438 protein-coding genes, 11 tRNA genes and 1 other RNA gene (2 of these 450 running past the window's edge) are annotated in these 449,178 nt (G+C 70.3%); 281 read left to right on the top strand and 169 right to left on the bottom strand.

The genetic code is table 11. The features are described from left to right. The 13 genes from ftsZ to B7W94_RS17360 all read left to right on the top strand — a co-directional run. A protein-coding gene (ftsZ, locus tag B7W94_RS17420) for a cell division protein FtsZ (RefSeq protein ID WP_085607884.1) crosses the window boundary here: on the top strand, nt 1-850 show its 3' portion. It extends 305 nt beyond the left edge of the window; only the last 850 of its 1,155 coding nucleotides appear in the window; the start codon falls outside the window, past its left edge; its stop codon occupies nt 848-850. Continuing rightward, nucleotides 847-1,554: a YggS family pyridoxal phosphate-dependent enzyme gene (locus B7W94_RS17415; protein WP_085607882.1), complete on the top strand. Its 708-nt coding sequence runs from the start codon at nt 847-849 to the stop codon at nt 1,552-1,554. The genes ftsZ and B7W94_RS17415 overlap by 4 nt, the downstream gene beginning before the upstream one ends. A gap of 43 nt (nt 1,555-1,597) precedes the next feature. After that, on the top strand, nt 1,598-2,071 hold the full coding sequence (locus tag B7W94_RS17410) for a cell division protein SepF (RefSeq protein WP_085607879.1): 474 nt from the start codon (nt 1,598-1,600) through the stop codon (nt 2,069-2,071). Between the two features lie 3 nt (nt 2,072-2,074). Further along, entirely contained in the window at nt 2,075-2,374 is a 300-nt protein-coding gene (locus B7W94_RS17405) for a YggT family protein (RefSeq protein ID WP_025105081.1), read from the top strand. A gap of 180 nt (nt 2,375-2,554) precedes the next feature. Next, entirely contained in the window at nt 2,555-3,157 is a 603-nt protein-coding gene (locus tag B7W94_RS17400) for a DivIVA domain-containing protein (protein ID WP_085607877.1), read from the top strand. 9 nt (nt 3,158-3,166) lie between these two features. Beyond that, the gene (gene lspA / locus B7W94_RS17395) at nt 3,167-3,739 is read left to right on the top strand and encodes a signal peptidase II (protein WP_283398736.1); all 573 of its coding nucleotides are present in this window, start codon (nt 3,167-3,169) and stop codon (nt 3,737-3,739) included. Between the two features lie 2 nt (nt 3,740-3,741). Further along, entirely contained in the window at nt 3,742-4,662 is a 921-nt protein-coding gene (locus B7W94_RS17390; RefSeq protein WP_025105078.1) for an RluA family pseudouridine synthase, read from the top strand. Between the two features lie 56 nt (nt 4,663-4,718). Further along, nucleotides 4,719-5,300, top strand: coding sequence for a GNAT family N-acetyltransferase (locus B7W94_RS17385; protein WP_062766878.1), 582 nt, complete (start codon nt 4,719-4,721; stop codon nt 5,298-5,300). Between the two features lie 50 nt (nt 5,301-5,350). Beyond that, the gene (gene dnaE, locus B7W94_RS17380; RefSeq protein WP_025105074.1) at nt 5,351-8,869 is read left to right on the top strand and encodes a DNA polymerase III subunit alpha; all 3,519 of its coding nucleotides are present in this window, start codon (nt 5,351-5,353) and stop codon (nt 8,867-8,869) included. A 67-nt stretch (nt 8,870-8,936) separates the two neighbouring features. After that, on the top strand, nt 8,937-10,199 hold the full coding sequence (locus B7W94_RS17375) for a hypothetical protein (RefSeq protein ID WP_085607875.1): 1,263 nt from the start codon (nt 8,937-8,939) through the stop codon (nt 10,197-10,199). Nucleotide 10,200: 1 nt separating this feature from the next. Further along, on the top strand, nt 10,201-11,505 hold the full coding sequence (gene hisD / locus B7W94_RS17370) for a histidinol dehydrogenase (protein ID WP_025105072.1): 1,305 nt from the start codon (nt 10,201-10,203) through the stop codon (nt 11,503-11,505). Between the two features lie 10 nt (nt 11,506-11,515). Beyond that, nucleotides 11,516-11,986: a transcriptional regulator NrdR gene (nrdR, locus tag B7W94_RS17365; protein ID WP_025105071.1), complete on the top strand. Its 471-nt coding sequence runs from the start codon at nt 11,516-11,518 to the stop codon at nt 11,984-11,986. Between the two features lie 10 nt (nt 11,987-11,996). After that, nucleotides 11,997-13,034, top strand: coding sequence for a quinone-dependent dihydroorotate dehydrogenase (locus B7W94_RS17360; RefSeq protein WP_062766860.1), 1,038 nt, complete (start codon nt 11,997-11,999; stop codon nt 13,032-13,034). Here B7W94_RS17360 and B7W94_RS17355 read toward each other — a convergent pair. Beyond that, complete coding sequence (locus tag B7W94_RS17355; RefSeq protein WP_060921218.1) at nt 13,009-13,581, bottom strand: DUF3043 domain-containing protein; 573 nt, start codon at nt 13,579-13,581, stop codon at nt 13,009-13,011. The genes B7W94_RS17360 and B7W94_RS17355 overlap by 26 nt on opposite strands. A 45-nt stretch (nt 13,582-13,626) precedes the next feature. Here B7W94_RS17355 and B7W94_RS17350 point away from each other — a divergent pair, with 45 nt between their 5' ends. The 5 genes from B7W94_RS17350 (at nt 13,627) to B7W94_RS17330 (ending at nt 18,671) form a co-directional block, all read left to right on the top strand. Then, complete coding sequence (locus B7W94_RS17350; RefSeq protein ID WP_085607873.1) at nt 13,627-15,030, top strand: dipeptidase; 1,404 nt, start codon at nt 13,627-13,629, stop codon at nt 15,028-15,030. A 67-nt stretch (nt 15,031-15,097) separates the two neighbouring features. Then, entirely contained in the window at nt 15,098-15,460 is a 363-nt protein-coding gene (erpA, locus tag B7W94_RS17345; protein WP_025105067.1) for an iron-sulfur cluster insertion protein ErpA, read from the top strand. Between the two features lie 109 nt (nt 15,461-15,569). After that, nucleotides 15,570-16,496: an aa3-type cytochrome oxidase subunit II gene (gene ctaC, locus B7W94_RS17340; protein ID WP_051582271.1), complete on the top strand. Its 927-nt coding sequence runs from the start codon at nt 15,570-15,572 to the stop codon at nt 16,494-16,496. Nucleotides 16,497-16,499: 3 nt separating this feature from the next. After that, nucleotides 16,500-18,233 carry an aa3-type cytochrome oxidase subunit I gene (gene ctaD, locus B7W94_RS17335; RefSeq protein WP_025105065.1) on the top strand — a complete coding sequence of 578 codons (1,734 nt, stop codon included), beginning with the start codon at nt 16,500-16,502 and terminating at the stop codon, nt 18,231-18,233. A gap of 3 nt (nt 18,234-18,236) precedes the next feature. Next, entirely contained in the window at nt 18,237-18,671 is a 435-nt protein-coding gene (locus tag B7W94_RS17330; RefSeq protein ID WP_025105064.1) for a cytochrome c oxidase subunit 4, read from the top strand. A 63-nt stretch (nt 18,672-18,734) separates the two neighbouring features. On the opposite strand, the gene B7W94_RS17325 is transcribed toward B7W94_RS17330, so the two are convergent. The 7 genes from B7W94_RS17325 to ctaE form a co-directional block, all read right to left on the bottom strand. After that, the gene (locus B7W94_RS17325) at nt 18,735-19,154 is read right to left on the bottom strand and encodes a rhodanese-like domain-containing protein (RefSeq protein WP_085607871.1); all 420 of its coding nucleotides are present in this window, start codon (nt 19,152-19,154) and stop codon (nt 18,735-18,737) included. 80 nt (nt 19,155-19,234) lie between these two features. After that, entirely contained in the window at nt 19,235-19,759 is a 525-nt protein-coding gene (locus B7W94_RS17320; RefSeq protein WP_085607869.1) for a GNAT family N-acetyltransferase, read from the bottom strand. Beyond that, the gene (locus tag B7W94_RS17315) at nt 19,756-20,169 is read right to left on the bottom strand and encodes a RidA family protein (RefSeq protein ID WP_085607867.1); all 414 of its coding nucleotides are present in this window, start codon (nt 20,167-20,169) and stop codon (nt 19,756-19,758) included. Before B7W94_RS17315 ends, B7W94_RS17320 begins: the two co-directional genes overlap by 4 nt. A 78-nt stretch (nt 20,170-20,247) precedes the next feature. Next, on the bottom strand, nt 20,248-22,062 hold the full coding sequence (gene qcrB / locus B7W94_RS17310) for a cytochrome bc1 complex cytochrome b subunit (protein ID WP_085607865.1): 1,815 nt from the start codon (nt 22,060-22,062) through the stop codon (nt 20,248-20,250). Further along, nucleotides 22,059-23,135: a cytochrome bc1 complex Rieske iron-sulfur subunit gene (qcrA, locus tag B7W94_RS17305; RefSeq protein WP_071329603.1), complete on the bottom strand. Its 1,077-nt coding sequence runs from the start codon at nt 23,133-23,135 to the stop codon at nt 22,059-22,061. Before qcrA ends, qcrB begins: the two co-directional genes overlap by 4 nt. Nucleotides 23,136-23,171: 36 nt before the next feature. Then, a complete protein-coding gene (gene qcrC, locus B7W94_RS17300) occupies nt 23,172-23,972 on the bottom strand; it encodes a cytochrome bc1 complex diheme cytochrome c subunit (protein ID WP_025105058.1) in 801 nt (266 codons plus the stop codon). A 20-nt stretch (nt 23,973-23,992) separates the two neighbouring features. Continuing rightward, nucleotides 23,993-24,646 carry an aa3-type cytochrome oxidase subunit III gene (gene ctaE / locus B7W94_RS17295; protein ID WP_025105057.1) on the bottom strand — a complete coding sequence of 218 codons (654 nt, stop codon included), beginning with the start codon at nt 24,644-24,646 and terminating at the stop codon, nt 23,993-23,995. 192 nt (nt 24,647-24,838) lie between these two features. On the opposite strand from ctaE, the gene trpD reads away from it, so the two are divergent. Together trpD and B7W94_RS17285 are read left to right on the top strand one after the other, a co-directional pair. Beyond that, nucleotides 24,839-25,909, top strand: coding sequence for an anthranilate phosphoribosyltransferase (gene trpD / locus B7W94_RS17290; protein WP_025105056.1), 1,071 nt, complete (start codon nt 24,839-24,841; stop codon nt 25,907-25,909). Nucleotides 25,910-25,911: 2 nt separating this feature from the next. Next, nucleotides 25,912-26,898 carry a PHP domain-containing protein gene (locus B7W94_RS17285; protein WP_025105055.1) on the top strand — a complete coding sequence of 329 codons (987 nt, stop codon included), beginning with the start codon at nt 25,912-25,914 and terminating at the stop codon, nt 26,896-26,898. Nucleotides 26,899-26,910: 12 nt separating this feature from the next. Here the strand turns inward: B7W94_RS17285 and B7W94_RS17280 are convergent, their stop codons facing one another. The 3 genes from B7W94_RS17280 to B7W94_RS17270 all read right to left on the bottom strand — a co-directional run bounded on the left by B7W94_RS17280 (nt 26,911) and on the right by B7W94_RS17270 (nt 29,191). Beyond that, nucleotides 26,911-27,861, bottom strand: a complete 951-nt coding sequence (locus B7W94_RS17280; protein ID WP_062766845.1) for a 5'-3' exonuclease — start codon at nt 27,859-27,861, stop codon at nt 26,911-26,913. Between the two features lie 32 nt (nt 27,862-27,893). Next, nucleotides 27,894-28,394 carry a hypothetical protein gene (locus tag B7W94_RS17275; RefSeq protein WP_139833353.1) on the bottom strand — a complete coding sequence of 167 codons (501 nt, stop codon included), beginning with the start codon at nt 28,392-28,394 and terminating at the stop codon, nt 27,894-27,896. Between the two features lie 263 nt (nt 28,395-28,657). Beyond that, on the bottom strand, nt 28,658-29,191 hold the full coding sequence (locus B7W94_RS17270; RefSeq protein WP_139833352.1) for a hypothetical protein: 534 nt from the start codon (nt 29,189-29,191) through the stop codon (nt 28,658-28,660). Between the two features lie 234 nt (nt 29,192-29,425). On the opposite strand from B7W94_RS17270, the gene rpsA reads away from it, so the two are divergent. From rpsA to B7W94_RS17235, 7 genes are all read left to right on the top strand, one after another. Beyond that, entirely contained in the window at nt 29,426-30,880 is a 1,455-nt protein-coding gene (gene rpsA / locus B7W94_RS17265; RefSeq protein WP_025105051.1) for a 30S ribosomal protein S1, read from the top strand. A gap of 144 nt (nt 30,881-31,024) precedes the next feature. After that, nucleotides 31,025-31,876, top strand: a complete 852-nt coding sequence (locus tag B7W94_RS17260; RefSeq protein ID WP_085607859.1) for an ABC transporter ATP-binding protein — start codon at nt 31,025-31,027, stop codon at nt 31,874-31,876. Beyond that, nucleotides 31,873-32,913 (top strand): aliphatic sulfonate ABC transporter substrate-binding protein, encoded by a 1,041-nt coding sequence (locus tag B7W94_RS17255; RefSeq protein WP_085607857.1) that lies wholly within the window; start codon nt 31,873-31,875, stop codon nt 32,911-32,913. Before B7W94_RS17260 ends, B7W94_RS17255 begins: the two co-directional genes overlap by 4 nt. Then, entirely contained in the window at nt 32,910-33,767 is an 858-nt protein-coding gene (locus B7W94_RS17250; protein ID WP_085607855.1) for an ABC transporter permease, read from the top strand. Before B7W94_RS17255 ends, B7W94_RS17250 begins: the two co-directional genes overlap by 4 nt. Next, nucleotides 33,758-35,764, top strand: a complete 2,007-nt coding sequence (acs, locus tag B7W94_RS17245) for an acetate--CoA ligase (protein WP_085607853.1) — start codon at nt 33,758-33,760, stop codon at nt 35,762-35,764. Before B7W94_RS17250 ends, acs begins: the two co-directional genes overlap by 10 nt. Continuing rightward, on the top strand, nt 35,761-37,065 hold the full coding sequence (locus tag B7W94_RS17240; RefSeq protein WP_062766824.1) for an O-acetylhomoserine aminocarboxypropyltransferase/cysteine synthase family protein: 1,305 nt from the start codon (nt 35,761-35,763) through the stop codon (nt 37,063-37,065). The genes acs and B7W94_RS17240 overlap by 4 nt, the downstream gene beginning before the upstream one ends. Then, nucleotides 37,062-37,634 (top strand): CoA-binding protein, encoded by a 573-nt coding sequence (locus B7W94_RS17235; protein ID WP_085607851.1) that lies wholly within the window; start codon nt 37,062-37,064, stop codon nt 37,632-37,634. Before B7W94_RS17240 ends, B7W94_RS17235 begins: the two co-directional genes overlap by 4 nt. A 26-nt stretch (nt 37,635-37,660) precedes the next feature. Here the strand turns inward: B7W94_RS17235 and B7W94_RS17230 are convergent, their stop codons facing one another. From B7W94_RS17230 to B7W94_RS17220, 3 genes are read right to left on the bottom strand one after another with little or no spacing between them, the layout of a single operon-like run. Further along, a complete protein-coding gene (locus B7W94_RS17230; protein ID WP_139833351.1) occupies nt 37,661-38,191 on the bottom strand; it encodes a hypothetical protein in 531 nt (176 codons plus the stop codon). Next, nucleotides 38,188-38,703 carry a signal peptidase I gene (locus tag B7W94_RS17225; RefSeq protein ID WP_253247466.1) on the bottom strand — a complete coding sequence of 172 codons (516 nt, stop codon included), beginning with the start codon at nt 38,701-38,703 and terminating at the stop codon, nt 38,188-38,190. The genes B7W94_RS17230 and B7W94_RS17225 overlap by 4 nt, the downstream gene beginning before the upstream one ends. 36 nt (nt 38,704-38,739) lie before the next feature. After that, a complete protein-coding gene (locus tag B7W94_RS17220; RefSeq protein ID WP_085607847.1) occupies nt 38,740-39,297 on the bottom strand; it encodes a hypothetical protein in 558 nt (185 codons plus the stop codon). Between the two features lie 126 nt (nt 39,298-39,423). On the opposite strand from B7W94_RS17220, the gene coaE reads away from it, so the two are divergent. Genes coaE through B7W94_RS17205 form a run of 3 tightly spaced genes read left to right on the top strand, consistent with a single transcriptional unit; the run spans nt 39,424 to nt 42,512 of the window. After that, complete coding sequence (gene coaE / locus B7W94_RS17215; protein WP_025105041.1) at nt 39,424-40,023, top strand: dephospho-CoA kinase; 600 nt, start codon at nt 39,424-39,426, stop codon at nt 40,021-40,023. A gap of 57 nt (nt 40,024-40,080) precedes the next feature. Next, entirely contained in the window at nt 40,081-42,153 is a 2,073-nt protein-coding gene (gene uvrB / locus B7W94_RS17210) for an excinuclease ABC subunit UvrB (protein WP_025105040.1), read from the top strand. An 11-nt stretch (nt 42,154-42,164) separates the two neighbouring features. Next, nucleotides 42,165-42,512, top strand: coding sequence for a TfoX/Sxy family protein (locus B7W94_RS17205; RefSeq protein WP_085607845.1), 348 nt, complete (start codon nt 42,165-42,167; stop codon nt 42,510-42,512). Between the two features lie 12 nt (nt 42,513-42,524). On the opposite strand, the gene B7W94_RS17200 is transcribed toward B7W94_RS17205, so the two are convergent. Beyond that, a complete protein-coding gene (locus B7W94_RS17200) occupies nt 42,525-42,773 on the bottom strand; it encodes a hypothetical protein (protein ID WP_060921196.1) in 249 nt (82 codons plus the stop codon). A gap of 39 nt (nt 42,774-42,812) precedes the next feature. Between B7W94_RS17200 and B7W94_RS17195 the strand changes: the two genes are divergently transcribed. The 16 genes from B7W94_RS17195 (at nt 42,813) to B7W94_RS17120 (ending at nt 58,740) form a co-directional block, all read left to right on the top strand. After that, complete coding sequence (locus tag B7W94_RS17195) at nt 42,813-43,256, top strand: MarR family winged helix-turn-helix transcriptional regulator (RefSeq protein WP_025105037.1); 444 nt, start codon at nt 42,813-42,815, stop codon at nt 43,254-43,256. A 63-nt stretch (nt 43,257-43,319) separates the two neighbouring features. Next, on the top strand, nt 43,320-44,075 hold the full coding sequence (locus B7W94_RS17190; RefSeq protein WP_085607843.1) for a DUF4129 domain-containing protein: 756 nt from the start codon (nt 43,320-43,322) through the stop codon (nt 44,073-44,075). Then, complete coding sequence (locus B7W94_RS17185; protein WP_253247464.1) at nt 44,072-44,542, top strand: hypothetical protein; 471 nt, start codon at nt 44,072-44,074, stop codon at nt 44,540-44,542. Before B7W94_RS17190 ends, B7W94_RS17185 begins: the two co-directional genes overlap by 4 nt. After that, a complete protein-coding gene (locus B7W94_RS17180; protein ID WP_085607841.1) occupies nt 44,539-45,510 on the top strand; it encodes an AAA family ATPase in 972 nt (323 codons plus the stop codon). The genes B7W94_RS17185 and B7W94_RS17180 overlap by 4 nt, the downstream gene beginning before the upstream one ends. After that, nucleotides 45,507-46,814, top strand: a complete 1,308-nt coding sequence (locus tag B7W94_RS17175) for a DUF58 domain-containing protein (protein WP_172400145.1) — start codon at nt 45,507-45,509, stop codon at nt 46,812-46,814. Before B7W94_RS17180 ends, B7W94_RS17175 begins: the two co-directional genes overlap by 4 nt. Next, nucleotides 46,811-47,386 carry a hypothetical protein gene (locus B7W94_RS17170; RefSeq protein ID WP_085607838.1) on the top strand — a complete coding sequence of 192 codons (576 nt, stop codon included), beginning with the start codon at nt 46,811-46,813 and terminating at the stop codon, nt 47,384-47,386. The genes B7W94_RS17175 and B7W94_RS17170 overlap by 4 nt, the downstream gene beginning before the upstream one ends. Nucleotides 47,387-47,395: 9 nt before the next feature. Next, nucleotides 47,396-50,284: an excinuclease ABC subunit UvrA gene (uvrA, locus tag B7W94_RS17165; RefSeq protein ID WP_060921194.1), complete on the top strand. Its 2,889-nt coding sequence runs from the start codon at nt 47,396-47,398 to the stop codon at nt 50,282-50,284. Next, nucleotides 50,284-52,188 (top strand): excinuclease ABC subunit UvrC, encoded by a 1,905-nt coding sequence (gene uvrC / locus B7W94_RS17160; protein ID WP_085607836.1) that lies wholly within the window; start codon nt 50,284-50,286, stop codon nt 52,186-52,188. The genes uvrA and uvrC overlap by 1 nt, the downstream gene beginning before the upstream one ends. A gap of 35 nt (nt 52,189-52,223) precedes the next feature. Next, nucleotides 52,224-53,096: an RNase adapter RapZ gene (gene rapZ, locus B7W94_RS17155; protein WP_025105029.1), complete on the top strand. Its 873-nt coding sequence runs from the start codon at nt 52,224-52,226 to the stop codon at nt 53,094-53,096. A 63-nt stretch (nt 53,097-53,159) separates the two neighbouring features. Next, nucleotides 53,160-54,137 carry a DNA-binding protein WhiA gene (gene whiA / locus B7W94_RS17150; protein WP_025105028.1) on the top strand — a complete coding sequence of 326 codons (978 nt, stop codon included), beginning with the start codon at nt 53,160-53,162 and terminating at the stop codon, nt 54,135-54,137. 161 nt (nt 54,138-54,298) lie between these two features. Continuing rightward, the gene (locus B7W94_RS17145; protein WP_025105027.1) at nt 54,299-54,925 is read left to right on the top strand and encodes a superoxide dismutase; all 627 of its coding nucleotides are present in this window, start codon (nt 54,299-54,301) and stop codon (nt 54,923-54,925) included. Between the two features lie 115 nt (nt 54,926-55,040). Continuing rightward, nucleotides 55,041-56,051: a type I glyceraldehyde-3-phosphate dehydrogenase gene (gene gap, locus B7W94_RS17140; RefSeq protein ID WP_025105026.1), complete on the top strand. Its 1,011-nt coding sequence runs from the start codon at nt 55,041-55,043 to the stop codon at nt 56,049-56,051. Between the two features lie 10 nt (nt 56,052-56,061). Continuing rightward, entirely contained in the window at nt 56,062-57,276 is a 1,215-nt protein-coding gene (locus tag B7W94_RS17135; RefSeq protein ID WP_085607834.1) for a phosphoglycerate kinase, read from the top strand. Beyond that, the gene (tpiA, locus tag B7W94_RS17130; RefSeq protein WP_025105024.1) at nt 57,267-58,058 is read left to right on the top strand and encodes a triose-phosphate isomerase; all 792 of its coding nucleotides are present in this window, start codon (nt 57,267-57,269) and stop codon (nt 58,056-58,058) included. The genes B7W94_RS17135 and tpiA overlap by 10 nt, the downstream gene beginning before the upstream one ends. Nucleotides 58,059-58,138: 80 nt before the next feature. Then, nucleotides 58,139-58,387: a preprotein translocase subunit SecG gene (secG, locus tag B7W94_RS17125; RefSeq protein ID WP_025105023.1), complete on the top strand. Its 249-nt coding sequence runs from the start codon at nt 58,139-58,141 to the stop codon at nt 58,385-58,387. Next, a complete protein-coding gene (locus tag B7W94_RS17120) occupies nt 58,387-58,740 on the top strand; it encodes an RNA polymerase-binding protein RbpA (RefSeq protein ID WP_025105022.1) in 354 nt (117 codons plus the stop codon). Before secG ends, B7W94_RS17120 begins: the two co-directional genes overlap by 1 nt. 56 nt (nt 58,741-58,796) lie before the next feature. On the opposite strand, the gene B7W94_RS17115 is transcribed toward B7W94_RS17120, so the two are convergent. Next, nucleotides 58,797-60,026, bottom strand: coding sequence for a hypothetical protein (locus tag B7W94_RS17115; RefSeq protein WP_085607832.1), 1,230 nt, complete (start codon nt 60,024-60,026; stop codon nt 58,797-58,799). Nucleotides 60,027-60,097: 71 nt separating this feature from the next. Beyond that, a tRNA-Gly gene (locus B7W94_RS17110) sits at nt 60,098-60,171 on the bottom strand. A gap of 94 nt (nt 60,172-60,265) precedes the next feature. Between B7W94_RS17110 and B7W94_RS17105 the strand changes: the two genes are divergently transcribed. The 11 genes from B7W94_RS17105 (at nt 60,266) to clpX (ending at nt 70,176) form a co-directional block, all read left to right on the top strand. After that, nucleotides 60,266-60,339 (top strand) — tRNA-Pro (locus B7W94_RS17105). 60 nt (nt 60,340-60,399) lie between these two features. Beyond that, complete coding sequence (tig, locus tag B7W94_RS17100) at nt 60,400-61,878, top strand: trigger factor (protein WP_085607830.1); 1,479 nt, start codon at nt 60,400-60,402, stop codon at nt 61,876-61,878. Between the two features lie 72 nt (nt 61,879-61,950). Beyond that, entirely contained in the window at nt 61,951-62,505 is a 555-nt protein-coding gene (locus tag B7W94_RS17095; protein ID WP_085607828.1) for a tetratricopeptide repeat protein, read from the top strand. Nucleotides 62,506-62,526: 21 nt separating this feature from the next. Continuing rightward, a complete protein-coding gene (locus B7W94_RS17090) occupies nt 62,527-63,114 on the top strand; it encodes an ATP-dependent Clp protease proteolytic subunit (protein WP_025105018.1) in 588 nt (195 codons plus the stop codon). Nucleotides 63,115-63,131: 17 nt separating this feature from the next. Continuing rightward, nucleotides 63,132-63,773 (top strand): ATP-dependent Clp protease proteolytic subunit, encoded by a 642-nt coding sequence (locus B7W94_RS17085; protein WP_025105017.1) that lies wholly within the window; start codon nt 63,132-63,134, stop codon nt 63,771-63,773. A gap of 154 nt (nt 63,774-63,927) precedes the next feature. Continuing rightward, the gene (locus tag B7W94_RS17080) at nt 63,928-64,863 is read left to right on the top strand and encodes a sugar-binding transcriptional regulator (RefSeq protein WP_060921184.1); all 936 of its coding nucleotides are present in this window, start codon (nt 63,928-63,930) and stop codon (nt 64,861-64,863) included. Further along, nucleotides 64,860-65,861: a deoxyribose-phosphate aldolase gene (gene deoC / locus B7W94_RS17075; RefSeq protein WP_025105015.1), complete on the top strand. Its 1,002-nt coding sequence runs from the start codon at nt 64,860-64,862 to the stop codon at nt 65,859-65,861. The genes B7W94_RS17080 and deoC overlap by 4 nt, the downstream gene beginning before the upstream one ends. A gap of 10 nt (nt 65,862-65,871) precedes the next feature. Further along, nucleotides 65,872-67,314: an aldehyde dehydrogenase family protein gene (locus tag B7W94_RS17070; RefSeq protein WP_062766778.1), complete on the top strand. Its 1,443-nt coding sequence runs from the start codon at nt 65,872-65,874 to the stop codon at nt 67,312-67,314. Next, a complete protein-coding gene (locus B7W94_RS17065) occupies nt 67,311-68,162 on the top strand; it encodes an aldehyde dehydrogenase family protein (protein WP_085607826.1) in 852 nt (283 codons plus the stop codon). Before B7W94_RS17070 ends, B7W94_RS17065 begins: the two co-directional genes overlap by 4 nt. Before the next feature lie 103 nt (nt 68,163-68,265). Beyond that, nucleotides 68,266-68,790 (top strand): hypothetical protein, encoded by a 525-nt coding sequence (locus B7W94_RS17060; protein WP_139833349.1) that lies wholly within the window; start codon nt 68,266-68,268, stop codon nt 68,788-68,790. 117 nt (nt 68,791-68,907) lie between these two features. Further along, on the top strand, nt 68,908-70,176 hold the full coding sequence (gene clpX / locus B7W94_RS17055; RefSeq protein ID WP_025105011.1) for an ATP-dependent Clp protease ATP-binding subunit ClpX: 1,269 nt from the start codon (nt 68,908-68,910) through the stop codon (nt 70,174-70,176). A gap of 8 nt (nt 70,177-70,184) precedes the next feature. On the opposite strand, the gene B7W94_RS17050 is transcribed toward clpX, so the two are convergent. From B7W94_RS17050 to B7W94_RS17040, 3 genes are read right to left on the bottom strand one after another with little or no spacing between them, the layout of a single operon-like run. Further along, entirely contained in the window at nt 70,185-70,682 is a 498-nt protein-coding gene (locus B7W94_RS17050) for a GyrI-like domain-containing protein (RefSeq protein ID WP_085607822.1), read from the bottom strand. Between the two features lie 19 nt (nt 70,683-70,701). After that, the gene (locus tag B7W94_RS17045; RefSeq protein WP_085607820.1) at nt 70,702-72,753 is read right to left on the bottom strand and encodes a M3 family metallopeptidase; all 2,052 of its coding nucleotides are present in this window, start codon (nt 72,751-72,753) and stop codon (nt 70,702-70,704) included. A gap of 9 nt (nt 72,754-72,762) precedes the next feature. After that, the gene (locus B7W94_RS17040; RefSeq protein WP_085607818.1) at nt 72,763-73,695 is read right to left on the bottom strand and encodes a LysR family transcriptional regulator; all 933 of its coding nucleotides are present in this window, start codon (nt 73,693-73,695) and stop codon (nt 72,763-72,765) included. Nucleotides 73,696-73,776: 81 nt separating this feature from the next. On the opposite strand from B7W94_RS17040, the gene tdh reads away from it, so the two are divergent. The 4 genes from tdh to B7W94_RS17020 are packed head-to-tail and all read left to right on the top strand — an operon-like array spanning nt 73,777 to nt 76,882. Next, complete coding sequence (gene tdh, locus B7W94_RS17035) at nt 73,777-74,820, top strand: L-threonine 3-dehydrogenase (protein ID WP_062634086.1); 1,044 nt, start codon at nt 73,777-73,779, stop codon at nt 74,818-74,820. Then, complete coding sequence (locus B7W94_RS17030) at nt 74,820-75,998, top strand: glycine C-acetyltransferase (RefSeq protein WP_085607816.1); 1,179 nt, start codon at nt 74,820-74,822, stop codon at nt 75,996-75,998. The genes tdh and B7W94_RS17030 overlap by 1 nt, the downstream gene beginning before the upstream one ends. Before the next feature lie 54 nt (nt 75,999-76,052). After that, complete coding sequence (locus B7W94_RS17025; RefSeq protein ID WP_085607814.1) at nt 76,053-76,667, top strand: ArsR/SmtB family transcription factor; 615 nt, start codon at nt 76,053-76,055, stop codon at nt 76,665-76,667. Further along, the gene (locus tag B7W94_RS17020; protein ID WP_085607812.1) at nt 76,664-76,882 is read left to right on the top strand and encodes a hypothetical protein; all 219 of its coding nucleotides are present in this window, start codon (nt 76,664-76,666) and stop codon (nt 76,880-76,882) included. Before B7W94_RS17025 ends, B7W94_RS17020 begins: the two co-directional genes overlap by 4 nt. An 83-nt stretch (nt 76,883-76,965) precedes the next feature. Here B7W94_RS17020 and B7W94_RS17015 read toward each other — a convergent pair whose 3' ends face one another. Both B7W94_RS17015 and valS read right to left on the bottom strand, forming a co-directional pair. Next, nucleotides 76,966-77,175, bottom strand: a complete 210-nt coding sequence (locus B7W94_RS17015; RefSeq protein ID WP_025105004.1) for a hypothetical protein — start codon at nt 77,173-77,175, stop codon at nt 76,966-76,968. After that, a complete protein-coding gene (valS, locus tag B7W94_RS17010; protein WP_085607810.1) occupies nt 77,175-79,769 on the bottom strand; it encodes a valine--tRNA ligase in 2,595 nt (864 codons plus the stop codon). The genes B7W94_RS17015 and valS overlap by 1 nt, the downstream gene beginning before the upstream one ends. A gap of 157 nt (nt 79,770-79,926) precedes the next feature. Here valS and B7W94_RS17005 point away from each other — a divergent pair, with 157 nt between their 5' ends. Continuing rightward, nucleotides 79,927-80,976, top strand: coding sequence for a P1 family peptidase (locus B7W94_RS17005; RefSeq protein ID WP_062766748.1), 1,050 nt, complete (start codon nt 79,927-79,929; stop codon nt 80,974-80,976). Between the two features lie 12 nt (nt 80,977-80,988). On the opposite strand, the gene B7W94_RS17000 is transcribed toward B7W94_RS17005, so the two are convergent. The 8 genes from B7W94_RS17000 to B7W94_RS16965 form a co-directional block, all read right to left on the bottom strand. Then, a complete protein-coding gene (locus B7W94_RS17000) occupies nt 80,989-81,801 on the bottom strand; it encodes a serine hydrolase (protein ID WP_062766745.1) in 813 nt (270 codons plus the stop codon). Further along, nucleotides 81,798-82,631 (bottom strand): serine hydrolase, encoded by an 834-nt coding sequence (locus tag B7W94_RS16995; protein ID WP_062766742.1) that lies wholly within the window; start codon nt 82,629-82,631, stop codon nt 81,798-81,800. Before B7W94_RS16995 ends, B7W94_RS17000 begins: the two co-directional genes overlap by 4 nt. After that, nucleotides 82,628-83,590 carry a S66 peptidase family protein gene (locus B7W94_RS16990; RefSeq protein WP_085607808.1) on the bottom strand — a complete coding sequence of 321 codons (963 nt, stop codon included), beginning with the start codon at nt 83,588-83,590 and terminating at the stop codon, nt 82,628-82,630. The genes B7W94_RS16995 and B7W94_RS16990 overlap by 4 nt, the downstream gene beginning before the upstream one ends. Continuing rightward, a complete protein-coding gene (locus B7W94_RS16985) occupies nt 83,587-85,236 on the bottom strand; it encodes an ATP-binding cassette domain-containing protein (protein ID WP_085607806.1) in 1,650 nt (549 codons plus the stop codon). The genes B7W94_RS16990 and B7W94_RS16985 overlap by 4 nt, the downstream gene beginning before the upstream one ends. A gap of 1 nt (nt 85,237) precedes the next feature. Beyond that, nucleotides 85,238-86,152: an ABC transporter permease gene (locus B7W94_RS16980; protein ID WP_085607804.1), complete on the bottom strand. Its 915-nt coding sequence runs from the start codon at nt 86,150-86,152 to the stop codon at nt 85,238-85,240. Further along, the gene (locus B7W94_RS16975; RefSeq protein WP_062634106.1) at nt 86,149-87,192 is read right to left on the bottom strand and encodes an ABC transporter permease; all 1,044 of its coding nucleotides are present in this window, start codon (nt 87,190-87,192) and stop codon (nt 86,149-86,151) included. Before B7W94_RS16975 ends, B7W94_RS16980 begins: the two co-directional genes overlap by 4 nt. 72 nt (nt 87,193-87,264) lie before the next feature. Continuing rightward, nucleotides 87,265-89,070, bottom strand: coding sequence for an ABC transporter substrate-binding protein (locus tag B7W94_RS16970; protein ID WP_253247463.1), 1,806 nt, complete (start codon nt 89,068-89,070; stop codon nt 87,265-87,267). Nucleotides 89,071-89,384: 314 nt separating this feature from the next. Further along, a complete protein-coding gene (locus B7W94_RS16965; protein WP_085607800.1) occupies nt 89,385-90,533 on the bottom strand; it encodes a M20/M25/M40 family metallo-hydrolase in 1,149 nt (382 codons plus the stop codon). Between the two features lie 93 nt (nt 90,534-90,626). On the opposite strand from B7W94_RS16965, the gene B7W94_RS18185 reads away from it, so the two are divergent. The 11 genes from B7W94_RS18185 (at nt 90,627) to B7W94_RS16910 (ending at nt 102,507) form a co-directional block, all read left to right on the top strand. Next, the gene (locus tag B7W94_RS18185) at nt 90,627-91,403 is read left to right on the top strand and encodes a GNAT family N-acetyltransferase (RefSeq protein WP_172400144.1); all 777 of its coding nucleotides are present in this window, start codon (nt 90,627-90,629) and stop codon (nt 91,401-91,403) included. After that, a complete protein-coding gene (locus B7W94_RS16955) occupies nt 91,400-92,089 on the top strand; it encodes a MurR/RpiR family transcriptional regulator (protein ID WP_085607796.1) in 690 nt (229 codons plus the stop codon). The genes B7W94_RS18185 and B7W94_RS16955 overlap by 4 nt, the downstream gene beginning before the upstream one ends. Next, nucleotides 92,086-93,234 carry an o-succinylbenzoate synthase gene (menC, locus tag B7W94_RS16950; RefSeq protein ID WP_085607794.1) on the top strand — a complete coding sequence of 383 codons (1,149 nt, stop codon included), beginning with the start codon at nt 92,086-92,088 and terminating at the stop codon, nt 93,232-93,234. Before B7W94_RS16955 ends, menC begins: the two co-directional genes overlap by 4 nt. A 32-nt stretch (nt 93,235-93,266) precedes the next feature. Beyond that, nucleotides 93,267-94,154: an aminotransferase class IV gene (locus tag B7W94_RS16945; protein WP_085607792.1), complete on the top strand. Its 888-nt coding sequence runs from the start codon at nt 93,267-93,269 to the stop codon at nt 94,152-94,154. Between the two features lies 1 nt (nt 94,155). Continuing rightward, nucleotides 94,156-95,268 carry a dipeptidase gene (locus tag B7W94_RS16940; protein WP_216353905.1) on the top strand — a complete coding sequence of 371 codons (1,113 nt, stop codon included), beginning with the start codon at nt 94,156-94,158 and terminating at the stop codon, nt 95,266-95,268. Continuing rightward, nucleotides 95,265-95,978 (top strand): type 1 glutamine amidotransferase, encoded by a 714-nt coding sequence (locus B7W94_RS16935; protein WP_085607788.1) that lies wholly within the window; start codon nt 95,265-95,267, stop codon nt 95,976-95,978. Before B7W94_RS16940 ends, B7W94_RS16935 begins: the two co-directional genes overlap by 4 nt. Continuing rightward, complete coding sequence (locus B7W94_RS16930) at nt 95,975-97,501, top strand: serine hydrolase domain-containing protein (RefSeq protein ID WP_085607786.1); 1,527 nt, start codon at nt 95,975-95,977, stop codon at nt 97,499-97,501. Before B7W94_RS16935 ends, B7W94_RS16930 begins: the two co-directional genes overlap by 4 nt. Before the next feature lie 84 nt (nt 97,502-97,585). Continuing rightward, nucleotides 97,586-99,199, top strand: a complete 1,614-nt coding sequence (locus B7W94_RS16925; RefSeq protein ID WP_085607784.1) for an ABC transporter substrate-binding protein — start codon at nt 97,586-97,588, stop codon at nt 99,197-99,199. A gap of 46 nt (nt 99,200-99,245) precedes the next feature. Then, entirely contained in the window at nt 99,246-100,193 is a 948-nt protein-coding gene (locus B7W94_RS16920; RefSeq protein ID WP_085607782.1) for an ABC transporter permease, read from the top strand. Next, entirely contained in the window at nt 100,190-101,002 is an 813-nt protein-coding gene (locus B7W94_RS16915) for an ABC transporter permease (protein ID WP_085607780.1), read from the top strand. Before B7W94_RS16920 ends, B7W94_RS16915 begins: the two co-directional genes overlap by 4 nt. After that, nucleotides 100,999-102,507: an ATP-binding cassette domain-containing protein gene (locus tag B7W94_RS16910; protein WP_085607779.1), complete on the top strand. Its 1,509-nt coding sequence runs from the start codon at nt 100,999-101,001 to the stop codon at nt 102,505-102,507. Before B7W94_RS16915 ends, B7W94_RS16910 begins: the two co-directional genes overlap by 4 nt. Here the strand turns inward: B7W94_RS16910 and B7W94_RS16905 are convergent. Further along, nucleotides 102,497-103,138, bottom strand: coding sequence for a pentapeptide repeat-containing protein (locus B7W94_RS16905; protein ID WP_085607777.1), 642 nt, complete (start codon nt 103,136-103,138; stop codon nt 102,497-102,499). The two genes, B7W94_RS16910 and B7W94_RS16905, sit on opposite strands and share 11 nt — an antisense overlap. Before the next feature lie 265 nt (nt 103,139-103,403). Here B7W94_RS16905 and B7W94_RS16900 point away from each other — a divergent pair, with 265 nt between their 5' ends. The 5 genes from B7W94_RS16900 to ndk all read left to right on the top strand — a co-directional run bounded on the left by B7W94_RS16900 (nt 103,404) and on the right by ndk (nt 110,173). Continuing rightward, on the top strand, nt 103,404-104,255 hold the full coding sequence (locus B7W94_RS16900) for an endonuclease domain-containing protein (protein WP_253247462.1): 852 nt from the start codon (nt 103,404-103,406) through the stop codon (nt 104,253-104,255). Between the two features lie 312 nt (nt 104,256-104,567). Next, nucleotides 104,568-107,996, top strand: coding sequence for an isoleucine--tRNA ligase (ileS, locus tag B7W94_RS16895; protein ID WP_085607775.1), 3,429 nt, complete (start codon nt 104,568-104,570; stop codon nt 107,994-107,996). Beyond that, the gene (locus B7W94_RS16890; RefSeq protein ID WP_062766693.1) at nt 107,993-109,345 is read left to right on the top strand and encodes a bifunctional folylpolyglutamate synthase/dihydrofolate synthase; all 1,353 of its coding nucleotides are present in this window, start codon (nt 107,993-107,995) and stop codon (nt 109,343-109,345) included. Before ileS ends, B7W94_RS16890 begins: the two co-directional genes overlap by 4 nt. Beyond that, the gene (locus B7W94_RS16885) at nt 109,342-109,755 is read left to right on the top strand and encodes a DUF4233 domain-containing protein (protein ID WP_231729450.1); all 414 of its coding nucleotides are present in this window, start codon (nt 109,342-109,344) and stop codon (nt 109,753-109,755) included. Before B7W94_RS16890 ends, B7W94_RS16885 begins: the two co-directional genes overlap by 4 nt. A gap of 1 nt (nt 109,756) precedes the next feature. Continuing rightward, a complete protein-coding gene (gene ndk / locus B7W94_RS16880; RefSeq protein ID WP_025104977.1) occupies nt 109,757-110,173 on the top strand; it encodes a nucleoside-diphosphate kinase in 417 nt (138 codons plus the stop codon). Nucleotides 110,174-110,240: 67 nt separating this feature from the next. Here ndk and B7W94_RS16875 read toward each other — a convergent pair whose 3' ends face one another. Next, nucleotides 110,241-110,852 carry a vitamin K epoxide reductase family protein gene (locus B7W94_RS16875; protein ID WP_025104976.1) on the bottom strand — a complete coding sequence of 204 codons (612 nt, stop codon included), beginning with the start codon at nt 110,850-110,852 and terminating at the stop codon, nt 110,241-110,243. Nucleotides 110,853-111,134: 282 nt separating this feature from the next. Here B7W94_RS16875 and B7W94_RS16870 point away from each other — a divergent pair, with 282 nt between their 5' ends. Continuing rightward, nucleotides 111,135-113,606, top strand: coding sequence for an Rne/Rng family ribonuclease (locus tag B7W94_RS16870; RefSeq protein WP_085607773.1), 2,472 nt, complete (start codon nt 111,135-111,137; stop codon nt 113,604-113,606). Here B7W94_RS16870 and B7W94_RS16865 read toward each other — a convergent pair. Further along, nucleotides 113,568-113,837, bottom strand: coding sequence for a DUF4031 domain-containing protein (locus B7W94_RS16865; protein WP_062766684.1), 270 nt, complete (start codon nt 113,835-113,837; stop codon nt 113,568-113,570). The genes B7W94_RS16870 and B7W94_RS16865 overlap by 39 nt on opposite strands. 213 nt (nt 113,838-114,050) lie before the next feature. Between B7W94_RS16865 and rplU the strand changes: the two genes are divergently transcribed. The 11 genes from rplU (at nt 114,051) to B7W94_RS16810 (ending at nt 121,701) form a co-directional block, all read left to right on the top strand. Continuing rightward, complete coding sequence (gene rplU, locus B7W94_RS16860; protein WP_025104973.1) at nt 114,051-114,359, top strand: 50S ribosomal protein L21; 309 nt, start codon at nt 114,051-114,053, stop codon at nt 114,357-114,359. Between the two features lie 18 nt (nt 114,360-114,377). Further along, nucleotides 114,378-114,635, top strand: a complete 258-nt coding sequence (rpmA, locus tag B7W94_RS16855) for a 50S ribosomal protein L27 (RefSeq protein ID WP_025104972.1) — start codon at nt 114,378-114,380, stop codon at nt 114,633-114,635. Between the two features lie 98 nt (nt 114,636-114,733). Then, nucleotides 114,734-116,233 carry a GTPase ObgE gene (obgE, locus tag B7W94_RS16850; RefSeq protein WP_025104971.1) on the top strand — a complete coding sequence of 500 codons (1,500 nt, stop codon included), beginning with the start codon at nt 114,734-114,736 and terminating at the stop codon, nt 116,231-116,233. After that, a complete protein-coding gene (gene proB, locus B7W94_RS16845) occupies nt 116,230-117,015 on the top strand; it encodes a glutamate 5-kinase (protein WP_025104970.1) in 786 nt (261 codons plus the stop codon). The genes obgE and proB overlap by 4 nt, the downstream gene beginning before the upstream one ends. Nucleotides 117,016-117,024: 9 nt before the next feature. Beyond that, nucleotides 117,025-118,278: a glutamate-5-semialdehyde dehydrogenase gene (locus B7W94_RS16840; protein ID WP_085607771.1), complete on the top strand. Its 1,254-nt coding sequence runs from the start codon at nt 117,025-117,027 to the stop codon at nt 118,276-118,278. Between the two features lie 67 nt (nt 118,279-118,345). Further along, nucleotides 118,346-118,567: a hypothetical protein gene (locus tag B7W94_RS16835; RefSeq protein WP_025104968.1), complete on the top strand. Its 222-nt coding sequence runs from the start codon at nt 118,346-118,348 to the stop codon at nt 118,565-118,567. A 6-nt stretch (nt 118,568-118,573) separates the two neighbouring features. Further along, nucleotides 118,574-119,176, top strand: coding sequence for a nicotinate-nucleotide adenylyltransferase (gene nadD, locus B7W94_RS16830; protein ID WP_029989831.1), 603 nt, complete (start codon nt 118,574-118,576; stop codon nt 119,174-119,176). Beyond that, on the top strand, nt 119,173-120,234 hold the full coding sequence (locus tag B7W94_RS16825; RefSeq protein ID WP_085607769.1) for a hypothetical protein: 1,062 nt from the start codon (nt 119,173-119,175) through the stop codon (nt 120,232-120,234). The genes nadD and B7W94_RS16825 overlap by 4 nt, the downstream gene beginning before the upstream one ends. Next, a complete protein-coding gene (gene rsfS / locus B7W94_RS16820) occupies nt 120,234-120,614 on the top strand; it encodes a ribosome silencing factor (RefSeq protein ID WP_025104965.1) in 381 nt (126 codons plus the stop codon). Before B7W94_RS16825 ends, rsfS begins: the two co-directional genes overlap by 1 nt. Nucleotide 120,615: 1 nt before the next feature. Next, complete coding sequence (locus tag B7W94_RS16815; protein WP_025104964.1) at nt 120,616-121,305, top strand: SDR family oxidoreductase; 690 nt, start codon at nt 120,616-120,618, stop codon at nt 121,303-121,305. Nucleotides 121,306-121,443: 138 nt separating this feature from the next. Then, nucleotides 121,444-121,701 (top strand): hypothetical protein, encoded by a 258-nt coding sequence (locus B7W94_RS16810; RefSeq protein WP_164498151.1) that lies wholly within the window; start codon nt 121,444-121,446, stop codon nt 121,699-121,701. 63 nt (nt 121,702-121,764) lie between these two features. Here the strand turns inward: B7W94_RS16810 and B7W94_RS18180 are convergent, their stop codons facing one another. The 4 genes from B7W94_RS18180 to B7W94_RS16795 form a co-directional block, all read right to left on the bottom strand. Next, on the bottom strand, nt 121,765-121,938 hold the full coding sequence (locus tag B7W94_RS18180) for a hypothetical protein (RefSeq protein WP_164498152.1): 174 nt from the start codon (nt 121,936-121,938) through the stop codon (nt 121,765-121,767). A gap of 103 nt (nt 121,939-122,041) precedes the next feature. Next, nucleotides 122,042-123,244, bottom strand: a complete 1,203-nt coding sequence (locus B7W94_RS16805) for a DUF3500 domain-containing protein (RefSeq protein ID WP_085607767.1) — start codon at nt 123,242-123,244, stop codon at nt 122,042-122,044. Nucleotides 123,245-123,439: 195 nt separating this feature from the next. Next, entirely contained in the window at nt 123,440-124,573 is a 1,134-nt protein-coding gene (locus B7W94_RS16800; protein WP_085607765.1) for a hypothetical protein, read from the bottom strand. Between the two features lie 173 nt (nt 124,574-124,746). Then, nucleotides 124,747-124,819: transfer RNA gene (locus B7W94_RS16795), tRNA-Ala, on the bottom strand. 135 nt (nt 124,820-124,954) lie between these two features. Between B7W94_RS16795 and B7W94_RS16790 the strand changes: the two genes are divergently transcribed. From B7W94_RS16790 to B7W94_RS16770, 5 genes are all read left to right on the top strand, one after another. Beyond that, on the top strand, nt 124,955-126,022 hold the full coding sequence (locus tag B7W94_RS16790) for a flavin-containing monooxygenase (RefSeq protein ID WP_085607763.1): 1,068 nt from the start codon (nt 124,955-124,957) through the stop codon (nt 126,020-126,022). 42 nt (nt 126,023-126,064) lie between these two features. Next, a complete protein-coding gene (locus tag B7W94_RS16785; protein WP_062766672.1) occupies nt 126,065-126,856 on the top strand; it encodes a hypothetical protein in 792 nt (263 codons plus the stop codon). Continuing rightward, complete coding sequence (locus B7W94_RS16780) at nt 126,853-127,380, top strand: hypothetical protein (protein WP_025104958.1); 528 nt, start codon at nt 126,853-126,855, stop codon at nt 127,378-127,380. Before B7W94_RS16785 ends, B7W94_RS16780 begins: the two co-directional genes overlap by 4 nt. Nucleotides 127,381-127,408: 28 nt before the next feature. After that, entirely contained in the window at nt 127,409-128,065 is a 657-nt protein-coding gene (locus B7W94_RS16775) for an SDR family oxidoreductase (protein WP_025104957.1), read from the top strand. Nucleotides 128,066-128,205: 140 nt separating this feature from the next. Further along, nucleotides 128,206-129,279: a glycoside hydrolase family 3 N-terminal domain-containing protein gene (locus B7W94_RS16770; RefSeq protein ID WP_238695574.1), complete on the top strand. Its 1,074-nt coding sequence runs from the start codon at nt 128,206-128,208 to the stop codon at nt 129,277-129,279. Between the two features lie 3 nt (nt 129,280-129,282). Here B7W94_RS16770 and B7W94_RS16765 read toward each other — a convergent pair whose 3' ends face one another. The 3 genes from B7W94_RS16765 to B7W94_RS16755 are packed head-to-tail and all read right to left on the bottom strand — an operon-like array spanning nt 129,283 to nt 131,849. Then, the gene (locus B7W94_RS16765; protein WP_062766665.1) at nt 129,283-130,146 is read right to left on the bottom strand and encodes a hypothetical protein; all 864 of its coding nucleotides are present in this window, start codon (nt 130,144-130,146) and stop codon (nt 129,283-129,285) included. A gap of 1 nt (nt 130,147) precedes the next feature. After that, nucleotides 130,148-131,173: an App1 family protein gene (locus tag B7W94_RS16760; protein ID WP_085607761.1), complete on the bottom strand. Its 1,026-nt coding sequence runs from the start codon at nt 131,171-131,173 to the stop codon at nt 130,148-130,150. A gap of 4 nt (nt 131,174-131,177) precedes the next feature. Next, nucleotides 131,178-131,849 (bottom strand): DedA family protein, encoded by a 672-nt coding sequence (locus B7W94_RS16755; protein WP_025104953.1) that lies wholly within the window; start codon nt 131,847-131,849, stop codon nt 131,178-131,180. A gap of 41 nt (nt 131,850-131,890) precedes the next feature. On the opposite strand from B7W94_RS16755, the gene B7W94_RS16750 reads away from it, so the two are divergent. The 3 genes from B7W94_RS16750 to B7W94_RS16740 all read left to right on the top strand — a co-directional run bounded on the left by B7W94_RS16750 (nt 131,891) and on the right by B7W94_RS16740 (nt 136,593). Then, entirely contained in the window at nt 131,891-133,213 is a 1,323-nt protein-coding gene (locus B7W94_RS16750) for an anthranilate synthase component I family protein (protein ID WP_085607759.1), read from the top strand. Between the two features lie 46 nt (nt 133,214-133,259). Continuing rightward, complete coding sequence (gene leuS, locus B7W94_RS16745) at nt 133,260-135,824, top strand: leucine--tRNA ligase (protein WP_139833347.1); 2,565 nt, start codon at nt 133,260-133,262, stop codon at nt 135,822-135,824. A 169-nt stretch (nt 135,825-135,993) separates the two neighbouring features. Continuing rightward, nucleotides 135,994-136,593, top strand: coding sequence for a helix-hairpin-helix domain-containing protein (locus tag B7W94_RS16740; protein ID WP_085607757.1), 600 nt, complete (start codon nt 135,994-135,996; stop codon nt 136,591-136,593). Between the two features lie 7 nt (nt 136,594-136,600). Here B7W94_RS16740 and B7W94_RS16735 read toward each other — a convergent pair whose 3' ends face one another. Continuing rightward, a complete protein-coding gene (locus tag B7W94_RS16735) occupies nt 136,601-137,350 on the bottom strand; it encodes a DUF2510 domain-containing protein (RefSeq protein WP_085607755.1) in 750 nt (249 codons plus the stop codon). A 53-nt stretch (nt 137,351-137,403) separates the two neighbouring features. Continuing rightward, a complete protein-coding gene (locus tag B7W94_RS18175) occupies nt 137,404-137,541 on the bottom strand; it encodes a hypothetical protein (RefSeq protein ID WP_157544465.1) in 138 nt (45 codons plus the stop codon). 70 nt (nt 137,542-137,611) lie between these two features. Between B7W94_RS18175 and B7W94_RS16730 the strand changes: the two genes are divergently transcribed. Continuing rightward, nucleotides 137,612-139,975, top strand: coding sequence for a ComEC/Rec2 family competence protein (locus tag B7W94_RS16730; RefSeq protein WP_253247461.1), 2,364 nt, complete (start codon nt 137,612-137,614; stop codon nt 139,973-139,975). Nucleotides 139,976-140,009: 34 nt separating this feature from the next. Further along, the gene (gene holA, locus B7W94_RS16725) at nt 140,010-141,047 is read left to right on the top strand and encodes a DNA polymerase III subunit delta (RefSeq protein ID WP_025103705.1); all 1,038 of its coding nucleotides are present in this window, start codon (nt 140,010-140,012) and stop codon (nt 141,045-141,047) included. 68 nt (nt 141,048-141,115) lie between these two features. On the opposite strand, the gene rpsT is transcribed toward holA, so the two are convergent. After that, entirely contained in the window at nt 141,116-141,376 is a 261-nt protein-coding gene (gene rpsT, locus B7W94_RS16720; RefSeq protein ID WP_025103704.1) for a 30S ribosomal protein S20, read from the bottom strand. A gap of 220 nt (nt 141,377-141,596) precedes the next feature. On the opposite strand from rpsT, the gene B7W94_RS16715 reads away from it, so the two are divergent. Further along, the gene (locus B7W94_RS16715; RefSeq protein WP_085607753.1) at nt 141,597-142,967 is read left to right on the top strand and encodes a glycoside hydrolase family 1 protein; all 1,371 of its coding nucleotides are present in this window, start codon (nt 141,597-141,599) and stop codon (nt 142,965-142,967) included. Then, a complete protein-coding gene (locus B7W94_RS16710; RefSeq protein ID WP_085607751.1) occupies nt 142,964-144,202 on the top strand; it encodes an MFS transporter in 1,239 nt (412 codons plus the stop codon). Before B7W94_RS16715 ends, B7W94_RS16710 begins: the two co-directional genes overlap by 4 nt. Here B7W94_RS16710 and B7W94_RS16705 read toward each other — a convergent pair. The 5 genes from B7W94_RS16705 to B7W94_RS16685 all read right to left on the bottom strand — a co-directional run bounded on the left by B7W94_RS16705 (nt 144,194) and on the right by B7W94_RS16685 (nt 150,692). Next, nucleotides 144,194-144,925, bottom strand: a complete 732-nt coding sequence (locus B7W94_RS16705; protein WP_085607749.1) for an alpha/beta fold hydrolase — start codon at nt 144,923-144,925, stop codon at nt 144,194-144,196. The two genes, B7W94_RS16710 and B7W94_RS16705, sit on opposite strands and share 9 nt — an antisense overlap. 73 nt (nt 144,926-144,998) lie before the next feature. Then, complete coding sequence (locus tag B7W94_RS16700) at nt 144,999-146,711, bottom strand: ABC transporter family substrate-binding protein (RefSeq protein WP_025103700.1); 1,713 nt, start codon at nt 146,709-146,711, stop codon at nt 144,999-145,001. A gap of 132 nt (nt 146,712-146,843) precedes the next feature. Then, on the bottom strand, nt 146,844-148,772 hold the full coding sequence (locus tag B7W94_RS16695) for an ABC transporter ATP-binding protein (protein ID WP_085607747.1): 1,929 nt from the start codon (nt 148,770-148,772) through the stop codon (nt 146,844-146,846). Continuing rightward, nucleotides 148,769-149,707 (bottom strand): ABC transporter permease, encoded by a 939-nt coding sequence (locus B7W94_RS16690; protein ID WP_025103698.1) that lies wholly within the window; start codon nt 149,705-149,707, stop codon nt 148,769-148,771. The genes B7W94_RS16695 and B7W94_RS16690 overlap by 4 nt, the downstream gene beginning before the upstream one ends. Nucleotide 149,708: 1 nt before the next feature. Further along, complete coding sequence (locus B7W94_RS16685; RefSeq protein ID WP_025103697.1) at nt 149,709-150,692, bottom strand: ABC transporter permease; 984 nt, start codon at nt 150,690-150,692, stop codon at nt 149,709-149,711. A gap of 242 nt (nt 150,693-150,934) precedes the next feature. Between B7W94_RS16685 and lepA the strand changes: the two genes are divergently transcribed. From lepA to B7W94_RS16610, 15 genes are all read left to right on the top strand, one after another. Continuing rightward, nucleotides 150,935-152,803: a translation elongation factor 4 gene (gene lepA, locus B7W94_RS16680; RefSeq protein ID WP_025103696.1), complete on the top strand. Its 1,869-nt coding sequence runs from the start codon at nt 150,935-150,937 to the stop codon at nt 152,801-152,803. A 203-nt stretch (nt 152,804-153,006) separates the two neighbouring features. After that, nucleotides 153,007-153,660 carry a DUF1990 family protein gene (locus tag B7W94_RS16675; protein ID WP_025103695.1) on the top strand — a complete coding sequence of 218 codons (654 nt, stop codon included), beginning with the start codon at nt 153,007-153,009 and terminating at the stop codon, nt 153,658-153,660. Continuing rightward, nucleotides 153,660-154,877: a radical SAM family heme chaperone HemW gene (hemW, locus tag B7W94_RS16670; protein WP_085607745.1), complete on the top strand. Its 1,218-nt coding sequence runs from the start codon at nt 153,660-153,662 to the stop codon at nt 154,875-154,877. Before B7W94_RS16675 ends, hemW begins: the two co-directional genes overlap by 1 nt. 109 nt (nt 154,878-154,986) lie before the next feature. Next, on the top strand, nt 154,987-156,018 hold the full coding sequence (gene hrcA, locus B7W94_RS16665; protein WP_085607743.1) for a heat-inducible transcriptional repressor HrcA: 1,032 nt from the start codon (nt 154,987-154,989) through the stop codon (nt 156,016-156,018). A gap of 36 nt (nt 156,019-156,054) precedes the next feature. Then, nucleotides 156,055-157,167 carry a molecular chaperone DnaJ gene (dnaJ, locus tag B7W94_RS16660; protein WP_025103692.1) on the top strand — a complete coding sequence of 371 codons (1,113 nt, stop codon included), beginning with the start codon at nt 156,055-156,057 and terminating at the stop codon, nt 157,165-157,167. Nucleotides 157,168-157,169: 2 nt separating this feature from the next. After that, the gene (locus B7W94_RS16655; RefSeq protein WP_085607741.1) at nt 157,170-157,898 is read left to right on the top strand and encodes a 16S rRNA (uracil(1498)-N(3))-methyltransferase; all 729 of its coding nucleotides are present in this window, start codon (nt 157,170-157,172) and stop codon (nt 157,896-157,898) included. A 37-nt stretch (nt 157,899-157,935) separates the two neighbouring features. Then, the gene (locus B7W94_RS16650) at nt 157,936-158,283 is read left to right on the top strand and encodes an HIT domain-containing protein (protein ID WP_060922187.1); all 348 of its coding nucleotides are present in this window, start codon (nt 157,936-157,938) and stop codon (nt 158,281-158,283) included. Between the two features lie 46 nt (nt 158,284-158,329). Beyond that, entirely contained in the window at nt 158,330-159,355 is a 1,026-nt protein-coding gene (locus B7W94_RS16645; RefSeq protein ID WP_231919667.1) for a PhoH family protein, read from the top strand. After that, the gene (gene ybeY, locus B7W94_RS16640; protein ID WP_062766620.1) at nt 159,352-159,813 is read left to right on the top strand and encodes an rRNA maturation RNase YbeY; all 462 of its coding nucleotides are present in this window, start codon (nt 159,352-159,354) and stop codon (nt 159,811-159,813) included. The genes B7W94_RS16645 and ybeY overlap by 4 nt, the downstream gene beginning before the upstream one ends. Further along, nucleotides 159,810-161,102: a hemolysin family protein gene (locus tag B7W94_RS16635; protein ID WP_025103687.1), complete on the top strand. Its 1,293-nt coding sequence runs from the start codon at nt 159,810-159,812 to the stop codon at nt 161,100-161,102. The genes ybeY and B7W94_RS16635 overlap by 4 nt, the downstream gene beginning before the upstream one ends. Beyond that, the gene (era, locus tag B7W94_RS16630) at nt 161,095-161,991 is read left to right on the top strand and encodes a GTPase Era (RefSeq protein WP_062635160.1); all 897 of its coding nucleotides are present in this window, start codon (nt 161,095-161,097) and stop codon (nt 161,989-161,991) included. The genes B7W94_RS16635 and era overlap by 8 nt, the downstream gene beginning before the upstream one ends. Before the next feature lie 54 nt (nt 161,992-162,045). Continuing rightward, nucleotides 162,046-162,567, top strand: a complete 522-nt coding sequence (locus tag B7W94_RS16625) for an RNA polymerase sigma factor (RefSeq protein ID WP_025103685.1) — start codon at nt 162,046-162,048, stop codon at nt 162,565-162,567. Then, nucleotides 162,567-163,550 carry a hypothetical protein gene (locus B7W94_RS16620; protein WP_085607739.1) on the top strand — a complete coding sequence of 328 codons (984 nt, stop codon included), beginning with the start codon at nt 162,567-162,569 and terminating at the stop codon, nt 163,548-163,550. The genes B7W94_RS16625 and B7W94_RS16620 overlap by 1 nt, the downstream gene beginning before the upstream one ends. Further along, nucleotides 163,547-164,017 (top strand): hypothetical protein, encoded by a 471-nt coding sequence (locus B7W94_RS16615; protein WP_085607737.1) that lies wholly within the window; start codon nt 163,547-163,549, stop codon nt 164,015-164,017. The genes B7W94_RS16620 and B7W94_RS16615 overlap by 4 nt, the downstream gene beginning before the upstream one ends. A gap of 43 nt (nt 164,018-164,060) precedes the next feature. Continuing rightward, nucleotides 164,061-165,002, top strand: coding sequence for a quinone oxidoreductase family protein (locus B7W94_RS16610; RefSeq protein ID WP_139833346.1), 942 nt, complete (start codon nt 164,061-164,063; stop codon nt 165,000-165,002). On the opposite strand, the gene B7W94_RS16605 is transcribed toward B7W94_RS16610, so the two are convergent. Next, nucleotides 164,999-165,646 (bottom strand): hypothetical protein, encoded by a 648-nt coding sequence (locus B7W94_RS16605; protein WP_139833345.1) that lies wholly within the window; start codon nt 165,644-165,646, stop codon nt 164,999-165,001. The two genes, B7W94_RS16610 and B7W94_RS16605, sit on opposite strands and share 4 nt — an antisense overlap. 168 nt (nt 165,647-165,814) lie before the next feature. Between B7W94_RS16605 and leuA the strand changes: the two genes are divergently transcribed. Next, on the top strand, nt 165,815-167,569 hold the full coding sequence (gene leuA / locus B7W94_RS16600) for a 2-isopropylmalate synthase (RefSeq protein ID WP_085607733.1): 1,755 nt from the start codon (nt 165,815-165,817) through the stop codon (nt 167,567-167,569). Nucleotides 167,570-167,642: 73 nt separating this feature from the next. On the opposite strand, the gene B7W94_RS16595 is transcribed toward leuA, so the two are convergent. Next, nucleotides 167,643-168,023 (bottom strand): VOC family protein, encoded by a 381-nt coding sequence (locus B7W94_RS16595; protein WP_085607731.1) that lies wholly within the window; start codon nt 168,021-168,023, stop codon nt 167,643-167,645. Between the two features lie 66 nt (nt 168,024-168,089). Between B7W94_RS16595 and B7W94_RS16590 the strand changes: the two genes are divergently transcribed. After that, the gene (locus B7W94_RS16590; RefSeq protein ID WP_085607729.1) at nt 168,090-168,803 is read left to right on the top strand and encodes a TetR/AcrR family transcriptional regulator C-terminal domain-containing protein; all 714 of its coding nucleotides are present in this window, start codon (nt 168,090-168,092) and stop codon (nt 168,801-168,803) included. Between the two features lie 66 nt (nt 168,804-168,869). Here B7W94_RS16590 and B7W94_RS16585 read toward each other — a convergent pair whose 3' ends face one another. Next, the gene (locus B7W94_RS16585; protein WP_025103677.1) at nt 168,870-169,562 is read right to left on the bottom strand and encodes a trimeric intracellular cation channel family protein; all 693 of its coding nucleotides are present in this window, start codon (nt 169,560-169,562) and stop codon (nt 168,870-168,872) included. 34 nt (nt 169,563-169,596) lie between these two features. Between B7W94_RS16585 and recO the strand changes: the two genes are divergently transcribed. Both recO and B7W94_RS16575 read left to right on the top strand, forming a co-directional pair. After that, entirely contained in the window at nt 169,597-170,340 is a 744-nt protein-coding gene (recO, locus tag B7W94_RS16580; RefSeq protein ID WP_025103676.1) for a DNA repair protein RecO, read from the top strand. Beyond that, complete coding sequence (locus tag B7W94_RS16575; RefSeq protein ID WP_085607727.1) at nt 170,337-171,137, top strand: isoprenyl transferase; 801 nt, start codon at nt 170,337-170,339, stop codon at nt 171,135-171,137. The genes recO and B7W94_RS16575 overlap by 4 nt, the downstream gene beginning before the upstream one ends. On the opposite strand, the gene B7W94_RS16570 is transcribed toward B7W94_RS16575, so the two are convergent. Continuing rightward, complete coding sequence (locus B7W94_RS16570; protein WP_085607725.1) at nt 171,080-171,688, bottom strand: AAA family ATPase; 609 nt, start codon at nt 171,686-171,688, stop codon at nt 171,080-171,082. The two genes, B7W94_RS16575 and B7W94_RS16570, sit on opposite strands and share 58 nt — an antisense overlap. Before the next feature lie 52 nt (nt 171,689-171,740). On the opposite strand from B7W94_RS16570, the gene B7W94_RS16565 reads away from it, so the two are divergent. Further along, nucleotides 171,741-172,415, top strand: a complete 675-nt coding sequence (locus B7W94_RS16565; RefSeq protein ID WP_085607723.1) for a DsbA family oxidoreductase — start codon at nt 171,741-171,743, stop codon at nt 172,413-172,415. Nucleotides 172,416-172,478: 63 nt separating this feature from the next. Here B7W94_RS16565 and B7W94_RS16560 read toward each other — a convergent pair whose 3' ends face one another. Beyond that, entirely contained in the window at nt 172,479-173,675 is a 1,197-nt protein-coding gene (locus B7W94_RS16560) for a metallophosphoesterase family protein (RefSeq protein ID WP_172400143.1), read from the bottom strand. 143 nt (nt 173,676-173,818) lie between these two features. Further along, on the bottom strand, nt 173,819-174,313 hold the full coding sequence (locus B7W94_RS16555; protein WP_025103671.1) for a glutathione peroxidase: 495 nt from the start codon (nt 174,311-174,313) through the stop codon (nt 173,819-173,821). 59 nt (nt 174,314-174,372) lie between these two features. Between B7W94_RS16555 and dusB the strand changes: the two genes are divergently transcribed. From dusB to B7W94_RS16530, 5 genes are all read left to right on the top strand, one after another. Next, the gene (gene dusB, locus B7W94_RS16550) at nt 174,373-175,527 is read left to right on the top strand and encodes a tRNA dihydrouridine synthase DusB (protein ID WP_025103670.1); all 1,155 of its coding nucleotides are present in this window, start codon (nt 174,373-174,375) and stop codon (nt 175,525-175,527) included. Next, nucleotides 175,517-176,902 carry a deoxyguanosinetriphosphate triphosphohydrolase gene (locus B7W94_RS16545; protein ID WP_085607721.1) on the top strand — a complete coding sequence of 462 codons (1,386 nt, stop codon included), beginning with the start codon at nt 175,517-175,519 and terminating at the stop codon, nt 176,900-176,902. The genes dusB and B7W94_RS16545 overlap by 11 nt, the downstream gene beginning before the upstream one ends. Next, nucleotides 176,902-178,770 (top strand): DNA primase, encoded by a 1,869-nt coding sequence (gene dnaG / locus B7W94_RS16540; protein ID WP_085607719.1) that lies wholly within the window; start codon nt 176,902-176,904, stop codon nt 178,768-178,770. The genes B7W94_RS16545 and dnaG overlap by 1 nt, the downstream gene beginning before the upstream one ends. 36 nt (nt 178,771-178,806) lie before the next feature. Then, nucleotides 178,807-179,580 carry an ATP-binding cassette domain-containing protein gene (locus tag B7W94_RS16535; RefSeq protein ID WP_025103667.1) on the top strand — a complete coding sequence of 258 codons (774 nt, stop codon included), beginning with the start codon at nt 178,807-178,809 and terminating at the stop codon, nt 179,578-179,580. Between the two features lie 97 nt (nt 179,581-179,677). Next, nucleotides 179,678-179,753 (top strand) — tRNA-Asn (locus B7W94_RS16530). 118 nt (nt 179,754-179,871) lie between these two features. Here the strand turns inward: B7W94_RS16530 and B7W94_RS16525 are convergent. Next, nucleotides 179,872-181,308 carry an APC family permease gene (locus B7W94_RS16525; protein WP_085607717.1) on the bottom strand — a complete coding sequence of 479 codons (1,437 nt, stop codon included), beginning with the start codon at nt 181,306-181,308 and terminating at the stop codon, nt 179,872-179,874. 46 nt (nt 181,309-181,354) lie between these two features. Next, nucleotides 181,355-182,452, bottom strand: coding sequence for an alcohol dehydrogenase catalytic domain-containing protein (locus B7W94_RS16520; protein WP_025103665.1), 1,098 nt, complete (start codon nt 182,450-182,452; stop codon nt 181,355-181,357). Nucleotides 182,453-182,566: 114 nt separating this feature from the next. Between B7W94_RS16520 and B7W94_RS16515 the strand changes: the two genes are divergently transcribed. After that, a complete protein-coding gene (locus tag B7W94_RS16515) occupies nt 182,567-183,979 on the top strand; it encodes a PucR family transcriptional regulator (protein ID WP_025103664.1) in 1,413 nt (470 codons plus the stop codon). A 64-nt stretch (nt 183,980-184,043) separates the two neighbouring features. On the opposite strand, the gene B7W94_RS16510 is transcribed toward B7W94_RS16515, so the two are convergent. Then, on the bottom strand, nt 184,044-184,559 hold the full coding sequence (locus B7W94_RS16510; protein WP_025103663.1) for a septum formation family protein: 516 nt from the start codon (nt 184,557-184,559) through the stop codon (nt 184,044-184,046). 117 nt (nt 184,560-184,676) lie between these two features. Then, nucleotides 184,677-185,243: a peptide deformylase gene (def, locus tag B7W94_RS16505; protein WP_025103662.1), complete on the bottom strand. Its 567-nt coding sequence runs from the start codon at nt 185,241-185,243 to the stop codon at nt 184,677-184,679. A gap of 61 nt (nt 185,244-185,304) precedes the next feature. Here def and B7W94_RS16500 point away from each other — a divergent pair, with 61 nt between their 5' ends. Then, the gene (locus B7W94_RS16500; RefSeq protein ID WP_085607715.1) at nt 185,305-186,345 is read left to right on the top strand and encodes a DMT family transporter; all 1,041 of its coding nucleotides are present in this window, start codon (nt 185,305-185,307) and stop codon (nt 186,343-186,345) included. Here the strand turns inward: B7W94_RS16500 and pgl are convergent. The 6 genes from pgl to tkt are packed head-to-tail and all read right to left on the bottom strand — an operon-like array spanning nt 186,339 to nt 194,436. Then, a complete protein-coding gene (pgl, locus tag B7W94_RS16495) occupies nt 186,339-187,118 on the bottom strand; it encodes a 6-phosphogluconolactonase (protein WP_172400142.1) in 780 nt (259 codons plus the stop codon). The genes B7W94_RS16500 and pgl overlap by 7 nt on opposite strands. A 5-nt stretch (nt 187,119-187,123) precedes the next feature. Continuing rightward, nucleotides 187,124-188,059, bottom strand: coding sequence for a glucose-6-phosphate dehydrogenase assembly protein OpcA (locus tag B7W94_RS16490; RefSeq protein WP_025103659.1), 936 nt, complete (start codon nt 188,057-188,059; stop codon nt 187,124-187,126). After that, entirely contained in the window at nt 188,056-189,606 is a 1,551-nt protein-coding gene (zwf, locus tag B7W94_RS16485) for a glucose-6-phosphate dehydrogenase (RefSeq protein ID WP_025103658.1), read from the bottom strand. The genes B7W94_RS16490 and zwf overlap by 4 nt, the downstream gene beginning before the upstream one ends. A 20-nt stretch (nt 189,607-189,626) precedes the next feature. Next, nucleotides 189,627-191,234 (bottom strand): glucose-6-phosphate isomerase, encoded by a 1,608-nt coding sequence (locus B7W94_RS16480; protein WP_085607711.1) that lies wholly within the window; start codon nt 191,232-191,234, stop codon nt 189,627-189,629. After that, entirely contained in the window at nt 191,231-192,343 is a 1,113-nt protein-coding gene (tal, locus tag B7W94_RS16475; RefSeq protein ID WP_062634304.1) for a transaldolase, read from the bottom strand. The genes B7W94_RS16480 and tal overlap by 4 nt, the downstream gene beginning before the upstream one ends. Continuing rightward, nucleotides 192,340-194,436, bottom strand: coding sequence for a transketolase (tkt, locus tag B7W94_RS16470; RefSeq protein ID WP_025103655.1), 2,097 nt, complete (start codon nt 194,434-194,436; stop codon nt 192,340-192,342). The genes tal and tkt overlap by 4 nt, the downstream gene beginning before the upstream one ends. Nucleotides 194,437-194,685: 249 nt before the next feature. Between tkt and B7W94_RS16465 the strand changes: the two genes are divergently transcribed. Next, complete coding sequence (locus B7W94_RS16465) at nt 194,686-195,591, top strand: heme o synthase (RefSeq protein ID WP_029989291.1); 906 nt, start codon at nt 194,686-194,688, stop codon at nt 195,589-195,591. Here the strand turns inward: B7W94_RS16465 and B7W94_RS18420 are convergent. Both B7W94_RS18420 and B7W94_RS16455 read right to left on the bottom strand, forming a co-directional pair. Beyond that, the gene (locus B7W94_RS18420; protein WP_025103653.1) at nt 195,537-196,022 is read right to left on the bottom strand and encodes a hypothetical protein; all 486 of its coding nucleotides are present in this window, start codon (nt 196,020-196,022) and stop codon (nt 195,537-195,539) included. The genes B7W94_RS16465 and B7W94_RS18420 overlap by 55 nt on opposite strands. 68 nt (nt 196,023-196,090) lie before the next feature. Beyond that, nucleotides 196,091-197,212: a COX15/CtaA family protein gene (locus B7W94_RS16455; protein WP_085607709.1), complete on the bottom strand. Its 1,122-nt coding sequence runs from the start codon at nt 197,210-197,212 to the stop codon at nt 196,091-196,093. Between the two features lie 232 nt (nt 197,213-197,444). On the opposite strand from B7W94_RS16455, the gene sufB reads away from it, so the two are divergent. The 7 genes from sufB (at nt 197,445) to B7W94_RS16420 (ending at nt 204,120) form a co-directional block, all read left to right on the top strand. Further along, nucleotides 197,445-198,863: a Fe-S cluster assembly protein SufB gene (gene sufB, locus B7W94_RS16450; RefSeq protein ID WP_025103651.1), complete on the top strand. Its 1,419-nt coding sequence runs from the start codon at nt 197,445-197,447 to the stop codon at nt 198,861-198,863. Then, a complete protein-coding gene (sufD, locus tag B7W94_RS16445) occupies nt 198,864-200,069 on the top strand; it encodes a Fe-S cluster assembly protein SufD (RefSeq protein ID WP_085607707.1) in 1,206 nt (401 codons plus the stop codon). Next, nucleotides 200,066-200,392, top strand: coding sequence for a non-heme iron oxygenase ferredoxin subunit (locus tag B7W94_RS16440; RefSeq protein ID WP_025103649.1), 327 nt, complete (start codon nt 200,066-200,068; stop codon nt 200,390-200,392). Before sufD ends, B7W94_RS16440 begins: the two co-directional genes overlap by 4 nt. 3 nt (nt 200,393-200,395) lie before the next feature. Further along, nucleotides 200,396-201,166, top strand: coding sequence for a Fe-S cluster assembly ATPase SufC (sufC, locus tag B7W94_RS16435; RefSeq protein ID WP_025103648.1), 771 nt, complete (start codon nt 200,396-200,398; stop codon nt 201,164-201,166). Between the two features lie 9 nt (nt 201,167-201,175). Then, nucleotides 201,176-201,505: a metal-sulfur cluster assembly factor gene (locus B7W94_RS16430; RefSeq protein WP_017202280.1), complete on the top strand. Its 330-nt coding sequence runs from the start codon at nt 201,176-201,178 to the stop codon at nt 201,503-201,505. Between the two features lie 93 nt (nt 201,506-201,598). Beyond that, nucleotides 201,599-202,753, top strand: a complete 1,155-nt coding sequence (locus B7W94_RS16425; RefSeq protein WP_085607705.1) for a MalY/PatB family protein — start codon at nt 201,599-201,601, stop codon at nt 202,751-202,753. Then, entirely contained in the window at nt 202,750-204,120 is a 1,371-nt protein-coding gene (locus tag B7W94_RS16420) for an MFS transporter (RefSeq protein WP_085607703.1), read from the top strand. The genes B7W94_RS16425 and B7W94_RS16420 overlap by 4 nt, the downstream gene beginning before the upstream one ends. Here B7W94_RS16420 and B7W94_RS16415 read toward each other — a convergent pair. Continuing rightward, on the bottom strand, nt 204,083-204,667 hold the full coding sequence (locus B7W94_RS16415) for a TetR family transcriptional regulator (RefSeq protein ID WP_085607701.1): 585 nt from the start codon (nt 204,665-204,667) through the stop codon (nt 204,083-204,085). The two genes, B7W94_RS16420 and B7W94_RS16415, sit on opposite strands and share 38 nt — an antisense overlap. A 50-nt stretch (nt 204,668-204,717) precedes the next feature. Here B7W94_RS16415 and B7W94_RS16410 point away from each other — a divergent pair, with 50 nt between their 5' ends. Beyond that, the gene (locus B7W94_RS16410) at nt 204,718-205,431 is read left to right on the top strand and encodes an energy-coupling factor ABC transporter ATP-binding protein (RefSeq protein WP_025103644.1); all 714 of its coding nucleotides are present in this window, start codon (nt 204,718-204,720) and stop codon (nt 205,429-205,431) included. Then, on the top strand, nt 205,428-206,021 hold the full coding sequence (locus B7W94_RS16405) for an energy-coupling factor transporter transmembrane component T (protein ID WP_085607962.1): 594 nt from the start codon (nt 205,428-205,430) through the stop codon (nt 206,019-206,021). Before B7W94_RS16410 ends, B7W94_RS16405 begins: the two co-directional genes overlap by 4 nt. A gap of 3 nt (nt 206,022-206,024) precedes the next feature. Here B7W94_RS16405 and B7W94_RS16400 read toward each other — a convergent pair whose 3' ends face one another. The 4 genes from B7W94_RS16400 to B7W94_RS16385 form a co-directional block, all read right to left on the bottom strand. Then, nucleotides 206,025-207,320, bottom strand: coding sequence for an acyltransferase family protein (locus B7W94_RS16400; protein WP_085607699.1), 1,296 nt, complete (start codon nt 207,318-207,320; stop codon nt 206,025-206,027). Between the two features lie 96 nt (nt 207,321-207,416). Then, entirely contained in the window at nt 207,417-208,088 is a 672-nt protein-coding gene (locus B7W94_RS16395) for a response regulator (protein WP_085607696.1), read from the bottom strand. Beyond that, nucleotides 208,085-209,353 (bottom strand): sensor histidine kinase, encoded by a 1,269-nt coding sequence (locus tag B7W94_RS16390; RefSeq protein ID WP_085607694.1) that lies wholly within the window; start codon nt 209,351-209,353, stop codon nt 208,085-208,087. The genes B7W94_RS16395 and B7W94_RS16390 overlap by 4 nt, the downstream gene beginning before the upstream one ends. A 5-nt stretch (nt 209,354-209,358) precedes the next feature. Next, nucleotides 209,359-209,976 (bottom strand): DedA family protein, encoded by a 618-nt coding sequence (locus tag B7W94_RS16385; protein WP_085607692.1) that lies wholly within the window; start codon nt 209,974-209,976, stop codon nt 209,359-209,361. Nucleotides 209,977-210,143: 167 nt separating this feature from the next. Here B7W94_RS16385 and B7W94_RS16380 point away from each other — a divergent pair, with 167 nt between their 5' ends. Both B7W94_RS16380 and B7W94_RS16375 read left to right on the top strand, forming a co-directional pair. Further along, entirely contained in the window at nt 210,144-211,742 is a 1,599-nt protein-coding gene (locus B7W94_RS16380) for an ABC-F family ATP-binding cassette domain-containing protein (RefSeq protein WP_025103638.1), read from the top strand. A gap of 22 nt (nt 211,743-211,764) precedes the next feature. Then, nucleotides 211,765-212,361: a pyridoxine/pyridoxamine 5'-phosphate oxidase gene (locus B7W94_RS16375; protein ID WP_085607690.1), complete on the top strand. Its 597-nt coding sequence runs from the start codon at nt 211,765-211,767 to the stop codon at nt 212,359-212,361. A gap of 176 nt (nt 212,362-212,537) precedes the next feature. Here the strand turns inward: B7W94_RS16375 and B7W94_RS16370 are convergent, their stop codons facing one another. From B7W94_RS16370 to B7W94_RS18285, 4 genes are read right to left on the bottom strand one after another with little or no spacing between them, the layout of a single operon-like run. Continuing rightward, nucleotides 212,538-213,347 carry an SURF1 family cytochrome oxidase biogenesis protein gene (locus B7W94_RS16370; RefSeq protein ID WP_085607688.1) on the bottom strand — a complete coding sequence of 270 codons (810 nt, stop codon included), beginning with the start codon at nt 213,345-213,347 and terminating at the stop codon, nt 212,538-212,540. Further along, entirely contained in the window at nt 213,344-213,538 is a 195-nt protein-coding gene (locus B7W94_RS16365; RefSeq protein WP_025103635.1) for a hypothetical protein, read from the bottom strand. The genes B7W94_RS16370 and B7W94_RS16365 overlap by 4 nt, the downstream gene beginning before the upstream one ends. Further along, complete coding sequence (locus B7W94_RS16360) at nt 213,535-213,879, bottom strand: DUF3099 domain-containing protein (protein ID WP_025103634.1); 345 nt, start codon at nt 213,877-213,879, stop codon at nt 213,535-213,537. The genes B7W94_RS16365 and B7W94_RS16360 overlap by 4 nt, the downstream gene beginning before the upstream one ends. A gap of 52 nt (nt 213,880-213,931) precedes the next feature. Continuing rightward, nucleotides 213,932-214,435 carry a DUF4190 domain-containing protein gene (locus B7W94_RS18285; protein ID WP_253247459.1) on the bottom strand — a complete coding sequence of 168 codons (504 nt, stop codon included), beginning with the start codon at nt 214,433-214,435 and terminating at the stop codon, nt 213,932-213,934. Between the two features lie 140 nt (nt 214,436-214,575). On the opposite strand from B7W94_RS18285, the gene B7W94_RS16350 reads away from it, so the two are divergent. Then, a complete protein-coding gene (locus B7W94_RS16350) occupies nt 214,576-215,286 on the top strand; it encodes a beta-ketoacyl-ACP reductase (RefSeq protein WP_085607686.1) in 711 nt (236 codons plus the stop codon). A gap of 15 nt (nt 215,287-215,301) precedes the next feature. Here B7W94_RS16350 and B7W94_RS16345 read toward each other — a convergent pair whose 3' ends face one another. Genes B7W94_RS16345 through B7W94_RS16335 form a run of 3 tightly spaced genes read right to left on the bottom strand, consistent with a single transcriptional unit; the run spans nt 215,302 to nt 217,967 of the window. After that, on the bottom strand, nt 215,302-216,003 hold the full coding sequence (locus tag B7W94_RS16345) for an alpha/beta fold hydrolase (protein WP_085607684.1): 702 nt from the start codon (nt 216,001-216,003) through the stop codon (nt 215,302-215,304). 38 nt (nt 216,004-216,041) lie between these two features. Then, nucleotides 216,042-216,677 (bottom strand): phosphoserine phosphatase SerB, encoded by a 636-nt coding sequence (gene serB, locus B7W94_RS16340; RefSeq protein WP_085607682.1) that lies wholly within the window; start codon nt 216,675-216,677, stop codon nt 216,042-216,044. A 48-nt stretch (nt 216,678-216,725) separates the two neighbouring features. Then, nucleotides 216,726-217,967: a glucose-1-phosphate adenylyltransferase gene (locus B7W94_RS16335; protein WP_025103629.1), complete on the bottom strand. Its 1,242-nt coding sequence runs from the start codon at nt 217,965-217,967 to the stop codon at nt 216,726-216,728. Between the two features lie 69 nt (nt 217,968-218,036). On the opposite strand from B7W94_RS16335, the gene glgA reads away from it, so the two are divergent. The 3 genes from glgA to B7W94_RS16320 all read left to right on the top strand — a co-directional run bounded on the left by glgA (nt 218,037) and on the right by B7W94_RS16320 (nt 220,425). Next, on the top strand, nt 218,037-219,221 hold the full coding sequence (gene glgA / locus B7W94_RS16330; RefSeq protein ID WP_085607679.1) for a glycogen synthase: 1,185 nt from the start codon (nt 218,037-218,039) through the stop codon (nt 219,219-219,221). 17 nt (nt 219,222-219,238) lie between these two features. Further along, nucleotides 219,239-220,024, top strand: coding sequence for an ABC transporter ATP-binding protein (locus B7W94_RS16325; RefSeq protein WP_025103627.1), 786 nt, complete (start codon nt 219,239-219,241; stop codon nt 220,022-220,024). Between the two features lie 143 nt (nt 220,025-220,167). Further along, on the top strand, nt 220,168-220,425 hold the full coding sequence (locus B7W94_RS16320) for a type B 50S ribosomal protein L31 (RefSeq protein ID WP_025103626.1): 258 nt from the start codon (nt 220,168-220,170) through the stop codon (nt 220,423-220,425). 69 nt (nt 220,426-220,494) lie between these two features. On the opposite strand, the gene B7W94_RS16315 is transcribed toward B7W94_RS16320, so the two are convergent. The 3 genes from B7W94_RS16315 to B7W94_RS16305 are packed head-to-tail and all read right to left on the bottom strand — an operon-like array spanning nt 220,495 to nt 224,089. Continuing rightward, nucleotides 220,495-220,779: a hypothetical protein gene (locus tag B7W94_RS16315; RefSeq protein ID WP_126893090.1), complete on the bottom strand. Its 285-nt coding sequence runs from the start codon at nt 220,777-220,779 to the stop codon at nt 220,495-220,497. Nucleotides 220,780-220,832: 53 nt separating this feature from the next. Continuing rightward, entirely contained in the window at nt 220,833-222,089 is a 1,257-nt protein-coding gene (locus tag B7W94_RS16310; RefSeq protein WP_216353904.1) for an alpha/beta fold hydrolase, read from the bottom strand. After that, nucleotides 222,086-224,089 carry a DUF262 domain-containing protein gene (locus B7W94_RS16305; protein WP_085607675.1) on the bottom strand — a complete coding sequence of 668 codons (2,004 nt, stop codon included), beginning with the start codon at nt 224,087-224,089 and terminating at the stop codon, nt 222,086-222,088. The genes B7W94_RS16310 and B7W94_RS16305 overlap by 4 nt, the downstream gene beginning before the upstream one ends. Nucleotides 224,090-224,265: 176 nt before the next feature. On the opposite strand from B7W94_RS16305, the gene B7W94_RS16300 reads away from it, so the two are divergent. Further along, nucleotides 224,266-225,039 (top strand): hypothetical protein, encoded by a 774-nt coding sequence (locus B7W94_RS16300; protein ID WP_025103622.1) that lies wholly within the window; start codon nt 224,266-224,268, stop codon nt 225,037-225,039. Nucleotides 225,040-225,221: 182 nt separating this feature from the next. Beyond that, nucleotides 225,222-225,725: a DUF3145 domain-containing protein gene (locus B7W94_RS16295; protein ID WP_025103621.1), complete on the top strand. Its 504-nt coding sequence runs from the start codon at nt 225,222-225,224 to the stop codon at nt 225,723-225,725. Nucleotides 225,726-225,864: 139 nt separating this feature from the next. On the opposite strand, the gene yczR is transcribed toward B7W94_RS16295, so the two are convergent. Next, nucleotides 225,865-227,268 carry a MocR-like transcription factor YczR gene (yczR, locus tag B7W94_RS16290; protein WP_085607673.1) on the bottom strand — a complete coding sequence of 468 codons (1,404 nt, stop codon included), beginning with the start codon at nt 227,266-227,268 and terminating at the stop codon, nt 225,865-225,867. Between the two features lie 95 nt (nt 227,269-227,363). On the opposite strand from yczR, the gene yczE reads away from it, so the two are divergent. After that, nucleotides 227,364-228,041 carry a membrane protein YczE gene (gene yczE / locus B7W94_RS16285; RefSeq protein WP_025103619.1) on the top strand — a complete coding sequence of 226 codons (678 nt, stop codon included), beginning with the start codon at nt 227,364-227,366 and terminating at the stop codon, nt 228,039-228,041. An 86-nt stretch (nt 228,042-228,127) separates the two neighbouring features. Here yczE and B7W94_RS16280 read toward each other — a convergent pair whose 3' ends face one another. The 6 genes from B7W94_RS16280 to aceE form a co-directional block, all read right to left on the bottom strand. Continuing rightward, nucleotides 228,128-229,366 (bottom strand): beta-ketoacyl-[acyl-carrier-protein] synthase family protein, encoded by a 1,239-nt coding sequence (locus B7W94_RS16280; RefSeq protein ID WP_085607671.1) that lies wholly within the window; start codon nt 229,364-229,366, stop codon nt 228,128-228,130. 97 nt (nt 229,367-229,463) lie between these two features. Further along, the gene (locus B7W94_RS16275) at nt 229,464-229,712 is read right to left on the bottom strand and encodes an acyl carrier protein (RefSeq protein WP_017202249.1); all 249 of its coding nucleotides are present in this window, start codon (nt 229,710-229,712) and stop codon (nt 229,464-229,466) included. A gap of 69 nt (nt 229,713-229,781) precedes the next feature. Further along, nucleotides 229,782-230,783 carry a beta-ketoacyl-ACP synthase III gene (locus B7W94_RS16270; RefSeq protein WP_085607669.1) on the bottom strand — a complete coding sequence of 334 codons (1,002 nt, stop codon included), beginning with the start codon at nt 230,781-230,783 and terminating at the stop codon, nt 229,782-229,784. Continuing rightward, nucleotides 230,780-231,700 (bottom strand): ACP S-malonyltransferase, encoded by a 921-nt coding sequence (locus tag B7W94_RS16265; RefSeq protein WP_085607667.1) that lies wholly within the window; start codon nt 231,698-231,700, stop codon nt 230,780-230,782. The genes B7W94_RS16270 and B7W94_RS16265 overlap by 4 nt, the downstream gene beginning before the upstream one ends. Before the next feature lie 97 nt (nt 231,701-231,797). After that, complete coding sequence (locus B7W94_RS16260) at nt 231,798-232,994, bottom strand: PucR family transcriptional regulator (RefSeq protein ID WP_025103615.1); 1,197 nt, start codon at nt 232,992-232,994, stop codon at nt 231,798-231,800. A 31-nt stretch (nt 232,995-233,025) separates the two neighbouring features. Beyond that, on the bottom strand, nt 233,026-235,752 hold the full coding sequence (gene aceE / locus B7W94_RS16255) for a pyruvate dehydrogenase (acetyl-transferring), homodimeric type (protein WP_062634357.1): 2,727 nt from the start codon (nt 235,750-235,752) through the stop codon (nt 233,026-233,028). Between the two features lie 153 nt (nt 235,753-235,905). Between aceE and B7W94_RS16250 the strand changes: the two genes are divergently transcribed. Then, a tRNA-Val gene (locus tag B7W94_RS16250) sits at nt 235,906-235,978 on the top strand. Nucleotides 235,979-236,010: 32 nt separating this feature from the next. Here the strand turns inward: B7W94_RS16250 and B7W94_RS16245 are convergent. Genes B7W94_RS16245 through B7W94_RS16225 form a run of 5 tightly spaced genes read right to left on the bottom strand, consistent with a single transcriptional unit; the run spans nt 236,011 to nt 240,700 of the window. Continuing rightward, nucleotides 236,011-236,862, bottom strand: a complete 852-nt coding sequence (locus B7W94_RS16245) for a siderophore-interacting protein (RefSeq protein WP_085607665.1) — start codon at nt 236,860-236,862, stop codon at nt 236,011-236,013. Further along, complete coding sequence (locus B7W94_RS16240; protein ID WP_172400141.1) at nt 236,859-237,671, bottom strand: ABC transporter ATP-binding protein; 813 nt, start codon at nt 237,669-237,671, stop codon at nt 236,859-236,861. Before B7W94_RS16240 ends, B7W94_RS16245 begins: the two co-directional genes overlap by 4 nt. Continuing rightward, the gene (locus tag B7W94_RS16235; RefSeq protein WP_253247458.1) at nt 237,664-238,725 is read right to left on the bottom strand and encodes a FecCD family ABC transporter permease; all 1,062 of its coding nucleotides are present in this window, start codon (nt 238,723-238,725) and stop codon (nt 237,664-237,666) included. The genes B7W94_RS16240 and B7W94_RS16235 overlap by 8 nt, the downstream gene beginning before the upstream one ends. Next, on the bottom strand, nt 238,722-239,762 hold the full coding sequence (locus B7W94_RS16230) for an iron chelate uptake ABC transporter family permease subunit (protein WP_085607663.1): 1,041 nt from the start codon (nt 239,760-239,762) through the stop codon (nt 238,722-238,724). The genes B7W94_RS16235 and B7W94_RS16230 overlap by 4 nt, the downstream gene beginning before the upstream one ends. Then, the gene (locus B7W94_RS16225; protein WP_085607661.1) at nt 239,759-240,700 is read right to left on the bottom strand and encodes an ABC transporter substrate-binding protein; all 942 of its coding nucleotides are present in this window, start codon (nt 240,698-240,700) and stop codon (nt 239,759-239,761) included. Before B7W94_RS16225 ends, B7W94_RS16230 begins: the two co-directional genes overlap by 4 nt. A gap of 154 nt (nt 240,701-240,854) precedes the next feature. Here B7W94_RS16225 and B7W94_RS16220 point away from each other — a divergent pair, with 154 nt between their 5' ends. Continuing rightward, nucleotides 240,855-241,742 (top strand): TIGR01777 family oxidoreductase, encoded by an 888-nt coding sequence (locus B7W94_RS16220; protein WP_085607659.1) that lies wholly within the window; start codon nt 240,855-240,857, stop codon nt 241,740-241,742. Nucleotides 241,743-241,806: 64 nt separating this feature from the next. Further along, a complete protein-coding gene (locus tag B7W94_RS16215) occupies nt 241,807-242,760 on the top strand; it encodes an L-lactate dehydrogenase (RefSeq protein WP_085607657.1) in 954 nt (317 codons plus the stop codon). 34 nt (nt 242,761-242,794) lie between these two features. Here the strand turns inward: B7W94_RS16215 and B7W94_RS16210 are convergent, their stop codons facing one another. Continuing rightward, nucleotides 242,795-243,559: an SDR family oxidoreductase gene (locus B7W94_RS16210; RefSeq protein WP_085607655.1), complete on the bottom strand. Its 765-nt coding sequence runs from the start codon at nt 243,557-243,559 to the stop codon at nt 242,795-242,797. 100 nt (nt 243,560-243,659) lie between these two features. Here B7W94_RS16210 and B7W94_RS16205 point away from each other — a divergent pair, with 100 nt between their 5' ends. Continuing rightward, nucleotides 243,660-244,496 carry a helix-turn-helix transcriptional regulator gene (locus B7W94_RS16205; protein WP_025103610.1) on the top strand — a complete coding sequence of 279 codons (837 nt, stop codon included), beginning with the start codon at nt 243,660-243,662 and terminating at the stop codon, nt 244,494-244,496. Between the two features lie 11 nt (nt 244,497-244,507). Here the strand turns inward: B7W94_RS16205 and B7W94_RS16200 are convergent, their stop codons facing one another. Then, complete coding sequence (locus tag B7W94_RS16200; RefSeq protein WP_085607652.1) at nt 244,508-245,347, bottom strand: aldo/keto reductase; 840 nt, start codon at nt 245,345-245,347, stop codon at nt 244,508-244,510. A gap of 100 nt (nt 245,348-245,447) precedes the next feature. On the opposite strand from B7W94_RS16200, the gene B7W94_RS16195 reads away from it, so the two are divergent. The 4 genes from B7W94_RS16195 to rnpB all read left to right on the top strand — a co-directional run bounded on the left by B7W94_RS16195 (nt 245,448) and on the right by rnpB (nt 248,710). After that, nucleotides 245,448-245,831, top strand: coding sequence for a YchJ family protein (locus B7W94_RS16195; protein ID WP_025103608.1), 384 nt, complete (start codon nt 245,448-245,450; stop codon nt 245,829-245,831). Nucleotides 245,832-245,868: 37 nt separating this feature from the next. Continuing rightward, nucleotides 245,869-246,606, top strand: a complete 738-nt coding sequence (locus B7W94_RS16190) for a zinc ribbon domain-containing protein (RefSeq protein ID WP_085607651.1) — start codon at nt 245,869-245,871, stop codon at nt 246,604-246,606. A gap of 22 nt (nt 246,607-246,628) precedes the next feature. After that, nucleotides 246,629-248,329, top strand: coding sequence for a bifunctional 3'-5' exonuclease/DNA polymerase (locus B7W94_RS16185; protein WP_085607649.1), 1,701 nt, complete (start codon nt 246,629-246,631; stop codon nt 248,327-248,329). Between the two features lie 24 nt (nt 248,330-248,353). Beyond that, nucleotides 248,354-248,710: RNase P RNA component class A (rnpB, locus tag B7W94_RS16180), an RNA gene on the top strand. A gap of 114 nt (nt 248,711-248,824) precedes the next feature. Here the strand turns inward: rnpB and ppgK are convergent. Next, on the bottom strand, nt 248,825-249,571 hold the full coding sequence (gene ppgK, locus B7W94_RS16175; protein ID WP_025103605.1) for a polyphosphate--glucose phosphotransferase: 747 nt from the start codon (nt 249,569-249,571) through the stop codon (nt 248,825-248,827). A gap of 81 nt (nt 249,572-249,652) precedes the next feature. Here ppgK and B7W94_RS16170 point away from each other — a divergent pair, with 81 nt between their 5' ends. From B7W94_RS16170 to B7W94_RS16155, 4 genes are read left to right on the top strand one after another with little or no spacing between them, the layout of a single operon-like run. Continuing rightward, nucleotides 249,653-249,892: a hypothetical protein gene (locus tag B7W94_RS16170; RefSeq protein WP_025103604.1), complete on the top strand. Its 240-nt coding sequence runs from the start codon at nt 249,653-249,655 to the stop codon at nt 249,890-249,892. A gap of 2 nt (nt 249,893-249,894) precedes the next feature. Next, entirely contained in the window at nt 249,895-251,232 is a 1,338-nt protein-coding gene (glnA, locus tag B7W94_RS16165; protein ID WP_085607647.1) for a type I glutamate--ammonia ligase, read from the top strand. Between the two features lie 7 nt (nt 251,233-251,239). Next, on the top strand, nt 251,240-254,215 hold the full coding sequence (locus tag B7W94_RS16160) for a bifunctional [glutamine synthetase] adenylyltransferase/[glutamine synthetase]-adenylyl-L-tyrosine phosphorylase (RefSeq protein ID WP_085607645.1): 2,976 nt from the start codon (nt 251,240-251,242) through the stop codon (nt 254,213-254,215). A gap of 48 nt (nt 254,216-254,263) precedes the next feature. Beyond that, nucleotides 254,264-255,184 carry a diacylglycerol/lipid kinase family protein gene (locus tag B7W94_RS16155; RefSeq protein WP_025103601.1) on the top strand — a complete coding sequence of 307 codons (921 nt, stop codon included), beginning with the start codon at nt 254,264-254,266 and terminating at the stop codon, nt 255,182-255,184. Here B7W94_RS16155 and B7W94_RS16150 read toward each other — a convergent pair whose 3' ends face one another. After that, a complete protein-coding gene (locus B7W94_RS16150) occupies nt 255,185-256,288 on the bottom strand; it encodes an AI-2E family transporter (protein WP_374460143.1) in 1,104 nt (367 codons plus the stop codon). A gap of 148 nt (nt 256,289-256,436) precedes the next feature. Continuing rightward, nucleotides 256,437-257,816 carry a serine/threonine-protein kinase gene (locus tag B7W94_RS16145; protein WP_139833344.1) on the bottom strand — a complete coding sequence of 460 codons (1,380 nt, stop codon included), beginning with the start codon at nt 257,814-257,816 and terminating at the stop codon, nt 256,437-256,439. 136 nt (nt 257,817-257,952) lie between these two features. Between B7W94_RS16145 and B7W94_RS16140 the strand changes: the two genes are divergently transcribed. Next, the gene (locus B7W94_RS16140) at nt 257,953-258,345 is read left to right on the top strand and encodes a VOC family protein (RefSeq protein WP_025103598.1); all 393 of its coding nucleotides are present in this window, start codon (nt 257,953-257,955) and stop codon (nt 258,343-258,345) included. Nucleotides 258,346-258,411: 66 nt separating this feature from the next. Here the strand turns inward: B7W94_RS16140 and B7W94_RS16135 are convergent, their stop codons facing one another. The 6 genes from B7W94_RS16135 to glnA (B7W94_RS16110) form a co-directional block, all read right to left on the bottom strand. Continuing rightward, on the bottom strand, nt 258,412-258,897 hold the full coding sequence (locus B7W94_RS16135) for a hypothetical protein (RefSeq protein ID WP_085607643.1): 486 nt from the start codon (nt 258,895-258,897) through the stop codon (nt 258,412-258,414). A gap of 90 nt (nt 258,898-258,987) precedes the next feature. Then, on the bottom strand, nt 258,988-259,272 hold the full coding sequence (locus B7W94_RS16130) for a WXG100 family type VII secretion target (RefSeq protein ID WP_025103596.1): 285 nt from the start codon (nt 259,270-259,272) through the stop codon (nt 258,988-258,990). Next, nucleotides 259,269-259,658: a hypothetical protein gene (locus tag B7W94_RS16125; protein WP_025103595.1), complete on the bottom strand. Its 390-nt coding sequence runs from the start codon at nt 259,656-259,658 to the stop codon at nt 259,269-259,271. The genes B7W94_RS16130 and B7W94_RS16125 overlap by 4 nt, the downstream gene beginning before the upstream one ends. A 92-nt stretch (nt 259,659-259,750) precedes the next feature. Then, nucleotides 259,751-261,043 carry a putative T7SS-secreted protein gene (locus B7W94_RS16120; RefSeq protein ID WP_367379571.1) on the bottom strand — a complete coding sequence of 431 codons (1,293 nt, stop codon included), beginning with the start codon at nt 261,041-261,043 and terminating at the stop codon, nt 259,751-259,753. Then, nucleotides 261,043-261,333, bottom strand: coding sequence for a hypothetical protein (locus tag B7W94_RS16115; protein WP_085607639.1), 291 nt, complete (start codon nt 261,331-261,333; stop codon nt 261,043-261,045). The genes B7W94_RS16120 and B7W94_RS16115 overlap by 1 nt, the downstream gene beginning before the upstream one ends. A 204-nt stretch (nt 261,334-261,537) precedes the next feature. Then, a complete protein-coding gene (gene glnA / locus B7W94_RS16110) occupies nt 261,538-262,962 on the bottom strand; it encodes a type I glutamate--ammonia ligase (RefSeq protein WP_025103592.1) in 1,425 nt (474 codons plus the stop codon). 147 nt (nt 262,963-263,109) lie between these two features. Between glnA (B7W94_RS16110) and B7W94_RS16105 the strand changes: the two genes are divergently transcribed. Next, the gene (locus B7W94_RS16105) at nt 263,110-263,505 is read left to right on the top strand and encodes an RDD family protein (protein WP_025103591.1); all 396 of its coding nucleotides are present in this window, start codon (nt 263,110-263,112) and stop codon (nt 263,503-263,505) included. A 3-nt stretch (nt 263,506-263,508) separates the two neighbouring features. Here the strand turns inward: B7W94_RS16105 and B7W94_RS16100 are convergent, their stop codons facing one another. Then, a complete protein-coding gene (locus tag B7W94_RS16100; RefSeq protein ID WP_036292426.1) occupies nt 263,509-263,997 on the bottom strand; it encodes an ATP-dependent zinc protease family protein in 489 nt (162 codons plus the stop codon). A gap of 18 nt (nt 263,998-264,015) precedes the next feature. On the opposite strand from B7W94_RS16100, the gene B7W94_RS16095 reads away from it, so the two are divergent. Further along, nucleotides 264,016-265,203, top strand: a complete 1,188-nt coding sequence (locus tag B7W94_RS16095; protein WP_025103589.1) for a RimK family alpha-L-glutamate ligase — start codon at nt 264,016-264,018, stop codon at nt 265,201-265,203. 57 nt (nt 265,204-265,260) lie between these two features. Here B7W94_RS16095 and B7W94_RS16090 read toward each other — a convergent pair whose 3' ends face one another. Then, complete coding sequence (locus B7W94_RS16090) at nt 265,261-265,971, bottom strand: DUF4191 family protein (protein WP_025103588.1); 711 nt, start codon at nt 265,969-265,971, stop codon at nt 265,261-265,263. A 164-nt stretch (nt 265,972-266,135) separates the two neighbouring features. On the opposite strand from B7W94_RS16090, the gene B7W94_RS16085 reads away from it, so the two are divergent. Continuing rightward, nucleotides 266,136-267,569: a hypothetical protein gene (locus tag B7W94_RS16085; RefSeq protein WP_139833342.1), complete on the top strand. Its 1,434-nt coding sequence runs from the start codon at nt 266,136-266,138 to the stop codon at nt 267,567-267,569. Between the two features lie 16 nt (nt 267,570-267,585). On the opposite strand, the gene sucB is transcribed toward B7W94_RS16085, so the two are convergent. The 3 genes from sucB to B7W94_RS16070 all read right to left on the bottom strand — a co-directional run bounded on the left by sucB (nt 267,586) and on the right by B7W94_RS16070 (nt 272,279). Beyond that, nucleotides 267,586-269,355, bottom strand: coding sequence for a 2-oxoglutarate dehydrogenase, E2 component, dihydrolipoamide succinyltransferase (sucB, locus tag B7W94_RS16080; protein ID WP_025103586.1), 1,770 nt, complete (start codon nt 269,353-269,355; stop codon nt 267,586-267,588). A 66-nt stretch (nt 269,356-269,421) separates the two neighbouring features. After that, the gene (lpdA, locus tag B7W94_RS16075; protein WP_025103585.1) at nt 269,422-270,795 is read right to left on the bottom strand and encodes a dihydrolipoyl dehydrogenase; all 1,374 of its coding nucleotides are present in this window, start codon (nt 270,793-270,795) and stop codon (nt 269,422-269,424) included. 5 nt (nt 270,796-270,800) lie between these two features. Continuing rightward, nucleotides 270,801-272,279: a leucyl aminopeptidase gene (locus B7W94_RS16070; protein ID WP_025103584.1), complete on the bottom strand. Its 1,479-nt coding sequence runs from the start codon at nt 272,277-272,279 to the stop codon at nt 270,801-270,803. Between the two features lie 114 nt (nt 272,280-272,393). On the opposite strand from B7W94_RS16070, the gene B7W94_RS16065 reads away from it, so the two are divergent. From B7W94_RS16065 to B7W94_RS16055, 3 genes are all read left to right on the top strand, one after another. Continuing rightward, nucleotides 272,394-273,335 (top strand): proteasome assembly chaperone family protein, encoded by a 942-nt coding sequence (locus tag B7W94_RS16065; RefSeq protein WP_025103583.1) that lies wholly within the window; start codon nt 272,394-272,396, stop codon nt 273,333-273,335. A 215-nt stretch (nt 273,336-273,550) separates the two neighbouring features. Then, nucleotides 273,551-274,744 (top strand): RNA polymerase sigma factor, encoded by a 1,194-nt coding sequence (locus tag B7W94_RS16060; protein WP_370670652.1) that lies wholly within the window; start codon nt 273,551-273,553, stop codon nt 274,742-274,744. Further along, nucleotides 274,744-275,436: a coenzyme F420-0:L-glutamate ligase gene (locus B7W94_RS16055; RefSeq protein ID WP_029989267.1), complete on the top strand. Its 693-nt coding sequence runs from the start codon at nt 274,744-274,746 to the stop codon at nt 275,434-275,436. The genes B7W94_RS16060 and B7W94_RS16055 overlap by 1 nt, the downstream gene beginning before the upstream one ends. Before the next feature lie 151 nt (nt 275,437-275,587). Here B7W94_RS16055 and B7W94_RS16050 read toward each other — a convergent pair whose 3' ends face one another. Then, nucleotides 275,588-276,604 carry a sugar-transfer associated ATP-grasp domain-containing protein gene (locus B7W94_RS16050; protein WP_085607635.1) on the bottom strand — a complete coding sequence of 339 codons (1,017 nt, stop codon included), beginning with the start codon at nt 276,602-276,604 and terminating at the stop codon, nt 275,588-275,590. Between the two features lie 84 nt (nt 276,605-276,688). Here B7W94_RS16050 and B7W94_RS16045 point away from each other — a divergent pair, with 84 nt between their 5' ends. Together B7W94_RS16045 and B7W94_RS16040 are read left to right on the top strand one after the other, a co-directional pair. After that, the gene (locus tag B7W94_RS16045) at nt 276,689-277,393 is read left to right on the top strand and encodes an alanine racemase (RefSeq protein WP_253247457.1); all 705 of its coding nucleotides are present in this window, start codon (nt 276,689-276,691) and stop codon (nt 277,391-277,393) included. An 11-nt stretch (nt 277,394-277,404) separates the two neighbouring features. Beyond that, a complete protein-coding gene (locus B7W94_RS16040) occupies nt 277,405-278,442 on the top strand; it encodes an alanine racemase (RefSeq protein WP_085607955.1) in 1,038 nt (345 codons plus the stop codon). A gap of 26 nt (nt 278,443-278,468) precedes the next feature. Here B7W94_RS16040 and B7W94_RS16035 read toward each other — a convergent pair whose 3' ends face one another. Then, the gene (locus tag B7W94_RS16035; RefSeq protein WP_025103577.1) at nt 278,469-278,687 is read right to left on the bottom strand and encodes a DUF7455 domain-containing protein; all 219 of its coding nucleotides are present in this window, start codon (nt 278,685-278,687) and stop codon (nt 278,469-278,471) included. Nucleotides 278,688-278,868: 181 nt separating this feature from the next. Here B7W94_RS16035 and B7W94_RS16030 point away from each other — a divergent pair, with 181 nt between their 5' ends. After that, nucleotides 278,869-280,980, top strand: coding sequence for a DNA gyrase/topoisomerase IV subunit B (locus B7W94_RS16030; RefSeq protein ID WP_085607631.1), 2,112 nt, complete (start codon nt 278,869-278,871; stop codon nt 280,978-280,980). Between the two features lie 60 nt (nt 280,981-281,040). On the opposite strand, the gene B7W94_RS16025 is transcribed toward B7W94_RS16030, so the two are convergent. Beyond that, nucleotides 281,041-283,482, bottom strand: a complete 2,442-nt coding sequence (locus tag B7W94_RS16025) for a DNA gyrase/topoisomerase IV subunit A (protein ID WP_085607629.1) — start codon at nt 283,480-283,482, stop codon at nt 281,041-281,043. Nucleotides 283,483-283,526: 44 nt separating this feature from the next. Between B7W94_RS16025 and B7W94_RS16020 the strand changes: the two genes are divergently transcribed. Beyond that, nucleotides 283,527-284,648: an alkaline phosphatase family protein gene (locus B7W94_RS16020; protein ID WP_085607627.1), complete on the top strand. Its 1,122-nt coding sequence runs from the start codon at nt 283,527-283,529 to the stop codon at nt 284,646-284,648. Between the two features lie 15 nt (nt 284,649-284,663). Here B7W94_RS16020 and sepH read toward each other — a convergent pair whose 3' ends face one another. Then, a complete protein-coding gene (gene sepH, locus B7W94_RS16015; RefSeq protein ID WP_025103573.1) occupies nt 284,664-285,713 on the bottom strand; it encodes a septation protein SepH in 1,050 nt (349 codons plus the stop codon). 199 nt (nt 285,714-285,912) lie between these two features. On the opposite strand from sepH, the gene B7W94_RS16010 reads away from it, so the two are divergent. Then, nucleotides 285,913-286,206 carry a DUF4193 domain-containing protein gene (locus tag B7W94_RS16010; RefSeq protein WP_025103572.1) on the top strand — a complete coding sequence of 98 codons (294 nt, stop codon included), beginning with the start codon at nt 285,913-285,915 and terminating at the stop codon, nt 286,204-286,206. A gap of 74 nt (nt 286,207-286,280) precedes the next feature. On the opposite strand, the gene B7W94_RS16005 is transcribed toward B7W94_RS16010, so the two are convergent. After that, nucleotides 286,281-286,745 carry a DUF3093 domain-containing protein gene (locus B7W94_RS16005; protein ID WP_085607625.1) on the bottom strand — a complete coding sequence of 155 codons (465 nt, stop codon included), beginning with the start codon at nt 286,743-286,745 and terminating at the stop codon, nt 286,281-286,283. A gap of 12 nt (nt 286,746-286,757) precedes the next feature. Here B7W94_RS16005 and dut point away from each other — a divergent pair, with 12 nt between their 5' ends. From dut to dxs, 5 genes are all read left to right on the top strand, one after another. Continuing rightward, nucleotides 286,758-287,228: a dUTP diphosphatase gene (gene dut / locus B7W94_RS16000; RefSeq protein WP_085607623.1), complete on the top strand. Its 471-nt coding sequence runs from the start codon at nt 286,758-286,760 to the stop codon at nt 287,226-287,228. Continuing rightward, on the top strand, nt 287,225-287,812 hold the full coding sequence (locus tag B7W94_RS15995; RefSeq protein WP_025103569.1) for a DUF3710 domain-containing protein: 588 nt from the start codon (nt 287,225-287,227) through the stop codon (nt 287,810-287,812). Before dut ends, B7W94_RS15995 begins: the two co-directional genes overlap by 4 nt. Continuing rightward, nucleotides 287,809-288,543, top strand: a complete 735-nt coding sequence (locus tag B7W94_RS15990; protein WP_025103568.1) for a DUF3159 domain-containing protein — start codon at nt 287,809-287,811, stop codon at nt 288,541-288,543. The genes B7W94_RS15995 and B7W94_RS15990 overlap by 4 nt, the downstream gene beginning before the upstream one ends. A 108-nt stretch (nt 288,544-288,651) precedes the next feature. Beyond that, nucleotides 288,652-291,531, top strand: a complete 2,880-nt coding sequence (locus tag B7W94_RS15985; protein WP_172400140.1) for an aconitate hydratase — start codon at nt 288,652-288,654, stop codon at nt 291,529-291,531. A gap of 155 nt (nt 291,532-291,686) precedes the next feature. After that, nucleotides 291,687-293,627: a 1-deoxy-D-xylulose-5-phosphate synthase gene (gene dxs, locus B7W94_RS15980; protein WP_085607620.1), complete on the top strand. Its 1,941-nt coding sequence runs from the start codon at nt 291,687-291,689 to the stop codon at nt 293,625-293,627. 28 nt (nt 293,628-293,655) lie between these two features. On the opposite strand, the gene B7W94_RS15975 is transcribed toward dxs, so the two are convergent. Both B7W94_RS15975 and B7W94_RS15970 read right to left on the bottom strand, forming a co-directional pair. Next, nucleotides 293,656-295,098 carry a glycerol-3-phosphate dehydrogenase/oxidase gene (locus B7W94_RS15975; protein ID WP_085607618.1) on the bottom strand — a complete coding sequence of 481 codons (1,443 nt, stop codon included), beginning with the start codon at nt 295,096-295,098 and terminating at the stop codon, nt 293,656-293,658. Continuing rightward, nucleotides 295,095-295,703, bottom strand: a complete 609-nt coding sequence (locus B7W94_RS15970; RefSeq protein WP_085607616.1) for a TetR/AcrR family transcriptional regulator — start codon at nt 295,701-295,703, stop codon at nt 295,095-295,097. Before B7W94_RS15970 ends, B7W94_RS15975 begins: the two co-directional genes overlap by 4 nt. 20 nt (nt 295,704-295,723) lie before the next feature. Between B7W94_RS15970 and B7W94_RS15965 the strand changes: the two genes are divergently transcribed. From B7W94_RS15965 to B7W94_RS15955, 3 genes are read left to right on the top strand one after another with little or no spacing between them, the layout of a single operon-like run. Next, nucleotides 295,724-297,355, top strand: a complete 1,632-nt coding sequence (locus B7W94_RS15965; RefSeq protein ID WP_253247456.1) for an FAD-binding oxidoreductase — start codon at nt 295,724-295,726, stop codon at nt 297,353-297,355. A 1-nt stretch (nt 297,356) separates the two neighbouring features. Continuing rightward, on the top strand, nt 297,357-298,271 hold the full coding sequence (locus tag B7W94_RS15960; RefSeq protein WP_025103562.1) for a YegS/Rv2252/BmrU family lipid kinase: 915 nt from the start codon (nt 297,357-297,359) through the stop codon (nt 298,269-298,271). Continuing rightward, nucleotides 298,261-299,925: a GMC oxidoreductase gene (locus B7W94_RS15955; protein ID WP_085607614.1), complete on the top strand. Its 1,665-nt coding sequence runs from the start codon at nt 298,261-298,263 to the stop codon at nt 299,923-299,925. Before B7W94_RS15960 ends, B7W94_RS15955 begins: the two co-directional genes overlap by 11 nt. On the opposite strand, the gene B7W94_RS15950 is transcribed toward B7W94_RS15955, so the two are convergent. The 4 genes from B7W94_RS15950 to B7W94_RS15935 form a co-directional block, all read right to left on the bottom strand. After that, nucleotides 299,926-302,067, bottom strand: coding sequence for a 3-hydroxyacyl-CoA dehydrogenase NAD-binding domain-containing protein (locus B7W94_RS15950; RefSeq protein WP_085607612.1), 2,142 nt, complete (start codon nt 302,065-302,067; stop codon nt 299,926-299,928). Further along, complete coding sequence (locus tag B7W94_RS15945; protein WP_071328680.1) at nt 302,064-303,269, bottom strand: thiolase family protein; 1,206 nt, start codon at nt 303,267-303,269, stop codon at nt 302,064-302,066. Before B7W94_RS15945 ends, B7W94_RS15950 begins: the two co-directional genes overlap by 4 nt. Nucleotides 303,270-303,342: 73 nt before the next feature. Continuing rightward, the gene (locus tag B7W94_RS15940; protein WP_085607610.1) at nt 303,343-304,536 is read right to left on the bottom strand and encodes a ribonuclease D; all 1,194 of its coding nucleotides are present in this window, start codon (nt 304,534-304,536) and stop codon (nt 303,343-303,345) included. After that, nucleotides 304,529-305,110, bottom strand: coding sequence for a DUF3000 domain-containing protein (locus tag B7W94_RS15935; protein WP_025103557.1), 582 nt, complete (start codon nt 305,108-305,110; stop codon nt 304,529-304,531). Before B7W94_RS15935 ends, B7W94_RS15940 begins: the two co-directional genes overlap by 8 nt. Before the next feature lie 25 nt (nt 305,111-305,135). On the opposite strand from B7W94_RS15935, the gene B7W94_RS15930 reads away from it, so the two are divergent. After that, a complete protein-coding gene (locus B7W94_RS15930; protein WP_085607608.1) occupies nt 305,136-306,293 on the top strand; it encodes an alpha/beta hydrolase family protein in 1,158 nt (385 codons plus the stop codon). Here B7W94_RS15930 and B7W94_RS15925 read toward each other — a convergent pair. Next, on the bottom strand, nt 306,277-306,708 hold the full coding sequence (locus B7W94_RS15925; RefSeq protein ID WP_025103555.1) for a SufE family protein: 432 nt from the start codon (nt 306,706-306,708) through the stop codon (nt 306,277-306,279). The two genes, B7W94_RS15930 and B7W94_RS15925, sit on opposite strands and share 17 nt — an antisense overlap. Nucleotides 306,709-306,726: 18 nt before the next feature. Continuing rightward, nucleotides 306,727-307,620, bottom strand: a complete 894-nt coding sequence (locus B7W94_RS15920; protein WP_025103554.1) for a sulfurtransferase — start codon at nt 307,618-307,620, stop codon at nt 306,727-306,729. A 144-nt stretch (nt 307,621-307,764) separates the two neighbouring features. On the opposite strand from B7W94_RS15920, the gene zapE reads away from it, so the two are divergent. The 4 genes from zapE to B7W94_RS15900 all read left to right on the top strand — a co-directional run bounded on the left by zapE (nt 307,765) and on the right by B7W94_RS15900 (nt 311,258). Beyond that, the gene (gene zapE, locus B7W94_RS15915) at nt 307,765-308,802 is read left to right on the top strand and encodes a cell division protein ZapE (protein ID WP_085607606.1); all 1,038 of its coding nucleotides are present in this window, start codon (nt 307,765-307,767) and stop codon (nt 308,800-308,802) included. Between the two features lie 134 nt (nt 308,803-308,936). Further along, nucleotides 308,937-310,175, top strand: coding sequence for an ammonium transporter (locus B7W94_RS15910; protein ID WP_025103552.1), 1,239 nt, complete (start codon nt 308,937-308,939; stop codon nt 310,173-310,175). Nucleotides 310,176-310,194: 19 nt separating this feature from the next. Continuing rightward, nucleotides 310,195-310,788 carry a type II toxin-antitoxin system PemK/MazF family toxin gene (locus B7W94_RS18280; RefSeq protein WP_025103551.1) on the top strand — a complete coding sequence of 198 codons (594 nt, stop codon included), beginning with the start codon at nt 310,195-310,197 and terminating at the stop codon, nt 310,786-310,788. A gap of 83 nt (nt 310,789-310,871) precedes the next feature. After that, nucleotides 310,872-311,258 carry an SPW repeat domain-containing protein gene (locus B7W94_RS15900; protein ID WP_025103550.1) on the top strand — a complete coding sequence of 129 codons (387 nt, stop codon included), beginning with the start codon at nt 310,872-310,874 and terminating at the stop codon, nt 311,256-311,258. A gap of 60 nt (nt 311,259-311,318) precedes the next feature. Here B7W94_RS15900 and B7W94_RS18165 read toward each other — a convergent pair whose 3' ends face one another. Next, entirely contained in the window at nt 311,319-311,492 is a 174-nt protein-coding gene (locus tag B7W94_RS18165; protein WP_172400139.1) for a hypothetical protein, read from the bottom strand. A 111-nt stretch (nt 311,493-311,603) separates the two neighbouring features. Further along, a complete protein-coding gene (locus tag B7W94_RS15895) occupies nt 311,604-312,029 on the bottom strand; it encodes a GIY-YIG nuclease family protein (protein ID WP_062634439.1) in 426 nt (141 codons plus the stop codon). Nucleotides 312,030-312,132: 103 nt separating this feature from the next. Here B7W94_RS15895 and B7W94_RS15890 point away from each other — a divergent pair, with 103 nt between their 5' ends. Then, entirely contained in the window at nt 312,133-313,098 is a 966-nt protein-coding gene (locus B7W94_RS15890) for a TIGR03885 family FMN-dependent LLM class oxidoreductase (RefSeq protein ID WP_085607604.1), read from the top strand. Continuing rightward, the gene (locus tag B7W94_RS15885; RefSeq protein ID WP_085607602.1) at nt 313,095-314,759 is read left to right on the top strand and encodes an alpha-amylase family protein; all 1,665 of its coding nucleotides are present in this window, start codon (nt 313,095-313,097) and stop codon (nt 314,757-314,759) included. The genes B7W94_RS15890 and B7W94_RS15885 overlap by 4 nt, the downstream gene beginning before the upstream one ends. Before the next feature lie 52 nt (nt 314,760-314,811). Here the strand turns inward: B7W94_RS15885 and B7W94_RS15880 are convergent. Beyond that, a tRNA-Val gene (locus B7W94_RS15880) sits at nt 314,812-314,884 on the bottom strand. Nucleotides 314,885-315,035: 151 nt separating this feature from the next. On the opposite strand from B7W94_RS15880, the gene B7W94_RS15875 reads away from it, so the two are divergent. The 5 genes from B7W94_RS15875 (at nt 315,036) to B7W94_RS15855 (ending at nt 316,362) form a co-directional block, all read left to right on the top strand. Then, nucleotides 315,036-315,108 (top strand) — tRNA-Gly (locus B7W94_RS15875). A gap of 52 nt (nt 315,109-315,160) precedes the next feature. After that, nucleotides 315,161-315,231: transfer RNA gene (locus tag B7W94_RS15870), tRNA-Cys, on the top strand. Between the two features lie 27 nt (nt 315,232-315,258). Further along, nucleotides 315,259-315,333: transfer RNA gene (locus tag B7W94_RS15865), tRNA-Val, on the top strand. Nucleotides 315,334-315,539: 206 nt separating this feature from the next. Beyond that, on the top strand, nt 315,540-315,860 hold the full coding sequence (locus B7W94_RS15860; protein WP_025103546.1) for a hypothetical protein: 321 nt from the start codon (nt 315,540-315,542) through the stop codon (nt 315,858-315,860). Between the two features lie 172 nt (nt 315,861-316,032). Beyond that, on the top strand, nt 316,033-316,362 hold the full coding sequence (locus B7W94_RS15855; protein WP_062634442.1) for a DUF7882 family protein: 330 nt from the start codon (nt 316,033-316,035) through the stop codon (nt 316,360-316,362). A 75-nt stretch (nt 316,363-316,437) separates the two neighbouring features. On the opposite strand, the gene B7W94_RS15850 is transcribed toward B7W94_RS15855, so the two are convergent. Continuing rightward, complete coding sequence (locus B7W94_RS15850; protein WP_085607600.1) at nt 316,438-316,911, bottom strand: DUF4383 domain-containing protein; 474 nt, start codon at nt 316,909-316,911, stop codon at nt 316,438-316,440. A gap of 188 nt (nt 316,912-317,099) precedes the next feature. On the opposite strand from B7W94_RS15850, the gene B7W94_RS15845 reads away from it, so the two are divergent. Together B7W94_RS15845 and B7W94_RS15840 are read left to right on the top strand one after the other, a co-directional pair. Further along, nucleotides 317,100-317,594 carry a DUF6098 family protein gene (locus B7W94_RS15845; protein ID WP_231729437.1) on the top strand — a complete coding sequence of 165 codons (495 nt, stop codon included), beginning with the start codon at nt 317,100-317,102 and terminating at the stop codon, nt 317,592-317,594. Then, entirely contained in the window at nt 317,591-318,343 is a 753-nt protein-coding gene (locus B7W94_RS15840) for an MBL fold metallo-hydrolase (RefSeq protein WP_085607598.1), read from the top strand. The genes B7W94_RS15845 and B7W94_RS15840 overlap by 4 nt, the downstream gene beginning before the upstream one ends. A gap of 10 nt (nt 318,344-318,353) precedes the next feature. Here the strand turns inward: B7W94_RS15840 and B7W94_RS15835 are convergent, their stop codons facing one another. The 6 genes from B7W94_RS15835 to B7W94_RS15810 all read right to left on the bottom strand — a co-directional run bounded on the left by B7W94_RS15835 (nt 318,354) and on the right by B7W94_RS15810 (nt 323,246). Beyond that, nucleotides 318,354-319,580: a Dyp-type peroxidase gene (locus B7W94_RS15835; protein ID WP_085607596.1), complete on the bottom strand. Its 1,227-nt coding sequence runs from the start codon at nt 319,578-319,580 to the stop codon at nt 318,354-318,356. Beyond that, on the bottom strand, nt 319,580-320,110 hold the full coding sequence (locus tag B7W94_RS15830; RefSeq protein WP_085607594.1) for a copper chaperone PCu(A)C: 531 nt from the start codon (nt 320,108-320,110) through the stop codon (nt 319,580-319,582). The genes B7W94_RS15835 and B7W94_RS15830 overlap by 1 nt, the downstream gene beginning before the upstream one ends. Nucleotides 320,111-320,121: 11 nt before the next feature. After that, nucleotides 320,122-320,742 carry a copper resistance CopC family protein gene (locus B7W94_RS15825; RefSeq protein WP_253247455.1) on the bottom strand — a complete coding sequence of 207 codons (621 nt, stop codon included), beginning with the start codon at nt 320,740-320,742 and terminating at the stop codon, nt 320,122-320,124. A gap of 113 nt (nt 320,743-320,855) precedes the next feature. Then, on the bottom strand, nt 320,856-321,461 hold the full coding sequence (locus B7W94_RS15820) for a hypothetical protein (protein ID WP_062634451.1): 606 nt from the start codon (nt 321,459-321,461) through the stop codon (nt 320,856-320,858). A 61-nt stretch (nt 321,462-321,522) separates the two neighbouring features. Then, nucleotides 321,523-322,872, bottom strand: a complete 1,350-nt coding sequence (locus B7W94_RS15815) for a cryptochrome/photolyase family protein (protein ID WP_085607949.1) — start codon at nt 322,870-322,872, stop codon at nt 321,523-321,525. After that, nucleotides 322,869-323,246, bottom strand: coding sequence for a DoxX family protein (locus B7W94_RS15810; RefSeq protein ID WP_025103536.1), 378 nt, complete (start codon nt 323,244-323,246; stop codon nt 322,869-322,871). Before B7W94_RS15810 ends, B7W94_RS15815 begins: the two co-directional genes overlap by 4 nt. 50 nt (nt 323,247-323,296) lie before the next feature. On the opposite strand from B7W94_RS15810, the gene B7W94_RS15805 reads away from it, so the two are divergent. The 3 genes from B7W94_RS15805 (at nt 323,297) to B7W94_RS15795 (ending at nt 326,281) form a co-directional block, all read left to right on the top strand. Beyond that, complete coding sequence (locus tag B7W94_RS15805) at nt 323,297-323,656, top strand: YnfA family protein (protein ID WP_085607589.1); 360 nt, start codon at nt 323,297-323,299, stop codon at nt 323,654-323,656. 121 nt (nt 323,657-323,777) lie between these two features. After that, nucleotides 323,778-325,730 carry a threonine--tRNA ligase gene (gene thrS / locus B7W94_RS15800; RefSeq protein ID WP_253247471.1) on the top strand — a complete coding sequence of 651 codons (1,953 nt, stop codon included), beginning with the start codon at nt 323,778-323,780 and terminating at the stop codon, nt 325,728-325,730. Next, nucleotides 325,727-326,281 carry an HIT family protein gene (locus B7W94_RS15795; protein ID WP_025103533.1) on the top strand — a complete coding sequence of 185 codons (555 nt, stop codon included), beginning with the start codon at nt 325,727-325,729 and terminating at the stop codon, nt 326,279-326,281. Before thrS ends, B7W94_RS15795 begins: the two co-directional genes overlap by 4 nt. 191 nt (nt 326,282-326,472) lie before the next feature. On the opposite strand, the gene pdxY is transcribed toward B7W94_RS15795, so the two are convergent. Then, nucleotides 326,473-327,324: a pyridoxal kinase PdxY gene (gene pdxY / locus B7W94_RS15790; RefSeq protein WP_085607586.1), complete on the bottom strand. Its 852-nt coding sequence runs from the start codon at nt 327,322-327,324 to the stop codon at nt 326,473-326,475. A 46-nt stretch (nt 327,325-327,370) separates the two neighbouring features. Continuing rightward, nucleotides 327,371-328,678 carry an aminotransferase class I/II-fold pyridoxal phosphate-dependent enzyme gene (locus B7W94_RS15785; RefSeq protein ID WP_085607584.1) on the bottom strand — a complete coding sequence of 436 codons (1,308 nt, stop codon included), beginning with the start codon at nt 328,676-328,678 and terminating at the stop codon, nt 327,371-327,373. 89 nt (nt 328,679-328,767) lie between these two features. On the opposite strand from B7W94_RS15785, the gene pdxS reads away from it, so the two are divergent. The 10 genes from pdxS to B7W94_RS15735 all read left to right on the top strand — a co-directional run bounded on the left by pdxS (nt 328,768) and on the right by B7W94_RS15735 (nt 339,018). Further along, entirely contained in the window at nt 328,768-329,661 is an 894-nt protein-coding gene (gene pdxS / locus B7W94_RS15780) for a pyridoxal 5'-phosphate synthase lyase subunit PdxS (protein ID WP_025103530.1), read from the top strand. Beyond that, nucleotides 329,651-330,241, top strand: a complete 591-nt coding sequence (gene pdxT, locus B7W94_RS15775; protein WP_085607582.1) for a pyridoxal 5'-phosphate synthase glutaminase subunit PdxT — start codon at nt 329,651-329,653, stop codon at nt 330,239-330,241. Before pdxS ends, pdxT begins: the two co-directional genes overlap by 11 nt. A gap of 170 nt (nt 330,242-330,411) precedes the next feature. Next, the gene (locus tag B7W94_RS15770) at nt 330,412-331,173 is read left to right on the top strand and encodes a YebC/PmpR family DNA-binding transcriptional regulator (RefSeq protein WP_025103528.1); all 762 of its coding nucleotides are present in this window, start codon (nt 330,412-330,414) and stop codon (nt 331,171-331,173) included. A 45-nt stretch (nt 331,174-331,218) separates the two neighbouring features. Then, on the top strand, nt 331,219-331,803 hold the full coding sequence (gene ruvC / locus B7W94_RS15765; RefSeq protein WP_060922276.1) for a crossover junction endodeoxyribonuclease RuvC: 585 nt from the start codon (nt 331,219-331,221) through the stop codon (nt 331,801-331,803). 9 nt (nt 331,804-331,812) lie between these two features. Further along, nucleotides 331,813-332,433 (top strand): Holliday junction branch migration protein RuvA, encoded by a 621-nt coding sequence (gene ruvA, locus B7W94_RS15760; RefSeq protein ID WP_085607580.1) that lies wholly within the window; start codon nt 331,813-331,815, stop codon nt 332,431-332,433. Beyond that, the gene (gene ruvB / locus B7W94_RS15755) at nt 332,426-333,451 is read left to right on the top strand and encodes a Holliday junction branch migration DNA helicase RuvB (protein ID WP_025103525.1); all 1,026 of its coding nucleotides are present in this window, start codon (nt 332,426-332,428) and stop codon (nt 333,449-333,451) included. The genes ruvA and ruvB overlap by 8 nt, the downstream gene beginning before the upstream one ends. 72 nt (nt 333,452-333,523) lie before the next feature. Then, nucleotides 333,524-333,925 carry a preprotein translocase subunit YajC gene (locus tag B7W94_RS15750; RefSeq protein WP_308195758.1) on the top strand — a complete coding sequence of 134 codons (402 nt, stop codon included), beginning with the start codon at nt 333,524-333,526 and terminating at the stop codon, nt 333,923-333,925. 55 nt (nt 333,926-333,980) lie between these two features. Then, a complete protein-coding gene (gene secD / locus B7W94_RS15745; protein ID WP_062634464.1) occupies nt 333,981-335,711 on the top strand; it encodes a protein translocase subunit SecD in 1,731 nt (576 codons plus the stop codon). Beyond that, nucleotides 335,711-336,700, top strand: coding sequence for a protein translocase subunit SecF (gene secF / locus B7W94_RS15740; protein WP_025103522.1), 990 nt, complete (start codon nt 335,711-335,713; stop codon nt 336,698-336,700). The genes secD and secF overlap by 1 nt, the downstream gene beginning before the upstream one ends. Nucleotides 336,701-336,765: 65 nt before the next feature. Beyond that, nucleotides 336,766-339,018: a RelA/SpoT family protein gene (locus tag B7W94_RS15735; protein WP_025103521.1), complete on the top strand. Its 2,253-nt coding sequence runs from the start codon at nt 336,766-336,768 to the stop codon at nt 339,016-339,018. Here the strand turns inward: B7W94_RS15735 and B7W94_RS15730 are convergent. Next, nucleotides 339,005-339,553, bottom strand: a complete 549-nt coding sequence (locus B7W94_RS15730; RefSeq protein WP_085607578.1) for a type IV toxin-antitoxin system AbiEi family antitoxin — start codon at nt 339,551-339,553, stop codon at nt 339,005-339,007. The genes B7W94_RS15735 and B7W94_RS15730 overlap by 14 nt on opposite strands. 59 nt (nt 339,554-339,612) lie before the next feature. Next, nucleotides 339,613-340,965 (bottom strand): DUF349 domain-containing protein, encoded by a 1,353-nt coding sequence (locus B7W94_RS15725; RefSeq protein ID WP_253247454.1) that lies wholly within the window; start codon nt 340,963-340,965, stop codon nt 339,613-339,615. A 278-nt stretch (nt 340,966-341,243) separates the two neighbouring features. Between B7W94_RS15725 and B7W94_RS15720 the strand changes: the two genes are divergently transcribed. Beyond that, complete coding sequence (locus tag B7W94_RS15720) at nt 341,244-343,034, top strand: FAD-dependent oxidoreductase (RefSeq protein WP_085607576.1); 1,791 nt, start codon at nt 341,244-341,246, stop codon at nt 343,032-343,034. Next, entirely contained in the window at nt 343,031-343,783 is a 753-nt protein-coding gene (locus B7W94_RS15715; protein ID WP_085607574.1) for a winged helix-turn-helix domain-containing protein, read from the top strand. The genes B7W94_RS15720 and B7W94_RS15715 overlap by 4 nt, the downstream gene beginning before the upstream one ends. Before the next feature lie 15 nt (nt 343,784-343,798). Here the strand turns inward: B7W94_RS15715 and B7W94_RS15710 are convergent, their stop codons facing one another. After that, nucleotides 343,799-344,101, bottom strand: coding sequence for a hypothetical protein (locus tag B7W94_RS15710; RefSeq protein ID WP_085607572.1), 303 nt, complete (start codon nt 344,099-344,101; stop codon nt 343,799-343,801). 100 nt (nt 344,102-344,201) lie between these two features. Between B7W94_RS15710 and B7W94_RS15705 the strand changes: the two genes are divergently transcribed. The 12 genes from B7W94_RS15705 (at nt 344,202) to aroQ (ending at nt 356,056) form a co-directional block, all read left to right on the top strand. After that, entirely contained in the window at nt 344,202-345,566 is a 1,365-nt protein-coding gene (locus B7W94_RS15705) for a replication-associated recombination protein A (protein WP_085607570.1), read from the top strand. Between the two features lie 181 nt (nt 345,567-345,747). Beyond that, complete coding sequence (gene rpsD / locus B7W94_RS15700) at nt 345,748-346,377, top strand: 30S ribosomal protein S4 (protein ID WP_025103514.1); 630 nt, start codon at nt 345,748-345,750, stop codon at nt 346,375-346,377. Nucleotides 346,378-346,487: 110 nt separating this feature from the next. Next, entirely contained in the window at nt 346,488-346,676 is a 189-nt protein-coding gene (locus tag B7W94_RS15695; protein WP_025103513.1) for a hypothetical protein, read from the top strand. 55 nt (nt 346,677-346,731) lie between these two features. Next, on the top strand, nt 346,732-349,392 hold the full coding sequence (alaS, locus tag B7W94_RS15690) for an alanine--tRNA ligase (RefSeq protein ID WP_085607568.1): 2,661 nt from the start codon (nt 346,732-346,734) through the stop codon (nt 349,390-349,392). Next, the gene (gene ruvX / locus B7W94_RS15685) at nt 349,389-349,862 is read left to right on the top strand and encodes a Holliday junction resolvase RuvX (RefSeq protein ID WP_085607566.1); all 474 of its coding nucleotides are present in this window, start codon (nt 349,389-349,391) and stop codon (nt 349,860-349,862) included. Before alaS ends, ruvX begins: the two co-directional genes overlap by 4 nt. 2 nt (nt 349,863-349,864) lie before the next feature. Further along, the gene (mltG, locus tag B7W94_RS15680; RefSeq protein WP_085607564.1) at nt 349,865-351,406 is read left to right on the top strand and encodes an endolytic transglycosylase MltG; all 1,542 of its coding nucleotides are present in this window, start codon (nt 349,865-349,867) and stop codon (nt 351,404-351,406) included. Nucleotides 351,407-351,410: 4 nt separating this feature from the next. Then, on the top strand, nt 351,411-352,223 hold the full coding sequence (locus B7W94_RS15675; RefSeq protein ID WP_085607562.1) for a shikimate dehydrogenase: 813 nt from the start codon (nt 351,411-351,413) through the stop codon (nt 352,221-352,223). Between the two features lie 58 nt (nt 352,224-352,281). Beyond that, on the top strand, nt 352,282-353,511 hold the full coding sequence (gene aroC, locus B7W94_RS15670; protein ID WP_025103508.1) for a chorismate synthase: 1,230 nt from the start codon (nt 352,282-352,284) through the stop codon (nt 353,509-353,511). Further along, entirely contained in the window at nt 353,495-354,013 is a 519-nt protein-coding gene (locus tag B7W94_RS15665; RefSeq protein ID WP_085607560.1) for a shikimate kinase, read from the top strand. The genes aroC and B7W94_RS15665 overlap by 17 nt, the downstream gene beginning before the upstream one ends. Continuing rightward, nucleotides 354,010-355,098 carry a 3-dehydroquinate synthase gene (gene aroB / locus B7W94_RS15660; RefSeq protein WP_085607558.1) on the top strand — a complete coding sequence of 363 codons (1,089 nt, stop codon included), beginning with the start codon at nt 354,010-354,012 and terminating at the stop codon, nt 355,096-355,098. Before B7W94_RS15665 ends, aroB begins: the two co-directional genes overlap by 4 nt. Next, nucleotides 355,095-355,619 carry a GNAT family N-acetyltransferase gene (locus B7W94_RS15655; RefSeq protein WP_085607556.1) on the top strand — a complete coding sequence of 175 codons (525 nt, stop codon included), beginning with the start codon at nt 355,095-355,097 and terminating at the stop codon, nt 355,617-355,619. Before aroB ends, B7W94_RS15655 begins: the two co-directional genes overlap by 4 nt. After that, the gene (gene aroQ, locus B7W94_RS15650; protein WP_085607554.1) at nt 355,616-356,056 is read left to right on the top strand and encodes a type II 3-dehydroquinate dehydratase; all 441 of its coding nucleotides are present in this window, start codon (nt 355,616-355,618) and stop codon (nt 356,054-356,056) included. The genes B7W94_RS15655 and aroQ overlap by 4 nt, the downstream gene beginning before the upstream one ends. Nucleotides 356,057-356,067: 11 nt before the next feature. Here aroQ and B7W94_RS15645 read toward each other — a convergent pair whose 3' ends face one another. After that, nucleotides 356,068-356,406 carry a hypothetical protein gene (locus B7W94_RS15645; RefSeq protein ID WP_085607552.1) on the bottom strand — a complete coding sequence of 113 codons (339 nt, stop codon included), beginning with the start codon at nt 356,404-356,406 and terminating at the stop codon, nt 356,068-356,070. Nucleotides 356,407-356,581: 175 nt separating this feature from the next. Here B7W94_RS15645 and efp point away from each other — a divergent pair, with 175 nt between their 5' ends. From efp to B7W94_RS15470, 35 genes are all read left to right on the top strand, one after another. Continuing rightward, the gene (efp, locus tag B7W94_RS15640) at nt 356,582-357,142 is read left to right on the top strand and encodes an elongation factor P (RefSeq protein ID WP_025103502.1); all 561 of its coding nucleotides are present in this window, start codon (nt 356,582-356,584) and stop codon (nt 357,140-357,142) included. A 3-nt stretch (nt 357,143-357,145) separates the two neighbouring features. Then, a complete protein-coding gene (gene nusB / locus B7W94_RS15635) occupies nt 357,146-357,556 on the top strand; it encodes a transcription antitermination factor NusB (protein ID WP_025103501.1) in 411 nt (136 codons plus the stop codon). 43 nt (nt 357,557-357,599) lie between these two features. Further along, on the top strand, nt 357,600-360,554 hold the full coding sequence (locus B7W94_RS15630; RefSeq protein ID WP_085607550.1) for a DEAD/DEAH box helicase: 2,955 nt from the start codon (nt 357,600-357,602) through the stop codon (nt 360,552-360,554). Nucleotides 360,555-360,634: 80 nt separating this feature from the next. Further along, entirely contained in the window at nt 360,635-362,212 is a 1,578-nt protein-coding gene (locus B7W94_RS15625; protein WP_085607548.1) for a Rieske 2Fe-2S domain-containing protein, read from the top strand. 43 nt (nt 362,213-362,255) lie between these two features. Then, nucleotides 362,256-362,513: a hypothetical protein gene (locus tag B7W94_RS15620; RefSeq protein ID WP_060922159.1), complete on the top strand. Its 258-nt coding sequence runs from the start codon at nt 362,256-362,258 to the stop codon at nt 362,511-362,513. Continuing rightward, nucleotides 362,510-362,890 (top strand): type II toxin-antitoxin system VapC family toxin, encoded by a 381-nt coding sequence (locus B7W94_RS15615; protein WP_172400138.1) that lies wholly within the window; start codon nt 362,510-362,512, stop codon nt 362,888-362,890. Before B7W94_RS15620 ends, B7W94_RS15615 begins: the two co-directional genes overlap by 4 nt. Nucleotides 362,891-362,959: 69 nt before the next feature. After that, a complete protein-coding gene (gene pyrR, locus B7W94_RS15610) occupies nt 362,960-363,490 on the top strand; it encodes a bifunctional pyr operon transcriptional regulator/uracil phosphoribosyltransferase PyrR (protein WP_025103498.1) in 531 nt (176 codons plus the stop codon). Next, nucleotides 363,487-364,452 carry an aspartate carbamoyltransferase catalytic subunit gene (locus B7W94_RS15605; RefSeq protein WP_025103497.1) on the top strand — a complete coding sequence of 322 codons (966 nt, stop codon included), beginning with the start codon at nt 363,487-363,489 and terminating at the stop codon, nt 364,450-364,452. The genes pyrR and B7W94_RS15605 overlap by 4 nt, the downstream gene beginning before the upstream one ends. Further along, the gene (locus B7W94_RS15600; RefSeq protein ID WP_085607544.1) at nt 364,449-365,753 is read left to right on the top strand and encodes a dihydroorotase; all 1,305 of its coding nucleotides are present in this window, start codon (nt 364,449-364,451) and stop codon (nt 365,751-365,753) included. The genes B7W94_RS15605 and B7W94_RS15600 overlap by 4 nt, the downstream gene beginning before the upstream one ends. Continuing rightward, the gene (locus B7W94_RS15595) at nt 365,750-366,262 is read left to right on the top strand and encodes a PH-like domain-containing protein (protein WP_062634504.1); all 513 of its coding nucleotides are present in this window, start codon (nt 365,750-365,752) and stop codon (nt 366,260-366,262) included. The genes B7W94_RS15600 and B7W94_RS15595 overlap by 4 nt, the downstream gene beginning before the upstream one ends. Then, on the top strand, nt 366,259-367,437 hold the full coding sequence (carA, locus tag B7W94_RS15590) for a glutamine-hydrolyzing carbamoyl-phosphate synthase small subunit (RefSeq protein ID WP_085607542.1): 1,179 nt from the start codon (nt 366,259-366,261) through the stop codon (nt 367,435-367,437). The genes B7W94_RS15595 and carA overlap by 4 nt, the downstream gene beginning before the upstream one ends. Beyond that, on the top strand, nt 367,437-370,724 hold the full coding sequence (gene carB, locus B7W94_RS15585; RefSeq protein WP_085607540.1) for a carbamoyl-phosphate synthase large subunit: 3,288 nt from the start codon (nt 367,437-367,439) through the stop codon (nt 370,722-370,724). Before carA ends, carB begins: the two co-directional genes overlap by 1 nt. Next, nucleotides 370,721-371,566, top strand: a complete 846-nt coding sequence (gene pyrF, locus B7W94_RS15580) for an orotidine-5'-phosphate decarboxylase (protein ID WP_062634510.1) — start codon at nt 370,721-370,723, stop codon at nt 371,564-371,566. The genes carB and pyrF overlap by 4 nt, the downstream gene beginning before the upstream one ends. Continuing rightward, nucleotides 371,559-372,470, top strand: a complete 912-nt coding sequence (gene gmk / locus B7W94_RS15575; protein WP_025103491.1) for a guanylate kinase — start codon at nt 371,559-371,561, stop codon at nt 372,468-372,470. The genes pyrF and gmk overlap by 8 nt, the downstream gene beginning before the upstream one ends. Nucleotides 372,471-372,579: 109 nt before the next feature. Then, nucleotides 372,580-372,834 (top strand): DNA-directed RNA polymerase subunit omega, encoded by a 255-nt coding sequence (rpoZ, locus tag B7W94_RS15570; RefSeq protein ID WP_025103490.1) that lies wholly within the window; start codon nt 372,580-372,582, stop codon nt 372,832-372,834. Nucleotides 372,835-372,922: 88 nt separating this feature from the next. After that, a complete protein-coding gene (metK, locus tag B7W94_RS15565) occupies nt 372,923-374,116 on the top strand; it encodes a methionine adenosyltransferase (RefSeq protein ID WP_085607538.1) in 1,194 nt (397 codons plus the stop codon). Between the two features lie 16 nt (nt 374,117-374,132). Next, the gene (locus B7W94_RS15560; protein WP_085607945.1) at nt 374,133-376,091 is read left to right on the top strand and encodes a hypothetical protein; all 1,959 of its coding nucleotides are present in this window, start codon (nt 374,133-374,135) and stop codon (nt 376,089-376,091) included. Between the two features lie 18 nt (nt 376,092-376,109). Then, nucleotides 376,110-377,030: a methionyl-tRNA formyltransferase gene (fmt, locus tag B7W94_RS15555; protein WP_085607536.1), complete on the top strand. Its 921-nt coding sequence runs from the start codon at nt 376,110-376,112 to the stop codon at nt 377,028-377,030. Next, a complete protein-coding gene (locus B7W94_RS15550; protein ID WP_085607943.1) occupies nt 377,027-378,496 on the top strand; it encodes an RsmB/NOP family class I SAM-dependent RNA methyltransferase in 1,470 nt (489 codons plus the stop codon). The genes fmt and B7W94_RS15550 overlap by 4 nt, the downstream gene beginning before the upstream one ends. A gap of 4 nt (nt 378,497-378,500) precedes the next feature. Then, nucleotides 378,501-379,181 (top strand): ribulose-phosphate 3-epimerase, encoded by a 681-nt coding sequence (rpe, locus tag B7W94_RS15545; RefSeq protein ID WP_085607534.1) that lies wholly within the window; start codon nt 378,501-378,503, stop codon nt 379,179-379,181. After that, complete coding sequence (locus tag B7W94_RS15540; protein ID WP_025103484.1) at nt 379,178-379,441, top strand: phosphoribosyl-ATP diphosphatase; 264 nt, start codon at nt 379,178-379,180, stop codon at nt 379,439-379,441. Before rpe ends, B7W94_RS15540 begins: the two co-directional genes overlap by 4 nt. Before the next feature lie 38 nt (nt 379,442-379,479). Beyond that, complete coding sequence (gene hisG, locus B7W94_RS15535; RefSeq protein ID WP_085607532.1) at nt 379,480-380,319, top strand: ATP phosphoribosyltransferase; 840 nt, start codon at nt 379,480-379,482, stop codon at nt 380,317-380,319. Then, nucleotides 380,319-381,080, top strand: a complete 762-nt coding sequence (gene hisF, locus B7W94_RS15530) for an imidazole glycerol phosphate synthase subunit HisF (RefSeq protein ID WP_025103482.1) — start codon at nt 380,319-380,321, stop codon at nt 381,078-381,080. The genes hisG and hisF overlap by 1 nt, the downstream gene beginning before the upstream one ends. Then, entirely contained in the window at nt 381,077-381,460 is a 384-nt protein-coding gene (gene hisI, locus B7W94_RS15525) for a phosphoribosyl-AMP cyclohydrolase (protein WP_025103481.1), read from the top strand. The genes hisF and hisI overlap by 4 nt, the downstream gene beginning before the upstream one ends. Beyond that, complete coding sequence (locus B7W94_RS15520; protein WP_025103480.1) at nt 381,457-382,047, top strand: Trp biosynthesis-associated membrane protein; 591 nt, start codon at nt 381,457-381,459, stop codon at nt 382,045-382,047. The genes hisI and B7W94_RS15520 overlap by 4 nt, the downstream gene beginning before the upstream one ends. A 47-nt stretch (nt 382,048-382,094) precedes the next feature. Then, nucleotides 382,095-382,325, top strand: coding sequence for an HGxxPAAW family protein (locus B7W94_RS15515; protein WP_025103479.1), 231 nt, complete (start codon nt 382,095-382,097; stop codon nt 382,323-382,325). After that, nucleotides 382,325-383,101, top strand: a complete 777-nt coding sequence (gene trpC, locus B7W94_RS15510) for an indole-3-glycerol phosphate synthase TrpC (protein ID WP_025103478.1) — start codon at nt 382,325-382,327, stop codon at nt 383,099-383,101. The genes B7W94_RS15515 and trpC overlap by 1 nt, the downstream gene beginning before the upstream one ends. Continuing rightward, complete coding sequence (gene trpB, locus B7W94_RS15505) at nt 383,098-384,366, top strand: tryptophan synthase subunit beta (RefSeq protein ID WP_085607530.1); 1,269 nt, start codon at nt 383,098-383,100, stop codon at nt 384,364-384,366. The genes trpC and trpB overlap by 4 nt, the downstream gene beginning before the upstream one ends. Continuing rightward, the gene (gene trpA / locus B7W94_RS15500) at nt 384,363-385,166 is read left to right on the top strand and encodes a tryptophan synthase subunit alpha (RefSeq protein ID WP_085607528.1); all 804 of its coding nucleotides are present in this window, start codon (nt 384,363-384,365) and stop codon (nt 385,164-385,166) included. Before trpB ends, trpA begins: the two co-directional genes overlap by 4 nt. Before the next feature lie 10 nt (nt 385,167-385,176). Next, on the top strand, nt 385,177-386,202 hold the full coding sequence (gene lgt, locus B7W94_RS15495; protein ID WP_025103475.1) for a prolipoprotein diacylglyceryl transferase: 1,026 nt from the start codon (nt 385,177-385,179) through the stop codon (nt 386,200-386,202). 142 nt (nt 386,203-386,344) lie between these two features. Next, nucleotides 386,345-390,868 carry a glutamate synthase large subunit gene (gene gltB / locus B7W94_RS15490; protein ID WP_139833354.1) on the top strand — a complete coding sequence of 1,508 codons (4,524 nt, stop codon included), beginning with the start codon at nt 386,345-386,347 and terminating at the stop codon, nt 390,866-390,868. Beyond that, nucleotides 390,861-392,327 (top strand): glutamate synthase subunit beta, encoded by a 1,467-nt coding sequence (locus B7W94_RS15485; protein ID WP_025103473.1) that lies wholly within the window; start codon nt 390,861-390,863, stop codon nt 392,325-392,327. Before gltB ends, B7W94_RS15485 begins: the two co-directional genes overlap by 8 nt. Nucleotides 392,328-392,383: 56 nt before the next feature. Continuing rightward, nucleotides 392,384-393,832, top strand: coding sequence for a pyruvate kinase (pyk, locus tag B7W94_RS15480; protein ID WP_025103472.1), 1,449 nt, complete (start codon nt 392,384-392,386; stop codon nt 393,830-393,832). A gap of 110 nt (nt 393,833-393,942) precedes the next feature. Further along, nucleotides 393,943-394,749 carry an alpha/beta fold hydrolase gene (locus B7W94_RS15475; protein ID WP_085607524.1) on the top strand — a complete coding sequence of 269 codons (807 nt, stop codon included), beginning with the start codon at nt 393,943-393,945 and terminating at the stop codon, nt 394,747-394,749. Then, entirely contained in the window at nt 394,689-395,399 is a 711-nt protein-coding gene (locus B7W94_RS15470; RefSeq protein ID WP_253247453.1) for an esterase/lipase family protein, read from the top strand. Before B7W94_RS15475 ends, B7W94_RS15470 begins: the two co-directional genes overlap by 61 nt. A 22-nt stretch (nt 395,400-395,421) precedes the next feature. On the opposite strand, the gene B7W94_RS15465 is transcribed toward B7W94_RS15470, so the two are convergent. Next, a tRNA-Leu gene (locus tag B7W94_RS15465) sits at nt 395,422-395,507 on the bottom strand. A 100-nt stretch (nt 395,508-395,607) separates the two neighbouring features. On the opposite strand from B7W94_RS15465, the gene B7W94_RS15460 reads away from it, so the two are divergent. Both B7W94_RS15460 and B7W94_RS15455 read left to right on the top strand, forming a co-directional pair. Then, entirely contained in the window at nt 395,608-396,225 is a 618-nt protein-coding gene (locus B7W94_RS15460; protein WP_025103469.1) for an ANTAR domain-containing response regulator, read from the top strand. A 9-nt stretch (nt 396,226-396,234) separates the two neighbouring features. Further along, nucleotides 396,235-396,798 (top strand): GNAT family N-acetyltransferase, encoded by a 564-nt coding sequence (locus B7W94_RS15455; RefSeq protein WP_085607522.1) that lies wholly within the window; start codon nt 396,235-396,237, stop codon nt 396,796-396,798. On the opposite strand, the gene B7W94_RS15450 is transcribed toward B7W94_RS15455, so the two are convergent. Continuing rightward, entirely contained in the window at nt 396,773-397,201 is a 429-nt protein-coding gene (locus B7W94_RS15450) for a hotdog fold thioesterase (protein WP_062634544.1), read from the bottom strand. The genes B7W94_RS15455 and B7W94_RS15450 overlap by 26 nt on opposite strands. A gap of 45 nt (nt 397,202-397,246) precedes the next feature. On the opposite strand from B7W94_RS15450, the gene polA reads away from it, so the two are divergent. The 7 genes from polA to B7W94_RS15415 are packed head-to-tail and all read left to right on the top strand — an operon-like array spanning nt 397,247 to nt 406,510. Further along, a complete protein-coding gene (polA, locus tag B7W94_RS15445; protein ID WP_172400136.1) occupies nt 397,247-399,880 on the top strand; it encodes a DNA polymerase I in 2,634 nt (877 codons plus the stop codon). Between the two features lie 39 nt (nt 399,881-399,919). Beyond that, nucleotides 399,920-401,596, top strand: a complete 1,677-nt coding sequence (locus B7W94_RS15440; RefSeq protein ID WP_085607518.1) for a DUF885 domain-containing protein — start codon at nt 399,920-399,922, stop codon at nt 401,594-401,596. A 55-nt stretch (nt 401,597-401,651) separates the two neighbouring features. Further along, complete coding sequence (locus B7W94_RS15435; RefSeq protein WP_085607516.1) at nt 401,652-402,686, top strand: LLM class flavin-dependent oxidoreductase; 1,035 nt, start codon at nt 401,652-401,654, stop codon at nt 402,684-402,686. 51 nt (nt 402,687-402,737) lie between these two features. Beyond that, nucleotides 402,738-404,090, top strand: coding sequence for an MFS transporter (locus B7W94_RS15430; protein WP_025103463.1), 1,353 nt, complete (start codon nt 402,738-402,740; stop codon nt 404,088-404,090). A gap of 28 nt (nt 404,091-404,118) precedes the next feature. Then, entirely contained in the window at nt 404,119-404,874 is a 756-nt protein-coding gene (locus B7W94_RS15425; RefSeq protein WP_085607514.1) for an SGNH/GDSL hydrolase family protein, read from the top strand. A 19-nt stretch (nt 404,875-404,893) separates the two neighbouring features. Further along, on the top strand, nt 404,894-405,640 hold the full coding sequence (locus B7W94_RS15420) for a formylglycine-generating enzyme family protein (RefSeq protein ID WP_085607513.1): 747 nt from the start codon (nt 404,894-404,896) through the stop codon (nt 405,638-405,640). A gap of 57 nt (nt 405,641-405,697) precedes the next feature. Next, nucleotides 405,698-406,510 (top strand): arginase family protein, encoded by an 813-nt coding sequence (locus B7W94_RS15415; RefSeq protein WP_085607511.1) that lies wholly within the window; start codon nt 405,698-405,700, stop codon nt 406,508-406,510. Between the two features lie 15 nt (nt 406,511-406,525). On the opposite strand, the gene B7W94_RS15410 is transcribed toward B7W94_RS15415, so the two are convergent. Then, nucleotides 406,526-407,707, bottom strand: a complete 1,182-nt coding sequence (locus B7W94_RS15410; protein WP_085607509.1) for a DUF4232 domain-containing protein — start codon at nt 407,705-407,707, stop codon at nt 406,526-406,528. Nucleotides 407,708-407,725: 18 nt separating this feature from the next. Continuing rightward, nucleotides 407,726-409,051, bottom strand: a complete 1,326-nt coding sequence (locus B7W94_RS15405) for an MFS transporter (protein ID WP_025103458.1) — start codon at nt 409,049-409,051, stop codon at nt 407,726-407,728. A 54-nt stretch (nt 409,052-409,105) separates the two neighbouring features. Between B7W94_RS15405 and B7W94_RS15400 the strand changes: the two genes are divergently transcribed. After that, nucleotides 409,106-409,474, top strand: a complete 369-nt coding sequence (locus tag B7W94_RS15400; RefSeq protein ID WP_025103457.1) for a VOC family protein — start codon at nt 409,106-409,108, stop codon at nt 409,472-409,474. 47 nt (nt 409,475-409,521) lie between these two features. After that, nucleotides 409,522-410,052, top strand: coding sequence for a GNAT family N-acetyltransferase (locus tag B7W94_RS15395; protein WP_253247452.1), 531 nt, complete (start codon nt 409,522-409,524; stop codon nt 410,050-410,052). Between the two features lie 27 nt (nt 410,053-410,079). On the opposite strand, the gene B7W94_RS15390 is transcribed toward B7W94_RS15395, so the two are convergent. Beyond that, entirely contained in the window at nt 410,080-410,880 is an 801-nt protein-coding gene (locus B7W94_RS15390) for a hypothetical protein (RefSeq protein WP_139833341.1), read from the bottom strand. A 164-nt stretch (nt 410,881-411,044) separates the two neighbouring features. Beyond that, a complete protein-coding gene (locus tag B7W94_RS18505) occupies nt 411,045-411,173 on the bottom strand; it encodes a hypothetical protein (protein WP_301178384.1) in 129 nt (42 codons plus the stop codon). Nucleotides 411,174-411,444: 271 nt separating this feature from the next. Between B7W94_RS18505 and B7W94_RS15380 the strand changes: the two genes are divergently transcribed. Genes B7W94_RS15380 through B7W94_RS15370 form a run of 3 tightly spaced genes read left to right on the top strand, consistent with a single transcriptional unit; the run spans nt 411,445 to nt 413,580 of the window. Further along, on the top strand, nt 411,445-411,951 hold the full coding sequence (locus tag B7W94_RS15380) for a hypothetical protein (RefSeq protein ID WP_085607501.1): 507 nt from the start codon (nt 411,445-411,447) through the stop codon (nt 411,949-411,951). Beyond that, nucleotides 411,948-412,733 (top strand): peptidoglycan recognition protein family protein, encoded by a 786-nt coding sequence (locus tag B7W94_RS15375; protein WP_085607499.1) that lies wholly within the window; start codon nt 411,948-411,950, stop codon nt 412,731-412,733. The genes B7W94_RS15380 and B7W94_RS15375 overlap by 4 nt, the downstream gene beginning before the upstream one ends. 28 nt (nt 412,734-412,761) lie before the next feature. Next, nucleotides 412,762-413,580: an ornithine carbamoyltransferase gene (locus B7W94_RS15370; RefSeq protein ID WP_301178383.1), complete on the top strand. Its 819-nt coding sequence runs from the start codon at nt 412,762-412,764 to the stop codon at nt 413,578-413,580. A gap of 110 nt (nt 413,581-413,690) precedes the next feature. Here B7W94_RS15370 and B7W94_RS15365 read toward each other — a convergent pair whose 3' ends face one another. Genes B7W94_RS15365 through B7W94_RS15355 form a run of 3 tightly spaced genes read right to left on the bottom strand, consistent with a single transcriptional unit; the run spans nt 413,691 to nt 416,974 of the window. Then, entirely contained in the window at nt 413,691-416,048 is a 2,358-nt protein-coding gene (locus tag B7W94_RS15365; protein ID WP_085607495.1) for an ATP-binding cassette domain-containing protein, read from the bottom strand. A gap of 27 nt (nt 416,049-416,075) precedes the next feature. Beyond that, the gene (locus B7W94_RS15360; protein ID WP_025103449.1) at nt 416,076-416,486 is read right to left on the bottom strand and encodes a VOC family protein; all 411 of its coding nucleotides are present in this window, start codon (nt 416,484-416,486) and stop codon (nt 416,076-416,078) included. Between the two features lie 5 nt (nt 416,487-416,491). Further along, the gene (locus B7W94_RS15355) at nt 416,492-416,974 is read right to left on the bottom strand and encodes a helix-turn-helix transcriptional regulator (protein WP_062634576.1); all 483 of its coding nucleotides are present in this window, start codon (nt 416,972-416,974) and stop codon (nt 416,492-416,494) included. Between the two features lie 95 nt (nt 416,975-417,069). Between B7W94_RS15355 and B7W94_RS15350 the strand changes: the two genes are divergently transcribed. Continuing rightward, nucleotides 417,070-417,657 (top strand): HdeD family acid-resistance protein, encoded by a 588-nt coding sequence (locus B7W94_RS15350; RefSeq protein WP_025103447.1) that lies wholly within the window; start codon nt 417,070-417,072, stop codon nt 417,655-417,657. A 62-nt stretch (nt 417,658-417,719) separates the two neighbouring features. On the opposite strand, the gene B7W94_RS15345 is transcribed toward B7W94_RS15350, so the two are convergent. Then, entirely contained in the window at nt 417,720-418,484 is a 765-nt protein-coding gene (locus B7W94_RS15345; protein ID WP_025103446.1) for an SDR family oxidoreductase, read from the bottom strand. 122 nt (nt 418,485-418,606) lie between these two features. Here B7W94_RS15345 and B7W94_RS15340 point away from each other — a divergent pair, with 122 nt between their 5' ends. The 4 genes from B7W94_RS15340 (at nt 418,607) to B7W94_RS15325 (ending at nt 421,291) form a co-directional block, all read left to right on the top strand. Then, nucleotides 418,607-419,080 carry an NfeD family protein gene (locus tag B7W94_RS15340; RefSeq protein WP_025103445.1) on the top strand — a complete coding sequence of 158 codons (474 nt, stop codon included), beginning with the start codon at nt 418,607-418,609 and terminating at the stop codon, nt 419,078-419,080. 8 nt (nt 419,081-419,088) lie between these two features. Continuing rightward, the gene (locus B7W94_RS15335) at nt 419,089-420,018 is read left to right on the top strand and encodes an SPFH domain-containing protein (protein WP_085607493.1); all 930 of its coding nucleotides are present in this window, start codon (nt 419,089-419,091) and stop codon (nt 420,016-420,018) included. Beyond that, nucleotides 420,015-420,791, top strand: a complete 777-nt coding sequence (locus B7W94_RS15330) for a glycerophosphodiester phosphodiesterase family protein (protein ID WP_085607491.1) — start codon at nt 420,015-420,017, stop codon at nt 420,789-420,791. Before B7W94_RS15335 ends, B7W94_RS15330 begins: the two co-directional genes overlap by 4 nt. Before the next feature lie 116 nt (nt 420,792-420,907). Next, nucleotides 420,908-421,291 carry an RNA polymerase-binding protein RbpA gene (locus tag B7W94_RS15325; protein WP_060921636.1) on the top strand — a complete coding sequence of 128 codons (384 nt, stop codon included), beginning with the start codon at nt 420,908-420,910 and terminating at the stop codon, nt 421,289-421,291. Here B7W94_RS15325 and lnt read toward each other — a convergent pair. The 9 genes from lnt to B7W94_RS15280 are packed head-to-tail and all read right to left on the bottom strand — an operon-like array spanning nt 421,288 to nt 431,006. After that, entirely contained in the window at nt 421,288-422,811 is a 1,524-nt protein-coding gene (lnt, locus tag B7W94_RS15320; RefSeq protein ID WP_085607489.1) for an apolipoprotein N-acyltransferase, read from the bottom strand. The two genes, B7W94_RS15325 and lnt, sit on opposite strands and share 4 nt — an antisense overlap. Nucleotides 422,812-422,822: 11 nt before the next feature. Beyond that, the gene (locus B7W94_RS15315; RefSeq protein ID WP_025103440.1) at nt 422,823-425,297 is read right to left on the bottom strand and encodes a DEAD/DEAH box helicase; all 2,475 of its coding nucleotides are present in this window, start codon (nt 425,295-425,297) and stop codon (nt 422,823-422,825) included. Continuing rightward, nucleotides 425,294-426,052, bottom strand: coding sequence for a twin-arginine translocase subunit TatC (gene tatC / locus B7W94_RS15310; RefSeq protein WP_025103439.1), 759 nt, complete (start codon nt 426,050-426,052; stop codon nt 425,294-425,296). Before tatC ends, B7W94_RS15315 begins: the two co-directional genes overlap by 4 nt. 57 nt (nt 426,053-426,109) lie before the next feature. Next, the gene (tatA, locus tag B7W94_RS15305) at nt 426,110-426,346 is read right to left on the bottom strand and encodes a twin-arginine translocase TatA/TatE family subunit (protein WP_025103438.1); all 237 of its coding nucleotides are present in this window, start codon (nt 426,344-426,346) and stop codon (nt 426,110-426,112) included. Between the two features lie 45 nt (nt 426,347-426,391). Further along, a complete protein-coding gene (locus tag B7W94_RS15300) occupies nt 426,392-427,375 on the bottom strand; it encodes a helix-turn-helix transcriptional regulator (protein WP_085607488.1) in 984 nt (327 codons plus the stop codon). Continuing rightward, nucleotides 427,372-428,364, bottom strand: coding sequence for a helix-turn-helix transcriptional regulator (locus B7W94_RS15295; RefSeq protein ID WP_025103436.1), 993 nt, complete (start codon nt 428,362-428,364; stop codon nt 427,372-427,374). The genes B7W94_RS15300 and B7W94_RS15295 overlap by 4 nt, the downstream gene beginning before the upstream one ends. Then, nucleotides 428,364-429,296, bottom strand: coding sequence for a hypothetical protein (locus B7W94_RS15290; protein ID WP_085607486.1), 933 nt, complete (start codon nt 429,294-429,296; stop codon nt 428,364-428,366). Before B7W94_RS15290 ends, B7W94_RS15295 begins: the two co-directional genes overlap by 1 nt. A gap of 10 nt (nt 429,297-429,306) precedes the next feature. Beyond that, nucleotides 429,307-430,326: a tRNA (adenine-N1)-methyltransferase gene (locus B7W94_RS15285; RefSeq protein ID WP_025103434.1), complete on the bottom strand. Its 1,020-nt coding sequence runs from the start codon at nt 430,324-430,326 to the stop codon at nt 429,307-429,309. Beyond that, entirely contained in the window at nt 430,323-431,006 is a 684-nt protein-coding gene (locus B7W94_RS15280) for an HAD family hydrolase (protein WP_301178382.1), read from the bottom strand. Before B7W94_RS15280 ends, B7W94_RS15285 begins: the two co-directional genes overlap by 4 nt. An 87-nt stretch (nt 431,007-431,093) precedes the next feature. Here B7W94_RS15280 and B7W94_RS15275 point away from each other — a divergent pair, with 87 nt between their 5' ends. Next, on the top strand, nt 431,094-431,942 hold the full coding sequence (locus B7W94_RS15275; protein WP_025103432.1) for a PAC2 family protein: 849 nt from the start codon (nt 431,094-431,096) through the stop codon (nt 431,940-431,942). 13 nt (nt 431,943-431,955) lie between these two features. Here the strand turns inward: B7W94_RS15275 and B7W94_RS15270 are convergent, their stop codons facing one another. Continuing rightward, nucleotides 431,956-432,786, bottom strand: coding sequence for an undecaprenyl-diphosphate phosphatase (locus tag B7W94_RS15270; RefSeq protein ID WP_085607482.1), 831 nt, complete (start codon nt 432,784-432,786; stop codon nt 431,956-431,958). A gap of 47 nt (nt 432,787-432,833) precedes the next feature. Then, nucleotides 432,834-434,129 (bottom strand): M20/M25/M40 family metallo-hydrolase, encoded by a 1,296-nt coding sequence (locus B7W94_RS15265; RefSeq protein ID WP_085607480.1) that lies wholly within the window; start codon nt 434,127-434,129, stop codon nt 432,834-432,836. Between the two features lie 113 nt (nt 434,130-434,242). On the opposite strand from B7W94_RS15265, the gene B7W94_RS15260 reads away from it, so the two are divergent. Then, a tRNA-Leu gene (locus B7W94_RS15260) sits at nt 434,243-434,325 on the top strand. Between the two features lie 102 nt (nt 434,326-434,427). Here B7W94_RS15260 and B7W94_RS15255 read toward each other — a convergent pair. Continuing rightward, on the bottom strand, nt 434,428-435,525 hold the full coding sequence (locus tag B7W94_RS15255) for a VIT1/CCC1 transporter family protein (protein WP_025103429.1): 1,098 nt from the start codon (nt 435,523-435,525) through the stop codon (nt 434,428-434,430). A 130-nt stretch (nt 435,526-435,655) separates the two neighbouring features. Further along, nucleotides 435,656-437,398: a DEAD/DEAH box helicase gene (locus tag B7W94_RS15250; protein ID WP_085607939.1), complete on the bottom strand. Its 1,743-nt coding sequence runs from the start codon at nt 437,396-437,398 to the stop codon at nt 435,656-435,658. Nucleotides 437,399-437,544: 146 nt separating this feature from the next. Between B7W94_RS15250 and B7W94_RS15245 the strand changes: the two genes are divergently transcribed. Further along, entirely contained in the window at nt 437,545-438,372 is an 828-nt protein-coding gene (locus B7W94_RS15245; RefSeq protein WP_025103427.1) for an SGNH/GDSL hydrolase family protein, read from the top strand. A 9-nt stretch (nt 438,373-438,381) separates the two neighbouring features. Here the strand turns inward: B7W94_RS15245 and B7W94_RS15240 are convergent, their stop codons facing one another. Then, a complete protein-coding gene (locus tag B7W94_RS15240; RefSeq protein ID WP_085607478.1) occupies nt 438,382-439,188 on the bottom strand; it encodes a TrmH family RNA methyltransferase in 807 nt (268 codons plus the stop codon). A 65-nt stretch (nt 439,189-439,253) separates the two neighbouring features. On the opposite strand from B7W94_RS15240, the gene B7W94_RS15235 reads away from it, so the two are divergent. Together B7W94_RS15235 and B7W94_RS15230 are read left to right on the top strand one after the other, a co-directional pair. Continuing rightward, nucleotides 439,254-440,093 (top strand): Sir2 family NAD-dependent protein deacetylase, encoded by an 840-nt coding sequence (locus B7W94_RS15235; RefSeq protein ID WP_085607476.1) that lies wholly within the window; start codon nt 439,254-439,256, stop codon nt 440,091-440,093. Further along, a complete protein-coding gene (locus B7W94_RS15230; protein WP_025103424.1) occupies nt 440,090-440,677 on the top strand; it encodes a histidine phosphatase family protein in 588 nt (195 codons plus the stop codon). The genes B7W94_RS15235 and B7W94_RS15230 overlap by 4 nt, the downstream gene beginning before the upstream one ends. An 8-nt stretch (nt 440,678-440,685) precedes the next feature. Here the strand turns inward: B7W94_RS15230 and B7W94_RS15225 are convergent, their stop codons facing one another. The 5 genes from B7W94_RS15225 to B7W94_RS15205 are packed head-to-tail and all read right to left on the bottom strand — an operon-like array spanning nt 440,686 to nt 446,628. Then, complete coding sequence (locus B7W94_RS15225; RefSeq protein ID WP_025103423.1) at nt 440,686-441,492, bottom strand: HpcH/HpaI aldolase/citrate lyase family protein; 807 nt, start codon at nt 441,490-441,492, stop codon at nt 440,686-440,688. Beyond that, nucleotides 441,489-441,971, bottom strand: a complete 483-nt coding sequence (locus B7W94_RS15220) for a MaoC family dehydratase (protein WP_441338634.1) — start codon at nt 441,969-441,971, stop codon at nt 441,489-441,491. Before B7W94_RS15220 ends, B7W94_RS15225 begins: the two co-directional genes overlap by 4 nt. A 15-nt stretch (nt 441,972-441,986) precedes the next feature. Beyond that, entirely contained in the window at nt 441,987-443,135 is a 1,149-nt protein-coding gene (locus B7W94_RS15215) for an acyl-CoA dehydrogenase family protein (protein WP_062635194.1), read from the bottom strand. Further along, on the bottom strand, nt 443,135-445,069 hold the full coding sequence (locus tag B7W94_RS15210) for an acetyl/propionyl/methylcrotonyl-CoA carboxylase subunit alpha (RefSeq protein ID WP_085607473.1): 1,935 nt from the start codon (nt 445,067-445,069) through the stop codon (nt 443,135-443,137). The genes B7W94_RS15215 and B7W94_RS15210 overlap by 1 nt, the downstream gene beginning before the upstream one ends. Before the next feature lie 5 nt (nt 445,070-445,074). After that, nucleotides 445,075-446,628 (bottom strand): carboxyl transferase domain-containing protein, encoded by a 1,554-nt coding sequence (locus tag B7W94_RS15205; protein WP_085607938.1) that lies wholly within the window; start codon nt 446,626-446,628, stop codon nt 445,075-445,077. 111 nt (nt 446,629-446,739) lie between these two features. Here B7W94_RS15205 and B7W94_RS15200 point away from each other — a divergent pair, with 111 nt between their 5' ends. Further along, complete coding sequence (locus B7W94_RS15200) at nt 446,740-447,342, top strand: TetR/AcrR family transcriptional regulator (protein WP_025103418.1); 603 nt, start codon at nt 446,740-446,742, stop codon at nt 447,340-447,342. Here the strand turns inward: B7W94_RS15200 and B7W94_RS15195 are convergent. Together B7W94_RS15195 and B7W94_RS15190 are read right to left on the bottom strand one after the other, a co-directional pair. Further along, on the bottom strand, nt 447,335-448,714 hold the full coding sequence (locus tag B7W94_RS15195) for a dihydrolipoamide acetyltransferase family protein (RefSeq protein WP_085607471.1): 1,380 nt from the start codon (nt 448,712-448,714) through the stop codon (nt 447,335-447,337). The genes B7W94_RS15200 and B7W94_RS15195 overlap by 8 nt on opposite strands. Continuing rightward, nucleotides 448,711-449,178, bottom strand: the end of a protein-coding gene (locus B7W94_RS15190) for an alpha-ketoacid dehydrogenase subunit beta (RefSeq protein WP_025103416.1). The gene runs 543 nt beyond the window's last position; the window shows 468 of its 1,011 coding nt (coding positions 544-1,011); its start codon lies beyond the right edge, outside the window; its stop codon occupies nt 448,711-448,713. Before B7W94_RS15190 ends, B7W94_RS15195 begins: the two co-directional genes overlap by 4 nt.

The following is a 449,178-nucleotide window of genomic DNA, read 5'->3' as shown; positions in this document are numbered from 1 at the left end:
GGGCGGTGGCACCGGAACGGGTGGCGCTCCCGTCGTCGCCCGCATCGCGAAGTCGATCGGTGCGCTCACCATCGGTGTCGTCACGAAGCCGTTCTCCTTCGAGGGGCGTCGCCGCCAGAGCCAGGCCGAGGCGGGCGTCGCGAAGCTGAAGGAAGAGGTCGACACCCTCATCGTCGTCCCGAACGACCGTCTGCTCGAGATCAGCGACCGCGGCATCTCGATGATCGAGGCGTTCGCCACCGCCGACCAGGTCCTCCTCGCCGGTGTGCAGGGCATCACCGACCTCATCACGACCCCCGGTCTCATCAACCTGGACTTCGCCGATGTGAAGTCGGTCATGCAGGGAGCCGGATCCGCCCTGATGGGCATCGGCTCGGCCCGCGGCGCCGACCGCGCGATCAAGGCGGCGGAGCTCGCCGTCGAGTCGCCGCTGCTCGAGGCCTCCATCGAAGGCGCCCACGGGGTGCTGCTCTCGATCCAGGGTGGCTCGAACCTCGGCATCTTCGAGATCCACGACGCGGCGGACCTCGTCAAGGAGGCCGCGCACCCCGAGGCCAACATCATCTTCGGTACGGTCATCGACGACACGCTCGGCGACGAGGTGCGGGTGACCGTGATCGCCGCGGGCTTCGACGGCGGGGAGCCCTCGCTGCGACTGGACCCGATGGTCGTCTCGCGTCCCTCGACCGCATCCCTTCCCGAGGTGGCGCTGTCGGAGACCAGCGAGCCTGCGGCCGAGAAGAGCACGCCCGAGCCCGCCCCGGCGTCCGCGGCACCGCGCACACCGGCGACGAGCATCGAGCCGGCCTTCGCCGACGACGACATCGACATCCCCGAATTCCTGAAGTGACGACACCGGTCGGCGCCTCGGCGCCATCGGATCTGGCCGCGCGGCTGTCGGCGATCGACGACAAGATCGCCGACGCCGCGCGTGCCGCCGGGCGGTCTCCCGCGGAGATCACCCGGATCGTCGTCACGAAGTTCCACCCCGCTTCGCTGGTGCGCGATCTGCACGCCCTCGGGGTGCACGCGGTGGGGGAGAACCGACAGCAGGAGCTCACCGCCAAGGCGGGCGAGCTCTCCGCGCTCGACCTCGAGTGGCACTTCATCGGACAGGGACAGACGAACAAGGCCGCGGCGATCAGGCGGAGCGCCGACGTCGTGCACTCCGTGGACCGTGACCGGTTCGCCGACGCCCTGCATCGTGCCGCAGATACCGACGAGGTGCTCGACGTGCTCGTGCAGGTGAACCTCACCGAGGACGAGGGCAGGGGAGGGGTGGCGCCGGCGTCGGCGGTGGCGTTGGCCGAGCACGTGCTCAGCCTGCCCTCGCTGCGGCTCCGGGGCGTGATGGCCGTCGCACCCCTCGACGAGGACCCCGCGAGCGCCTTCGCCCGTCTGCACCACATCGCCGCCGACGTGCGGACCGTCGCTCCCGACGCGACGTGGATCTCCGCCGGGATGACCGGCGACTTCGCCGAGGCCATCGCCGCCGGCGCGACACACCTGCGGATCGGTTCCGCAATCACGGGACCGCGCCCCGCCCGGGGTTAACCTGTGACAAGACCAGCCCGAAACGTTCGAACCGGAGGACACGATGGGTAACCCGCTGAAGAAGACCATGGTGTATCTCGGCCTCGCCGACGAGGAAGAGGTCTACGAAGAGGAGACGCCGGCATCCGCGCGCGCCCAGCGCGAGCGCGAGCGTGAGCGCGAAGAGCCGGCTCCGGCCCCCGTCACGCCGCTCCGTCGTCCCGTCGCCGTCCGCCAGCCCGCAGCAGGAGCCGTGAACGAGATCCTCACCGTCCACCCGAAGCAGTACCGCGACGCCCAGCTGATCGCGGAGAGCTTCCGCGAGGGCGTCCCGGTCATCATCAACCTCTCCCAGATGAGCGACGCCGACGCGCGCCGCCTCATCGACTTCGCGAGCGGTCTCTCCCTCGGCCTCTACGGCCGGATCGAGCGGGTGACCTCCAAGGTCTTCCTGCTCTCGCCGGAGAACATCGCGGTGTCCGGTCACGGGGGTATCGCGCACGCAGGCGCCGAGTCTGCGGGCTTCGACCACTCGTAGACCGTGCAGCTGGTCTCGGTCCTCGCCAGCATCGTCCATCTGGTGCTGCTGGTCTACATCCTCGTGCTCTTCGCGAGGCTCATCCTGGATTACATCCCGATGTTCAATCGGGAATGGCGTCCGAAGGGCTTCGGCCTCGTCGCCGCGGAGGCGGTGTACACCGTCACCGATCCGCCCATCCGGTTCTTCCGGCGGATCATCCCTCCGCTGCGCATCGGTCAGCTCTCGCTGGACTTCGGCTTCGCGCTGACCCTTCTGGTCGTCCTGATCCTGATGAACATCGTCCGGTTGTTCATCCGCTGACCACCCCGCGTGTCGCGCCCGGGGACGGCTGGAGTTCTCCGAGCCTGGGTGTCGTGGCATCGCGACCCCAAGGCTCGGGGGCTATGCTGGCACCCAGGTGCGCGCCCCGGGTTCGCGCCACATCACGAACACGCCATACATCGGTACTGGCAATCGAACTCATCGAAAGAGGAGCCACCCATGGCACTTACCCCGGATGACGTCGTCACCAAGCAGTTCCAGCACGTCCGCTTCAAGGACGGCTTCGACCCGGACGAGGTCGACGACTTCCTCGACGAGATCGTCATCGAGTGGCGCAAGGCCCTCGAGGAGAACGCCGAGCTGAAGGCGAAGCTCGCCGCGTACGAGTCGGGTTCCACCCCTGCTCCCGCTGCCGCCGCCGAGCCGGCTGCCGCTGCATCCACCCCGGCCCCCGCGGCCGAGGCCCCCGCCGCCGACGCCGCACCGACCGGCTCCGCCACCGCCACCGCCGGCATCATCGAGCTCGCGCAGCGTCTGCACGACGAGCACGTGGCCGAGGGTGAGGCCAAGCGCGACCAGCTCATCTCCGAGGCCGAGGCCGAGGTCGCCCGCATCCGCACCGAGGCCGAGGCGAAGCAGCGCGAGGAGACCGCACGTCTCGAGCGCGAGCGCAACACGCTGGAGGCCCGCATCACCGAGCTGCGCAACTTCGAGCGCGACTACCGCTCGCAGCTCCGCGGCTACATCGAGGGCCAGCTCCGCGAGCTCGACGAGAAGTCGGGCTCCACGGACTCGACGCCGGTCTCCGCGATCGGCCTGTAAGGCGCCCTCTTGTCAGGACGTCGTCCCCTTCGTCGGTCGGCGGCCGGCGCGATCGTTGCGATTCTCGCAGCGGTCGTGCTGGCCGCCGATCAGTTTGTGAAGTACCTCACCATCGAGAACCTGCCGCTGCACGAGGCGGTCCCGGTTCTCGGAGAGTTCCTGCAGCTCTACTACGTGCGCAATCCCGGCGCGGCGTTCTCGCTCGGCTCTGGCGTGACGTGGATCTTCACCATCGCCCTCGCGGTCGTCGCGGGCGTCATCGTCTGGAAGGCGTTTGGCCTGCGGTCGCGTCTCTGGGCGGTCGTCCTCGGCTGCCTCCTCGGGGGCGTGCTGGGGAATCTGTCGGACCGTCTGTTCCGGGAGCCCGGGTTCCCCGTGGGTCACGTCGTGGACATGATCTCCATGCCGTGGATGATGCCGGCGATCTTCAACGTCGCCGACATCTTCATCGTCACCGGGATGATCTCGGTCGCCCTGCTGGTGGTGTTCGGCCTCCGGTTCGACGGCACGCGGGAGAAGGACCACGCCCCGGTCGAGACCGACGAGGACGCCGAGGCCGCGGCCGCGTCCGAGGGGCGCTGAGCGTGGAGTCCCGCTCGTTGCCCGTCCCGGACGGGCTCGACGGCACGCGGGTCGACGCCGCCCTCGCCAAGCTCCTCGGGTTCTCGAGGACCTTCGCGGCGGAGGTGGCCGCGTCCGGCGGCGTCCGCCTGGACGGCGTCACCCTCGACAAGTCCGACCGCCTGCGGGGCGGTGCCTGGCTCGACGTCGAGTGGGAGCCGAAGGAGGGGCCGAAGATCGTGCCCATCGCGGTGCCTGAGCTGGGCATCGTCTACGACGACGACGACATCGTCGTCGTCGACAAGCCGACCGGCGTCGCCGCGCACCCCTCGCTCGGGTGGGAGGGGCCCACGGTCGTCGGTGCTCTCGCCGCCGCGGGGTTCCGCGTCGCCACCAGCGGTGCACCGGAGCGTCAAGGCGTCGTGCACCGGCTGGATGTGGGGACGAGCGGACTCATGGTCGTCGCCAAGAGCGAGGCCGCCTACACCGCTCTCAAGCGGGCGTTCAAGGAGCGCACGGTCGAGAAGATCTACCACGCGGTGGTGCAGGGGCATCCGGACCCGCTCGTGGGCACGATCGATGCGCCGATCGGTCGGCACCCGAACCACTCCTGGAAGTTCGCCGTCGTCCCGGACGGCAAGCCCTCCGTGACGCACTACGAGACGCTCGAGGCCTTTCCCGGTGCCTCCCTGCTCGAGATCCACCTGGAGACGGGCCGTACGCATCAGATCCGCGTGCACATGGCGGCACACCGGCACCCCTGCGTCGGGGACCCGCTCTACGGCGCCGACCCGACGCTTTCGGCCCGCCTCGGACTCACGCGTCAGTGGCTGCATGCGCATCAGCTGGCCTTCGCCCACCCGACGACGGGGGAGTGGGTGCAGTTCGCCTCGCCCTATCCGGAGGACTTCCAGCACGCGCTGGACGTGCTGCGAGGGGAATAGTCCATCCGCCGGGGCGTCAGCGCGCCGGTGTCCGTGGTCTCCGCCACACTGACCGCATGAGCATCGTGGTGCGCCCCGCGACGGTCTTCGACGACGTCGCCGCGGTCGTGGGACCGAAGAAACCGACGTCGAACGTCTGCTTCTGCCTGAGCTATCGGATCGGCAACAAGGAGAACGTCTCCCTTCGCGGTCCCGCACGGGCCGAGCGGGTGCGTGAGCTCTGCCACCAGGATCCTCCTCCCGGCGTGCTCGCCTACCTCGACGACGAGCCGGTCGGCTGGGCGGCGTTGCACCCTCGACGCGACACGAGCTTCGCGCGCAATCGCCTCATCCCGCATGTCGACGACCTCGACGTGTGGTCGCTGTGGTGCTTCCGGGTCCGCCCTGGGCACCGCAAGCAGGGGGTCTCCCACGCGCTCATCGAGGGCGCGGTCGCCTATGCCCGGGAACGCGGCGCGCCCGCGATCGAGGGCTATCCGGTCGACAACGCCGGGGCGAAGGTGAATCTCACGATGGCGTATGTCGGGACCCGGCGGCTCTTCGAGGGCGCGGGGTTCGAGAAGGCGGCGGACACGGGTTCGGTCCTCGACGGCTTCCCTCGCGTGCTCATGCGGCTGGACCTCCGCGAGAAAGCGTGAACCGGTAGCCGACGCCGCCGCGTGTCCGGGGCCGAACGTAGACTCGAAGCATGGCATCCGACTCCTTCGTCCACCTGCACGTGCACAGCGAGTACTCGATGCTCGACGGGGCTGCGAAGATCAACGCGATGACGCAGGCGGCCGCCGATTACGGCATGCCGGCGATCGCGGTGACGGACCACGGGAACACCTTCGCGGCGTTCGAGTTCTACAACGCCGCGCGCAACGCCGGCATCAAGCCCATCGTGGGTCTCGAAGCGTACGTCACCCCGGGCACGCACCGCAGCGACAAGACCCGCGTGCAGTGGGGCTCGGCAGACCAGCGCAGCGACGACGTGTCGGGTTCGGGCGCGTACACCCACATGACCATGTGGAGCCAGAGCACGGAGGGCATGCACAACCTCTTCCGGCTGAGCTCGCTGTCGAGCATGGAGGGGTACTACTTCAAGCCGCGTATGGACCGCGAGCTGCTCCAGACGTACGGCAAGGGGCTCATCGCCACGACGGGGTGCCCGTCCGGAGAGGTGCAGACGCGGCTGCGGCTCGGCCAGTACGACGCCGCCCGCGCGGCCGCAGCGGAGTTCCAGGACATCTTCGGCAAGGAGAACTACTTCGCCGAGATCATGGACCACGGCCTGTCGATCGAGCGCCGGGTCATGACGGACCTGCTGCGTCTCGCGAAAGACCTCGGCATCCCGCTCGTGGCGACCAACGACTCGCACTACACCCACCAGCACGAGGCCGACGCCCACGCGGCCCTGCTGTGCGTGCAGTCCGGCTCCACGCTCGACGACCCGAACCGCTTCAAGTTCGACGGCGACGGGTACTACATCAAGACCGCGGCCGAGATGCGGCAGCTCTTCCGGGACCACCCGGAGGCCTGCGACAACACGCTCCTGATCGCCGAGCGCTGCGAGGTGGAGTTCAACACCTCGGCGAACTACATGCCGCGGTTCCCGGTCCCCGAGGGCGAGACCGAGGACAGCTGGCTCATCAAGGAGGTCGAGAAGGGCCTCCACTACCGGTACCCGAACGGCATCCCGGACAAGGTGCGCAAGCAGGCCGAGTACGAGACCGGCATCATCCTCCAGATGGGCTTCCCCGGGTACTTCCTCGTCGTCGCCGACTTCATCAACTGGGCCAAGGACAACGGCATCCGGGTCGGTCCGGGCCGTGGCTCCGGTGCGGGTTCGATGGTCGCCTATGCGATGAAGATCACCGACCTCGACCCTCTCGAGCACGGTCTGATCTTCGAGCGGTTCCTCAACCCGGACCGCGTGTCGATGCCCGACTTCGACGTCGACTTCGACGACCGCCGCCGCGGCGAGGTCATCGAGTACGTGACCAGGAAGTACGGGTCCGAGCGGGTCGCACAGATCGTCACGTACGGCACGATCAAGTCGAAGCAGGCCCTCAAGGACGCCGGGCGTGTCCTCGGCTTCCCGTTCAGCATGGGGGAGCGGCTCACCAAGGCGATGCCCCCGGCCGTCATGGGGAAGGACATGCCCCTCGACGGCATGTTCGACTCCGCGCACCCGCGCTACAAGGAGGCGAGCGAGTTCCGGGCTCTCATCGAGACCGACCCCGAGGCGAAGACGGTCTTCGACCGCGCGCTCGGCCTCGAAGGGCTGAAGCGGCAGTGGGGCGTGCACGCCGCCGGCGTCATCATGTCGTCCGAGCCCCTGCTCGACATCATCCCGATCATGCGTCGCGAGCAGGACGGTCAGATCGTCACGCAGTTCGACTATCCGTCGTGCGAGTCCCTCGGTCTGATCAAGATGGACTTCCTGGGCCTCCGGAACCTCACGATCATCTCGGACGCGCTCGACAACATCCGCATGAACCGGGGCGAGGAGCTCGATCTCGAGCACCTCGGTCTCGACGACCCCGCCGTCTACGAACTGCTGGCCCGCGGCGACACGCTCGGCGTCTTCCAGCTCGACAGTCCGCCGCTGCGCTCGCTCATGCGGCTCATGAAGCCCGACAACTTCGGTGACATCTCGGCCCTCATCGCGCTGTACCGTCCCGGGCCGATGGGAGCCAACTCCCACACCAACTACGCGCTGCGCAAGAACGGGCAGCAGGAGATCACCCCGATCCACCCCGAGCTGGCGGAGCCGCTCGCCGAGATCCTGGAGGAGTCCTACGGGCTCATCATCTACCAGGAGCAGGTCATGGCGATCGCGCAGAAGGTGGCCGGGTTCAGCCTCGGTCAGGCCGACATCCTGCGCCGAGCGATGGGAAAGAAGAAGAAGTCCGAGCTGGACAAGCAGTACGCCGGTTTCGCGGCGGGCATGACCGAGCGCGGCTTCGGGGAGGGAGCGGTCAAGGCCCTCTGGGACATCCTCCTGCCGTTCTCGGACTACGCCTTCAACAAAGCGCACTCCGCTGCCTACGGGCTCGTGTCGTACTGGACCGCCTACCTCAAGGCGCACTACCCGGCCGAGTACATGGCCGCCCTCCTCACGAGCGTCGGCGACTCGAAGGACAAGATGGCGCTCTACCTGAACGAGTGTCGCCGGATGGGGATCAAGGTGCTCCCGCCGGACGTCTCGGAGTCGATCAACTTCTTCGCGGCCGTCGGCGACGACATCCGCTTCGGTCTCGGGGCGGTCAGAAACGTCGGCACGAACGTCGTCGACGGCATCGTGCAGTCGCGCAAGGATGAGCGGTTCACCTCTTTCCATCACTTCCTCGACACGGTGCCGCTGCACGTCGCCAACAAGCGCACGGTGGAGTCGCTCATCAAGGCCGGCGCCTTCGACTCGATGGGGGACACCCGTCGGGCGCTCCTCGAGATCCACGAAGACGCCGTGGAGGCGGCTGTCGACAGGAAGCGCAACGAGGCGCAGGGCGCCATCGGCTTCGACTTCGACAGTCTCTATGACGGCATGGAGGAGGCGGCACCCGCGAAGGTCCCTCCGCGTCCGGAGTGGATCAAGAAGGACAAGCTCGCGTTCGAGCGCGAGATGCTCGGCCTCTACGTCTCCGATCACCCGCTCGCGGGTCTCGAGGTGCCGCTGGCCAAGCATGCCTCGATCTCGATCCACGACCTCAACAACTCCGAGGACCTGCAGGACGGCGATCAGGTCACCGTGGCGGGCCTCGTCACGAGCGTGCAGCACCGAGTGGCGAAGGCGAGCGGCAACCCCTACGGCATGATCACCGTGGAGGACTTCAACGGCGAGGTCACCGTGATGTTCATGGGAAAGACCTACCTCGAGTTCCAGCACACGCTGCAGCAGGATGCGATCCTCGCCGTGCGTGGGCGCGTCTCCCGCCGCGACGACGGCCTGAACCTGCATGCCCAGTCCGCCTTCGCGCCCGACGTCGGCTCCTTCGATGCGGCAGGGCCCCTGTCGCTCGTCCTCGCCGAGCAGCGCGCGACGGAACGGGTCATGACCGAGCTGGCCGAGGTGCTCCGACGGCACAGCGGCGACACCGAGGTGCTGCTCCGCGTGCACCGCGGAGGCACCGCGAAGGTGTTCGAGGTGCCCATGCCCGTGAAGGTGTCGGCCGATCTCTTCGGCGACCTCAAGTCGCTGCTCGGACCAACCTGTCTGGGGTGAGCGGGTAGGATCGGGAGCCGTCGAGAGCACCGGAAAGTCGTGGTGCGCCGATGAGGAAAGGACGACTATGAGCACGGATCTTCCCGAGCCGGATGCCGAGGCGGTGTTCAGCGACGAGGACGGCGTCCTCTACGACGACGAGGTCACGCCGGAGTACGGCATCCTCGGATTCACGCTGCGCGAGCTGCTGATCGTCGGAGTCTGGCTGGTCTCCTTCCTCGTGTCCTTCTTCCCGCTCAGCGGCGGGATCTCGCTCTGGGGCATCGGCATCCAGTGGATCCTGCCGATCGGCGTGCCGACGGTCGCCGTGTTCCTCCTCGTGCTCCGGCGGTTCTCGCCCGACGGCATCCGCCGCGTGGGGTCGCTCGGCATCGATCAGTTCGCCTCCGTGGCCTTCTCGGTCTCGGCGTGCGTGTGGGCCGGCAACCTGTGGCTCGCCCTCTCGGCCGTCATCTCCACCGGCAACTGGGGTCTGCCCTGGAACGCCGTCGTGCAGGTCATCACGTCGACCGCGCTCGTCGTGCTCACCGTCTTCGCCCCGCTCATCCCGGGCCTCAAGGAGGACTTCCAGGGGCGGCTCGTCACTCTCGCGCACCGCAACGCGAACCCGGTCCGTCCCGTGATCCCTCGTCCGCGTCCCGAGACAACCACGGACACCACCGCCGCCGCGGAGGCCGACGCGTCGCCGTCCGTGGCCACCGCGGCTCCGGCGGAGGATGAGACCGCCGTGATCGCGACTCCCGACAGCGCATCGTCGACGGCGGATGTCGCTCCTGCAGAGGCCCGCACCGCTGATGCGGCCTCCGATGAAGGCTCCGATGACGCCGCCGACGGCGGGATCGCGGACGACGCGGGTCGGGTCCCGCTCACCGCGCACGCCTCCGGAGGGGGAACCGGAACCGTTCCCGTCTCCTCCGAGCCGGAGTACGCCCCGCCGTACTCGCGTCGCTCCCGTGGCGAGCAGCCCGAGATCGTGTCGGACACCGGCAGCATCGAGTCCCTCCTCGGAGCCAAGGCGCTCACCGAGGAAGAGCTCGCCGCATACCGGGAACCGGAGGCGGACGACGCGACGGCCGTGCACCCGGTCGTCGGCGACAGCCGTGAGGACGGGTACGCCGCGCCGCGCGAGAACGCGGACGTGGCGCAGCCCTTCTGGATCCTCGCGCCGACGGAGCGCGACGTGCACGACGAGCGCGGCGAGCCGATCTTCCGTATCGGTCCGACGGCCTGGGCCCTCGTGATCGAGGATCGGGGCGGCGCGTTCGTGGTCCGTCATGACGACGGCCGCATCGGCTACCTCCACGACATCGCCGGCATCACGAAGGGCTGACATGCGCACGATCGATCTGCGGGGGCGCGAGCTCTCGCCCGCCGACATGCTCGCGGCCGTCCCGCGCGCGACTCAGGCGCGGGCCGAGGCTCTGGACACCGCCGCGCGTCTCGTCGACGATGTCCGGGAGCGCGGCGAGGAGGCCCTCCGCGAGCAGGCGGAGCGCTTCGACCGCGTCACCGGCCACGCGGTGCGGGTGCCCGCGTCCCACCTCCAGGAAGCTCTGGAGGGGCTGGCCCCCACAGTGCGCGCGGCCCTGGAGGAGGCGATCCGACGCGTGCGATCGGCGTCGGCCGCGCAGGTGCCGGCCCCGCAGGTCACACGTTTCGGCGACGGCGCGACCATCACGCAGCGCTGGCAGCCGGTCTCCCGCGTCGGGGTCTACATCCCCGGCGGCAAGGCCGTCTACCCGTCGAGCGTCGTCATGAACGTCGTGCCCGCGCAGGTCGCCGGGGTGCAGCAGATCGCCCTCGCCTCGCCACCGCAGGCGGATGAGGACGGCCGCGTGCACCCGACCATCCTGGCTGCGGCCGCGCTGCTCGGGGTCTCCGAGGTCTATGCCATGGGCGGAGCCGGAGCCATCGGAGCCCTCGCCCACGGCGTCGGAAGCCTGGGACTCGATCCCGTCGACGTCGTGTCCGGACCGGGCAACAACTACGTCGCCTCCGCGAAGCGCGCCGTCGCGGGCGTGGTCGGCACGGACTCCGAAGCCGGGGCCACCGAGATCCTCGTCGTCGCGGACGCCACGTCCGACCCGCGGCTCATCGCCGCCGACCTCGTGAGCCAGGCCGAGCACGACGAGCAGGCCTCTGCCGTCCTCGTGACGGACTCCGCGGAGATCGCGGAGCAGGTCAGGGGAGAGGTCGAACGGCAGGCGGGGCGCACGCGGCACAGCGAGCGCGTCGCGGCCGCACTGTCCGGACCGCAGTCGGCGATCGTGCTCGTGGACGATCGGGCGATGGCTGTCGCGTTCAGCAACGCGTATGCCCCGGAGCACCTGGAACTGCACCTCGCGGATGCGGAGGAGGCGGCAGCCGCGTTCACGAGCGCCGGTGCCCTCTTCGTCGGCGATCAGACCCCGGTCAGCCTCGGCGACTACATGGCCGGGAGCAACCACGTCCTGCCCACCGGAGGGCAGGCGCGCTACGCCCCGGGCCTGGGCGCCTACACGTTCCTCCGCCCGCAGCAGGTCGTCTCGTACGACCGTGCCGCTCTGGCGGCGGTCCGGGAGGGCGTGGTCGCATTGGCCGACACCGAGGTGCTCCCCGCCCACGGCGAGGCGATCGAGGCCCGTTTCACCGCGTAGGATCTGTCAGATGCACTGCCCCTTCTGCCGTCACCCCGATTCGCGCGTCATCGACTCGCGCACCAGCGACGACGGCCTGTCCATCCGTCGGCGTCGACAGTGTCCGGAATGCGGCGGACGGTTCTCCACGACGGAGACCGCGAGCCTGAACGTCATCAAGCGCTCCGGCGTCATGGAGCCCTTCAGCAGGGAGAAGGTCATCTCCGGCGTGCGGAAGGCCTGCCAGGGGCGTCCCGTGACGGAGGCGGACCTGGCGATCCTCGCTCAGCGCGTGGAGGAGGCGGTCCGGCAGACGGGGGTCTCCCAGCTCGACACGAACGAGATCGGCCTCGCCATCCTCGGCCCGCTGCGTGAGCTCGACGAGGTCGCCTTCCTCCGCTTCGCGAGCGTCTACCAGGCGTTCGACTCGCTCGAGGACTTCGAGTCCGCGATCAGCGACCTCCGGGCCGACCACGCGAAGGCGGAGGCGGCGGACCGGTAATCTGGCAGGGATGTATCCGCTGCTCTTCCGCGCCGTCCTCTCGCGCTTCGACCCCGAGTTCGCCCACCACGCCGGCATGGCGGTGATCCGCGTCCTCGGTGTGCCGCCGTTCTCGTGGGCCACCCGTGCGATGACCCGCCCGGACCCCTCGCTGCGGGTCGAAGCCCTCGGGCTCACGTTCCCGTCACCGTTCGGCGTCGCCGCCGGGTTCGACAAGAACGCCGTCGGGGTCCGCGGACTCGCGGCGCTCGGCTTCGGCCACGTCGAGGTCGGCACGATCACGGCAGTCCCGCAGGAGGGCAACCCGAAGCCGCGCCTGTTCCGGCTGGTCGAGGACCGGGCGGTCATCAACCGCATGGGCTTCAACAACCGGGGCGCGGATGCCGCAGCCCGCCGCCTCGCCCGGCTCCGCCGCGGCGCGCCGGACACGGTGATCGGCGTGAACATCGGCAAGAGCCGCGTGGTGGACGTCGAGGACGCGGTCGCCGACTACGTCGCCTCTGCCACCAGACTCGCTCCGCTCGCCGACTATCTCGCGGTCAACGTCTCGTCGCCGAACACCCCAGGGCTGCGGGGCCTGCAGGCGGTCGAGACCCTGGCGCCGCTGCTGCGCGCCGTCCGCGACGCGGCCGGGTCCACCCCGCTGCTCGTGAAGATCGCCCCCGATCTGCCGGACGACGAGATCACCGCGATCGCGCGGCTCGCCGTCGACGAAGGGCTCGCGGGGATCATCGCCCACAACACGACGATCAGCCGTGACGGCCTGCGGACCGATGCGGCCGTGGTCGAAGCGGCCGGCGCCGGGGGGCTTTCCGGGGCTCCGCTCAAGCAGCGGTCGCTGGAGGTGCTCCGGGTCGTCCGTGCGGCGGTGCCGGAGGACTTCTGCGTGATCGCGGTGGGCGGTGTGGAGACGGCCGCCGATGTGCAGGAGCGTCTGGATGCCGGGGCGACCCTGGTCCAGGGCTACACGGCGTTCCTCTACCGCGGCCCGTTCTGGGGCCGCGAGATCAACCGCGGACTGGTCAGTCGGGGTACTGCCCGCGCTTGACCTGCGGCTTGGGCAGGCGCATGAAGCGCATCTGCAGCGCCCGCATGCCGGCGTACCAGCCGAGACCCTTCTCGACGCGGTCCTTGCCGAACTTCGCGGCCGCCTTGCGCTTGACCCGCATGCCGAGGAGGATCATGCCGCCGATCGCGATCACGAGGTACGCCATCATGAACAGGTACGCGTAGAACGAGATCATCATGTTCGTCGGCAGCAGCGAGGCCAGGATGACGAGGACCATGACGCCCATGACGAACTCGGCGGGGTGCCAGCCGGCATCGACGTAGTCGCGCACCCACCGACGCTGCGGGCCCTTGTCGCGCGCGGGGAGGTACTTCTCCTCACCGGCGGCCATGCCGGCCTGTGCCTTCGCGCGGCGCTCGTTGAGCTCGGCGCGGGCCGCGGCCTTGGCCTCCTTCGTGTTCGCCACGAGGGGGCGGCGGCGGGCGGCCTCCTGCTCGGCGCGGGTCGGCGTCGCGCGTCCCTTGCCGACGGCAGGCGTCTGGGGGGCGTCGTCGTTCGTCGAAGGGGAGGCGGGGGTAGTGGCCACGAGGTTCCTCGGTTCGCTGGGGTGGGTCGCCTTAAGATTACTCGCATGACCTCACCTGCACTTCCCAGCGAGTCCGACGCCGCCGTCCTCGAAGCAGTCGCCACCGGTATCCCGTCCGCGCTGTCGGACCTCGGGAACCTCGTGCGCATTCCCGGCATGGCTTGGCCGGCCTTCGACCAGACGCAGCTCGAGCGCAGCGCCGACGCCGTCGCCACGCTCGCGCGCGGCACCGGTGTCTTCGACGAGGTGAGGGTGCTCCGTGCCGACATCCCCGGCACCGACGAGCAGGGCCAGCCCGCCGTCCTCGCGACGCGCGCGGCGCGGAACGGGAAGCCGACGATCCTCCTCTACGCCCACCACGACGTGCAGCCTCCGGGGGAGGACGCCCTGTGGGAGACGCCGCCGTTCGAGCCGACGGTGCGTGACGGCCGCCTGTACGGACGCGGCGCCGCGGACGACAAGGCCGGCATCATGGCCCACATCGGCGCGATCCGCGCGGTCGCCGACGTGCTCGGCGACGACCTCGACCTCGGGATCGCGATGTTCGTCGAGGGGGAGGAGGAGTACGGTTCGCGGTCCTTCGCGCAATTCCTCTCCGACAACAAGGACGCCCTCCGCGCCGATGCGATCGTCGTCGCGGACTCGGGCAACTGGGATTCCGTCACGCCGGGCCTGACCGTCTCCCTCCGCGGCAACGCACGCTTCACCCTGAAGGTGCGCACGCTCGACCACGCGTCCCACTCTGGAATGTTCGGTGGCGCGGTGCCCGACGCGATGATGGCGACCGTGCGTCTCCTCGCCACCCTGTGGAACGAGGACGGCTCCGTCGCGGTCGAGGGCATGACCGCTCGGGACGCCGAGACACCCGAGTACACCGAGGAGACGCTGCGCGACGAGGCCGGGCTCCTCCCGGGGACGACGCCCATCGGCGACGGCACGATCCTCAGCCGCATCTGGAACAAGCCCTCCGTCACCGTGATCGGCATCGATGCGACGAGCGTCGCGGCGGCGTCGAACACGCTGCTCCCGGAGGTGACCGTGGTCATCAGCGCACGTGTCGCCCCCGGACAGTCCGGCCAGGAGGCCTACGAGGCTCTCGAGCGGCACCTCCGTGCCCACGCCCCGTTCGGCGCCGAGCTGACCTTCTCGGACGTCGACCTCGGCAACCCCTTCCTCGTGGACACGAGCGGGTGGGCGGTCACCCTCACCCGCGACGCGATGCGCGACGGGTACGGGGTCGCTTCGGTGGACCTGGGCGTCGGCGGGTCGATCCCGTTCATCGCCGACCTCGTGCGCGAGTTCCCGGAGGCGCAGATCCTCGTGACGGGCGTGGAGGATCCGCACTCCCGCGCGCACAGCCCGAACGAGTCTCTGCATCTCGACACCTTCCGGCATGCCGTGGCGACCGAGGCCCTGCTCCTCGCCCGCATGAACGCGCGGGAGATCTGAGCCTTCCGTCCGCACCGGCGGTAGAATCGTCGAAGAGCACGTACCCGGCCCCGTCACGAGGAGCGACATGAGCGACACCACCCTGTCCGCAGAGACCACCCGCGCACACGGCGTCAAGCTGACGGACGCCGCCGCCACGAAGGTGAAGAACCTTCTCGAGCAGGAGGGCCGCGACGACCTCCGTCTGCGTGTCGCCGTGCAGCCCGGCGGCTGCTCGGGCCTGATCTACCAGCTCTACTTCGACGAGCGCTACCTCGAAGGCGACGAGACCGTCGACTTCGACGGTGTCGAGGTCATCGTCGACAACATGAGTGTTCCCTACCTCGACGGCGCCTCGATCGACTTCAAGGACACCATCTCGGAGCAGGGCTTCACCATCGACAACCCGAACGCGGCGGGCAGCTGCGCCTGCGGCGACAGCTTCCACTGACACGTTCTTCCCGCGAACGGCCGCCGTCACGTCCCGTGACGGCGGCCGTTCCGCTTCTCAACCTGCATGGTTGGCATGAATCAGGTGTGAGGTTGCTCTAGACTTGGACATGCCTTGTCCGCGATCTGAAAGGTGCATCGTGCCCTCGAAACGCCGCCTTCGTTGGGCCGCACTCCCTGTGGGAGTTGTGGCAGCTGTGGCTCTGGCGGGATGTACTCCCACCGAGCTGAACGGCTTTCTTCCGGGCTTCGTGGATGGTGGTCCGGCAGCAACCAACCAGACGGAGCGCGTGTCGTCCCTCTGGGTGAACTCCTGGATCGTGCTCCTCGCGGTGGGTGTCGTCACCTGGAGCCTCATGGCCTGGGCTGCGATCGCGTACCGCCGCCGCAAGGGCCAGACCGGCCTCCCGGTGCAGATGCGCTACAACATGCCGATCGAGATCTTCTACACGATCGTGCCGCTCATCCTCGTGCTGGGCATGTTCTTCTTCACGGCTCGCGACCAGACCGAGATCGAGACGAAGTGGGACGACCCCGACGTCGAGATCACCGCGATCGCCAAGCAGTGGGCATGGGACTTCCAGTACAACGGCGAGACCGAGGAAGACACCGTGTGGACCATGGGCATCCAGGCCCAGCCCGACGCGGAAGGCAACATCGACCAGGCGGAGCTGCCGACCCTGGTGCTGCCGGTCGACCAGAAGGTGACCATCAACCTGCAGTCGCGCGACGTCATCCACTCCTTCTGGATCATCGACTTCCTCTACAAGAAGGACATGTTCATCGGGAAGGACAACTCCTGGTCCTTCATCCCCACCCGTGAGGGCGAGTACGCCGGCAAGTGCGCCGAGCTCTGCGGCGAGTACCACTCGATGATGCTCTTCAACGTAAAGGTCGTCTCGCAGGACGAGTACGCCGCCTACCTCGAGTCCCTCGAGGAAGAGGGCAACACCGGGGACATCACCGACGCGTACGACCGTCTCTCGAACCTCCCCGGCACCTCCGGGAAGACCGACACCGAGGAAGGAGAGGAGTAAGCCATGTCGACCACTGAAGCTCCTCGCACCGACGAGGCACCTCGCTCCCGTCCCACCACCCTGCCCGCGCGCCAGGCTGCTCTGATGAGCTCCTCCCGCGTCGAGCAGAAGGGCAACATCGTCGTCAAGTGGATCACCTCCACGGACCACAAGACGATCGGGTACATGTACCTCATCGCCTCGGTGATGTTCTTCCTCCTGGGTGGCGTGATGGCGCTGGTGATCCGTGCCGAGCTGTTCGCGCCGGGCATGCAGATCGTCCCGACGAAGGAGCAGTACAACCAGCTGTTCACGATGCACGGCACGATCATGCTGCTGATGTTCGCGACGCCGCTGTTCGCCGGCTTCGCTAATGCGATCCTGCCGCTGCAGATCGGTGCTCCGGACGTCGCCTTCCCGCGTCTGAACGCCTTCGCCTTCTGGCTGTTCCTGTTCGGCTCGACCATCGCGGTCGCCGGCTTCCTCACCCCGCAGGGTGCGGCCTCGTTCGGCTGGTTCGCGTATCAGCCCTTGGCCAACGCGTCGTTCTCGCCAGGAGCGGGCGGAAACCTCTGGATGCTCGGTCTCGGCATCTCGGGCTTCGGCACGATCCTCGGTGCGGTGAACTTCATCACGACGATCATCACGATGCGTGCTCCCGGCATGACGATGTGGCGCATGCCGATCTTCAGCTGGAACACGCTCATCACCAGCCTCCTGATCCTGATGGCCTTCCCGGTCCTCGCCGCGGCGATCTTCGCCGCCGCCGCCGACCGCGTGCTCGGTGCGCACATCTACGACCCGGCCAACGGCGGTGTCCTGCTCTGGCAGCACCTCTTCTGGTTCTTCGGCCACCCCGAGGTCTACATCATCGCGCTGCCGTTCTTCGGCATCGTCTCGGAGATCTTCCCGGTGTTCAGCCGGAAGCCGATCTTCGGGTACAAGACCCTGGTCTACGCGACGATCGCGATCGCGGCCCTGTCCGTCGCCGTGTGGGCGCACCACATGTACGTCACCGGCTCCGTGCTCCTGCCGTTCTTCGCTCTGATGACGATGCTCATCGCGGTGCCCACGGGTGTGAAGATCTTCAACTGGATCGGGACGCTGTGGCGCGGCTCGGTGACGTTCGAGACCCCGATGGTGTTCTCGCTCGGCTTCCTCGTTTCGTTCGTCTTCGGTGGCCTCACCGGTGTGATCCTCGCGGCCCCGCCGCTGGACTTCCACCTCAGCGACAGCTACTTCGTCGTGGCGCACTTCCACTACGTGGTGTTCGGCACGGTCGTGTTCGCGATGTTCGCCGGTTTCTACTTCTGGTGGCCGAAGTGGACGGGTCGCATGCTGAACGAGCGCCTCGGCTACGTGCACTTCTGGATGCTGTTCGTCGGCTTCCACATGACCTTCCTCATCCAGCACTGGCTCGGTGTCGACGGCATGGTGCGTCGCTACGCGGACTACTCCGCGGCGGACGGCTGGACGTGGCAGAACCAGGTCTCGACGATCGGTGCGATCATCCTCGGCGCCTCGATGCTGCCGTTCTTCCTGAACGTCTGGATCACGGCGCGGAAGGCGCCGAAGGTCACCGTGAACGACCCCTGGGGCTACGGTGCCTCGCTGGAGTGGGCGACCTCGTGCCCGCCGCCGCGGCACAACTTCACGTCGATCCCGCGCATCCGCAGCGAGCGTCCGGCGTTCGACCTGAACCACCCGGAGGCCGCGGAGTTCGCGACCACCGCACCCGGCGAGCGAGAGGGCCACTGAGCCATGCGCGACAACGTCATCATCTGGTGGGTCCTGACCGCGTTCTTCGCCCTCGTCGGCGTCGTCTACACGGGCTGGAACATCCTGGCTCATCCCGGGCTTCCGCTGGTGAACCAGATCGAGTGGGTCGGCACCGTCGCCCTGTTCTTCTCGGCCTTCATGGGCGCGATGGTCGCCTTCTACCTCGACCGGACGCACAAGGCGCAGAACGGTGAGCTGCCCGAGGACATCCTCACGTCGGACATCGACGACGGTGACCCCGAGCTCGGCGAGTTCAGCCCGTGGTCCTGGTGGCCGCTGGTGCTCGCGGCTTCCGCCGGAGTGTTTGTCGTCGGCCTGGCGGTCGGTCACTTCCTCCTTCCGATCGGTCTCGCGATCTTCGTGGTCGCGATCGTCGGCTGGGTCTACGAGTACTACCGCGGCAACTTCGCCCGCTGAGTCTCCTCACACCCCGAAGGCCCCCGGATCACTCCGGGGGCCTTCGTTGTTCCTGCGATCCGCTCACACGCGGGTGCGGATGCGGGGGATTCCGGTCAGCGGGTCGACGGGGCGGTGGTGCACACCCTCGGCGTCTTCGACGGGGTATCCCTCGCGGGCCCAGTACTCGAAGCCGCCGATCATCTCGCGCACGCGATAGCCGAGACGAGCGAACTCGAGCGCGCCGCGGACACCGCCGTTGCATCCTGGGCTCCAGCAGTAGACGACGACCTCGGCATCCGCCGGGATCTCCTCCGGGGCGCGGTGCGCGATCTCGCTGTGAGGCATGTGGAGCGCGCCGGACACGCGCCCCTGAGCGAACGCCTCGCTCGAGCGGACGTCGACCACGACCAGAGCGCGGCCGGCGGCACGGTCGGCGTGCACGTCGCTGGAGTCGGTCTCGAAGGCGAGTCGGGCGGCGAAGTAGTCGAGGCGATCGATCATGAGCCCAGACTAGGGATGCGCGGGCGCCGACGACCGAGGGATACCGTCGTGCGTCGCACGAATCCTGCCGTCGTAGCCGTTCAGAGCGCCGCGGTCATCTGGATCCGCCGTCCGTACCGGGTCAGGCCCAGACGCTCTTCGACGGCGACGAGCTCACGGAGGAAGTCGGTGTCCGGCGTGGACTCCGTGAAGCCGCAGCGGGAGTAGAAAGGGGCGTTCCAGGGGACGTCCGCGTAGGTGCGCAGCGTGAGCTGCGAGCGGCCTCGACGGCGGGACTCTTCCTGGGCCGCCATGACGAGGGCGCGACCGATACCGCGGCGAGCGGAGGCGGGGTGGACGGACAGCTGCTCCAGATGGGCGTACCCGGGCCCCTCCAGCACCTGCACGAACCCGACCGGCACCTCGAGTCCGCCGGCAGCCTCCGTCGTAGGGGAGCAGGTGGCCACCAGGACGAATCCCTCGGCGCGCCGGCGGTCGTCGGCTGTCGACGGCGGGGGCCAGTCCTCGGCACCGAAGCGATCGGTCAGAAGGCTGTCAGCGGCGCGCTCGATCTCCTCCAGGACGGCATGGTCCTGGTCCGTCGCGTGTCGGATGAGGGTGGTCATGCACGGTCCGCGGGCAGCGCGGCGACCGCCTCGATCTCGACGAGCTGGTCGTCGTAGCCGAGAACGGTCACGCCGAGGAGGGTGCTGGGGACGTCGTGAGGCCCGAACGCGGCGTGGATGACGTCCCAGGCCGTGACGAGGTCCCGCTGCGCGGAGGAGGCCACCAGGACCCGCGTGCTGATGACATCCGTCAGGGTGGCGCCGGCAGCCGTGAGCGCGCCCTGCAGCGTCTCGACACACCGTGCCGCCTGAGCGGCGTAGTCTCCGGGGGCGGTGGTCGTCCCATCGTCCTCCAACGGGCAGGCTCCGGCCAGGAAGACCAGACGCGCGTCAGCGGGGGCGGTGGCGGCGTACGCGTACGGGGTGTCGGCGAGCAGGGGAGCACGGAGCAGGCGGACGACCGAAGACATGAGACGATCCTCTCATCAGGGGAGAACGATGAAGGCCCCGTCCGAACGGACGGGGCCTTCATCGAAGGGGAGTGACGACTACTCGTCGTCCTCCGACTTCTTCTTCCGAGGCTTCTTGACGGGCTCGGTCGAGATCACCGTGCTGGGCGTGTTCGGCGTCTCGTCGACGTGCGTCTCGTCGACCGTGAGCGGCGCGTCCGGGAACCCGGCACGCTCGTGAGCGCCCTGGATCTCGGCGGCCTCCGCCTCCTCGTTCCCCGCAGCGACGTGATGCTGGTGCGCATCGGCGGCGTCGATCTCGGCCTGCGTGAGCGGGGCGAGACGGTCCTCGAAGAACCAGCGGGACATCGCAGAACGGAGGTTCTCCGTCCACGGGATGCGGCCCTTGGCGTTCGGGCGGACGACCAGCGGCTCGTAGCCGTCGACGTCGATGAGCTTCCAGCGGTCGTAGACGTCGACCGGCTGGTGCACCTCGATGAACTCGCCGCCGGGGAGGCGGACGATGCGTCCGGACTCGAAGCCGTGCAGGACGATCTCGCGGTCCTTCTTCTGGAGCGCGATGCAGATGCGCTTCGTGACGAAGTAGCCGATGATCGGGCCCAGGAACAGCAGCGCCTGCAGCGTGTGGATGACGCCTTCCATGGTGAGCATGAAGTGCGTGGCGATGAGGTCTGACGAGGCCGCCGCCCACAGGACCGCGTAGAAGATGACGCCGGCGACGCCGATCGCGGTGCGGGTGGCCGCGTTGCGCGGACGCTGGGCGATGTGGTGCTCGCGCTTGTCGCCGGTGACCCACGCCTCGATGAACGGGTAGATCGCGACGATGACGATGAACAGACCGAGCACGGCGACCGGAGCCAGGATTCCGAACGACCAGGTGTGGTCGAGGAACACGATGTCCCAGTTCGACGGGGCCAGGCGCAGCGCGCCGTCCGCGAACCCGATGTACCAGTCCGGCTGCGTACCGGCCGAGACGGGGGAGGGGTCGTAGGGGCCGTAGTTCCAGATCGGGTTGATCTGGAAGAACGTCGCGATCAGCACGATGGTGCCGAAGACGATGAACAGGTAGCCACCCATCTTGGACATGTAGACCGGCATCATCGGGTAGCCCACGACGTTGTCGTTCGTGCGGCCGGGGCCGGCGAACTGCGTGTGCTTGTTGATGATCATGAGCATCAGGTGCACCGCGATGAAGGCGATGACCAGCATCGGGAGCAGCAGGATGTGCAGCGTGTACAGGCGACCCACGATGTCGGTGCCCGGGAACTCGCCGCCGAAGAGGAGGAACGAGGTCCAGGTGCCGATCAGGGGGAGACCCTTGATCATGCCGTCGATGATGCGCAGGCCGTTGCCCGAGAGCAGGTCGTCGGGGAGCGAGTAGCCGGTGAAGCCCTCGGCCATCGCGAGGATGAACAGCACGAAGCCGATCACCCAGTTCAGCTCGCGCGGCTTGCGGAACGCGCCGGTGAAGAACACGCGCAGCATGTGCACGCCGATGCCGGCGATGAAGACGAGCGCGGCCCAGTGGTGGATCTGGCGGACCAGAAGGCCACCGCGGAGGTCGAACGAGATGTGCAGCGTCGACTCGAGAGCCGAGGACATCGCGATACCGCGCATGGGGGCGTAGGCGCCGGTGTAGTGGGTCTCCACCATCGAGGCCTGGAAGAAGAACGTCAGGAAGGTTCCGGAGAGGAACACGACGACGAAGCTCCAGAGCGCGATCTCACCGAGCATGAACGACCAGTGGTCGGGGAAGATCTTGCGACCGAGCTCCTTGACGAAGCCGGAGAGGCTCGTGCGCTCATCGATGTAGTTCGACGCGGCGCCGACGAAGCGGCCGCCGAGAGGCGCCTTGGTGTCCTTCTCGTCCTTGGACAGCGTTGCGGTGCTCAATGGCGCTCCCAGAAGCTCGGGCCGACGGGTTCGGTGAAGTCGCTGCGTGCGATGAGGTAGCCCTCGTCGTCCACGGTGATGGGCAGCTGAGGCAGCGGCCGAGCGGCCGGGCCGAAGATGACCTTCGCGTGGTCCGTGACGTCGAACTGCGACTGGTGGCACGGGCACAGCAGGTGGTGGGTCTGCTGCTCGTACAGCGCGACGGGGCAGCCGACGTGCGTGCAGACCTTGGAGTACGCGACGATGCCGTCGTAGGACCAGTCCTTGCGGTCCTCGGCCTCGATGAGCTGCTCCGGGCGGAGGCGCATCATCAGCACGATGGCCTTGGCCTTCTCCTCGAGGTAGCCCTCATCGTGACCGAGCTCCGCGAGGTCCTCCGGGATCACGTGGAAAGCGGAGCCGAGAGTGACATCGGCGGCACGGATCGGGGTGCCGTCGGGGTCGCGGACGAGGCGCATGCCCTCATCCCACATCGTGTGCTTCAGCAGCGCGACCGGGTCGCCCGCGGTGGGGTCGTCCGGCGTGGAGTGCGGGGCGAGGCCACGGAACAGCGTCACACCGGGGATGATCGACGCGACGATCGCCGCGAACAGCGAGTTGCGGATCATCGTGCGGCGACCGAAGCCGGACTCCTCGTTGGCGTCGGCGAAGGCCTTGATGGCCGCCTCACGCGTCGAGTCCTTGCCCCGGGTGGGGTGGCGGTGCTCGACGTGCTCCTTGTCGGACATGAGGGCCTTCGACCAGTGGATCGCGCCGATACCCAGGGCCAGCAGCGCGAGCGCGATTCCGAGACCGATGAAGAGGTTGTTCTGACGGATGTCGATGAGAGCGCCGCTCTCGATCGGGAACAGCATGTAGGCGGCGACCGCCCAGATGCTGCCGGCGAGCGACAGGTAGAACAGCGTGTAGACGGTGCGGACGGCGGCCTTCTCGGCGCGCGGGTCCTTGTCGGTCATCCGCTCGCGGTGCGGCGGAAGCCCGGGGTTCTGCACGGGATCGCTGACTGCGACACCCAGCCCCGGAGAGGGCTGGTAGGCCCTGTCAAGAGCCTGCGAGTCGTCGTCGTGTGCCATGGTGCTCCTCGTACGTTCCTCTTCGATGAATAAGCGTCAGTTGGACTTCGCCGTGATCCACACGGTGATGGCGACCAGAGCGCCGATACCGAAGATCCACACGAACAGGCCTTCGGAGACCGGTCCGAGCGAGCCGAGGGAGAAGCCGCCGATCTGGACGGACTGCTGCTGGAAGAGCAGAGCCGAGATGATGTCGCGCTTGTCCTCGTCGGACAGGTTCATGTCGCCGAAGACCGGCATGTTCTGCGGGCCGGTGACCATGGCCGCGTAGATGTGCAGTGCGCTGGTCTCCGTGATGGCCGGAGCGTACTTGCCCTCGGTGAGAGCGCCACCGGCGGCGGCCACGTTGTGGCACATCGCGCAGTTGACGCGGAAGAGCTCGGCGCCGTGCGCCACGTCGCCCTCGCCGTCGATGATCTCGTCAGCGGGGTACGTCGGGCCGGGGGCCTCGGACTGCACGTAGGCCGCCATCGCGAGGATCTGCTCCTCGGTGAACTGCGGCTCCTTCTGCGGAGCCTGCGGTCCCTGCATCTGCAGCGGCATGCGGCCGGTCGACACCTGGAACTCCACCGCCAGCTCCCCGACGCCGTAGAGGCTCGGGCCGTTGGGGGTGCCCTCCAGGTCGAGGCCGTGGCAGGTGGCGCAGTTCGCCGTGAACAGCTTCTCGCCGTCCTCGACCGTCAGCTGCGTCGATGCCGTGGGGGCGTCGTTGGCGGCGAATGCCGCGGTCGCGCCCGCGTACACCGCGCCGGTGATCATGAGGCCTGCTCCGATGAGCGCGGCCGCCGCCAGTGGGCTGCGACGACCGCTCGAACGGCGCTTCTTCTCTCGTGCCATCTCGGGGATCAGCTCCGCTCTTATTTCAGGAAGTAGATAACGAAGAACAGCACGATCCAGACGACGTCGACGAAGTGCCAGTAGTAGGACACCACGATCGAGGAGGTCGCCTCCTTGTGCCGGAAGTTCTTGACGGCGTACGCGCGGCCGATCACCAGGAGGAACGCGACGAGTCCGCCGGTGACGTGGAGGGCGTGGAAGCCGGTGGTGAGGTAGAACGCCGAGGCGTACGAGTCCGCCTGGATGGGCATGCCCTCTGCGACGAGCTGGGCGTACTCCCACACCTGGCCGGACACGAAGATCGCGCCGAGGGCGAAGGTGAGGAAGAACCACTCGACCATGCCCCAGCCGAACAGGCGACGGCGGCCGGCGCCGTTCTTCTGGCCCTTGCCGATCTTGTACGGCTGCAGGTCTTCGGCCGCGAACACGCCCATCTGGCAGGTGAACGAGGAGAGCACGAGGATCGCCGTGTTCACTGCCGCGAACGGCACGTTCAGGAGCTCGGTACGGTCGGCCCACAGCTCGGGGGAAGTGCTGCGGAGGGTGAAGTAGATCGCGAAGAGTCCCGCGAAGAACATCACCTCGCTGCCGAGCCACACAATGGTGCCGACAGCTACCGGGTTGGGCCGCTTGATGGTTCTCGCCGCCGGGGCATACGTCGCTGAGGTCGTCACTCCTCCATTATGGCCGATCCGCGGGCGTGATTCTTGCACCCGCGCCCCTCGATTCGCCCGTCGAGGACTTAGGGGACCCTAAGAAAACACTGCGAATACCCGGTGAATACGCGGGAAACGTCGCTCTTCCGCGGGCTGCGCGCTCGCCCGGATCGATCTGCACGTTTTCTCCGCGCCGATAGGATCGCACACATGGCTGATTCCCTGACCTGGTCCGATGTGCTCACCTCTCTCCTGGAGCGTCGCGACCTCAGCGTGTGGGAATCGACGTGGGCCATGCGCCAGATCATGAAGGGCGACGTCTCCGAGGCGCAGCTCGCCGGATTCCTCGTGGCTCTGCGGGCGAAGGGGGAGACGATCGATGAGATCGTCGGCTTCCGCGACGCGATCCTCGAGGCGGCCGTGCCTCTGCCGGTCTCCCCGAACGTGCTGGACATCGTGGGCACGGGAGGCGACCGTGTCGGGACCGTGAACGTGTCGACGACGGCTGCCGTCATCATCGGTGCCACGGGCATCCCCGTGGTCAAGCACGGCAATCGCGCCGCGAGCTCGGCCTCGGGCTCCTCCGACGTCCTCGGTGCACTCGGCCTCGAGCTCTCCCTCGACCCCGCGGCGGTCGCCTCGATCCTCGACCGGACGGGCATCACCTTCGCCTGGGCGGGGGCGTTCCACCCCGGGTTCAAGCACGCCGGTGCCGTCCGCTCGCAGCTCGGCGTTCCTACGGTGTTCAACATGCTCGGCCCGCTCTGCAACCCCGCGCGTGCCGAGGCGAACGCGGTCGGTGTCGCCCAGATGGAGCGTGTCCCGCTGATCACCGGCGTCTTCCGCACCCGGGGAGCGACGGCGCTGGTCTTCCGCGGCGACGACGGCCTCGACGAGCTGACGACCACCGGGCACAGCCGCATCTGGGAGGTCACCCGTGGAGACATCCACGAGCACGACCTCGATCCCCGTGACCTCGGCATCCCGCTCGCCGACCTCTCCGACCTCATCGGCGGCTCTCCCGCCCACAACGCCGAGATCCTCCGCCGGACGCTCGCGGGGGAGCAGGGGCCGGTACGGGACATCGTGCTCCTCAACGCCGCCGCCGGCATCGTCGCCTTCGAGCTGTCGCAGGACGCGACCCAGGTGCAGCGGCCGATCCTCGAGCGGCTCCGCGATGCGCTCGCCCGTGCGTCCGCCGCAGTGGACGACGGGCGCGCGCTGGCCAAGCTGGATCAGTGGATCGGCGTCAGTCGCGAGCTGGCCGCGCCGAAGGAGTGAGCATGGACCCGGTCGACGCGCTGCTCGAGATCGCTTCGCTGCTGGAGCGCGAGCGGGCGTCGCGCTACCGGGCCAAGGCGTTCCGCCAGGCGGCTGCCACGTTCCAGGATCTTCCGTCCGACGTGCAGGGCGACCCGACGCGTCTCCGCGCAGCCAAGGGCATCGGGGAGTCGACCTTCGCCGTCATCCGCCAGGCGCAGGCCGGTGAGGTGCCGGAGTACCTCGTGGAGCTCCGCGGCGACGTCGAGCCGGAGAAGGTGTCGGTGCTCCGCGGGAAGCTGCGCGGAGACCTGCACGCCCACACCGAGTGGTCGGACGGGACGACGTCCATCGAGGTGATGGCCGCTGCCGCCCGCGCGCAGGGCCACGAGTACCAGGCCATCACCGACCACTCGCCGCGCCTCCGTGTCGCGCGAGGACTCTCGGCGGAGCGACTCCGCGAGCAGATCCCGCAGGTGCGGGCGCAGTCGGGCGACGGCTTCACACTGCTCGCCGGCATCGAGGTGGACATCCTGGAAGACGGAGCGCTCGATCAGGAGGACGCCCTCCTCGCGGACCTGGACATCGTCGTTGCCTCGGTGCATTCCAAGCTCCGCATGGACGGACGGGCGATGACCGCGCGGATGATCGCGGCCGTCTCGCATCCTCGGGTGAACGTCCTCGGACACTGCACCGGCCGGCTCGTCCAGGGCGACCGGGGCACGCGCCCGCCCTCGGCCTTCGATGCTGCCGCGGTGTTCGCGGCGTGCGCGGAGAACGGGGTGGCGGTCGAGATCAACTCGCGCCCCGAGCGTCAGGACCCGCCGGACGAGCTCATCGCGATCGCGCTCGAGGCCGGATGCCTCTTCTCGATCGACTCCGACGCGCACGCTCCCGGACAGCTCTCTCTGCTGGACCACGGCGCCGAACGTGCGGAGCGCGCCGGGGTGCCGGCGTCGCGCATCGTCACGACGTGGGGTCTGTCGCGCCTCCTCGCCTGGGCGGAGTGACGTCCGGCCGCGTCAGCCCTCGGTGATCTGGCTCGCGGCCGCGGTGACCGCGGTGACGGCCCGGGTCATCGAGCTTCCGAGGTTCCAGCGCTCGGCGAGGGCCGTGGCTTCCGCCGCTTCGTCCGGCGTGAGGGCTCGCAGCGCGACATCGGGAGCGGTGATCGGGAGCTCCGTGGCGACGGCGACGACCGTGGGGGCGACATCGAGATACGCCTGCGCGTCGAGGATCTTCGCGCGGATGCCGGCGCTCATGCCCTCGCCCGCTTCCGCGGCTTCCCGGATGCCGACGAGGTCGCCGTGCTTCTGCAGCAGGGTGGCGGCGGTCTTCTCGCCGATCCCGGCGACGCCCGGGAGTCCGTCCGACGCATCGCCGCGCATCGTCGCGAAGTCCGCGTACTGCGAGGGGAGCACCCCGTACTTGGTGACCACAGTGGCGTCCGTCACGACCTCGAGGTTGCTCATGCCGCGCGCCGTGTAGATCACACGCACGTCGCGCTCGTCGTCGACGAGCTGGAACAGGTCGCGGTCGCCGGTGACGATGTCGACGGGCATCGTCGCGTGCGTCGCGAGGGTGCCGATGACGTCATCCGCCTCGTGCTCGGCGACGCCGACGATCGGGATGCCGAGGACCGCGAGCGTCTCGCGGATCAGCGGGATCTGCGCCTCCAGCGGGTCGGGCACTTCCTCGACGTCGGGCGCACCCGCCACGACCTCCACAACGCGGTGCGTCTTGTAGCTGGGGATGAGGTCCACTCGCCACTGCGGGCGCCAGTCGTCGTCCCAGCACGCCACGACGTGGGTCGGCTGATAGGTGGTCACGAGCTTCGCGATCATGTCCAGCAGGCCGCGCGCCGCATTGATGGGGGAGCCGTCGGGGGCTGTCACCTTGTCGGGGACGCCGTAGAACGCGCGGAAGTAGAGGCTGGCGGTGTCGAGCAGCATGAGGCGTTCGGCGCGGGTCATGGATTCAGGGTAGAGCGTGCCCCACGGGGTGCTCAGCAGCCCGCAGCCGCGGGTCGTTCTTCACACGTCCGTGCCACGAGCGCGGTGGTCGCCTCGTAGATGCGGATCTGCCTGGATGCGCCATCGACCGAAAGCTCGCCGGACACCGGGAACCAGCCCCCGCCGACGTCGACCTCCGCCGTATAGGCGACCGTCGTCCTTGTCGTGTAGGTGCCGCGTCGGGTGTAGACGTGGCTCGTGGGGGTCGCGGTGAAGGGCGCTTGGCCGAGCGTCGCCCACGTGCGGCCGCCGTCCGGCGCGGTGGCCGACGTTCCATCGCCGTGGTTGAAGACGACCCGCACGGGTGTGAAGCGCACCGTCACCGGCCGGTCGAGGAGTGTGCCGCTCACCGTGTGTGCCGCGACGGTCGCCACGAAGTTCGTCGCCATCCCCACGACGCCGGCGTTCCCGGGCTCCGCTGTCGTCGTCACGGGGTCCGGCGCGAACCGTGCGAGGTCCTCGATCGTGAGCGGGTGCTCGGACTCCTCCGTCACCCGCACTCCGTACATGCCGCACGACCGGCTCAGCGCTGTGTCCGTCTTGCACGGTTCGCGTTTTGGTTCTGGGGACGATTGATTTCGTTGGGCAGCTGACTGATCGCTCGTCACAGTTCGTTCTTGCTGCGCGCGGACAACTAGCGAGCTATTGCGCGATGCCGTCCATCCGCTATCGAAACCGGCTTGGGGTTGGCCGTTGTCTGGGAGGTCGGCAAACGTCGTCACGGCTAACAGGACCAGAGAAGTGAGCGTGACGCCACCTAGGGCTCGCATTGCAGCGTCTCCGATGAGGTGATCGACGAGATCACAAGGCCCGTGCTCGTGGTGGCAGCGACGAACTCAACATTGACTGGTTGGCGGGGTGGTCGATCGTCTGGCACTGCCGATGTGCCGTCTGGATTCTTCAGCGATACCTCCGAGACGTCCAAGCACAAGTTGGCTGTCACTTCCGAGTCGGCGTAACTCTGGATCTCCATCCGGTCGAAGCCGGAATCGCCTGAGCGAACTATGGCTGCGGCGTGGAGCCGGCTGTAGTTCTCGCGCGCAGAAGTAGCTGCGTCGTCGGCCAGCCAGGCGTAGACCAGTTCAAACGTGGCTGGGTCTTGCAGGTCTGTGCTGTTGGTCGCTTTGGTGTACTCGGCAAAGGTGGCCTCGGCGGCGGCGAAGGCCTCTTCCTCGGAGGCGAAGGCGGGGGAGGGGGTCGGCGTGGGCTCCGGAGTGGGGGCGCAGGCGGACAGGGCCGGGACGCCGAGGGCCAGCACGGCGAGCATGCGGAGAGCGGTGGGCGACATCACCGGGCCACCGTACGCGGAATGGACGGAGCGGCGCCGACGTTATCCACAGAGAAGCTCGCACGAATCCGCTCTTTCGCGGACGGCAACTTCTGATAGCCTGAACTGTCACTCGTGGCGTGTACATGCATGCCCAGGTGACGAACACACCACAATCCACCTGCTGCGAAGCACATCCCGGCCGTGCGCGGCCATGCTCCGCAGCCCGAGTATCCATTCACAAGGACAACCCACTACATGACTACCGCAACGACCGCCCCGGCCACCAAGCAGGTCGCCATCAACGACATCGGATCTGCTGAGGACTTCCTGGCCGCGGTCGAGAAGACCCTGAAGTTCTTCAACGACGGCGACATCATCGAGGGCACGATCGTCAAGATCGACCGCGATGAGGTCCTGCTCGATGTCGGCTACAAGACCGAGGGTGTCATCCCCTCGCGCGAGCTCTCGATCAAGCACGACGTCGACCCCAACGAGGTCGTCAAGGTCGGCGACGAGGTCGAGGCCCTCGTTCTCCAGAAGGAGGACAAGGAAGGCCGCCTGATCCTCTCCAAGAAGCGTGCACAGTACGAGCGCGCCTGGGGAGACGTCGAGAAGATCAAGGAGAACGACGGCGTCGTCACCGGTACGGTCATCGAGGTCGTCAAGGGTGGACTCATCGTCGACATCGGCCTCCGTGGCTTCCTCCCGGCCTCGCTCATCGAGCTCCGTCGCGTCCGCGACCTCACGCCGTACCTCGGCCAGGAGATCGAGGCGAAGATCCTCGAGCTCGACAAGAACCGCAACAACGTCGTCCTGAGCCGCCGCGCGCTGCTCGAGCAGACGCAGTCGGAGTCGCGCACCACGTTCCTGAACAACCTGCACAAGGGTCAGGTCCGCAAGGGTGTCGTCTCCTCGATCGTCAACTTCGGTGCGTTCGTGGACCTGGGTGGCGTGGACGGCCTCGTGCACGTCTCCGAGCTGTCCTGGAAGCACATCGAGCACGCCTCCGAGGTCGTCGAGGTGGGCCAGGAGGTCACCGTCGAGATCCTCGAGGTCGACCTCGACCGCGAGCGCGTCTCCCTGTCGCTGAAGGCGACGCAGGAGGACCCGTGGCAGGTCTTCGCCCGCACCCACGCGATCGGTCAGGTCACGCCGGGTAAGGTCACCAAGCTCGTTCCGTTCGGTGCGTTCGTCCGCGTCGCCGACGGCATCGAGGGCCTCGTCCACATCTCCGAGCTCTCCAGCAAGCACGTCGAGCTGGCCGAGCAGGTCGTGTCGGTGGGCGAAGAGGTCTTCGTCAAGGTCATCGACATCGACCTCGAGCGTCGTCGCATCTCGCTGTCGCTGAAGCAGGCCAACGAGTCGGTCGACCCCAACGGCACCGAGTTCGACCCGGCTCTGTACGGCATGCTCGCCGAGTACGACGAGAACGGCGAGTACAAGTACCCGGAGGGCTTCGACGCCGAGACCGGTCAGTGGAAGGAAGGCTTCGACGCCCAGCGCGAGGCATGGGAGCAGGAGTACGCTGCGGCCCAGGCTCGCTGGGAGGCGCACAAGGCTCAGGTCGCGAAGGCGGCCGAGGCCGAGGCTGCGGCCGGCGACGACTTCGGCGGCCAGTCCTTCTCGAGCGAGTCGGCCGGCGCCGGCACGCTCGCCGATGACGAGGCTCTCGCGGCTCTGCGCGAGAAGCTCTCGGGCGGCAACTCCTAAGCACCACTCCGAAAAGGGTCGTCACCCCGCGTCACGGCGGGTGTGGCGGCCCTTTTCGCATGCCCGGTATCCGGCGGAGCAGCTGCGTGACGCAACGTTACGACCGCATTCGTAACATTCCGGAGCCTCCGACAGCATGGGGACATGACCGCCCTCCTGCCCGCTGCGTCGCGCACCGCTGAGGCCCCGACGACGTCGGGCTCCGCACAACCCGTGCGCTTGGACGGCATCGCGCGGTCGTTCCCGCTCGCTCAGGGGCGACGCGAGGTGCTCCGCGGCATCGACCTGGATATCGCCGCCGGGGAGATCGTCGCCGTCGTCGGTCCGTCCGGGTGCGGGAAGTCGACGCTGCTGCGCCTCATCGGCGGACTGGACACCCCTACGCGCGGGACGATCCGTCTGGACGGCTCCGGTGTCGCCGACGTCGACGAGCGCACGGCGATCGCGTTCCAGGAGCCGCGGCTGCTCCCGTGGCGTACGCTCGCGAAGAACGTCGAGCTCGGTCTTCCCCGGGGCGTCTCCCGCCGCGCCGGACGCGCCCGGGTCCGCGAACTCCTGCAGCTCGTGGGACTCGAGCACGCCGCCGACCAGCGCCCCCGTGAAGTGTCGGGAGGCATGGCGCAACGGGCCTCCCTCGCCCGGGCTCTCGCCAGGAACCCCGGAGTCCTGCTGCTCGACGAGCCGTTCGGCGCGCTCGACGCCCTCACGCGCCTCCGTATGCACGACCTGCTCCTGAAGATCCACGCGGCCGAGCTCACCACGGTGCTGCTCGTGACCCACGACGTGGAGGAGGCGCTCTATCTCGCCGACCGCGTGCTGCTGCTGCGCACCGTCGGCGACGCGGACGACACCGCGTCGTCCGTCGCGCGGACGATCCGCGTCCCTGGCATCCGCCCTCGAGACCGCGCCGACCGCGGCCTCGCCGACCTGCGCGCCGAGCTCCTCGAAGGGCTCGGCGTCGACACGCACCACCACACCCCCGAGGAGACCCGATGAGCACCATCACCCGCCGCATCATCCCTGCGATCGCCGTCGCCGGGACGATGATGCTCGTCGCCACCGGCTGCGTCGCCGGGGAGAACGCGTCCGCCGAGGCCGAGTCCACCCCGGCCGGGAACGGCGAGTGGTCGGCGGACACGCTGTCCGTCGACTTCGCGACCTACAATCCGCTCAGCCTCGTGATCCGCGACCAGGGCATCCTGGAGGACATCCTCGGCGACGACGTCACCGTCGAATGGGTGCAGTCCGCCGGCTCGAACAAGGCCAACGAGCTCCTCCGCTCGGGTTCGGTCGACGTGGGGTCGACGGCGGGCTCGGCCGCGCTGCTCGCCCGCGCGAACGGTTCGCCGATCCAGGTGATCGACATCTTCTCCCAGCCCGAGTGGTCGGCCATCGTCGTCGGGCCCGACAGCGACATCACCTCGGTGGAGGATCTCAAGGGCGCCTCCGTCGCGGCCACCAAGGGCACGGACCCCTACTTCTTCCTCCTCCAGGCCCTGGAGGAGGGCGGGCTGTCGCTGGCTGACGTCGAGGTGCAGAACCTCCAGCACGCCGACGGCCGTGCGGCGCTCGACGGCGGTTCGGTCGACGCGTGGGCGGGTCTCGACCCGATCATGGCCGCCGCGGAGCAGGAGTCGGGCGACAAGCTCATCTATCGCAACGTCGACTTCAACACGTACGGCTTCCTCAACGCGACCGAGGACTTCATCGACAACCACCCCGACCTCGCTCAGGCCGTCGTCGACGCCTACGAGGAGGCGCGTGCGTGGGCGCTGGAGAATCCGGAGGAGACCGCCACCCTGTTGGCAGAGGTCGCCGGTATCGACCTCGAGGTCGCGACCACGGTCATCCAGGAGCGGTCGAACCTCGACGTGGACGGCGTCCCCGGTGATGACCAGCTCGCGGTGCTCGAGAAGATCGCTCCGGTGCTCGTCGAGTCCGGCGACGTCCAGGGTGGGCAGGAATCCGTCGACAAGGCGCTGTCCAGCATCATCAACGACACCTTCGCGACGAAGGCGGGCGCAGGCGAGTGACCGGTCTCGAGGATCGGGTGGTCGTCCCGGCGGAATCGCGGGACGCGCTCGAGTTCGCGAAGGGTGCTCCCCGGCGGGGGACGGGAGGAGCACGGCGTGGTCTGCCGCCCGCCGTACGGATCGTCGGGGGTCTCCTGCTCCCGGCCGCGATCCTCATCGCCTGGCAGGTGGTCACGACGGCCGGCCTCATCGAGCCGTACCGCCTCCCGGCGCCGGCGTCGGTCTTCCAGGCCGGGGTGGAACTCGCCGAGTCCGGACAGCTCTGGACCCACATCGCCATCTCCGTCCAGCGGGTGCTGCTCGGATTCGCGATCGGCTCGGTCGTCGGCCTCGCCGCAGCCGGCATCGTCGGGCTCTCGCGCTGGGGTGACGTGCTGCTCAGCCCGACTCTCGCCGCGGTTCGCGCGGTGCCGTCGCTCGCCTGGGTGCCGCTGCTGATCCTGTGGATGCAGATCGGCGAGGAGTCCAAGGTGACCCTCATCGCGATCGGTGCGTTCTTCCCGGTCTACACGACCGTCGCCTCCGCGCTCCGGCACGTGGACCCGCAGCTCGTCGAGGCGGGACGCTCCTTCAGCCTGCACGGATGGTCATTGTTCCGGACGGTGCAGCTCCCGGCCGTCGTGCCGTCCGTCGTCGCGGGCCTGCGCCTCGCCCTCGCCCAGGCGTGGCTGTTCCTGGTCGCCGCCGAGCTGATCGCCTCGTCCATGGGGCTCGGTTTCCTCTTGACCGACTCCCAGAGCACGGGGCGCGTCGACCGCATCCTGCTCTCCATCGTGCTGCTCGCGCTGCTCGGCACGCTCACCAACGGCGTGCTCGCGCTGCTGGAGAAGTACCTGCTGCGGCGATGGACGTGACGACGACCGAGGCTCGGCTGCAGGAGGAACGGGTCTATCCTCCGTCGCCCGCGTTCCTCGACGCCAACGTGACCGCGGACGCCTACGAGCGCGCGGCCGCTGATCCTCTGGCCTTCTGGGAGGACGCGGCGCGCCGACTGGACTGGGCCGAGCCGTGGACGGCCGTGCACGAGTGGGAGCCGCCCGTCGACGGTGCCGTCCCCGCGGCGCGGTGGTTCCTCGGCGGGCGGCTGAACGTCGCGGTGAACTGCGTGGACCGTCATGTCGACGCCGGACGCGGAGACAAGGTCGCGCTGCATTTCGAAGGGGAGCCCGGCGACCGGATCTCGGTGACCTACGCCGACCTGCAGCGTCGTGTGGCCCAGGCGGCGCACGCGCTGGAAGACCTCGGGATCCGACCGGGGGACCGCGTGGTGATCTACCTCCCCGTGCTCGTGGAGACCGTGGTCGTCACGCTCGCGTGCGCGCGGATCGGAGCCGTCCACTCGCTCGTGTTCGGAGGGTTCTCCGCGGAGGCCGTGCGGTTCCGGCTCGAGGACACCGGGGCGAAGCTGCTCGTCACCAGCGACGGCCAGTTCCGGCGGGGGACGGCGACCGAGGTCAAATCCGCCGCCGATGCCGCCGCTGCGGGACTGCCGGACCTCGAACACGTCCTCGTGCTCCGTCGCACCGGACAGAGCGTCCCGTGGACCGAAGGCCGGGACGTGTGGTGGCACGATGTCGTCGACACGGCTCCCACCGCGCATCGGGCGGAGGCCTTCGACGCCGAGCACCCGCTCTTCATCATCTACACCTCCGGCACGACCGGGAAGCCCAAGGGCCTCGTGCACACCTCCGGTGGCTACCTGACCCACGCGAGCTGGGCGCACTGGGCGCACTTCGACGCCAAACCCGACGACGTCCATTGGTGCACGGCCGACCTCGCCTGGGTCACGGCCCACACCTACGAGATCTACGGGCCGCTGTCGAACGGGCTCACCCAGGTCATCTACGAGGGCACGCCGGACACTCCGCGCCGCGAGCGGCACCTGGAGATCATCGAGCGCTACCGCGTCACGGTCTACTACACGGCCCCGACGCTCATCCGGACGTTCATGACCTGGTTCGGCGACGAGCTGCCGAGCGGCCACGACCTGTCGACCCTGCGACTGCTCGGCACGGTGGGCGAGGCGATCAATCCGGAGGCCTGGGTGTGGTTCCGCCGGAACTTCGGGCGGGAGGAGCTCCCCGTCATCGACACGTGGTGGCAGTCGGAGACCGGCGCCGCGATGATCGCCCCCCTGCCCGGCATCACGCCGCTGAAGCCCGGCTCTGCGTCGGTCCCGCTTCCGGGCATCGACGTCGCGGTGGTCGACGAGAACGGGGACGAGGTGGCGCCGGGCCGATCCGGGACGCTGGTCGTCCGGCGCCCGTGGCCGGGGATCGCGCGGACCGTCTGGGGGAACCCGGAGCGCTACCGCGACGCGTACTGGTCCGCGTACGCCGGCGTGGGCGCGCACGGCGGCTACTACGTCGCCGGAGACGGGGCGGCCCGGGACGCCGACGGGTTCATCTGGATCCTGGGCCGGCTCGACGACGTCGTGAACGTGTCTGGTCATCGCCTCTCGACGATCGAGATCGAGTCGGCGCTCGTGGCGCACGAGACGGTCGGCGAAGCCGGGTCCGCCGGCGTGGCGGATCCTGTCACCGGGCAGGCGGTCGTGGCGTTCGTCACCCCGTCCGGCCGGGCGGAGATCGACGCGCACGCGCTGCGCGATGAGGTCGCCCGCGCGATCGGTCCGGTCGCGAAGCCGAAGCACGTCGTCGTCGTGCCGGACCTGCCCAAGACACGCTCGGGGAAGATCATGCGCCGCCTGCTCGCGCAGCTCTGGGATGCCGAACAGGATCGGCGCGCGGGACGCACTCCGCAGGCCCTCGGCGACACGACGTCATTGCAGAACCCCTGGGCCGTCGATGACATCGCCGGCGCTCTCGCCGCAGAATCGAGGACATCATGACCGAGGACCACCGCTTCGGGTTCCGCACCCGCGCTCTGCACGCCGGCGGCACACCGGACGCCGCCACCGGAGCGCGGGCGGTGCCGATCTACCAGACGACGTCGTTCGTCTTCGACGATGCGGCCGACGCCGGGAACCTCTTCGCGCTGCAGAAGTACGGCAACATCTACTCGCGCATCGGCAACCCCACCGTCGCCGCCCTGGAGGAGCGGCTGGCCTCGCTGGAAGGCGGTATCGGGGCCGTGGCGACCGCCTCCGGGATGAGCGCCGAGTTCATCACGTTCGCCGCCCTCGTGGGCGCGGGCGATCATGTCGTCGCCGCCGCGCAGCTCTACGGCGGCACGGTGACGCAGCTCGACGTCACCCTGCGACGGTTCGGCGTGGAGACGACGTTCGTCAGCTCCTCCGACCCGGCCGACTTCGCCGCGGCCATCCGTCCGGAGACCAAGGTCGTCTACGTCGAGATGATCGGGAACCCGTCGGGCGAGATCGCCGACATCGCGGGTCTCGCCGCCGTCGCGCATGAGGCGGGGGTGCCGCTCGTCGTCGACGCCACGCTGGCCACCCCGTACCTCGCGCGCCCGCTGGAACACGGGGCGGACATCGTCATCCACTCGGTCACGAAGTTCCTCGGCGGTCACGGCACGACCCTCGGCGGCGTGGTCATCGAGAAGGGCACCTTCGACTGGGGGAACGGCAAGTTCCCGCAGATGACCGAACCGGTGGCCTCCTACGGCGGGATCTCCTGGTGGGGGAACTTCGGCGAGTACGGATTCTTGACCAAGCTGCGCTCCGAGCAGCTGCGCGACATCGGGCCGGCGCTGAGCCCGCAGTCGGCCTTCGCGCTCCTGCAGGGCGTCGAGACGCTGCCGCAGCGCATCGACGCCCACATCGCCAACGCCCGGGTCGTCGCCGAGTGGCTGGCCGCCGACCCCCGCGTGTCCTACGTCACCTGGGCGGGGCTGGAAGGTCATCCGCATCACGAGCGTGCCGCGCGGTACCTGCCGCTGGGACCGGGATCCGTGTTCGCGTTCGGGGTCGCCGCCGAGGACGGCCGCGCCGCGGGGGAGGCGTTCATCGAGAACCTGCAGCTCGCGTCCCACCTCGCCAACATCGGCGACGCCCGCACCCTGGTGATCCACCCGGCCTCCACCACGCACCGCCAGCTCACCGAGGAGCAGCTCGTCGCCGCGGGCGTGCGTCCCGACCTGATCCGCATCTCTGTCGGCCTGGAAGACGCAGAGGACATCATCTGGGACCTCGACCAGGCCCTCACCCTCGCGACGGGAGCCCACCGATGAGCACGACCTCCGCCGGCGACGCCTGCGCCATCCCGTCGACCACGGATGCCGCCAGCTGCGCGCTCCCCGCTGCCGTGGAGCCGGGCCGCACCTGGACCGGGCCCTCGCAGCCGCAGCGGTTCGGACTGCTGCGGCGGGCGCGATCGATCGCCATCGTCGGTGCCTCCGGGAATCCGTCACGAGCCTCGTACTTCGTCGCGACCTACCTGCTGTCCAGCACGGCCTACGACGTCTATCTCGTGAACCCGAGGGAGACCGAGATCCTCGGCCAGCCGGTCTACCCGTCGTTGAGCGCCCTGCCCGTGCAGCCCGACATCGTGGACGTGTTCCGTCGTCACGACGACCTCCCGGGGGTCGCGCAGGAAGCGATCGACAGCGGAGCGAAGACCCTGTGGCTCCAGCTCGGCTCCTGGAACGAGGATGCCGCCGCGATCGCGGAGGCGGCCGGGCTCTCGGTGGTCATGGACCGCTGCATCAAGATCGAGCACGCCCGCTTCCACGGCGGCCTGCATCTCGCCGGCTTCGACACCGGGGTGATCAGCTCCCGACGGCAGCTGCTCGCGCGCTGAGGGGTGCCGCGCCCCGCCCAGGAGGCTCAGGTGCAGATCGTGTTCGCCGTGGTGCGCTGCAGCGTCACGGCAACCTGAAGGTCGGTGAGGTGCCAGTCGAGGCTGCGGCCGGTGAGCCGGGGCAACGAGGAGCACGTCCACGCGGGGTCCGGCGTGACGTGGCTGCCCGGGAGCACCCCCGCAGCGGTCCACGAGGTCCACGTCCGGGGAAGGCCCGTCGCCTTCTTCAGATCCACGTCGACGTCGACGTGGTGCGACCCGCCCGGGGCGTTCGTGCTGATGTAGAAGTGGCCGGAGGTGTCGCTGATCTCCTCGTAGCGGATCGCCGTGATCGCGCAGCTGGTGGGAGCGGCCGACGGGCTGCTGTAGGCCTTGCACGTGTTCCCCGCGAACGGCGACAACCATGCCGAGGCGGACGTCACCGTCGCCGTGACCACGGTCCGATCCGTCCACGCCGCGGTGGTGGTCGAGACGCTTCCCTGGGCGACGGCCAGGAAGACGAACGCCATCGCGACCGCGAAGCCGGCCATCGGGGAGACCCGTCGTGCCGGCATCACGTGGTCAGCGGCTTCCGCGCCGGTCGCTCCCCGGGGCTCATCATGCTCAGGCCGAGCAGCCCCAGGAGTCCGAGGAGCAGCGGGACGGCGACGGCGGGCGTGGTCATCCGCATGATGGTGGTCCCCCAACCGGGAAGCTGCACCGCCGGCTTCCAGACATCGCCGGTCACCGGATAGTCGAGAGCGTCGGAGAACTCGTTGTTGTCGCCCTTCATGGTGATCGTGCGCGCGCCGTCGGCGGCTTCGATGGCGGTGATGCGATGGGTCACCAGGGAGTCGGTCAGCGCGCTCCGAAGGCTGACGACGTCACCCACCTCCAGAGAGTCGGCGGGGACCTTCGTGGCGATGAGGAGATCGCCTGTCATGATCCCGGGCTCCATCGAGCCCGAGATCACGACGAGCGGCTGGATGAGCCCGATCGCCGTGGCGCCCCAGACGACGCCGCAGCCCACGCCCGTGGCAGCCAGCGCCCAGAGCACGGGCAGGGCGAGCCGGCGGAGGATCTGCACCACGGTTCGTCTCTTCGTTCTCTGCTGCGGGGCGAGGGGTCAGTTGGTGGCGGTGGCGGAGACCGTGACGAGGATCGTGCCGGTCTTGCCCTGGTTGCTCGTCGGCCAGTCGGCCGGGGTGGTGACGACGAGGTCGAACTCATCGGTCGCCGTGGAGCCGGAGGAGGTCAGCGACGCCGCGAGCCCGGTGACCGTCGCCGTCGGCTTGACCGTGAAGTCCGTCGCCGTGTTGCCGGGGGCGTACTCGACGGTCGAGGTGAGTGCGGCGTTGACGGAGCTGGCGTTCTTCACCCAGAGCTTGATCGTGCGGGTCTCGCCCGGGAGCAGGTTGGCCAGCTTCTCCGCGGGCACGACGAGCTCGATGCTGTTCTTCGCGGCCGACTCCTTCCAGGTGGTCCCGTCGGTGGAACCCTGGAGGTTGAAGGTGGCTCCTGCGGCCGGGGCGCTGAAGAAGGTGTTGTCGGTCCACGCGGCGCTCGTGAGCGCGGCACCGATCCCTCCGGTCGCGAGCACGGCCAGCGCGAACGCCATGATCGGGCGCCGCCGGGAGCGTCGCTCGGTGCGGTCAGGGCGTGCGGGGGCATCCGTGTTCGTCATGGCTTCGACGTTACGCAGCGCACCTCAGGGGACCGTCAAGTCTTCCTCAAGAGGGACCGAAGCTTTCCCGATTGTTCGGCGGCAGCGTCGTGCGCCGCCCTCGGACAGGCGTGGCAGGATGGTCGGATGCCGCTCATCGCTCTCACCGGAGGCATCGCGTCGGGAAAGTCCACCATCGCGAACCGGCTCGCCGAACTCGGCGCGGTGGTCGTCGACGCGGATCGGATCGTGCGCGAGGTGCAGGCGCCCGGATCCGCGGTGCTCGGCGCGATCGCGCGGACGTTCGGTGACGAGGTCATCGCCGAAGACGGGTCGCTCGACCGAGCCGCTCTCGGTGCGACCGTGTTCGCCGATCCGGGCCGTCTCGCACAGCTGAATGCCATCGTGCACCCGGCCGTACGGGCCGAGTCCCAGCGTCGTTTCGACGCCGCCTTCCAGGCTGATCCGGATGCCGTCGTCGTGTACGACGTGCCGCTTCTCGTGGAGGCTCGTGTCGACGACCCCTGGGATGCGATCGTCGTCGCGCATGCCCCGGAGGAGGTCCGTCTCGAGAGGCTCGTGCACCTGCGCGGGATGACGCCCGACGACGCCCGCGGACGGATCGCCGCCCAGGTTCCGGACGACCGACGGCTCGCGATCGCCGACGTCGTGATCGACACCGCAGGATCGATCGCGGACACGCTGGCCCAGACGGACGCGCTCTGGAACCGGCTCCGCGCAAGCTGAAGCGGTGTCGCCGCCGGACGCGGCCCCGATGTCGGAGGGGCGGCATACGCTTGATGTATGCAGCCCACCCGCAGTGTCCGCCCCTTCGAGGTCATCAGCGAGTACGCCCCTGCCGGTGACCAGCCGCAGGCCATCGCCGAGCTGGCCTCCCGTATCAACGCGGGCGAGACCGACATCGTGCTGCTCGGCGCCACCGGAACGGGCAAGTCGGCGACCACGGCCTGGCTCGTCGAGCAGGTGCAGCGTCCCACGCTCGTGCTCGCGCACAACAAGACCCTCGCGGCACAGCTCGCCAACGAGTTCCGCGAGCTCATGCCGAACAACGCCGTCGAGTACTTCGTCTCGTACTACGACTACTACCAGCCCGAGGCGTACGTCCCGCAGACGGACACCTTCATCGAGAAGGACTCCTCGATCAACGCGGAGGTCGAGCGGCTCCGCCACTCGACGACGAACTCCCTGCTGAGCCGGCGTGACGTGGTCGTGGTGTCGACCGTCTCCTGCATCTACGGCCTGGGTGCTCCGGAGGAGTACCTGCGCGCCATGGTCGCGCTGCAGGTGGGGGAGCGGTACGACCGCGACGCCCTGATCCGTCAGTTCATCGCGATGCAGTACAACCGCAACGACGTCGACTTCTCGCGGGGAAACTTCCGCGTGCGCGGCGACACGATCGAGATCATCCCGGTGTACGAGGAGCACGCCATCCGCATCGAGCTGTTCGGCGACGAGATCGAGGCGCTCTACTCGCTGCACCCGCTCACGGGCGAGGTCATCGAGAAGCTGGACGCCGTGCCGATCTTCCCCGCCTCGCACTACGTCGCGGGCACCGACGTCATCCAGCGCTCCATCGGCACCATCGAGCACGAGCTGGAGGAGCGGCTGAAGGAGTTCGAGCGTCAGGGCAAGCTCCTCGAGGCGCAGCGCCTCCGGATGCGCACGACCTTCGACCTGGAGATGCTCCAGCAGCTCGGATTCTGCTCCGGCATCGAGAACTACTCGCGTCACATGGACGGACGCATGCCCGGCGAGCCCCCGCACACGCTCCTCGACTTCTTCCCGGACGACTTCCTGCTCGTCATCGACGAGTCCCACGTCACGGTGCCGCAGATCGGCGCGATGTACGAAGGCGACGCGTCCCGCAAGCGCACCCTCGTCGACCACGGATTCCGGCTGCCGAGCGCGATGGACAACCGACCGCTGCGCTGGGACGAGTTCAAGAACCGCGTGGGGCAGACCGTCTACCTGTCCGCCACCCCCGGCAAGTACGAGATGGGCATCGCCGACGGCGTGGTGGAGCAGATCATCCGCCCGACCGGCCTCGTCGACCCGGAGATCATCGTCAAGCCCTCGAAGGGGCAGATCGACGATCTCCTCGAAGAGATCCGGCTTCGCGTGGAGCGGGACGAGCGCGTGCTCGTCACGACGCTCACGAAGAAGATGGCGGAGGAGCTGACGGACTTCCTCGGCGAGCACGGCGTCCGGGTGCGCTACCTGCACTCCGACGTCGACACCCTGCGTCGCGTCGAGCTTCTCAGCGAACTGCGCGCCGGTGTGTACGACGTCCTAGTGGGTATCAACCTGCTGCGCGAGGGACTCGACCTCCCGGAGGTGTCGCTCGTCGCGATCCTCGACGCGGACAAGGAGGGCTTCCTCCGCTCCGGGACCTCACTCATCCAGACGATCGGCCGCGCGGCGCGCAACGTCTCGGGTGAAGTCCACATGTACGCGGACAACATGACGGACTCCATGGCCAAGGCCATCGAGGAGACCGACCGTCGGCGTGAGAAGCAGATCGCGTACAACAAGGAGCACGGCATCGATCCGCAGCCGCTGCGCAAGCGCATCGCCGACATCACGGAGGTGCTGGCGCGCGAGGGTCAGGATACGGCGGAGCTGATGTCCGGCCGGGGCCGCGCGTCGGGCAAGGGCAAGTCGCCGACGCCGAACCTGCGGCGCACCGGGATCGCGGCCGAGGGCGCTCAGCAGCTGGAGGCCACGATCCAGGACCTCACCGATCAGATGCTCGCGGCAGCCGCGGAGTTGAAGTTCGAGCTCGCCGGGCGCCTGCGCGACGAAGTGCAGGATCTGAAGAAGGAGCTCCGGTCGATGGAGCGGGCCGGGCACGCGTAGACGGAGCCGAGATGGATGCCGCAGGAGAGGAACCCGCGGACCGCGTCCGCGCACTGCTCGGGGCCGACCCTTCCATAGAGGAGCGCCGGATGTTCGGGACCAGGGCATTCCTCGACGAGGGGCGCATCCTCGTGGGTGCCCGGAAGGACGGGACGCTTCTCGTCCGCGTGGATGAGGAGAACGGGGCTGTCGCCGTGACGCTGCCCGGGGCCGCGCGTGCCGTGATGGGATCCCGCACCATGGGGTCCGGCTGGATCGATGTCGCAGCCTCGGCGATCGCCGACGACGCCGCGCTCATGACGTGGATCGACATGGCCCGCGAGTCGGTCGGCGCCGCGCTCGCCGATGACGACGACTGACGCCGAGGGAGCTTACGGGCAGTGCACCAGCGTCTTCGGGCCCGAGCGATCGATCTCGTGCTCGGTCATCGGCGCGCCGCACAGCGGACAGGCCCGTTCGGCGCGCTCCGCGGCGCTGGGCGGCGGCGTCTTCTCGTACGGCCCGACCGAGGCCGGGCCGGCGAGACGCACGAGGTTGGTGTTCACCCAGGTGTAAAGGCCCCCCGCCTCGCGGATGCGGGTGCGAAGAGGGGGGCGGCTGGAGTCGCGTGACATGTTCATTAGTGTACTAATGATTCGTGCGGATGTATAGTCAGGACCGTGACTGACACCGACGATCTGCTCCGGCTCGAGAATCAGCTCTGCTTCGCCGTGGTCACGGCGGCGCGGAACGTCGTGGCGATCTACCGGCCGATCCTCGAGCCGCTCGGGTTGACGCACCCGCAGTACCTGGTGATGCTCGCCCTGTGGGAGCGGTCGCCGCGGACCCTGAACGACCTCGCCGCCGACCTCGCGCTGGAGCCCGCGACCGCGTCGCCCCTCGTCAAGAGGCTCGAGGCCGACGGCCTGGTGACGCGCCAGCGCAGCAGTGAAGACGAGCGCCGACTGGAGATCACGCTCACCGATGCCGGGGCGGCTCTGCGTGCGAGGGCCGTGGATGTGCCGCGACAGGTGATGGCCGCCGTGGGGATGGGCATCGGCGAGATCGCCGCCCTCCGCGACGGGCTCGGGGCCTTCGCGGGGCGGCGCCCCGATCAGAGCTGACCCGTTCCGCGGCACCCCGGTGCGGAACGGGGCCGTCTCGGGCCGCGCGCCTAGGGTGGAGGCATGTCGCGCCCAGAGCCTCCGGTCCGTGCACCGGAGGCCGTGCGCCGGTCAGGGGCGACCGCGCCGCTGCTCGGCCTCGCCGCGATCGCCGGCCTGTTCGGGGTCCTCATGCTCGCTGCCGCGGGACAGGGCACCCCGGAGTTCTCGTCGCCCCGATCGGAGAGCACGGCGCCGCCCCCGGAAGACGTCGTCCTCCCGGTCCCGTCGACGACCGGGACACCACCGCCCCCGGAGTCCTGGGGTGATTCCGCTCTCGCGCAGATTCTCGGGGTGGTCTTCGGGGCGCTGCTGACGCTGGCCGTCCTCGCGCTCGTCCTCGTGGTCCTGCGCCAGCTCCTCCGCTTCCTCCGACGGCTGTGGCAGGCACGTCCGCTCGATCGTCGTGAGGTCACCGCTGCCGCCGGGGAGGACGGTGGCAGCACTCCCGCGGTACCTCCGAACGAGGAGGTCATCCGCCGCGGGGTCTCCGCCGCGTTGCGCACCGTGACAGCGAGGCCCGATCCCGGTGATGCGATCGTCGCCGCGTGGGTCGGACTGGAGGAATCCGCCGCCGACGCCGGCCACGGTCGCGGAGCCGCCGAGACGCCGGCGGAGTTCACGGCCCGGGTGATCGGTGCCCGCCGGAGCATCGCGGCCGACGTGCTCCGGCTCCAGGGGTTGTACGAGCGGGTCCGCTTCGGTGGGCTGGTCGCAGACGAGCAGGACCGACAGAGCGCCGTGGTCGCCCTCCGGGGCATCAAGGAGGGGTGGCGGTGAAGGGCATCGTCGTGACGGTGATCAGCGCCCTCATCGGGGCCGCTCTCCTCACCGTGCTCCTCGTGCTCGGAGTGCCTGCCGCCTTCGCCGTTGCCTGGACCCTCCTCCTGCTCGCGGTGGTCGCGGCCACCCGGCAGGTCTTCGTCGACGAGACGGTCGTGTGGCCGCCGGAGGCGCCGCGGCCGGAATCGCGCGGCTCGGACGTATCGCGGATGGCCTGGGCGATCAACACCCGCACGGGCGTCGCCGGGCACGTCGTCGTGCGGCGCGTGCAGGGGGTCGTCCGGCGCCGCCTCGCCCATCGCGGCCTCGACCTCGACGATCCTGACGACCACCCGCGCATCGACGCGATGCTGGGGGACGGCGTTCGAGCGTCCCTGCACGCGCGTGACGTGCAGCGTGCCGACATCGAGCGCGTCCTCGACGCCCTCGACCGCATCCCGACCGACACGGAGGAGACTTCATGACCAACGATGAGACCGCGCAGATCGCCGACGTCGGACGCCGCGTGCTCGCCGGCGTCCGGACAGCGGTGGTCGGGATGGACGAGCCTCTGACTCTGGCGCTCGCCACGATCCTTGCCGGGGGACATGTGCTCTTCGAGGACGTCCCCGGCCTCGGCAAGACGCTCGCCGCGCGGAGTCTGGCGGGGGCCCTCGGCCTGGACTTCCGTCGGCTGCAGTGCACTCCTGACATGCTTCCCGGCGACGTCACCGGCTCGTATGTGTACTCGCCCTCGACCGGAGAGTTCGCCTTCCGCCCCGGCCCCCTCTTCACGGGCCTGCTGCTCGCGGACGAGATCAACCGGACGACGCCGAAGACGCAGTCGGCGATGCTCGAGGCCATGGCCGAGCGCCAGGTGACGGTGGAGGGCAATCGGTTCGCCCTCCCACAGCCGTTCCACGTGATCGCGACCTCGAACCCGATCGAGTACGAGGGGACGTACGCGCTGCCCGAAGCCCAGCTCGACCGGTTCATGGTGCGGCTCGCCGTGGGCTATCCCGGCGCTGAGGAGGAGGCGCGCATCATCCTCGACCGCGTCGAGCGGCAGAGCCCGGATGTCGAGGTCGCACCCGTTCTGGACGCGGAGGGCCTCCAGCGCCTTCAGGCCGCGGTCGAGCGCATCCACGTCGATCCCGACGTCGTGCGGTACGCCGTCGAACTCGCCCGCGCCACCCGCGAGGCGGCGACGGTAGCCGTCGGCGCGTCCCCACGCGGCTCGCAGGCGCTCGTCCTCCTCGGCCGCGCGCTCGCCGCGCTGGACGGCCGGGAGTATGTGCGGCCGGACGACATCAAGCGCATCGCGGTGCCGGTCCTCGCTCACCGCCTGACGCTGACGCCGCAGGCCTGGGCGCAGGGCGTCGATCCGCGGACGGTGGTGGACGCGGCGCTGGCTCGGACGCCGGTGCCTCCGACGGTCGCGACGACGCCGTGACGGACGAGACGGCGACCGGGTTCACCGCCGCACTCACGTGGCGGCACACGCCGGTCATCGCGCTCGGCATCGCCGGCGCCGCGATCCTCGCGGCGGTCGGGCTCGCCTCCTCGCGTCCGGACGTCGTCGCCCTCGGGCTGCCGCTGGCGCTGACCGCGGGCTGGGCGCTCCTCTCGCGCCCCCGTCCCGGACACGCACGCATCGCGCTGCGGGTCCAGGCCGTCAGCGACGGTGACCGCCCGGAGGTGCGGACCACCGTGGACGTGCTGCTGACGGCCGACGCCGTACAGGTCGCGGTGGATCAGGACGGGCGGCGCACCGGCCTCGCGGACGTACGGCCCGGCGCCGCGTGCGTCACGGCCCGCAGCGCTCTGCAGCACTCCGGTCCGAGCGAGCCGCTCGGCGTGACCGCGCGGGGATCCGACCTCGACGGTGCGTGGGTCACGGGGCTCCTTCCCCGGACGGCCGTCGTCTGGAACGCGCCCCCGCGCGGCGTGCGGATCAGCGCCCTCCCGGTGGCGCCGCGACTCACCGGACTCCACGGTGCCCATCCGGGCTCGCGCCCCGGCCAGGGTGGGGACTTCCGCGACATCCAGCCCTTCGTCCCGGGGGATGAGCTCCGGCGGGTGGACTGGCGGGCGACCGCCCGGGCCGCCCGTCGCCCCGGCGACCTCCTGGTGCGCAGGGACGACGCGCTGAGCGATTCCTCGGTGGTCATCGCGATCGACACCGCCGAAGATCTGGGTGCCGTCGTCGCCGCGTGGGGGAGCGGCGACGCCGATCGCTCCGGGGTCACGTCGCTCGATCACGCGCGTGAGGCTGCCCTGGCGATCGCCACGGCCGCCGTCGGCGTCGGGGACCGGGTCGCCTATCACGCGCTCTCCCCGGACGGGGTGTCGCTGCCGTCCGGTGGAGGAGTGCGGCACCTCGCCCGTCTCCGCCGCGCCATCGCGGCCACCGGCCTCGGCGCCGACCCTTCGTACCGTCGCTCGCCGGTGGTGCCGCCCGGCTCGATCGTCTTCGTGCTCTCGACGTTCGTCGACGGGGTCGCCGCGCGGCTGGCCACGAGCTGGCGTGCCGCCGGCCACGCCGTCGTGGCGGTCGACGTGCTCCCTGTGCCGGAGGCGACCCGCCTCACCAGGGAACAGCGGATCGCGCTTCGCACGCTGCTCGCCGAACGCGCCGACATCCTGACGGAGCTGGACCACGCGGGCATCGAGGTGGTGCCGTGGTCGAGCGGAGCCGATGCGGCGATGCGGCTGGCGGCGCGTCGTCTCACGCGCCGGGGGACCGGGCGCCGATGAGTCGTTCCGTCCGCTCGTTCCGCACCGGTGCCGCGGTGCCGGGCATCGTCATCCGGCTCGCGATGGTCGCCGTGGCCGCCTGCGGGGCCCTGCTGCTCATCCCGTTCCCGCTGTGGCAGGGCATCGCCGTGCTCGCCGCGCTCGTCGCCGCCGCGATCCCGCGCAGCCTCGCCGCCTGGGTGGCGCTCGCGTGCCTGCCGTTCGGGGTGATCCTCACGGAGCCGGATCCCGGCCGGACGGCGCTGGCGCTGTCGTGCGTGCATGCTCTGCACGTGTGCGCGTCGCTGAGTCTCGTGGTGCCGCCGTCCTCGCGTGTGGCCCTCCCGATCCTGCTTCCGACCGCCGGCCGGTTCCTCACGGTCCAGCTGCTCGCCCAGCCGGTCGCGTTCGGAGTCTGGCTGCTCACCGAGCGGCAGATCACCGGGGCGACCGCGCTCCTGGCACCCGTCGCCGCCGCGATGCTGCTGGGCGGGGTCCTGCTCGCGGTCCGTGCCGCGAGACGGGCCGACGTGGCGGCCGCAGGAACCGGGGCGTTCGGCGTTCTCGGAGCCGATGTCCGTGGCCCCTCGTAGACTTGTTCGGTGCCCATCGTCCCCGTTGCTTCCCCAGGAAAACTCAGTGTCCGCGGCGCCCGCGTGCACAATCTCAAGAACGTCGACATCGACATCCCCCGCGACTCGCTGGTGGTCTTCACCGGCCTCTCCGGATCGGGGAAGTCGAGCCTCGCCTTCGACACGATCTTCGCCGAGGGGCAGCGCCGGTACGTCGAGTCGCTGAGCGCCTACGCGCGGCAGTTCCTCGGTCAGGTCGACCGGCCGGACGTCGATTTCATCGAGGGGCTGAGCCCGGCGGTGTCGATCGATCAGAAGTCGACGAACCGCAACCCGCGGTCGACGGTCGGCACGATCACCGAGATCTACGACTACATGCGTCTGCTCTGGGCGCGTATCGGCGTTCCGCACTGTCCGGTGTGCGGCGAGAAGATCCAGCGGCAGACCGTCCAGCAGATCGCCGACCAGCTCATGGAGCTCCCGGAGCGCACCCGCTACCAGGTGGTCGCGCCGATCGTCTCCCAGAAGAAGGGCGAGTTCGTCGACCTGTTCCGGGAGCTCGGGGCGAAGGGCTACTCGCGGGCGATCGTCGACGGGGAGCTCATCCAGCTGGCCGAGCCTCCGACGCTCAAGAAGAGCTACAAGCACGACATCGCGGTGGTCGTCGACCGCCTCGTCGCCTCGCCCGACATCCTCGGACGCGTGACCGACTCGGTGGAGACCGCTCTCGGTCTCGCCGGTGGTGTGGTGCAGATCAACTACGTGGACGGCGAGGGCGACGACGCCTGGCAGACCTTCTCGGAGAAGCTCGCGTGCCCGAACGGCCACGCGCTCACCCTCACCGAGATCGAGCCGCGCACGTTCTCCTTCAACGCGCCGTTCGGTGCCTGCCCCGCGTGCTCGGGCCTCGGCACCCGCATGTCGGTGGACGTCGATCTGATGCTCGGCGACGAAGACCTCTCGATCCGCGAGGGCGTCATCATCCCGTGGACCACGCAGGGCAAGGGGCTCTTCCAGTACTACGAGCGCCTCCTCGAAGGACTCTCCCGCGACCTCGACTTCTCCCTCGACACCCCGTGGCGCGAACTGCACTCCGACGTCAAGGAGGCAGTCCTGCGCGGAGAGAACTACAAGGTCACCGTCAAGTGGAAGAACCGCTACGGCCGTGAGATGCGCTACGCCTCCGGATTCGAGGGCGTGGTGCCGTACATCGAGCGGCAGTACCTGCAGGCCGAGTCCGACACCCAGCGCAGCCGGTGGGGCGAGTACCTCCGCGAGGTCCCGTGCCCGGTCTGCAACGGCGACCGTCTCAAGCCCGAGGTGCTGGCCGTGCAGGTGCACGGCCACTCCATCGCCGAGGTCTCCCACCTGAGCCTGGCCGACGCCCGGGCGTTCATGGAGAAGCTGCACCTCACCGACCGCGAGGCCAAGATCGCCGCCCAGGTGCTCCGTGAGATCCGCCTGCGCCTCGACTTCCTCCTCCAGGTCGGTCTGTCCTACCTCAACCTCAGCCGTTCGGCCGGCTCGCTGTCGGGTGGCGAGGCCCAGCGCATCCGCCTCGCCACGCAGATCGGCTCCGGTCTCACCGGCGTGCTCTACGTCCTCGACGAACCGTCGATCGGACTGCACCAGCGCGACAACCGCCGGCTCATCGAGACGCTGCTCACGCTGCGCGACCTCGGGAACACCCTGATCGTCGTCGAGCACGACGAGGAGACCATCGAGGCCGCGGACTGGGTGGTCGACATCGGCCCGGGGGCCGGCGTGAACGGCGGTGCCGTAGTCCACTCCGGGCCCTACTCGGCGCTGCTCGCCGACACCGATTCGATGACCGGGGACTACCTCTCGGGCCGTCGGGAGATCCCGATGCCGGCGAAGCGTCGGAAGATCGACAAGAAGCGCATGCTCAGCGTCGTGGGCGCCCGCGCCAACAACCTCCGCAACGTCACGGCCGACTTCCCGCTCGGCGTGCTGACCGCGGTCACCGGCGTCAGCGGATCCGGGAAGTCGTCCCTCGTGAACGACATCCTGTATCAGGTGCTCGCGTCGCGGCTCAACGGGGCGCGGACGGTGCCGGGCAAGCACACGCGCGTGACCGGGCTCGACAACCTCGACAAGGTCGTGCACGTCGACCAGGCGCCGATCGGCCGCACCCCGCGATCGAACCCGGCGACCTACACCGGTGTCTTCGACCGCATCCGCACGCTCTTCAGCGAGACGCCCGAGGCGAAGGTCCGCGGCTACCAGCCGGGCCGGTTCAGCTTCAACGTCAAGGGCGGACGCTGCGAGGCGTGCTCGGGCGACGGCACGATCAAGATCGAGATGAACTTCCTCCCGGACGTGTACGTGGACTGCGAGGTGTGCCACGGCAAGCGGTACAACCGCGACACCCTCGCCGTGCACTACAAGGGCAAGAACATCGCCGAGGTGCTGGAGATGCCCATCGAGGAGGCGGCCGAGTTCTTCGAGCCGATCCAGGCCATCCACCGCTACATGAAGACCCTGGTCGACGTGGGGCTGGGATACGTGCGCCTCGGGCAGTCGGCGACGACGCTGTCGGGCGGTGAGGCGCAGCGCGTGAAGCTCGCGACCGAGCTCCAGCGTCGCAGCAACGGCCGGAGCATCTACGTGCTCGACGAGCCGACGACTGGTCTGCACTTCGAAGACGTGCGCAAGCTCCTCGAGGTGCTGAACGGTCTGGTCGACAAGGGCAACACGGTCATCGTGATCGAGCACAACCTCGACGTGATCAAGTCGGCCGACTGGGTGATCGACCTGGGTCCGGAGGGCGGTTCCGGCGGCGGCACGATCCTCGCCACCGGCACGCCGGAGCAGATCGCGCGGGTCGAGGAGAGCCACACCGGCCAGTTCCTCGCCGAGATCCTGGGTGAGGGGCGCTCCGCGCGGAAGGCCAGCTGATGGCCGACGTGCTGCCGTACAAGCCCCGGGCGGGCGAGATCCCGACCGACCCGGGGGTGTACCGGTTCCGCGACGCTAACGGCCGGGTGCTGTACGTCGGGAAGGCGAAGAACCTCCGTCAGCGGCTGTCGAACTACTTCGCTCCGCTGCGGACGCTGCATGAGCGCACGCGCCGGATGGTGACGACGGCGGCGTCGGTGGAGTGGACCGTCGTGCCCACCGACGTCGACTCCCTCCAGCTCGAGTACATGTGGATCAAGGAGTTCGATCCGCCGTTCAACGTCAAGTACCGGGACGACAAGTCGTACCCGTTCATGGCGGTGACGCTCGGGGACGAGGCGCCGCGTGTGCTGGTCACCCGCAACCGGAAGATCCCCGGGGCCCGCTACTTCGGTCCGTACCCGAAGGTCTGGGCGGTGCACGAGACCATCGACCTGATGATCAAGGCGTTCCCGATCCGCACGTGCAGCGACGCCAGTTACAAGCGGGCGATGCAGACGGGGCGTCCGTGCTTCCCTGGGCAGATCGGCAAGTGCGGCGGGCCGTGTTCGATGACGGTGTCGATCGAGGAGCATCGCGCCATGGTCGACGACTTCGTCGCATTCATGGCGGGCGGTGACGAACGCTTCACCCGCGAGCTCACGCAGCGCATGCTCGCGGCGTCGGCGGCCATGGACTACGAGGCGGCCGCGAAATACCGTGACAAGCTCTCGGCGATCGAGGCCGTGCTCGGCAAGAGCGCCCTCGTGCTCCCGGCCGACGAGGACGCCGACCTGTTCGGCATCGCGGAGGACGAGCTCGCCGCCGCCGTGCAGCACTTCGTCATCCGCGGCGGTCGTGTTCGAGGCGTCCGGGCCCTGACGATCGAGAAGGAGATCGACATCACGGGTGGGGAGCTCGTGGAGCAGGTCCTCCAGCAGGCGTACGGCGAGGCCCAGGACGTGCCGCGCCGCATCCTCGTCCCGGTGCTTCCCGACGACGCCTCCGAGCTGGAGGTGTGGCTGCGCGAGCGCCGGGGCCGGAAGGTCGAGATCGCCGTGGCGCATCGCGGCCAGCGCGCCGATCTCATGCGCACGGCCACCCTGAACGCCCAGCAGGCGCTGATCAGGCACAAGACGCGTCGGACGAGCGACTATGTCGCGCGCACGCAGGCGCTCACCGATCTCCAGGAGGCGCTGGGGATGGAGGAGGCACCGCTTCGGATCGAGTGCTTCGACATCTCGCACCTCGGGGGCACCAACGTGGTGGCGTCCATGGTCGTGTTCGAGGACGGGCTGCCGCGCAAGGACCAGTACCGCACCTTCAACATCGCGGAGACCACCGACGACACCGACTCCATGTACCAGGTGCTGCGGCGTCGGCTCGCCTACCTCGACCGCCCGGAAGAGCAGGAGGCCGTCGACCCCACCACCGACGAGGTGGTCGCGGAAGACGTCGGCGAGGCGGGGGTGCGCCGGAAGCCCCGGTTCGCCTACCCGCCGCAGCTGCTGCTCGTGGACGGCGGTCAGCCGCAGGTCGAGGCCGCCGCGCGGGCACTTCGCGACGCCGGACACACGGAGATCGCGGTCTGCGGCATCGCCAAGCGTCTGGAGGAGATCTGGTTGCCGGGAGACGACTTCCCGGTCATCCTGCCGCGGACCAGCGAATCCCTCTACCTGCTCCAGCGTCTTCGCGACGAGGCGCATCGGTTCGCCATCACGCACCAGCGCAAGAAGCGCAAGAAGGACATCACCACGGTGCTCGCCGAGGTCCCTGGTCTCGGGGCCTCACGGATCAAGGTCCTCCTCAAGCACTTCGGGTCGGTCACCGCGCTGCGTGCCGCGGAACCGCAGCAGATCCAGGAGGTCCAGGGGATCGGTCCGGTGCTCGCCCAGAACATCCATACGCACCTGTCCACTCGCTAGGCTGGGAGGCCGAGGGGGAGAAGGAGCAGTGAGCGATGTCTGACGGGGAACAGGGCGAATTCCTCATCGTCACCGGGATGTCCGGCGCGGGTCGGACCACGGTGGCGAACGCGCTGGAGGATCTCAGCTGGTACGTCGTCGACAACCTGCCGCCGCAGATCCTCCGACCGCTGCTCGATCTGACCGGCATGGGGGGCGACGCGCTGCCGAAGGTCGCGGCGGTGGTCGACGTGCGCGGCCGCAACCTCTTCGACGACTTCCCGGGTGTCGCTCGCGTGCTGCGCACCAGGGGATCCATCCGCGTGCTCTTCCTGGACGCCTCGGACGACGTCCTCGTCCGTCGCTTCGAGGCCGTACGGCGCCCGCACCCGCTGCAGGGCGACGGCACCCTCCTCGACGGCATCCGGACCGAGCGCGCCCGGCTCGCCCCGATCCGCGAGGCCGCGGATCTGGTGATCGACACCTCGGCGTTGAACATCCACCAGCTCGCGACCAAGGTCTCGGACATCTTCTCGGAGGAGGGCGAGGCGCGGCACCGGGTCACCCTGCTCAGCTTCGGCTTCAAGTACGGGCTGCCCACCGACGTCGACGTCGTGGCCGACATGCGCTTCCTCCCGAACCCGTATTGGAACGAGGACCTGCGCGGTCTCACGGGGCAGGACGAGACCGTGCGGGAGTACGTGCTCTCCCGGGACGGCGCGGAGGAGTTCCTCGACGCCTACGCGAAGGCTCTCGTGCCCGTCCTCGAGGGGTATCAGCGCGAGAACAAGAGCCACTCCACGATCGCCATCGGGTGCACGGGCGGCAAGCACCGTTCGGTCGCCATGTCCGAGGAGCTCGCCCGTCGACTGGCGGGAATCCCGGGCGTCGCGGTCAACGTCCGCCACCGTGACCTCGGCAGGGAATAGGCCCCCGAGCGAGTAAGCTGGAGGTTTGCGTCGCGACCCGGCGCGTGAACGTGAAGGAGTCTCGTGGCACTAACCACCGACGTCAAGGCTGAGCTCGTCAGCATCCGCAATGCACCTCCGACGGTGCGCGTCGCTGAGGTGACGGCCATCCTCCGGTTCGCCGGTGGTCTGCACTCCATCGCCGGCCGTGTGGCGGTGGAAGCGGAGGTCGATGCCGAGACCCTCGCCCGCCGTGTGGCCCGCGACCTCGCCGAGATCTACGGCGTCCGCCCGGAGATCGCCCAGGTGCAGTCGAGCACCGCCAACGACGGCGCCCGCTGGGCCGTCCGCGTCATCGCGCAGGGGGAGACCCTGGCCCGCCAGACCGGACTGCTCGACCAGCGTCGCCGCCCGGTCCGCGGACTGCCGAACCGCCTCACCACGGGGTCCCGTGCGGAGATCGCCGGCCTCTGGCGCGGGGCCTTCCTCGCCGCGGGTTCGCTGAGCGAGCCGGGCCGCTCCGCGATGCTCGAGGTCGCCTGCCCGTCGTCCGAGGCCGCCATGGCGCTCGTGGGTGCCGCCCACCGCCTCGGTGTCGCCGCGAAGGCGCGCGAGGTCCGCGGGCTTCCCCGCGTCGTCGTGCGCGAGGGGGAGGCGATCCGCACCATCCTCAGCGAGATGGGCGCCCAGCGCACCGCTCTCGCGTGGGAGGAGCTGCGACAGCGCCGCGAGGTGCGCGCCGGCGTCAACCGTCTCGTCAACTTCGACGACGCGAACCTCCGCCGTTCCGCGCAGGCCGCCGTGGCGGCATGCGCCCGGGTCGAGCGCGCTCTCGAGATCCTGGCCGACGAGGTGCCCGACCACCTCCGTGTCGCCGGCGAGCTTCGCCTCGCACACCGCGACGCCAGCCTCGACGAGCTCGGTCACCACGCCGACCCTCCGCTCACGAAGGACGCGGTGGCCGGCCGCATCCGCCGCCTGCTGGCGATGGCGGACAAGCGCGCGCAGCAGGAGGGCATCCCGGGGACCGAGGCCGCCGTCCCCGCCGGTCTCGACGTCTGACTCGGGTGACGCCGCCCTGGACGGCGTGTCAACCCCCGGAAGGATCCGGACACCCGAGGCGTTGTCGTCAGTAGGATGAAAGTCGTCCGCTCTCCGTCGCACATCGGCGACGCGGAGCATCGGCAAGCGCCGCGGCGCGGCGCGGATTGGATGAATGCGATATGGCAACCTACACGCTCCCCGACCTTCCCTACGACTTCGCCGCTCTCGAGCCGCACATCAGCGGCAAGATCATGGAGCTGCACCACGACAAGCACCACGCGACCTACGTCGCGGGCGCCAACACCGCCCTGGAGCAACTGGCCGAGGCCCGCGAGAGCGGCAACCTCGCGAACGTGAACAAGCTCGAGAAGGACCTCGCGTTCAACCTCGGCGGCCACGTCAACCACTCGATCTTCTGGACCAACCTCTCGCCGAACGGCGGCGGCCAGCCCGAGGGCGAGCTCAAGGCGGCCATCGACGAGTACTTCGGCTCCTTTGAGAAGTTCCAGGCGCACTTCACCGCCGCCGCCACCGGGATCCAGGGTTCCGGCTGGGCCGTCCTGAGCTGGGACTCGATCGGCTCGCGCCTCATCATCCAGCAGCTCTTCGACCAGCAGTCGAACACCGCGCAGGGCACCATCCCGCTGTTCCAGCTGGACATGTGGGAGCACGCCTTCTACCTCGACTACCTCAACGTGAAGGCCGACTACGTCAAGGCCGCGTGGAACATCGCCAACTGGGAGAACGTCGCCCAGCGCCTCGAGGTCGCCCGTCAGCAGACGAACGGCCTGCTGGTACTGTCGTAATCGGGTCGCGTCCCGGCGGGCCCACGGCTCGTCGGGGCGCCATCTCAGCCAAAAAACCCGCGCATGGCGCACGCTCGACGGCGGCGCTCGGCGCATGAGAAACAGGGAGACCTGAGTGTCTGTCAAGATCGGTATCAACGGCTTCGGCCGCATCGGACGCAACTACTTCCGCGCAGCTCTCGCGCAGGGAGCAGACCTTGAGATCGTCGCGGTCAACGACCTCACCGACAACAAGACCCTGGCACACCTGCTGAAGTACGACTCGGTCAGCGGCGTCCTCGACGCCGAGATCACGTACGACGACGACAGCATCACCGTCGACGGCAAGGAGATCAAGGCCTTCGCAGAGCGTGACCCCGCCAACCTCCCGTGGGGCGAGCTGGGCGTGGACATCGTCATCGAGTCGACCGGCTTCTTCACCAACGCTGACGCCGCGCGCAAGCACATCGACGCCGGTGCGAAGAAGGTCCTCATCTCGGCTCCGGCCACGGGTGACGACCGCACCATCGTCATGGGCGTGAACGAGGAGACGTACAACCCGGAGACGGACCACATCATCTCCAACGCCTCCTGCACCACGAACTGCCTCGCGCCGCTGGCCAAGGTGTTCAACGACGCCTTCGGCATCGACCGCGGCTTCATGATGACGGCCCACGCCTACACCGCCGACCAGAACCTGCAGGACGGTCCCCACAAGGATCTCCGCCGCGCCCGCGCCGCCGCGATCAACATCACGCCGGCCTCGACGGGTGCCGCGAAGGCCATCGGCCTCGTCCTCCCGGAGCTGAACGGCAAGCTCAGCGGTTCCTCCTACCGCGTGCCGGTTCCCACGGGCTCGATCGTCGACCTGACGCTCATCACGGACCGCGAGAACCTCACGGTGGACGAGGTCAACGAGGCCTACAAGAAGGCTGCGGCCGAGGGGCGTCTGGCCGGGTACCTGCAGTACAACGAGGACCCGATCGTGTCGAGCGACATCGTGCACAACCCGCACTCGTCGATCTTCGACTCCACGCTCACCAACGTCAGCGGCAACCTGATCAAGGTCTCGAGCTGGTACGACAACGAGTGGGGCTACTCCAACCGTCTCGTCGACCTGACCGAGTACGTCGCCGAGCGCATCTGAGCTCCGACACATGACTCTGCGCACCCTGGACTCACTGGGTTCGCTCGAGGGCAAGCGCGTCATCGTCCGTTGTGATCTGAACGTCCCCCTGCGGGTCGGGGTCATCACGGACGATGGCCGTGTCCGCGCCTCGCTGCCGACCCTGAAGACCCTCATCGACGCGGGCGCCCGCGTCGTCGTCTGCTCGCACCTCGGCCGCCCCGACGGCGCGCCCGACCCGCAGTACAGCCTCGAGCCGGTCGCCCAGCGGCTGTCCGAGCTGCTCGGCGCCCCGGTCGCCTTCGCCGGCGACACCGTGGGCGAGGCCGCGAAGGACGCCGTGGCGTCCCTCGAGAACGGTCAGGTCGTCGTGATCGAGAACCTCCGGTTCAACCCGGGGGAGACGTCGAAGGACGATACCGAGCGCGGTGCCTTCGCGGCGCAGCTCGCGGAGCTCGGCGACGTGCTCGTCTCCGACGGCTTCGGCGTCGTGCACCGCAAGCAGGCGAGCGTCTACGACCTCGCGAAGCTGCTGCCCTCGGCGGCGGGGCTCCTGATCGCGACCGAGCTCGATGTGCTCGATCGCCTCACGGAGAACCCGGAGCGGCCGTACGCGGTGGTGCTCGGCGGGTCCAAGGTGAGCGACAAGCTCGGAGTCATCTCGCACCTGCTGCCGCGGGTGGACCGCATCCTCGTCGGTGGCGGCATGCTCTTCACCTTCCTGAAGGCACAGGGGCACGCCGTCGCGTCGAGTCTCCTCGAGGAGGACCAGCTCGAGACCGTGCGCGGCTACATCGCCGAGGCGGCCGAGCGCGGCGTGGAGCTCGTGCTCCCGACCGACGTGGTCGTCGCCGCCTCCTTCGGTGCGGACGCGGACCACGAGGTGGCCGCCGCGGACGCGATCGAGGAGACGGCGTTCGGTTCGTCGGGCATCGGCCTCGACATCGGACCGGAGACCGCCGCGCGCTTCGCCGAGGTCATCCGCGGATCGAAGACGGTGTTCTGGAACGGCCCGATGGGCGTGTTCGAGTTCCCGGCCTTCGCTGCGGGAACCAAGGCGGTCGCGCAGGCACTGACCGAGGTCGACGGCCTCAGCGTGGTCGGCGGCGGCGACTCCGCCGCTGCCGTCCGCCAGCTCGGATTCACCGACGACCAGTTCGGGCACATCTCGACCGGCGGCGGCGCGAGCCTCGAATTCCTCGAGGGCAAGAAACTACCTGGGCTGGAGGTCCTCGGATGGGCGTGAGCTCCCGTACCCCGCTGATCGCGGGCAACTGGAAGATGAACCTGGATCACCTGCAGGCGGTGGCGTTCGTGCAGAAGCTGCACTGGACGCTGAAGGACGCCAAGCACGAGGACGGATCCGTGGAGGTGGCGGTCTTCCCGCCCTTCACCGACATCCGCAGCGTGCAGACGCTGATCGACGCGGACAAGATCCCGTTCGCGTTCGGTGCGCAGGACGTCTCGGCGCACGACTCCGGTGCGTACACCGGCGAGATCTCCGGGGCGTTCCTGGCGAAGCTCGACGCGAAGTACGTCATCATCGGACACTCCGAGCGTCGCGAGTACCACGCCGAGTCCGACGAGATCGTGGCCGGTAAGGTGAAGGCTGCGCTCAAGCACGGCCTCTCCCCGGTGATCTGCGTGGGCGAGACGGCGGAGGACCTGGAGAAGTTCGGTGCCAGCGCCGTACCGGCCGGACAGCTCGAGGCCGCTCTCCAGGGCGTCTCGCCGTCCGCTGACATCGTCGTGGCGTATGAGCCCGTCTGGGCCATCGGATCGGGCCAGGCGGCCACCCCGCAGCAGGCGCAGGACGTCTGCGCGGCGCTCCGCGGCGTGATCGCGAAGGTCCTCGGCGACGAGGCGGCGGCCCGCACCCGCATCCTCTACGGCGGATCGGTCAAGGCGGCGAACATCGCCAGCTTCATGCGCGAGCCTGACGTGGACGGCGCTCTGGTCGGCGGCGCGAGCCTCGTCGTCGACGAGTTCGCGGCGATCATCCGCTTCGAGAAGCACGTCGGCGTGTGAGTGCGGCGGGGCTCCGGCCCCGCTGCACCGTATACTTGACCGTTACGGGGGCGCTCCGGCCCCAGCGAAAGGCTCTTTCCGTGGCAATTCTCGAGTTCGTCCTGCAGGTCGTGCTGGGCATCACCAGCGTCCTGCTGACTCTCCTCATCCTCTTGCACAAGGGTCGCGGCGGCGGCCTGTCCGACATGTTCGGCGGCGGCATGACCACTGCGGTCGGCTCCTCCGGTCTCGCGGAGCGGAACCTGAACCGCTTCACCGTCGTCCTGGCGCTCACGTGGTTCATCGCCATCGTGGCGCTCGGCCTCATCACGAAGTTCGAGGTGATCTGATGGCTACCGGTGGAAACGCGATCCGCGGTACCCGTGTCGGTTCCGGTCCCATGGGGGAGCAGGACCACGGCTACCACGCCGACCGCATCGCGGTGTCGTACTGGGACGGTCTCGGCAACGAGACGGTCCGCTACTTCGCCGCCGGTCTCCCCGAGGAGGAGATCCCGGAGATCATCGACCACCCGCAGTCCGGTCTTCCGGCCGGGCGCGACAAGGAGAACCCTCCTGCCGTCGCCAAGGCCGAGCCGTACAAGACGCACCTGGCCTACGTGAAGGAGCGTCGCACGGACGAGGAGGCCGTCCAGCTCCTGGAGGACGCCCTCACCCAGCTTCGCGAGCGTCGGGGTCAGTGACCGCCGACTGAGCGAGAGGAGAAGCCGCCGTGGTGACCACGGCGGCTTCTTCCGTCTCAGCGGCAGCCGGCCGCCGCGTCGATGTAGTTCTGCGGGGGATACCCGTAGGCCCAGACCCCGTTGGCGTCGTCCGTGAAGCCCATGCTGATCGCCCAGGCCGTCGCCCACTTCTCGATGCTGTCCTGGGTGGACGAGTCGTACATGCCCTCGCACTTCACGCTGATGGCATGGCCCACCTCATGGGCGACGAGCGCGCGGCTGCGTTCGGCGGGCCACTGCTCCGCCACCGAGTCCGACAGCTGGATGACCGCGCGCCCCGGATCGTCCCACCACCAGGTGGTGTACCCGCCCATGCTGCCGTTGTACCCGGCGCCGTTGACGAGCGGGGCCCAGTCGAACTCCAGCAGGACGCCGGGCGCGAGAGACCGCGCGAACGCCTCCACCTCGAGGCGGGCGTTCTGCAGCGGACCGGCCTTCTCCGCGAGCTCGGCGTTCTCCGCGGAGACGACCTCGGTGGCGGCCTGCTGCAGGGCGACATAGGCGGCCGCGGCCGCGTCGTCGACCTCGGTGACGGCGAGAGCGTCGGATGCGGCTCCGCGCAGAGCGATCACGGCGGCGTTGCGAGTGGACGGATGCGCGGTCTCGAAGTCGCCCGCGGCCTCGGCCGCGGCGGTGAGCACGGACACGCCGGTCGTCCGCACCGCGTCCACGCTCGCGGCGGCGGACGCGGAGGCGCTGTCCATCGACTCGGCGACGTCGCGCAGGATGCTCTGGTCCTCGGCGAGACGGCTCGTCGCGGCGAAGAGGTCCCAGAACCAGCCGGGTTTCGTCTCGTCGGCCGGGAGCCGCGTCGCGAGGACGTCCTCGGCCTCGCCGCCGGTGGTCTCGCCCTCCGCCACGGCGGAGTCCAGGGCCGCCCAGAGGTCGTCGGGGACGGCGAGGGCGGGCGCGCCGGTGTCGATGATGATGTGGCCGGCATCCGTCGCCGCGATCAGATCGGCGGTCCGCTGCCGGAGTTCCGTCTGCTGGGCGGTCACCGATCGGGTGGCGTCCTCGACCCCGCTAGCGGCCTCGTCGTATCCCTGGTTCGCGACGAGCTGCGTGATGCCGAGACCCGTCAACACCGCGACCGTGCCGACGGTGCCGGCGAGGACGCCCCTGAGCGATCGCCGGTCGCGCGGCGGCCGGGGCACGCTTGACGGCGAGGAGAGGACGGCCGGGAGGCGATGCCCACCCGGAGCCGGCACCATGGCGGTCGCGGCAACCGACGGCGGAGGGGCGGTCACGAGGCGCTCATCTCGGCAGGCCTTCCGGTCGGGAGCTGATCCTGTCAGCGTATTCGACCGAGGTGACAACGTGGAGGGGGTGACGGGAATCGAACCCGCGCAATCAGTTTGGAAGACTGAGACTCTACCATTGAGCTACACCCCCGGAACCGGAGTCCGGACTCCATCGATCATAGCGGACGGTCGGGCATGCTCCTGTCCGTTAGACTCGGTGGGGCTGAATCTGCGTGCGGATTCCCCGGGGCGTAGCTCAGCTTGGTAGAGCGCCCGCTTTGGGAGCGGGAGGTCGCAGGTTCAACTCCTGTCGCCCCGACTCGACCCCACGACCTTCCAGCCGCGTTCTGCGCGGAAACCACAAGGAGAACACACCAGCATGGCGAACAGCACCGTCGAGAAGCTGACCCCGACCCGGGTCAAGCTCACCATCACGGTCACCCCGGACGACCTCAAGCCCAGCATCGCGCACGCCTACGAGCACATCGCGCAGGACGTCCAGATCCCCGGCTTCCGCAAGGGCAAGGTGCCCGCTCCGATCATCGACCAGCGCATCGGCCGCGGCGCCGTCATCGAGCACGCCGTGAACGAGGGCCTGGACAAGTTCTTCCGCGAGGCGACCGCCGAGCACAAGCTCCGCATCGTCGGCCGCCCGTCGGCCGAGATCACGCAGTGGCCGAACGAGAAGGACTTCTCTGGCGACCTGCTCGTCGACGTCGAGGTCGACGTGCGGCCGGAGATCGAGCTCCCCGACTACGCGGGCATCACCCTCGAGGTCGACGCCGTGGAGGCCGACGAGGCCGCCCTCGACGCCGAGCTCGAGAACATGCGCGCCCGCTTCGGCACGCTCATCCCCGTCGACCGCCCCGCAGCCAAGGGCGACTTCGTCGAGCTGGACCTCGTCGCCACCATCGACGGCGCCGAGATCGACCGCGCCGAGGGCGTCTCCTACGAGATCGGCTCCGGCGAGCTCCTCGAGGGCATCGACGACGCGATCGAGTCGCTCACCGCCGGTGAGGACACCACCTTCCGCTCCGCCCTCGTCGGCGGCGACCACGCCGGTAAGGAGGCGGAGGTCTCCGTCACCGTCAAGGCCGTCAAGGAGCGCGAGCTCCCCGAGGCCGACGACGAGTTCGCGCAGATCGCGAGCGAGTTCGACACGATCGCCGAGCTGCGCGACAGCCTGCGCGAGCGCGTCGAGCAGCAGGGCGTCTTCACGCAGGGCTCCGCAGCCCGCGACAAGCTCGTCGAGACGCTGCTCGCGCAGATCGAGATCCCGGTCCCGCCGCAGCTCATCGAGGACGAGGTGCACAACCACCTCGAGGGCGAGGGCCGTCTCGAGGACGACGTGCACCGCGCCGAGGTGACCGAGGCCAGCGAGAAGCAGTTCCGCACGCAGGTGCTGCTCGACACGATCGCCGAGCAGGCCGACGTGCAGGTCTCGCAGGAGGAGCTCTCGCAGTACCTCATCCAGTCCGCCGCGCAGTACGGCATGGCGCCGCAGGAGTTCGTCGAGGCGCTGCAGTCCTCGAACCAGCTCCCCGCGCTGGTCGGCGAGGTCGCCCGGAACAAGGCGCTCGCGATCGCCCTGGGCAAGGTCAAGGTCGTGGACACCAACGGCAAGGCCGTCGACCTCTCCGACTTCGTCGTGACCGATGACGAGGCCGAGTCCGAGGACGAGAAGCCCGCCGAGGCCGAGGAGAAGCCGGCCGCGAAGAAGAAGGCCCCCGCCAAGAAGGCGGCCGCCAAGAAGGATGCCGACGCGGACGAGAAGCCCGCTGCGGAGAAGAAGCCCGCCGCCAAGAAGCCGGCGGCGAAGAAGGCTCCGGCCAAGAAGGACGCCGACACCGCCGAGTGATCGGCACGGTCGAGTGAAGAGGGCGGGTGCTGCGGCATCCGCCCTCTTTCTCATCGAGGGAAGGACGACGGGATGACGAGCTGGGACGACCGCATCGAGCAGGTGTGGGCGGAGGCCTCCGGAGAGGAGGTCGGCGACGAGACGATCGCGCGCATCGACGCCCTCGCCGCCGAGCGGGGTGCGGACGACGCCAGGGCCGAGTTCGAGCGCGCCGGTGCCCGCGATTCCGCCGGCCGCCCGGCGGAGGCCGTGGAGCTGTACCGCCGCGCTCTGGCGCTCGGCCTCGGCGAGGAGCATCGCCCGCAGTGCGTGATCCAGCTCGCGAGCTCGCTGCGCAACCTCGGAGACTACGACGAGGCGCTGCGGGTGATCCGCGCCGAGGAGGAGATCGCGGCGGACGGTCCGTATCGGGACGCGGTCGCGGTGGTGCACGCCCTCATCCTCGCGAGTGCCGGCCGGCCCGCGCAGGGCCTGTCGGTGGCCATCCTCGCGCTCGTCCCGCACCTGCCGCGCTACCACCGGTCGATGACGGCGTACGCGCACGAGATCGCGGGCAGCGACACCGGATATGCCGACGGCGAACACGACCTAGGGGCTGTGCGCGCGCCGGTAGATTCGAATCACTGAAACACGGAAGCAGGAGCTGACATGGCTGAACCCCTCGTCGCGACAAGCGTCTTCGACAGGTTGCTGAAGGACCGCATCATCTGGCTCGGCTCGGAGGTGCGAGACGACAACGCCAACGAGATCTGCGCGAAGATCCTCCTTCTCGCCGCCGAAGACTCCGAGAAGGACATCTACCTCTACATCAACTCGCCCGGCGGCTCGATCACCGCGGGCATGGCGATCTACGACACGATGCAGTTCGTGCCGAACGACATCGTCACCGTCGGCATCGGCATGGCCGCGTCCATGGGCCAGCTGCTGCTGACCAGCGGCACCAAGGGCAAGCGCTACATCACGCCGAACGCCCGCGTGCTGCTGCACCAGCCGCACGGCGGCTTCGGCGGCACCGCGAGCGACATCCAGACCCAGGCGCAGCTCATCCTGTCGATGAAGAAGCGCCTCGCCGAGATCACCGCGTCGCAGACCGGCAAGCCCGTCGAGCAGATCAACGCCGATGGCGACCGCGACCGCTGGTTCACGGCGGAGGAGGCCCTCGAGTACGGCTTCGTCGACCACATCCGCGAGCACGCCAGCGACGTCACCGGCGGCGGCGGCACGGGCGTCGAGTAAGGATTCGAGAGGACACCATGTACACACCCACGTTCCAGTCCGCCGGAAACCTGCCCTCCAGCCGGTATGTGCTGCCGCAGTTCGAGGAGCGCACCGCCTACGGCTTCAAGCGCCAGGACCCGTACAACAAGCTGTTCGAAGACCGTGTGATCTTCCTCGGCGTGCAGGTCGACGACGCGTCGGCCGACGACGTCATGGCACAGCTCCTCGTCCTGGAGAGCCAGGACTCCGAGCGCGACATCACCATGTACATCAACTCGCCCGGTGGCTCGTTCACCGCGATGACGGCGATCTACGACACGATGCAGTACGTCGCGCCGCAGATCCAGACCGTCGTGCTCGGCCAGGCGGCCTCGGCCGCGTCCGTGCTGCTCGCGGCCGGTGCCCCCGGCAAGCGTCTCGCCCTGCCGAATGCGCGCGTGCTGATGCACCAGCCCGCGATGGGGGAGGCCGGCCACGGTCAGGCCTCCGACATCGAGATCCAGGCGGCGGAGATCCTCCGCATGCGCACCTGGCTCGAGGAGACCATGGCCCGTCACACCGGCAAGCCGGTCGAGCAGGTCAACCGCGACATCGATCGCGACAAGATCCTCTCGGCCAACGAGGCGCTGGAGTACGGCATCGTCGACCAGGTGCTCACCTCGCGCAAGCGCGCGTAGTCCGCATCCGCAGAGAAGGACGCCCGTCGAATCGACGGGCGTCCTTCTCGCGTCTCCGGCGAATGCGCGCGGGAGGATGGCGGGACTGCGCATATGAGCAGATGGGTGCGCGAACGCTGAATCCGGCCTACCCTGGAGGAGGAAGGAGGACACCGTGGAAGAAGATCTGCTCATGGTCCGGGTCGCCGAGCTGTACTACGACGAGGACAAGACGCAGGACGAGATCGGTGGTCTCCTGAAGATCTCCCGCTGGAAGGTCGGGCGCCTCCTCACGCAGGCGCGTCAGCGGGGGATCGTCCGCATCGAGATCGTCCACCCGCGCGCCCGTCGGCTCGGCCTCGAACGCGAGCTCGTGGAGCGGTTCGGCTTGACCGACGCCGTGGTCGTCCCCTCGCCGGAGGGCGACGAGGGCACCCTGGAGCGCGTCGCTCAGGCGGCGGCCGACTTCCTGACCGCCCTCCGTCCTGTTCCGCGCACGCTCGGCGTGAGCTGGGGCAAGACCCTCCGCGCCGTGGCCGAGGCCCTCCCCGACGGCTGGGCGAACGGCGTCACCGTCGTGCAGCTCAACGGCGGTGTCAGCCTCAACCGGCGCTCGGGCGGGGCCGCAGGACTCGCGGTGACCATCGCCCAGCGCGCCTCCGGCCAGGTCTCCCTGCTGCCGAGCCCCGCGATCCTGGAGCACGTCGAGACGAAGCAGGCCATCGAAGGCGACCGCACCGTCGCGGCCGTGCTGGAGGAGGCCGCGGACGCTCAGGCGTTCCTGTTCACCGCCGGACCGTGCGATGCGACCTCCGCCCACGTCGAGAACGGCTATCTCACGGCCGCCGATGTGGAGGAGCTGGCGCGCCGCGGCGCCGTCGGCGACGTCCTCGGGCGCTACGTCGACGCCGAGGGCAACATCGTCGACCCGCAACTGGACGCCCGCACGGTCGGCGTCTCGCTCGACCGCCTGCGCGGCGCCGCGCGGGCCATCTTCGTGACGGCGGGCCCCGCCAAGCACGACATCGCGCGCACGGTCGTGACCAGCGGCCTGTGCGGGGTCCTGGTGACCGATGAGACCACAGCACGAGCATTGTTGGAGGAACAGTGACGACGACAGAACTCAGCCGCAGGACGGCGGTGGACGTCCTCGGCGGTGAGCCGGACGACGCCACCCTCCGTCGTTTCCTGCACGGCCTCCCCGGCGTGGACGCCGTCGGGCTGGAGCAGCGCGCTGCCGGCCTCGGCACGCGCTCCATCAAGACCACGTCGAAGGCGTGGGCGCTGGACACGATCATCAAGCTGATCGACCTGACCACCCTGGAGGGGGCGGACACCCCTGGCAAGGTCCGTTCGCTCGTCGCCAAGGCGAAGAACCCCGACGCCGCCGACCCCTCGACGCCCCGCGTCGCCGCGGTCTGCGTCTACGGCGACATGGTCGCCGGAGCGGTCGAGGCTCTCGGCAGCCTGCACGGCGACCCCGACGACGGCCTCATCTCGGTCGCCGCGGTGGCCACCGCCTTCCCGAGCGGCCGGTCCTCCCTCGCGATCAAGCTCGCCGACACCGCGGAAGCGGTCGCCGCGGGTGCGGACGAGATCGACATGGTCATCGACCGTGGTGCGTTCCTGTCCGGCCGCTACGGGCTGGTGTTCGATCAGATCGCTCAGGTCAAGGAGGCGTGCCGCCGTGAGGACGGCTCGTACGCCTCGCTCAAGGTGATCCTCGAGACCGGCGAGCTGAACACGTACGACAACATCAAGCGTGCCTCCTGGCTCGGCATCCTCGCCGGCGGCGATTTCATCAAGACCTCGACGGGCAAGGTGCAGCCGGCGGCGACGCTGCCGACCACGCTGCTCATGCTGGAGACGGTGCGCGACTGGTATCGCGGGACGGGGGAGCGCATCGGCGTGAAGCCCGCCGGCGGCATCCGCTCGTCGAAGGACGCGGTCAAGTACCTCGTCACCGTCGCCGAGACCGTGGGGGAGGAGTGGCTCCAGCCGCACCTGTTCCGCTTCGGCGCCTCGAGCCTGCTCAACGACGTGCTCCTGCAGCGCCAGAAGCTCACCACCGGCCACTACTCCGGCCCCGACTACGTCACGATCGACTAGGACACCCGACATGTCATTCCTGGAATACGCTCCGGCTCCGGAGTCCACGGCGGTGCTGAACCTCAAGGACAGCTACGGGCTGTTCATCGACGGCGAGTTCGTCGACGGCTCCGGCACCCCCTTCCGCACCATCTCCCCGGCGACGGAGAAGGAGATCGCCGAGATCGCCTCCGCCGACGACGCGGACATCGACCGCGCTGTCGCCGCGGCCCGTCGCGCCTACGACAAGGTCTGGTCGCGCATGAGCGGCCGCGACCGGGGCAAGTACCTGTTCCGCATCGCCCGCCTCGTGCAAGAGCGCGCCCGCGAGCTCGCCGTCGCCGAGAGCCTCGACAACGGCAAGCCCATCAAGGAGAGCCGCGACGTGGACGTGCCCCTCGTCGCGTCCTGGTTCTTCTACTACGCGGGCTGGGCCGACAAGCTCGACTACGCCGGGCTGGGTGCGAACCCGCGTGCTCTGGGTGTCGCCGGTCAGGTCATCCCGTGGAACTTCCCGCTGTTGATGCTCGCGTGGAAGCTCGCGCCCGCGCTGGCGGCCGGAAACACGGTCGTGCTCAAGCCGGCCGAGACCACGCCGCTGACGGCACTGATCTTCGCCGAGATCCTGCAGCAGGCCGATCTCCCTGCCGGTGTCGTGAACATCGTCACCGGAGCCGGGGCGACCGGTGCCGCCCTGGTCCGTCACCCGGACGTCGACAAGGTCGCCTTCACCGGCTCGACGGGTGTGGGTCGCGACATCGCCCGCGCCGTGGCGGGGACGAACAAGAAGCTGACGCTGGAGCTGGGCGGCAAGGCCGCGAACATCGTCTTCGACGACGCGCCGATCGATCAGGCCGTCGAGGGCATCGTCAACGGCATCTTCTTCAACCAGGGCCACGTGTGCTGTGCGGGCAGCCGCCTGCTGGTGCAGGAGTCCATCCATGACGAGGTCGTCGACCGGCTGAAGAACCGGCTGTCGACGCTGCGTCTCGGTGACCCGCTCGACAAGAACACGGACATCGGCGCGATCAACTCCGCCGCGCAGCTCGCCCGTATCCGTGAGCTCAGCGACATCGGCGAGGCCGAGGGTGCCGAGCGCTGGACCGCCGACTGCGCGATCCCGGAGCAGGGCTTCTGGTTCGCTCCGACGATCTTCACCGGCGTCGAGGCCTCGCACCGCATCGCCCGCGACGAGGTCTTCGGGCCGGTGCTGTCGGTCCTCACCTTCCGGACGCCCGCTGAGGCGATCGCCAAGGCCAACAACACCCCGTACGGTCTCTCCGCCGGCATCTGGTCGGACAAGGGCTCGCGCATCCTCGCCGTCGCCGACCGGCTGCGCGCGGGCGTCGTGTGGGCGAACACGTTCAACCGTTTCGACCCGTCGAGCCCGTTCGGCGGCTACAAGGAGTCCGGGTACGGCCGCGAGGGCGGTCGCCAGGGCCTCACCGCCTATCTCAAGGGAGCCGCAGCATGAGCAAGCGACTGACCGTTCCGAAGACCTACAAGCTCGCGATCGGCGGGGCCTTCCCCCGGAGCGAGTCCGGACGCACGTACGAGGTCGTCTCCCGCAAGGGCGCCTTCCTCGCCAACGCCGCCAAGGCCTCCCGCAAGGACGCCCGCGATGCGGTCGTCGCCGCGCGCGCCGCCGTCAAGGGCTGGTCGGGGGCGACGGCCTACAACCGCGGCCAGGTGCTCTACCGGGTCGCCGAGGTCCTGGAAGGGCGTCGCGCGCAGTTCGTCGACGAGATCGTGGCGCAGGAGGGCATCTCGTCCTCGGCGGCCACGGCGCAGGTCGACGAGGCGATCGATCTCTGGGTCTGGTACGCCGGCTGGTGCGACAAGTACGCCCAGGTGGCGGGAAACGCGAACCCCGTCTCCGGTCCGTACTTCAACATCTCGGTGCCCGAGCCCACCGGTGTGGTCGCCATCGTGGCCCCGCAGGACTCGGCGCTGCTCGGCCTGGTCTCGGTGGTCGCCCCGGCCCTCGTCGCCGGGAACACCATCGTCGTGGTCGCGAGCGAGCAGTACCCGCTCTCCGCGATCAGTCTCGCCGAGGTGCTCGCGACCAGTGATGTCCCAGGGGGCGTGGTGAACGTGCTCACCGGCTCGCCGGCGGAGATCGCGCCGTGGCTCGCCTCGCACCAGGATGTGAACGCCCTCGATCTCGCCGGCGCGGGCGCGCTGGAGTGGGTCGACATGCAGATCGCCGCGGCGGAGACGCTGAAGCGCGTGCTCGCCCCCGGCGACGTGGTCGCCTCGCCGGAGCGGATCGCCGCGTTCACCGAGGTCAAGACGGTCTGGCACACCAAGAGCATGGTCTGACGACACGTCAGGATGACCGAGTGCCCCGTCGCGCATCGCGCGGCGGGGCCCTCGTCGTGCGAGCAGCGTGCGGGCGACGCCGGTGCTGTGGTTTCATGACGGCATGATGGTGATCTCCGGCGTCCCCGCTCGCCCCGGGCGAGTGACGCTCGTGCTGGCGGCGATCCTGCTGCTCGGCGGCTGCGCTGCCGCGCCGGCTGACGTGGGCGCAGGAGACCCGACGCCGACTGTGACGCCCGCCGCCGCCTGCCCGCAGGTGGACGGCGCCGAGCTTCCGCCGGAGTGTGCGCCGTACGACCCGGAACACGCGATGGAGCAGAACGACCGGCATCGTGAGCGGATGGAGACGTCGGTCGAGGCGCGGGCGGCCGCCGAGCAGCCGGTGGCGGACCTCCGCGTGCGTCTCGAAGCGCTGCGCACGGAGAGCACGATCTCCGTGACCGCCGTCCAGGATGCCTTGCGCGAGGTCGGCCTCGTCCATCACGTCGCCCGGGGAGATGCGCGCGCGGTGGCGTTCGGGGCCGACGGTCCCGAGGGTGGCTGCGTCTTCGGAGAGGTGCGTCCCGACGAGGTCCGTGTCGAGGTCGGCGGATACATCATGGACGGCGGCTGCCTCCCCGCGGAATGACGGTGGAGGCGCCGTCGTCCGCAGGACCCGCCGAACGACTCGTCGCCAATGCGGCCCGGTGTCGTATGCAGCGGTTAGGCTCGAAGAACGATCCTGATCCCCCCGAGGAGGACGCGCATGGCCCGCATCGGTGAAAGCGCTGACCTGTTCAAGTGCTCTTTTTGCGGAAAGAGCCAGAAGCAGGTGCAGCAGCTCATCGCCGGACCCGGCGTGTACATCTGCGACGAGTGCGTCGAGCTCTGCAACGAGATCATCGAAGAGCGCATGGCGGAGTCGTCTGCCGAGGGTGTCGCCGAGTTCGAGCTGCCGAAGCCCCGCGAGATCTTCACGTTCCTCGAGGAGTACGTCGTCGGACAGGAGCCCGCTAAGCGTGCGCTGTCCGTCGCCGTCTACAACCACTACAAGCGCGTGCGCGCTCACGGCACCCTGCAGCCTGCTGAGCAGAAGGCCGAAGAGGTCGAGATCGCCAAGAGCAACATCCTGCTCATCGGGCCCACGGGCTGCGGCAAGACCTACCTGGCGCAGACGCTCGCCAAGCGCCTCAACGTGCCGTTCGCCGTCGCCGACGCGACGGCACTGACCGAGGCGGGCTACGTCGGCGAAGACGTCGAGAACATCCTCCTCAAGCTCATCCAGGCCGCCGACTACGACGTGAAGCGCGCCGAGCAGGGCATCATCTACATCGACGAGGTCGACAAGATCGCCCGCAAGGCCGAGAACCCGTCGATCACCCGCGACGTGTCGGGCGAGGGCGTGCAGCAGGCGCTGCTGAAGATCATCGAGGGCACGGTCGCCTCGGTGCCGCCGCAGGGTGGTCGCAAGCACCCGCACCAGGAGTTCCTGCAGATCGACACCTCGAACGTGCTCTTCATCGTGGCCGGCGCCTTCGCCGGTCTGGAGGACATCGTCTCGGCGCGCGTCGGCAAGCACGGTGTCGGCTTCGGTGCTCCGCTGCACGACAAGGGCAAGGACCTCGACCTGTTCAGCGAGGTGCTCCCGGAAGACCTCCACAAGTTCGGTCTCATCCCGGAGTTCATCGGTCGTCTGCCCGTCGTGACGAACGTGTCACCGCTCGACCAGGCCGCCCTCATCGACATCCTCACCGGTCCGCGCAACGCCCTCGTGAAGCAGTACCAGCGCATGTTCGAGCTCGACGGCGTCCAGCTGGAGTTCGAGGAGGACGCGCTACGGTCGATCGCCGACCTCGCCGTCGAGCGCAAGACCGGTGCCCGCGGACTCCGTGCCATCCTGGAGGACGTGCTCGGTCCGGTGATGTTCGAGATCCCGTCCGCCGAAGACGTCGCGAAGGTGATCATCACCCGTGCCGCCGTCGACGAGGGCGCCCCGCCCACCATCGTGATGGAGCGCAAGCGCAAGAGCGCCTGAACGCCTGCTCAGGCCACGGGCATGAGCAGGTCCGTGCGGAGCTCGTCGGGATCGACACCGGCGTCCGAGACGTAGACCTCGATCCAGACGCCGCGCGGGTGCAGCCCCGCCTCCGCGGCGCGCGCGACCAGCCCGGCCCACCCGGCACCGAGACCGTCGTAGGAACCGAAGACGCTGCTCGCGACGGCCTGCCCGCTCGGCAGGGTCGCGGCGATGATGGCGGCCCCGTCGCCGGTGGCGATCGGGTCGGATGGCGGGGCCTGCACGGGGAAGCCCAGCTCCAGGTCGAACACGCCCATCGGATCGCCGTGATAGATCGCGAGTGCCGGGCCGGCGGGGATCAGCGTGCCGGCGGCGAAGGCTGCACCGATCGCCGCGTATCCGGAGTCGAAGGCATCGCGGAGGTCGGCGATCCGGATGCCCTCGCGGCGGATGACGGCCAGGGGAACGGCCTCCAGCTCCAGGCTGTCCGTCGGGCCGAAGGGAGCGTCAGGGAATGCGTCCATGCGCTCAGGGTCTCACGACTCAGGAATCCAGTCCACGGCGTTTCAGGAGCGGCTCGATCTCGGCGTCCCGACCGCGGAAGTCGCGGTAGGCGGCCAGCGGGTCCTTCGAGCCGCCGACACCGAGCAGCAAGTCGCGGAAGCGGTCCCCATTGGCGCGGGTGAGGCCGCCGTTCTCCCGGAACCACTCCACGGTGTCGGCGTCGAGCACCTCGCTCCAGATGTACGAGTAGTACCCGGCGCTGTAGCCGCCGGAGAAGACGTGGGCGAAGTAGGTGGAGGAGTACCGGGTCGGGACGGCGGGGTCGTCGAGGCCGATGTCCGCCAGCGCGGCCGCCTCGAAGCCGGCGACATCGTCCACTGTGTCCTCGGCGGAGAGCCGGTGCCACGCCTGATCCAGCCACGCCGCGGCGAGGTACTCGCTGGTCGCGTGCCCCTGGTCGAAGGTCGCGGTCGCTCGCAGCCGCTCCACGATGGCGGGATCCAGCGGCTCACCGGTCTCGTGGTGCCGGGCGTAGTGGTCGAGGACCTCGGGCCAGAGGACCCACATCTCGTTCACCTGGCTGGGGAACTCGACGAAGTCGCGGAACACGTTGGTCCCGGCGAAGTGCGGGTAGGTCACCGTGGCGAACAGGCCGTGCAGAGCGTGCCCGAACTCGTGGAACAGCGTCGTCACCTCGTCGAGCGTCAGCAACGTGGGCTCGCCGTCCCCGGGCTGCGGGACGTTGAGGTTGTTGACCACGACCGGGGCGCTGCCGCGCAGACGGGACTGGCTGACGATCGCGTTCATCCAGGCGCCGCCGCGCTTGGAGTCGCGGGTGTAGAGGTCGAGCACGTAGAGCCCGAGCGGGGAGTCGTCGGCGTTGCGCACCTCGAAGACGCGGGCCTGCGGGTGATAGGCCGCGAGGTCGTGCCGTTCATGGAAGGTCACCCCGTACAGGCAGGTCGCCGCGAAGAACACGCCATCCTGCAGCACGCGCTCCGCCTCGAACCAGGGGCGCAGGGCGGCGGTGTCGATGTCGTAGCGGGCGGTGCGCACGCGCTCGGCGTAGAACGCCCAGTCGTGGGCCTCCACGGGGAAGGGCTCCGGTTCGGTCTCGTCGACGATGGCCTGGAGCGCGTCCCGTTCGGCGCGGGCGTTGCGGGCGGACGGCGCGGCCAGTCGTCGCAGCATCCGCTCGACGGCCTCGGGGGAGCCCGCCGTCTCGTCGGCGGTGACGTAGGCGGCGTGCGAGGCGTAGCCGAGGAGGCGCGCGCGCTCGGCGCGGAGGCGCACGATCTCGCGCAGCACCGGACGGTTGTCGTTGCCGTTGTCCCGCGAGCCCCGCGCGCGGGACGCCGCCATGATCCGGCGGCGGGATTCCCGCACCGCGAGCCGGGCGAGCGCCGGATGGCCGGTGAACAGCGGCAGGGTGAGGAGGTAGCGGCCGTCGAGCCCGCGGTCGGCCGCGGCGCGTGCGGCGGCGGACAGCTCACCCGGGCTCAGGCCCTCCAGGTCGGCCGCGGCGTCGAAGACCACGGCGAGGTCGTTCGTATCGCTCAGCAGGTTCCGCTCGAACGTGTTCGTGAGCACCGACAGCTTCTGGTTCAGAGCCGTGAGCTGCGCCTTCGCCTCGTCGTCGAGCGCGGCGCCGGCATGCGTCATCTCGCGGTGGTGGCGCTCCACGAGATACCGCTGCTCAGGATCGAGGTCGAGCGCCTCGCGCTGCTCGTACAGGTGGGCCACGCGCGCGTAGAGGGCCGCATCCAGCGTGATCGCATCCTGATGGGCAGCCATGAGCGGCGCGAGCTCCTCGTCGATCGCCTGGATCTCCGGCGTGGCATCGGCGGAGCTCACCGTGTAGAACGCGTGCGCCACCCGGTCGAGGAGCGCGCCGGACCTCTCCAGTGCCTCGAGGGTGTTCTCGAACGTCGGCATCGACCGCACGCGGGTGATGTTCGCAACCTCGGCGAGCTGCTCCGCGAACCCGGCGCGGAAGGCGGGGAGGTAGTGCTCCGGACGGATGGCCCGATAGTCCGGGAGCCCGAAGGGGAGGGTCGACGGCTGCAGCAGCGGGTTCGTGGCGTCGCTCATCCTCCGAGCCTAGCCATCGCCGTCCCCGGAACGCTCCGCGCTCAGACGGGTCATCACCTCTCGCAGGGCGTCGACGACGACACGGACCGAGCGGCGGCGCAGGTTCTCCGGGCGCGCGAGGACGTCGATCATGCGGTGCGTGCTCACGCCTCGGAGCGGGATGCGCACGATGGCACGATCGTCCACGCTGCGCGAGGTGAACCGGGGGAGCATCCCCACGACACCACCGGCCGCGACCACCGCCGACACCGCACCGTAGTCGTTGATACGGTGCCGGACCTCGACCGGGCGGCGGGCGACGGCGGCGACGGCGCGGAGCACGTCGTCGGGGGAGTACCCCACACGGCTCGTCACCCACTGCTCGTCGGCGATCTCGTCCGGCGAGAGGGTGCGGCGACCGGCGAGAGGGTGCTCGGCGGAGACGGCGACGTCCAGAGGCTCGCGGACGAGACCCACGGCGCGGACACCCTCGGTCGGCCACGGCGCGGAGTGCTCCATCCGATGGGCGAGGACGAGGTCGTACCGCGCGGTGAGCCCGGGGAACTCGCTCTGCGCGACGTCCTCGTCCGTGAGACGCACGGTCGGGGCGTGCTCCTTGCCGGACAGCTCCCGCACGAGCGGGCCGAAGAGTGCCTGACCGACGCTGTGGAAGCCGCTGATGCTCACCTCTCCCGTCGCCGCGTCCTCGAAGTCGTCCAGGGCGTGGCGCGCCGCCGCCATCGCGTCGATGGCCTCGGCTCCGGCTGCTGCCAGGACCTCGCCGGCGGCGGTCAGCACGAGGGTACGGCCCTGGCGACGGGTGAGCGGGGCCGGGAAGGAGCGCTGCAGTGCGGCGAGCTGCTGCGAGACCGCGGAGGGGGTGACCCGCAGCGCCTCGGCGACGGCGGTCGCGCTTCCCAGCGCTCCGAGTTCGCGGAGGATCTGGAGCTGGTGGAGTTCCACGACGACAGTTTAGTTCCCTCTACAGGGCGGATGCAGAAGATGCCGATTGTTCTACAGCAACGGATGCGATGAGATCAGAGCATGAGAGCTCTGTTCAAGGAGGAACCCGGCGCCGGCCTCGCGCTCGTGGAGCGTCCCGACCCCGTCGCGGGTCCCGGCGAGGTCGTCATCCGTGTCCTCCGCACCGGCATCTGCGGAACCGATCTGCACATCCGGCGATGGGACGACTGGGCGGCCTCCGCGATCGCCGCGCCCCTCATCCCGGGACACGAGTTCTACGGGGAAGTCGTCGAGGTCGGGCCGCTCGTCCACGACATCGCGGTCGGCGACCGGGTGTCCGGCGAAGGACACATCGTCTGCGGCACCTGTCGGAACTGCCGCGCCGGACGGCGGCAGATGTGCATCCGCACGATCGGACTCGGGCTGCAGCGCGACGGCGCCTTCGCCGAGTACCTCTCGCTGCCGGCGACGAACGTGTGGGTCCACCACGCCGAGGTCACCCCGGAGCTCGGCGCGATCTTCGACCCGCTCGGCAACGCCGTGCACACCGCCCTCCGCTTCCCGCTCGTCGGTGAGGACGTGCTCGTCACCGGGTGCGGTCCGATCGGCCTGATGGCGATCGCCGTCGCCCGGCATGCGGGCGCCCGCTTCATCGTCGGGACCGACGTGAGCGCGCCGCGCCTGGAGATGGCGCGCGGGATGGGAGCCGACGAGGTCGTCGACGTCTCCCGCCAGGAGATCCGCGACGCGCAGCGGGCGCTCGGCATGCGCGAGGGCTTCGACATCGGCTTCGAGATGAGCGGCGCGGCGTCGGCGCTCCCGGCGATGATCGACAACATGAACCACGGCGGACGCATCGCCATGCTCGGGCTGCCGTCGACCGGGTTCGACATCGACTGGGGCAAGCTCGTCACGCACATGCTCACGATCACCGGGATCTACGGCCGGGAGATGTTCGAGACGTGGAACGCCATGGGCGCGATGCTCCAGACGAGTGCGACGTTGCGCGAAGCCATCGGCCGGGTGATCGCCGAGGTCGTACCGGCGCGCGACTGGGAGCGCGGATTCGCGGCGGCGGAGTCCGCCGGCACGGGCAAGATCATCCTCGACTGGACGGAGCTGTGATGTACGCGACCTTCAAGGACCATGTGGCGCAGGAGCTGGCGGGAATCGAGGAGGCGGGGCTCACCAAGCGCGAGCGCGGCATCCGCGGACCGCAGCGGGCGGAGATCACGGCCGACGGCGCCGAGGTGCTCAACTTCTGCGCCAACAACTACCTGGGGCTGGCCGACGACCCGCGAATCCTCGCTGCGGCCCGGACGGCCCTGGACGAGTGGGGGTACGGGCTCGCGAGCGTCCGCTTCATCTGCGGCACCCAGGAGCAGCACCTCGAACTGGAGCGTCGGCTCGCGGACTTCCTCGGCACCGATGACGCGATCCTCTACTCCTCCTGCTTCGACGCGAACGGCGGTGTCTTCGAGACGCTGTTCTCCGCCGAGGACGCGATCATCTCGGACGAGTTGAACCACGCGTCCATCATCGACGGGATCCGGCTGTCCAAGGCGCGCCGGCTCCGGTACCGCAATCGCGACATGGCGGATCTGGAGGAGCAGCTGCGGGCGGCCGCCGATGCCCGGTTCCGCGTGATCGTGACCGACGGTGTCTTCTCTATGGACGGCTACATCGCCCCGCTGGCCGAGATCTGCGACCTGGCGGAACGCTACGACGCGCTCGTCTTCGTGGACGATTCGCACGCGGTCGGCTTCGTCGGCGAGAACGGACGCGGGACGCCGGAGCTGTGCGGCGTCGCAGATCGCGTGGACATCTACACCGGCACGTTCGGCAAGGCGCTGGGCGGCGCCTCCGGCGGGTACGTCGCCTCGCACGCGGAGATCGTCGCGCTGCTGCGTCAGCGCTCCCGCCCGTACCTGTTTTCGAACACCCTCGCTCCGGCCATCGTGGCCGGCACGCTGACCGCGCTCGACCTGGTCGAGGGATCGGCCGACCTCCGGGCGCGGCTGCGCGACAACGCGGCCCTGTTCCGCGCCCGGATGGCGGAGGAGGGGTTCGACCTGCTTCCGGGGGAGCACCCGATCGTGCCCGTCATGTTCGGCGATGCCGGTCTCACAGCCCGAATCGCCACGGCGATGCAGGACCAGGGCGTGTACGTGACCGCGTTCAGCTTCCCGGTGGTGCCGCGGGGCAAGGCGCGGATCCGGGTGCAGCTCTCCGCCGCGCACACCCCCGACCAGGTGGAGCGGTGCGTGGCGGCCTTCGTCGCGGCCCGGGAGTCCGTGAGCTGACCGTATGCAAAGAAAGACTTGCAAAGCTTTGTTTGCAAGCGTAACTTTGCATTCATGACGAACGAGACGCAGGTACGGACGCTGGATGCGGGGGCGCTCAAGGCGCTCGCCCATCCGCTGCGGGTCAGGATCTTCGATCTGCTCGCCTCTCGTGGTCCTCAGACGGCCAGCTCTCTCGCGGCCCTCGTGGGGGAGACCTCGGGATCCACCAGCTACCACCTCCGCGCCCTCGCCGCCCACGACCTCATCCGCGAGGTGGAAGGCCGGGGCACGGCACGGGAGCGATGGTGGGAGCGTCCGAAGGGCCGGATCGACGTGCCGGGGCCGGACGAGCAGATGTCGCCGGCGAACCGCGCTGCGGCGCAGATCGTGACCTCGGAGTTCTTCCGACTCCGGCACGAAACGCTGATGCGGTACCTCAACCGCCCGGAGTCCGAGGTCCCCGAGGGCTGGCGCGACGTGGGCGTGACGATCACCACGCACCTGGACATGACCGCGGAGCAGGCGATGTCGCTGCGGGCCGAGCTGGAGGCGGTCGTGGAGAAGGCGATCGCGCAGTACCGCGGTCAGGAGGGGCCCGACGTGCGCCGCGTCTCCCTCCGCGCCGAGATCTTCGATCTGCCGACACCGGATGGTGCGGCCACGACCGAGGCGACGGAGGCATCATGACCGCCGCGACTCTGCACCTCGTCAGCCCCACGCGGACGGAGCGCGGCCTGCTGCGCCTCGCCGACCGGGTCACCGCCATGATCGAGCACCGGATCGAGCGTCGCGCACAGCGGCGGACCCTCGCCCTCGACCTCCTCCGCGAACAGCAGGCCCGCCGCCACGACCCGCACGCCGTGGATCATCTCCTCGCGCAGCTCGGAGCCCCGCGCCGCTGACCCGAGACCCCGGGTACGCGTCGAGACCCCCTCCTTCCCGCGCGGGAAGGAGGGGGTCTCGACGATGAAGCGGGGTCTCGGAATCAGAAGGGGCGGGCGATGACCTCGCCGGAGGGGGTCTGGAGGACCTCCCAGCCGGCGTCGAGCTCGGCGATCGCGCGGCCCTCGAGCCAGGTGAGGGTCCAGTGGCCGGTGAGGCCCTGGGACTCGACCTCGGCGATCGCGGGACGCAGCGCCTCGGGAACCGACGCGGGCGGCTGAGCACCCGTGGCCCACCGCGTGCCGAGCTGCATCAGGAGGCCTCGACCGGGGCGAGCTCGATCGCGGTGACCGCGAACTCCTCCGCCTCGGTGATCTCGAGCTCGGCGATGCGGCCGACCGCGCGGAGGTCGTCCGCTGCGGCGCGCAGGGCCTCGACCTTCGCGGCGGGAGCGGCGATGGCGGCACGGGAGACCGGGGTCTTCTGCGATGCCTTCGCCTCGGTCTTCGCGCGCCGGATGCCGATGAGCGCCTCGCTCGCGGCGGCCAGCACGGCCGGGTCGCCCTCGATGCCGAGCTTCTCGGGCCACGCAGCCGTATGCACGGAGCCCTCCTCGAACCAGGACCACGCCTCCTCCGTGGCGAAGGAGAGCACCGGGGCGAGCAGCCGGAGCAGCGTGGACAGCGCCAGACGCAGCGCGAGGGCGGCCGAGGCCTGGCCCACGTCGTTCTGGTTGTAGGCGCGCTCCTTCACGAGCTCCAGGTAGTCGTCGCAGAAGGTCCAGAAGAACGCCTCGGTCAGCTCCAGCGCCCGCGCCGCGTCATACCGGTCGAAGGCCGCGGTCGCCTCGGCCACCACGCCGTCGAGTGCCGTGAGCATCGAGGCGTCGAGCGCGTGCGTCACCTGAGCGCCCTCGGGCACGGGGAACGACAGCACGAACTTGGCGGCGTTGAGCACCTTGATCGCGAGACGCCGGCCGATCTTCACCTGGGTCGGGTTCTGCGGGTCGAAGGCCGCGTCCATGCCGAGGCGGCTCGACGCCGCCCAGTACCGCACCGCGTCCGAGCCGTGGGCGTCGAGCACGTCGGCCGGGGTGACCACGTTGCCCTTCGACTTCGACATCTTCTTGCGGTCGGGGTCGACGATGAAGCCCGAGATGGCGGCGTTCTTCCACGGGGCGCGGCCGTCTTCGAGCGTGGAGCGCAGCATGGTCGAGAAGAGCCAGGTGCGGATGATGTCCTGTCCCTGCGGGCGCAGGTCGAACGGAGCGGTGAGCTGCCACAGCTCCTCGTCGCGCTGCCAGCCGCCCGCGAGCTGCGGGGTCAGCGACGAGGTCGCCCACGTGTCGAGGATGTCGGCCTCGGCGTCGAACCCGCCCGGCACGCCGCGCTGGGCCTCGGTGTAGCCGGCCGGCACATCCGTGGTCGGGTCGATGGGCAGCGCGGCCGCATCCGGGGTGAGCACCCGGTCGTAGTCGCGCTCCCCGTTCTCGTCCAGCGCATACCAGAGCGGGATCGGCACGCCGAAGAACCGCTGCCGGGACACGAGCCAGTCGCCCGTGAGGCCGCCGACCCAGTTCTCGTAGCGGACCCGCATGAAGTCGGGGTGCCACGCCAGCTCGGTACCGTGCGCGAGGAGCTGATCGCGCAGCTCCCCGTCGCGGGCGCCGTTGCGGATGTACCACTGCCGGGTCGAGACGATCTCGAGCGGGCGGTCGCCCTTCTCGAAGAACTTCACGGCGTGCTGGAAGGGCTTGCCGACGGCGGTCATGTCGCCGGTCTCCTGCAGCTTCTCCACGATCGCCTTGCGGGCGCTGAAGACCGTCTTGCCCGCCACGTTCTCCGCGTACCAGGCGCGTGCGTCGGCGTCGGCCACGATCGACGGGGCCTCGGCGAGGAAGCGGCCGTCGAGACCGATCGTCGTCATGTTCGGCAGGGACTCGCCGGCGGCGGTGCGCAGCTCGCGCCACCAGATGATGTCGGTCACGTCGCCGAAGGTGCAGACCATGGCCGCGCCCGTGCCCTTGTCGGGCTGGGCGAGGTGGTGGCCGTGGATCTCGATCTCGGCGCCGAAGTAGGGCGTGCGGATCTTGGTGCCGATGAGGTGCTTGTGCGGTCCCTCGGGGTGGGTCACGATCGCGATGCACGCGGGGAGGAGCTCGGGGCGCGTGGTGTCGATCGCGATGGAGCCGGAGCCGTCCGCGAAGGGGAACTCGATCGTGTGGTACGCGGCCTGCTGGTCGCGGTCCTCGAGCTCGGCCTGCGCGATCGCGGAGCGGAAGTCGATGTCCCACAGCGTCGGCGCGAGGGCCTGGTATGCCTCGCCGCGCTCGATGTTGCGGAGGAAGGCGAGCTGGCTCTGCCGGATCGTGTCGTCGGAGATGGTGCGGTAGGTCTGCGTCCAGTCCACGCTCAGCCCGAGCTGACGGAACAGCGCCTCGAACTGCTTCTCGTCCTCGATCGTGAGGCGCTCGCACAGCTCGATGAAGTTGCGACGGCTGATCGGCTGCTGGTCCGCGGCCCGGCTCGACTTGTTGTCGCCGCCCTCGAACGGCGGGGTGAAGTCGGCGTCGTAGGGGAGCGAGGGGTCGCAGCGCACGCCGTAGTAGTTCTGCACGCGGCGCTCGGTGGGCAGGCCGTTGTCGTCCCAGCCCATCGGGTAGAACACGGTCTTGCCGCGCATGCGCTCGTACCGGGCCTTGACGTCGGTGTGCGTGTAGGAGAACACGTGACCGATGTGGAGGCTGCCCGAGGCGGTGGGCGGCGGGGTGTCGATCGAGTAGACGCCCTCACGACCGAGCTCGGCGGCGCGCAGACGGTCGAACAGGTATGTGCCCTGCTCCGCCCAGGCGGCGTCCCACTTCGCTTCGAGACCTTCGAGTGCGGGCTTGTCGGGAATGGCGGACATGGAGGTCTCCTCGAGCGATGTATGCGGCACTGTGTGAGCGTGCCTGAGTGTGGGTGGTGCCGCCCAGTCTACCGAGCGCACGGGCGGGGCGCTCGACCCGGCGGAGCCTCCGGCGCGGCGCTGCGGTCGGTCCCTCCGACGCTGGAAGGATCGGAGCATGACACCGCCGTCGTCCTCGTCCTCCCGTCCCCGTCTCGCCGACCTCGGTGTGCCGTCCGGAGCCTTCCCGCGCGGCGCGGAGAACGCGATCACCGACGTCCCCGGTGTGCGGGTGGGGCATGCCACGCTGCACGGCGACGGTCTGCACACGGGCGTGACGGCGATCGTCCCCGACGCCCTCACCGCCGAGCGTCGGAGCCTTCCCGCGAACCTCTCCGTGGGCAACGGCTACGGCAAGCTCGTCGGCGCCACACAGCTCCGGGAGCTCGGGGCGCTGGAGACGCCGATCCTGCTGACCTCGACGCTGTCCGTGTTCCGCGTCGCGGACGCGCTGCTCGGGCATCTGCTGGCGACGCCGGCGCACGCACGGACGACCACGCTGAACCCGGTGGTGGGCGAGACGAACGATGGGTTCCTCTCCGATATCCGACGGCGCGCCGTGGGGCAGGAGCAGGTGGCGGCGGCCCTGGCCGCGGCGGCTCCGGGAGCGGTCGCGGAGGGAGGCGTGGGCGCCGGTGCCGGGACCGTCGCCCTCGGGTACAAGGGTGGCATCGGCACGGCATCGCGGCTGGTCGAGGTCGCGGGGCGCTCGCGCACCGTGGGGGCGCTCGTGCAGACCAACTTCAGCGGCACGCTGCGGATCGCGGGAGTCCCGCTGCCCGCGGAGGAGCTGCTCGCCGATGCTCCGGCACAGCCTGTGGGCAATTCCTGCATGATCGTCGTCGCGACGGACGCGCCCGTCGAGGGGCGGCAGCTGGGCCGCGTGGCCAACCGGGCCGTGTTCGCGATGCGCGGTGTCGGCGCCGACTATGCGCAGGGCAGCGGCGACTACGCGATCGCCTTCTCGGTGCACGACCAGGCGGACGGCGGTCCGGCGGCGGACGACGAGCTCTCGCCGCTCTTCGCCGCGACGATGGACGCGGTCGAGGAGGCCCTGGTCAACTCGGTGCTCGCCGCGGAGACCACCGTGGGCCCCGAGGGGCGGACGGCGCACGCGGTGCCGATCGACCGGGTGCGGGAACGCCTGGCTCGCGCCGGGGTCGTCTGAGCCGCGGCGGTCTCAGTCGGCGAGCGCGGCGTGGATGCCCTCGCCGATGCGGCGCATGGCGGCCAGCACCGGTCCGCGTCCGTCGGCGCCCCGGTCCCAGCTCGCCAGGACGGCGTACGCGATCCGGCGGGTGGGGGACATGACGATCCCGGTGTCGGCGCGGACGCGGGAGATCGTGCCGGTCTTGTTCAGCAGCCACACGCCGCGATCGAAGCCCCAGTGCGCGAGCGGGTCGAGGTCGAAGGCCGACGCGACCATCGACAGGTCCATGCCCGCGCCCAGCCAGCGGCGCAGCGTGTCGGCCGAGGCGGGGGAGAGATCGGTCCCATCGGCCAGGCGCGACATGAAGAGCACGAGCTCCGCGGCGTTCGCGTGCGACAGCGTCTTCGGGGCACCGGGCGGGATCGGCCACCGCACGATGTCGTCGAGGGCCGAGGCGGTGTAGCCGAGCGCGCGCGTGTGCTCCTGCACGGTCGGGATGCCGATGACGCGGCCTAGCGTGTTGGTCGCGGCGTTGTCGCTCACGGCCCCGATGAGCGCGGCCACGTCGTACAGCGACAGCTCGGACGCCTGCAGCAGGTACCAGAGGCCGGAGTCCTCGATCGCCTCGACCGGCCGTCGGGTCACGCGCTCGTCGAGAGTCCGCGTGCCAGCGTCGACCTCGGCGAGGAGGCGGTGCAGGAGGAAGATCTTGCCGACGCTCGCCGTGTCCTGCACCGTCTCCGGGTCATGGCGCAGCAGCACCTCGCCGGAGTCGATGTCCTGGACGAGGATCGACCACACCGTGCCGTTCTCGTCGGGGAGCTCCACGTCGATCGCGCTCATGCGTCCTCCTCGTCTCGTGCGCGTCCGGTGACGTGCGCGCGGATGAGCTCGCCGACCGCGCGCATGCCGTCGAGCACGGGCGCGCGGAGATCGGCCGCGGAGTCCTTCCAGTTCGCCGCGACCGCATACGCGACGGCGGCCCTCGGGCCCCGCAGCAGCCCGACGTCGACGCGGGCGAAGCTCACGCTGCCGGTCTTGTGACGCAGCACCATGCCCTGATACTCGGCCTCGACGTGGGCGAGGGGGTCGAGGAGGAAGGCGTCGGCGGTCATCGACGTGTCGGTGTCGGCGGCGAGCCAGTCCAGCACCCGGGCGCTCACCGCGGGGGAGAACGCCTCGCCCGCCCCGAGTCGGCGCATCACGTCGGACAGCTCGGCCGCGGTGCCGAACGACGGCGTCCAGGGCAGGTCGGGGGTGCGCTCGTTGCGGATGTAGTCGTGCAGGGCGGTGTCGCGGTATCCGAGTGCCGGAGCGACGGCCCGCACCTCCTCCAGACCGCAGAGGTGGATCAGGGCGTTCGTGGCGAGGTTGTCGCTCACCGCCCCGACGAGGAGCGCCGCGTCGTGGACCGTGATGCGCTGATCGTGCATGCGGTACAGCAGCCCGGAGTCCTCGACGCGGTGCTCGTCCGGGATCTCGATCCGGTCGTCCTCGGCGAGCGCGCCCGCCTCCAGCCGTCGAGCGACCTCGAGGAGCAGGAAGATCTTGCCGATGCTCGCGGTCTCGCACTGCGTGTGCGGCTCGTGCTCGGCCAGGGTCTCCCCGGTGCCGGCGTCGACGAGCCGGATCGACCAGGTGACGCGGGGATCGAGGGGCGGAAGGGCGATCATGGCCGTCCCACCGTGAGGCGGGGTTCGTCGCCGGTCGCGTCCAGCACCCCGTCGACACCGAGCGGGATGGTCAGGGCGTGCGGGTCGTGGCCGAAGCCCTGCTCCCACAGCACGGGGACCCCGGCGTCCTGGAACTCGTCCCGCATGAGCGCGTGGACGAGGTCGAGGTCGCCGCACTCGTGCCAGGAGCCGAGCACGATGCCCGTCGCCTGGGCGAGACGGCCCGCGCGCCGGAGCTGCGTGACGAAGCTGTCCAGGCGGTACGGCTCCTCGGTGATGTCCTCCAGGAACAGGATGCCGGGGGAGGGGACGTCCGCCTCCGGGGCGCCGAGTCCGGCGGCGAGCAGGCTGAGGTTGCCGCCCGTGAAGCGCCCTTCGGCGCGGCCCGGCGTCATGATCTCGGTCTTCGGGCCGATGAGCTCCCGCCCGCGCCAGGGTTCGAAGAGCCAGCGCTGCACGTCGTCGCGCACCTGCTCCGAATCGCGGAAGACGTTGTTCCCTGCCATCGGGCAGAAGAGCGTCGCGACTTCGAGGTGCGCGCGCCACGTCTCGTGCAGGGCGGTCACGTCGGACGAGCCCGTGAGGAGCTTCGGCCGCCCGTCCCGGCGCAGCGCCCCGCGGCGCATGTCGGCCCAGTCGATGCCGTCGAGGAGGCGCAGGGCACCGTAGCCGCCGCGAGCCGTGACGACGGCGTCCACGTCCGGATCGAGCCAGGCGTCGACGAGGTCGGCGCGGCGGAGGTCGTCCGGCCCCGCGAGGTACGACGCGCGCGGGTGGGGCGTGAGGACATGCTCACCCACCCGGACGTTCAGCCCCCAGGACTCGTAGTAGCCGACGGCGCGCTGCGTGTTCTCCTCGTTGCCGGGACCGGACGGCGAGACGATCGCCACCGTGTCGCCGGGCTGCAGGGGAGCCGTGTCGAGATACGGCGACACCGCCGCCTCCGTCAGGGTGCTCATGCCGTCTTCTCCTCGATGCGCGGCGCCGCGGACAGCAGGTGCCGGGTGTACTCGTGCTGCGGGTTCAGCAGCACCTCTTCGGTGGGTCCGTGCTCGACGATCTGTCCGTGGTACATCACCGCGACCGTGTGGGCGATGTTCCAGGCGAGACCGAGGTCGTGCGTGATGACGAGGGCGGAGAGCCCGAGGCGGCGGCGCAGCTCCAGCAGGAGTCCGAGGATCTCCCCGCGCACGGACGCGTCGAGCGAGGCGACGGGTTCGTCGGCGATGAGCAGCTGCGGCTGCACGGCGAGCGCACCGGCGATGACGACGCGCTGCCGCTGTCCGCCGCTGAGCTCCTGCGGGATGGCGCCGAAGTAGCGCTCCGGCGGGGTGAGCTCCGCATCCGCGAGGCTCTGTGCCACGCGTTCGCGCTCGTCGCCGGGGAAGCGCTGCACGCGCAGCCCCTCGGCGACGGACTCGTAGACGCTGTGCTTGGGGTTCAGGGCGGCCCACGGATCCTGGAGCACGAGCTGCACCTGCGAGCGGAACCGCGCGAGGTCGCGCCCTTTCGACGGGATCGGTGCGCCGTCGAAGAGGATCTGCGACCCGGGGTCGGCGGGCTGCAGGCCCATGAGCGCGCGGGCGAGGGTCGACTTGCCGGAGCCGGACTGGCCGACGAGCGCGACGATCTCGCCCTTGCGCACCGAGAGGTCGACGTCGCGGACCGCATGCACGGGGCGCCCGCCGGAGCGGTAGGTGACGTTGACTCCGCGCGCCTCCAGCAGCACCTCGTCGCCGTGGGTGATCTCCGGCACCTCGTCCGCATCGCGGCCGTGCCGCGTCACCGGGGCCATCCGCGAGGCGGGGTCGCCGATCGTGGGGAAGGCGTCGGCGAGCTGTCGCGTGTACGCCTCCTGCGGGGTCGTGCAGACCGCGTAGCTCTCGCCGACCTCGACGAGCTCGCCGTCGCGCATGATGGCGATCCGGTCGCACGCCGTGGCGAGCACCGAGAGGTCGTGGCTGATCATGAGCATCGAGATGCCGCGCTCCGCCACCAGACGCGAGATCATGTCGAGGATCTGCTTCTGCACGATCACGTCGAGTGCGGTGGTCGGCTCGTCCGCGATGATGACCTCGGGATCGCAGGCGAGGGCCATCGCGATCATCACGCGCTGCTTCTGGCCGCCGGAGAGCTCGTGCGGGTACGACTCGCTCTTCTGCTGCGGCAGGTCGACGATGTCGAGCAGCTCCCGGACCCGCTCCTTGCGTGCCTTCTCGCCCTTCCATCGGTCGGAGGCGTGCAGCTCCAGCGCCTCCAGGAGCTGCCAGCCCACCGTGCGGACCGGGTTGAGCGAGTGCATCGCGCCCTGGAACACGATGGACGTCTGCGCCCAGCGCACGGCGCGCAGCTGCCCGAAGGACAACGTGGCGACGTCCTGGTCGCCGAGCAGCACGCGGCCGCTGAGCCGGGCGTTGCGCGGCAGGAGCCGGAGGACGCTCATGGCGAGAGTGGACTTGCCGGAGCCGGACTCGCCGGCGATGCCGAGCGTCTGCCCGGCGGGGAGGGTGAGCGAGACGTTGCGCACGGCCGCCACCTCGTCCCGACCCGACCGCCCCGAGGTGCGGTACGTGATGGAGACGTCGTCGAAGATCAGGTCGGGCATCTCAGCGGCTCCTCAGCGTCGGGTTGGTGATGTTCTCGACGGCGCGGCCCATCAGGGTGAACGACAGCACGACGAGGACGATGGCGATGCCGGGCACGAGCACGTACCACCAGTAACCGCTGGTCGCCGCGGAGACGTCCATCGCGTTCTTCAGGATCGAGCCCCACGACTGCAGCGTGGTGTCGCCGAGGCCGAGGAACGCCAGGGTGGATTCGGAGATGATCGCCGAGCCGACCGTGAGGGTCGTGTTGGCGAGCACGAGCGGGAGCACCCCGGGGAGGAGGTGCTTCATGATGATGTGCCAGTGCCCGGCGCCGAGGGCCCGGGAGCGCTCGATGTAGTCGCGCGATTCGACGGACAGGGTCTGCGCGCGGACGACGCGGGCGGTGCCGGCCCAGGAGGTCAGGCCGATCGCGATGATGATCGTCCAGACGCCGCGGCTCAGCACCGACGACAGCACGATCGCGAGGATCAGCGACGGCAGCACGAGGAAGAAGTCGATGATGCGCATCATCAGCCCGCCGAAGAAGCCGGTGAAGTGGCCGGCCGAGAGACCGACGAGGGTGCCGATGATCATCGACATCGCCGTGGCGGCGAGGCCGACGAGCAGGGACACCCGGGCGCCCCACACCATGCGGACCCAGATCTCGCGACCCTGATGGTCGGTACCGAGGGGATGCTCCCAGGACGGCGGGGCGAAGCGCTGCACGTCGACGACCTTCGTGACGTCGAGCATGGTAGCGGGGGCGATCACGGGGGCGAAGATCGCGATGAGCGCCACGATCACGAGGAAGACGAGGCCCACCATGCCCGCTCGGTGCTGGGCGAACTGCCGGCAGAAGTCGACGAAGGCCGTGCCGCGGCGGTGCCACGCCAGGGCGCGGGGGGAACGGATGGTCGGGGATGCCGTGGTCATGCGCGCCTCACCCTCGGGTCGAGCTGCCGGTAGATGAGGTCCGCGATGAGATTCATCGCGATGATGATCGTGGAGAACACCACGAACGTGCCCTGCAGGAGCGGGAGGTCGGGGCCGGAGATGGCCTCGAAGGTGAGCTTCCCGAGCCCGGGCCAGGAGAACACCGTCTCCACCGTGACGGCCCCGGCGATGAGACCGCCGATGTGCATGAAGACGAGGGTGACGGTCGGCAGCAGGGCGTTGGGGACGGCGTGCCGACGGCGGACGAGGTCCTCCCGGAGGCCCTTGGCCCGCGCGGTGGTGAGGTAGTCGGCGCCCATCTCCTCGAGGAGCGAGCTGCGCATCACCATGAGGTACTGCGCGTACACGACCGCGACCATCGTGATCACCGGGAGCACCATGTGCGAGATCACGTCCAGGACCGCGCCGACCGGATCGGTGGGCGGGTTGGGGGAGACCATGCCTCCGGTCGGGAACCAGTGCAGCGTGCCTCCGAAGACCATCAGGAGCAGCAGGGCCAGCCAGAAGGTCGGCACGGACCAGAACACGAGCGACGTGCCGGAGACGATGCGGTCGAAGGTGGAGCCATGCTTCCAGGCCGCCTTCTGTCCGAGCCAGAGGCCGAGGGCGATCGCGATGATCGCCGCCGTGCCGGTGAGGAGGATCGTGTTCCAGAAGTACTGGCCGATGAGGTCGGACACCGACGTGCGGTAGACGTAGCTCGTGCCGAAGTTCAGGGTGAAGACGTTGCCGAGGTAGTCGACGAACTGCTGCCACAGGGGCTTGTTCAGACCGAGCTGCTCGCGCAGCTGGTCGGCCTGCTCGGCGCTCATCCCGCGCTCGCGGGCGATCGAGGCCACCGGATCGCCCGGCAGGATCTTGAAGGCGAAGAATCCGAGGAGGATCACCATCGCCAGGCTGATGGCCGCGCCGCCGAGCTTGACCAGGAAGTAGCGGAGGGCGCCGACGCCCTTCGGCTGCTCCTCGGCCGCGGCGCTCGTCGCGATGGCGGAGGTGGACGGGGGTACCGCGTTGGACATGGGGGTCTCCTTACAGCGGACCGGGAGACGCCGCGGGGGCGGAGGCCCGCCACCCGCGGCGTCTCGCCGGACTCATTCGACGTCGGCGATGTTGCGGCGACGGATCAGGAAGAAGATGAGCCCTCCGATGATGACCACCCCCACGACGATGCCTCCGATGAGGAGTCCGGTGTTCGTGCCGGTGCCGCCGGCGGTCGCGCCCTCGACGGGCTCGACGGTGAGGTAGCCCCAGTAGCCGGCCTGGTTGGCGATGATGCCGCCGTCCTTCGGCTGCAGCGTGAAGCCCGTGAAGCGGTCGGAGCGGTAGGCCTCCAGCGAGTTGGCGTACCAGGTGGCGACCTGCGCGGTGTCGGTGTAGTTCAGCGCGAGCATGTCGTGCACGATCTCCTGACGCTTCTCGGCGTCGATCTCGGAGCGCTGCGCGGCGTACATCTCGTCGAACTCCGGGTTGCAGTACCCGTCCTGCGTGGTGCCGCCGGTGCCGTCGGTCGCGGTCGGCAGGTTCATGCAGGTGTTGATGCCCAGCTGGTAGTCCGGGTCGGGGTTGACCGACCAGCCGCTGAAGTACAGGTCGTAGTCGCCGGAGGTGGCCTTCGCGCTGATCGTGTCGGAGTCGGTGGACTCGACCGTGATCTCGATGCCGATGTCCTTCATCCACGGGACGAAGAAGTCGGAGATGGACTGCTCGTTCGCGTCGTCCGCGTCCGTCAGCAGGCGCAGGCTCAGGCGCTGGCCGTCCTTCTCGCGGATGCCGTCGGCGCCGGGGACCCAGCCCGCCTCGTCGAGCTTCGCCTGCGCGGCCTCGGGGTCGAAGCCCACGATCACGTCGTCGTCGTCGGACAGGTGCCACTTCGGGAAGGACGCCGGGATGAAGCTCGTCGCGAGCGTGCCCTCGCCGTCCAGGACCTTGTCGAGGAGGGTGGCCGTGTCGGTGCCGAGACGGATGGCCTGGCGCACCTCGAGCTCCTTCAGCGCGGCGTTGCCGGTGCCGTAGGGCACGTTGTCGCGGGTCTGCTGACCGACGTTGATGCTGATCGAGTGGTAGCGGCGGCCCTCACCGGAGTGCGTGGTGATGCCGTCGACGCCCTCGAGTGCCGAGAACTGGGTGGGGGTGAGGCCGGTGACGAGGTCGACGTCGCCCGCCTTGAGCGCCTGCACCTGGGCGTCCGAGTTCGTGTAGTAGACGTACTGGATCGCGTCGATCTTGGGGGCGCCGCGCCAGAAGTTCTCGTTCGCCTTCAGCACGATGGACTGGTTGGCCGAGTAGCTGTCGAGGACGAACGGGCCGGAGCCGACCACGTCCGCGTCGTTGGTGAAGGTCGTCGGGTCGTCGACCTCCTCCCAGATGTGCTTCGGGACGATCGGGATCTCCGAGCCGGGGTTCGGGGCCTGCGGGGTCTTCAGGGTGATCACGACGGTCTTGTCGTCCGGGGTCTCGACGGTGTCGAAGTTGGAGACGAGGTTGCCGTTGGCGGTACCGAGCGCGGGCACCGTCATCATCTGGTCGTACGTGTACTTCACATCGGCGGAGGTGATGGGCTCGCCGTCCGACCAGACGAGATCGTCCTGGAGGGTGAAGGTCCACGTCTGGCCGCCGTCGGTCGCCTCCCAGCTGTCGGCGAGGCCCTTCGTGGGGGAGCCGTCCTCGGCGTCGTTCTGCACGAGCGACTCGTAGACGTACCGGATGATGTTCGTCGGCGTCAGGTAGATCGAGATGAACGGGTTGAACGTGTCCACGAATCCGGAGGTGGCGATCCGGAGCGTCGTGTCGGAGGCCGGGGATTCGGTGGCGGCGCTGACGGACTGCGCCTGAGCGGCACCGACCGGAGTGGCGAGGAGGAGCGCGGAGGCGATCGCGGCGGCGGTCAGACTTCGCACGGTTCTGGAGCGGGGGGCAAGACGCATGGAAGGTCCCTTCGGGCGCCGCCCGGATCCACAGTGAAGCCGGGTCGGTGCTGACCATGCAAGCGGAAGACGGCCCCGTGGTCAAGACATTCGATGCGTATCGCGGAAGAAAAATCGCTCGGATCGGAAAGATCGCCGGCCGTCGAGCGGGTGTAACACGGCGGAAACACGCGGATGCCAGGATGCGCGCATCGGAAAGACGGGAGCGAAGGATGACTCCTCGACGCGGACATCCGGAACGTATCTCGGGCCGGTTCGGGTCGGGCGCGGGAACCGGAATCGTATCGTCACTCCGCCGGGACGGTGAGCACGGCACGCAGGAGCGCGATGCGCTCGTGCAGGGAGGAGCGCAGGAAGCGCTCGTCCAGCGCATGCGCACCGCCGCCCCGGGGGCCGAAGCCGTCGACGGTCGGCAGACCCTGTCCACCGAGGAGGTTCGTGTCGCCCGCGCCGGCCGCGGGGCGGCCGTCGACCTGCTGGCCGAGCGCGGCACCAGCCGCGGCGATCCGGGCGAGGAGGTCGGTGTCCTCCGCCGAGGCCTGCCAGGCGGGCCGGGCGCTCAGCACGGCGACCTCGAGGCGGGCGCCGGGGCGCACCGGTGCCAGCTCCTGGAGGGCGCTGAGGACGCGCTGCTCGCTGTCCGGGTCTTGGAAGCGGAGGCCGATCTCGGCGGCCGCGTGCGCCGGCACCACGTTGGTCCTCGCGCCGCCGTCGATGACGCCGACGTTGCACAGCACCGGACTCGGAAGCTCCGGGTCGGCCACGATCGTGCGGACCAGGAGGAGCTGGTCGACGAGCTCGTCGATCGCGGAGACGCCATGCTCGGGGTCGAGGGCGGCGTGGGCCGCGCGGCCGGTGACGGCGATGCGCACCCGGGCGCTGCCGCGGCGGCCGACCTTGAGGGCGCCGTCGGGATGCGGGGACTCGAATCCGATGGCGCAGGCCGCGCCCCTGGCCCGTTCCGCGAGCTGGGGGCCCGAGACGGGGGAGCCGATCTCCTCGTCCGCGACGAGCACGATCCGCACGGCGCGCCGCTGTGCGAGCGGCACGGACTGCAGGTGCCGCAGGGCCTCGAGCATCACCACGATGCCGGCCTTCATGTCGTAGGCACCGGGGCCGCGCACGACATCGCCGTCCTCGGCCCACGGCAGGTCGTCCGACAGTGTGCCCGCCGGCCAGACGGTGTCGGTGTGGCCGACGAGGAGAACCGGGTCTCCGGTACCGGGGACGTCGATGACGAGATCGGTCCCGAGCTCGTGCGGGATCCGCTGGACGCTGCCGCCGACGCCGGCGAACCAGGCGGACAGCAGGTCGGCGATGCGGGCGCTCGCCTCCGTGTCGCGGCTCGGCGTCTCGATCAGCACGAGTTCGCGCACGAGTGCGATGATGTCGTCGGAAGGATGGTCCCCGTCGCGCACTGCCGAGAGAGTCGTCACGGTTACGAACCGTATCTTGCCCCTTGATCGCCCCGCAACCCGCCGATAGCATCGCTCTCAGCAGCAGGACTCCTCGATCTTAGGAAACGTATCGTGCCTCATTCTTCGATGGCCGCCGGTGTCGCCCACGGCTGCCGCGAACTCACCCGGTACACCGAGTTCCGTGAGGCCGCCGCGCTGTACGCCCGCGTCTTCGCATACACGGAGAACGAGTACGCCCTCAACGCCAACCTGCTCACCGCCCTCGCCCGCAACGGCGGTTCCGCGGTCGGCGCCTTCGCCGACGACGGGGAGCTGATCGGGTTCGCGTACGGGTTCGCCGGCTGTGACACCACCGGCGCGTCCTTCCACTACTCGCAGGCGGCCGCCGTCGATGCCGCGCACCAGGGACGCGGCGTCGGCCAGGCGCTCAAGCTCGCGCAGCGTGCCGTGGCCCTGCGCTGGGGGCAGCGGACGATGCGGTGGACGTTCGATCCGCTGCTGTCACGCAACGCGCACTTCAACCTGAGCTCTCTCGGGGCCGTCGGCATCGCGTACGAGCGCGACTACTACGCCCGCCCCGACACCGACCGCCTGGTGGTCTCGTGGGACCTGGACGCTGCCGATCGTCCGACCCGCCGGTCCCTTCCCGTCCCTCCCGTGCTCGGGCCGGACGACTGGGGGCGGGCCGTGGCGGCGGACGGCGGCACCTGGATCGCGATCCCGACGCGACCGGGCGCCCTCGACGCCGAGGAGCGCGCGGTGCTGCGGCGGGATCTGGAGCGGACGATGACCGCGGCATTCCGCCGCGGGGACGTCCTCGTCGGGGCCACGCGTCTCGACGACGAGACGGCGGTCTACCGCGCGACACCTCGAGAGGGCACGGCATGAACGACCACGATCACGACCAGGAGGATCGCGACCTCGTCTCTCCGCGAGACCGCTACGGCGAGCGCATCCGCACCAACCTCTCCGCCGAGAGCATCCAGGCGCGAATCATCGAGACCGAGCAGCGCACGCTCGCCCAGACTTTCGAGGAGCTCAGCCGCTCGGCCCAGGTGCCGCAGGCCGCGGCGCTGCTGCTCGGCGCCCGGCGACGGTACGTCGCCGGCGAGGGCAAGGCGGCGGCGTACGCACAGCTCCTCAACGCGGATCTCTCGGCGACGCTGTCGAACGTCTTCCTCGTCGACGGGCACGCGCTGCAGCCGCTCACCGTGCTCACCGACGTCCGGGCCAGCGACGTGCTCATCGCGTTCTCCCTGCGGCGCTACCGGGAGGAGACCGTGCGGCTCGGGCGGCTCTTCCACGAGGCGGGCGGTCAGCTCGTCGTGATCACCGACAGCGAGGACGCCCCGCTCGCATCCATCGCGACCTCGCTCATCCGGGTGCGCACGGGATCGGCGTCGTACGCCGACTCCCCGACCCCGGTCGCGGCGGTGTGCCACCTGCTGAGCGCGCTCACCACGGCGAGCGCGAAGGGAGCGCGACGGCGGCTCGCCGAACGCGACCGGCTGGTGGCGCGCCTGGGTCTCTACGGCCCCGAAACCGCACGGCCCCGCCCGGAGGAGGACGCGTGAGGGTCGTCCGCGTCCGGCTCTTCGCCCTGCGTCAGCCGCTGCGTCACAGCTTCGAGACGAGCTCGCACCGCAAGTCCGGCATCGAGCACGTGCTCGTCGAGGTCACCGATGCCGACGGCCAGACGGGGTGGGGGGAGATCGCGTCGCCGTCCGATCCGTTCTACGGAGCGGAGACCACGGTCACCGCGTGGGAGATCGCGACCCGCTACCTGGTGCCCGCGCTGCTCCGTGCCGAGGGGGAGGACCCGGCGGAGCTGGAGGCGTCATGGGCGCGAGTCCGCGGGCACGAGTTCGCGAAGGCCGGGTTCTCCGGCGCGGTGTGGGACCTGGCCTCCCGGAGGCGGGGGATCGCGCTCGCCGCGGCCCTCGGCGGGACGCGCGACGAGGTCGTCGCGGGGGTGTCGCTGGGCATCGAGCCGTCGATCGACGAGCTGCTGGCCCAGGTGGAGCTGCAGCGCGCCGCCGGCTACCCCCGCGTCAAGCTCAAGATCGCTCCGGGCTGGGATGTGGAGCCGGTGCGTGCGGTGCGCGGCGCCTACCCCGACCTCGACCTTCACGTGGATGCGAACGGCGCGTATGCCGATGACGAGCGGGCGGCCGCGGTGTTCGCACGCCTGGATCGCGAGGCGCTCACCATGATCGAGCAGCCCTTCGCGCCGCGGGATCTCGTAGCCCACGCTGATCTGCAGGCGCGGCTCGACACGGACGTGTGCCTGGACGAGTCGGTCGTCGACCTCGGCGACCTGCGGACCATGATCCGGCTGGGGGCGGGGCGGGTCCTCAACATCAAGGTGTCGCGGATGGGCGGGCTCACCGTCGCCCGCGCGGCGCACGACGTGGCGCGGGACGCGGGCATCCCCGTGTGGTGCGGCGGGATGCACGAGTTCGGCGTCGGGCGGGCTGCGAACGTCGCGCTGTCCTCGCTCCCCGGTTTCCTGCTGCCGTCGGATGTGTCGGGATCGGACAAGTACTACGAGTCGGACATCATCGCGCCTCCGGTGACCGCCGTCGCCGGTCGCGTCACGGTCCCCACCGGACCGGGGATCGGACACGAGGTGCTCGCCGAGCGCATCGCCCGTGACGCGTCCCGCGTCTTCGATTCCTCCGCGGCCGAGGCCCCTGAGGCCGTCCTGACCGCGGGCTGACCGGCCCCCGAACCCTGCGAGAGCGGAATCCCATGCGCGCACTGCTGCTGTACCGGCTCGATCTCGCCGCCGAGGCGGCGGAGGACGGGATCCATGCCGTCGATCCGCGGGAGCCGATCATCCGGGCGACGGACCTCGGCGTCACCCGCGGCGACGGCGTCTTCGAGACCGCCGTGGTGCGCGGAGGAAGGCCGCAGGCCCTGGAGGCGCATCTCGTGCGGATGGAGCGTTCGGCGCAGCTCCTGGGGTTGCCCGCGCCAGGCCGCGAGCGGTGGGCGCGGGCGGTGCGCCGCGCGGCCGCCGAGGTCTCCCGCCCCGGAGTGCTCCGCGACGGGGAGATCGCCTCGATCAAGTTCGCGATGACCCGCGGGGACGAGATCGACCCGGCCGGACCGACGGGGTGGGTGCTCGGCTTCGCGGGAGAGGACCCGGAGGCCGTCCGCGCGCGGGGCGTCTCCGCGGCGGTGCTCGACCGCGGGTACCGGCACGACGTCATGGAGACGGCGCCCTGGCTGCTGCAGGGAGCGAAGTCCCTCGCCTACGCCGTGAACCAGGCGGCCCTGCGGGAGGCACGGAGCCGGGGTGCGGACGATGTCGTCTTCGTCAGCGCCGACGGGTTCGTCCTCGAAGGGCCGCGGTCGACGCTGATCGCGCGGCTCGACGGGGCGCTGGTCACGCCACCGCCCGAGTACGGGGTGCTCCCCGGGACGACCCAGGCCGACGTCTTCGCGGGACTCGCCGAGGTGCCCTCCCGCGTCGGTCCGATGATGCGGGACGATCTGGAGCGGGCGGACGCCCTCTGGCTCTGCTCCAGCACCCGCGGTGCGGTGCCCGTGCGGGAGCTGGACGGCGTCGCGCGCGCCATGGACCCGGTGCTCACCGCGCGGATGAACACGGTGCTGGATGGACGAGAGGACTGAGATGGTCGACGCGGACCTGCCGATCGATCGGGTGATCGACGGCCACAACGACCTCGCCTGGGCGAGCAGGACGCTGCTCGGCTACCGGGTCGCGGAGCTCTCCGGCCCGGTGGCGGCCACGCAGACGGATCTGCCGCGACTGACCGCGGGCGGGGTCGCCGGCCAGTTCTGGTCGGTCTGGGTCGATCCCGTGCTGGAAGGGGCGGAGCAGGTGGTGGCCACGCTCGAGCAGATCGACTTCGTGCACCGCCTCGTCGACGCCCACCCGCAGCGCTTCGCGATCGCTCGGACGGCGGCCGACGCGCGTGCGGCGATGGCGGAGGGGAGGATCGCCTCGCTCATCGGCATCGAGGGCGGCGACCAGCTCGGCGGATCGCTGGCCGTGCTGCGGCAATTCGCGCGTCTCGGCGCGCGGTATCTCACCCTCACCTGGTCGCGGACGATCGCCTGGGCGGACTCCGCGACCGACGAGGCGCGCCACGGCGGTCTGACGGACTTCGGACGCGAGGTGGTGCGCGAGATGAACCGCATCGGTGTGCTCGTCGACCTCTCGCACGTCGCTCCGACGACCATGCGGCATGCCCTGGAGATCACGACCCGCCCGGTGATGGTCAGCCACTCCGGCGCCTTCGCCCTGTGCGACCATCCTCGCAACGTGCCGGACGACGTGCTCGCCGCGATCGGCGCGCAGGGCGGCGTCGTGATGGTGCCGTTCGTCCCCACGTTCGTCTCGCAGGCCCGCCGCGACTGGTGGGAAGCCGGGGGAGAGGGAGAGGCCCCCCGCGTCGGCGTCGCGGACGTCGCCGATCACCTGGATCACGTGCGTCGCGTGGCCGGCGCGCATGCGGTCGGGATCGGCGCCGACTACGACGGCTCCGATGTGATGCCGGACGGTCTCGGCGACGTCTCGGGGTACCCGGCGCTGTTCGCCGAGCTGCGGCATCGCGGCTGGTCGGAGGACGACCTCCGGGCGGCGGCGCACGAGAACGTCCTCCGCGTGCTGGAGGCGTCGGACCCCGACCACGAGGCTTTCCTCGCGGGCAGCGCAGGAGAACCGGCCGCGGCCGCGCTCGTGCCGGCGGTCGACACGACGATCCGGGAGGGGGCGCTGTGAACCCGCGCGTCCTCGTGATCGTGAACTCCGCGAGTTCCGGCCCGCGCCGCCTCGGCACCTGGCTGCGGGAGAAGGCGATCGACGTCGACGAGGTTGTGGGAGCCGAGCAGCCGCTGCCCGCCTCCCTGGACGGCTACGCCGGACTCGTCATGCTGGGCGGCGGGCTCATGCCGGACGACGATGATCGCGCGCCGTGGCTCGCGGCAGAGCGGGCGCTCGCCGCGGAGGCCATCGACCGTGACCTCCCCACCCTCGGCATCTGCCTGGGCGGTCAGCTGCTCGCCCACGTGGCCGGCGGCGAGGTCGCCGAGAAGACCGGACCCATCGAACGCGGCGCGACCCCCATCCGCCCCACCGCCGCAGGACGTGCCGACGCCCTGTTCGCGGCCCTCGGCGATGAGGCTCCGATGATCGAGAACCATCAGGACATGATCACGCGGCTGCCATCCGCGGCGGTGCTGCTGGCGACGAGCGCCGCCGTCGAGAACCAGGCCTTCCGGCTGGGGGCGCGGGTGCGCGGCGTGCAGTTCCATCCCGAGGCCTCCGCGGCCGACCTCGCCCGATGGGACGACGCGGCACTGCGGGGAGAGGGACGCTCGCTTCCCGCGCTCATCGCCGCCGCCGAGCGCGTGCACGACCACAACACCGCGGCCAGCCGCGCGCTCATCGAGGCCTTCGCCGACGAGGTGCGCGCCGGGGTCCCCGTATGACCGGGCAGGATGCGGATTTCCTCGTCATGGCCGAGTCCGCCGCGGAGGCACTCCGCCACGGCCTGGACGAGCGCGCGCGTCGTGCCGCTCCGGCCGCCATCGCCGCGGTGGCCGAACGGGGAAGGGTCCGCGCAGTGCTCACCCACGGCCATCCCCGCGCCGATGAGGCCCCGACGACGCGGGACACCGTCTTCCGCATCGCCTCGATGTCCAAGAGCTTCCTGGCCGCCACCGTGCTCTCCCTTCGAGACCGCGGGCTGCTCGACCTCCACGCGCCGATCCGCACCTATCTGCCGGAGGTCCGGCTACGGCATCGGGGTGCGGACGTCGAGGTCACCGGCGACCTGCTGCTCTCCAACCGGTCCGGTCTGGGGGAGGACAACGCCTGGGTGGACCGGCATCTCGGCGCCTCCCGTGCGGAGATCGCCGCCGTGTTCGCCGGTGGGGTGCACCTCGCGGCCGCGCCGGGAACCGTCTACCAGTACTCCAACCTCGGCCAGTCGCTGCTCGGCCGCGTCGTGGAAGCGGTGACGGACCGGGCCGTGGAGGACGTGATCCGGGAGACTCTGCTCGAGCCCCTCGGGCTGCGCCGGACGGCGCACGTGTCGGACGGCTACGCGCCGGAGACGCTGGCCGGCGGGTTCCGGACGTTCGACGACGGCACCACGTTCCGCCCCGAGCCGTTCGTGGGGTCCGGCGCACTCGGCTGCATCGGCAGCATGTTCAGCACCGTCGACGACATCGCGAGATGGATGTGGTTCCTCGGCTCGGCCTTAACCGACGACCCGCTGGCGCCCGCCGTGCTGGCTCCGGCGTCGCGACGGGAGCTGCAGCAGGCCCGCACCCCCATCCCGGTGCCGTCGGCGATGTTCGACGGGCGCGATCTCGCGGGGGCCGGCTACGGCTACGGCCTCTTCGTCGAGGACGACCGGCGGTTCGGGCGGATCGTGCAGCACTCCGGCGGTCTTCCCGGATTCTCGGCGCACATGCGCTGGCACGCGGCCAGCGGCATCGGCGTCGTCGCCTTCGGGAACTCCGACGAGTTCGGCGCCCGGCGGATCGCAGGCGCCGCGCTCCAGCAGCTGCTCGAACGGACGGACGCCCCCTCCGCGGTCCTGCACCCGTGGGCGGAGACGGTCGCCGCCGCGCAGGCTCTCGACGCCGCGATCCGCTCGGGACGGCCCGCCGCCACGTACCCGTTCCTCGCCGACCATGTGCTCGATGACATCCCGGCCGACGTCCGCGATGCCCGGCTGGAGGCACAGGTCCAGGAGATCGGCGGAATCCGCGAGGACCAGGACCCGTTCCCCGACCGTGTGGTGGCCGCGGCGACCGAGGCCGAGCTGCGCTGGCGGATCGTGGGGAACCGCGGCGACCTCCTCGTCGACATGCGGCTGGTCGGGCTTCCGGAGCCTCGGGTACAGGGGCTGGGCGCGGCGGTGGTCGCGCCGGGACAGACGCGTGTCGAGGGGGAAGGGGCCGGGGCCGCAGAGCGACACCGGATCATCCTGCCGTCGCCCTGATCCCGGGTCGGACACAGATCGACCGGGTCCAAAAAACCGCCCTAGGATGGAGACATCCCGACCCGTCCGTTCTGAGGAATCCCCATGCCCGCCACCCCTGTGCGTCGCCTCCTTCCCCTCGCTGCGCTCGCCGCCGCCACCGCCCTGGTGCTGACCGCGTGCGCGGGCCCGTCCACGGACAGCGACGGCGGTGAGCTCGTGTGGTCGATCGAGGGCGCGAACCTGTCCGCGGGGCACATGGACCCGCAGGTGAGCCAGCTCGACGTCTCCGGCATGGTGCAGCGCGCGGTGCTCGACTCCCTGGTGTTCCAGGAGGACGACGGCACGTTCAGCCCGTGGCTCGCGAAGAGCTGGGACGTCTCGCCGGACAGCACGGAGTACACCTTCACGCTGCGCGACGACGTGACCTTCACCGACGGCGAGCCGTTCGACGCGGAGGCCGTGAAGGCGAACTTCGACCGGATCGTCGACCCGGAGACCGCCTCGGCCCAGGCGGCGAGCATGCTCGGTGCGGACTTCTACGCCGGCACCGAGGTCGTCGACGACCACACGGTGAAGGTCTCGTTCACGCAGCCGTATGCGCCGTTCCTGCAGGCGGCCAGCACCCCGCAGCTCGGCTTCTACTCGCCGGCCGTGCTCGCCGAGTCGGCCGACAAGCTCAAGGCGGGCGGCCCCGACGTCACGGTCGGCACCGGACCCTTCGTGCTCACCGAGTACACCGCCGACCAGGAGATCGTCTACACGCGCAACGACGACTACGCCTGGGGTCCGCACGAGACGAAGGCGCCGGCGTTCGAGACGCTGCGCGTGCAGATCCAGCCGGAGGCGTCGGTGCGTACCGGAGTGATCGAGAGCGGCGAAGCCGACCTCGCCAGTAACATCCCGCCGAACCAGGTCGCCGGTCTGGACGACGCCGGCGTCACGGTCGACTCGGTGGAGTACCCCGGACTGCCCTACTCGCTCTACCTGAACGAGAAGTACGGCGTCTTCGCCGACGAGAAGGTGCGGCAGGCGTTCGCCCGCGGCATCGACGTCGACGCGGCGGTCGAGGAGATCTACTTCGGGCAGTTCCCGCGGGCGTGGAGCGTCCTCGGCAGCACGACCCCGGGCTATGACGCGTCGCTGGAGGACTCCTGGCCGTTCGATCAGGACGCCGCGAACGCCCTGCTCGACGAGGCCGGCTGGACGGAGCGCGACGCGGACGGCATCCGCATGAAGGACGGCGAGCGCCTGTCCGTGCGATGGATCGCCTGGACTCCGGTCCCCGACGACCGCGCGGCGCTGGCCAACGCGATCCAGTCGGATCTCAAGGCCATCGGCTTCGAGGTGCAGCGCGAGGAGCTGGAGCCCGGTGCCTACAACGCCCAGTACGAGCCGAAGACGTTCGACCTCACCGACTGGGGCTTCTCCGGCGTGGACGCCGACTTCCTCCGTGCGCACCTGCACACCGACGGCTTCCAGAACGCCTCGCAGGTGAGCGACCCGGAGATCGACGCGCTCCTGGAAGAGGCCGTCGCGTCGAGCGACCAGGACGCCCGCAACGAGCTCTACACGCAGCTGCAGGAGTGGAACGCGGAGTACACGGCCATCGTCCCGCTCTACAGCCCCTCGGCGATCACAGCGGTCGGCGAGCGCGTGCAGGGTCTGGACTACGACCTCTACGGGCGGCCGCTCTTCTACGATGTGAGCCTCCGCTGACATCCGGCGGCCGTCGTTTCGAGGGAGCGGGCGGAGTGATCGAACCGTGACGGCGGTGCTCGGCCGCGCCCTCGGGCTCGTCGCCTCGGTGGTCATCGTGCTGTGGGGCGCCGCGACGGTCGCGTTCCTGGCCTTCCGGGTGATCCCCGGCGACCCGGTCTCGGTGATGCTGGGGCCGCAGGCGCAGGTGAGCGAGGCGGTCAAGGACGGCATCCGCGCCGATCTCGGGCTCGACCGCCCGCCGCTGGAGCAGTACGTCGGCTTCATGGGGCAGCTCGCCCGGGGTGACCTCGGCGAGTCGTACCAGCTGCGGCTGCCGGTGACCGAGGTCATCGGACGGCAGCTGGGTGCGACGGTGCAGCTCTCGGCCCTGGCGCTGGGGATCGCCATCGTCCTCGCCCTCGTGGTCGCGGTCTTCGTGCGGGGCCGTGTCGGGCGCACCGTCGCCGCCGGCGTCGAGCTCGTGGTGCTCTCCTCGCCGGTGTTCTGGATCGGGCTGCTGCTGCTCAGCGTCTTCGCGTTCGGTCTCGGCTGGTTCCCCGTCTCGGGCACCCGCAATCCGGCGACCATCGTCCTCCCGGCGATCACGCTCGCCCTCCCGGTGGCGGCACTGCTCAGCCAGGTGCTGCGTGATGGGCTGATGGAGGCGGAACGGATGCCCTTCGCGGAGACGGTCCGTGCGCGGGGTGCCGGACCCACCTGGTTCACGCTGCGGCACGGGGTGCGCCACGGCGCCGCGTCGGCGGTCACCCTCGCGGCCTATCTCACCGGCTCGGTGCTCGGGGGTGCGGTTCTCGTCGAGACCGTGTTCGCCCGGCCCGGCCTGGGGCGGGTCACCCTCGCCGCCATCAACGACCGGGATCTCCCCGTCCTCACCGGCATCATCCTGCTGAGCGCTCTCGTCTTCGTCGTCATCAACGTGGTGGTGGAGCTCGTGCATCCGCTCATCGACCCCCGCGTCGCCGCCTCCTCGCGACCCGGAGTCGTCCGATGAGTCGGGGGCAGCGCATTCTTCTGGGCTCCGCCGTGCTCGTGCTGGCGGTGGTCGCCGTCGCCGCCCTGTGGCCGGGGCTGCTCGCCACGCACGATCCGCTGCAGACCGAGGTCCGGGCCGCTCTGCTGCCGCCGAGTGCCGAGCACCTCTTCGGCACCGATCAGAGCGGCCGCGACGTGTACTCCCGCGTGGTGTTCGGCGCGGGGCGCTCGGTGGGGATCGGGCTTCTCGCCACCGCCATCGCCCTCACCGCGGGCCTGCTCGTGGGGGCGCTCGCCGGCATGTCGCCTCGGGGTGTGGACGTGACGCTCATGCGCATCAACGACGTGCTCATGGCGTTCCCGGAGTTCCTGGTGGCGCTCGTCGTGGTGGCTGTGCTGGGGCCGGGACCGGTGAACATCGCCATCGCGGTGACGCTGGCCGCCGCACCCGTGTACGTGCGCCTCGCCCGCGTGCAGACCAGGACGCTGCGCGTGGCCGAGCATGTCGAGGCTGCCCAGATCCTCGGCGTGCCGCCGCTGCGGGCGTTCCGCCGCCACGTCGTGCCCGGGGTGCTGGGTGCGCTGAGCGTGCTGGCGACCATCGGCATCGGGTCGAGCATCCTCGCCGCCGCCGGACTGAGCTTCCTGGGCCTCGGGCCGTCCGAGCCGACCCCGGAGTGGGGCCTCATGCTCGCCGGCGGGCGCAATGTGCTCGGACAGGCCTGGTGGGTGTCGGTCTTCCCCGGACTCGCGATCACGCTGACGGTGGTGTGCGCGACGGTGGTCGGACGCATCCTCCGAGCGCGGGCGGACGGGAGGGACGCATGAGTGCGGCGCTGGAGGTCGAGGGGCTGCGCATCGCCTTCGCGGGGACTCCCGTCGTGGAGGACGTCTCGTTCACGGTGGACGCCGGCGAGTGCGTGGCGATCGTCGGGGAGTCGGGGGCGGGGAAGTCGCTCTCGGCCCGCGCTCTGCTCGGCCTCACGCCGTCGACGGCAGACGTCGCCGTCGACCGGCTCCGCATCGACGGGGTGGACGCCGCGACCCTGACCGAGCGCGGCTGGCGGCGGCTCCGGGGGACCAGGATCGGCCTCGTCTCGCAGGACGCCCTCGTGTCACTGGACCCGTTGCGACGGATCGCGGACGAGATCGCCGAGCCGCTGCGGCTGCACCGCCTCGTGCGCGGGCGCGCGGCCGTCGCTGCGCGGGTGCGGGAGCTTCTCGGACGGGTGTGGATGCCCGACCCCGACCGCCGTGCACGGCAGCGTCCGCAGGAGCTCTCCGGAGGATTGCGGCAGCGCGCGCTCATCGCCTCGGCGCTCGCCGGGAACCCCGCGGTGCTCGTCGCGGATGAGCCCACCACGGCCCTGGACGCGACCGTGCAGGCCCGGATCCTCGTGCTGCTGCGGGAGATCGCCGACGACGGCACCGCCGTGGTGTTCATCAGTCACGACTTCGCGGCGGTGCGGCGGGTGGCGGATCGCGTGCTCGTGATGAAGGACGGCCGGATCGTGGAGTCCGGCCCGGTCGCGGAGGTGCTCGCCGCCCCCCAGCACCCGTACACGCGGCAGCTCATCGCGGCGACGATGCATGAGCCGCGGGAGGAGCGTGCGGCGTCCTCGGACGTCGTGGTCGTCGCCGAGGAGGTGTCCAAGGCGTTCGGCGGGGTGGCCGCCGTCGTCGACGCCTCGTTCACGGTGTCTGCCGGTCGGACGCTGGGCATCGTCGGCGAATCCGGATCGGGCAAGACGACCCTCGCCCGGATGCTGGTGGGCGTCGAGAGGCCGGACACCGGAGTGCTGCGCTGGACCGGAACGCCGCGCGTGCAGCTCGTGCACCAGAACCCGCTCGGCGCCTTCGACCCGCGGTGGACGGTGGGGCGGTCGCTGGAGGAGGCGCTGGAGGCGGGAGGGGTGCCGCGTGGTGCCCGTCGGACGCGGGTGGCGGCGTTGCTCGCGGAGGTCGGGCTCGATGCGAGTCTGGCGGCGCGACGGCCGGCGGCGCTGTCGGGCGGGCAGCGGCAGCGGGCGGCCCTCGCGCGAGCGCTCGCGGCGGACCCGGACGTGCTGGTGCTGGACGAGCCCGTCTCGGCCCTCGACCCCTCCGTGCGCGAGCGGGTGCTCCGGCTCCTCGCGCGGGTGCAGGAGGAGCGGCGGCTCACGATGGTCTTCGTCTCCCACGACCTCGACGTCGTCGGCGCCGTCGCGGACGACGTCCTGGTCATGCAGGACGGCCGGATCGTCGAGCAGGGGCCCACGGCGGCGGTGTTCGCGGCGCCGCAGCATCCGTTCACCCGGGAGCTGCTCGCGGCCAGCGGCCCCGTCAGTCCGTGACGGTGATCCCGAGGCCCGTCGCCATCACCGGGGCGAGCTGCTGCACCTGCACCGACGAGAGCGTGGTGCCGCGCAGGCTCTGGACGTCGAGGTAGGAGAGCGCGTCGAGGCCGCGGAGGTCCACGTCCTTCGCGCGCAGGCCCCGGGGGTCGACCTCGTCGCTGCGCGAGGCCTGGAACCGGACGCGCGTCAGTTCGGCCTGCGGGATGTCGATCGTGCGGATGGCGCATCCCACGACGTCGAGGTCTTCGGCGCGGGCGGCGCCCAGGTTCAGGTAGTCGATGCGCACGTCCCGCAGCTCGAGCTCGGCCACGCGGGCGTCACCGAGGTCAAGGGTCCCGATGCGGCCGCCCGTGATCCGGAGTCGACGGATGCTCGCGTTCCGCAGCCGGAGCGACGCGATGCGCGGTTCGGGCAGGTCGACGTCGAGGAGCGTGGCCCCGGTGAGGTCGATGCTGTCGGCGTCTGCCTGGACCGCGCACTGCTCGAGCGTGGCGTACGCGAGGTCGACGGTGCCCGTGAGCTCCAGCGCGGCGGCGAGGAGATCGGCGCGGCGCGCGGGTTCACGCGGCTCCAGCACGGGCGGCAGATCGGGCGCGGACACACGGGGTGCGGTCGGGGAGTTCGGCATCCTCCGAGGCTATGTCCTCCCTCCGACACCCTCGCTCCTCCGTGGATCCGAGCCTCAGCCTGCGGGAGGTCGCTGATCTGCGCCGCGTCGCAGGCCCTCGGCAGGTTCCTCCGACGGGGGCGTGAATCTGCGACATCGAGCGGGGGTACGGAGGAGAGGGACTCGGGCTGCACAGGAGAGGGAGTGGGGGAGTTCTGCACAGAGGGTGGGAGGAGCTGGCTGAGGCGGGGTACGAGGGAGGGGCGGGGGGAGCAGCATCGAGGGCATGAACGGGATGAGGCGGGCGCGGCTGCTGCAGGCGATGCGCGAGGTCGACGGAGTCGCACGGGTCGAGCGGCTGCGGGATCGCGGGGTCAGCCGATACGACCTCGAGATGGCGGTCGCGGAGCGGATGATCCAGCGGGTGCGAGTCGGGTGGGTGGCGCTGCCCGATGCCGATCCGCGTCGGGTGACCGCGGCGCAGCACGGTGTTCTGCTGACGTGCGTGACGCAGGCGCGGCGGCTGGGCATCTGGGTGCACGACGAGAGACCCCGCCTTCACCTCGCGGCCAGCCCGGGCAGCCGGGGCGGGAAGCCGCCGGGAGCCCGCGTGCACTGGGCTCGGCCTCTGGTCCCGCGACACCCCGATGCCCTGGAGGACCCGATCGAGAACGTGCTGAGCCTGGTGTCCACGTGCGAGCCGTACGAACAGGCGCTCGCGACCTGGGAGTCGGCATTGAACAAGGGGCTCGTCGATCGAGAGAGGCTGCTGCGACTCCGCTGGGGACCGCGCGGGCGGCGGCTCCTGGCCGAGGCGCTGCCGTTCGCGGATGCGGGGCTCGAGACCTACCTGCGCGTGCGACTGCGCTGGCTCCGGCTGCCGCTGCGCTTCCAGACGTGGATCGCCGGGCACCGAGTGGACGCCCTGATCGGCGAGCGGCTCGTGCTGCAGATCGACGGCGGCACGCATGTCGGAGCCCAGCGCGACCAGGACAACCGTCACGATGCGGAGCTGAAGTTGCGCGGCTACCACGTCATCCGTCTGGGCTATCACCAGGTGATGGACGAGTGGCCCGCGGTGCAGGACCTCCTCATGCGCGCCGTCGCTCAGGGACTGCATCGTGCTCGCACGGCGTGATGTCGCAGATCCCGCCCCGGGTCGCAGGGATGTCCCCAGGTCCTGCGACGTCGAAGAGAATCCGCGGGGGGAGGAGCACGCGTACAATGGGCACACGAGCATCGATCCGGCCATCACCGGGGAGCTCTCGGAAGAACGGTCCGGCGACGGACTCAGTAGAACCGAGCGGGGCAGGCCCGTCACAGCCGCAGTGAGAGTGGTCCGTGGGTCTCTGAGCTTGTCGAGGAGACGCAGGGGCACGCGAGGTGGTACCGCGGTCCGCGAGGATCGTCCTCGCAGCAGCATCCGCCACGACGACCACTGCGAGAGACCATGACCTACCCGCGCTCCTCCTTCGGCCCCGCTGCCGACCAGGCCACCACTGTGGCGCCGAGCCCCCGCTTCCCGCAGATCGAGGAGGAGGTGCTCGACTTCTGGAAGACCGACGACACCTTCCGCGCCTCCATCGAGCAGCGCGAGGGTGCCCCCGAGTGGGTGTTCTACGACGGCCCTCCCTTCGCGAACGGTCTGCCGCACTACGGCCACCTGCTCACGGGCTACGCGAAGGACGTGTTCCCGCGCTTCCAGACCATGATCGGGCACAAGGTCGACCGCGTCTTCGGATGGGACACCCACGGGCTCCCCGCCGAGCTCGAGGCGATGAAGCAGCTCGGGATCACCGAGAAGAGCGAGATCGAGGAGATGGGGATCGACGTCTTCAACGAGAAGGCGCGCTCCTCGGTCCTGAAGTACACGCGGGAGTGGGAGGACTACGTCACCCGCCAGGCCCGGTGGGTGGACTTCGAGCGCGGCTACAAGACGCTCGACCTCGGCTACATGGAGAGCGTGCTCTGGGCCTTCAAGACCCTGTACGACAAGGGGCTCGCCTACGAGGGGTACCGTGTGCTCCCGTACTGCTGGCGCGATGAGACGCCGTTGTCCGCCCACGAGCTGCGCATGGACGACGACGTCTACCAGATGCGACAGGACCCGTCGGTCACGGTCACCTTCCCGCTCACCGGCGCGAAGGCCGAGGCGCTCGGGCTCACCGGCGTGCGCGCCCTCGCCTGGACGACGACCCCCTGGACCCTGCCGACCAACCTCGCGCTCGCCGTGGGGCCGGACATCGAGTACGTCGTGCTGCCCGCCGGTCCCGCCGGCGCCTCCGACGTGCACCAGGGACGCGCCGCTCCCTCGGCCGACCAGCTCGCGGTCGAGGCCTCTGCGCACCGCTACCTGCTCGCGAAGGATCTGCTCGGCGGGTATGCCAAGGACCTCGGTTACGAGAGCCCGGAGGACGCGCTCGCCGCGGTCGACGCCACGCTGCGCGGTGCAGAGTTGGCGGACGTCACCTACGACCGCCTGTTCGACTACTACGCGGACGAGGAGACCTACGGCACGGGGAACGCCTGGCGCATCCTCGTCGACGACTACGTCACCACCACCGACGGCACCGGCATCGTCCACCAGGCACCCGCCTACGGTGAGGACGACCAGCGCGTCGCCGGCGCCGCGGGCATCCCGACGATCCTGTCGCTCGACGACGGCGGGCGCTTCCTCCCGAACGTCACGGATGTCGCGGGCGAGCTGTGGATGGACGCGAACACCCCGCTCGTGCGGATCATCCGCGACAACGGCCGTCTGGTCCGGCTGCAGAGCTACGAGCACTCCTACCCGCACTGCTGGCGCTGCCGGAACCCCCTCATCTACAAGGCCGTGTCGAGCTGGTTCATCCGGGTCACCGACATCAAGGACGACCTCCTCGCGAACAACGAGCAGATCACCTGGGTGCCGGAGAACGTGAAGGAGGGGCAGTTCGGCAAGTGGCTCGAGGGCGCCCGCGACTGGTCGATCAGCCGCAACCGCTACTGGGGCTCGCCCATCCCGATCTGGAAGAGCGACGACCCGGAGTACCCGCGCGTCGACGCCTACGGCTCGCTGGAGGAGCTGGAGCGCGATTTCGGCACGCTGCCGCGCAACCCGGAGGGCGAGGTGGACCTGCACCGCCCCTACATCGACGATCTGACCAGGCCGAACCCCGACGACCCCACGGGCAAGAGCACGATGCGGCGCATCGGCGACGTCTTCGACGTGTGGTTCGACTCCGGCTCGATGCCGTACGCCCAGGTGCACTATCCGTTCGAGAACCAGGAGTGGTTCGACTCGCACTCCCCGGCGGACTTCATCGTGGAGTACATCGGCCAGACCCGCGGCTGGTTCTACGTCATGCACGTGCTCTCGACGGCGCTGTTCAACCGCCCGGCGTTCACGGGCGTCAGCTGCCACGGCATCGTGCTCGGCAGCGACGGCTACAAGATGTCGAAATCGCTGCGGAATTACCCCGACGTGTCCGAGGTTCTGGACCGCGACGGGTCTGACGCGATGCGCTGGTTCCTGATGTCGAGCGCGGTGCTCCGCGGCGGCAACCTCATCGTCACCGAGGAGGGCATCCGGTCCGGCGTGCGGGAGTTCCTGCTGCCGCTGTGGAACTCGTGGTACTTCTTCGCGACGTATGCGAATGCTTCGACAGGCTCAGCAACCCAGGGAGGAGCAGGCTCAGCAACCCAGGGAGGCGGGTACGAGGCATCGTGGCGCACCGACTCGACCGACGTCCTCGACCGGTACATCCTCGCGCGGCTGGGCGACCTCGTCCGCGAGGTCCGGGCCGATCTGGAGGGTCTGGACTCGACCACCGCGTCCGCGCGACTGCGCGACTTCGCCGAGGTGCTGACGAACTGGTACATCCGCCGTTCGCGCGACCGGTTCTGGGTGGGCGTGACGGACGACCCGAAGAGCCGCGAGGCGTTCGACACCCTGTACACCGTGCTGGAGACGCTGTGCCGCGTGGCCGCGCCGCTCGTCCCGCTCATCAGCGAGCGCGTGTGGCAGGGGCTCACCGGCGGGCGCAGCGTGCACCTGCAGGACTGGCCGGATGCGGATCAGTTCCCCGCCGCCGACGAGATCCGCGACGCCATGGATGCCGTCCGTGAGCTATCGAGCGTCGGCAACGCGCTGCGCAAGAAGGAGAAGCTGCGCGTGCGCCTGCCGCTCGCACGGCTCACGGTGGTCTCTCCGCTCGCGGGCGACCTCGACCAGTTCGAGGACATCCTCCGCGAGGAGCTCAACGTGAAGACCGTCGAGCTCGTCCCGCTGACCGACGAGGCGGCCGGGGAGTACGGCATCAGCCACCGGCTGAGCGTGAACGCCCGCGCCGCGGGTCCGCGCCTCGGCAAGGACGTGCAGAAGGCCATCCAGGCCGCGCGCTCGGGTGACTGGTCCGAGACCGACGGCGTCGTGACTGCCGGCGGCATCGCGCTGGAGCCCGCCGAGTACGACCTCGTCCTCGAGACCACGGGTCGCCCCGAGGGGGAGGCCCTGGCCATCGTCCCGTCCGGAGGGTTCGTCCTGCTCGACACCGACACGACGCCGGAGCTGGAAGCCGAGGGCATCGCCCGCGACGCCATCCGCGTCGTGCAGGAGGCGCGCAAGAACGCCGGGCTCGACGTCAGCGACCGGATCGTGCTGGCCCTCAACGCCGCCCCCGCGGAGGCGGCGGCGCTGGAGACCCATGCCGACCTCATCGCCGCCGAGACGCTCGCCGTGGCGTTCGCCGTGCAGCCGACCGACGACCTCGACCGGCTCGTCGACGAGGTCACCAGCCCCGGAGATGGCGTGCATCGGAGCGGGGCGAAGGCCCTCGGGGCCGGGAAGGCGCCGCTCCTCGTCACGATCGACACGAACCTGGAGAAGGTGGGCGCATGAGTGCGAGAGACCGGGCCGACGCCGTCTACGAGACGCTGCTGAGCCGTGCCGGGGAACGCTGGGTGCAGCCGCGCAAGGAGCGGACGGCGCGGATCCTCGAGTACCTCGACGATCCCCAGCGCACCTACCGCGTCATCCACATCACCGGCACCAACGGCAAGACGTCGACCGCGCGGATGATCGAGAGCCTGCTGCGTGCCCATGACCTGCGCACCGGCCTGTTCACGAGCCCGCACCTGGAGCGCTTCACCGAGCGCATCATGATCGACGGCGAGCCGATCTCCGATGAGGCCGTCGCCGACGCCTGGGACGAGATCGAGCCGTTCGTGGGGATCGTCGACGCCGAGCTCGAGGCGGCAGGGGAGGCCCCGCTGACGTTCTTCGAGCTGCTCACGGTCCTCGCCTTCGTCGCGGTCGCCGACGCACCCGTCGACGTGCTCGTGCTCGAGGTCGGCATGGGCGGGGAGTGGGACTCCACGAACACCGCCGACGGCGACGTGGCGGTGTTCGCTCCGATCGACATCGACCACGCGGACCGCCTGGGAAGCACGATCGCCGAGATCGCCCAGGTCAAGGCCGGCATCATCAAGGAGGGCGCCGCCGTCGTCTCCGCCCAGCAGCCCGCCGAGGCCGCCGAGGTGCTGCGCCGCGTGGCCGCGGAGCGCCATGCCACCATCGCCTTCGAAGGCGAGGACTTCGGGCTCGCCGAGCAGAAGCTCGCCGTGGGCGGTCAGCTCCTCACCATCCGGGGCCTTGCGGGGCAGTACGAGGAGGAGTACCTGCCGCTGTACGGCGCGCACCAGGGCCACAACGCCGCGCTGGCCGTCGCCGCCGTCGAGTCGCTCATCGGCGGCGCCGGCCAGGCGATCGCCGGCGGCGTGATCTCCGACGGACTCCAGGGCAGCACATCTCCCGGCCGCCTGCAGCTCCTCGGCATCGCTCCCACCGTCATCGTCGACGCCGCGCACAACCCGCACGGCGCCGCGGCGCTCGCCCAGGCGCTGGACGACAGCTTCGACTTCGACGAGTGGGGCCTGGTGCTCGGCGTCCTCGCGGACAAGGACGCGGCGGGGATCGTCGCGCGGCTCGCGCCGGCCGCCGCGCACGTCTTCGCGACCGCGCCGGAGTCGGACCGCGCCAGCGATGCCGACCTCATCGCCGATCTCGTCGAACAGGCCGGACAGCGCGCCACCGTGCACCCGTCCCTCGCAGACGCCGCGGACGCGGCCCGGGAATGGGCGGCCTCGTCGGATCGTCGGGCCGTGGTCATCGCCGGCTCCGTCGTGCTCGCGGGCGAGGCGATCGCGCTCTCCGAAGAGGAGGACTGGAAGTCGGGGTGGCGCGCATGAGTGCCGCCGCCCCGCGTCGACCGCGCGCCCCGCGCACCCTCGTGCAGAAGCTCGCCCCGGTGGTGCTCGGCTTCGAGGCGATCGTCGTCTTCCTCGTCGGCCTCACCATCTTCGGCCTGAAGGCTCTGCCGGCGGGCATCGAGCAGTGGTGGGGGATCGTGGGCGGTGCCGTCGTGGCCGTGGCCTGCGTCGTCATCGCGGGCATGATCACGAAGCCCTGGGCGATCCCCGCCGGGTGGATCGTGCAGATCGTGGTCGCGTTGTCGGCCATCGCCGTCCCTGCGGTGCTTCTCGTCGTCCTGATTTTCGGCGGCATGTGGGCGTATGCGACCATCATGGGGGCCCGCCTGGACGCACGACGCCCGAGCGGGGCTCCGACCGCGCAGAACGCAGACACAGAGAGTGAATGACATGGCCACCGAAGAAACCCTCGTCCTCGTCAAGCCGGACGGTGTCGCCCGCGGCCTCACCGGCACGATCCTCGCCCGCATCGAGGCGAAGGGATACGCCCTCGTCGACATCCGCCTCGTCGAGCCCGACCGCGACCTGCTCGCCGCGCACTACGCCGAGCACGAGGGCAAGCCGTTCTACGAGCCCCTGCTCGAGTTCATGATGTCCGGCCCCTCGGTGGCGATCCGTCTCGCCGGCAACCGTGTCATCGAGGGCTTCCGCTCTCTCGCCGGCACGACCGACCCCACGACCGCCGCGCCCGGCACCATCCGTGGTGACTTCGGTCGCGACTGGGGGCTCCAGGTGCAGCAGAACCTCGTGCACGGCTCGGACAGCCCCGAGTCGGCCGCCCGCGAGCTGGGCATCTGGTTCGACTGATCCCGACCCTCACGACGAAGCCCGTCCGCCGGAATGGCGGACGGGCTTCGTCGTTCTCACGGAGAGATCAGAAGAGGATCTTCGCCATCTCGCCGAGGAAGTCGAGTCCCTGCAGCTGCGCGAGGAAGATGATGAGCGCGTACGCGATGACGGTCGCCAGCGGCACCCACGGCATGAGCTTCTCGGCGCGCGCTCGGACCTTCGCGTTGCTCGTGAAGGTGCCGTTGCGGGCGAGATGGACCATCGTGGCGAAGAAGGTGGGGATCGTCACGGCCCAGGTGACCATGCACCAGGGGCAGAGCACGAAGAGGCTGTACAGGCTCTGCGCGATCAGCCAGCACACGAGGCCGAAGGCGAAGGTGATGCCCGCGCCGAACGCCGCCCAGAACCACCGCGGGAACCGCGCCCCGGCGAGGATCGCGACGCCGACGACGAGCGGCGCCATCCAGCCGGTGAGACCGATGATCGGGTTCGGGAAGCCGAACACCGATCCCTGCCACGACTGCAGGTTGACGCTGCACTGGATGAACGGGCTGAGATCGCACCCGAGCGCTTCCTGCGGCTTCTCCAGCAGTGCGAACTTCTCGACGGTGAGCTGGAAGGCGGCGTACCAGCCGATGACGCTCGCGATGATCAACCACACGGCATAGACGACGGGGCGGGTGCGCTGCTCGCTCATGCTCAGGATTATCCCAGCGACGGCTATGGAAAGGGCGAGAACCGCCCGGAGAAAACGGGCGGTGAGCGACGGGATGCCGCGATCGGACCGACTTGGTGCGATAATGACCTGTGATGCGATGAACGGCGTTGCCGCGACACGCGTCGAGCAGACTTCGGGGCCCATGCCCCACGCGACCAGAGCCATGAGCCGGTCGCAGGCCGATTGAGTTCGCGGCACCCGCGGGTGCCGCATGAGATTTCACGGGACACGCAGTGGACCGTGCCAGGGAGCACGCCAGAGATGGCCGATGAGAACAATGACAACAACGCCCCCGCCCTCGACGCCCCGGCTGATGCCGCGGAGCCGCTGACGGCGCCCACCCACGCCGCAGAGCTCGAGGCGGAGAGCGAGGCTCCCGCGGCGCAGGCTCTGTCCGAGGACGTCCCTGCGGAGTCCGAGGCTTCCGCGGAGTCCGAGGCCGCTGCGGAGTCCGAGGCGCCTGCCGAGCCCGAAACTCCTGCCGAGCCCGAGGCCCCTGCGGAGCCCGAGGCTCCTGCGGAGTCCGAGGCTCCTGCGGAGTCCGAGGCTCCTGCGGAGTCCGAAACTCCCGCGGAGTCCGAAACTCCTGCCGAGCCCGAGGTCCCTGCGCAGCCGGAGAAGCCCGCGCCGGTCACCGCCGTGTCGCTCGGACTGCTGCCCGAGGTCTTCGTGTCGCAGGTGTCGACCCAGCTGCACTTCTACGCACCGGAGATCGTCCCGCTTCCTGCTCGCCCCGGTCGCGACGACCGTGCGCCGGAGCGCGACCAGGACGAGTCCGGGGGAGGCCGCCGGGGGCGTCGTCGCCGTGGCGGCTCCGAAGGCGACGACCAGCAGCGCGACGAGCCGCGGCAGCGTCAGCGCGTCGTCGAGTACATCACCGAGCCGAAGGCGATCAAGGGCTCGACGCGCCTCGAGGCCAAGAAGCAGCGCCGTCGTGACGGCCGCGACGCCGGCCGTCGTCGTCCGGTCGTGACCGAGGCCGAGTTCCTCGCACGCCGGGAGTCCGTCGACCGCAAGATGGTCGTGCGCTCCAAGAACGGCCGTACGCAGATCGGCGTGCTTGAGGACGGCGTGCTCGTGGAGCACTACGTCGCCCGCAATCAGGACGCCTCGCTGATCGGCAACGTCTACCTCGGTCGCGTGCAGAACGTGCTTCCCAGCATGGAGGCCGCGTTCGTCGACATCGGTCGCGGCCGCAACGCCGTGCTCTACTCGGGCGAGGTGGACTGGGACGGCGTCGAGACCGGCAACCAGCCCCGTCGCATCGAACTGGCGCTCAAGCCGGGCGATCGCGTGCTCGTCCAGGTCACCAAGGACCCCGTGGGTCACAAGGGCGCCCGCCTCACGAGCCAGATCTCGCTGCCCGGCCGCTACCTGGTGTACGTGCCCGGCGGCTCGATGAACGGCATCAGCCGCAAGCTGCCCGACAACGAGCGCGCGCGACTCAAGCGCATCCTCAAGGAGGTGCTGCCGGAGTCGTCCGGCGTGATCGTCCGCACGGCGGCCGAGGGCGCCACCGAGGAGCAGCTGACCCGCGACGTGCAGCGCCTCACCTCGCAGTGGGAGCACATCCAGAAGCAGGTCGAGAGCCAGCAGGCCCCCGCGCTCCTGCACGCCGAGCCCGACCTGCTCGTGAAGATCGTCCGTGATGTCTTCAACGAGGACTTCACGAAGATGCTCATCCAGGGCGAGGAGTCGCAGCGCACGATCCGGGCGTACCTGGAGAGCGTGGCGCCCGACCTGCTCGAGCGCGTCGAGGCCTATGAGGACGACGTCGACCCGTTCGACGCGTTCCGCATCACCGAGCAGATCGAGAAGGCGCTGGACCGCAAGGTGTGGCTGCCCTCCGGCGGCTCGCTCGTGATCGACCGCACCGAGGCCATGACGGTCGTCGACGTCAACACCGGCAAGTTCGTCGGCTCTGGCGGAAACCTCGAGGAGACCGTCACCAAGAACAACCTCGAGGCCGCGGAGGAGATCGTCCGCCAGCTGCGTCTGCGGGACATCGGCGGCATCATCGTCGTCGACTTCATCGACATGGTGCTGGAGTCCAACCGCGACCTCGTGCTGCGTCGACTCATCGAGTGCCTGAGCCGCGACCGGACGAAGCACCAGGTCGCCGAGGTCACCTCGCTCGGTCTCGTGCAGATGACGCGCAAGAAGCTCGGCCTCGGCCTGCTGGAGACCTTCAGCGAGGCGTGCGAGGTGTGTGCGGGTCGCGGCGTGATCGTCCACCACGACCCGGTCGTGAAGCACCGCGCGAACGGCAACGGCAACAACAACAACGGCGGCAACGGCAACGGCGGACGCCGCCAGCGCGGGAACGGCGGCAACGGCAACGGCAACGGCGGCGGAAACCACTCCGCCCCCGCCGCCCCGCCGGTGACCCACAGCATCACCGAGGGGGCCAAGTCGGCCCTCGCGCAGATCGCCGCGTCCACCATCGCGCCTGCCGGTGACGCGGTCGCCGAGGCTCCCGCCGCCGAGCCCGCACCGGCTCCCGCGTCCGAGCGCCCGAAGAAGGCCCGGAAGAAGCGCGGGGACCGCAAGGGGCCGAAGACGCCGACCGAGGAGCTTCTCGACTCGGTCCTGGACGCGCTCCCGGAGCCCAAGGCGCCGGGTCAGGGTCGTGGACGGCGTCGGGTCACCACCGCCGCGCTGTCCGGCACGCCGGTGTCCGTGAGCTCGGAGGCGTCAGCGGCGCCGGTCGCGTCCGCGGACCCGGAGGCCTGACGCGATCAGGCGGGTGACCAGCTCCCTGCCGGAGACGTGCTGTGCACCGCCGGCGATGAGCCGGGGGACCGCGTCCTCAGGGACGTCGTAGTGATCGAGGTCGAAGGCCCGCGCCGGGATCCCGTGGCTGCGCGCGAACGCGTGCAGCTCGTCGAGGTTGTCGTCGCTGACCAGGTGCGCCCACAGGCGTCCGTGGGCGGGCCAGCGGGGGTCGTCGACGAGTACGGTCACTCCGTCAGCCTACGACCGGCCCCGTCACGCGGCTCACTTTGCGAGGTCGTCCGGCATCCGGTAAAGTAGTCCCTTGGTGCGCATGCCGCCTCGTCCTCGACGGCCGAAGCGGAGAGTCTTGCATTCGCGCCCGTCGTACCAGCGACGCATGCAAGCAACAGTCTTCCCGTGAGATTCTCGGAGCCGCGTGCTCCCCAACGAAACAGGTATGAAGTGGTTTACGCAGTAGTGCGCGCCGGTGGCCGGCAGGAGAAGGTCGAGGTCGGCACCATCGTTCAGCTCGACCGTGTTCAGGCTGCCCAGGGCGACAAGATCCAGCTGCCCGCCGTGCTGCTCGTCGACGGCTCCACGGTGACCACCGACGCCGACGCGCTGGCGAAGGTCACCGTCACGGCTGAGGTCGTCGGCAACCTCCGCGGCCCGAAGATCGTCATCCAGAAGTACAAGAACAAGACCGGCTACAAGAAGCGTCAGGGCCACCGCCAGGAGCTCACGCGCGTCAAGATCACCGGCATCAAGTAAGACCGAGGAGACCAGGACATGGCACACAAAAAGGGCGCAAGCTCCACCCGTAACGGTCGTGACTCCAACGCACAGCGCCTCGGCGTGAAGCGCTTCGGCGGTCAGCAGGTCCTCGCCGGCGAGATCATCGTCCGCCAGCGCGGCACCCACTTCCACCCCGGCGCCAACGTCGGCCGTGGTGGCGACGACACGCTGTTCGCTCTGGCCGCCGGTGCGGTCGAGTTCGGCGCGAAGGGCGGCCGCAAGGTCGTCAACATCGTCGCTGCTGCTGAGTGATCACAGCACCACGCTAAACATCCGGTTCGGGGCGGGCTTCGGCTCGCCCCGTCCGTGTATCTGCCGTCAGGCACCCTGAGCAACCGAAGGACTCGCACATGGTCACGTTCGTCGACACCGTCACTCTGCACCTGCGTGCAGGCAAGGGCGGCAACGGCTGCGTCTCCGTGCACCGGGAGAAGTTCAAGCCCCTGGGCGGTCCGGACGGCGGCAACGGCGGCGACGGCGGCGACATCGTGCTCGTCGCCGACACGCAGACCGGCACGCTGCTGTCGTACCACCACTCGCCGCACCGCTCGTCGGGCAACGGCGGACCGGGCATGGGCGACCACCGCTCCGGCTTCGACGGCGAGACCCTGGAGCTTCCCGTCCCGGTCGGCACCGTGGTCAAGAACCCGAACGGCGACGTCCTGATCGACATGATCGAGCCGGGCGAGCGCTTCGTCGTGGCCGCGGGCGGTCAGGGCGGACTGGGCAACGCGGCCCTGGCGACCCCCAAGCGCAAGGCTCCCGGGTTCGCTCTGCTCGGCACCCCGGGCTTCGAGGGCGATGTCGTGCTCGAGCTCAAGACCGTCGCCGACGTGGCCCTCGTGGGCTACCCCTCCGCGGGCAAGTCGAGCCTCATCGGCGCGATCTCGGCCGCACGGCCCAAGATCGCCGACTACCCCTTCACGACGCTGCACCCGAACCTCGGTGTCGTCCAGGTGGAGGACTTCCGCTACACCGTCGCCGATGTGCCCGGCCTCATCGAGGGCGCCAGCGAGGGCCGCGGGCTCGGACTCGAGTTCCTGCGGCACGTGGAGCGCTGCTCCGCCCTGCTGCACGTGCTCGACTGCGCGACGCTGGAGCCGAACCGCGACCCCATCTCCGACCTCGACGTCATCCTCGCCGAGCTGGCCGCGTACGAGGTGCCGGAGGGGCAGACGCCGCTGCTGGAGCGCCCGCAGTTCGTGGCGCTGAACAAGGTCGACGTGCCGGAGGCCCGTGACCTCGCCGACCTCGTGCGTCCTGACCTGGAAGCCCGTGGTTTCCGGGTGTTCGAGATCTCCACGGTCTCGCACGAGGGGCTGCGCCCCCTCACGCTCGCCCTCGGCGAGCTGGTCGAGCAGCACCGCAAGGAGACCGCGGTCGAGGCGCCGCGCGAGCGCGTCGTCATCCGGCCGAAGGGCTCCGTGAAGCCGTTCACGATCCGCGTCGAGGGCGGCACCTACGGCAACATCTACCGCATCCTCGGCGAGAAGCCGGTGCGCTGGGTGCAGCAGACCGACTTCCAGAACGAGGAGGCCGTGGGCTACCTCGCCGACCGCCTGGAGAAGCTGGGCGTCGAGGACGAGCTCTTCCGCCTCGGCGCCGTGCAGGGTTCGACCGTCGTCATCGGCGAAGGCGACAGCATCGTCTTCGACTGGGAGCCGACGATGAGCTCCGCCGCCGAGCTCATGACCGCGCCCCGCGGCACCGACCCGCGTCTGGCGCCGAACGCCCGCCGCACCACGTCCGAGCGGCGCGAGCAGTACTACGAGCGCATGGACGCCAAGGCGCAGGCGCGCGCCGAGCTGGAGGCCGAGCGCCTGGCCACCTACCGCGAGGACGAGGCGTGACCGCACGCACGCGCGCCGACCTCGCGACGGCGACGCGGATCGTCGTCAAGGTGGGCTCGTCGTCCATCAGCGGCGAGTCGTCCTGGCGCATCCCGGTGCTCGTCGAGGCGCTGGCTGCGGCGCATGCCCGCGGAGCAGAGGTCGTGCTCGTGTCGTCGGGAGCGATCGCCTCCGGCATCCCCTTCCTCCGCCTGGACGCGCGGCCCACCGACCTCGCCACGCAGCAGGCCGCGGCCGCGGTCGGCCAGAACATCCTCGTTTACCGGTATCAGGAGGCCCTGCGGCCGTTCGACATCGTCGCCGGTCAGGTGCTGCTCACCACCGGAGACCTCGAGAACCCGACGTCGCGGTCGAACGCGCGTCGCGCCATGGAGCGTCTGCTGGGGCTGCGCATCCTGCCGATCGTGAACGAGAACGACACCGTTGCGACACAGGAGATCCGCTTCGGCGACAACGACCGGCTCGGCGCTCTCGTCGCCCAGCTCATCGAGGCCGACGCGCTCATCCTCCTCAGCGACATCGAGTCGCTGTACACGCGCCCGCCGAGCGACCCCGGTGCGGAGCCCATCGACATCGTGGCCCCCGACGCCGATCTCTCCGGGCTGGAGTTCGGCGCCACCGTCGTCAACAGCGTCGGCACCGGGGGAGCGGCCACGAAGGTCTCCGCCGCCCGGCTGGCCGCGGCTTCCGGCATCGGCGTCCTCGTGACCAGCGCGGACCTCGTCGCCCAGGCGCTCGCGGGTGCCGACATCGGAACCTGGTTCGAGCCGGCCACCTCCTAGACTGGGCGGATGACCGACCTCACCCCTCAGACGCGCCTGGAGCGGGCCAAGGAGGCCTCGCGGGAGACCGCCGCCCTCACCAGCGACGACAAGGCGCGGGCGCTGGAAGCCGTCGCCGTCGCCCTCGAGGCGAACGCCGCCCGGATCATCGAGGCCAACGAGCGCGACGTGGCGCGCGGGCGTGAAAACGGCATCGGCGAGTCCCTCATCGATCGGCTCCGCCTCGACGAGAAGCGGGTGTCGGCTCTCGCAGCCGCCGTCCGGCAGGTGGCCGCGCTGCCCGATCCCGTCGGCCGGGTGGTGGGTGGCCATCGGATGCCCAACGGCGTGGCCCTCGAGCAGGTGCGCGTCCCGTTCGGGGTGGTCGGCGCGATCTACGAGGCGCGTCCCAACGTGACCGTCGACATTGCGGCTCTCGCGCTGCGATCCGGCAATGCCGTGGTCCTGCGCGGAGGCAGCGCCGCGCGCGATTCGAACACGGTGCTCGTCGACGTGATGCGCGCCGCCCTCGGCACGGCGGGCGTGACGCCGGAGGCGATCCAGACCGTCGACGACTTCGGGCGCGACGGGGCGAAGGCGCTCATGCACGGCCGCGGCTTCATCGACGTGCTCGTGCCGCGCGGCAGCGCCGGTCTCATCGAGACCGTCGTGACGGAGTCGACCGTGCCGGTCATCGAGACGGGTGCGGGGAACGTGCACATCCTGCTCGACGAGAGCGCCCCGGACGACTGGGCCTGCGACATCGTCGTGAACGCCAAGGTGCAGCGGCCGAGCGTGTGCAACGCGGTCGAGACGGTCCTCGTGCACCGGCAGGCCGCCCCGCGGCTGATCCCCCTCGTCGCGAGCGCGCTCATGAGCGAGGGCGTGGCGATCCACGGCGACGATGTCGTGGCGGGCCTCGTCGCCAACGTGATCCCGGCCACGGAGGAGGACTGGGCCACCGAGTACCTCAGCCTCGACGTCGCCATGAAGGTGGTCGACAGCCTCGACGACGCTCTCGACCACATCCGCCGCTACAGCACGGGTCACACGGAGTCGATCATCACCACCGACGCGCGCAACGCGGAACGCTTCCTGGCCGAAGTCGACTCCGCGGTCGTGATGGCCAACGCCTCGACCCGGTTCACCGACGGGGCCGAGTTCGGCTTCGGCGCCGAGGTCGGGATCTCGACGCAGAAGCTGCACACGCGCGGTCCGATGGGGCTCGCCGAACTGACCAGTACGAAATGGCTCGCGCGTGGGGCAGGTCAGACGCGCGGGTGAGGGCTAGACTGGGGGACGCTGTATCCCCACAGGACCCCCGAGACAGCACGCCACGAACGGAGTCAGGATGAACCTCGTCGCACAGATCGCGATGGCCGCCGCAGAGACCGAGCACCACGGCAACGTGGCCCTCGACACCCTGATCTTCGGAGTCATCGCCGCGATCGTGTTCGCCGCGCTCGGGATCGTGACGCTGTCGTACAAGAACGTCGCGAACCGTCACTCGGCGAAGGCCGAGGCCTGGGCGGCCAAGCACGGCAAGGACCACGAGGCGGGACACGGCCACTAGGCCCTCATGAGCACCGCGACCACGCGCGCACCGCGCATCGGCGTGATGGGCGGCACCTTCGATCCGATCCATCACGGCCACCTGGTCGCCGCCAGCGAGGTCGCGCACTCGTTCGATCTCGACGAGGTGGTGTTCGTCCCGACGGGTCGCCCGTGGCAGAAGGCGGACGTGACGCCCAGCGAGCACCGCTACCTGATGACCGTGATCGCCACGGCGTCCAATCCGCAGTTCACAGTGAGCAGAGTCGACATCGACCGCGCGGGACCGACGTACACGATCGACACCCTCCGCGATCTCAAGGCCCAGCGTCCGGACGCCGAGCTGTTCTTCATCAGTGGCGCCGATGCCGTGGCGCAAATTCTCAGTTGGAGAGACCATGATGAACTGTGGGAGTTGGCCCACTTCGTCGCGGTCTCCCGCCCAGGACACGTTCTGAGCATCGACGGCCTCCCGAGCGACGACGTCAGCCAGCTCGAGGTGCCGGCGCTGTCGATCTCGTCGACGGACTGTCGTGAGCGTGTCCGTGACGATCAACCGGTCTGGTACCTCGTCCCCGACGGGGTCGTCCAGTACATCGCGAAGCATCATCTGTATCGGAGCAAGGCATGAGCACATCGGATCAGCGAGGTCCGCTGACGCGGAAGCAGCTGCGGGAGATCCGGTTGACGGGATCCACCCCGATCATCAGCGAGGAAGAGGCCAAGGCCGCCGCGGAGTCCGCTCCTCCCGCCCAGCCGCTGCCCCGCGCCGCCGAGCCCGTCGTCGTCCCCCCGGCGCCGGTCGCCGAAGGCCCCGTCGAGCCCGGCGCCGCTCCGCTGACCCGCCGCCAGGCGCGGGAGCAGGAGAAGATCAAGACCGCCTCGGTCCCGGTCCACGGCGCGGAGGATCAGGCCGGGCACGACGTCGCGGCGGATCAGCAGCCGGCGGCACCGACGGAGGAGGACGACGTCGTCGATGACGAGGTCGCCGCGGAGCCCGTCAGCGCCGCCGACGTCGCCGATACCGTCGGCACGGTGCCCCTCGTCGAGGACGAGGGTGCGCAGACGGAGTCGGCTCCGGACGATCTGTCGGAGGTACTCGGCGTCTCCGCGGAGGACGAGGCCTCGGACGAGGATCTCCTCGAGGAGGAGGTCGACGACGACATCGAGGCGGGCGAGCGCCCGACCGTGAGCCCGACGTTCGGGGAGGGGGTGCTCCAGGAGGATGCACCCGCCGAGCCCGCGCCGTTCCGTCCCTCGTTCGACGAGCTGCTCACCTCGAACGACTCCGGGGGCACCCAGCACTCGGCACCGAACGCCCTGATCTTCACGCCGTCGGCCGGTGAGGGTTCGCTGTCCGGGCCGGTGGCCTCCACGGGCGAGATCCTCGTCACGGGGTCCTACGAACTGCCCAAGGGGCTCGGTTCGCAAGGGCACGCTCACGGCACCACGGACGGCAAAGAGGTCGACGCCGTCCTCATCGACGGGGAGCTCCCGCCCGCGTCGTCCCCGACTCCGATCGCGGCGAGCTCCGCGGTCAGCACCATCAAGCCCGCCGGCGAGGTGATCCGTCCGCCGGCACCCGAGAAGGGCAACCGGCTGATGCTGATCGCCGCCATCGTCGCGGGCGCCCTCGCGCTGGGCCTGGGCACGGCCCTGGTCATCGCCTTCACAGGAAACGTCTTCTGATGCAATCACCCGAAACCGCCGAAGAGATGCTGCGCATCGCCGCCGACGCCGCCGTGGCCAAGGGCGGTGAGGATCTCGTCGCACTGAACGTCTCCGAGCCGCTTCCGCTCGTCGACATCTTCCTCCTCGTGACCGGCAACAGCGAGCGGAACGTCGCCGCGATCGCCGACGAGATCGAGGACCGTCTCGTCGAGTCCGGACACAAGCGCGTGCGCCGGGAGGGGCGTGCCGAGGCGCGCTGGGTGCTGCTGGACTTCGGCGACCTCATCGTCCACGTCTTCCACCAGGAGGAGCGGGTCTACTACGGCCTGGAGCGTCTGTGGAAGGACTGCCCGGTCATCCCGCTCGAAGTCGCCGAAGCGTCGGCTGACAACGCCTGACATGGCCACGCACCTGCTGACCGGTGCGGGGTCGGGCATCGGCGCGGTCCTCGCCCGACGGCTCGTGGAGCGCGGTGACGACGTCGTGGTGCTCGCGCGCGACGCGGGACGCGCGCGACAGATCGCCGAGGAGCTGCCGGGGGTCTCGACCCTGGTCGGCGACCTCGCCCAGCCGGGACGCCTCTCGTGGGCGCTCTCGAAGCAGAGTCTGCCGGATCGCATCGACTCCCTGGTGCACGCGGCCGGCGTCGTCGATCTCGGGACGGTGGGGGAACTCACCCCGGCGCTCTGGGACCAGCAGCTCGCCGTCAATCTCGTCGCCCCGGCGGAGCTCACCCGTCTCCTGCTGCCCGTGCTCCGGGTCTCGCGGGGGCACGTCGTGTTCGTGAATTCCGGCGCCGGGCTCCGGGCGAGCCCGGGGTGGTCGGCCTACGCGGCCTCGAAGCACGGCCTGCGGGCTCTCGCGGACGCGCTGCGGCAGGAGGAGGCCGAGCACGGTATCCGCGTGACCTCGGTGTATCCGGGGCGGACGGCGACGCCCATGCAGGAGCGGGTGCACCGGCAGGAAGGCCAGGAGTACGACGCGACGCGGTTCATCACGCCGGAGGCGGTGGCGACGACGATCCTCACCGCGCTCGACCTGCCGCGGGACGCCCACCTCACGGATCTCACGGTGCGTCCCCAGGGCTGAACGAGCCGATCACACCATTCTCCTGCACCTCCTCGTGAGGGTGTCAAGGCCCTTCCCTTCCCTGGCGGGGTATCGGAGGCTCGTCATCAGAGAGTCCTGGAGGGCCGACTGATGTCAGAAGTTCCTGATCCCCGTTTCGTGCTTCACCGCATCACGCCGTCGGAGTGGGTGATCAACGATCTGCGCTATCCCCCGAACGACCCGCGTCATGTCGTCGCCTGCGTGTACGAGCTCGCCGACACCGAGGTCGAGGTGACGTGGCTGCGCGATCTTCCGCTCGCGATCCGATACGGCACGGCGTTCGAGGTGCTGGAGGAGGTCGAGCGGATGCAGGGGGCGAGCCGGGCGACGCGTCCCATCGCGATCCCGCATCGACCGCCGCTGCTGGCGACCTGAGCCGGCTCCGCGCGAGAAAGGGCACCCCTCCGTGAGGAGGCGGTGCCCTTTCCTGTGTCCGGATCAGTCGTCGTCGCCGGCGACGGCGGCGCGGTCGGCCTCCGCACTGTCGATCTGGGCGTCGTCCGCATCCTCGTCGAGCACTTCTTCGCCGTCCACCTCGCGCGTCGGGACGTCGTCGGCGTCCCCGTCGGCGATCGGCGGGAGAGGCGGGATCGGGGGAGTCGTGTTGGACATGTCGTCTCCTTTCGTCGGATGCCCTCTGTATACGCCGGCATGCGCACCCTGGGGAGACCGTTGACGGGCCGTGGCGGGGGTGGCTACGGAGCCGGCTCCGACCTCAGGAAGCGGGGGGCGTGCCGCCGCCTCCCGGGCCGCCCATGCCGGACGCGGCCTGCTGGGTGACGCTGTTCGCATAGTCGTTGGTCGGATCGCGGTAGATGGTGTGCACGTGCCCCCAGCCCGACGTGGTCACGCCGTCGACGTCGGCGCCCGCAGAGCCCTGCTGCGCCTGGAACGCGACGTACACCTTCGGGCCGGAGATCGAGAAGTCGATGCCGTTCCCGGTGCTCATGTCGTACGTCGTCGCCCCGGACCAGGCGATGACGGTGTCATCCAGCGTCTCCTCGATGTCGGCCAGCGTGGACGCCGTGGTCTCCTCGTCGCTCATCCCGGCCCAGTTCGCGATGAGCTGGAGCAGCAGCTCCCGCTGCTCGTCGGAGAGGTCGGCCCCGGACAGCCCGGCTCCGCTGACGAAATCGCACGTGTCGCCCGGTGCGCACATGCTCACATCGCCGGAGGTCAGCGTGGCCTGCTGGTCGGCGGTGAGGCTGTCGAAGAACGCGAAGGCGTCCGTGTAGATCCCGTCGAACGGCTGCACCTCCTCGCCGTCCTCGTTCGTGTAGACGGCGGGCTGGACGCCGAGGTGCGTGGGCGCGAACGTGATCGCGTCGGTGCTGCCGTCCAGCGTGGCGTTGATACCGAGGTGGTGCCCGCCGAACTGCACCTCGAAGGCGCTGTCGGTCGCCGTCGGATCGCCGAAGAAGGCGATGTAGTACTGCCCGAGGGAATCCTCGGTGCTGCTGCTGTTCTCGGCGAGGTACTCGTCGCCCCCCATGATCCCGGTGACGGTGGCGTAGGCCTCGTCGCTCAGCAGAGCCTCCAGCACGGCGAGCGCCGCCGTCCGCTGCTCTTGGGTCAGATCGGTGAGGTTCAGTCCTGCCCTCTGCACGAAGGTCACCGGGAAGTTCGACCACGACGTCGTCTTCGTCTCGTCGTCGAAGTCGTACAGCACGGCCTCCCTCTGCTCGTCGGTCAGCGTTGCGAGGAAAGCCTCGGCGGCGGCGGACGTGTCGGCGATCGTCCCCGCGGTCGTTCCGGCATCCGTCGAGGCGGCGGCGGAAGCCGAGGCGGACGACGAGGCAGAGGTCGTCGGTTCGGCGGTCGTGGCAGCCGCGCAGCCGCTGAGGACGAGGCCGCCCGCGAGGACGAGGCCGGCGAGCCAGGCGAGGCGCTTCTGTGCGGGAGAGGATGTCGTGTTCATGCCTCCACGGTAGGAAGGGGACCGGTGGCAGCCCTATGATCTGTCGATGTCCTTCCTATGACGATGGAGCCGCGGCCACGCCACACCGTGTTTTTCCGGGCGATGTCCGGGACGCCGCCTCAGGCCCGCTCGCGAGATCAGGCGACCTCGCACATCGGAGCCTGTTGTCGCGCGAATGCCTGAGGTTGAGCGGGATCAGGGGAGATAGCGGTCCACGATCGTGCGGAGCTGTGCCTCGTCGGGTGCCGTGGTCACGCCGGTCACGCGCTGCAGCGTCGCGAACGGGGTCGACGCGGACCCGACGGGAGCCGGCTCGATCTGCGTCTTCCAGTCGGGAGCGATGCGGTCGAGGAGGAGGCCGAGCTGGGCACCCGTGAAGTAGGAGTAGTCGCGTTCCAGGACGGTCTGCTGATCCGGGTCGTCGATCAGAGCGTCGAGGCCGTCGGTGAAGGTGGTCTGTACGGGCGTGAGGCCTCGTGCCTTGTCGAAAGCCCGCTCGACGTAGGTCGCCGTCCCTTCGATGGCCTCCACCTCGATCTCCAACTCCAGAGTCGGCCACGTCGTGTGGCGCGCCATGCGCACCGTGGCGAGGTCGGATGCGAGGGTGGCCAGCGCCTGCGGGTCCGTCTCGGTCTCGACCTTGTCGAAGATCCGCGCCTCGACGCGGAGCAGCTCGTACTGCGCCTCCGTGTGCGGGTAGTCGGGGATGAGCCCACCGGCCACCCAGGGCCAGGCGCCGGGCGCTTCCGGATCGAGCCCCTGCTTCGTGACGTGGAAGTTCTCGTGCAGGGAGAAGCGCTGAAAGCCCTGCGACGTCGTGGTCTCGGTGTCGAGCATCGTCTGGTTGTACTTGAACGCGAGGACATCATCGCCGCCCACCTCGATCACACCGAAGTTGGACGGGGCGTACAGCAGCGCGTCCCCGACGGCGAACGTCCGGCTGATGCGGACGTCATCGAGGTGGGTGGCCCCGGGAACGTCGAGCTTCGTCATGCCGGAGGTGTCCGTGACACCGCTCATGTTGACGAGGATCGCGTGCGACCAGAAGGAGCTCTTCTCCCCGTCCGTGCGCAGCAGAACCAGCGGTTGGTCCTCATACCGGTAGGCGTCCGTCCAGATCTCCGCCGCATGTGCGGCTGCGACGTCGTACTGCTCCGACAGCTGCGTGAGGATCTCCTTGTCGGTGGCGTCGAGGCCCTCGTAGTCCGACGGGGTGGGAGCGAGGAGGCGCCAGGCGATCACCCCGCCGATCCCGAGCGCGAGGACGGCGAGAACACCGAGGATCACGGGAGCGAAGCGGCGACGGCGTCGCGCGACGGAAGCGTGCATATGTAACACGCTACCGTGACGACTGTTTCGTCTTCGTATGCTCCTCCGTCAGGCGATGGCGCGGCATCAGGCAGGGAGGGCGGTGAATGCCTGATGGAGCGCGGGCGCCTGATCTCGCGTGATGCAGCACGCCGCGGAAACACGAAAACCCCCGGCGAACCGAGGGTTTTTCGTGGACCTGAGGGGACTCGAACCCCTGACCCCCTGCATGCCATGCAGGTGCGCTACCAGCTGCGCCACAGGCCCAGACGCTGTTCCGGAGTGCTCCGGGCAACGTGAAAACACTACTACACGAATCCGCATCCGCACCAATCGGGACGGGCCGCCCGGGCGCGTCGGGGCGCGAGGAACATCCGGAGGAGCGACGGCGTTCGATCCATCGTGAGCACTCTCGACAGCATCGTGATCGGCGCCGGCCAGGCCGGGCTGTCCGCGTCGTTCCACCTGCGCCGCCGCGGGATCGAGCACGTCGTCCTGGATGCCGATGCTCGCGCCGGGGGAGCGTGGCAGCACCGGTGGGACGCTCTCACGATGCGCGACGTGCACGGGGTCGCCGAGCTCCCGGGCGACACCGCGCCGCCGCGGGACGAGCGGCGGGCCAACATCGCGGTACCGGAGTACTTCGCCGCGTACGAGGAGGCCCACGAGCTGCCGGTGCTGCGGCCGGTGCACGTCCGCCGGGTCCACGATGACGACGGCGTCCTGGTCGTCGAGGCCGACGAGGGGGAGTGGCGCACCCGCACCCTCGTCAACGCGACCGGCACCTGGACGCAGCCCTTCCTCCCGCACTATCCGGGGATGGAGACGTTCCTCGGGGAGCAGTTCCACACCGTCGACTACCCGGGTCCGGAGCACTGCCTCGGCAAGCGGGTGCTGGTCGTCGGCGGCGGTGCATCCGCCGTGCAGTTCCTCGGCGCCCTCGCTCCCCTCACCGAGACCCTGTGGGTCACCCGACGCCCGCCCGTCTGGCGCGATGACGACTTCACACCGGAGGCCGGTGCCGCCGCCGTCGCGCTCGTCGAGAAGCGGGTGGCGGCCGGGCTGCCCCCGGAGAGCGTGGTCAGTGTCACGGGTCTCATGCTGCGCCCCCAGGAACGGGAAGCGGAGCGCCTCGGCGCGTACGCCGACCGTCGACCGCTCTTTCAGCGCATCGAGCCCGACGGCGTGCGCTGGGCCGACGGATCGTTCGAGCGGGTGGACGTGATCCTGTGGGCGACGGGGTTCCGGCCGGCCATCGGCCACCTCGCCCCGCTCCACCTGCGCAGTGCCGCGGGTGGGATCCAGCTCGACCGCGGCGGCCGCGGTACGACGGCGGTGGCCGACCCCCGGGTGCAGCTCGTCGGGTACGGCCCCTCCGCGAGCACCATCGGCGCGAACAGAGCGGGGCGAGCCGCTGCGGCCGGTGTCGTCCGGGCGCTCGCGAAGACGGGAGCCTCGGTCTCGTCCTGACTGGTTCGTCGTCCGGCGCGTCCTGTGGATACGCTGGGAGGCATGCTGCGCATCGTCCTGACCGTCGTCTGGCTGCTGCTCTCCGCGTGGCTCGTGGTGTGGGTGGGGGAAGGCCTGTTCGGTGTGAACCAGCGCGAGTCGATCCTCCCGTTCGCGAGCGGTGACGGTCTCGGCGGCCCCATCGTGATCGGTGTGGCGTGGGGTCTGCTGCTCACCTTCGGCGGATCGATGTCGGGTCTGGCGCGGCGCAAGAAGGTTCGCGGGCCGGCGCAGATCGGTGTCGGCACCGTCGTCGAGATGTCGCGCACCGGCGTGACCGTGAACGACGTGCCCCAGTACGACCTGTTCATCCGGGTCAGCCCCAGCGTCGGCGACGATTTCATCGGACAGCTGCGCATGCTGCTCGACGCCGGTGACGTCGGAGCGCTGCAGGTGGGGCAGCCCGTCCCGGTCCGCTACAACGTCGACGACCCCGACACGGTCGAGCTCGCCGACCTCAGCGACCCGAGCGTCCGAGAGGCGATGCTCCAGTGGCGCATCGACCGGGGCCTCATCGACCCGTCCCAGGTCCGCGCGCGTACGACGGGGACCCAGGTGCCCGCGTCCGTCGTCGAGGTGCGTCCGACCGGACGGCGCCGTGAGGGGCAGAGCGAACTCGCGCTGAAGGTGCTCGTGGCCCCCGAGGGGGCAGAGCCGTGGGAGGCCGACACCACCGTGTTCGTCTACCCGCAGGCCGTGTCGCGCCTGCAGGTCGGGGCACCGATCTGGGCGTTCTACCGGCGGGAGGACCCGCACACGGTCGCCGTCACCATCGAGAAGGAGGCGGCACGATGAACCCCCTCGACACGCTGATGTGGCTGGTGAACTTCCCCGCCGCGCACGGCTATGCGATGGTCTTCATCGCGGCGTTCTCGATCCTCGGGCTGTTCGCGGTCTCCGCGCGAGGCACGACCGGAGGCGGCTCGCTGCGGGCTGTCCGTGAGCGGGAAGGCCTTGTTCCGGCGGGCACGCGATCCAGGGGCAGCGTCGGTGGCTCCGTGGTCCGCGTGTTCTTCCGCGTCCTGGCCTTCGTGATGCTCGGTTCCCTCATCATCGGGATCCTGAGCCTGACCGGTGTCCCGGTGACCCGCGCGTACATCTTCGAGAACGGTCGTCCCACCACGGGTACGGTCGACGGGGACTGGGTGACGTTCACGGCGGCCGACGGCACCGAGTACACGCTGGAGAGCGACTTCTTCACCCCCGCCGTGTACCCGGACCGTGACGCGTGGATCCCGACCGGGACGCCTGTCGTCGTGCGGTACCTCCCCTCGCATCCGCAGGCCTTCGTCATCGACAGTTCGCAGACCCCGGGCTGACGTCAGTCGGGGCGCGTAGGGTGAAGACATGTCGCGCATCCTCGTCTTCGGCGGCCACGGCCGCATCGCCCTGCTGCTCGCCCCGCTCCTCGTCGCCCGCGGTCACGAGGTCACGGGGGTGATCCGGAACCCCGATCACGTGACGGAGGTGGAGGACGGCGGCGCGATCGCGCTCGTCGCCGACATCGAGACCATGGACGTCGACGCCCTCACCGAGATCATCCGCGGACACGATGCCGTGGTGTGGTCGGCGGGTGCCGGAGGCGGGAGCCCGGAGCGTACGTACGCGGTCGACCGCGACGCGGCGGAGCGGACCATGGACGCGGCGGAGCGCGCGGGCGTGCGACGCTACGTCATGGTGTCGTGGATCGGCTCCACGGCCGATCACGGCGTCCCGGAGGACGACTCCTTCTTCCCGTACGCCGACGCGAAGTGGGCCGCAGACGAGCACCTGCGCGCTTCCGACCTCGACGGGACGATCCTCGGCCCCGGCACGCTGACCTTCGATGACCCGACCGGTCGCATCCGCATCGATCCGGAGGGGCGCGGCGAGGTCTCCCGCGCCGACGTCGCGGCGGTCATCGTCGCGACCCTGGAGGACCCGGGCACGATCGGGCGCACGATCCGCTTCGGCAACGGCGACGAGGAGACCTCGGTGCCGATCGCCGAGGCGCTCGCGCGCTGAGGGCGATGAAGCGGAGTCGGTCCCTCGGGCGCCGGGCACGGCGAGGTGCCGGCGCCGCGCTCGTCCTGATCGCCCTCGTGGGAGGTGCCTGCGCGTCGGCGGCTGCCCAGTCCAGCACGGAGCCCGCTGAGGCGGTATCGGTGCAGGCCGCAGGGCCCGGCGAGCTCCGACAGCAGGCCGCCGCTCTCGTCGCGGACATGAGTACCGCGGAGCAGGCATCGTCCATCGTGATGGGACACATCGGCGGGACCGATCCGGCGGCGCTGCGTGCCTATATGCAGTCGGGGCTCGGCGGATTCATCCTCATGGGCGGGAACATCCCGGCCACGGAGGAAGAGCTCCGCGCGCTGACGGCCGCGCTGACCGTCGACCCCGCCCTCCCGCCGCTGATCGCCGTGGACCAGGAGGGCGGCATCGTCTCGCGCCTGCCCTGGGACACCTTCCCGGCGTCGACGACCCTGAAGAGCCGTCCGGTCGCCGAGACCTCGGCAGCCTTCGCGGCCCGCGGCGCGCTCGTCGCCCGCGCGGGGATCACCGTCGACTTCGGCACGGTCGCCGACGTCCCTTCCGACCCCGGCTCGTTCATCTTCGGGCGGGCACTCGGCACCGATCCAAAGAATGCCGCCGAGCGCACCGCGGCGGCGACCACGGCCCAGGAGCACTTCGTCGCGTCCACGCTCAAGCACTTCCCCGGGCACGGAGCGGCGCCCGGCGACTCCCATCACGCGATCCCGAGCACCGGCATGACGAAGGCCGCCTGGCGCGAAACGGACGCCGTCCCGTTCGCCGCCGGTATCGACGCCGGTGCCTCGGTGCTCATGTACGGCCATCTCGCGTACACCGCCGTGGACTCCCGTCCGGCGTCGCTCTCCGCGGAGTGGCATCGCATCGCGCGGGAGGAGCTCGGCTTCGACGGCGTGGCCGTGACGGACGACCTCGGCATGCTGCTGTCCTCGGGGGACCCGGCGTACGCCGACCCGGTCGCGAACGGCGTCGCCGCAGTCGCGGCCGGCAACGACCTCGTGCTCATGATCGCGGGGTCCACCGCGCAGACCGCGACCGACATGGCCGCGGGGATCGCCGCGGCGGTCGACGCCGGGACGCTGCCCGCCGACCGTCTGGAGGACGCGGCGACCCGGGTGCTCACCCTGCGCCTGCAGCTCGCCGCAGCGTCGTCGTCGTGGGCCGTCTGCGGGGACTGCGCCGCCGGCTGACGCTCAGGCGGCGGCGCGCTCGTCCGGGCCGAGCCAGGCGGTGAGGAGGGAAGCGCGGAGGGCGGCGCCACGGTCCGCGAAACCACGCTGGCGCCGGACGTACTCGGCCTTGCCCTCCGGCGTCTCGATGCGTACCGGTTCGACGTCCCACGCCGACAGGTCGTACGGGGCGGCCTGCATGTCGAGCAGCCGGATGTCGCGCGCCAGCTCGAACGCCTCCAGCAGCAGCTCTCCGGGAACGAGCGGGCCGAGCTTCATCGCCCACTTGTACAGGTCCATGCCGGCGTGCAGGCAGCCGGGCTGTTCGAGGAGGGGCTGATCCTCTCTCGTCAACGCCGCCCGGTTGCGAGGCACCGCCTCCGGAGTGAAGAACCGGAAGGCGTCGAAGTGCGTGCAGCGGAGATCGTGCGCCTCCACCACGGCATCCGTGCCCGCCTGCCCCAGCCGGAGGGGGACGGCATGCCGATGCTCTGCGGCGCGGTAGACCATCGCCCATTCGTGCAGACCGAAGCAGCCGAACTGCCCGGGACGGGAACCCGTGCGGCGCAGCATGAGGGCGACGAGGCGAGCGAGCTCGGGCTTCTCGGCGGCGAAGCGCTCGGCATCCGGCGTCACGCCGTCGGGGGTGACCCCGGGGGCGTACCAGCGCCAGGCCACACGCTCGGACGCGTCCGCCAGCTCCACACCCGCTCCGGGATGCCAGCGGCGCAGCTGCGCGGGCTTATAGCCGTAGTAGGTGAAGAGGAAGTCCCACACCGGGTGCTTCTCGCCGCGCGTCACACGGTCTCGGTGCGAGGCGGTCAGCGCGTCGGCCCGTTCCCGATGCGCGTCCTCGCGCCGAAGCCAGTCGTCACGGGTGAGGATCATGTCAGTGCAGGATGCCGGCGTCGCCGAGCTGGTCGCGCAGGCCCGCGCCGTCCTCGGCGCTCACCCACGGCACCTCGTCCGCGTCATGGGATTCCATCTCGGCACGGCCGCCGGCGAGCACCGCCTCGGCAGGCAGCAGCCGCCGGATCGCGACACCCGCGACCGAATCCGGGTGCTCCTCCTGGAACTGCGTGTAGATCGCCTCGTCATGCTGGCCGTCGTCGCCGATCAGGAGCCACTTGACGTCGGGGAACTCGGTGGCCAGTCGCCGGAGGTTCGTGAGCTTGTGGTCGCGCCCGCTGCGGAACCAGCGATCGTGCGTGGGGCCCCAGTCGGTCAGCAGCAGCGAGCCGGCGGGGAAGAGGTGACGACCGAGGAACCGCGACAGCGTGGGGGCGACGTTCCAGGCGCCGGTGGAGAGGTAGACCATCGGAGCCCCCGGGTGCTGCCGGAGCAGCTGGTCGAGCAGCACGGCCATCCCCGGGACCGGGATGCGGGCGTGCTCGTCGACGACGAACGAGTTCCAGAAGGCGATGAAGGGCCGGGGGAGCGCCGTGACCATGACCGTGTCGTCGACGTCGGAGACGACGCCGAACCGGGTGCTCTCCGCGACGACGAAGGCCCGCGCCTCGATCGGCTCCTGTCCCTCGACGGTGATCGTGAAGGTCTGCCAGCCGGGTTCGAGGTCGGCGCGGATGACGGTGTCGATGACGCCGCCGCGGTCGGCGACCACCCGAAGCGTGCTGTCGCCGACATGCACGTCGACCGAGGCGAAACCCACGGGGATGCCGACGAAGCTGCGCCAGCCGCGGATGCTCGCCGGTTCCCCGTCGCGGCCTCGGCGCTGCGGCGGGACGATCAGCACGCGACCGAGCACACGGACCCACCCGGGGCCGCCGTAGCCCGGGAAGGGCAGCACGGTGGCGCTCCGGCCGCGGCGGCGCGCTCGTCCCTCGCGCCACACGTGCAGGCGGTGCTCGAGACGGGCGAACCAGTGGATCCTGGGCGCCGGGGGTGCGGGGGCCATTGCCTCAGTCTTTCACGTCGGCGTCGGACTCCGCCGCCGGGGCCTCCAGATGACGAGCTTCGAGACGGTGCAGCAGCCGCTTGCCCAGGTAGGCGAGCACGAGGAACAGGGCGATGACTCCCACGAAGAGGTAGCCCGCGAAGTGCACGCGGTCGACGAGCTCGCGGAAGCTCCCGGCCGCCAGCGAGGTGACGCTCACGTACGCCGAGGCCCAGATGATGCAGGCCGGGGTCGTCCAGGCCAGGAAGCGCCGGTAGGGGTACTCGCTCATCCCCACCGTGAGGGGGACGAGGGAATGGAGGACCGGGAGGAAGCGGGAGAGGAAGATGGCGATGCCGCCGCGTCGGGCCAGGTAGTTCTCCGCGCGGACCCAGTTGTGCTCGCCGATCCGCCGTCCGAGCCAGGAGGCACGGATGTAGGGGCCCAGCCAGCGGCCGAGCCAGAAGCCGATGCTCTCGCCGATGAGGGCGCCGACGACGACGGCCACGCCCATCGCGATGCCCTCGAGGGGAGTGGCGACGCCCATCGAGGCGATGATGACGATCGTGTCGCCGGGGACGATGAGGCCGATGAGGATGCTCGTCTCCAGCATGACGGCGAGACCTGCGACCAAGGTACGCGTGACCGGATCGATCGACTGCACGGTGTCGAGGAGCCAGAGCAGGAGGTCGTCCACCCCATGAGGATACGGGAGCAGCCCGGTCCTAGGCTGGAAAGGTGCCCGACCGCCTGACCCCCCGAGCCCTGCCGTCCTGGGTGGCGCCGGAGCGCCTTTTCGGGGTGCTCGCGCAGCGGCAGGCGGACGTGTTCTGGCTCGATGCGGGCGCTGACGCCGTCGAGGGATGGAGCTTCCTCGGCACCGGGGTGGCGGAGTCGCTTCCGGAGGACGTGCGCCTGGATGCCGGGTCCGTCGAGGCCGGGATGCCGCCGTTCCGCGGGGGATGGGTGGGCTGGCGCGACTACGAGAGCGGAGCCGCGCGAGCGGGAGCTCCGGTCGCCACCGAGCCGGAGCCGGAAGCCCGGACGTGGCTGCGCGTGACCAGGGCCGTGGCGGTCGATCACGCCGCGCACCGCCTGTGGCTGCTGGCCCCGGAGGAGGAGACCAGTGAGGGGGAGCGCTGGCTGCAGTCCCTTCTGAGCGACGCCGGCCCCGAGGCGCCGACGCCGCGGGCAGTGGAGGACCGACACGTCGCCGAGGCCCGCCATACTCCCGCCGCGTACGAGCAGCTCATCGACCGCTGCCGCGACCTCATCCACGCGGGGATCGCCTACCAGCTCTGCCTCACGACGCGGTTCACCGTGCCCGGGGCCCACGACCCCGTCGCCGTGTACGGGCGGCTCCGGGCGGCGACGCCGGCGCACCACGGGGGATTCCTGCGCATCGGGGGACGTGCGCTCCTCAGTGCCAGCCCTGAGCAGTTCGTCCACGCCGGCGGTGGCGTCATCCGCACCCGTCCCATCAAGGGCACGCGTCCTCGGGGCGCCGATGCCGCGACCGATGCCGCGCTCGCCGCAGAGCTCGCCGCGGATCCGAAGGAGCGGGCCGAGAACGTCATGATCGTCGACCTCATGCGCAACGACCTCTCCCGGGTGTGCGTGCCGGGGTCGATCCGGGTCGACGGTCTCTGGGAGGTCGAGAGCTATCCGGCCGTGCATCAGCTCGTCAGCACGGTCAGCGGCACGGCCGCGGAGGGGATCACGGTCGGGGCGCTGCTGGAGGCGGCGTTCCCCGCCGGGAGCATGACCGGAGCACCGAAGCTGTCGGCGATGACGCAGCTGCGCGACCTCGAGGGCGCCCCTCGCGACATCTACGCCGGCTGCTTCGGCTACATCGGCGTCGACGGTGCTCTCGATCTCGCGATGGTCATCCGCAGCATCGTCGTGGACGAGGAGGCGGCGTTCGTCGGCGCCGGTGGCGGGATCACGTGGGGATCGGTGCCCGCGGCCGAGGTGCGTGAGGTCGCCACGAAGGCCCGCGCCCCGCTCGCGGCGCTGGGCGCGGAAATGCCCGCCACCTGGCGTTCCGATATCCTGAACTGATCCCGTTTTTCCCTTCAGATTGGTCGTGCGTTCGTTGTCCGAGAACATGTCCACCGCTCCCGTCGACGAGGAGTTCTCCTCGCCGCACGCCATCCAGGCCAAGTGGCAGAAGTACTGGGCGGAGCACGAGACGTTCCTCACGGGCGGAGACGACGACACCCGGCCGCGGCGCTATGTGCTGGCCATGTTCCCGTACCCCTCCGGCGACCTCCACATGGGACACGCGGAGAACTATCTCTACTCCGACATCGTGGCGCGCTTCTGGCGGCACCGGGGCCACAACGTCCTGAACCCGATCGGGTGGGACTCCTTCGGCCTGCCCGCGGAGAACGCCGCGATCCGCCAGGGTGCTGACCCGCGCGAGTGGACGTACCAGAACATCGCGCAGCAGAAGGTGGGCTTCCAGCAGTACGGCGTCTCGTTCGACTGGAGCCGGGTGCTGCACACGTCCGACCCCGAGTACTACCGCTGGAACCAGTGGCTGTTCCTGAAGATGTACGAGCGGGGCCTGGCGTACCGGAAGAAGAGCCCGGTCAACTGGTGCCCGAACGACCAGACGGTGCTGGCCAACGAGCAGGTCGTGGACGGGCGCTGCGAGCGCTGCGGCTACGAGGTCGTCAAGAAGAAGCTCACCCAGTGGTACTTCCGCATCACCGACTACGCGGACCGCCTGCTCGACGACCTGAACCAGCTCGAGGGGTTCTGGCCGCACAAGGTGCTGCAGATGCAGCGCAACTGGATCGGCCGCTCCGTCGGCGCCGACGTCGACTTCCGCATCGAGGGGCGCGAGGAGCCGGTGACGGTGTTCTCGACGCGCCCCGACACCCTGCACGGTGCGACGTTCTTCGTCGTGGCGCCCGACGGTGACCTGGCCGCCGAGATCGCGGCGGACGCTGAGCCCGAGGTGCGCGAGCGCTTCCAGGCCTACCTGGCCGAGGTGCAGAAGACCACCGACATCGATCGGCAGTCCACCGACCGTCCCAAGACGGGCGTGTTCCTGGGCCGCTACGCGATCAACCCGGTCAACGGCGAGAAGCTGCCGATCTGGGCGGCCGACTACGTGCTGGCCGACTACGGGCACGGCGCCGTCATGGCGGTCCCGGCACACGACCAGCGCGACCTCGACTTCGCACGCGCGTTCGACCTGCCGGTCAAGGTCGTCGTCGACACCACCGCTCCGGTCACCGGTGCCATGCCGGTCATCGAGGTGGACGAGGACGGCGTCCCGATCGATGCGGACGTCGCGCTCGACGAGCAGAACCCGGCGAAGACCGGCGTCGCGCTCACCGGCGAGGGACGCATGATCAACTCCGGTCCGCTGAACGGACTGTCGAAGCGCAACGCGATCGCACGCGCCATCGAGCAGCTGGAGGCCACGGGGACGGGCCGGGCGGCGAAGAACTACCGCCTGCGCGACTGGCTGATCTCGCGGCAGCGGTTCTGGGGCACGCCGATCCCGATGCTCCACACCGAGGACGGCCGCATCGTCCCGGTGCCGGAGGACCGGCTGCCGGTCAAGCTGCCGAGCGTCGAGGGCCTCGACCTCAAGCCGAAGGGGACGTCCCCGCTGGGCGGCGCCGAGAGCTGGGTGCGCACGACGGATCCGGAGACCGGCGACCCGGTGCTGCGCGATCCGGACACGATGGACACCTTCGTCGACAGCTCCTGGTACTTCCTCCGGTTCCTGTCGCCGAACAGCGACACGGTGGCGTTCGACCCCGCCCAGGCGGCGCGCTGGGCCCCGGTGGACTCGTACATCGGCGGTGTCGAGCACGCGATCCTGCACCTGCTGTACGCACGCTTCATCACGAAGGTGCTCTTCGACATGGGGCTGATCGACTTCACCGAGCCGTTCTCCAACCTGATCAACCAGGGCATGGTGCTGCTCGACGGCCAGAAGATGTCGAAGAGCAAGGGCAACCTGGTGCTGTTCCAGGAGGAGCTCGACGCCCACGGTGCCGACGCGCTCCGCGTCGGTCTGGCCTTCGCCGGTCCGGTGGAGGACGACAAGGACTGGGCGGACGTGTCGACCACCGGTGCGCAGAAGTTCCTTGCGCGCGCTCTGCGGATCGCGCACGAGGTCGCCAGCCCCGTCGACGTCGTCTTCGACGGGGGCGACGCGGCCCTGCGCCGCGCGACGCACAAGCTGCTCGCCGAAGCGCCCGCGCTGGTCGAGCAGACGAAGTTCAACGTGCTCGTCGCCCGTCTGATGGAGCTGGTCAACGTGACCCGCAAGACGATCGACGGCGCGGCCGGTGCTGCCGACCCCGCCGTCCGTGAGGCGGCGGAGACCATCGCCGTCATGCTCGACCTCATCGCCCCGCACACCGCGGAGGAGATGTGGGAGATCCTGGGACACGAGCCGTCCGTCGGACTCGTGTCGTGGCGCTCCGCCGATCCGGCGCTGCTCGTCGAGGACACCGTCACCGCGGTCGTGCAGATCGGCGGCAAGGTGCGCGCGCAGCTCGAGGTGCCGGCACGCATCGGCGAGGCCGAACTCGAGGCGCTGGCGCGCGCCGATGAGCGCGTCATCCGGTCGATCGGCGACCGCGAGATCGTCAAGGTCGTCGTGCGGGCCCCGAAGATCGTCAGCATCGTCGTCAAGGGCTGAGTCCTCGGCGTGCTCCGCGGTTCCGCCTCCCCCGGTGCGAAGGGATGATGCCCGGATCACGTCGCGACCGGGAACGGCCGTCCTCCACGACGAGTCCCTTCTGAGCGTCTCTCCACGGTCGCTGGGTCCGGGGTCGGGAGGGGGTCGGGGAGGAGCTTAGTGTGACCGGATGACCTCGGCCCCACCTCCACCTCCTCCGCCCCGTCGGAGGCTCCGCCTCGGGCTCGGCGCGGCGGTCGTGCTGGCGATCGTCGCGATCTCGGCGGCCGTCGGTCTTGGGCTGGTGCAGGGCCAACCGTCATCCGTCGAGGCCGTTCCGCTCGCGGAGCGCTCGGCGTCGGTCGAGTCCGCGCCCGCGGAGATCTACGTGCACGTGCTCGGCGCGGTCGAGCGCCCGGGGCTGTACGTCCTGCGCGCCGACTCCCGGGTCGTCGACGCTCTCGCGGCCGCCGGCGGGTCGACGGACGCCGCCGAACTCGCGGGGGTCAATCTCGCCCGCCGGGTCGAGGACGGTGAGCAGATCCTGGTTCCGGTCGTGGGTTCTGTCGCCGACCCGTCGGCGCCGCCATCCGGAGACGGGACCGTCGATCTGAACACGGCGGATCAGGCGGCTCTGGAAGAGCTCCCGGGAATCGGACCGGCGCTGGCCGAGCGCATCGTCGCGTGGCGCGAGGACAACGGTCGGTTCCGCACGGTCGACGATCTCCTGGCGGTGCCGGGGATCGGGGAGAAGGTCTTGGAGGGGCTGCGAGACGGGGTGCGCGTGTGAGAGTCGCCTACCCCTGGGGATCGCAGGTCAGCGTGGCATCCGTGATCACCTGGGTCGCCAGCTCCCGCTCGGACTCGAGCGGATCGCGTCCGTCGACCAGGAGCTGGACGCTCTCATCGGACAACGCGGAGTCGTAGACGTACTGCCCGACGCAGGGATAGAAGTCCGGCATATCGTCATAGGTGGTCAGGCCGTTCGACCGGTTGATCTCCTCCGCGGACGCGCCGATCTCCTCAGGTGTCGGACGGCTCTCACTGGCGCTGCTCGGCGGGTCCGATGGCTGGGCGCTGGCCGGGGGCGCGCTTTCGGCGGGCAACGGGTCGTTCAGCGCCGAGGAGGCCAGCACCAGCGACACGATGAGCACGATGACCCCGATCACGGCGCCGACGACCGACACGACCATGCCGACGATCGACGGCCACTTCGCGGCGTTCTTCGTGAACAACCCGATCAGCGACACGACGAACCCGGCGAACAGGATCACCGCGCCGACCACGAACAACACGGGGATGAAGGCGAGAACGGCGCCGAGGACGGCCAGGCCCAGCCCGATGAACCCGAGGACCGGCGTCGGCCGAGAAGCAGCGTCAGGGACCTGTTGCGCCGGGGCGGCCGACCCGTATGCCGGCGCCTCGGGATGAGGCGGCGAGGGATTCGTCGGAGCCGAAGGGGGAGCGTAGGCGTCGGTCCACCGTGCTCCGTCCCACCACCGCTGGCGCCCGGAACCATCGTCGTACCACCCAGCCGGGACACTCATGCGCTCTCCTCCTCGTCGCGGCAGCGTCCGCCGCGCGCGAGTACCCAGGCTACTCAATCGCCTCCGACGAGGTCGTCACCGCGTCCGACGCCGGCGGTCTCCTCATCGGAGAAGTGCTCCTCCACACACTGACCTCCAGGGTCGTTGTCCTCTGCTCGTGCGGCGGCGGTCGCGGCGGGCGGAGCGGGCACCGGCGCGACTCTAGGGTGATCCGATGCATGAGAGGCAGCGTTCGTCCCTGGGGCCCGAGGAGGGATCGGCGTGACGGGCGATCTGCGCCTACTGCCGGTGGCGGTCGGTGCCTGGGGTGTGGCCCTGGTCTGCGTGTTCGTGCCGGGAGCGGCGGCGTGGGTGGCGGGTGGATGCCTGGCGGCCGCGGGGATCATCGGCGCCGCTCTGGCGATCCGGCGCCGCGCAGTCGCGACGATCGGGGGACTGGTCATCGTGGTTCTCGCGACGGCGGCAGCCGTGGCGTTCACCGTGTTCGCACAGTCCGCGGGCCGTGACGCCGTGCACGCGTGGGGAGGCAGAGCCGTCGAAGCGGTCGGTGAAGTCTCGTCGTCGGCGTCCGTGGGACGCGATGGGCGTCTCTGGATGGACGTGCAGCTGAGCGGCATCGGTGCGCCCGGGGCCGTGGAGCCGGCGGCCGGTCCGGTGCGCATCGGCATCGAGGAATCGGAGGGGTTCGTCCTCGGCGCGCAGGTGCGCGTGACCGGAGAGAGTGCGGAAACGAATGCGGGGGAGCGGGCGGCCCTCGTCGTCTTCGTCACCGCCGGAACGGTGGAACGGTCCGCACCGGGCGTCTTCGGGTTCGCTGCCGACCTCCGCCGGTCGTTCGTCGAGCGCGCGACGCGGCTCCCGGAACCCGGCGCCGGGCTCCTTCCGGGGTTGGCGGTGGGCGATACGACCGCTGTGCCTGCCGCAGTCGACGCCGACATGCGTACGAGCGGCCTCAGCCACCTCACCGCCGTGTCCGGGGCGAACTGCGCGATCGTGGTCGCCGCGGTGTTCGCGATCGCGGCGCTGAGCGGCGGGACGCGAGCGCTGCGGGTCGTGCTCGCGGCCCTCGCGCTGGCGGCCTTCGTCGTGCTCGTGACGCCGGAGCCGAGCGTCATCCGGGCCGCCACGATGGCTGCGGCAGGCATGCTGTCGATCCTCGTCGGGCGGCCGAGCGCAGGCGCCGGGATCCTGGCCCTGTGCGTGGGCGCGCTCCTCGTCGCCGATCCCTGGCTCGCATCGACGCCGGGATTCGCGCTGTCCGCCGTAGCCTCCGGGGCCCTCATCCTGCTCGCCCCGGCGCTGGCGAACGGTATTGCTCGCTGGCTGCCCGGTCCGCTGGCCCTCGCGATCGCCGTGCCTCTGGCGGCGCAGCTCGCGTGCGCGCCCGTCATCGCGCTGTTCGCGGAGCAGCAGTCGCTCGTCTCGGTCGTCGCGAACCTCCTCGCCGAGCCGGCCGCGCCGGTCGCCACGGTGATCGGGCTCTTCGCCTGTCTCGCTGCGCCTCTCCCACCCGTCGCGGATCTGCTCGCCGCGTGCGCCTGGCTGCCGTCTGCGTGGATCGCGACCGTCGCGCATGTCACTTCCGGGCCCCCCGGCGCTCAGGTGCTCCTCCCCGCGGGGCTCGGCAGCGCTGCCCTGGTCGCGCTGGTGAGCGTCGCGATCGCCATCGTGTGCTGCCGCGGAAGGCCGCGCCTACGGGACGTCACGCGCCCGGACGTCGTGACGGTGTGGTCTCGTCGGCCGGGGGCCTCGATGTCCGGCGGCGTCCTCACCATCGTCCGATGCGTGGCGGCCGGCGTTCTCATCGTCGTGGCGTCCGTCGGTGTTTCCCGCGTGCTGGTCGACGGTCCACTCGCCTCGCTCGTGACGCCGCACGGGTGGGCGATCGCCGCGTGCGACGTCGGCCAGGGCGACGCGATCCTGGTGCGTTCGCGGGACGCGATCGCCCTCATCGACACCGGTCCCGACCCGGGGGCGCTCGACGCCTGCCTCCGCTCGCTGAGCATCGACCGCATCGACCTGCTCGTGCTCACGCACTTCGACGCGGACCACGTCGGGGGTGCGGCCGTGCTCGAAGGGCGAGTGGACACCGTGTTGCACGGACCACCCGCCGACGATGCCGATGCGCGCGTGCTCGATGGCCTGGCGCGGGCGGGCGCGGCCCTCCGCGCGGTCGGTGCCGGAGATCGGGGCAGTCTCGGCGGAGCATCGTGGCGGGTGCTCTGGCCGAGGAAGGACAGCGTCGCCTTCCCGCCGGGCAACGATGCGAGCGTCGTCACCGAGTTCGCCGGGGGAGGAGTGCCGCGCGCCCTGTTGCTGGGCGACCTCTCCGCGGCCCCGCAACGCGCGCTGCTCCGCGCTACGCCGCTGACACGATACGACGTGGTCAAAGTCGCCCACCACGGGAGCGCTGATCAGGAGCCCGCTCTGTACGAGGCTCTGCAGCCGAGCGTGGCGCTCATCACGGTCGGCGCGGGCAACGACTACGGACACCCGCGTCGGGAGACCCTGGAGCTGCTGTCGGCTCTCGGCGCGCACGTCTACCGCACCGACCGCGACGGTCGCACCCTGCTCGGCATCGAGGACCATGCCCTCCGCGTCTGGACCGATGTCGCGCCGCCCTGAGTCGGGTGTCCGACACCGCCGGTAGGCTGGTCCCATGGCAGCTTCCCGTCCTCCCTCCCGCGGCGGCGCGAAGGCCACGAAGATCCCGCAGGTGTCGTGGCGGGAGCCGCACCCCGCGCCGCTGGTGCTCGTCTCGGGCCCGGAAGAGGTCTGCGCCGAGCGCGCGATCGCCGGGGTGCGCGACTACCTCCGTGCGGAGGATCCGGCGCTCGAGGTCAGCGACGTCCGTGCCGACGACTACGCTCCCGGCACGTTGCTCTCCCTGACCTCGCCGTCGCTGTTCGGAGAACCGCGCCTGGTTCGCGTGTCCGGCGTGGAGAAGTGCTCTGACGCCTTCCTCCAGGAGGCCATCGGGTATCTGGAGAACCCGCAGGAGGGGGCCACGGTCGTGCTCCGCCACACGGGCGCCAGCGTCCGCGGGAAGAAGCTCCTCGATGCGCTGCGCGCGGGGACGGGCGGCGGGATCGAGATCGCGTGCCCCGCCATCAAGCGCGACGGCGACCGGGTCGACTTCGCGGCGGGGGAGTTCAAGGCGGCGAAGAAGCGCATCGCCCCGCCGGCACTCCGAGCGCTCGTCTCGGCCTTCGCCGACGACCTCACCGAGCTCGCCGCCGCCTGTCAGCAGCTCATCGGCGACGTCGAGGGCGACATCACGGAAGAGGTCGTCACGAAGTACTACGGCGGCCGGGTCGAGGTGTCGGCATTCGTCGTCGCCGACACCGCCATCGCCGGACGCTACGGCGAGGCTCTCGTGGCGCTCCGTCATGCCCTGTCCTCCGGCGCGGACCCGGTGCCGATGGTCGCCGCGTTCGCGATGAAGCTGCGTACGATGGCGCGCGTCGCCGGCAACCGTGAGCCCAGCAGGCAGCTCGCCCAGCGCCTCGGGATGAAGGACTGGCAGGTCGACCGCGCGCGTCGCGACCTGGCGGGCTGGAACGAGCGCTCCCTGGGGATGGCGATCCAGGCGACCGCGCGCGCCGACGCCGAGGTCAAGGGTGCGGCGCGTGACCCCATCTTCGCGCTCGAGCGCATGGTGACGGTCATCGCCACCCGTGAGCCGTTCGGGGGCTAGGGCTCCCGCTCCCCGGGAAAGCAGAAAGCCCGCCTCACGAGGAGACGGGCTTGCCGGAAGTCAGAAGCTCAGAGAGCCGAGACCTGCTTGGCGATCGCCGACTTGCGGTTCGACGCCTGGTTCTTGTGCAGGACACCCTTGCTGACGGCCTTGTCGAGCTTGACCGAGGCCTTCTTCAGGCTCTTCTCGGCGGCGGCCTTGTCGCCGGCGGCGACGGCCTCGCGGGTCTGGCGGACGAGAGTCTTCAGCTCGCTCTTCACGGCCTTATTGCGCTCGTGAGCCTTCTCGTTGGTCTTGTTGCGCTTGATCTGCGACTTGATGTTTGCCACGTGTGGACGCTTTCTGTACAGGAGTGATTCGGAGTGCCGGCAGCAGAAGAGGGCTGCTGCACGGCGGTCGTGAGGGAAGAACCCACACGCAAGCCAAGAGTCGAGTCTACCAGTACAGGGCGGGATCGTGCGAAACGACGCCACTCGGGCGAGACGCCGTCGCGCGGGAGGTGGGACCGGGTGCAGAATCATCCACAACGACGACGACGTCAGGAGCCCGATGACCCCCCTCAGCACCGACCCGGCCGCGCGTGCGCGGCTCCGCTGGTCCGTCGCCACCTCGTCCGTCCAGATCGAGGGTTCCCGCCGTGCCGACGGCGCGGGCCGGTCGATCTGGGACGACGAGATCGCCAAGCCCGGACGCATCCGCGACGGCTCGACGGCGGAGCCGGCCTGCGACAGCTATCGCCGCGTGGCGGATGACCTCGCCCTGGTGGCCGGTCTCGGGCTCGATCGGTATCGGTTCTCGATCCCCTGGGCGCGCGTGCAGCCGGACGGACGCGGCCCCGGGAACGTCGCGGCGCTGGACCACTACGCCCGCGTCGTCGATGGACTGCTGGCGGCCGGCGTCACCCCGTTCCCGACCCTCTATCACTGGGAGCTGCCGAGCGCGGTCGAGGCCGACGGCGGCTGGCTGGCCCGCGACACCGCCGAGCGCTTCGGCGAGTACGCCGCCCTCGTCGCCGCGCGCCTCGGAGACCGGGTGTCGTCCTGGTACACGCTGAACGAGCCCGCGATGACCACTCTGCAGGGCTACGCCGTCGGTGCGCTCGCACCCGGCAGGCAGCTCCTCTACGGCGCGCTTCCGACCGCACATCACCAGCTGCTCGCCCATTCCCGAGCTGCCGAGGCGCTGCATGCCCGTGGCGCGGCGAGCGTGGGACTCGTCAACAACCACACCTGGGTCCTGCCGCTGCGGGACACCGAGGAGGATCAGGCCGCGGCCGCGGTGTACGACCTCCTGCACAACCGGCTGTTCAGCGAGCCGCTCCTCTCCGGGACGACACCGGACCTGGAGGCCCTCGGGCTCCCGCCGCTGCCCGTCCTCGGTGACGACCTCGCACGCATCGCGGGATCGATCGATTTCTACGGCGTGAACTTCTACAACCCGACCACGGTCACCGCCGCCGCCGAGGACGACATCCCGTTCGAGATCGTTCCGACTCCCGGAGTGCCCGTCACCGGCTTCGGTCCCGAATGGCCGATCATGCCGTCCGCCCTGCGCGACCTCCTGATCGATCTGCACCGCCGCCACCCGAGCATGCCTCCGATCATCATCGGGGAGAACGGGGCAGCCTTCCCGGAGCCCGACGTCGCCGGCCCTGTGGAGGATACGGATCGGATCGCCTACCTCTCCGCGCACATCGACGCGGTGGGCGAGGCCATCGACGCCGGCGTCCCCGTCGAGGAGTACACGGTCTGGTCGCTGCTCGACAACTGGGAGTGGACGGACGGCTACACGCAGCGGTTCGGCCTCGTGCACGTGGACTTCTCGACGGGGGAGCGCACCCCGAAGGCCTCCTACGGCTGGTACCGCGACCTCATCGCGGGTGCGCGCGCAGCCGAAGACGCCGAGGCGGCACGCGCATGAGCGCGACCCCGGGCCTCGGCACCCACCGAGCGGGCCTGCGCTGGATGTCGCTGTTCACCCTCGCCTGGCTCGCGATCTGGACCGTCCAGCTCACCCCGGTCCAGCTCCTCCTCCCGCTGCAGCTCGACACTCCGGAGGACGACTGGATCCGCGGCGTCGTCTCCTCCGGGATCGTGCTCGGACTGGGTGGCCTCGCCGGCGTCGTCGCCGGGCCGCTCGCCGGGGCACTCTCGGATCGCGCCCGCGCCGGCGCGCATCGGCGGCGGCCATGGGCTCTGGGAGGGGTCGCGCTCACGGCTGCCTGTCTCGTCCTCACCGGCTTCGCCGACGGCCCGTGGGCGGTCGGCGCCGGCTGGGTCGGCGTCTCGATCGGCGTCGCCGTCTCCTCCGCCGCGTTCACCGCGCTCATCGCCGACCAGCTCCCGACGACGCAGCGCGGTGCCGCATCCGCCGCGGTCGGGTCGAGCCAGGCGGTCGGGATCGTGCTCGGGGTCGGACTCGTCGTGCTGCTCGGCCTCGGCATCGTCGCCGGGTATCTGCTCCTCGCCGGCATCATCGCGGTGGTGGGCGTCGCGGCGGCACTGCTGCTGCCGGACCCGCCGAGCACGGAGGCGCTGCGCCCTCAGCGCATCGGGCGGCCCCGCCTGGCGTCGCTCCGCGACCGCGACTTCGCCTGGATGCTCTCGGGCCGGCTCGTCACCAACATCGGCAACGCCCTCGGCACGGCGCTGTTCCTTTTCTTCCTCCTCCACGGGCTCGGACAGGAGAGCACGACCGCACAGGACAACCTCCTCCTGCTGATCGTCGTCTACACGGTCTTCGTGGTACTCGCCTCCGTGATCACCGGGATCATCTCCGACCGCACCGGGGAGCGCCGCCGGCTCGCCGTGGGGGCCACGGTCGTCCAGGCGGCGTCGGGTGTGGTGATCGTGGCTCTGCCCACCTTCGAGATGACGATGATCGCCGCCGCGCTCATGGGCGTCGGCTACGGCGCCTTCTCGACCGTGGGGCTCGCGTTCGCGGCCGACCTGCTCCCGGATGAGCAGGACCACGCGCGCGACCTCGGCATCGTGAACGTCACCGCCGCCCTCGGACAGCTCATCGGGCCCGTCCTCGGGGCCGGCCTCGTCGCGCTGGCCGGCGGGTTCTGGCTCGTCTTCCTCGCGGCAGCCATCCTGTCGCTCGTCGGCGGAGCGCTCACCGCCGCCGCGCGGTCTCGGGTGCTCTCAGCCTGACGCCGTGCGCTGCTCGATCGTCGCGATCGCGAGGGAGAGGACGGCGTTGAACACCCGCGGGCGCATGGCCGTGATCAGGTGCGTGGTCCGTGGCACGACGATGAGCTCCGCCTCCGGGGCCAGGCGCCGGAACAGGGGTTCGTTAAGCCGGAGCTGATCGTACTGGCCGTTCACGAACCAGAGGGGCACCTGGATGCGGGGGACGGCGGCCGCCACATCCAGGGTGGCGAGGCTGCGCAGCGTCTGGTCCTGGATGTCGAGGGCGTACCCACCGGCGGCGAAGTCTCCGCGATTCTCCTCGGGGATCGTCGCGGCGAGCATGCGCTGCGTCAGCCACATGCCACGGTCGGGCAGGGAGTCGACCGCCCGGGCGAACAGGCGGTACGCGCGCAGCCCGGCGCCGCGGGGAAGCGAGGTGCATGCGGCGGCGACGAGTCCGTCGACGGGCGGAGGCTCAGCGCCACCGGTGTACGCGAGCGAGAGCAGCCCGCCCATGGAGTGGCCGACCAGCAGCACGGGGCCCGTCTCGGCCGCGGCGCGGACGGCCGCATCGATCGTGAGCAGCGCCTCGTGGAGGGTGAAGTCCTCGTCCATCCGGCTGCCGTGGCCGGGGAGGTCGACGGCGGTGACGGGGAGCCCGCGTGCCCCCAGGTACTCGATCTGCGACCGCCACATGGTGGCCGACGTGCGGATGCCGTGCACGAGGACGGTCTGGACGGTCACGCCTTCAGCATAAGGAAAGCGGGGCCGGTGGATGGACCACCGACCCCGCTTCGACACGAGGTGTCAGAGGATGTTACTTCTCCCAGCCGACGTTCTCGACCGGCGTGACGCCGAACAGGTCGAGACCGACGTAGGGCTCCGGCGTGAGGTTCGCCAGGCCGTTCTTGACCACGTAGATCGAGGGGCCGCTGTACAGCGGGATGAGGCCCCAGGTCTGCTCGATGATCTTCGGCTCGAGGTCCATCGCCGCGGTGGTCCAGGACTCCGCGTCCTTCTGGCTCTCGACCTCGTCGGCGATCTGCTGGTCGATCTCCTCCGTGCCGGTCGCCGACAGGTTCAGACCGCTGTCGGAGCAGTAGAGCTGGCAGAACCAGGCCGGGCCGAACGGGTCGGAGTCGGTGAAGCGGAGCGAGACGACGTCCCAGTTCTTCGTGGTGAAGTCGCTGGAGAAGTCGGCGGAGGCACGGACATCGATCTTGAGGTCGATGCCGATCTCCTTCTGCTGCGCCTGCAGCGACTTCGCGAGGGCCTCGATGGTCGGGTCCTCACCGAAGATCGGGAAGGTGACGGAGAGCTTCTCGCCGTCCTTCTCGCGGATGCCGTCCTCGCCCTCGGTCCAGCCGGCGTCGTCGAGGAGCTTCTTGGCGCCCTCGACGTCGTGCTTCAGACCGGCTTCGGCGAACGAGTCCTTGTAGCCGTCCTGGAACGAGTACAGGTTGAGCGAACCGGCGACCGGCTCCTCGTAGCCGAGGCCGTTCCACGCGATCTGCTTCTGCTGGTCGACGTTCACGCCGAGGAAGAACGCCTTGCGCACGTCGATGTCCTCGAACTGCGGCTTGTCGGCGTCGACGAGCAGGACCGTCTTGGCGGTCTGCTGCGCACGGCGGACGACGGTGTCGTCCACTTCCTGGACCTGCTTCAGGCGGTCGTTGGTGTTGGCGCCCACCATGTCGATCTCGCCGTTCTTGAAGGCGTTGATCGAGGCGTCGGGCTCCATGGCCGTGAAGGTGACCGTGTCGAGCAGCGGCGCGTTGCCCCACCACTCGGGGTTCGGCTTGAACGAGACGAAGCCGCCGTTCGCGTCAAACGTGTCGACGGTGTACGGGCCGGCGCCCCACTCGGGGTGCATGTTGCCGATGAAGGCCTCGTTGAACACGGCCGGGTCGGCGATGTCCGGGTGCAGGACGCCACCCGTGAGGAACGCCATGGACGGCCAGGCGTAGATGCCGTCGAACGTCACGACGGCGGTCTTCGCGGTGTCACCCTGCTCGACGGTCTTGATCTGCTTGTAGCCGTCGGTCGCGTTCGGGTTGAAGCCCTCGTCGTAGGAGCGGTTGGCCTTCCACGTGGCGTCGACGGACGTCCAGTCCATGTCGGTGCCGTCGTTGAAGTGCGCCTCGTCCTTGAACGTGAAGGTGATGGTCGTGTTGCCATCCTCCTCGCCGATCTCGTACGCGTCGAGGTAGGCGTCGTTCTTCGTGACCTCGCCCTCCGGCGAGACCAGGAGGATCTGCGGCATGTACCACGACCACAGGCGAGCGGTGTCAGCACTGGCATCGCTGTTGAAGCCGTTCAGCTGCTCCGGGATCTCGTTGATGGGGAAGTTGACCTCGCCACCTTCCTGGAGGTTGCTGCGGTCCTGCGGGTTGTAGTCGGCGGTCTTGGTCTCGACCTTCTCGCCGTTGTCCCCGCCACCGGTGTTCCCGGAACCGCTCGCGCAGCCCGCGAGGGCGAGTGCGAGGGCGCCGCCGACCGCGACCGCCCCCAGCAACTTCTTGTTCTTCATGGTGCTCCTTTCGCCTTTCGGCGTTTCATAAAGGGAAGACTAGTTCGCGCTGTATCCCGGAACACGGCGCTGCGGTGAATGCCGCCTAACCGTTATCGGACGGTGACCAGGAACGCGCGCATGGGATCCGGGTCAGACCGTCGCGGGCTTCGTCGACATCGTCTCGGCGTCGAAGACCACCCGCTCGCGGGTGCGCTCGATGTCGGGATCCGGCACGGGGATCGCCGACAGCAGCGCCTTCGTGTACGGGTGCTGCGGGTCGTCGAAGACCTGGTCGACGTCGCCGTGCTCCACGAACTCGCCGAGGTACATCACGGCCACGCGGTCGGCGATGTGACGCACCACCGAGAGGTCGTGCGCGACGAAGAGGTACGACAGCCCGAGCTTGGTCTTGAGCTCGTCGAGCAGGTTGATGACGCCGGCCTGGATCGACACGTCGAGCGCGGACACCGGCTCGTCGAGCACGACGATCTTGGGGTTCGTCGACAGGGCCCGGGCGATGCCGATGCGCTGCCGCTGACCACCCGAGAACGCCTGCGGGAAGCGGTCGCTGTGCGCGGGGTTGAGCCCGACGAGGTCCATGAGCTCGTCCACCCGCCGGTGCGCCTCCTCCTTCGGCGTGCCGATCGCGAAGAGCGGCTCCGAGATGATGTCGGCCACCGTCATGCGCGGATCGAGGGCTCCCATCGGGTCCTGGAAGACGATCTGGATGTCGCGGCGCAGGGCGCGCTCGACCTTGCGGCTGTGGATGTCGTTGACGCTGGTGCCGGCGATGACGATGTCGCCGTCGGTCTGCTTGACCATGTCCATGATCTGCAGCAGCGTCGTCGTCTTGCCCGAGCCCGACTCGCCGACGATGGCCATCGTCTCGCCCTCGCGCACGTCGAAGCTGATGCCCTTGATCGCCTGGACCTCGCCGACCTTGCGCTTCAGGAACGCGCCCTTGACCAACGGGAACGTCTTGCGGAGGTTCTTCACCTCGAGCGTGATCGGCCGCTCCTCGCGGGGCGTCCGTGTGAGGTCGCTCTCCGGGACGGGGCGGACGGGGTAGACGGGCAGGCCCCCGAGGAGGCCGCCGTCCTCGATCTCGTGCGCGCGGATGCAGGCGGCCTGGTGCAGGTCGCCCGAGCCCGTCGGCACGGGGAGCAGTTCCGGCTCCTTGGCGCGGCAGGCGTCCATGACGATCGGGCAGCGGTCGGCGAACGGGCAGGCGTCCGGCAGGTTGATGAGCAGCGGCGGGTTGCCCTTGATGGGGGTCAGCGGCTCCTTCTCGGCCTTGTCCACGCGGGGGATGGCGCCGAGCAGGCCGATCGAGTACGGCATGCGGGTCTTGTGGAACAGCTCGCGCACGGGCGCGTGCTCCACGGGCTTGCCGGCGTACATCACGAGCACGTCGTCGGCGGTGCGGGCGACCACGCCCATGTCGTGCGTGATCATGATCACCGCGGCGCCGGTCTCGTCCTGCGCCTTCTCGATGAGGTCGAGGATCTGCGCCTGGATGGTGACGTCGAGGGCCGTGGTGGGCTCGTCGCAGATGATGAGCTTCGGATCGTTGGCCATCGCGATGGCGATGACGACGCGCTGCCGCATGCCTCCGGAGAACTCGTGCGGGAAGGACTTCATCCGGCGCTCGGGCTCGGTGATGCCGACGAGCTTGAGCAGCTCGACGGAGCGGTCCCAGGCGTCCTTCTTGGACAGGCCGCGGTGGACCGTGAGGGCCTCGATGAGCTGATCGCCGACCGTGTAGACCGGCGTGAGCGAGGTCAGCGGGTCCTGGAAGACCATCGACATGCCGTTGCCGCGGATGACCGACAGCTGCTTGTCGCTCATGCCGACGAGCTCCTGCCCGTCGTACGTGATCGAGCCGGTGACCTTGGCGTTCTCGTCGAGGAGACCCATGATCGCGAGCGAGGTCACGGACTTGCCGGAACCGGATTCGCCGACGATGCCGAGGGTCTTGCCGGCTTCGAGGTCGAAGGAGACGCCGCGGACGGCGTCGACACGGCCGGCCTCGGAGGCGAAGCTGACCTTGAGGTCGCGGACGGAGAGGACGTTGGTCATGCGCGGCCTCCAGCAGCCGAGGTGGGATCGAGGGCGTCGCGCAGGCCGTCGGCGATGAGCGCCATCGACACGGTGAGCAGGGTCAGCGCCGCCGCCGGGAAGTAGAACAGCCAGGGCGCCGTGGTCAGCGAGCTCGAGCCGGCGCCGATGAGGGCACCGAGCGACACGTCGGGGATCTTGACGCCGAAGCCGAGGAAGGACAGGCCCGTCTCCGTCACCACGGCGTTGACGACGCCGAGGGTGAAGTTGATGACGAGGAGCGAGCCGATGTTGGGCAGGAGGTGGCGGAGCACGATGCGCATGCCGCCGACGCCCATGTAGCGGGAGGCGCTGACGTACTCGCGCTCGCGCAGCGACAGGGCCATCGTCCAGATGACGCGGGCGGGGAAGTACCACCCGATCACGAAGATCATGATGAGGGCGATGACGCGCCAGTCACCGCCGGCCTTGTTCGAGATCATCGCGAGGATGAGGAAGCTCGGGATCACCATCATGAAGTGGATGACCAGGAGCGAGATGCGCTCGGTCCAGCCGCCGAAGTAGGCCGCGGCCGTGCCGACGAGCGCGGACACGATCGTGACGCCGACGGAGACGGTGATGGCGATCATGAGCGACCGCTGCAAGCCGACGGCGACCTGGGCGAAGAGGTCGTTTCCGGCGTTGTTCGTGCCGAACCAGTGCTCCGCGGACGGGGGAGTGCTGAGGTTCAGGAAGTCGAGCTCGATGTGGTCGTACCGGGCGATGAAGGGCCCGACGATGGCGAACAGCACGAGGACGACGAAGATCACGAGGCCGATGAGGGCTCCGCGGTTCCGGGAGAAGCGTCGCCAGTACAGCGTCCACTTCGACAGCCGCTTGGTGGCGACGCGGGTGGTCTCGGGGCCGGCGGTCTCCGGCTCCGGGTGGATGGTCGGGTCGAGCATGTCGGTGCTCATGTCAGCTCACTCTCACGCGCGGGTCGAGGACGACGACGGCGATGTCGGCGAGGATGGCGCCGATCGCCGTGAGGACCGCACCGAAGGCGGCGATCGCGACGGTTCCGTGGATGTCGTTCTTGGTGATGGTCTCGATGAAGTACCGGCCCATGCCGTTCCACGCGAAGATCGTCTCGGTCAGGACCGCTCCGGTGAAGATCGCGGGGATCGTGAAGGCGACCTGCGTGGCGACGGGGATGAGCGACGTCCGGAGCGCGTGCTTGCGGATGGCCTGCTGCTTGGTCAGGCCCTTCGCGCGGGCCGTGCGGACGTAATCGGCGTTGATGTTGTCCAGCAGGAGCGACCGCTGCAGGAAGTGGATGCTCGCGTACCCGGTGAGCACCAGCGCGATCGTCGGCAGCGTCAGGTGTTGCAGCACGTCTATGAGGGTGGGGAAGAAGCCCTCGACCCCTTGGCTGGCGTTACCGGTCACGTAGAAGATGCGGGTGCCGGTGGCGTTGTTCAGGCCGATCGCGAGCAGGACGATCGCGAACGCCGCGACGACGATCGGGATGTTGAGCGTGATGATGCTCGTCGCCTGGCCGATGCGGTCGGCGAGCTTGTACTGCCGAGACGCGGTGTACACGCCGAGCGCGATGCCGAGGACCGTCGTGAGGATCGTCGCGCCGAGGACGAGCTCCGCGCTGACCCACATGCGGTAGGCGACCTGCTCGTTGACGGATCCGCCCGTCGGGCTCACGCCCCAGTCCCAGCGGAGCAGGATGCCGGTGAGCCACGTCCACCACCGCTCGATGAGCGGGACGGTGTCGCTCAGGTTGCGGGGAGCGAGGGTGTTCACGATCTGCTCTTCGGTGAGCGGAGGGCGACGACCCACGTAGTTGCTGCGCGGATCGAGGAAGCCCCACGCGAGGAAGTAGGTGAGGTTCGTCGCGACCACGATCATGAGCAGCCAGCCGAGGGCACGGCGCGCGAGGTACTTGATCAAGGGGGATTTGTCTTTCTCTTCTCCAGACGCGCTCGGGGTCTGCCGACGCAACGCTGAGCCGGGCGGATGATCGGGTTTCATCCGCCGTTCCGCGCGACGCGACAGCCCTCACGGAGTCTGTGACGGAGTCGTATCGCTTACGGGATCCGGTGTCACGGATTGATCCCGGGCAACTTCGGGAGACTATCACCGATACGCACGAATGGGGATTATGAGGACCCTCACCGTAGAATCGACGGGACATGTCCCCACGCGCTCTCACCCCGCTTCAGCCTGCCGCGACGCCGGCTGCGCAGATCCGTAATTTCTGCATCATCGCCCACATCGACCACGGCAAGTCGACCCTGGCCGACCGCATGCTCCAGATCACCGGCGTGGTCGCGGAGCGGGACATGCGCGCCCAGTACCTCGACCGCATGGACATCGAGCGGGAGCGGGGCATCACGATCAAGAGCCAGGCGGTGCGGATGCCGTGGGCCCTGGGGCAGGCGCAGGGCCCGGACGAGGTGTTCGCGCTCAACATGATCGACACCCCCGGTCACGTCGACTTCACGTATGAGGTGTCCCGGTCGCTGGCCGCGTGCGAGGGTGCCATCCTCCTCGTCGACGCCGCGCAGGGCATCGAGGCCCAGACGCTGGCCAACCTCTACCTCGCGCTGGAGAACGACCTCCACATCATCCCTGTCCTCAACAAGATCGACCTCCCCGCCGCAGACCCCGAGAAGTACGCGAAGGAGCTCGCCTCGCTCATCGGCGGCAAGCCGGAGGACGTGCTGCGCGTGTCCGGGAAGACCGGCATGGGGGTCGAGGATCTGCTCGACCGGATCGTCGAGGAGATCCCGGCTCCGGTGGGGGATGCGGACGCACCCGCGCGGGCCATGATCTTCGACTCCGTGTACGACGCCTACCGCGGCGTCGTCACCTACGTGCGGATGGTCGACGGCAGCCTCTCGCCCCGCGAGCGCATCCAGATGATGTCCACCGGCGCGAACCACGAGGCCCTCGAGGTCGGCGTGTCGAGCCCGGAGCCCACCCCGACCAAGGGTCTCGGCGTCGGCGAGGTGGGCTACCTCATCACCGGCGTGAAGGACGTGCGGCAGTCGAAGGTCGGCGACACGATCACGAACGCGCGCAAGCCCGCGGCGGAGGCGCTTCCCGGCTACACGGACCCGAAGCCGATGGTGTTCTCGGGCATCTACCCGATCGACGGCAGCGACTACGCGGAACTGCGCGAGGCGCTCGACAAGCTCAAGCTCTCCGACGCCTCGCTGCAGTACGAGCCGGAGACCTCCGTGGCGCTCGGCTTCGGGTTCCGCTGCGGCTTCCTCGGCCTGCTGCACCTGGAGATCGTGACCGAGCGCCTCTCGCGCGAGTTCGGCCTCGACCTCATCACCACCGCCCCGAGCGTGATCTACGAGGTCGTGACGAGCGACACCGGCGAGACGGTGACCGTGACGAACCCGAGCGAGTACCCGGACGGCCGTATCGGCTCGGTGTCGGAGCCGATGGTGAAGGCGGCGATCCTGCTGCCCAAGGACTACGTCGGCACCGTCATGGAGCTGTGCCAGTCGCGGCGCGGCACGCTGCTGGGCATGGAGTACTTCTCCGAGGAGCGCGTCGAGCTGCGCTACAACATGCCCCTCGGCGAGATCGTGTTCGACTTCTTCGACCAGCTCAAGTCCAAGACGCAGGGCTACGCCTCCCTGGACTACGAGCCGTCGGGGCAGCAGGAGGCCGACCTGGTCAAGGTCGACATCCTCCTGCAGGGCGAGAAGGTCGACGCGTTCAGCTCGATCGTGCACCGGGACAAGGCCTACGCCTACGGCACGATGATGGCGGAGCGGCTGCGCAAGCTCATCCCTCGCCAGCAGTTCGAGGTGCCGATCCAGGCCGCGATCGGTGCGCGCATCATCGCCCGGGAGACGATCCGCGCGATCCGCAAGGACGTGCTCGCCAAGTGCTACGGCGGTGACATCACCCGCAAGCGCAAGCTCCTCGAGAAGCAGAAGGAGGGCAAGAAGCGCATGAAGATGGTGGGCCGCGTCGAGGTTCCGCAGGAGGCGTTCATCGCTGCGCTCTCCGGCGACGTCGAGACCAAGGACAAGAAGTAGCCCACCCCGCTGAACTTGTCGAAGCGCGCGGTTCTCAGGGACCCACCCTTCGACAGGCTCAGGGACTCACCCTTCGACAGGCTCAGGGACCCACCCTTCGACAGGCTCAGGGACCCAGCATCAGGGGCCCAGCCCTCCCGGGGATGTGACGGCGTGCGGCGCGGGGGGTGTTCGCTCAGGGAACCCGAAGTAGGCTGGATCTCATGCGGCGCGGGACTTTCCGAGACGACACGGTGGACTATGCGGCCGTGGGTGCGACCCACGCCCCCGATCTGATGCAGTACCCGCCGGAGCGCAGCATCCCGGCGGAGGAATCCTGGCGGATCGGCAGTGGCGAGGAGCGTTTCCAGACGGCCGGCGAAGCCCTGCTGTCGTGGACGGCGCAGCGTGCGGCCGGGCTGTCCGTGGAAGACGTCCGCCCTGCTCCCGGCCCCGCCTATGCGGGCGTGAGCTTCGACGCCGAGGGCAATCCGATCGCGCCGAGCAAGCGGGATGTGGAGCCGCGCTACGACGCCGAGGGGATGCCCTTCGTGGGCGCGGGCATGACACTCCACCTCCGCGGTCGCGTCGGCGGCATGCGCGCCGACTCCGAGCTGCGTGTGATCTCGGTCACCGAGGAGACCCGGCGAATCGGTTTCGTGCTGGGCACGGTCGGGGGCTCCGTTGTGAGCGGCGAGGAGTCGTTCGACGTGGACTGGCGCGAGGACAACGACGAGGTCTGGTTCACGGTCCGGGCTTTCGACGCCCCGAACACGCTGCTCTATCGGCTCGTCCCCGCCCTGATGAAGCGCCGCCGTCGCGAGCTGTTCGCGCGCTACCTCCGCGCGATCTCCCCGCTCTACGCGACTCCGGTGTGATGGCGGGACCACTTCCGCTCGGGGATCCGGCGCCCGCGGACGGGCGACTCCCCGCCGATCTCCCGATCTCCGTCGAGACGCCGTTCTCCGCCTACCTGCACATCCCGTTCTGCCGCGTGCGCTGCGGCTACTGCGACTTCAACACGTACACGTCCGGTGAGCTCCGCGGGGCGGAGCAGGAGGACTACGCGTCCACCCTCATCGGCGAGATCGCCCTCGCGCGTACGGTGCTGGACGAGGCCGGAGCGCTGCGCCCGATGGACACGGTGTTCTTCGGCGGCGGCACGCCCACGCTGCTTCCCGCGGGAGATCTCGCCCGCATGCTGGGAGCGGCCACCGCGGCGTTCGGACTCGCACCGGGCGCCGAGGTCACCGTCGAGGCCAACCCCGATACCGTGACCCCGGAGGTCGCGCGCATCCTCGCCGAGGCGGGGGTCACGAGGCTGTCCATCGGCATGCAGTCCGCCGTCCCGCACGTCCTCGCCGCGCTCGACCGGACGCACCGGCCCGAGAACGTCCGCACCGCCGTCGCCGCGGCGAAGGAGGCGGGACTCGCGGTCAGCGTCGACCTCATCTACGGCGCACCGGGGGAGAGCCTCGCCGACTGGGAGGCCTCGCTCGACGCCGCCCTCGCCCTGGAGTCCGACCACGTCTCCGCGTATGCCCTCATCATCGAGGACGGCACGAAGCTCGCGCGACAGATCCGTCGCGGTGAGGTGCCGACCCCGGACGACGACCTGCAGGCGGACATGTACGAGCTGGCGGACGAGCGCCTCGCCGCCGCCGGGTTCGAGTGGTACGAGGTCAGCAACTGGGCCCGCAGCGAGGGGCAGCGGTCGCGGCACAACCTCGCGTACTGGCGGGGGAGCGACTGGTGGGGCTTCGGCCCCGGCGCCCACAGCCACGTCGCCGGACTCCGGTGGTGGAACGTCAAGCACCCGGCGGCCTACGCGCAGCGGCTGGCCGCCTCGTCCTCGCCGGCGGCCGGGCGCGAACGTCCGGACCCGGAGGCGCAGACCCTGGAGCGCATCCTCCTCCTCAGCCGCATCCGTGAGGGGATCGCGGTGACCGACGTCCCGGAGCAGAACAGGGACCGCATCGCCGGCCTCATCGCCGACGGTCTCATCGATGCGCCGGCGGCGATCCGCGGGCGCGTGCAGCTCACGCTCCGCGGCCGCCTCCTCGCCGACGCCGTCGTGCGCGAACTGACGGATTGAGCGGCTCCACCGGCGCTGCCCCGCCTTCGGAGATCTCCCGGTCGCAGGAGGTAGGATTGGCACTCAGGGCAGCAGAGTGCCAGCATCCGGTCGGCGGGAAGGGGAAGCCATGGTCACAGAGCGAGGGCTGCAGGTCCTCCGCGCGATCGTGCAGGACTACGTCGAGACGCACGAGCCCGTGGGCAGCCGTTCCATCGTCGACCGGCACTCGTTCGGGGTCTCGGCCGCGACCATCCGCAACGACATGGCGCAGCTGGAGGACGAGGAGCTGATCACGGCTCCGCACACGTCGTCCGGGCGCGTCCCGACGGACAAGGGCTACCGGGTGTTCGTCAATCACCTCGCCCAGCTCCGTCCTCTCTCCACCGCGCAGCGTTCCGCCATCGAGTCGTTCCTCGCCGACCCGGCCGACCTCGACGACCTGATGGTCCGGACCGTCCGCGTCCTCACGCAGCTCACCGGCCAGGTCGCGTTGGCGCAGTATCCGTCGTTCGCGCGGGCGCACGTGACCCACGTGGAGCTCGTGACGCTGGCCCCGAACCGGCTCCTCACGGTCCTGGTGACGGACGCCGGTGGGGTGTCGCAGCGGATCACCGCTCTGCCGGACGCGATCGACGAGGCCGACCTCGCCGTGCTGCGCGCGCGGCTGTCCGCCCTCATCACGGGGCAGGCGATCGCGGCGGCCTCCGACCGGCTGCAGGCGCTGCTCGCCACGGAGGAGACGCCGCAGGATCGCGTGCTCCGCACCCTCGCCGGCGTCGTGGTCGACGAACTCGGCGGCTTCCGGCAGGAGCGCCTCGTGATGGCCGGAGCAGCGACCCTGGCGCGGCGCGAACAGGACTTCCGCGGCAGCATCCACCCCCTCCTCGAGGCCATCGAGGAGCAGGTCACGCTGCTGCGGCTGATGAGCGAGATGGTGCCGGACGAGCACGGCCTCGCGGCGAGCATCGGCACCGAGAACGCCTCCTTCGGGCTCGGCGAGGCGTCGATCGTCGCCAGCAACTACGCGGCGCCTTCGGGGACCGCGCGGGTCGGCGTCATGGGCCCGACCCGGATGGACTATCCGAGCAACCTCGCGGCAGCGCGGGCGGTCGCCCGCTACCTGTCACGCATGCTCGACGACGACGAGGCCGGCCGCTGACGCGGCCCCACGGAAATCACACGCAGAAAGGCGATTGTGGCGGACCACTACGAGGTCCTCGGGGTGTCCCGGGACGCTTCCACCGACGAGATCAAGAAGGCGTATCGGCGCCTGGCACGGCAGCTCCACCCGGACGTGAATCCGGGGGAGGAGGCTGCGGAGAAGTTCAAGCTCGTCACGCACGCCTACGACGTGCTCAGCGACGAGGAGTCGCGCCGCCGGTACGACATGGGCGGCGGTGACGGCGCGAACAACTTCGGAGGCTTCGGAGGCTTCGGCGACATCTTCGAGACGTTCTTCGGCGCGTCGCAGGGTGGCGGACGCGGCGCCCGTCCGCGATCGCGGCGAGAGCGCGGTCAGGACGCGCTCGTCCGGGTCACCCTCGATCTCGGCGATGTGGTCTTCGGTGCGCACCGCGACATCGAGGTCGACACGGCCGTGCTCTGCGAGACCTGTCAGGGCTCGTGCTGCCAGGAGGGCACGTCGCCCGTCACCTGCGACATCTGCGGCGGCACGGGGCACGTGCAGCGTCAGGTGCGGAGCCTTCTCGGCAACGTCGTCACCTCCCAGCCGTGCGGCACCTGCGAGGGCTACGGCACGACCATCCCGTACCCCTGCGGCACCTGTGGCGGGCAGGGACGCGTCCGCTCGCGCCGCACGGTGTCCCTCGACATCCCGGCGGGCGTCGAGACCGGACTGCGGCTGCAGCTCCCCGGCTCCGGCGAGGTCGGCCGCGCGGGCGGCCCGAACGGCGACCTCTACGTGGAGGTCACGGTCAACCCGCACCCCGCCTTCAGCCGTGACGGCGACGACCTGCTCGCCACGCTCGAGGTGTCCATGACCGACGCCATCCTCGGCACCGAGACCTCGATCGAGGGACTCGACGGGGAGGTCGACCTGGAGATCCGCGCCGGCGTGCAGTCCGGCGACGTGCTGACCATCAAGGGCCGAGGCATCACGCCGCTGCGCGGCACCCAGCGCGGCGACCTCCGCGTCGGCGTGCAGGTCGTCACCCCCACCAAGCTCGACTCCGCGCAGCGCAAGCTCATCGAGGACTTCGCCAAGAAGAACAAGGCGCCGGGCCCGCAGCTCGCGCAGTTCCAGCAGGGCCTGTTCTCCAAGCTGCGCGACCGGTTCCGCGCCCACTGATCGTGGCGCTGCACTTCCTCGTCGAATCCGCGGGTGATGCCGCGGTGGGCGGCCTCGTCTCCCTGACCGGGGCCGAGGCGAAACATGCGGCCGTCGTCCGGCGGCTGCGCGTCGGCGAGGTCGTCACGGTCGGTGATGGTCGGGGCATCTGGCTGACCGGCGTGGCCGAAGAGGTGTCGCCGTCGCGCGTCGACGTCCGGATCACCGCGCGCGTCGAGCACGAGCCGGCGAGTCCGCGCCTCGTGCTCGTGCAGGCGCTCGCGAAGGGCGACCGCGACGAGCTCGCCGTGCAGGCCGCGTGCGAACTGGGCGTCGACGAGATCGTGCCGTGGCAGGCGGGTCGCAGCGTGTCGCGCTGGGAGGGGCCGAAGGCGGTGAAGGGACGCGAGCGCTGGGCGACGATCGTCCGCGAGGCCGCGAAGCAGGCGCACCGTGCCTGGGTACCCGAGGTGGCCGCCCCGGAGACGACCGCACAGCTCGCGACCCGCGCGGCGACGCAGCGCGTGCTCCTGCTCGACCCGACCGCGACCGCGCGGCTCTCCGCCCTGGTGCCGGATGACCGTGACCTGGTGCTCGTGGTGGGTCCGGAGGGCGGGATCGCTCCGGAGGAGCTCGAGAAGCTCACCGCCGCGGGCGCCGAACGCGTGCTGCTCGGCGACACCGTGCTGCGCACATCCACGGCGGGCCCCGCGGCCATCGCCGTGCTGTCCGCGGCCCTCGGGCGCTGGTGACCGGCCGCGCCGCGCGTCCCCCCAGTAAGCTGAGAGCATGAGCGAACCCTCGATCTTCACGCGCATCCTCACCGGGGACATCCCCGGGGAGATCCTGCTCGACACGGGCCGCGTCTTCGCGATCCGCGACATCGATCCGCAGGCGCCGCTCCATGTGCTCGTCATCCCCAAGACCGAGGAGTACCGCGACGTGACCGAGCTCGCGGCCGGGGATCCCGCGCTGCTGGCCGAGATGGTCGCCGCCGCCAAGCGCATCGCGGAGGAACACGCCAACGGCGAGTACCGCCTCATCTTCAACAACGGCGCGAGCGTCGCGCAGTCCGTCTTCCACGTGCACGCCCATGTGCTCGGCAACCTCGAGGAGAACAAGCTCGTTGGCTTCTGACGATCAGGAAAACGTCACCGAACGGCTCTACGCCGACGGCGTCGCGATGGTGCAGCTGCTCGGTCCGCAGGACCGGCTGCTGCGGATGCTCGAGCGCGAGCACCGCGACGTGCAGGTGCTCGTCCGCGGCAACGAGATCACGCTCACGGGCGCGCGCGAGGCCGTCGCCAAGGCTAAGACCCTCGTCGACGAGCTCCTCACGATGACCAAGGCCGGGCACGATCTCGCCCCGAGCGACGTGTCCAGCTCGGCGCGCATGCTGCGTCAGGACGGCGGCCCGCGGCCCAGCGAGGTGCTGGGCGAGGCGATCCTCTCCACGCGGGGCAAGGTGATCCGGCCGAAGACCCTCGGTCAGAAGGAGTACGTCGACGCGATCGAGGAGAACACGATCGTGTTCGGCATCGGTCCGGCCGGAACGGGCAAGACCTACCTGGCGATGGCGAAGGCCGTCCAGGCGCTGCAGCGCAAGGAGGTCACCCGCATCATCCTCACCCGTCCGGCGGTCGAGGCGGGGGAGCGCCTCGGGTTCCTCCCCGGCACGCTCACCGACAAGATCGATCCGTACCTGCGGCCGCTCTACGATGCGCTCAACGAGATGATGGATCCAGAGATCGTGCCGCGCCTGATGGCGACGGGCACCATCGAGGTCGCGCCCCTCGCGTACATGCGCGGACGCACCCTCAACGACTCCTTCGTCGTGCTCGACGAGGCGCAGAACACCACGCCCGAGCAGATGAAGATGTTCCTCACGCGTCTCGGGTTCGGCACGAAGATGGTCGTCACCGGCGACATCACCCAGGTCGACCTTCCGCAGGGCGCCTCCGGCCTCCGCCTGGTCACCCGGGTGCTCGACGGCATCGACGACATCCACTTCTCCCGTCTCACCAGCGACGACGTGGTCCGGCACTCCCTGGTGGGGCGCATCGTCGACGCCTACAGCGAGTACGACGAGCGGCGCGTGGCGCAGCGGGCGGAGCGCGAGCAGGCGCACGAGTTCGCCAACCGCGCCGAGCGCCGCGGCGCCCAGCGACCCGGACCACGCGACCGCATGCCGAAACGAGGGCTCTCATGATCGAGATCAACAACGAGTCGGCCATCGATGTCGACGAGACCGTGCTGCAGCGGCTGACGGACTTCAACCTCGCGCAGCTCCACGTCAGCGCGGACGCCGAGGTGGCCATCGTGCTCGTCGACGAGGGCGCCATGGAGGCGCTGCACGTGCAGTGGATGGACGAGCCGGGGCCGACCGACGTGCTGAGCTTCCCGATGGACGAGCTCCGGCCCGGCACCGAGGACCGTCCGACGCCTCCCGGGCTGCTCGGCGACATCGTCCTCTGCCCGCAGGTCGCGGAGACGCAGGCGCAGGCCGCCGGCCACACCCTCATGGACGAGCTCATCCTGCTCACGACGCACGGACTGCTGCACCTGCTCGGGTTCGACCACGCCGAGCCGGAGGAGGAGCGGGAGATGTTCGGGCTGCAGAAGCAGCTCATCCAGGGCTTCGCCGCGTCCGAGCGCCGCCGGCGATGACGGAGCTGCTGCTGCTCGTCGCCGCGGTGCTGCTGGTGGCGTTCGGCGGCCTCATGGCCGCGATCGACGCGGCATACGGCGTGACCTCGCGCGCCGGGCTGGAGGACATGGCCACCGAGGGACGCCGTGCGAAGGCCCTCGGGCGCATCGCCGCCGACCTCGACGCGCACGTCAACGCCGTCGCCTTCATCCGTGTCCTCGCGGAGGTGACGGCCGCCGTGCTCGTCACCGTGGCGTTCACGATCGTCTTCGAGAACATCTGGTGGGCGATGCTCGCCGCCGCCATCCTGATGACCGGCATCACCTTCGTCCTCGTCGGGGCGAGTCCGCGGACGTTCGGTCACCAGCACGCCGAGAGCATGATCCGCGGGAGCGCGGCCATCGTGCGCGGACTCCGGATCATCCTCGGTCCCATCGCCCAGGGACTCGTCGTCCTCGGCAACCGTGTCACGCCGGGGACCGGACGCAGTTCGTTCTCCAGCGAGGACCAGCTGCTGAGCATGGTCGACGAGGCCGCGTCCAACGACCTCATCGAGGAGGACGACCGCGACCTCATCCACTCGGTGTTCGACTTCACCGACCAGTTCGTTCGGGCGGTGATGGTGCCGCGCACCGAGATGGTCACCGTGGGTGCGGAGGCGACGACCGACGAGGCCATGTCGCTCTTCCTTCATCGCGGGGTGTCCCGCATGCCCGTCGTCGACGATGAGGCCGACGACGTCGTCGGGGTGCTGTACCTCAAGGACCTCGTGCAGTTCGCGTACCGGGACGACAGTGCCTGGCGCGCGGCCTCCATCCGTCCGATCGCCCGGCCGGCCACGTTCGTCCCCGAGTCGATGCGCGCGGAGACGCTGCTGCAGCAGATGAAGCGCGACGCCGTGCACGTCTGCCTCGTGATCGACGAGCATGGCGGGATCTCCGGCCTGGTGACGCTGGAGGACCTCATCGAGGAGCTCGTGGGGGAGATCTCGGACGAGTACGATCAGGTGTCCGCCGAGTTCGTCGACCTGGGCGACGGCCGCTATCGGGTGAGCTCCCGGCTCTCGCTGGAGGACGTGGGCGATCTGTTCGGTCTGGAGCTCGAGGACGAGGACGTCGACTCCATCGGCGGCCTGCTCGGCAAGACGCTCGGCCAGGTGCCGCAGCCCGGTGCGACGGCGACCGTCCACGGGCTCGTGCTCACCGGGGGCGCGTCCCGCGGGCGGGGGCGCGGTATCGCGACGGTGTTCGTGGAAAGGGCGGCAGAGCCCGAAGAAGTGCAGGATGAAGGAGAGCGGCGCGATGACTGAAGACACCCGGAGCGGGTTCGTGACCTTCGTCGGGCGGCCGAACGTGGGCAAGTCCACGCTCACCAACGCCCTGGTCGGCGAGAAGATCGCCATCACCAGCGAGAAGCCGCAGACCACGCGCCGCGCGATCCGCGGCATCCTCAATCGTCCGGACGGGCAGCTCGTCATCGTCGACACCCCCGGCATCCACAAGCCGCGCACACTCCTCGGCGAGCGGCTGAACGATCTTGTCGAGCAGGTCCTGGGCGACGTCGACGTGATCGGCTTCTGCGTGCCCGCCACCGAGAAGGTCGGTCCCGGCGACCGCCGGATCGCCGCCTCGCTGGACGGCTACCCGCGGGCGCAGAAGATCGCCATCGTCACGAAGACCGATGCTGCCGGGCGCGATGAGATCACCGAACGACTCATGGAGGTGGACTCCCTCCGCGAGGACTGGGCGGCGGTGATCCCGCTGTCGGCGCTGACGCGGGATCAGCTCGAGGTGCTGGCGGACGAGATCCTGCAGCTCATGCCGGAGGGGCCCGCGCTCTACCCCGAGGGCGTCACCACCGACGAGTCCGCCGAGGACCGGATCGCGGAGATCATCCGCGAGGCCGCCCTCGACGGCGTGCGCGACGAGCTCCCGCACTCGATCGCCGTCGTCGTCGATGACATCGCCCCGCGCGAAGACAGCGACCTCACCGACGTGCATGCCTCCATCGTCGTGGAGCGGGACAGCCAGAAGGCGATCATCATCGGCCACAAGGGCAAGCGCCTCCGCGACGTGGGAGCGCGCGCCCGCGCCGGCATCGAGGAACTGCTCGGGACCCGCGTCTTCCTCGGGCTCCATGTCAAGGTCGCGAAGGAGTGGCAGCGCGATCCGAAGCAGCTCGGGCGGCTCGGGTTCTGACATGCCGGGCAGCAGGACGTCGGAGGCGGCGGGCCGACCGCCGACCCCACCGACATGATCGGCCGCGGCGAAGACCCGAGCTCGCTGCGGAACGAGGTCTTCACACGAGTGTTCGACGAGCACTGGGCGACGGTGCGCCACCACATCGAGGGCGTCGTCCCCGATGACGACGAGGTCAGTGAGATCGTGTCGGAGGTGTTCCTCGTCGCGTGGTCACGACTGCGCCCGACCCGTCCCCCCGGGAAGGTCTGGCTGCTCCGACAGACGGACCGCCACCTTCGTGCCCGCGCTCGGCGTTCTCCCACCGCGCACGGTGCGATCGATGCCGTGCACGCGGGGCTCTCCGGCGACCCGGAGACCCTCGGCGGGTTCGGCCGCAGCGAAGTCCTCCGAGCTTTGGGTGTCCTCACTCCCGGGCAACGGCGTATCATCATGCTCACGTACTGGGATGGACTCGCGGTGGGGGAGATTGCGGAGCTGCTGCGCGCTTCGGAGTCCCGGGTGCGGAAGACGCTGGCGCGGGCCGAGGAACGGCTGCGCGCCACGCTAGGACTGGAGGAGACGGGGAGTGCGTGATGCCTGAGAATGCCCTGCTCGAGCGCGTGCTCGTCGAGGCCGATCCCGCGCGCACGCCGCGCGACGCCGAGCCGGACGCGCGCGCGATCGCCGCGCGCGACCGCATCATCCGGTCCGCTCCCGCGCCGCAGCGCCGCCGGCGGACCCGGACGATCGGCTGGGCCGCAGGGCTGACCGCCGCCGCCGCGGCGGTCGCCATCGCCTTCGCGGCCCTCACTCCGCCGCAGTCCGCCGTCGCGGGTACTCCGTCGCCGCTGGTCTTCGAGAGCACCGGCTCGCTGAGTGACATCGTGGCCGACGCGGAGACCGAGCTGACGGTGTTCGCGCCGCCCGCCGACCCGGAGCGCTCGGTGCGGACCGCGTCCTGGTCGTTCAACGCGGAGATGGACACGGGGCGCACCGAGGTCATGCCGCAGTTCTCGACGTTCACCTGGCGGGAAGACCTCTCCGGGGAAGCCCTCGCCATCAACGGCGTCCCCTACGATCCCGAGGACGCGGTCGCGAACGGCGACTCCGAGATCGTGAGCAGCGGCGAGGTGGCCTCGCGCGTGACCTTCGCCCCCGGCGAGTTCGAGACCCCGGTCGTCGCCGCGCCGGGGGAGTCCGCCGCCGACGTGCGGGCGCTCCTGGAGGCATTCGACATGCCGAACGACCCGACGGCCTTCGAGGTGGTGACCGCCCTCACCTCGGTCTTCGGTCAGTGGACGCTCACCAACGCGCAGCACGCCGAGGTGTTGACGCTCATCGAGGCCTCCGGAGGAGCGCAGGCGCTCGGCGAGTCCACCGACCGCCTCGGGCGTCCTGTCGCCGGTATCCGCGTGCTGTCCGCGGACGGCATCGTGAGCGACGACCTTCTGGTGTCCCTCGACACCGGCCGCATCGTCGGCATCGAGCGAACCGTCCTGAAGGACGACGGCGTCTTCCCGGCCGGTGCGGTCGTGGACTACCGGATGTGGGACATCCCTGAGGAGGTCGTGCAATGAAGCACTCGCGCCCGCTGACCGCGGTTCTCGTGGCCCTGGCTCTCGTCGTGACCGGCGGCCCCACCGTCGCGGCAGCCGAGGAGCCCGTCGATCCCCAGCTCTCCCAGTTGCTCGAAGAGGTTCCCGGCGGTGTGGTGACCGACGGCGGCAGCGCCGTCTGGCCGAAACTCGACATGGAGTACCGACCGGCCCCGGCGTCGTCGCGGGTCGCGGCGCGCTCCGTCGGCTCCTGCGCGACCGGGCGGATCTGCGCGTACAACGCCTCCAACCTCGGCGGTGGCATGCTGAGCTGGGGGAGCTGCACCACCATCACCATCCCGTCGTCGTTCGCCACACGGTCCGCGGCGAACGCGCGGACCTCGGGGTACATGCAGGTGCGTAACGGGGCCTCGGTGCTCGCGACCGTCAACGCCAATGCCTGGGGCAACGTCTCGGGTTCCGCGACCAACATCCGCTGCTTCCTCTGAGAGCCGGGGCGGGCCGGTACAGGAGACGATGAGGGGCGAGGGCATGGCGAAGCACTGGGTGGCGACGACGGCCGGGCCTCCCGAGTCGTGGGCTTTCGAGGAGTACGTGCCCGCGCCGCCGCGCCGGGGCGAGGTCACGATCCGGGTGCGCGCCGCCGGGGTGAATCCGGCCGACGCGAAGCACGTGGCGGCCGCTCGGCCGGGGGTCGAGTTCCCGGTCGCCATCGGGTACGAGGTCTCGGGTGAGCTCGTGGCGATCGGCCCCGGGACCCGCATCGGCTCGGGCGACGCCGGGGTCGGCGACGAGGTCGTGGCCTTCCGCGTCCGGGGCGGGTACGCGACGGAGCTCACGGTGCCGGCTGCCACGGTCTTCGCGAAGCCGACGACGTTCGCGCACCCCGAGGCGGCGAACCTCCTGCTCGTCGGCACGACCGCTGCCGAGATGCTCGCCGTCACCGGTGCGGCCCCGGGCGAGACGATCCTGCTGCACGGTGCATCCGGTGCGGTGGGGGTCAGCGTGCTGCAGCAGGCCCGGCTGCGGGACGTCCGGGTGATCGGCACGGCGAGCCCGGAGCGCTTCGACGAGGTGCGGCGGTTCGGCGGCATCCCCGTGGCCTACGGTGCCGGGCTCGCGGATCGGGTGCGCGCGCTGGCGGACGGTCCGGTCGCCGCGGCTCTCGATGCGGTGGGGACCGACGAAGCCGTCGACGTCTCCCTGAGCCTGGTGGCGGACCGCCGGAGGATCGTCACGATCGCGAACCCGTCGCGGGCGTCCGCCGAGGGTTTCCTCGCGATCGCCGGGTCGATGCCGGACAGTGCCCGGTTCCGCGACGAGGTGCGCAGCGAACTCCTCGCTCTGGCGCAGAACGGCGACCTCGTGGTCCCTGTGGCACGGACCTTCCCGCTGACCGAGGCGCCGGAGGCCCATCGCCTCCTCGCCACCGGGCACCCGGGCGGCAAGCTCGCGCTGATCCCCGAGGGCTAGCCGCTCTCTTGCAGTGCCGAGGTCACGATGACGACGCCCTCGCCGTACTCCTCATCCGCGGCGTTCTGCAGGGAACCGTCATCCCAGACGACCTGGAGCCAGACGTAGCCGCGATCGATGGACAGTGCGAGAGCCTCCGCACCGAGGCGGCCGGCGATGTCGTTCTGCACGCGGTCGAGCTCCTCCGCCGTGCTGGTGCCGTCCACGCCGCCGGTGGGGTCCTCCGGCGCCATCGGATCGTAGAGCGCGAGGAGAGCAGGCGGCTCGGTCACCGTGAATCGCTCGCCGTCCCAGGCACCGGTGACCGCATAGGCCCCCCACTGCGTCTCTCCGGACGTCTCGCGGCCGTCCACGCCGTCCCAGCTCCACCCGTCGAGCGGCACACCGTCGCACTGCGGGGGATACGACTCGCGGATCGCGCCGAGGCACAGCCGGACATCCCCGGACTCGTCGAGAACGGTTCCGGTGCCGACCACGGGTCCTGTCGGTGGCGCGGGCTCCGCCTCCTCCCAGCGCGTGTCTGACGGCACCGTCGTGCTGGTCGGCGGTGCGGACGCTCCCGGCGCGGTGGTGCAGCCGGTCAGGAGCAGCAGAGCCGTCGCGGCGCCGACGACGAGGGAAGAGCGATCGCGGAAGGACCTCATACCGACCAGTGTCGCGCGTGCACGGATCGTCTCAGGTGCTAGCATGACCACATGCCTTTCGGCGGTCTGCTTCTTCTTAGCTGCCGCGACGAGTCCTAGAGCTAGGGCCTTCCTCGTCGCGGCGCTTGTGTTGGCCCGTTCATTGTGACGAAGAGAAGAAGCCCCATCATGCAGAACACCCAGCGCCCGTCCGCGATGCCGATCCACAAGTACCGGCCCTTCCACGAGCAGATCGCCGTCCACCTGCCTGACCGCACCTGGCCCGACGCCCGCATCACCGAGGCGCCCCGCTGGTGCGCGGTCGATCTCCGCGACGGCAACCAGGCTCTCATCGACCCCATGTCGCCCGAGCGCAAGCGCGTCATGTTCGAGCTGCTCGTCGGCATGGGCTACAAGGAGATCGAGGTCGGCTTCCCCTCGGCGAGCCAGATCGACTTCGACTTCGTGCGTCAGCTGATCGAGGAGAACCTCATCCCGGATGACGTCACGATCCAGGTCCTGACGCAGGCGCGCGAGCACCTGATCGCCCGCACCTACGAGGCCATCGCCGGTGCGAAGCAGGCCATCGTCCATCTCTACAACTCCACGAGCGTTCTGCAGCGCGAGGTCGTCTTCCGTACCGACAAGCAGGGCATCATCGACATCGCGCTCGAGGGCGCCCGGCTGTGCCGCCGGTTCGAGAAGACGATCCCGGACACGCAGGTGTACTACGAGTACTCCCCGGAGAGCTACACCGGCACCGAGCTGGAGTTCGCGGTCGACGTCTGCAACCAGGTCATCGAGATCTTCGAGCCCACGCCGGACCGCAAGGTCATCATCAACCTCCCCGCGACGGTGGAGATGGCGACGCCGAACGTCTACGCCGACTCGATCGAGTGGATGAGCCGTCACCTGAACCACCGGGAGAACGTGATCCTGTCGCTCCACCCGCACAACGACCGCGGTACCGCGATCGCCGCGGCCGAGCTGGGGTACATGGCCGGAGCCGACCGCATCGAGGGGTGCCTGTTCGGCAACGGGGAGCGCACGGGCAACGTCGACCTCGTCGCGCTCGGCATCAACATGTTCACGCAGGGCATCGATCCGCAGATCGACTTCAGCGACATCGACCAGGTCAAGCGCACGGTCGAGTACTGCAACCAGCTGCCGGTGCCCGAGCGCAGCCCGTGGGCCGGTGACCTCGTCTTCACGGCGTTCAGCGGCTCGCACCAGGACGCCATCAAGAAGGGCTTCGAGGCCATGGCCGCCAGGGCCGAGGCGCAGGGCGTGACGGTCGACGAGATCGAATGGGCCGTGCCGTATCTGCCCGTCGACCCGAAGGACCTCGGTCGCTCCTACGAGGCCGTCATCCGCGTGAACTCCCAGTCGGGCAAGGGCGGCGTCGCGTACCTGCTCAAGTCCGACCACGCGATCGACCTGCCGCGCAAGCTCCAGATCGAGTTCTCCGGGGTCGTGCAGGCCAAGACGGATGCCGAGGGCGGCGAGGTCACCAGCGAGCAGATCTGGTCGATCTTCACCGACGAGTACCTGCCCGCCGTGGACACCGAGGCGAAGTGGGGCCGGTTCGAACTGCTCGCCACGCAGACCCGGAGCGACATGTCCGGCGACGTCGTGCTCGACGTCGTGCTGCGGGACGACGACCAGGAGGTCTCCGTGTCGGGCAACGGCAACGGTCCGGTCGCCGCGTTCGTCGAGGTGCTGCGTGGTCAGGGCTTCGACATCACGGTCTACGACTACGTGGAGCACGCTCTCAGTGCCGGCGGGGACGCGCAGGCCGCGGCCTACGTCGAGCTGCAGGTGGGCGACCAGCGGCTGTGGGGGGTCGGCATCGACGGCGACATCTCGACCGCATCGCTCAAGGCGATCGTCTCGGGTGTGAACCGGTCGATCCGCAGCCGTCAGCAGGAGCTGGCCGCCGTCTGATCCTGGTTCGAATCGCGCGATCGGTCGTCTCCGGCCGCCGGATGGGGCCAATCGCGCGATTCGAAGTGGGGGATCAGTTCACCCACTGCACCAGCTGCCAGATGAGGCCGTTGGGGTCGGCGAACTGGCAGTACCGCTCGCCCCAGGGTTCGGTCTCGGGAGGGGTGACCACGCGAGCGCCCGCGGCGGCGATCCGGGCGAACTCCTGGTCGATCTCGTCGACGACGAAGACGATCAGAGTTCCCCGACCGGCGGACCCGGCGATCTCCTGCGGGCGGAACGTCGACAGCCCCGTCTCGAGGAAGATGACGTTCGGCACCGGCCCCGGGTGCTGCAACGAGACGAAGCCCTCCGCGGCCATCGCCTCCTCGAACCCGAAGTGCGTCATGGCGAAGGCGGCGGAGGCGGCGACGTCGGGGACGTTGAGCGAGAGGGCGGTCTGCGTGATGTTCACGGTTCTCCTTATCGAAAGTCTGTACAGCGTACAGTGTTAATGCGTGAGCGGTCTAGGCTATTCCCGATGGCCAAGAACCTCGTCGATCTGCTCTGGCGGCACAGCCCCGTGGCTCCCGCGACCCCACAGCGCGGACCGAAGGCGCGTCATTCGACGGATGACGTGGTCGACCGCGCTGTCGTGTTGGCTGACGCCGACGGGCTCGGCGCGGTGACCATCCGGTCTCTCGCGCAGAGCCTCGACCTGACGCCGATGTCGATCTACACGCACGTCAACAGCCGCGCCGACCTGCTCGTCCTGATGGCGGACGCGATGCACGCCAGGATGCTGGTCGCGCCTGCGCAGGCCTCCGGATGGCGTGCGGCGGTTCGGGCGATCGCCGAGGACAACCTGCGCCTCTTCCGGACCCACCCGTGGCTCATCGATGTCCGGGATCCGCGGGTCGCACTCGGCCCCGGCACCATCGCCAAGTACGACCGGGAGCTCCACGCCTTCGACGGTCTCGGCCTCGGCGCCGTGGAGCGCGACGCGGCGTTGAGTTTCGTGCTGGACTTCACCCTCTCCGCGGCGGCCCGCATGCGCGAGCAGCAGAGTGCCGAGTCGTTCGCGGCTTCCTGGGCGGAGGCGGCACCGCGTCTGGCGGCCTACCTGGGCGACGACCTGCCGCTCGCCCGGTCGGTGGGCCAGGCTGCCGGCGAAGCCCTGGGCGCGCCCTACGACGCTCGAACGGCGTGGGAGTTCGGCCTCGCGCGCGTGATCGACGGGCTCGCCGCCACCTGATCGTCGTTCGAATCGCGCGATCGGTCGTATTCAGCGGCGGGATGGAGCCAATCGGGCGATTCGAAGTCAGTCCTGGGGCTTCACGATCGGGATGGCACCGGTCTCGGCGGCGACCTTGCGGCGGTAGAGACGGCGCTGCTCGGGAAGCGAAACATCGAACGTCACGGCGAGGATCCGGATCACGGCGGTCACGACGATGCCGATGACGGCCGCGAGGGGGATGGGCATCCCGACGGCGTTCGCCACGACGATGAACGTGCATCCGGCGGCCGCGGCCACGGCATACAGCGAGCCGACGTGCATGATCGCCGTCGGCAGGCCCATCAGCATGTCGCGGAGCACACTCCCGCCGACCGCGGCGCAGACCCCGATGAACACCGCGGGCACTTCCGGGATGCCGAAGGCGAGCGCCTTGCTCGTCCCGAAGGCGCCGAACATGCCGATCACGACGGCGTCCAGCACCACGATCGCGGTGTTGAGCCGCGTGAAGAGTCCGGCCAGCAGCATGCCGAGCAGGGCGGCACCCGCGGCCGTGACCAGGTACCACTGGTTCTGCAGGGTGGCGGGCGTCTGTCCGAGCAGGATGTCGCGGATGAGACCGCCGCCCATGCCGATCATGATCCCGATGATCGCGACGCCCAGCCAGTCGAGCCGGCGCTGGCCCTGGAATCCGGCGGCGAACATCGCGCCCTGCACTCCGCCGAGGCCGACGCCGAGGAGGTCCGCCCACAGCGGAATGGTGAAGAGCGGTTCGGTCACGCGTCCATTGTCGCGCACGGAGGATAATCGAAGGGTGCCCACCTACCGAGACGAAGCGGTGATCCTGCGCACCCACAAGCTGGGCGAGGCGGATCGCATCGTCACGATGCTGTCCCGGCGGCACGGCAAGGTGCGCGCGGTGGCCAAGGGCGTGCGGCGCACCTCGTCGAAGTTCGGCTCCCGCCTCGAGCCGTTCATGGTCGCCGACGTGCAGCTCTACGAAGGCCGCTCGCTCGACATCGTGCAGCAGGCCGAGTCGCTCGGAGCCTACGGCACGGACATCGCCGCGCACTACGACCGGTTCACCGCCGCGAACGCCATGGTCGAGACGGCGGATCGGCTCAGCGACGCCGAGGCCACCCCGGAGCAGTACCTCCTGCTCGTCGGCGGGCTGCGGGCGCTGTCCCGCGGCGAGCACGCTCCGCGCAGCATTCTCGATTCGTACCTGCTGCGGGTCATGTCCCTCTCGGGGTGGGCACCGTCCCTCGAGGACTGCGCGCGCTGCGGGGCTCCGGGGCCGCACTCCGTCTTCGTCGCGCAGCTCGGCGGCCTTGTCTGCCACGCCGATGCACCCGCCGGGAGCCCGCGGATCGCCGAGAAGACCCTGACACTGCTCCGCGCGCTGATCCGCGGCGACTGGGACCTCATCGACGCGGCGCCGCACGCTGACACCGCCGCCGCCTCGGGTCTCGTCGCGGCGTACGCCCAGTGGCACCTGGAGCGGGGCATCCGCTCGCTCGCGCACGTGTCGTCCACCCCCGGAGAAGGAGCACGGTGAGCCCGAAGCCCTACACGCACAAGGACGCCGTGCTGTATCGGCCGATCGACTGGACCGGCGTGTACCCGCCCGCGTTCCCGGCCGTCCCGGAGCACGTCGCCATCGTCATGGACGGCAACGGGCGCTGGGCGAACCGCCGGGGCCTCAACCGCATCGAGGGCCACAAGGCCGGGGAGGAGGTGCTGCTCGACGTCGTCGCCGGCGCGATCCAGGCCGGCGTGAAGCACCTCTCCGTCTATGCGTTCTCCACCGAGAACTGGGCCCGTTCCCCCGAGGAGGTCCGCTTCCTCATGGGGTACAACCGCGATGTGCTGCACCGCCGCCGTGATCAGCTCAACGAGTGGGGTGTGCGTGTGCGGTGGGCGGGGCGCAAGCCGCGCCTGTGGGGGAGCGTCATCAAGGAGCTGCAGTACGCCGAGCAGCTGACCCGCGACAACGACGTGCTCAGCCTCACCATGTGCGTCAACTACGGCGGTCGGGTCGAACTCGTCGACGCGATGCGGACCATCGCGGCCGATGTCGCGGCCGGGCGGGTGAAGCCGAACGCGATCAGCGAGAAGACGATCCGTCGTCACCTCTACGTCCCCGACATGCCGGACGTGGACCTGTTCCTGCGCAGCTCGGGGGAGCAGCGCACCTCCAACTTCCTGCTGTGGCAGTCGGCCTACGCCGAGATGGTGTTCCTCGACACGCTGTGGCCGGACTTCTCGCGCGAGGAGCTCTGGCGCGCGATCGGGGTCTACCTCTCCCGTGACCGACGCTTCGGCGGCGCCGTGGACACCCCGACCTCGGCCTGAGCCCGCAGCCAGCGCTCCGTCTCGCGCGGATGCGTCAGCCGCACGATCGTGAGGTGGGGGAAGCGCTCCTGCACCGCGGGAAAGCGCTCGGACCAGGTTCGCAGCGTCTTCGTCTGCCAGGCCAGGATGCTCTCCTCCGGCGGGGCCCCCAGCATCCGCCAGATCGGCTTCTCGACGTTGCCGTTCCACATCCGGGTGCGGAGGATGCTGCGGCTGAGGGTGCGCCGGAGCAGACGCGACCGCACCACGCGGTACGGGTAGTCGAGCCAGAGCGCGAGCTGCGCTCTCGGGGTCAGGATCTCGTCGGTGCCCTTGCTCGTGTACTGCCACTCGGTCACCCAGCGCTCCTCCGCGGCGAAGGCGCGCACGTCGTCGAGGAACTCCGCCCGCGGGGTCCAGTCCGGCCCGTGGAACAGGCCGTCGATCTCCACGTGACGGAGGTCCCAGCGGGCGGCGAGCCGTCGGGACAGAGTCGTCTTCCCCGACCCGGTGACGCCCGCGACGAGCACCCGTGCGGGCCGGAACGGCAGGGGATCATCGGCGGAGAGCATCCGAGGATTCTACTGACGGAATACGTCGGACGCGCGGACGGTTGACCACGGTGTGACTGAACCCATCTCCATCGACATCTGGTCCGACATCGCCTGCCCCTGGTGCTACATCGGCAAGCGCAACCTCGAGAAGGGGCTGGAGGCGGTCGCAGCCGACGAGGACGCTCCGCAGGTCACGGTCACCTTCCACTCCTTCGAGCTCTCCCCGGACACCCCGGTCGACTTCGACGGTGACGAGATCGACTTCCTCTCCGGGCACAAGGGGATGCCGCGGACGCAGGTCGAGCAGATGCTGGCCAACGTCACCAACGTCGCCGCGAACGCGGGCCTGCAGTACCGGTTCGACCTGCTGCAGCACACGAACACGGTGAAGGCGCACGAGCTGCTGCACTTCGCGAAGGCCGAGGGACGCCAGCACGAGATGGAGGAGCGGCTCATGTCCGCCTACTTCACCGAGGGCAAGCACGTCGGACGCATCGACGACCTCGTCGCCCTCGCCGCCGAGGTGGGCCTCGATGCCGATCGCGCCCGCGCCGCACTCGAGAGCGAGCAGTACCTCGCCGACGTCCGCCAGGACCAGGCGCAGGCTCGCGCCTACGGGATCCAGGGGGTGCCGTTCTTCGTGGTCGACGGTCAGTACGGCATCAGCGGCGCGCAGCCGCCGGCGGCGTTCGAGAACGTGATCCGCGACCTCTGGGCGCAGCGGAGCGCGGCCGTCGAGGCCTGACCCGCATCGACAGACGACGGCGGGGACCCCGGGTCGGGGTCCCCGCCGTTCTGCTCCCCGGGCTCAGAGGCGCTGCTGGCGGGGCCCGAGGGGGAGCGGCTCCATCGGCTGATCGTTGGCAGTCAGGTCGATGCCGAGGTCCCGCGCATAGACGACGCGCGTGGCGATCGTGACCTCGTCGCCGGCCTCCGTCAGCTCGAACACCCGGCCACCCCGGAGGCGATTGCGCTCCGCGCCGGCCAGACCGTAGGCGCCGAAGCCGGTGCCGGGAGCGTATCCGAGCATCACGCCGTAGTAGTCGCCCATGTAGTCGTTGACATGGTCGTGGCCGACGAACACGCCCTTCACGTCGCCGCGCTCGAGGATCGCGTTGAACATCCCCGAGTTGAACGGCCCGGGGCACTCGTCCTCGTTGCGCTCCCCGACGATGCCGTGGCGGGCCCTGCCGCGGGCGGCATCGGCCGCCGTGCGGGTGTCCACACCGCCCCACCACATGAAGCGATGCTCCCACAGGGCGATGTGGAGGAACATGAGGCCCGGGACCTTGCGCCCTCGGCGCTGCTCCAGCCGCTGCGACTGGTCGCGGTACCAGGCGACCTGGTCCATGCGCAGCCAATCCCATGCCGGGTAGCCGGCGAAGTCCTGGCCGTCGATGGCGTCCGGCGCGTAGCGGCCCGAGTCCATCAGCCAGAGCGCGAACGCCTCCCGGTTCTTCTTCGCGGCGGAGCCGATCGTCACGATCGTGTTGCTCGTGCCCGTCACGCCGCGCGTGTTCTCGGCGTTCACGTTGTACTCGTACGACCGGTAGATCTGCAGCATCCCCGCCTCATCGACGCCGGACTGCGGCAGCGAGTCCTCGTCGTGGTTGCCGTAGGTGACCGCCCACGGGATGCGACGGGACTCCATCGGGATGACGACGTTGTTGATCGCCTGCTTCACCGCCAGCCGCGTCTCGCACCCGCCCGTGATCACATCGCCGTTGATGACCACGAAGTCCGGCTTCTCCTGGTCGAGCACCTTCTCCATCAGCTCGACGGTGCGGCGGTCGGTGAGCTCGTCGTCCTGCGTGTCGTTGAACTGCACGACCTTGAAGGTGCCGTCCGCGCGGAAGCGCAGGGTGCGCGCGTGGGCCGCGCCGGGCGATGCCGGGACGGTCACCGCGGCGGCAGGAGCGGCTCCGAGGGGGAGGGCGGTGCCGAGCGCGCCGAGCGCTCCGGCCGTGAGGACAGTTCGCCGGCTGAGGGGCAGTCGGTCGGGCATTCGTGGTCTCCTTCGTCTTCGGCGCGTGTCGCCGCGGTGAGACTAGGGACGCCAGATGTCCGCGGAGAGACCGGACGGTGAACGAGGGCGGCCTCGTCGAGCGCCGGGACGCGGTGCGCGCGTGACGCGGAGGTGAACGACGCTCAGCGGGGGAGCGCGGCCTCGATCGCCTGGACGATCTCCGGCGCATCGGGCTTCTGCTTCGGGCGGAAGCGCAGCACATCCCCGTCCGGGAGCACCAGGAACTTCTCGAAGTTCCACTCGACGCGGCCGGCCTTGCCGCCGGCATCCGGCGTCTCCTTGAGAGCCTTGTACAGCTCGGCGGCGTTCTTGCCGTTGACCTTGACCTTGTCGTTCACCGGGAAGGAGACGCCGTACGTCGTGGAGCAGAACTCGAGGATCTCGTCGACCGAACCGGGCTCCTGGCCGAAGAACTGGTTGCAGGGGAAGCCGACAACGGTGAAGCCGCGGTCGCCGAACCGGCGCTGCAGCTCCTCCAGCTGCTCGTACTGCGGGGTGAGCCCGCACTTCGAGGCGACGTTCACCACGAGCACCACGTCGGCGCCGAGATCGTCCAGAGTCTTCTGCTGGCCCTGGGCGTCGGTGAAGGGGATGGAGCGGAGGGCGGGATCGGTCATATGCACAGCTTAGGTCGCCGCATCCCCACCCGCTCCGGGTCTGGGAGAATGGACACGCCATGACTCTCGCCACCGCCCCCGCCCGCCCCCTCCGCATCGGCCCGATCGACCTCGACGTGCCGGTCGTCCTCGCGCCGATGGCCGGAATCACGAACACGGCCTTCCGACGCCTGTGCCGGGAGTACGGGGCCGGCCTCTACGTGAGCGAGATGATCACCTCGCGCGCGCTGGTCGAACGCAACGAGACCACGATGCGTCTCATCCGGCACCATGAGTCCGAGACGCCACGCTCCATCCAGCTCTACGGCGTCGATCCGAAGACCATCGCCGAGGCCGTCCGCATCATCGTCGCGGAAGACCACGCCGATCACATCGACCTCAACTTCGGCTGCCCGGTCCCCAAGGTCACGCGCAAGGGCGGCGGTGCGGCGCTGCCGTGGAAGTCGAAGCTCTTCGCCGACATCGTCGATCAGGCCGTCAAGGCCGCCGGCGACATCCCGCTCACCGTCAAGATGCGCAAGGGCATCGACCGGGACCACCTCACCTTCCTCGACGCCGGACGTGCCGCGGAGGATGCCGGAGCCGCCGCCGTGGCTCTGCACGCCCGGACCGCGAGCGAGTTCTACTCCGGTCACGCCGACTGGAGTGCGATCGGTGAGCTCAAGCAGGCCGTGACCAGCATTCCCGTTCTGGGCAACGGCGACATCTGGTCGGCCGACGACGCCGTGCGCATGATGGCGGAGACCGACTGCGACGGGGTCGTCGTCGGCCGCGGGTGCCTGGGCCGCCCGTGGCTGTTCGGACAGCTGGCTCTCGCCTTCGGGGGCGAGGGCAAGACGGTCGACGCGACCCTCGGTTTCGTCGCCGACGCCTTCCGCCGGCACGCGGAGCTGCTCGTCGAGTTCTTCGAGGACGAGGACCGCGGCTGCCGCGACATCCGCAAGCACGTGTCTTGGTACTTCAAGGGCTACCCGGTGGGCGGCGACATCCGCACGGGCCTCGCCACCGCGTCGAGCCTGCAGGAGATCGACGACCTGCTGGGCCGACTCGACCGTGCGGCTCCGTACCCCGGCGCGGACGCCGAAGGGCAGCGCGGCCGCGCGGGACACCCGAAGAAGACGGCCCTTCCGGAGAAGTGGCTGGAGTCGCGCGAGCTCGCCTCGTCGGCGTCGGAGATGATGCGTGGAGCGGAGATCGAGAACAGTGGCGGATGACCCCCGGGTCGGCGCGCGCGCCGACGGCTATGACCCGCGCGACGCGGAGCGCTTCATCGCGGAGACCCATCGTTCCGAGCGGGACGACTTCGCCCGCGACCGCGCGCGCGTGCTGCACTCGGCGGCTCTGCGGCGGCTCGCCGCGAAGACGCAGGTGCTCAGCCCCGCCAGCACGGCCGACTTCGCCCGCAACCGTCTGACCCACTCGCTCGAGGTCGCGCAGGTCGGCCGGGAGCTCGCCGCGGCGCTCGGGGTCTCCGCGGACGTGGTGGACACCGCGTGTCTGAGCCATGACCTCGGCCACCCGCCGTTCGGTCACAACGGCGAGCGGGCGCTGAACGAGTGGGCGGCGGCCATCGGCGGCTTCGAGGGCAACGCCCAGTCGCTGCGCATCCTCACCCGGCTGGAGGCGAAGGTGCTCGACGCCGAAGGCTCCTCCGTCGGCCTGAACCTCACGCGGGCGAGTCTCGACGCGACCTGCAAGTATCCGTGGACCGTCGACAGCCCCGTCCCCGACCCGGGGGGTCGGCTCAAGTTCGGCGTGTACCCGGAGGACGAGGCCGTGTTCCGCTGGATGCGCGACGGAGCACCGGGGCGGCTGCGTTGCATCGAGGCCGAGATCATGGACCTCTCCGACGACATCGCCTACTCGGTGCACGACTTCGAGGACGCGATCGTCAACGGCTACGTCGACGTCGCGCAGCTCGCCGACCCGGCGGCGCACGAGGCCCTGCTCAGCCGGGTCCAGCAATGGGTCGGCTACGACTTCACGCGCGACGAACTCGCCGACGCCCTCTACCGGCTCGCCTCGCAGCCGATGTGGCTCGCGTCCTTCGATCGTTCCCGACAGGATCTCGCCCGGCTCAAGAACCTCACCAGCGACCTCATCGGCCGGTTCGCGCGCGCGGCGGTCTCGGCCACCCGGGAGGCCTTCGGGGGCACGCGCCTGGTCCGCTACAACGCGCACGTGATCGTGCCCCGCGTCGTCGAGGTCGAGATCGCGGTTCTCAAGGGGATCATGGGTCAGGCGATCGTCACGATCGATGCCAGGAAGGGCGTCTACAAGGAGCAGCGCCGAGTGCTGAAGCGCTTGGCCGACGCCCTGTGGTCGACCGACACCCTGTGGTCGGCCGGCGCGGATGTGCTGGAGCCCGCGTTCGCCGCCGACTTCGTCGCCGCCGAGAGCGACGCGGAGCGGGCGCGGGTCGTCGTGGATCAGATCGCGAGCCTGACCGATCAGAGTGCGATCGACTGGCACAACCGCCTGGTCGGGGAGATCGACCCGGCGGAGGTCGGCATCTGGACGCCGCGTCATGCGCGCCCCGGCGCGCGCACGCCTGTCGAGAGGCGGCCCGTCGCAGAAGGCGCCCGCTGATGCCCCGCATCCGGCAGGCCGACGTCGACGAGGTCAAGGCCCGCACCAACATCGCGGACATCGTGGGGGAGCGCGTCGCCCTCAAATCGGCGGGGGTCGGGTCCCTCAAGGGACTGTGCCCGTTCCACGACGAGAAGAGCCCCAGCTTCCACGTGCGTCAGCAGGTCGGCTACTACCACTGCTTCGGCTGCGGGGAGTCGGGCGACGTGTACTCCTTCCTCCGCGCGATGGACCACGTGAGCTTCACGGAGGCGGTCGAGCGTCTCGCGGGCCGCATCGGCTACACCCTGCATTACGAGGACGGAGGTGCGGCGCCGGAGACCAGTGGCCGCAGCCGGCTGTACGCGGCGAACACGGCCGCGGCGGAGTTCTTCCGGTCCCAGCTGCTGTCGCCGGATGCGGAGGCGGCCCGCCGGTTCCTCGGGGAGCGCGGCTTCGACGCCGGGGCGGCTGCGCACTTCGGCGTCGGCTTCGCCCCTCGGGGATGGGACGGCATGCTCAAGGCGCTGACCGCCCAGGGCTTCACGCGCGAGGAGCTGAGCACCGCAGGACTCGTCTCCACGGGCCAGCGCGGTGTGTACGACCGGTTCCGCGGCCGCCTCGTCTGGCCGATCCGCGACGTGTCGGGGCAGACCATCGGCTTCGGCGCCCGCAAGCTGTTCGATGACGACCAGGGCCCCAAGTACCTCAACACCCCCGAGACCCCGATCTACAAGAAGGCCCAGGTGCTCTACGGGCTCGACCTCGCCAAGCGCGACATCGCCCGCGGCGACCCGCGCCGGGTCGTGGTCGTCGAGGGCTACACCGATGTGATGGCCTGCCACCTCGCCGGGCTCACGACCGCGGTCGCGACCTGCGGCACCGCGTTCGGCGCCGAGCACATCAAGGTGCTCCGCCGGGTCATGGGCGACGACAACGCGTCCGGTGAGGTGGTGTTCACCTTCGACGGCGACGAGGCGGGACAGAAGGCCGCGCTGCGGGCGTTCACGGAGGACGACCGGTTCAACGCACAGACCTTCGTCGCGGTCGCCCCGGACGGCCTCGACCCGTGCGACCTCCGGCTGCAGCGCGGGGACGCGGCGGTGCGCGGCCTCATGGACGCGAAGCAGCCGATGTTCGAGTTCGCCATCGACCGCAAGCTCGCGGGTTTCGACCTCTCCACGGTCGAGGGCCGGGTCGGCGCCCTCCGTGCCGCGTCCCCGATCGTGGCGGAGATCCGCGACCGCCTGCTGCGCCCCGGCTACGAGCGGGTACTCGCACGCCGACTCGGCATGGACCCGACCGAGGTGCATGGGGAGGTCGAGCGCGCCGCGCGCGGTGCGCAGGCGGCCGCTCCTCAGGCCCGTCGGGAGGCCGCGCCGCGGGTCGATCCCGCCACGGGCGGGCCGGTCGTCGCGGCCGTGACGCTCGCCAGCCTGCCTCGTTCGCCCGACGTCGCCGTGGAGCGCGATGCGCTCATGGGCGCCCTGCAGTACGGTCACCAGATCGATGCGGCGCTGCTGACGCGAGCGCTCGCGGAGCCGTTCCGCACGCCCGGCCTCGATGCCGTGCGCGAGGCGGTCGCCGCCGCCCCCGATCGCAGCCGTCCCGGCTGGGTGACGGACGCGGTGAACAGCGTGCGCGAGCCGTACCGCTCGCTCGCGGGCGAGCTGCTGATGACGCCGTTCCCAGCGCGGGACGAGGCCGGCGCGGTGGCGTCGGCGACGGATCTCGCCCGACGGCTGGTGGTGCGGCAGCTCGAGCACGAGAAGCAGGAGCTGCTGGGCGCGGTCCAGCGCGTCCCTGCGGACTCCGACGGCGGGCGCGCGCTGCGGGTACGACTGCGGGACATCGACGTGGAGCGGCAGCGGTTCTTCGCCGAGTCGTAACCGGAACGGTCCCGGACGAGACGGCAGGATGGATACATGCCCCGCACGCCCGAATCCTCGAATGCGATCGAGTGCTCCGATCTGGTCATCGACCGGATCGGCCACGGCACGCCCAATCGCGCGGTCGACGGCGTGACGTTCTCGCTCGCCCCCGGCGGGCTCATCTGCGTCGCGGGGCCGACCGGCTCGGGCAAGTCGACCCTCGTCGCCGCGCTCGCGGGTTCCACCGATCCCTCGGTGCGCGTCGTCGGCGGCCGGGCGCAGGTCTGCGGCATCGACATCCGTCGTCCGGGTCGTAAGCACCGCATCCTCACCTACCGCACGGGCTTCGTGCCGCAGGGTGCCGGGGCGGACCTGCCGCCGCAGCTGACGGTCAACGAGGTCATCGCGGAGCCGATCCTCATCCGGGAGAAGCGCGTCAACACCCGGGCGCTCTCCATCCGGGTGGCGACGCTCCTCGACGAGCTCCACCTGCCGCTCGGGACCGCCGCGAAGTTCCCCTACGAGCTCAGCGCGGGCATGCGACAGCGCGTCGCGATCGCCCGTTCCTTCGTGCTGGAGCCGCGGGTGCTCATCGCCGACGAGATCCTCGCGAACCTCGATCTGGAGGTGCGACCTGTCGTCTTCGACGCCATCACCCGGCGCCGCAAGGAGGAGGGGATGGCGGCACTCCTCGTCACCAACGACGCGGACTTCATCCGCGAGCTGAACGCGGAGACGCTCATGCTGCGCGGGGGCCACGTCGTCGCGCGGGGCGTCGGCAAGGACCTGCTCTGGGTGCCGAATGCGGAGTCGGATTCCCGCCGCTGAGCGCGACACGCCCGAGGGTCGCGGAAGGCGCCCCGGTGTCACGAACAGCGTCTCGAGTTTGCTAAGCTTGACGAGTTGCCCGCTCCGCGGCGCACATTCCTCGGTAGCTCAATTGGCAGAGCAGCCGGCTGTTAACCGGCAGGTTCTTGGTTCGAGTCCAAGCCGGGGAGCCAACCAGAGAAGCCCCCTCCACGGAGGGGGCTTCTCTCGTTCCCGGACCGCTCGTCTGCGCCGCGGGAAACAGGAAGAGCCCCTCCTCGCGGAGGGGCTCTTCCTGTCGGGGAGGATGGTTCAGCCGACGCCCTCCATGGCGCTCGTCTCGGTGTTGCCGATCCGGGCGATGACGTGAGGGCGACGACGGGCGAGGTAGGCGTACCGGGTGAGCGCGAGAGCGACGGTCACCAGGAACACGTACGGGATCACGTTGTAGGGGAAGGCAGGAACGGGCCACACGTTCGCGAAGAAGACGTACGCCATCGTCACGACCGCGACCGTGGCGCACACCTTCACGAGGCCGTTCCGCATCTTCGCCCGCTGCGTGTAGACCACGCAGGCGATGGCGACGAGGGCGTAGGCGACCATGTAGCCGTAGGTGCCCCAGGTGTTGACCCAGACGAGGATGTCGCCCGTCGCCGCCCCCGCCACCAGCAGCACGATGTCGACCGTGATCGCCGCGGCGCCGGCGAGGATGAGCACGCGGTGCGGCGTGAGGTGCTGCTCGTGCGTGCGGCCGAAGCGCTCCGCGACGACGCCTTCCTTGCCCATCACGTAGACGATGCGGCCGATCACGTTGAGCGGCGCGACGACGACCGCGAAGAACGACGCCGAGACGCCGAACGTGAGCACGGCCGCGAACCAGCCCGGCATGCCGATGAGGGCGGACATGCTCTCCAGTGGGCTCGCGGCGGTGGCGAGGTCGTCGCCGAGGACCGCGATCTGCGTGTAGGCGGCGAAGACGTAGAGCACGCCGACGCCGAGGGCGCTCCACATGATGGCGCGGGGGATCGCCTTGTACGGCTCCTTGGCCTCGCGCCCGAGGGCGTCTGCAGAGGAGAAGCCGACGAAGCCCAGGATGCCCAGGACCATGCCGGACGCGATGCCCTGGAACGACGAGCCGGTCGCGAGCACCTGCGCGGGGTCCCACGCAGAGGGGCCCGCCCACGCGAGCGCCGCGATGAGGAGCACGAGGATGATGCCGACGGAGAGCAGCTCGAGGACGAGCGAGACCCGGGCGGAGAGCCGGATGCCGCGGATGGTGAACAGCGTCGCCAGGCCACCGAGCACGATCGCCAGGCCGATGTCCCAGCCGAGTCCCTGGGCGGGGAGGCCCAGCATGCTCAGGAACTGCCCCATGTAGCTGACCGAGCCGCTGAGGGAGGCCGCTGCGATGCCGAAGCAGCCGATCAGCAGGGTGACCCCGGCGAGGAAGGCGCCGAACGGGCCGAGGCCCTTCGACACGTAGGTGTACAGCGAGCCTGCGGAGGCGTGCTTGCGGGCGAACACCACCACGCAGTAGCCGACGCACAGGATCACGATGGTGGCCAGTGCGAAGGCGTAGATGGTGCCGTTCCCGGCGCCGAGGAAGATGGCGGCGGCCGTGAAGGCGATGACGGCGCTGGGGGCGATGTTGGCGATGGCCTGGGCGGCGAGCTCGGGTCCGCTCATGACGCCGGTGCGGAGCCCGGCATCCTGCGGGGCGCCGGGCGGGGCGACGACGGTGTCTGACATGGTTCTCCTGGATTCGGGTTTCAGGGATGGGGGCCGCGCGCGGCGGTCAGGGGATGAGGAGGGTGCGCAGTGCCGAGCCGCCGTCGAGGTCGTCCAGGGCGGCGGCGGCCTCGGAGAGCGGACGGCGACCGGAGATCAGCGGATCGATCTTCAGCTGCCCGTCCATGTAGCGGTCCACGAGCGCGGGGACGTCGATCGACGGCCGCACCGAGCCGTAGTTCGAGCCGAGGATGCGCTGGTCGGCCTCGGCGAGGACGAGCGGCTCGAACGAGGCGCGTGCTCCCGTGGGCGGCAGCCCGACGATGACGGCGGCGCCGCCGAGTCCGAGCATCTGGATGGACTGCTCGGTCGTGGAGGTGCGTCCGATCGCGTCGAAGGCGTAGTCGACGCCGTCGGGGATGAGTTCGCGCAGCTGGGCCACGGCATCGCCCTGGGAGGCGTCGATGCGGTCCGTGGCCCCGAACTGCAAGGCCATCTGCGTCTTCTCCGGCCGCACGTCGATCGCGACGATGCGCTCGGCCCCGGCGAGTCGGGCGCCCTGGACGACGTTGAGCCCGACGCCGCCGCAGCCGATGACGGCGACGGTCGACCCCGGTTCCACGGCGGCGGTGTTCAGGACGGCGCCGACACCGGTCGCGACCGCGCAGCCGACCACGGCGATGACGTCGAGGGGCGCGTCGTCGCGAACCTTCACGGCTCCGGATGCGGGGACGACGACCTCCTCCGCGAAAGACGAGACGCCCAGGTAGTGGTGCAGCTGCTCGCCGTCGCGGCTCAGCCGTGACGTGCCGTCGAAGAGCACGCCGAGGGGAGCGACCACGGTGGCGACCTTCTGACAGCGCGCCTCGTGACCGGCGCGGCAGTAGCGGCACTCGCCGCACGGCGGCACCCAGCTCAGCACGACGTGGTCGCCGACAGCAAGCGTGGTGACGCCCTCGCCCAGCTCGGTGACGACGCCGGAGCCCTCGTGGCCCATGACCAGGGGAGCGGCGGCATCCCACTCGCCGCGCTTGACGTGCAGGTCGGAGTGGCAGACACCGGCGGCGGCGATGCGCACGCGCACCTCACCGGCGCGGGGCGGAGCGAGGTCGACGTCGACGAACTCGATGGGCGACTGGGGGTCGCGGAAGACAACAGCTTTCATGACATCCTTCGGGAAGTGGGGATGCGCACGATGCTAGGAGAGAGCGGAAGCCCTCGGCATCCGACAGAAGGGTGAACAGAGTGAGCGCTCTTCGACAATCTGTATGATCGGAAGGTGGCTCGTGACGTCGCCTCCGTGGCCAGGTATCTCCGTGCGGAACTGCTGCCGGGCGCTGTCCCCGGAGCGCGGCCGGTCAACGCGGTCCTTCCCCTCGACGACTTCGGTCCGCCGGTGGATCCGCTCCATGCGACGCTCGTCGTGGCCGAAGAGGCCGCGCTCCTCGGTGTCGATGGCGACCGCGGTGCCGCGCTGGGGGAGACCGTGGTGGTCACCAGCGACGACGGCCCCCGTCTTCGCGAAGCCGTGCGGGACGCGGGGATCACGGCGATCGTCGGGGCGCCGATGCCGCCGTCGCTGCTCGTCCCGACGCTGACCTCGCTCCTCGCGGTCGATCAGGCGGCGGAGGCCCGCGCGATCACCTCGGCGATGCGGGTGCTCACCCTGGCGGCGCGGCGCAGCGGCATCACCGGCGTCATCGCGGAGCTGGCGCACCGCATCGACGGGTGGGCGGTGCTCCTGGATCGGCACGGCGAGGTCATCACCACGGCCGGTGCCGGAAGCCTGCACATCGACGACGCGATCGCCGTCGCCGTCGGCCGCCCGGTGCGCGTGCGGCATCGCGCTCTGCAGGTGCACCCGGTCGGTCCGGGCCAGGACATCACCGCGCAGCTCGTGACCGCTCCGCGCAACGACAGCTCCGGCCGCGGTCGGGAACTGAGCTCGCAGGCCGCGGCGCTGCTCGATCTCCTGATGCGCACCCGGGACAGCAGTCAGCTGGAACGCCTCGGCCGCTCCATGATGTTCGAGACCGTGCGCGAGGGAGGGGAGGAGGCCGCTCGTCTGCTCCGCCGCTGGGGCGTGCACGAGCGCGTGCTGGTGGGCTTCGCCCTCGCCTCCCGCACCAGCGGTGTCGACGTCGAGCATCTGCTCGGCCTCTGGCTCGACGAGCTCGGTGCGGAGCACGTCTTCACGTCGCAACGGGGAATCGTCCAGGGTGTCGTTCGCGAAGACCACGCCGAGCAGATCGCGCATCGCGCCCGGGCGTTCGCATCGACGCTCTATCTCGGTCTCGGCCGACCGGCGGGCACGGATGCCCTCGCCCGCAGCATCGACGAGGCGCGGCACGCCTGCGAGGCCGCGCGCACCGGCGGCGAACGCGTGGTCCGCTACGAGGCCATTCCGACGGTGTCGTTCGTGCTCGGGGCGCTGGACCCGGATCAGACCACTCGCCTCGCGCGTCTGCTCGACCCTCTGCGTGCGGCCGAGCGGCCCGCCGAGCTCCTCGACACCCTCCGGGTGTTCCTCGCGTGCAACGGGGCGTGGAGCGAGAGCGCGGCGCGGCTGCGCATCCACCGACAGACGCTGACGACCCGCGTCCGACGGATCGAGGATCTCACCGGGCTCTCCCTCTCCGATCCGGACGACCGCGTCGCCGCGTGGCTCGCCCTCCGCGCCTCCGACGGCTGACGAGCCACCGGGACGACGAAGGGCCCCGCCTTGCGGCGGAGCCCTTCGTGCAGACGCGGTCGGATCAGCGCGCGGCGCCCTTGAGCGATCCCTCGACCTGGCCGGCCGGGTCGACGATGATGCACTGGATCACGCGGTCGTTGGCCTGCTCCCACGAGTCCTGGCTGGGGGTGAGCGTGGTCACGTCCAGAGCGGAGTCCTGGTACGAGACGCCGACGAAGGACGTGTACGCGTCGCCGATGCACTCCTCGGACGCGGCGCTGATCGCGTCCTCCGAGTACTCGCCGTCGTCCATCTTGATCTCGTAGAAGACCTCTTCGTCGTGCGGCTCGGAGCACGGCACGACGTTCGCGTCGGTGAGCATCCCGGAGCCGGTCTCGAGCATGCAGTCGCCGAGCTTCACGGAGAAGACGTCGATGTTCGCGCTCTCGGTGACCTGGCCGGTCTCCTCGTCGCGGTCGGCGTCGGCGCGACCGCCGCCGAGGATGCTGTTGATCGCGCTGCAGCCGGTGAGAGCGAGCGAGACGGCGACAGCCGAACCGGTGAGCACGAGTGCGCGACGGGTGCGCGACTTCATCATGGAATTTCCCCTTCAGAGCGTGACGCGGGGCATGCTGAATATCCCCGCCGCGAACACGCTATAGTGCCCGGAGTCTATGACGCAACTTGAAGGATGCTGTGCGCCGGCTGAACGCGATCAGCCTTCGAGGTCGTCGACGCCGGGCAGCCAGCTGGCCCCGGGGCGCCCCCAGCCCCGCTTGCGGGCAATCTTCTGCGTGGTCTTCCAATCGGAGTCCGAGAGGCGATCGATGTAGAGCACGCCGTCGAGGTGGTCGAACTCGTGCTGCATGATGCGAGCGCGCCAGCCGTCCACCTCCAGCGTGACCGGGCCGCCGTCCAGATCGGTCGCCGTCACGCGGACGCGATCGGAGCGACGCAGCGGGAACCGTTCGCCCGGGAAGGACAGGCAGCCCTCCGACTCCAGCTCGGGGTCGGGCGCGCCCGGCTCCGGGGGCGTCATCCACAGCTCCGGATTGATGAGCACACCGCGCCAGGGCTGGTCGTCGTCGTCGACGTAGGAGTACGTGTAGATCCGCAGCGGCACGCCGACCTGAGGGGCGGCGAGGCCGACGCCGGGCGCGGCGTCCATGGTCTCGAACATGTCGGCGACGAGGGTGCGGATCTCGTCGGTGATCGCCTCGACGGGGGAGGCGGGGGAGTGCAGGACGGGATCGCCCATGATGCGAATCGGAAGGACAGCCACGTCACAACCCTAGTCGGCGGCACTCTCCGGGTAGGGTCGTACTGTGAGCGCAGGGGTGTGGATGGGGACGGTCGAGGACGTCGGCGACCAGCTGGTCGGAGCGTTCCAGAACCCCGGCCTCCTCCTGGGGATCCCGCTGGCCCTCGCCGGTGCGGTGTTCATGTCGCTCGGCGCGCAGTACCAGCACCGGGGCGTGGAGAAGGTCGAGCGGCTCAGCGGCTCCGACGGCGCGGCCGGTCTCAGCCTCGATCAGCTCAAGCGCCTGTTCACGCGACCGTCCTGGGTGATCGGGACGCTCATGCTGGGCCTCGCGATCGTCTGCCAGCTCGCAGCGCTCGTCAAGGCGCCGCTGATCGTGGTGCAGCCGCTCGGTGCCATCGCCCTGGTCATCACTACGCTCCTCAACGCCCGCATCTCCGGTCACGCCCCCACGAGGCAGTCCCTCACCGCGATCATCGCCTGCGTCGGCGGCATCTTCCTCTTCGTGTTCTTCGCCGCGATCTACGCCACGGAGAAGGAGGTCACGGACCGCGAGCTGTTCGTCATCCTCGCGATCCTGCTCGTCGTGATCATCGTGCTCGGGGCGTGCTGGCTCATCCTCCGGCATCGGATGCGCGCGCTGTTCTACATCATCGGCGCCGGCATCCTCTACGGCTTCGTCGCCACGCTCGCGAAGGTCATCATCAAGCGCATCGAGGCGGGCCAGTTCGAGTGGATCACCGCGGTCTGCCTGCTCGCGCTGCTCTCGGCGGGTGCCGTGGGTGCGTACTTCGTGCAGACCGCCTACAGCTCCGGTCCGCCCGACCTCGTCATCGCGGGCCTGACGGTGGTCGACCCCATGGTGGCCGTCCTCATCGGCATGCTCGTGCTCGGTGAGGCCGCCGCGGCGCCCTGGTGGGTCTTCATCATCTTCGGCGTCGCCGGCGGCATCGCGGTCTGGGGTGTGGTCGGACTCGCCCGGTTCCATCCGCAGGTCCTCAGCGAGAGCCAGGAGCTCGGCATCACCCGGGGAAGCGATCCCGCCACCCCGCCGGGTGCTCCGGCATCGGGTACGCCGGAGCACCCGGACACGCCTGAGAGGCGCGACCCCGACGCTCAGTAGGCCTGGTCGATGAGGTCGGGGGAGACCTCGGATGCCGCGGCCTCGTCGACGAAGAAGACCGTCCGCTTGCGCCCCTTGGCGCCGGCCGCGGGAACGCTCGTGTAGCTGGCACCGGCGAGGGCGAGGCCCAGCGCCGATGCCTTGTCGGCGCCCGTGAGCACGAGCCAGACCCGCTTGGAGGCGTTCAGCACCGGGCGGGTGAGGGTCACCCGCTCGGGCGGGGGCTTGGGGGAGTCGCGCACCGGGAGCGCCGCGGCATCGGTCACGGTGACCTCTTCGCGGTCCGGGAAGAGCGAGGCGATGTGGCCGTCCGGTCCGACGCCGAGGAAGCACACGGCGAAGGACGGCCAGGGGTGGTCGTCGGTGCCGAAACGGGCGAGCTCGGCGGCGTACGCGGCGGCGGCCTCATCGAGCTCGAGACCGCTGTCGGAGCCGGCGACCTCGTGCACGTTCTCCGCGGGGACGTCGATGTGGTCGAGCAATGCCTCCCGGGACTGGAGGGCGTTGCGGTCCGCGTCGTTCCGTGGCACGTACCGCTCGTCCCCCCACCAGAAGTGCACGAGGGACCAGTCGATCTCGGCGGACCGCGGGTTGTCCCGGACGGCGCGCAGGACGGCACCGCCCATCGACCCGCCCGTCAGCGCGACGTGGGCCAACCGCCCGTTGCGCGTGCGCGCGCGGACGCGGGTGAGGAAGCGATCGGCGACCCGGAGGGCGAGGGCGGTCGGGGTGGCCTCGACCACGACCCGCTTCTCTGCGGACGATCCCGGCATCGAGGTCACTCTCCTGTCTCGGGCGGACCGAGCTTCTCCCAGCCCTCCGTGATCACTCGACCGTACAGGACGTCGGGGTCGAGCCGGCGCAGCTCCTCCGCGAGGCACTCGCGCAGCGTCCGCCGCGGCAGGTGCAGGTCATGGTCGGGCTGGTTCGGCTGGGTGAGCACGGCGACGCCGGGCGACGGGCGCTCGAGGAGGATGTCGCCGGACTCCCGGGTGAGGCGCACCGACTTGATGCCCTCCTGCCAGTGCTCCGGGTCCTCGTACGACCACCGCACCGGGACGTCCAGTGCCATCTGCAGCCACGCGGCGAGCAGCGCGGTGGAGGGCGAGGCGCTCCCGCCCCGGACCTCGACGGCGGTGATGGTCTCGTACGGCGGCTGGTCCAGCACCGCGGCGAGCTGCTCGCGCCAGTGCGTCAGGCGCGTCCAGGCGAGATCGGTGTCACCAGGGGCGTGCGTGCGCCCGAGGAGGGCGAGCCGGTCGCGGACGTCGGGCGAGGTGGCGGCATCGGTGATCCGGCGCTGGGCGATGCGGCCGAGCGGGGAGGTCGCGGGAGAGGTGGGGGCCTCGTCCGGCCACCAGGCCACGACCGGGGCGTCGGGGAGGAGCAGGCCGGTCAGCAGGCTCTCCTCGTTGCTCGCGGCGTCGCCGTGCGCGTGCAGCACGACGACCTCGCTGGCTCCGGCGTCTCCGCCCACGCGGATCTGCGCGTCGAGACGGGACTCGCCGTCGCCGGTGGTCAGCACGATCACGCGCATCGGGTGCTCGCGCGACGCATCGTTCGCGGCGTCGATCGCGGCCTCCGCGACGCCCTTGCGGGCGGCGATGACCAGGGTGAGGACGCGGCCGAGGGCGACGGCGCCGCCCTCCTCGCGCACCTTGACGAGCTGCTTGGCGACCTGGCTGACGGTCGTGTCGGGAAGGTCGATGATCACGGGCGTCTCCAGACTCGTCCGTCGCGGGCCAGCAGGTCGTCGGCCGAGGCCGGTCCCCACGAGCCGGGCGCGTACTGCTCCACCGGACCGCCCTGGGCGGCCCAGTACTTCTCCACCGGGTCGAGGATCTTCCAGGAGAGCTCGACCTCCTCATGCCGCGGGAACAGCGGCGGGTCGCCCAGGAGGACGTCGAGGATCAGACGCTCGTACGCCTCCGGGCTCGCCTCCGTGAACGCGTGGCCGTAGCCGAAGTCCATCGTCACGTCGCGGACGTTCGTGCCGTTGCCCGGCACCTTCGAGCCGAAGCGGATCGTGACGCCCTCGTCGGGCTGGACGCGGATCACGAGGGCGTTCTGCCCGAGCTCCGAGGCGTTGCCGCGGCCGAACAGGTGCTGCGGCGCACGGTTGAACACCACCGCGATCTCCGTCACGCGACGGCCGAGGCGCTTGCCCGTCCGCAGGTAGAACGGCACGCCCGCCCAGCGACGGGTGTCGATCTCCAGCTTGATGGCCGCGTAGGTCTCCGTCGTCGACTCGGGGTTCATCCCCTCCTCGTCGAGGAAGCCGGTGACCTTCTCACCGCCCTGCCAGCCGCCGGCGTACTGTCCGCGCGCCGTGGCGAGGGAGAGATCCTCCGGCACGTGCACCGCGGCGAGGACCTTCTCCTTCTCGGCCCGCAGATGCTCGGCGGAGAGGCTGATGGGCTCCTCCATCGCCGTGAGCGCGAGGAGCTGGAGCAGGTGGTTCTGGATGACGTCGCGTGCGGCGCCGATCCCGTCGTAGTACCCGGCACGACCGCCGACGCCGATGTCCTCGGCCATCGTGATCTGCACGTGGTCGACGTAGTTGCGGTTCCAGATCGGCTCGTACAGCTCGTTCGCGAAGCGCAGCGCGAGGATGTTCTGCACCGTCTCCTTGCCGAGGTAGTGGTCGATGCGGAAGATCGAGTCGGCGGGGAACGCCACTTCGAGGGCCGCGTTGAGAGCGCGCGCCGACTCGAGGTCGTGCCCGAACGGCTTCTCGATCACGACGCGCCGCCAGCGCTCGTCGTCGTCCGCGTCCTCGCCCACGAGCCCCGAGTCCTTGAGCTGCTTCGCGACGAGCGGGAAGTCCTTCGGCGGGATCGAGAGGTAGTAGGCGTGGTTGCCCATGGTCCCGCGTTCCACGTCGAGCTTCTCGACGGTCTCCCGCAGCTTGCGGAAGGAGTCGGGGTTGTCGAACTCGCCGGAGACGAACCGGATGCCCTGGAGCAGCTGTGTCCAGGTCTCCTCGCGGAACGGCGTGCGGGCATGCTGCTTCACCGCGTCGTAGACGACCTGGGCGAAGTCCTGGTCCTCCCAGTCGCGGCGGGCGAAGCCCACGAGCGCGAACCCCGGAGGCAGGAGCCCCCGGTTCGCGAGGTCGTAGACCGCCGGCATGAGCTTCTTGCGGGACAGATCACCCGTCACGCCGAAGATCACGAGGGCGCTGGGCCCCGCGATCCTGTTGAGACGACGATCGTCGGGGTCGCGCAGCGGGTTGTGCCCGCGCGAGATGGGTACAGACATCGGTGGGGGCTCTCCTGCGGTTACTTCTGTGCGGCTTCGAAGAGGGTGAGCACGTCGTCCGAGGACTCGGTGATCGTCAGCGAGACGACGGGCCGTCCGTGCTCCGCGAGCACACCCGCGTCACCGGCCGCCTGCGCCTGGATGAGCTGCCCGAACGTGAACGGGCGGTCGGGGATCTCGAGATCCACGTCCGTGCGCTCCAGGATCTGCAGGAACACGCCCTGGGCGGGGCCGCCCTTGTGGTACTGGCCCGTGGAGTGCAGGAAGCGCGGTCCCCATCCGAACGTGGTCGGACGCCCCGAGTCGGCGGCGACCAGCTCGCGCAGGCCCTGGAGCTGCGGCACCTCGAGGCGGTTGACGTAGGCCTGGATGGACACGTAGCCGTCGGTGGGGAGCTGGGCCCACAGGGCGTCCAGCACGCCTTCGACGGTGCCCGACACGGCGAGGGCGGGATCGGAGACCCGCACCTCGACGCCGTTCTCGACGAACGCGGGCGCCGTCGGCTCCGGGCGGGCGTCGAGCAGGCCCCGGGCGGCGACCTTGGCCGACTCGACGTCGGGCTGGTCGAACGGGTTGATGCCGAGGAGGTGCCCGGCGATGGCCGTCGCGTACTCCCAGACGATGAACTGCGCGCCGAGCGTGCCGCTGACGAGGATCTCGCCCTCGTGCCGCTCGTGCAGGTGGAACTCGTTGGCGTCGTCGACGAGGCGCACGATCTGGAGGTCGGCGGGGACCGGGTCGAGCTCCGGCGAGACCGGGAGCAGGACGACCGGGAGGATGCCGGTGCCCTCCTTGCCCGTGGACTCGGCGATCAGCTGCTCGATCCAGTCCGGCAGCCCCTTGATGTGCGTGCCGTCGGTGATCAGGCCCAGCTTGTCGCGGCGGGGGCTCGTGGCGGCGATCGCGGCCCCGAGACGAAGCGCGGGGTTGTCGGCGGAGTCCACGGCCACCTCGAGCAGGGAGGCCTCGGCCTCGTCGAGGAGCTCGTCGATGTCGACGCCGGCGAGTCCCGACGGCACGAGGCCGAAGGCGGTCAGCGCCGAGTAGCGGCCGCCCACGTTCGGGTCGGCGTTGAAGACCCGGTAGCCGGCCTCGCGCGCGGAGGCGTCGAGCGGCGAACCGGGATCGGTGACCACGACGATCCGCTCGGTGGGGTCGATGCCGAGGTCGCGGAAGGCGGCCTCGAAGGTGCGGCGCTGCGAGTCGGTCTCGACCGTGGAGCCCGACTTCGAGGACACGACGAGGACCGTCTCGGCGAGACCCTCGTCGAGCGCGGCGAGCACCTGTCCCGGGGCGGTGGAGTCGAGGATCGTGAGCGGGACGCCGGACGTCTGCGCGATCACCTCGGGAGCGAGCGAGGAGCCGCCCATCCCGGCGAGGACCACGCGGGTGACGCCCTTCGCCGCGAGCTCCTCGCGCAGTGCGACGATCTCCGCGACCAGCGGGCGGGAGACCGAGACGGCCTGGACCCAGCCGAGCCGGACCGACGCCTCGGCCTCGGCGGCCGGACCCCAGAGCGTGGCGTCGCCACCGGTAATGCGGGAGGCGACGAGGTCGTGGACCAGGGCCGGCACGGTCTCCTCGATGGCGACGCGCGCCGCGCCCGATGCGTGGATGGCGAAGGTCATCGCTGTGCCTCCAGAGCCTCGGTGACCTGCGCGAGCAGGTCGTGCCAGGAGTCGATGAACTTCGCGACCCCCTCCTCCTCGAGCACCTCGGTCACCGCGTCGAAGTCGACGCCCACCTCGGCGAGCCCGGCGAAGACCTCGCGGGCCTCCTCGTAGCCGCCGGTGATGGTGTCTCCGGTGACGACGGCGTGGTCGAACGTCGCCTCGAGGGTCTTCTCCGGCATCGTGTTCACGACGCCGTCCGCGACCAGTTCGGTCACGTACAGCGTGTCGGGGAGGTTCGGGTCCTTGACGCCGGTGGACGCCCACAGCGGGCGCTGGACGTTGGCGCCGGCGGCGAGGAGATCCTGCGCGCGCTTCTCGGCGAACGTCTTCTCGAAGAGCTCGTAAGCCAGTCGGGCGTTCGCGAGGCCCGCCTTGCTCTTCAGTGCGGCGGCCGCGTCCGTTCCGATCGCGCTCAGGCGCTTGTCCGTCTCCGTGTCGACCCGGGAGACGAAGAACGAGGCCACGGAGTGGATGGTGGACAGATCGATGCCCGCCTCCTTGGCGCGCTCGAGTCCCGTGAGGTACGCCTCGATGACCTCGGCGTAGCGCTCCAGGCTGAAGATGAGGGTCACGTTGACGCTGATGCCGTTCGCGATCGCCTCGGTGATGGCCGGGAGCCCCGCCTTGGTCGCCGGGATCTTCACGAGGAGGTTGGGGCGGTCGATCCGGTCCCAGAGCTCCTTGGCCTGCGCCACGGTGCCGTCGGTGTCGTGGGCGAGGTCGGGGGAGACCTCGATCGACACGCGTCCGTCGACGTGGCCGGACTCCTCCCACACCGGGCGGAAGACGTCGAGCGCGGCACGGACGTCCTGGGTCGTCGCGGCGAACACCGCGTCCTCGGCCGAGGCTCCGGACGCGGCGAGCTCGGTGACCTGCGCGTCGTAGGACGTGTCGTTCTTGTCCGTGATCGCGTTCGCGAAGATGGTCGGGTTCGTGGTGACGCCCACGACGTTGCGCGACGCGATCAGCTCGGCGAGGTTGCCGGAGGAGATCCGGGTGCGCGAGAGGTCGTCGAGCCAGATGCTGACGCCGGCGGCGGCGAGCTGGGCGGTGGGGGTGCTCATGCGTTCTCCTTGATGGTCTCGCGGGCGGCCGCGACGACGGCCTCGGTGGTGATGCCGAACTTCTCGAAGAGGGTCTTGTAGTCGGCGGAGGCGCCGAAGTGGTCGATGCCGACCGACCGGCCGCGGTCGCCGACGATGCCGCGCCACGTGAGCACGGAACCGGCCTCGACCGAGACGCGGGCGGTGACGGACGACGGCAGCACGCTCTCGCGGTAGGCCTCGTCCTGCTCCGCGAACCACTCCAGCGAGGGGGCGGAGACCACGCGGACGTTCACGCCCTCGCCGGCGAGCACCTCGCGGGCGTTCACCGCGAGCTGCACCTCGGAGCCGGTGGCCACGATGATGACGTCCGGAGTGCCGTTCGGCGCCTCGGCCAGGACGTAGGCGCCCTTGGCGGCCTGGGCGGCGGAGGCGAAGGTGTCGCCCGAGGCCTCGCCCTCGCCGCGCGGGAACACCGGGATGTTCTGGCGGGTCAGCGCGATGCCGGCCGGGCCCTCGTGGCGCCGGAGGATCTCGAGCCACACGGCGGCGGTCTCGTTGGCGTCCGCCGGGCGGACGACGGCCAGGTTCGGGATCGCGCGCAGCGTCGCGAGCTGCTCGATCGGCTGGTGCGTCGGGCCGTCCTCGCCGAGGGCGACGGAGTCGTGCGTCCAGACGAAGACGCTCGGCACGTTCATCAGCGCGGCCAGGCGCACGGCCGGACGCATGTAGTCGCTGAAGATGAGGAACGTGCCCCCGAAGGCGCGCGTGGGCCCGTGCAGCACGATGCCGTTGACGATCGCGCCCATGGCGTGCTCACGGATGCCGAAGTGCAGCACCCGGCCGTACGGGGTGCCCGACCACTCGTGGGTCGACCACTCGGCGGGGATGAACGACGGCGCGTCCTTGATCGTCGTGAGGTTCGACTCGGCGAGGTCGGCGGAGCCGCCCCAGAGCTCGGGGAGCTGCGCGGCCAGCGCGTTGATGACCTGGCCGGACGCGGCGCGGGTCGAGACGTCCTTGCCGGCCTCGAAGACGGGGAGCGCGTCGGCGATGTCGGCGGGGAGCTCGTGGGCCTCGACACGGTCGAGCAGGGCCTTGCGCTCGGGGTTGGCGGCCGCCCAGGCATCGAACGACTCCTGCCAGGCGGCGCGGGCCTCGGCGGCGCGCTCCGCGAGGCCGCGCGTGCGCTCCAGCACCTCGTCGGCGACGACGAAGGTCTGCTCCGGGTCGAACCCGAGGACCTTCTTGGTGGCGGCGAGCTCGTCGGCTCCGAGCGCCGATCCGTGGATCTTCCCGGTGTTCTGCTTGCCGGGAGCCGGCCAGCCGATGATGGTCTTGAGGATGATGAGCGACGGCTTGTCGGTCTCGCCCTTGGCCGCCTCGATCGCGGCGTGGAGCTCGGCGACGTCCTCCACGTACTCGCCGGTCTTCTTCCAGTCCACGGTCTGCACATGCCAGCCGTAGGCCTCGTAGCGAGCGGCGACGTCCTCGGTGAAGGCGACGTTCGTGTCGTCCTCGATGGAGATCTGGTTCGAGTCGTAGATCGCGATGAGGTTGCCGAGCTGCTGGTGGCCGGCGAGCGAGGAGGCCTCGCTGGTGACGCCCTCCTGCAGGTCGCCGTCGCCCGCGATCACGTAGACGAAGTGGTCGAACGGGCTCGTGCCCGCTGCGGCCTCGGGGTCGAAGAGGCCGCGCTCGTACCGGGCGGCGTACGCGAAGCCGACCGCCGAGGCGAGGCCCTGGCCCAGCGGGCCCGTGGTGATCTCGACGCCCTTGGTGTGGCCGTACTCGGGGTGGCCGGGGGTCTTCGAGCCCCAGGTGCGGAGTGCCTTGAGGTCGTCGAGCTCGAGCCCGAAACCGCCCAGGTAGAGCTGCACGTACTGCGTCAGCGACGAGTGGCCGACCGACAGGATGAAGCGGTCGCGGCCGAGCCAGTCGGTGTCGGTCGGGTCATGCCGCAGCACCCGCTGGTAGAGCAGATAGGCGGCGGGAGCCAGACTCATCGCCGTGCCGGGATGACCGTTGCCGACCTTCTCGACCGCATCGGCCGCCAGGATCCGGGCGGTGTCCACCGCGCGTCGATCGATCTCGTCCCACTGCAATTCCGACACGTTCATGCCCTTTCCGACAGTTTCGAGGGCGCCGGTATTCCCTGGCGCATCCGCAACTTCCCTGGCGCATCCCGCATCGTCCGGGAGACGGGCGGGGTTGTGCGCAGCACCGGGCGCGCGAGTGCTCTCAGCATAGCGGGGACGGTCCCGGCGACTGAGGGGTGGAAGGCGCGGAACGCGTCACGGCGTGTCATACACTGGAGAGGTTGTCCGGTAACGCGCGCGGAGGAGGCGATCGAGATCTCGACGATGTCTGATCAGACCGTACGGAAGTCGTCCATCGGTCGCACGGTGAGCGCCTACGTCACTCTGACGAAGCCCCGGGTCCTCGAACTCCTCCTCGTCTCGACCGTTCCGGTCATGTTCCTCGCGCAGGGCGGACTGCCCGATCTCTGGCTGGTCCTCGCGACGGTCATCGGCGGATCGATGAGCGCCGGTTCGGCGGGCGCGTTCAACATGTACCTCGACCGCGACATCGACGCGCACATGCACCGCACGGAGAACCGGCCGCTCGTGACCGGCGAGGTCAGCCCGCGTGGCGCCCTGATCTTCTCGTGGACGCTCGCGATCGTGTCGACCGTGTGGCTCTGGTTCACCACGAACCCGCTCACGGCGATCCTGTCGGCCTCCGCGATCTTCTTCTACGTCGTGATCTACACGATGATCCTCAAGCGCCGCACCGAGCAGAACATCATCTGGGGCGGAATCGCGGGGTGCTTCCCGGTCCTCATCGGCTGGTCCGCCGTCACCGGTTCGCTCGACTGGCCGGCCTTCATCCTCTTCCTGCTCGTCTTCCTCTGGACGCCGCCGCACTACTGGCCGCTGTCCATGAAGTACAAGGACGACTACGACGATGTCGACGTGCCCATGCTCGGCGTCACCCGCAACGCGTCGCAGGTCGGCCTGCAGGTCATCCTGTACGCGTGGGCCACGGTCGCCTGCTCGCTGCTGCTCGTGCCGATCGCCGGCATGGGCCTCGTCTACACCGTCTCCGCCCTGGTGTTCGGCGGCTGGTTCATCTATGAGTCGCACCGCCTGTATAACCAGGCAGTGCGGGGGACCGAGGCGCGGCCGATGCGAGTCTTCCACGCCTCGATCACTTACCTGACGCTGCTGTTCGTCGCCGTGGCGATCGACCCGCTGCTGCCCTTCTGATCCTCGTCGGCCTGGGGCTCGTCAGCCTGAGGCTCCGCATCGACCTGCGGCTCTGCGAACTCGGCATCGGCGGTCCGGAGAGCGGGCTCGTCGCGCGGGACTGAGACCGTCTCGATCGTCTCGTCCTGGATGCTCGGCGCCTCGTGCTCGACGACCGGCGCGGCGGTGACGGGGGTGGCGACGAGCGTGCGCGCGGCGACGAGGCCGAGCGACAGGAGCAGGCCCACCAGGCCCGCGCCGAGGACGACCGCGCCGACGACGACGAGCGACTGACCGACGTACACCTCGACACCGGTGGCGGTGCCGTCCATCAGGGTCGTGGTCATCGTGCCGACCTGTCCGGCGATCATCCAGCCGCCGACCCCGACCGCGGCGAGGGAGACGACGATGAGGAGCCAGAACCCGGCGCTGCGGGTGAGTGTCTTGTTCATGTCGACCACGATGGTCGATGCGGTGATGAGCGCCCGGTGCGCGCGCTATGGATCGTCTGTGCGGCAGGTCAATCGACGGGGGCGGGTACGACGGACGCGGTGCGCTTGAGGTGCAGCACGACGACCGTGTAGGTCGCGGCCGACAGCGATGCAAGGACCATGTGGATGCCCACGAGCACGGGCGGCAGCCCCTCCCGCGCCTGCCAGACGCCGACGGCCACCTGCACGAGGATCGCGATGACGAGCACGAGCAGCCACCGCCGGGGCTCGAGGCGCAGGACCCAGGCGGACACCGTCAGGAAGAGCACGAGGGCGGCCAGGATGTAGCCCGGCCAGGAGTGGACGTGGGCGAGGACCGTGGCGTCGAAGCCGCGGCGAAGCACGTCGGCGTCGCCCGAGTGCGGGCCCGATCCGGTCGTCAGCACGCCGAACAGGATGGTCACGGCGAGGGCGAGGCCGGTGACGTGCGTCACGATCGCGAACCAGGTGGGGACGGCCCGCTCGCGCGGTCCTTCCGGAGTCGCCAGCCGCACGAGGAACGCGGCGGTGATGCAGACGAGCAGGAGCGACGACGTGTAGTGGAACCCGACGATGAAGGGGTTCAGGCCGGTGAGCACGGTGATGCCGCCGACCAGGGCCTGTGCGACGACGCCGATCAGCACGAGCCAGGCGAGGAGGACGAGATCCCGCCGGGCGGGCGTCGTGCGCACCGAGTGGACCGCCGCCGCGATCACCGCGACCAGGAGGACGGCGGACGCGACGGGGAACGCCGGGAAGTCGGTGAGCGAGACCAGGGCGAAGGCGACGGCCGCGCCGGCGAGACCGCCGACGGCGAACCACAGGGCGTCGATGAGCGCCCGGCGGCCGCTGATGGTGTGCAGGACGAGCAGGACGACGGCGATCGCGATGATCCCGACGACGCCGGTCATCAGCCGGTTGCCGAACTCGATCATCCCGTGGATGCCCTGCACCTCGACGATCGGGACGAGCGACTCGGGCGTGCACAGCGGCCACTCGGTGCAGCCGAGGCCGGATCCAGTCAGCCGCACGGCGCCGCCGGTGCCGATGATGATCGTCTCGCTGAGGAACGACAGCCACGCGAAGACGGTGAGCGCACGACCCCACACCGCGGAGCGGGGGGAGGCGGTCGCCCCGGTCATCGAGGGGGCGGGGATGGTCGTCTCGGGCATAAGTCCTCCGGCCCGTCGAAGACGTGGCGCACGGCCCGTCCGTCAGGCGGAACCTGTAGAATCGGATTGTTGCGATGAGCGCTGACAGCGCTGAAGCATCGTCAACAGTTTAGGCGCGATGGAAGCGCCCGTGATGAGGGCCCCACCAACGGCACCCGCTCCCGCAGACTCGACGGGGATCAGGTGTGTCGGGGCGGATGACACCGTTTGGGACCTGTGAGGAGAGTGTTGCATGTCGGATGTGCTGATCGACCGCCCGGAGCTCGATGGTCTGGGGGTGTACGAATTCGGCTGGCACGATGAGGATGCCGCGGGTGCCGTCGCGAAACGCGGGATCTCGGAAGAGGTCGTCCGCGGGATCTCGGCCCTCAAGAACGAGCCGGAATGGATGCTGAAGACCCGTCTCAAGGGCTATCAGCTCTTCGGCCGCAAGCCGATGCCGACCTGGGGTGCCGACCTCAGCGACATCGACTTCGACAACATCAAGTACTTCGTCCGCTCCACCGAGAAGCAGGCGCAGAGCTGGGAAGACCTCCCCGAGGAGATCCGCGAGACGTACGAGCGCCTGGGCATCCCCGAGGCCGAGCGTCAGCGCCTCGTCGCCGGCGTCGCCGCGCAGTACGAGTCCGAGGTCGTGTACCACCAGATCCGCGAGGACCTGGAGGCCCAGGGCGTCATTTTCATGGACACCGACACCGCCCTGCGCGAGCACCCCGAGTTCTTCGAGGAGTACTTCGGCACGGTCATCCCCGCGGGCGACAACAAATTCGCCGCGCTGAACACCGCCGTCTGGTCGGGCGGCTCGTTCGTCTACGTCCCCAAGGGCGTGCACGTCGAGATCCCGCTGCAGGCCTACTTCCGGATCAACACCGAGAACATGGGCCAGTTCGAGCGGACCCTGATCATCGCCGACGAGGACAGCTACGTCCACTACATCGAGGGCTGCACGGCCCCGATCTACAAGTCGGACTCCCTGCACTCGGCCGTCGTCGAGATCATCGTGAAGAAGAACGCCCGCGTGCGCTACACGACGATCCAGAACTGGTCGAACAACGTCTACAACCTGGTCACCAAGCGCGCCGTGGCGCACGAGGGCGCGACCATGGAGTGGGTCGACGGCAACATCGGCTCCAAGGTGACGATGAAGTACCCGTCGATCTACCTGATGGGTGAGCACGCCAAGGGCGAGACCCTCTCCGTCGCCTTCGCCGGCCCCGGCCAGCACCAGGACGCCGGCGCGAAGATGATCCACATGGCGCCGTACACGCAGTCGTCGATCGTCTCGAAGTCGATCGCCCGCGGCGGTGGCCGTGCCGGCTACCGCGGCGAGGTCCGTGTCGACGCCGCCGCCCATCACTCGGCGAACACCGTCCGCTGCGACGCGCTGCTCGTCGACACCAAGTCCCGGTCCGACACCTACCCGGCGATCGACATCCGTGTCGACGACGTGCAGCTCGGCCACGAGGCCACGGTCTCCAAGGTCAGCGAGGAGCAGCTCTTCTACCTGCAGTCCCGCGGCATGCCCGAGGACGAGGCGATGGCGATGATCGTGCGCGGCTTCATCGAGCCGATCGCGCGCGAGCTGCCGATGGAGTACGCGATGGAACTGAACAAGCTCATCGAGATGGGCATGGAAGGATCGGTCGGCTAAATGGCGGCCTCGACGACAGCGCCCAGCGAGGCGCAGCACACGAACGCGCACATCGACCCGGCCGCCCAGGTGGCGGACGCCGGATTCGTCCCGGTGCAGACCCGCTCCGAGCGTCCGCACTCGTTCGACCCGGACGACTTCGGCACGCCGACCGGTCGCGAGGTGAACTGGAAGCACACGCCGGTGGCCGCGCTCACGCCGCTGTTCCGCACTGCGGAGGGCGAGGACGGCGTGCAGTACTCCTTCACGTCCGGCGAGCAGTACGTCGCCGCACCGCTCACGGCGGGCACCGCTCCGCGCGGTGAGGTCTTCCTCGCCGAGGACATCACCGCCGCCGTCGCGTGGCAGGGCGCCTCCGAGGCCCTGCACATCCGCATCCCGCGCGAGGAGGAGGTCGCGGCGCCGATCTTCCTGTCGCTCACGGGCGCCGGTGCCGACCGCCGGGCGGACGCCCACATCGTGATCGAGGCCCTCGAGCACAGCGCCGCCACGGTGGTGCTGCAGCACAAGGGCTCGGCGCAGTACGCCCAGAACGTCGAGATCATCGTCCGCGACGGGGCGAAGCTCACCGTCGTCTCCGTGCAGCAGTGGGACGACGACGCCGTGCACGCGGCCGCCCACCAGGCGCGGGTCGCGGCCGACGCCACCCTCAAGCACTTCGTCGTGAGCTTCGGCGGCGGCGTGGTGCGCGTGAACCCGAGCGTCGAGCTCGCCGGCGCCGGCTCCGAGGGCTACCTCTACGGGCTTTCCTACGCCGACTCCGGTCAGCACCTGGAGAGCCAGGTGTACCTGCACCACAAGGGCCCGCACACGACCGGCGACGTGCTCTACAAGGGCGCGCTGCAGGGCGAGAGCGCCCACAGCGTGTGGATCGGCGACGTGCTGATCGGGGCGGACGCCACCGGCACCGACTCCTACGAGGCCAACCGCAACCTGGTGCTCACGGAGGGCGCACGCGCCGACTCCATCCCGAACCTCGAGATCGAGACGGGCGACATCGTCGGCGCCGGGCACGCGAGTGCCACCGGCCGCTTCGACGACGAGCAGCTCTTCTATCTCCAGGCCCGCGGCATCCCGGAGGACGAGGCCCGCCGACTGGTGGTGCTCGGCTTCCTCACCGACATCGTGCTGCGCCTCGGCATCCCCGACCTGGAGTCGGAGCTGCTGGCCGCCATCGAGGCCGAGCTCGCCGAGGTGGACGCGTGACCGCGCAGCGCGTCTGCGGCGTCTCCGAGCTGGAGCAGGACACGCCGCTGCGCGTCGAGCCGGACGGTGTGCCGATCACGGTCATCAAGGACGGCGAGGGCGTCATCCACGCCATCGGCGACACCTGCACCCACGGCGACATCTCGCTGTCCGAGGGCTTCGTGGAAGGTGACACGGTGGAGTGCTGGGCCCATGGCTCGGCCTTCTCCCTGATCACCGGCAAGCCCCAGAATCTCCCCGCATATGAGCCCGTCCCGGTCTACGTCGTCGAGATCGACGGCGACGACGTGCTCATCGATCCCGCTGTGACGAAGGAAGTCTGAAGAATGTCTGTTCTCGAGATCCGCGACCTGCATGTGACGGTCGAGACCGAGGCGGGGACCACCCCGATCCTCAACGGAATCACCCTCACCATGAACACCGGTGAGACCCACGCCATCATGGGCCCCAACGGCTCCGGCAAGTCCACCCTGGCCTACACGATCGCCGGCCACCCGAAGTACACGGTCACCTCCGGCTCCATCACCTTCGACGGTGAGGACGTCCTGGCGATGAGCGTCGACGAGCGCGCCCGCGCCGGTCTGTTCCTCGCCATGCAGTACCCGGTCGAGATCCCCGGCGTGACCGTGACGAACTTCCTGCGCACCGCGAAGACCGCGCTCGACGGCGAGGCGCCCTCGATCCGGCAGTGGACCAAGGACGTCAAGGAGTCCATGGCCAACCTCCGCATGGACCCGAAGTTCGCGCAGCGCAACGTCAACGAGGGCTTCTCGGGCGGCGAGAAGAAGCGCCACGAGATCCTCCAGCTCGAGGTGCTCAAGCCGAAGTTCGCCGTGCTCGACGAGACCGACTCCGGCCTCGACGTGGACGCGCTGAAGATCGTCTCCGAGGGTGTCAACCGCGCGAAGGAGTCCACCGGCCTCGGTGTGCTGCTCATCACGCACTACACCCGGATCCTCCGCTACATCCGCCCCGACTACGTGCACGTGGTCGTCGCGGGCAAGATCGTCGAGGAGGGCGGCCCCGAGCTCGCCGACCGTCTGGAGAACGAGGGCTACGACCGATTCCTCGACCCCTCCGCTCCCATCGAGGCGTAGGCTGATCGCATGACAGCGACCCTGACGGACGAGAAGTACGACGCGGTCACCGAGGCTCTCAAGGACGTGATGGATCCTGAGCTCGGGATCAACGTCGTCGACCTCGGACTCATCTACGACCTCGCCTGGGATGACGAGAACGACGCTCTCGTCATCCACATGACGCTGACCAGCGCGGGCTGCCCGCTCACGGATGTCCTCGAAGACCAGACGGCGCAGGCCCTCGACAACGTCGTGGACCGCTTCCGCATCAACTGGGTGTGGATGCCGCCGTGGGGACCCGAGCGGATCACGGACGACGGGCGCGACATGATGCGTGCGCTCGGTTTCGCGATCTGAGCGTTCCGGTCACCTGACCACCAGACGAAGCGGGCGTGCCGGGCACGCCCGCTTCGACGTCTCCGCATCGACGCGGGGAGAATCGGAGGACGAATGCTGTCGGTGAAGGCCCTGCCGCTGTCGGAGCTGCGCGAGCGCACCAGCGAGAAGTGGCGGGAGTATCCCGAGGACGTGCTGCCCCTCTTCGTCGCGGAGATGGACTTCCCGCTCGCCCCGGCGATCACCGCCGCACTGCAGCGGGCGCTGGATCTCGGGGACACCGGGTACATCGCCTCGCGGACACCGCTGGCGGAGGCGTATGCGGGTTTCGCGGAGCGTCGCTTCGGCTGGCGCCCCGACCCGGCGCGGATGCGCAGCACGGCGGACGTGAGCATGGGCATCGTCGAGATCCTCCGTCGCGTCACGCAGCCGGGGGAGCGCGTCGTCGTCACGCCCCCGGTCTACCCGCCCTTCTACGACCTCGTCGCCGAGGCCGGTGCCGAGGTGCAGCGCGTCCCGCTGCGCGACACGGGGACCGGCTGGGAGCTCGACCTCGACGGGATCCGCGCCGCCTTCGAGGACGGCGCGACGGCCATGCTCCTCTGCAACCCGCACAACCCGACCGGCACCGTGCACGATCGGGAGACGCTGTCCGCGCTGGCCGAACTGGCCGAGGAGTACGGCGCGACGATCGTCTCCGACGAGATCCATGCGCCGCTCGCCCAGCCGGGCGCGGGATTCACGCCGTTCCTCGCCGTGAGCGACGCGGCGGCCCGCATCGGCTATGCGGTCGTCAGCGCGAGCAAGGCGTTCAACCTCGCGGGCCTGAAGTGCGCGCTCATGGTCACCGCCGCGGAGGAGACGTCCGCGGTCGTGCGCGACCTGCCGGTCGAGGTGGAGTGGCGGACGGGGCAGTTCGGTCTGCTCGCCGCCGTCGCCGCGTTCTCGGAGGAGAGCGACGCGTGGCTCGACGGCCTCCTGCGCACGCTCGACGAGAACCGTGTCCTGCTGGAGGACCTGCTCGCCCGTCACCTCCCCGCCGCCCGCTATCGCCTTCCGGACGCGGGATACCTCGCGTGGATCGACCTCTCCGCCCTCGGCTGGGGAGACAACCCCGCCCGGAAGATCCTCCGCGAGGCGAAGGTGGCGTTGCACTTCGGCCCGGCCTTCGGCGAAGAAGGGGCCGGGCACGTGCGACTCAACTTCGGCACGAGCCCGGAGGTCCTCACCGAGGCGATCGAGCGCATCGCCGCGCTCGTCGAGCGATGACGGCGGCGGATCCCACCGCCACGATCTGGGACCGCAGCCGGTTCTGGGTGACCCTGGGTGCCGTCGCCCTGATCTTCCTCGCCGCGATCGAGGCCCTGGCGGTGACCACGGTCATGCCGATCGTCAGCGACGCCTTGGACGGGGAGTCGCTGTATGCGGTCGCCTTCGCCGGCACGCTCGCGACCAGCGTGATCGGGATGGTCGCGGCGGGGTCCTGGTCGGACACGCGTGGTCCGCGCGGCGCGCTGTACGCCGCCGTCGCCCTCTTCATCCTGGGGCTGCTGATCTCCGGGTTCGCGACGACGATGCCCCAGTTCCTGATCGGACGACTGGTGCAGGGGCTGGGCGCGGGTGGGCAGACAGTGGCCCTGTACGTCGTGGTCGCGCGGCTGTATCCGCCGCACCTGCACGGCCGGGTGTTCGCGGCGTTCGCCGCCGCCTGGGTGGTCCCGTCGATGATCGGGCCCTTCCTCGCGGGAGCGGTGGCGGAGTACCTCGATTGGCGCTGGGCTTTCCTCGGCGTGGCGGTCCTGACCGCGATCGCGTTCTCGATGATCGCGATCCGTCTGCGGGGTGTCGATCTCGGCCGCGGGGAGCCGCAGGACCGCCGGGCGCTGCTCACCCGGCTGCTGCTGGCCGTCGTCGTGGCGGTGCTCGCGGTGGTGATCGGACTGTCCGCCGAGCTCGATCCGGCGATCGGGTGGCCGGTGGCACTGGGGGCCGTGCTCGCGATCGGCGTCGTCGTGCTCCCGCTCCTGCCACGACGGACCCTCCGAGCCGGTGCCGGGCTTCCCAGCGTCGTGCTCATGCGTGGGGTGGCGGCCGGGGCGTTCTTCGCCGCCGAGGCCTACATCCCGTACCTGCTGATGCGGAAGTTCGACTTCTCCGCGACCTGGGCCGGAGTCGCCTTGATGCTCGCGGCCTTCGCCTGGGCCGGGGCGTCGGCTGCGCAGGGCCGCTACGGTGAGCGGCTGGGCAATCACCGCATCACGGCGCTCAGCCTCGGCGCACTGCTCGTGGCGATGCTCTGCGTCCTGGCCGCAGCGGCGTTCGATGCCTCCCCGGTCTTCGTGATCGTCGGGTGGGCGTTCGCCGGGGGCGGCATGGGGCTGCTGTATCCGCGGCTCACCGTGCTGACGCTGGCCTACTCGGACGAGACGAACCAGGGATTCAACTCCTCGGCGCTGTCGATCTCGGATGCCACGGGTTCGGCGGTGGCCATCGCGCTGGCGGGGCTCGCCGTCGCCACCCTCGGCGGCGGCGCGGACGCGTTCGCCGTCGTGTTCGTCCTCGGTGTCGGGCTGGTGCTGCTCGCGGTGATCCCCGGGCTCAGGCTCGGGCACGCCGCGGAGTCATCCGTGCGCTGAGCTCGCCGGCCAGGGCGAGGACGCCGAGGTCGAACACCCGGTCCAGGCCCGCGGTGACGTCGACCTCGCCGGAGGCCGGGAGTGCGCCATGGCTGTCGGCGTGCATCCGCTGCTGGACGAGGGTGGCATGGCCGAGCACGAAGTGCAGGATCGCCGCCCCGCGATCCTCGGCGTGAGTGGCGCCCTCGGCGTGGAGGGCGGCGACCAGGGCGTCGCGGGCATGCGCGGAGCCGAGCTGGAGCGCGTACGTGCTGAGGACGAGCTCGGCGCCGTCCCGGTAGGCGAAGAGGGCGTCGCGGAGCGCGCGGGCGGTCGCGAGGACGCCCTCCGCTCCGTCTGGGACGGTCGCCGTGATCCGATCGGCGAGGTCGGCGAGGAGCTCCTGCTTGTTCGCGACGTGCCAGTAGAGGGCGCTCGGCTGCACGTCGAGCCGGGCCGCGATGCGGCGCATGGAGAGATCGGCCAGCCCCACCTCGTCGAGAAGGGCGAGGGCGGTCCGTGCGACGCTCTCCCGATCGTGACGGGCGGGATTCGTCTCGGCACTCATGCCCCCACTATAGTGAACGGCGTTCAGGTGAACGGTGTTCAGGAGGATGCATGCGCTGGCGGGAGCGGGACGCGACGACGATCGCGGAGCCGGGGACGCTGCGTCTCGACGGCGTGGGCGTGACCGTCGACGACCGCGTGCTCCTCGACGACGTGACGCTGGAGCTCACCGCACCGCGCATCGCCGTGATCGGAGCGAACGGCTCGGGGAAGTCGACGTTCGCCCGGCTGCTGAACGGCCTCATGACGCCGACCACGGGAACGGTCACCGTCCACGGCCTCGACGCGCTCCGGGAGCGGACCGCCGTGCGCCGCCGGGTGGGCTTCGTCTTCACCGATCCGGATGCCCAGATCCTGATGCCGACTCCGGCCGAGGATCTCGCGCTGTCGCTCCGAGGGCGGCCCCGTGACGAGATCGCCGCCCGCGTTCAGGAGACCCTGGAGCGCCACGGTCTCGGTGCCCACGCCGACATCCCGGCGTCGTCGCTCTCGGGAGGACAGAAGCAGATGCTGGCCCTCGCCGCGGTGCTCCTCGCCGAGCCGGCGCTGATCGTGGCGGACGAGCCGACGACGCTCCTCGACCTGCGCAACGCGCGGCGCATCGGAGACCTCCTTCTGTCGCAGGAGGCGCAGGTGCTGATCGTGACCCACGATCTCGAGCTCGCGGCCCGCTGCGACACCGCCGTCCTGTTCGACGGCGGGCGCGTCGTCGATCAGGGAGAGCCCGAGGCGGTCATCGCACGCTACCGTCGGTTGTGCGCATGATCGTGCCGTCCCCGGTCGGTGCGGGATTGCTGCATGGGGTGCCGGCCGGTCCGAAGCTGGCGGGTCTCGCCATCGCGGCGCTCCCGTTGACGCTGTTCCCGCAGGGGCCGCTCAGCATCGCGGTCTGCCTCGCGACCGTGCTCGCGCTCTACCCGATCGCGGGGGTGCCGCTCTCCGCCGCGGTGACGGAGCTGTGGCGGCTGCGTGCGGTCCTGCTCGTGCTCGCGATCGCCCTCGCCGTCTTCGTGTCTCCCGTCGCCGCCTGGGTGAGCACCGGGCGGGTCGCCGTGCTGCTGCTGCTCGCCGCCCTCCTCACCCTGACCACGCGCATGTCCGATCTCCTGGCCGTGCTGCAGCGCCTCCTGTGTCCGCTGCGGCGCGTCGGGGTCGATCCGGAGGCGGTGTCGATGGCGGTGTCGCTCACGCTGACCATGGTTCCCGTCGTGGCCGGACTCGCGCAGCGGGTGCGGGACGCGGAGCGCGCACGAGGAGTCCGCCTGGGCGTGCGCGGCGTGGTGCCGCTGCTCGTGCTGACGCTGCGCCACGCGGATCAGGTCGGCGATGCCCTCGCGGCCCGCGGGGTCGGCTGACGGTCACACCAGGACGGGGCTTTCGGAGCGTCCCGCCAGCCGCAGCGCCGCGACCAGGAGCAGCACCGCGAGGGCGGCGGTGGAGACGGTCGTGCCGAGGACGAGCAGCAGCACCACTCCGGTGAGGCCGAGGACGGTTCCCACGGCCAGGCGGCGCCGCGAGGACGTGGCCTGCGGCGAGGGGTGATTCTCGAACCGGTCGACACGGACCGCGACCATCGCGGTGAGGACGACAGCGGTCAGGAGCCACAGCGGGCGGGCGGCCCACCACTCCGCGCTGTCGAGCGTGGGCAGAGTGAATCCGCCGAGGAGGGTGACCAGGGCCGTCGCCCCGGCCATCGCCAGCAGCACCGGCATGTGCCAGAGGTAGATCGTCATCGTCCGCCGGGTGACGAAGGCGGTGAACGCGGCCACCGGACGGCGACGACTGAGGCGCCCGATGTGCGCCCGGTACAGGGAGAACAGGATCGTGTGGATCAGCCCGACCAGCAGCAGGGCGCACGTGGGCGGGTTGATGTTGGCGATGAGGTCGGGGGAGTACGCGCCGATGAGGAACAGGACGACGAGCACCCCGAGGGCGCCGATGCCGATCGTGACGCGGGTCCGGCGACGAAGGGCGTCCACGCGGCCGTCGGCGAGGAGGAATCCGAGCTGCTGCATCGTCAACCACACGAAAGCGAGGTTGAGGAAGCCCACGGCGTCCGTCCCGGTCACGGCCCGCAGAACATCGACCGTCACGGCCGCGGTGGCGAGGACGGCGATCGTGCGCAGGGGCGCGCGCTCGTGCAGGGCGACGAGCGCGGGGAGCAGCGCCTGACACAGCAGGAAGACCCCGAGGAACCACAGCGGCTGTCCGTATCGGAAGCCGGCGACGGCGATGAGATCCGGCGCGACACCGAGGACGGTGAGCACCGCGAGCGCGACCCCGACCGCGCCGACCGTGAACAGGGCCGGACGCAGGAGCCGGTGCACCCGACCGGCCACGAAGGCGGTCGCGCTCCCGCCGCGGGCGCGCAGGCGGCGGTACGCGAGGAGCCCGGAGAATCCGCCGATCACGAAGAAGAGCGGCATCACCTGCAGCAGCCAGCTCAGCGGGGCGATCCAGCTCGTGCCGTCGCTCGCATTCTCGAACACCGGTCCGGTCTCGGACACCGTGACCCCGACCATGACGGCGTGCAGCAGGACGACACCGAGCACGCAGAGGGCGCGCACGACGTCGATGCCGGTGTCGCGGTGACCCGCGTGGCCGGATGAAGCGGGGGCGGGGGTGCTGAGGCGTGGAGCCGCGGCGATGACCATGAGTCCTCCTGGGAACGGTGTCCTCGGAGGCTATGGAGGCGGTGGTGGACGGGACATCACTCCGTGGTGCCGTCCTGACCCCTACGCAGGGGTGACTCAGGCGGAGGGCTCGACCAGACCGGTGTCGTACGCGAGGATGACGGCGTGCACACGGTCGCGGAGACCGAGCTTCGCGAGCACCTTGCCGACGTGGGTCTTCACGGTCTGCTCGGCGATGAACAGGTCGCCCGCGATCTCGGTGTTTGACCGGCCCTTGCCTATGAGGACGAGGACCTCCCGCTCGCGGTCGGTGAGCTCGGCCAGGGCGGTCGCCGACCGCCGCGAGGCAGGCCGCCGTCCGGCGAACTGCTCGATCATGCGCCGGGTCACGCTGGGGGCGAGGAGCGCATCGCCGCCGGCCACCACGCGGACCGCATGGACGAGCTCCTCCGGCAGAGCGTCTTTGAGGAGGAAGCCACTGGCCCCGGCGGCGAGGGCGTCGTAGACGTAGTCGTCGATGTCGAAGGTGGTGAGCATGAGGATCCGCGGCACGTGCGCGGCAGGGTACGACGGACCGAGGATGCGGCGGGTGGCCTCGATGCCGTCGAGCTCCGGCATGCGGACGTCCATGAGGATGACGTCGGGATCGAGCCGCGCGGCGAGCGTCACGGCCTCCGCGCCGTCGGCCGCCTGGCCCACCACGCGGATCCCCTCGTGCGCGTCCAGCAGGGCGGCGAAACCGGCGCGGACCATCGCCTGGTCGTCGGCGATGAGCACGCTGATCGTCACGGGTTCTCCTTGTCTTCCGCCGAGGCGGTCGGGGTGGGCGGTACGGCCGTTGCAGACAGCGGCAGGGCGGCCTCGACGGTCCAGCCGCCGTCGTCGGAGGGCCCGGCGGCGAGCCTTCCGCCGAGCAGTTCGGCGCGCTCGCGCATTCCCCGGAGGCCGTAGCCGCCGGAGGGGCTCTCGGTCGCCTGCGGCGGTGCGGCGTTGTGCACACGGATGTGCAGGGCATCGGCGTCGGCATGGAGGCGGACGGTGACGCGGGCACCAGGCGCGTGGCGGACGGCGTTGCTCAGCGCCTCCTGCACGATGCGGAAGGCGGCGATCTGCACGCCGGGTCCCGCCGCGGAGGCCGCTTCCATCCCCTCCAGCACGAGGCCGACATCCACCCCTGCCCGGCGCATCGTGTCGACGAGGGCCGGGACGTCGTCCAATCCCTGCTGCGGTGCGAGCTCGGCGTGCTGGTCCTCGGTGCGGAGCACTCCCAGCATGCGCCGCATCTCGGTGAGCGACGTGCGCGCGGTGGCGGCGATGTCGTCGAACTCGGCGGCGGCCTCGGCGTCGAGGTCCGCGATCCGGTAGCGCGCGGTCGACGCCTGCACCTGGATCACCGACATGCTGTGCGCCACGACGTCGTGCAGCTCCCTGGCGATCCGGGTGCGCTCCTCCACGAGAGCGCGCCGGGATTCCTCCAGCGCGCTGTGCTCCTTCTCCCTCGTGAGCTCCGCCGCGACACGCACGCGACCGGCGACGAGGACGGCGATGAGCAGCATCGCGGCAGCGACCGAGGTCGTCACGATGAGATTGGCGGTGGCGCTGCCGGAGCTCGCCGGCGCCGCGACCATGTCCGGGCGCAGCAGCGGCGCCGTCAGCGAGGTCAGTGCGCCGATCACGAGGGTGAGGCCTCCGAGGCGGGCTCCCTGCACGAAGGACATCACGCCCACGAGGAGGACGAAGGCCAGGAGCGCCGGTACCGACCAGGGCCAGGGGGAGTGGATCGCGCGCGCCGGCTCGACGAGGAGCGGCAGCAGGAAGGCGCCGGCGGCGAAGACGACGATCGCCGTCCGCGGCCGGGAGGGGACGAGGAGGGGAGCGCCGCACACGGCGGCGCCGAGCAGGAAGGACAGGGGCAGCGGCGTGCCGGAGAGCACCGTCTGCAGGGAGACGAGGAGCGCGTACAGCACGACGACCGCCGCAGTCAGCGCCACGAGGGCGCCGGTGCGACGGCTCATCCGTGGCGGGCGCGGGGTGCGCTCTCGGCGGCGTGCCATGCGTCTCATCCTGCCAGGTGCGCGACCGGCGTACGGCGTCGGCGGAGCGCCGCGATCCGGTCGATGATCACACCGACGAGCAACGCGACGACGATGCCGATCGCGGCGCTGAGCACGGGCTGGTCGTGCAGCCAGGCGCCGGCGAGCAGCCCGATCGCGAGACTGAACACGCTCCAGCTCACACCGGCGATGAGGCTCAGCGGGAGGAACCGCCGCCAGGGGAACCCGAGCGCTCCGGCGGACATGTTCACCGCGACGCGTCCGATCGGGATGTAGCGGGCGCCGAGGATCAGCGTGGCACTGCGGCGGTCGAGGGCGCGCTGCGCGAAGGCGAAGGCGGCGGCGACGCGGGGGCGCCGCATCCAGGCGAACCTCGTCGTGCCCAGTCGGCGCCCGATGAGGAACGCGATGTTGTCGCCGATCGCGGCCCCCAGGGCGGCGACGGCGCCCAGCAGCAGGATGTCGCCGTCACCGGTGGACGCGGCCACCGCCGCCGCGGCGACGAGGACCGTCTCGCTCGGGACCGGCGGGAAGAACCCGTCGATCACGGTCACCGCGAACAGCACGGCGTACAGCCAGGGGGAGGCGATCGCCTGCAGGATGAGGTCGTTGAGGATGTCCACTCCGGCACCGTAAGCAGCGGGTGGGGAGAGGGGCATCACTCCGGGGTATCGCCTCGGTCACCCTGGAGAGGGATATCCGTGCCGGGCGTCGCCACAGGCGCGGCGGCATATACTGGTTGGCTGGCCGCTCGGCCATCACCCTCCTCCCGAACGAACGGACGTCCGCTGTGCTTGCCGTGCACGACCTCGAGATCCGCGTTGGCGCGCGCCTGCTGATGGAGAACGTCTCGTTCCGTGTGTCCGACGGCGACAAGATCGGCCTCGTCGGACGCAACGGAGCGGGCAAGACCACGCTCACCAAGGTGCTCGCGGGCGACGTCCTGCCCTCCGGCGGGACCGTCACCCGTTCCGGCGAACTCGGCTACCTGCCGCAGGACCCCCGTTCGGGCAATCCGGAAGACCTCGCCCGTACCCGGATCCTCGACGCCCGCGGACTCGGCCAGCTCAACCTCGGCATGACGGAGGCCTCGCTCGCGATGGGGTCCGACGACCCCGCGGTCGCTGCCAAGGCGATGAAGCGCTACGCCGCGCTCACTGAGAAGTTCGAGGCGCAGGGCGGCTACGCGGCCGAGGCCGAGGCCGCGTCGATCGCGCACAACCTCTCGCTGCCGGACCGCATCCTCGACCAGCCGCTGTCGACCCTCTCCGGCGGCCAGCGTCGTCGCATCGAGCTCGCGCGCATCCTCTTCTCCGACGCGCAGACGATGATCCTCGATGAGCCGACCAACCACCTCGACGCGGACAGCGTGGTGTGGCTGCGCGAGTTCCTCAAGAACTACAAGGGCGGGCTGATCGTCATCAGCCACGATGTCGAGCTCGTGGGCGAGACGGTCAACCGGGTGTTCTACCTCGACGCCAACCGCCAGGTCATCGACATCTACAACATGAACTGGAAGAACTATCTGCGGCAGCGCGCTGCGGACGAGGAGCGTCGCAAGAAGGAGCGGGCCAACGCCGAGAAGAAGGCGACGACCCTGCAGCAGCAGGCGGCGCGGTTCGGAGCGAAGGCGTCGAAGGCGGCAGCAGCGCACCAGATGCTCGCGCGCGCCGAGAAGCTCCTCTCCGGGCTGGAGGACGTGCGTCAGGAGGACCGCGTCGCGAAGCTGCGGTTCCCGAAGCCCGCCCCCTGCGGCAAGACCCCGCTCATGGCCTCCGGGCTGTCGAAGTCGTACGGCTCACTGGAGATCTTCACCGACGTCGACCTCGCGATCGACCGCGGTTCCAAGGTCGTCGTGCTCGGTCTCAACGGTGCGGGGAAGACGACGCTGCTGCGCATGCTGGCAGGTGTCGACAAGCCGGACACCGGGCAGCTCGAGCCCGGTCACGGTCTCAAGGTCGGGTACTACGCGCAGGAGCACGAGAACCTCGACGTCAGCCGCTCGGTCCTCGAGAACATGGTGTCGGCCGCTCCGCACATCACGGAGACGGAGGCCCGCAAGGTCCTCGGCTCCTTCCTGTTCACCGGCGACGACGTCCTCAAGCCGGCGGGCGTGCTGTCCGGTGGCGAGAAGACCCGGCTGTCGCTGGCGACGCTCGTCGTGTCGTCCGCGAACCTCCTCCTGCTCGATGAGCCCACGAACAACCTCGATCCGGCCTCCCGCGAGGAGATCCTCGGGGCACTGGCCCACTACGAGGGCGCGGTGGTGCTCGTGTCGCACGACCCCGGCGCGGTGCAGTCGCTGAACCCCGAGCGTGTCCTCATCCTGCCCGACGGCGTCGAGGACATCTGGAGCCAGGAGTACCAGGACCTCATCGAGCTCGCGTAGCGGGACGTGGCATAGTCGGAGGATGGCGGCGCACCCGATCCTTCCTCCCTCGGAACTCGCGGCGTGGTTGCGTGCGCAGCCCACCCTCACCGGGACGGCGCCGCCGCTGCACCTCGACGACCTTCCCGATGATCCGGTGCTGCTCTTCCGGGAGTGGCTCCGCGCGGCGGTCGCAGCCGGCGTCCCCGAACCGCACGCGGCGACGCTGGCGACGGTGGACGCGGAAGGCATCCCGGACGCGCGCACCCTGATCCTCAAGGACGTGGACGCGCGCGGCTGGGCATTCGCCGGGGCCCGATCCTCCCGGAAGGCCGCGCAGCTCGGTGCGCGCCCGGCTGCGGCGCTGAACCTCTGGTGGCAGCCGCAGCGGCGTGCCGTGCGCGTACGGGGAACCGTGCACGAGGCATCGGCGGCCGAGAGCGATGCCGACCTCGCGGCCCGCTCCGAGAGCGCCCGCGCGGGTCTCCGACCGAGGGACTGGGTGCTGTGGCGGGTGGTTCCGACGCGGGTCGAGTTCTGGCAGGGGGCGTCCGACCGGAACCACACCCGGATCGTCTACCGTCGTGTCGACGGCCGCGGATGGCGGCATGCCGTCACGGGCTCTGTTCGCGAGCGCTAGACATCGAGAACGACCGGAGGCGCCCCGCAGGCGGGGATCGAAATGGTGCGTGCCGAGGGTCCAAAAGGCCCGTTTCCCATCCTGCGTCGGCAGGGCGGGCCGTCCGGGATCGAAAGGGTGCCGGGCAGCGCAATGTCCGGCGTGTTCTCGCGTTCGCGTGACGCTCCCCGGCCCGGTCACCGGGCGTCGAGCAGTTCGTCCTCGGCGTCCGCGTCGCGGTCGCGGCGTTTCGGTGCCTTCACCGGTGCCGGCTTCCCCTCGACCTCTTCGCGGTGCTTCACGATCTCCGTGCGGATGATGTACCCGATGAAGATGAAGCCCATGATGGCGAACAGGATCCACTGGATCGCATAGGACAGGTGCGGACCCGGGTCGTCGGTGGGGGACTCGAAGCCACCCAGCGCCGTCTCGGCGGCAGGCTGCTCCTCGACCAGGCGTCCGTACGTACCGGTGATCACCTCGTCGCCGACGAGGTCGGCGATGGACGGGAGGTGGATCGTGGGCACCTGGCCCTCCGGAGCCCCGCGTCCGGACCCGGGAAGCGGCTCGCCGGGGCGCAGGCGGACGGTCACCGTGACCTCGTCGGACGGCGGAGAGGGGACAGCGTCCGGGAGCTCGCCCTCGCCCGGGGCCACCCAGCCGCGGTCGACGATGAGCACACGACCGTCGGCATCGCGGAAGGGGACCAGCACCTCGAACGCGCTCGTTCCGCCGTGGGGACGGTTGCGGACCAGGAGCTGCTCGTCGGCGAGGTACTCGCCCTGCAGCGTGACGGGGCGCCATTCGTCTGCGGGGTCGAGCTCGTCGTCGGCGACCACGTCGGCGAGGGGGACGGCCGGGGCATCGTAGTTCTGCTCCACCAGCGCGATCTGCTCAGCGCGGGATTCGTTCCTCTCGAACTGCCAGTTGGAGAGGAAGACGCAGGCGATCGCGAAGCCGATGGCGATGAGGACGTACACGCCCCAGCGGGTCAGGCGGTTGCTCATGAAGGCACCCCGTCTCGCACCGTCACCGGGAAGTCCCGCGCGGCGAGGTAGTCGTGGAGGAAGCCGACGTGCTCCTCGCACGCCAGCCAGATCTTCTCGCGATCGGCGGAGTGGATACGCGGGTTGCGCCAGACGACCTGCCTCGTGGCCGCGCTCCGGCAGCCGGCGCGCGAGCAGATGAGCGCGCTCATCGGTCGGTGCGGCCTTCGCGGATGGTGATGACGTCGGGGGCGGTCTCCGGAGCGAGCGACGGTGCGGGCGGCGCGTCGATCTCGCGCATCGGCGACTCGGCGGCGGTCTCCGTGCTGTCGCTGCCGGCGTTCGCGAAGACGACGGCGATGTACGGGAGCACGGCGGCGGCCAGCGCGAACACCCAGGTCCACCAGCCGAACGGCTGCACGAAGAACATCAGCCCGAAGCAGACGATGCGGATCGTCATCGTCAGGGCATACCGGCGCACACGATGGTCTCCCTCATCCCGCGGGGACTGCGGCAGTGAGGTGACGGCCGGGACTCGACGTGCGTTCTTCACGATGGTTCCAGCCTACGCCGCCGTGGCGACATCGGCATGCCCGGGCGAGGCGTCAGCTCGCGAAGACGAACGGCAGGGTGAAGGCGCCGAATACGACGAGGCCGATGATCGTCGAGACGATGGTGAAGACCAGCACGCCGATCATGACGTAGCCGAGGATGAGCCCGGCGATCGCCATGCCGCGGCCGCCGAGACCGGGAGTGCGACGGATCTGCCCGAGCGCCATGTGACCGGTGATCACGGCCGCGATCGAGGCGAGCATCGGCACGATCGCCCAGAACAGCACGACACCGGCGATGCCGCAGACGAGGGAGGTGATCGCGAGTCCGCTGGACGGCCGCGCAGGCGGGGCCCCATACGGCTGCGGGGCCGCGTACTGCTGAGGGGCCGCGTATTGCTGAGGCGCCGAGTACTGCTGAGGTGCCGAAGACGGCTGCGTGGCGGCGTTCGCCGGCGGTGCCGGCGGGAACCCCGGGTACGCCGGGGCGGAACCGGAAGCCGGGGGGAAGGCCGGGGGCTGCTCGCCGGACGAACCGGAGATACGGGGATCGCTCACGCTGGTGCCTTTCGTCGCCCTCAGAGTCCCAGGAGGCTCCCGGTCTGTCAAACCGTCGTCGTGAAGGCGGCACGGCAACGTCGCTAGGATCGATCACGGCCCGGAACCCCGGCCCTCGACCCCAGACCCAGGAGTGTCCCATGAGCGCGGAGCGCGTCGTCCTCGTCACCGGAGGCAACCGCGGCATCGGCCGCGCCATCGCCGAGCGCTTCGTGCGGGAGGGCTACCGGGTGGCGGTGACCGCCCGCAGCGGAGAGGGTCCGGAGGGCACCCTGACGGTGCGCGCCGACGTCACGGACGCCGCCGCTCTCGACGCGGCCTTCACCGAGGTGGAGCAGCAGCTGGGTCCGGTGGAGATCGTCGTCGCCAACGCCGGGATCACCAAGGACACCCTGCTCATGCGCATGAGCGAGGAAGACTTCGACAGCGTCGTGGCCACGAACCTCGGCGGCACCTTCCGCGTCGTCAAGCGTGCGTCGAAGGGGATGCTGCGGGCACGGTTCGGACGGGTCATCCTCATCTCCAGCGTCGTGGGCCTGTACGGCTCCGCCGGGCAGACGAACTACGCCGCCTCCAAGAGCGCGCTGGTCGGTTTCGCCCGCTCGCTCACGCGTGAGCTCGGCGGACGCGGCATCACGGCCAATGTGGTGGCCCCCGGCTTCATCGAGACCGACATGACGGCGGAGCTCCCCGAGGAGACGCAGAAGCAGTACAAGGCGAGCATCCCCGCGGGGCGGTTCGCGACGCCGGATGAGGTCGCGGGCGTCGTGACCTGGTTGGCGAGCGACGACGCCGGTTACATCTCGGGCGCCGTCATCCCGGTCGACGGTGGTCTCGGCATGGGGCACTGACCCCGGCTCTCCCCGTCAGCGATCGATCGCGCGCACGAGGAGCTCCGCGAGACGCTCGGGCGCCGAGAACTGCGGCCAGTGTCCGGAGCCGATCCGGACGACCTCGGCGTCGCCGATCGCCCGATACTCCTCGGCGTACGGACCCCACTGGCTGATCACCGCGTCGAAGGCGTCCTGGTCCAGCCCTCCCATCAGCAGGGTGACCGGGATGCGATACCGTGCCGGGTCGTGGTCGTGCAGAGCGAGCTCGTCCGTCGGCACCCGCGCGGGGACGCTGTGCGTGAGCGGGGCCGTCCTCGCACGAGTCTCGTCGTCCAGATCGTGCACGTCCTCCTCGGGGAAGAAACCCCAGCCCGGGAACGGGACGACGCCGTCCTGCACCGGGAACTCGCTGATGCCCGAGCCCGGGGGCGGCGGCACGGTGTCGACGAAGACGACCCGGGCCACGCGGTCCGGTCGCGCGTCGGCGACGCCCCAGGCGACGTTGCCTCCGCCGCTGTGTCCGACGACCAGCACGTCGCCCTCCGCGGCATCGACGGCGGCGGCCGCGGCGGCGACCCAGTCGTCGATCCCGATACCCGCCGCCGTCTCCGCAGACGCGTCGAGCCCGGGCATGGTCAGCGGACGAGGGCGGTGGCCGGCGCGTTCGAGGGCTGGCACGACGTCGTCCCAGCTGGAGGCGTCGAGCCAGAGGCCGGGAATGAGGATGATGTCCATGACCCGACCGTAGACCCGGCCCCGGACATCGGCCAGGGTCAGGGGAGGAGCGGGATGACCGTTCCGAGGTCGACCGGGCCGATGACCAGGCTCGCGGACTCGCGGACGGCGGGCTTGGCGTTGAAAGCGAGCCCCAGGCCGGCGACCGCCATCATCGGGAGGTCGTTGGCGCCGTCGCCGATCGCGATGGTCGCGTGCGGCGCCACGCCGAGCTCCTCGGCCCAGGTGCGCAGCCAGAAGGCCTTGGCCGCGCCGTCGACGATGTCACCGTCCACCCGCCCCGTGAGTGCGCCGTCGGCGACCTCGAGGCGGTTCGCGCGCCACCGGTCCACACCGAGTCCCGGCGCGACCTCGTCGAGGATCTCGTGGAACCCGCCGGAGACGACGCCGACGACGCCGCCCCGTGCGTGCACGGCGGCGGTGAGGTCGCGGACGCCCGGAGTCGGCTCGACGCGGGCGCGAACGCGGGCGAACGCCTCGACGGGAACGCCCGCGAGGGCAGCCACCCGGGAGCGGAGGCTGGTCGCGAAGTCGATCTCCCCGCGCATCGCGGCTTCCGTGGCCGCCTGCACCTCGGTGCGACGGCCGGCCTCCTCGGCGAGGAGCTCGATCACCTCGTTCCGGATGAGCGTGGAATCGGCATCGAGGACGACGAGGAATCGCGCGGTGGTCACCCCCCGAGCCTAGCGACCGGGGGACCGGAGCCCACGCCGCATGACGCGTCAGCGTTCGATGAACACGCCCTTGCCCACGACTGTGATCCCCGACTCCGTGACCGTGAACCCGCGGGCGAGATCGCGTTCGCGGTCGACGCCGACCGTGGCGCCGTCGGCGAGCACGACGTTCTTGTCGAGGATCGCGCGGTGCACGCGGGCGCCCTGACCGACGTGGACGTGATCGAACACCACGGAGTCCGTGATGGTCGAGCCGCCGCCGGCCAGGGTCCACGGCCCCACGACGCTGCGTTCGAGGTGCGTGCCGGAGAGCACCGACCCCAGCGAGACGATCGAGTCGATCGCGTTGCCGATCCGCCCTACGGAGTCGCGGACGAACTTCGCCGGCGGGGAGTTGACCGCCTGCGAGTGGATCGGCCACTCCATGTTGTAGAGGTTGAAGATCGGGAGCGTCGAGATCAGGTCCCGGTGCGCGTCAAAGAACGAGTCGATCGTCCCCACGTCGCGCCAGTACGAGCGGTCGCGCGGGGAAGACCCCGGGACCTCGTTCTGCTTCATGTCGTAGTAGCCGGCCTCGCCGCGGTCGACGAAGTACGGGACGATGTCGCCGCCCATGTCATGACTCGACGTCGGCAGCTCGCCGTCGGCCTCGACCGCCGCGATGAGGGCGTCGGTGTCGAAGATGTAGTTGCCCATGGAGGCCAGCACTTCGTGCGGGGAGTCCGACAGACCCGTGGCGTCGGTGGGCTTCTCGAGGAACTGCCGGATGCGTCCGGACTCCGGATCGGCGTCGATGACCCCGAACTGGGACGCCAGGGCGAGCGGCTGACGGATGCCCGCGACCGTCGCCTTCGCGCCGGACTCGATGTGCGCCTCGAGCATCTGGCGGAAGTCCATCCGATAGACGTGGTCGGCGCCGATCACGACGACGATGTCGGGCTTCTCGTCGTTGATCAGGTTCATGCTCTGCAGGATCGCGTCGGCGGATCCGGAGAACCACCGCTTGCCGAGCCGCTGCTGGGCCGGGACCGAGGCGACGTACGAGTCGAGCAGCGCCGACATCCGCCACGTCTGCGAGATGTGCCGGTCGAGGCTGTGCGACTTGTACTGGGTCAGGACGACGATCTGTCTCAGCCCGGAGTTGATGAGGTTCGAGATGGCGAAGTCGATCAGGCGGTACTGGCCGCCGAACGGGACGGCCGGTTTTGCGCGGTCGGCCGTCAGCGGCATGAGTCGCTTGCCCTCGCCGCCGGCGAGGATGATCCCGAAGACCTTCTTTGGAGCGGACATGGGTCCACCATAGATCCCGTTCGGCGCGGGGAACTAGCATCTGGACAACCCGCTCGATAGCGTCTAGGCATGCGAGTCGAGATGATCACCAAGGAGTATCCGCCGGAGATCTACGGAGGCGCGGGTGTGCACGTCGCCGAACTCGTCTCCGCACTGCGTCGGGACATCGATGTGACGGTGCGTGCGTTCGGCGCGCCGCGCGACGAGGAGGGCACCTTCGCCTACCGCGCTCCCGAGAGTCTCTCCGCCGCCAACCCGGCGCTGCAGACGCTCGGAACGGACCTGGAGATCGTGTCGGCCATCGCGGGCGCCGACGTCGTGCACAGCCATACCTGGTACGCCAACTTCGCCGGACACCTCGCCTCCCAGCTCCATGGGATCCCGCACGTGCTCACGGCGCACAGCCTCGAGCCGCTGCGGCCGTGGAAGGCCGAGCAGCTCGGGGGCGGCTACGCCGTGTCGAGCGGCATCGAGAAGCTCGCCTACGAGAACGCCGCCGCGGTGATCGCCGTGAGCGCCGGCATGCGCGCGGACATCCTCCGCAGCTATCCGCAGGTCGACCCCGCGCGGGTCCGGGTGATCCACAACGGGATCGATGTGGAGCGCTGGCGTCCGGTGCAGGATCCGGCCTTCCTCTCCTCGATCGGCATGGATCCTGACCGCCCCTCGGTCGTCTTCGTCGGACGCATCACACGGCAGAAGGGGCTGCCCTACCTTCTGCAGGCGGCACGGCTGCTGCCGCCCGAGGTCCAGCTCATCCTCTGCGCCGGTGCTCCGGACACGCCGGAGATCATGGCGGAGGTCCAGGAGGGGGTGCGGCTGCTGCAGCAGACCCGAGAGGGCGTGGTGTGGATCGAGCGGATGCTGCCGCGGGACGAGCTGTCGGCGATCCTGGCCGCGGCGACCACCTTCGTCTGCCCCTCCGTCTACGAGCCGCTCGGGATCGTGAACCTCGAGGCCATGGCGTGCGGAGCGGCCGTTGTGGGAACCGCGACCGGCGGCATCCCCGAGGTCGTCGACGACGGCGTGACGGGCCGGCTGGTCCCCATCGAGCAGGTGCAGGACGGCACGGGCACACCGACCGACCCCGACCGCTTCGTCGCCGATCTCGCGGCAGTCCTCACCGAGGTCGCCACGGATCCGGCGCGGGCGCGGGAGTACGGCGAGGCCGGTCGGGAGCGGGCCCGCACGCAGTTCAGCTGGGGCGCGATCGCCGACGAGACCCGCGCGCTCTACGCAGAGCTGTCCGCCTGAGCCGATAGGCTTTCGGTATGCCGATCGCTCTGGAGTTCACCGACGTCGTCGTGCGCCGAGAGGGGCGCAACATCATCGATCACGTGACCTGGCAGGTCTCTGACGATCAGCGATGGGTGATCCTCGGGCCGAACGGTGCGGGGAAGACGACCCTGCTGCAGCTCGCCGACACGCTGATGCACCCCACCTCGGGCACGGTCACCGTCCTCGGCGAAACGCTCGGACGCGCGGACGTCTTCGAGATCCGTCCGCGGATCGGGTTCGCGTCGTCGGCCATGGCCAAGCGCATCCCGCGCGACGAGACGGTGCTCAACACCGTCCTCACGGCGGCGTACTCCGTGCTCGGGCGCTGGAACGAGAGCTACGAGGACATCGACGAGCGGCGTGCGCTGCGTGTGCTGGGCGACTGGCGTCTCGCGCACCTCGCCGACCGCACCTTCGGCACGCTGAGCGACGGCGAGCAGAAGCGCGTGCAGATCGCCCGGGCGGTCATGACGGACCCGGAGCTCCTGCTGCTCGACGAGCCGACGGCCTCGCTCGACCTCGGGTCGCGCGAGGAGCTGCTGGCTCTGCTCGGCGGCTATGCGTCGGCGCCGACGACGCCCGCGATGCTCATGGTCACCCACCACGTCGAGGAGATCCCCGTCGGATTCACGCACGTGCTGCTGATCCGCGACGGCGCCGTGGTCGCCGCGGGCCCGATCGCGGAGACGCTCACCGCGGACGCCCTCGGCGAGACCTTCGGCATGCCGATCGCGCTCAGCAGCGAGGACGGGCGCTACTCCGCCCGCGCCGCCTCCTGACCTCGGTCCCCGTGGGTCGCTGAGCTCGGTCCCGATGGGTTACTGAGCTTGTCGAAGTACTGGTAGAATCGATCCTTGGTGCGTTCGGCACCACAGACTTCCCTCGTCCCTGGCACAATCCAGGGCAGCAACAAAGGAATCCCATGAAGACTGACATTCACCCCGAGTACAAGGCTGTCGTGTTCCGCGACCTGGGTTCGGGCGAGACCTTCCTCACCCGCTCCACCGTCACGAGCGACAAGACGATCGAGCTGGACGGCGTGGAGTACCCGGTGATCGACGTCGAGATCTCCTCGGCCTCGCACCCCTTCTACACGGGCAAGCAGCGCATCATGGACTCGGCCGGCCGCGTCGAGAAGTTCAACCAGCGCTTCAAGGGCTTCGGCGGCTCCTCCAAGTAAGACCGCCCACGAAGGCCCCGTACTCCTCGGAGTGCGGGGCCTTCGTCATGCGCGGGGTGGGCGAGTCGCTCAGACGTCGATGACGATGCGTCCGCGCTCGATGCGGCCCGGCGGATCTCCGGGGGTCGGCGCCGGGGCCGTGCGCCGGGTCTGCCGGTCCCGCTCCTGGCCGGCCTCGTGCGCGGTGGGGGACCACACCGCGTCGAAGACGCCGACGAGCCCTCCGGACCCGGCCTGCTCGTACTTCTCCTCGACCGGACGACGGGAGAGGGAATGCCGGATGCCCACGAAGAACAGCACCGGTCCCGTGCCGAGCACGAGGACGATCGTGGTCCACCCGAGCAGATGCTCCATGGCCCCAGGATAGATCGCCGAGCGCGGCGGTGGCACCCGTCGCGCGGCGGAGGTCAGCGGAGGCGGCGTCCGTGGGCGAGGTCGATCAGCCGCTCCAGCACGGGCCCCGTCCGCAGGCCGTTGTGCTCGTGCTCGCTCGTCACCCAGGGCGTCACGCCGGGGAGGAGACGGGCGGTCTCCAGCGAGAACTCCAGGGGCACGTACACGTCGTTCACGTACACGGCGGCCGCGCCCGTCGCCCCGGAGGCGGCGAGGGCGGCGGTGTCGTAGATCCGCGGCCAGGGGTGCTCCGCCAGGATCGACGTCACCTCCCGCCAGGGCTGCAGCGCCGGGACGGTGTCGGCCCACTCGCGGTGGACGTGCTCGCCCGTGAAGAGCGTCGGATCGTCGCGGAAATCGGTCGGCTCGACGCGCTCGGCGGACCAGCGCGTGGTGTGTCCGTTCGCATAGCTCGACTCGTGGAAGGCGTAGTACAGCGGGTTGCGGCCGCCGAAGGGCATCGCGTGCTGGAGGTCGTGCCGGAAGGCGTTGGATGCGGGATCCCGCTCCAGCAGCGACCAGACCGTCTGCCAGCCGTCGTCGGTGCCGAGAGCGGAGCCGACCGAGCGGAGGCGTGAACGCGATACGACCTCGCCGTCGGGGAGGACGAGGTCACCGGCGTCCGCGAGATCGATCAGGCGTCGCATGACGTCGCGGTGCTCCGGGAAGCGCCGGTAGTACCGCTCGGACGCCGTGCGCATCTTGTCGTAGCAGAGCGCGTACACCTCGTCCGGATCGCGCTCGACCGTGCTGAGACCGCCGGTTATGAAGACGTCGTCGAGGGAATCCGCGTGGGTGGACAAGTAGGCCAGTGTCGTGAAGCCGCCGAACGACTGACCGAGGACGCTCCAGGTCGATGCCCCCAGATGCTCCCGCAGTGCCTCGCAGTCGCGCACGATAGCATCGGCACGCAGGTGCGTCAGGTACTCGGCGACGCCTTCGGCGCCCTGCGCGAGGTCGCCGTCGCCGACGGGGGAGGAGAGGCCGGTGCCGCGCTGGTCCAGGAGCACGAGCCGGTAGTGCGCGAGGGCCTGATCCAGCCACGCCGGTGCCGCGGAGGAGTGGAAGGGGCGCGGCGCCTCGTGGCCCGGCCCGCCCTGCAGGAAGACCAGATAGGGGAGCGCCTCGCCGCCCTCGCGTGCGACGACGCGGGCGAACACGTCGATCGTGCGGGTGTCTGCCGGGTCGTCCCAGACGAGGGGGACCGTGAGCGTGTGCTCCTCGACGGCGAGGTCGAGCAGGCGGCGGCGGATGACAGTGGTCATGGTCACATCACATTCCCGATGTAGGAGTACTTCACGAAGACCTCGGCGGCGATGCCGGACTCGTCGAGGACGCCCTGGACGGCCGTCATCATGTAGTTCGAGTCCCAGCCCATGTAGAGGAAGTGCGTGTCATCGAGGTCGTCCCACTGCCCCTTCCACGCCTTGTCGCGGTAGATCGGGCCGCCGTGGGTCGCGCAGTACGCTAGAGCGGCCTCGGTCGTGTCGGTCCAGGCGCGACGGAACACGCGGTTGAACAGGTGCTTGACGTCGTACACCTCCCACCGCTCGCCCCGGTACTCCACGTAGTCGAACTCGCGCTCCCACCCCGCGGGCCAGCCGCGGCGGCGCACGGCGTCGAGGATCGGGGTGAGGCCGTCGTCGTCGATCTCGGGCAGCGCGGGTCGTGCCCACACGCGGACGAGGTCGGCCGTCAGCGCCACTGTTCGTGCGGTGATGGCCGCCGTACCCCAGGATTCCTCCGCGGCGAGGGCGCGGGTGGCCGGTACCGCGCTGCGGGCGTAGGCCTCATCGCGTTTGGCGGGGAAGGAAGCGCCGAACACCCGCTCCGTCAGCCCCTGCTCCAGGAGCCTGAGGTTGCCGAGGGTGGGTGCGAGGGCGCGGTGGCTGTTCTGCTCGTCCTCGGAGTACTCGCTCCAGGGACGCACGCCGTCGCCGGACCAGGCGTCGCCGGGCACGGCGGGCACGATGTGCTCGACGTCGAAGCCGTCCACGTCGTCGACGCCCTCGAGCCGGCCGAGCACGTAGGCCGGATACGGCAGCTCGCTGTATTTGAGCACGGCGCTGACCCGCTCGTCCGACGGGGTGATGCGCGCGATGGCGCGGGCGAGGGCGTCGTGTCCGTCGCGGCGGGCACGGCAGAGCCGGGCGATCAGGCGTTCGGCGGGAAGGTTCACGAGCGCGCGACGGAGGAACATCGCCTGCAGCCACTCGAGCGTCTCGAGGAGCTGACTCCGGTCGATGAGGCCACGCGCGTGATCGCTGTAGGCGCTCATGACCAGCGGGGAGGAGGAGCGTCCGAACGTGTTCACGTACTTCAGCTGCCGCGCGATCTCCGGGTCCTGCTCCTTCGTCGGATCGAGGAGGATGCCGTAAATCTCCGCATAGTGCCGCCACGTCTCGGCGTCGGCCTGGAGGTGGGCGACGTCGACGCGCGGGAACGACTGGCGGAAGGCGCTGTACACGCCGTGCTCGCCGTTCGCCGCCACCTCACGCCCCGTCACGAGCACGAGGTAGTGGCGCCAGAACGCGCCGATCGCCTCGCCCGTGTGCTGCTCGATCGGCAGCCAGAACCGCGCTTCCACATCCATCTGCTCGGCGTGGTTCAGCCCCATGAGGATGTAGTTGTGGATCAGCTCGTGATCCCGCAGCGGCTCGCCGGTGGAGTTCAGGCTCTCGAAGATCTGCTGCGCGTTGGCCTGGGCGCCGAGCGTGATCGAGACGTGCTCGAGTCGCTGCAGCCCCTGCCAGATGAACGGCACCTCGTCGGCATGGATCTGGCTGCGGAAGAACGCGTAGTTGTCGTCGAAGCGCGATTCGCGGTCGACGTCATCCCGGCGGTCGAGCACGACCGACTCGTAGAGATCGGCCCAGGCGTCGTGCGGACGGAGCTTCGTGCGCTCGGGATCGTCGGGGCGGACCAGCACGCGGGCGAGGTCGGCGGCGAGCTCCGGATCGCGGTCGCGCACCGAGTGATGCAGCGCGGCGACGAGGAGCATGAGCGTCGTGAGGCGCTGCTGCCCGTCGATGAGGATGAGGTCGGCGTCCGGACCGGAGCCGTCCTCGGCGGAGAGGATCGAACCGATGAAATGGCGATGCGCGTCGTCTTCCGCCGCCACCGCCCTGACGTCGGAGAGGAGCCGCTCGCAGCCGCCGATGTCCCAGCGGTACTGCCGCTGGTAGACCGGGACGACGATGGTCGTGCGTCCCGCCGCGAGCCATTCGATCGTGTTGACTGCCGTCGCCTCGACGTTGGTCGCGGTGCTCATGCTGGTGTCTCGTCCTCCCGTAGCGACAGGCGCCACGGACGCGCCGGGTGCCCCGCCCAGTCTATTCGCTTATCCACGGCGACCCTCCGGGGGAGGGCCAGGTCCCGCTGTTAGCCTTGCCTTATCAGGGCCTGTTAAAACGTGCTGGCCCCCGATGAAAGGAACATGACTCGATCATGGGATACATCAAGTCCGCAGCGCTGGAGGAGAAGGGCTTCGTCGTCCTCGACAGCTACGACCAGGAGGCCGACCCCAAGGAATGGCTCGACATCGAGTACGTCGACTGGAAGTCCTCGGGTGACACCCGGTTCGCGCCCCTCGCCAGCGCCTTCGGCGACATCGAGTGCAACGGCTTCTGGAACCACAAGCCGCCGCGCACCGACAAGGACGGCGTCTGGATCGACGAGCAGACCGCCAAGGCCCCGAACCTCACCCGTCGTGCGCAGGAGCCCGGTGCGAACGTCGGTCGCTGCCGCGTCATCGAGCTGCAGCCGACCCCGTACGGCGACTGCCTCTACAACCTCCACCAGGATGACAACAACCGCCTGAACCCGGACGGCACCGGCTGGGTCGTCCGCGGGTTCTTCAACCTGACGGACGACAAGGACAGCTACTTCGTCCTGCGTGAGAACCGCACGGACCCCAGCATCGAGTACCGCATCGCCCTCCCGGCGGGTGCGCAGCTCATCGTCGACACCCAGCGCCTGTGGCACGCGGCCACGCACAACGGCACCGACCCGCGCTACTGCCTCATCACCTCGTGGACCTCCGGTCCCGAGCTCGACGCCTACATCGAGAAGTACCACGGCACCGACGACGTCCCGAACGTCGAGGTCCCGCAGGACGTGCTCGAGTTCGGCTACGCCGAGCAGGCCCGCAAGGACGCCGCTCGCGCGGCCTACTACGCCGCGAAGGGTCAGCAGGTCAAGCAGGCCATGAGCGAGGCCTGAGCTGGGTCGCTGAGCTCGTCGAAGCGCCCGAAGGCCCCGGTCCACGGACCGGGGCCTTCGTCGTCGAATCACACGCTTGTGATTTCGCGGGAACTCGGCGAGAATGGGCGCACAACCGCATACTCTCGCCACTTCGTGGTTCAGGTCGTAGGGGAAGACGCACCTGATGAAACGGAGAGATCATGGCGACGGCTTACGCACGCGGAGTGGTGTTCATCCACTCGGCGCCTCGCGCGCTCTGCCCGCACCTGGAATGGGCGGTGGGTCGCGCTATCGGGCGTGCGGTGAACTTCGACTGGACCGAGCAGCCCGTGCTGACCGGCGCGCGCCGCGCCGAGTTCTACTGGGACGGTCCCGTCGGTACCGGTGCTGCCCTCGCGACCGCGATCCGGGGCTGGGAGCACCTCCGATTCGAGGTGACCGAAGACCCGACGCCGCGCAGTGACGGCGGTCGGTGGCTGCACACGCCGGATCTCGGCATCCACTACGCCCAGACCGATGCCGCCGGCAACATCGTCATCGGCGAGGACCGCATCCGCTACGCGATGGAGATCGCCGCGGGCAACGCCGTCGAGCTGCAGCGCGAGCTCGACATCGCCCTGGGCTCCGCCTGGGACGAGGAGCTGGAGCCCTTCCGTCACGCCAGCGACGACGCGCGCGTCGTCTGGCTCCACAAGGTCGGCTGACCGACCGTCGATACCGGGAGCGCGGAGGCGTGAGTATCGGATTCCGGTGAGTGATCCCGGACGCTGAGAAGACGAATCCGCGCTCCGCTCGACGAAGACCCCGCCCCGGGAGACCGGGCGGGGTCTTCGTCTGCGCCGGTCAGATCACGGCCGCGTGCGCGAGGTCGTCGACGGTGTTCACTCCACCGCCGCGCACGTCCGCCCAGGCCTGCGCCAGGCGCGTCATCGCCTCCGTCGCACGCTCGGGCGGGAGCGTGATCGGGATCCGGAGTCGCCGCTCCAGCACGCCGCCGGTCGTGAAGCGCGGTCCGGGCGGCAGGATGAGTCCCCGTTCGCGGGCAGCGAGGGAGAGGGTCGTCGACAGGGGAGCGCCGAGATCGATCCAGGCGGAGAGGCCGCCGGGCGTCTCCGGCATCCGCATCCCCGGGATCCCGGCGATTCCCGCGGTCACGGCCTCCCGTCCGGCCGTGAGGCGTCGCCGGACGTGCCGGGTCAGTGCCGGGACGTCGTCGAGCAGCTCCACGGCGATGCACTGCTCGAGGAGGGCCGTGCCGAGCTCGAACGAGGGGCGGACGGCCAGCAGCCGGGCGATGACCGAGCGCTCGGCGCGGATCCAGCCGATGCGCATGCCTCCCCACGCGATCTTCGACATCGATCCCACCGTGATCACGCTCGGGCCCTCGGCTGCCATCGGCGTCGGGGCCCATCCCCGGTCGATGTCCAGCTCCGCCGTCGTCTCGTCGACGATCAGGTGCGTGCCGGTGTTGCGGGCCGTCGTCGCGATCCGGGACCGCTCCTCCTGCGGCAGCGTCGCTCCGGTGGGGTTGTGGAAGTCCGGGATGAGGTACGCGACGTGCGGGCGCGCTGTCCGCAGGGTGTCGGTGAGGTGGCGGGCGTCCCAGCCATCGGTGTCGACCGGCGTCGGCACCAGACGGTAGCCGTGCCGGTGCAGAGCCTCGAGCGCATGCGGGAAGGTCGGCTGCTCCACGAGGGCGCGTTCGCCGCGGCGGCCGATCGCCGTGAGGATGAGGTTGACGGCGTTCAGGGCGCCCGAGGTGATCATGATCTCGTCGGCCGAGGTCGCCGCGCCGCGTTCGGTGAATCGGCGGGCCACGGCTTCTCGGAGCTCGGGAAGGCCCTGCAGCGAGTAGCCGCTCGTCCCGCGCAGGGCCGCCAGCCGGGGGAGGGAGCGCACGGTCGCGTCGTACAGGCCGGGGGTCGAGTCCATCGAGGCGATCGACAGGTCGATCGCCGCGTCGTCCGCGTCGGGGGCGGCGGCCGCCGGGCCGTGCGGGAGGGTCACTCTGGTGCTTCCGCCATGATGCCGGGACACGTAGCCGCCGGCCTCGAGAACGCCGTAGGCGCGGGTGATGGTCGAGCGTGACCGCCTCAGCTCGAGGGCGAGGGCTCGTTCGCTCGGTAGTCTCTCGCCGACCGTGAGTCGTCCATCGAGGATGAGGGCCCTGATGCGGTCAGCCAGGCCCGACGCCGAGGCATCGTCGATGTCCTGGGTGCCGAGCTGAGTGACGAGACGGGAGGCCATGCCTCCAGCCTGCCGCAAAGTGGCCTTCCATGTGCAGACCACTTTTCGCTCAGTGGTCGGCCTCGTCCCGCCTTCGTCCGGGCCACGATGGAGAGATGCTCTTCCGTGCCGTCTTCCTGCCGTTCACCGCGACCAGCCGTCGAGACCTGGTCGAGCGGCTGGTGCAGCTCGTGGGCGGGCTCTTCCTCTACGGCGTCGCCCTCGGCTTCATGGTGCGAGGCGGCATCGGCGTCGCGCCCTGGGACGTGCTCTCGCTGGGTGTCGCGCGCTGGACGGGACTCGGGTACGGACTCGTCACGGTGCTGATCTCGATCGTCGTCCTGCTGCTGTGGATCCCGCTCCGCCAACGGGTGGGTCTCGGCACCCTGCTCAACGCGCTGCTCATCGGCCCGTTCGCCGACCTCACGCTCCTCGTGCTGCCGGCTCCGCCGTCCGTGTGGGTGGGGGCGCCCATGTTCGTCTTCGGACTCGTGCTGCTGGCGTTCGCGACCGGGCTCTATATCGCGGCGGACTTCGGCCCCGGACCGCGCGACGGACTCATGACGGGGCTCGTCCGGGTGACCCGATGGCCGGTCTGGCTGGCGCGGACGGTCATCGAGGGGTCCGTGCTGCTGATCGGCTTCCTGCTCGGCGGTCCGGTGGGCGTCGGCACCGTGCTGTTCGCCTTCGGCGTCGGCCCGTTGATCGGCTGGTTCCTCCCGCGGATCGAGCGCCGCCGCCGGGAGCGTTCGCAGCGCCTCGCCGTCGGGGCCAGCGCGCCCCTGGGTCCTTGAGCCCGTCGAAGGGGCAGAGCGGACCGCGCATGATGAAGGCCCCCGGGATCACATCCCGGGGGCCTTCATCGTGGACGCGGAAACGGTCAGTCGACGCCGCCCAGCACGAGCACGGCGTTGTGTCCGCCGAAGCCGAACGAGTTGCTGATGGCGATCTGCGGGCCGTCGCCGAGCGGAGCCGCCTCTCCGGACAGACGGAACGGCACCTCCGGGTCCGGCTCGGTCATGTTGATCGTCGGCGGAGCCACGCGGTCCCGCAGCGCGAGGAGGGAGAAGATCGCCTCCAGCGCGCCGGTCCCGCCCAGGAGGTGCCCGGTCGACGCCTTGGTGGCCGACACCGGGATCTCGTCGATCCGGTCGCCGAAGACGTTCTTCAGCGCGACGTACTCGTTGGGGTCGCCGACCGGGGTCGAGGTCGCGTGGGCGTTGATGTGCGTCACCTGGTCGGGGGTGATGCCGGCCTCCTCGAGTGCCTGGACGACGGCACGCGCCGCCCCCTTGCCCTCCGGGTCGTTGCCGGTGATGTGGTACGCATCGGCGGTCACGCCACCGCCGAGGACGTAGCCGTAGATCTTCGCGCCGCGGGCCTTGGCGTGCTCCTCGGTCTCGAGGATGAGGGCCGCGGCGCCCTCGCCCATCACGAAGCCGTCGCGGTCGATCGCGCCGGGTCGGGAGGCGTGGACCGGGTCGTCGTTGCGGCGCGACAGCGCCTGCGCGGACGCGAACGCGGCCATCGTGATCGGGTGGATCGCCGACTCGGTGCCGCCGGCGATGACGACGTCGGCCAGCCCCTCCTGCAGGTGGTGGAAGGCGTGGATGATCGACTCGGTGCTGGAGGCGCACGCGCTGACGACGGTCTGCGCATAGGCGCGGGCCTCGAACTGCAGCGACAGGTTGCCGGCGGCCGCGTTCGGCATCAGCATCGGCACGGTCAGCGGCATGACCCGGCGGGGGCCCTTCTCGCGCAGCGTGTCCCAGGCGTCGAGCAGCGTCCAGAGGCCGCCGATCCCGGTCGCGAAGTCGACGCCGAGGCGCTCGGGAGCGACCTCGGGCGAGCCCGCGTCCTCCCAGGCCTCGCGCGCCGCGATGAGCGCGAACTGCGAAGAGGGGTCGAGACGCTTCGCCTCGTGGCGGGGCAGCACCTCTTCCGGGCGGACGCTCGCGGAGGCGGCGAACGTGACGGGCAGATCGTACTCCTGCACCCAGTCGTGCTCGATCGTGCGGGCGCCGGAGGCACCGGCGAGAAGGTTGTCCCAGTTCTCCGGAGCCGTCCCGCCGATGGCGGAGGTGGCGCCGATGCCGGTGACGACGATGCGCTTGGTCATGAGGTGTGGTTCCTTGTCGAAACGAGTCCGTGCGGGGGATGGGCAGGGCCGGAGGATGCCACGCCCCGCGCGGGGCGAGGGTGGCATCCTGCCGGGATTACTCCTGGCCCGCGACGATGAAGTTGACGGCGTCGCCGACGGTCTTCAGGTTCTTGACCTCGTCGTCCGGGATGGTGACGCCGAACTTCTCCTCGGCGTTGACGACGATCGTCATCATCGAGATCGAGTCGATGTCGAGGTCGTCCGTGAACGACTTCTCCAGGGCGACCTCGCTGGCGTTGATGCCGGTCTCGTCGGTGATCAGCTCTGCGAGGCCGGCGAGGACCTCATCGTTGGTGAAAGCCATGGTGGTCTTCCTCTTTCTTGCGGGTTGTATTCGGAACCGTGGAACAGTCTAGGGAAGGTCGACGCGTCTTCAGGGGAGGACGACGACCTGGGCTGCGAAGACGAGGCCGGCGCCGAAGCCGATCTGCAGGGCGAGGCCACCGGAGAGCTCCGGGTGCTCGGCCATGAGGCGGTGGCTGGCGAGCGGGATCGAGGCGGCCGACGTGTTGCCGGTGGTCTCGATGTCGCGGGCGATGACGGTGGTCTCCGGCAGACCGAGCTGCTTGGCGAACTCGTCGATGATGCGCATGTTGGCCTGATGCGGGATGAAGGCGGCGAGGTCGGAGGCCTCGATCCCGGCCTTGTCCAGCGCCTCGCGGGCGACCTTGGCCATCTCCCACACGGCCCAGCGGAAGACCGTCGGGCCCTCCTGGCGGAGCGTCGGCCACGGCACCACGCCGTCGCGGAAGTCCGTGAGGGTGCCGTTCATACCGACGGCGTCGGCCTTGGAACCGTCGCTGCCCCAGACCGCGGGGGCGATGCCCGGCGTGTCGCTGGGGCCGATGAGCGCGGCGCCGGCGCCGTCGCCGAGGAGGAACGAGATGCTGCGGTCGGTCGGGTCGACGACGTCGGAGAGCTTCTCCGTGCCGATCACGAGGGCGTGGCGGGCGGCGCCGGCCTTGATGAGCGCGTCCGCCTGCGCGACCGCATAGGCGTAGCCGGCGCAGGCCGCGTTGATGTCGTAGGCCGCGGCCGGGTTGGCCCCGACGCGGTCGGCGACGATGGCCGAGACCGACGGCGTCTGCTTCGGGTTGCTGATGGTCGCGACGATGACGAGGTCGACCTGGTCGGCGGGGACACCCGACTTCTCGATGGCCTCGGCTGCCGCCGCGGTCGCGAGGTCGATGGCGTCCGTCCCCTTGTCGGCCCGGGCGCGCGTGACGATGCCGGTGCGCTGACGGATCCACTCGTCGCTGGAGTCGATCGGCCCGATGAGGTCTTCGTTGGGCACCGCGTTCTCGCCGCGAGCCGCGCCGAACGCGTAGATGCGGGTGTAGGCGGGCCCGGCGATCTGGGCGAGGGAGGCGGTCATGCGGCTTCTCCGTTCAGCAGCGCGACGGCGGCTTCGAGGTCTTCGGGGGTCTTCACGGCGACCGTCGGCACGCCGCGCAGGCCGCGCTTGGCGAGACCGACGAGGGCGCCCGCGGGGGCGAGCTCGATGACGCCGGTCACCCCGGCGTCGGCGAAGGAGGTCATGCAGAGGTCCCACCGGACGGGGGAGGAGACCTGATCGACGAGGTAGTCGAGCGCCGTCGCTCCGTCGGTCACGACCGAGCCGTCGCGGTTGGTCCAGAGCGTGATCTCGGGGTCGGACGGCTTCACGTCGGCGACCGCGTCGCGGAGCGCCGAGACGGCGGAGGCCATGTAGTCGGTGTGGAACGCTCCGGCGACCTGGAGCGGCACCACGCGGGTGCCCTTGACCGGCTCCTCGGCGAGAGCTGCCAGGGCCGGGAGAGGACCGGCGACGACGATCTGCCCGCCGCCGTTGAAGTTCGCCGGCGCGAGGCCGAGCTCGGCGAGGCGGGCGAGGAGCGTCTCCTCATCGCCGCCGAGGACCGCGCTCATCCCCGTCGGGGTCTGGGCGGCGGCATCGGCCATCGCCCGCCCGCGGATGCCGACGAGGCGCATGCCCGTCTCGGCGTCCAGCACGCCGCTGCCGACGAGCGCCGCGATCTCTCCGACGGAGTGCCCGGCGATGCCGTCCGCGCGGCGACCGGCGGCGGCCACGAGGGCGTCACCGGCGACGAGGGAGGCGGCCACGATCAGCGGCTGGGCGACCCGGGTGTCGCGGATGGTGTCCGCGTCCGACTCGGTGCCGTGCGCGCGGAGATCGACCTGCGCGGCCTCGGAGTAGGCGGCGAGACGCTCCTCCACTCCGTCGAGCTCGAGCCAGGGGGCGAGGAATCCGGGGGTCTGCGAGCCCTGTCCAGGGCAGACGACGACAATCACCCACCCAGTCTGCCAACGATCGCGGCAGAACGGTGGATGATCCATCACAAGATTGCGCGGAACCCTTGTGTGTGGCGTACAGAATGCGCCGGGTGGGTCAGCGCGGAGGGCGGCGCAGCGGCGGACGGCGGCGTACCTGCTCCGCGGCCCCGATGGAGCCGAGGATGAGCGCCGTCTGCAGGATGAGCGCCTCGCGGGGCCCGGTCGCGTCCCACCCGATGACCTCGCTCACCCGCTTCAGGCGGTAGCGGACGGTGTTCGGATGCACGAAGAGCTCGCGGGCCGTCGCCTCGAGGGAACGGCCGTTGTCGAGATAGCTCCAGAGCGTCGTGACGAGGTCGGTCGAGTGTGCCTGCAGCGGGCGGTAGATGCGCTCGATCAGGGTCTGCTTCGCGAGAGGGTCGCCGGCGAGGGCGCGCTCCGGGAGCAGGTCGTCGGCTTCGACGGGCCGCGGTGCGCTCCGCCAGGCGCGGGCCACCGCGAATCCGGCCAGCGCCGCACGCGCGCTCTGGCTGGCGTCGACGAGGGCAGCCACAGCCGGCCCCAGCACGACGAACCCCGGGCCGAACGACGGCTCCAGACGGGCCGCGATCTCCTGGAACCCGAGCTCCTCGTCCTCACCCTCCTGGCCCTCGACGCGCGCGCGTCCGAGCACGAGCACGAGGCGCGAGCCCTGCACGCCGATCAGGACGTCGACCGCGAGCTTCCGCGCCGTGCGACGCACGAGGTCGACGTCGAACTGCGGAGGCGTGGTGCCCACGAGGACCGCGACCTCTCCGTGGCCGTGCCACCCGAGAGCGGCGATCCGGCTGGGAAGCTCCTCGTCGGCCTCGCCCGTGAGGATCGAGTCGACGACGAGCGCCTCGAGCCGCGCGTCCCAGAGGCCGCGGGCCTCGGCGGCGCGCGCGTAGACGTCGGCGGCGGCGAAGGCCACGTCCCGCGAGTAGAGCAGGATGGCCTCGCGAAGGTGCTCGCCCTTGCCCGCCACCCGTTCCTCGGTCACCTCGACCGTGACGCGGATGAGCTGGAGGGTCTGCTGCAGACTCACGCTCCGCAGCAGCTCACGGGGAGCGGCGGCGAAGATGTCCGCGGCGATCCACGGGGTGGACGTCGGGTCGTCGTACCACTGGATGAACGAGGTGATGCCCGCCTGCGCCACCAGCCCGACCGCGGAGCGGCGGGCCGGTGGCATGTCGGCGTACCAGGGGAGGGTGTCCTCCAGCCGCTTGATCGTCACCGTGGCGATGTCGCCGGAGATCCGGCGCAGCCAGGTGAGCGTGGCGGCCTTGTCCATGCCGGCGGCGGAGGCAGCTGTCACCGAGGGCTCAGCTTTCGCCGCCTGCGTTGCCGCTCGTGCCGGCGTTCACGTCGTGCAGGCGGTACTTCTCGATGGCCTGGGCGGAGAGGCCGCGGTCGACCTTGCCCTCCTCGGCCAGCGCCTGCAGCGTGCGCACGACGATCGACGGTCCGTCGATCTTGAAGAAGCGGCGGGCCGCGGCACGGGTGTCCGAGAAGCCGAAGCCGTCGGCGCCGAGCGTGGCGAAGCGGTTCGGGACCCACGGGCGGATCTGGTCCTGCACGGCGTGCATGAAGTCGCTCACCGCGACGACGGGACCCTCGGCGCCCTGGAGCTTCTGCGTGAGGTACGCGGTGCGCGGCTCCTGGTCCGGGTGGAGGAAGTTGTGCTCGTCGGCGGCGAGGCCGTCGCGGCGCAGCTCGGTCCACGAGGTGACCGACCACACGTCGGCGACGACACCCCAGTCCTTCTTCAGCAGCTCCTGGGCCTCGAGCGCCCACGGCAGGCCGACGCCGGAGGCGAAGAGCTGGGCACGGGGGCCGTCGCCCTCGCCGACGGAGACGCGGTGGATGCCGCGGACGATGCCGTCCACATCCACGTCGGCCGGCTCCGCGGGCTGGACCATCGGCTCGTTGTACACCGTGAGGTAGTACATGACGTTCGGGTCTTCGTGCTGCCCGCCGTACATCCGCTCGAGACCGGAACGCATGATGTGCGCGATCTCGTAGCCGTACGCGGGGTCGTAGGAGACCGTCGCCGGGTTGGTGGAGGAGAGCAGGTGCGAGTGCCCGTCGGCGTGCTGGAGGCCCTCACCCGTGAGGGTGGTGCGCCCGGCGGTGGCGCCGATGATGAAGCCGCGGGCCATCTGGTCGCCGGCGGCCCACTGGGCGTCGCCGGTGCGCTGGAAGCCGAACATCGAGTAGAAGATGTAGATCGGGATCAGCGGCTCGCCGTGCGTCGCGTACGACGTGCCCGCGGCGGTGAACGCCGCGAGAGCGCCCGCCTCGTTGATGCCGACGTGGACGATCTGTCCCTGCGGGCTCTCCTTGTAGGCGAGCAGCAGCTCCCGGTCGACCGAGGTGTAGTGCTGGCCGTTGGGGTTGTAGATCTTCGCGGTCGGGAAGTACGCGTCCATGCCGAACGTGCGCGCCTCGTCGGGGATGATCGGCACGATGCGGTGGCCGAACTCCTTCGAGCGCAGCAGGTCCTTCAGCAGACGGACGAACGCCATGGTCGTGGCGATCTCCTGCGTGCCGGAGCCCTTCTTGGGGAGCGCGTAGGCGTTCTCCTCGGGAAGGGACAGGCCGACGTGCGTCGAGCGGCGCTCCGGGAGGAACCCGCCGAGGGCCTTGCGGCGCTCGAGCATGTACTGGATCGTCTCGTCCTGCGGTCCCGGGTTGTAGTACGGGGGCAGGTACGGGTTCTCCTCGAGCTGCGCGTCCGTGATCGGGATGTGCATCGCGTCGCGGAACGTCTTGAGGTTGTCCAGCGTCATCTTCTTCATCTGGTGGGTCGCGTTGCGGCCCTCGAACTGCGGGCCCAGCCCGTAGCCCTTGACGGTCTTCGCGAGGATGACCGTCGGCTTGCCCTTGTGCTCGGTCGCGGCCTTGAACGCGGCGTAGACCTTGCGGTAGTCGTGGCCACCGCGCTTGAGGTTCCAGATGTCGTCGTCGGAGTAGTCCTTGACCAGCGCGGCGGCGCGCTCGTCGCGACCGAAGAAGTGCTCCCGGATGTACGCGCCGGACTCCGCCTTGTACGTCTGGTAGTCGCCGTCGGGGGTGACGTTCATGAGGTTGAGCAGTGCGCCCTCGGTGTCGCGGGCGAGCAGGTCGTCCCACTCGCGGCCCCAGATCACCTTGATGACGTTCCAGCCGGCGCCGCGGAAGAACGACTCGAGCTCCTGGACGATCTTGCCGTTGCCGCGCACCGGGCCGTCGAGACGCTGCAGGTTGCAGTTCACGACGAAGGTGAGGTTGTCGAGGCCCTCGTTGGCGGCGACCTGGAGCTGGCCGCGGCTCTCGACCTCGTCCATCTCGCCGTCGCCGAGGAACGCCCAGACGTGCGACTGCGAGGTGTCCTTGATGCCGCGGTTCTCGAGGTACTTGTTCGACATCGCCTGGTAGATGGCGTTGATCGGGCCGAGACCCATCGACACCGTCGGGAACTGCCAGTACTCCGGCATGAGGCGCGGGTGCGGGTACGACGGGATGCCGTTCGGCGCGTGCGACTTCTCCTGGCGGAAGCCGTCGAGCTGGTCCTCGGTGAGGCGACCCTCGAGGAAGGAGCGGGCGTACGTGCCGGGGGAGGCGTGACCCTGGATGAAGATCTGGTCGGCGCCACCGGGGTGGTCCGCACCCTTGAAGAAGTGGTTGAAGCCCACCTCGTACAGCGCCGCGGAGGACGCGTAGGTGGAGATGTGACCGCCGACGCCGATGCCGGGGCGCTGGGCGCGGTGCACCGTGATGGCGGCGTTCCAGCGGATCCAGGCGCGGTAGCGGCGCTCGATCTCCTCGTCGCCGGGGAACTCGGGCTCGTTCTCCGGGGCGATGGTGTTGATGTAGTCGGTGGTCGGAACCATCGGCACGTTCAGGTGCAGTTCCTTGGAGCGCTTGAGCAGGCTGAGCATGATCTCGCGCCCGCGGCCGTGGCCCTTGGCGTCCACCAGCTCGTCGAGCGACTGCTGCCACTCACCGGTCTCTTCCGGATCGCTGTCGAGGGGGCCCTGAGAGTACGGATCCTGGTCGTGGACGGTCACGGGGGAACCTTTCGTCAAGCTGGCAGGTCATGCCAAGGAAACGGGAAGCGACACGGGCAGCCTTGTCGGCCGTGCACAACGCGCGCCGACCTCAGCCTATCCCTCTTCCACGACACGGGTGCGCATCCGCGCCCGGATAGACTGAGCGCACCAGGGCCTTTAGCTCAGCTGGTAGAGCGCCACGTTTACACCGTGGATGTCGTCGGTTCGATCCCGGCAGGGCCCACATCAGCGGATCCCCGGGGTGCGCGCGGCAGATCAGCCGACGAGCGGTCCGCCGATGCGCCAGTATCCGAGGAACGACACCTGCTCCTTCGCCACGCCCACCCCGGCTGTGAGGTGGCGCCGGATGCGCGTGGTCGTGCCCGATTCCCCGGCCACCCAGGCGTAGAACTGCGGATCGTCCCTCACCTCTGCGCCGTGGGCCGCGCTCCACGCGGCCACGGCTCGCTCCGCGCCCGTCTCGGGGCCGTCGCCGCGAGGGACCCGCATCACGCGGGCGAAAGCCGGTGCGTCAGCGGACACGACGTCGTCGGACGGATCAGTGCACTCCAGGATCACGTCGACCCGCTGCGTGTCGTCGAGCGTCCGCAGGATCCCGCGGACGGCGGGGAAAGCGGTCTCGTCCGCGACGAGGAGGAACCGCCGCGCCGGGCCCGGGTGCCAGTGGATGCCGTACCCGGTCCAGCCCATGCGCCGGTCGGGGCCGTTGATCACCGCCGTGTCGCCGACGGTCGCCGCGGCCGCCCACGCTGATGCGGGGCCCGCCGGATCATGCAGATAGAAGTCGATGTCGATCTCCCGCTGCTCCGGGCGGATCTCGGCCGGTGTGTACGTGCGGAGGACGTTGCGGGCGTCCTCGGGGAGGGCCTTCCAGCGCGTGTACCAATCCGACGGGTGCGGGGTCGGCTCGTCCAGGAGCCCGAAGTCGGCGAGCGATCCGTCGGGGAGGGGGAGCACGAGCTTGATCCGCTGATCCACACCCCACGGGGCGAAGTCCGCCAGGGCGTCGCCCCCGAACGTCAGGCGGACGAAGTGCGGGCTGAGCACCCGGCGCGCGCGCACTTCGACGGGGAACGCGCTGTAGGCCCAGGGGCGCTCGGCGCTCATGCGGACACCGTCCGAGCGCCGCGGAGCGGGACGACCAGAGGACCGCCCGTCACCGGGTCGTCGATGACCACGTTGGCGAGGCCGAACACCTCCTGCACCCGGTCGCTCGTGATGACCTCCGACGGGGAACCCTCCGCCACGATGCGACCGTCGCGCATGGCGATGATGTGGGAGGCGTACCGGGCGGCGTGATTGAGGTCGTGCAGCACGGCCACGACCGTGCGGCCCTGCTCGTTGAGCTCTGCGAAGAGCTCCATGAGCTCGACCTGGTGGGCGACGTCGAGGTAGGTCGTCGGCTCATCGAGCAGCAGCAGGTCGGTGTCCTGTGCGAGAACCATCGCGACCCAGACACGCTGTCGTTGTCCTCCGGAGAGCTCGTCGACGGCGCGCCCCGCCAGGTCGGTCGTCCCGGTCGCCGCGAGCGCACGCTGCACGGCGTCCTCGTCAGCGGGGGACCATTGGCGCAGCAGGCGCTGGTGCGGATAACGTCCGCGGGCGACGAGGTCCCCAGCGGTGATGCCGTCCGGCGAGGTGGCGCTCTGCGGGAGCAGGCCGAGCCGGCGGGCGACCTCCTTCGCGGGGTACGACGCGATCGATCTTCCGTCGAGCACGACGTCTCCGCCGGTCGGCGACAGCAGGCGCGACAGGCCGCGCAGCAGGGTGGACTTCCCGCACGCGTTGGCACCGATGATGACGGTGAAGGAGCCGTCCGGGATGTCGACGGTGAGGTCGTGGACGATCTCCCGTCGGTCGTAGGACAGGCGGAGCTGCTGCGCGCGCAGGCGGGCGGAAGACTCGGGTTCAGGCACGGCGACGGATCTCCAGGATGATCATGAGGACGAGGTAGGCGCCGCCGACGGAGACGGTGACGACGCCGACGGGGAGCGGGACCGCGAGCCCGTGCTGCGCGACGAGGTCCGAGGCGAGCAGCAGGATGGCGCCGACGAGTGCGGAGAGTCCGAGTGAGAGGGACGGCGCGCGGGCGAGGAGCCGGGAGATCTGCGGGGCGGCGAGCGCGACGAAGGCCACGGGGCCGGCGACGGTGGTGGCGGCGGCGACGAGCACCACGCCGATCAGGAGGGCGGCGGTGCGGACGACGCCCGGTCGGGCGCCGGTCGAAGCGGCCAGGTCGTCGCCGAGTTCGAGCTGCCGAAGGCGTGGGCTCAGGAGGAAGGCCGCCGCGGCGACCGGCGCGGCGGCGGCCAGCGCGACTCCGAGGGTCTCGGCGGTCACCCCGTTCAGGGAACCGGCTCCCCACGCCGAGGCGAACATCGCGGTCTCCAGCTCGATCTGCAGGAGCATCCAGGTGTTGAGGGAGGCGAGCATCGCGGAGACGCCGATGCCGACGACGATCAGCCGGAAACCCTGGATGCCGCCGCGCGCGGAGAGGAGCCAGATCACGAGGGCGACCGCGAGCCCGCCGATGAGGGCACCGGTCGTGCGCGCCGCGAGGGACGACGACACGAGGAGCAGGGAGAGGAGCATCCCCGTGAACGCGCCGTTGGAGAGGCCGAGGATGTCGGGGCTGGCGAGGGGATTCCGCGTCACGGTCTGGAAGAGAGCGCCGGCCACGGCGAGCAGCGCGCCGACGGCGAGGGCGGCGAGGGCCCGGGGGAGCCGCCACTCCAGCACCACGGTGCGGTCGATGCCGTCACCGCCGCCGAGGAGGATGTGCACGACCTCCGCCGGTGTGAGCGGGAACGAGCCGAGGCCGAGCGAGAGGATGAGCAGCACGACCCCGGCGGCCGTCATGGCGAGACTCACGACGATGCTCCGCACACGCACGGGCACCTGCAGGGGGCCCAGTCGCAGCAGGACCCGGCGGGGTCCGGCGTGGAGCGTGGGGAAGAGGGTGGCGGTCACAGGCTGCTCGCCTTCCGTCGTCGGGCCAGCACGATCAGCACGGGCGCGCCGACCAGAGCCGCCACGACGCCGACCGGCACCTCGGCGGGGGCGATGATCACCCGGCCGACGACATCGGACAGCAGGACGACCACCGGGGCGAGCACGGCGGACAGGGGGACGATGAGGCGTTGGTCGACACCGAAGGTCCAGCGGATCACGTGGGGGACCATGAGGCCCACGAACGCGATCGGGCCGGCGAGGGCGGTGGCTGTGCCGGCCAGGAGGGTGACTGCGACGATCACACCGGTGCGCAGCAGTGCGACGTTCGCGCCCTGGGCGCGCGCGACGTCCTCACCGAGGCCCAGGGCGTTGAGTCCGCCGGTCACTGCCAGGGCGATCACGACGCCGATGCCCAGGAACGGGAGGACGGCGAACAAGCCGTCAAGTCCGGACGCGAGGAGTGACCCGGCGTTCCAGCTGCGGAGGGTGTCGAACGCCTCCGGGTCGGTGAGGGTGAGACCGGTGGTGATCCCGGAGAGCACGGCGCCCAGAGCGACTCCCGCAAGAGTGAGGCGGAGGGGGTCGGCGGCGCCGCGGCCGGCGGAGCCGACGAGGTACACCGCGACCGTGACGATCAGGGCGCCGAGGAAGGCGAGCCAGACGAAAGCCGACGCGTCACGAAGGCCCAGCCATGCGACCCCGATCGCGACCGCGAGAGCAGCTCCGGCGTTGACCCCGAGGATTCCCGGATCCGCGAGCGGGTTCCGGGTGAACGCCTGGATCAGGGCGCCCGCGATGCCCAGGGCGGCCCCGGCCGCCAGGCCCACGGACGTCCGGGGGATGCGCAGGTCGTACAGCACGTAGGCGGCCTCCGGTGTGCCGTTCCCCGCCAGAGTGTCGAGCAGGGCGTCGACGGACAGCGGGTTGGCACCCACCAGGAGGGACAGGGTCACCGCCGCGATCAGGGCGACGGCCAGCACGGACACGCCGAGCAGCCGCCGTCGCGCACGCGGGAGCGGGGCCGCGGAGGGCCCCGCTCCGACGAGAGTGGTCATCGACTCGCTTCGAGGTGCGTCTCGATGTCGTCGAGCACCGACTGCGCGCCCTTCGGTCCGACGCCCGACACCCAGGTCGCGGTATCGACGAGAGTGACGGAGGGGAATGCCGCGGCGTTCTGCCGGATCGCCGCCGGCACAGCGGACTCGTCCGCGACGTCCGCCGTTGTCACGAACACGTGATCGGCCTGCGCGTCGAGGATGTTCTCCGGCGAGATGTCCGCCTGGAGGCCGTCCGCCCAGTCCTGGTCCGGGATCGTGTAGCCGACGCATTCCAGCAGGCTGCCCGCGAAGGAGACTGGGCCGTAGAGGCTGAGGGTCGTCTCGTCGCGGGGGCGGATGAGCTGCGCCGTCTGCCCGGAGACGTCGTACTGGTCGCTGAGGCTCGCACAGCGGTCGTCGACGTCTGCCAGCAGGTCGGCGACCTCGTCCTTGCGGTTCAGTGCGTCCCCGATGAGCAGTGCGTTGTCGCGCCAGGGGTCGGCCTGCGTCTCGATGAAGACGGTGGGCGCGATCGCGGAGAGCTGCTCGTAGAGCGCGGAGTGCCGCGCCTCCGTGCCGAGGATGAGATCCGGCTTGAGCGCGGCGATGGCTTCGAGGTCCGGTTCCGGCACGGTGCCCACGGACTCGACGCCGTCGGCGCCGAGGTAGGCGGGGGTGCCCGTCACGTTGGAGGCGACGGCGGCCCCCACCGGTGTGATGCCGACCGCGACCGCCGTATCGAGCTCCAGCGGCTCGAGGGTGACGACGCGCTCGACCTCCGCCGGGACGTCCGTCGTGCCCCGAGCGTGGGTGACTGCGTGGGTGCTGGACGCCGTGGGCTCGGTGGCCGTCTCGGCGTCGGCACCGGCGGGCGCACAGGCGGTGAGCAGGAGCGCGGCGGAAGCGGTCAGAGCGAGAGCCAGGGCGGCGGGGCGTCGTCGGGAGCGTACGGGCACGTCGGAGCCTTTCGAGGAGGGGGATCCACAGGATGATGCGACTTAGGAAACCCTAACCTAACCACGTCGGAGGATTGAAACCCAGGTCGTCCCGAGCGTCCCCGGACAGGGCGTACGGTAGAGCGGAGATTCGACTCGACAGACGGGAGCGGCAATGGCGCGACGCATCGTCATCAGCGGGGCCTCAGGCCTCATCGGTTCCGCCCTCGCCGCCTCCCTGCGGGCGGACGGCATCGAGGTGAGCACCCTCGTGCGACGTCCTCCGCAGGCGGAGGGCGAGATCGAATGGTCGCCGGGGGACACCGCGCTCGACCCGGATGCGCTCGCGGGAGCGGAGGCCGTCGTCGCCCTCGGAGGCGCGAGCGTCGGCCGGCTCCCGTGGACGCGCGGATATCGCCGTCAGCTCGTCGAGTCGCGCCTCGACGCGACGAACACCCTGACCACGGCCCTGCGCGCTCTGCGCACCGACGCGCCCGCCTTCCTCTCCGCCTCCGCTGTGGGCTACTACGGATCGGCTCCCGGCGAGGTGCTCACCGAGCACTCCGGCCCCGGGAGCACCTTCCTCGCCGACCTCACCGTGCGCTGGGAGACGGCCGCGCGACGAGCGGAGGACCACACGCGGGTCGCCCTGCTGCGGACGGCACCGGTGATCCACCGCCGGGGGGTGCTCCGACCCATGATCACGCTGACGAAGCTCGGCGTCGCCGGCCCGCTGGGGCCGGGTACGCAGATCTGGCCGTGGATCTCCTTGGACGACGAGGTGCGCGGCATCCGCCATGTCCTTGACGCGAAGCTCGCGGGGCCGGTCAACCTCACCGGGCCCACCCGGGCGTCCGCGAACGACATCGGTCGCGCGCTCGCGCAGCGGATGCATCGGCCGTTCTGGGTGCCCGCTCCCCGGTGGGCCCTACGCCTCGCTCTCGGCGACGCCGCCGAATCGTTGCTGCTTCCGGATGCGGACGTGCGGCCTGAGGCGCTGCAGCAGTCCGGCTTCCGCTTCACCCATCGCACCGCTGCGGATGCGGTGGCCGCGGCGGTCTGACGACGACGCGATTCTCCCGGCGAGACCCCTGCCGTCGCGGCGCCCGCGCTGTCAGGATGGGCGCATGGAGATCATCGAGAACTCGAAGCTCACCGTCGTCGGCGCCGGAAGCGTCGGATCGAGCGTGGCCTATGCGGCTCTGATCCGCGGTTCGGCCCGCCACGTCGCCCTGTACGACATCGCGACGGAGAAGGTCGAGGCGGAGGTGCTCGACCTCGCGCACGGCACGCAGTTCACCGGCAGCAGCGACATCATCGGCGGCAGCGACATCTCGGTGGCGGCCGGGTCCCATGTCGTGGTCATCACGGCGGGAGCGAAGCAGAATCCGGGTCAGACGCGCACCGAGCTCGCCGGAGTGAACGCCGGCATCATCCGGCGCATGATGCCGGAGCTGCTGTCGGTCGCGCCCAATGCGGTCTACGTCATCGTCACGAACCCGTGCGACGTGCTGACGGTCATCGCGCAGCAGGAGACAGGACTGCCGCCGGAGCGCATCTTCGCGTCGGGCACCGTGCTCGACACGTCTCGGCTGCGCTGGAAGCTGGGGGAGCGGGCGGGCGTGTCCACGGCCAGCGTGCACGCCCACATCATCGGAGAGCACGGCGACACCGAGTTCCCGCTCTGGTCGCGGGCGACGATCGGCACGGTCCCGATCCTCGACTGGGAGACCCCGGGGCACCCGCGCTTCACTCTGGAGGAGCTGGACGAGATCGCCGTCGACGTCCGCGACGCCGCCTACAAGGTGATCCAGGGCAAGGGCGCCACGAACTACGCGATCGGGCTCTCCAGCGCGCGCATCGTGGAGGCGATCCTCCGGGACGAGCATGCGGTGATGCCCGTGAGCACGGTTCTCCGCGACTTCCACGGGATCGACGGCGTCGCCCTGTCCGTGCCGTCGATCGTCAGCGCCGCCGGGGCCCTCCCGATCCGCACGACCGCGTTCTCGGATCGCGAGCTCGAGCTGCTGCGGCAGTCCGCCGAGGCGCTCACCGCGGTCGCCGCATCCCTGCAGGAGTGACGGCGGGTGGGGCGGCGGACCGCCCCACCGGGGTTCACCGGCCGTGCGGATCCGTGCGGTTGAGCACCGCCACGACCTCGTCGTAGTCGCCCCGCGCCTCGCCGTAGCGGAGGAACTTCACCCGCTCGACCTGGATCTCAGTCGCGTCGGGCTGGGTCTCGATGAGCGTCATGACCTCGTCGACGAACGCGTCGAGCGGCAGAGCGGCCTCGTTCTCCGCATGCCCGGGCATGAGGTCCGTGCGCACGGCGGGCGGCTCGAGCTCCTGCACGGCGACGGTCGTGCCCGCGAGCTGCAGCCGCAGCGACTCGCTGAGCATGTGGATCGCCGCCTTGCTCGCGTTGTACGTGGGCGTGACCTTCAGGGGCGCGAAGGCGAGACCGGAGGAGACGGTCATGATGGTCGCCGAGGGCTGGGCCTGCAGGTGCTCGATGAAGGCCGCGATGAGGCGGATCGGGCCGAGGACGTTCGTCGTGACGGTCTCTTCGGCGGTGGACAGGAAGCCGGCCGGCGTGGTCCAGTCCTCCGCCCGCATGATGCCGGCCATCGTGACCAGCACGTTCAGCGTCGGATGCGCGGCGAGCACCGCGGCCGCGGCCTCGTCGATGCTCGCCGGGTCGGCCGTATCGATGCGGATCGTGCGGAGTTCGGGATGCGCGGCAGCGATCGCGGCCAGCCGGTCCTCTCGACGTCCGCCGACGATCACGGTGTTGCCGCGCTCCTGCAGTCGGAGGGCCAGCGCCAGGCCGATCCCGCTCGTCGCGCCCGGGATGAAGATGGTGTTTCCGGTGATGTCCATGACCTCAGCCTCGACGCTGCACTGGCGCCGTTCCAGAGACGGCTGATCGGGGGATCGGCGGTCCCTGGATCCCCTCACGCGTCCGGGGGATACTGCACGGATGGATCGTGACGCCCTGGCCGACTTCCTCCTGCGCCGTCGGGAGGCGCTGCGTCCTGCCGACGTGGGCCTGCCCGAGGGGACTCGGCGACGGACGGCCGGACTGCGCCGCGAGGAGGTCGCACAGCTCGCGACCATGTCGACGGACTACTACACGCGTCTCGAGCAGCGTCGCGGCCCGCAGCCGAGCGCGCAGATCCTCGCCGCCCTCGCCCGTGCGCTGCGGCTGTCCTCGGACGAGCGCGACTACCTCTACCGGCTCAGCGGGCTCAGCGCTCCCGATCGCGCGGTGATCACCGACTACGTCCGTCCCGGCATCCTCCGCGTGCTCGACCGTCTGCACGACACCCCGGCGTTCGTGGTCTCGGCTCTCGACGAGGTGCTGGTGCAGAACGACGCCTCACGCGCGCTGATCGGAGACGCGAGCGGTCTGACCGGGCTCGACCGGAGCGGCATCCATCGCTGGTTCGCGCGACCGGAGGAGGAACGGCGTCGGTACCGGGAGGTCGATCACCCCCGGCAGTCACGGGCGCTGGTGGCGGCGTTGCGCGCGGCGTACGGCACCATGGGCGCGCGGTCGCGGGCGGGGGAGATCGTGGCGGATCTGTCGGAACGGAGTCCCGAGTTCGTGCGGCTCTGGGCGGCCCACGAGGTCGCCCGTCGCTTCGAGCAGCACAAGGTGATCGTGCATCCGGAGCTCGGGGAGATCGAGGTGGACTGCCAGGCGCTGTTCACCGAGGACGAGTCGCAGGCGCTCATCGTCCTGACGGCGCAGCCGGGGAGCGAGGCGGCCGGGAAGCTGGAGTTCCTGCGCGTGCTCGGCACGCAGAGCGTCTGAGCCCTCCCCGCTCAGGACTCCTCGTGCACCGCGGGATCGCCGTCGAACAGGCGCCCGTCCGCGCGTCCGAGTGCGGTGATCGCGGCGACCTCCGCGTCGTCGAGCACGACGGCGGCGGCGGCGAGGTTCGCGGCCTGGTGCTCCGCGGACGACGCCTTCGGGATCGCGACCGTCTCCCTGGCCACGTGCCAGGCGAGGACGGTCTGCGCGGGCGTGATGTCGTGAGCGGCGGCCACCTCGCGGACGACGTCCTCGTCGAGGAGGGCCTGCGCACGCCCCAGCGGGCTCCAGGCCTCGGTGAGGATGCCGTGCTCCCGGTGGTAGGCCAGCTGCTCCTCCTGCGGGAAGTACGGGTGCACCTCGATCTGGTTCACGACCGGCCGGACCCCGGTCTCCCGTTCGATGCGCTCGAGATGCTCGGGGAGGAAGTTCGAGACGCCGATCTGGCGGACGACGCCCCGCGCCTGGGCGTCCACGAGCGCCTCCCACGCCTCGACGTACTCGTCCTGGCTCGGGTTCGGCCAGTGGATGAGGTGCAGGTCGGTCGCGTCGAGGCCGAGGCGGGAACGGCTCTCCTCGATGCTGGCGGTCGCCGTCGCGCGGGCATGGTGCCGTCCGGGGAGCTTCGTCGTCACGATGACCTCGGAGCGGGGGAGGCCGGAGGCCGCGACGCCGCGCCCGACGGAGCCTTCGTTCTCGTAATTGAACGCGGAGTCCACGAGGCGGTATCCCGCACGGAGGGCCTGGGCGACCGCGTCGGCTCCGGCGTCGCCGTTCAGCCGATACGTGCCGAGGCCGAGTGCCGGCAGGGCGAAGCCGTTGTGGGCGCGGAAGGTGGGGACAGTGGTCATCGGTGCTCCTGGCGTTGGCGTGCCTCCAGCGTAGGGCGAGTTGGCGCGACACGGTCCTCCGCGCGATGCTGGCAGGCATGACCCTGATCGTCGCGCTCCCATGACGGAGTCCGCCCGCTGCCCCTGCGCCTCGGGGGATACGTTCGCCGCCTGCTGCGGACCGCTCCTCGATGGCGCTCCTGCCCCGACCGCCGAGCGGCTGATGCGCTCCCGGTACACCGCTTTCGTGCGGGAGGACGGGGCGTACCTGCTCCGCACCTGGCACCCGGAGACGCGACCGGAGACGATCACCTTCGAGGCGGACCTGGAGTGGCGGCGTCTGCTGATCGTGGACCGCGTGGCGGGCGGCCCGTTCGACACGGAGGGCGTGGTCGAGTTCGAGGCGTTCTGGCGGCAGGGCGGCACGCGCGGATCGCTGCACGAGCGCAGTCGCTTCGTCCGTGAGAACCGGACGTGGTTCTACGTGGACGGCGACATCCGGTGATGCGGCCCTCGGCCCGGCAGCGAGTAGATTTGAGAGCGTGAACGCCACCCCGGAGAACCAGCGCACCCTGCTCGACATCGCGGACCTCGACCGGCGCATCGCGCAGGCGGAGCGCGCCCGCACGCAGCCGAGCCAGGCGGGCCGGATCGCCGAGCTCGTCGCCATTCGTCAGGAGCAGCTCCGCGAGCTCACGGTCCTGACCGGCGCCAGGGACGACGCCCGCACCGAGCTCTCGCGGCTGGAATCGGACGTCGCGCTGGCCGAGCAGCGGCGCGACCGCGACGCCCAGCGCCTCGCGGCGGCCACCAACCCGAAGGAGGCGCAGGCGCTGGAGCACGAGCTCGCCAGCCTCGCCAAGCGTCTGAGCGACCTGGAGGACGCGGAGCTCGACGTCATGGGCCGAGTCGAGGAAGCCGACGCCGCCGTGGCCGCCCAGCAGGCGCTGCTGGATGCGACGACCGCGGAGGGGAGTGCCCTCACCGCGCAGGGCAAGGCCGACGTCGCCGCGGCGACCGACCTCGGCGCCCAGCTCGCCCGCGACCGGGAGGCGGTCGCCGCCACCGTTCCCGCGCCGCTTCTCGCGGAGTACGATCGCCGCGCCGCGAACAGCGCCGGAGCCGCGCTCCTCACCCGCGGAACCTGCGAAGGCTGCCGCATGATGCTGCCCGGCACCGATCTCAACGAGATCCGTCGCGCGCCCGAGGACGAGGTCGTCTCGTGCCCCGAGTGCGGCTGCATCCTCGTGCGCACCGAGGAGTCGGGACTCTCGTCATGAGCGCATCCGGCCTGCACCGCCCGTGACGGCGCCGGCGTCGGGCCCGGAGCGACGCCTCGCGCTGGTCGGCCTCGGTGCGGGGGAGTACGCCGCGATCGAGCTGGACGAACACGACGAGGAGCAGCAGCGCACGCTCCTGCCCGCGGCGGAACTCGCGGGATGGGTGGCCGCGGTCGAAGCCGCCGACGCCCCGCGGTGGATCATCCGCAGCGCGGCCGAGATCTACGCGCTGCTCCTGAGTGAAGGCGTCAGGATCACGCGCAGTCACGACCTCGTCCTCTGTCACGCGATCCTGCGCGACACGGCCATGGTGTCCACGCCGCTGGCGCCTGCCGCCGCATGGGAGCGCCGCGACCCGGTCGACACCACCCCCTCCCTGTTCGACGTCCTCGACGAGGAGTCCGGTGAGGACGCGGTCACCGCAGCACTCGAGCAGTACCGCGCGCAGCGGACCGTGATGGCGGAGGCGGCCGATGGACGCCTGACGCTGCTGTGCGCCGCAGAGTCGGCCGGCGGGCTGATCGCCGAGGAGATGCGCGTCGCGGGGCTCCCGTGGGACGCCGGGGTGCACGACGCGATCCTCACCGAGACCCTTGGCGCTCGTCCGGCTGCGGGCGGGCTGCCCCGACGGATGGTGGAGCGCGGCGACGAGGTGCGGGCGCTGCTCGACGACCCCACGCTGCACCTGGACAGTCAGCCGAAGCTGCTGCGGGCGCTGCACCGCGTGGGCGTGTCGGTGGAGTCCACGAGCAAGTGGGAGCTGTCGGCCCACGAGCACCCCGTGATCGAACCGCTCCTCGCCTACAAGAAGCTGTCTCGACTGCTCAGCGCGAACGGCTGGACCTGGCTGTCGGAATGGGTGCAGGACGGCCGCTTCCGCCCGGTGTACATCCCCGGGGGCGTCGTTACCGGACGGTGGGCATCGGCCGGCGGCGGCGCGCTGCAACTGCCGCGCAACCTCCGCCCCGCTGTGCGTGCGGATCCGGGCTGGGCCCTCGTCGTCGCGGACGTCGCCCAGCTCGAGCCGCGGATGCTCGCGGCCATGGCGGCCGACGAGGCGATGGCGGCCGCGGCACGCGGCGGCGATCTCTACGCGGGGGTCGTCGCGTCGGGTGCCGTCGCGACCCGCGAGGAGGCGAAGTACGCGGTTCTGGGAGCGATGTACGGCGCCACCAGCGGCGACAGCGGGCGACTCGTTCCCCGGCTGCGGAAGGTCTATCCCCGCGCCATGGCGCTCGTCGACGACGCGGCGCGTGTCGGGGAGGACGGCGGCATCGTGTCCACCTGGCTCGGTCGCTCCTCGCCGCGTCCGCCCACGGAGTGGATGCGGCTGCAGGCTGATGCCACGGGCGCCGACGCCGATCCTGCCGTGGTCTCCCTCGCCCGCCGCCGCGCACGGGAGTGGGGGCGCTTCACCCGGAACTTCGTCGTCCAGGGCACCGCGGCGGAGTGGTCGCTCATCTGGCTCGCCGAGATCCGTCACCGCCTGGCACAGCTTCCCGAGGTCTTCGGCGCGGCCGAGGCATCGGGGCCGTTCGCCCGGGAGCCGCACCTGGCGTTCTTCCTGCACGACGAGGTCATCCTGCACACACCGCAGGAGCACGCGGAGGCCGCGGCCGACGCCGTCCGCGAGGCCGCTGCCGTCGCCACCACCCGCCTGTTCGGCACCTTCCCGATCGACGTGCCGCTCGATCTGCGCATCGCGGACTCCGCCGAGAAGTGAGGCCCCGTAGACTGGAGGGGCGAATGGGTCGACTGGACGGTCGCGTGGCGGGAAACCGCACCGAGGAACGTCCGGGCTCCACAGGGCAGGGCGGTGGGTAACACCCACCCGGAGTGATCCGCGAGACAGTGCCACAGAGAGCAGACCGCCCCGCGAGGGGTAAGGGTGAAAGGGTGGTGTAAGAGACCACCGGGGGCCGTGGTGACACGGCCCGCCAGGTAAACCTCGCCCGGAGCAAGGTCAGACAGAGGATGATGACGCGGCCCGCCGAGTCCTCGGGTAGACCGCTGGAGCGGCACGGCAACGTGTCGCCGAGAGAGATGGCCGTCGAAGGGGCGAAGAACCCCGGAACAGAACCCGGCGTACAGGTCGGCCCATTCGCCTCGAACGCCGAAGGCCCCGATGACTCCCGTCATCGGGGCCTTCTCTCGTTGGGTCCCTGAGCCTGTCGAAGGGCCCTGAGCGTCCCGCTGGGTCCCTGAGCCTGTCGAAGGGTCAGTCGCCGGCGAGCGAGGCCGCGCCGATGATGCCCGAGTTGTTGCGGTGGATCGCGGGGACGATCGGCGTCTTCAGGTCGAGCAGGGGCAGGAAGTCGCCCGCGTTCTTCGACACGCCGCCGCCGACCACGAACAGGTCGGGGCTGAACAGGAACTCGATGTGGGAGTAGAACGCCTGCAGGCGCTCGGCCCACTCCTCCCAGCTCAGGCCCTCGCGCTCGCGCGCCGAGGTGGCCGCATAGGTCTCGACGGACTCGTACTCGCGGAAGTTCAGGTGGCCGAGCTCCGTGTTCGGAAGCAGCACGCCGTCGTACAGGAACGCGGAGCCGATCCCGGTGCCGAGCGTGGTCAGGAGCGTGAAGCCGAGCACGTCGCGGGCGGCTCCGTGGCGGGCCTCCGCGACACCGGCGGCGTCGGCGTCGTTCACGAAGACGATGTTGCGGCCGAGGCCGTCGCGGAAGAAGCGCTCGGCGTCGAAGTCGATCCACTCCTTCGAGACGTTCGCCGCGGAGAGGGTCTTGCCGCGCTTGACGATCGCGGGGAACGCCACGCCGAGCGGCAGGGTCGACTCGTGCACGTCGAGCGTCTTCAGGACGGTCTGCACCGCGACGAGGACGTCTTCCGGTGCCGCGCCGGCCGGAGTGGGCACGCGGACCCGATCCGAGGCCATGGTGCCGTGTTCGAGGTCGACGATTCCCGCTTTGATGCCCGTGCCGCCGATGTCGACGCCGATCGCTTTTGCCATGGCCGATAGCTTAGCGACCACGGTGCACGCCAGTAGGATCGATGACATCACCCCAACCGCTCGCGGGAAGAAGGAGCAGCCATGACCGACGGCGATCACAAGTACTGGTACAACTCCGTCACGGGCGAGGTCGAGTTCGGCATGCTGTCGCCGTCCATCGACCGCATCGGCCCGTTCGACACCGAGGCCGAGGCGCGTCGCGCCCCCGAGGTGCTCAAGGAGCGGTCGCGTGCCTGGGCCGAGGAAGAGGCCGCGGAGCAGGGCTGGGACGCGAAGCCGTCCAGCGGCTTCGGTGCGGAGAAGGGCCAGGGCGCAGAGTAGCCATGGACAAGCAGAGGGACTTCGTCCTCCGGACGATCGAGGAGCGCGGCGTCAAGTTCGTGCGCCTGTGGTTCACCGACGTGATCGGCACGCTCAAGTCCGTCGCCATCGCGCCGGCCGAGGTCGAGGGCGCCTTCGCCGAGGGCATCGGGTTCGACGGCTCCGCGATCGAGGGGCTGACCCGCACGTACGAGTCCGATCTGCTCGCCCAGCCCGACCCGACGACCTTCCAGACGCTGCCGTGGCGCGGGGAGATCGACCCGACCGCGCGCATGTTCTGCGACCTCACCACGCCCGACGGACAGCCCGCGGTGGCCGACCCCCGTCACGTGCTGAAGCGGACGCTCGCGAAGGCCGCCGATGCGGGCTTCACGTTCTACACGCACCCGGAGATCGAGTTCTACCTGCTCAAGTCGTCGTCGTTCGGTCCTGAGGGGCCCGTCCCCGTCGACTCCGCCGGCTACTTCGACAACGTCCCCGGGGGCACGGCGCACGACTTCCGTCGCCGTTCGGTCCGCATGCTGGAAGACCTCGGCATCTCCGTGGAGTTCAGCCATCACGAGGGCGGCCCCGGCCAGAACGAGATCGACCTCCGCTACGCCGACGCCCTCACCACCGCGGACAACGTGATGACCTTCCGCACGGTCATCAAGGAGGTCGCGATCGAGCAGGGCGTGTACGCCACGTTCATGCCGAAGCCGCTCAGCGGCCAGCCCGGCAGCGGCATGCACACGCACATGTCGCTGTTCGAGGGCGATCAGAACGCGTTCTACGAGGAGGGTGCGAAGTACCAGCTCTCCAAGACGGGCCGTCACTTCATCGCGGGCCTGCTCAAGTACGCCAACGAGATCTCCGCCGTGACGAATCAGTTCGTCAACTCGTACAAGAGGCTCTGGGGCGGCGACGAGGCCCCGAGCTTCATCACGTGGGGCCACAACAACCGGTCTGCGCTCGTCCGCGTCCCGATGTACAAGCCGAACAAGGGGCAGTCCTCGCGCGTCGAGTACCGCGCGCTCGATTCCGCGGCGAACCCCTACCTCGCGTACGCGCTCATGCTCGCCGCCGGTCTCAAGGGCATCGAGGAGGAGTACGAGCTTCCGCCGGAGGCGGAGGACAACGTCTGGGCGCTGAGCGACGCCGAGCGCCGGGCGCTGGGCTACTCCGCCCTGCCCGCCAGCCTCGACCACGCCCTGGAGTACATGGAGGCCTCCGAGCTCGTCGCGGAGACGCTGGGGGAGCAGGTGTTCAACTACGTGCTGCTCAACAAGCGCAAGGAGTGGGAGGCGTACCGCGGCCAGGTCACGCCGCTGGAGCTGAAGAACAACCTCGAGCTCCTCTGAGCGCGGCATGGCTCGCCCCGACGCCTCCGTCTCGCTCTCGGCTCTCGCCCGGCTCGGGTTCGCTGAGCTGAGCGAGGCCGCGGCGTCGCTGGCGGAGCTCGAGAGCCTGCTCGGCGTGCCGCGCGCGATGCTGCTCGAGGCGGCCGTCGCGGCGGACCCGGATGCGGCCGTTCGCGGGATGCTGCGGGTCGCTCGACGAGACCCTGCCCCGCTGCGGGCGCTCGCGGACGACGAGGAGACGCGCCGGCGCGTCTGGCGCGTCTTCGGTGCCTCTGTGGGACTGGCGGAGTTCTTCCTGCGGCATCCCGACGAGCTGGACGTGCTGGCCGCACCGATCGACGTGCTCCCCACGGCGGACGTGTGGCGCGATCGCCTCCTCGCCGCCGTCGGGGCGGAGGACGGGTTCGCCGACGCGGCGGACGACGGGACGGTCGTGGCGCTCCGCGTCGCGTATCGGCGGAACCTCGCGGAGATCGCCGCCTACGATCTCGGTCACTCGCGCCCCGAAGAGGTCGTCGCCGCGGTCGCCGCTTCCCTCGCGGATCTCGCCGGCGCCGCCCTCGAGGCCTCGCTCGCGATCGCCCGCACCCACCAGGCGCCGTCCGCCGGTCGGGACGCCGTCGCTGCCACTCAGCTGGCCGTGATCGGCATGGGGAAGGCCGGCGCGAGGGAGCTCAACTACGTCAGCGACGTCGACGTCATCTTCGTCGGCGGCACGGCGGATGAAGAGGCGCTTTCCGAGCCGCAGGCGATCGACATCGCCACGCGCCTGGCCAGGGACACCATGCGCAACCTCAGCGCCATCGAGGTCGAGCCGCCGCTCTGGGAGGTCGACGCGGCGCTGCGCCCGGAGGGCAAGCAGGGCGCCCTCGTGCGCTCCCTCGCGTCGCACGTCGCGTACTACGACCGGTGGGCGAAGAGCTGGGAGTTCCAGGCTCTGCTGAAGGCTCGTCCGCTGGCCGGCGACCCCGACCTGGGCGCCGCATACATCGACGCGGTGCAGCCGCGCGTGTGGTCGAGTGCCGCCAGGGAGGAGTTCGTCGAGAGCGTCCAGCGCATGCGCGAGCGGGTCATGGAGCACATCGACCCGGAGGACGCCCCGTACCAGCTCAAGCTCGGCGCGGGCGGGCTGCGCGACATCGAGTTCACGGTGCAGCTCCTGCAGCTCGTACACGGTCTCACCGACGAGTCGCTGCGCACGCGTGGCACGCTGGAGAGCCTGGACGCCCTGGTCGCCGGCGGCTACATCGGCCGGGCGGATGCGGGCACCTTCGCGGACGACTATCGGGTGCTGCGGCTCATGGAGCACCGTCTGCAGTTGCGCGACCTCAGCCGCACCCACCTCATGCCCAAGACGCCGGCCGGCCTGCGCATCCTGGCGCGCAGCACGAAGCTGGCTGAGACGGGGGAGGGCGTCTGGGCGCGCTGGGAGAGCGTCCGCCGCGAGGTGCGCGACATCCACACCCGCCTCTTCTACCGCCCGCTGCTGAGCGCCGTGGCCGGACTGCCCGAGGAGGAGCGCACCCTCTCCGCGGAGCAGGCTCACGACCGGCTCGCCGCGATCGGGTTCCGCGACCCGGCGGGAGCGTTGCGCCACATCGGCGCGCTGACACGCGGACTCAGCCGCAAGGCGACGATCCAGCGGCACCTCATGCCCGTCATGGTGCGCTGGTTCGCGGACGGCAGCGACCCCGACTACGGCCTCCTCGCGTTCCGCCGCATCAGCGAGCGGCTGGGGGATACCTCGTGGTTCCTGCGCATGCTGCGGGACTCCTCCGGTGCGGCAGAGAGCCTCACCCGACTGCTGTCGTCCTCGCGGTACATCGGCGAGCTGCTGGAGTGGATCCCGGAGTCGGTGGCGTGGCTGGACAGCGCCGAGCGACTGCGTCCACGGAGCGCGCAGGCGCTCGACGACGAGGCCCGAGCGATCCAGACGCGCCATGAGACGGTCGCCGACGCGTTGCGGGCCGTCCGGGCCCTGCGGCGTCGCGAGCTCCTGCGCACGGCGATGGCGGCCGTCCTCGATGTCGTCACCATCGAGGAGGTGGCCACCGCGCTCACCGACATCACGGATGCGACGATCCAGGCCGGCCTCCGCGCCGTCCTCCGCGAGGTCGTGCCGCCCGAGGACACGGCGCTCGACTTCGCGGTCATCGGCATGGGGCGGTTCGGCGGCGCCGAGCTCGGCTTCGGGTCCGATGCGGACGTGCTGTACGTGTACGACGCGAACGGCGTCGACCCGGGCAGAGCGGAGAAGCTCGCGACGCGGATCGTGGCCGGGCTCCGCGAGCATCTGACGGATCATCGCCTGCCCCTTGACCTCGACGCGGGTCTGCGGCCCGAGGGGCGCAACGGTCCGATCGTGCGGTCCCTCGACGCCTACGCGGCCTACTACCGCCGCTGGTCGCTGTCCTGGGAGGCGCAAGCGCTCCTGCGGGCGCGCGGTGTCGCCGGGAGCACGAAGCTCATCGGGCGGTTCATGGAGCTCGCGGACAGCATCCGGTACCCGGAGACGGTCGACCTCCAGGGGCTCCGGGAGATCAAGCGGATCAAGGCGCGCGTCGAGGGGGAGCGGCTGCCGCAGGGCACGGACCCCCGTCGTCACCTCAAGCTCGGGCCGGGGACTCTCAGCGACGTGGAGTGGCTCGTGCAGCTCCTCCAGCTGCAGCATGCGACCGACGTCCCGGGTCTCCGCACCACGTCCACGCTGCACGCGCTCGACGCCGCGGTCGCAGCCGGGCTCGTCGAGGAGGACGACGCCGAGCGCTTGCGGGCGGCCTGGCTGCTGTCGAGCCGGCTCCGTTCGGGCATCACCCTGCTCACGGGGCAGACGAGCGACGTCCTGCCTGCCGACCGCCGTCAGCTGGATGCCCTGGCCCGTCTGCTGGGCTATCCGCCCCGGTCGGCGACACCACTCGAGGAGGACTACCTGGCGGTCACGCGGCGCGCCCGGCGGACCTTCGAGCAGCTCTTCTACGGCTAGACGGCCGGTCGAGTTGCACGATCGTCCTCCGTCGCTCAGAGTGAGCGTATGACCTCTCCTCGCATCGGCGTGATCTGGAACCCGACGAAGTCCGACCGGGATGTCCTCGGGGAAGCGGTGACCCTCGCGTTCGGCGAGGAAGCCGATGTGCGCTGGGGGGAGACCACCCCGGACGACCCCGGGCGCGGCGTCGCGGCGAAGGCCGTGGAGGAGGGTTGCGCTCTCGTCATCGCGGTCGGCGGCGACGGCACGATCCGCGCCGTCGCGGAAGCTCTGGTCGGAACCGATGTCGCTCTCGGGATCGTGCCGCAGGGCACGGGCAATCTGCTCGCGCGCAACCTCGGTGTGCCGCTGGAGGGCGTGCTGCCGGCGCTCGAGCACATCCGCGACTCGGAGCCCCACCGCATCGACCTCGGCTGGGTGGAGTTCGACGGCGAGGAGCATGCCTTCTCCGTCATGGTCGGCTTCGGGGTCGACGCGCAGATGCTCGTGGAGACCAACGACGACCTCAAGGATCGCGCCGGCTGGCTCGCCTACGTCGAGGCGATGGGGCGCGCACTGGCCGGCACCGAGATGACGGACATCACGCTGCAGCTCGACGACCACGAGCCGGAGGAGGTGCGCGGGCACACGCTGCTCGTCGGCAACTGCGGCATGCTCCAGGGCGGCATCCGCCTGCTTCCGGACGCCGTCCTCGACGACGGCCTCCTCGACATGCTGCTCATCAGCTCCGACGGCGCGCTGCAGTGGCTCGACACCGTCCGCTCGGTCGTCTGGGACAACGGCATCCGTCGCATGATCGGGAACGTCGATCAGGCGGTCAGCACGGACTCCACCACCCACGTGTCGGCGGAGCGGATCCGCGTGCAGCTCGCCACGCCGCAGATGTTCGAGATCGACGGCGAGGAGGTCGGCGAGATCGACGCCTTCACCGTGCGCGTGCAGCCGGGCGCCGTCCTCGTCCGCTGATCAGGCGACGGTCACCGCGGGCGGCGTCTTCTTCCTGTCCTGGTTGGGGAAGACGACCTTCTGCACGATGATGATGATGCTCGCGGCCACCGGGATCGCGACGAGCGCACCCAGGATCCCGCCGAGCGCGCCACCGGCCACTGCGGCGATGACGACTAGTGCGCCCGGGACGTCGACGGCCTTGTTCATGATCCGCGGAGAGAGCACGTACGCCTCGATCTGCATGTAGATCAGGTAGTAGATGATCGCGATCAGCGCGGTCGTCGGCGAGACGAACAGGCAGATGAGCGAGATGATGATCGACGCCGAGAGGGTTCCGACGAGCGGGATCATCGAGCCGATGAAGGCGATCAGTGCGAGCAGCGCCGGCACCGGCGCTCCGATGATGGTCAGGAAGATGAGGCTCAGGATGCCGTTGGTGAGCGCGAGGCTCGCCTGACCGATGACGTAGCGCCCGACGGCACTGGAGACGTCCTCCAGGAGCTCGCTGAACGTGTCGCGCTGGTACGCCGGGACGAACCGGGCAGCCACCCGCTTCATGCTGCGCAGCGACGCCATGAAGTAGAGCGTGAGGATGACCACGATCGTGATGCCCGTCAGGCCGCCGGCGATTCCGGCGCCGACGGCGAAGACACCGCCGCCGATGTCGAGGAAGTTGTCCGGGTTCTGCACGAAGCCGACCACGCCGTCGACGGCGTCCTTGATCGTGCCGCCGAACTGTCCGCTGACGTCCTGGAACCAGGCGCTGTTCGTGAAGTCCTCGATCATCTTCGGACCGTCTTTGATCAGGTTCCCGATCTGCTCCGCGAGGGTGGGGACGATGGCGAGGATGATCCCGGCGAAGGCGAGGAGAACCCCGATCACGACTACGGCGACCGCCGCCGGACGGGGGAGCTTGCGCTCGATGAACCGCACGATCGGATCGAGGCCGAGCGCCAGGAAGAGCGCGACGCCGATGTAGACCAGCACGGTGGCGAGCTGGCCGACGATGCCGCCGATCATGAGCGCGACGAGAACCCCGAGGGCACCGAGGAGACCGAACATGAACGGGTTCGCCCTGGCGCCGGCGACCACACTCGACGGCGACCGTCGCTGCGCGGACACGCTGGGTGCCTGATCCGGCGGTGCGATCAACTTCCTGCGACGCATGGTCCCCTCCCTCTGTCGATACTCGACACTCGATCATCCTCCACCCGGTCCCGCGCGCTGCTCAGCGACACCCGCCGGCTCGGCGGGCGTCGGGAGCGTCGGATCAGTGGCTGCTGTTGCCCTTGCCGCTGTTGCCCTTGCCGTTGTTGCCGTCGCGGCCGGGGCTCTTGCCTCGGTTCTCCTGCGCCTGCGGTGCGGCGTTCTCGGGCAGGCTCTCCTCGGCGACCGACTCGGTGACCGATGCGGTCGGTGCCACAGGGGTCGCGGCCACCGGCTCGACGGCGACGGTCTCTGCCGGCTCCGAGTCGACGAGGGTGTCCGCGGGAGCCGGCTCGACCGGCACGAGGTCCTCGACGCCCTCGACGATCCTCGACGCGCCATCGGACACGGCGCCCGAGCTCGCGAGAGCCTGCTCGCCGTGTCCGAGCAGTGCTGCGGAGGCGGTGGTCACCACGCCGAGCACGACCACCGCGGCGATGAGGAGAGACTCGCGACGACGGCGCGTACGCCGTGCCGGGGACGGGGCGGGGTGCGCCGCGGCGGCGCGACGGCGGGCGCGAGCCTCGGCGCGCGTCCGGGGGAGGGCGCCTGCGGTCGGCGCGGGAAGCGGCACGGTGACATCCGTTGCCACCTCTTCGGTGACGGGGAGATCGATCAGCCGGCGCAGTTCGCTCTCGACCTCCAGAGCGTGCGGCCGTGCTTCGGGCTCGATCGCCGTCATCGCGGTGAGCAGTGCGGCCCACTCCGATCCCAACTCCGCGGGGATCTCCGGCGCGATGTGGAGACGGGCGAGGGCGGATTCGACGCTGAGGGTGGGGGCGAACCCAGGCTTGCCGGTGAGCGCCTCCAACAGGACGAGACCGAGCGCGTAGATGTCGACCGCGGGACGGATGTCGCCGTTCCGCAGCTGCTCGGGTGCCATGTAGGTCAGCGTCCCGAGGACGATCCCGGGGGTGGTGACACGGGACATGTCGATGGCGCAGGCGATCCCGAAGTCGGCGAGCTTCGCGCTCCACCTGCCGTTCGTGTCGAAGGGCGGCGTGAGCAGGACGTTCGAGGGCTTGATGTCGCGGTGCACGATGCCGGCGCTGTGCACGGCGTGGAGGGCGGAGGCGATGTCCGCCCCGATCGTGGCGATCTCGCGCGGGGTCACCGTCGCGCGGGCCATGCGCTTGCTCAGCGTCGGTCCCGGCACGTACTCCATCACGAGGTATTTCGGTCGTCCGGGCTCGAGGTGCGCGTCCAGGAGCGTGACCAGGCCCGGGTGGTTGAGGCCCGCGAGGAGCGCCTTCTCCGAATGCACCCGCTCCACGGACAGTACGGCATCGTCGGACTCGCGGAACATCTTCACCGCGACGGTGCGTTCGAGCGCGATGTCCTCCGCGCGGTACACGGTCGCCATCCCGCCCATGCCGACGGCCTCCGCCAGGCGGTAGCGGCCGTCCAGAAGCGCGGCGGTGGGCGGGGCTTCCTGGGTGATCACGGCGTCCTCCACTGGCGGGACCGGGTATCCCGACGATGTCTTCACCGTATCCGCGCAAAAAAAGCGACGCGTTGGGGTTGACGTAGAGCCCGACACCTGCAATGGAGGATCCACGGGGAGCTGAGAGACTGGACGGATGGCAGGGATTCACCACGTGGAGGTCTGGGTCGCCGACCTCGTGTCGTCGCGAGCGGAGTGGGGGTGGCTGCTCGGTGCGGTGGGTTTCGTCCGCGCCAGCGCGTGGCCCGAGGGCGAGTCCTGGGAGGCGGGTGGCGCGTATGTCACCCTCACGACATCCCCGAACCTCAGCGGCAGTGAACACGATCGTCGTGCCCCGGGCGTGAACCATCTCGCCTTCGCTGCGGGCCCGCGGGACCGAGTGGACGCGATCATGGCGGCGGCGCCCGAGCACGGCTGGCGGCCTTTGTACGCGGAGCGCTACCCGCACGCCGGTGGGCCGGATCACTACGCCGGATGGCTGGAGAACTCCGCGGGCTTCAAGGCCGAGATCGTCGCCGAGGAGCGCTGACGCGGGCCCTGCCCGGAGCGCCGTTACCGCCAGAGGCGGGCGGCGTGCTGGCGGTCTCCAAGACTCTCATCGTTGCTCCGACAGCTCTTGGCTGAGGTCGAGCTCGCGGAGGACGTACGGCTGAGCGACGGTGTCGGTGAGGTAGTACGTGTAGAAGATGACCGCGGCTTCGTCTGCTGTGAACACCTCGTTCGGGAATACACGCACCGCACGGGTCTGACTGATCGGGATCAGCGTCGTCGTCCCGTCGACGGGCTCAGGGCGCCCGATCGTATAGAGGTGGCTCTTGCCGTCAGGTCCAAGAAGTCGGACTTCGACAGTAATGCCATCGGCTGATCCCGCCGCCTGGATGAAGGAGCCGGTCAGGTCTTCCGGCGTGACGAATCCCTTCTTAGGGTTCTCGGCTCGCCAGATGCTGCACGTGAACTTCGTTTCCCCGTCGAGGCGTCCCAACATGAAGCAGAGCTCGTCAGGGATGGGACGGTACGCGTCCGTGACGAATCCGTAGAGTCCCGAGGGAGAGGCCGAGGCGTGGGTGGGCTTGAACGTCAAGGCACAACCTGCGTTTCTACTCGTGTGACGACGATGTCTTCGCCGTCCGGTTTGGCGCGGGCGGGGGTTCCATCCCGAACCGTATGAGCGTCACTTCCAGAGGCGGGCGGCGGTGCTGGCGGTCTCCATGGAGATGGCGTTGGCGGTGATGAGTCGTCGATTGGCTTCGGCGAGGGCGGCCTTCATGCCGCGGATGGCGGTGTCCCAGTCGTGGTGGGCGCGGTCGTATGCGGCATGGGCCTCACCGGACCATGAGGATCGCAGCAGGGTGGCCTCCGCGTCGAGGCCATCGAGCGCGTCTTCGAATCGCCGGACGGTGAGAGCGAGACGCGCGACCGTGTCGCTAATGGCGTCGTGGCGGACCGCGACTCTCATCGTTCCTCCGACAGCTCCTGGCTGAGGTCGAGCTCGCGGAGGACGTACGGCTGAGCGACGGCGTCGGTGAGGTAGTACGTGTAGAAGATGACCGCGGCTTCGTCTGCTGTGAACACCTCGTTCGAGAACACGCGCACCGCACGGGTCTGACTGATCGGGATCAGCGTCGTCGTCCCGTCGACGGGCTCGGCACGCCCGACCGTATACAAGTGGCTCTCACCGTCAGGTCCAGGCAGTTTCACCTCCACCGTCATTGCGTCGGCAGAGCCTGCCGCCTGCATGAAGGTATCCCCGGCAGGCTCGCGGAAGCCCACGGTGCTGGAGGGATCGGATCCGGGCCAGATTATGTAGGTCAGCTTTCGCTCGCCGTCCAGGTGGCCCAGCATGAGCCTCAGATGCGCGGGAATGGGGCGGAAGCTGTCCGTGATCCAGCCGCGCTGCCCGCTGGGTGTTTCTTCGCCATGCGTAAATGGCGCTCTCATGGGACATCCCTGCTCTCTACTCGCGTGATGATGATGTCATCACCGTCTAGTTTGCCGCGCGCGGGCGTACCTGCGTTTACGGCATCGTCGAACTGGCGCTGGGTGCTCGATGCCCTGCCATACTCATCGATAGCCGAGCCGGACTTGACCTCGATTCCGGTATAGGTGTTCGACCCGTCATTATTCTTGACCAACCCGTCGTACGAGCGGCTCGCTTGCGGGGCGCCCTCATAGGTGACGTGAACTTTCCTTCGAATCACGTCGACCCCTGCCTCAGAGGCATACTCGTCGAGTCCGACTTTCTCCTTGTCGACCCAGGGCCTGATCTCCTGGCCATTCGCATAGCGCCCACCGGTGTCGCGCCCATCCCCGCGATCGACACCCTTGCGGGAGTCGGAGGCTCGGTCGGTTTCGCGGAACGACCGCCCGGTTGCATCGCCGATGAGTCCTGCACCGACGCCGGCGACGCCGATGCCTGCTGCGGCGATGGCGGGAGCGCCGGCGAGGGCACCGACGCCGGTCACCGTCAGGCCTGCGCCGCCGACAGCGAGTGCGGCGCCTCCGATGAAGGTCGCAGCCCCGCCGAGGAGTTCGAGGATGATGTCCGGGTGCTCCCAGAGCGTCTGCGCGGAGACGGCGAGCATGTCCATCGTGGCCTGGAACGGCTGCACGACAGCAAGGGTGAACACCGCCTCGGTGACGGCATGCTGGGCTGCGGTCGCGGCCTCAGCCTCGGTGAGCGGCATGCGCGCGGCCTCTGCAGCCTGGTCCAAGCGGACTGCGCAGTCCCGGGCGAAGACCTCCAGTGTCGCCCGGGCGTTGAACAGTACCTCTCTGGCCTGCTCATGCGCCGGACCGGACGGGTCGACGAACGGCACCTTCACCTCCGGGTGCCGTAGGCCCTGCCCGACCCGAAGCTCACGGACGTATGCGCGGTGCGCGGCCAGTGCCGTGGCGGCCTGCTGCTCGGCCTCGTCCCACAGGGTGATGGCGCGCGCGGCTTCCTCCTGCGCCCACTCCAGCGCATCCGCCCAGGTGAACAGGGCGTGAGCGCCCTCGCGGAGCCCGTCGCCGGCGTTCGACCAATGCAACAGCTGACGATCGAAGCGCGTCAGGTAGGCGTCGTAGGCCTCGCCCGTCCAGGTGCCCTCATCGTCGAGCGTCGCGAGCTGGTCGTGCACCCGTGCCGCAGCCACGCCGTGTGCCTTCCATGCCTCGGCCGTCGCCCTGACCTCGCCGGGGGAGCCGGGGATGAGGGCGGTGGCGGAGCCGGTCTGCCCGAGCTCCATCATTCTTCCCAGATCATCGCGTCGACCTCGGCCTTCGCGGCATCCGTCCCCTCGTCGAAGACCCGGGCCGTCGTCGCCAAACGCTCGGTGAACTCGTCGGAGTCCGTCACCCGGGCTGCGAGGCCCGCAGACCAGGCTTCGGCGAACCGCTCAGAGGCTGCGACCACCCACTCGTGGCCGGCGCTCGTCGGCGGGGTGAGGTCGGTCGCCCCGATGTCTGCGACGATGCGCCGCGTCTTCGCCGCCATCGTCCGCAACACGTCCGTGTCGACCTCATAGTCCTGCGACATGCCGCCCTCTTCCTGCGAGCCCCCCGGCTGCGGGATCGAGCATAGGCGAAGACGGAGTCAGAAGACAGCGATATGTCTGGATCCGTGAATGAAATAACCTCGAATGAGTACGGAGGGGTAGGACTGCCGTCATCTCCCGGCCCCCGGACGGCGAAAGAGCCCGCCCCCAGATGGGGACGGGCTCTCTCGCGATCCGCGGTCGGCTCAGACGCCGAAGTACAGCTCGTACTCGAACGGGTGCGGGCGCTGAGCGATCGGCAGGATCTCGTTCTCGTACTTGTAGGAGATCCAGGTCTCGATGAGCTCCTCGGTGAACACGCCGCCCTCGAGGAGGAACTGGTGGTCGGCGCGGAGCGCCTCGAGGGAGTCCAGCAGGGAGTTCGGCACCTGCGGGATGTTCTTGGCCTCCTCGGGCGGAAGCTCGTAGAGGTCCTTGTCGACGGGCTCGTGCGGCTCGATGCGGTTCTTGATGCCGTCGAGGCCCGCCATGAGCTGCGCGGCGAAGGCGAGGTACGGGTTGCCCGAGGCGTCGGGGGCGCGGAACTCGATGCGCTTGGCCTTCGGGTTCGAGCCCGTGATCGGGATGCGGATCGCGGCGGAGCGGTTGCCGGCCGAGTAGACCAGGTTGACCGGAGCCTCGAAGCCCTTGACCAGACGGTGGTAGCTGTTCAGCGTCGGGTTGGTGAAGGCGAGCAGTGCCGGCGCGTGCGCCAGGATGCCGCCGATGTACCACCGCGCGATGTCGCTGAGCTGACCGTAGCCGGCCTCGTCGTAGAACAGCGGCTTGCCGTCGTTCCACAGCGACTGGTGGGTGTGCATACCCGAGCCGTTGTCGCCGTACAGCGGCTTCGGCATGAAGGTGGCGACCTTGCCCCACTCCTCGGCGGTGTTCTTGACGATGTACTTGAACTTCAGGATGTCGTCCGCCGCGTGCACCATGGTGTCGAAGCGGTAGTTGATCTCCTGCTGGCCGGCCGTTCCCACCTCGTGGTGGGAGCGCTCGAGGATGAAGCCCGCATCGATGAGCTTGAGGGTGATGTCGTCGCGCAGGTCGGCCGTCTTGTCGACCGGGCTGACGGGGAAGTAGCCGCCCTTGTAGGGGGTCTTGTTGGCGAGGTTTCCGCCCTCCTCCTCGCGGCCGGTGTTCCACGCGGCCTCCTCGGAGTCGACCTTGTAGAAGCTCTCGCCGGCGGTCACGGAGTAGCGCACGTCGTCGAAGATGTAGAACTCGGCCTCGGGGGCGAAGAACGCGGTGTCGGCGATGCCGGTGGAGGTGAGGTACTTCTCCGCCTTCTTCGCGACCTGACGCGGGTCCTTCGAGTAGATCTCGCCGGTGCGCGGGTTGTAGATGTCGAAGATCATCACGAGGGTGCTCGCCTCGCGGAAGGGGTCGATGTACGCCGTCGTCACATCCGGGATGAGCTGCATGTCCGACTCGTGGATGCTGGCGAAGCCGCGGATGGAGGAGCCGTCGAACAGCTGTCCGTCCGTGAAGAAGGCCTCGTCGACCGTCGCCGCAGGGATGTTGAAGTGCTGCTGCACACCAGGGAGGTCGGTGAAACGGATGTCAAGGAATTTGACGTCGTTCTCCTTGATGTAGGCCAGTACCTCGGACGAATCTTTGAACATGTACGACTCCTGTGATGCGGATCGATGGCTTCGGGGCCACTCTGCACAGTACGGACGGGGGATTTCTCCACGGTATCCGCTTTGTTTCGTCCGTGTTACAGCGTGAGCAGGATCAGAGGGCATCCACAGCCTCGGTAGGCTGGAGGGGTGACGGATGCTGTGAACACGTACCCCGGTGAGCGACTCGGACTCCCGGAGTCCGGACCGGGGAGCATCGGTCGCCCTGGACGTCGGATCGGGGCCCTCGCGATCGACTGGACGGCAGCTGTCATCCTCTCCGTCGCGTTCTTCCAGTACGACCCGTTCGCCACGCTGCTCATCTTCGGCGTGGTGCAGATCCTCTTCATCCCGACCGCGGGCGGCAGCCCCGGGCACCGCATCCTCGGCATGCGCGTCGTCCGTCTCGACGGCGGATGGGTCGGCCTGTGGCGCCCGATCGTGCGCACGCTGCTGCTCCTGATCGTGATCCCGGCCGTGGTGTGGGATCCGGATCAGCGTGGCCTGCACGACAAGGCCGTGGGAACGGTCCTCATCCGCGCCTGACGCTCAGGCGCGGCCGCGGTTGCGCCGACGTGCCTCACGGGGCGCGCGACCTCCGAGGAAGGAACGCGCCGGATCCACGACGTAGCCGCGACGCAGCGCTTCCCGGCCGATCAGCATGCGGAATCCCATCTCGTCCCGGTTGCTCAACGTGACCTCGGCCATCACCTCGCGGTCGACGAGCCGGATCATCAACTGCACGACGAGACGCTCCTGCGCGTGCCCGGACGAGCTCCGGACGGCCCGGCGATCGTGGATGGGGGACTCCACGACGACCGCGTCCTCCTGGCTGTCCTGCCAGGGCTTCACGCGGAAACGCACCCAGGCCTCGCCGTCGCGCTCGAACTCCTGGATGTCGAACGCGTGCAGGGACGAGGTGCGGGCGCCGGTGTCGATCTTGGCTTTGATCCAGTCGACGCCGAGATCGGGCAGGCTCACCCACTCGCGCCACCCCGTAAGGGTGTTTGAATGGGTAGACCTACTCACCTGATACATCCTGGCAGGAAATCCCCCGTGAAGATCGCAGTGCTGTCCCGTGCGCCGCAGGCGTACTCCACCCAACGCCTCCGCGCGGCCGCACTGCAGCGGGGCCACAACGTGAAGGTGCTCAACACGCTGCGCTTCGCGATCGACCTCACCTCCGATGAGCCCGACCTGCACTACCGGGGCCGGCAGCTCAGCGACTACGACGCGATCCTGCCCCGCATCGGCAACTCGATCACGTACTTCGGCACCGCCGTGGTGCGGCAGTTCGAGCAGATGGACGTCTACACCCCCAACACGGCGAACGGCATCTCGAGCGCGCGCGACAAGCTGCGGGCGAACCAGATCCTCTCCCGGCACAACATCGCGATGCCTCCGACGGCCTTCGTGCGCAACCGCGCCGACGTGCGACCGGCGATCGAGCGCGTCGGCGGCGCCCCCGTGGTGATCAAGCTGCTCGAGGGCACCCAGGGCATCGGCGTCATCCTCGCGCCTCAGGTGAAGGTGGCCGAGGCCATCATCGAGACGCTCCACTCCACCAAGCAGAACGTGCTCATCCAGAAGTTCATCGCTGAGAGCCGGGGGCGGGACATCCGCGCGCTCGTCGTCGGGGACCGCGTGGTCGCGGCCATGCGCCGCTCGGCGGCCGGAGACGAGTTCCGCTCCAACGTGCATCGTGGCGGCTCGGTCGAGGCGATCGAGCTCGACCCCGTCTACGAGCGGGCCGCCGTGCGCTCGGCCCAGATCATGGGCCTCCGTGTCGCCGGCGTGGACATGCTGGAGGGGGACGAGGGACCCCTGGTGATGGAGGTCAACTCCTCCCCGGGCCTGCAGGGCATCGAGACCGCGACCAAGCTCGACGTCGCGGGAGCGATCATCGACTACATCGCCGGTCAGGTCGCCTTCCCGGAGATCGACGTGCGGCAGCGCCTCACGGTCTCCACGGGCTACGGCGTCGCCGAGCTCATGGTCCACGGCGCCGCGGACCTCGTCGGCAAGACGCTGGGGGAGGCGGGCCTGTGGGAACGCGACATCACGGTGCTCACGCTGCACCGCGGGGTCAGCGTCATCCCGAACCCGCGCAAGCACGTGGTCCTCGAGGCCGACGACCGCCTGTTCTGCTTCGGCAAGCTCGATGAGATGCGCTCGATGATCCCCGAGCGTCGTCGCCGGCGGGCGAAGGTGCGCCGCCTCCCCAAGCAGCCGCTCTCGGAATGAGAGAAGCGCGGCCGCCCTCGATGAGGACGGCCGCGCTTCGCGGTTCCGGGGAGCGGGTCAGCGCGGACGCTGCGCCCGCACCTTCGTCGGGTCGATCCCCTTCGGGATGGGAAGCGACGACAGCGACTGCGACACCGAGTCGATGCGGCGGATGACGGCCGCCATGGTGGCCTTGTCGATGGCCTTCGGAAGCTTCTTGATGGTCTTCGCGAGGTCGGCGATCGGCACCTCGTCCTCGCCGTGCCCGACGTAGAGCACCGTGATCGGCACGCCGTGGGCGACGCGCTGCGCCCGGCTGCGCTCCTCGTTCACCAGTCGCGTGAGGCGTCCGCGGGCGCCCTCGCCGACGACGACGATGCCGCCGCGGCCGACCGTCCGGTACACGGCCTCCTGCGTCTTCGGGTTGATGCCCACCGGTGTCTCGGAGGCCTGCCACTGACGACCCAGGCTGGTGCTGAGCACGTGACCCGTCGCACCGGGCATGCCGTCGATCTTCGTGTACATGGCCGAGGTCGAAAGTCGGGTCATGAGGAAGAGGGCGCCGAGGACGCCGAGCATGAGGCCGGTGATGGCCCACAGGACGAGGGTCCACACCTGGAACGGCGGGATCAGGTAGCCGGCCAGGAGACCGAGGAGCACGCCGCCGATGAGGATCGCGGCCTGCGCCCAGGGGAGCCAGGGGTAGGCCTCGCGCGTGAACCGGAAGAGGGACTTGATCTGGGAGAAGAACCCAGGACGCTTTTCGGGTTCGGGAGCACGCTTTGCCATGGAGACCAGCCTACCGAGTCCGAGAGCCTTGCGATGCCGCCGTTCGCGTGCAGCGGAGAGGACGGCGCCTGATCTCTCCTGCACAGTCCGGCCCGGTTCCGGATCCCGTCCCGGAGCGGATGAACACGCGGACGGGACCGTGGCGATCGGTTGGGATGGGTCGCATGACAGATGAGCGTGAGAATCCGCCCTTCGACCAGGCCGTACTGCCGCAGGCTCATCGCACGATCCGGCTCCTGGATCCTGGGGAGGGACCCCTGGAGGGCGCTCTCGTCGCCTCGCCGGATGGTCCGGTCGTGCGCCGCGATGCGGAGGGCCTCACCGGATGGGCGGGGTGGCGGTACGCGGGGTCGCAGCACGTCGCCGCCCCTCTCGACGTCGTCCGTCGCGCGCGCGGACACGACGTGCTGCTTCCGTGGTGCACGGAGACTCTGCACGTCTTCCTGGAGCGGGCCGGTCGAGCGCGGGGAGGGCTGTCCTCGGGGGAGATCAGCACGGTCGTCGTGAGCATGCTGCGCGGGCTGAGCGAGCTGGGGCCGATGCCGGCCGCCGAGGTGCCGGGGGCCTGGTGGCTCACCGAACGCGGCCGTCCTGTCTTCGTGCCGGGAGCGGGCCAGGACGCGGCGTCGGCGGTCCTGGCAGTCCTGGATCGCCTGCACGCGGACTGCGCGGACAAGGCGCTGATCCGCGTCCTCGATCGCCTCCGGGAGCATCTCCGCACGGCTGCCGCGCAACGCCGTGTACCGCGACGGCTGCTCGAAGACGGGGAGCGGGAGCTGCTGGAGATCGCGGCGCCGCGGCCGCTGGAGTCTGCGACCGAGGATCAGACGGGTGCCTCCGTCGGCGCCGCCACGGCGCTCCGGCGCCTCCGAGCCGACTCCGCCACGCGCAGTCGGCTGCGGGAGACCGGCGTGCCGCGGGACCGTCTCCGCGTGCGCGAGCGAGCGACGGTCGTCGCCGCCCTTCGCGCCTTCCTCGACCACCTCTCCGGCCGAGCGCGCGCCCTCGTCCGCCCGCGCGAGGTCGCAGCGCCCCGAGGGACGGAGCGGCGGAGCACACGGCCCCGCCGGGCGCGGATCTTCGTCGTCGCCGGAGTCTGCGCGGCGGCTGTGCTCGTCGCCGGGTCGTTGTGGCCCAGCGGAGGAGAGGGTTCTGCGGTCGGAAGCCCCGATGCGGGTACGGCGACGACCGCGCGTCCGTCGACGTCGGATCCCGCGCACGAGACCTCGCGGGAACCCGCGCGGTCGCCGATGCCGTCGCCCACCGCGGGCGCCACGCCACCGGCGGTCGATGATCCGCTGGCCGCCCTGCCGGACGTGATCACGCGGATCGCGGAGTGCGAGTCGCGAGAGGATCCGGTGTGCGCGACGGCGATCGCGGGGGGAGCGCCGGCGATCAGGGCGGTCGCGGCAGAGCTCATCGGCGGTGACGACCCTGTGCTGGTGGATCGCTACGGAGACATCGCCGTGCTGGAGCTGTCGTCGTCGTCCGCGGCTCGAGAAGGCTCAGGCGCGGGGGCGATGATCGTCGTACTGGTGTGGGTGGACGAGAAATGGCTGGTCCGCGACGCGTATCGCGTCGCGGACCAGCCGAGGTGAGGGCGAAGCCGCCGGATCAGGCTCCGAGCTGACCGCTGAACTGCGCAGCCTCGAGGCGGGCCTTCACCGCACCGAGGAAGCGGGCCGCGTCGGCACCGTCGATGATGCGGTGGTCGTACGACAGAGCCAGGTACACGTAGGAGCGGACCGCGATCGCGTCGGTGCCGCCGACCTTGACCAGACCCGGGCGCTTGACGACCGTGCCGGTGCCGAGGATCGCCGACTGCGGCAGGAACACCACGGGGGTGTCGAACAGCGCGCCGCGCGAACCGGTGTTGGTCAGCGTGAACGTGCCGCCGGCGAGCTCGTCCGGCTTCAGCTTGTTGTCGCGCGTGCGCGCCGCGAGGTCGGCGATCTCGTGGGCGATCTCGGCGATGTTCTTCGAGGCCGCGTCGCGGAGCACCGGCGTGAGCAGACCGCGCTCGGTGTCGACCGCGATCGAGACGTTCTCGGAGGCCGGGTAGACGATCTGCTCGCCGTCGACCGTCGCGTTGATGATCGGGAAGGCCTGCAGGGCCTCCGCCGCCGCCAGCGCGAAGAACGGGAGGAAGGAGAGCTTGTCGCCCGTCTTCTCGAGGAAGGACGCCTTGACGCTGTCGCGGTACTCGGCGAGAGCGGTGACGTCGACCTCGACCACGGTGGTGAGCTGAGCGGTCTGCTGCATCGACTCGACCGCGCGCTTGGCGAGGACCTTGCGCAGGCGCGACATCGGCTGAGTGGTCCCGCGCAGCGGCGACACCTCGAGCGGTGCCGGAGCCGGTGCCGCGGCGGCGGCCGGTGCGGCGGTCGCCGTCTCGGCCGCCTTGAGGACATCCTCCTTGCGGATACGGCCTCCGACGCCGGTGCCCTTGACCGTGGCCAGATCCACGCCCTGCTGCGCAGCCAGACGGCGGACGAGCGGGGTCACGTAGAGGTTGTCGCTCTCGGTCGGCAGCGACAGCTTGGGAGCCTCGGTCTGCGCGGGCTGTGCCGGAGCAGCGGGCTGTGCGGGAGCAGCGGGCTGGGCCGGCGCGGCGGGGGCCTCGGCCTGCGGAGCGGGAGCAGCCGGAGTATCGGGCTGTGCAGCCGGAGTCTCGGCCTGCGGGGCCGGCGCGGCGGGAGCCTCGGCCTGCGGAGCGGCAGGAGCCTCGGGCTGAGCCGCGGGAGCAGCACCGGAACCGACACGTGCCAGCACGGCGCCGACCTCGACGGTCTCGTCCTCGCCGGCGACGATCTCCTGCAGCACGCCGGCGACCGGCGACGGGATCTCGGTGTCGACCTTGTCGGTGGAGATCTCGAGGAGCGCCTCATCGACCTCGACCGAGTCGCCGACCTGCTTGAGCCACCGGGTGACGGTGCCCTCGGTGACGCTCTCGCCGAGTTCGGGGAGCACGATGTCGGTCGCGTCGCCGGACGGAGCCGCAGGGGCGGCCTCGGCGGGCGCGGACTCGGCGGGAGCCTGCGGCTCCGCTGCGGGAGCCGCGGCGGGCTCCGGAGCGGCGGGGGCGGCGGCTTCGGCCGGAGCGGCTTCGGCGGCGGCAGGGGCATCGCCGGCAGGGGCCGCGCCGCTGCCGTCACCGATGCGGGCCAGCAGAGCACCGACCTCGACGGTCTCGTCCTCGGCCACGAGGATCTCCTCGATCACGCCGGTGACGGGGGAGGGGATCTCGGTGTCGACCTTGTCGGTCGAGATCTCGAGCAGGCCCTCGTCCGCCTGGACGGTGTCTCCCACCTGCTTGAGCCAGCGGGTGACCGTACCCTCTGTGACGCTCTCACCGAGAGCGGGGAGGACCACGGATGTGCTCATGACTGAGTCTCCTTCAGAAGTTGTATGACGCTTGTCTAGCTTAGTGACTCGGGCACCGGTTGGTGCTCAGAGGGCGTGCAGGGGCTTTCCGGCCAGTGCGAGGAAGGCTTCGCCGAGGGCCTCGCTCTGGGTCGGGTGGGCGTGGATGAGCGGCGCGATGTCCTCCGGGTGGGCTTCCCACGCGACCGCGAGCTGCCCCTCCGTGATGAGCTCTCCGACGCGGTCGCCGAGGAGGTGCACACCGAGGACGGGTCCGTCCTTGAGGCGGACGACCTTGACGAGGCCACCCGTGCCGATGATCTCGCTCTTCCCGTTCCCCGCGAGGTTGTACTCGTAGGAGTGGACGGCGTCGGCACCGTGCGCGGCGACCGCCGCCTCCTCCGTCAGACCGACCGAGGCGACCTCGGGGCTGGAGTAGGTGACCTTCGGGATCTGCACGTCGGGCACGTTCACGGGGGAGAGACCCGCGATGCGCTCGGCGACCGCGATGCCCTGCTGGAACCCGCGGTGAGCGAGCTGGAGACCCGGGACGATGTCGCCGACCGCCCACACACCGGGGACATCGGTGCGGAGGTCGCCGTCCACCGTCACGAACCCGCGGTCCAGACGCACGCCGGCTTCCTCGAAGCCCAGGTCGGCGGTGGCGGGGCCGCGGCCGACGGCGACGAGGAGGTAGTCGGCGGTGAACTCCGTGCCGTCCTCCAGCGTGACGGTCACGGACGAGTCGTCCTGCGTGGCGCTCTGGAAGCGCACGCCGAGGGAGTACTGGATACCGCGGCGGCGGAACGCGCGCTCGAGCCCCTTGCTCATCGCGATGTCTTCGTTCGGGACGAGGTGGGGCAGGGCCTCCACGATCGTCACCTCGGCGCCGAAGGAGCGCCACACGCTCGCGAACTCGACGCCGATCACGCCGCCGCCCAGGATGAGCACGCGCTCGGGGATGACGTCCAGGGCGAGGGCCTGCTCGCTGGTCAGGATCCGGCCGCCGATCTCGAGCCCCGGCAGCGAGCGGCTGTAGGAGCCGGTGGCGAGGATCACGTCCGTGCCGACGTAGACGTCGTCGCCGACGCTCACGCTCCGGTCCGCGTTCAGGCGACCGAGTCCGGTGACCGTCGTGATCCCGCGCGCCTTCACGAGCCCCTCGAGACCCTTGTACTTCTTGGCGACGATGCCCTCGCGGTAGGTGCGCACCCCGGCGACGTCGATCCCGCCGAACGAGGCCGTGACTCCCACGGAGGAGGCGTCACGCACGTGGTCCGCCACCTCGGCGGCGTGCAGCAGCGCCTTCGTGGGGATGCACCCGCGGTGGAGGCATGTGCCTCCCACCTTGTCCTTCTCGATCAGTGCGACGGACTTGCCGAGCTCGCTCGCTCGCAGTGCCGCGGCGTACCCGCCGCTGCCGCCGCCCAGGACGACGATGTCGAAGGTGTGGGTTGTCATGGGTGTCATGCCTCCGGGTGGGATGCTGCTTCGGCGAAGGCGATGATCGATCGGACCATCGCCCCCGTGGGGCCCTTCTCGGTGAAGCCGTAGGGGGCGCCGGCGTGTTCACCGGAGCCCGCGATGTCGAGGTGCACCCAGGGGATGCGCGGCGCGTCGTCCGCGTCCGAGGTACGGCCGACGAAGCGCCGCAGGAAGAGGCCGGCGAAGGACGCGCCGCCCATCCGATCTCCCATGTTGGCGTTGATCATGTCGGCGATGGGGGAGTCGAGCGTCTCCTCCATGTAGGCGGGCAGAGGCATGTGCCACGCCGGCTCCCCCGTGCGCGCGGCGGCGGCGAGGAACTCCGCGACCGTCTCGTCGTCGCCGAAGACGCCGGTGTGACGGTGGCCGAGGGCCGCGACGATCGCGCCGGTCAGGGTCGCGACGTCGATGATGACGTCGGGGTTCTCGCGGCTCGCGGCGACCAGACCGTCGGCGAGGACGAGGCGCCCTTCCGCGTCGGTGTTCAGCACCTCGACGGTGGTGCCGTCGAGGATGCGGATGACGTCGCCGGGGCGGAGGGCGCGGCCGGACGGCATGTTGTCGGTGATGCAGAGCCACGCCGTCACATGCACGGGGAGGCGGAGGGCGGCGATGGCGCGGAGGGCGGCGAGGGAGGTCGCGGCACCGGCCATGTCGAACTTCATGCCGACCATCGAGGCCGCGGGCTTCAGCGACAGGCCGCCGGTGTCGAAGGTGATGCCCTTGCCGACGAGGGCGATGTGGCGCTGCGCGTCCGCCGGCGCATAGTCGAGGCGGACGAGACGCGGCGGCCGGTCGGAGCCCTGGCCGACGCCGAGGATGCCGCCGAAGCCCTGTTCCGCGAGAGCGGTTTCGTCGAGGATCTGCACGGTGACGTCGAGGTCGGCGACGCTGTCGGCGGCGCTCTGCGCGAGCTGCGCAGGGCTCTGCCACTCGGCGGGCACGTTCACGAGGTCCTTGATGAGGGCGACGGCCTCGCCCGTCGCGTGGGCACGGGCGATCGTCGCGTCGTCGAGCGGGGCGTGGACGACGACCGCCGTCGCCCGCTTCTTCCTGCCGTTCTCGGCGCGATAGTCGTCGAAGCGGTAGCCGCCGAGGACGGCGCCTTCCGCCGCCGCGGCCGCGTGCGCCTCGAGTCCGGAGGCGAGGCCGAGCGAGACGGTGTCGAAGCCGGTGAGGGACCGGAGAGCCGTGCCGGCGGCGCTGCGCACGGACGCGTCGTCGATGGTGGAGCCGACGCCGACGACCGCGAAGGGGAGCGTCGTCACCTCGGGGGCGTAGACCCGCGCGAACGCTCCGGCGGCGCCGGTGAAGCCGATGCCCGCGAGGACGTCGGCGAGACCGGGGTGAGCCGCCAGGGACTCGGCCGACTCGGAGAGATCGGGGACGACGAGCACTGCGGCATCGGCAGCGCTTCCGGGGAACTGATCGGTGGTGTGCGAGAGCACGGGAAGCGTCATGGTCTCCATCCTAGGATCTCCCCCCCGGGGTCGTCGGCCCGCCCGGCGGGGTGTGTTCGCTCTCAGCGAGACAGGTCAGAGCCCGGGTCCGGGTGCGGCTCGTAGCATGGAGACATGCCCTTCTCCGGAGAGATCCACGAACGCGTCGCGAACGCTCCCACGGTGCCCCACGGCCTGCCTCTCGTGATGCTGCTCACCGGATTCACCGACGCGGGCAGTGCGGTGTCGGGGCTCATCGATCACCTGAGGGAGACGACGTCGCCGCAGCCGCTCGCGATCTTCGACAACGACGTGCTCCTCGACTACCGCGCGCGTCGCCCCGTGATCTCGTTCGACCAGGACCACCTCGCCGAGTTCCGCCCGCCCCGACTCGAGCTCTCCCTCGCCACGGACGCGCTCGGTCGTCCGTTCCTCCTCCTCACGGGCTACGAGCCCGACTTCGCCTGGAACGCCTTCGCGGAGACGGTGCTGGACCTCGCAGCGGAGTTCGAGGCGTCGGGACTGCACTGGGTGCACTCCATCGCCATGCCCGTGCCGCACACGCGTCCCATCGGGACGACGGTGAGCGGGAACCGGCGCGACCTCGTCGTGTCGCACTCCGTGTGGCGTCCGCGCACGCAGGTGCCCGCCACTGCCGGTCACCTGCTCGAGTACCGGTTCGCGGAGCGCGGGGAACGCGTCGTCGGCTTCGTCCTCCTCGTGCCGCACTACCTCGCCGAGACCGAGAACCCGGAGGCGGTCAGCGCGGCGGCGGAGAAGCTCATGGCGTCGACCGGTCTCGTGCTCATGCTGGACGCCGTGCAGGAGCGGCGCGCGGACTACATCGCCCGGGTCGACGAGCAGGTCGCGGCGAACGACGAGCTGCAGCAGATGGTGCACAACCTGGAACGTCGCTACGACGCCTACATGGCCGGCCGTGACCCCGAGGACGACTCGTACGACGAAGGCGGATTCAGCGAACGCGACCTGCCCAGCGCCGATGAGCTCGCAGCCGAACTCGAGCGCTACCTCGCCACCCGTCCGTCGGGCGACGACGACAAGCCGGGCCGCGGCTGAATCCGTCCGTGCGGATCGGGCGCGAATGCGTCCTCATCGCCATACGTGTGCGATACTAGGAGTCCGACCCGTTGTCAATCAGTGTTTTCGAGCGCTGGACTTGACAAGGGTCTTACTAGTGTCCGAAATGTCCCGGGGTCTCCCAGCGGCCCCGTGAAAGGCGAAACGTGACTCCTGCCACGACGAAGAACACGCGGACGAAGAAGGCCGATCAGATCACCGCGGATCCCGAGGTCGAGGACGTCGAAGCGACCGAAGCGGCTCCCGCGCCCAAGCGTGCCGCGGCCAAGCGCGCCCCCGCGAAGAAGAAGAAGTCGGACGACGTCGTCGAGGAAGACGACGCCGCTGCGGCCGAGGGCTCCGAAGACGCCGCGGGCGACGAGGAGGAGGACGACGCGAAGCCGGCCTTCACCGAGCCGCTGCCGACCGGTGCGATCGTCATCTCCTCCAAGGACGACGAAGAGGTCCCGGTCTACTCGACCCAGATCACCGGCGCGACCGCCGACCCGGTCAAGGACTACCTGAAGCAGATCGGAAAGGTCGCGCTGCTGAACGCGGCCGAAGAGGTCGAGCTCGCGATGCGCATCGAGGCGGGTCTGTTCGCGGAGGAGAAGCTCTCCGCGATGTCTCCCGCCGAGAAGACGAGCCAGCTCGGACTCGACCTGCAGTGGGTCGCCCGTGACGGTCAGCGCGCGAAGAGCCACCTCCTCGGCGCGAACCTCCGTCTCGTCGTCTCCCTCGCCAAGCGCTACACCGGTCGCGGCATGCAGTTCCTGGATCTGATCCAGGAGGGCAACCTCGGTCTCATCCGCGCGGTCGAGAAGTTCGACTACACCAAGGGCTTCAAGTTCTCGACCTACGCCACCTGGTGGATCCGTCAGGCCATCACCCGCGCCATGGCCGACCAGGCCCGCACGATCCGCATCCCGGTGCACATGGTCGAGGTCATCAACAAGCTCGCCCGCGTGCAGCGCCAGATGCTGCAGGACCTCGGTCGCGAACCCACTCCGGAAGAGCTGAGCCGCGAGCTCGACATGACTCCGGAGAAGGTCGTGGAGGTGCAGAAGTACGGTCGCGAGCCGATCTCCCTGCACACGCCGCTCGGCGAAGACGGCGACAGCGAGTTCGGTGACCTCATCGAGGACACCGAGGCCGTGGTCCCCGCCGATGCCGTGGGCTTCACGATGCTGCAGCGTCAGCTCGAGCAGCTCCTCGACTCGCTCTCGGAGCGCGAGGCCGGCGTGATCCGAATGCGCTTCGGCCTGGGCGACGGTCAGCCGAAGACGCTCGACCAGATCGGTGACACGTTCGGGGTGACACGTGAGCGCATCCGCCAGATCGAGTCCAAGACGATGGCCAAGCTGCGCCACCCGAGCCGCTCGCAGTCGCTGCGGGACTACCTCGAGTGATGCAGGCGAACGAGGGCAAGGCGCTCGAGGCGAGCGTCGACGGAAAGAGCTACGCGCGGATTCCGCTGCGCACCCGTGTCGTGATGCCGGACGACGATCTCGACGCCATCATCACGGAGTACGCCAAGGATGCCGTCCAACCGGGCGACCTCCTCTTCGTGACCGAGAAGATCGTCGCGATCACGCAGGGGCGGTCCTACCGCCTCGACGAGATCAAGCCGCGCAAGCTCGCGCTGTTCCTGTCGAAGTACGTCACCCGCACGCCGTACGGCATCGGTCTCGGCATGCCGGAGACGATGGAGATGGCGCTGCGCGAGTGCGGTACGCCGCGCATCCTCTTCGCGGCGGCCGTCTCGGCGGTCACCAAGGCCTTCGGGCGCAAGGGCGACTTCTACCGCATCGCGGGGGACAAGGCGCGCGCGATCGACGGCCCGACGAAGCACACCATCCCTCCGTACAACGAGGCTGTGGTGCTCGGGCCGAAGGACCCGGACCGGGTCGCGGCGCACCTGAAGACGCTGATCGGCGGCCAGGCCGAGGTGGCCGTGGTCGACATCAACGATCTCGGCGGCAACATCCTCGGCTCCACGCTGGACAAGGCGGGGGAGCTGCGGCTGGTGAAGATCCTGGGTGACAACCCGCTCGGTCAGGGCCTCGAGTCCACCCCGCTCGGCATCGTCCGCGCGGTCTGAGCAGGTCGACCCACCCCCTTACGAACGAACCGGCCCCTTGCGTGCGAACGCAAGGGGCCGGTTTGCGCGTAAGGGGCCGGGTCGACGCTTCGACAGGCTCAGCGACCCAGGCTGGGTCCCTGAGCCTGTCGAAGGGTGCGCCTGTCGAGGGTCAGAAGCCGATGACCTCGCGGTAGCGCGGCTTGTGCCCGGTCCGGATCCCGGTGACGCTGGGCTTGTTCTCGTACACGCCTGCGCCCCAGTTGCCCTCGACGAGCACGGGGCCGTCCGGGGTCACGACGACGTCCCAGCCGACGTACTGCACCTGCGGCACGACGCGGGCAACCTGATCGATGAACGCGCGCACCTCGTCGATGTACGGCAGCTGGAAGTCGGCGATGCGGAACCCGGAGTCGGGGTGCGTCTCGTGGACGTGGCCGTGCGAGTCGTAGCCGGCGCCCACCGCGTGCCCGTTCTCGTCGAGCATCGTGTAGAAGCCGCCGAAGGTCATCTGATCGCTCACCGCGCCGCGGCCGAACTTCTGGGCCATCGCGAGGATGTGCGCCTTCTCGCCGTCGAAGAACGCGGTGATGCGCGTGGTGTTCACGGTCCCGGGGCACACGGCCGCCAGGTCGTCGTGCTGGCGGATGACCTCTTCGATCAGCAGTTCGCCGCGATCGAGGAGGCCGCGGTGGAACTCGGTCCAGTCCGTGATGTCGGCCGCGTGATACCGGTGCACACCGGTGCCGGCCTGACCGACCGGCTCCTTCGTGACGATCGTGCCGAGGCGCTCCGTGAGGGCGCGGACCTCGTCGGCGTTCCCCTCCTCGACCACCATCCACTCGCGGTCCAGGTGCGCGGAGAACTTGCGGTTGAACTCGATCTTGTCCTGGAAGATCCAGCGGAAGTCGGGGTGGTCGTACTTCTGCGAGAGCTGGTTGGACACGGGGTGCGTCATGTACGTCTCGCGCTCGGCGCGGTTCAGCATCGCGAAGTCGTAGTCGATGTAGTCCTGGAAGCCGACGTTGTGACGGGCCGCCGACCAGAGCATGTCGGCGACGATCGTGGGCACGGGCCGGTGATGCTGGGCCGAGGCCTCCTTGGCACGTTCGAACACGGAACCGACGTCGATGCGGCGGGCACGGCCGAGGAGGTAGCGGATGCGGGGCGCGAGAGAAAGACGAGACATGAAGCTCCGGGTCTAGGGATCGACGTCCCAGTCTACGCGGGGAGCCCCCAGGCTCCTGGGAGCGCGGAAGCTAGGCTGGAGCACGTGTGTGACACGAGTTCGAGTGCGCTTCCGCAGGCGATGATCTCGCGTTCGGCCCTCGCTGCCGGCGCGTCCGCGGCGATCCGGGCGGGGGGTCGCCGGGCCGACCTCCGGCGCGATGCGTGGGGTCACGGCCTGCTCGCCGTCGCCCAGGCGGTGACCGCGGCGGGAGCGGAGGAGGTCATCGTGGACTCTCCCGGAGAGGTCGAGGCACTCCGTCTCGAAGGCATCACCGCCACGACCACCGGAGAGCCGGACCTCGATCCCGGTCTCCTCTACGGGCTGCCGTCCGCGGCGGGCCGCCCGACGACGCCTCCGGTCATGCGCCTGGTCGGCCGCGTCATGTCCACCAAGCGCCTGCGGGCGGGAGAGGCCGTCTCGTACGGCTACACCTTCCGGGCGGCGGCGGACACCACGGTCGCGCTCGTGACGGGTGGCTACGCTCAGGGCGTCGTCCGGGCCCTGGGCAACCACGCGGACGTGGAGATCGACGGCGCACTGCACCCCATCGTCGGGCGTGTCGCGATGGACGTCTGCGTCATCGACCTCCAGGGCGCCCCCGCGGAGGTGGGCGACGCGGTGACCTATTTCGGAGGGACCGGACCCGCCTCCGGCGCCATCGCGCGCTGGGCGGGGCTCACTCGGATGACCCCGGCCGAGCTCGTCGCGGTCCCGGGAGCGCACGCCGTGCGCGGATGGGAGGCATGATGGGAGGCCCGATGCGCCCCGAACTGCGTCTCGACAGTGCTGTCTTCCGCACGAACATCGCGGCGGTTCGTGACCGCCTCGGCGACTCCACGCTGATGCTGGTCCTCAAGGACGACGCCTACGGCCACGGGCTTCGCTGGGCGGTCGAGACGGCCCTCGAGGCCGGGGTGACCTCGTTCGGCAGCTATGACGTGCGCGGAGGCGTCGAGGTCCGGCGCATCGCGGGCGGGGAGGTGACGGTGTTCGCCTGGGCGACCTCGACCGATGAGGAGATCGACGAGGCGCTCCTGCAGGACATCGAGCTCGGCGTCGGCACCGTCGAGTATCTCCGGCGCATCGCCGCGCGGGCGGAGGTCCTCGGCGTGCGCGCACGGATCCACCTCAAGATCGACACCGGGCTGCATCGCAACGGCGTGCGCCCGGAGGACTGGGCGGCCGCGGTCGCCGAAGCCCGAGACGCCGAGCGCTCCGGCGCACTCGCCCTCGTCGGGGTCTGGAGCCACATCGCCGAGGCGAGCGACGCCGAGGACGACGAGGCGCAGGCCGTGTTCCTCGACGCCGTCCGGCAGGTCGGCCTGACCGGGCCGCAGCCGGCGTCTGTGCACCTCACGGCCTCGGCCGCGTCCTGGTGGCGACCCGAGTTGCGCGGGACCGTGTCGCGGATCGGCGCGTTCTGCTACGGCATCCGCTCGGCGGACGGTCCGGACCTCGACGGGGTCCGTCCCGCGGCGCGTCTCGTCGCGCCGGTCGTGCGGGTGGAGGGCGAGAGCGCGATCGTCGCCGTCGGGAGTCTGGACGGCGTCCCGTCCACGCTGACCGGGATGACGGTGGGCACCCCCGCCGGCTCGCGTGCGGTCTCGACCATCGATGTCGCCACGATGACCGTCGAAGGCTGGCCGGGGATGGCGGTCGGCGACGAGGTGACGATCTTCGGCCCCGGCGCACAGGGGGAGGAGACAGCAACGACCCTCGCCGAGCGGATCGATACGGTGGGCGAGGAGATCCTCACCCGCCTCGGTCCGCGGATTCGGCGGAGGGTCGTGGACTGAACCGGTTCGGTCGGCTCAGGCGCTGATCAGACCGTCTCGATGAGACGAGCGGTCTCGTCGTGCCAGCTCGTGGCCACACTGCGCAGCTTCTCTTCGTACTTGCGGCCGTGGTGGGCGCAGAAGAGCAGCTCGGAACCGTTCACCTCGGCGGCGATGTAGGCCTGCGCTCCACACGAGTCGCAGCGGTCCATCGCGGTCAGGCGGTACTCGACAGCGGAGGTCTCACGTTCGGTCGTTGCATTCATCTCGGGGCCTCCTCGGGTGTCGGCGTCCTTGTTGGTCGTGCTCAATACAACCACGCTGCACCTGGGGGCATGCCCGGTCGACGGCGTGTTTCGCTCAGCGCGTACGCGCGTAGCCGCGAACGCAGCGACCCGGGGAGTGTCTGCGAGGGGCGGCTCCCTCCCGCGAATAGACTCGGAGATTGTGAATGCCGAGTACTCCGCCCATCATCTCCAGGTGCTCGAAGGACTCGAAGCGGTCCGCAAGCGCCCCGGCATGTACATCGGCTCGAACGGTTCGCCCGGGCTCATGCACTGCCTCTGGGAGATCATCGACAACTCCGTCGACGAGGCGGTGGCCGGCAACGGCTCGCGCATCGACGTCATCCTCCACGACGACGGCAGCGTCGAGGTGCACGACCGCGGTCGCGGCATCCCCGTCGACGTCGAGCCGCGAACCGGTCTGACCGGCGTCGAGGTCGTCTACACGAAGCTGCACGCCGGAGGGAAGTTCGGCGGTGGCTCCTATGCGGCATCGGGCGGTCTGCACGGCGTGGGCGCCTCGGTCGTGAACGCCCTCTCCGAGCGCCTCGACGTCGAGGTCGACCGCGGCGGCAAGACCTACGCGATGTCCTTCCACCGCGGTGAGCCCGGCATCTTCCACGACTCGGGGGAGAAGCGGCCCGATGCGCCGTTCACCCCGTTCGAGGAGAACAGCGAGCTGCGCGTCGTCGGCAAGGCGCCGCGCGGCGTCACCGGCACCCGGGTGCGGTACTGGGCCGACCGCCAGATCTTCACCAAGGACGCCGCGTTCCAGCTCGCCGAGCTCGAGACGCGGGCGCGTCAGACGGCCTTCCTGGTCCCCGGGCTCGAGATCGTGGTGCGCGACGAGCGGGCCGCGAGCGCCGTGGTGGGGGAGGACGGGGCGCCGACCGGCCCCGTGGAGACCTCGTACCTCTACGAGGGCGGCATCTCCGAGTTCGTGGACTACCTCGCGGTCGACCCGCCGGTGACCGACACCTGGCGCATCCAGGGGGAGGGCACGTTCACCGAGACCGTCCCGGTCCTGCAGCCCGACGGGCACATGGTGGCGACCGAGGTCGAGCGCGTCTGCGCCGTCGACATCGCCCTGCGCTGGGGCACCGGCTACGACACCCGCATCCGCTCCTTCGTGAACATCATCTCCACCCCGAAGGGCGGCACGCATCAGCAGGGCTTCGAGCAGGAGCTGTTGAAGGTGCTCCGCAGCCAGGTCGAGCAGAACGCCCGCCGACTCAAGGTCGGCAACGACAAGCTCGAGAAGGACGACGTCCTCGCCGGCCTCACCGCGGTCCTCACGGTCAACGTGCCGGAGCCGCAGTTCGAGGGTCAGACGAAGGAGGTGCTCGGCACGCCCGCCGTGCGCCAGATCGTGGCCCAGGTGATGCGGAAGGACCTCCAGCAGCGTTTCACCTCCACCAAGCGCGACGACAAGAGCCAGGCCACGCAGCTACTCGACAAGATCGTCTCCGAGATGAAGGCCCGCGTGTCGGCACGCGCCCACAAGGAGACGCAGCGCCGGAAGAACGCGCTCGAGTCGTCCACCCTGCCGACCAAGCTCGTCGACTGCCGGACGAACGACGTGGAGCGCAGCGAGCTCTTCATCGTCGAGGGAGACTCGGCCCTCGGCACGGCGAAGAACGCGCGCAACAGCGAGTTCCAGGCGCTGCTGCCGATCCGCGGGAAGATCCTCAACGTGCAGAAGGCGTCGGTCGGCGACATGCTGTCCAACGCCGAGTGCGCGTCGATCATCCAGGTGATCGGGGCCGGCTCCGGGAGGACCTTCGACATCGACGCCGCGCGCTACGGGAAGATCATCCTCATGAGCGACGCCGACGTCGACGGCGCGCACATCCGCACCCTCCTGCTCACGTTGTTCTTCCGCTACATGCGGCCCCTCATCGAGCACGGACGGGTGTTCGCCGCCGTGCCGCCGCTGCATCGGATCATCGTCATCAACCCGGGATCCAAGCCGAACGAGACGATCTACACCTACAGCGAGCAGGAGCTGCACGCGCTGCTCGCGAAGCTCCGCAAGGCCGGCAAGCGCTGGCACGAGCCGATCCAGCGCTACAAGGGTCTCGGCGAGATGGACGCCGAGCAGCTGGCGAACACGACGATGGACCGCTCCGGTCGGCTGCTCCGCCGCGTCCGGATGGAGGACGCCGAGGCGGCGGGCCGCGTCTTCGAACTGCTCATGGGCAACGAGGTCGCCCCGCGGCGGGAGTTCATCATCGATTCCGCCGACCAGCTCTCCCGCGAGTCCATCGACGCCTGAGAGCAGACGTCACGAAGAAGGGGACCCGGCGCGGCCGGGGCCCCTTCTTCGTGGAACGGATCAGACGAGCGTGCGGCCGATGCTGCCGATGACGCCGTCGATCGGCTGACCGGAGGCGTCGCGTCGTGCCCCCACGTCCGGCAGCTTGCGCACCGCGCCGGTGGGGTCGACGGCCAGAGCCGGGTTCGGGCCGACCCAGGCGACGGTGAGGCGGTCCTCGCCCTTCAGGAAGGCGTGGGCGCGGACGCCGCCGGTCGCGCGGCCCTTCGACGGGTACTCCGTGAAGGCCGAGACCTTCGCGCGGCCGGGATCGGTGCCGGGCAGGATGCTCTCCGCGCCCGACACCGTGGCGACGACGGCATCGGTGTCCGGGCGGACGGCGCCGAAGAAGAGGACGGAGGCGCCCGAGCCGAGCTTGATGCCCGCCATGCCGCCGGCCGGCGCGCCCTGGGGGCGGACCGTCGAGGCCGAGAACCGCAGCAGCTGCGCATCCGTCGTCAGGAACACGAGGTCGGCGTCATCCGCCGCGTCGGCCACCCCGACCACGGAGTCTCCAGTCTTGAGGCCGATGACCTCCAGGTCGGGCCGCACGGGCAGGGTCGACGGCACGATGCGCTTCACGATGCCCTGGGCGGTGCCGAGCGCGACGGGGGTCTCGCTGTCGAAACGGACGAACCCGAGGATGCGCTCACTCTTGGTCGTGATCCCCAGGTAGTCGCGCAGCGGAGTCCCCGCGGCGAGCTGCACCGAGGTGCCCGGCACCGAGGGCAGGTCCACGGGGGAGAAGCGGACGACGCGTCCCGTGCTGGTGAGCGCCCCGACCTCGCCGCGGACCGTCGTCTCGACCGTCGCGAGGATGGCATCGTGCTTGCTCCGCCGGGCCGGAGCCGTCAACTCCTGTCCTTCGCCGAGGTCCACGCGCACGGCGCGGCCCGTCGTCGAGAGGACGACGGTGGTCGGCGCGTCGGCGATCTGCAGGTCGACGGCGCCCTTCGTCGCACGGGGCTTCGGCGGGGCCGCGTTCATCAGCAGGGTGCGCCGCGGCGTCCCGTACGCCTCGGCCACGGCGTCCAGCTCCCGGGCGACGGCCGCGCGCAGCAGGGCCGGGCTGGCGAGCAGCTCGCGCAGCGACGCGATCTCCGCGAGGAGGGCGTCGCGTTCCGCCTCGAGCTCGATGCGCGAGAACTTGGTCAGACGTCGCAGCCGCAGCTCGAGGATGTACTCGGCCTGCGGCTCGCTGAGGTCGAACACGGACCGGAGCCGGGTGCGGGCCTGCTCGGTGTCGTCCGACGACCGGATGACCTGGATGACCTCGTCGATGTCGAGGATCGCGATGAGCAGACCCTCCACCAGGTGCAGGCGCTCCTCCCGGCGGGCGAGACGGTACCGGCTGCGGCGGGTGATGACCTCGATGCGGTGGCCGACGTAGACGCTGAGCATCTCCTTGAGCCCGAGGGTGCGGGGCTGGCCGTCGACGAGGGCGACGTTGTTGATGCTGAAGGAGTCCTCCAGCGGGGTGAGCCGGAAGAGCTGCTCCAGCACGGCGTTCGGATCGAAACCGGTCTTGATCCCGATGGCGACGCGGAGGCCGTGGTTGCGGTCGGTGAGATCGGTGACGTCGCTGATGCCCTGCAGCTTCTTCGCCTGCACCGCGTCGCGGATCTTCTCGATGAGACGCTCCGGACCGACCATGTAGGGCAGCTCCGACACGATGATGCCCGTGCGCCGGGGGCCCAGCGGCTCGATCGACGTCCGCCCGCGGACCTTGAGGGCACCGCGCCCGGTCGTGTAGGCGTCCTTGACGCCGTCGAGCCCCATGAGGATCCCGCCCGACGGGAAGTCGGGGCCGGGGACGTACTCCATGAGATCCTCGGTGGTGGCGTCCGGGTTCTCGAGCAGGTGGGTCGCCGCGGCGACGACCTCGATGAGGTTGTGCGGCGCCATGTTGGTCGCCATGCCCACCGCGATGCCGCTAGCACCGTTGACGAGCAGGTTGGGGAACGCCGCGGGCAGCACGGCCGGCTGCTGGAACTGGCCGTCGTAGTTCGGGATGAAGTCGACGACGTCCTCGTCGAGGTTCTCGGTGAGCGAGAGCGCGGGGGCGGCGAGACGCGCCTCGGTGTACCGCGCGGCGGCGGGGCCGTCGTCCAGGGATCCGAAGTTGCCGTGACCGTCGACGAGCGGCACCCGGAGGGCCCACTCCTGCGCGAGGCGGACGAGCGCGTCATAGATCGCCGAGTCGCCATGGGGGTGCAGCTTTCCCATGACCTCGCCGACGACGCGGGCGCTCTTCACATGGCCGCGGTCCGGGCGCAGACCCATCTCGGCCATCTGGAACAGGATGCGGCGCTGCACGGGCTTGAGGCCGTCTCTGGCGTCCGGGAGTGCCCGCGAATAGATGACGGAGTACGCGTACTCCAGGAAGGAGCCCTGCATCTCGTGAGAGAGATCGATGTCCTGGATGCGTTCCTCGACAGGCTCGGGCGGCGGGGTTTTCGGCATGGACTTCCTGAAGGCGTACGGGAGCCTGTGTCAGACTGGCTCGGATGTCCTTCATGCTACCGTCCGCGCCGCCGGGCGCCCGGAGCGTCGTCGGGGTGGCGGACGACCTGTGCGCCGCTCTCCGCGGCGAATCCGCCACGCTGCCGCGCGTCGATTCGGCCGTGCTCGTGGTGATCGACGGCCTCGGGGCGATCAGCCTCCGCGGGCACGCCGGTCACGCCCGCTCGCTCACCGCGACGATGACGAAGAAGGACGTCGCGCAGACGGTCTTCCCGACGACGACGGCGGCCGCCCTCACGAGTCTCACCACCGGGGTCTGGCCGGGGGAGCACGGTCTCGTCGGCTATCGCGTCCGAGACCCGGAGCGGGATGTCCTCGTGAATCAGCTCAGCGGGTGGGAGACGGACGGTCTGGACCCGCTCACCTGGCAGGCCGCCCCCACGGTGTTCGAGCGCATGGCGGCGACGGGCCGGCCGGTCTTCGCCGTGGGGCTGGCGGCGTACGCGCACAGCGGCTTCACACGTGCGACCCTCCGCGGCGCGACATTCGTCCCCGCGGCGACGCCGGAGGAACGGGTCGAGGCCTCCTACGCCCTGGCCGCGGAGAATCCGGGCTCCCTCGTCTACTGCTACCTGCCCGAGGTCGACAAGGCGGGGCACAAGCACGGGGTGGACTCCGCGGAATGGGTCACCGCGCTGGAGCGGATCGACGGCGCGCTCTCGGTCCGCGTCCCGCCGCGCGTGGGCGTGGTGGTGACCTCGGATCACGGCATGGTCGACGTACCGTCCCATCGGCAGGTCGTGCTCGAGGAGGAGCATCTCGTCGGCATCCGGCACGTCGGGGGCGAGCCTCGCATGCTGCACCTGTATCGGGAGCCGGACTCCGACACCGCGGTGCTGGCCACGCGTCTGCGCCGCGATCTGGAGGGGGTGGCCGAGGTCGCCACCCGGGAGGAGGCGCTGCGGGCCGGTCTCTTCGGCCCCGTCGTCAGCGACGACGCCCGGTCCCGGATCGGTGACGTGCTGATCGCCGCCACGGGTGTGCGCGCTCTCTACGACGGCACGGCCGAGGACCAGCGCAACCGCGGCATGATCGGGCAGCACGGCGCACTCACCCCGGAGGAGACCAGGGTGCCGTTCCTGCGGCTTGGCGCCTTCGCCTCCTGACGCGAGCGACCGCGGTCATTCGTCGGTGCGTGCTCCGAAGACGATCTCGTCCCACGACGGCATGGCGTTGCGGCGCCGCCGACGGCCGCCGCTGTCGCCGGCGTCGTTCGAGGACGGCTGACGAGGCGTGGGCTCCGGGGCCGCGGGCTCGTCGTCCGGCTCCTCCAATGCGGCGAAGAGGGCGATCGGATCGGTGTCGTCCTGAACGTCCTCGATCTCGTGCTCGATCGGCGCCGCCTCGCGCTGGCCGCGGCGACGGCGCAGGGCCTCGAGGAGATCGGCGGTCTCGGGGCTCGTCGAGGCGGCGTCGGGGGCGCGGTTGATCGCGGCGTCCTGGACCGCCGGCGCCGAGCGCTCGGGCTGCGCCGGCTCCTCTGCCTCGGCCGCGGGAGCCGGGACGAGGCGCGGTCCGAAGGCGCCGGAGTCGAAGCGGCTGTCGTCTTTGTAGGGCGAGGCGGCGCGGTCGGCCTCCACGGCTCGCAGACGCGGGATCAGGCCCTCCGGCAGGGACCCCTGTCGCGAGAGCTGCGTGGCGTCGGCGTTCAGCGGCGAGAGGGCGCTCCGCCGAGGGTCGAAGCTCCAACGCGCGTCGTGCTCGACGTCGTTGGCGGAGAACTCCAGCTTGATGATCCAGCCGGACTCCTCCTTCCAACTCGCCCAGCGCTCGGACGACGCGCCCACCTCGGCCAGCTTGGCGCGCACCGCGGCGCCGAACGTCGGCTGCGCGTCGGGCTCGACCTCGCTGCCGATGAGGACGGGGACGGCGAGCGCCTGGCCGATGATGTGCTCCCGCTCGGCGAGGACAGGACCCTCGAAGCGTGCGACGTCGTCGACGCTGATCCCGAGGAGCTCCGCGACCTCTGCGGCGGTGAGACCGGCGCGGATCTGGGCCTGGATGTCCCGCGGACTCGCGGCGAGCTTCTGCGCCGCCGGCTCGGCCTGGCGGGTCGCGCGGCGGATCTCCCGCTGCAGCACGGCGTCGATGGGCAGCGCGAACCGCTCGCCCGCCTCGGTCGCGAGGACGAGCACTCCTGCTTCTGTGCCGACGATAGTGACGTTTTCCATGCGAATGCCCCTCTGATGGGTGTGCGTTCATGGTGTCACGGGAGACGCGTCGGGAGAGGGAATACGGCGGGCGTGCCGTGAGTTTGCCCTGTCGCATGGGAGGGCATTTGCGAAACGCCCGCCGGTCATGCAAACTATGGCCGCCGATTACCCGACGGCGCACCCGCCCACTCGCACCATGAAAGTGGAGATTCACCGCATGGCAACCGATTACGACGCTCCCCGAAAGAGTGAAGACGACTCCGAGTCGATCGAAGCCCTCAAGGAGCGTGTGCCGGACAAGCTGTCCGGCACGACCGGAGACGAGGACTCCGACAACCCGTCGAACTTCGATCTCCCGGGCGCGGACCTCTCCGATCTCGAGCTGGATGTCGTCGTGCTGCCCGCGCAGCAGGACGAGTTCACCTGCATGAGCTGCTTCCTCGTGAAGCACCGCTCGCAGCTCGACCACGAGGGACCCGATGGCCCCATCTGCAAGGAGTGCGCTGCCTGAGCAGCCCTCTGCGCGACGCCTCACGCGCCCCCGACCATCCGGTCAGGGGCGCGCTGTCGTTTCTCCGGGGGCGGTCAGCCCCGCGCCGCGCGGATGGCCGCGGCGAGCCGATCGGGCGTCCTGGTCGAGATCGTCCACGCGATGACGGGGTCTGCCTCGTCGATGTTCGGCACCACGACGACACCGTCGATGCCGCCGCGGATGAGGTGCCACCCGCGAGCCGGGAGCTCCGGTCCTCGTGCGGCCCGTGCCTCGTCGCCGGTCAGCGCCACCGGCTCGCCGAGGTGGCGCGCGTCGATGTGGGCGGGTCCGGCGCGGAGCACGCCGTCCTGCACCGAGACGACCGGAGCCAGGGCGATGGCCGCCACCACGAGCAGCGCGGACACCGCTCCGCCGAGCAGCAGCGCGAAGGTCGAGCCGACCGGCACGAAGATCAGGGACACCATCGGTCCCGCCAGGGCGATCGTGACCAGCAGCCACAGGCTGGGGGCCAGGCGTTCGTGGTAGCGGGGACGTGCGTCCGTTGCGGGGTTCTGCATTAGCCTCATGGGGTGACCGATTCCGTTGATGTCCCCATTATCGCCGCAGCGGTCCCCGGCTATGCGCATCCGGGTGACGCCGGAGCCGATCTCGTCGCCGCCGAGGCCGTGCGGCTGGAGCCGGGGGAGCGCGCTCTCGTCCCCACCGGCGTGCGCATCGCGCTGCCGGACGGCTATGCGGCCTTCGTGGTGCCCCGCAGCGGACTCGCGGCGAGACACGGTATCTCGATCGTGAACTCTCCCGGCACCGTCGACGCCGGCTACCGGGGCGAGATCAAGGTCAGTCTGATCAACACGGACATCCACAGCGCGTACGATGTCGCCGTCGGCGATCGCATCGCACAGCTCATCGTGATGCCCGTCACCCGTGCCCGGTTCCTCCCGGTCGACGAGCTGCCGGACAGCGTCCGCGGCGCCGGCGGATTCGGCTCGACCGGCTACCAGGCACAGACCCCCGAGAACGAAGCAGGACAGGCGAAATGACCGACAGCAACGAGACTCCTTCCAAGTCGGCGCCGGAGAACCGCGCCACCGAGGGCCCGTTCGACGACTCCGAGGCGAACCCCGTCCGCCCGTACATCGACCTCGGCGGGATCAAGATCCTGCCGCGCGAGGGACTGAACCTGCGGCTCGAGGTGGAGGAGCAGAGCAAGCGCATCGTGGCGGTCGGGCTCGACTACGCCGAGTCGTCGCTCCAGGTGCAGCCGTTCGCGGCTCCGCGCAGCGGCGGTCTGTGGGACGAGACGCGCGTCCAGCTGCGCGACCAGGTCAAGGCGCAGGGCGGTCGCGTCGAGGAGCGGGAGGGGCCGCTCGGCAAGGAGCTGCTCGCGGAGGTGCCCGCGACCGCCAGTGAAGGCTCCGGCCTGCGCCTCGCGCGCTTCATCGGCATCGACGGGCCCCGCTGGTTCCTGCGCGGTGTGATCGGCGGCGCGGCGGCGTCCGATCCGGAGGCGGCCGCGAAGGTCGAGGACCTCTTCCGCTCGATCGTCGTCGTCCGCGGGGGAGCGCCCATGCCGCCGCGCGACCTCATCCCGCTGAAGATGCCGGCGACGCCGGGTTCCGCGTGACCACGCCGGACGCCGAGGAGCCGCGCACACAGAGCGCGTCGGAGATCCTCGGAGCAGCACTCGGCGGCGCCGCGCGCAAGGCCGGGCTCGACCCGTCCGAGAGCGCGAGCACGCACAAGGTCGTCTGGTCGGCCATGGGCGGCTGGCGCGGGATCCTCGAGTCGGTGCTCCCGAGCCTCGCGTTCGTGATCCTGTTCACCCTTCGGCCTGAGCCCTTGCTGCTGCCCCTCGGAGTGTCCGTCGGTCTGGCCGCCGTGTTCACCGTCGTCCGGCTGGTGCAGAAGTCTCCGCCGTCGGCCGCCCTCGGCGGACTGATCGCGGCCGTGGCCGCCGCCGGTCTGGCCCTGTGGACGGGCCGCGGCGAGGACAACTTCGTCCCCGGCCTCATCACGAACGCGGTCTACGGGTCGGCGATCCTCGTCTCGGCGCTCATCGGCTGGTCCGTCATCGGTCTCGCGGTCGGCTTCCTCATGGGGGAGGGAACCGCCTGGCGTGCGGACCGTCGCAAGCGGCGGGCCTTCTTCTGGTTGGGCATCGCCTGGGCCGCGCTGTTCTTCGCCCGACTGATCGTGCAGTTCCCGCTGTACCTGGCCGGCGACGTCACCGCTCTCGGGACCCTCAAGCTCGTGATGGGACTGCCGTTGTTCGCGCCCCTGATCGCGGTGACCTGGCTGGTCGTCCGTGCGCTCTATCCCCGCGCGTCGTCGCACGACGACCCCGCGGCGGCGTGATAGATTTATCTCGACATCAAGATAAATCACGGGCTTTCGCCGGTGACCAGCGCGGAGCAGACTGGTTAGGTCCCCCTTGCTAGCCGCGCGGCCGCACCGGCGAGCAAGATGGAGGCGCCTGTCGCTCCCATCCGAATAGAAGGAGACGGATTCGTGTCCACGGTGAACAGCTTCGGTGCCAAGAGCACCCTGACGGTCGGCAGCACCGACTACGAGATCTTCCGCATCGACACGGTGCCCGGTTTCGACAAGCTCCCCTTCAGCCTCAAGGTCCTCCTGGAGAACCTGCTTCGCACCGAGGACGGCGCGAACGTCACGAAGGCGCAGATCGAGGCGCTCGGGTCGTGGGACGCCAACGCGGAGCCCAACACGGAGATCCAGTTCACGCCGGCGCGCGTGGTCATGCAGGACTTCACCGGCGTGCCCTGCATCGTCGACCTCGCCACGATGCGTGAGGCCGTCACGGCGCTCGGCGGCGACCCGAACAAGATCAACCCGCTCTCGCCGGCCGAGATGGTCATCGACCACTCCGTCATCGCCGACCTCTTCGGCACCGAGAACGCCCTCGAGCGCAACGTCGAGATCGAGTACGAGCGCAACGGCGAGCGGTACCAGTTCCTCCGCTGGGGCCAGACCGCGTTCCAGGACTTCAAGGTCGTGCCCCCCGGCACCGGCATCGTCCACCAGGTGAACATCGAGCACCTGGCGAAGGTCATCTACGACCGCACCAACGGCGGCGTCCTCCAGGCCTACCCCGACACCTGTGTCGGCACCGACTCGCACACCACGATGGTCAACGGACTGGGCGTGCTCGGCTGGGGCGTCGGCGGCATCGAGGCCGAGGCCGCGATGCTCGGCCAGCCCGTGTCGATGCTCATCCCGCGCGTCGTCGGCTTCAAGCTCTCGGGTGAGATCCCCGCCGGCGTGACCGCGACCGACGTGGTGCTGACCATCACCGACATGCTGCGCAAGCACGGCGTCGTCGGCAAGTTCGTTGAGTTCTACGGCGAGGGCGTCGCCTCGGTGCCGCTGGCCAACCGCGCGACGATCGGCAACATGTCGCCCGAGTTCGGCTCGACCGCCGCGATCTTCCCGATCGACGACGTCACCCTCGACTACCTGCGCCTCACCGGCCGCAGCGAGGAGGCCGTCGCGCTCGTCGAGGCCTACGCCAAGGAGCAGAAGCTCTGGCACGACGCCTCCCACGAGCCGGTCTTCAGCGAGTACATGGAGCTCGACCTCGGCACGGTCGTCCCGTCCATCGCCGGCCCGAAGCGCCCGCAGGACCGCATCCTCCTCTCCGAGGCGAAGACGCAGTTCGAGCAGGACATCCTGAACTACGCCACGGCGTCGACCAGCGACGACATCGTCGACCTCGAGTCCAAGCACTCCTTCCCGGCGTCCGACCCCGGTCAGGTCCCCGGCGAGGAGGAGCCGACCACGCGTCCCGTGCACATCAGCAGCGGCGCGCCGGCGAACGTGTCGAACCCGGTCCCGGTCACGACTCCCGAGGGCGAGAAGTACATCCTCGACAACGGCGCCGTCACCCTGGCGGCCATCACGTCGTGCACCAACACGTCCAACCCGTCGGTGATGATCGCCGCCGGCCTCCTCGCCCGCAAGGCGCGGGAGAAGGGCCTCAAGCAGAAGCCGTGGGTGAAGACCACGCTCGGCCCCGGCTCGAAGGTCGTCACCGACTACTACGAGAAGTCGGGTCTGGACAAGGACCTCGAGGGCCTCGGCTTCTACACGGTCGGCTACGGCTGCACCATCTGCATCGGAAACTCCGGGCCGCTCATCGAAGAGGTCTCCGAGGCGATCAACTCGCACGACCTCGCGGTCACGGCCGTCCTCTCGGGCAACCGCAACTTCGAGGGCCGCATCAGCCCGGACGTGAAGATGAACTACCTGGCCAGCCCGCCGCTGGTCATCGCGTACGCCCTCGCCGGCTCGATGCACTTCGACTTCGAGACCGACGCGCTCGGCAAGGACGCGGACGGCAACGACGTGTTCCTCAAGGACATCTGGCCGTCGCCGGACGAGGTCCAGGAGATCGTCGACTCGTCGATCTCGCGCGACCAGTTCATCAAGCAGTACGCCACCGTGTTCGACGGTGACGAGCGCTGGCGCAACCTGCCCACGCCGGACGACGACACGTTCCAGTGGGACGAGAAGTCGACGTACGTGCGCAAGGCCCCGTACTTCGACGGCATGACGATGGAGCTCACCCCGGTGAAGGACATCGAAGGTGCGCGCGTCATGGCGACGCTCGGCGACTCGGTCACCACCGACCACATCTCGCCGGCCGGCAACATCAAGCCGGGTACCCCCGCGGCCCAGTACCTCACGGAGCACGGCGTCGACCGCAAGGACTTCAACTCCTTCGGCTCGCGCCGCGGCAACCACGAGGTCATGATCCGCGGTACCTTCGCGAACATCCGCCTGAAGAACCTCATGGTCTCGGCCGTGAACGACGGGCAGGTCGTCGAGGGCGGCTACACCCGCGACTTCACGCAGCCGGGCGGCCCGCAGTCGTACATCTACGACGCGTGCATGAACTACGCCGAGCAGGGCACCCCGCTCGTCGTCTTCGGCGGCAAGGAGTACGGCTCCGGCTCGTCCCGCGACTGGGCGGCCAAGGGCACGAGCCTCCTGGGCGTCAAGGCCGTGATCACGGAGAGCTTCGAGCGCATCCACCGCTCCAACCTCATCGGCATGGGCGTCGTCCCCCTGCAGTTCCCCGCCGGCGAGAGCTGGGAGTCGCTGGGTCTCGACGGCACCGAGATCGTCTCGATCACGGGACTCGAGGAGCTCAACAACGGCGTCACCCCGAAGACGGTCAAGGTCACCGCCACCCCGAGCGAGCACTCGCCCGAGGGCAAGCAGACCGTCGAGTTCGACGCGGTCGTCCGCATCGACACCCCCGGTGAGGCGGACTACTACCGCAACGGCGGCATCCTGCAGTACGTGCTGCGCTCGCTCGTCTGAGCCGCGACGACGAAGGGGCTCGTGTCCACGGACACGGGCCCCTTCGGCGTGTCAAGGGTCTCCCGCCCTCGGGGGATTCCCGGCTCCGAGCGGTAGGATCGGGAAGACGTCCGCACCCGTTCGGACGCTCTGCCGAGGCCTGTGAGGAGGCGCAGATGCCCATTCTTCCGAGCATCTCTGGACCGCGCGATCTTGATCGGCTCTCGCCGGAGCAACTGGAAGAACTCGCTGCGGAGATCCGGGCTTTCCTCGTCGAGAACGTCTCGCAGACGGGTGGGCACCTCGGTCCCAACCTCGGTGTCGTGGAGCTCACGATCGCTCTGCACCGTGTGTTCTCCTCGCCGGACGACCCCTTCATCTTCGACACCGGCCACCAGTCCTATGTCCACAAGATCCTCACCGGCCGCCAGGACTTCTCGAAGCTGCGCGTCCGGGAGGGGCTCGCGGGCTACCCACAGCGTGCGGAGAGCCCGCACGACGTCGTCGAGTCCTCTCACGCCTCCAGCTCGCTGAGCTGGGCCGACGGCGTGTCCCGAGCGCTCACCGCCACCGGCCGCGCGGACCGACACGTCGTCGCGGTCGTCGGCGACGGCGCGCTGACCGGCGGCATGACGTGGGAGGCGCTGAACAACATCTCCGACGACAACGACCGCAACCTCGTGATCGTCGTCAACGACAACGGCCGCTCCTACGCGCCGACCATCGGCGGCATGTCCCGCTTCCTGAACCGGGTCCGCACTGCGGCGGCGTACAAGGACCTCCACCACAAGTCCGATCGCCTCTTCCGCGCGTTCGGGCCGGTGGGTCGAGCGGTGTTCCGCGGAGTGCGCGGCGGCACCCACGGATTCCTCTCGCGGTTCACCAACAACGAGGCCCTGTACTCCAACCTCGACATCAAGTACCTCGGTCCCGTCGACGGCCACGATCTTCCGGCGCTGCTGGAGACCCTGGAGCTGGCGAAGTCCTACGGCGCACCCGTCATCGTGCACGCGATCACCGAGAAGGGCCGCGGGTATCAGCCGGCCCGCGACGATGAGGCTGACCAGTTCCACGCGGTCGGCAAGATCGACCCGACGACGGGGGAGACGCTGTCCTCGGGCGGCCGCGGGTGGACCGACGTCTTCTCCGACGCCCTCGTGAAGGTCGGGGAACGCCGCTCGGACGTGATCGCCATCACCGCGGCGATGCTCCGCCCCACCGGCCTCGCCCCCTTCGCGGAGCGCTTCCCCGACCGTGTCTACGACGTCGGCATCGCCGAGCAGCACGCGGTGGCCTCGGCCGCCGGACTCGCGTACGGCGGCCTGCACCCCGTCGTCGCCGTGTACGCCACGTTCATGGGACGGGCGTTCGACCAGGTGCTCATGGACGTCGCGCTGCACCGCGCGGGCGTGACCTTCGTGCTCGATCGGGCCGGCGTCACGGGTCCCGACGGCCCGAGCCACCACGGCATGTGGGATCTGGCCATGCTGCAGATCGTCCCGCACATCCGCATCGCGGCGCCCCGTGACGGTGCGCGTCTGACCGAGGCGCTGGACGAAGCGGTCGCCGTCGAGGACGCTCCGACCGTCATCCGCTTCCCGAAGGGCGACGTCTCGGCCGATCTGCCGGCGCTCGAGCGCCTCTCGGACGGCGTGGACGTGCTGGCGCGCGGCGAGGGCGAAGACGTCCTCATCGTCGCCATCGGCCCGTTCGCCGCGCTGGCTCTCGACGTGGCCGACCGGCTGCGCGCCCAGGGCATCGGCGCCACCGTGATCGACCCGCGGTGGGCGATCCCGGTGCAGCCCTCGGTGGTCGAGCTGGCGGCGCGGCATCGCCTGGTGATCACGCTCGAGGATGGCATCCGCGTGGGTGGCATCGGCACCCGCGTGCGGCAGGTGCTCCGCGAGGCGGGGACCGACACGGCGGTGGACGAGCTGGGCCTTCCCGACGAGTTCATCGACCACGCGTCGCGCGATCAGATCCTCGCCGACGCCGGTCTCACCGCCTCGAAGATCGCCCAGGACGTCGTGGCGCAGGTGCTGGGCACCCGCATCCCGAAGGCCCGCCACGCCGGTGAGACCGGCGCGATCGAGCTCCCGCTCCACGAGCGTCACTGACGGAGGATCCCCCGGCGTCCGCTGCCCGTCAGGGCAGGTCGGCGAGTGTCTCGGCGACGATCCGCTCCACCGCCGGAAGGGCTCGGGCGCGGTCGTCGGAGACGAGCCCGATCCGCGTGCGGCGGTCGAGCACATCGGCTGCGGTCATCGCGCCTTGCGTACGCACAGCGTGCTCGACGGCGGCGCGGGAGAGTGCGCCGCCCTCGACGACATCGCCCGGTGCGGGATCGTCGATCAGGCGCAGGGTCGCGGTGCCACTGGGGCCGGCGCGGAGGCCGTACTGCCGCACCGCCAGGTCCACGGCGTCCTCGGCCATCCGCCGGTAGGTCGTCAGCTTGCCGCCGAGCACGGAGATCACCCCCGAGGCGGAGGCGCGCACGAGATGCCGACGGGAGACGTCCGCGGTCTCGGCCGCTCCGGTGTCGACGAGCGGGCGGAGGCCGGCGAAGGCTCCGCGGACGCGGTCCCGCGCCACCGGCACCGCGAGCAGGCGGTTCAGTGTCTCCAGGAGGAAGCCGATCTCGGCCTCGGTGGGCTCGGCGACGGAGGGGATGGGACCCGGCGCGTCGACATCGGTGAGACCGACGATGACACGCCCGGCGCGCTGTGGCAGGGCGAACACGTAGCGGCTGATGGAACCTTCCAGCGGGATGGTCAGCGCCGCGGCCGGATCGCCGAGATCCGCGGCGTCCAGGACGATGTGGGTGCCGCGGCTCGGGCGCAGGGTGAGGCCGTCGTCGAGGGTCGCCGCCCAAACCCCGGTGGCGTTGATGACGGTCCGCGCCCGGATATCGATGCGTTCGCCGGTGAGCGTGTCCGTCGCTGCAGCGCCGTCCGCGTGCAGCCGCTCGGCGCGGACCCTGGTGAGGATCCGCGCGCCGAGACCGGCCGCCGTACGCGCGACGGCGACGACGAGGGCGGCGTCATCGGATAGCTGGCCGTCGTACGTGACCATGCCGCCGCGCAGTCCGCGGGGGTTCAGGGCGGGGAACAGGCGCAGTGCCCTCGCGGTCCCGACGGGATGCGGCCCGGGGAGGGTCTTCGCGCTCGTGCGCGCCTGCAGCCGGAGGAGGTCGCCCATCGCCATCCCCGCCGCCCCGGCCCCCCGCTGGCGGCCGCTCACGCCGGGGGCGAACGGGAGCAGCTGTCCGAGCGGACGAATGAGGTGGGGCGCGATCACCGACATCAGGAGATGCCGCTCCCGCGCACTCTCGCGCGCCGTCGCCACGTCGCCCGTCGCGAGGTACCGCAGGCCGCCGTGGACGAGCTTCGAGCTGAACCGGCTCGTCCCGAAGGCGAGGTCCTCCGCCTCGATCAGGGTCACCCGGAGACCGCGCGACGCGGCGTCCAGGGCCACGCCCGCCCCGGTGATCCCGCCGCCGACCACGAGGACGTCGCAGGTGCCGTCCGCCGCGGCGGCGAGATCGCTTCGGCGGCGGGCCGCGTGGAGGGCGGTCGGGGCGGAGGTCATGGCCGGAGGTGGCCGTCCAGCGCGGCGCGGAGCTCGCGTTCCCAGGCCTTCTCGTCGATGAGGTCGGCCACCGTGCCGTGCGACAGCACGGCGGACTGGGCGATCAGGAGCAGCATGACGGCGATCTCGCCGGGATCACCCGCGCGTACCGAGCCCTGGGCCTGCGCCGCCGCGATCGCGTCGGCGAGCCACTGGAGGATGAGTCGCTGGCTGGACCCCACCCGGTGCAGGGTGTAGCGCGTGAACGCCTCGGGTTCCTCGTCGAGGAGGTGGCCGTACACGGGGTCGGCCCGGAACAGGGAGGTGAACCGCAGCACGTCCGCAACGAGCGCGTCTCGGGAGCCGGTCGTCGCGGGGAACCGGCTGAGGAGGTCGGCGACCCGCCGGAGGAGCGCGGATCGGACGACGTCATCGGCATCCCGCCACGTCCGGTAGATGGTGGGCCGGCTGAGACCGGAACGACGCGCGAGGGCGGCGATCGTCACCCCGTGGACACCGGCGCGGACGAGCAGCTCGTCGGCGGCGTCGAGCGCCCGGCGCTGCGTGGCGTCCCAGGTCGGCGCGAGGATCTCCGAGCGCACGGCGAGCGGTTGACGTTCTTCCATGATGTGTCACACTGTAACCCATGGAGCAGGCGAACGGCAGAGGGGCCGACAGGCCCGAGATGCGCTGGAACGGCTGGGGCGATCCGGACCGGGCGAAAGACCTTCCGCTCGCAGTGCGCGGCCTGCTGCCCCTGCTGCTGGGCCGCGTTCCCCGTCCGCCCCGTCCGCCGGCGCTGGATGACGTGCGGGTGCGGCCCTCGCGACTGACCGCGGAGGATCGCGACGCGCTGGCGGCGGTGGTCGGCCCCGATGCGGTGGACGTCACGACGTCAGTGCGCCTCCGGCACGCCGGAGGACGCTCCACACCCGACCTTCTGCGACGACGGCATCCCGAGCAGGATGCGCCCGACGCCGTGGTGTTCCCTGCGGACCACGACGCCGTGCGCGCCTGCCTCGCTCTGGCGGGGGAGCGCGGGATCGCCGTCATCCCGTTCGGCGGAGGAACGAGCGTGGTCGGTGCGCTGGATCCGGAGACCGGCCGGCATCGTGCCGTCGTCAGCCTGGACCTGCGTCGACTCTCCGGGCTGCTCCACCTCGACCCGCTCAGTGGTCAGGCGACTCTCGCGGCGGGCACGACGGGACCGGAGGCCGAAGCGCTGCTCGGCGTCCACGGGTTCGAGCTCGGGCACTTCCCGCAGAGCTTCCGCTACGCCACGATCGGCGGTTTCGCCGCCGCCCGATCCTCCGGACAGAACTCCGCGGGCAACGGGCGTTTCGACGCGATGGTGACGGGGATCCGGGTCGCGACGCCCACGGGGGACCTCGACCTCGGCCGCGCACCGGGATCGGCCGCCGGTCCCGACCTCGTCCGCCTCTTCCTGGGCTCCGAGGGGATCTTCGGCGTGATCACCGAGGTCCGGGTCCGGGTGCATCCGGTGCCGACGGTCCGGATCTTCGAGTCGTGGACCTTCCCGGACTTCGACCGCGGCGCCGATGCGCTGCGGCGGGTGGTGCAGCAGGGTGCGGGTCCCACGGTCATCCGGCTCTCCGACGAAGCGGAGACCGCGGTGAGCCTCGCCCAGGTCGGCCGGATCGGGAAGGCCCTCGCCAAGGGAGCCGGCGTCGTGACGGTGTTCGAGGGCGAGGACGCCGCCGGCCGCCGGGACCGGACCGCCGCGATCCTCGCTGCGGCAGGCGGCCGCAGTGCCGGCACCGGCGACGCGGAGGATTGGGCGGCGGGACGATTCGACGGTCCGTACCTGCGCGACGCTCTGCTCGACGCCGGGGTGTTCTGCGAGACGCTGGAGACCGCGACGACCTGGTCGAACCTGCGCACTCTGAAGGAAGCGGTCGAGGCGGCCCTGCGGGACGGCTTCGACGCGGCGGATGCCCGCTCATACATCATGTGCCATGTCTCCCACGTGTATCCGACGGGCGCCTCCCTCTACTTCACGGTCCTCGCCGGCCTGCGACGGGACCCCCTCGGCGCGTGGGCGCTCGTGAAAGGGAAAGTGAACGACGCGATCCTCGCGAACGGCGGGACCATCAGCCACCATCACGCCGTGGGTCGCGATCACGCCCCGTGGCTCGCGGAGGAGATCGGGGACACCGGCATGCGGATCCTCACTGCCGTGAAGCGGGAGCTCGATCCCCGCGGCATCATGAACCCGGGCGCCGTCCTCGCCGATGTCCCGATCGGGACGACCGTCTGAGATGGGGCACATCGCGGTGCTGTCGAACCCGCTGTCCGGCAAGGGCCGCGGGCAGCGGGTCGCGGACGACGCGCTCGCTCACCTCCGACGGCGCGGGGCGGACGTGCGCGTGTACGCCGGGCGTTCGGCTGCCGACACGAGGCGGCTGGCCGCGGTGGCCCTGGACGCGGGACCGGACGGACTCGTCGTCGTGGGCGGCGACGGCACCCTCTCGGGCATCCTCGAGGTCGTGTGTGCGGCGGGTGTCCCGGTGACGGTGGTTCCCGCCGGGACCGGAAACGACCTGGCGCGCGCGCTCGGGCTGCCGCGTGCGGACGTGTCGGAGGCCGTGGAACTCGCGCTGACCGGCGTGCCCCGTGCCATCGACATCGGCGAGGTGCGGACCGCGACGGGCACCTCGCTGTTCCTCACCGTGGCGGCGCTGGGCTTCGATGCCCGGGTGAGCGATCGCACCAACCGCCTCCGCTGGCCCTCCGGCGCGTTGCGGTACTACCTCGCGCTGCTGGTCGAGCTCGTCCGGCTGCGTCCGTTCGACTTCACGATCCGCGTCGATGACGGCCCTGAGACGGCGGCACCCGGCACGCTCGTCGCGGTCGGGAACACCGCGAGCTACGGCGGGGGTATGCCGGTGTGCATCGGCGCCGCCCCGGACGACGGCGTCCTCGACATCGTCGCCGTGGGTCCCCTCGGCCGCCTCCGCCTGGTGCGACTGTTCCCGCTCCTCCTGCGCGGGACGCACCTGGCGCGCCGGGAGGTGCGGCACGTCCGGGCCCGCACGGTCACCGTCGCCGCCCCGGGTCTCGTGGCCTACGCGGACGGCGAGCGTGTCGGCGAGGAGACCTGCACGATCTCGATCCGCGCGGGCGCGCTGACCGTCATGACCCGGGTGGAGCGGAGGGACGCGCATGTTCGATGAGGACGTCGTCATCGTCGGTTCGGGCTTCGGCGGCTCCGTCGCGGCCCTCCGGCTCACAGAGAAGGGCTACCGCGTCCGCGTGTTCGAGGCCGGGCGGCGATTCGCCGACGAGGACTTCGCGAAGACCAGCTGGGACGTGCGTCGCTACCTCTGGGTCCCGGCGCTCGGGTGCTTCGGGGTGCAGCGCATCCATCGGCTTCCGCACGTCATGATCCTCGCCGGTGCGGGAGTGGGCGGGGGGTCGCTCAACTACGCCAACACGCTGTACGAACCGGGCGCGGCGTTCTTCGCCGACCCGCAGTGGGCATCGATCCGGGACTGGCGCACCGCGCTCGCCCCGCACTATGCCACAGCCCGGCGCATGCTCGGCGTGGTGGACCGCTATCCGCACGACGGACCGGTCGAGCGGATCATGGCCGGAGCCGCCGAGGACCTCGGGGTGGGCTCGACGTTCCGCCGCGCACCCGTCGGCGTGTGGTTCGGGGAACCGGGGAAGCGTGTCGCTGATCCGTTCTTCGGCGGGGAGGGCCCCGAGCGCACAGGCTGCACGCTCTGTGGGAACTGCATGGTCGGCTGCCGCGTCGGCGCGAAGAACACCCTCGTGAAGAACTACCTCGCCCTGGCCGAGCGCCGCGGGGCGGTCATCGAGCCGCTGCGCACCGTCACCGAGGTGCGCGAGCTGCCGGACGGCGGCTTCTCGGTCACGTCACGACGCAGTGGTGCCTGGTTCCGGCGGCGTGAGCAGACCGTCATCGCGCGAGAGGTCGTGCTGGCGGCGGGGACCTGGGGCACCCAGCAGCTCCTCCATCGGATGAAGGCGTCGGGCGCGCTTCCGCGGATCTCCGACGCGGTGGGCCGGCTCACCCGGACGAACTCGGAGGCCTTGGACGGTGCCGTCGCCGTCCGGGTGCCGGAGCGGGTGGAGCTGGCGCGGGGCGTGGCGATCACCACCTCATTCCACGTGGACGACCGCACCCATGTCGAGAACGTCCGCTACGGTCCGGGATCCAACCTCATGGGCGCTCTCGCCACCGTGCTGGTCCCCGGCGACCGCGCCTTGCCGGGGCGCCTCGCCGCACTCGCGGGGCAGGTGCTGCGCCGACCCGTGCAGGCCCTCCGCCTCGCCTCCCTCCGGCGCTGGAGCGAACGGGGGATCATCGCGCTCGTCATGCAGACGGCCGACAACTCGCTCACCCTGTCCCTGCGGCGTCGCCTCGGGCGGACGCGGCTCACGAGTGCCCAGGGGCATGGCGCGCCGAACCCCAGCCACCTGCCCGAGGCGCACCGCGCCGCCCGAGCCATCGCCGCGCGTCTGCAGCGCGAGGGCGGGGTGCCCACGGCGGCGCGCGGCTCCTGGCCCGAGGTCTTCGGGATCCCGCTCACCGCGCACTTCCTCGGGGGAGCGGTGATCTCCGGTGCGCCGGAGGAGGGTGTCGTGGACGAGTATCAGCGCGTCTGGGGGCACCCCGGGCTGCACGTCGTCGACGGCGCTGCTGTGCCGGCGAATCCGGGAGTGAACCCGTCCCTGACCATCACCGCCCTCGCGGAGCACGCGCTGTCGCACTGGCCGCGCCGCGGCGAGCCGGATACCCGTCCGGCGCCGCGGACGACGCAGGGGGCCGCGCCCACGGCGCGACCCCCTGCGGAGAGCTGATCAGCGGTTCTGGATACCGCGGATCTGCGGGGTGTGGAAGGAGCCGCCGAATGCGCGCTCGGAGGCCCCCTCGCGGTCGAGGTACGGCGACGCCCCACCATCGATGAACGGCCAGCCGGCGCCGAGGATGAGGCACAGGTCGATGTCCTCGACCTCCGGCACCACGCCCTCGTCGAGCATCAGCTTGATCTCGGTCGCGAGTCCATCCTGCACGCGCTGCAGGATCGTGGCCGCCGACGCCGGGCTCTTGCCGACGGCGGGCGCCAGGACCTTCTCGGCCTGCTTCGTCCAGCCGACCACACGGCCGCCCTTGTCCTTCTCGACGACCTGGTCGAGCTCGGCCAGGGCATGGAAGTTCTCGTTGGCGTAGAACCGGTCGGGGAACGCGCGCACCATGGTGTCCTGCACGTGCGCGGCGACCTTCCAGCCGACGAGGTCGATGAGCTGGAAGGGGCCCATCGGCAGGCCGAGCGGCGCGAACGCCTTCTCGACGTCGGCGATCGGGGTGCCCTCGTAGACGGCGCGCGCCGCCTCGCCCATGACCTTCGCGAGCAGACGGTTCACCACGAAGCCCGGGGCATCGGCGGTGAGCACCGCGTTCTTGCCGAGGTTCTTGGCGACGACGAACGCCGTCGACAAGGCGGTGTCGGCGGTCGTCGGCGTCTTCACGATCTCGATCAGCGGCATGACCGCGACCGGGTTGAAGAAGTGGAAGCCGACGAGCCGCTCCGGGTGGGCGAGCTCCGCGCCGATCTCCTCGACCGAGAGCGACGAGGTGTTCGTGGCGAGCACCGCGTCCTCCGCGATGATCTTCTCGATCTCGCCGAAGACCTGCTGCTTGACGCCGACCTCTTCGAAGACCGCCTCGATGACGAAGTCGCAGTCCGCGTAGAGGCTCTTGTCGGTCGTGCCGGTGACGAGACCGCGCAGCTTGTTCGCGGTGTCCGCGTCCACGCGGCCCTTGGCCTCCAGCTTGCCAATCTCCTCGTGGATGTAGGCGACGCCCTTGTCGACGCGCGCCTGGTCGAGGTCGGTGATCAGCACGGGCACCTGGAGCTTGCGCACGAACAGCAGCGCGAACTGGCTGGCCATGAGACCCGCACCGATGATGCCGACCTTGGTGACCTTCTTCGCGAGCTCCTTGTCAGGGGCGCCGACCGGACGCTTCGCGCGCTTCTGCACGAGGTCGAAGGCGTACATCGACGCGGCGAACTGATCGCCGGTCACCAGTTCCGCCAGGGCCTCGTCCTCCCGGGCGAAGCCTTCCGCCTTGGTGCCGCTCTTCGCCTTGTCGAGCAGCTCGAGAGCCGCGTACGGCGACTTCGGCACGGTGCCGATCTTCGACTCCAGCATGCCCCGCGCCATCTTGATGGCGATCGGCCACTTGGTGAGGCGCTCGATCTTGCCCGGCTCGTTCTTGCGCACGACCTTCGTGCCGCCGAGGACCGCGTCCGCCCAGGCGAGCGAGTTCTCGAGGTAGTTCGCCGCGGGGAAGATGGCGTCGAAGATGCCCAGGTCGAAGGCGTGCTGCGGCTTCAGCATGCGGTTCTGCTTGAGCGGGTTGGAGATGACCACCTCGAGGGCGTTCTCGATGCCGATGAGGTTCGGCAGGAGGTAGGCGCCGCCCCACCCGGGGATGATGCCGAGGAAGACCTCGGGCAGTGCCACGGCCGCGGCCGAGGCGTCGACCGTCCGGTACGTGGAGTTCAGGGCGATCTCCAGCCCGCCGCCGAGCGCCAGGCCGTTCACGAACGCGAACGACGGCACGCCGAGCTCGCTCAGCTTCCCGAGCACCTTGTGGCCGAGCTGGGCGATCAGCCGCGCGTTGTCACGCGAACCGACCTTGCTGATGTCCGAGAGGTCGGCGCCGGCGGCCATGATGTACTGCTTGCCGGTGATGCCGACCGCCTGGATCTCGCCGGCCGCCGCGCGGGCCCTGAGGCCGTCCAGCGTCGCGCCGAGTTCGGTGAGGGTGGCCGGACCCAGGGTGTTCGGACGGGTGTGGTCACGACCGTTGTCCAGCGTGATCAGGGCGAGGACCTTGCCCGACGCGAGGCGGATGTCGCGCACGGGGGAGTGCGTGACGACCTCTCCCTCGGTGAGCGCCTGGATGGGCGAGAAGTCGACGTCGTCGTAGCTCACTTCTTCTTCTTTCCGTCGTAGTGCGGGTTCTCCCAGATGACCGAGCCGCCCTGGCCGAGACCGACGCACATCGCCGTCAGGCCGTAGCGCACGTCGGGGCGCTCCGCGAACTGCGCCGCGAGCTGGATCATGAGCCGGACGCCGGAAGCGGCCAGCGGGTGGCCGACCGCGATCGCGCCGCCCCACGGATTCACCCGGGGGTCGTCGTCGTCGATGCCGAAGTGATCGAGGAGGGAGATGACCTGGATGGCGAACGCCTCGTTGAGCTCGAACAGACCGATGTCGGAGATGTCGAGGCCGGCCTTCTTGAGCGCCTTCTCGGTCGACGGGATCGGGCCGATGCCCATGATCTCCGGCTGCACGCCGGCGAAGGCGAACGAGACCATCCGCATCTTCGGCGCGAGGCCGAGCTCCTTGACGGCGCTGCCGCCGGCGAGCAGCGACATCGTCGCGCCGTCGGTGAGCGGCGAAGACGTTCCGGCGGTGACGCGGCCGTGCGGACGGAACGGCGTCTTGAGGCCGGCGAGGTCCTCCATCGTGGTCTGCGGACGGCGGCCCTCGTCCTCGGTGGCCAGGCCCCAGGCGCCGTCGGCGCCCTTGATCGCGACCGGCACGAGATCCGGCTGGATCTTGCCGGCGTCATAGGCGGCCTGCACCTTCTGCTGGCTGCGCATGCCGTAGCGGTCGGAGCGCTCCTTGGTGAGGTGCGGGAAGCGGTCGAAGATGCGCTCCGCGGTGACGCCCATGTTGAGGGCTCCGGGGTCGACCATCTTCTCCGCCACGAAACGCGGGTTGGGGTCGGCGTTCGCGCCGATCGGGTGGTGCCCCATGTGCTCGACACCGCCCGCCAGGGCGAGGTCGTACATGCCCACGCCGATCGAGGCGCCCATGGTCGTCACGCTCGTCATCGCGCCGGCGCACATGCGCTCCACCGCGAGTCCGGGGACGGTCTGGGGGAGTCCGGCGAGGATCGCCACCGACCGCCCGAGGGTGAGCCCCTGGTCGCCGGTCTGGCTCGTCGCGGCGATGGCGACATCGTCGATGCGGTCCGCCGGTACGGCCGCGTTGCGCTCCATCAGGCCGATGGTCGCCTTCACGGCGAGGTCATCCGCGCGGGTGTTCCAGTACATGCCCTTTTCGCCGGCGCGCCCGAAGGGGGTGCGCACTCCATCGACGAAGAAGACGTCCGAGATCTCGGCCACTCTGCCTCCAAGTTAGTGCGGTGGCCTCAGTCTATGAACGGCCGGAAACCGGGAGGAATCGGTTGGATCGAACCTACGAAGCGGTCGCGGACGTGGTGTCCGGCGATTGCGCCGCCTCTACAAAGGCGTCGGCGATCTTCTGTGCAGTCTGTTCAACCTGCCAGGGGCGGGCTCCGAGCGCGGAGAGCGCGGCGCCGACCTCTTCCGCCGTCGTCCCAGGGCCGTCCCAGGCGACCCGGCGCAGGTACTCGGGCGTGAGGAGGTTCTCGGTGGGCATGCCCAGCTCCTCCGCGACGGCCTCGACGGCGGGACGGGCGGCCTTCAGACGGGCGTCCGCCTCCGGGTTGCGGTCGCCCCAGGCGCGGGGCGGCGGGAGCGCGTCGCTGGGCACACGCTCGCGCGGCAGCGTCTCGGCGGCACGGCCGTCGACGATCGCCTGCCACCACCGGTCGAGCTGGGTGCGGCTCGCGCGACCCTGGAACTCCTTGACCCCCGCGAGAGCCTGCTTGGAGGCGGGGTTGGCGAGGACCGCGGCGACGAGGGAGCGGTCGGGAACGAGGCGCCCGGGCGAGATGTCCTGCTGCTGCGCGTACATCTCGCGCGCCTCCCATAGGGCGCGGGCGACGGCGAGGTTGCGGGCGCCGCGCACCTGGTGGAGCCCGCTCAGCCGCCGCCAGGGGTCTTCGCGCGGGGCCTTCGGCGCGCGCGCCAGGGTGGCGGCGAACTCCTGCGCGGCGAACGCGGTCTTGCCCTGTTCCTCGAGCTCGGCGACGAGGGCGTCGCGGACGTCGACGAGGTGCAGCACGTCGAGCGCGGCATAGTCCAGCCAGGAGTCGGGCAGCGGACGGGTCGACCAGTCGGCCGCCGAGTGCTCCTTCTTCAGGGTGATGCCGAGCGTGTCCTCGACGACGGCGGCCAGACCCACCCGGTCGTGACCGAGCAGGCGGGACGCGAGCTCGGTGTCGAAGATCTCCTTCGGCTCCAGGTGCAGCTCGCGCAGCGACGGGAGGTCCTGGCTGGCCGCGTGGAGCACCCACTCGACGTCGCCGATGGCCTCCTGCAGGGGAGCGAAGTCGCCGATCGCGGGCGGGTCGAACAGGAACACCCCGGCCTCGCGCCGGAAGACCTGGACCAGATAGGCCCGCTGCGAGTAGCGGAAGCCGGACGCCCGCTCCACATCGACGGCGACCGGCCCGGTGCCTGCGGCGAGCGCAGCGCAGGCGGCACGGAACTCCTCAGTTTCGGAGATCACGGAGTATTCAGTCACGTACAGCCTTTCGCGCGCCGATCACGGCGATGCCCTCGGAACCCGGCGGAAGCCCCGCCAGCATTCCGACCAGCTCGGCCCATGCTTCGACGTGCGGTCGGAACGGGCCCTCCGGAGTCCAGGACGCCCGCAATTCTATCTGTGCGCCGTCGCCCTCGTCGGCGAGGCCCCCGAATCCCTTCGACAGCGTCTTCGTCGACGTGCCGGACGGGGAGTGGTAGATCGCGTCCCGGGAATCCAGCGCGTCCACGAGCCATGACCAGGTGACGTCGGCGAGCAGGGGGTCGGTGCCGATCTCGGTCTCGAGCGGCGCCTGGGCGAAGATCACGATGCGCCAGGCGCCGCCCCAGGCATCCGGCTCGTCCGGATCGTGCAGCAGGATGAACCGTCCGGTCCCGTACACGGAGTCGCCGTCCTCGCCCGGGCGGACGTCGGCGGACAGGGCGATCGCGAAGGGGGCCAGATTCTGGGGCGTGGGGATCTCACGGACCGCGATGTCGTCGCGGAACGCGGTCGCGCGCAGTTCGGCGACGGCGGCGTCGAAGGGCGTCCCGGCCTCGGGGTGTGCGGTCACGGCAACAGGCTAGAGTCGGAAGGCGATGAAGAGTCTCAGGCACGCCGTTGCGATCGTTGTCCCCGCGCTCCTCGCTGTGGGCGCCGCCGTCGGGGTCCTCGTGATCGTGGTGGCGCGCCGGGTCGTCACCCCGTTGCGAAGCCGCATCCAGGACACCGAGATCCTCGCGATCGACACCGGCGCTCAGACGATCGAGCTCCGCCGCACGCTCGACACCGAGCTCCCGGGACGATACGGCCTGTTCACGACGGGCACCTACGGCTACGTCAAGCTCGGTGCCGTCCTCAGCGCCGACGGCACGACGGTGCGGCGCAAGCTCCTCACGAAGATCGAACCCGGCGCCAGGGTGGACCGAGGTGCGTCCTTCAGCGGCAGCTACTACACGTCGCCGAGCGAGCTGCACCTGCGCTGGGAGAACGTGCTCATCGGCTCTCCGGCCGGACCGTGCCCCGCATGGTTCTTCCCCGGGGACTCCTCGACCTGGGTCATCCAGGTGCACGGTCGGGGCACGACCAGGGCCGAATGCCTCCGTGCCGTGCCGGTGATGCACGCGGCGGGGCTGCCCACTCTCGTCGTGTCCTACCGCAACGACGGCGAGGCCCCGCGCACCAGAGCGGGCGCCTATGCCCTCGGGGCGTCGGAGTGGCGCGACGTGGACGCCGGGATCGCCTACGCGCTGCGTCACGGCGCCGAGCGGGTCGTGCTGATGGGCTGGTCCATGGGCGGGGCGGTGTCCCTGCAGGCTGCGGTCAACTCCGGCCATCGCGATCGCATCGCGGGCATCATCCTCGAGTCGCCGGTCGTGGACTGGCGCACCGTGCTGCGCTTCCAGGCGCGGGTCGCCCGAGTGCGCGAGCCCCTGCCCGCCCTCGCCATGGGGGCGCTGCAGCTGCCGCTCACGGCGAAGCTCAGCGGTGCGGACGAACCCATCCTGTTCGACCGCCTGGACATGGTCGCCCGTGCCGACGAACTGCACGCGCCGATCCTCATCCTGCACAGCGACGACGACGGCTTCGTTCCCGCGGACGCCTCGCACGCCCTGCAGGAGGCGCGGCCGGCCCTCGTCACCATGCCGCGCTTCACGGTCGCGAGGCACACCAAGCTCTGGAACTACGACGAGAAGGGCTGGACCACCGCGATCACGGAGTGGCTCGCGGCGCAGGGGCTCAGCGCTTCTGCCTGACCTGGTTCTTGGCGCGCATCAGCATGCCGGTCATGCCGCCGATCCGCAGCGGTGACACGGCCTTGGTGAGCCCGATCGACTGCGGGTAGTCCTCGGGAATCGCCAGCACCTCGTCCGCCGTCAGCCCGGTGAGCCCCTGCACGAGGATGCTCGCGAAGCCCCGGGTCGTCGGCGCCTCTTCCGGAGCCGTGGCGTGCATGGTCACGACGTCGTCGTGGACTTCGACGTAGATGTAGACCGGCGACTGGCACTCCGCGACGCGCTCGCACATCTCCGGATGCGCCGCCACCTCGTCGGAGACGGCGGGCAGCTCGTCCGCGTACTCCAGGAGCAGCAGCAGGCGGTCCGATTCCGGGGTCTCCAGGAATCCGTCGCGGATCTCGGCGAGGGTCTCGGGCAGGGCGGAGGCGTTCATCCCCGCCATTCTCCCACCTCAGACGGTGCCGGGCTCCGTGCCCGTGACGATCGGGACGCGCACCGCGCTGCCCCACTCGGTCCACGAGCCGTCGTAGTTGCGGACGTTCTCGAAGCCGAGGAGGTGCTTCAGCACGAACCACGTGTGGCTCGAGCGCTCCCCGATGCGGCAGTAGGCCACGACGTCGTCGCCGTCCTGCAGCCCGGCGCCGTCCCGGTAGATGGCGTCGAGTTCCGCACGGCTCTTAAAGCCGCCGTCCTCGGCGACCGCCTTCGCCCACGGCACGCTCTGCGCGGTGGGGATGTGGCCGGCCCGCAGCGTCCCCTCCTCCGGGTAGGCGGGCGCCGTGGTCCGCTCGCCGCTGTACTCCTCCGGCGAGCGCACGTCGATGAGCGGGTTGCCGAGGTGGGCGAGCACGTCCTCCTTGTAGGCGCGGATGGCCGTGTCGTCCCGCTCCACCACCGGGTACTCCGTGGCGGGGCGGTTCGTCGCCTCGCGGGTGAGCTCGCGGCCCTCCGCGATCCAGCGGTCACGACCGCCGTCGAGGAGGCGCACGTCCTCGTGGCCGAAGAGGGAGAACACCCAGAGCGCGTAGGCGGCCCACCAGTTGTTCTTGTCGCCGTAGATCACGACCGTGTCGTCGCGGGCGATGCCCTTGCGGCTGAGCAGCTCGGCGAAGCCCTCGCCGTCGACGTAGTCCCGCACCACCGGGTCGTTCAGCTCGGTGTGCCAGTCCACCTTTACCGCTCCGGGGATGTGGCCCGTCTCGTAGAGGAGGACGTCCTCGTCCGACTCGACGACCACGAGGCCGGGCTCTCCCAGGTGGGCGGCGAGCCACTCGGTCGTCACCAGGCGGCCGGGCTCGGCGTACTCGGCGAACTTGGGGGAGGAGGAGTCGAACTCGATGGCCATGGGGTCTCCGTAGCGGTGAGCGGGCGAGCGGGCGGTGCGGACGGCGTAGTGTGGATCCGTCCCTTCGACGATAGATCCTCGGCGCGCCCCCGGGACCCGATCCGTAAGACTTCGACACAGGCCGTTGCCTGATTCAGGACCGTGATGACCGACCCGACCACCCGCACCGGAACCGTCCACCTCACCGAGCGTACGCCGACGGTCAGCGGACCCGAGATGCTCGCGAGCCTCGTGCCGCCGCCGCAGTTCGACGACGCCACGTTCGACAGCTACCGGGCGGACCCCGCCTACCCGTCCCAGGAGGAGGCGAAGCAGACGCTGCTCCGCTTCGCCGGACGCGGCGCCCCCGTCAAGCGCGGCGGTCTGTTCAGCCGGGCCAAGAAGGAGCCGGAGCTCAAGCCCGGCGTCTACCTCGACGGCGGCTTCGGCGTGGGCAAGACCCATCTGCTCGCGTCGATCTACCACGCGATGCCCGCGCGCCGGAAGTACTTCGGCTCGTTCATCGAGTACACCGCCCTGGTGGGTGCCCTCGGATACAAGAACACCGTCGACCTCCTCAAGGGCGCCGACCTGCTCTGCATCGACGAGTTCGAGCTCGACGACCCGGGCGACACCATGGTCATGACGCGTCTGCTCGGGGAGCTCGTACCCACCGGCACCCGGCTCGCGGCCACGTCCAACACGCCGCCGAACGCCCTCGGCGAGGGGCGCTTCGCCGCGCAGGACTTCCTCCGCGAGATCCACGCGATGTCGGACAGCTTCCAGACCCTGCGCATCGACGGCGTCGACTTCCGGCAGCGCGCGATCGACGGTCACGCCGTGGCGCTGGACGATGCCGCCTACAGCGCCGCCGTGGACGCCGCCGCGGCGGACGGCGCCGTCTCGGACGACGCGTTCGACGACCTCATCCGGCACCTGGCGCAGGTGCACCCCTCGCGCTACATCCGGCTCATCGACAGCCTGTACCGGGTGGGGCTGCGGGGCGTGCGCCAGCTCACCGACCAGTCCGAGGCCCTGCGGTTCGTCGCCTTCGTCGACCGCGTCTACGACGCCCAGATCCCGATCCTCGCGACGGGCCTCGGGCTCGACGCCGTGTTCTCCGACGAGATGCTCGCCGGCGGCTACCGCAAGAAGTACCTGCGCGCCATCTCCCGCCTCAACGCGCTCACGCATTCTGCGTAAGCCCGCAGGCCCGCGTAACGCGATGTTCACACGCGGAGCCGGGCTGTAACCGCGGGGAAACAAACCTCACGCATGGGCGAAATCGCCCGTGGTCACACTGAAGCTCTCAACTACTTCGGATGTGAGGTTTTCCTATGGATGCTCCCGGCAACATCTCGTGGGCGATCACCGCGACGGCACTGGTGCTGCTCATGACGCCCGGCGTCGCGTTCTTCTACGGCGGTCTCGTCAAGGCGAAGAGCGTCGTCAGCATGATGATGATGAGCTTCGGCTCGATCGGACTCGTCGCCGTGCTGTGGATTCTCTTCGGCTTCTCGATGAGCGCCGTGGACAGCCCGACGGCCTTCGCGGGCAACCCGTTCGCGGACATCGGCCTGTCCAGCCTCGCCTCGGGTGAGGGGTCGAACGTCGCCCTCCTCAGCGTCGCGTACGGCGCCACCTTCGCGATCATCACCGTCGCCCTCATCTCCGGGGCGATCGCCGATCGGGCGAAGTTCGGCAGCTGGCTGATCTTCGCGGGCGTCTTCGCCACGGTCGGATACTTCCCGGTCGCTGCCTGGGTCTGGGGCGGTGGCTGGATCATGAACCTCGGCACCACCCTGTTCGGCGAGGACAGCGGCATCGGCGTGATCGACTACGCCGGCGGCACCGCGGTGCACATCAACGCGGGCGCCGCGGCGCTGGCCCTCGCCCTGGTGCTCGGCAAGCGCATCGGCTTCCAGAAGGGCATCCTCAAGCCGCACAACGTGCCGCTGACGCTGCTGGGCGCCGCCCTGCTGTGGTTCGGCTGGTTCGGCTTCAACGCCGGTGCGGAGTGGCTCGCCGAGGACATGGGCGGCGTCGGCCTCATCGGCCTGAACACGCTCGGCGCGACGGCGGCGGCGATCCTCGGCTGGATCCTCATCGAGCGCATCAAGGACGGCAAGCCCACCTCGGTCGGAGCCGCCTCCGGTGCGGTGGCGGGTCTCGTGGCGATCACCCCGGCGTGCGCCAACCTCACCCCCGGGTGGTCCCTCCTGCTCGGCGCGGTCGCCGGCATCGTCTGCGCCCTCGCAGTGGAGCTGAAGTTCCGCCTCGGCTTCGACGACTCGCTCGACGTGGTCGGCATCCACCTCGTCGGCGGTCTCATCGGCACCGTGTACCTCGGCTTCTTCGCCACCGGCACCGGCCTGTTCGTCGGCGGCGACGCCCGCCAGCTCGCCGTCCAGGTGATCGCCGCCGCCGGCGTGCTGATCTACTCCTTCGTGGTCGCCTGGGTGATCGGCTTCGTGATCCAGAAGACGATCGGGTTCCGCATCACGAACGAGGACGAGATCGCCGGTGTCGACCAGGTCGTCCACGGCGAGGAGGGCTACGCTCTCGCGAACGCGTGACGACGGTTAGGGTGACCGTGTGGGCACGACCAGCAACGGCATCCTGAAGACACTCGCGGATCTCCTGCGCCGAGCAGTGGGCTCCCCCCGGGCGTCGCGGACCTCTCCCGGTCCGCGGCGCCCGGACGCGCGTCTGCGGACGGCCGAGGAGCGCGAGCGGCGGTCGGCATCGGATGCCGGCGTCGAGCCGGGACGCGCCCGCGGGACCGAGACCGTGCGGCTCGATGCCGGGCGCATGCCGGCCGTCCGCGTGTCCTACGCGCCGCAGCGGGACGGGGCCCCGGATGCGGGCGAGGTCGTCTGGACCTGGGTGCCGTACGAGGAGAACGACGGCCGAGGAAAGGACCGACCGGTGCTGGTGATCGGGCGGCAGTCCTCCGAACGGGTGTACGCGGTGCGGATGACCAGCCGGCCGCACGACGGCGACCGCGACTACCTCTCGATCGGGAGCGGGGAGTGGGACGGGCAGGGCCGCGAGTCCTGGGTCGACATCGAACAGCTCTACAGCGTCCACGAGCGTGGTCTCCGCCGGGAGGCAGCGGCCCTGGACCGTACCCGGTACGCCCGGGTCGCTGCGGCGCTCCAGCGGCGATACGGGTGGGCGCAGAGCTGAGGCGGATGCCGCGTTCCCATCCGATGGGGGCAGGGCTCCGAACCTTCCTGTGAGTCGCCGCCGGCGGCACCCAAGGAGGAATCATGCGTTTCATCCCGACCAAGGTCCATGGAGTTCTCGATTACGTCGTCGGAATCGCTCTGATCGCCGCGCCCTGGCTCTTCGGCTTCGCCGGCATGGGCGGAGCCCCCGTCGTCATCCCGATCGTCCTCGGCGTCGGCCTCATCGTCTACAGCCTCTTCACGAAGTACGAGTGGGGTCCGTTCGGTCTGATCCCCATGCCCGTGCACCTCGTCTTCGACATCGTCGCGAGCCTCTTCCTCGCCCTGTCGCCGTGGCTGTTCGGCTTCGCGGGCGAGGCGCTGAACGTCTGGCTCCCGCACGTCGTCGTCGGTGCCGCCGTCATCGTCGTCGTGCTGTTCTCCCAGCCGCAGCCGCAGAGCACCCGCGGACGCGCCGCGACTGCCTGACGCCGGACACGACGAGGGGCGACCGGATGCCGATCCGGTCGCCCCTCGTCGTCGCGAGGACTACTCCTCGTGGTCGGCCTCGGCCTGATGCTCCTGTTGCTGCTCGGTGTCGACCTGGGCGGGAGGCAGATCCTGCAGGAACTGGCGGTCGCTGTTCGGGTCGCCGCTCCCGTCGCCGGCGAGCGGATCCTGCGCGCTGACGTCGTCGGCGGGGATGTTCTCTCGTCCGTTCATGTCCGGTCCTCTCACGCGGGGCGCCGGGTGCGCCCGTTCATCGGCGAGTCTGCCTGCCGTCCGCGAAGGACGGGATCCCCTGGTGCGATCCGGCGCGTGGTGATAGGCGGCTCAGCCCCGGAGAGCGGCGCTGAGCCAGCGGGCGTACTGGTGCCAGGGGTCGCCGTCCTGCTGCAAGCGGGCGATGTGAGCGCCGATCTCGGGCGTCAGGGTGAACCATTCGCCGCCTTCGCGCGCGGAGGCGAACTCGCGGTGACGCTGCTGTTCGCGCACCCGGTCGCCCCGTTCGAAGGCGAGGAGCTCGTCATGACGGATGCTCGCGAGTCTGCGCCGTGGCTGCCTGCTCGTGCCGATCTTCACCCTGCGGTCGTACCGGAGGTAGTACACGACGTCGATCCGCGGGAACGGCAGGTCGGGGTCGGGGGAGTCCCCGTAGCGCCAGCCGCAGAGCGCGCAGTGCCAGGCATCGTCCGTCCGCAGCCCGGTGAGACCGCCGCAGAGCGGGCAGGGTCCGGGGAGAAGGCGGGGTTTCGGCACCGGTGCAGCCTACGTCCGCCCTCGGACATCGGCCGTACCTGCCAGTACCCGGCGCTTCTGTCAACCACTGCCGTGGGGCGTCGTCGCTTGCCAGACTCGGCCTATGGTCTTCATCGGATTCCACGCCTCCCATGAGCAGATCCCGCCCGGCGCCTTGCTCGACGCGGTCGTCAGCGCGGAGTGGGCCGGCTTCGACGGGGCGATGTGCTCCGATCACCTGGCCCCGTGGCTGCCCGAGCAGGGGGAGTCGGGATTCGCGTTCAGCTGGATCGCCGCGGCGCTGGCCCGCACCCGCTTCCCGATCGGCATGGTCAACGCGCCGGGACAGCGATACCACCCGGCGATCGTCGCTCAGGCCTTCGGGACGCTGGAGGAGATGTTCCCCGGACGGTTCTGGGCCGCGCTCGGCAGCGGGGAAGCCATGAACGAGCACGTGACCGGCGACGTCTGGCCCGCCAAGGACGTCCGGAACGCGCGGTTGCGCGAGAGCGTGGACGTGATCCGCCGGCTGCTGGCCGGAGAGGAGGTCGACCATGACGGTCTCGTGCGCGTGCACCGCGCGCGGATCTGGACCCGACCGGCGCAGCCGCCACCCCTCTTCGCCACCGCCGTCAGCCCGGAGACCGCGGAGTGGGCGGCCGGGTGGGCGGACGGGCTCGCGACCGTCGCCCAGGAGCCGTCCGCGCTCCGGAGGGTGGTCGAGGCCTACCGCTCGGCCGGGGGACAGGGGCAGTGCATCCTGCAGACCCACGTGAGCTGGGGCGCCGACGACGCCGAGGCGTACGCGACCGCGAAGGAGCAGTGGCGGCAGGGGGTCGTCACCCCGCCGCTCGCATGGAACATCGAGCAGCCGGAGGACTTCGACGCGGCGGTGGGCGAGGTCGACGAGACGGGGCTGCGCGAGGCGGTCCTCGTCGATCATGATGCCCGTTCCCTCGCGGGACGACTGGCGGAGCTCGTCGGTGTCGGCTTCGACCGGATCTACCTGCACCACGTGGGCCGCGAGCAGACCGGGTTCCTGAAGGCGGCCGCCTCCGAGATCCTGCCCGCCCTGAGGGAGCGCACATGAAGATCACCGACACGAGCGACCTGTGGTGGAAGACGGCCGTCGTCTACTGCCTCGACGTGGAGACCTTCCTGGACGCGGACGGCGACGGCGTCGGCGACCTCCGCGGCCTCGCGCAGCGGATCGACTACCTGTCGCAGCTCGGTGTGACGTGCCTGTGGCTCATGCCGTTCTATCCCTCGCCCGACCTCGACGACGGCTACGACGTCAGCGACTTCTACGGCGTGGACCCTCGTCTGGGCACCCACGGCGACCTCGTGGAGGTGATCCGCACCGCCCGCGACCGCGGCATCCGCGTGATCGTCGACCTCGTCGTCAACCACACCTCCGACCGTCACCCGTGGTTCCGCGCGGCGCTCCGCAGCGTCGACTCGCCCTATCGCGACTACTACGTGTGGCGGGACGATGCACCGCCGAAGGGCGAGAAGAACACGGTGTTCCCCGGGCAGGCCGACGGGATCTGGACGAAGGACGACAAGTCGGGGCAGTGGTACCAGCACAGCTTCTACGAGCACCAGCCCGACCTCAACATCGCCAACCCCGTGGTCCGAGATGAGATCGCGAAGGTGATCGGGTTCTGGCTGCAGCTCGGCATCTCGGGGTTCCGGGTCGATGCGGTGCCGTTCCTCCTCGAGGTCCCGACGACGTCCGAACTCCCCGACCCGCACGAGCTGCTGCGCGACATGCGGCGCTTCCTGCAGCGGCGGTCCAGTGAGGCGATCCTGCTGGGCGAGGTCAACCTGCCGTACGAGGAGCAGCGGGCGTACTTCGGGGGTGCGCACGGCGATGAGCTGACCATGCAGTTCGACTTCGTGGCGATGCAGGCGCTCTATCTGTCGCTCGCCCGCCGCGATCCCGCGCCGCTCGTCGAGGCGCTCACGGCCCGCCCGGTCCTCGGGCCCGAGGTGCAATGGGCGAACTTCCTCCGGAACCACGACGAGCTCACCCTCGACAAGCTGAGCGACGCCGAGCGCCAGGAGGTCTTCGAGGCCTTCGCGCCGGACGAGCGGCAGCGGGTGTTCGGGCGCGGGATCACCCGGCGCCTCCCGCCGATGCTGGAAGGCGATCCGCGGAGGATCCGGATGGCCTACAGCCTGCTCTTCACCCTCCCCGGAACGCCGGTGCTGTTCTACGGCGAGGAGATCGGGATGGGGGAGAACATCGCCGTCGAGGGGCGGCAGGCCGTGCGTACCCCGATGCAGTGGTCGGCGGATCGCAATGGCGGCTTCTCGGATGCGCGTCCCTCCCGGCTGGTCGCGCCGGTGCCGACGGACGGGTACGCGCCCACGCACGTGAACGCCGCCGCGCAGCTCGAGGACCGGGGATCGTTGCTCCACTTCATCCGCGACCTGACCGCGCGCTACCGGGTGTCTCCCGAGCTCGGGTGGGGGATGTTCCGCGTCATCGATCAGCCGCAGGACGCCCTGCTGGTGCACTCCCTGGAGGCGGATGTCGGGCGCACGATCGCCGTCCACAACTTCGCGGAACGGCCGGCGACGACGCGGTTCCGACTGGGGGAGGAGCCCGCGGGCACGACCCTGGTCGACCTCCTCGACGCGCGGCGCGTGCCCCTCGACGACGACGGCGGGGTGGAGCTGGAGCTTCCCGCGTACGGCTATCGGTGGCTGCGGGTCTCGCGCCCGGGGGACGGCAGGGTCCTGTGACCGGTGGAAACACCGAAGGCCCCGGATGATCGGGGCCTTCGGAGGGATTCTGTGGGCGATACCGGACTCGAACCGATGACCTCTTCCGTGTGAAGGAAGCGCGCTACCAACTGCGCCAATCGCCCATACCCGCGGGGTACGTCAACCGATACTACCCGACCCGCGAGTGCCCCGATGACCAGTCGGGGAGACACGCGCGAGATTCGCCACGGGTTTGGCGGAGCGCGGATCATCGGCTAATGTTTCATAAGTGCCCGGGACAACCGGGAACGAAATGCGGATGTAGCGCAGTTGGTAGCGCACAACCTTGCCAAGGTTGGGGTCGCGAGTTCGAGTCTCGTCATCCGCTCGAGTGCAGTAGATCTTCTCGAAGATCGGCGGCACGTGGGGTCAATCCACACGGTGGCGTGGCCGAGCGGCTAGGCACCGGCCTGCAAAGCCGTTTACACGGGTTCGAATCCCGTCGCCACCTCACGGGAAAACTGAATAGCCCCAACGGGCGCGATTGGCGCAGCGGTAGCGCGCTTCCCTGACACGGAAGAGGTCACTGGTTCGATCCCAGTATCGCGCACCACCTGAAACCCCCGGTTCTGCCGGGGGTTTTTTCTTGCCCGCGGGGCATCCTCCCCTCTCGCGGCGTCGCAGATCCGCGCGAGGTCGCAGCCTCACGGCGGAGCCCTGCGACCTCGGTGCGAATCTGCGTGTCTGCGCCCTCGGGATCGAGTTCGAAGATGTGTTCGAATATCGGTATCCTGGAAGAGGCCGGAGGAAGGAGCCGGTGTGGGGAACTCGGGTCGCGCGCTCTCCGCGTACAACGACATGCGGTCGCAGCATCAGGCCATCGAGGCCGCCGCACGCCGCGGCCCCCTGCAGTCCCTGTCCGATCGCGAGCTCGCCTTGCGCGAGTCCGCCGTCACCGTCTATCCGCACGCGCTCCAGCGGCGGGTGCGGGCGTGGGTGCGGTTCGGCCCGGAGGCGATCCGCGTGGAGGCCAAGGTCGTCCGCTCCACTCCGCTCGCGGCGGGCATAGAGTTCCGTGCCGGCGAGCGCACCTACCGCTGCTGGGTCTGGGGGAATGCCGTGCAGCCGGCGGAGGGGTGACCGGGGAATGGACACCGCTCGCACGAACTGTTCGTTTCCTGTCCGCACAACGGTGTCTTCGTCTTCCCGGGTGCGGTGCCGGTGACAGGGTGGACGGACATCACCACCGGCGATCGACGATCGCACCTCCGTGGGACGAGACCTCGTGGCGATCATCTCAGGAAGGGCGGACATGGGCAGATTCATCTACGACGGAAGCACCAAGGTCGAGGTCGAGGACCGCGCGCTGCGGCATCTGCAGCTGGTGATGACCGCGAAGCTGCGGCGGGGCGAGCCCTTCCCGTACACCTGGAAGGAGGACGCCAGCGTCGGGGGCGGACGGATCACCGTCTGGCTCCACGCCGGGAGTTCTATGGTGTTCAAGTACGTCGGCAGCCGCCAGCCGGAGATCAACCGCGCCTGGGTCGACGCGCTGGCGTACACGGCGAACTCGCCCGGTGGTCTGTATCTCGTGCCGGAGCCCGCCGGGAGCGCCGTCACAGGCAACCTGGACCTGTCGTAGGGCACGGGACGATGACAGCCGGGACGCCCCCTCCGCGAGGCGAGGAGGAGGCGTCCCGACGTGGTGCACCGAGCGTCAGACGCGCGCGGCGCCTGCGCCGTTCCGCGGGACGCGCGGCTCTCGACTGACGAAGATGCCCAGCAGCACCATGCCGATCGCGAGACCGAGGTGGAGCCAGTTGTCGGCGTTGTTCACCGGCAGGAAGTTCAGCTGCTCGTTGCCGACCGCGATCAGGCCGTACAGCCAGACGACGAGGTATGCGAGCCCGCCGATGATGAGGTAGAGGCGGGAGGCGCGCGGCGAGGCGGCGAGCGCGATGCCCGCGACGGCGAACAGGAGGTGCACGACGTTGTGCAGGACCGAGACCTGGAAGAGGCCGAGGAGCAAGGCCTCCGATGCTGCTCCGGCACCGTGCAGGTGTTCGGCCGAGTGGGTCAGGCCCGGGATGAAGCCGGCGATGCCGACGATGAGGAAGACGATGCCGACGATCAGCGCCGTCTTCTGGATCGGTGTCTCGGCGTAGCGGGTGGTGCGGGTGGTGTCGCTCATGATCCCCTCCAAGGTGGGTGCGGTTGCCCGAAGGTAGAACCCCTGGGTGCGGGCTGAGAGGGCATTGACGCGGCGGAAGCGGCGCGCTAATTTCTCGCGCGTCCGCGAGCGCTCCGGCGATGATGCGCTCGAAGCCCGGATTGTCAATCCCCCTCGGCGTCGTCACGGCCGCTTCTTACGCTCAGCCCATGACCGACGCCGCTCTCGACCGCACCTGCGGCACCTCGACCGATCGCGACGCTGCGACCGGGCTGCGACGCATCGACCACCTGGCGCAGCTGGCCGCGGTCGTCCGCGCATGCCCCGGTCTGCATGTCCGCTACTCCGAGGGACCGGACGCGGATGCCCGCCGCTCCAGCGTCGACACCGAGAGCGGACTGGAGCTCCCCGGGCTCTCCGTCAATCCTCTCGACGCCGAGCGGTGGTGGACGCGTCCCCTGGAGGACTGGCTGGCGCGCCAACTCTGCCAGTACCGGCACCTCGCCGAGCAGGATCCGCAGCGCATCGCCTGGGTCCTCCGGGGCGAGCACTGCGGCCGCGGCCCGGACTGCGAGCCGCTGCTGACGGACGTGGAGCCGATCGCCGTGATCGGCGCACACGTGCTGCTCGAGGCCAGGGAGCGGTACGAGCGCAACTTCGATGCGGGGCGCGGGCCCGCCGACGACGAGGAGGACCGGGGATGAGCAGAGGGCGGCGGTGGACGGAGGTCGTTCCCGGCTTCTTCGGCATCAGCGTGGCGGACGTCAACTGCTACCTCGTGCAGACCGCGGACGGGCTGACGCTGTTCGATGCGGGACTGCCGCGCAGCCGGGGCGTGCTGCGCGACCTGCTCGGCCACCTCGGGGCGACGGAGTCCGACATCGATGCGGTCGTCCTGACGCACGGGCACTTCGACCACGTCGGTGTCGCGTGCCGGCTGCACGAGGAGGGGGTCTCCGTGTTCGTCCACCCTCGCGACGCACAGCTGGCCCGTCACCCGTACAGCTACCGTCCGGCCTCACCGCGCGTCCCCTACGTGCTCACCCATCCGCGGGGGATCCCGACGATCACCCGGATGGCACTCGCCGGAGCCCTGAACGTCCGCGGCGTCGAGGCGCAGCCGCGCGTGAGGCACGAGCATCCGATCGACGCCCCTGGGACCCCGATCGCGCTGTGGACTCCCGGGCACACGGAAGGGCACTGCGCATACCTGTTCGAGGAGTCCGGGGTGCTCATCGCCGGCGACGCCCTCGTGACGCTCGACCCGTACACCGGCGAGACCGGACCCCAGATCGTCGCCAGGGCGGCCACGGCCGACACCACGGAGGCGATGGAGTCGCTGGACACCCTGGCACGGACGAGCGCGCGGGTCGTCCTGACGGGCCACGGAGAGCCCGTCCTGGACGGTGTGGGGCCCGCGGTCGCCGCCGCCCGGCGACGCGGACCCCACTGAGTCCTCGACCTCAGTCGAGCAGCGTCTCCCCGATGTAGCCGCCCTCCGGGCACCCCGGGGGCACCGCGAACACGGCGGATCCGATCGGGACCGTCCACTCGTTGAGCAGGTCGAGCTCGTCGAGCCGTTGCTGCATCGGGACGAACTGCCGCGCGACGTCGGCCTGGAACGCGGCGAAGAGCAGCCCGGATTCGGAGACGCCGCCTCCGGCCGGGCGCTCGTCGTAGTTGTACGCCCGTCGGAAGATGCGCTCCGTCCCGTCCCCGCGTGCGCGCCGGATGTGCGCGAACGCCGGGATGACGGGGAACCCGATGGCCGTCGTCGCGTCGAAGTCCGGCTCGTCGAACTCCGACGTCCCCGTGAGCGGCGCACCGTCGCGGAGCGTCCGCCCCACCGAGGCCTCGCGGCCCCCGCGATCCAGGCGGTCCCAGGCGTCGAGGTCCATGCGGATGCGGCGCAGGACCATGCCCGTGCCGCCGGCCAGCCAGCCGTCATCGCTCCACACCACCCGGTCGAAGTCCTCGGTCCCCGGCTGCGGATTGCTCGTGCCGTCGACCTGGCCGAAGAGATTGCGCATGGTCGTGCCCGGTCGCTCTGTGCCGTGTGCCCGGCGGAAGCCCTGCTGGATCCATCGCACGGTCGCGAAGCCGCGCGCGTCCTTCAGGAGCATGCGCTGCGCGTGCGCGACGGTCAGAGGGTCGTCGGCGGCGAGCTGGAGGAGCAGGTCCCCATCCGAGAACTCCGGCTGCAGGCGGTCCACGCGGAAGGCGGGCAGCGGAGCGAGCCAGGACGGACTGCTGCCGCCGGCCCGTGCGACGAGAGTCGGGCCGAAGCCGAACGTGACGGTCAACCGGGCCGGGGCGAGTGCGAGCTCCGGCTCCGAGTCCGCGAGCGCCGATCGTCCCTGGGTGAGCCGCGCCGCGTCGTCCGTGAGGATACGCAGGAGCCGGCGGAGTCCGTCGCGGTCGACCTCCGGCCGGAGGTCGAGCGCCACGAACGAGCCGTGCGCCTGGGCAGGGGTGTCGATCCCGGCCTGATGGACACCGTGGAACGGGACTGTGAGGGAGCCGTTGAGCGGTGCGGGGGCCGCGGGAGCCTCCGTGTCCGCTCGCGTGAGGGCGAGGTCGGCCCCGACCGCTACGGCGGCGCCGACACCGGCGACAGCCCCTCCGAGGAGGAACTGCCGCCGGGTCGAGCCGGTGCGGCCGGTGCGCGCGCCCGAGACGCGCGCGGCCATCAGTGGTCCATGCCCTCGTGGTCGTCGGCGCCGTCGTAGTTCTCGTTCGCGCCGGAGTAGTCCTTCACCGGCGCGGCGAACTCGAACGTGGAGTCGTCCGACAGGGTGACGGTGAAAGCGACCTCGTCACCGGCTTCCAGAGGCTCGGAGAGGTCCATCATCATGATGTGATTCCCCCCGGGCTCGAGGGCGAGGCTGCCGCCGGCGGGGACGACGAAACCCCCGGCGATCTCCCGCATGACCATCTCCCCGGCCTCGTTCTCCACGGTCTCGTGCAGCTCGATCATCGGCGAGGCGGCGGAGGCGACCGATGTCACCGTCACGTCCTCCTCGCCCTCGTTGACGAGCACGCCGAAAGCCGCGGACATGCCGTCGTCGGCGGCCTTGACCCAGGCGTCGTCGATCCGGAGATCGTCACCGGCGGGGGCGCTGGTCGGTGTCTCGGCTGTGGGCGCGGTGCACCCGGTGAGCGCGACGAGCGAGAGGACGATCGCCGCGCCGAGGCGGGGGAGGGAAGTGCGAGTGTTCATGATGATGCCTTTCAGGAGTTCTCTGCCGTGTCTTCGCCGGATTCCGGCGCCACAGCGGCCGCGCGACGGCGGCGGAGGATGAGGAGGACGGCGAAGGCGGCGACGGCGAGTGCCGCTCCCGCCCCGCCGACGAGCAGGACCCGGACCGGGCCGCCCGTCTCGTCTGCGTTCTGACCCGATGCGGTCGACGACCCGCCCGTGGCGGACGCGGTCGGCTCCGGGTTCCCTGTCGACTCCAGCGGAACGGCGTCTCCGACGGCGAAGGGGATGACCCCCGCGATCGGGTGCCCGTCCTCGGAGACGACCTGCCAGCGCACCTGGTACCCGCCGTCGGGCATGTCGGGCAGGAGGGCGGCGGTGACGTTCCGTCCGCGCACCTCCACCTCGCCCGTGGCCCAGTCCTCGCCCTCCGCGTCGACGACGAGGACGACGGCCCCGGCGGTCGACTCGTCGAGGACGAGGAGCTCGCCCGAGAACGTCATCGTGACGCTGACGGGCGCGGTGTCGAGCCGTTCCCCGCCGGCGGGGCTGCTCTCGATGAGTTGGTCATGGGCGGTCGCCGGCGCCGCCGTCGCGAGGATCGCGACAGCCGCCAGCACCGCCCCGGCCGCGAATCTGCGGACAGGGGACATGGAAGAGCCTCTCTTCAGACGTCGCCGAGCGACGCGGGTACCTGCGTTCGGACGCGCGCGTCACCGGGGACGGCGCGAGGACGCACCGCACGGCGGGAGGCCGCGGGCGCGGATCAGAGCGCGGGGAGAGAGGGCGGGGCGCGCCCGAGAAGCGGAGTGAGGAGGCGAAGACCGCGGCCCGCCGGCACGAGGAAGAGCCCGGCGAGGCGGAACGGAGAAGCAGCGGCGCGCGGGGCGAGCGTCGCGTCCGCACGCCGACGCACCCAGCGGACCAGTCGGACGGCGAGGGCGCGCAGGGTGAGGAGCAGCCGCTCCCCGCGGTGGAGCGCCGTCACGGTGAGGAGGGCGGCGAGGGCGTGCCCGAGCCACATCGAGGCGTCGGCGGTCGCGACGACGGCCGTGCCCTCGGCCGCGGGGAGCACGAGCGGAGCGCCGTGCACGTGACGGAGAGCCACGCCGGACGCGCTGACCGTGCCGAGCACGAAGAGCACGTGGAAGAGGAACTGGCTCACGGCCACCGAGAGGGTGAGACGGGTGAGGGAGAGCGTCCGTCCGGCGAGGAGCACGCTCACCATGAAGGCGAACAGCCAGGGCACCAGGATGCCCAGAGGGCCCGGCATCTCTCCGCCGCCGCTCACGTGACCGGCGAGAGCCACGAAGATCGCGAGCGACGAGGTCGCGAAGCCCCGCACGACGGCGGGCTTGCGGGACGGGCTCACGGGCACCAGTCTGCCATGCGGCGGCGGTCGCCGCGGGCATGAGCCGGGCGTGAGCCGGGCGTCAGCTCCGCGGTGCTCCGGAGCGCTTCACGACGTCGTAGGCCGCGAGCGCTGCCTTGCGGGTCTCGCCGAGGTCGACGATCGGCTCGGTGGGGGCGTCTGCGGCCCAGCGCCCCACGTACTGCCCCTCGCCGTCGAACTTCTTGGCCTGCAACTCCGGGTTGAACACGCGGAAGTACGGGGCGGCGTCGGCGCCGGAACCCGCGACCCACTGCCAGTTGAACGGGTTGCTCGCGTCGTCGGCGTCCACCAGCGTGTCCCAGAACCACTCCTCGCCGAGCCGCCAGTCGATGAGGAGGTTCTTGACGAGGAACGATGCGGCGACCATCCGCACCCGGTTGTGCATGTGCCCGGTGTGCCAGAGCTCGCGCATGCCCGCGTCGACGAGGGGGACTCCGGTCTCGCCGTGCTGCCACAGCTCCAGGCGTGCGGGGTCCAGGGGAGGCCAGGGGAACGCGTCGAACTCGCGCCGCAGGTTCTTCGTCGCGAGATCCGGGAAGTGGAACAGCGTGTGCCAGGCGAACTCGCGCCAGCCGATCTCCGAGAGGAATCCGCCGGCCCCGTCGACGTCGATCGCCTCGTGCCACACGGTGAAGGGGCTGAGCTCGCCCCAGCGCAGTCGCGGAGACAGCCGGGAGGTGGCACCGGCGGCCGGGGCGTCGCGAGCGCGATCGTACGTGCGGAGGTCCTCGCCGAGAAAGTGCCGCAGCCGGCGGCGTGCGGCGGGCTCGCCGGGCTCCCACGTCTCGCGGAGTCCGCCCGCCCAGTCCGGGGCGGTCGGCAGCAGGCCCCAGTCGTCGAGCGGATCGGAGCGGAGCCGCCGGCCGGCGCCGCGAAGCTCGCGGGGCTCGGGGAGCGGAGCGCGCGGGGCCGGAAGGGCCAGACAGGCCCGCCAGAACGGCGTGAAGACGGAATAGTGCGTGCCGCTCCCGGTGGTGACCGTCCACGGCTCGTGCAGGAGCGACCCCGCGAAAGACGCGACCTGGAGGCCGTCGTCGCGCAGCGTCGCCTTCAGCCCCGCGTCGATCTCGCGCCCGGCCGCCCCGTAGCGGCGGTTCCAGAAGACCGCTCCGGCGCCCGACTCGGCGACCAGCTCCCGCACGATCCGGTCGGCGGGCCCGTGCCGCAGCACCAGCGTCGCCCCCTTCTCCTGCAGCCGCTCGGCGAGCGAGGCCAGCGAATGGTGCAGCCACCAGCGCGCCGCGCCGCCCAGCGGACGGATGCCGGGGGACTCCTCGTCGAGGACGAAGAGCGCGATGATCGGTTCGTCGCGCTCGACGGCGGCACGCAGCGCGGGGTTGTCGGCCAGGCGGAGATCGTCGCGGAACCAGACGATCGAGGGCGACGTCATCGGGTCGCCCACAGCGCCCAGGCGACCAGCAGCGGCTGCAGGAACAGGCGGCCGAACCGCCGCCGGTCCGTGTCGAGCCCCGGCGTCGATCGCCCGGTGCGCCACTGATGCCAGTTGCCGGGGAAGACCGCGGCGAAGAAACCGGCCGTCGCCACTCCCATCCGACGGCGCTCGCGGGGCAGCGCCACCAGCCCCGCCGCGAGCGCGACCTCGGCCGCACCGGACGCCAGGACGATCGCGTCCTTGTCCATCCGGGTGAGGCGGGTCGCCCAGTCGGGCACGACGACCCGGAACCCGCGTGTCTGCGTGAAGTGCAGCACGCCCATCGCGCCGAGGGCGAGAGCGAGGAGCCAGCGGGCGATCGTCCGTGTCATGCGCCCACGCTACCGTCCCCGTCGGACGCCGTGCCTGCCACACTGAGGCGATGACCGTGCTGCGCATCACCGTCCTCTTCCTCCTCGCCGCCATCGCCGAGATCGGCGGCGCCTGGCTCATCTGGCAGGCGGTGAAGGAGGAGAGGGGCTGGTTGTTCGCGGTCCTCGGGGTCATGGCGCTCGGCGCCTACGGATTCATCGCGGCTCTCCAGCCGGATGCGAACTTCGGCCGCGTCCTGGCCGCGTACGGCGGGATCTTCATCGCCGGCTCCCTCGCCTGGGGCGTCATCGTCGACGGATTCCGCCCCACCTCGTGGGACGTGATCGGCTCCGTGGTGGCGCTGGCCGGGGCGGCGATCATCATCTTCGCGCCAGCGGCGACGGATTCGCTGTCGGAGACCGCTGCGTGACGGTCGGCGACCCGCGAGCGGACGAGTAGCCTAGATCCAGACCCAGATGGAGTGATCAGTGCCTGAAAACGCCCAGCCGACCGACGGCTTCGCCCTGTTCTCTGACCGAAACGTCGTCGCCATGCGCGTCGGCGGCGTCCTCAAGGACCTCGCCGCGACGGTCACCGAGACCGACGACGTCGAGCCCGTCACGATCGACAGCCCCGACGGCCTGAACATCCTGCGTCACTCGACCGCGCACGTGCTCGCCCAGGCGGTGCAGCGGATCAACCCGCAGGCGAACCTCGGCATCGGTCCGCCCATCACGGACGGCTTCTACTACGACTTCGGCGTCGACACCCCGTTCACGCCGGAGGACATCAAGGCGATCTCCAAGGAGATGCAGCGCATCGTCCGCGAGGGCCAGCGCTTCGTCCGTCGTGTCGTGACGGACGAGGAGGCTCGTGCGGAGCTCGCGGACGAGCCGTTCAAGCTCGAGCTCATCGGACTCAAGGGTCCTTCGACAGGCTCAGGGACCCAGGGTGCTGCCGAGATCGCCGAGGGGGCCTCCGTCGAGGTAGGCGAGGGCGAGCTCACGATCTACGACAACACCACCCGTGACGGCGAGGTCGTCTGGAAGGACCTCTGCCGCGGTCCGCACCTGCCCAACACGCGCATGATCGGCAACGGTTGGGACCTCACCCGCATCGCCGCCGCGTACTGGCGGGGGAGCGAGAAGAACCCGCAGCTCCAGCGCATCTACGGCACCGCATGGCCGACGAAGGACGAGCTGCGCGCCTACCAGGAGCGCATCGCCGAGGCCGAGCGTCGCGACCACCGCAAGCTCGGCGCCGAGATGGACCTCTTCTCCTTCCCGGACGAGATCGGCTCGGGGCTGGCGGTCTTCCATCCCAAGGGCGGCATCATCCGCTACGAGATCGAGGAGAACCTGCGCAAGCACCTGCTGCGCAACGGCTACGACCTCGTCAACAGCCCGCACATCACGAAGAAGGATCTCTTCATGACGTCGGGGCACCTGCAGACCTACGCGGACGGCATGTTCCCCCCGATGCACCTCGACGAGGTCGTCGACGACGAGGGCAACGTCACCCGCCAGGGCCAGGACTACTACCTCAAGCCGATGAACTGCCCGTTCCACAACCTCATCTTCCGTTCGCGCGGGCGCTCCTACCGGGAGCTGCCGCTGCGTCTGGCCGAGTTCGGCACGGTCTACCGCTACGAGAAGAGCGGAACGCTGTCAGGGCTGACCCGCGTGCGCGGTCTGACCCAGGACGACGCGCACATCTACGTCGCCCAGGACCAGGTCAAGGAGGAGCTCACCACCAACCTGAACCTCGTCCTCGACCTGCTCCGCGACTACGGCCTCAACGACTTCTACCTCGAGCTCTCGACGAACGAGGAGGGCAACCCGAAGTTCCTCGGCGAGCCCGAGCAGTGGTCGACGGCGATCGACACGCTGCGCGAGGTCGCGATCGAGTCCGGTCTCGAGCTCGTGGCCGACCCGGGCGGCGCCGCCTTCTACGGCCCGAAGATCTCGGTGCAGGCCCGCGACGCCATCGGCCGCACGTGGCAGATGTCGACGATCCAGCTCGACTTCAACCAGCCCGACCGCTTCGAGCTGGAGTACACCGGTCCCGACGGGCAGAAGCACCGGCCTGTGATGATCCACCGGGCGCTCCTCGGCTCCGTCGAGCGCTTCTTCGCGATCCTCCTCGAGCACTACGCCGGCGACTTCCCGCTCTGGCTCGCGCCGAGCCAGGTGGTGGGTGTGCCGGTGGCCGAGCAGTACGGCGACTACCTGGACGACGTCATCGCGCAGCTGCGCGCGGCGGGCGTGCGGGCCGACGTCGACCACTCCGACGACCGCATGCAGAAGAAGATCCGCACCCACACCACGGCGAAGGTCCCGGTCATCCTCATCGTGGGGGAGCAGGACCGCGCCGCCGGCACGGTGTCGTTCCGCTTCCGCGACGGTACGCAGGAGAACGGCGTGCCGGTGGCCGACGCGGTGCGCCGGATCAGCGCCGCCATCGCCTCGCACGCGCTGGTGTTGAAGGCGGGAGACCTCGCATGACGGGCGGTGAGGCGGACCTCGAGGACGCCTCCCGTCTCGTCGGGGTGCCCGACGAGTTCCAGCGGCTGTGGACCCCGCATCGGATGGCGTACATCCAGGCCGGGCCGGAACCGCTGCGCGAGGAATGCCCGTTCTGCGAGGCGCCGAAGTACCCGGATGCGGAGCGGCTCATCGTGGCGCGCGGGGAGACCGCCTACGTGCTGCTGAACCTGTTCCCGTACAACTCGGGGCACCTGCTCGTGTGCCCGTACCGGCACATCGCCACCTACGACCAGGCGACGCCCGAGGAGGTCGCGGAGATCGGTGCGCTCACGCAGACCGCGATGCGCGTGCTCCGCGAGGTCTCCGGCTGCGACGGCTTCAACCTCGGGATGAACCAGGGAGCGGTGGCCGGAGCGGGCGTGGACGCGCATCTGCATCAGCACGTGGTGCCGCGGTGGCGCTCGGACGCGAACTTCTTCCCGATCATCGCCAAGACGAAGGCGCTCCCGCAGCTCCTCGGCGAGGTGCGGGAGGCCGTCGCGGAGGCCTGGCCCGCCGCCGATCGCTGAGCCGCCTCTGGGGCGCTGAGCCGCCTCTGGGTCGGTGAGCCTGTCGAAGCGTCGTGACCCGGCCCTTCGACAGGCTCAGGGACCCACCTTCGACAGGCTCAGGGAGCCAGCGCGGGCCCGCTCAGGGAGCCAGCGCGGGCCCGCTCAGGGACCCAGCGCGGGCCCGCTCAGGGACCCAAGTCGAGGAGGAGTCAGCGCACCTGGCGGGCGGTGAACTGCATCCGCGGGTTCGCGTAGAACTCCTGCGCCTCGACGAGCTGCAGTTCGCGCTCGCCCGAGTCGAGCGTGGTCTGCAGCAGGTCGTAGACGCTCGAGGCGGTGCGCTCCAGAGCGGTCTGCGCGCTGCCGGTCGCGACGTAGTGCGCGGTGAACAGCGCGGCCGTCACGTCTCCGGAGCCGTTGGCCTTCATCGGCAGGTGCGGCGTCTGCACGAGCCAGGCGCCCGCGTCGTCGACGGCGAGCATCTCGATGGTGCCCTCTTCGCGGTCGGGCCGCTCGACGCTCGTGACGAGCACCGTACGCGGCCCCATCGCCCGCGCGAGGTCGACCGAGGCGAGGGTCGACTCGAGCGTGTCCGGCTCGGTCTCGGTGAGGAAGCCGAGCTCGAACTGGTTCGGCGTGATAATGTCGGCCACGGGAACCACGCGTTCGCGGAGCAGGATCGGGATGGCCGGAGCCACGAAGCAGCCGGACTTGGCGTTGCCCATGACCGGGTCGCACGCGTACAGCGCATCCGGGTTGGCCGCCTTCACCCGGGAGACCGCGTCGATGATGACGTCGCCGATGCCCTCGCTGCCCTGGTAGCCGCTGAGCACCGCGTCGATCGACCCGAACACGCCGCGTTCCTCGATGCCGGTGATGACCTCGCCGACGTCGGTCGGGTCGATCAGCGGGCCGCGCCAGGCGCCGTAGCCGGTGTGGTTCGAGAACGTCACGGTGTAGACCGGCAGCACCTCGACACCGATGCGCTGCAGCGGGAAGACGGCGGCGGAGTTGCCGACGTGACCGTACGCGACGGCGGACTGGATGGACAGGATCTTCATACCCGGTCCCTTTCATTCTGGGCGGGGCGGTGCCCGCGTCGGGTGGTCATCGTCCGGCGGCGACGAGGTCGGCGATGAGGGTCTCCGTGTCGTCCTTGGAGAGGTCGTGCACGGTGAGTCGGAGGTGATGCGAGGGCTCGGCGCGCTCGTCGAGCGCGAAGTCGTCACCGGTGCGCGCGAGCCAGCCGCGCCGCATGAGGTGGTCGGCGACGGTGCGCGCGGGCTTCTCGAATCCGACCCACAGGCTCAGGCCGTCCGGGTCGGGCGCGTCGATCCCCTCCGCGCGCAGGCGTCCCGCGAACGCGGCGTTCCGCGCGGCGTAGTGCCGGCCCGCCTCCGCGATCTCCTCGCGGACGTCGGGATCGGTGAGCTGGGCGAGCGTGAGGCGCTGCAGCAGGTGACTGACCCACGTGGTGCCGGGGCTGAGCCGCATCGCGAGGCGCTCCGCCGTCTCCGGGTCGGTCGCCGCGAGCGCGAGGCACATGTCAGGGCCGAGGAACTTCGACACCGAGCGGACCAGGGCGAATCGCCGGTGCTCGGGTCCGATCAGCGATTCGTAGGGACGCTGGGAGAGCAGAGAGAAGTGGTCGTCCTCGATGACGAGCACATAGGGGTGGTCGGCGAGCACGCCCCGCAGCGCCTCGGCGCGGGCGGGGGAGAGGCTCACCCCCGTCGGATTCTGCGCGCGCGGGGTGCAGATGACGGCGCGGACGCCCGCGTCCAGAGCGGCGCGGAGACCGTCGACCGTCATCCCCTCCTCGTCCACCGGCACCGTGATGGCCCGGTAGCCGCCCAGCCGCACGGTGTGGATGCTCGCGAGGAAGCAGGGGTCCTCGAGCGCCACGGCGTCGTCACGCATGAGCGCCTGCGCGAGCAGACGTTCCACGGCATCCACCGCACCGCTGGTCACGGTGACCCGGAAGTCGTGACCGGGGAGGTCGGCGCCCATCCACTCCCGCGCCCACGCTTCGAGACCGCGGTCGATCACCGGCTCCCCGTAGAGCACGGGACGACGACCGATCGTGCCGAGCGCCTGCGACGGGTCGGGGATGCGCGCCGGGTCGGGGTTGCCGGTGCCGATGTCGCGGAGCACGGTGTCCGGCGCGTAGCCCTCCTGCGGCACGACGTCGACGCCGGCGACGACCGTGCCCGCGCGCCCGCGCGAGTGCACGAGTCCCGCTTGGGCGAGCTGACGATACGCGGCGACGGCGGTGTTGCGGTTGACGCCGAGCGTCGCCGCGAGCTCGCGCACGGGAGGGAGGACCTCGCCGGGACGGAGCGTGCCGCGATCCCGGAGGGCGCGCACGCTGTCCGCGATCTCCGCCGCGGTGGTTCCCCTGATCTGCTCGCTCATGATCCTCCTCCGAGATTCTAGGTGGATTGGACAGTGCTACCTTTGATCTAGATCAAAACCGATTTCGGATCATCCGACAGGAGACCCCCATGACCGAGCAGCCCACCACCGGATCCGCACGCGTGAAGCGCGGTCTCGCCGAGATGCTCAAGGGCGGCGTCATCATGGACGTCGTCACCGCCGAGCAGGCGAAGATCGCCGAGGACGCCGGTGCCGTCGCCGTGATGGCGCTGGAGCGTGTCCCCGCGGACATCCGTGCGCAGGGCGGGGTCTCGCGGATGAGCGACCCGGACATGATCGACAGCATCATCGACGCGGTGTCCATCCCCGTCATGGCGAAGGCGCGGATCGGGCACTTCGTCGAGGCGCAGGTGCTGCAGGAGCTCGGCGTCGACTACATCGACGAGTCCGAGGTGCTCTCGCCCGCCGACTACGTGAACCACATCGACAAGTTCGGCTTCACCGTGCCGTTCGTCTGCGGAGCCACGAACCTGGGGGAGGCGCTGCGTCGTATCAACGAGGGCGCCGCGATGATCCGCTCCAAGGGTGAGGCCGGCACGGGTGACGTCTCCGAGGCGATGAAGCACATCCGGAAGATCCGGGGAGAGATCGCCGCGCTGACCGCGCTGCCGAAGGATGAGCTGTTCGTCGCCGCGAAGGAGCTACAGGCACCGTACGAGCTCGTCGCGGAGATCGCCGAGACCGGGAAGCTCCCCGTGGTGCTCTTCGTCGCCGGTGGCGTCGCGACCCCGGCCGACGCGGCGATGATGATGCAGCTCGGAGCCGACGGCGTCTTCGTCGGCTCCGGCATCTTCAAGTCCGGCAACCCCGCGGAGCGGGCGAAGGCCATCGTCAAGGCCACCACGTTCTTCGACGACCCGAAGGTGATCGCCGAGGTCTCCCGCGGCCTGGGCGAGGCGATGGTCGGCATCAACGTCAGCGACCTGCCTGCGCCGCACCGCCTCGCCGAGCGTGGCTGGTAAGCCGCGCGTCGGCGTCCTCGCGCTTCAGGGGGACGTGCGAGAGCATGCCACGCTCCTCGAGGCGCTCGGCGCCGACGTGGCGCTGGTCCGTCGGCCCGAGGAGCTCGCCCTGGTCGACGGACTCGTGATCCCGGGCGGCGAATCGACCGTGATCGACAAGCTCGCCCGGCTGTTCGGGTTGCAGCAGCCGATCCGCGACGCGATCGCGGACGGGATGCCGGTGCTCGGCACCTGCGCGGGGCTGATCCTGCTGGCCGATGAGGTCGTCGACGCGATCGACGGACAGCAGAGTTTCGGCGGACTCGATGCGGTCGTGCGGCGCAACGCGTTCGGGCGTCAGGCCGAATCGTTCGAGGCCGAGCTGACCGTGCCCGCGTTCGACGAGCCGGTGACGGCCGCCTTCATCCGCGGACCTGTCGTGGAGGCGGTCGGGCCGCAGGCCTCGGTGCTCGCGACCCTGCCCGACGGTCGCGTGGTCGGAGTGGAGCAGGACGGATTGCTCGGACTCAGCTTCCACCCGGAGATCACGAACGAGACGCGGTTCCACCGCCGCTTCCTCGACCGGGTCTCCCGCCGCTGACGGTGTCGTGGGTTCAGGCCTGCGCGCGAGTTCAGGCGCGTCCGCGCGCAGGTGCCTGAACTCGCGCGAACGCCTGCGCGAGCGGGACAACAGCGGTGCCGCGGCACGGTTCGATAGACTGGACGACGCCCTGGGCGGCGTTCCGGGGCGCAGACGACGAGCGGAGACTTATGTCCGGGCATTCCAAGTGGGCCACGACCAAGCACAAGAAGGCCGTCATCGACGCGCGCCGTGCGAAGTCCTGGGCCAAGCTCATCAAGAACATCGAGGTCGCGGCCAAGCTGGGCGGCGCCGACCTGCAGGGCAACCCGACGCTCTTCGACGCGGTGCTCAAGGCGAAGAAGACCTCGGTCCCCAAGGACAACATCGACCGCGCCATCAAGCGCGGCGCCGGCATCGGCGGTGAGGCCGTCGAGTACACCTCGATCATGTACGAGGGCTACGGGCCCAACGGCGTCGCCCTCATGATCGAGTGTCTGACCGACAACAAGAACCGCGCCGCGGCCGAGGTGCGCACCGCGCTCAGCCGCAACGGCGGCACCCTCGCCGACCCGGGCAGCGTGGCGTACAACTTCAGCCGCAAGGGCGTCATAGTCGTCGGTTCCGAGGGAACGACCGAGGACGACGTCATGATGGCGGCGCTGGAGGCCGGGGCCGAGGAGATCGAGCCGCACGCCGAGGGCTTCGAGGTCATCACCGAGGCGAGCGACCTCGTGGCCGTCCGCTCCGCGCTGCAGGACGCGGGGATCGAGTACGAGTCGGCCGACGTCGAGTTCGTGCCGAACCTCAAGGTCGAGATCGACGCCGAGACCGCCCGCAAGGTGTTCCGCCTCATCGATGCGCTCGAGGACAGCGAGGACGTGCAGAACGTCTTCAGCAACTTCGATCTGTCGCCCGAGGTCCAGGCAGAGCTCGAGAACGACGACGCGTAGGCGCGGCGCGAGCCGGCGACGCGGCGCGCGGCCTAGCCTGGTCAGGTGACCACTTCGTTGCGCGTGCTCGGAATCGACCCCGGACTCACCCGGTGCGGTGTCGGCATCGTCGACGTCGATCGCGCTCGTCGGGGCACGCTCGTCCACGTCGGGGTCATCCGCTCCGCCCCGGATGCGGAGATCGGCGACCGGCTCGCGATCGTCGCTGCGGGGATCCGCGCCGCGATCGCCGAGCACCGGCCCGATGCCGTCGCGGTCGAGCGGGTGTTCGCCCAGCAGAACACGCACACGGTGATGGGCACGGCGCAGGCGAGCGGGGTCGCCCTCCTGATCGCGGCCGAGGCCGGCCTGCCGGCGGCGACCCATACGCCCAGCGAGGTGAAGGCCGCGGTGACCGGGTACGGGTCCGCCGACAAGCGCCAGGTCCAGGCGATGATCGCCCGGATCCTGCGGCTGGACGCGCCTCCGCAGCCCGCGGACGCGGCGGACGCCCTGGCGATCGCCCTCTGTCACGCCTGGCGCCGCGGCGCTCCCTCGACGAGTCGGACGGGCGGCGGCCTCACTCCCGCGCAGCGTGCCTGGGCCGACGCGGAGCGTGTCGCTCGAACATATCTACGAGCCGGCTCCTAGACTGACGGAATGATCTCCTCTCTGCACGGCACCGTGCTGCACACGACGCCGGACCAGGTCATCATCGACGTCGGGGGCGTGGGCTTCGCGGTCGCCGTCCCCGCCGATGTCGCCCACACCGCGACGGTGGGGGAGAAGCTCCTCCTGCACACGAGCCTCATCGTGCGGGAGGACTCGCTCTCGCTGTTCGGCTTCGCCGACCGCGGCGAGCTGGAGATCTTCACCCTGCTGCTCAGCGTCACCGGCGTCGGCCCGAAGTCGGCGCTCGGGGTGCTGTCGCACCTCACCGCCGACCAGATCGCGGAGGCCGTGACCGCAGAGGACGATGCGCCGTTCCGCCGGGTCTCCGGCATCGGACCGAAGACCGCGAAGCTCATCGTCGTGCAGCTCGCCGGCAAGGTCCAGGCCGCGGCCGCCCCGTCGGCGCCCGCCGCCTCGGGAGGGGACGATGTCGTCGCCCAGGTGACGGTGGCTCTGGTCGGCCTCGGCTGGTCCGAGAAGGTCGCGGCGGAGGCGGCGACCCAGACGGCGACGGACGCCACGGATGCCGAGCGAGCCTCCGTGGCCCTGCTGCTGCGGCGCACGCTCGCGCTGCTCGGCCCGGCGCAGGGAGGCCAGGGCCGTGGCTGACGCCCTCGATCCGACCGAGCCGACCGACGAGTCCGAGCTCGCCATCGAGGGCGCTCTCCGGCCGTCGAGCCTCGGCGAGTTCGTGGGACAGCAGAAGGTGCGCGGACAGCTGCAGCTGCTCCTGGAGGCGGCCCGCATCCAGTCCCGTCCTGCGGACCACATCCTGCTCGCGGGGCCCCCGGGACTCGGCAAGACCACGCTGGCGATGATCGTCGCGCACGAGAGCGACCGCCCGCTGCGTATGTCCAGCGGTCCCGCCATTCAGCACGCCGGCGACCTCGCGGCGCTGCTGTCGAGCCTCGTGCCCGGCGAGGTGCTCTTCATCGACGAGATCCACCGCATGGCCCGGTCGGCGGAGGAGATGCTGTACCTTGCGATGGAGGACTACCGGATCGACATCATGGTCGGCAAGGGCGCGGGGGCGACCAGCATCCCGCTGGAGCTCTCCCCGTTCACGCTCGTCGGCGCCACCACGCGTTCCGGGCTGCTGCCCAATCCGCTCCGCGACCGCTTCGGCTTCACCGGTCACCTCGAGTTCTACGACGAGGGCGAGCTCGAGCAGGTCATCGGACGCTCCGCCTCCGTGCTCGGCGTCGACCTCCCGACGGACTCGCTCTCCGAGATCGCGCGACGGTCCCGCGGGACCCCGCGCATCGCCAACCGCCTGCTGCGTCGCGTCCGCGACTACGCGCTCGTCCATGGCGGGGGTGCGGCGACCCTGCGCGGCGTCCAGGCCGCGCTGGACCTCTACGACGTCGACGCGATCGGCCTGGACCGACTGGACCGCGCGGTGCTGGACGCCCTGGTGCGGCGCTTCCGCGGCGGACCGGTCGGCCTCAGCACCCTCGCGGTGGCGGTGGGAGAGGAGCCGGAGACGGTGGAGAGCGTGGTCGAGCCCTATCTCGTGCGGATCGGCTTCCTCGGTCGCACCCCCCGCGGGCGGGTCGCGACGCCGGAGGCGTATGCCCACCTCGGCGTGGCGCACCCGGACGGGATGCTGAAGTTGGATGACCTATAATCGCTGAAGACTTCCCCGATACCGCTGTGCGCCCAAAGGCTGGTGCGTGCACCTGAGAAAGGCGCCATCCCCATGCCCATGGAATTTGTCCTCTTCGGACTCCTCGCCGTCCTGCTGATCTTCATGATCTTCAACACGCGCAAGCGCACCCGGCAGATGAAGGCCGAGCAGGAGGAGAAGGCGACCAAGACGGTTCCCGGCGCCAAGGTCCTGCTGCAGGGCGGCATCTACGGCACCATCGTCGCGTACGACGCCGAAGACCTCGACTCCCCGGCCCTGGTGGAGATCGCGCCCGGCACCGTGATCGAGGTGCACAGCCAGGCGATCCTCCGCATCGTGGAGCCCAAGGACGCCATCGTCGACGCGCCCGTCGACGGCGTGGACGATCACAGCGTCGACGAGACCGCCGCCCCCGCGGTCGAGACGCCCGAGGAGACCCGCGCCCGCCTCGAGCGGGACGCCGACGACAAGTAAGACGAAGGCCGTCGCGGCCTCCCGGATCACCGTCCTTCCAGAAAGCTGAACACACGTGGCTTCATCCTCTCCTGTCCGTCACGCCTGGCGGGTCCTCCTCGGCCTGCTCCTCGTGACGGGCGTGCTCTTCGGCATCAACGCGCTGGGTGTGTACGTCTTCAAGCAGAGCTCGTGGACACCCGAGCTCGCGCTCGACCTGCAGGGCGGCACCCAGATCATCCTGAGTGCCGAGACGGAGGACGGAGCAGCGCCGACGCAGGAGCAGCTCGACCAGGCCGCTGCGATCATCCGCCAGCGCGTCGACGCCTCCGGTGTGGCCGAGGCCGACATCACCACCGAGGGCGGACGCAACATCGTCGTCCAGATCCCCGGTGAGGCGGACGAGCAGACGCGGCAGCGGATCCAGTCCAGCGCCCAGCTCGAGTTCCGTCCGGTGCTCTACACCACGGCCGCGAGCACGGAGTTCGTCGGAGAGGACGGCAACTCCACCCCGTACCCGAGCCCTGACCCCTCGCTGAACGCCGAGCCCACGGCCGAGCCCACCGACGCCAGCGACCTGTCGTGGGTCACGGACAAGCTCGCGGCGGAGTTCCAGGCGTACGACTGCGCCAACCCGTCCAACGACCCGTCCAAGGCGCCGAAGGACGAGCCGGTGATCGCCTGCTCGCCCGACGACACCGCGAAGTTCATCCTCGGCCCGGCGGAGCTCGACGGCCGCGCGATCACCGACGCGACGGCGGGACGCGACCCGCGCTCGGGCGCCTGGATCGTGCAGCTCACCATGAACGGCGACGGCGCGGACGCCTTCGGCCAGGTGAGCACCCGGCTCAACCAGAACCGCATCGACGGGCTGTCGCCGCGCGACCAGTTCGCCTTCGTGCTCGACGGCGAGGTCATCAGCGCGCCACGCATGAACGGCGTCATCCTCGACGGCCGCCCCAGCATCTCCGGCAGCTTCACGCAGGAGAGCGCGACGACGCTGGCCGATCAGCTCAAGTTCGGAGCCCTCCCGCTCAGCTTCGAGGTGCAGAGCTCGGACACGATCTCCGCGACCCTCGGCACTCAGCAGCTCCAGATCGGTCTCATCGCGGGCCTCATCGGCCTCGCGCTCGTGGCGGTGTACTCGCTGCTGTCGTACCGGGCGCTCGGGACGGTGATCATCGCGTCCATCGCGGTGATGGCGGTGCTGACCTACATCGTCATCTGCATCCTGGCGTGGCGGATCGGCTTCCGCCTGTCGCTCGCCGGCGTCGCGGGCCTGATCGTGTCCATCGGCTTCACCGCCGACTCCTTCATCGTCTACTTCGAGCGCATCCGCGATGAGCTGCGCGACGGCAAGTCGATCACGGGTGCCGTCGAGGACGGCTGGGGTCGGGCGAAGCGGACGATCTACATCTCCAAGTCGATCAACGTCCTGGCCGCGGTGGTGCTGTACATCCTCGCCGACTCGACGGTGAAGGGCTTCGCGTTCACGCTCGGCCTCACCACCGTGATCGACGTGCTGATCTTCGTGATCTTCACCCACCCGGTGATGCAGCTGCTCGCTCGTACGCGGTTCTTCGGCGGCGGGCACAAGCTCTCCGGTCTGGATCCGGAGGCCCTGGGCGCCGTGTACCGGAGCCGCTCGCAATACCGCGAGGTCGCCACGGCGTCCGCGGGGCGCGGGGCGAAGAACGCGCGTTCGCGCGGAGAGGCGGATCGCCGGCAGACCATCGCCGAGCGCAAGCGGGCGGAGGCCCTCGCCGCCGAGAGACAGACCACGGCCGGAAGGGAGGGAGACAACTGATGCCTTCCATGAATGAGTTCGGCAACAACCTCTACACGGGCAAGACCTCCTTCCCGTTCGTGGGGCGCCGCCGCCTCTGGTTCATCATCGCGATCGCCCTGGTCGTCGGCTCCGCGCTCGTTCCGCTGTTCCGTCCGATCCAGTTCTCGATCGAGTTCACCGGCGGCTCGCAGTTCACGGTGACCGCACCGGACACCACGGATCAGGACACCGCGACAGAAGCGGTGCAGTCGGTCGTCCCCGGCGCGGCGACCAAGGTGGTCATCGTCAACGACCAGGACGTCCGGGTGCAGACCGACCAGATGACCGAGGGCGAGACGCAGCAGGTGGCGCGCGCCCTCGCCGACGCCTACGGTGTCGAGCCGGACGCCGTCGCCTCCTCGTTCATCGGCCCGGCCTGGGGCGAGAGCGTGACCCGGCAGTCGCTGTGGGGCCTGGCGATCTTCCTCGCACTGACCTTCCTGATCCTCGCGATCTACTTCCGCACGTGGAAGATGTCGGCGGCCGCGATCATCGGTCTCCTCGACGTGCTCGTGATCACCGTCGGCGTGTACGCCCTCGCCGGATTCGAGATCTCGCCGGCGGCCGTCATCGGCTTCCTGACGATCCTCGCGTACTCCCTGTACGACACCACCGTGGTGTTCGACAAGATCAGGGAGAACACGACGGAGGATGGGGAGAAGACGTCGCGGCTGTTCGGGGAATCGGTCAACCTCGCGGTGAACCAGACCCTCATCCGCTCGATCAACACGTCCGTGGTGGCCGCGCTGCCGGTCGGTGCGATCCTCTTCATCGGCGCCTTCTGGCTCGGTGCGGAGACGCTGACCGACATCTCGCTGTCGATCTTCGTGGGCATCCTCGTGGCGACGTACTCGACGCTCTTCGTGGCCGCGCCGCTGTACTCGCTCTTCCGCGAGAACGAGCCGCAGATCAAGGAGCGCGACGCCCGTATCCGCGCGGCACGGAGCAAAGCGGCTGTCGACGCCTGACGCCCCCGCCGCGGGGCCGACCCCCGCTCAGCGCGCGTAGGATTGTCTGATTCGGAGGTGAGTGGATGGCGGAGCCGCAGACGGCATCGCAGGGTTCGAGTCTGCGACGGCTGGTGCCCCGCATCTTCTCGCGTGCGTCCCGGATCAACGATCTCGACAACCTGATCCGCACCGTCAGGGCGAACCACCCCAAGGGCGACTTCGCCGTCATCTCCCGCGCCTATGCCGTGGCGAAGGAGAAGCACGAGGGACAGAAGCGGCAGAGCGGCGAGCCGTACATCACGCATCCGCTCGCCGTCGCCCAGATCCTCGCGGAGCTGGGGCTCGGCCCGCGGGCGATCGCGGCCGCCCTGCTGCACGACACCGTCGAGGACACGGGTTACGCGCTCACCGATCTCACCGCCGAGTTCGGCGACGAGGTCGCGATGCTCGTGGACGGCGTGACCAAGCTCGACAAGGTCAAGTACGGCGAGAGCGCACAGGCCGAGACCGTGCGCAAGATGATCGTCGCGATGTCGAAGGACATCCGCGTGCTGCTCATCAAGCTCGCCGACCGGCTGCACAACGCCCGCACCTGGGGCTTCGTCCCGCCGGAGAAGGCCGCGAAGAAGGCCAAGGAGACGCTCGAGATCTACGCGCCGCTGGCCAATCGCCTCGGTATCCAGGCGATCAAGTCGGAGCTCGAAGACCTCTCCTTCGCCGTCCTCCACCCGAAGATCTACAACGAGATCCACAGCCTCATCGCCCAGCGCACCCCGCAGCGGGAGAAGTACCTGAGCCAGGTCATCGAGGAGATCGACGAGGACCTCCGCGACCTGCGCATCCGCGGCAAGGTCGTCGGCCGGCCCAAGCAGCTGTACTCGGTGTACCAGAAGATGGTCATCCGCGGCCGCGAGTTCGACGACATCTACGACCTGATCGGCATCCGGGTCCTCGTGTCCTCCGTGCGCGACTGCTACGCCGTGCTCGGGGCCATCCACGCCCGCTGGACGCCGCTGCCCGGCCGGTTCAAGGACTACATCGCCACCCCGAAGTTCAACCTCTACCAGTCGCTGCACACGACCGTGATCGGCCCGGCCGGACGGACGGTCGAGATCCAGATCCGCACGCACGAGATGCATCACCAGGCGGAGTACGGCGTCGCCGCGCACTGGATGTACAAGGAGCGGATGAACGGCGGCGGCAAGGCCGAGGTCCGCGCCTCCGACACCGACATGGCGTGGCTGGCGCACATCTCCGATTGGCAGGCCGAGACCGCGGACCCCGGGGAGTTCCTCGACTCCCTGCGGTTCGAGATCGGCGCCAAGGAGGTCTACGTCTTCACGCCGAAGGGGCGCGTGATCGGTCTCCCGGCCGGCGCCACCCCGGTCGACTTCGCCTATGCCGTCCACACCGAGATCGGGCACCGCACCATGGGCGCCAAGGTCAACGGACGCCTGGTGCCGCTGGAGTCGGAGCTGAAGAGCGGCGACGTCGTCGAGGTCTTCACCTCGAAGAACCCGGACGCGGGGCCCAGCCAGGACTGGCTCGGCTTCGTCAAGAGCACGCGAGCCAGGAACAAGATCCGCGGCTGGTTCACGAAGGAGCGCCGCGAGGAGGCCATCGAGCAGGGCAAGGAGGCCATCGCGCGCGCGATGCGCCGGCAGAACCTGCCGCTGCAGCGTCTGATGAGCCAGGACTCGTTCACCGAGGTCGCCCACCAGATGCACTACGAGGACGTCTCGGGTCTCTACGCCGCCGTCGGCGAGGGGCACGTCTCGACGCAGTCGGTGCTCGAGAAGGTCACCGCGCTCGTCGCCACCGACGAGCCCACCACCGGGGCCATCGACCTGCCGGGAAGCGTCCAGACCCGCGAGACCCGCGGTGGCGACTCGGGCGTGCTCGTGCGCGGCGCGAACGACATCCTGGTGAAGCTGGCGAAGTGCTGCACGCCCGTCCCCGGCGACCCCATCGTCGGGTTCGTCACGCGGGGGAGCGGCGTCTCCGTGCACCGGGCGGACTGCGTCAACGTGAAGGCCCTCAGCGGCGAGCAGGACCGCTTCGTCGAGGTCTCCTGGGCGCCGACGAAGAAGAGCGTCTTCCGGGTGCAGATCCAGGTCGAGGCCCTCGATCGTTCCGGCCTCCTCTCCGACGTCACGCGGGTGCTCAGCGAGCATCACGTGAACATCCTCTCGGCGACCGTGTCGACGACCGACGAGCGCCTGGCGCTGAGCCGCTTCGTGTTCGAGATGGGCGACGCCGTGCACCTGGACCGCGTCCTGAACGCGGTACGCCGGATCGACGCGGTCTACGACGTGTACCGCGTCACCTCCTCCTGACCAGCCGCTCGAGTGCGGCGAGGCCGCTGACGCTGCCCGGAACGCGCGACCGGGTCCGCAGGCTGCCGATGGCGTCGTCGAGCGCTTCCGGGTGGGCCTGAGCGAGCGCCTGCATCCACGGGAGGAACCGCGGGTCCCGGTGCAGACTCGTGGCCAGGTCGCACATCGTCCGGACGGGCGTGGACACGGCGATCCCCCCGAGCAGCTGCACGTCCGTCCGAGGAAGCCTGGTGTCGTGGAAGACGACTCTGGCGTGCACGCGCGGACGCACCCGCCGCTCGACGCAGCGCCGCGCGTGATGGACGGCCGGCGGCTCGTCGCGGGCGCCGTGGATCCAGGCGGCACTGGGCCCGCAGGCGGCGGCGCCCTCCTGGATGAGCGTGGCGATGCTGCTCGCCCGCACGTCGGCGGACTCCGGCAGGTCCGCGGGGATGTAGGCGTCGCCGATCTCGACGACATGACCGTCCAGGCGGGCGGCGCAGAGTTCCGGCCTGCTGAGGCGCGAACCGGGGAGATAGAGCAGAGCGGGGTGCATGACGCCAGTGTGGCGTCGCGCACCCCGCTCAGACGGAGATGGCCGGACCTGTGGAGAGCTCAGCCGCCGAGGGCGTTGAGCCAGGCGCGACGGGCCTCGAGGGCGTCCGCGGCCTCCTTGGCGGCCTTGCTGTCACCGGCCTTCTCGGCGGCGGCCAGTTCGGCCTCCAGCTTCTCAATGGCTTCGTGCAGCTGCGAGCTCATGTCGTTCGCTCGCGCCTTGGTCTCCGGGTTGTTCTTCTTCCAGTCGACGTCCTCGCGGGCCTTGAGCGCCTGCTCGATGACGCGGAGCTTGTCGTCGAGCGCACGCTCCTTGTCGCGCGGGAAGATGCGGCCGACCTCGTCCCACTCCCGCTGGATGCGCGTGAGCAGGGCGCGGGCGCGCTTGATGTTCGGCTCGTCGGCGACCGCCTTCGCCTGCTCGAGCAGCGCCTGCCGGGCCTCGATCTTGGGAGCGGAGTCGGCCTCCTCGGCGGCGGCCTGCTCGGCGCGGGCGGCGTAGAGCGCGTCGCCGGCGGCCTTGAACCGTGCCCAGAGGGCGTCGTCGGCCTTGCGTCCGGCGCGTCCGGCCGTCTTCCACTCGTCGAGGAGGGAGCGGTAGGCGGGGATGCCGTCGACGCCGCGCGGCGCCAGGGCCTCGGCCCGTTCGACCAGTCGGGACTTCGCGTCGCGCGCGGCCTTGTGCGCATCGTCGAGCTCGGAGTAGAACGCCCGGCGGTGCTTGTCGACGACGGCCCTGGCGTCGCGGAACCGCTTCCAGAGCTGCTGCGAGACGCCCTTGGACAGGCGCGGACCGTTCTGCTGCTGCGCCTGCCAGGCCTCGAACAGCTCGTTGAGCTCGGCGGTGACCTGCTTCCACTGCACCTTGCTCAGGTCGCGGGCGGCGATGGCCTCGGCACGCTCGACGAGGGCGGTGCGCTCGGCGACGGCCTGCTCGACGAGCTCCTTCGCCTGCTGTGCCTCCTGGGCCGTGGCCTCGGACAGCGACGCGGTCAGCGCGGTGAGACGATCACGGAGACCGGCGAGGTCGCCGACGGCCGCGGCGTCCGTGGCCTCGTCGATGAGGTGCGCGGCCTGCTTCGACAGGTCGCTCGCGGAGGCGCCGCCGGCCTGGTGGCGCTGCTCCAGGGCGGCGACCTTGAAGGCGATGTCGTCGTACTTGCGGACGAAGTAGGCCAGGGCCTCGTCGGGGGTGCCGTCCGGGTACTGACCGACGACGCGCCAGGACTCACCCTCGCGCACCTCGACGGTGCCGTCTTCGGAGACACGGCCCCATTCGCCGGCGGACGAGACCGGAGTCGGCTTCGCGGCGGCCGGGGCGACGGCGGCCGGAGTCGGCGTCTTCCGCGGCATCGGCACGGCGGGCGGGGTGGGAACGGGCGGGGTCGGCTTCGCGGGCTCGTTGGCAGACACGGTGATTCTCCTTGCGCGGTCACGCCGCGGGAGGCGGAAAGGACGAGGCTCAGCCTAGTACGCCCTCTCTGATCCGCGAGACCCCGTCTTCCCGCCGAGACCCCGCGATTCGTGCGCGAACGAGGCGGGGTCTCGGCGACGAGGCGGGGTCTCGCGGGGAGGGACGTTACCGTTTCGTGAGCAGAACGTTCGATGCAGGACACACTGCGCGTCATCTGCGGGTAACACGGCGCTCCTATCGTCGCGACCACGACAGTCCCCAGGTCGACAGGAGTTCCATGGACGACAACGCAGCGCGCACAGCGGAGATCGTCGTCGTGGGGGCGGGGGCGGCGGCGCACCGGTTCGTCGCACGGATGCTGGAGGACCCGGACCGTGCCGTGCGGATCACCGTGTTCGGAGACGAGGGGCGCCTGCCCTACGACCGCTCCGTCGTGGCGCGCATCGTCGGCGGCACTCCGGCGTCGGCGGGGGAGCTCGATCGCGCGCCGTTCCGCGACGACCGCGTCCGCCTCATCGACGACGACCGGGTCCTGCGGATCGACAGGGGAGGGCACCGCGTGCGGACGCGGTCGCACCGGTGGTATGACTACGACGCGCTCGTCCTCGCGACCGGCACCCATGCCCAGCGGCTCGACGTGCCGGGGATCCGTGCCCGGGGGTCGTTCGTCCTGCGCGCGATGGAGGACGCGCACATGCTGCGTGCGTTCCTCGCGGTCCGTGCCACGGAGATGCCGCGGGCGCTGCGCGCGGTCGTCGTCGGCGGCGACGAGGGCGGAGTGGACGCCGCATGCGCGCTGCACGACGCCGGGGTGCAGACGACGATCGTGGACACCGCGGATCGCCTGCTGCCCGCACAGCTCACGGTTCCCGGGGCGAGCGCACTCCGCGGGATCGTCGAGGCGCGCGGTATCGCGGTCCGGACGCGGACGCGGGTGACCCGCGTCGACCCCGACGCGACGGGTGCGGTGACGGCCGTGGAGTTCCAGGACGGCACGTTCGCACGCACCGACCTCATCCTGACGACGGGTGCGCGGGCACGGGATGAGCTGGCACGGAACGCCGGGCTCCCCACGCGGCCGGGCGGCGGTGTCCTCGTGGACGCGGACGGGCGGACGTCCGACCCGCGCGTCCTCGCGATCGGCGACGTCGCCGCGGACCCGGCATCCGGCGGCACGGAAGTGGCCCTGGCGTCCGCGGATCGAGCGGCGGCCGCCCTGCTCGGCGCTCGGATCGCGAGCCCCGCGGGACACGGATGGCGCGGGAGTCCCGGCGGTATCGAGGTCGTGACCCTGCGTCTCCCGGACGGTGACGGGCCGACGGTCGACATCCCTCTTCCGAGCGGGGGAGACCGCGTGTTCGGGGAGGTCGTGCTCTCCGAGGATGCCCGCGTGGTGCATCGCGTGACGGTCATCGGCGCGTCGGCGGATGACTCGCTCGCCGGTCTCGCGCCCGGGGCGCTCGACGGTCAGAGGGCGGCGCGGGCGCTCCTGGCCGCCGCCGTGGCCGCGGACGGTGAGGAGGCCTGCGCACATGGGCTGCGGTCCTCGCCGCTGGAGGTGCTGACAGCGGAGCTCGCGGACCGCGGGATCCGAACCGTCGCGGAGGCTCTGGACGGTGCGGTCGAGAGCCGCGGCTGCGGCCCCTGCCTCCGCCGTCTCGCGCTCGCGCTGCAGGGGCGCGCCGAGGTGAACGTCGGCGTACGGCCCGGCGACCGCGGAAGCCTTCGCTCCGAGGTGCGTCTCCGCGGGACGACGGCCGCTCCCGTCCTGGAGGTGCGCGTCGGCGACGAGTCCGACGGGACGCTGCTCCTCGTCGTGGGCCATCTCGCGGCACGACGCGAGGCGACGGTACGGATCGATCGAGGGCTCCTCGCCGTCAGCGGGCTCCCGGCGGAGGACATACCGGACGCACTCGCGGACCTGCGGAGCGCCGGCGCCGTCGTTCCGGAGACCCTGATCGGCGGGGCGGACCTCGCGCGGCCCGGAGGCCCGATCGGCGTCGTCCGGCACCCGCCACGGACACGGCGACGCGTCGGTACTGCGAGGTCGGCGGAGGGCTCCGCATGAGTGCGCCCCCGCGTCCTGCTCCGGCGCTCGTCGGCTGCCGCGTCGTGGTGGTCGAGGTGCCGCGGCCGGTGCGCCCGGAGCCGGTCGACGTCGACACTCTTCTGCGGATCCTCGCTGCGACCGGCTCGGATGTCGTCCGGATCACCCCGCCCCGGGCGGACCACGCGATCCCGGCCGGCACCAAGCGGACGCTGTACCGGATCGCGTCCGGTCAGGTGGACGCGGTGCTGTTCCCCGTGGCGGAGGCCCTGCCCGGGTGGCTCGCCACCGTGGAACGACTGGGCATGCTCGACGCCATCCGCGAACGGTCGCGCACGTCCCGCCTGCTGCTCGCCACGACCGACGCCGCCGCGACCGCGCGATTGGCGGAGAGCGGCCTGCCCGCATCGACGTCGTGCGGGCCCACCGCGGACGACCTCGCCCGGAGCGCTCTCGCCCCGCTCACGTATGGGGTCCTCGAGCGACGGACGGCGGTGGGGCGCCTGGCGGTGCGCAGCGGAGGCGCGCTGATCGACGGAGGTTTCGTCCCGCTCTCCCGCGGCGCGGTCAGCATCCTCGAGGCCCTGTTCATCGCCGACGGGCGCGTGCTCACCAGGGCGGAGATCGGCCAGGTGCTGCCCGGCGGTCGACGCAGCGCCCGTGCGGTCGAGGTGGCGGTGGCGCGGCTGCGGGACGCCCTCGGCGACGGGGACCTCGTGCAGACCGTGGTCAAGCGCGGGTACCGGCTCGCCGTCCTCGACGAGGACTGACCACGCCGGAGGGCCTCACTCCGTCGGTGTCTCGGAAGCCGTCGGCACCGGGCTGGGCGCATCGCTCGGGGTCGGGGAGGGAGCGATCGACGAGGTCGGCGACGGCGTGGGCGTCGGTTCCGGAGCGGTCACCTGCGCATGCACGACCTGGCTGACGATCGCGCCCACGACGATGAGGGCGCCGACCGTGATCGCGATGGCGTTGTCGCGGGTGCGACGGCGGATCTGATCCTGGTGCCAGCGGGTGCGGGCGGTGTGCAGCCGAGCGCGCTCCGCCTCGGTGCGTGCCTGCGCCTTCTTGGAACCGCGTGCGGCCATGCCCTGTCTCTCCCGTCCGACGCCGGTCCACGACGTCGCCTGAGAGCCTACCGGGGGCCCGGCCTCGCCTCGTGTCCCCGGCCGCCGTTAGCCTGGAGGAATGTCCTCTCCCTCCGCCCTGCTCTCCGGGCAGACACCGCTCGCCGTGCGCATGCGCCCGGTGTCGCTGGACGAGGTCGCGGGGCAGCGCCACCTGCTGCGGGCCGGGTCGCCCATCGTGGCTCTCGCCGACCCGGAGGCCAGCTCGCCCGGCGCGGTGTCGATCATCCTCTGGGGTCCGCCGGGCACCGGGAAGACCACGCTCGCGCAGGCCATCGCCCGCTCGTCCGGCCGCCGGTTCGTCGAGCTCTCGGCCATCACCGCCGGCGTCAAGGATGTGCGGGAGGTCATGCAGGAGGCGATCACCCAGCGCGATCTCTACGGGCAGACGACGATCCTCTTCCTCGATGAGATCCACCGCTTCACCAAGGCCCAGCAGGACGCGCTGCTGCCCGGCGTGGAGAACGGGTGGGTCATCCTCATCGCCGCGACTACGGAGAACCCCTCGTTCTCGGTGATCTCGCCGCTGCTGTCCCGGTCGCTGCTGCTCACGCTGCAGCCGCTCACCGATGACGACATCGGGGTGCTCGTGGACCGCGCGGTGTCGGATGCCCGCGGACTCTCCGGTACGGTCGCGCTCAGCGATGAGGCGCGGTCGGCGCTCATCCGCCTCGCGTCGGGGGACGCCCGTCGTGCCCTCACCGGACTGGAGGCCGCCGCTGCCGTGGCGCTCTCGCACGCCGCCGCCTCCGAGGCCGATGACGACGGCGAAGACCGGGAGACGGCCGTCCCGGAGGTCACCGCCGACGACGTGGCACAGGCCGTCGACAAGGCCCTGCTCCGTTACGACCGCCAGGGCGACGAGCACTACGACGTCATCAGCGCCTTCATCAAGTCGATCCGTGGTTCCGACCCGGACGCCGCGCTGCACTACCTCGCCCGCATGATCGAGGCAGGGGAGGACCCGCGGTTCATCGCCCGTCGGCTCGTCATCTCCGCCTCCGAAGACGTGGGGCTCGCCGACCCCCAGGCCCTCGGCATCGCCGTGGCCGCGGCCGACGCGGTGGCCTTCATCGGGATGCCGGAGGGGCGCATCCCGCTCGCCGAGGCCACCGTGTATCTGGCGACGACCGCGAAGTCGAACGCGGCCTACGTCGGCATCGACGCCGCCATCGCCGACATCCGCGCGGGGGGATTCGGGCGCGTGCCCCTTCACCTCCGCGACGCGCACTACCCCGGGGCGAAGCGCCTCGGGCACGGCCGCGGCTACCGCTACGCGCACGACAGCGAGTTCGGGATCGTGCCGCAGCAGTACCTGCCGGACGAGCTCGACGGGCGGCACTACTACGAGCCGAAGAACCTCGGCGCGGAGCGCGACATCAGCGCACGGCTGGAGCGCATCCGGCGCATCCTCGGCGACCGGTGAGCCGACGACCTCGGGCGTCTGCCGCCGTCTGTTAGACTTGAGCGGCTCGAAACCGAGTTTTCGGGCATCTCCTCGTTCACACCCCACCTCGACGGCACCCCGGCGTGCGCCCCGAGGCAGAACGCGGTGATACGTCCGTCGGACGTGAAATCCACGTCCACGTCATCGGAAGGATAACTTCGTGGTCACGAAGTCCCAGGACCGCCGCAAGGTGCGTCTCAGCCGCGCCCTCGGCGTGGCCCTCACCCCCAAGGCCGCCCGCTACCTCGAGAAGCGTCCCTACGCTCCGGGTGAGCACGGCCGCACCAAGCGCAAGGCCGACAGCGACTACGCCGTCCGTCTGCGTGAGAAGCAGCGTCTGCGCGAGCAGTACGGCATCCGCGAGAAGCAGCTGCGCATCGCGTTCAACGAGGCCCGTCGTCAGGACGGCCTGACCGGTGAGAACCTCGTCGAGCTCCTCGAGATGCGTCTCGACGCCCTCGTCCTGCGTTCGGGCTTCGCCCGCACCACGGCACAGGCGCGCCAGCTCGTCGTGCACCGTCACATCCTCGTCGACGGCCAGCTCGTCGACCGCCCGTCGTTCCGCGTGAAGCCGGGTCAGCTCATCCACGTCAAGCCCAAGAGCGAGGGCCTCGAGCCCTTCCAGGTGGCGGCCGCCGGCGGTCACGCCGAGGTCCTGCCGGCCGTTCCGGGTTACCTCGAGGTCGAGCTCGACAAGCTCCAGGCCCGTCTGGTCCGTCGTCCGAAGCGCGCCGAGGTCCCCGTGACCTGTGAAGTGCAGCTCGTCGTCGAGTACTACGCGGCCCGCTGATCCAGCGGAAGAGCATCAGGCAGGAGGCGTCGGGGTTCCCGACGCCTCCTGTCGTTTCCGCCTACGATGGAGAGACCGCGCCTTCGCGGCTCTAGGGCAAGGATGACGACATGAAGAATGTGCTGTGGTTCCTGATCGGCGTGATCGGCGGCTTCGTCGCGGCTCACTTCATGAACAAGGACCCGCGGGGCCACGACATCCTGGCCGACGTCGACGCCCGCCTCAACGGCCTCGCCGCGATCCTCAGCGACGCGTATCGCGCGCAGGAGGCTCGGCTGACCGAGCCGGGCGAGAACTGACCCCCCGCATCTGCGCCTCGGCGCGCCCCCTCACGCAAGGACATCCGGCACTCCTATGAAAACTGCGGAAATCGCGCAGCGCTACCTCTCCTACTTCGAGAAGAACGACCACCTCATCGTCCCCTCGGCATCCCTGGTCAGCGACGACCCCTCGCTGCTGTTCACGGTCGCCGGCATGGTCCCGATGATCCCGTACCTCACGGGCGTGGTCCCGGCGCCGCATCCGCGCATCGCCGACCTGCAGAAGTGCATCCGGACCAACGACATCGAGGAGGTCGGGCGCACCGCGCGTCACGGCACGTTCTTCCAGATGCTCGGCAACTGGTCGTTCGGCGACTACTTCAAGGAAGGCGCGATCCGCTACGCCTGGGAGCTGCTCACGAGCTCGGAGGCCGACGGCGGCCTCGGCTTCGACGAGAAGGATCTCTGGGTCACCGTCTACGAGACCGACGACGAGGCCGAGGCGATCTGGCGCGACATCATCGGACTCAAGCCGGAGCGCATCCAGCGCCTCGGCCGCGCGGACAACTACTGGAACACCGGCCAGCCCGGTCCCGGTGGCCCTGACTCCGAGATCTTCTTCGACCGCGGCCCGGCCTACGGCAAGGACGGCGGCCCCGCTGTCGACGACTCGCGGTTCCTGGAGATCTGGAACCTCGTGTTCATGCAGGACTTCATCGAGAACATCCGCGGCAAGACCGAGTTCGACATCGTCGGCGAACTGCCGATGAAGAACATCGACACCGGCATGGGACTGGAGCGCGTCGCGTTCCTCAAGCAGGGCGTCGAGAACATGTACGAGACCGACCAGGTGCGTCCGGTGCTCGACCGCGCCGTCGAGCTCTCCGGCCGCCGCTATGGTGCGGTCCACGAGGACGACGTCCGCTTCCGGGTGATCGCGGATCACGTGCGCTCCTCGCTCATGCTCCTCTCCGATGGCGTGCGTCCGTCGAACGAGGGCCGCGGCTACATCCTGCGGCGCCTCATGCGCCGGACCGTGCGCGCCATGCGGCTCCTCGGTGTCGACGACCCCGCGTTCCCCGGGCTGTTCGCCGCCTCCCGCGACGCGATGAAGTCGGCGTACCCGGAGCTGGAGCGGGACTGGTCCGTGCTCTCCTCGGCGGCCTTCGCCGAGGAGGAGACCTTCCGGCGCACCCTGGCGCAGGGATCGACCATCCTCGACCTCGCGCTCGACGAGACGAAGAAGGGCGGCGGGAAGACCCTCAGCGGTTCCGAGGCGTTCCTGCTGCACGACACCTACGGCTTCCCGATTGACCTCACCCTGGAGGTCGCCGAAGAGGCCGGGCTGGATGTGGACCGCGCCGCGTTCGACTCCCTCATGCAGGAGCAGCGTCAGCGCGCGAAGGACGACGCCCGCAACCGCAAGCGCCAGCTCGCGGATGTCTCGGTGTACCGCGACCTGCGCGCGCTGGGCGAGACGGGCTTCGACGGCTACACGGCCCTCGAGGTGGAGTCCCGTGTGCTCGGCCTGCTCGTCGACGGCGCGCCGGTGCGCAGCGCCGCCGAGGGCCAGATCGCCGAGGTGGTGCTCGCCGAGACGACGCTGTACGCCGAGTCCGGCGGCCAGGTCGCCGACAAGGGCACCATCGTGGGCCCGGGCTACGAGCTCGAGGTGCTCGACGTGCAGCGTCCGGTCCCCGGGCTGATCAGCCACACGGTCGAGGTCTCCCGCGGCACGGTCGCGGTCGACGACATCGCGACGACGATCGTCGACGCCGCCAACCGCCGCGCCGCCCGCCAGGCGCATTCCGCCACCCACCTCGTGCACGCCGCCCTCCGCGACACGCTCGGTCCGACGGCCACGCAGTCCGGGTCGCTCAACCGCGCCGGGTACATGCGATTCGACTTCGCCTGGTCGCAGGCGCTGTCGACGGACACCCGCACGGAGATCGAAGAGATCACGAACCGCGCCGTGCAGGACGCCCTCGAGGTGACCACCCGCATCGTGACGCTCGACGAGGCCAAGGAAGCCGGCGCCATGGCGCTCTTCGGCGAGAAGTACGGCGACGTCGTGCGGATGGTCGACATCGGCGGCCCGTGGTCGCGCGAGCTCTGCGCCGGCACGCACGTGTCGACCAGTGCGGAGATCGGCCTGGTCAGCGTGGTGGGGGAGTCGTCGGTCGGCGCTTCCAACCGCCGGATCGAGGCTCTCGTCGGCGCGGATGCGTTCCGTGAGCTCGCGGCGGAGCGGGCTCTCGTGTCGCAGCTCACCGCCTCCCTGAAGACCCCGCGCGAGCAGCTCCCCGAGCGGATCGCCGATCTCGCCGCGAGCCTCAAGGCCGCGGAGAAGCGCATCGCGCAGTTCGAGGCGAAGGAGCGGGCGGGGCGCATTCCCGCCATCGCCGAGGCCGCGACGCGCGTCGGAGACTTCCGCGTGGCGGCGCAGACGCTGGGCGATGTGGCCTCCGCGGACGATGTCCGCGAGCTCGTCAACGGCGTGCGCGACCGGCTGGGTTCCGATCCCGCGGTCGTCGCGCTCGGTGCGGTCGTCAACGGTCGCCCCGTCGTCGTCGTCGCCACGAACGAGGCTGCGCGCAGTGCCGGTGCGAAGGCGGGTGCGCTCGCGAAGCGCGCCGCCGGTGTGCTCGGCGGAGGCGGCGGTGGGCGTGACGACGTCGCCCAGGGCGGCGGCACCGACGCGGCGGCGCTGCCCGCCGCGCTCGAGGCCGTCTCCCAGGAGCTGCGCCGCGCGTGAGCGGTTATCGCCGCGGGGTCCGGCTCGGCATCGACGTCGGCCGGGCCCGCGTGGGCGTGGCCCGGTCCGATCCGGACGGCATGCTGGCCGTCCCCGTCGAGACCGTGCCCCGCGACGAGCGCTCGCTCGCGCGCATCGCGGAGCTGGCTGCGGAGTACGAGCCGCTGGAGATCGTCGTCGGCCTGCCCGTGAACATGCAGGGTGCGGACACGCCGTCGACGGTGGATGCGCGCGAGTTCGCGGCGGCTCTCCAGGCGCGGAGCGGTGTGCCGGTACGCCTCGTCGACGAGCGTCTGAGCACCGTCTCCGCGCATGCGGCGTTGCGGAGTTCTGGGCGATCACAGAAGAACTCTCGTAGCATTGTGGATCAGGTCGCCGCCGTGGTGCTGCTGCAGCAGGCGATCGACACGGAGAAGAGCACCGGAAACCCGGCCGGTGCCCCGGTCCCCGTTGACGAGGAGCCCGCCTGAACATGTCCGAACGCGAGAGCCGTGCGCCCGAGCACGAGCAGAGCACCCGGTTGGGGGATCTGTTCGAGAACCTCCCCGCTCCGTCCCCGCAGGTCCCGACCGCCGGAGACGACACGCCGGCGCCCGGATCCCGCCGTGCGGCCAGGGAGGCCGCGGCGCGCGAGCAGGAGGCCCCGCCCGCTCCGGACGCCGGTGTCGCACCCGCTGCCGATGTGCCCGCCCGCCCGGTCTCGGCGTCGGCGGCGACCACTGCGGAGACACCGGGGAACGACCACCGGTCGGCGGTGCCCGGCGCGGATGCCGAACCGGTCGCGACACGCGCGATGCCCCTCGCAGCGACGAGCGCGGATGAGACCCCCGCTCCGGGGCCGCGCCGGTCGACCGGCACCGAAGACCCCGCACCCGCGCTGGGCGGCGGGCTCGACGAGATCTTCGCCGCCCAGGACGACGGCCGCGATCACGGTGCGCCGACCAAGAAGAAGCGCCGCAAGGGCTGCCTCGTCGCCCTGATCATCGTCCTGGTGATCCTCGGCGGCATCGCCGCCGGCGGAGTCTGGGTCGCCAACACCTTCGGCGACCGCATCGCCGACGCCATGGGGTGGGGGGAGCCGAAGGACTGGGAGCCCGGTCAGGCGACCGGTGAGGTGTACGTCACGATCAAGCAGGGCGACACGGGCGGCCCCGTGTCGACGGCGCTGTACGAAGCCGGCGTCACGAAGACCGAGGACGTCTTCTACGACTACCTCATCGACGAGAACATCGCGGTGACCTTCTATCCCGGCGTCTACCGCCTGCAGAAGAAGATGACGGCGGAGGATGCCCTCGCCGCGCTCCGCAACGAGGAGAACAAGCTCGAGAACACCGTCTCCATGCCGGAGGGCGGGACGATCGAATCGGCCCTGCCGTCCATGGCGGAGACTCTCGGGATGCCGCTGGCCGACCTCGAGGCAGCCGTCGCCGATCCGTCCGCGTACGGGGTGGAGGCGCAGAGCCTGGAGGGGTGGCTGTTCCCCGCGGTGTACACGTTCGACCCCGAGGTCACCGCGACGCAGGTCATCCAGCGCATGGTCGACCGGACGCGCGAATCGCTCGCCTCCGCCGGCGTCCCGGACGAGGACGCGCAGCGGATCCTCACGATCGCCTCGATCATCCAGCGCGAAGGCCGCACGGACGACTTCGCCAAGGTGTCCCGCGTGATCCAGAACCGCCTCGACGACGACATGCTGCTCCAGATGGACTCGACGGCGCAGTACGGGTACGGCTCCCTGCATGAGGGCGTGGTCTCGAGCTCGGCCGAGGCTCTGGAAGACCCCAACGAGTGGAACACCTACGTGAACAAGGGGCTTCCGGCCACGCCGATCGCGAGCCCGAACGATGCCGCGATCGATGCCGCGATGCACCCCGCGGACGGGCCGTGGATCTACTTCGTCACCGTCAACCTCGAGACCGGCGAGACGCAGTTCTCGGAGACCCTCGCGGAGCACGAGCAGGGCGTGGAGAAGTGGCGGGACTGGTGCCGCGCGAACCCCGACGCCGGTTGCTGACGCGGTGAACCGGAGACGGCTGGCGGTCTGGGGCGACCCGATCGGGCACTCACGGTCGCCGGAGCTGCACGCTGCGGCCTACGCGGTGCTCGGACTGGACTGGGAGTACGGGCGCCGTCAGGTCGGCGCGGAGGGCTTCAACGACGCGGTCGAGGCCCTCGACGACACCTGGCGCGGCCTGTCCCTGACGATGCCGCTCAAGGAGGAGGCGTACCGATACGCCGCCACCCGAGACGCCCACGCGGAGCTGACCGGCGCGGTCAACACGCTCCTGCTCTCGGAGACCCCGGCAGGATTCAACACCGACGTCGGCGGGATCGTCGATGCGCTCGGGGACGCCGGCATCCGCGAGATCGGGACGGCGCGGATCCTGGGCGCCGGAGCCACGGCGGCCTCGGCCCTCGTCGCTCTCGCCGACCTGGGGGCGACACGGGTCGAGGTCGCCGCCCGTCGGCCGGAGCGCGCCGCGGGGCTCGTCGGGATCGGGGAGCGACGCGGCGTCGTGGTCACCCCGCGACCGCTCGACGTGGTGGAGGGCGCCGTCGACCTCACGGTGGCGACCCTGCCCTCCGGCGCCGTGCTTCCGCCGGAGAGTGCCGCCCGACTGGCCCAGAGCGGCGGCACGCTGTTCGACGCCGCCTACGCGCCCTGGCCGTCCGCCCTGGCGGCGGCATGGGGTGCGGCGCCGGTGGTCTCCGGGCTCGGGATGCTGCTGCATCAGGCGGTCCGGCAGATCCGGATCTTCCTGCACGGCGACCCGGTCTCGCCGCTGCCGGACGAGGAGGCCGTCCTCGCCGCGATGCGCGCCACCCTCTGAGCGCCGCCGGACGAAACGCGGCACGGCGCGGGGGGAAACGCATGGGAGACTAGAGCACATGCTCCGCGTGCTCACGGCCGGCGAATCGCACGGCCCAGAACTCATCGCCGTCATGGAGGGTCTGCCCTCCGGCGTCCCGGTGTCGTCCGAGGCCATCCAGGCCGACCTCGCCCGCCGCAAGCTCGGCTATGGACGCGGCTCCCGGATGAAGTTCGAACAGGACGAGCTCACGATCTCCGGTGGCGTCCGGCACGGGAAGACGCTGGGCAGCCCCATCGCCCTGCGCATCGGCAACACCGAGTGGCCGAAGTGGATCGAGGTCATGAACCCGGAGCCGGTGGAGCTCACCGATCGCTCGCGCGGTCGTGGCGCCCCGCTGACCCGGCCACGTCCGGGACACGCCGACCTCGTGGGCATGCAGAAGTACGACTTCGATGAGGCCCGTCCGATCCTCGAGCGGGCGAGCGCCCGGGAGACCGCCGCCCGCGTGGCGCTCGGTGCTGTCGCCCGCTCCTTCCTCGGCGAGCTCGGCATCCGACTCGTCAGCCACACGCTCTCCATCGGTCCGGTGCGCGTGCCGGATGGCGCGGCGCTGCCGACCCCGGATGACGTGGACGCGCTGGACGCCGACCCGCTGCGGTGCTTCGACCCCGCGACCTCGGCGCTCATGGTCGCGGAGGTGGACGACGCCAAGAAGGACGGCGACACGCTCGGCGGCATCGTCGAGGTCCTGGCGTACGGCCTGCCGCCGGGGCTCGGCTCCCACGTGCACTGGGATCGCCGCCTGGACGCCCGGCTGGCCCAGGCGCTCATGAGCATCCAGGCGATCAAGGGCGTGGAGGTCGGCGACGGCTTCGAGACCACCCGCCGCCGCGGCTCCGCCGCCCACGACGAGCTCTTCGCCACCGCCGACGGCATCGCCCGCGGCACGGACCGCGCCGGCGGCACCGAGGGCGGCATGTCCACCGGGACCGTGCTGCGCGTGCGGGCCGGCATGAAGCCGATCGCGACCGTGCCCCACGCGCTGCGCACGATCGACGTCGCGACCGGCGACGAGGCGACCGCGCACCACCAGCGTTCCGACGTCTGTGCCGTGCCCGCGGCGGGGGTCGTCGCGGAGGCCATGGTCGCGATCGAGCTGGCGCGCGCCGTGCTGGAGAAGTTCGGCGGCGACAGCATCCGCGAGACGCGCCGCAACCTGGAGGGATACCTCGACGGCATCCCCGCGGAGCTGCGCACGGCCCCCGCGTCCGAGGCGGCGCTCATCGCGCATGACGAACGCGGCTGATCCGCTGACGCTGGTCCTCGTCGGACCGATGGCGGCCGGCAAGACCAGCGTCGGACGAAGGGTCGCACGGCGGCTGGGCGTCGCCTTCATCGACACCGACAAGCGCATCGTCGCCGCGTACGGCCCGATCCCCGAGATCTTCGCCACGCACGGCGAGGCGCACTTCCGGGACCTGGAGCGCGCGGCGGTCCGCGAGGCCCTCGCCGAGGGCGGCGTGATCTCCCTCGGCGGTGGCGCCGTCACGGATCCGGAGACGCGCGCGCTGCTGCGCGCTCATCCGGTGGTCTTTCTCACCGTGACCGAGGCGGCCGTCGCCGACCGCCTGCGCGGCGGGACGCGCCCGCTGCTGGCGGGCGAGGACCCGGTCGAGAAGTGGAAGCGCATCTTCGCCGAACGGCGAGGATGGTACGACGAGGTGGCGTCGGCCACGTTCGACACCTCGCGGCGTCCGATGCAGCGCATCGCGGACGAGATCGTGGCATGGAGGAGAGAACAGCGATGAGCACGACGACCATCAGCGTCACCGGGAACGACGCCTACGACATCACGATCGGACGGGGGATCCTCGACCAGGTGTCCGCGGCTCTCGCGCCGGGCGTCCGCAAGATCCTCGTCGTGCACCCGCCGACCCTCGCAGCCCGCGCCGCCGAGCTCCGCGACCGGCTCCTCGCCGACACCGCGGATGGCCCGCGCGAGGTGCTGCTCGCCGAGATCCCGGATGCCGAGCAGGGCAAGCGCATCGAGGTCGCCGCTTTCTGCTGGCAGGTCATGGGCCAGGCGGACTTCACCCGGACGGACGCCGTCGTCGGCTACGGCGGGGGAGCGGTGACCGACCTCGCCGGCTTCGTCGCGGCGACCTGGCTGCGCGGCATCCAGATCGTCCAGGTGCCCACCACCGTCCTCGGCCTCGTGGACGCCGCCGTGGGCGGCAAGACCGGGGTCAACACCGCGGAGGGCAAGAACCTCGTCGGCGCCTTCTGGGCCCCGCGCGCCGTCGTCGGCGACCTCGACGAACTGGGCAGCCTGAGCCCGAACGAGGCCACCGCCGGCTTCGCGGAGGTCGTCAAGGCCGGTTTCATCTGGGCCCCGGAGATCCTCGACATCGTCGAGGCCGATCCCGCGCGCGCGGTCGACACCTCGACGGACGAGTTCCGCCGGGCCGTGGAGCTCGCGATCGACATGAAGGCGCAGGTCGTCTCGGACGACTTCCGCGAGGCCGGGCAGCGGGAGATCCTGAACTACGGCCACACGCTCGGCCACGCGATCGAGCACGCCGAGCGGTACCGCTGGCGGCACGGGGCGGCCATCTCGATCGGCATGCTGTACGCCGCGGAGCTGTCCCGGCTCGCGGGGCGCCTGTCGGACGCCGCGGCGGAGCGCCACCGCACGATCCTCGAGTCGCTCGGCCTGCCGACGTCGTACCGGGCCGGTGCCTGGCCGCAGCTGCTCGCCACGATGCAGCGCGACAAGAAGAGCCGCGGCGGCATGCTCCGCTTCATCCTGTTGGACGACATCGCCAAGCCCACCGTGCTCCAGGCGCCGGATGAGTCGCTGCTCTTCGCCGCCTACCAGGAGATCGGGGCATGAGCATCGCCGTCCGGCGCATCACACCGGAGGACTGGCGGGAGGTCAAGGCGCTGCGGCTGCAGGCCCTCGCCGACCCGGCCGCACCGATGGCCTTCCTCGACTCCGTCGAGCACGCCGCCGCACAGCCCGACCGCTTCTGGCAGGAGCGCGCCGCGAATGCCGCGGGTGACGCCGCCTCCGCGCAGTTCGTCGCGATCGCCGACGACGGCACCTGGACCGGGACCGTGACCGTGCTCCCGCATCGCGAGCAGCACGACGCGGGGCTGGTCGTCGGGGTCTATGTGGCGGACACGCATCGCGGGGCGGGCGTCATCGATGCGCTCCTCGACGCCGCGGCGGCCTGGGCCCGCGATCGCGGCCTCCGCGCGCTCGTGCTCGAGGTGCACGTGGACAACTCCCGGGCGCAGGCCGTATACCGCCGAGGCGGCTTCGTCCGGACCGGCGAGATCGAGACTTCGGGCTTCGGGCGGGAATGGGTCATGCGTCGCGAGCTGGTCGACACCGGGAGCGTGCCCGCATGAGCGCCCCGCGTCGGCTGCTGCTCGTCAACGGCCCCAACCTCAACCTCCTCGGTACCCGCGAACCCGAGGTGTACGGCACGGCGACCCTCGCCGACGTCGAGCGGATCACCGCCGAGGCCGCCGCCGCGCTCGGGTTCGAGGTGCGGGCGCTGCAGAGCAACCACGAGGGCGTGCTCATCGACGCGATCCACGACGCGCGGGCGGACTGCGCGGGCATCGTCATCAACCCGGGCGGCCTCACCCACACCTCCGTCGCCCTGCGTGACGCGCTCACCGGCGTCGCGTTGCCCTTCGCCGAGGTCCACATCTCCGACGTGTACGCCCGCGAGGAGTTCCGTCACCACTCGTACCTGCACGACGTCGCCGCGGTGCGTGTCATCGGACGCGGCGTGGAGGGCTACGCCGACGCGGTGCGGGAACTCGTCGCGCAGCTCTGAGCACGCGGGGATCAGGGCAGGCCGACGAGCAGCACGCACACCGTGATGCCCACGAGCGTCAACAGGGCCATGGCGAGGAAACAGGCGGCCAGCGCACGGAGCCGCGGCCGCATGCTCGACACCGCGAGGCGGATGACGACCATCGCGGCCAGGCCCAGGACCGGGATGATCGCGGTCACCAGGCCGACGGTTCCCGCCGCGCCGCCGCTGCGGACGATCCCGATCAGGGGCACGAGGCTGACCGCCGTGAAGATCGTGGCGACGATGAGCCAGACCGCCCCGGACGACGTCCGCAGCGCCGGCTGATTCGCCATCCTGGTCGGGTCCCGGTCGCGATCGTCTTCGCTCATGTCGATTCCTCCTGTCCTCGTCCACGCTGCCCGGGGCCACGGGCATCGTCACGGGGCTTCCGGTCTCGCGGAGGAGCGTCTATCGTGCCCCGCGACGGCCTGCGCCGGGCATCCCGTAGAATCGACTGTCGGCCGACCCCGGCCCCCACGGACTCAGGAACGGAACTCCTCGCACATGGCATCCACCGCAGACATCAAGAACGGCGTCGTCCTCAGCATCGACGGGCAGCTCTGGAGCGTCATCGAGTTCCAGCACGTCAAGCCCGGCAAGGGCGGCGCCTTCGTCCGCACGAAGCTGAAGAACGTCGTCTCGGGCAAGACCGTGGACCGCACGTACAACGCCGGGGCGAAGATCGACATCGAGAACGTCGACCGCCGGGACTACACCTACCTCTACACCGACGGTGACGGGTTCGTGTTCATGGACCAGACCGACTTCGACCAGATCACGCTGCCGGCGGCCACGGTCGGCGACGCGAAGAACTTCCTGCTCGAGAACCAGCAGGTCACCATCGCCCTCAACAACGGCAACCCTCTCTACATCGACCTCCCGGCCTCGGTCATCCTCGAGGTGACCTACACCGAGCCCGGTCTGCAGGGCGACCGCTCGTCCGCCGGCACCAAGCCCGCGACGCTCGAGACCGGCTACGAGATCCAGGTCCCGCTGTTCCTGGAGACCGGCACGAAGGTCAAGGTCGACACCCGCACGGGCGAGTACCTCGGCCGCGAGAAGTAAGGCGTGAGCGCCCGCACGAAGGCGCGCAAGCGCGCGCTCGACATCCTGTTCTCGGCCGACGTCCGCGGCGACGAGGTCGCGGTGGCCCTCGCCGCCGAGGCGAAGCGCGCGGCGAACGAGCCCGCACGTGAGGCGTCGTGGCTGTACGCCCGCGAGATCGTCGACGGCATCATCGACCAGCGCGACGAGATCGACGAGCAGATCACGACCCACAGCCGCGACTGGAAGCTCGAGCGGATGCCCGCCGTCGACCGCGCCCTGCTGCGCATCGGCGCGTGGGAGATCCTCTACAACGACGACGTGCCGACCGCGGTCGCGATCGACGAGGCGGTGGAGCTCGCGAAGGAGTTCTCCACCGACGAGTCGGGCGCGTTCGTGCACGGCGTGCTCGCCCGCGTCGCCCGCTCGGCCTGAGCGCCGCAGCAGCGGTGTCGGCGGTGGCGGGCAGGATCGTCTCATGATCCGCCCGCCCGCCTCCGCCACCCCGGGAGACGTGGCGCGGGATTGGCGTGCCCTGTTGGACGCCGGCGCTGCCCCGGCGGCGGCGACCCCCCTCGCGCTCGGGTTCGAGGTGCGCGTCCGCGACGCCCGAGGAGCCAACCCGTGGGCCTCACGCCCGCAGCGCACCGCGACTCCCCGTGACGTCGCCAAGGGTGTGGGGGAGATCCTCCTCGGCATCCGTCCGCTGGAGCGGAGCGCGGCGACGGGGTCCTGGGTGCTCGGGTCCGCCACCTGGGACGCGGTCCGCCGCGCGCCGGACCAGTACGGTCGGGAGCAGTCGCGGTGGTTCGCCGATCTGCTGAGCATCGCGCGCGACGCGCTGCTCTCCGGCACGGCGGGGGACTGGCTCGTCGCCGACCTCATCGAGTCGCGGCTCCTCTGGGGGCATCTGCGGTCGGCGACCGACCTCGGCATCCCGCTCGTGGCGGCCCAGCGGTCGACGACGCTCGTCCTCGCCGACACCGCAGAACTGACGGCGACCGTGTCCCGTGACGACGACGGCGGCCTCGTCGTCCGTCCGGTCGTGACCCTGGACGGGCGCGAGACGCTGCCGGGCAGCATCCGCGCCCTCGGGCGCTCCGGCGTGTACGAGGTCGCGCAGAGCGGGTCGCGCCTGCAGGTGACGCTCGCGGAGCTTCCGCTCGCGGGGCCCGCGCCGTCGCTGCTCCGGGCCGGGATGCTCGTCGTCCCCGCAGCGGAGGAGGCGACCTTCCTCCAGGACGCCTATCCACTCCTCGCGCGCCGTCTCCCCGTCCGCGCGGTCGGCCGCGTCGCGCTCCCCGACCTCCCACCGCCCCGTGCCGTGCTCCGGGTGGCGTTCCGTCGCGGAGACACCGTGGAGTACACCGTCGAGTGGGACTATCGCGGCTTCGGGCGGGTGCCGTTCACGCCGGGTCCGGAGGCCGTGCGCGATCCGGAGGCCGAAGCCTCTGTGACGCATCGGATCCGGAACGTCTGGCAGGAGCACGGCGTCGCGTTCGCCCCCGCGGGGGCGTTCCACGACGTGGCGGCCGCGGAGTTCATGACCCGCGTCGTCCCCGCCGTGGAGGCGGAGGGCGTCGAGGTGGAGGTGTCGGGCCGCCGCAAGACGTATCGCGAGCTCGCCGGGGAGCCGGAGATCACGGTCTCGACCGTGGAGAGCACCGACCCCGACTGGTTCGACCTCGGCGTGATCGTCCGCATCGACGGGCGGAACATCCCCTTCGAGCCGCTGTTCACGGCCCTGAGCGCGGGCCGGCGGAAGCTCCTGCTCGTCGACGGCAGCTACTTCTCCCTGAACCACCCGGCGCTCGACCGTCTGCGCGACCTCCTGGACGAGGCCGGGGATCTGGACGAGTGGGAGACGGGCCCGCGGATCAGTCGGCATCAGACGGATCTGTGGGAGGAGTTCGAGGATCTGGCGGACGAGGCCCTTCCCGCGGTGAGCTGGCAGGCCACCGCCGACGGACTGCGCAGCGCCACTGCGGTGCCGGCGGTGCCCCTCCCTCCGGGGCTCACCGCACAGTTGCGGCCGTACCAGAAGGAGGGGCTGGACTGGCTCGCGTTCCTCTGGTCGCATCGGCTCGGCGGCATCCTCGCCGACGACATGGGTCTCGGGAAGACTGTCCAGCTGCTCGCGCTCATCCTGCACGCCCGTGCGGCGGGGGAGGGACGCCCGTTCCTCGTGGTGGTGCCGACATCCGTGCTGGCGACCTGGCGCACCGAGGCGGCGCGGTTCGCTCCGGGTCTCCGCGTGATCACCCGGGACTCGACCGCCGGGCCTGCCGTGGCCGCCGTGGCTCGCGAGGCCGACGTGGTGCTCACCACCTACGCCGTCGCGCGGCTCGACGAAGAGGGGTTCGCGGGCGTCACCTGGGCCGGGCTGATCCTCGACGAGGCCCAGTTCGTGAAGAACCCGGCGACGAAGCTGCATCGTGCCGTCGCGCGTTTCCCGTCCGACGTCACCATCGCGGTCACGGGCACGCCGCTGGAGAACAGCCTCGAGGAGCTCTGGGCGCTGCTGAAGCTCACGGCACCCGGCCTGTTCGCTTCGGCGCGGAAGTTCCGCGAGCACTACATCCAGCCGATCGAGCAGGGGAAGGTCCCGGAGAACGCGGAGGGCGGACCGTACCGGCAGCGCCGCCTCGCGCAGCTCCGACGACGGATCCGCCCGCTCGTGCTCCGCCGCACCAAGGAGCTCGTCGCTCCGGACCTGCCGCCGAAGCAGGAGCAGGTGCTGGAGATCGAGCTGAGCGCGGGGCATCGCGAGCTCTACGAGACGGTGCTGCAGCGGGAGCGGCAGAAGGTGCTCGGCCTGCTGGAGGATCTCGACCGCAACCGCTTCATCGTGTTCCGTTCCCTGACGCTGCTGCGGATGCTGAGCCTCGCTCCGGCGCTGATCGACCCGGCCGACGCGCGCCTCGGCTCCCGCAAGCTCGACGAGCTCCTGGAGCGGATCGTCGAGCTGCAGGCGGAGGGGCACCGCGCGCTCGTGTTCAGCCAGTTCACGTCCTTCCTCGACATGGCGGCCGCGCGTCTGGACGCCGCCGGCATCCCGTACGCGCACCTCGACGGCTCGACGCGTCATCGCGAGCAGGTGGTCGCGGACTTCGCGGAGGGGGAGCAGCCCGTCTTCCTCATCAGCCTGAAGGCCGGCGGGTTCGGGCTCACGCTGACCGAGGCCGACTACGTCTTCCTCCTCGACCCGTGGTGGAACCCCGCCGCCGAGGCCCAGGCCGTCGACCGCACGCACCGCATCGGCCAGCGCAGCCAGGTGTTCGTCTACCGCATGATCGCCAGCGGCACGATCGAGGAGAAGGTCCTTGCGCTGCAACGCCGCAAGGCCCGCCTGTTCACCGCCGTGCTCGATGACGACGCGCTCTTCGCGCAGACGCTCACCGCCGACGACATCCGCGGTCTCTTCGACGACTAGACCGTTTTCCCCGGCCCGTCCCGCCGGGCGCTCAGGGAGCCGTCGGTACAATCGAACGGTTCATCTTCGAGAGGAATGCAATGCGGATCACGGGACTCGGCCACGCCGGCATGTTCATCGAGACGGTGGGCGGCAACATCATCTGCGACCCGGTGCTCGGCCCGTCCTTCTTCGGGTCCTGGTTCCCGTTCCCGGACAACCGCGCCCTCGACTGGGAGCGCTACGGTCGTGAAGCCGACTTCCTCTACATCTCGCACCGGCACCGCGACCACTTCGACCCGGCGCTCCTGGAGCGGTACATCCGCAAGGACATCGAGGTGCTCCTGCCGGAGTATCCGATCGACGACCTGGAGCAGGACATCCGGGCGCTCGGCTACACGAACATCACCTACGCGCCCGCCGGCGAGATCATCGAGCGCGGTGCGCTCAAGATGATGATCACCCCGCTGCGCGCGCCGAGCGACGGCCCGATCGGCGACTCGTCGCTCAGCGTGGACGACGGCACCGGCTCGATGCTGAACCAGAACGACTCGCACCCGCTCGATCTCGACAAGCTGCTGCACTTCGGGAAGCCCGACGCCTACTTCACGCAGGTCTCCGGGGCGATCTGGTGGCCCATGGTCTACGACCTGCCGATGGACGCGAAGCAGAACTTCGCCCGCCTCAAGCGCGAGGCGCAGAACAAGCGCGCGATGTACTACATCGAGAAGGTCGACGCTCCGCACGTCTTCCCGATGGCGGGTCCGCCCATGTTCCTCCGCGACGACCTCTTCGACTTCAACGGGATGGGCCGCAACGGCGAGTCCATCTTCACGGACCAGAAGCAGTTCATCGCGCACATGAAGGAGCTGGCCCCGAAGTACGACGGGCAGCTCTTCGTCCCTGGCACTCTCGTCACGATCGACGGCGGTGCGGTGACCACCGAGCAGACGCTCTACACCGAGGCCGAGCTCGCCCACATCTTCGACGAGAAGTGGGAGTACCTGGAGGAGCAGCGCGCGACCCGCCAGCAGGAGATCCGCGACGAGGAGGCCTCGCGCGCCGAGATCATCCCGCCGGAGGAGATGCTGGCCGCGATCAAGGAATGGTGGGAGCCGCTGCTGAAGAAGTCGCGCACCATCCGCCTCGGCGTCGGCGGGCACGTCCGCTTCCGCATCGGGGAGCTGGACATGGTGGTCGACTTCCCGCGCGCCAAGGTCCGCGAGTACGCGGGGGAGGAGTGCGTGTACTGGTACACGATCCCGGCCGACCTCGTCTCGACGAACATCCGCGACCACGAGATCGACTGGTCGAACTCGATCTTCCTGTCGATGCAGTTCTCGGTCGGCCGCAGCGGCAAGTTCAACGAGTTCCTCACCACGTTCCTCAAGTGCCTCTCGGTCGACCGGATCGAGTACGTCGAGAACTGGTACCAGGAGCAGACCGACCAGACCGAGGATGCGGAGATCGGTGACTGGGTCGTCCAGCGCCGCTGCCCGCACCTGCGCGCCGACCTCACCAAGACGGGGAAGGTCGACGAGGACGGCATCCTCACATGCAGCATGCACGACTGGAAGTGGGACCTGAAGACCGGACGCTGCCTCTCCACGAGCGGCCACCCGATCCGTTCCTCGAAGATCGACGACGTGACGGATCCGGTGCTCCGCGAGGCGAGCTGAGCGCGCCTGTACCACCGAGCGCAGCCGGTGGTACAGTGTGGCGATGCCGACCGCTCTGACCCGTATCCAGGTGACGCAGACCGCCGCGCTGCGCGAGGCGCTGGAACTCGCGGAAAGCGAGTGGCCGGGACTACCGAAGTCGGAGCAGGTGGCGAGGCTCGCGGTGCTGGGGGCGGAGCGGCTCGCAGAGCGAGGATCCCACCGGCGCGCGACCCGGCGGGCGGCGCTCGAGGCGACACGGGGATCGATCGCCTATCCACCGGGGTATCTCGACGCTCTCCGTAAGGACTGGCCGGAGTGATCGTCGTGGACGCCGGTGTCCTCATCGCGCACCTTTCCACCGACGATGTCCACCAGGAGGCGGCGTTCGACATCCTCGATACCGAGGAAGACCTTCTGATCCACCCGATCACCCTCGCGGAGACGCTCGTGCATCCGGCGCGGATGGGCACAGAGCTCGCCGATCTCGCCAAGATCGACTCCCTCGGGCTGCTGCGTCGGGAGGAGACTGTCGACGAACCGGTCCATATCGCGCGGCTCCGCGCCGCGACCTCCCTGAAGCTCCCGGACTGCGCGGTACTCGTCACAGCGGAGGCGTTCGGCGCGAAGCTGGCGACCTTCGACCGTCGTCTCGCGACGGTCGCCAGAGAGCGCGGTGTCGAGGTCGTCGGCGTCTGAGCGCTCCGATAGACTGAAATCACAAGCAACCTTTAACACCGTCCTGTGAGGCGGAGAAGGGAGCGGCTGATGGGTGTGCGCACTGTGCTGCACCAAGCCGACATCTCACGAGCGCTGACCCGGATCGCGCACGAGATCCTCGAGTCCAATCGTGGGGCCGACGACCTCGTCCTGCTGGGCATCCCGACCCGCGGCGTGACGCTGGGCCACCGGCTCGCCGCGCTGATCAGCGAGATCGCGCAGGTCTCCGTCCCCGTCGGATCCCTTGACGTGACGCTCTTCCGCGACGACCTCGCCAAGCACCCGACGCGATCGCCGCAGCCGACGGAGATCCCCGCGGGCGGCATCGACGGGAAGACGGTCGTCCTCGTCGACGACGTCCTGTTCTCCGGCCGGAGCATCCGCGCCGCGCTCGACGCCCTGCAGTCGATCGGCCGTCCCGCCGTCGTGCGGCTCGCGATCCTCATCGACCGCGGACACCGGGAGCTTCCCATCCGCCCCGACTTCGTGGGCAAGAACATCCCGTCCGCGCGCACCGAGCGCGTCAATGTGCGTCTGTTCGAGAACGACGGCGCCGAGGAGGTGACGATCGGCGAATGAGGCATCTCCTCGACACCCGCACGCTCGACAGGGCGACCGCCCTGCGCATCCTCGATGTCGCGGAGGACATGGCCGACACCCAGTCCCGCGAGGTCAAGAAGCTCCCCACCCTCCGCGGGAAGACCGTCGTGAACCTCTTCTTCGAGGACTCCACGCGCACCCGCATCTCCTTCGAGGCCGCCGCGAAGCGCCTGTCCGCCGACGTCATCAACTTCGCCGCCAAGGGCTCCAGCGTCTCCAAGGGCGAGAGCCTGAAGGACACCGCGCAGACGCTCGAGGCGATCGGCGCCGACGCGGTCGTCGTGCGGCACCCCGGCTCCGGCGCCCCGCAGACGCTCGCCACGAGCGGCTGGATCTCCGCCGGAGTCGTCAACGCGGGCGACGGCACGCACGAGCACCCCACCCAGGCGCTCCTCGACGCCTTCACCATCCGCAAGCGTCGCTTCGGTGCGGAGAGCCGCGGACGCGACCTCTCCGGTCTCCGTGTGACGATCGTCGGCGACGTGCTGCACTCCCGCGTGGCGCGCTCCAACGTCTGGCTGCTCACCACGCTCGGCGCCGAGGTCACGCTCGTGTCGCCGCCGACCCTGGTTCCGCAGAACGTGTCGCTGTGGCCCGTCCGCGTGGTCTACGACCTGGACGAAGCCCTCGCGGAGGGGCCGGACGCCGTGATGATGCTGCGCATCCAGCTCGAGCGGATGAACGCGGCGTATTTCCCGACTGAGCGGGAGTATTCGCGCCGGTGGGGCCTGGACGCACGGCGCGTGGCGGCTCTGCCGGGCGGTAGCATTGTCCTGCACCCCGGACCCATGAACCGGGGACTGGAGATCTCCTCCGAAGCTGCCGATTCCCCCCGTTCGACGGTGCTGGAACAGGTGTCGAACGGGGTCTCCGTGCGCATGGCGGTGCTGTACCTGCTGCTGGCAGGAGAACGAGACGACGAACGAGGGGGAGACCTGTGAGCGAGACCCTCGTCATCACCGGTGCACAGCTGCTCGGCGCGGACGGCGCCGACATCATCATCGAGGACGGCGTCATCGCCGAGGTCGGGACGGGGATCACCCGCACCGGCGCGCGGGTGATCGACGCCGCGGGCCTGGTCGCGCTGCCGGGCCTCGTCGACCTGCACACCCACCTGCGCGAGCCGGGGTTCGAGGCCTCCGAGACGATCCTCACCGGCACCAGAGCGGCCGCCGCGGGCGGGTTCACCGCCGTGTTCGCGATGCCGAACACCTCCCCGGTCGCCGACACGGCGGGCGTGGTCGAGCAGGAGCTCGCCCTCGGCGAGGCGGCCGGCTACGCGACCGTGCAGCCGATCGGCGCCGTCACGGTGGGCCAGAAGGGCGAGCGCCTCGCCGAGCTGGGCGCCATGGCCACCTCCCGTGCCCAGGTTCGGGTCTTCAGCGACGACGGCTTCTGCGTGTGGGATCCGCTGATCATGCGCCGGGCTCTGGAGTACGTGAAGTCCTTCGACGGCGTCATCGCCCAGCATGCGCAGGACCCGCGACTCACCGAGGGCGCCCAGATGAACGAGGGCACCGTCTCGGCCGAGCTCGGGCTGGCAGGGTGGCCGGCGGTCGCCGAGGAGTCGATCATCGCCCGCGACGTGCTCCTCGCCGAGCACGTCGGCTCGCGGCTGCACGTGTGCCACCTGTCGACGGCAGGCTCGGTGGACATCATCCGCTGGGCCAAGAAGCGCGGTGTCAACGTGACGGCGGAGGTCACGCCGCACCACCTGCTGCTCACGGACGAGCTCGTCCGCGGCTACGACGCGCGGTTCAAGGTCAACCCGCCGCTGCGCCGCGAGGAGGACGTCCTCGCGGTCCGGGAGGGCCTGGCCGACGGCACGATCGACATCGTCGCGACCGACCACGCACCGCACCCCAGCGAGCACAAGGCGTGCGAGTGGCAGGCCGCCGCGAACGGCATGGTGGGTCTGGAGAGCGCCCTGCGGGTCGTGCACCAGTCGATGGTGCAGACCGGCCTGATCGGCTGGGCCGACGTGGCCCGCGTCATGAGCGCGACGCCCGCCCGCATCGGCCGGCTCTCCGGCCACGGCACGCCGCTCGCCGCCGGGCAGCCCGCGCACATCACGCTGTACGACCCCGCGGTCGACGGTGTGTTCACCGCCGCGGACCTGCACGGGCGCAGCGTGAACTCGCCCTACCTGGGCCGCGCCTTGCCCGGCAGGGTCGAGTACACCGTGCACGGCGGCGTCCTCACGGTCGACGGCGGCGCCGTCGTCGAGGAGCTCGGCGCATGAGCGCACGGGACCTCGCGGTCGCGATCATCATCGCCGTCGCGCTGCTGATCCTGCTCTCGATGCTGTTCGCCTGGCGACGACGAGTGCGGCGCGATGCCGCGTACACGGCCCCGCTCGGGGTGCCGGAGCACGCGGAGGTGACGCGCCGCGACGAGGTGCTCTACGTGTCCACGACTCGGCACGAGCAGCCCCTCGAACGGCTCGCGATCACCCCGCTGGCGTTCCGCGCACGCGGCGAGCTGGCTGTGACCGACCGCGGCATCGCGCTGGCCCTCGACGGTGCCCCCACCGTCTTCCTCGCCGCCGACCGCCTCGTCTCCGTCGACCGCGCGACCGTCACCATCGATCGCGTCGTGGAGCCCGGCGGGCTCGTGCGCATCTCGTGGCACGTCGACGACACGACCGTCGTCGACAGCTATGTGCGCCTCACCGGCGGCGACCTCCCGACCCTCATCTCCGACCTGCAGCGGCTCATCCCCGCCGCCCCTGACACAGGAGCCTCGTCATGACCCTCTCGACTTCCTCCCCGCAGGCCTCCGCGGCCCGCCTTCCCGACCCCGCCGTCCTCGTCCTGGAGGACGGCACCCGACACCGCGGACGCGCGTACGGCGCGCGCGGGCGCACCCTCGGCGAGGTCGTGTTCGCCACCGGCATGTCGGGATACCAGGAGACCATCACCGACCCGTCCTACGCCGGACAGATCGTCCTGCAGACGGCCCCGCACATCGGCAACACCGGCATGAACGACGAGGACACCGAGTCCCGCCGCATCTGGGTCGCCGGCTACATCGTGCGCGACCCCTCGCGCGTCGTCTCGAACTGGCGGGCGAACGCCTCTCTCGACGAGGTCCTCGTCGAGGACGGCATCGTCGGCATCAGCGGCATCGACACGCGCGCGGTCACCCGCCACATCCGCTCGGCCGGCTCCATGCGGGGCGGCATCTTCTCGGGTGCGGAGGCGGAGCTCGACCCGGAGGAGCAGCTGCGCATCGTCCGCGAGGCCCCGGAGATGACCGGCCTCAACCTCTCCGCGCAGGTGTCCGTCCAGAGCGCGACCGTCACCCCGGCGGTGGGGGAGCGCATCGGCAACCTCGCCGTGCTCGACCTCGGCGTGAAGCAGGCGACGATCGACAACCTCGCGGCCCGCGGCTTCGACGTGCACGTCCTCCCGCAGGACGTGGGCATCGACGAGATCCGGGCGATCGAGCCGGTCGCCGTCTTCTACTCGAACGGTCCCGGCGACCCCGCGGCCTCGGGCGACCACGTCGAACTGCTGCGCGCGGTCCTCGACGACGGGCTGCCCTTCTTCGGGATCTGCTTCGGCAACCAGCTCCTCGGCCGGGCCCTGGGTCTCGGCACGTACAAGCTGCCGTTCGGCCACCGCGGCATCAACCAGCCCGTGCTGGACAAGCAGACGGGCAAGGTCGAGATCACCGCGCACAACCACGGCTTCGCCGTCGAGGCGCCCCTGGAGGGCTCCTTCGACAGCCCGCACGGCTACGGCAAGGTCGAGGTCAGCCACGTCGGCCTCAACGACAACGTCGTGGAGGGCCTGCGCGCCCTCGACATCCCCGCCTTCTCGGTGCAGTACCACCCCGAGGCCGCGGCCGGACCGCACGACGCCAACTACCTCTTCGACCGCTTCCGCGACATGGTCATCGCGAACAAGAAGGACGCAAAGTAATGCCCAAGCGCGACGACATCCGCTCCGTCCTCGTCATCGGCTCCGGCCCGATCGTCATCGGCCAGGCCTGCGAGTTCGACTACTCCGGCACCCAGGCGTGCCGCGTCCTCCGTGAGGAGGGCGTCCGGGTCATCCTCGTCAACTCCAACCCCGCGACGATCATGACCGACCCCGACTTCGCCGACGCGACCTACATCGAGCCGATCACCCCCGCGGTGATCGAGACGATCATCGCCAAGGAGAAGCCCGACGCGATCCTGCCGACGCTCGGCGGTCAGACGGCGCTGAACGCCGCGATGGCCCTGCACGAGCAGGGGATCCTCGAGAAGTACGACGTCGAGCTCATCGGCGCGAAGGTGGACGCCATCAAGAAGGGCGAGGACCGTCAGGTCTTCAAGGAGCTCGTCCTCGAGGCGGGCGCGGACGTCGCCAAGAGCGTCATCGCCCACACCATGGACGACCTCCTCGCCGGTGCCGAGCAGCTCGGCTACCCGCTCGTGGTGCGCCCGTCCTTCACGATGGGCGGGCTGGGCTCCGGGTTCGCCTACGACGAGGAGGACCTGCGCCGCATCGGCGGCGCCGGCCTGCGCGACTCGCCGACGACCGAGGTGCTCCTGGAGGAGTCGATCCTCGGCTGGAAGGAGTACGAGCTCGAGCTCATGCGCGACACCGCCGACAACACGGTGGTCGTCTGCTCCATCGAGAACGTCGACCCGGTCGGCGTGCACACCGGCGACTCGATCACGGTGGCGCCGGCGCTGACCCTGACCGACCGCGAGTACCAGAAGCTCCGCGACATCGGCATCGACATCATCCGCGCCGTGGGCGTGGACACCGGTGGCTGCAACATCCAGTTCGCGGTCAACCCGGAGAACGGCCGCATCATCGTCATCGAGATGAACCCGCGCGTCTCCCGGTCGAGCGCCCTGGCGTCGAAGGCCACCGGCTTCCCGATCGCCAAGCTCGCGGCCAAGCTCGCCCTCGGCTACCGCCTCGACGAGATCCCGAACGACATCACCGGCGTGACCCCGGCCAGCTTCGAGCCGACGCTCGACTACGTGGTCGTGAAGGTCCCGCGCTTCGCGTTCGAGAAGTTCCCGGCCGCCGACGCCACCCTCACCACGACCATGAAGTCGGTCGGCGAGGCGATGGCCATCGGCCGCAACTACGCCACCGCGCTGCAGAAGGCGCTGCGGTCGCTCGAGAAGCGGGGCTCCAGCTTCCACTGGGGCGAGGAGCCGCGCACCGTCGAGGAACTGCTCGAGATCGCGAAGACCCCGACCGACGGCCGGATCGTCACCCTGCAGCAGGCGCTGCGCAAGGGCGCGACCATCGAGCAGGCGTTCGAGGCCACGGCCATCGACCCCTGGTTCCTCGACCAGATCGTCCTCATCAACGAGGTCGCCGAGGTCGTCCGCACCGCCGGCGAGCTGGACGACGCGACTCTGCGCTACGCCAAGGAGCACGGATTCTCCGACGTGCAGATCGCCCAGCTCCGCGGCGAGAGCGAGGCCGAGATCCGCGGCGTGCGCCACGGCCTCGGCATCCGCCCGGTCTACAAGACGGTCGACACCTGCGCAGGGGAGTTCCCCGCGCTGACGCCGTACCACTACTCGAGCTACGACGCCGAGACCGAGGTCGCGCCGTCCGACCGCACCAAGGTCGTCATCATCGGCTCCGGCCCGAACCGCATCGGTCAGGGCGTCGAGTTCGACTACTCCTGCGTGCACGCCTCGTTCGCGCTGTCCGACGCGGGCTTCGAGACCGTGATGATCAACTGCAACCCGGAGACCGTGTCGACCGACTACGACACGTCCGACCGGCTGTACTTCGAGCCGCTGACGCTCGAGGACGTGCTGGAGGTCCTGGACGCGGAGGCGGCGAGCGGCACCATCCTCGGCGTCGTCTGCCAGCTCGGCGGGCAGACCCCGCTCGGGCTCGCGAAGGGCATCGAGGCGGCCGGCTACACGGTCCTGGGGACGAGCCCGGAGGCCATCGACCTGGCCGAGGAGCGCGAGCTGTTCTCGCGACTGCTCGACGAGGCCGGACTCCTCGCGCCCCGCAATGGCACGGCGATCGACGTGGAGGGCGCGGTGCGCATCGCCGAGGAGATCGGGTACCCGGTGCTCGTGCGCCCGAGCTTCGTGCTCGGCGGCCGTGGCATGGAGATCGTCTACGGCACCGACGCGCTGCGCGACTACTTCGTGCGGACCGCCGGTGAGGTCGTGATCGAGGAGGGCAAGCCGCTCCTGGTCGACCGCTTCCTCGACGACGCGATCGAGCTCGATGTGGACGCCCTGTACGACGGCACCGACCTCTTCATCGGCGGCGTCATGGAGCATCTGGAGGAAGCCGGCATCCACTCCGGCGACTCGAGCTGCACGCTGCCGCCGGTCTCGCTCGGCCGCAGCGACGTCGACCGCGTCCGCGAGGCCACCCTCGCGATCGCGCAGGGCGTCGGCGTGCGCGGTCTGCTGAACGTGCAGTTCGCGATCAGCGCCGGCGTGCTCTACGTCATCGAGGCGAACCCCCGGGCCAGCCGCACGGTGCCCTTCGTCTCCAAGGCGCTGGGCATCCCGATGGCGAAGGCCGCCAGCCGCATCATGGCCGGCTCCACCATCGCCGAGCTCCGCGCCGAGGGGATGCTGCCCGCGCAGGACGGCTCGCGCGTCCCGCTGGACGCTCCGGTCTCGGTCAAGGAGGCCGTGCTGCCCTTCAAGCGGTTCCGCACCGCCGACGGCAAGACGGTCGACTCGGTCCTCGGCCCGGAGATGCGCTCGACCGGCGAGGTCATGGGCATCGATCGCGACTTCCCGACCGCGTTCGCGAAGTCCCAGGCCGCGGCCTACGGCGGCATGCCGACCTCGGGAACCGTGTTCATCTCGGTCGCCGACTCCGACAAGCGCGCGGTGATCCTCCCGGCGCACCGCCTCCAGCAGCTCGGCTTCACGATCGTGGCGACCGAGGGCACGGCGGAGATCCTGTCCCGCAACGGCATCGCGGTCACGGTGGTCGAGAAGTACAGCGAGACCCAGGAGTCCGGAGCCCGGAACATCGTCGACCTCATCAACGACGGGGAGATCGACATCGTCGTGAACACCCCGTCCGGTGGGGCAGCCCGTGCGGACGGCTACGAGATCCGCGCCGCCGCGGTGGCCGCCGACAAGGCGCTCTTCACGACCATCGCCGTGCTCGGCGCGGCGGTGAGCGGGATGGACGCCGCGCACGAGGGCTTCCAGGTCAAGAGCCTGCAGGAGTACGCCCAGGACCGGATGGCCGCGGTATGACGGAACGCTTCGGCGAGCGAGCCCGCGCCGCTCTGGAGGCGCACGGTCCGCTCTGTGTCGGCATCGACCCCCACGCCGCTCTGCTGGCGGCGTGGGGGCTGACCGCCGACGCCGCCGGAGTCCGGGAGTTCGGGCTCCGTACCGTCGAGGCGGCCGCCGGTCGCGTCGGTGTCGTGAAGCCGCAGGTGTCGTTCTTCGAGCGGTACGGCGCCGCCGGGTTCGCCGCGCTGGAGGACGTGCTCGCCGCCGCGCGGGCGGCCGGACTGCTCGTGATCGCCGATGCCAAGCGCGGGGACATCGGATCGACGATGGCGGATTACGCGCAGGCCTGGCTGCCCGCCGGTGCGCCTCTGGAGGCGGACGCCCTGACGGTGAACCCGTACCTCGGCGTCGGTGCGCTGGAGGGCGCGTTCGCCCTGGCTGAGGAGCACGGCAAGGGGCTCTTCGTCCTCGCGGCGACCAGCAACCCCGAGGCGACCGTGCTGCAGCGCGCGACGACCGCGGACGGCGAGACCGTGTCCGCGGCCGTGGTCGCCGAGGTGTCGCGCCGGAACGCCGCCGCGACGCCCGCGGGGGAGTGGGGGAGTTTCGGCTTCGTCATCGGCGCCACCGTGGACGCGGCGGAGGCCGGCCTCGCGCCGTTCGCGCCCGTCGCCCCGATCCTCGCCCCCGGCTTCGGCGCGCAGGGCGCCACTCCCGCGGATCTCGCCCGCCGCTTCGGCCCCCAGGCCGCCTCGGTGATCGCGAGCGAGAGCCGCAGCCTCCTCTCCGCGGGCCCGGCGGCCCTCGCCGAGACGATCGCCGACCGTGCCGCCCAGTATCGAGAGGTCAGCCGTGGCTGAGGAACGCCGCACCGTCCCCGAGGTCGACAGGGCCGCCGCCGCCCGCCGTGCGGTCGAGAGACGACGCGCCAGGGCTTCGCTCAAGCGGGATCTGACGATGCGCGTCGTCACCCCGCAGGCCGTGCTGCATCGCGCGACGGAGGACCCCGACTCGGTCGAGGGGTCCATGCGCATCACCGACTTCCTCCTGGCCCTCCCGGCGATCGGCGCGGGAAAGCGCGACCGCGTGCTGGAGCAGCTCCACATCTCTCCGGTCAAGCGGCTCGGCGGGCTGGGCGCCCGGCAGCGCCGGGTGCTGGAGGAGTGGCTGGACGACCGGTTCCCCGTACCTGCGCCCCGCGGGGCGCGCAGCCGACTGCTCGTCCTCGCCGGTCCCACGGCCGTAGGCAAGGGGACCGTCGCCGCGCACATCCGCGAGAACAACCCCGAGATCCATCTGTCCGTCTCGGCGACCACCCGACCTCCACGACCGGGCGAGATCGACGGCGTGCACTACTACTTCGTGGACGACGCCGAGTTCGACCGCCTGATCGCCGACGGCGAGCTGCTGGAATACGCGGTCGTGCACAACCGCTCGCGCTACGGCACCCCGCGCGCTCCCATCGACGCCGCCCTGGCCGAGGGGAAGACCGTGCTGCTGGAGATCGACCTGCAGGGCGCGCGCCAGGTGCGCGCGGCCGAGCCGTCGGCGACCCTCATCTTCCTTCTGCCGCCGAGCTGGGACGAGCTGGTGCACCGACTGGTCGGCCGGGGCACCGAGGACGCCGAGGAGCGAGCCCGCCGGCTGCGGACCGCGAAGGTCGAGCTGGCGGCGCAGAACGAGTTCGACCACCTCATCGTGAACGAGGACGTCGCCACCGCCGCTCGCGAGGTCGTAGACTTGTCTACAAGCTCTGCGCGCTGACCTGATTCCAGGGTCGAGCACCACGCCGGTCCCTGAGCTCGTCGAAGGGTCGCGCGCCCGCAGCACCGTCTTCGCGGCGAATCCCGTCGCCTGATCAGGAGGTCCACCCATGGCCGGACGCAACAACGGCATCATCGATCCCCCCATCGACAACCTGCTGGAGCGCGTCGACTCCAAGTACGAGCTCGTGATCTACGCGGCCAAGCGCGCCCGTCAGATCAACGACTACTACTCCGACCTGCACGAGGGGAACCTCTTCGACAACGTGGGCCCGCTCGTCGACTCCTCGGTCGAGGACAAGCCGCTCACCATCGCCCTGCACGAGATCAACGAGGACAAGCTCCGCCTGCGTCACGCGGAGTAACTCGACGACCGCGCCGCCCCGACGTCGGTGGCGCGGTCCAGAATGGGTGCCACACCCTCCCACCGTCCGTCCCCGTTCTGGAGCATCGATGAGCGCGCTGCGTCTGTTCACGTCCGAGTCCGTCACCGAAGGGCATCCGGACAAGATCTGCGACCAGATCTCGGACAGCATCCTCGACGGACTGCTCGCGAAGGACCCGGCCTCCCGGGTCGCGGTCGAGACGCTGGTCACGACCGGGCTCGTGCATGTGGCCGGCGAGATCCGCACCGACGCCTACGTCGACATCCCGACGATCGTCCGCCAGGTCGTGAACGGCATCGGCTACACGTCGTCCGACACCGGCTTCGACGGCGACTCGTGCGGCGTCAGCGTCTCGGTGGGGGAGCAGTCCACCGACATCGCCCACGGGGTCGACAACGCCCAGGAGCACCGCGACGGCTCGTCGGTCGATCCGCTCGACGGCCTCGGCGCCGGGGACCAGGGCATCATGTTCGGGTTCGCCACCAACGAGACCCCGCAGCTCATGCCGATGGCCGCATGGACCGCGCACCGCATCGCCGAGCGGCTGACCGAGGTGCGCCGCAGCGGGCTGCTGCCCTTCCTGCGCCCGGACGGGAAGACGCAGGTCACCCTCGGCTACGACGGCTTCACCCCGAAGACCGTCGACGCCGTCGTGCTGTCCACGCAGCACAACCCGGACATCGCCCAGGACGACCTCAAGGCGCAGATCCGCGAGCACGTCATCGATCCGGTCCTCGCCACGACCGGCCTCGACCTCGACGAGGTCACCTACTACATCAACCCCGCGGGCCCCTTCGTCACGGGCGGCCCCAAGGGAGACGCCGGGCTCACCGGCCGCAAGATCATCATCGACACCTACGGCGGCGCCGCACGGCACGGCGGTGGTGCCTTCAGCGGCAAGGACCCGTCGAAGGTCGACCGCTCCGGCGCCTATGCGACGCGCTGGGTCGCCAAGAACGCGGTCGCCGCGGGCCTCGCCGACCGCCTCGAGGTGCAGGTCGCCTACGCGATCGGCGTCGCCCGCCCCGTCGGCCTGTACGTGGAGACCTTCGGCACCGGACGGGTGTCCGACGAGGTCATCACGCGCGCCATCGACGAGGTGTTCGACCTCCGGCCGCAGGCCATCATCGAGCAGCTCGACCTGCTGCGGCCGATCTATGCGCAGACGGCCGCGTACGGGCACTTCGGTCGGGAGCTGCCGGACTTCACGTGGGAGCGGACGGACCGGGCCGAGGAGCTGCGGCGCGCTGCCGGGCTCTGACGGGTCCGCGGTGCTGATCTCTCCGGAGAGCCGGCGCATCGCGCGGGTGCTCCTCGAGTCGCCGCTGCCGCAGCTCGACCGCCTGTTCGACTACGCGCTCCCGCCGGAGCTCGGTGACGTCGAGCCCGGGGTCCGCGTGCGCGTGCCCCTGCGGACCGCGGGGCGCGTGGTCGACGGATTCGTGGTGGAGCTGGACGTGGAGGACGACGCCGATCGGCCGCTCTCCGAGGTCGAGAGCATCGTGTCCGCCGTTCCCGTACTGCCGGATCGCCTGTACCGACTGGCGCGGCGCGTCGCCGATCGCGCGGCAGGGTCAGCAGCCGACGTGCTGCGGCTGGTGATCCCGAAGCGGCAGGTGCGGGTCGAGAAGGCCTGGACCGCCGACGCTCCGACGCCGCTCCTCGAACCCGAGGCCCGCGACGCGGCCGCGTCCGTCGTCGGACTGTACGACGGACTGCAGGCGGTGCTCGACGAGAACGGACGAGCGGCCGTCGAGGCCATCCCGCAGCTCAGCGACGACACACCGGGCTGGGCGCGGATGCTCGCTGCTGCCGCCGCGACGACGCTCGCGGCGGGGAAGTCGACCATCCTCGTCGTGCCCGACCACCGTGACCTCGATCGGCTGCTGGCCGCCCTCGACAGGTTCGTCCCCGTGGAGGCGATCGCGCGGTACGACTCCCGACAGTCGAACCCGGACCGCTATCGCTCCTTCCTGCGCACGCTCGAGGACGCGCCCTGCATCGTCGTCGGGAACAGGTCCGCCGTGTACGCCCCTGTCGTCGCCGGTCTCGTGGCGCTGTCGGACGACGGTGACAGCCTGCTGGGCGAGCCGCTCGCACCCTACGTCCACGCCCGGGACGCGGCGCTGTTGCGGCAGGAGGCGGAGGGCTCGGCCCTGCTCTTCGCCGGTCACACGCGGACGACCGAGGTCGAGCGGCTCGTCGTGCACGGCTGGCTGCGGGATGTCCGCGCGACCCGGCGGGTCCTCCCGCGTGTGGTGCTGAGCACGCCGCAGGAGATGGAGCAGCCGACGCCCCAGCGCATGCCGTCGTCGGCCTTCCTCGCCGCCCGGAACGCGGCCGCGGAGGGTCCGGTACTCATCCAGGTCTCGCGGCCCGGCTTCGCGCCGTCCCTCGTCTGCGCCGACTGCCGGGCCCCCGCCCGATGCCCTCATTGCGGCGGTCCTCTCGGCGCCCGCCATCGTGGCGCGGTCCCGGTGTGCGGGTGGTGCGGGCGTGGTGCCAGGGCGTGGACCTGCCCGGCGTGCTCCTCGACCCGTCTCCGGCTCGCTTCATCCGGCAGCGAGCGGACCGCCGACGAGCTCGGACGCGCCTTCCCCGGCGTCCGCGTCATCGTCGCCGACGGCAGCCATCCGGTGGAGCGCGTCGACGCGCGCCCGGCCCTCGTGGTCGCCACGCGCGGCGCCGAGCCCCTCGCGGAGGGCGGCTACCGGGCGGTCGTCCTGCTCGACGGCCCGCGGATGCTGCAGGCGCCGGATCTGCGCATCGGCGAAGCGTGTCTGCGGTGGTGGTCGAACGCCGCCGCCCTCGCCGCGCCGGGCGCCCCCGTCCACCTCGTCGGCGTCGACGGCGCCGTCGCCAGAGCCCTCGCCACGTGGAACCACCCCGCCTACGCACGCACCGAGCTGGAGCAGCGCGCGCCGCTGCACATGCCGCCGACCGCGCGCGTCGCGCTCGTGGAAGGCTCGTCCGCCGCCGTGGCGCGCGCTCTGGAGGCCCTGTCCGAACTCTCGCTGCCCTCCGACGCGGTGCTCGGTCCCGTCCCCGTCGAATCGGATGACGTCCCGCCCCGCGTGCGGGCGCTCGTGCGCTTCGACTACGGCGCGGGGAGTCGCGTCGCGACCACCCTCCGTGCTGCCGTCGTGGCGGAGGCGGTGAGCGGCCGCCGAGGCCGGACCAAGGCCGCCCGCAGCACGCTCTCGGTCCGCCTCGATATCCTCGATCCAGAACTCTGACCCTTCCGGAGAACCTTCATGCGCCTCGTCTTCGCCGGCACTCCCGCCGCCGCGGTCCCCACTCTGCGACGCCTCGCCGCCGAGCACGACATCGTCGCCGTGGTGACGCGCCCCGACGCCCCCCTCGGGCGCGAGCGTGTGCTGACCCCGTCGCCGGTCGCTCAGTCTGCGGTGGAGCTCGGCCTGCCGGTCATCCACGCTGCCCGGCTGGACGAGGCGGTGACGACGGAGATCTCGGCCCTGCGCCCGGAGCTCGGCGTGATCGTCGCGTACGGCGGGCTCGTGCGCGAGCCGCTCCTGTCGATGCCGGATGCCGGGTGGATCAACCTGCACTTCTCGCTCCTGCCGGCCTGGCGCGGAGCCGCGCCGGTGCAGCGAGCTCTGATCGCGGGAGATGCCGTCCTCGGCGCGAGCGTCTTCCAGCTCGTCCCCGAGCTCGACGCCGGCGACGTGTTCGCGATGCGTACTGTCGAGCTCCCGGCGACCGCCACGGCGGGGGAGGCGCTGGAGGCTCTGGCCCTCGACGGCGCCGGTCTCACCGCCGACGTGGTCGCCGCGATCGCGGACGGCAGTGCCCGCGCCGTCCCGCAGGAGGGCGAGCCGACGTTCGCCGGCAAGCTGACGCTCGAGGACGGTCTCCTCGACTTCCGCGAGCCGTTCGACGCCGTGTACGCCCGGTTCCGCGGAGTCACGCCGGAGCCGGGAGCGCACACGACGATCGACGGTCAGCGGCTGAAGATCCTCGAGGCGCGACCCGCGGGTGCCGAGGCGGAAGACCTCCGACCAGGTGCCATGGCGGGCACGCGAGCGGAGGTCCTGATCGGGACGGCCACCTCGCCGCTGGCCGTCACCCGGCTGCAGCCCGCGGGCAAGGGCCCCATGAACGCCGCCGACTGGTGGCGGGGTCTGCAGGGCACGACTCCGGTGGCCGGCTCGTGAACGCGAACGACGGACGGCGCCCCGGCTCGGGTCGGCAGCACGAAGGCCGGGCGCGGAACGGCCGCGGCCCCAACCGGTCGGTCCAGCCGGCGCGCCGCGTGGCCTACGACGTGATCAGGGCGGTGTCGGACTCCGACGCCTACGCCAACCTGCTCCTCCCGACGGCGATCGCCGAGGCGGGGCTGGACCCGCAGGACGCGGCTCTGGCGACGGAGCTGACCTACGGCACGCTCCGTCGCCGGGGCACCTACGACGCGATCATCGCCGCCGCCGCCGACCGCCCTGCCGACGCGATCGACCCCGCCGTGCTCGACGCCCTCCGGCTCGCGGTGCATCAGCTCCTCGCGACGCGGGTGGCCTCGCACGCCGCCGTGAACGAGTCCGTGAACCTCGTGGCCCTCACGGCGGGGCGTGGCGCGTCGAGCTTCGCCAACGCGGTGCTCCGGCGGATCGCCCGCGAGTCGCCGGGCGAGTGGCTCGCGCGCATCGAGGCGGCGGCGCGATCGGACGACGAACGCCTGGCCCTCCGAGCCGCGCACCCGGTGTGGATCATCCGGGCGCTGCGGCGCGCCCTCGCCGCCGAGGGGCGCGTCGAGGAGCTGGACGCCCTGCTGGAGGCCGACAACGTCTCGCCCGAGGTCACCCTGGTCGCCCTCCCCGGGCTCGCGGAGCCGCAGGAGCCCCGCCGGCCCTACGCCGCCACGGCGTTCGCGTCTCCGGGAGGCGATCCGCGTCTCGCGCTGGCCGCCTCCGACGGTGCGATCCGGGTGCAGGACGAGGGATCTCAGCTCGTCGCGCTCGCGCTGACCGCGGCGACGCCGGTGCGCACGGGGGAGCGGTGGCTCGATCTGTGCGCAGGACCCGGCGGGAAGACGGCCCTGCTCGCCGCCGTCGCCCGGCAGAACGACGCGGTCCTGGAAGCCAACGAGGTGGTGCCGACCCGCGCCCGGCTCGTGCGCAACGCGCTGCGCGCTGTCCCGGGCGACGTCACCGTGCACGAGCGCGACGGCCGGGAGCTGGCGGCCGAGCGGCCGGAGGCATTCGACCGGATCCTCGTGGACGCCCCCTGCACCGGCCTCGGCGCCCTCCGACGGCGCCCGGAGGCCCGGTGGCGGAAGTCCCCGGCGGACGTCGCCGAGCTCGTGCCGCTGCAGGTCGGTCTGCTCACGGCGGCTGTGGACGCTCTCGCACCGGGAGGCGTCGTCGCGTATGTCACCTGTTCGCCCCATCTCGCGGAGACCACGGCGGTGGTCGAGGAGGTGCGGCGCATCCGGCCGGAGCTCGTCGAGCTCGATGCCCGCGCGGTGCTGCACGGCGTGGCGCAGTCGCCGATCGATCTCGCCGACGACGGGCGGGCGCAGACGGGCAGCGCTCAGCTCTGGCCGCATCGGCACGGCACCGACGCGATGTTCCTCGCACTCCTGCAGCGCCCGCTGGAGGCGACAGACGCCCCGAAGGAAGGTTGAGACCATGGATCTGCCCCGCGCCCCGCGCATCAACCCCAGCATCCTCGCCGCCGACTTCGTCAACATGCAGGCGGAGCTCGCCCGCATCGCGACCGCCGACTTCGCGCACGTCGACGTCATGGACAACCATTTCGTCCCGAACCTCACGTTCGGCCCGCAGATGGTCCAGCGCATCCAGGAGACCAGTCCGGTCCCGCTGGACGTGCATCTCATGATCACGGATCCGGATCGCTGGGCCCCGGGCTACGCCGAGCTCGGCGCCGCGAGCGTGACCTTCCACCTGGAGGCGGCGGGGGAGCCGGTGGCTCTCGCGCGGCGGCTGCGCGACATCGGCGCCCGTGCCGGGGTCGCGGTCAAGCCCGCGACTCCTGTCGAGGGACTCTTCGACCTGCTGGACGAGTTCGACCAGATCCTCGTGATGACCGTCGAGCCGGGGTTCGGCGGACAGGGCTTCCTGCCCGAGACCATGCCGAAGCTGCAGGCGCTGTCCGCGGAGGCGCGGCGCCGCGGCTCGTCCGTCTGGCTCCAGGTCGACGGCGGCATCTCCGACGCGACGATCGCCCAGGCGGCCGAAGCGGGAGCCGACACCTTCGTCGCCGGATCCGCGGTCTACGGGGCGGACGACGTGGAGGCGGCCGTCACCCGGCTCAGGGACCTCGCGCGAGCCGGTAGCCTGGAGAGGTGAAGACTTTCGACGAGCTGTTCGCCGAGCTCAGCGTCAAGGCCGAGACCCGACCCGAGGGATCGGGCACCGTGGCGGAGCTCGACGGCGGCGTGCATGCGATCGGCAAGAAGATCGTCGAAGAGGCCGCCGAGGTCTGGATGGCGGCGGAGTACGAGTCGGACGCCGCTGCCGCCGAGGAGATCTCCCAGCTCCTCTACCACCTGCAGGTGATGATGCTCGCGAAGGGCCTCACCCTGCAGGACGTCTACCGACATCTGTGATGCGCTCCGGTCCCACTCCTTCGAACTGAAAGCCGTTCATGCTGCGCATCGCCGTTCCCAACAAGGGCTCGCTCTCCGAGACCGCCGCCGAGATGCTCGCGGAGGCGGGCTACGCCGGCCGCCGCGACCCCAAGACCCTGCATGTCATCGACGCCGAGAACGACGTCGAGTTCTTCTTCCTCCGCCCGCGCGACATCGCCACCTACGTGGCCTCCGGCGCCCTCGACGTGGGGATCACCGGTCGTGATCTCCTCCTCGACGTGCAGCAGCCGGCGCGCGAGATCGAGCAGCTGGGCTTCGGCGCGTCCACGTTCCGCTTCGCGGGTCCTTCCGGACGCTTCACCTCCGTCCAGGATCTCGACGGCGTCCGCGTGGCCTCCGCCTACCCTGGTCTGGTCGGATCCTTCCTCCGCGACCAGGGGGTGGACGCCGAGCTCGTGCAGCTCGACGGTGCCGTGGAGTCCGCCGTGCGCCTCGGTGTCGCCGACGCGGTCGCCGACGTGGTGTCCACCGGCACCACCCTGCGCCAGGCGGGGTTGGAGATCTTCGGCCCCGTGATCCTGGAGTCCGAGGCCGTGCTGATCAGCCGTCCCGGTGAGGCCGACGGCCTGGAGACGCTGCTGCGCCGACTCCGCGGCGTCATGGTCGCCCGCCGCTACGTGCTCCTCGACTACGACCTCCCCACCGAGCTCGTCGATCAGGCCGTGGCCATCGCCCCGGGTCGCGAGTCCGCGACCATCTCGCCGCTCCGCGACCCGGCCTGGGTGGCCGTGCGCGTCATGATCCCGCGTCGCCGGGTCAACCAGGTGATGGACGACCTGTACGCCCTGGGCGCCCGGGCCATCCTCGTCACGGCGATCCACGCGGCGAGGCTCTGATGGCCCTCGCGAGTCGCGTCATCCCGTGCCTCGACGTCGCCGACGGTCGCGTCGTCAAGGGCGTCAACTTCGAGAACCTCCGCGACATGGGCGATCCGGTGGAGCTCGCCCGCCACTACGCCGCCCAAGGTGCCGACGAGATCACGTTCCTGGACGTCACCGCGACGGTGGATGCGCGGGCCACGACCTACGACGTCGTGCAGCGCACCGCGGAGCAGGTCTTCGTGCCGCTGACGGTGGGCGGCGGGGTGCGCAGCGTCGACGACGTCGCGCGGCTCCTCGCCGTCGGTGCGGACAAGGTCGGCGTGAACTCCGCGGCGATCGCCCGTCCCGAGCTCATCGGCGAGATCGCGGATCGCTTCGGTGCCCAGGTGCTCGTGCTCTCGCTCGACGTCAAGCGCGCCGACACGACGCGCTCCGGCTTCGTCGTCACCACGCACGGCGGTCGCACGCAGACCACGCTCGACGCGCTCGACTGGGCGCGTGAGGCCGCGGAGCGCGGGGCGGGGGAGCTGCTCGTGAACTCGATCGACGCCGACGGCACCCGCGACGGCTTCGATCTCGAGCTCGTCCGTCTCATGCGCGAAGTCGCCCCGATCCCCGTGATCGCCTCCGGCGGTGCGGGACGGGCGACCGACTTCGCTCCGGCCATCAAGGCCGGCGCCGACGCCGTGCTCGCGGCCAGCGTGTTCCACACCGGAGCCCTGACCGTCGGCGACGTGAAGGATGCGCTGCGCGCGGAAGGAGTGCTCGTCCGATGACCGACACGCCGAAGCAGGACGAGGTCTCCGTCGACGACCGCATCGCGCAGGTCGCCTTCAACGCCGACGGGCTCGCCCCGGTCATCGTGCAGCAGTGGGATTCGCGTGAGGTGCTCATGCTCGCGTGGGTGGATGCCGAGGCGCTGCGCCGCACGCTCACCTCCGGTCGTGCGACCTACTGGTCCCGCTCGCGGCAGGAGTACTGGCGCAAGGGCGACACGTCCGGCCACATCCAGGTCGTGCGGGAGGCCAGGCTCGACTGCGACGGGGATGCGCTCCTGCTCCTCGTCGACCAGACCGGCCCCGCATGCCACACCGGCACGCGGACGTGCTTCGACACGACGGACCTGGGCGCCCTCGACGGGGTGGCCGCCTCGTGAGCATCGCGCAGCGCGGACGCTCCCTCTCCGTGACGGGGTTCCTGCTGGCCGGCGCCATCGGGATCGTTTCCTCCACGCAGACCTGGTTCACGGTGCAGCGGGCGGACGCGGGGGAGGACATCCTCGTCCCCGGTGCCTCCGCCCTCGTGCTCCTCGCCCCGCTGAGCCTCGCCGTCCTGGCGCTCGGTGCCGCCCTCGCGATCGCCGGCCGGGTCGTGCGCGTCGTCTTCGGGGTCCTGGCAGCCGCGGCCGCGCTGTTCCTGGGCTGGTCCACGCTGCAGCTCCTCCTCGGCGACGCGTACGGCGCTGTCGCTGCGACCGTCACCGAGACGACGGGACTCGCCGGGAGCGGAGCCGTCCACGAGGTCGCGGCGAGCATCGTGCCGTCGGCCTGGCCGTTCCTCGCCCTCGTCGGCTGGGCGATCCTGCTCGTCGCCGCCGTCGTCGTGCTGACCACCTGGCGGCGCTGGAAGGCCGGCGGCCGTCGCTATCGCACCGACGCGCCGAGCGACGCGCCGCACGACGGTCCCGTCGACGCGGTCGATTCCTGGGACGAGCTGTCCCGCGGGTCCGACCCGACGCGCTGACCCCGATAGACTGAACCCAGATCCCCACGTCGTCCCCGGAGGAGAACATGACCAACCCGATCGCTGACCCCGGCCACGGACACTCGCCTGCGGCCTGGACCGCCGTCGTGATCATGCTCGTCGGCTTCGCTGCCGCGACCGTCGCGTTCTGCTTCGAGCAGCCGACCCTAGTGTGGATCGCCGCCGCACTGATCCCGATCGGGGCGATCGTCGGCTGGGTGCTCGCGAAGGCGGGATACGGCGTGAAGGGTCCCAAGTACGCTCCGAAGGCGCACTAGTGGTCCTCGCCGACCTGACGGCCGGCGCTGTCGCAGACGCCGAGCGTCGCTCCCAGTCCCGTCCGCTCGCGGTCGTCGAGCGTGACGCCCTCGCGCGCCCCGCGGCGAAGGACGCGCTGTCGTACCTCGCTCCCGCCGACCGGGTGAAGATCATCGCCGAGGTGAAGCGGGCGAGTCCATCCCGCGGTGCCCTCGCGGAGATCCCGGATCCCGCGCATCAGGCCGCGCTCTACGAGACCGGTGGCGCCTCCGCGATCAGCGTCCTCACCGAGGAGCGCCGCTTCGGCGGCAGTCTCGCCGATCTGGAGGCGGTCACCGCCCGGGTCTCGCTGCCGGTGCTCCGGAAGGACTTCATCGCCACCCGGTACCAGGTGCTGGAGGCGCGTGCCGCCGGTGCCGACCTCGTCCTCCTGATCGTGGCGGGCCTGGAGCCGGACGTCCTCCGCGACCTGTACGGGTTCATCCTCGAGCTCGGCATGACGCCGCTCGTGGAGACCCACTCGGCGGAGGAGCTGGAGGCCGCGATCGACCTCGGGGCCGCCCTGATCGGCGTGAACGCCCGCAACCTCAAGACCCTCGAGCTCGACCGCGATCTGTTCGGCCGGCTCGTGGACCGCATCCCCGACTCGGCGATCAAGATCGCGGAGTCCGCGGTGCTCACCCCCGCCGATGTCGCGCACTACCGTTCGGCCGGTGCCGACGTCGTGCTGATCGGCGAGGCCCTGGTGACCGGAGACCCGGTCGCCACTCTCGAGAGCTTCCTGGAGGCGAAGTGAGTCTGCGCGACCAGCACGGTCCGTTCTTCGGCGAGTTCGGCGGACGGTACATGCCGGAGTCTCTGGTCGCCGCGATCGACGAGCTGACGGTCGCCTACGAGGAGGCCATCGCCGACCCGGAGTTCCGTGCCGAGCTCGCCCATCTGCTGTCCTCCTACGCCGGGCGTCCGTCCGCGCTCACCGAGGTGCCCCGGTTCGCGGAGCACGCGGGCGGCGCGCGGGTCTTCCTCAAGCGCGAGGACCTCAACCACACCGGTTCGCACAAGATCAACAACGTGCTGGGCCAGGCTCTGCTCACCAAGCGCCTCGGCAAGACCCGGGTCATCGCCGAGACCGGAGCGGGTCAGCACGGGGTCGCCACGGCGACCGCCGCCGCGCTGTTCGGCCTCGACTGCACCATCTACATGGGCGAGGTCGACACCGAGCGCCAGGCGCTGAACGTCGCCCGCATGCGTCTGCTGGGCGCCGAGGTCGTCGCGGTCACCTCGGGCTCACGCACGCTGAAGGACGCGATCAACGACGCCTACCGCGACTGGGTGGCCTCGGTCGAGACCACCAACTACATCTTCGGCACCGCCGCCGGCCCGCACCCGTTCCCGGCGATGGTCCGCGACTTCCAGAAGATCATCGGCGAAGAGGCTCGCGCCCAGATCCTCGACGAGGTCGGCCGGCTTCCCGACGCGGTCGTCGCCTGCGTCGGCGGCGGATCCAACGCGATCGGCATGTTCGACGCGTTCCTGGACGACGAGGGCGTGCGGCTGTACGGCGTGGAGGCGGCGGGCGACGGCGTCGACACCGACAAGCACGCCGCCTCGATCGAGCGCGGCCGCCCCGGCGTGCTGCACGGCGCGAAGACGTACGTGCTGCAGGACGAAGACGGCCAGACCGTCGAATCGCACTCGATCTCCGCCGGTCTCGACTACCCGGGCGTCGGTCCGGAGCACTCGTGGCTGGCCGACATCGGACGCGCTGAGTACATCCCGGCGACGGACGACGAGGCGATGCAGGCCCTGCGGCTGCTGAGCCGGACCGAGGGCATCATCCCCGCGATCGAGTCGGCTCATGCCCTCGCCGGCGCGCTGCGGATCGGCCGCGAGCTCGGCCCCGACGGCCTGATCGCGATCTGCCTCTCGGGTCGCGGCGACAAGGACATGGACACCGCGGCCCGCTACTTCGAGCTCTACGATAAGGACGCCCTCGCGCACGACGTGTCCGAGGAGAGCGCCGCCGAGGACGCCGCCTCGAAGGGAGAGCCGCAGCTGTGAGCCGCGTCGAACAGGCCATCCAGCGCGCGCACGACGCCGGCCGCAGCGCCTTCGTCGGCTACCTGCCCGTCGGCTTCCCCGACCTGGAGACGAGCATCCAGGCCGCGATCGCCCTCGCCGAGAACGGCGTGGACATCATCGAGCTCGGGCCGCCCTACAGCGATCCCGTCATGGACGGCGCCATCATCCAGGAGGCGACGACCAAGGCCCTCGCCGCGGGCTTCCGGATGAAGGACCTCTTCACCGCCATCCGCGCGATCACCGCCGCGACCGACGTCCCCGTCCTCGTGATGACCTACTGGAATCCCGTGCTGCAGTACGGGGTGGACCGGTATGCCGAGGACCTGCTCGCCGCGGGCGGCGCGGGTCTCATCACCCCGGACATCACGCCGGAGGCCGCCGGCGAGTGGATCGCGGCCAGCGAGCGGCTCGGTCTCGACCGGGTCTTCCTCGCAGCTCCGACCTCGTCGGACGAGCGCCTCGACCTCGTCGTGCGGTCCTCGACGGGCTTCGTCTACACCGTCTCGACCATGGGCATCACGGGGGAGCGGGCCGAGCTCGACCGTGCGGCACGCACCCTCGTGTCGCGGCTCCGCGACCACGGTGCCCGTCGCGCCTGCGTGGGCATCGGCATCTCGACCCCGGAGCAGATCGCCGGCGTCTCCGAGTACGCCGACGGCGCCATCGTGGGCACCGCCCTCGTCCGTGCCCTCCGCGACGGCGGTGTGCCCGCTCTCGCCGAAGTCACCCGAACCCTGGCCGCCGGCACCGCGTCGGCGCGCTTCGCCTCAGAGAAGTAGGATCGCACTCATGTCCTCCGCGCTCCACAGCACCGCCGCCGGCGTGCTCGCCAGCATCCCGAGCCCGCCCGTGTCGTACGTCGACCTCGGTCCGCTCCGGATCCACTTCTACGCGCTCTGCATCATCGCCGGCATCATCGTCGCCGTCCTGATGACCAATCACCGCCTCACCAAGCGGGGCGCGGAGCCGTGGGTGGTCATCGACATCGCGATCCTCGCGGTGCCGCTCGCGATCATCGGCGCGCGCATCTTCCACGTCCTCACCCACCCGAACTTCTACTTCGGCGAGGGCAAGAACACCTGGAACCCCTTCGAGCCGGGCTCGGTCTGGGCGATCTGGGAGGGTGGCATCGCGATCTTCGGCGCCCTCATCGGCGGCGCCGTCGGCGCCTACCTCGGCTGCCGGTGGACCGGCATCCGCTTCTGGACGTTCGCGGACGCGCTCGCGCCAGGGCTGCTTCTCGCGCAGGCGATGGGACGTTTCGGCAACTGGTTCAACCACGAGCTCTTCGGCCTGCCGACTTCGCTCCCGTGGGGCCTGGAGATCGAGTCCACGAACTCGGCCTTCCCTCCCGGTCTCCCCGAGGGCACCCTCTTCCACCCGACCTTCCTGTACGAGGTCATCTGGAACGGCCTCGGCGTCCTCGTGCTGCTGTGGCTCGGACGCAAGCTGTTCTTCCAGTGGGGGCGCCTCTTCGCGATCTACCTCATCTGGTACAGCGCCGGACGCATCCTGTGGGAGTCGATCCGCATCGACCCGAGCGAGATCATCCTCGGCCTGCGCAGCAACGTCTGGGCCGCCATCATCGGCGTCGTCCTCGGCCTCGTCATCCTCGTGGTGCAGACGCGCCGTCACCCCGGTCTCGAGCCCTCGCCGTACCAGCCGGGCCGCGGACGGAAGGACGTGGACGCTGATGTACAATCGCAGGACAATCCCTCTGATTTCGTGGACGTGAGCGAGCCTCCGGCCGAAGAAGTCGCCGCCGGAGCCACTGCCACAAGCGCTGCTCCCTCGAGCGGGGACGGCTCCCGATAACGCCGACTCGCGGCGGGAGAACCATTGCACTGAACGAGCGGGCCGACGACGTCCCCGGGTTTCACTGAAGATCTGAGGACGGTAACTGGTGTACTTCCAGCCCCCTTACGGCGCCTCCGGCGCATACCCCCCGAAGCAGGGCATGTACAACCCGGCGTTCGAGAAGGACGCCTGCGGCCTGGCCATGGTCGCAACGCTGCGCGGCGAAGCCGGGCACGACATCATCGCGCTGGCCCTCGAGGCCCTGCGCAACCTGGAGCACCGCGGGGCCATCGGGTCCGACGCGGGCACCGGGGACGGAGCCGGCATCCTCACCCAGATGCCGGACGAATTCCTCCGCGCGGTCACCGGCTTCGAACTGCCGCCCGTGGGGGAGTACGCGGCCGGGCTGGCCTTCCTGCCTCGCGATTCGAGCGAGCGCCGCCAGCAGAAGGCAGGGATCGAGAAGATCGCCCGCGCGGAGGGGCTCCGCGTCCTCGGCTGGCGCGAGGTCCCCACGGCCAACGAGAACCTCGGCAAGCTCGCCGACGAGGCCCGTCCCGCCTTCGAGCAGCTCTTCGTGAGCGCCGGCGGCGCCACTCTCGCCGATGCGCCGCTGACCGCCATCGCGCTCGACCGCGTCGCCTATCGCCTCCGCAAGCGCGCGGGCCACGAGCTCGGCGCCTACTTCGTCTCCCTGTCCAGCCGCACGCTCGGCTACAAGGGCATGGTCACCACGCTCCAGCTCGAGCCGTTCTACCCGGATCTCCAGGACGAGCGCTTCGCCTCCGAGCTCGCCGTCGTGCACTCGCGGTACTCGACGAACACGTTCCCCTCGTGGCCGCTCGCGCAGCCGCTGCGGATGCTGGCCCACAACGGCGAGATCAACACCGTCGGCGGCAACCGCAACTGGATGCGCGCCCGCCAGTCGCAGCTCGAGTCCGAGCTCCTCGGCGACATCTCGCCCCTGCTGCCCATCTGCACCGACGGCGCCAGCGACTCCGCCTCGTTCGACGAGGTGCTGGAGCTGCTCACCCTCACCGGCCGCAGCCTGCCGCACGCGATCATGATGATGGTGCCGGAGGCCTACGAGAAGCAGGCCGACATCTCGCCGGAGCTGCGCGCGTTCTACGAGTACCACTCCAACCAGATGGAGCCGTGGGACGGCCCGGCCGCCCTCATCTTCACCGACGGCACGCTCGTCGGCGCGACCCTGGACCGCAACGGCCTGCGCCCCGGACGCTGGACGGAGACCACCGACGGGCTCGTCGTCATCGGCTCCGAGACCGGCGTCCTGCACTTCGAGCCGGAGCGCATCAAGCGCCGCGGCCGGCTGCAGCCCGGCAAGATGTTCCTCGTCGACACAGCCCAGCGCCGGATCGTCGAGGATGAGGAGATCAAGCACGATCTCGCGACGATGCACCCGTGGCAGGAGTGGCTCGACGCCGGTTCCGTCCGCCTGGCCGACCTCCCCGAGCGCGAGCACATCGTGCACCCGCCGGCCTCGATCACCCGGCGGCAGCGCACCTTCGGGTACACGGAGGAGGAGGTCCGCATCCTCCTCACCCCGATGGGCCAGACGGGTGTCGAGCCGCTGGGCGCCATGGGATCGGACACCCCGATCGCCGTGCTCAGCAAGCGCCCGCGGCTGCTCTTCGACTACTTCACGCAGCAGTTCGCGCAGGTGACCAACCCGCCGCTCGACTCGATCCGCGAAGAGGTTGTCACGAGTCTCAAGCTCGGTCTGGGCCCTGAGGTCAATCTGCTGACCTGGGGTCCGGAGCACACCCGCACGGTGTCGCTCGACTTCCCGGTCATCGACAACGACGAGCTCGCGAAGATCCGGCACATCGACAAGGCCCTGCCCGGGCGTTCGAGCGCCACGATCCGCGGCCTCTACCACTTCGACGCAGGACCCCACACCCTCGCCGAGCGCCTCACCGAGATGTGCGCCGAGGTCGATCAGGCGATCGAGGACGGCGCGGAGTTCATCATCCTGTCCGACCGCGACTCGAACAAGGATCTCGTCCCGATCCCGTCGCTGCTCATGGTGTCGGCGATCCACCACCACCTCATCCGGCGCGAGAACCGGATGAAGGTCGGTCTGATCGTCGAAGCCGGCGACGTGCGCGAGGTGCACCACGTCGCGACGCTCATCGGCTACGGCGCTTCGGCGATCAACCCCTACCTCGCCATGGAGACGGTCGAGCACCTCGTGCGGACCGGCTACATCACGGGCATCTCCCCGGAGAAGGCCGTGAAGAACCTCATCTACGCGCTCGGCAAGGGCGTGCTGAAGATCATGTCGAAGATGGGCATCTCCACGGTGTCGTCCTATGCGGGCGCGCAGGTGTTCGAGGCGGTCGGCCTCAGCCAGGAGTTCATCGACGCCTACTTCACGCGTACCGAGTCGAAGCTGGGCGGCATCGGGATCGAGGAGATCTTCGCCGAGAACCAGGCCCGCCACGACTACGCCTACCCGGAGGACGCCGCGGCCCGTGCCCATGAGCGGCTGTGGACCGGTGGCGAGTATCAGTGGCGCCGCGACGGCTCTCCGCATCTCTTCAACCCGGAGACGGTGTTCAAGCTCCAGCACTCCACGCGGACCCGCCGTTACGACATCTTCCGCGAATACACGAAGCTCGTCGACGACCAGGCGGCCGAGCTGAAGACGCTGCGCGGCCTGTTCTCGCTGCGGACCGGCACGCGCAAGCCCGTGCCGCTGGACGAGGTGGAGCCCGTCTCGGCGATCGTCAAGCGCTTCTCCACGGGGGCGATGAGCTACGGCTCCATCTCCAAGGAGGCGCACGAGACGCTCGCGATCGCGATGAACCGGATCGGCGGCAAGTCGAACACGGGGGAGGGCGGGGAAGACCCCGACCGTCTCGTCGACCCCGAGCGGCGCAGTGCGATCAAGCAGGTGGCCTCGGGTCGATTCGGCGTCACGAGCCTCTACCTCACCGAGGCGGACGACATCCAGATCAAGCTCGCCCAGGGCGCGAAGCCCGGTGAGGGCGGTCAGCTCCCGCCGACCAAGGTGTACCCCTGGGTCGCGCGCACCCGCCACGCCACCGCGGGGGTCGGCCTCATCTCGCCGCCGCCGCATCACGACATCTACTCGATCGAAGACCTCAAGCAGCTCATCTTCGACCTGAAGCGGGCCAACCCCGAGGCGCGCATCCACACGAAGCTCGTGAGCCAGTCCGGCATCGGCGCGGTCTCGGCCGGTGTCGCCAAGGCGCTCAGCGATGTCATCCTCGTGTCCGGTCACGACGGCGGTACGGGCGCGAGCCCGCTGAACTCGCTGAAGCACGCGGGAACGCCGTGGGAGCTCGGCCTCGCGGAGACGCAGCAGACGCTCATGCTCAACGGCATGCGCGACCGCGTCGTCGTGCAGGTCGACGGGCAGCTCAAGACCGGACGGGACGTCATCATCGGCGCCCTGCTCGGTGCCGAGGAGTTCGGCTTCGCCACCGCGCCCCTCGTGGTCAGCGGCTGCATCATGATGCGCGTCTGCCACCTCGACACCTGTCCGGTGGGCGTCGCGACGCAGAACCCCGTCCTGCGCGACCGGTTCACCGGCAAGCCCGAGTTCGTCGTGAACTTCATGGAGTTCATCGCCGAGGAGGTGCGCGAGCTGCTCGCCGAGCTCGGCTACCGCTCGATCGACGAGATCGTCGGTCGCACCGAGCTCCTGGAGACCAACGCGGCGATCGCGCACTGGAAGGCCGAGGGACTCGACCTCAGCCCGGTGCTGGAGGGACCGGCGTTCCCCGCGGGCGAGCCGCGTCGCAGCGGCCGCGCCCAGGACCACGAACTCGACAAGCACTTCGACGTGCAGCTCATCGACATCGCGAAGGGAGCGCTGCTGAACGGCGACCCCGTCGTGGTGGAGCTCCCGATCGCCAATACCGAGCGCGCGGTGGGCACGATGCTCGGACACCAGGTGACCTCGCGTCACGGCGCCACCGGTCTGCCGAAGGAGACCATCGACGTCACCCTCACCGGCACGGCGGGGCAGTCGCTCGGGGCGTTCCTTCCGCCGGGCATCATCCTCCGGCTGGAGGGCGACGCGAACGACTACGTCGGCAAGGGACTCTCCGGTGGGGACATCACGATCCGGCCGCCCCGCGGCTCCGCGATCGCCCCGCACGAGAACGTCATCGCGGGCAACGTGATCGGGTACGGCGCCACGTCCGGCACCATGTTCATCTCCGGTGTGGTGGGCGAGCGCTTCCTCGTCCGCAACTCCGGTGCGACCGCGGTGGTCGAGGGCGTGGGCGACCACGCGCTCGAGTACATGACCGGCGGCCTCGCGGTGATCCTCGGATCGACCGGCCGCAACTTCGGCGCCGGCATGTCCGGGGGAGTGGCCTACGTGCACGCTCTGGACACCGCGAAGGTCAACGCGCAGTCGCTCGGCAGCGGCGAGCTGCGGCTCGAGCCGCTGGACCGCGCCGACCTCGAAGTGCTGCGCGGGCTGCTCGTGGAGCATGTGGAGCGCACGGCGTCCCCGCGCGCCGCCGCCCTGCTGGAGGACTTCGACGCCAGCGCGGCGGAGTTCGTGAAGGTGCTCCCGCGCGACTTCGCCGCCGTGCGCAGCATGCGCGAGGAGGCACTGGCCGAGGGGATCGACCCCGACGGCGACATCGTCTGGAACCGCATCCTGGAGGTGACCGGTGGCTGACCCCAAAGGCTTTCTGAAGGTGACCGAGCGGGAACTTCCCGCTCGCCGTCCGGTGCCCGTGCGCATCATGGACTGGAAAGAGGTGTACGAGCCCGGCGACAAGGCGGTGCTCCGTCGCCAGGCCAGTCGCTGCATGGACTGCGGCGTGCCCTTCTGCCACTCCGGCTGCCCCCTGGGCAACCTCATCCCGGAGTGGAACGACCTCACCTGGCGCGGGGAGGGCCGCGCGGCGATCGAGCGGCTGCACGCGACGAACAACTTCCCGGAGTTCACCGGACGGCTCTGCCCGGCCCCGTGCGAGAGCTCGTGCGTCCTCGGCATCAACCAGCCGGCCGTGACCATCAAGCAGATCGAGGTCTCCATCATCGACGAGGCCTTCGCCAAGGGCTGGGTCGAGCCGGAGCCGCCGGAGCGTCTGACGGGCAAGACCGTTGCCGTCGTGGGCTCGGGCCCCGCCGGTCTCGCCGCCGCCCAGCAGCTCACCCGCGCCGGCCACACCGTCGCCGTCTTCGAGCGGGACGACCGCATCGGCGGCCTGCTGCGCTACGGCATCCCGGACTTCAAGATGGAGAAGAGCCAGCTCGAGGCCCGCCTGCGCCAGATGCAGGAGGAGGGCACGCGGTTCCGCGCCGGCGTCGAGATCGGCAAGGACATCTCCTGGGCCGACCTGCGCGCCCGGTACGACGCGGTCGTGATCGCCACCGGCGCCACGGTCCCGCGCGACCTGCCGATCCCCGGTCGCGACCTCGACGGCGTCCACTTCGCGATGGAGTACCTCGTCGAGTCGAACCACGCGGTCGCCGGCGACACCGTCCCGGACCAGATCACCGCCGAGGGCAAGCACGTCATCGTCATCGGCGGCGGCGACACGGGCGCCGACTGCATCGGCACCGCGCACCGCCAGGGCGCGCTCAGCGTCACCAACCTCGCCATCGGCAAGCAGCCGAGCGAGACGCGGCCGGATCACCAGCCGTGGCCGATGATGCCGACGATCTTCGAGGTGGCCTCGGCTCACGAGGAGGGCGGAGAGCGGGTCTTCCTCGCCTCGACCGTGGAGTTCCTGTCGAACGACGTCGGCGAGGTCCGCGCGCTGCGCGTGGCCGAGACCGAGTACATCGACGGCCGCCGCGTGCCCAAGAGCGGCACGGAGCGGGAGATCCCCGCCGATCTCGTGCTCATCGCGATGGGCTTCACCGGGCCGGAGCAGGACGGCTACACCGAGGACACCCGGCCGGAGGTGACCGAGCGCGGCGCCTTCCGTCGCGCCGCGAGCTACGAGTCGTCGATCCCCGGCGTGTTCGTCGCCGGGGACGCGGGGCGCGGGCAGTCGCTCATCGTCTGGGCGATCGCGGAGGGCCGGGCGGCGGCGGCGAACGTCGACCGCTTCCTCATGGGCACCACCGTGCTGCCGGAGCCGGTGCGCCCGAGCGATGTCGCGATCGGCCTCCAGCCCGCGTAGGCTGAGGCCGGCAGTGTCGCCTGTTTGTAATCCCCCACTTCTACCCTGGAGACATGTTGAGACGCGCGAAAATCGTCGCCACCCTGGGCCCCGCCACTTCCACGTATGAGACGGTGCGCGCACTGATCGATGCGGGTGTGGACGTCGCCCGACTGAACCTCAGCCACGGTGACTACTCCGTGCACGAGAACAACTACGCGAACGTGCGCCGTGCGGCGGAGGACTCCGGTCGTGCCGTCGCCATCCTCGTGGACCTCCAGGGTCCGAAGATCCGTCTGGGCCGCTTCGAGGACGGACCCTACGAGCTCGCCAAGGGCGACATCTTCAAGATCACCACCGAGGACATCATCGGCAACAAGGAGATCTGCGGCACGACGTTCAAGGGCCTTCCCCAGGACGTCAAGCCCGGGGACTTCCTGCTGATCGACGACGGCAAGGTGCGCGTCGAGGTCGTCGAGACCGACGGTGTGACCGTCACCACGCGTGTCGTCGTCGCCGGCGCCGTCTCGAACAACAAGGGCATCAACCTGCCCGGCGTCGCCGTCAACGTCCCCGCGCTCAGCGAGAAGGACGAGGAGGATCTCCGCTGGGGCCTCCGGACCGGTGCCGACCTCATCGCGCTGTCGTTCGTGCGCAACGCCTCGGATGTGACCCGCGTGCACGAGATCATGGCGGAGGAGGGCGTCCGCGTCCCGGTGATCGCCAAGATCGAGAAGCCGCAGGCCGTCGACGCGCTCGAAGAGATCGTCGACGCGTTCGACGGCATCATGGTCGCCCGTGGCGACCTCGGCGTGGAGCTGCCCCTCGAAGCCGTCCCGATCGTGCAGAAGCGCGCCGTCGAGCTGGCCCGTCGCAACGCGAAGCCCGTGATCGTGGCGACGCAGATGCTCGAGTCGATGATCAACAGCCCGGTGCCGACCCGCGCCGAGACCTCCGATGTCGCCAACGCCGTCCTCGACGGTGCCGACGCGGTCATGCTCTCCGGCGAGACCAGCGTGGGCGACTACCCGGTCGTCGTCGTCGAGACGATGGCCCGGATCATCGAGTCGACGGAGGAGCACGGTCTGGAGCGCATCCTGCCGCTCACGACGAAGCCCCGCACGCAGGGTGGTGCCATCACGCTCGCGGCCCTCGAGGTCGCGGAGTTCGTGGACGCCAAGTTCCTGTGCGTGTTCACGCAGTCGGGCGACTCGGCGCGCCGCCTGTCCCGTCTGCGCTCCCGCATCCCGATGCTGGCCTTCACGCCGGAGCCCGGCATCCGTCGTCGTATGGCGCTCACCTGGGGTCTCCGCTCCACGCTCGTCGACATGGTGCAGCACACCGACCTCATGTACCACCAGGTCGACGAGTACCTCCTCGGGAACGGCCTCGCCGTCGAGGGGGACAAGGTCGTCGTCATCTCCGGGTCCCCTCCCGGGATCATCGGTTCCACGAACGACCTGCGCGTGCACAAGGTCGGCGATGCGCTCCGCGGCGCCGCGCCGATCTACAAGGCCGGCGTCTGACGCAGGGCGTTCAGGGAGGGGCGGGGCTTCGGCCTCGCCCCTCCCTGTCATCTCCGGGCCGGTGCGTCAAGCCTCTCGGCCGTGACGGCGGCCTCGGTTAGCGTGCTGCCATGGTCCTCCGTCGTCTCCTCGTCACCTCCGGGCTGACCTTCCGCATCCTGGAGAGTCCGCGGCCCGCCGGCAGCACCGCCCCGACCGTGGTCCTCGTGCACGGGATCGGGATGTCGCATCGGTACCTGTCGCGACTGCACGCCGTGCTCGCCGACACCACCAGGGTGGTCTCCGTCGACCTCCCGGGCTTCGGCGGCCTGCCGAAGCCGCGTTTCGACGTCTCCATCCCGCAGATGGCGGCGAGCCTGGCTCAGGTGGTGGCGAGCCTCGACGACGATCGCGTCGTGCTCGTCGGGCACTCGATGGGCGTGCAGTGGGCCGTGGAGACGGCGCTGCGGCATCCCGAGTACGTCCGTACCGTCGTGACGATCGGTCCCGTCACCGACGACGCCCACCGGACTCTCGGCGCGCAGGCCCGGGCCCTGGCCGTCGACACCGTCGGCGAGACCCCCGCGATCAACACGGTCGTCTTTACCGACTACCTGCGCTGCGGCGTGCGGTGGTATCTTCGCCAGCTCCGGCACATGCTCGCGTATCCCCTGGAGGAGAGGGTCGCGGCTCTCACCATGCCGGTGCTCGTCGTCCGGGGGAGTGACGATCCGATCGCAGGACGCGCGTGGTGCCGGCGCCTGCGCGACGCGGCGGCCGTCTCGCGATTGGTGGAGATCCCCGGTCACCATCATGTCGCGCAGCAGTCCGCGCCCCGGGCGGTGGCTTCCGCGATCCTGGCCCACACGACGGGAGCATGGCCGACGGCGGTGCCGGCCGCACCCATCCGATGGGGGAGGGCACGATCAGCGTCCTGAGGATCCTGGGCTGGTGGGCCGCGGACTACGCCTACGCGGGGTTCTGGCAGGTCCGCTCGTTCTTCGGCCGTGACCAGGCGGACGACTTCACCACCGGAGACCGCGCCCCGATCGTGGTGCTCGCCGGTGTCTACGAGACCTGGCGCTTCCTGGAGCCGCTCATCGTCGCGCTGCACGAGCGGGGGCACCCGGTCCATGTCGTGGATGCGCTGCGCCGCAACCAGTTCCCGGTGCAGGATGAGGCCGATCAGGTAGCCGACTACCTGCGCGCGCACGACCTCTTCGGCGTGTTCCTCGTCGCCCACAGCAAGGGCGGTCTCGCCGGGAAGCTAGTGATGACCGGCCCGGAGGGTGCGCGGATCCGCGGCATGCTCGCCATCGCGACGCCGTTCGGAGGCTCCCGATATGCGCGGCTGCTTCCCGGTCGGGTGCTGCGGGCGTTCGCGCCCGATGACCCCTCGATCGTCGCGCTGGGGCGGGAGCTCGACGTGAACGCCCGCATCGTCTCGATCTACGCCGCGTTCGACCCGCACATCCCCGAGGGGAGCGAGCTCGCCGGGGCAAAGAACGTCGTCCTGGAGACGGGCGGGCACTTCCGCATCCTCGCCCACCCCCGCGTGATGGCCGAACTCGCCGCCCTCGCCGAGTGACGGGGCGAGCGGTCCGCGATGCTGGTGCCGGCGGTGGGACTCGAACCCACACGCCCTCTCGGACAAAGCATTTTGAGTGCTCCGCGTCTGCCATTCCGCCACGCCGGCCCGTGTCTCGCGACTTCGACTGTAGCGCAGACGACGGACGGTTCCCCGCGCGCCCGCCGTCTTCAGCCGGCGGTGGGGACCTCTCCGTTAGGATGGAGGGGTGACCGAGCAAGAACAGGCTGAGCAGCCCACGGCATCCGCACCCCGACGCGTCGTCGTCGCCGAAGACGAGTCGCTGATCCGTCTCGACATCGTCGAGATCCTCCGCGACAACGGCTTCGATGTCGTCGGCGAGGCCGGCGACGGCGAGACGGCGGTGGCCCTCGCCACCGAGCTGCGTCCCGACCTCGTCATCATGGACGTGAAGATGCCCCAGCTCGACGGCATCAGCGCTGCCGAGAAGCTCCACAAGGGCAACATCGCCCCGGTCGTGCTGCTGACCGCGTTCAGTCAGAAGGAGCTCGTGGAGCGCGCGAGCGAGGCCGGAGCCCTGGCCTACGTCGTGAAGCCCTTCACCCCGAACGATCTCCTCCCCGCGATCGAGATCGCCCTGGCCCGCCACGAGCAGATCATCACCCTCGAGGCCGAGGTCGCCGACATGGTCGAGCGCTTCGAGACCCGCAAGCTCGTCGACCGCGCGAAGGGCCTCCTCAACGAGAAGATGGGCCTGAGCGAGCCCGAGGCGTTCCGCTGGATCCAGAAGGCGTCGATGGACCGCCGCCTGACGATGCAGGACGTCGCCAAGGCGATCATCGAGCAGCTCGCTCCCAAGAAGTAAGGCACTCCGGTGCTCCGGCTGGACGCAGAGCACGTTCTGCGGCCGGTCCGCGCCGGCGACGGTGCGGCGCTCGCGCGCGCGTATCTCGCGAACAGAGAGCACCTCGCCCCGTGGGAGCCGGAGCGCTCCGAGGCGTTCTTCACCGAGGACTGGCAGGAGCAGAACGCGCAGCAGTGCGTCGCGGAGGCCGCCCTCGGCCGGAGCTCCCGGTTCGTGATCCTCTCGGACGACGGCGAGATCCGCGGCCGGGTCAACCTCAACACCATCGTGCGCGGTGCGTTCTGGAGCGCCGATCTCGGGTACTGGATCGATTCCACCAGGCTGCGCCGCGGGCTCGCAGGGCGCGCGGTCGCCCTCGTGGCGGAGCACGCGCGGGACGAGCTGCGGCTGCACCGCCTCCAGGCGTCGACGCTGCTCCACAACGTCGCCTCGCAGCGGGTCCTCGCCGCCACCGGCTTCGAGCGCATCGGCATCGCCCCGAAGTACCTGCGGATCGCGGGGGAGTGGCAGGACCACATCCTGTTCCAGCTCCTGCTGGAGGAGCCGCTCAGCCCGCGGCGGGAGCGTCCTTGATCATGTTGGTGATGCGGATCGTCGAGCAGCGCCGGCCCTGATCGTCGGTCACGACGATCTCGTGCACCGTGATGCTGCGCCCCAGGTGCACAGGCGTGCAGACTCCGGTGACCACGCCCGACGTGGCCGACCGGGTGTGCGTGGCGTTGATGTCGACGCCGACAGCGAGGCGGCCGGCGCCCGCGTGCAGGTTGGCCGCCATGGAGCCGAGCGATTCGCCGAGCACGACGTAGGCACCGCCGTGCATGAGACCGACCGGCTGGGTGTTGCCCTCCACCGGCATCGTGGCCACACAGCGGTCGATGCCGAACTCGACGAACTCCATGCCCATCTTCTCGGCCAGCGCTCCCATGCCGCGGGCGGCCGCCCACTCGAGTCCCTCGCTGGTGGCGACCTCGCTCATGCATCCTCCTCTGCGGGTGTCCGTGCTCCTCGTTAGGCTGACAGGGTGACGGACTCCGCAAAGCCTACCCTCATGGTCGTCGACGGCCACTCGCTCGCCTACCGGGCCTTCTTCGCCCTCCCGGTCGACAACTTCACCACCAAGGACAACCAGCACACGAACGCCATCTACGGCTTCCTGTCCATGCTGGTCAACCTGATCAAGGCCGAGCAGCCCACGCATCTCGCGATCGCGTTCGACACCTCCCGCCACTCGTTCCGCACCGACGAGTATCCGGAGTACAAGGCCACCCGGTCCGAGACGCCGCAGGAGTTCAAGGGCCAGATCCCGCTGCTGCAGGACTGCCTCGCGGCGATGTCGATCCCGGTGCTGACGCAGGAGGGCATCGAGGCCGACGACATCCTCGCCACCCTCTCCACGCAGGGGGCGGCCCAGGGCTACGACGTGCTCGTGGTCTCGGGAGACCGCGACACCATCCAGCTCGTCACCGACGACGTCACGCTGCTGTATCCGTCCGTCCAGGGGGTCTCGCAGCTCAAGCGCTACGACCCGGCGACCGTGCAGGAGCGCTACGGCGTCCGTCCCGAGCAGTACCCCGACATCGCCGCCCTCGTGGGTGAGACCAGCGACAACCTCCCCGGCGTGCCGAAGGTGGGGGAGAAGACGGCCGTCAAGTGGCTCACGCAGTTCGGCTCCCTCGACGAGCTGCTCGAGCGTGCCGGTGAGATCAAGGGCGTGGTCGGCGGCAACCTCCGCGACCACATCGAAGACGTCCGCCGCAACCGCAAGCTCAACCGCCTGCTGACCGACGTGGAGCTGCCGGTCGCCCCGGCCGACCTCGCCGTCGCCCCGATCGACGCCGAGGCCGTCCGCGACATCTTCGCCCGGCTGGAGTTCCGCACGCTGCTGTCCCGGGTCTTCGAGGCCGTCGGAGCGGGCGAGGTCGCCGACGACCCGGCCTCCGTCGTCGAGATGCCCACGCCGGCACAGGTGTCCGCCCCGGATCTGGCCACCTGGGCCGCGGCGCAGGACGGAGACGTCGCTCTCCGGGTCGTGGTGCAGTCGGGCGCACCTGTGCGCGTCGGCGTCGCCACCGGGAGCGAGCTGCGCGAGCTCGACTGGTCGGAGGAGGCGGCCGCGGCGCTGCGCCCGTGGCTGGAGTCCAAGGCGCCGAAGGTGCTGCACGACGCCAAGCCGCAGGTGAAGGCGTTGCTCCGTCAGGGCATCCGTCTGGGCGGGCTCGCCTACGACTCGAGCCTCGCGGGCTGGCTGCTGCGCCCCAGCTTCCCCGACAAGACGCTGTCCGACCTCGTGCAGCGCTACCTGGGGGAGAAGCTCCCCGAGGCCGATCCGTCGCAGCTCGTGCCGGAGACCGAGGGCGCCACCCCCTCGCAGGAGGCATGGTTCATCCTCCGGGTGGCCGAGGCGCTGCGGAACGATCTGCCGGAGCCGGTCGACGCCGTGCTCCGCGACATCGAGCTGCCGACGCTCCGCACACTCGCCGACATGGAGCTCGCCGGTGTCGCCGTGTCGCACGAGGTGCTGTCGACGTTCTCGGCCGAGCTCGCGACGCGAGCGGACGCCCTGGCCCAGGAAGCCTTCTCGGTCGTCGGTCGCGAGTTCAATCTCGGGTCGCCGAAGCAGCTCCAGGAGGTGCTGTTCGAAGACCTGCAGCTCCCGAAGACGCGCAAGACGAAGACCGGGTACTCGACCGATGCCGCGGTGCTCGCCGACCTCCAGGAGTCGCACCCGCACCCGTTCCTCAGCCTGCTGCTGCAGCACCGCGAGGCGACGAAGCTGCGGCAGATCATCGAGTCCCTCGACACCGCGATCCGGGAGGACCACCGGGTGCACACGACCTATGTGCAGACGGGCAGCCAGACCGGGCGCCTGTCCAGCACCGATCCGAACCTGCAGAACATCCCCGTCCGCACCGAGGAGTCGCGGCGCATCCGCAGCGCCTTCGAGGTCGGCGAGGGGTACGAGACCCTGCTCACCGCCGACTACTCGCAGATCGAGATGCGGATCATGGCGCACCTCTCGGGCGACGAGGGGCTGATCGAGGCGTTCAACAGTGGTGAAGACCTCCACCGCTTCGTCGGCGCCCGCGTGTTCGGCGTCGATCCGTCCGAGGTCACGCCGGCGATGCGCACCAAGGTGAAGGCGATGTCGTACGGACTCGTCTACGGCCTCTCCGCATTCGGGCTCTCGAAGCAGCTGCGCATCGAGCAGTCCGAGGCCAAGCAGCTCATGGTCGAGTACTTCGCACGGTTCGGCGCGGTCCGCGACTACCTGCGGGCCTCGGTGATGAAGGCCAAGGAGGTCGGCTACACCGAGACGATCTTCGGGCGTCGGCGGCCGTTCCCCGATCTCGCGAGCCCCAACCGGGTGCTGCGGGAGAACGCCGAGCGGGCGGCGCTCAACGCCCCGATCCAGGGCAGCGCGGCCGACATCATGAAGATCGCGCTGTTCCACATCCACGACGACCTCCACGCCGCCAAGCTCGAGTCGCGCGTGCTGCTGCAGATCCACGACGAACTCGTCGTCGAGGTCGCAGCAGGGGAATGGGATGCGGTGGAGCAGATCGTCCGCACACGGATGGGGGATGCCGCGCAGCTCTCCGTGCCGCTCGACGTGCAGGTGGGCCGCGGTCGGGACTGGAACGAAGCCGCGCACTGATCCCGGTGGCGGACGGGGGCGGGGATTAGGCTGGAAGGTATGACTTCAGCACCCCGCACCCCCTCCGCCATCGACAAGGTCGCCGATGAATGGGTCGACACGATCGCCGTTCTGGCGCCGACTCTCGGCACCTACATCGGCCGGTCCGAGGTCAACGACCGGTTCGGCGATCTGAGCCCGGAAGGTCATGAGGAGATCGCCGCGGCGACGCGGGCCACGCTCGACACGCTCTCCGCGCTGGAGCCCGTCGATGCGATCGACGAGGTGACCAAGACCGACCTCAGTGCGGAGCTGCGCCTCGACCTGGAGCTGCACGAGGCGAAGTGGCACCTGCGAGATCTGAACGTCATCGCCTCCGCCGCGCAGGACGTCCGCTCCGCCTTCGACCTGATGCCCACCGCGACGGTCGAGGACTGGGAAGTCATCTCCACCCGGCTCTCCGCGGTTCCCGCGGCGCTGCGCGGATACGTCGAGACGCTGCGCCTGGGCATCGCCGAGGGTGTGACGCCCGCACGACGCCAGGTCGCGGAGGTCGCGACGCAGATCGACCGCTACATCGCCGACGACGGCTTCTTCGCGGCCTTCGTCGCGCACGCCGATCCCGAGGAAGGCCAGCTTCCCGCCTCTCTCGCCCGCACCCTCGCGGACAACTCCGCGGCTGCGCGGGTCGCGTACGGGGAGCTGCGGCGCTTCCTCGCCGAGGAGCTCGCGCCCGAGGCCGGTGAGACGGACGCCGTGGGGCGCGACCTCTACGCCCTCAACTCCCGTCGATTCCTCGGCGCCACCATCGACCTCGACGAGACCTACGAGTGGGGTCGCGAAGAGCTCGCTCGCATGGTGGCCGAGCAGACGGCGATCGCGAACGAGATCCTCCCCGGCGCCTCCGTGGAGGAGGCCGTCGCGCATCTGGAATCGGACCCCGCCCGCAAGCTCGTCGGCACCGAGGCGCTCCAGCGGTGGATGCAGGAGACCAGCGACCGCGCGGTCGCCGAGCTCGGCGCCTCGCACTTCGACATCCCGGAGGCCATCCGCACCCTGGAGTGCATGATCGCGCCGACGCAGGAGGGCGGGATCTACTACACCGGCCCCACCGACGACTTCTCGCGCCCCGGCCGCATGTGGTGGTCGGTCCCGGAGGGCGTCACCGAGTTCGACACGTGGCGCGAGCTCACCACCGTGTACCACGAGGGTGTGCCGGGGCATCACCTGCAGATCGCCCAGGCCGTGTACAACCGCGCCGAGCTCAACTCGTGGCGACGGCTGCTGGCCGGCACCTCCGGTCACGCGGAGGGCTGGGCGCTGTATGCGGAGCGACTGATGGAGCAGCTCGGTTACCTGGACGACCCGGCGGATCGCCTCGGCATGCTGGACGGGCAGCGGATGCGGGCGGCGCGCGTGGTCCTCGACATCGGCGTGCACCTCGGCAAGCCCCGTCTCGACGGTGACGGCGTCTGGGATGCCGACTACGCGCTCGATTTCCTCCGTCGCAACGTCAACATGTCGGACCAGTTCGTGCAGTTCGAGGTCAACCGGTACCTCGGCTGGCCGGGTCAGGCGCCGTCGTACAAGGTCGGTCAGCGCATCTGGGAGCAGGTCCGCGACGCCGTCCAGCAGGCGGAGGGCGACGCGTTCAGCTTCAAGGGCTTCCACAAGCGCGCCCTGGATCTGGGCGGCGTCGGGCTGGACACCCTGCGGAGCGCTCTGCTGCCTCGGTGATGGGAATGCCCGCCTCCCGCCGCGCGTTCCATTCACCTGAATAGGAAGGTGTGACATGGACATCGAGTTCGGGCTGGACACGTTCGGCGACATCACCCGGGATCGGGACGGCGAGCTGCTCAGCGGCGCGCAGACCATCCGGAACGTCGTCGCCCAGGCGGAGCTGGCCGATACGGTCGGCGTGGACTTCTTCGGCGTGGGGGAGCACCATCGTCGCGAGTTCGCGGTCTCATCTCCGGAGATCGTGCTCGCGGCGATCGCCGCCCGTACCGAACGGATCCGGCTGGGAACCGCCGTGACCGTGCTGTCCTCGGACGACCCGGTGCGCGTGTTCGAGCGCTTCTCGACTCTCGACGCCCTGTCCGGAGGGCGGGCGGAGGTCGTGCTCGGGCGCGGTTCGTTCATCGAGTCCTTCCCGCTGTTCGGCTACGACCTGCGCGATTACGACCGGCTCTTCGAGGAGAAGCTGGAGCTGTTCGTCGAGCTCCTCAAGGAGGAGCCCGTGACGTGGTCCGGGTCGCTGCGGCCGTCGCTCGACAACGCGGACGTCTTCCCGAAGACCGAGAAGGGTCTGCGCACGTGGGTCGGCGTGGGCGGTAGCCCCGAGTCCGTCGTGCGTGTCGCGCGTCACGGTCTCGGTCTCATGCTGGCGATCATCGGCGGCCCGGCCGGGCGATTCAAGCCGTTCGTCGACCTGTACCACCGCTCGGTCGCCTCCTTCGGGACGACGGCGCACCCGGTGGCCGTTCACTCGCCGGGACACATCGCGCCCACCGACGCGGAGGCATGGGACGAGGCCTACCCGGGCTTCGAGGCGATGAACAACACCATCGGTCGCGAGCGCGGCTGGCCGCCCTACAGCCGCGCGCGTTTCCAGAACGACATCGGTCCCGAGGGCTCCCTCTACGCCGGCTCGCCGGAGCGCGTGGCGGCGAAGATCGCCGACACGATCACGACCCTCGGGCTCGGCCGCTTCGACCTCAAATACGCGACGGGAACCCTCTCGCACGAGTCGATGATGCGCAGCATCGAGCTGTACGGCACCGAGGTGATCCCTCGGGTGCGGAAGCTCCTCGCCGACCGGGACTGAGCGGGCGTCATCTCGCGGCTCGGCGGGACGGGCGGCCCTACGATGAGAATCATGGCCGATACCGCCCTGCCGAGCCGCACCTCGCTCGCCGAGCGCCTCGACGTCCTCCCGTTCACCCGCCGGCACCTGCGCCTGCTCACGGGCTCCGGCGTCGGCTGGGCGCTCGACGCGATGGACGTCGGACTCATCTCCTTCATCATCGCGGCGCTCTCACAGCAGTGGGATCTCACGAAGGGGGAGGCCGGCTGGATCGCCTCGCTCGGCTTCGTCGGCATGGCGGTCGGCGCGACCCTCGGCGGTCTTCTCGCTGACCGCTTCGGCCGTCGGCAGGTGTTCGCCCTCACGCTGCTCATCTACGGTGTGGCCACCGGAGCGAGTGCTCTGGTCGGGGGAGTGGCGGCCCTGCTCGTGCTGCGTTTCTTCGTCGGCCTCGGTCTCGGCGCGGAGCTGCCGGTCGCCTCGACCTACGTGAGCGAGTTCGCTCCCGCGCGCATCCGCGGACGGCTGATCGTCATCCTGGAAGCGTTCTGGGCCGTCGGCTGGACGGCCTCCGCGCTCATCGGGTTCTTCGTCATCCCCGCCTCCGAGGCGGGCTGGCGATGGGCCTTCGCGCTCGGCGCGATCCCCGCGGTCTACGCCCTCGTCGTGCGGTGGGGTCTGCCCGAGTCGCCGCGCTGGCTGGCGTCCCGCGGACGCATCGCGGAAGCGGATCGCATCGTGGCGGCCTTCGAGGCCGATGCGGGAGTCGAGTACACCCCGCCCCTCCGGAAGGAACCGGCGTCGCGGGCCATCGCGAAGACGGCACGGGCACGGCTCGCGACCCTCTGGAACGCGGAGTTCCGCGTGCGGACGGCGTGTCTCTGGCTCGTGTGGCTGGCCGTGAACTTCGCCTACTACGGGGCCTTCATCTGGATCCCCAGCATTCTCGTGGATGCCGGATTCGACCTCGTCCGTTCGTTCGGGTTCACCCTCATCATCACGCTCGCGCAGCTCCCGGGCTACGCCGTGGCGGCCTGGCTCATCGAGGTGTGGGGACGCCGCATCACTCTGTCGGTCTTCCTGCTGGGGGCGACCGCGTCCGCCGTCGTCTTCGGCACCGCTACGACCGTGCCGATGATCATCGGCGCCGGCATGGCCCTGTCGTTCTTCACCCTCGGCGCGTGGGGCGCCCTGTACGCGGTGACGCCCGAGATCTACCCGACCTCGCTGCGCGGCACCGGGGCGGGCTGGGCCGCCGGGGTCGGACGCATCGCCTCCATCGTGGCGCCCCTCGCCGTTCCCGTCCTCCTCGTCGCCGGCGGCGCTCCTCTGCTGTTCGTCGTGTTCGCGGCCTGCTTCCTCGTCGCGGCGGCCGCCGCCTGGGGACTCGTCGACCGGAGCGGAGCGGCGCTGGACGACCGGTGACGTCCGGGACCGGGAATAGGCTGGGCGCGTGGCTGATGTACGTTTCGTCGCGATAGGCGACTCCTTCACCGAAGGCGTGGGCGATGTGCTCCCCGATGGGCGCGAGCGCGGCTGGGCCGACATCGCCGCGCAGGGATGGGCGGATGCCGCGGGGCACCCCATCCAGTACGCGAACCTGGCGATTCGGGGGAAGCTGGCCTGGCCGATCGTCGAGGAGCAGCTCGAACCCGCGCTGGCCCTGCGTCCCACGCACCTGTCGTTCAACGGTGGCGGCAACGACATGCTGCGGCCGCGGACCGACGTGGAGCACATCGCCGATGCGTTCAGCCGGGTGCTGCGACGGTGTGACGAGGAGGGCGTGACGATGATCCTGCTCTCCGGCGCCAATCCCAGCGGGCAGCTTCCGATGGGCTCCCTCGTGCAGCGGCGTGGCGACCTGCTCTCCGAGGCGGTCCTGCGGCGGATCGAGGACCGCCCCGACGTGGTCCGCGCCCTCAACTGGCCGGATACGGAGCTCTCGAAGCCCGCGTACTGGTCGGAGGACCGGCTTCATATGAATGCGGCCGGACACCATCGTGTCGCCGCCCGCGTGCTGCATGGACTCGGGTTCGAGCCGCCGGCAGCCTGGTGGGCGCCGCTCGATCGCTGGACCGCCGGCCCCGCGGGTCTGGCCTACTACCGCGAGTTCGTCGGGCCCTGGGTGCGTCGACGCGTGACGAGGACCTCGTCCGGAGACGGCCGCGCAGCGAAGTACCCCACGTGGGTCGAACGGACTCCGGCGTGAGCGTCGCCGCACCCCGCGCATGAGCGATATCGAGCTCGTCCGTCTCGCCGCCGGCACGGTGACGCTGCACGACGCCCGGCGACGCACGCGCCGCACCGTGGAACTCGAACCCTTCGCCCTCGGTGTCTTCCCGGTGACCGAAGAACAGGTCACCGAGGTCCTGGGCACCCCGTCACGGCATCCTCGTCGCCCGGTCGCCGACGTGAGCTGGCTGCGGGCCGTCCACTTCTGCAACGCCGCCTCGGAGTGGGAGGGGCTCGATCCCGTCTACCACTTCGAGGGTGAGGATGTGGCCTGGGACACCACGGCGGACGGCTACCGCCTGCCGACCGAGGCCGAGTGGGAGTACGCCTGCCGCGCCGGTTCCACCGGGCCGCACTACGCCCCGCTGGCCGAGGCCGCGTGGACCGCTGCCGACGGAGTCGGCACGCCGCAGGACGTGGGCGGGAAGCTCCCGAACCTGCATGGGCTGTTCGACACGCTCGGGAACGTGTGGGAATGGTGCTGGGACCTCCTCGACCCCGCGCGGTACGACGACTACCGGGTCTTCCGGGGCGGCGGGTTCGCCGACGACGCCTGGAGCGTCCGCGCCTCGGTCCGCCGTGGGGGAGGGCCGCGCATGCACCACGAGGACGTCGGCTTCCGCGTGGCCCGCGGCGCCTTCGACACGGAAGAGGAGGCGCAGGGCTGGTCGGCAGCGGCGGACCGGGACCGTGCCTTCGTCGACGGAGGGTTGCCGTCGGGATGGACGCCGCGCCGGCGATAGCGCAGGCCGGATGCGGCGGTTTTGGCCGCGGTCTGCGCCGGGTGGGAGACTGAGCGGATGACCAGGCCCTTCGCGCTCATCCTCAACCAGGGTCGCGTCGCCGACCGCACGGACGGAGCCCTCGTCGGGGCGCGCCGCGTCGCCGACGCCCTGTCCTCGCTTCTCCGGCGGGAGCCCGTCGTGGTCGGCACTCCGGAGCCCGGTCGGCTCGACGACTGGTCGGTCGCGCTGCCCGAGGCCTCGGACACGCTCGCGGGCCTCCGTGCCGCGGTGCAGGAGGCGATCACGGGGGAGACGACGCCGCTCCTCGTGACGAACACGTGTGCGGCGAGCCTCGGAACGCTGCCGAGCGTCGCCGAGCACCACCCCGACGCGGTGGTGCTCTGGATCGATGCGCATGGCGACTTCAACACGCCGGACACCACCGACTCCGGCTACCTCGGCGGCATGGTCCTCGCCGCCGCCTGCGGGCTGTGGGACAGCGGCCACGGGGCGGGCATCGACCCGCGGCAGGTCATCGTCGTCGGCGGCCGCGACATCGACCCCGCCGAGGGAGAGCTCCTCGCCGGCGCGGGAGTGACCGTCCTCAGCCCCGCGGAGAGCACGCCGGAGCGGCTGAGCGCTCTCATCGCCGGGCGACCGGTGTGGATCCATGTCGACTGGGACGTCCTGGAGCCCGGCTACATCCCCGCGGCCTATCGGGTCGGCGACGGTCTGCTGCCGCACCAGGTGGCCGCGCTGTTCGCCGCCATCCCGGTCGCCGACGTCCGCGGCGTGGAGCTCGCCGAGTTCGAGGCGGGCGACGCGGAGGTGCCGGAGCGCGTCAGCGTCGAGTTGATCGTGGAGACGGTCCAGCACCTGCTGCGCTGACGGCGCCGAGTGCCGTCACGGCGCGGCGGGTGCGGCGCCGAGGTGCCAGGCGGTGATCTCGACCTCGGAGCCCGAGACGATGTCGAGCTCGACCGGCCACGAGCCGCGGTCGAGTCCGGGGAGCACGGCGGCATGCAGGGCGCGGGCGACGAGAGCGCCGTCCGTGGCATTGGCATCCCAGCCGATCACCGCGTTCGCCTCGCCGCCGGGCGGTACCGTGACGGGCGCGATACCGGGGTCGGTCGCCAGGAATGAGGAACCGGGGCGCACCTCGACGTCGAGCGCATGGCCGTTCTGGTCCGCGAACGCGATGTCGGGATACCCCTCGACCACGCAGGGCTCCTCACCGACGTTCATCAGCCGGATGCTCTGGGCGCGGTGCCCCGTGGCCCCGTTGGCGGTTCCGAGCAGCAGTGTGGCTCGGTCGAGTGTGCAGGCGCCCGCGGGAAGCTGGGGTGTCGAGACCCCCGGGGCGCGCTCCGGCACAGGGTCGCCCACAGCCGCCGGATCGACGAAGGCTCCCGTCTCGTCGGTGGCGCCCTGCAGCGCGGCGTTCTCCTCGACAATCTGGCGCTGCCACGCGGCATCGGCCAGGCTCCCGACCACGACGAGAGCGACCACGCTCGCGAGGGTGACACCGAGAAGGCCCGGGGACCACTGCCGCGCAGATTCCTCACCGGCCCTGCGCGAGAACGCCCAGGCGGGGATCCAGCCCCAGGCGAGTCCCCAGTAGGCAGTGTCCGGCGCGGACTCGACGACCGCAGCCGTGAGACCGTGCAGGCCCGAGAGAGGGAGGAAGGACAGGACCCGGGTGACGTCGTCGCACAGCCCGACGACCGTTCCGGCGAGGACGGCACCGAACCAGAGCACGAGGAACGCGGGAGCCCGGCCGACGCCCCGTGCTCCGCGTGCCACAATCCAGACGACGCCGCAGAGCACGGCGGCCGTCACCGTCAGCACCAGGACGCCCCACGCACCGGGGAGCAGCCAGGCATGACTCTGCAGCGGCCCGATACCGGCGAAGCTCAGCAACCGTGTCAGAACGATGTCGGAACCAGTCAGTCGTGCGATGGCGCCGGAGATGATCCAGAGTGCGCCGAGGAGCAGGCCGGCGAGCAGCCCCGCCGTCACCGGTGGCCTCGTGCGGCCGTCTCGGGCGCTCGAGACGGGGGCGGTCGACGGGGGAGCGGAGGCCATGCCTCATCCTATGGGCGCTCAGCGACGCCGCTCGGGATCCAGCCCCATGCGGATGCGCGTCCGTTTGCGTTCGATGAGGATGAAGACGACCCCGAGGATCCAGAGGGGGATCGGGGTGAGGAACGCGACACGGAAGGCGTCGAGCGTGTAGGTGTCCGGGGTGCCGGCGCCCTGGGCGTCGAGGAGGAGGCCGATCACGAAGACCGCGATCAGGGCTGCGATGAAGCCCCCCGCGTTCGTGACTCCGGTCGCCGTGCTGAGGCGGTGCGCGGGGTTGTGCGTGCGAGCGTGGTCGAAGGCGATCATCGACGCGGGGCCCCCGGTCGCGAGAGCGATCGCCAGGACCCAGAGGAGCCAGTCCGGGGCAGGGCCGGGGAGGGCGATGACCGCGATCCAGGCGGCCATCTGCACACCCACAGCGGGAAGGACGAGGGCGAGCGAGCGATGGTTCGGCAGGCGGCGGGAGAGATCGCCGATGATCGGGCCAAGGATCATGCCCGCGACCACGTAGATCGAGATGATCCCCGCCGCGTGGGCGGTGGTCAGGCCCTCGCCTGCCGTGAGGAACGGCATGCCCCACAGAAGCACGAACACCGTGCCGGCGAACGGAGTGGTGAAGTGCGACCAGAACGCGAGCCGCGTGCCGGGATGTGCCCACGCCGCCCGGATGCCGACGCCCGTGTCGATCGCCGACGTCACGACACGCACGACTCCGGTGTCCGTGTTCACCGACACGTCGGGGCCGCTCTCCGCGGGGTTGTTGCGCACGATGAGCCACACGAGGATCGTGAAGAGCAGGCCGAGACCGGCGATGCTGCCGAACGTGATCGACCAGGTGGTGGCGTGCAGCAGGGCGGCGACCGGCACCAGCGCGATCAGCTGCCCGGCCTGCCCGATGATCCCGGTGAACTGGACCATGACGGGCCCTCGTTGCGCGGGGAACCACGTGGCCACCAGTCGCAGCACGGCCGGGAAGACGGCGGCATCGCCGGCTCCGAGGAGGACACGCGCGACGATCGCGATGCCGATGCTGGGGGAGAGGGCCATGGTGAGCTGTCCGGCCGCCATGAGCAGCATCCCCGCCGTGATGATCGGACGGGATCCGTAGCGGTCGAGGAGGACGCCCACCGGGATCTGCATCCCGCCGTAGACGGCGAGCTGCACGACCGCGAACAGCGCGAGCGTCGAGGCGTCCGCCTGGAAGCGGTCGGCGGCCTCGACACCGACGGCGCCGAGAGAGGTGCGGTTGGTGATGGCGAGAACGTAGGCCGCGACGCCGACGGACCAGATCGCCCAGGCCCGCCACCCCGGCGTGGAGACGGGGGAGTGGGAGACCTGAGGCACCCTTCCACGCTACTCCTGACCGACGATGTCCGACGCCGTGGCTAGAGTGCCCGCATGACAGCCTCCTCGCAGCACCACGCCCTCGACTATGTCGAGCTCGTCGTCACGGATCTCGACGTGGCGAAACGCTTCTTCACCACCGCCTTCGGGTGGAGCTTCCAGGACTACGGCCCTGGCTATGCAGGGATCCTCTCGCCCCGCGGAGCCGGGAGCGAGGTCGGCGGCCTCCTGCTCGCGGACGCACCGCGACCCGTCGGCGGTCCGCTCGTGCTGCTCTACTCCGATGACCTCGATGCGACGAAGGCGGCGATCCAGGACGCAGGCGGCCGGATCCTGCAGGAGCCGTATGCGTTCCCCGGTGGCCGGCGCCTTCACTTCGCCGACCCGAGCGGCAACGAGCTCGGCGTCTGGTCCTCCCATTAGGCGCTGCAGATCACAGCGCGGGGGCGGATGAGTGCCAGACTGCGAGGATGAGTCACCTGCCCCGCATCCCGGAGATGGAGACGTTGCGCCTCCGCCTGCGCCGGCAGACGATCGAGGACGCACCCGTCTTCCGGCACCTGTGGACCGAACGCGACGAACGAGTCCCCGCGCACCGAAGGCTCGACACGGACGGCCGCCCCGACACGGACGACATCCGTGCGCATATCCAGGGCGCTGAGGCCTCGCCACTTCTCACCGTGGAACGGATCGACACCGGGGAACCGATCGGGTACTGCGGTCTCGTCTACGGCGGCGAGGGGGTGGGCGAGGAACCGGAGCTCGCGTTCGAGCTGCTCCGTGCCGAGCACAACCGGGGATACGCCACCGAAGCTGCCCAGAGCGTCCTGGCATGGGCAGCCGGGGTGGGAATCGACCGCGTCTGGGCCGGCGTCTGGGAGTGGAACCTCCCGTCCCGGCGCGTGCTCGAGAAGCTCGGCTTCGTCGAATCCGGACGGGAACGCCCGTCCTCCGTCCACGGTCGAAACATCTTGACTGTCAGGACTCTCTTCGCGAAGTGAGAGCGGGATCCGAGCCGGCGCTCTGGCTCACGTGACTGAGGACCCCACCGGCAGCGGCTCGCCGTCACCCGGGGGCTCCTGCACGAGCTGAAGGGCATCCGATTTCGTCAGATGGTTGGGGTACAGCATCCGTGAGAACCTTCCGCGCGGATCGTCTTTGTCGCGGGGGAGATCGATGTGGGCTCGCTCGATCGCCGCGATGAGGAGTTCCGTCTGCTCATCGGTCAACACGAGGAGCCCTCGTTCTCGCAAGCCCACCACTGCTCGCGAGCGATCCGATGCCGTGAGGACGACCGCGATACTCCGGGCTGTGGCGTCCGGCTCCCAGGGGTGTGCGATGACCATGGCCGTCGTGAGGGTCGCGGTCGGGATCTCCTTCGTGCCGACGAGCAGACGGGTGGCGTCGCGTGAGATGCGCGGCGGTCGCGAACGTCGCCGCACGACGGCGCTGACGGTGATCGCCACGGCCGCCAGCAGCGCAGCCGCGAGCGGCCACGTCCATGCGCCGAGCGGTCCCGCCGCCACCGGGATGAGGAACGCGCCGATCATCATCGCAAGGAGAAGCGGCTGTCCGGAGAAGACGTGAAGAGCCCACCAGGGAAAGAGAGTCCGCGAACGAGAGGGCCCTAACGGCATCCACTCCTGTACGTCGACGTTCGGCTCGCTCTCCGGGCGATCGGACGAGTGCACCGGTTGAGGCTGCCGTCGCACCCCTCTGATGATCGACGTCAGGCCCACCACACCGAGCACGGCGGACAGCACCCATCCGCGCAGCGGGTCGTCGGCCTCGTTCTGATCGGTCCCCGCCAGTGTGACCACCCCACCCACGGAGATGAGGAGAAGGAAGACCCCGTAGAGCAAGAAGACCCGACGGGTGCGTCGGGCCGTCCAGGGCTTCGGCTCCGTGCCTGGAGGCCACGAGGGGTCGCCCCAGGTCCTTCGCCTCGTGAGCAGGAGGCCGGCCGCCACTCCGACGCACCCGAAAGACAGCGTCACTGCGGCCAGAACGCCGATTCGAGGATCGGCGAGGCCACCGTCACCGCTGCGCTGAACATCGCCAGCGCCAAGCCCACCACGGTGGGCGTCAGCAGCCCTCCGGCCCTCTCGTCATCCGCGTCCATCCGCCCGCCCCACATCTCGCCAGTCAGCAGGCGGAAGTTCAGGCCCCTCGATCCTGCCGAGGCCGAAATGTGCCTGTTCCTGAGGATGAACCTACCGTTCCGCAGGACCTGTTGCGATCGCACTCCATGCCCTCCGGAGAGCGTGTACCCCGCCTCGCAGATCGTGAGATGGGGCGGGGGGGGAACACAGGCCCGTCGGCCATGCCCACGTTCGGATGAGGGTAGCGCGAGTATGCTCCCAGCGAAGGGGTACGACTCGTAGGATCACGATATGACTTCGCCTCGCCGTGTCCCGGCAGACCTGCGGAAACGCGGGGGCTTTCGGGGAGCCGACGATTCGACCGCCTCGCTCATCCTCGGCCAGTTCTTCGTCGGTGGCTTTTTCCTGTTCATCGTGGCTTTCTTCCTCGCGCTCGGAGCTGCGGAAGAGTACGACGGGGTGACGTCCTTCATCGGGGCGAGCATCATCGCCGTCGTCCTGTCCGTCGTGTCGATGATCACCGCCCTGGTGATCGGCCTGCCCCTTCGCCTCGTCTCGGCGCTTCGCGCGCGGTGGCTCGCGCACGGCGAGATCACCGTCGTCGGGGTCGTCGTCGGACTCAGCGCCTGCATCGTGTCGGTCATGCTGGCGGGCGGAAGCGGGGGAGCGGCGCTCCCGTGGTGGGCGTTTGTCGTCTCTTGGACGGTCCTCGCCTTCTCGGTCGCGCATTTCGTCTGGCCAGGACGACGCCGGCCGCGTGAGTTCCGAGCACCCCGAGACGGCGACCAGCCCGCGTGAGTACGCGCGGGGAGGGTCAGCAGCCGGAGGACCCGGGAGCACGGGACGCCGATGAGCACGTGCCGGCGCACACGCGGCGGGGATTCCTCATCGCCGCCGGAACCGGCATCGCGGTGACCGGTGTCGGCATCTGGCTCTCCACGAGCTCCGGGGGAGAGGCAGACGACACCGGACGCCGCCCGGACAACCCCCGAGGGCTGCCAGAGTACGAGCCGGTCTACGACCGCGCGATCACGGGCCTCGAGGTACCGCTCGGTTTCGAGGACTGCGCCCACCCGACGGTACGCGCTGACCGGAGCATCGCGGGAAGCGAACGTCGAACCGTGAGCCCGGTCATCGACCGCTTCGTCATCCACCACACCGGCACGACGACGGACCAGTTGGACTTCTTCTCCCGCTGCAACAGGAGATCATCGGCTCCCACGTTCTATCTTCGGCACGACGGCTCGGTCATCGAGACGATCCGCCCGGGAGCGAAGCCGTCGTCGACCGGCGCGGACTGGAACTGGCGCTCCGTGGCGGTGGAGACGCTGGATTTCACCGGAGCCCCGGAGTACACGGTGACCACCGCGCAGGTGGAGGAGATCGCGCAGATGATCGCGTGGCTCGCAGGCTTCGACGGCCGGACGCTGGACGGCGTTCCGGTGCGCTTCCGGATCGACCGAGAGCACGTCATCACCCACCAGGAGACGTGGTCGGGAACGGAGTGTCCCGGCCCGTTCCTCCAATCGCGAGTGGATGACATCGTGGCGCGAGCACAGGTTATCTTCACGACGTCATGAGGCTGGAGCCGTCCGCGACAATAGGGGAGTGCGCCACCTTCTCTCATTGACCGAACTCACCGGGGACGATCTGAGGGAGATCTTCGCGCGCGCCGCGCGGATCGAAGCGGGAACCCTGGCGAGGAGGGACGGCGCGGCCGCCCTGTTCTTCCCTTCCTCGAGCCTGCGGACGCGTGCCTCGTTCGAACGCGGCGCCGCGGAGATGGGTTTGCAGCCGATCGTCTTCCCTCCGGAGGCGCTCGACACCGTCGAGGACGCGGTCGACATCGTCGGATACCTGTCGGCGTGGGTCGAACTCCTCGTCGTCCGGCATGCCGATCTCCACGTGCTTCGTGAGCTCGCTGCCCCTGGGATTCTCCCGGTGGTCAACGCGATGACCAACGCGAACCACCCGTGCGAGGTGCTATCCGATCTCTTCGCGCTCTCGCGCGAGACGGATGTCCGCTCACTCCGAGTCCTCGTGGTGGGACCAGACGGCAACATCGCTCGAGCCTGGGAGGAAGCCCATCGGGCTTTCGGAATCGATGTCGTGCAGGCCTGCCCGGAGGAGGTCCGCACACCCGCGCTGCCGTGGAAGGAGGATCTCAGCGATGCCGTGCAGGAGGCCGACGTGATCATCACGGATGGGCCGGGGGAGCACACCGCGGCCATGGCGCCCTATCGGATCACTGCGGATCTCCTCGACAGCGCCCCTGACGGTGTCCGTTTCGCGCCGTGCCCGCCGTTCGTCCGCGGGCGTGAGGTTTCGGTCGCTGCCGCCAACCATCCCGCGTTCGTGGGCTACGAGTTCAAACGTCACCTGAAGAGCGTGCAGCAGGCGATCATGGGGTGGGCGATCGAGGGATGACGGGGAGATGGTCGGGGTGGCGCTCTTTCCTCAAGCTGACATAATGTGCATTATCGGATAATCCGCATGCGGGGAGCGCGAGAGAGAGCCCGGAACGCTCGACTTTCCCCTCACCGACCGACGTACGCCGCGAGATGTTCGCCCGTCAGCGTCGACCCGTCAGCGACGAGCTCGGCAGGCGTTCCCTCGAACACGATGCGGCCGCCGTCGTGGCCGGCTCCCGGTCCGACGTCGATGATCCAGTCGGCGTGTGCCATGACGGCCTGGTGATGCTCGATGACGACCACCGTCTTGCCGGCGTCGACGAGTCGATCCAACAGGCCGAGGATCGTGTCCACGTCAGCGAGATGCAGACCCGTCGTCGGCTCGTCCAGCACGTACACGTCGCCCTTCTCGCCCATCTGGATCGCGAGCTTGATGCGCTGTCGTTCACCGCCCGACAGGGTCGACAACGGCTGGCCGAGCGACAGGTACCCGAGCCCCACGTCCTCCAGGCGTCCGAGGATGGCAGCCGCGGCCGGGAGCTTGGCCTCGCCCTCGCTGAAGAACACACGGGCCTCGGAGACCGGAAGGTCGAGCACCTCTGTGATGTCCTTGCCACCGAGCTTGTACTCCAGCACCGCCGCCTGGAAGCGCTTACCGCCGCAGTCCTCACAGGGGGTCTCGATGGTGTCCATGAACCCGAGCTCGGTGATGATGACACCGGCGCCCTTGCACGTAGGACAGGCGCCCTCGGAGTTCGCGCTGAACAGGGCGGGCTTCACGCCGTTCGCCTTCGCGAAGGCTTTCCGGATGGGTTCGAGCAGCCCCGTGTACGTCGCGGGGTTGCTGCGACGCGAGCCCTTGATGGCGGATTGATCGATCGCCACCACGCCCTCGCGTCCGGTCACCGAACCGTGGATGAGCGAGCTCTTGCCGGAGCCGGCGACACCGGTGACGACGGTCAGGACGCCGGTCGGGATGTCGACGTCGACGTTCTGCAGGTTGTTCGTGGATGCACCGCGCACCTCGATCGCGCCGGTGCGGTCACGCACGGCGTCCTTCAGCTGCGCGCGGTCATCGAGGTGCTGCCCCGTCAGTGTTCCACTGGCGGTGAGACCCTCGACGCTCCCCTGATAGCAGATCTCTCCCCCGGCGCTTCCCGCACCCGGCCCCAGGTCCACGACGTGATCGCCGATCGCGATGGTCTCCGGCTTGTGCTCGACGACGAGTACCGTGTTCCCCTTGTCGCGGAGTCGGAGCAACAGGCCGTTCATCCTCTGGATGTCGTGCGGATGCAGCCCGATGGTGGGCTCGTCGAACACATAGGTGACGTCGGTCAACGAGGACCCCAGGTGCCGCAGCATCTTGATCCGCTGCGCCTCTCCCCCGGACAGCGTCCCCGAGGGCCGGTCCAGGCTCAGGTACCCCAGGCCGAGGGTCACGAAGGCGTCGAGGTTGGCACTCAGCGCCTGGAGCAGCGGCCCGGCTCCCGGGAGATCCAGGCCGCGGACCCACGCGGCGAGATCCGTCACCTGCATACGGCAGGCGTCGGCGATGCTCACGCCGTCGATCTTCGAGGATCGCGCGCCCTCGGTGAGACGAGTACCGTCGCACTCCGGGCACACCGCGAAGGTGGCCACGCGCTCGACGAAGGCACGGATGTGCGGCTGGAGCGCGTCGAGGTCTTTCGAGAGCATGGACTTCGTGATCTTCGGGATCAGACCCTCGTAGGTCATGTTGCTGCCCGAGATCTTGACCTTCGTGACCTCTCCGTAGAGGAAGAGGTGGCGTTGCTTGTCGGTGAAGGACGAGATGGGCTTGTCCCCCGGGTAGAACCCGGACTGCGAGAACCCCTTCACCATCCAGCCGTCGGCGGTGTAGCCGGGCACCATGATCGCGCCCTCGTCGAGGGACTTCGACTCATCGACGATCTGGGACAGGTCGAGGTCCGACACCACTCCCCTGCCTTCACATCGCGGGCACATGCCGCCGAGGTAGATCGCGTCCTTCACGATCTTCTTCTCGCCACCCGGCCCGGTCATGACTCCGCTGGCCTTCTGCGTCGGGATGTTGAAGGAGAACGCCGTCGGGCCGCCGATGTAGGGCTGGCCCAGCTTGCTGAACAGGATGCGGAGCATGGCATTGGCATCCGTCACGGTGCCGACGGTCGACCGCGGGTTCGCGCCGAGACGCTCCTGGTCCACGATGATCGCCGTGGTGAGCCCTTCCAGCACGTCGACGTCGGGCCGCGGCACCGACGGCATGAAGCCCTGCACGAACGCGCTGTACGTCTCGTCGATCATCCGACGCGATTCGGCGGCGATCGTGTCGAAGACGAGCGAGCTCTTTCCCGACCCCGAGACCCCGGTGAACACCGTCAGACGTCGCTTCGGGATGTCGACGCTCACGTCCTTGAGGTTGTTCTCGCGCGCGCCCTGCACGCGGATGAGGTCGTGGGTGTCCGCGGGGTGCTCGGCAGCGGTCATGCGGCGTCCTTCGTGGTGGTGGCGCCGTCAGGCGGCCTGGTTGATACGGAGCAGGTTGCCGGCGGGATCGCGGAAAGCGCAGTCGCGGACGCCGTAGGGCTGGTCCATCGGCTCCTGGACGACATCGGCGCCGACAGCGACCAGCCGCTCGAACAGGGCGTCCAGGTCATCGCTCGCGAGGGTGAGAGCGCCATAGCTGCCCTTCGCGATGAGTTCCAGGATGGTCTGCCGCTCCGCCTCGGTGATGCCGGGGTCGGTGGCCGGCGGGTGGAGGACGATCGAGGTCTCGGGCTGGCCGACCGGGCCGACCGTGAGCCAGCGCAGGCCGTCGTATCCGACGTCGTTGCGCACCTCGAAGCCGAGGGCGTCGCGATAGAAGCCGAGGGCGGCGTCGGCGTCGGTGTGCGGGAGGAAGGCGTAGTGGATGCTGATCTTCATGATGCTCACGTTAGGTGCGCCTCAGGGCGCGGCGCTTCTCGATTCCTGATCGGTCGGGTGACCTGCTTGGCGTGGAACGACGGGATGCCCTCGACGTTCGCGGCGCGTTCACGGTACACGCTGGGTGGGACACCGACCAGCTCCGAGAACCGGGTGCTGAACGTGCCCAGCGAGGAGCAGCCCACCGCAAAGCACACCTCGGTGACGCTGAGGTCGCCGCGACGCAGCAGCGCCATGGCACGCTCGATGCGGCGGGTCATCAGATAGGAGTACGGAGATTCGCCGTACGTCTCGCGAAACCGCCGGCTGAGATGGCCGGCCGACAGGTGCACGCCCCGCGCCAGAGCCTCGACGTCCAAGGGCTTCGCGTACTCGCGATCGATGCGGTCGCGGACCTTCCGCATCACGACCAGCTCCCGCAGGCGAGCATCATCCACCGGTGTCACGTCATGATCCTGCCATGACGCCGGAAGACGCGGAATGACCATCCGCGACGCGCGGAGGCCCTCCTCCCCCGCTGCCGGAGATCCGGCGCTACCCTGGGGGCATCCTCACAGGATTCTCTCAGAAGGGGTTCCCCGCCATGTCTGAAGCACTCGCTGAAACGAAGTCGTTCTTCAAATCCATCCGCGTCGCTCTCGCGGTCTCCGGCGTTCTCGCGCTGCTCGCGGGCATCGCGCTGCTGGTCTGGCCGGTGAAGTCGGCCGTCATCGTGACGGCGATCTTCGCGTCCTACCTGATCGTCGCGGGAGTCGTGTACATCGGCCTCGGCATCTTCTCCCGCGCGAAGGGCGGCTGGTCGCGCGTCGGACACATCGTGCTCGGCCTGCTCTACATCGTCGCCGGCGTCATCGCGTTCTTCAACCTGAACGTCGCCGCCGCCACCCTCGCGCTGGTCGTCGTGATCTTCATCGGCGTGAGCTGGATCGTCGACGGCGTCGTGGCGCTCTCGCTGCTCGGCAGCGACGGATCGCGGGTCTGGACGCTGATCTACGCGATCCTCAGCATCATCGCCGGAATCATCGTCCTCTTCTCGCCGGTCATCGCCGGCTTCGCGCTCTGGCTGCTCCTGGGCATCTCGCTCGTCGTGCTCGGCATCGTGCAGATCATCCGCGCGATCACCCTCGGCAAGGACGAGAAGGCCTTCACCACGGGCGCTGCCGCCGTCTGATCCGCAGACGCGAGACGCCCCGGACCTGCAGCAGCGGGTCCGGGGCGTTTGGCGTCTGACGACTACTCCGCGGCGAAGGCGCTCACGTCGCCGACGAGGCGGGTGTTGTCCGCGGGGACGGGATCGATCACGGCCCTGGCGACCTCCGCGGCGAACTCGGACACGTTGTAGAGGCGGCCGGCGGACTCGCGGCGCTCGGCGATGGCACCCGGGTTCGCGCGCTCGAGCAGCGTCGCGGTGATCGTGCCCTCGATCATGTCGCCGGAGACGACCGTGAAGCCGATCCCCTTCTCCGCGAGACCGGGGATGAGCTCCCGCAGCGCGTCCTCACCGGCGCGCTTGGAGAGCGCGACGGGCTCGTACTCGGGCATCGTCGGCGTCGTGCGGATGAAGTGCGCCTGGTGGCTGGTGACGAACACGACGCGTGCGCCGTCCGACAGCAGCGGCGTCGCGGCGTCGAGCACATTGAGCTGCGCGTCACGGTTGAGCTTCAGGGCGTAGTCCTCGGCCATGCCCGACTCCATGCCTCCCGACGCGTTCAGGACGAGCACATCGAGGCGCCCGTACTCGGCGCGGACGGCGTCGAACATCTCGGCGACCGATGCGGGGTCGGTGAGGTCCGCACCGACGACCAGCGCCCGACGGCCGAGCTCGCGCAGCTGCGCCGCGAGCTTCTCCGCGCGCGGCGCCTTGTTCCGGTAGTTGATCACGACGTCGGCGCCGGCCTCGGCGAGGTACCGCACGGTGTCGGCGCCGATCCCCCGCGATGAGCCGGTGACGAGGGCCACCTTGCCGTCGAGGGATCCTGCGGGAAGAACGTCGGTCACGGGTGACTCCTCATGGTGCGTGGAACGCCGTGAGCGCACGGCTCTCACAGATTACCAAGGGGGCGCGGTGGCGGCCGGTCGGCTGTCGCCGCGCGTGGTACGTTGACGGCAAAGGAGGCCGCATGGACAACTTCTCGACGTTCGTCACGTTCATCGACCACTGGGCATGGATCGGGTGGCTGGTCCTCATCGCCGTCTTCCTCGTCATCGAGATGCTCTCCCTCGACTTCACCTTCCTGATGCTGAGCTTCGGGAGCGTGATCGGTCTCGTCACCGACTTCGTCGGCCTCCCGGTCTGGATCCAGATCCTCATCGCCGCCTTGGCATCCGCCCTCTTCATCCTCTTCCTGCGGCCACCCCTCCTGCGCCGCCTGCACCGCGGAGCCGATCCCACGCGCTCGAACGTCGAGGCGCTGGTCGACCTCCGCGGCATCGCGCTCAGTGAGATCACGCAGATCTCCGGCCAGGCGAAGCTCGCGAACGGCGACACCTGGACCGCCAGGACGACCACCCCGATGGCCATCCCCGCGGGGGCGCCTGTCGCCGTCAGTGCGATCAACGGCGCGACCGCCATCGTCCGACCCCTCAACGACTAGGAGCACGCGTGGACGACGCATCGATCATCCCGACCGTGATCATCTGGATCCTGGTGATCGCGGTCATCATCTTCGTGATCGTCACGATCGCGCGGGCGATCCGCATCATCCCGCAGGCGACCGCCGGCGTGGTGGAACGGCTCGGCCGGTACCACAAGACCCTCTCCCCCGGCCTCAACATCCTCGTGCCGTTCATCGACCGCCTGCGGCCGCTGATCGAGATGCGCGAGCAGGTGGTGTCCTTCCCGCCGCAGCCCGTGATCACCGAGGACAACCTCGTCGTCTCCATCGACACCGTCGTTTACTTCCAGGTGACGGATGCCCGCGCCGCGACCTACGAGATCGCGAACTACCTCGGCGCCGTGGAGCAGCTCACCACCACGACTCTCCGCAACGTCGTCGGTGGCCTGAACCTCGAAGAGGCGCTGACGAGCCGCGATAACATCAACGGGCAGCTCCGCGTGGTCCTCGACGAGGCGACCGGCAAGTGGGGCATCCGCGTGGGCCGCGTCGAGCTCAAGGCCATCGACCCGCCCGTGTCCATCCAGGACTCCATGGAGAAGCAGATGCGCGCCGAGCGGGACCGCCGCGCCGCGATCCTCACCGCCGAGGGGACGAAACAGTCCGCGATCCTCGAAGCGGAGGGCCTTCGTCAGGCGGAGATCCTCCGCGCCGAGGGTGACAAGCAGGCGGCCGTCCTGCGCGCCCAGGGCGAGGCGGAGGCGATCCAGAGCGTCTTCACCGCGATCCACCAGGGCGCGCCGGACGACAAGCTCCTCGCGTACCAGTATCTGCAGATGCTCCCGAAGATCAGCGAGAGCCCGTCCAGCAAGCTCTGGATCATCCCGAGCGAGCTGACCGAGGCACTCAAGGGCATCGGCACGGCCTTCACTCCCAAGACGGGCCCGGGCTCGGCCACTCCCCCCGCCGGCGCGTGACGCACCCATACTTCGTCAAGGCCGAGCAGCCCCGCATCCTGGCCCATCGGGGCCTGGTGACCGCCGAGGGGCGGGAATCCGGCGTCTGGGAGAACACCGCGGCCGCCTTCGCCGCGGCGCATGCCGCCGGGGCCGAGTACATCGAGACGGACTGCCAGGTCACCGCCGACGGTGACGTCGTGCTCTTCCACGATCACGATCTGCGCCGTCTCGTTGACGATCCGCGCGCCGTCCACGAGGTCAGGACGCGGGAGCTGAGCGCGCTGTTCGCCGAGCACGGCGGTCTGCTCACGGTGGCCGAGGCGCTCTCCGCATTCCCGGAGACCCGGTTCAACATCGACGTGAAGACACCGGCCGCCGCGGCGCCGCTGGGCCCCATCCTCGCCGCGCACACGCATCGTGTCCTCGTGACCAGCTTCTCGGATGCCAACCGGCGGGCGACTCTGGAGGCCGTACGGCAGACCGGCACCGCGCTCCGTCCCGCCACCTCCGGCGGGAGTCGGACGATCGCGGCCCTGCGTTCGCTCTCCGCGGTGCGCCTCTCCCCCGGCAGACTTCTCCAGGAGATCGACGCCCTGCAGATCCCCGAACGTCACGGGGCGATCAGGGTGCTGACGCCCGCACTCCTCCGCGCCGCCCACCGGGCCGACACCGAGGTCCACGTCTGGACCGTGAACGACGCGGACGACATGCGGCGCCTCATCGACGCGGGTGTGGACGGCGTCGTGACCGACCGCGCCGACCTCGCCGTCGCCACGTTCCGGAAGCCCTGAGCGCCCCATATCCTCCGGCGCTGGGATTCCCCTGTGAATACCGCGCAGAACGCCCCGACGTGGATGAAGCGCACAGGCTCGAACGTTATACCTGACAGCGACGAGAGGACCACACAATGGCAGATCGCAGCCTGCGCGGCATCCGACTCGGCGCCCAAAGCCTACAGAGCGAAGAGGGCGTCGTTTTCATGGAGCGCCGTGAGACCACCTACACCTGTGACACCTGCGGACACGACACCACGCTCATGTTCGCCGCCGATGCCGAACCGCCTCAGACCTGGGAGTGCCGTTCCTGCGGAGCGGAAGCCCGCCTGAAGGTGGACGGCGAGGCCGTCACCCTCGAGGCCACCGACGAGAAGGCCGCCCGCACTCACTGGGACATGCTCATGGAGCGCCGTACCCGTGCGGAGCTGGAGGAGCTTCTCGAAGAGCGCCTCGCGTACATCCGAGCCCGGCGCGGTGCCGGCGAGGACCCCACCCGCGAAAAGATCGGCGCCTAGCGCCGACGGGCGCGCCACCACCCGAGACCGAGCGCGCCCAGACCGCCCCAGAGCAGCACCTGCTGCAGCCAGGGGCCCAGGACGATTCCCGCCGTGAGGCCGGAGCGGAGCTCGACATCCTCGAGCATCGCTCCGGCCTCATCCGCGTCCAGGCTCGTGACGGTCCGCCCGTCCGGGAGGATGACCTGGCTCGTGCCGACCGTGGAGATGTTGACGACGCTCCGGCCCGTCTCGATCGCGCGCATCCGTGCGAACGCGAGCTGCTGGAGATTCTCGTCCGTGCCGCGGAAATCGGCGTTGTTCGTCTGGAAGACCAGGACCTCGGCGCCGCCGTTCAACCCCTCCGTGATCACGTCGTCGTAGATCACGTCGAAGCAGATCGCCAGACCGACGCGGACATCGCCCACCTCGACGATCGGCGGGTTGGTGCCGGGGGTGTATTCGCGCTGGATCAGCCCGATGAGATCCGGGACCAGGGCGTTGAAGAAGGCCCGATCCGGCACGTACTCGCCGAAGGGCACGGGATGACGCTTGTCGTGCTTCTGCGGCGCTGTGCCGTCCGGCAGCCAGAGCATCGAGGTGTTGTAGTAGAGGTTCCCGCGGCCGGTGGCGGCGTTGGCGAGCAGCGGCGCATCGATGCGGTTCGACACCAGGGTCATCCGTCGCGCGATGGCGGAGTTCGCGAAGGGATCCGTATCGAGCCCGCCCTCCGGCCACACGAGCAGGTCGACGTCCTCGCCGTACAGCGGCTCGGTCGCCTCCGTCTGCGCCTGGATCACGGCGAAGGGCTCGCGCTCGTCGAAGTAGCCGGTCGGCCCGTTCCCCTGCACCGCAGCGATGCGCATCGAGCCCGACGGCGTGGTCGGGAACAGCGGCGTGAAGAAGAGGATCAGGACGAGCGCGGCCGGCGCGAGCAGGGTGATCGGTCGTCGCCAGAGCCCCATCCGGATGATCTCGATCACCATCGCGACGAGGAAGACCATGACGAAGCTCAGCCCGCTCACGCCGATCCAGGAGGAGAGCGCGGCGAGCGGGCTCTCGGCCTGGCTCATCCCGAGACGAGCCCAGGGGAAGCCGCCGTACGGCCACCAGCCGAGGAACAGCTCCCGCCCCACCCACAGCGCCGCGACGACGGCCGGGAGGGTCAGCAGACGTCCCGCCATGCCCGGCCAGGCTCGGGGCAGCCACCGGTACGCGAGGGTCGCGGGGATGAGCCCGACGGCCGTGAGGACGCCCTCGACGACGCTCAGAGCCGCCCAGGGCAGCGGCCCGAGGTATCGAGACGTCCACGACACGAGCAGCGCGAAGAACACGACGCCGTACACGAGACCCACGAGCAGCGCTCCCCCGGCCCGACGGCCGATCAGCGCGAGCAGAAGCAGGGCGGCGGCAGGGAAGGCCAGGATCCAGATCGCCGCCTCGGGGAACGCGAGGTCCATGAGCAGCGCAGCCAGGCCGGCCAGGGGAACGGCGGCCCAGAGGGGCAGGAGGGCGCGTCGACGGACGGAGGCTTCGGTCATGCGGGCGGATCTCACATCGAGGAGTAGGCGACGATGCCACGGCGCACACCGTCGAGGGCAGCCCGGGCGGTGCGTGCGAGCGCGGCGTCTTCCGCGACGATGGACAGCTGATCCAGGAGGTCGATGGTCTGCTTCGCCCACCGCACGAAGTCGCCGGCCGCCATGTCGGCATCGATGAGGACGCGGTCGAGCATCCCGCCGCGCGCCCAGGCGTGCATCGCACCCGCGAGCCCGGCGGCCAGCGGCTCGCTTCCCGGGAGCTGATGGTCCTGCTCCAGGTCGTCGAGCTCGGCCCAGAGAGCGGTCGTCTTCTCGTATGCCGCTCGGAAGGCGCCCCTCGGGAGGCCCCGCTCCCCCGCATTCGCTTCGTCGCGGCGCGGTTCGTACACGAGGCAGCATGCCATCGCGGCCAGCGACGGCGCGTCCAGCCCCTTCCAGAGGCCTTGACGCAGCGATTCGGCCACGAGCAGGTCGCGCTCACCGTAGATCCGCCGCATCGTGCGCCCGGCGTCGGTCAGGTGCATCCCGTCCTCGTCGCGACGGACGTAGTCCAGTGTCTCCAGCACCTCGACGACACGGTCGAAGACGCGGGCCACCGTGCCGGTCCTGGTCTCGATCTGACGGCGCGTGCGATCGGTCTGGCGCTTGAGCTTCCAGTAGCGCTCGGCCCACCGGGCGTGCTTCTCGCGGTCAGGACAGCGGTGGCAGGGGTGGCGCTGCATCCGCGTGCGGAGCGTCTGGATCCGCTTCATCCGCTTGTCCCGAGCAGCGCGCGGGGCCTGGGTGTCCTGCCGGTTCTTCTTCTCGAGGTCGCTCAGCTCGCGGCGGATGGCGGCGTACTCCGGGAAGTCGCCGTGCTCGCACGCCATCGCCGACTGATAGCCGGCCAGCGACTCCTCGGCCTCCCGCACCTGTCTGGCCAGCCCGACCACGGCGCGGTCCGCCTGGAACTGGGCGAACGACGACTCCAGGATCTCCCGGGCTCTCGCCTGGCCGAACAGGTCGATGAGGTTGACGGCCATGTTGTACGTCGGCCGGAAGCTGGAGTTGAGCGGATAGGTCCGCCGCGACGCGAGGGCGGCGACGGCCTGCGGGTCCATGCCCTCGCTCCACTGCACGACCGCGTGCCCCTCGACGTCGATGCCGCGGCGCCCGGCGCGGCCCGTGAGCTGTGTGTACTCACCGGAGGTGATCGCGACGCGAGCCTCTCCGTTGAACTTCTCCATCTTCTCGAGCACCACCGTCCGCGCAGGCATGTTGATGCCGAGGGCCAGCGTCTCGGTCGCGAAGACGACCTTGAGCAGCTTGCGCTGGAACAGCTCCTCGACGACCTCTTTGAAGGCCGGCAGGAGGCCGGCGTGGTGGGCGGCCACGCCCCGTTCGAGGTTGTCCAGCCATTCCCAGTAGCCCAGCACCCCGAGATCCTCGTCCTGCAGAGTGCGCGTGCGCTCCTCGACGATGGCCCGGATCTCGGCGCGCTCCTCCGCCGAGGTCAGGCGGAGCCCGGAGCGCCGTACCTGCTGCACCGCGGCGTCGCAGCCCACGCGGCTGAAGATGAAGAAGATGGCGGGGAGCAGGTTCGAGCGTTCCAGTAGCTCGACCACGTCCGGGCGGTCCATGCGCTCGATCCGGCGCGCGTTCGCCGCGCGCACGGGGCGACGCCCGCCCCGCGGCGGTCGGGGGGCCTGCCGCCCGGCGTGCCGGTTGCTGCGATACGACTGCGCCTGACGGTTGCTCTCGTAGGTGGAGCCGGTGAACGACCGGATGCGCATGAGCTCCTGGTTCACCTGGGCCGTGGCGATGCCGGCACGGTCGTCGAAGAGCGGCAGCAGGTCGTCGCGCACGAGCACGTGCTGCTCCAACGGCACCGGACGGATCTCGGAGACGATGACCTCGGTGTCACCGCGAACCGTGTCGAGCCAGTCGCCGAACTCCTCGGCGTTCGACACCGTCGCGCTCAGCGAGACCAGGCGCACGCGGGGCGGGAGGTGGATGATGACCTCTTCCCAGACGGCACCCCGGAAGCGGTCGGCCAGATAGTGCACCTCGTCCATCACGACGTAGCGCAGGTCGCGCAGAGCCGCGGAGTCGGCATAGATCATGTTCCGCAGGACCTCGGTGGTCATGACCACGATGCGTGCGTTGCCGTTGATGTTGGTGTCGCCCGTCAGCAGACCGACGTCGTCCGCACCGTACACATCGACGAGTTCGCGGAACTTCTGGTTGGACAGCGCCTTCATCGGCGTGGTGTAGAACGCCTTGTCCGTCGCGGTCTGCATCGCCAAGTGGATGGCGAATTCCCCCACGATGGTCTTCCCGGCACCCGTGGGGGCGGCCACGAGAACGCTGCGTCCGTTCTCCAGGGCGTGGCAGCCGGCGAGCTGGAACGGATCGAGCTGGAAGCGCTGGCGCGCGGCGAACGCCGCCGTCTCCGGGTGCGCCGCACTCTCCTGAGCCTGCGCGTACCGCTCGGACGGCGAACTCATGTGGCGTCCGGGACGAGTCCGGCGGCGGTGTCCCGCTTGCGCTTGCGTCGGTCGAAGAGGAGGGAGAGTCCTGCCGCTGCGAAGAAGAGGACGATGAGGATGCCGGCCAGCATGAGCATGCTCACCACATCCGCTGCCGGGGTCGCCAGCGCGGCGAAGATCGTCGCGATGAGGATCGCCACCCGCCACCCCTTGAGGATGGCCCGTCCCGACATCACGCCGGCGAGGTTGAGCGCGACGAGGAAGACGGGGAGGACGAACGAGATGCCGATGACGATCATCAGCTTGAACACGAAGTCGTAGTACTCCTGCGCGGAGTAGAAGTTGGTTCCGCCCTCCGGCGTGAAGCTCCACATGAGTTCGATGACGTGCGGCATGATCTGCACACCGAGATAGCACCCCGCGAAGAACAGCGGCACCGCGGCGACGACGAAGCCGACGGTGTAGCGGATCTCCTTGCGGGTGAGGCCGGGCATGATGAAGGCCCAGATCTGCCACAGCCAGACGGGTGCGGAGAGGAACAGGCCGATCGTGAAGGCGATGCGCATACGCATGTCGAACGCGGACGTCACTGTCGCGAAGTTCAGGGCGCTGAAGTCATCACCTCGCTGTTCCGAGATGATGCGGATCGGACCGGTGATGAAGTGGATGACCGGGTCCGCGATGATGAACGCCACGACCATGCCGACGACCAGAGCGATCGCCGCGTACATGAGGCGCTTGCGCAGTTCGACGAGATGTGCGCCCAGCGACATCCGCCGATCCCGATCCGCCGTCGGCATCACGGTCGGTTCGATGGCTGCCACGGCCGGTCAGGCGCGAGGCGGAGTCTCAGGGTCGGTGCCCGAGTCCTTCACCGTCGTCGGCTCCGCGGGAGCCGACTCGGCACGAACCGCGTCTTCTTCCTTCATGGCCTTCATCTCACCCTTGAAGACGCGGGCCGACTGGCCCATGCTCTTCGCGAGAGCCGGCAGCTTGGCAGCGCCGAAGAGGAGGAGGATAACGGCCAGCACGATGAGCAGGTGCCAGCCTTGCATTCCAGCGAACATATCGACAATCCCGTCGTAGGGGGGCTTTCCGCCCCAGTCTACAGATCAAACCTCGGCATCAGGCCGGTGGTAGAGCGCGAGTCCCGCGGCGGCCCACTCCCGGGTGGCGGTCCGCGCGATCCCCGGATCCGTGACCTCCATCGCACCGCCGAAACGAGCCGCGAGCCGTTTAATGCTGCGGGGGTCCGCGAGGTGGAGCTGCGTCGTCACCATCCCGTCGCCGGCGCGGAGCGTCTCCGTGGGCACGAAACCGCTGAGCAGCGGAGCGAGGCGCTCCGGGACGCGGACGGTGACCTCCCTTTCCTCCTCCAGCCCGGCGAACGCCTCCGGCACCCGGTCGCCGCCGTGCGTGCTGGGGATGTCGGTGAGGGTGGGCGCGCTGACGCGATCGAGGTGGAACGTGCGCATCGCCTCGCGCATGTGGCACCAGCCCTGCAGGTACCACTGTCCGTTCGTGATGAGGATCTGCACGGGATCCACGGTGCGCGTGGTGGGCTCGGCGTCGGGAGCCTGGTACGTGAACGACACGGCCACCCCGTTCTGCAGGCCGCGCGCGACGACCTCACGCACCTCGTCCACCGCGGTCGGGGCGACGACGACGTCGGCCGGCGCATCGGCGGCACCGCGCGAGAGCTTCGAGATGAGGCCGGCGACGAGTCCGGAGTCGGATACGGCCGGGACGGCGGCGACCATCTGCAGACCGGCGAGCAGGGCTGCCGCCTCTCGTGCGGTGAAGCGCGGCACGCGGCGGAGGGCCACGTCGTTCGTGATCTCGATGACGTCCTCGAGGTCGAGGAGATCCCAGTTGATGTCGAACATCTCCTGCGGCTGCTGCCAGTAGCCCGCTTCGCCCGGCAGGCCGATGACCGTCAGCTTCTCGACCATCGCCCGCATCTCCCGCGGGGTCACGCCGAACTCCTCAGCGGCCTCGGCGAGCGAGACCTGTCCGTGCTCGAGCAGGTACGGGACGAGCGTCAGGTAGAGACGCACGCGCTCCGCGGCGAGGAGAGGCTTGGGAGCCGCGCTCATGCGGACACCTCCGCATCGGTGTGGGCTTCGACCACCGCGCGCAGGCGGCCGATCACGGCATCGCGGAGTCGTGCGGGCTCGACGACGCGGACCTCGGGACCGTAGGACGCGAGCTCGTCCGCGAAGATGTGCAGATCGACGAAGGGGACGTGGATACCCTGCGCCGCGGGCGTCGCCCGCCGCCCGAGCCGCAACGCGGCCTCAGTGCCGGGCGTCACCTCCAGGAGTGCCGAGTTCTCCGCGGCGACGCGCTCCAGACCCCGCAGAGCCCGCTCCCCCGCCCCTTCGCGCAACGCGGGGTCGAAGGTGCTCGTGCTGACGACGACGTCGCCGACGATGCGGCTCAACAGGAACGTCCGGTCCTCGTCGATGTCGACGTCGACGCCGTACACGTGCCAGCGCGCTTCATAGTCCACGAGGGCGAGGGGCCGGATCCGACGCCGTCGAGGAGCGTCCTCGCCCGGCTTCACGTAGTCGAAGGACACCACCCTGCTGCGTTCGATCGCGTCCTGCAGCGGGGCGAACGCGGGGTCGCGGGCGGTGATCCGCGGCGCGAAGCCGATGATCGGTTCGTCGCCGTCGATGCCGAGGGCCCGGATCTTGCGGACACCGGACTGTGCGTCTCCCGAGACCGACTCCGCACTCCAGACGCTGCCCGCGAGGCGGAGCACGGCCAACTCGGCAGGCGAGAATTCGATGTCCCCTGGCAGATCGTATTCCGCCTGCGGAATGCGATACCTCGCCTCACGGAGGTCGTTCGGGTCCGCCGCGTCGCCGATGGTCTCGATGGGGACACCCAGCGAGCGGAGCTCGTCCTTGTCCCGCTCGAACATCTTCTCGAGCGCATCCGACCGCGTCCCCGCGTCGGCGCGCTGGCGGTAGCCGGAGACGTTGTCGAGGATCTGCTGCTTGGTGAGCCCGATCTCCGTGGCCATCAGCGCCACGACGAGATTCGTCAGGCGCTCTTCGGCGGGGATCCGGGCGGCCATCAGGGTGCGGCGACCGGGGACACGCCGAGGATGTCGACCACGACGGCCATGGCCGGGGAGCTCTCGGTCTTGGGGAGCACGACGAGGACCTGCGAGCCGACCGGCTTCCCGACCAGCGCATCCGCGACCGGCGCGGCGATCTGTCGGATGCCGTCGGTGGCGGACTGGCCCCAGGTGCTCTGTACGACGGTCTTGTCGTCCCAGTTCACCGCGGTGAAGTGCACGAGCGGCGTCTGCTCAGCCGTCAGCTCCTCGCCGTCGCCGCGGATCAGCGTCTGGACGACCTGCTCGTCCGGGGCGGCGCTGTCGGGGATGATGATGCCGGGAGTGCCGTCGTCGGCGCGCACGACGGTCGGCATGCCCTGCGCGTCGTTGAACTGCAGCGTGCCCTCGGCCTTCGGGAGGAACGCGTCGACGACGTCGATGACGAACACCGCGATGTCGTCCTGGCCCATGCCGAAGCCGCCGAGATTCGCCTCCCCGAAGTCCTCCGGGGTCAGACCCGCCACGATGCGGCTGCCGCCGGTCGCGCACTCCAGGACATCGGCGAGTCCGGGAGACTGCGCGGCCCAGGACCCGATGGTCGAGGCGCGCGTGGTGTCCTCGTCGTACGTGGTCGCGAAAACCTGCTTGCCGGTCGCCCCGTCGTAGATGGAGATCTGGGCGACGAGCGGCTGGGCGTCGTCGACGAGTGCACGGCCGTCCCCCGTGACGACGTCCGCATAGGACGTCTCCGTGAGGCGCACCGGCGCGAAGATCTCGACGTCCGGCTCGGAGCCGACCTCACCGGAGACGGTGACGGCGCTGTCGATGCCGTTGGCGTGTCCGCCACGATCGCACGAGGCGTCGGCGGACGAAGAGGTCACGCTGCACCCCGTCAGAGCGAGGGCGGCGAGGCTGAGGGAGGCCAGAACGGCGGACGTTTTACGCACGCGCTCCAGTCTATTCCGTCGTGTGCTCGGATTCGCGCGATGCCGCCGCCAGCCGCGCGCCCTCAGCCGCCTTCCCGGCCTCTCGCGCGCGCTTGCGGAGGTTCTTGTCCGTGATCTCCCGATCGCCCACCGCGCCCGGCGTCCACAGTTCGACGTCCTCATCGCTGTAGCTGCTCTTCGAGGCCCGACGCTTCACAGACGGGGCCACGGCACCCGGGGCGAGCCGGCGAGCCGTGAGGAGGAACCCCGTGTGCGCGACCATGCGGTGGTCCGGCCGGACAGCCAGCCCCTCCACGTGCCACCCGCGGACCATGGTCTCCGACGCCTCGGGGTCGGTGAAAAGCCCGGTGCCGCGGATGAACTCGGCGACGCGGGAGAGCTGCGTGGCGGTGGCGATGTAGCAGAGCACGACACCGCCTGGGGTCAGCGCCTCCGCGACCGCCTCGATGCACTCCCAGGGCGCGAGCATGTCGAGCACCACCCGGTCGACGGTGCCGGGCTCGACTTCCACGGGCAGCGCGGCGACGAGGTCTCCGACGACGACGCGCCAGGAGTCGGGGCGCTCCCCGAAGAAGGTCTCGACATTCGCCTGGGCCACTTCCGCGAAGTCCTCGCGGCGCTCGAAGGAGAGCAGGCGCCCCGTGGAGCCCACGGCCCGGAGGAGCGAGAGCGACAGAGCACCGGACCCGACACCGGCCTCGACGACGGTGGCGCCCGGGAAGATGTCGGCCTGCATGACGATCTGCGCCGCGTCCTTCGGGTACACGATCGCGGCACCGCGGGGCATCGACATCGCGAAGTCCCGCAGCAGCGGCCGCAGCGCCAGGTACTCGTGCCCGGAGCTGTTCGCCACGACCGAGCCATCGGGGAGCCCGATGAGGTCGCGGTGCCGGAGGACCCCGTGGTGCGTGTGCAGCTCGCCGTCCTCGCGGAGCGTCACGGTGTGCAGGCGACCCTTCGGACCGGTGAGCTGTACGCGGTCGCCCTCCCGGAAGGGGCCGCTGGGGCGCGGGGCGGACGTGGTGGTCATCGGGTGGCCTCCGTGATCGCAGCGCGGGAGCCGAAGAGCTCCACGAGGTCGGCGGCACCGCGGCCGTCGAGGGTCGGCCACAGCTCGTGGGCGCCGAGGCCGTCGAGCGGGACGATGTGGGGCACGCCGAGCGTCAGGGCGCCGGAGGCGAGGCCCGCGCGGAGACCGGTCGGGGAATCCTCGATGACCACGACCTCGGCGATGTCGACGTCGAGGAGCGCGGCGGCCTGGAGGTACGGCTCCGGGTGCGGCTTGGGGTTGTCGACGTCGTCTCCGGCGACGACGATGTCGAAGGCCTCGAACTCGATCAGCCCGACCACGTCGAGAGCCATCCGGCGCAGCGACATCGTCACCAGACCGGTCGGGATCCCGGCGGCACGGAGATCGCGGAGAAGCTCCTGGGCGCCCGGCCGGAAGGGGACGCCCTGGGCCCGCAGCGACTCCTGCACGGCCGTCGTGAGGTGGGAGACGATCGCCTCCGGAGCCATGTCGACCCCCGCGCCCTGGAGGATGATCGCGCTGTCGATGAGGCCGCTGCCCACGAGCTGCAGGGCGTCCTCATGGGACCAGGCGCCCCCGAACGACTCCACCAGTGCGGTCTCGGCCGCCATCCAGTACGGCTCGGTGTCGACGAGTGTTCCATCCATGTCCCAGAGGACCGCGCGGGGCTTGTTGCTCACTGAACCCATGCTAGCCGGGCCCGCCCACATCCCCTCGACGCGGGCTAGCCTGGGGGGACGGAGCCACGACCTCGAAGGGAGCACGGCATGGACGTTCTCGGTTCGCGCATCATCATCGCCGCCTTCGACGGCTGGAACGACGCCGGTGAGGCCGCGACCGGAGCCGTCGGCGCGCTGCAGGCGGCGGGCGGCTACGACCTCGTGCACTCGGTCGACCCGGAACTCTACTTCGACTACCAGTACACGCGACCCGCCACCCGGCTCGACGCCGAGGGCCGCCGTCAGATGACGTGGCCGGAGGCGGGGCTGTGGCGTCCGCGCGAGCCAGGACCCGGCCCCGAGTTCTGGCTCCTCACCGGTGCCGAGCCCGCGCGCACCTGGCAGGCGTTCGCGTCCGAGTTCATCGACGTCGCCCTGCGCGACGACATCACCGGCTTCGTGACCCTCGGCGCCATGCTCTCCGACGTGCCGCACACTCGCCCGATCTCGATCTTCGCGTCGAGCCAGAACGAGCAGGTCCGGGAGGCGCATGCGCTGGAGCGGTCGGTGTACGAGGGCCCGGTCGGCATCCTCACCGTTCTCGAGCACTTCGCCGAGAACGCGGGCATCCCCTCCGTGAGCCTCTGGGCGAGCGTCCCGCACTACGTCGCCTCTGCCGCCCCTTCGCCGAAGGTCACCCTGGCCCTCCTCGACCGTCTCGAGGAGCTGACCGGGGTGGATGTCGACCGCCGGCACCTCCGCACGGAAGCCGCGGCCTGGGAGGCGTCGATCGATGCCGCCGCATCCGAGGACGAGGACATGGCGGAGTACATCCGGCAGCTGGAGCGCACGCGGGACACATGGGACTCCCCCGATGCGTCGGGAGACGCGATCGCCCAGGCCTTCGAGCGCTACCTGCGGCGCCGCGACGACGGCCGCGGCGACCGCAAGCGCTGATCAGGCGTCCGGCTCAGGCCGAGGCCGGGATCACGCCCATCGCGAGCAGCACGAGCAGCACGCCGCCGAGCAGGATCCGGTAGATCACGAACGGCAGGAAGCTGCGCTTCGAGATCCAGTTCATGAAGAACGCGATCACGCCGAGCGCGACGACGAAGGCGACCCCTGTCGCGGCCATCGTGTCGCCGAGCGAGAAGAAGGACGGCTCGCCCCAGCTCTTGAACAGCTGGTAGAAGCCGCTGCCGAACACGGCCGGGATCGCCAGCAGGAACGCGTAGCGGGCGGCGGCGGCGCGCTCGTAGCCGAGGAACAGCCCCATGGTGATCGTGCCGCCGGACCGCGAGACGCCGGGGATGAGTGCGAGTGCCTGGGCGAGTCCGAAGGCGATGCCGTGCGGGTAGGTCAGATCGTCGAGCGTGCGGCGCTTGGCTCCGACGTGGTCGGCGATGCCCAGGAGGATGCCGAACACGATGAGCATGATCGCCACGATCCAGAGCGAGCGGAAGACGGTCTCGATCTGGTCCTGGAACAGGAGTCCGAGCAGCACGATCGGGATGCTGCCGATGATGATGAGCCACCCCATGCGCGCGTCCGGGTCGTTCCGCGGCACCTTTCCGGCGAGGGACCGGAACCACTGGGAGATGATGCGGACGATGTCGCGCCAGAAGAACACGACGACGGCGGCCTCGGTGCCGATCTGCGTGATGGCGGTGAACGCCGCGCCCGGGTCCTCCCCTGAGGGCAGGAACGTCCCCACGACCCGCAGATGGGCGCTGGAGGAGATCGGCAGGAACTCGGTGAGACCCTGGACGATTCCCAGGATCAGAGCTTCGAGCAGGTGCATGGAGAGGCCTTCGTCTTTCGGGGCGGCACGGAGCGCGTGGACGCCGCTCAGTACGTGCGCAGCAGATCGGCCAGCACCCGCTGACCGAAGACAAGTGAGTCTACGGGCACCCGCTCGTCGACTCCGTGGAACATCCCGGTGAAGTCGAGATCGGCCGGCAGGCGCAGCGGGGCGAAGCCGTAGCCGGTGATGCCGAGCGTGGCCAGCGCCTTGTTGTCGGTTCCCGCGCCCAGGAGGTACGGGATGACAGGGACACCGGGGTCGTGCCGCCCCAGCGCCGCCACCATCGCCTCGACGAGCTCCCCTGTGAACGGCGTCTCCATGCCGATGTCACGGACCACGGTCTCGATCCGGATGTCGTCACCCACGATGCGCTGCAGCTCCGCGAGCACGTCGTCCTCGGTCCCCGGGATCACGCGGACGTCGATCAGCGCCTCGGCGCGCTCCGGGATGACGTTGTGCTTGTAGCCGGCGGTGAGAGCCGTCGGGTTGGTCGTCGTGCGGAACGTCGACCGCAGGAAGGCCTCAGCCGGGCCGGCCGCGGCGGCGAGGGCGTCGGGGTCGTCGGCGCTCCGGCCGCTCAGCGCGCTCAGGCCCTCGAGCAGCGCCTCCGTCGTCGGCGTGAGCCGGACCGGCCACCGCGTGCGGCCGATGGCGGCGACGGCCTCGGCGAGCTTCGTGACGGCGTTGTCCTCGTGCAGGCGGCTGCCGTGCCCCGCCCGGCCGGTGGCGACGAGGCGGATCCAGATCAGCGCCTTCTCCCCCACCTGCAGCAGGTACGCCCGACGGTCGTCCACCGAGATGGAGTAGCCGCCGACCTCGCTGATCGCGGCCGTCGCCCCGGCGAACCACTCCGGCCGGTCCTTCACGACGAGCGCGGAGCCCTCGACCCCGCCGTTCTCCTCATCGGCGAAGAACGCCAGGACGAGGTCGCGCTCCGGCTGCTCCCCCGCGCGCAGGATGTCGGCCACGGCGGTGAGGATCATCGCGTCCATGTTCTTCATGTCGACCGCGCCGCGACCCCACAGCATGCCGTCCTGCACGGTGCCGGCGAACGGATCCACCGTCCAGTCCTCGGCGACCGCGGGCACGACGTCCAGGTGGCCGTGCACGACGAGAGCCGGCTTGGTGCGGTCGCGGCCCGGGACCCGCGCCATGACGTTCGTGCGCCGCGGGATGGGCTCGTAGTACTCGACCTCGAGTCCCAGCTCCTCCAGGTACGCCCCGACGTACTCGGCCGCCTCCCGCTCCCCTTTCGCGTTGCCGCCGCCGTAGTTGGAGGTGTCGATGCGGATGAGGTCGCTCGCGACGCGGGCGACCTCCGGCAGGGAGGAATCGGTCATGGACTCAGGCTATCGAAACCGCGTGCCGCGCCCGGGCGTCACGCTCGGTTCGAGACGCCTCCGAGAACGTGCTAATCTCATTCTTCGGTCGGCAACGATCAAATCCAACACCTGCGCGGGTGGCGGAATGGTAGACGCGCTAGCTTGAGGTGCTAGTGCCCGATAGGGCGTGGGGGTTCAAGTCCCCCTCCGCGCACAGAGAGCGAAGGCCCCGGATCCACGGATCCGGGGCCTTCGTGGTTTCCGGTGCGGTCATGGCGGTGCGCTGCGGTCCCGCGCGAGCGGGACCGCAGGACCGTCACACCGCGCCGACGCCGAAGAGCAGACCCAGCGCGTAGGTCACCGCAGCCGCGCCGAACCCGATGGCGAGCTGCCGCAGGGCCCGCCGGAGCGGCGGTCCTCCGGAGAGGACGCCGACCATCGCACCGGTGCTGAGCAGCGCGATGCCGACCAGCACGAGCGCGAGCACGATCGCCGCGGTGCCCTCCATGCCGAAGATCCAGGGCAGGACGGGCACGATCGCGCCGGAGGCGAAGAGGAGGAAGCTGGAGATGGCCGCCGTCCAGTCGTTGCCGACGACCTCGTGGGCGTCGCCGCCTTGGACGGCCACCGGCCCCGTGGCCGCACGCCGGACGCCTTCCTGGGCCGCCTGGACGATGCGACGGGCCCGGGCCAGCGACTCGCCCTGATCCATGCCGCGGGCGCGGTACACGAGCGCGAGCTCGTTCTCGTCGATGTCGAGGTCGGCCGCGGCCGCCGCGGCATCCTCGTTCGCCTCGGTGGCCGTGAGGAGCTCCCGCTGCGACCGCACGGACACGAACTCCCCCGCGCCCATCGACAGTGCGCCCGCGAGGAGACCCGCGATGCCGCTGAACAGGACGAAACCCGAGCTCACGCCGGTGGCGCCGATGCCGAGCACGAGGGCGAGGTTGCTGACGAGGCCGTCGTTCGCGCCGAAGACGGCCGCGCGGAAGGAGCCGGAGAGGCGCCGGCGGCCGCGCGCGGCGAGACCGCGGACGACCTCGTGGTGGACCTTCTCGTCGGCGCGCATGGCCGGGGTGGCCCAGCGCTCGGCGTCGTACGGGGAGCGGGCCTCGGCGCTCTGGGCGAGGGCGAGGACGAAGATCGAGCCGAAACGGCCGGCCATCCACCCCAGGAGGCGGGAACGGACCCCGGCCCGCGGCAGGCGCGTCGGTTCGCCGCCCAGCAGGTCGAGCCAGTGCTTCTCGTGGCGGCGCTCGGCCTCGGCGAGCCCGAGCAGGATCGCCCGCTCCTCCCCCGACCGGCGGGCCGCGAGGCGCTGATAGACGGCGCCCTCCGCCCGTTCCTCAACGAGATAGCGAGCCCAGCGCCGTCGATCGGCGGCCGTGGAATCGGCTGCGGCAGGGGCTGTCATGGAACCTCCAGGTGTCACGGTGCCCGGCATCCGGGCAACCGTTCCACGCTATCCGCGCGGTGCCGCCCCGGCCGCGTCCTGGCACGGATTGCCAGCATTTCGGGGATCCGAAGCAGCGACCGGAAAGTGCTCAGGAGCGGACGCGCTTGCGCAGCACCTCGATGCGGGACTGCAACTGCGTCACGGTCGCCTGCGCCACCGCCGGACCGCCGCAGATACGACGGAGCTCGGCATGCACGGCGCCGTGCGGCTGGCCCGACTGCCGGGCGTAGAGGCCCACCAGGCTGTTCAGCAGCTGGCGCTGCTCGCGCAGTGTCCGATGCAGCGGCGCCGGCAGTGTCGTCGTCTGCGTCGGGTCGGCCTGGGCTTCCCGGACCTCGCGGTGCCGGGACTGGCGGGCCTGCCGCTGCATCAAGAGCTCGTGCACGTGCTCGGGCTCGAGCAGACCGGGGAAGCCGATGAACTCCTCCTCCTCGGGCGTGTTCGGCTCGGCGAGCTGGCCGAACTCCTTCCCGTCGAACACCATGCGGTCGAAGTGGGCGACGGAGGAGATCGCCTGGTAGCTGAACTCCTGGGTCAGCGCGTCGGAGGCCTCGTCCTCGCGGTTCGCGCTCTCCAGCAGCGAGTCCTCGAGGCCGTCGTCGTCCTTCGACTGACGGTCGAGCGCGTGATCGCGCTGCTTCTCCATCTCGTTCGCGAGCTTCATCAGCACGGGGACGTGCGGGAGGAAGACGCTCGCCGCCTCGCCTCGACGACGCGCCCGCACGAAGCGGCCGATGGCCTGAGCGAAGAACAGCGGGGTGGACGACGACGTCGCGTACACGCCCACCGCGAGCCGCGGCACGTCGACGCCCTCCGAGACCATGCGCACCGCGACCATCCACCGGGCGGTGCCCTCCGAGAACTTCTCGATACGCTCGGAGGCGGTGGCGTCGTCGGACAGCACGATCGTCGGCTGCTCGCGGGTGATGCTGTGCAGGATCTTGGCGTAGGCCCGGGCGACGGTCTGATCCGTCGCCAGCACGAGTCCGCCAGCATCGGGGATGTGGTGCCGGATCTCGGTCAGACGGCGATCCGCCGCGGAGAGCACAGCAGGCATCCAGTCGCCCTCGGGGTCGAGGGCCGTTCGCCAGGCCTGCGAGGTGACGTCCTTCGTGTTGTCCTGTCCCAGATGGGTCTCGAGTTCGTCGCCGGCACTCGTCCGCCACCGCATCTTCCCGGCATACATGTGGAAGAGCACGGGACGGACGACGCCGTCCGCGAGAGCGCGGCCGTACCCGTAGGCGTAGTCGGTGCTGGAGACCCGGGCTCCGGTCTCGTCCGGGAGGTACTCCACGAACGGGATCGGTGCGGTGTCGCTCCGGAACGGGGTCCCCGAGAGCAGCAGTCGGCGTTTCGCAGGTCCGTAAGCATCGCGGATCGCGTCGCCCCAGCTCAAGGCGTCGCCGCCGTGGTGCACCTCATCGAGGATGACCAGGGTCTTCGCGTCCTCCGTCAGGTGACGGTGCACCGACGACTTCGCGGCGACCTGCGCATACGTGACCACGACGCCGTGATAGTGCCGCGCCGGTGCCCAGTGGCTGTTGCGGAAGCGCGGGTCGAGCCGGATGTGGACGCGGGCGGCGGCGTCGGCCCACTGGGTCTTCAGGTGCTCCGTGGGTGCCACGACGATGACCCGGTTCACCTCGCCCATGCGCATGAGCTCGACCGCAAGGGTGAGCGCGAACGTGGTCTTGCCGGCGCCCGGTGTGGCGGCCACGAGGAAGTCACGCTGGTCGGCCTGGAAGTACGCGTCCAGAGCCTCCTGCTGCCATGCCCGCAGCTTGTTCGCCGTTCCCCACGGGGCGCGCTGAGGGAAGGACGGAGAGAGCATCGACTCCACGATAATCGCTCCCACCGACACCGCGGCATCCGCGGGGGTGCCGCGCGCGTCCCCCCTCGAAGGCACCGGCACGGGTAGGCTCGGTCACTGCGCGGCGGTCACCATCGTGCGCGCACGCCTTCGCGAAGGAGAGCCGGATGAGCGATCAGGAATCGACCAGGACCCCGTACGTCGCGAACGAGACTCCGCACCCGTGGCGCCGGTTCGTCGCGATCGGCGACTCGTTCACCGAGGGCATCGGCGACCCGGACCCGGCGGCCCCCGGGGGTCACCGCGGCTGGGCCGATCGCGTCGCCGAGGTGCTCGCCCAGCAGGTTGACGACTTCGCCTATGCCAACCTCGCCGTCCGGGGGAAGCTCATCGCGCAGATCGTCGCCGATCAGGTGGAGCCCGCCGTCGCGCTGCGCCCCGACCTCATCTCGATCTGCGCGGGCGGCAACGACGTCATCCGCCCCGGCACCGATCCGGATGCCATCGCCGCGCAGCTGGAGGACGCGGTGGCGCGCCTGTCGTCCACCGGCGCGGCCGTGGTCGTGTTCACCGGCATCGACACGGGGTTCACGCCGGTGTTCCGTCCCTTCCGCGGCAAAGTCGCGATCTACAACGAGAACGTCCGCGCGATCGCGGAGCGCCACGACTGCATCGTCGCGGACCAGTGGGCACTGAAGGTCGTGCAGGATGCGCGATTCTTCGACGACGATCGCCTGCACTACAACGCGCTCGGCCACCACGAGGTCGCGCGGATGGTGCTCCGCGCCCTCAACGTTCCGAACGACCTCGAGGCCATGCAGCCCGAGCCGCTGCCGCTGCGGACCTGGCGTGCCGCCCGCAGCGAAGACCTCGGCTGGGCCCGGGAGCACCTCGTGCCCTGGGTGCTCCGCCGGCTGCGCCACCAGTCGTCCGGCGACCACATCGCTGCCAAGCGCCCCGAGCCCTCCCCGGTCATCCTCCCCGGCAAGGAGTGACGCGCACTCTCACTCCGCGGGAGCGAGTGCCCACAGCGCCACGGCGGCGGCCGAGGCGACGTTGAGCGAATCCACGCCGCCGGCCATCGGAATGGTGACCACGGTGTCCGCGCTGTCGAGCGCGGTCCGCGTGAGACCGTCGCCTTCGGCTCCGAAGAGCAGCGCCACCTTCTCGGGCCGCTGTGCCGCATACATCCGGAGATCCACGGCTGTGTCACTGAGTGCGAGGGCAGCGATGTCGAAGCCCTGCTCACGGAGATCCGAGACCGCCGACGACCACTCGTCGATCCGGGTCCAGGGCACCTGGAACACCGTGCCCATGCTCACCCGGACGCTGCGACGGTAGAGCGGGTCGGCACAGCGCGCCGACACGAGCACCGCATCCGCCCCCAGGCCGGCGGCGGCGCGGAAGGCGGCGCCGACGTTGGTGTGATCGCCGAGGTCCTCCAGCACCAGCACCAGCCGGGCGTCGCGCACCACGTCGGCGACCGGCGCCAGAGCCGGACGGCGCATGGCGGCGAGGGCTCCGCGGTGGACCTGATAGCCGGTGACCTGTTCCGCGACCTCGTCCGGGACCACGAGCACCGGAACGGCGCGTTCCCCCAGGATGCGCCGCACCTCGTCGACGCGCCGGGCCGAGACCAGCACCGATCGGGGTTCGTGCCCGGCGGCCAGCGCGCGCTCGATCACCTTGGCGGTCTCGGCGATGTAGAGTCCCTCCGCGGGCTCGCGGACGGCGCGGAGGGCGGTGTCGGTGAGGCCGCGGTGGTCGTCCAGCCGCGGGTCGTCGATGTCGGTCACATGCTGGAGGTCCACCGCTCCACTCTGCCATCCCGGTTCTCGTCCACCCCGCGCCCCGTAGACTCGATCGAGGAGGTCCTGTGAGCGTGACGAACACCGCTGAGCCGTCGGCTGAGCTCTCCCACGCCGCCGACCTGCTGCGCGGCAAGCGGATCGCCCTTCTCACCGGCGCCGGGATCTCGACCGACTCCGGCATTCCCGCCTACCGCGGCGAGGGGGCGCGCACCCGCAGCGACCCCATGACGATCCAGACCTACCTCGGCGACGAGGCCGCCCGGCGCCGCTACTGGGTCGGCGGCCACCTCGGCTGGCGGGCGTTCGCGCAGGCCGCCCCGAATCCCGGCCACCGCGCCCTCGCGGAGATGGAGTCCAGGGGCGTGGCCTCGGGTGTCATCACCCAGAACGTCGACGGACTGCACCTCCGCGCGGGCAGCTCGCACGTCATCGAGGTGCATGGGACCATGCGCCGCGTGCTCTGCCTGCACTGTGGTCAGGTGTTCGACCGTCGCGACATCGCCGTGCAGATCGAGGAGCGCAACCCCTGGATCACCGTCCCGGAGAACGTGGCGCTGGCCCCGGACGGCGACGTGCTCCCGGAGAGCACCGAGGGCTTCGTGGTCCCGACCTGCACCGTGTGCGCGGGCATGCTCAAACCCGACGTGGTGTTCTTCGGAGAGTATGTGCCGCAGGATCGCTTCCGTGCCGCCGAATCGTTGCTGCGCTCCAGCGACGCGCTCATCGTGGCCGGCTCCTCTCTCGTCGTGAACTCCGGCGTGCGCCTCGTGAACCGGGCGCGTCGACGCGGCATCCCTCTGATCATCGTCAATCGCGAGCCGACCCGCGCGGACGCCTGGGCCGATGTCACCATCGCCGCCGGCACCAGCGACGTGCTCCCCGCCCTGCAGGAGATGCTGTCGTGACCTATCTCACCCTCATCCGCCACGGTCAGACCGACTGGAACCTCGCCCGCCGCATCCAGGGGTCGACCGACATCCCGTTGAACGAGACGGGCCGCGAGGACGCGCGGTGGGCGGCAGAGAAACTCGCCGGCACGACGCACCATGCCGTCTACACGAGCCCGCTCGTGCGGGCGAGCGAGACCGCCGGCATCATCGCGGAGCGCCTGGGCTTGGAGATCGCCGGCGTGGTCCCCGACATCCGGGAGCGGGAGTTCGGCGAGGGCGAGGGCATGCTCGTCCCCGACTACATCTCGACCTACGGCGACTGGCACGCGGAGGTCCCCGGCGCGGAATCGCTGCACGAGGTCGGCGTCCGCGCCATCGCGGCGCTCCACCGCATCGCGCGCGACGCCCGGCGGAGGTCGGCGCCGCAGGCGGAGTCGGTGCTCGTGGTGACCCACGGCGGAGTCATCCGCGCCGTCATCGACCATGTCTCCGGCGGTACGCTCCCCCGGGACGGCGAGGTGCTGCGCAACGGCTCCGCGCACCGGTTCGTCGCGGCACCCGGCTACCTCCGGCTGCTCGAGGAGACGCCCGTCCTCTGACGGGACGGTCAGCCGGCGCGGGAGACCACGGCGCGCGCGTGGCGCAGGACGGGCTCGTCCACCATGCGCCCCCGGAAGCGGAACACACCGCGCTCCTGCGCCGCAGCGGCGAGCACCTCGCGCGCCCATGCCACGGTCTCGGCGTCCGGGGCATATGCCGCCCGGATGACCGCGACCTGACTCGGATGGATGCATGCCGTCGCGCGGAACCCCGACGCCGCCGCATCGTTCGCCTCCCGCTCCAGCCCCGCGGTATCGCCGATGTCGACGTGCACCGCGTCGATCGCCGCCTTGCCGTGCGCACCGGCCTCCAGGAGCACCCGGGAGCGGGCGTAGCGCGCGATGTCGCGGTAGCCGCCCTCCGTGTTGCGGGACGAGGTGCCGCCGAGGGAGGCCACCAGATCCTCCGCGCCCCACATCAGTCCGGCGACCGCCGGGTGCGCGGCGATCTCGGGCGCCGCATGGATTCCACGCGCCGTCTCGCACAGCGCGAGGAGGGTGAAGCCCGCGTCGAAGGCGTCCAGGCCCTCCGCGCTCTCCGTCTTCGCCACCATCACGGTCCGGAACGGCGAGCGAGCCAGGGCCTTGAGGTCGTCCGCGAACGCCGCGGAGTCCGGCGCATTCACCCGTACGATGACGCGCGCGGGGTCGAGGTCCGCGGCGACGATGTTCTCGCGGGCCTCGCTCTTCGCCTCCGGCAACACGGCGTCCTCCAGATCGAGGATCACGGCATCCGCCCGCTCCTGGGCCTTCGCGAAGCGTTCCGGGCGGTCCGCCGGGCAGAACAGCAGGGCAGGGCCGAGTTCGAAGGTCATGCGGCGTCCTCCTCCGGCCGGCAGCGCACCAGCACCGTGCGGACGGCCGTCGCGACCACCGTGCCGTCCTGGTTGCGTCCGGTGTGCGCGATCTGCACGACGCCCTGGCCGGGACGGGACGACGAGAGCCGCTTGTCGACGACGACGCTCTCGGTCGTGAGCGTGTCCCCGGCGAACAGCGGATGCGGGAAGGCGATGTCGCCGAGGCCGAGCTGCGCCACCATCGTCCCCTGCGTGAGCTGGGCGACGGAGGAGCCCACCATCGTCGACAGCGTCCACATGGAGTTCATGAGGCGCGCGTGGAACGGTTCCTGGGCATCGGCGAAGGCCGCGTCCAGGTGCAGCGCCTGGGTGTTCATCGTCAGCGTCGTGAAGAGGACGTTGTCCGCCTCCGTAGCCGTGCGACCGGGGCGGTGCACGTACCGGACGTCGGTCTCGAACTCCTCGTAGTACAGGCCGCGCTGCACGACCTCGCGCATGGTCATGCCTCCACGCTACCGGGCGAGTCCGAGCGCCCTGGCGATCACGAGGAGCTGGACCTCGGTGGTCCCCTCGCCGATCTCGAGGATCTTGGAGTCACGGTAGTGGCGCGCCACCGGGAATTCGTTCATGAAGCCGTTGCCGCCGAAGATCTGCGTCGCATCGCGGGCGTTGTCCATCGCGGCCTCGCCCGCGACGAGCTTCGCGATGGCCGCCTGCTCGGCGAACGCCTCTCCCGCGTCACGCAGGCGTGCGGCGTGGTGCCAGGCGAGCCGTGCGGTATGCACGCGCGCCCTCATCCGCGCCAGCGTGAACTGGGCGTTCTGCCGCGTGCTGAGGGCGCTGCCGAAGATGGTGCGGCTCTTGGCGTACTCGACCGCCGCCTCCAGGCACCCCTCCGCCGCGCCGGTCGACAGGGCGGCGATCGCGATGCGGCCCTCGTCCAGGATGCTGAGGAAGTTGCGGAACCCGCTCCCCCGCTCGCCGAGGAGATTGCCCGCCGGCACCCGCGCTCCGTCGAACGTCAGCGGATGGGTGTCCGACGCGTTCCACCCCACCTTGTCGTAGGGCGGCTCGACCGTGAATCCCGGCGTACCGTTCGGGACGATGATCGTCGAGATCTCCTTGCGTCCCTCGCTCTGGCCGGTGACCGCGGTGACCGTCACGAAACGGGTGATCGGAGTGCCCGAGTTGGTGATGAACTGCTTGGAGCCGTCGATCACCCACTCGTCGCCGTCGAGCCGCGCCGTCGTGCGCGTCGCCCCGGCATCGCTCCCGGCCTCGGGCTCGGTGAGTCCGAACCCGGCGAGGGCGCGACCGGCGAGGAGATCCGGCAGCAGCTCGCGCTTCTGCTCCTCGGTACCGAAGCGGAAGACGGGCATCGCCCCCAGGCTCACCCCGGCCTCGAGGGTGATCGCGATCGACTGGTCGACCCGTCCCAGAGCCTCGATGGCGAGGCCGAGCGCCATGTAGTCGCCGCCCTGCCCGCCGTACTCCTCGGGGAAGGGCAGTCCGAAGAGGCCGAGCTCCCCCATCTGCCGCACGACGTCCATGGAGAGCGTGTGCGTGCGATCCGCCTCGTACGCCTGCGGAGCGACGACCGTGTCGGCGAACTCGCGTACCATCGCGGCGAGCTCGCGCTCCTCCTCGGTGAGATCGTGCATCATCGGTCCTCCTCCGTCATCGTCACGCGGGCGACCGGTTGGTCGCGCCGCACCTGGTCGCCGACCGCGACCAGCAGCCGCACCACGCCGTCGTGCGGCGCGAGCACGGGGTGCTCCATCTTCATCGCCTCGATCGATACGAGGGGCGCTCCCGCGCGGACCGCCGCCCCGTCCTCGACGTGAACAGCCACGACCCCGCCGGGCATCGGGGCGCGAGCCTCGGGCTCCGTGGCCCTGGCTTCGCGTTCCGCGGCGGCGAGGCGCCTGCGCATCCGGCCGCGGCGGTCCAGGGGACGCAGCCGGAGCGTCCGCCCTTCCTCGCTGACCCATACCGCGCCCTCGGCGTCGCGGGCCACGTGCACCCGGTCGGCGCGCACCAGGGGTGGCGTCGCGCGCACGATCTCTTCGTCGTCCGTGAGCAGGGCGACGGGTTCGGGGGCGCACGGCGCCGCTCCGAGATGCCATCCCGGGAGGCTGTGCCACAGCGGGCCGGCGCCCTCTCGCGCGGTGACCGTCGCGGAGCGGGTCTGCACGACGCCGGCGGCCGCCGCGAGCTGCGCCGCCGACGGGGGCACCGGTGCGAGCGGGAGCAGGGTCTCGATGAGGCCGGTGTCGAGGTCTCCCTCGCGCACACGGCGGTCCTGAAGCAGCTGGCGCAGGAACGCGATGTTCGTCTCCACGCCCAACACCACGATGCGGGCAAGGGCGTCGTCCAGGCGCTGCAGCGCCGTCTCCCTGTCCTCCGCCCACGCGATGACCTTCGCGATCATCGGGTCGTAGAACCCGCTCACCACACTCCCGGACTCGACGGCGGCATCCACCCGGACGCCCGGAGGCGCCTCGAAGAGCAGCACGGTCCCCGTCGAGGGCAGGAACCCCCGTTCCGGCGACTCGGCGTACACCCGCGCCTCCACGGCATGGCCGGTCGTGCGGGGCTCGACGTCGAGCTTCTGTCCATCGGCCATGCGGAGCTGCAGCGCGACGAGGTCGAGTCCGGTGACCTCCTCGGTCACCGGATGCTCCACCTGCAGCCGGGTGTTCATCTCGATGAAGAAGACGTCTTCCGGGGCGTCCGCGTCGACGAGGAACTCCACGGTGCCGGCCCCGACATAGGCGACGCTCTCCGCTGCCCGCACCGCCGCCGCGAGCAGCCGGTCGCGGGTCGCGGACGGGACCCCGGCGGACGGCGCCTCCTCGATCACCTTCTGATGACGACGCTGGAGCGTGCACTCGCGCTCGCCGAGCGCCACGACGGTGCCGTGGGCGTCGCCGAACACCTGCACCTCGATGTGTCGCGGTCGACGGATGAGACGTTCCAGGATGAGCGCGTCGTCGCCGAAGGCGGATGCCGCGACCCGTCGGGCGGAGCTGAGCGCGCTCGCCAGACCCGTGCTGTCGGCGACGACCTCCATGCCCTTCCCCCCGCCGCCCGCGCTCGGCTTCACGAGGAGCGGGAATCCGACAGCCTCCGCCTCCTCACGGATCTCCGCGTCGGACAGCCCGCGCGCGTCGAACCCCGGCACCACGGGCACGCCGCTGCGGCTCACGTGCTCACGGGCTCGCGCCTTGTCCCCCATGATCTGCAGGGCCTCGACGGTGGGACCGATGAAGACGATGCCGCTCTCCGCACACGCCTCCGCGAGCCCGACGCTCTCGGAGAGGAATCCGTAGCCGGGATGGACGGCCTCCGCTCCGGAGGCACGAGCCGCCGCGATGACGGCATCGATGTCGAGGTACGACTCCGCGGCCGGTGCCGGACCGATCCGCACGGCGGCATCCGCCTCGCGGACGTGCGGCGCGTCCGCGTCCGCGTCGCTGTAGACCGCGATGCTGCGGATGCCGAGGTCGCGGAGGGTCCGGATGATCCGGCGCGCGATCTCGCCGCGGTTCGCGACGAGGACCGAGGAGAACGAGAGTTCGGGTGAAGGCGACATGGGGCTCACATCCGGAAGACGCCGAAGCGCGGCTCGGGCAGAGGACTGCGGGCGACGACGTCCAGGGCGAGTCCGAGGAGGTCACGGGTCTGCTCCGGATCGACGATGCCGTCGTCCCAGAGCCGTGCGGTGGCGTAGTACGGCTCGCCCTGCTCTTCGTACTGCGCCCGGATCGGCTCCTCGAACGCCGCACGCTCCTCCGCGGTCCACGACTCCCCTCGCGCCGAGAGCTGGTCGTCCTTCACGGTGGCGAGCACCGAGGCGGCCTGGGGTCCGCCCATGACCGAGATCCGACTCGCGGGCCAGGTCCAGAGGAACCGCGGAGAGTAGGCACGTCCGCACATCGAGTAGTTGCCCGCCCCGAAGGAGCCCCCGATGATGACGGTGAGCTTCGGGACGCGGGTGGTCGCGACGGCCGTGACCATCTTCGCCCCGTCTTTCGCGATGCCACCGGCCTCCGCATCGGAGCCGACCATGAACCCGGTGATGTTCTGCAGGAAGAGCAGGGGGATGCCCCGCTGATCGCAGAGCTCGATGAAGTGCGCGCCCTTGAGCGCAGACTCGCTGAACAGCACGCCGTTGTTCGCGACGATGCCGACGGGGTGGCCGTGCAGCCGCGCGAAACCCGTCACCAGCGTGGTGCCGTACTCGGCCTTGAACTCATGGAAGGTGTCGCCGTCGACGAGGCGGGCGATGACCTCGCGCACGTCGTAGGAGGCGTTGACGTCCACCGGAACGACGTCATACAGGGAGCCGGCCTCCGCGGGCGGTCGACTGTCGCCGACGTCCCAGGCCGGGGCGGGCGGCGGCGGAAGCGTGGCGACGATGTCCCGGAGGATCTCCAGGGCGTGCTCGTCGTCGTCGGCCAGGTGATCCACGACGCCACTGCGACGGGCGTGCAGCTCCCCTCCCCCGAGCTCCTCCGCCGTGACCACCTCGCCGATCGCCGCCTTCACCAGTGGCGGCCCGCCCAGGAAGATCGTGCCCTGTCCCCGGACGATGACGGTCTCGTCGCTCATCGCCGGAACGTAGGCGCCCCCGGCCGTGCACGAGCCGAGGACCGCTGCGAGCTGCGGGATGCCCTGCGCGGACAGCCGCGCCTGGTTGAAGAAGATGCGTCCGAAGTGCTCCCGATCCGGGAACACCTCATCCTGGCGAGGAAGGAAGGCGCCGCCCGAGTCGACGAGGTAGAGGCAGGGAAGGCGGTTCTCGAGGGCGATCTCCTGCGCGCGCAGATGCTTCTTCACGGTCAGCGGATAGTAGGTCCCGCCCTTCACGGTGGCGTCGTTGCAGACCACCATGACGTGCCGGCCGTGGACCAGGCCGATGCCGGCGATGACACCGGCCCCGGGCGCCTCGCCCCCGTACAGGCCGTCGGCCGCGAGCGGCGCGACCTCGAGGAACGGACTGTCCTCGTCGAGGACGCGCGCCACCCTGTCGCGAGGAAGCAGTTTGCCGCGGGCGACGTGTCGCTCGCGCGAGGCGGTCGGCCCGCCCTGCGCTGCCGCGGCGAGACGGTCGCGGAGCTGCTGGGCGAGCGCTTCCTGGGTTGCCGGCATCGTGACGTCCTCCTCGACCCACGTCGCGCCGGGTGGGAGCCTGGCGCGCTGCATGCATTCTCGGTTAGTGTTCACTAACCCGTTGATTCAGGTTAGCGAGGATTAACTGAGATGACAAGCCCCGCCACCGCCCGCGACCGCGCCAAGGCGGAACGCTCCGACGCGCTTCTGCATGCCGCGGCACGGCTCTTCGCCGCGCGCGGGTACAGCGGCGTGAGCCTGGAGGACATCGGCGCCGCCGTCGGCGTGTCCGGGCCTGCCGTGTACCGCCACTTCGCCGGGAAGCAGGCCCTTCTCGGCGCGGTCCTGGTCAAGGTCAGTCAGGACCTCGTCGCGGGCGGACGACGCGTGTCCGCGGAGACGACGGCAGCCGACGAGCGGATGCGCGGACTCATCCGCTTCCACGTCGAGTTCGCGCTCGGCAACGCCGAGGTGATCCAGGTGCAGGACCGGGACCTCGCCTTCCTCGACGACGACGACCGCGCCGAGGTCCGTCGCCTGCAGCGCGCCTACATCGAGCTCTGGATGGATGCGCTCGCCGCCCTGGATCGTCCGGAGTCCCTGGACCGCGACGAGCTGCGGCTGCGCGTGCAGGCGTGCTTCGGTCTCATCAACTCCACCCCGCACAGCACCCGCGCCGCGACGAGACGGCACGCGGCCACCGCGACCGTGCTGGTCGCGATGGCCGAGGCCGCGCTGCGCGCCGCTAGCTGAGCAACATCGCCCGCCCCGGGTCCTCGAGGATGTCCGCCACGTCCTTGAGGAACGTCGCGCCTTCGGCCCCGTCCACGAGGCGGTGGTCGAAGGACAGGCTCAGCGTCATGAGCTGACGCAGCGCGATCTCCCCGCGGTACTCCCACGGCTGCCGACGCACGGCGCCTACCGCGAGGATGCCGGACTGCCCCGCCGGGAGGATCGGTGTTCCGGCGTCCACCCCGAACACCCCGATGTTCGACAGCGAGAACGTGCCTCCGGCGAGTTCGGCCGGCGAGGTCTTCCCCGCACGCGCGGTCTCCGCGAGGGCACGGATCGCTGCGGACAGCTCCACCAGATTCATCCGCTCCGCGTCCCGGATCATCGGCACGATGAGACCACGCTCGGTCGCGGCGGCGATGCCCAGGTCGACGAAGCCGTACTCGACGATCTCCCCGGACTCCTCGTCCCACCGCGCGTTCAGGCCCGGAGCACGGTGCAGGGCGAGGCAGACCGCCTTCGCGACGACGGCGAGCGGGCCGATCCGATGCTCCGAGAGCGCTCGGTCCTCGCGGAGACGTGCCAGCATCTCCATGGTCGCGGTCACATCGACCGTGTGGAAGACCGTGACGTGCGGGGCGGTGAAGGCGCTCTGCACCATCGCCGCCGCCGTGTGCTTGCGGACCCCGCGGATCGGAATGCGCGTCTCCCGCGGCCTCCCCTCCGCGCGCGGGAGAGTTCCGGAGATCGGGGTGGTCTCGCGCTCGGGTGCCCCGACCAGCCGCGACGGCTCCGCTCCGATGCGCTCCGCATACGCATCCACGTCTGCCCTCGTGATCACGCGGTCGCCGACTTCCGCGGCGACGAGGACGAGGTCGACGCCCCGTCGCTTGGCGTAGGCGCGCACCGGAGGGGTGGACCGTGGTCGCTCCAGAACGGGCTCGACCGCGACCGATGGCGTCGCGTCGTGCGGAGCCGCCTCGAGAACGGCCGTGTCGGCCGCCGAGGCCACCGGGGCGGCACTCCGGCGCCGTGCCCGGCGCGCGGGGCGTCCGCTCGAGGTCGGGGCGGCTCCGTAGCCCACGAGGTTCGGCTGCGCCTTCTCCGCGGAGGACTCCTGCTCGCCACCGGACGGCGCCGCCGGAGGGTCGTCCCCCTCGATGTCGAAGGCGATCAGCGGCGCTCCCACGGCGACGGTCTCTCCCGCGTCCGCGTGGAGGGTCGAGACCGTGCCCTCGTATGGCGACGGCAGCTCGACGACGGCCTTGGCCGTCTCGACCTCCGCGAGGGTCTGGTTCAGCGCGACGCTGTCGCCGGGCGCGACGAGCCACTGCACGACCTCGGCCTCGGTGAGTCCTTCGCCGAGGTCGGGGAGACGGAATTCGGCGATCATGCGTCTGCTCCCGTCAGGCTGTGCGGGCGATCCATCACGCGGTCGACCGCATCGAGGATCCGGTCGAGGTCCGGCAGGTGGTACTTCTCGAGCTTGGCCGGCGGGTAGGGCACGTCGTGGCCGGTGACCCGCAGCGGAGCGGACTCCAGGTACTCGAAGCAGCGCTCGGTCACGCTCGCGATGACCTCCGCGGCGAGTCCGGCTTCCCGGGAGGCCTCGTGCGCCACGACCACACGCCCGGTCTTGCGCACCGAGGCGGCGACGGAGTCGTAGTCCACCGGCGAGAGCGACCGCAGGTCGATCACCTCCAGGGCGATGCCCTCGTCCTCCGCGGCCTCCGCCGCCTGCAGCGCGGTGCTCACCATGGCCCCGTAGGTGAGGACGGTGACGTCGGTGCCCGGGCGCACCACCCGCGCGACACCCATCGGCGGGGCATCCGCGAGCGGGGCCTCCAGGTCGACCTC

The organism is Microbacterium sp. LEMMJ01, from assembly GCF_002114135.1.
Lineage (GTDB): Bacteria > Actinomycetota > Actinomycetes > Actinomycetales > Microbacteriaceae > Microbacterium.
This window is presented reverse-complemented; position numbering and strand designations above follow the sequence as displayed.

Bases quoted from the DNA above. Each gene is read 5' to 3' on its own strand.
- B7W94_RS17410 (WP_085607879.1), top strand. From the start codon at position 1,598: ATGGGTAACCCGCTGAAGAAGACCATGGTGTATCTCGGCCTCGCCGAC.
- B7W94_RS17400 (WP_085607877.1), top strand. From the start codon at position 2,555: ATGGCACTTACCCCGGATGACGTCGTCACCAAGCAGTTCCAGCACGTC.
- B7W94_RS17385 (WP_062766878.1), top strand. From the start codon at position 4,719: ATGAGCATCGTGGTGCGCCCCGCGACGGTCTTCGACGACGTCGCCGCG.
- dnaE (WP_025105074.1), top strand. From the start codon at position 5,351: ATGGCATCCGACTCCTTCGTCCACCTGCACGTGCACAGCGAGTACTCG.
- B7W94_RS17375 (WP_085607875.1), top strand. From the start codon at position 8,937: ATGAGCACGGATCTTCCCGAGCCGGATGCCGAGGCGGTGTTCAGCGAC.
- hisD (WP_025105072.1), top strand. From the start codon at position 10,201: ATGCGCACGATCGATCTGCGGGGGCGCGAGCTCTCGCCCGCCGACATG.
- nrdR (WP_025105071.1), top strand. From the start codon at position 11,516: ATGCACTGCCCCTTCTGCCGTCACCCCGATTCGCGCGTCATCGACTCG.
- B7W94_RS17360 (WP_062766860.1), top strand. From the start codon at position 11,997: ATGTATCCGCTGCTCTTCCGCGCCGTCCTCTCGCGCTTCGACCCCGAG.
- B7W94_RS17350 (WP_085607873.1), top strand. From the start codon at position 13,627: ATGACCTCACCTGCACTTCCCAGCGAGTCCGACGCCGCCGTCCTCGAA.
- erpA (WP_025105067.1), top strand. From the start codon at position 15,098: ATGAGCGACACCACCCTGTCCGCAGAGACCACCCGCGCACACGGCGTC.
- ctaC (WP_051582271.1), top strand. From the start codon at position 15,570: ATGCCTTGTCCGCGATCTGAAAGGTGCATCGTGCCCTCGAAACGCCGC.
- ctaD (WP_025105065.1), top strand. From the start codon at position 16,500: ATGTCGACCACTGAAGCTCCTCGCACCGACGAGGCACCTCGCTCCCGT.
- B7W94_RS17330 (WP_025105064.1), top strand. From the start codon at position 18,237: ATGCGCGACAACGTCATCATCTGGTGGGTCCTGACCGCGTTCTTCGCC.
- B7W94_RS17325 (WP_085607871.1), bottom strand. From the start codon at position 19,154: ATGATCGATCGCCTCGACTACTTCGCCGCCCGACTCGCCTTCGAGACC.
- B7W94_RS17320 (WP_085607869.1), bottom strand. From the start codon at position 19,759: ATGACCACCCTCATCCGACACGCGACGGACCAGGACCATGCCGTCCTG.
- B7W94_RS17315 (WP_085607867.1), bottom strand. From the start codon at position 20,169: ATGTCTTCGGTCGTCCGCCTGCTCCGTGCTCCCCTGCTCGCCGACACC.
- qcrA (WP_071329603.1), bottom strand. From the start codon at position 23,135: ATGGCACACGACGACGACTCGCAGGCTCTTGACAGGGCCTACCAGCCC.
- qcrC (WP_025105058.1), bottom strand. From the start codon at position 23,972: ATGGCACGAGAGAAGAAGCGCCGTTCGAGCGGTCGTCGCAGCCCACTG.
- trpD (WP_025105056.1), top strand. From the start codon at position 24,839: ATGGCTGATTCCCTGACCTGGTCCGATGTGCTCACCTCTCTCCTGGAG.
- B7W94_RS17285 (WP_025105055.1), top strand. From the start codon at position 25,912: ATGGACCCGGTCGACGCGCTGCTCGAGATCGCTTCGCTGCTGGAGCGC.
- B7W94_RS17280 (WP_062766845.1), bottom strand. From the start codon at position 27,861: ATGACCCGCGCCGAACGCCTCATGCTGCTCGACACCGCCAGCCTCTAC.
- rpsA (WP_025105051.1), top strand. From the start codon at position 29,426: ATGACTACCGCAACGACCGCCCCGGCCACCAAGCAGGTCGCCATCAAC.
- B7W94_RS17260 (WP_085607859.1), top strand. From the start codon at position 31,025: ATGACCGCCCTCCTGCCCGCTGCGTCGCGCACCGCTGAGGCCCCGACG.
- B7W94_RS17255 (WP_085607857.1), top strand. From the start codon at position 31,873: ATGAGCACCATCACCCGCCGCATCATCCCTGCGATCGCCGTCGCCGGG.
- acs (WP_085607853.1), top strand. From the start codon at position 33,758: ATGGACGTGACGACGACCGAGGCTCGGCTGCAGGAGGAACGGGTCTAT.
- B7W94_RS17240 (WP_062766824.1), top strand. From the start codon at position 35,761: ATGACCGAGGACCACCGCTTCGGGTTCCGCACCCGCGCTCTGCACGCC.
- B7W94_RS17235 (WP_085607851.1), top strand. From the start codon at position 37,062: ATGAGCACGACCTCCGCCGGCGACGCCTGCGCCATCCCGTCGACCACG.
- B7W94_RS17220 (WP_085607847.1), bottom strand. From the start codon at position 39,297: ATGACGAACACGGATGCCCCCGCACGCCCTGACCGCACCGAGCGACGC.
- coaE (WP_025105041.1), top strand. From the start codon at position 39,424: ATGCCGCTCATCGCTCTCACCGGAGGCATCGCGTCGGGAAAGTCCACC.
- uvrB (WP_025105040.1), top strand. From the start codon at position 40,081: ATGCAGCCCACCCGCAGTGTCCGCCCCTTCGAGGTCATCAGCGAGTAC.
- B7W94_RS17205 (WP_085607845.1), top strand. From the start codon at position 42,165: ATGGATGCCGCAGGAGAGGAACCCGCGGACCGCGTCCGCGCACTGCTC.
- B7W94_RS17200 (WP_060921196.1), bottom strand. From the start codon at position 42,773: ATGAACATGTCACGCGACTCCAGCCGCCCCCCTCTTCGCACCCGCATC.
- B7W94_RS17190 (WP_085607843.1), top strand. From the start codon at position 43,320: ATGTCGCGCCCAGAGCCTCCGGTCCGTGCACCGGAGGCCGTGCGCCGG.
- B7W94_RS17180 (WP_085607841.1), top strand. From the start codon at position 44,539: ATGACCAACGATGAGACCGCGCAGATCGCCGACGTCGGACGCCGCGTG.
- B7W94_RS17170 (WP_085607838.1), top strand. From the start codon at position 46,811: ATGAGTCGTTCCGTCCGCTCGTTCCGCACCGGTGCCGCGGTGCCGGGC.
- uvrC (WP_085607836.1), top strand. From the start codon at position 50,284: ATGGCCGACGTGCTGCCGTACAAGCCCCGGGCGGGCGAGATCCCGACC.
- rapZ (WP_025105029.1), top strand. From the start codon at position 52,224: ATGTCTGACGGGGAACAGGGCGAATTCCTCATCGTCACCGGGATGTCC.
- B7W94_RS17145 (WP_025105027.1), top strand. From the start codon at position 54,299: ATGGCAACCTACACGCTCCCCGACCTTCCCTACGACTTCGCCGCTCTC.
- B7W94_RS17135 (WP_085607834.1), top strand. From the start codon at position 56,062: ATGACTCTGCGCACCCTGGACTCACTGGGTTCGCTCGAGGGCAAGCGC.
- tpiA (WP_025105024.1), top strand. From the start codon at position 57,267: ATGGGCGTGAGCTCCCGTACCCCGCTGATCGCGGGCAACTGGAAGATG.
- B7W94_RS17120 (WP_025105022.1), top strand. From the start codon at position 58,387: ATGGCTACCGGTGGAAACGCGATCCGCGGTACCCGTGTCGGTTCCGGT.
- tig (WP_085607830.1), top strand. From the start codon at position 60,400: ATGGCGAACAGCACCGTCGAGAAGCTGACCCCGACCCGGGTCAAGCTC.
- B7W94_RS17095 (WP_085607828.1), top strand. From the start codon at position 61,951: ATGACGAGCTGGGACGACCGCATCGAGCAGGTGTGGGCGGAGGCCTCC.
- B7W94_RS17090 (WP_025105018.1), top strand. From the start codon at position 62,527: ATGGCTGAACCCCTCGTCGCGACAAGCGTCTTCGACAGGTTGCTGAAG.
- B7W94_RS17085 (WP_025105017.1), top strand. From the start codon at position 63,132: ATGTACACACCCACGTTCCAGTCCGCCGGAAACCTGCCCTCCAGCCGG.
- B7W94_RS17070 (WP_062766778.1), top strand. From the start codon at position 65,872: ATGTCATTCCTGGAATACGCTCCGGCTCCGGAGTCCACGGCGGTGCTG.
- B7W94_RS17065 (WP_085607826.1), top strand. From the start codon at position 67,311: ATGAGCAAGCGACTGACCGTTCCGAAGACCTACAAGCTCGCGATCGGC.
- B7W94_RS17060 (WP_139833349.1), top strand. From the start codon at position 68,266: ATGATGGTGATCTCCGGCGTCCCCGCTCGCCCCGGGCGAGTGACGCTC.
- clpX (WP_025105011.1), top strand. From the start codon at position 68,908: ATGGCCCGCATCGGTGAAAGCGCTGACCTGTTCAAGTGCTCTTTTTGC.
- B7W94_RS17050 (WP_085607822.1), bottom strand. From the start codon at position 70,682: ATGGACGCATTCCCTGACGCTCCCTTCGGCCCGACGGACAGCCTGGAG.
- B7W94_RS17045 (WP_085607820.1), bottom strand. From the start codon at position 72,753: ATGAGCGACGCCACGAACCCGCTGCTGCAGCCGTCGACCCTCCCCTTC.
- tdh (WP_062634086.1), top strand. From the start codon at position 73,777: ATGAGAGCTCTGTTCAAGGAGGAACCCGGCGCCGGCCTCGCGCTCGTG.
- B7W94_RS17030 (WP_085607816.1), top strand. From the start codon at position 74,820: ATGTACGCGACCTTCAAGGACCATGTGGCGCAGGAGCTGGCGGGAATC.
- B7W94_RS17025 (WP_085607814.1), top strand. From the start codon at position 76,053: ATGACGAACGAGACGCAGGTACGGACGCTGGATGCGGGGGCGCTCAAG.
- B7W94_RS17020 (WP_085607812.1), top strand. From the start codon at position 76,664: ATGACCGCCGCGACTCTGCACCTCGTCAGCCCCACGCGGACGGAGCGC.
- B7W94_RS17015 (WP_025105004.1), bottom strand. From the start codon at position 77,175: ATGCAGCTCGGCACGCGGTGGGCCACGGGTGCTCAGCCGCCCGCGTCG.
- valS (WP_085607810.1), bottom strand. From the start codon at position 79,769: ATGTCCGCCATTCCCGACAAGCCCGCACTCGAAGGTCTCGAAGCGAAG.
- B7W94_RS17005 (WP_062766748.1), top strand. From the start codon at position 79,927: ATGACACCGCCGTCGTCCTCGTCCTCCCGTCCCCGTCTCGCCGACCTC.
- B7W94_RS17000 (WP_062766745.1), bottom strand. From the start codon at position 81,801: ATGAGCGCGATCGACGTGGAGCTCCCCGACGAGAACGGCACGGTGTGG.
- B7W94_RS16995 (WP_062766742.1), bottom strand. From the start codon at position 82,631: ATGATCGCCCTTCCGCCCCTCGATCCCCGCGTCACCTGGTCGATCCGG.
- B7W94_RS16990 (WP_085607808.1), bottom strand. From the start codon at position 83,590: ATGAGCACCCTGACGGAGGCGGCGGTGTCGCCGTATCTCGACACGGCT.
- B7W94_RS16985 (WP_085607806.1), bottom strand. From the start codon at position 85,236: ATGCCCGACCTGATCTTCGACGACGTCTCCATCACGTACCGCACCTCG.
- B7W94_RS16980 (WP_085607804.1), bottom strand. From the start codon at position 86,152: ATGACCACGGCATCCCCGACCATCCGTTCCCCCCGCGCCCTGGCGTGG.
- B7W94_RS16975 (WP_062634106.1), bottom strand. From the start codon at position 87,192: ATGTCCAACGCGGTACCCCCGTCCACCTCCGCCATCGCGACGAGCGCC.
- B7W94_RS16955 (WP_085607796.1), top strand. From the start codon at position 91,400: ATGAACGACCACGATCACGACCAGGAGGATCGCGACCTCGTCTCTCCG.
- B7W94_RS16945 (WP_085607792.1), top strand. From the start codon at position 93,267: ATGCGCGCACTGCTGCTGTACCGGCTCGATCTCGCCGCCGAGGCGGCG.
- B7W94_RS16940 (WP_216353905.1), top strand. From the start codon at position 94,156: ATGGTCGACGCGGACCTGCCGATCGATCGGGTGATCGACGGCCACAAC.
- B7W94_RS16930 (WP_085607786.1), top strand. From the start codon at position 95,975: ATGACCGGGCAGGATGCGGATTTCCTCGTCATGGCCGAGTCCGCCGCG.
- B7W94_RS16925 (WP_085607784.1), top strand. From the start codon at position 97,586: ATGCCCGCCACCCCTGTGCGTCGCCTCCTTCCCCTCGCTGCGCTCGCC.
- B7W94_RS16915 (WP_085607780.1), top strand. From the start codon at position 100,190: ATGAGTCGGGGGCAGCGCATTCTTCTGGGCTCCGCCGTGCTCGTGCTG.
- B7W94_RS16910 (WP_085607779.1), top strand. From the start codon at position 100,999: ATGAGTGCGGCGCTGGAGGTCGAGGGGCTGCGCATCGCCTTCGCGGGG.
- B7W94_RS16905 (WP_085607777.1), bottom strand. From the start codon at position 103,138: ATGCCGAACTCCCCGACCGCACCCCGTGTGTCCGCGCCCGATCTGCCG.
- B7W94_RS16900 (WP_253247462.1), top strand. From the start codon at position 103,404: ATGAACGGGATGAGGCGGGCGCGGCTGCTGCAGGCGATGCGCGAGGTC.
- ileS (WP_085607775.1), top strand. From the start codon at position 104,568: ATGACCTACCCGCGCTCCTCCTTCGGCCCCGCTGCCGACCAGGCCACC.
- B7W94_RS16890 (WP_062766693.1), top strand. From the start codon at position 107,993: ATGAGTGCGAGAGACCGGGCCGACGCCGTCTACGAGACGCTGCTGAGC.
- B7W94_RS16885 (WP_231729450.1), top strand. From the start codon at position 109,342: ATGAGTGCCGCCGCCCCGCGTCGACCGCGCGCCCCGCGCACCCTCGTG.
- ndk (WP_025104977.1), top strand. From the start codon at position 109,757: ATGGCCACCGAAGAAACCCTCGTCCTCGTCAAGCCGGACGGTGTCGCC.
- B7W94_RS16875 (WP_025104976.1), bottom strand. From the start codon at position 110,852: ATGAGCGAGCAGCGCACCCGCCCCGTCGTCTATGCCGTGTGGTTGATC.
- B7W94_RS16870 (WP_085607773.1), top strand. From the start codon at position 111,135: ATGGCCGATGAGAACAATGACAACAACGCCCCCGCCCTCGACGCCCCG.
- rpmA (WP_025104972.1), top strand. From the start codon at position 114,378: ATGGCACACAAAAAGGGCGCAAGCTCCACCCGTAACGGTCGTGACTCC.
- obgE (WP_025104971.1), top strand. From the start codon at position 114,734: ATGGTCACGTTCGTCGACACCGTCACTCTGCACCTGCGTGCAGGCAAG.
- B7W94_RS16840 (WP_085607771.1), top strand. From the start codon at position 117,025: ATGACCGACCTCACCCCTCAGACGCGCCTGGAGCGGGCCAAGGAGGCC.
- B7W94_RS16835 (WP_025104968.1), top strand. From the start codon at position 118,346: ATGAACCTCGTCGCACAGATCGCGATGGCCGCCGCAGAGACCGAGCAC.
- nadD (WP_029989831.1), top strand. From the start codon at position 118,574: ATGAGCACCGCGACCACGCGCGCACCGCGCATCGGCGTGATGGGCGGC.
- B7W94_RS16825 (WP_085607769.1), top strand. From the start codon at position 119,173: ATGAGCACATCGGATCAGCGAGGTCCGCTGACGCGGAAGCAGCTGCGG.
- rsfS (WP_025104965.1), top strand. From the start codon at position 120,234: ATGCAATCACCCGAAACCGCCGAAGAGATGCTGCGCATCGCCGCCGAC.
- B7W94_RS16815 (WP_025104964.1), top strand. From the start codon at position 120,616: ATGGCCACGCACCTGCTGACCGGTGCGGGGTCGGGCATCGGCGCGGTC.
- B7W94_RS18180 (WP_164498152.1), bottom strand. From the start codon at position 121,938: ATGTCCAACACGACTCCCCCGATCCCGCCTCTCCCGCCGATCGCCGAC.
- B7W94_RS16805 (WP_085607767.1), bottom strand. From the start codon at position 123,244: ATGAACACGACATCCTCTCCCGCACAGAAGCGCCTCGCCTGGCTCGCC.
- B7W94_RS16800 (WP_085607765.1), bottom strand. From the start codon at position 124,573: ATGCACGCTTCCGTCGCGCGACGCCGTCGCCGCTTCGCTCCCGTGATC.
- B7W94_RS16785 (WP_062766672.1), top strand. From the start codon at position 126,065: ATGCTGCGCATCGTCCTGACCGTCGTCTGGCTGCTGCTCTCCGCGTGG.
- B7W94_RS16780 (WP_025104958.1), top strand. From the start codon at position 126,853: ATGAACCCCCTCGACACGCTGATGTGGCTGGTGAACTTCCCCGCCGCG.
- B7W94_RS16775 (WP_025104957.1), top strand. From the start codon at position 127,409: ATGTCGCGCATCCTCGTCTTCGGCGGCCACGGCCGCATCGCCCTGCTG.
- B7W94_RS16765 (WP_062766665.1), bottom strand. From the start codon at position 130,146: ATGATCCTCACCCGTGACGACTGGCTTCGGCGCGAGGACGCGCATCGG.
- B7W94_RS16760 (WP_085607761.1), bottom strand. From the start codon at position 131,173: ATGGCCCCCGCACCCCCGGCGCCCAGGATCCACTGGTTCGCCCGTCTC.
- leuS (WP_139833347.1), top strand. From the start codon at position 133,260: ATGTCCACCGCTCCCGTCGACGAGGAGTTCTCCTCGCCGCACGCCATC.
- B7W94_RS16740 (WP_085607757.1), top strand. From the start codon at position 135,994: ATGACCTCGGCCCCACCTCCACCTCCTCCGCCCCGTCGGAGGCTCCGC.
- B7W94_RS16735 (WP_085607755.1), bottom strand. From the start codon at position 137,350: ATGAGTGTCCCGGCTGGGTGGTACGACGATGGTTCCGGGCGCCAGCGG.
- holA (WP_025103705.1), top strand. From the start codon at position 140,010: ATGGCAGCTTCCCGTCCTCCCTCCCGCGGCGGCGCGAAGGCCACGAAG.
- B7W94_RS16715 (WP_085607753.1), top strand. From the start codon at position 141,597: ATGACCCCCCTCAGCACCGACCCGGCCGCGCGTGCGCGGCTCCGCTGG.
- B7W94_RS16710 (WP_085607751.1), top strand. From the start codon at position 142,964: ATGAGCGCGACCCCGGGCCTCGGCACCCACCGAGCGGGCCTGCGCTGG.
- B7W94_RS16700 (WP_025103700.1), bottom strand. From the start codon at position 146,711: ATGAAGAACAAGAAGTTGCTGGGGGCGGTCGCGGTCGGCGGCGCCCTC.
- B7W94_RS16695 (WP_085607747.1), bottom strand. From the start codon at position 148,772: ATGACCAACGTCCTCTCCGTCCGCGACCTCAAGGTCAGCTTCGCCTCC.
- B7W94_RS16690 (WP_025103698.1), bottom strand. From the start codon at position 149,707: ATGAGCACCGACATGCTCGACCCGACCATCCACCCGGAGCCGGAGACC.
- lepA (WP_025103696.1), top strand. From the start codon at position 150,935: ATGTCCCCACGCGCTCTCACCCCGCTTCAGCCTGCCGCGACGCCGGCT.
- B7W94_RS16675 (WP_025103695.1), top strand. From the start codon at position 153,007: ATGCGGCGCGGGACTTTCCGAGACGACACGGTGGACTATGCGGCCGTG.
- hemW (WP_085607745.1), top strand. From the start codon at position 153,660: ATGGCGGGACCACTTCCGCTCGGGGATCCGGCGCCCGCGGACGGGCGA.
- hrcA (WP_085607743.1), top strand. From the start codon at position 154,987: ATGGTCACAGAGCGAGGGCTGCAGGTCCTCCGCGCGATCGTGCAGGAC.
- B7W94_RS16650 (WP_060922187.1), top strand. From the start codon at position 157,936: ATGAGCGAACCCTCGATCTTCACGCGCATCCTCACCGGGGACATCCCC.
- B7W94_RS16645 (WP_231919667.1), top strand. From the start codon at position 158,330: ATGGTGCAGCTGCTCGGTCCGCAGGACCGGCTGCTGCGGATGCTCGAG.
- ybeY (WP_062766620.1), top strand. From the start codon at position 159,352: ATGATCGAGATCAACAACGAGTCGGCCATCGATGTCGACGAGACCGTG.
- B7W94_RS16635 (WP_025103687.1), top strand. From the start codon at position 159,810: ATGACGGAGCTGCTGCTGCTCGTCGCCGCGGTGCTGCTGGTGGCGTTC.
- era (WP_062635160.1), top strand. From the start codon at position 161,095: ATGACTGAAGACACCCGGAGCGGGTTCGTGACCTTCGTCGGGCGGCCG.
- B7W94_RS16625 (WP_025103685.1), top strand. From the start codon at position 162,046: ATGATCGGCCGCGGCGAAGACCCGAGCTCGCTGCGGAACGAGGTCTTC.
- B7W94_RS16620 (WP_085607739.1), top strand. From the start codon at position 162,567: ATGCCTGAGAATGCCCTGCTCGAGCGCGTGCTCGTCGAGGCCGATCCC.
- B7W94_RS16615 (WP_085607737.1), top strand. From the start codon at position 163,547: ATGAAGCACTCGCGCCCGCTGACCGCGGTTCTCGTGGCCCTGGCTCTC.
- B7W94_RS16610 (WP_139833346.1), top strand. From the start codon at position 164,061: ATGGCGAAGCACTGGGTGGCGACGACGGCCGGGCCTCCCGAGTCGTGG.
- B7W94_RS16605 (WP_139833345.1), bottom strand. From the start codon at position 165,646: ATGAGGTCCTTCCGCGATCGCTCTTCCCTCGTCGTCGGCGCCGCGACG.
- leuA (WP_085607733.1), top strand. From the start codon at position 165,815: ATGCAGAACACCCAGCGCCCGTCCGCGATGCCGATCCACAAGTACCGG.
- B7W94_RS16590 (WP_085607729.1), top strand. From the start codon at position 168,090: ATGGCCAAGAACCTCGTCGATCTGCTCTGGCGGCACAGCCCCGTGGCT.
- B7W94_RS16570 (WP_085607725.1), bottom strand. From the start codon at position 171,688: ATGCTCTCCGCCGATGATCCCCTGCCGTTCCGGCCCGCACGGGTGCTC.
- B7W94_RS16560 (WP_172400143.1), bottom strand. From the start codon at position 173,675: ATGCCCGACCGACTGCCCCTCAGCCGGCGAACTGTCCTCACGGCCGGA.
- B7W94_RS16555 (WP_025103671.1), bottom strand. From the start codon at position 174,313: ATGACCGATCCCGCCCTCCGCTCCATCCCCTTCACCGACGCCCAGGGC.
- dusB (WP_025103670.1), top strand. From the start codon at position 174,373: ATGACTCTCGCCACCGCCCCCGCCCGCCCCCTCCGCATCGGCCCGATC.
- dnaG (WP_085607719.1), top strand. From the start codon at position 176,902: ATGCCCCGCATCCGGCAGGCCGACGTCGACGAGGTCAAGGCCCGCACC.
- B7W94_RS16535 (WP_025103667.1), top strand. From the start codon at position 178,807: ATGCCCCGCACGCCCGAATCCTCGAATGCGATCGAGTGCTCCGATCTG.
- B7W94_RS16525 (WP_085607717.1), bottom strand. From the start codon at position 181,308: ATGTCAGACACCGTCGTCGCCCCGCCCGGCGCCCCGCAGGATGCCGGG.
- B7W94_RS16520 (WP_025103665.1), bottom strand. From the start codon at position 182,452: ATGAAAGCTGTTGTCTTCCGCGACCCCCAGTCGCCCATCGAGTTCGTC.
- B7W94_RS16510 (WP_025103663.1), bottom strand. From the start codon at position 184,559: ATGATGAAGTCGCGCACCCGTCGCGCACTCGTGCTCACCGGTTCGGCT.
- B7W94_RS16500 (WP_085607715.1), top strand. From the start codon at position 185,305: ATGGGGACGGTCGAGGACGTCGGCGACCAGCTGGTCGGAGCGTTCCAG.
- pgl (WP_172400142.1), bottom strand. From the start codon at position 187,118: ATGCCGGGATCGTCCGCAGAGAAGCGGGTCGTGGTCGAGGCCACCCCG.
- zwf (WP_025103658.1), bottom strand. From the start codon at position 189,606: ATGTCTGTACCCATCTCGCGCGGGCACAACCCGCTGCGCGACCCCGAC.
- B7W94_RS16480 (WP_085607711.1), bottom strand. From the start codon at position 191,234: ATGACCTTCGCCATCCACGCATCGGGCGCGGCGCGCGTCGCCATCGAG.
- tal (WP_062634304.1), bottom strand. From the start codon at position 192,343: ATGAGCACCCCCACCGCCCAGCTCGCCGCCGCCGGCGTCAGCATCTGG.
- B7W94_RS16465 (WP_029989291.1), top strand. From the start codon at position 194,686: ATGTCTGATCAGACCGTACGGAAGTCGTCCATCGGTCGCACGGTGAGC.
- B7W94_RS18420 (WP_025103653.1), bottom strand. From the start codon at position 196,022: ATGAACAAGACACTCACCCGCAGCGCCGGGTTCTGGCTCCTCATCGTC.
- B7W94_RS16455 (WP_085607709.1), bottom strand. From the start codon at position 197,212: ATGCCCGAGACGACCATCCCCGCCCCCTCGATGACCGGGGCGACCGCC.
- sufB (WP_025103651.1), top strand. From the start codon at position 197,445: ATGTCGGATGTGCTGATCGACCGCCCGGAGCTCGATGGTCTGGGGGTG.
- sufD (WP_085607707.1), top strand. From the start codon at position 198,864: ATGGCGGCCTCGACGACAGCGCCCAGCGAGGCGCAGCACACGAACGCG.
- sufC (WP_025103648.1), top strand. From the start codon at position 200,396: ATGTCTGTTCTCGAGATCCGCGACCTGCATGTGACGGTCGAGACCGAG.
- B7W94_RS16430 (WP_017202280.1), top strand. From the start codon at position 201,176: ATGACAGCGACCCTGACGGACGAGAAGTACGACGCGGTCACCGAGGCT.
- B7W94_RS16425 (WP_085607705.1), top strand. From the start codon at position 201,599: ATGCTGTCGGTGAAGGCCCTGCCGCTGTCGGAGCTGCGCGAGCGCACC.
- B7W94_RS16420 (WP_085607703.1), top strand. From the start codon at position 202,750: ATGACGGCGGCGGATCCCACCGCCACGATCTGGGACCGCAGCCGGTTC.
- B7W94_RS16415 (WP_085607701.1), bottom strand. From the start codon at position 204,667: ATGAGTGCCGAGACGAATCCCGCCCGTCACGATCGGGAGAGCGTCGCA.
- B7W94_RS16410 (WP_025103644.1), top strand. From the start codon at position 204,718: ATGCGCTGGCGGGAGCGGGACGCGACGACGATCGCGGAGCCGGGGACG.
- B7W94_RS16405 (WP_085607962.1), top strand. From the start codon at position 205,428: ATGATCGTGCCGTCCCCGGTCGGTGCGGGATTGCTGCATGGGGTGCCG.
- B7W94_RS16400 (WP_085607699.1), bottom strand. From the start codon at position 207,320: ATGGTCATCGCCGCGGCTCCACGCCTCAGCACCCCCGCCCCCGCTTCA.
- B7W94_RS16390 (WP_085607694.1), bottom strand. From the start codon at position 209,353: ATGGCACGCCGCCGAGAGCGCACCCCGCGCCCGCCACGGATGAGCCGT.
- B7W94_RS16375 (WP_085607690.1), top strand. From the start codon at position 211,765: ATGGCGGCGCACCCGATCCTTCCTCCCTCGGAACTCGCGGCGTGGTTG.
- B7W94_RS16370 (WP_085607688.1), bottom strand. From the start codon at position 213,347: ATGAGCAACCGCCTGACCCGCTGGGGCGTGTACGTCCTCATCGCCATC.
- B7W94_RS16365 (WP_025103635.1), bottom strand. From the start codon at position 213,538: ATGAGCGCGCTCATCTGCTCGCGCGCCGGCTGCCGGAGCGCGGCCACG.
- B7W94_RS16350 (WP_085607686.1), top strand. From the start codon at position 214,576: ATGAGCGCGGAGCGCGTCGTCCTCGTCACCGGAGGCAACCGCGGCATC.
- B7W94_RS16345 (WP_085607684.1), bottom strand. From the start codon at position 216,003: ATGGACATCATCCTCATTCCCGGCCTCTGGCTCGACGCCTCCAGCTGG.
- B7W94_RS16335 (WP_025103629.1), bottom strand. From the start codon at position 217,967: ATGTCCGCTCCAAAGAAGGTCTTCGGGATCATCCTCGCCGGCGGCGAG.
- glgA (WP_085607679.1), top strand. From the start codon at position 218,037: ATGCGAGTCGAGATGATCACCAAGGAGTATCCGCCGGAGATCTACGGA.
- B7W94_RS16325 (WP_025103627.1), top strand. From the start codon at position 219,239: ATGCCGATCGCTCTGGAGTTCACCGACGTCGTCGTGCGCCGAGAGGGG.
- B7W94_RS16320 (WP_025103626.1), top strand. From the start codon at position 220,168: ATGAAGACTGACATTCACCCCGAGTACAAGGCTGTCGTGTTCCGCGAC.
- B7W94_RS16315 (WP_126893090.1), bottom strand. From the start codon at position 220,779: ATGGAGCATCTGCTCGGGTGGACCACGATCGTCCTCGTGCTCGGCACG.
- B7W94_RS16305 (WP_085607675.1), bottom strand. From the start codon at position 224,089: ATGAGCACCGCGACCAACGTCGAGGCGACGGCAGTCAACACGATCGAA.
- B7W94_RS16300 (WP_025103622.1), top strand. From the start codon at position 224,266: ATGGGATACATCAAGTCCGCAGCGCTGGAGGAGAAGGGCTTCGTCGTC.
- B7W94_RS16295 (WP_025103621.1), top strand. From the start codon at position 225,222: ATGGCGACGGCTTACGCACGCGGAGTGGTGTTCATCCACTCGGCGCCT.
- yczR (WP_085607673.1), bottom strand. From the start codon at position 227,268: ATGGCCTCCCGTCTCGTCACTCAGCTCGGCACCCAGGACATCGACGAT.
- yczE (WP_025103619.1), top strand. From the start codon at position 227,364: ATGCTCTTCCGTGCCGTCTTCCTGCCGTTCACCGCGACCAGCCGTCGA.
- B7W94_RS16280 (WP_085607671.1), bottom strand. From the start codon at position 229,366: ATGACCAAGCGCATCGTCGTCACCGGCATCGGCGCCACCTCCGCCATC.
- B7W94_RS16275 (WP_017202249.1), bottom strand. From the start codon at position 229,712: ATGGCTTTCACCAACGATGAGGTCCTCGCCGGCCTCGCAGAGCTGATC.
- B7W94_RS16270 (WP_085607669.1), bottom strand. From the start codon at position 230,783: ATGACCGCCTCCCTCGCCCAGATCGCCGGGCCCGCCTACACCCGCATC.
- B7W94_RS16260 (WP_025103615.1), bottom strand. From the start codon at position 232,994: ATGGACAAGGCCGCCACGCTCACCTGGCTGCGCCGGATCTCCGGCGAC.
- B7W94_RS16245 (WP_085607665.1), bottom strand. From the start codon at position 236,862: ATGAGCGCCGAGCGCCCCTGGGCCTACAGCGCGTTCCCCGTCGAAGTG.
- B7W94_RS16230 (WP_085607663.1), bottom strand. From the start codon at position 239,762: ATGACCACTCTCGTCGGAGCGGGGCCCTCCGCGGCCCCGCTCCCGCGT.
- B7W94_RS16220 (WP_085607659.1), top strand. From the start codon at position 240,855: ATGGCGCGACGCATCGTCATCAGCGGGGCCTCAGGCCTCATCGGTTCC.
- B7W94_RS16215 (WP_085607657.1), top strand. From the start codon at position 241,807: ATGGAGATCATCGAGAACTCGAAGCTCACCGTCGTCGGCGCCGGAAGC.
- B7W94_RS16210 (WP_085607655.1), bottom strand. From the start codon at position 243,559: ATGGACATCACCGGAAACACCATCTTCATCCCGGGCGCGACGAGCGGG.
- B7W94_RS16205 (WP_025103610.1), top strand. From the start codon at position 243,660: ATGGATCGTGACGCCCTGGCCGACTTCCTCCTGCGCCGTCGGGAGGCG.
- B7W94_RS16200 (WP_085607652.1), bottom strand. From the start codon at position 245,347: ATGACCACTGTCCCCACCTTCCGCGCCCACAACGGCTTCGCCCTGCCG.
- B7W94_RS16195 (WP_025103608.1), top strand. From the start codon at position 245,448: ATGACGGAGTCCGCCCGCTGCCCCTGCGCCTCGGGGGATACGTTCGCC.
- ppgK (WP_025103605.1), bottom strand. From the start codon at position 249,571: ATGGCAAAAGCGATCGGCGTCGACATCGGCGGCACGGGCATCAAAGCG.
- B7W94_RS16170 (WP_025103604.1), top strand. From the start codon at position 249,653: ATGACCGACGGCGATCACAAGTACTGGTACAACTCCGTCACGGGCGAG.
- glnA (WP_085607647.1), top strand. From the start codon at position 249,895: ATGGACAAGCAGAGGGACTTCGTCCTCCGGACGATCGAGGAGCGCGGC.
- B7W94_RS16160 (WP_085607645.1), top strand. From the start codon at position 251,240: ATGGCTCGCCCCGACGCCTCCGTCTCGCTCTCGGCTCTCGCCCGGCTC.
- B7W94_RS16155 (WP_025103601.1), top strand. From the start codon at position 254,264: ATGACCTCTCCTCGCATCGGCGTGATCTGGAACCCGACGAAGTCCGAC.
- B7W94_RS16140 (WP_025103598.1), top strand. From the start codon at position 257,953: ATGGCAGGGATTCACCACGTGGAGGTCTGGGTCGCCGACCTCGTGTCG.
- B7W94_RS16130 (WP_025103596.1), bottom strand. From the start codon at position 259,272: ATGAGAGTCGCGGTCCGCCACGACGCCATTAGCGACACGGTCGCGCGT.
- B7W94_RS16125 (WP_025103595.1), bottom strand. From the start codon at position 259,658: ATGCTGGGCCACCTGGACGGCGAGCGAAAGCTGACCTACATAATCTGG.
- B7W94_RS16120 (WP_367379571.1), bottom strand. From the start codon at position 261,043: ATGGAGCTCGGGCAGACCGGCTCCGCCACCGCCCTCATCCCCGGCTCC.
- B7W94_RS16115 (WP_085607639.1), bottom strand. From the start codon at position 261,333: ATGTCGCAGGACTATGAGGTCGACACGGACGTGTTGCGGACGATGGCG.
- glnA (WP_025103592.1), bottom strand. From the start codon at position 262,962: ATGTTCAAAGATTCGTCCGAGGTACTGGCCTACATCAAGGAGAACGAC.
- B7W94_RS16100 (WP_036292426.1), bottom strand. From the start codon at position 263,997: ATGTATCAGGTGAGTAGGTCTACCCATTCAAACACCCTTACGGGGTGG.
- B7W94_RS16090 (WP_025103588.1), bottom strand. From the start codon at position 265,971: ATGGCAAAGCGTGCTCCCGAACCCGAAAAGCGTCCTGGGTTCTTCTCC.
- B7W94_RS16085 (WP_139833342.1), top strand. From the start codon at position 266,136: ATGACAGATGAGCGTGAGAATCCGCCCTTCGACCAGGCCGTACTGCCG.
- sucB (WP_025103586.1), bottom strand. From the start codon at position 269,355: ATGAGCACATCCGTGGTCCTCCCCGCTCTCGGTGAGAGCGTCACAGAG.
- lpdA (WP_025103585.1), bottom strand. From the start codon at position 270,795: ATGACAACCCACACCTTCGACATCGTCGTCCTGGGCGGCGGCAGCGGC.
- B7W94_RS16070 (WP_025103584.1), bottom strand. From the start codon at position 272,279: ATGACGCTTCCCGTGCTCTCGCACACCACCGATCAGTTCCCCGGAAGC.
- B7W94_RS16065 (WP_025103583.1), top strand. From the start codon at position 272,394: ATGCCCTTCTCCGGAGAGATCCACGAACGCGTCGCGAACGCTCCCACG.
- B7W94_RS16055 (WP_029989267.1), top strand. From the start codon at position 274,744: ATGCAGGCGAACGAGGGCAAGGCGCTCGAGGCGAGCGTCGACGGAAAG.
- B7W94_RS16050 (WP_085607635.1), bottom strand. From the start codon at position 276,604: ATGTCTCGTCTTTCTCTCGCGCCCCGCATCCGCTACCTCCTCGGCCGT.
- B7W94_RS16040 (WP_085607955.1), top strand. From the start codon at position 277,405: ATGCGCCCCGAACTGCGTCTCGACAGTGCTGTCTTCCGCACGAACATC.
- B7W94_RS16035 (WP_025103577.1), bottom strand. From the start codon at position 278,687: ATGAATGCAACGACCGAACGTGAGACCTCCGCTGTCGAGTACCGCCTG.
- B7W94_RS16025 (WP_085607629.1), bottom strand. From the start codon at position 283,482: ATGCCGAAAACCCCGCCGCCCGAGCCTGTCGAGGAACGCATCCAGGAC.
- B7W94_RS16020 (WP_085607627.1), top strand. From the start codon at position 283,527: ATGTCCTTCATGCTACCGTCCGCGCCGCCGGGCGCCCGGAGCGTCGTC.
- sepH (WP_025103573.1), bottom strand. From the start codon at position 285,713: ATGGAAAACGTCACTATCGTCGGCACAGAAGCAGGAGTGCTCGTCCTC.
- B7W94_RS16010 (WP_025103572.1), top strand. From the start codon at position 285,913: ATGGCAACCGATTACGACGCTCCCCGAAAGAGTGAAGACGACTCCGAG.
- B7W94_RS16005 (WP_085607625.1), bottom strand. From the start codon at position 286,745: ATGCAGAACCCCGCAACGGACGCACGTCCCCGCTACCACGAACGCCTG.
- B7W94_RS15995 (WP_025103569.1), top strand. From the start codon at position 287,225: ATGACCGACAGCAACGAGACTCCTTCCAAGTCGGCGCCGGAGAACCGC.
- B7W94_RS15985 (WP_172400140.1), top strand. From the start codon at position 288,652: ATGGAGGCGCCTGTCGCTCCCATCCGAATAGAAGGAGACGGATTCGTG.
- dxs (WP_085607620.1), top strand. From the start codon at position 291,687: ATGCCCATTCTTCCGAGCATCTCTGGACCGCGCGATCTTGATCGGCTC.
- B7W94_RS15975 (WP_085607618.1), bottom strand. From the start codon at position 295,098: ATGACCTCCGCCCCGACCGCCCTCCACGCGGCCCGCCGCCGAAGCGAT.
- B7W94_RS15970 (WP_085607616.1), bottom strand. From the start codon at position 295,703: ATGGAAGAACGTCAACCGCTCGCCGTGCGCTCGGAGATCCTCGCGCCG.
- B7W94_RS15965 (WP_253247456.1), top strand. From the start codon at position 295,724: ATGGAGCAGGCGAACGGCAGAGGGGCCGACAGGCCCGAGATGCGCTGG.
- B7W94_RS15960 (WP_025103562.1), top strand. From the start codon at position 297,357: ATGGGGCACATCGCGGTGCTGTCGAACCCGCTGTCCGGCAAGGGCCGC.
- B7W94_RS15955 (WP_085607614.1), top strand. From the start codon at position 298,261: ATGTTCGATGAGGACGTCGTCATCGTCGGTTCGGGCTTCGGCGGCTCC.
- B7W94_RS15930 (WP_085607608.1), top strand. From the start codon at position 305,136: ATGAAGAGTCTCAGGCACGCCGTTGCGATCGTTGTCCCCGCGCTCCTC.
- B7W94_RS15925 (WP_025103555.1), bottom strand. From the start codon at position 306,708: ATGAACGCCTCCGCCCTGCCCGAGACCCTCGCCGAGATCCGCGACGGA.
- B7W94_RS15920 (WP_025103554.1), bottom strand. From the start codon at position 307,620: ATGGCCATCGAGTTCGACTCCTCCTCCCCCAAGTTCGCCGAGTACGCC.
- zapE (WP_085607606.1), top strand. From the start codon at position 307,765: ATGACCGACCCGACCACCCGCACCGGAACCGTCCACCTCACCGAGCGT.
- B7W94_RS15910 (WP_025103552.1), top strand. From the start codon at position 308,937: ATGGATGCTCCCGGCAACATCTCGTGGGCGATCACCGCGACGGCACTG.
- B7W94_RS15900 (WP_025103550.1), top strand. From the start codon at position 310,872: ATGCGTTTCATCCCGACCAAGGTCCATGGAGTTCTCGATTACGTCGTC.
- B7W94_RS18165 (WP_172400139.1), bottom strand. From the start codon at position 311,492: ATGAACGGACGAGAGAACATCCCCGCCGACGACGTCAGCGCGCAGGAT.
- B7W94_RS15890 (WP_085607604.1), top strand. From the start codon at position 312,133: ATGGTCTTCATCGGATTCCACGCCTCCCATGAGCAGATCCCGCCCGGC.
- B7W94_RS15885 (WP_085607602.1), top strand. From the start codon at position 313,095: ATGAAGATCACCGACACGAGCGACCTGTGGTGGAAGACGGCCGTCGTC.
- B7W94_RS15855 (WP_062634442.1), top strand. From the start codon at position 316,033: ATGGGCAGATTCATCTACGACGGAAGCACCAAGGTCGAGGTCGAGGAC.
- B7W94_RS15850 (WP_085607600.1), bottom strand. From the start codon at position 316,911: ATGAGCGACACCACCCGCACCACCCGCTACGCCGAGACACCGATCCAG.
- B7W94_RS15845 (WP_231729437.1), top strand. From the start codon at position 317,100: ATGACCGACGCCGCTCTCGACCGCACCTGCGGCACCTCGACCGATCGC.
- B7W94_RS15840 (WP_085607598.1), top strand. From the start codon at position 317,591: ATGAGCAGAGGGCGGCGGTGGACGGAGGTCGTTCCCGGCTTCTTCGGC.
- B7W94_RS15835 (WP_085607596.1), bottom strand. From the start codon at position 319,580: ATGGCCGCGCGCGTCTCGGGCGCGCGCACCGGCCGCACCGGCTCGACC.
- B7W94_RS15830 (WP_085607594.1), bottom strand. From the start codon at position 320,110: ATGAACACTCGCACTTCCCTCCCCCGCCTCGGCGCGGCGATCGTCCTC.
- B7W94_RS15825 (WP_253247455.1), bottom strand. From the start codon at position 320,742: ATGTCCCCTGTCCGCAGATTCGCGGCCGGGGCGGTGCTGGCGGCTGTC.
- B7W94_RS15815 (WP_085607949.1), bottom strand. From the start codon at position 322,872: ATGACGTCGCCCTCGATCGTCTGGTTCCGCGACGATCTCCGCCTGGCC.
- B7W94_RS15810 (WP_025103536.1), bottom strand. From the start codon at position 323,246: ATGACACGGACGATCGCCCGCTGGCTCCTCGCTCTCGCCCTCGGCGCG.
- B7W94_RS15805 (WP_085607589.1), top strand. From the start codon at position 323,297: ATGACCGTGCTGCGCATCACCGTCCTCTTCCTCCTCGCCGCCATCGCC.
- thrS (WP_253247471.1), top strand. From the start codon at position 323,778: ATGCGCGTCGGCGGCGTCCTCAAGGACCTCGCCGCGACGGTCACCGAG.
- B7W94_RS15795 (WP_025103533.1), top strand. From the start codon at position 325,727: ATGACGGGCGGTGAGGCGGACCTCGAGGACGCCTCCCGTCTCGTCGGG.
- pdxY (WP_085607586.1), bottom strand. From the start codon at position 327,324: ATGAAGATCCTGTCCATCCAGTCCGCCGTCGCGTACGGTCACGTCGGC.
- B7W94_RS15785 (WP_085607584.1), bottom strand. From the start codon at position 328,678: ATGAGCGAGCAGATCAGGGGAACCACCGCGGCGGAGATCGCGGACAGC.
- pdxS (WP_025103530.1), top strand. From the start codon at position 328,768: ATGACCGAGCAGCCCACCACCGGATCCGCACGCGTGAAGCGCGGTCTC.
- B7W94_RS15770 (WP_025103528.1), top strand. From the start codon at position 330,412: ATGTCCGGGCATTCCAAGTGGGCCACGACCAAGCACAAGAAGGCCGTC.
- ruvA (WP_085607580.1), top strand. From the start codon at position 331,813: ATGATCTCCTCTCTGCACGGCACCGTGCTGCACACGACGCCGGACCAG.
- B7W94_RS15750 (WP_308195758.1), top strand. From the start codon at position 333,524: ATGCCCATGGAATTTGTCCTCTTCGGACTCCTCGCCGTCCTGCTGATC.
- secF (WP_025103522.1), top strand. From the start codon at position 335,711: ATGCCTTCCATGAATGAGTTCGGCAACAACCTCTACACGGGCAAGACC.
- B7W94_RS15735 (WP_025103521.1), top strand. From the start codon at position 336,766: ATGGCGGAGCCGCAGACGGCATCGCAGGGTTCGAGTCTGCGACGGCTG.
- B7W94_RS15730 (WP_085607578.1), bottom strand. From the start codon at position 339,553: ATGCACCCCGCTCTGCTCTATCTCCCCGGTTCGCGCCTCAGCAGGCCG.
- B7W94_RS15720 (WP_085607576.1), top strand. From the start codon at position 341,244: ATGGACGACAACGCAGCGCGCACAGCGGAGATCGTCGTCGTGGGGGCG.
- B7W94_RS15715 (WP_085607574.1), top strand. From the start codon at position 343,031: ATGAGTGCGCCCCCGCGTCCTGCTCCGGCGCTCGTCGGCTGCCGCGTC.
- B7W94_RS15710 (WP_085607572.1), bottom strand. From the start codon at position 344,101: ATGGCCGCACGCGGTTCCAAGAAGGCGCAGGCACGCACCGAGGCGGAG.
- B7W94_RS15705 (WP_085607570.1), top strand. From the start codon at position 344,202: ATGTCCTCTCCCTCCGCCCTGCTCTCCGGGCAGACACCGCTCGCCGTG.
- B7W94_RS15695 (WP_025103513.1), top strand. From the start codon at position 346,488: ATGAAGAATGTGCTGTGGTTCCTGATCGGCGTGATCGGCGGCTTCGTC.
- alaS (WP_085607568.1), top strand. From the start codon at position 346,732: ATGAAAACTGCGGAAATCGCGCAGCGCTACCTCTCCTACTTCGAGAAG.
- mltG (WP_085607564.1), top strand. From the start codon at position 349,865: ATGTCCGAACGCGAGAGCCGTGCGCCCGAGCACGAGCAGAGCACCCGG.
- aroC (WP_025103508.1), top strand. From the start codon at position 352,282: ATGCTCCGCGTGCTCACGGCCGGCGAATCGCACGGCCCAGAACTCATC.
- B7W94_RS15665 (WP_085607560.1), top strand. From the start codon at position 353,495: ATGACGAACGCGGCTGATCCGCTGACGCTGGTCCTCGTCGGACCGATG.
- aroB (WP_085607558.1), top strand. From the start codon at position 354,010: ATGAGCACGACGACCATCAGCGTCACCGGGAACGACGCCTACGACATC.
- B7W94_RS15655 (WP_085607556.1), top strand. From the start codon at position 355,095: ATGAGCATCGCCGTCCGGCGCATCACACCGGAGGACTGGCGGGAGGTC.
- aroQ (WP_085607554.1), top strand. From the start codon at position 355,616: ATGAGCGCCCCGCGTCGGCTGCTGCTCGTCAACGGCCCCAACCTCAAC.
- B7W94_RS15645 (WP_085607552.1), bottom strand. From the start codon at position 356,406: ATGAGCGAAGACGATCGCGACCGGGACCCGACCAGGATGGCGAATCAG.
- efp (WP_025103502.1), top strand. From the start codon at position 356,582: ATGGCATCCACCGCAGACATCAAGAACGGCGTCGTCCTCAGCATCGAC.
- B7W94_RS15630 (WP_085607550.1), top strand. From the start codon at position 357,600: ATGATCCGCCCGCCCGCCTCCGCCACCCCGGGAGACGTGGCGCGGGAT.
- B7W94_RS15625 (WP_085607548.1), top strand. From the start codon at position 360,635: ATGCGGATCACGGGACTCGGCCACGCCGGCATGTTCATCGAGACGGTG.
- B7W94_RS15620 (WP_060922159.1), top strand. From the start codon at position 362,256: ATGCCGACCGCTCTGACCCGTATCCAGGTGACGCAGACCGCCGCGCTG.
- pyrR (WP_025103498.1), top strand. From the start codon at position 362,960: ATGGGTGTGCGCACTGTGCTGCACCAAGCCGACATCTCACGAGCGCTG.
- B7W94_RS15605 (WP_025103497.1), top strand. From the start codon at position 363,487: ATGAGGCATCTCCTCGACACCCGCACGCTCGACAGGGCGACCGCCCTG.
- B7W94_RS15595 (WP_062634504.1), top strand. From the start codon at position 365,750: ATGAGCGCACGGGACCTCGCGGTCGCGATCATCATCGCCGTCGCGCTG.
- carA (WP_085607542.1), top strand. From the start codon at position 366,259: ATGACCCTCTCGACTTCCTCCCCGCAGGCCTCCGCGGCCCGCCTTCCC.
- carB (WP_085607540.1), top strand. From the start codon at position 367,437: ATGCCCAAGCGCGACGACATCCGCTCCGTCCTCGTCATCGGCTCCGGC.
- pyrF (WP_062634510.1), top strand. From the start codon at position 370,721: ATGACGGAACGCTTCGGCGAGCGAGCCCGCGCCGCTCTGGAGGCGCAC.
- rpoZ (WP_025103490.1), top strand. From the start codon at position 372,580: ATGGCCGGACGCAACAACGGCATCATCGATCCCCCCATCGACAACCTG.
- metK (WP_085607538.1), top strand. From the start codon at position 372,923: ATGAGCGCGCTGCGTCTGTTCACGTCCGAGTCCGTCACCGAAGGGCAT.
- fmt (WP_085607536.1), top strand. From the start codon at position 376,110: ATGCGCCTCGTCTTCGCCGGCACTCCCGCCGCCGCGGTCCCCACTCTG.
- rpe (WP_085607534.1), top strand. From the start codon at position 378,501: ATGGATCTGCCCCGCGCCCCGCGCATCAACCCCAGCATCCTCGCCGCC.
- hisG (WP_085607532.1), top strand. From the start codon at position 379,480: ATGCTGCGCATCGCCGTTCCCAACAAGGGCTCGCTCTCCGAGACCGCC.
- hisF (WP_025103482.1), top strand. From the start codon at position 380,319: ATGGCCCTCGCGAGTCGCGTCATCCCGTGCCTCGACGTCGCCGACGGT.
- hisI (WP_025103481.1), top strand. From the start codon at position 381,077: ATGACCGACACGCCGAAGCAGGACGAGGTCTCCGTCGACGACCGCATC.
- B7W94_RS15515 (WP_025103479.1), top strand. From the start codon at position 382,095: ATGACCAACCCGATCGCTGACCCCGGCCACGGACACTCGCCTGCGGCC.
- lgt (WP_025103475.1), top strand. From the start codon at position 385,177: ATGTCCTCCGCGCTCCACAGCACCGCCGCCGGCGTGCTCGCCAGCATC.
- gltB (WP_139833354.1), top strand. From the start codon at position 386,345: ATGTACAACCCGGCGTTCGAGAAGGACGCCTGCGGCCTGGCCATGGTC.
- B7W94_RS15475 (WP_085607524.1), top strand. From the start codon at position 393,943: ATGGTCCTCCGTCGTCTCCTCGTCACCTCCGGGCTGACCTTCCGCATC.
- B7W94_RS15470 (WP_253247453.1), top strand. From the start codon at position 394,689: ATGGCCGACGGCGGTGCCGGCCGCACCCATCCGATGGGGGAGGGCACG.
- B7W94_RS15450 (WP_062634544.1), bottom strand. From the start codon at position 397,201: ATGAGCGAGGTCGCCACCAGCGAGGGACTCGAGTGGGCGGCCGCCCGC.
- B7W94_RS15440 (WP_085607518.1), top strand. From the start codon at position 399,920: ATGACTTCAGCACCCCGCACCCCCTCCGCCATCGACAAGGTCGCCGAT.
- B7W94_RS15435 (WP_085607516.1), top strand. From the start codon at position 401,652: ATGGACATCGAGTTCGGGCTGGACACGTTCGGCGACATCACCCGGGAT.
- B7W94_RS15430 (WP_025103463.1), top strand. From the start codon at position 402,738: ATGGCCGATACCGCCCTGCCGAGCCGCACCTCGCTCGCCGAGCGCCTC.
- B7W94_RS15420 (WP_085607513.1), top strand. From the start codon at position 404,894: ATGAGCGATATCGAGCTCGTCCGTCTCGCCGCCGGCACGGTGACGCTG.
- B7W94_RS15415 (WP_085607511.1), top strand. From the start codon at position 405,698: ATGACCAGGCCCTTCGCGCTCATCCTCAACCAGGGTCGCGTCGCCGAC.
- B7W94_RS15410 (WP_085607509.1), bottom strand. From the start codon at position 407,707: ATGGCCTCCGCTCCCCCGTCGACCGCCCCCGTCTCGAGCGCCCGAGAC.
- B7W94_RS15400 (WP_025103457.1), top strand. From the start codon at position 409,106: ATGACAGCCTCCTCGCAGCACCACGCCCTCGACTATGTCGAGCTCGTC.
- B7W94_RS15395 (WP_253247452.1), top strand. From the start codon at position 409,522: ATGAGTCACCTGCCCCGCATCCCGGAGATGGAGACGTTGCGCCTCCGC.
- B7W94_RS18505 (WP_301178384.1), bottom strand. From the start codon at position 411,173: ATGGACGCGGATGACGAGAGGGCCGGAGGGCTGCTGACGCCCACCGTG.
- B7W94_RS15380 (WP_085607501.1), top strand. From the start codon at position 411,445: ATGACTTCGCCTCGCCGTGTCCCGGCAGACCTGCGGAAACGCGGGGGC.
- B7W94_RS15365 (WP_085607495.1), bottom strand. From the start codon at position 416,048: ATGACCGCTGCCGAGCACCCCGCGGACACCCACGACCTCATCCGCGTG.
- B7W94_RS15360 (WP_025103449.1), bottom strand. From the start codon at position 416,486: ATGAAGATCAGCATCCACTACGCCTTCCTCCCGCACACCGACGCCGAC.
- B7W94_RS15355 (WP_062634576.1), bottom strand. From the start codon at position 416,974: ATGGTCATTCCGCGTCTTCCGGCGTCATGGCAGGATCATGACGTGACA.
- B7W94_RS15350 (WP_025103447.1), top strand. From the start codon at position 417,070: ATGTCTGAAGCACTCGCTGAAACGAAGTCGTTCTTCAAATCCATCCGC.
- B7W94_RS15340 (WP_025103445.1), top strand. From the start codon at position 418,607: ATGGACAACTTCTCGACGTTCGTCACGTTCATCGACCACTGGGCATGG.
- B7W94_RS15325 (WP_060921636.1), top strand. From the start codon at position 420,908: ATGGCAGATCGCAGCCTGCGCGGCATCCGACTCGGCGCCCAAAGCCTA.
- lnt (WP_085607489.1), bottom strand. From the start codon at position 422,811: ATGACCGAAGCCTCCGTCCGTCGACGCGCCCTCCTGCCCCTCTGGGCC.
- B7W94_RS15315 (WP_025103440.1), bottom strand. From the start codon at position 425,297: ATGAGTTCGCCGTCCGAGCGGTACGCGCAGGCTCAGGAGAGTGCGGCG.
- tatC (WP_025103439.1), bottom strand. From the start codon at position 426,052: ATGTCGCTGGGCGCACATCTCGTCGAACTGCGCAAGCGCCTCATGTAC.
- tatA (WP_025103438.1), bottom strand. From the start codon at position 426,346: ATGTTCGCTGGAATGCAAGGCTGGCACCTGCTCATCGTGCTGGCCGTT.
- B7W94_RS15300 (WP_085607488.1), bottom strand. From the start codon at position 427,375: ATGAGCGCGGCTCCCAAGCCTCTCCTCGCCGCGGAGCGCGTGCGTCTC.
- B7W94_RS15295 (WP_025103436.1), bottom strand. From the start codon at position 428,364: ATGGCCGCCCGGATCCCCGCCGAAGAGCGCCTGACGAATCTCGTCGTG.
- B7W94_RS15285 (WP_025103434.1), bottom strand. From the start codon at position 430,326: ATGACCACCACGTCCGCCCCGCGCCCCAGCGGCCCCTTCCGGGAGGGC.
- B7W94_RS15275 (WP_025103432.1), top strand. From the start codon at position 431,094: ATGGACGTTCTCGGTTCGCGCATCATCATCGCCGCCTTCGACGGCTGG.
- B7W94_RS15270 (WP_085607482.1), bottom strand. From the start codon at position 432,786: ATGCACCTGCTCGAAGCTCTGATCCTGGGAATCGTCCAGGGTCTCACC.
- B7W94_RS15265 (WP_085607480.1), bottom strand. From the start codon at position 434,129: ATGACCGATTCCTCCCTGCCGGAGGTCGCCCGCGTCGCGAGCGACCTC.
- B7W94_RS15255 (WP_025103429.1), bottom strand. From the start codon at position 435,525: ATGACAGCCCCTGCCGCAGCCGATTCCACGGCCGCCGATCGACGGCGC.
- B7W94_RS15250 (WP_085607939.1), bottom strand. From the start codon at position 437,398: ATGCTCTCTCCGTCCTTCCCTCAGCGCGCCCCGTGGGGAACGGCGAAC.
- B7W94_RS15245 (WP_025103427.1), top strand. From the start codon at position 437,545: ATGAGCGATCAGGAATCGACCAGGACCCCGTACGTCGCGAACGAGACT.
- B7W94_RS15225 (WP_025103423.1), bottom strand. From the start codon at position 441,492: ATGACCTTCGAACTCGGCCCTGCCCTGCTGTTCTGCCCGGCGGACCGC.
- B7W94_RS15220 (WP_441338634.1), bottom strand. From the start codon at position 441,971: ATGCGCGAGGTCGTGCAGCGCGGCCTGTACTACGAGGAGTTCGAGACC.
- B7W94_RS15215 (WP_062635194.1), bottom strand. From the start codon at position 443,135: ATGCACGATCTCACCGAGGAGGAGCGCGAGCTCGCCGCGATGGTACGC.
- B7W94_RS15210 (WP_085607473.1), bottom strand. From the start codon at position 445,069: ATGTCGCCTTCACCCGAACTCTCGTTCTCCTCGGTCCTCGTCGCGAAC.
- B7W94_RS15205 (WP_085607938.1), bottom strand. From the start codon at position 446,628: ATGCCGGCAACCCAGGAAGCGCTCGCCCAGCAGCTCCGCGACCGTCTC.
- B7W94_RS15200 (WP_025103418.1), top strand. From the start codon at position 446,740: ATGACAAGCCCCGCCACCGCCCGCGACCGCGCCAAGGCGGAACGCTCC.
- B7W94_RS15195 (WP_085607471.1), bottom strand. From the start codon at position 448,714: ATGATCGCCGAATTCCGTCTCCCCGACCTCGGCGAAGGACTCACCGAG.